We start from the raw sequence: 461,373 nt of genomic DNA on the forward strand, positions 1-461,373 counted from the left end.
TGCGCACGTCCAGTCGCGCAATCTGGTCGGCGTTGTGCAGCGTCGCGTTGGTCACGACGACGCCGGCGACCTGCACCGGTTTCAGGCGCGCAACGGGCGTCGCGGCGCCGGTGCGGCCGATCTGGATGTCGATGCCTTCCAGCACCGTGGATTGCTCCTGCGCCGGGAACTTGTGCGCGATGGCCCAGCGCGGCGCGCGCGAGACGAAGCCCATCTCGCGCTGGCCTTCGTAGTCGTCGAGCTTGTAGACCACGCCGTCGATGTCGAACGGCAGCGAATCGCGCTGCTTGCCGATGCCGCTGTAGTAGCCGAGCAGACCTTCGGCGCCGGACACGACGTCGTTGAGCCCACTCACCGGAAAGCCCCACTCGCGCAGCTTCGCGAGCGTCTGCGAGTGCGTCGGCGGCAGTTCCGCGCCTTCGACGACGCCCACGGCGTACGCGTAGAACGCGAGCGGCCGCTGCGCGGTGATGCGCGGATCGAGCTGGCGCAACGAACCGGCCGCGCCGTTGCGCGGGTTGGCGAGCACCTTGCCGCCTACCGATACCGCGCGCTCGTTGTACTTCTTGAACGCCTCCAGCGGCATGTAGACCTCGCCGCGCACTTCCAGCACGGCCGGCCAACCGGAGCCGCGCATCTGCAGCGGGATCGCCTTGATCGTGCGCAGGTTGGCCGTGACGTCCTCGCCCGTCGCGCCATCGCCGCGCGTGGCGCCCTGCACGAAGCGGCCGTTCTCGTAACGCAGGCTGATGGCCAGGCCGTCGAGCTTGGGTTCGACCGAGAACTTCGGCGCGCGGCGCCCGAGTTTTTCTTCGATGCGACGCTCGAAATCGGCCACTTCCTCGTCGGTAAAGGCGTTGCCGAGCGAGAGCATCGGAATCGCATGGCGCACTTCGGCGAACGTGCCGCTCGGCGCGATGCCGACGCGCTGCGTGGGGGAATCGGTCGTCACCAGATCCGGGTGTTCGGCTTCCAGCGATTGCAGTTCGCGCAGCAGCTGGTCGAACTCGGCATCCGGAATCGCCGGATCGTCGAGCACGTAATAACGGTAGTTGGCGTCGTCGATGCGCTGACGCAGTTCGGCGATGCGATCGGCGGGAGTCTGGGTCTTGGCCACGTGCAGTCCTTCGGCCGTTGCACGGCGGGGGCGTGGGTAGTGTGCGGGTGAGGATGTGAGGACGGAAGCCTCGAGAGCGCATCGTGGCGGTGCGCGGATCCTTCGATGACCGTCATCCCGGCGAAAGCCGGGACCCAGGCTGTCTGGCTTGCAGCAATCGCTGGGCTCGCGTATCGGCGAAGACGCTGCCGCGTAGTGGCCTTCAGCTGGAGCGATCGTCAGTGCAACGCACGCCCCGACCCTCACCCCAACCCCTCTCCCGGAGGAGAGGGGTTCAAATCGTCATCGCGTTGAACGCAATGAGGAGGCTCGCAATCACCAGCGCGCCGGCTTCGTCAGCGGGGGCGCTTCGCGCTGGCGGTCGTAGGCGCGCAGTTCGTCGCGGATGTGGGCGATGCGCTGGCGGCCGAGCGCGTTGCGCTGTTCGTCCAGGACGACGCCGTCGAGCAGTTCGGCCATGCGCTGCGCGGTGGGCAGCATGGTTTCCCAGGCGTCGAGCGCGTTGACCGGCGCGGGCAGCGTGAGGAAGAACGCGATGGCCGGCGTCTCCATCGACTGGATGTTCGCCATGTCGAAGCTGCCGGGCTTCATGATGTTGGCGACGCTGAACACCGGGCCGCGATCGGGATGGTTCTCGACCAGGCGGTGGAACACGCCCATGTAGCCGTAGACCAGACCGGCCTTCTCGGCGGCGACGACGATGTCCGGGCCATGCAGTTTCTGCCCGGCGCGCGCGGCCAGGTACAGCGTCACGATCTTGTCGAACTCCTCGCTGACGCGACGGCCCAGCTCGCTGTTGGCGCCGCCTTCCAGCGTGCGGTCGAACAGTTCCAGCTCGGCCTGCGAGGTCGAGCCGCCGGCGGTGCCGCCCTGCGCGAGGTCGCGTTCGATCTGCTCGCCCAGCGTCGGCTCCTGGCGCGGCGCGCCGGACGAGGCGGCCGGTTCGCGCGGTACGCGCTTGCCCTGCCCCGGCTTTCGCGGCCGGCCGAAGAAGACGATGGCGGCGACGAGGATCAGGCCGGCGATCAGGATGCCGATCCGCAGCAGGGTCACGTCGGACATTCGTTGAACTCCTTCCCGATGTTGTTTCGATGCGACGGTCGCGCGATCACGCCACGCCCGCCAGGCGCGAGGCCTCGGCCAGGTCCACCGACACCAGGCGGCTGACGCCCGGCTCGCGCATGGTCACGCCGGAGAGCTGGTGCGCGGCTTCCATCGTCGCCTTGTTGTGGGTGACGAAGAGGAACTGTACCGCCTCGCTCATCTCGCTGACCATCTGCGCGAGGCGGCCGACGTTGGCTTCGTCCAGCGGCGCGTCGACCTCGTCGAGCAGGCAGAACGGCGCGGGATTGAGGCGGAAGATCGCGAACACCAGCGCCACGGCGGTCATCGCCTTCTCGCCGCCGGACAGCAGCGAGATGTTTGACACGCGCTTGCCCGGCGGGCGCGCCATGATCGACACGCCGGTGTCGAGCAGGTCCTCGCCGGTGAGTTCGAGGTACGCGTGGCCGCCACCGAACAGGCGCGGATACAGCTCCTGCACGCCGGAATTGACGCGATCGAAGGTGTCCTTGAAGCGGCCGCGGGTTTCGCGGTCGATCTTGCGGATCGCCTCTTCCAGCGTTTCCAGCGCGGTGGTGAGGTCGGTGTTCTGCGCGTCGAGGTAGTCCTTGCGCTGCTCGGCTTCGGCGTGTTCGGCGATCGCGGCGAGGTTCACCGGCTCCAGTCGGCGCAGCTTGCCGTCCAGTTCGGACACCGTGCGTTCCCACACCTGCGGGTTCATGTCGTCGGTGAGCGTGTTGACCACGTCCTCCAGCACGAAGCCCGCCTCGACCACGGCCGCGGCGAGCTGTTCGGCCTTGAGCACCAGCGCCTGCTGTTCCAGGCGGCGCTGGCCGATGGCCTCGCGCTGCTGGATCGCCTGGTCGTCGCGCTGGTGGCGGACCTGTTCGAAGCGGCGCAGGTCGTTGTCGATGCCGTCGAGCGTGGTCCGCGCGATGGTGAGGTTCTGCTCGGTCAGGACGCGCTGTTCGAGCGCGACCTGCCGCTGCTCTTCCAGCGTCGAGACCGGGTCGTCGCCCTCGGCCAGCTGCAGCGAGAGTTCTTCCAGCCGCGTGTCGAGCTGGCCGCGCTGCCCGACCATGCGCGAGACCGCCTGCTCCAGCGCGGCGATCTGCGTGCGCTGGGATTCGAGCGTGAGCGCCAGCGCGTGGGCGGCGTCGCGCGTTTCGCGAGCGATGTTGCGGGCCTGGTCGCGCGCGTCGGTCATCGCACGGCGTTCGCCTTCCAGCGCCTGGCGTGCGTCTTCCAGTTCGGTCATGCGCATCACCGCCTCTTCCTGGCGGTTGCGCGCCTCGCGGGCCTGGTCCTGCGCGGCTTCGAGGTTCTGCGCGAGCTGGGCCAGTTCCGCGTCGATCTTCTCGATGCGCGAACGCGCGTTGTCGAGGCGGCCCTGCTGGCTCTGCAGCTGGCCGGCGATTTCCGAGACGCTGCGATGCGCCATGTACAGCGTGCGCTGCGCGTCCTCGCGCTGCTGCTCGGCGGCGAGCGTGCGATCGCGCAGCTGCACCTGCAGCGATTCGAGTTCCTTCTCGCGCGCGAGCAGCGTTTCGATCTCGCCGCGCAGCGTCTGGATCTCGCGCTCGCGCAGCAACGCGCCCTGCTGCGCGGCGCCGGAGCGCAGCACGCGGACCCAGCCGGCGCCCAGGCGTTCGCCCGTGCGCGTGATGACCGACTCGCCCTCGCCCAGGGTCGGCAGCAGCGCGCGCGCCGCGGTGAGGTCGTCGGCAGCATGCAGGCGGGCGAGGATGCGGCGTATCGCGATCGGGCCGCGCACCTTCGAGGCAAGCGACGTCGGTGCGAACTGCACGGCGTCGTTCTGCGGATCGACCAGCGCCAGGCGGCCTTCGCCCAGTTCGCCGATGGCTTCCACCAGCGTTTCCGGCGATTCGACCAGCACGCCTTCGATCATCTGGCCGAGCGCGCTTTCCACCGCGTTTTCCCAACCGGCGTCGACGTCGAGCGCCTCGCCCACGCGCGTGGCCGAATCGAGCCCGCGCGCCTTGAGCCAGCCCAGCGCGGCGCCCTGCTCCTGGCCCAGCGCGGCGTGCTGCAGGGTCTCCAGCGACGACAGACGGCCGCGTGCGGCCTGCGCCTGCTTGCGCGCCTCGGCCAGTTCGGACTGCGTGGAACGCTGCTGCTCCTGCAGTTCGGCCAGCGCGGCTTTGCGGGTCTCCAGCTCCTCGGTGAGGCTGTCGATGGAGAACTTCTGCGTCTCGTGCTTTTCCTGCAGCTCGGCGAACGCATCCGACAGCGCGGTCAGGTCGAGGCCGGAGCGTTCGTTGCCGAGCGATTCGCGACGGCGATCGGCCTCCAGGACCTGGCGGTCCAGGTGTTCGATGCGCGTGCGTTCGACATCGGCGGCACGCGAGGCTTCGGCCTGCGCGCGGCTGTGCGCTTCCCAGCGCTGCTGCCAGTCGGTCAGCGCGGCTTCGGCCTCGCGCAGCGCGTCCTGGCGCAGGACGTCTTCCTCGCGCAGCTGCTCCAGGCGCGGCTCGGCTTCGGCCACCGCTTCGCGCAAAACGTCGAGCTTGGACTGGTCGCTGCCCATGTGCTGGCCCAGCTCGGCCAGCGCGGTCATCGCCTCGTCGCGCGCCTTGTTCAGGCGGTTGGCCATCTCGCGCTGGTGCTGGATCTGCTGTTCGATGCGCGCCAGCGTGCCGCTGACTTCGTAGCTGGCGGCCTGCGCCTTGTTGAGCGCCTCGGCGGCTTCCTCGCGCTTCACGCGGCCGGTCTCGATCTCGCGCTCGGCTTCGCGCTGTTCGGCGATGAGCTGCTGCAGGCGCGTTTCCTGCTGGGCGAGCTTCTCGCGCTGGCCCTGCAGCTTCTGGTCGAGCGCGCGGTGTTCCAGCGCTTTCCACTCGGCGTCCTTGACCTTCCGTTCGGCCTGGATCGCCTGGTACTGCTCGGCCTGGCGCGCCTGGCGCTTGAGGTGTTCGAGCTGCTTGCCGACTTCCTCGCGCAGGTCGTTCAGGCGGTCCAGGTTCTCGCGCGTGTGGCGGATGCGCGTTTCGGTTTCCTTGCGGCGTTCCTTGTACTTGGAGATGCCGGCGGCTTCCTCCAGGTAGACGCGCAGTTCCTCGGGCTTGGCCTCGATGACCTGCGAGATCATGCCCTGCTCGATGATCGAGTAGCTGCGCGGGCCCAGGCCCGTGCCGAGGAACAGGTCGGTGATGTCGCGGCGGCGGCACTTGGCGCCGTTGAGGTAGTACTGGTTGCTGCCGTCGCGGCTGACGGTGCGCTTGACCGAGATCTCGTTGAACGCCGCGTACTCACCGGTGATGGTGTGGTCGGAGTTGTCGAAGATCAGCTCGACCATCGCCTGCGACACGGGCTTGCGGGCGGAGGAGCCAGCGAAGATGACGTCGGTCAGCGAATCGCCACGCAGGCGGCTGGCCGAGCTTTCGCCCATCACCCAGCGCACGGCGTCGATGATGTTGGACTTGCCGCAGCCGTTCGGACCGACGATGCCGGTCATGTTGGTCGGCAGGTGCAGCGTGGTCGGATCGACGAAGGATTTGAAGCCGGACAGCTTGATCGTGGACAGACGCATGCGTCGATGTGTTCTCGGGCTCGATGCGTGTCGCCGGACCGCGCGCGCATCCTCGTGAGGTGGATGACGTATCTACGCTAACTGCTTGATCGGTATAGCGAAGCATCGGCGTTTATGCCGAATGACGAAAGAGTATAGCGAGGCCGGACGGCCCTGCGGGCCGGATCGCCGCTCCGTGGACGCCCCCGGTGGGACGGCCGACAGGTCGACGCGGCATTTACGGCGCCACTGCGAGGCTGGGGCATGGATCGAGGTTTCTGGGAGCAGGCGGGCGCGATCGCGTGGCCGTTGACGATCGCGCTGGTGCTGGGCCTGCTGGTCCATCGCGCCCTGCTCGCCCTGTCGCGCCGGGCCGACGCCCACGCCGCCACCCGGATGCGGGCGCGCATCACGCAGGTCATCGCCCTGCCCGCGGCCGTCGCGCTGCCGCTGATCTTCCTCAGCGTGGCGGTGCGCGCCGTGCCGCTGCCGGAGGACTGGCTGGACCGGATCCAGCACTGGCTCGGCGTCGGAACCCTTCTGTGCTTCACGTGGCTGGTGGTCCGGGCGATCGGCGCGATCGAACGGCGGATCCTGCGCCAGAACCCCGTCGAGGTCGCAGACAACCTCGAAGCCCGCCGCATCCAGACCCAGACGCGCGTGCTCAGCCGCATCGCCCAGGGCGTGGCGATCCTCGCCGGCGTCTCGATCGCGCTGATGACGTTCCCTGCCATCCGCCAGATCGGCACGACGCTGCTCGCATCGGCCGGCATCATCGGCCTGGTGGCGGGCATCGCCGCCAAGCCGGTGTTCGGCAACCTCATCGCCGGGCTGCAGATCGCCGTGGCACAGCCGATCCGCCTGGACGACGTCGTCATCGTCCAGGGCGAATGGGGCCGCATCGAGGAAATCGACAGCACGTATGTCGTCGTGCGCATCTGGGACGAGCGCCGCCTCGTGGTGCCGCTGCAATGGTTCATCGAGAACCCGTTCGAGAACTGGACGCGCACCACCTCGCAGCTGCTCGGCACCGCTTTCCTTTGGCTCGACTACCGCACGCCGATGGCCGAGGTACGAAAGGCGCTGCAGCACATCTGCGAGACCGACGAGCGCTGGGACGGCCGCGTATGCGTCGCGCAGATCACCGATTCGGACCAGTCGACGCTGCAGGTGCGATTGCTGGTGAGCGCGCGCAATTCCGGCGACCTGTTCGACCTGCGCTGCGCCGTGCGCGAGCGGATGATCGAATTCCTCAACGCCTCGCATCCCTATGCGCTGCCGCGCGTGCGCGTGGCGCGGGCGATCCGCGCGGCGGGCGATTCGGAATCGCGGCAGGCAGGGCCGCGCGAAATCGGCGAGCAGACGACCTCGCCCGGCGCGGAAGACGTCAACGACGCCGACGTCGCGCGGGCGGCCGCGCAGCCCGAGTAAGGCCTACGCCCGCAGGCTGCGTCCACTCTCCGGATCGAAGTAGTGCATGTGCTCGGGGTTGTGCCCCAGATACACCGTGTCGCCGGGACCGGGCAGGTTGCGCGGAGGCAGGCGGACGACGAGCTCGCCGCCACCGCAGGCCAGGTTGAGGAAGGCTTCGTTGCCGATGGGTTCGACGGTTTCGACCCGCGCCTGCAGGTGTCCTGCGCCGGGTGCAGCGAGCGAGAGATCTTCCGGACGCAGGCCGACGGTGAGCCGCTTGCCGGCAAAACCACGCAGGACCTCGCGCAGTCCGGCTTCCGGCTGCAGCGGAAGTTCGACGCCGTCCGCGAGCCGCAAGGCGAGATCGTCGTCGCGCTGCACGACCTCGCCTTCGAGCAGGTTCATCTTCGGGCTGCCCAGGAAGGTCGCCACGAACAGGTTCGCCGGCCGGTTGTACAGCGCCATCGGCGTGTCGATCTGCTGGATGCGGCCCTTGTCCAGCACGACGATGCGCTGGCCGAGCGTCATCGCTTCGACCTGGTCGTGCGTGACATAGATCATGGTCGTGCCGAGCTTGCGGTGCAGGCGCGCGATCTCCACGCGCGTGGACGCACGCAGCTTGGCGTCGAGGTTCGAGAGCGGTTCGTCGAGCAGGAACACCTGCGGTTGGCGCACCAGCGCGCGGCCGAGCGCGACGCGCTGGCGCTGTCCGCCCGACAGCGCTGCCGGCTTGCGATCCAGTAGCGATTCCAGTTCGAGCATCTGCGCCGATTCGGTCACGCGGCGGGCGATTTCGTCCTTCGACGCGCCGCGCAGCTTCAGGCCGAAACCGAGGTTCTCGGCCACGGTCATGTGCGGATACAGCGCGTAGCTCTGGAAGACCATCGCGATGTCGCGATCCTTCGGCGCCATGTCGTTGACCACGCGATCGCCGATGCGCAATTCGCCGGCGGTGATGGTTTCCAGGCCCGCGATCATGCGCAGCAGCGTCGACTTGCCGCAGCCCGACGGGCCGACCAGCACCAGCAGTTCGCCGTCGCCGATGTCGAAGGTCGCGTCGTCCACGCCGACGAAGCCGTTGGGATAGACCTTGCGCAGACGATCCAGCGTGACCTTCGCCATTGAGTTCCTCGGGTGTGTCCCTGCGGTCGAGCGGGACGGCGCTCGCATTCTGTTGGTTCCGGCGATGCAAATGGCGCCGGGCTTCGTTATCCTGCCATGTAACCGTTTTCATGCCTATCGCGCGGCCTTCATGGGGCCACGGACCCGACGGTCACGCACGGTTTGGCGGACGGGATCCGCTGCCCCTTCCCTCCCACGGCAGCGGGTCCCGCCGTTCTTGTCGGAACGCCCTGCACGGCGGGTCTGATTTCGTATTCAGTCGCGACAGGCCGGCGCCGGTACATCGCCCACGGAGACAGGCACGCGGCGGTCCATTACGCTGCGGCCTTTCTGCGTTTACCCCACCGCGGTGATCCCTTGAGCGAGACCTTCCCGACCGACAGCCACGCCCTGCTCGCCGACATCGGCGGCACCAATGCGCGCTTCGCGCTCGCGCGGCGCGATGCGGTCGACCCGTTGCTGATGGACAGCGTGCGCGAATTCGCCGTCGCCGATTTCCCCTCGCTGGCCGACGCCGCGCGCCATTACCTCGACACGACCGGCGCGATCGCGACGACCGGCGTGTTCGCCGTGGCCGGCCGCGTGGACGGCGACGAGGCGCGCATCACCAACCATCCGTGGGTGATTTCCGCCGTGCGCACCGGCGAACAACTGGGCCTGGGATCGCTGCGCCTGGTCAACGATTTCGCCGCGCAGGCGATGGGCGCCTCCCTGCTGCGTCCGCAGGACGTGGTGCCGGTCGGCGGCATCGGCTGGAGCGGCCACGACGCCGTGGACCGCACCTTCGCCATCATCGGTGCGGGCACGGGCCTGGGCGTGGGCGGGCTGCTGCGACGCGGCGGCCGCTACTTCCCGCTGCAGACCGAGGGCGGCCACGTCAGCTTCGCGCCGAACTCGCCGGAGGAAATCGAGATCCTGGTGCAGATGTCGGCCGAGTTCGGCCGCGTATCGAACGAACGCCTCGTCAGCGGCCAGGGCCTGGTGAACCTGCATCGCGCCCTGAGCAACATCGCCGGCGAGGATCCGGGTCCGCTGAAACCGTCGGACATCACCGCTCGCGCGAAGGAAGGCGACGAACGCAGCCTGCGCACGATCGACGTGTTCTGCGCGGTGTTCGGCGCGGCCGCGGGCGACCTGGTCCTGACGCTCGGCGCATGGGACGGCGTGTTCCTCACCGGCGGCCTCGTGCCGAAGCTGTTGCCGTCGATCGCGCATTCGGCCTTCCGCCAGCGCTTCGAATACAAGGGCCGGTTCTCGCCGGTGATGGCGCGCATCCCGACACTGGCGGTGGTGCATCCGCAACCGGGGTTGCTCGGCGCCGCCGCGCTCGCGCAGGACGTCGCCTAACGCCACACGTGGCCTTGAAGTGGGCTGTGCGAGGATCCGGCGAATGGCCGATCGCTCGCCCCAGCCAGTGCCCGAAATCGCCGCGACGTACACGTTCCACGCCCACGCGAACCGCGAGGTGTGGACCTGGGCGGCGGCGGTGTCGATCGCCGCGGAACTGCGCCGAGAGCTGATCGTCCAGCCACGTGCGCGCCTGCTGCTCTCCGGCGGCGGCACGCCGGGGCCGGTCTACCGGGCGCTATCGCAGGCGCCGCTGGACTGGGAGCGCGTGGACGTCGGCCTCGTGGACGAGCGCTGGCTGCTGCCCGACGACCCCGACAGCAACGCGTGGCTGGTGCATCACGAATTCCTGCGCGACCACGCCGCCGTCGCGCGCTTCGAACCGATGACGCAGGCCGGCCGGAACCTCGAAGGCGCGGTCGCGACCGCCAACGCGCACGCGCGCCGCGAAGCGACCGTCGCCGTCTTCGGCATGGGCGAGGACGGGCATACGGCGTCGCTGTTCCCGGACATGGCCGACGCCGAGCGCGTCCTAACCAGCCCGCGCGACTACGTCGCCGTGGACGCGCACGGCTGCCCCGGCGCGCAGCGATGGCCGCGCCGCATCAGCCTCACCCCGCACGGCATGAAGCGCATCGCGCACCGGTTGCTGCTCATCCAGGGTGCGCGAAAGCGCGCGGTGTTCGAAGAGGCGATCGCCTCCGGCGACGTGCAACGCTGGCCGGTGCTGGCGACACTGGAAAGCTCGTACGGCACGCCGCTCGACGTGCACTGGTGCGCGTGAGGTTCGGCCTCGGGATCAACCTTGCGCTTCGATCGACGTTTCGCTGCTGGTCGTATGCACTGCATCCTTCGACGCGATTCGCGCATCGCGCAGCAGGCGCCGCGCCACGAGCAGGTTCTTCAACGGCAACACCAGTCCGGATTCGAACGGACTGAGGATCACCGTCGTCACCAGCACGGGCACCAGGCCGACGGTTCGTGCGCGCGGATCAAGCGCGCGGCAGAGCCGGTGTGCGCGCACGGTGTAGAACAGCACCGGCGGCACCGTCACCAGCGTAAGCAGCACCGAGGCCTTCAGGCCGTCCTGCCGCCACTGCAATGCGGTCGCGGTGCACATGATGGCGAACCACACCACGTGCAGCACATAGGTGCGGATCAATGCCGTGCGCGTGCGGGCGAGTTGCTGCAGGAGGGCATCGCGATCCATGCGTGCGTGTGTCCGGTGGGAACGCGGCCACTGTAGCCCGGGCATGCGGGGCGGTGCCATGGCACGTCGGAGCTCTGCCCTCATCCGCCTGCCGGCACCTTCTCCCGCAGGCGGGAGAAGGGTTCTGCTTCGGGCGTGCTCACATCGGCGACGCGCTGTTCGCAGATTTGGATTACTCGAGCGGCGCCGCCGCGAGGAAGGCTAGACCTGCGGCACGCCGCGCGAACGTCCGACTTCCGATCGCGGGGGCGCACCGAACAGGCGCTTGTATTCGCGGCTGAACTGCGACGGGCTTTCGTAGCCGACATGGCGCGCGGCCGACAGCGCTTCCATGCCGCCGGCCATCATCAGCCGACGCGCTTCGTGCAGGCGCAGGTGTTTCTGGAACTGCAGCGGCGACATGGTCGTCACCGCCTTGAACTGGTGGTGGAACGAGGACGTGCTCATGTGCACGGTGCGCGCGAGCTCGTCGATGCTCAGCGGCTGCAGGTAGTCCTCGCGCAGTCGCGCGACGGCGCGCGCGATGCGGCTGGAGCGCGTGTCCTTCGTCGCCAGCGCGCGCAGGCGATGGCCGAGTTCTCCCGTCAGGACGCGATAGAGGATCTCGCGTCGCGCCATCGCGCCGAGCACCGGCAGGTCATCCGGCGTATCGAGCAGGCGCATCAGGCGAAGCACGGCGTCCATCAGCGGTGCGTTGACGCGCGCGGCGTAGAGGCCAAGGTCGAGGCCCTGCGCGACGTCGGGTGACGCGGGCTGCGGCAGCCCGGACTGCGCGATGAGCGCGGCCACGTCGTCCGGGTCGATATCCAGGCGAAGGCAAAGGTATGGCTCGTCCGGCGTGGCCTCGATCACCTGCCCCGTCACCGGCAGGGTCACCGACACGACCAGGTAGTTGAGCGGGTTGTAGACGTAGGTCTGGCCGGCGAGCGTCGCCGTCTTGCTGCCCTGCGCCACGATCACCAGCCGCGGCTCGTACACGACCGGCGTGCAGGCGGTGGGACCGCTCAGGCGGACCAGGCTCAGCGGCGGGAACGCGGTCGCGTGGACGCCGTCGCCCGGTGTCGATCGGGCAATCCGCTGCGCGAGTTCCGGCAAGGCGGCGCAACCGGGGCGATCGTTCGGGGAATCGATGGAAGGCATTGGAGTTCCGGGGAGTTGCAGCCGTTCCGGGAGGCGCTCGGATTATGACTTCCGGGCTATGCCGAAGCTTGCCGATCGTGCCGGCTCGCGACGGATTTGCAGGATCGGGCAATGATCCAGCAGCAATGGACTATCGCATGCCTCCGCCCGGGACTACCGTACGCAGGACACGGAACGCCCCGCGCCGACCCGCCCTGCACGCCCGACCACGCGCGGCCGCGGGGCCATCGGGTGTGCGGCCTTCCCTCCCCCGACGCTTCGCCCAGCACAGGCCGGCCACCCGATGTGGATTGTCCAGTACGCCCTGAGCCGCCGATACACCATCGGCGTGCTCGCGATCCTGATCCTGCTGTTCGGCACGCTGGCCGCACGGCGCATGCCGACCGACATCCTCCCGGAAGTCGGCATCCCATCGGTCAACCTGGTCTGGACCTATAACGGCCTGCCCGCGGCCGACATGGCCGCCAAGCTCACCTCGTTCTCCGAGGTGGCGATCATGAACACCGTCGACGACCTGAAGGAAGTCCGGTCCGACACGATCAACGGCGCCAGCATCGTGCGCATCGACTTCCAGCCGAACGTGAGCCTGGACCGCGCGCTCGGCCAGATCACGTCGGTGTCGCAGACGATCCTGCGCCGCATGCCGCCGGGCACGTCGCCGCCGCTGGTGATCCGCAACAACGTCTCGTCCACGCCGGTGCTGATGCTGGTGCTGTCGTCGGACTCGCTCACCGAGGCGCAGCTGTACGACTACGCGCGCCTGCAGCTGCGCTCGCAGATCCAGACCATTCCCGGCATCCGCATGTCGCTGCCCTACGGTGGCGCGGCGCGGCAGATCATGGTCGACCTCAATCCCGCCGCGCTGCAGACCTACGGCCTGACGCCGGCCGACGTCACCGGCGCGCTGGAACGCGGCAGCCCGACGCTTCCGTCCGGTTCCATCCGCGAGAACGCCCGCGAGATGCAGATCTCGCTCGATTCCAGCCCGGCGACGGCGGCCGACTTCCTCGACATCCCCGTCGCGTCGCGCAACGGCACGCTGGTGTACGTGCGCGACATCGCGTCCGTGCGCGACGGCGGCGCGCTGCAGACCAACGTCGCGCGCATGGACGGTTCCAGCGCGGTCGCGGTGGCGCTGATCAAGCTCGGCAACGCCTCGGCGGTGGAACTGGTGCGTTCGGTGCGCGAGCGCCTGCCGGAAATCGAAGCCTCCGCGCCGCCAGGCACGCGCATCCAGCCGATCTTCGACCAGTCGGTGTTCGTCGACAACGCCATCGGTTCGATCCGCCACGAAGCGCTGCTGGTCGGCCTGCTCGTCGCGCTGGTCGTGCTGGTGTTCATCGGATCGTGGCGTTCGAGCCTGATCGTGCTCTCGGCCATTCCGCTGGCGCTGCTGGCGTCGGTCGCGATGCTCAGCCTGCTGGGCTACACGTTCAACGTGATGACGCTGGGCGGCCTGGCGCTCGCCATCGGCATCCTGGTGGACAACGCGGTGGTGGACGTGGAGAACACCAACCGCAACATCGCGCTCGGAAAGGACGTGCGCACCGCGATCCTCGACAGCGCGAAGGAAGTGGTGTTCCCGGAGATGGTCTCGACCATCGCCATTTGCATCGTGCTCACGCCGATCCTGCTGATGACGGGCCTGTCGGCGTGGGTGTTCACGCCGCTGGCGCTGGCGGTGATCTTCGCGATGCTGGCCTCGTTCCTGCTGTCGCGAACGCTGATCCCGGTGCTGTGCTACCTGCTGCTGCCGGCCGACATCCAGTCCCGCGCGAACCCGCGCTGGGCGCCGGAGAAGTTCCTGCTGAAGGTCAACCACGCGGTCGAACATCGCCTCGATGCGCTGCGCGACAAGCATCATGCGCTGCTGGTGAAGCTCGGCCACCACGGCGGCGTGCTCGCCATCGCCGCGTTGCTCGTCATCGCCCTGGGCGGCGTGTCGGCGGTGTCGCTGGGACGCGAGTACTTCCCGCACGTCGACGCAGGCCAGTTGCGCTTCCAGGTGCGCTTCCCGTCCGGCACGCGACTGGAGCAGACCGCCGCGCGCGTGACCGAGATCCAGCGTGAGATCCGCAAGATCGTGCCGCCCGACGAACTGCAGACGGTCTACGAGCAGATCGGCGTGCCCGACGCGGTGAACCTGTCGCTGGTCGACAGCGCGGTGGTGGGTTCGTTCGAAGCGGAGATCATGCTGCAGCTGAAGACGCCGCACGGTCCGAGCCACGAATACCTGTCGCGGATCCGCCATGCCATCGCCGAGAAATTCCCGGACGTGAAGATGTTCGAGCGCCCGCCGGACGCGACCAGCCGCACGCTGGCGGGCTCGGCCGCCGCGGCGTTCGAAGTGCGCATCATCGGCCGCGACAGCGCGGGCAACCTCGCGCTCGCACGCGAGATCGAGCAGCGCCTGCACCAGGTGCCGGGCGCGGTGGACGTCGCGCTGCGCCAGGTGCTCGACCTGCCCGAATACCAGGTGCACATCGACCGCACGCGTGCGGCGCAGCTGGGACTGGACGCGCAGCAGGCCAGCCGCGCGGTGCTCGCGGTGCTCGGTTCGGCCGGCACGGTGTCGCCGGTGTACTGGACCGATACCGTCAACGCGCTCGCCTACACCGTGCAGGTGCAGGCGCCGCCGGTGAACATGACCAGCATCGACGAACTGCTCAACGCGCCGCTGCGCATCGGCAGCGACGGGCAGGCGGTGTTGCTGCGGAACATCGCGACGGTCACGCCGCGGCAGGTTCCGGCGAGCCTTGCGCGCACGACGCTCGCGCCGACGATCAGCGTGCTGGCGAACGTGGAAGGCACGGACCTCGGTTCGGTCCACGACGCGCTGACCGGCATCACCAAGCAGCTGGAGTCGCGCCTCAAGCCGGGCAACCGCATCGAGATCGTCGGCCAGGCCGGCGAGATGCAGAGCGCGTACGGCGAACTCGCCGCGGGTCTGCTGATGTCGGCCGCGCTCGTGTTCCTGGTGCTGGTGGTGAACTTCCAGTCGTGGATCCAGCCGCTGGTGGCGATGTCGGGCCTGCCGATCGCCATCGCCGGCGCAGCCATCGGCCTGTTCGTCACCGGCACGCCGCTGAGCGTGCCGGCGCTGATGGGCGTGATGATGGTGATCGGCGTATCGACCGCGAACTCGGTGCTGGTCACCAGCTTCGCGCGCGGACTGGTCGCCGACGGCCACGACCCCGAACTCGCCGCGTACGAATCCGCCGCGGTGCGCCTGCGCCCGGTGCTGATGACGGCGAGCGCGATGGTGCTGGGCATCATCCCGATGGCGCTGGGCCTCGGCGAAGGCGGCGAGCAGAACGCGCCGCTCGGCCGCGCCGTCATCGGCGGCCTGCTGTTCGGCACGCCCGCCACGCTGATCCTCGTTCCGTCCATCCTTGCCGTGCTCGGCCGCCGCATGCCGGCTGCCGCGCGCCACGCCGCCCATCCCGACGACACCCCCGGCACCGCAGACGCCGAGGCAGGAGCCACGCCATGACGACCGCCCCCTCCCACGCGCGCATCACCACGCGGGGCGCGACCTTCACCCTGACCGCGCTCTGGGTCGCGCTCGCGCTGTCCGGCTGCAACCGCAGCTCGGCCGAGCCCACGCCGTCGCAGGCGGTTCCCGACGTACTGACCGTGCAGGCAAAACCCGCCGACGCCGCGTTCGAACTGCGTCTGCCCGCGCGTGCGCTGGCCGGCGAATCGGCGCAGCTCTATCCGCGTGCGACCGGCTTCGTCAGCGAACGCCGCGTCGACCTCGGCGACAAGGTCGTCGCCGGCCAGGTGCTGGCGGTGATCTCCGCGCCGGAATCCGACCAGGCCGTGCGCGAAGCCGCCGCCGTGCTCGCGCAGGCGAAGGCGGACCAGGAACTGGCGAAGGTCAACTACGACCGCGCGCAGGTGCTGATCGGTTCGGGCGCGATCTCGAAGGAGCTCTACAGCGACCGCAAGGCGAACTTCGACGTCGCCGTCGCCGCGCGTGGCGCCGCCGAGGCGCGCCTGGCGGCCGCGCGCGAGCGCCAGGGTTTCCAGACCGTGCGCGCGCCGTTCTCCGGCGTGGTGGTCGCGCGCAACGTCGAGCGTGGCGATCGCGTGGTCGGCGACGTCGCCAGCGCGCAGCCGATGTTCGAGGTGAACGCCCTCGATCCGCTGCGCGTGGTCGTCGACGTCCCGCAGAACGTGGCGCTGCAGATCCAGCCGGGCGTCGAAGGCGATGTCACCTTCCCCGAGCTGCCCGGCCAGACGTTCAAGGCGCAGGTCGTGCGCAGCGCGCAGGCGATCTCGCGCGATGCCGGCGTGATGCGCACCGAACTGCGCCTGCCCAATCCCGACAGCCGCATCCCCGCCGGCATGGTCGGCAGCGTCGCGCTGCACCTCACGCGCGCGGTGCCGGCGATCGTGGTGCCGGTATCGACTGTCGTGCAGCGCGGCACGGTCGCGCAGGTGGCGACGGTCCAGGACGGCAAGCTCGCCTTCCACGACGTCACGCTCGGCCGCAACCTCGGCAACGACATCGAAGTGCTGTCGGGCGTCGCGGCGAACGACACCGTCGTGCTCGCGCCGAACGCACTGCTCACCGACGGCAGCGCGGTCAACGCCAAACCGATGGCGCCGCCGAAGAAGCAGTAATCGGGTTCAGGCCGGCGACTCGCCGGCCGCGTCCTTCTGCCGGCTCAGGTCGGCTTCGGCGCGCAGGAACACCGCGCCCAGCGCTTCGTCGCCATGCGTCGAGACCGCGCTGCCTACCCGCACCGCCAACCCGCTCTGCGAAGGTTCCGCCGCGGCGACGGCCAGCAGCGCGTCCAGGCGCGCTTCGCCCGCATCGCCCATCAGCACGGCGACGAACTCCGCGCTTTCGCTCACGCGGTTCACGCGATCGCCGGCGTCCAGGTCCATGCAGGCTTCGAAGCGCGATTCCAGCGCGGTCAACGCCTTGTCGACGGTGCGCTCGCCACTGCTTTCCACCGCCGCCGCATAGCGCTGCACTTCCAGGATGGCGATGCGGTAGTTCTCCTTCGCCTTCGCTTCAGGCTCAGGCTGCGGCGCGCGCGGCGGATCGAGCGCGGCGCGAACTTCGTCCTGGTAGCGGCGCGCATGCCCGTCCAGCAGCCCCATCGCGATGCGGCCCAGCGAATGCAGCCATTCGCGCTGCTCGCCGTCGAGCGTGCGCGGCTGGCGGTCGACGATGCACAACGTGCCGATCGCCTGCCCGTCGGCGGTCGTAAGCGGCATGCTCGCGTAGAAGCGGGCGCGCACCTCGCCGATCACGATCGGCAGGAACGCGAAGCGGGGATCGCGCGCGAGGTCGCTCACTTCCATCAGCTCGCCCGGCTGCAGGATCGCGTGCGCGCAGACCGCGACATTGCGCGGCGTTTCGTGCTCGGCCAGGCCGACGCGCGCCTTGAACCACTGGCGTTCGCGATCGATCAGCGACAGCAGCGCGATCGGTGCGCCGCACAGGTGCGCGGCGGCGCGGACCAAGTCGTCGTAGACCGTCTCGGTGGGTGTGTCGACCACGTGGTAGCGGTCCAGCGCGTGCTGGCGCGCACGCTCGTCGGCTGGAAGAACGCGTTGGGGGATCCGGGCCAAGGGCCGCACTTCATGCTGCGGAGGCTCGAACGTTGCCGCAGCGAAGGTCCAGACGGCGTCAACGCGACGCCGCCCGGGCCATGCCGTTCAGCGCAGCGCCACCCGCACGCGTGCGCCGGCGCGCCCGATGCGCAGTTCGCCGTCGCGCCACTGCACCGGCTTGCCGTCGATGGTGGTCGCGCCGGGCGCGGTGTCGTGCGGCCAGGTGAACACGATGCCGCCCGGCGGCAGCCGGGTGTCCGGCGCGATGTCGAGCATCAACGCCCCGTCGGACTCACGCAGCCGGTAGCCCACCGGACCGTACTGCATGCGCAGGTTCGCCACGCTGACGCCCTCGCCCGCCAGCCAGTCCGCGGGAATCCCGGCGGCGACGACGAGCGTGTCATCCAGGTCGCGCGAATACGCGAACAGGTCCAGCGCCGAACGCACGTAGTCCGACCCGACCCACGCATGCGGCAGGTCGCCGACGAAGAACGGCTTGCGCGGCGTGCGCGAGACGACTTCGGCCCACTGGTTCCACGCACGCGGCTGCTGGTCGGCGAAGAAGAAATCCAGCGCCTCATGCGCGCGATCGCGCCAGCCAAGCCGCACGAACGTGCCGATCGTGCGCAGCTCGTACGGCGTGTAATCCTTCCATTCGCGCGTGCCGTCGCGACGCGCCACGAACTCGCGCCAGTAGCGTTCGAACGTGTTGGTGAGCAGGTCCTGCGGAAGACGACCCTGCTCGCCGCCCGGCGCGAGCGCGATCGTGGTCGAGGTCGCATCGAAATCGCCCAGTTCCGCCGCGCCCGGCAGGAAGTCGATGCCGTGCTGCTGCGTCGCGCTGCGCAGCGACGCGTACAGGTCATCGCGGAATTGATCGCGTGAGGCGGCGAAGCGTTTCGCGTCGGCGTCCTTGCCGAGCCACTGCGCGATCTCGACCGCATCCTTGTAGCCGCGCAGCGCCCAGAAGTTGTCCCAGTACGAATGCATCGGCTTGGCCGAATAGCCTTCGTGGCTGATCGACGCCGGCATCATTCCGTAGAACGCGGGATTGCGCGCGCGGTTGGCCTCGGTGCGCTCGGACAGTCGGAGCTTCTCCATGTAGTCGAACGCGCCGACCACGTGCGGCCACATCGCCTGCAGCATCGCGCGATCGCGGTTGAAGCGGTACACCTCGGCGATGGTGAAGATCAGCTCGCCATGGCTGTCGTTCTCCGGCACCGGATCGCTGCCGCGGTCGTCCACGCAGCACGGCACCTTGCCGTTGTCGAACTGGTACGGCGCATACCAGCGCAGGAATTCGGCCGCGACGTCCTCGCGCCCCATGCGCAGCAGGCCCTCGCCGATCATCGCGCCGTCGCGGATCCACGCGCGCGAATACGAGCGCGTGCCCGGCTGCAAACGCGGACCGATGCGGCTGATCAGCATGTGCGCGAGCGCGGTGCGCAGCGTATCGACGACGTGCTGGCCTTGCTGGGGAACCTGTATCCGCACGCGGTCGAGCTTGCTGCGCCAGAGGGCGGCGGTGGCGTCCTGCGCCTTCGCGGCGTCGATGGCTTTCGCAGGCGTCACATCGCGACCGGTGAGACGCACGCTCCAGTCGAATTCCCGCGACTGCCCGGGCGCGAGTTCGACCGCATACAGCAGCGCGCCCGATGCCAGCCCGGTCGCGTCCGCGACCTGATTCTCCACGGCACCGAACGCCTTGCGTTCGCAGCCCTTCGAACAGAACGACGCCCAGTCCGCACGCGCGAGCCGCTGCACCACTTCCCCTTCGTCGAAGCGGCTGACGAACGCGGAATCGGCGGCCTTGCCCGTTTGCACCGGGAAACGGCCGGCAACGGTGATGGTGTCGGCGCTCGCGCTGATCGAACGGATCTCGCTGACGCCACCTACCGTGCTGAGGAACTGCGTCGGCGGATTCACCTGCATCGGCCGCGCCGCCAGCGCGAAGACATATCGGCGCGGGCGATCGCTCGTGTTGCGAAGCACGTAGCGCGCGGTGAGATGCGAATCGTCGCGCGTGCCGTGCGCGAAGGCGGTGGTTTCGAGCGCGAAGTCCGCGTGCTGCCAATGCACCGACGGGATCGGCAGGTAGCCATCCTGCAGCGACTGCGTGGTCTTCACGTCGGCCCATGTCACAAGCTTGCCGCCGCTCACCACGAACGGTTCGATGCTGAAGCCGCCCTTGCCGGTTTCGATGGCGCCGTCTTCGCCGATCAGTCCCTGCTCGATGCCGCCGTCGAGACCGAGGATCGTCCAGTACGGCTGTTCGCCGAAGAAGCCCCGCGGCCAACGGCCACGCGGCGCGTCCTTCGCAACGGAGCGGACGAAATCGTTGGGCGTCGCCGCGAACGCCAGCGGCATCACCTGCAAGCGCGAAAGCGCGATGCGGCCTGCCGGCGCTTTCAGCAGCGTCAGGCGGACGAAGCGCGCTTCGGATTCGGGCAGCGCGATGTGATCGCGCCCGCCGTCGGCTCCGCGCACCTCGCGCACAGTGCGCCAGGTAGCGCCGTCGTCCGAAAACTCGATTCGGTAATCGCTCGCGTGTTCGCCCGGCAGCCAGTCGAGGACGAGCCCGCCGAACTCGCGCGGCTTGCGCAGGTCGAGCGCGAACTGCGGCGCCTGCTTCGCGCCTACGTCGGCTCGCCATGCGGTGTCGGGCGCATCGTCGATCGCGGCACGTGCCGTTCCGTTGCGGGTTTCCACTGTCGCGCTTGCGGTGCCGGTCAGCGGCGAGTTGTCCTGCGGCGCGAGTTTGCGGAACGCCAGCTGGTCGAAGCACACCGAACCCTTGCCGCCGACGCTGTTGTAGATCGTGAATTCGATCCTGCGGCTATGGCGCAGCGTGGGATCCGGCGCCGGGCCCCACGCGCGACTGATGTGGCGCTGCTTGTAGACGACGGGCGTCCACGTCTTCGGGAAATCGTAACGCGGCTTGTTGACCCACCACACGTTGTCGCCGCTGTCGTCGACGACCTTGAACTGCAGGTCGTTCGGCGGCGAATCGCCGCGCAACTGGAACGAGAACGCGTAGTTGTCTGGATAATCGATCGGAATTTCACGCGTCAATCCGGCATAACCGGACACGCCGTTGAAGTCGTAGTCCAGGCACACGGCCTGGCCGTCGGCGCCCGGCACGGTGCGCAGCTTCCCGCTCACCTGGTCGGAGGTGACGACCTGCCACGGCGTGGTCGATTCGAAATCGTCCAACATGCGGATCTCGCCAACCCCCTGCGCGAACGCCATCACCGGAACGAGCACGAACGCCCACGCGAAACGCCTTGCCATCCTCACCCCTTCACGCTGCCGACCAGCAGGCCCTGCAGGTAGTAACGCTGCAGCGCCAGGAACAGGATCAGCACCGGCAACACCGTCACCACCGATCCGGCCATCATCATCTCGTTGTCCTGCACGTGCTCGCGCGACAGCGACGCCAGCGCGACCGGCAGGGTGAAATGCCCCGCGTCGCTCAGCACGATCAACGGCCACATGAAGTCGTTCCACGCGCCGAGGAAGACGAAGATCGCCAGCGTGACGAGGATCGGCTTGAGTACCGGCAGCACGATCTGGAAGAAGATGCGCGTCTCGCTCGCGCCGTCGATGCGGGCCGCTTCAAGCAGTTCGTCGGGAATCGAGCGCGCGTACTGTCGCACCAGGAAGATGCCGAACACGCTCGCCATCAGCGGCACGATCGCGCCGGCATAGGTGTTCACCAGCCCCATCTGCTTGAGCATCAGGAACAGCGGCATCATCGTGACCTGCGCGGGTATGATCAGCGCGGCCAGCAGCAGGCGGAACACGCGCTCGCGCCCGGCGAACTTCAGCTTGGCGAACGCATAGCCGGCCATCGTGTTGAGCAGCAGCGCGATCAGCGTGGCCGCGGTCGCGATCATCGCGCTGTTGAGCAGGTAACGTCCCATGCCCGCACGCGCGAACAGCTCGTGGTAGTTGTGCAGCGTCGGCGCGGCGGGCAGCAGCGGCGGCGGGAAATGCGCCGCTTCGCCCGGCTGCATGAACGACACCGACAGCATCCACAGCAGCGGCGCGAGGCTGATCACCGCGAGCGCGATCATCAGCCCGTTGACGATCGCCTTCGCCAGACGTGGGCTCATGCTTCTGCTCCCTTGCGCCGAGCGAACCAGAGCAGGCCGCTGGTCGCCACCGACATAAGCGCGAACAGCAGGAACGCCACCGCCGACGCGTTGCCGAGGTTCCACCACTTGAAGCCCTGTTCGTACATCAGGTACAGCACGCTGACCGTGCTCTCCAGCGGGCCGCCCTGCGTGATGACGTAGGGCTCGGCGAACAGCTGGAAGTAGCCCGACAACGTCAGGATGCTCACCATCAGCAGCACCGGGCCCAGCTGCGGCAGCGTCACGTTCCAGAACTGCTGGGCGGGCGTGGCGCCGTCGATGCGCGCCGCTTCATAAAGGTCTTCCGGGATCGACTGCAGGCCCGCGAGGAAGATGATCATGTTGTAGCCGAAGTTCTTCCACACGGCGAACAGGATGATCGTCGGCATCGCCCACGTCGGATCGCCGAGCCAGTCGATGGGATCCAGACCGATCGACGTCAGGCCCCAGTTCACCAGGCCATAGCGCGTGTGGAACAGATAACGCCAGATCACCGCCACGGCGACCACCGTCGTCACCACCGGCGCGAAGTAAGCCGTGCGGAAGAACGGCTTGAAGCGCGCGCTCTTCGCATGCAGCAGGAGCGCCGCGCCAAGCGACACCGCGATCGACAGCGGCACGCCGACCACGACGAAGTACATCGTGTTGCCCAGCGCCTTCCAGAACAGCGGATCCTGCAGCAGCGTCGCGTAGTTGTGCAGCCCGACGAAGCGCAGGTTCGACAGGTCCGCGAGCGAGTAGATGTCGAAATCGGTCAGGCTCAGCGCGAACGCGGCGAGCACGGGCAGGCCGAAGAACACGCCGATCACCGCCAGCGCTGGCGCGGCGAACACCCAACCTGCGGTGGACGCGCTGACGCGTGGCATGGCGTTCATCGCGCACCTCCAGCGGCGTGCTGGTCGAGCATCCAGCGGCGTTTTTCGAGGATCGCATCGGCACGGCGATCGAGCTCGGCTGCCGCTTCGTCCACGGTATACCGGCCGGCGACCATCTGCTCGCCGACGATCCGCAGCTCCTGCGCGATGCGCTCCCATTCGGGCACCTTCGGCGCGGGCCTGGCGCGTTCGAGCTGTTCGCGGAACGGCAGCGTAAACGGGTCCGTCGCCAGCGCTTCGCTACCGGCCCACGCGCTACGGCGCGGTGGCAGGTTGCCGGTCAGCGCGTGGAAACGCACCTGCACCTGCGGGTCGGAGAGGTACGCGACGAGCTTCCACGCCGCGTCCTTGTGCTTGGACTGCTCGAACACGACGAAACTCGCGCCGCCCGCGACCGACGCGCCGGGGCCGTCCGGACCGGGAAGCGGCATCGTGCCCCACTTGCCTTCCAGTTCCTGCGGCAGACGCTTGCGGAACTCGGCGATGTTCCAGGGGCCGTTAACGTAGAAGGTGAAGAAGCCGCGGCCGAACTCGTTCCAGACGTTGGCGATCTGCGTGTTCGCGAAGGCCGGCGCCCATTTCTTCTGGAATATGTCGTTGTAGAACGTCAGCGCACGCTTGAAGCCGGCGCTGCGGAAGTTGCCGTAGCGTCCGTCGTCGCGCAGCAGCGGATCGGGTTGCTGGATCGCGAGGTTGAGCAGCGGCTCGTATTCGTTGAGCGGCAGGTGGATCGCGTAGCGATCTGGCCCGACGTGCCGCTTCACGGCGGCCATCGCGTCGTTCCACTCGGCCCACGTGCGCGGCACCTGCTTCACGCCGGAAGCTTCGAGGATGTCCTTGCGATAGAACGGCAGGCGGGTCTCGACGTACCACGGCACCGCATAGACATGGCCGCCGATGACGCCCGTATCCCACGAACCACTGAAGTAGTCGTTCGCCGGCATCGTCGGCGTGCGCGCGAGGAACGGCTCGAGCGGCGCGACGGCACGCAATTCCACGAACTCGGCCAGCCACGTGTTGCCGAGGCCGCACACGTCCGGCAGGCCGTCGCCGGCGAACGCGGTCAGCAGCTTCTCGTGCGCGGCGGTGACCGGCAGTTGCTGCACTTCGACGCGGATGCCGGGGTTGGCGCGTTCGAAATCGGGAATGAGCTGGCGGACCATCTCGCCCTCGAAGCCCATCGCCCAGAAGCGCACGACGGTGCGGTCGTCGTGTTCGCTGTCGCATCCTGCGACTGCGGCGAGTGCGCACAGCACGATCGACGCGATGAACGCACGCGCCGTGATCCGCCGTGGCGTTCGCCCGCTCACTTCGTCTTCGGTTCCGGCGCCGGTGCCGGCTGCGGCGTCTGCGAGGCACGGTTCACGCGCGACTCGGCTTCGCCCAGCGCGCGCGCCGTCGCGGCGTCCTTTTCCGCCTGCGTCTGCGGCTTGGGCTGCGTCGGCGCGGCTTCGCCTTCCTTCACCGGTTCCAGCCAGCCGCCCTTGAAGCCCGCCTTCTGCAATCCATCGCGGATGTACTTGTTCCGCTTCATCACGTTCCAGACGAACTCGTTCCGGTAGTTGCTGATCATCGCCAGGATCGGCCCCTGGTCGATGCCGATGTAGTCGCTGGCGACCCAGCCTTCGCCCGGCACGAGGCGGCCGGTTTTCAGCGGAATGTCGAAGTCGAAGCTGCGGTTGAACGAATCCAGGAAGCCGTAGCTGGAATACAGGTATTCGCCGTAGCGCTCGTGCATCGCAACGGTCGAAGGAATGACGATTTCCGGCGCGAACGGCAGCGACGCGATCGCCGCGGTCGGCGCGATGGTGCCGTCGTCGAACGTGTCGCGCAGGCCGGCGCCGCGCGCGGAGTAGTGGCGGAACTGTCGCTGCTCGCCCCGGAATTCCTGCAACGTCTGCTGCGGACCGTCGCTGGCGGTCAGGCCCCACACTTCCGGGCCGTAGTCCTTCCACTTCATCGGATTGGCGATGGCGTAGGCGCGCTGCGCGTAGGCCGCGCGGCGGCTGTTCTCGAAATAATCGATGCCACGCTCGCGCATGTAGTCGTCCTGGATGCCGCGGAAATCGATCCAGACGTGGCTGTACTGGTGGCCGAACAGCGGGCCGAACGACAGGTATTCCTCGCCCTGGTAGACGCCCCAGGAGTCGTTGTACGTGCGCGTCCACACCGACCACGACTCCGGCGCCACCGGATGCGTCGGCGATCCCATCGCGAGGATGTAGAGCATCATCGCTTCGTTGTAGCCGGTCCAGTCGTGCTGGATGAAGCCGCTTTCGGGGAACCAGCCCATCGAGATCAGCGGCGCGTTGCGCTGCAGCCACGGCCAGTCCACGCGCTTGTAGAGCGTGTCGGCGAGGTCGCGGATTTCCTTCTCGCGCGGATCGTCGCGATCGTAATAACTCTGCGCGAACAGCACGCCCATCATCAGCAGCGCGGTGTCGACGCTCGAAAGCTCGACCCAGCTCTGGTAGCGGGCGCCAGTGTCCATGTCGAGGAAGTGGTAGTAGAAGCCGTTGTAGGCGCCCTTCCCTTCCGCCTGCGGGCCCGACGGAATGTCGCGGAAGAACTTCAGCGTGGTGAGCGTGCGGTCCACCGCCTGGCGGCGGCTGACCCAGCCGTTTTCGATGCCGATCGGATACGCGGTCAGCGCGAAGCCGACCGAGGCGATCGACGCGAACGGGCGCGAGGGATAACGGTCGGGCGTGAGCCCGTTCACTTCGTTGGTGGTGTCCCAGAAGAACTGGAACGTGCGCTTTTCGACGTCGCGGAACAGCGGCGGCAGTTCGAGCTTGGTCGGCTTCAACGGCTCCACCTCGACAGGCGGCGCGGACGCGATCGGGAACGCCTTGGACGCCGGCCCTTCCTGCTTGCATCCGGAAATGAACACGAGCACCGCCACCAGCGATGCAGTCCCCACGCTGCGTCGTATCGAATCGAACATCACCACGCCATCTTGTCGAATGGAAGTCGCCGTGCCTTGCCCATGCGGGCGAAGGCCGTACCACGAAACCGCCGACCGCCCCGACGAGAAGGCGGCCGGCGGCCCGGGTCAGAAGTTGAAGCCTAGCGAGAGCTTGAAGGTACGGGTTGGCAGCGCCTGTGCAAGCGGGATGCCGAATTCGGGGTTGGGCGAATTGAAGCCACCGGGGTAATCCTGGTAGCTGTTGTAGTTCGCCCAGTCGAACACGTTCAGGATGTCGGCGCGGGCCCACATCCTGAAGCCCGCGCCGGTGTCGAATTCCTTCATCGCCGCAATGTCGAACTGCTTGCTGCCATACGTGCCATCCGGCTTGTACTGGTCGATGAAGCAGTTGTCGGGCTGGTCGACGTTCACGCAGTTCACGAAGTAGCGCGGCGGCTGCGAGGTCAACGTCAGCTTGGCCGACAGCGTCGTGTTCCACGGACCGTCGTAGATGCCGGTGGCGACCAGGCGATGCTCCGGCACCTCGGCGTCATGCCAACCCAGCGCGGCCACGGTCGGGTAATCGAGCGAGAACACCTCCGGCGATTCGCGCTGCTCGCGCGCGTCGAGGTAGGTGTAGGCGACCGTGACGCTCCAGCCGGATTCGGCCGTGTACGGCTTTTCGGCCTTCAGGTACAGCGCGTTGGTCTTGGTCTCCAGCCCGTTGGTGCCCAGGATCAGGTTGCCGAAGGGCGCGAAGCCCTGGCCCCACGGCGGACCCCAGCTGAAGCCCGGGCGGAAGAACGAGCCGTCCGCCTGGCGGTTGCCAAGCAGGAACACGAAGCCGTCCTTGCTCTCCACGCGCGAGATCGTCACGTCGGTCAGCCAGTCGCCGACCTGGTTGCGCATGCCGAGGCTGAACTGGTCGGAGTACGGCGTCTTGAGGTTGTTGTCGAGCATGAAGACTTCGCGCCCAAGGCCCGTCTGAGACGCGAGCGTCGACAGCACCGCCGGATCGAAGTAGGCGTCGCTCCAGTCGAGGCACGGGGTGCCCGGTGCCGGCAGCGGACGCGGACACGAGCCGTCGGCGAGACGGAAATCGATGTCGGTCGTCGGAAACGTCGACTTGGTGATCTCCAGCTGCAGCCAGTCGAACAGGTTGCGGTCGTACGCGCGGCCGGCGCCGCCGTAGATCACGTGTTCCTGGTTGGCGAACAGGTCGTACGAGAAGCCCAGGCGCGGCTGCCAGCCGTCCTTGAAGGACTTCCGGTTGCTGCCGTTGCTGATGTAACGCTCGACGTTGATGCCCGAGTTCGGGTTGTTGATCGCGGTGGAGTTGCGCAGCGCGGCGGCGACGTCGGCCGGCGTGACGTAATCCAGGTACGTCGGGCTCTTCTCGTAGTCGTAGCGCAGGCCGAGGTTGAGGATCAGCTTGTCGTTGACCTCCCAGTCGTCCTGGAAATAGATGCCGTACTGCTTGTTCGACGACGACGCCGAGCCGTCGCCCACGCCCGGAAGCGCGGTGCCGAACTTGACGTGGATCGGCTGCGTCAGGCTGGTACCGACGTCATAGGTGAACTGCGGGTAGTACGGCTGGCGCTCGGTGGCGTCGACATCGACGTCCTTGAACTTCACGCCCATTTTCAGCGTGTGGCCCTGGAAGCCGGTGAAGGTCAGGTCGTTCTGGATGCCGTAACCCTTCTGCCCCTTGTCCTGGAAGTCCGAACCGCCGCCGCTGCGCACGATGACGTTGTTGAAATCGGCGTTGCCGTTGTCGCTGCGGTTGCTGAGGATGTACGCGATGCCGCTGGTATACGGGCTCGGGTTGAACGTCGAGTCCTCGTACGTCAGGTGGAAATCGTTGAGCCACGGACCGTTGGTGTACTGGTAGCGCAGGTCCGCGCGCGTTTCCTCGTTGAGCTTGTTGGTCGCGTAGCTCGGCAGGTTCTGGCCGCCGGTGTTGGTGAGCTCTTCCTCGTCGCGGTACTTGCCGGTCAGCTCGAAGTAGTGGTTCTCGCCGATCAGCCAGTCGACCTTGCCGAAGTACAGGTCTTCCTTGAACGGCGCGTTGAACAGGCCCGTGCCGGCTTCCGCCTGCAGGAAGTCCGGCAACTGGTCGATGGAGTAGCCGCGGCCCGGCGTGAGCGTGCGGGGCGACTCGTATTCCTTGGCTTCGTACGACAGGAAGAAATGCGCGCGATCGCGCAGGATCGGGCCGCCGAAGGTCGCGCCGTACTGCTCTTCCTTGGTCTGCACCTTGTCGTCGGCGCGCTCTTCGAACACCGTGGGCGTGCGCCAGTCGGTGGAGGTGTAATCCCAGAAGAAGCTGCCTTCGAAATTGTTCGTGCCCGAGCGCGTGGTGGCGACGATCGCCGCACTGCTCAGCTGGTCGTACTCGGCCTTGTAGTTCTGCGTGATGACCTTGTACTCGCCGATGGCCGACTGCGGGAACGGATTGCCGCGGCTGGAATCCTGGCCGCTGATGCCGCCGCGCAGCACGTAGTCCTTCTGGCCGACGCCGTCGATGTAGACGTTGATGCCGTTGGCGTTCTGCGCGCCGGACTTGATGCGCGTGGAGCCTTCGTTTCCGGTTTCGAACGCCACGCCCGGCGCGAGGTCGGCGAAGGCGAGGAAGTTGCGCGTGCCCTGCGGCAGCGACTCGATCTGCTTGTTGGTGACGTAGGTGGCGATTTCCGACGTCTTGGTTTCCGCGACCACTTCGCTGGTCACGGTGACGGCGTCGACGGTGGTCGCATCGCCGGCCGGCGCGGTTTCGGGAAGTCCGCCCGCGGACAGGTTGATCGTCGCCGTCTGGCCAACCTGCAGCGTTACGGTCTTCGTCGTCGTCTGCCCGTTGGCGACGGCGTCGATGCGGTACGTGCCCGGCGGCAGGCCGCCCAGGTTGTAGGTGCCGTTTGCCGCCTGCACTTTCCGGGTCAGGCCGGTGGCGGTGTTGGTCGCGGTGATCTGGGCTTCGGTCGCAGGCGCCGAATCGACCGTGATCTGGCCGCGGATGGTCGCCGAGGTGCTTTGCGCCATCACCGCGGGGGCGGCGACGACCAGGCAGCTGGCAAGGGCGCAGGCGAGCAGCCGGCGCGTCGGATGTCGGGGGAACCTCGAATTCATATGCTTCCTCTCTCCAAAAGCATGTCGAACCACGTGGAATCGTTTACAGCGAACAGACACAAGGAACCGTGACGTCCCGGGGCACAGGCCGTCACGGAGAACGCGGAAGTAGGCGGGAACCGCTCGATTCGCGCACGATGAGCCCGGTTTCCAGCAGGTCGCTGGTGGACGCGGGCGCTTCGTCGGCCGCTTCTCCGGCGATCTGCGCGATGAGCAATCGCGCCGCGCGCGCGCCGAGTTCGGCGATGTTGACGCGAATGGTCGTGAGGGCCGGGTGCACGTAGCGTGCAAGCGGGATGTCGTCGAAGCCGGCCACGGCGATGTCGTCGGGCACGCGCAGGCCGTCGTGCGCGAACGCGAACAGGCAGCCGAGCGCCATCATGTCGTTGGCGGCGAACACGGCATCGGGGCGCCTCGACGAGTCGATCAGCTCACGTCCGGCACGATGGCCGGACGCTTCGTCGAAGTCGCCCTGCAACACCCACTCGGGCGTGCCGGGCAGCAGGCGCGCGAGCGCATCGCGATAACCGCGAAGACGCTCGTGCGCATCGAAGTTGTCGGCGGGACCTGCGATGAAGGCGATGCTGCGATGGCCGGACGCGACGAGGTGCTCGACCATCGCCACCGCGCCACCAAAGTTGTCCACGCGCAGTACGGCCGCGCCGTCGAGCCCCGACTGGCTGTTGATCAGCACCGTCGGCAGCGACGGATCGAGGTGTTCGCCCAGCAACGTCGGCGTTTCGGCGAACGGCGACAGGACCAGCAGCCCATCGACGCGGCCGCGCATCGCGCGCAGTGCGGCGCCCTGCTCGTCCGGATTGCCGTGGTAGCTCGATACCAGCAGGTGCAGCCGCTTGGCGCGGGCGACCTGGTCGATGCCGCGCATCAGCTCGGAAAAGAACTCGCCGTGCAGGTCGGGCAACACGACGCCGAGCGTCTGCGTGCGGCGGCTGCTGAGGCTGCGTGCGGCGGCGTGCGGGGTGTAGCGCAGTTCCTGCGCTGCCGCGAAGACGCGATTGCGGACGTCTTCGGCGACGTTCCCATGGCCGTTCAGTGCTCGCGAGACGGTGGCCACGGAGACCTGCGCGATGCGGGCGACGTCTTTGATGGTTACGCTCGGCACGCTGTCAGGGCCTGTGCGGAGAATGCGCGCGGACTGTAAACGTTTCCAATTTCGAGTGTAAAGCTGGTGTTACGCGGGCACGGCAAACGTCGCCTTCGTCGGCGTTCTTGCAGGCAACTCGACCGGTGGATGTTGCACCGCGGCACTATCGCCGGATTCGGATGCGGACTCAGCCCGCCTCGGCCGGTGTCCGCGCCCGGATGGAAAGCGCATGGATGTCGGTCGTCATCAAGTCGCCCAGCGCGGCATATACCGCCCGATGACGGGCGATCGGCCCAAGGCCGGCGAAGGCCTCGCTCACCACGTCGACGCGAAAATGCCCTCGCCCGTCGGCCGCTCCGGCATGGCCAGCGTGGCGGTGGCTTTCGTCCTCGATTTCGAGCGACACCGGCGCGAGTGCGGCCTCGAGCGCGGCGCGGATGGCGCCGACACGTTGCTCGCGAGGCAGGCTCACGGCAGCACCTTGCGGAATGGCCGGACCTCCACGCGCTGGTAGACGCCGGCGGCGACGTAGGGATCGGCGTCGGCCCAGGCGCGGGCGGCATCGAGCGATTCGAACTCGGCGATGACGACGCTGCCGCTGAAACCGGCCGGGCCCGGATCCTCGGCATCGATTGCCGGGCAGGGGCCGGCGAGCAGCAGCCGCCCGGCATCGCGCAGCGCGGTCAGGCGCGCCAGGTGGTCGGGGCGGGCCGCCAGCCGCTGGGCCAGCACGTCGTTGCCGTCATAACCTTCGATCACGTACCACATGCCTTCGCGCGTCCTTCCGAACCATTGGGAACCGACCTGAATTGTAGTCGCCCCGCGGCTGGACACGGCCCGGACGAGGCCGTACCCTTGCCTTCACAAGGCCGGCTGCAGCGGCCCGACGCGACCGGATCCCCACACCGTCGCCTCGCACGCACCCGGTGCGTCGCTGCCCCCGACGGCCTCGAGCCCGAACTCCATCGCCCGCCACGCCCCCGCGTGACGCACCGGCGTTGGTCGTCCGGTAAGGGCCCGAGGTTCGACATATAGGAAAGGTTTCCTGACGGGAGTTCCGACCGGACCAGCATCTGTCCGGCAGGGTTCGACCCAGCAAGTCCGTTGCATCCACGGTGGTCCGTCGACCGCCAGCCTGAGCGATAGCAGTGCCCACGGCCCGGAGGGGCCGGCTCCGAATGACCGAAGAACGCGCAGCCGACGCGAGCGATCCGCAACCCGTGGCCGCCCCGGCCTCCACCGCGCCACAGCAGCAGGAAATGCCGCTGGCGGTGGTGCATGGCCAGCCCGTGCTGCAGATCCCGCAGGACCTCTACATCCCGCCGGACGCGCTGGAGGTCATCCTCGAGGCGTTCGAAGGCCCGCTCGACCTGCTGCTGTACCTGATCCGCCGGCAGAACCTGGACATCCTCGACATCCCGGTGGCGGACATCACCCGCCAGTACGTCGACTACATCCAGGCCATGCACGAGATGCGCTTCGAGCTGGCCGCCGACTACCTGGTCATGGCCGCGATGCTGGCCGAGATCAAGTCGCGCATGCTGCTGCCGCGCGCGGTGAACGAGGTCGGCGAGGAAGAGGATCCGCGCGCCGAGCTGGTCCGCCGCCTGCAGGAATACGAGCGTTTCAAGAAGGCCGCCGAGGACATCGACAGCCTGCCCCGCCTGGATCGCGATACCGCGCCGGTGCAGGCCTTCGTCCCGGACCGCGCGTCGGTGCGCCTGCCGCCGCCGGTGGAGCTGAAGGAAATGCTGCTGGCGCTGCACGACGTGCTCAAGCGCGCCGAGCTGTTCACCCAGCACGCGATCAAGCGCGATGCCCTCAGTGTCCGCCAGCGCATGGGCGAGCTGCTGGAACGGTTGAAGGACGGCACGTTCCAGCGCTTCGAAACGCTGTTCACTGCCGAGGAAGGCAAGCTCGGCATCGTGGTCACGTTCCTGGGCATGCTCACGCTGGCCAAGGAACAGCTGGTGGAGATCGTGCAGGAAGCACCGTTCGCACCGATCTACGTCAAGTCGCTCGCGCTGCTCAAGGACGGGGAAGAGATCGAACTGAGCAGCGAGTTCGACGAGCCGGCGGCCAACGATGGCTGAGTTCCGGACCGCACGCTCCCGCTACACCGCAACAACCGCAACGTCCTTGGATTCCCGCTGACGCGGGAATGACGAGCAAACGCAGACGCAGGGCAAAGATCCCTTCATGGACCAACCACTGATCACCCGCATCGTCGAGGCCGCGTTGCTGGCCGCGAATCAGCCGCTGACGCTGGCGCAGCTGCACGCGCTGTTCCCCGAAGACCAGCCGGCCCCGCCGGACAGCGTCGAACAGGCGCTGGAAGCCCTGCGCGCCGGCTGCGAGGACCGCGGCGTCGAACTGGTCGAGGTGTCCTCGGGCTTCCGCTTCCAGGTCAAGGCCGACGTGCACCCGTGGGTCGCGCGCCTGTGGACCGAGCGCCAGACCCGTTACACCCGCGCCACGCTGGAAACCCTGGCGCTGATCGCCTACCGCCAGCCGATCACGCGCGGCGAGATCGAGCAGGTCCGCGGCGTGGCGGTCAACAGCAACATCATCAAGGCGCTGGAAGAGCGCGAGTGGATCCGCGTCGTCGGCCACCGCGACGTACCTGGCAAGCCGGCGCTGTTCGGCACGACGAAGGTGTTCCTGGACTACTTCGGCCTCAAGCGCCTGGACGAACTGCCGCCGCTGTCGGAGCTGAAGGACATCGGCGAACTCGAACCGCAGCTGCAGTTCGAAGGCACGCCGGCGCCGATCGCGGCGGGCGTGGCCGACGAAGCCGCGGCGTCCAACGCCGAAGCGGCCGATGCGTCGGACGAGCCGGCGAACGAGGCGGCCGCGGACGACACCGCCACCGCCCCGTCGGATGCGGATGAAACCGGCGCCGAAGCAGGCGACGACATCGGCGATGAAGCCGCGGCCAGAGATACCGCCGACGCCGACGAGAACGAAACACCGGAAGCGGCCGCCGACGAGGCGACCGAAAACGAAACCGAAGCCGAAGCCGAAGCCATCGACGACGAGGTCGCCGACCTCGACATCGACGAAAACGAATACGCCCTGCAGGGCGACCCCGAAGCCGCGCCGGGTGAGCGCGCGGCGGACGAGAACGATCACGAGCAAGACAACGCCGTCGAGACGACGACCGTTCCCACCGATGACGAAGCCGAACTGGCCGAGTCGGAGCAACACAAAAATGACTGAAGAAAAGAGCCGCAAGCTCACCCTCAAACGCGCGCCCGATGCGGCCGCCACCGAGGCGCCGAAACTGGAAGAACGCCTGCACAAGGTGCTCGCGCAGGCCGGCCTCGGCTCGCGCCGCGCGCTGGAGCAGCGTATCGCCGACGGCCTGGTGAAGGTCAACGGCGAGACCGCGCAGGTCGGCGTGAGCGTCAAGAGCGGCGATCGCATCGAGCTCGACGGACGCCAGTTCGTCGCAAGCGCGCTGACCGATCCCTCCCGCGTGCTGATGTACAACAAGCCCGAAGGCGAAGTGACCACGCGCGAAGACCCCGAGGGCCGCCCGACGGTGTTCGAGGCGCTGCCCGCGCTGAAGGGCGCGCGTTGGATCGCTATCGGCCGCCTGGACATCAACACCACCGGCCTGCTGCTGCTGTCCACCGACGGCGAGCTGGCCAATGCACTGATGCATCCGTCGTTCGAAGTCGAACGCGAATACGTCTGTCGCGTGCGCGCGCCGGAAGGCGAGGACGTCGTGCCGGACAACATCGTCGACCGCCTCTCGCGCGGCGTCGCGCTGGAAGACGGCCCGGCGAAGTTCGACGAGATCGAACGCATCGGCGGCACCGATTCGCACGACTGGTTCCGCGTCGTGGTGAAGGAAGGCCGCAACCGCGAAGTGCGCCGCCTGTGGGAATCACAGGGCTGCCAGGTGAGCCGCCTCAAGCGCATCCGCTACGGCGACGTCGCGCTGCCGCGCGAGCTGCTGCGCGGCCAGTCGCGCGAATTGACGTCCGAGGCGGTGGAGTCGCTGCGTGGCAAGCTCGGCCTGGAAGACGGCGGCGCGCCGTCGGCGCTGACGCTGCAGCCGGTGATCGGCCAGCGCAAGGCCACCAAGGCCACGATCGACCTGACCGGCAAGGCCCGCTCGCACGGTTACGTGGGCGGCCACAACACCGCCGACGAAGGCCGTGAGCTGCGCCGCTTCGACCACGTGCGCGAGGATCGCGGCCGTGGTCGCGGCGGTCCGCGCAAGCACGGCGGCCTGACCGTCAGTGGCGAAGCCGCGGCGAAGGCCGGCAACAAGCCGTTCAAGCAGCGCAAGGAAAAGGGTCCCAAGCCGTTGCCGGAAGGCAATCCGGCCGCGTTCCGCACCTGGTACGTGCCGGACGGCGTGACCACCGGCCCGAGCGGCCATCGCAATCCCGACGGCGCGCGCGGTCCGCGCAAGCCGAACGCCGGCAAGGGCCCGCGTCCGGGCGGCGGTGGCGGTCGCGCCGGTGGCGGTTTCGGTGGCGAGCGTGGCGGCGGCTTTGGCGGTGAACGCAGCGGCGGTGGCGGTTTCGGCGGCGGCTTTGGCAGCGAACGCAGCGGGGGCGGTGGCCAGCGCAGCGGCCAGGGTCCGCGTGGCGGTCAAGGTCAGGGCCAGCGCGCCTCGCGTCCCTACGGTCATCCGGGCAACGCACCGAGCTTCCCGTCCGACCACGCCAACCCCGGCAGCTTCAACCCGTACGGCGACAAGCCGCGCGCGCCGCGTCCGGGCGGTCGTCCGGGCGGCCCGAAGCCGGCTGGCGGTCGTCCGGGCGGCAACCCCGGCGGCAACCGTCCGGGCGGCAATCGTCCGGCGGGCGGTCCGCGTCCGGGTGGTCCGCGCGGCGGTGGACGTCCGGGCGGCGGTCGCGGTCCGCGCGGCTGATTCGCGCAATCGAAGAGAGACGAGACGGGGCGCGCAAGCGCCCCGTCTCATTTCAAGCGATGGTGCGCCTCATCAGCGCAATCCCGGCATGCACGGGCATTTGCTTCGGGATCAAGGCGCCAAACGCGGCTGCGCGTCGTACCACTCGCGTGCCTTGATCAGGTGGAAATCGCGCTGTCCATCGTCGACGGCCACCGCGCAACTCAGGACGCCCCACTTCGCGTACAGGCTGCCGTCGCGCTGCTTGCCGTGCAGGCGCAAGCGCGCCATCACGTCATAGCGCTGGTTGCTCGCGTGCACGTCGTTGAGCAGCAGCGTCTTGCCGGCGAGGCGCACGTTGCCGCTGGCCTGCGCCTGGCCGGAGTCGATCAGCTTGCCCATCCACTTCGGGTAGTCCTTCTTCCGCGAGAACAGCGCAAGCAGGAAACCGACGTCCTTCATCGCGATCTGCGCGCGTCCGTCGATGCTCACCGGACGGTCCCAGTCCATGCGCGCACGCTGCAGGTCGATGCGCGTCCACCAGCCGCTGCGCGATTCGCCGCCGGGTTCGGTGAAACTGACGTTCTGCAGCGCCAGACGCGTGCCGTCGATGTTGAACGTGTGGCGCTTCAGGTCGGCGCGGCGCAGCTTGGTGTCGATGTCGACGTCGGTACGCAGCGCGATGCCCGCCAGGTGCATGCGGGCCGCACGCGCATTCACTCCGAGCGTGCCCTGCCCGATCGCGCCCGCGCCATCGAGCGTCAGGTCGCCCGACAGCGTGCCGGCGCCGCCGTCGAAACGCAGGTGTTCATTGGGCAGGTAGCGGTTGTACGCCCGCAGGTCCGGCACCTGCGCGTTGGCAAAGGTGAGGTGCGCGCGCATCGCCTGCCCGACCTGCTTCATCGCGCCGGGCTGGCGCAGCGCCTGCCGTTCCAAGCCGGACACGCTTTCCAGCAGCAGCCGCAGGTTCCGTCCCTGCACGAAGGGTTTCGCGGGCGCATCGTCGGCGGCGATGTCGAAACGCTCCATCAGCAAGTCCAGGCGCGGCAGCACTTCGTCGTTCGGACCTGCATCCAGTCGACCGTCGGCCTTCGCGCGACCGGCGATGCGGTTGCCCATCACGTGCGCGACCGCCTGCACGTCGGGCACGCCGACGCGACTGCCGCCCGCGACGCGGCCATCGACCACTCGCACGTCGGCGTCGACCACGCCGGCGCCGTCGAGCGACAGCCAGGGTGCATCGAAGAAATTGCCGAGCCAGCGCAGCGATGCGAAATGCCAGCGCCCGACCACGTGCCCGGAACTGCGCGGCAACAGGCTGCGTGGATCCTTCAGCGGCACCTGCGTGCCGCGGACGGTGAGGTTGGCATCGAGCGACAGACGCCCTTCGGCATGCGCCGGCGCGCGTGCGACCAGGCGCATGTCGCGATCCACGTCGAGCGCGACGTCCAGCGCATCGTCGAACGCCGCGCCGCGTCCGTCGTGACCGGTGACCGGCGTGTGCCAGCGCAGCCGGCTGCCCGGCGTCAGCGAACCACGCGCGAAGCCGAGGTCGATCTGCGCGCGACCATCGCCGGCGACGTTCGCCAGCGCGATGCGGCCCTGCGGATCGACCTCGACGCGCAGCGTCGGCGCCTTGCCATCGAGCTTCAGCTTCGCGTCGGTCAACAGCAGCTTCGCGATGCCGGGCGCTTGCTCGCGCGTGTGCCGCGCAATGGCGAAGTCGGCGTCGATGCGGCCGTCGCGCAACAGTGCTTCCTTGCCGAAGCGCAGCTGCACGCTCTCGAAATGCGCACGGGACGGCATCAGCTCCAGCGCGCCGCCGCGCAGTTGTTTGTAGAAGCCGACGTCGGCGCTGCCCAGGCCTTCGAGCACGAGGTCGCCCAGACGCCCGTTGCGGATCGAGTCGCTGTGGATCCGATCGAACTGCAGCACCCAGCCGCCGGGGCGCGCAGGCAGCGGCGGCCTGCGCGCGCCGCCGATGTCGACCGCACCTGTCACGTCAACCGCGATCACCTCGGGCACGCGCACCGTCTTTCGCAGCAGCGGAAGGATCCCGATGCGCCCATTCGCGCGCGCTGCATTCACTGCCCACGTCGCACGCCCGGCGTGGCCTTTCATGCGCACATCCCATACGTGCACGCGGCCGGGCCACACGGTGTAGCCCGGTCCCCATTCGATCCGGAATTTCTCCGGCTTCCGGTTCGCCGTCCATTCGCCGACCGGCGTGTTGATGAACACGTTGCCCGCGAGCAGGTAGAACGCGTACACGCCGAGTAGCGCGAAGGCGACGCGTCGGATCCACGCCCGCGCGGACACCGGGATGCGCTGCCACGAGCGCGAGACGGCGTTCAGTTCCATTGAGCCACGCCTCCGGATGCACGATTTGGACGCGGCAGGTTAACCGCGCAGTACGTCCGCCGGATCTCCGCCCGGCGGGAACTTTGCACCGTGCATTGCACGCGCGATGCGGTTAGTGGCGCGCCAGCTCGACCATGCGCGGATGCACGAGGCGTTCGAAGTCGTGCCAGCCCATGCGCATCAGCTCGCGATGCGTACCCGCGTTGAAGGCGATGTCGTCGTCATCGGCGAGGCTGGCCGCGGCGTACACCTCCATCGCGTAGAGGTTGCCGAACGGTGGCATCGCGCCGACTTCGCATTCGGGGAAGCGATCCTTGAAATCGGCTTCGGTCGCCAACGCGACCTCGCGTGCGCCGCTGGCCTTGCGCAGCTGCGCGAGGTCGAGCCATTCGTCCGACGGAAGCACGGCCATCGCGAGCTTTCCGTCGAGCCGCACCATGACGGTCTTCAGCATCTCGTGGCTGTCGATGTGGGCGCTGGCCGCGGTGTCGCGTGCGGTGAACGCATGCGGGTGCGTCATCGTGTCGTAATGGACGCGATTGGAACTGAGGAATTCCTGGAGGCGCGGGGACAGGGTTTCGGACGACATGGCACGGGCTCCTTCTACGGAGGCCGGGCGCGACGCGGCGCACGGGGCGGCGCGGGGCTCGGTCGTTGTCGATGGTTTCAGAACTGCCGCAGGCCGCGAAGGGCGGCTTCACGCGTGACGCGAGGCGCGGCCCGGCCAGTGTACGCCCGTTACGGGCGGACGGCGAAAAGCCGTGATTGCTGATTCGCAATTCGCAAGGGCAGAAACCCGACGGCTGGCGGGCTTCGCTTCCTCACGCGCTCGGACGCCACTTGCCGAATCGGGAATCCCGAATCACGGCTCACAACAACTCGAACGCATCCGCATCCAGCATCGCGGGGAAACGCTCGCGATGCGCCGCCAGTTCGGCCGCGGACAGCGTCACGGTGACCACGGTTTCGACGTCGGCGCATTCGGTCACCGGCTGGCCGACGTAGTCGATCACCGCGCTATCGCCGGCGTAATGCAGGCCGTTGCCGTCGGTGCCGACGCGGTTCACCGCGGCGACGTAGCACAGGTTCTCGATCGCCCGCGCGCGCAGCAGCGTCTTCCACGGGTACGCGCGCGCCGACGGCCAGTTCGCGACGAAGATCATCAGGTCGAAATCGAGCTGGCCGGCGCGCTCCACGTCGAAGCGGTTGCGCGAGAACACGGGGAAACGCAGGTCGTAGCAGACCAGCGGACAGATGCGCCAGCCGCGCCAGTCGAGCGTGAGGCGATCGCGACCAGCCGCGTAGCGTTCGTGTTCGCGCGCGTAACGGAACAGATGGCGCTTGTCGTACGTGCTCAACGCACCGTCGGGCGTGGCGAACAGCAAGCGGTTGTAGACGCCTTCACCGTCGCGCAACTGCACGCTGCCGGTCACCGCCGCGTCCAGGCGCGCGGCCTGTTCGCGGATCCATTCGACCGTGGCGCCCGCCATCGTTTCGGCGTTGCCGATGGCGTCGTTCGAGAATCCGCTGGTAAAGGTTTCCGGCAGGATCACCAGGTCCGTCGTGCCGCGTAGCGGCGCGATCAGTCCACCGTAGTAATCGCGATTGCCGGCCGGATCGTGCCAGCGGGTGTCGCCTTGGACGAGGGTGACGCGGAGGTCGTTCATTGCAATGCCCGTGTGTTTGTGGGGTTCACGTCAGAGCTTCTGCAATCGCTCGATCGCCTTGTCCAGCGTCGCTTCGTTCTTCGCGAAGCACAATCGCGCCAGGCGCTGGCCCCACGGCGGCGATTCGTAGAACGGCGACAACGGGATCGCGGCGACGCCCTTCTCCGTCGTCAGCCAGCGGCAGAAGGCGGCATCGTCCAGATCGCTCACGTCGGAATAATCCACGAGCTGGAAGTAGCCACCCGGCACCGGCAGCGGCTTCAGGCGCGTGGTGAGCAGCTGTTCGCGGAAGCGGTCGCGCTTGGACTGGTAGAACGCGCCGAGCTGTTCGTAGTGTTCGGGTTCGGCTTCGATCATCTCCGCGAACGCCCACTGCGCCGGGGCGAAGGTGCAGAAGGTGTTGTACTGGTGGACCTTGCGCAGCTCGGCCGACAGCAGCGGCGGCGCGATGCAGTAACCGACCTTCCAGCCCGTGCAGTGGTACGTCTTGCCGAAGCTGGACACGACGAACGCGCGCTCGCGCAGTTCCGGATAGCGCAGCACGGACTCGTGGTGGCGACCGTCGAACACGATGTGCTCGTACACCTCGTCCGAGAGCAGCCAGATGTTCGTATCGCGAAGCAGCGCCGTGAGCTGCGCGATGTCGTCCGCGGTGAACATCGCGCCCGACGGGTTGTGCGGCGAGTTGATCATCAGCAGGCGCGTCTTCGGCGTCACCGCGGCGCGGATCGCCTGCCAGTCCGGCGCGAAGGTCGCAGGATCCAGCGGCACGTGCACCGCGCGACCGCCGGCCAGGTCGATCGCCGGCTCGTAGGAGTCGTAGCAGGGATCGAGCACGATGACCTCCTCGCCCGGGCGCACCACGGCGGCGACGGCGTCGAAGATCGCCTCGCTCGCGCCCGAAACGACGGTGACTTCCGAGTCCGCGTCCGGACGGTGGCCGTAGCAGCGCTCGGTCTTGGCTGCGATCGCCTGCCGCAGCGCCGGCACACCGGTCATCGGCGCGTACTGGTTCTTGCCCTCGCGCATCGCGCGGTCGAGCGCTTCGATCAGGCGCTCGGGCACGTTGAAGTCCGGGAATCCCTGGCCGAGGTTGACCGCGTCGTGCTCCATCGCGAGCTGCGACATGACGGTGAAGATGGTCGTGCCGACCTTCGGCAGCTTGGTTTGCAGGGTCATCGCGGGGGAAGCTCGACGTGGGGTTGCGGACCGCCAAGTGTAAGGACGCGGGCACGGCGGCGTCATGACGAACGCTCATCTGCGCATCTCCCGGCCGTGGCCGGCGTCACCGCCCGTCGATTGCACCGGTCAGGTGCGGTGTGGACACTTGCCCCATGCGTGAACTGCAGATCGTCGACGCCGCCGAGCTTGCCAGCACCTACGCCGCCGCGGAGTACGTGGTGGTGCTCGACGGCGACGCCTTCCCGCTGCGCGTGGGCGAGCCGGCGCTGGACCTTGAGGCGTACGCCCCGGCGTCGCGCTATACCTTCATCACCGCGTGGAATCCGGCGTCGCAGCCGCGTTCGGACACGGCAAACGAAGCCGCCGACGCGCTGCTGGTCGCGCAGCTGGAGACGCTGGGCGCCACGCGGCATCCGGCCTGGGCGCAGGACGTCGCCGGCCGCTGGCGCGAGCCGGGCTGGCTCGTCGCCGACCTCGACGCGAGCACCGTGCTGAGGCTCGCGGAGGAATTCGGCCAGGCCGGCGTGCTGGACTGGGCCGCCAGCGAGCCGGTGCGCCTGCGGATGCTCGCATCGCCCCCGGCGGGCGCCGCGGTCGCCCACACCGACTGGTTGCCGGCCTGACCGCGAACGCCAGGGCCGCGCCGCCGCCCGACGCCGGCAAGCGGCGGCTTTCGCGAACCGAATAGAATGGCCGCCCTCGCGGCGCCGCCCGCCCCGGCTTTCCCGATGACGCCCCACGACCGCCCCGCCCCGCCGCTGCTGGCCGCCCGCGGCCTGCGCTTCGCGCGCAACGACGAACCGGTGTTCGGCCCGCTGGATTTCAGCGTCGATGCCGGCGAAGCGCTGCTCGTGCAGGGCGACAACGGCGCCGGCAAGACGACGTTGCTGCGCGTGCTCGCCGGGCTGCTCCGCTCGGACGGGGGCGAGATCGACCTGGACGGCGAGCCCGCCGGGCACGCCCGCCGCGCCCGGGCCATTGCCTATCTCAGCCATCTGCCCGGCCTGAAGGCCGACCTGACCGCGATGGAGAACCTCGATTTCCTGTGCGGCCTGCAGGGCCGGCGTCGCGCGCAGCTGCCGGAGAACGCCCTGGCGATCGTCGGCCTGGCCGGCTACGAGGACGCCCTTGCCCGCCAGCTCTCGGCCGGGCAGAAGAAGCGCCTGTCACTCGCCCGGCTGTGGATGTCGCCGGCGCCGCTGTGGCTGCTCGACGAGCCCTACGCGAACCTCGACCTGGAAGGCATCGAACTGGTGAACCGCATGGTCCAGGCGCACCTGCGCGACGGCGGTGCGGCCCTGGTCACCACCCACGGCGCCTACGCCGCCCCGCCGGTGCGCACGCGCATGCTGGTGCTGAACAAGGCGGCCGCCGCATGACGCCCTCGACCTCGCCCAGCCTCGTCGGCGCCGCGCGCGCCCTGCTCGCCCGCGACGCCCGCCTGCTGTGGCGCCGTCGCGGCGATGCGCTGCAGCCTGCCCTGTTCGCGCTGCTCGTGGTCACGTTGTTCGCCCTGGCGCTGGGCGCGGAGAAGGCGGCGCTGTCGAAGGTTGCGTCCGCCGTGCTGTGGGTGTCGATGCTGCTGGCCGGCCTGCTCTCGCTGGACACGCTGTTCCGCGGCGATGCGGAGGACGGCTCGCTCGAACAGTGGATGCTGGCGCCGGTGCCGCTGGCATGGCTGGTCGGCGTGCGCACATTCATCCACTGGGCGACGACTGCCTTGCCGCTGCTCATCGCCGCGCCGTTCCTGGGCGAACTGCTGTACCTGCCGGGCGAGCAGTTGCCGGTGCTCATGATCTCGCTCGCGCTGGGCACGCCGCTGCTGAGCCTCATCGGCGCGGTGGTCGCGGCCCTGACGGTCGGGATGCGGCGCTCCGGTATACTCGTGGCCTTGCTGGCGCTGCCGTTGTACGTGCCGGTGCTGGTGTTCGGCGCGGGCAGCGTGGCTGCCTCGGCGCAGGGGCTGGATCCGACCGGGGCGCTGCTGCTGCTCGGAGCCGGGCTGGCGGTGGCGTTGGTCGTGGCCCCGCTGGCCGCCGCCGCCGCGATCCGCATCGCACTGAGTTGAGTTCGACGGACGATGGACGGCGCAGGGAGCTTTGAGCCAGATCAAGGGCCGACGTCCCGGCCAACGCGACAATCCGCCGCAACCGCCACCGTCCGGTCGCACCACCGGACCGGCTGAGAAACTGATGAATCCGATCATCCGCTGGTTCCATAAACTCGGATCGCCGCCGTACTTCGATCGCTTCGCCGCTCGCTGGGCGCCCTGGGGCTACGGCCTCGGCCTGCTGGTGATGGCCTGGGGCCTGTACGGCGCGCTGTTCCAGGTGCCGGCCGACTACCAGCAGGGCGACAGCTTCCGCATCCTCTACATCCACGTGCCCAGCGCCTGGATGAGCATGGCCGTCTTCGGCCTCATGGCGGTTTACGCGGCCATCGCGCTGGTGTGGCGCATCAAGCTGTGCGAGATCCTCGCCATGGCCTGCGCGCCGATCGGCGCCGCCTTCACCCTCATCACCCTGCTCACCGGTTCGATCTGGGGCAAGCCGATGTGGGGCACGTGGTGGGACTGGGACCCGCGTCTGACGACGGAACTGATCCTGCTGTTCCTCTACCTGGGCGTGATCGGCCTGTACAACGCGATCGACGACCGCCGCGCCGCCGCGCGCGCCGCGGGACTGCTGGCGATCGTCGGCGTCGCGCTGCTGCCGGTCATCCGCTATTCGGTGGTGTGGTGGAACTCGCTGCACCAGGGCCAGACGATCCAGGTTTTCGGCGAATCGAAGATGGATCCGTCGATGTACGGCCCGCTCATCTGGATGGTCATCGGCACCAAGCTGTGGTTCGCCGGCGCGCTGCTGTCGCGCGCGCGCGCCGACAACCTGCGCCGCGAAAGCGGCAAGGCGTGGGTCGCCGACCTGGCCGGAGGTCGCCGCGCATGAGCTATCAGAACTACGTGATCGCCGCCTACGCGGTGTTCGTCATCGTGCTGGGCTGGGACTTCGTCAGCACGAAGCTGCAGATCCGTCGCGAGTTGCGCGGCGCACGCCTGCGTGCCGCGCGCGACGCCGCGCGCCCGGGCCGCGACGCCGAACTGACCCGCTAGCCGTATTCCGCTCGAGAGTGCTTTCCGCATGAATCCCGTCCGTCGCCGACGCCTGCTCTGGGTCATCGCCCTGGTCGTGGCCGCCGGCATCGCCACCACGCTCGTCGCGATGGCCCTGCAGCGCAACATCGCCTACCTCTACACGCCCAGCGAAGTGCTGCGCGGCGAAGCCGGCGAACAGGCGCGTTTCCGCCTCGGCGGCATGGTCGCGGCCGATTCGTTCAAGCGCGCGCCGGGCTCGCTCGATGCCACTTTCCGCGTCACCGACGGCGACGCGCAGATGCCGGTGAAGTACACCGGCATCCTTCCCGACCTGTTCCGCGAGAAGCAGGCCGTCGTCGCCACCGGCCGCATGCAGGGCGACGTGTTCGTGGCCGAGGAAATCCTCGCCAAGCACGACGAGAACTACATGCCCAAGGAAGTCGCCGACAAGATGGGCATGGCGCACAGGAAGCACGACGTCAACGCGCCCGCCGCCGGCGCGGCGAAGGAAGCCAAGTAAGTGCTGGGCGAGATCGGGCAGGTCGCGCTGATCCTCGCGCTGCTGGTGTCGGTGCTGCAGGCGGCGTTGCCGCTGGCCGGCGCGCAGCGCGGCGTCGCACCGTGGATGGCCGTCGCGCGTCCCGCCGCCTACGCGCAACTGGCGCTGGTGGCGTTCGCGTTCGTCATCCTCACGCACGGTTTCGTGAGGCAGGATTTCTCGCTGCAGTACGTCGCCGAGAACAGCAATTCGCTGCTGCCGCTAATGTACCGCTACACCGCGGTGTGGGGCGCGCACGAAGGCTCGCTGCTGCTGTGGGCGCTGATCCTGGCCGCGTGGACCGGAGCTGTCGCGCGCTTCTCGCGCAGCCTGCCCGACACCGTCATCGCACGCGTGCTCGGCGTCATGGGCCTGGTAAGCGCGGGCTTTCTCGCGTTCCTGATCTTCACCAGCAATCCATTCCTGCGGCTGCTGCCCGCAGCGGCGGAAGGTCGCGACCTCAACCCGCTGCTGCAGGACCCGGGGATGATCATCCATCCGCCGATGCTGTACCTGGGCTACGTAGGCTTCGCGGTGCCGTTCGCATTCGCCATCGCCGCATTGCTCGACGGCAAGGTCGATGCGCGCTGGCTGCGCTGGACGCGTCCGTGGACGAACGTCGCCTGGGCGTTCCTGACGCTCGGCATCGCACTGGGTTCGTGGTGGGCGTATTACGAACTCGGCTGGGGCGGCTGGTGGTTCTGGGATCCGGTCGAGAACGCGAGCTTCATGCCGTGGCTCGCCGGCGCGGCGCTGCTGCATTCGCAGGCGGTGACCGAAAAGCGCGGCAGCTTCCGCGGGTGGACGCTGCTGCTGGCGATCGCCACGTTCTCGCTCTCGCTGCTGGGCACGTTCCTGGTGCGTTCGGGCGTGCTGACCAGCGTGCATGCGTTCGCGGCCGACCCGGCGCGCGGACTGTTCATCCTGATCTTCCTGGGCATCGTCGTCGGCGGATCGCTGCTGCTGTACGCGCTGAAGGCGCCTTCGTCGGACGATGCCGGCAAGCCGTTCGAATTGTTCTCGCGCGAAACGCTGCTGCTGGCCAACAACCTGCTGCTGTCGACCGCCTGCGCGATGGTGCTGCTCGGCACGCTCTATCCGCTGCTCGCCGACGCGCTCGAACTGGGCAAGATTTCCGTAGGCCCGCCCTACTTCGCGCTGATGTTCGTGCTGCTGATGGCGCCGCTGGTGCTGCTGCTGCCGTTCGGCCCGATCACGCGCTGGCAGCGCGAACAGCCGTCCAAGCCGATGGCGATGCTGATGCCGTGGGCCGGTCTCGCGGTCGTGCTCGGCGCGATCGCGTATTTCATGGCGCCGCAGGGCCCTGTGAAGGTCGCCGCCGGCGTGCTCGGTGCGGCGTGGGTGCTGTTCGGCACGGCGCGCTTCGTGTGGACGCGCGTGCGTAGCCAGACCACCGGCCAGCGCTTCACCGCCGAAATGCTCGGCATGACGCTCGCGCATTTCGGCGTCGCGGTGTTCCTCGTCGGAGCGCTGTTGACCGAAGGCCTGACGACGCAGCGCGAGCTCGCCGTCGCGCCGGGGCAAACGGTCGAACTGGGCCGTTATTCGTTCCGCTTCGACGGCGCAACGCATTCGCAGGGACCGAACTACGAAGCCGACCGCGGCACCGTCACCGTCTTCGAGAACGGCCGACCGCTTACCGTCATGCATCCCGAAAAGCGCGCCTACGCGAGCGGCGGCCAGGTAATGACCGAAGCCGCGATCGCGCGCGGCGTCACGCGTGACCTCTACGTCGCGCTGGGCGAGCCGCTTGGCAACGATGCGTGGGCGCTGCGCGTGCACATCAAGCCGTTCGTGCGCTGGATCTGGGCCGGCGCGCTGCTGATGATGCTGGGCGGGTTCGTGACGGCGACGGATCGGCGTTTCCGCCGCGTGGCCGAAGCGCGCAGTCCGACCATCACCGCGACCGAACCGACTCCGGAGCCCGCACGATGAGCGATACGCCCGACAGCGCACCGCGCAAATCCACGATGCGCTGGATTCCGCTGGCGATCGTCGCCGCACTTGGCGTGCTGCTCTTCGCCGGCGTGCTGCTCAGCCGCAATCCCAACCGCGATGCCCTGCCCTCGCCGCTGATCGGCAAGCCTGCGCCCGCCTTCCGCCTGCCGGTGCTGCACGAAGCCGGGCGCCTGGTCACCGACAAGGACCTGCGCGGCGCACCGTACCTGCTGAACGTGTGGGGCAGCTGGTGCCCGGCATGTCGCGACGAACATCCCGTGCTCACGCGCTTCGCCGAAACCAAGCGCCTGCGCGTGATCGGTTTCAACTGGAAGGACGAACACGCCGACGCCTTGCGCTGGCTCGAGCAGTTCGGCAATCCGTACCTGATGGTCCTCACCGACTACGACGGCAAGGCCGCGATCGACTGGGGCATCTACGGCGCGCCGGAAACCTTCCTCGTCGATGGCGGCGGCATCATCCGCTGGAAGTACGTCGGCCCGCTCACCGACGAGGTGATCGCGAACGAACTGCTGCCCAAGCTTGCGCAGATCGACGCGCAAGCCGGACAGGGCAAGCCGCTGTGATGCGCGCGCTGCTGCTGGCCTTCGCGCTGATGCTGTCGGGCACCCCCGCATTCGCGCAGGTCGCCACGGACGCCACGCCGTTGCGTTTCGCCGACACCGCCGAGGAAACGCGCTTCCATGCGCTGGTAAGCGAGCTGCGTTGCGTGATGTGCCAGAACCAGTCGCTGGCCGATTCCAATGCGCAGATCGCGGTGGACCTTCGCCGAGAAGTGCTCGAACTGATGCGCAAGGGCAAGAGCGACGAGGAGATCAAGGATTTCCTCGTGGCGCGTTACGGCGAGTTCGTGCTGTACCGCCCGCAGGTCGAGAGCAAGACGTGGCTGCTGTGGTTCGGCCCCGCGCTGGTGCTGCTGGCCGGCGGCCTCATCGTGGTTGGCGCGTTGCGACGCCGCTCGCGTCCGTCCGCACAGGCCGACAACGAACGCACGGCTGATCGCAACGAAGAGCAGGAGTGGTGATGGGCGGTGCGATGTGGGGTTTCGTGATCGCCGGCCTCGTGCTGGCCGTGCTGACGCTGGCGTACGTGCTGCGACCGTTGTGGCGCACGCGCCGCGTGGCCGGCATCGCGGTGATCGCCGGGCTGACGCTCGCCACCGCGACGACCTACTTCGCGATCGGCACGCCAGCCGCGCTTGACCCGGCGCAGCGCGAGATGCCGCGCACGCTGGAAGACGCCATCGTAAAGCTCGAAGGCGAGCTGCAGCGCGATCCCAACCAGGTCGAGGGCTGGCGCCTGCTTGCCCGCGCCTACATCGCGCAGGGCAATGCCGCGAAGGCGTCCGACGCGCTGGCCCGCGCGCTCAAGCTCGCGCCGGACGATCCGGACCTGCTGGCCGAAGGTGCCGAGATGCGCGCCCTCGCCGCGCCGGAACGCCGCTTCGACGCCGAAGGCGTCGCGATGTTGCGCCACGCGATCGAACTCCAACCGATGCACCAGCGCGCGCGCTGGTTCCTCGGCATCGCGCAACGACAGGCATCGCAGCCGGCTGAAGCGGCGCGGACGTGGGAGCCGCTGCTTTCCGTCGTCGACGCCGCAGCTGCGGCGCCGCTGCGCGCGCAGATCGACGCAGCGCGTGCCGAAGCCGGGCTGTCGCCGCTGCCAGCGGCCACGGCTGCAGCCCAAACGCCTGCACAGGGCGGGCTGAAGGTGAAGGTGTCGGTCGCGCCGGAACTCGCCGCGAAGATCCCGCCGAACGCGACGCTGTTCGTCATCGCGCGCCAGGCCGGTGGCCCGCCGATGCCGGTGGCGGTCGAGAAGCTCCCCGCCGCCGGCTTCCCGCGTGAGGTCGTGCTCGACGACGGCGACAGCCCGATGCCGACGATGAAGCTGTCGCAGCTCGAGGCGGTCGACGTGCTCGCGCGCATCTCCGCCAGCGGCGATGCGATGCCGAAATCGGGCGATCTGGAAGCGAAAGCGAAGCCGTCGAAGGCGTCCGGCGCGATCGAACTGGTGATCGATTCCGCTCGGCCCTAAGGGGCCGCGGACGGATGGACGACGGCACGTAGCCGTACTTTCTGACATGCCCGCAATCACAACCGTGATGCCCTATCGCCACCGGGGCGATTAAGCTTGCGCCATGACCGAATTCATCCCGCCCGGCACGCGCTGGTTCGACCTTCCCTCCCCGTTCCCGATGAAACGCGGCGGCGAACTGCACGGCGCCCGCGTCGCATACGAAACCTGGGGCACGCTCAACGCCGCGCGCGACAATGCGGTGCTGATCGTCACCGGCCTTTCGCCCGACGCACACGCCGCGAGCAATGAAGCCAACCCGGAGCCGGGCTGGTGGGAAGCGATGCTCGGCCCGGGCAAGCCCATCGACACGAACCGCTGGTTCGTGATCTGCGCGAACTCGCTCGGAAGCTGCAAGGGTTCCACCGGCCCGGCGTCGATCAACCCGCTGACGGGCGCGCTGTATCGCCTGGATTTCCCGGATCTTTCGGTCGAAGACGGCGCCGATGCCGCCGCGCATCTCGTGCGCGGACTGGGCCTGGATCGCATCGCGTGCCTCATCGGCAACTCGATGGGCGGGATGACGGCGCTGGCGTTCCTGCTTCGTCATCCCGGCTTGGCGCAACATCACATCAACATCTCCGGCGCGGCGAAAGCGTTGCCCTTCTCGATCGCGATCCGTTCGCTGCAGCGTGAGGCGATCCGCCTGGATCCGAACTGGAACCACGGTCAGTACGACGATGCGCACTACCCCGAGTCGGGCATGCGCATGGCGCGCAAGCTGGGCGTCATCACCTATCGCTCCGCGCTGGAATGGGACGGCCGCTTCGGTCGCGTTAGGCTGGATTCCGACCGCGCCGACGAAGATCCCTTCGGTCTGGAGTTCGAAGTCGAAAGCTACCTGGAAGGCCACGCGCGACGGTTCGTGCGACGGTTCGATCCCAATTGCTACCTGTACCTCAGCCGGTCGATGGACTGGTTCGACATCGGGGAATACTGCGCGACACGCCAGAACGGCGAAGCCGACACGCGCGCGGGCCTGGCGAGCATCCGCATCGGCAAGGCGCTGGCGATCGGCGTGCACACCGACATCCTGTTCCCGCTGCAGCAGCAGGAAGAAATCGCCGAAGGCCTGCGCGCCGGCGGTGCCGAGGCCACCTTCCTGCCGCTGCCGTCGCCGCAGGGCCATGACGCGTTCCTGGTGGACATCGCGCGTTTCGGACCGGCGGTCGAGGGCTTCCTGAACACCCTCTAGGCCGGCTCAAGCGCCCTGCTTTCGCCTGGCAACCCCGCGCGGATTGACGCAGCGCAAGAAAGGCCCAGCGCGCCGCGCGGTAGAATCGCCGCCATGAACGCCCACGACGCGCTGCCCGACCTGCACTTTCCCGGCCACGAAAAGCTGGTCGCCGCCATCGATGCCGCGGTGTCGAGCGGCGACGAACATGCCGTGACTTCCGCGCTGCGCAGCACGCTGTGCGGCATGATCCGCGACCGCGACGTGCAGCTGCCGGCCTGCGTCCACGAGCCCATCGCCGACCACTACGCGCGCCGCGAGCTCTACCGAAGCCCGGAGCTTGGCTACAGCGTCGTCGCGATGACCTGGGGCCCGGGCCAGGGCACGCCGGTGCACGACCACTGTGGCTTGTGGTGCGTGGAAGGCGTGTGGGATGGCGAACTGGAGATCACGCAGTACGAGCTGCTCGAACGCGAGGGCGATCGTTACCGCTTCCGCGCCGCGGGTGGCATGCATGCCGGTCCGGGCAGCGCGGGCAGCCTGATTCCGCCGCATGAGTACCACACGATCCGGAACGTCAGCCCGGATGCCGTTGCGGTGTCGTTGCACATCTACAAGGCGGCGATGGAATCCTGCGCGACGTTCGTCCCGGACCAGGGCGAGTGGTTCTCGCGCGTCGCCAAGACGCTGCGCACCGACGAAGCCGCCTGAACCCTGCCGGCAGCGCCGGCCGTCACATTACTGACCTTCGGCATCTGGCCGCCGTCCCGCGGCGGCATTAGCGTGGGCCGCATTCATCGCCAGGAGCGCGCCACGTGCTGATCGACTTCGTACTCGCTTCGCTCCACCACCTGCTTGTCTTCGGCCTGGTTTCGATGCTGGTCGCCGAATCGGTCCTGCTGCGCAGCACGCTGGACCGCGTGTCGCTCCAACGCCTGGCCGGTATCGACATGGGCTACGGGATGACCGCCATGGCGCTGATCGCGGTGGGCATCGCGCGTGTCGCCTTCGGCATCAAGGGCCATGACTTCTACCTGCACAACCCGTGGTTCCACGCGAAGATGGGCGCGTTCGTGCTGGTAGGCCTGCTCTCGATCCTGCCGACGATGCGTTTCCTGCGCTGGCGCAAGGCGCTGGCCGCCAACCCGATCTTCCTACCCGATGCCGCCGAGACCGCCCGCATGCGTGCGATCGTCCGCTTCGAACTCATCCTGCTGGCGGCGATCTTCGTCCTGGCTGCCGCGATGGCCCGCTACGGCGGCCTGAGCCTGTAACGCTGCACCGCGAGCCGGCCCCTCGGCTATACTGCACGGCCGCGCCGGAATGGCGGAATCGGTAGACGCAGCGGACTCAAAATCCGCCGCCCTTAAAAGCGTGTGGGTTCGAGTCCCACTTCCGGCACCAGACAGAAACCCGCGAGCGATCGCGGGTTTTTTGTTTGTCGCGTCCGCGCCGCCTTCGTGTGCGAAGTGATCGCCGCACAGTCTCACGCCAGGAGACAACCAGCGCCGATCGTATGCGCCGCACCACAACGGGGAGTGGATGATGCCCAATGACACCTTCAGCGCGTACGACGAAGCCGGCAACCGTTACACGATCCATGTGCGGCGCACGCTGATCGAAACGCGCGGCGCGGGAGAGCGACGCGTGGTGGAAGGGTTGCGTTCGTATCATCTGAGCGACGGCGCGGCGGTCGATCGCATCGATGCGGACTCGTTCGCGATCGCTGCGAATGGACTGGCGCTGAAATTGCGGCCCGCCGGCGCCTGAAATCCCTAGATTACAGGCCGGTGTTCGCCACGCGCCGATACCGCACTTCGACCGCCCTCGCCGCCTCGCCCTGCGGCGAGATGTTCGTCATGGTGATGACGAGCTGGTCGGGATCGGGCTGTTCGATTTCCGTCCGCCAGTCCCAGCGCGGGCCGCCCTGGCCGTCGCCGTAGCTGCCGAGCACGTTGAAGTGCTCCGATGCGGCCGGTCCCGCCGAGAACATGATGCTGGTGCCGGTACCGAAGCTTTCGACCCACGCCGATTCGTAGGCGTTGTCGTCCAGGTGCAGGCCGTAGATGGCGACCCCTTCGATCGGCTCGTCGCCGAAACGGCTGCGGTATTCGTGCAGCAGGAAACGGCCGTCGAGGATTCCGCGGATCGTGCCGCGTTGCGGCGCTTCGCAGGCGACGTGGTCGGGCTGGAACCAGAGCCGGAACGTGCCTTCCCATTCGCCGATCATCTGCGCGAGGCGGTGGTGGCCGCCGCTGGCGATGGAGGCTTCGAACTCCTTCTTGCCCATGTCGTGCTCCGAGGGAGACGGTGGGCGACGCTAGAGGCGTCGCTGCTCAGGGCAGGAGCGTACCGAACACCACCCGGGAACGCTCGTCGTAGATGCGCAGCCACAGCGCCTGGCTGCTCCGCTCCGCGCAACGTTTTGCCTTGGGCAGCACCGCGGCCAGCGCGGCTTCGGCACTGGCGTAATCGGCGCTGGCTTCGGCGATCTGCTGCTGCAGGACGCCGCCGTCATGGCGCGATAGTTCGACGCGGTACATCGGAGGGCTCCTCCCGACGGGGGCGTCCGGAATGGACGTGCGGGGACAGGGTTCATAGGCTGCCAAGGTTTTCGCGGCGCCACAGTCAGCGAGGGCTGCGCTGCTTTGTAGGACTATCCCTACAACGGTCCCGCCGCCCCAGCTGAACGCAACTTCCATTCCTCCTGCCTACATACACGCATGTGCCTGATTGCCCTTTCGTGGAAGCAGCATCCACGCTACCGGCTGGCGCTGATCGCCAACCGCGACGAAGCGCACGACCGGCCGGCCGCGCCCGCCGGCGTGGACCCGGTCGATCCGGCGCTCTATGGCGGGCGCGATCTGCTCGCGGGCGGGAGTTGGCTGATGGCGTCCACCCGCGGCCGGCTTGCCGCCGTCACGAACGTACGAGCGGGCGCCGCGGAGGGCCCCATGCCCCGCTCGCGCGGCGCGCTAGTGCGGGAGTTCGTGGCTGACGACGGCAGCGTCGATGCGTTGGCCGGCCTCGCTCCCGAAGCGGCCGGGTTCGGCCGTTTCAACATGCTGGCCTTCGATGGCCGCCGACTCGCGTTCGCCAGCAATTACCCGCAGTTCCGGACGTACGACGTGACGCCCGGTCTTCACGCCATGTCGAACGGGGATTTCGATGCGCCCTGGCCCAAGAGCGGCCATGCGACGCGGGCCCTGGAGCACTGGCTCGCGAGCGCCGCCGCCCTCGATGGCCAGGCCGGCGACGAAGCCCTTGCGCCGCTGTTCGATGCCTTGGCCGACACCACGCCGTCCCCCGACGACACCCTGCCCGACACCGGCGTCGGCCTGCCGCTGGAACGCCTGCTGTCGCCGCCGTTCGTGCGCGGCGAGCGCTACGGCACGCGCTGCAGTTCCATCGTGTTGATCGAGGAGGCACGCGTGACGTTCGTCGAACAGAGCTTCGGTCCCAACGGACTGCGCCTCGGCCGCACCCGGGCGAGCTTCGACATCGGCTGACGTCCCCCCCGGACCGCCGGCGCAAGGCCGCACCGGCGACACGCAGCAATGCACGGAATGCGCTACCCGGTGCCCGGCCACGGGCCTACCATTGCGACATCGCCCCCGCGCGCCAAGGCCCCCGCGGCCGCATGGACACCCTCCTCCACCTCATCGCCGTCTACGGCCTGCTCGTCGTCTTCGTCAGCGTGTTGCTGGACCAGGGCGGCATTCCCGTGCCGGCGTATCCGCCGATCATCCTCACCGCCGCGCTCGCGACCAACCAGGGGCGCAGCGTGTGGCCGATCGTCGCGGTGGCCGCTCTCGCGGCCGTCCTTGCGGACTGGCTCTGGTATGTAGGCGGGCGGCGGCTCGGCGCGAAGCTGCTGCGATTGATGTGCCGCCTGTCGCTTTCGCCGGACTCTTGCGTGCTGATGACGCGCGGCATCTACGGGCGATGGGGTCCGCCTTCGCTGATCGTCGCCAAGTTCATCCCCGGCTTCGCGGCCGTGGCGACGACGCTGGCCGGCGAAACCGGCACGCGACCCACCCGCTTCCTCCTGTACGACGGCATCGGCGCCGTGCTGTGGGCCGGCCTCGCGGTGGCCCTGGGCGCGATCTTCCACGAAGCGGTGAACGACGTTCTCGATCGCCTCGAAACGCTCGGCCGCATGACGATTCCGGTCGTGCTCGCGCTGATCGCCGCCTTCGTGCTGTGGAAGCTGTGGCGCCGCCGCATGTTCCAGCGCCAGTTGCGCATGGCACGGATCACGCCGGCCGAGCTGCGTGCGCTGATGGACGGCGAATCGCCGCCGCTCATCCTCGATGTGCGATCGGAGCCGCAGCGCGCGCAAACCGGCTGGATTCCAGGCTCGGTCTTCGTGCAGACCGTCGCCGAAGCGCCCCTGATGCCGCGCGAGGAAGTGATCGTCTACTGCGATTGCCCGAACGAAGCCTCTGCTGCCGTGCTCGCGCGCGCGCTCAACAAGCGCGGCTTCAAGCGCGTTCGCCCGCTCGCCGGCGGTTTCGCGGCGTGGAAGAGCGAGGGCCAGCTGATTTCGTTCAAATAAGACGTCGCTACGAGGCCGACCATGGCCACCAGCCGCGTCCCGTGCTCGCATAGCGATCGGCCGCGCGTTCAAAACGGTTGCGCACGCTGATTCCGCCCGACAGCAGATACAGCGGCAGGAACAGCGGCCCGAGCGCGAGGTACTGATACACGTGCGCGCGTTCGTGGTCCGCCAGGACGATTGGCGCTTCCTCGCGGTGCCCCGCGCGATGCGCATAAGTCACGCAGGGCGAATCCAGGTCGTCGCCGGTATGCAGGATCACGTTGCCGAACGTGATGGCCCCGCCCGGCCCCCACGGCCACCGGTGAAACACCAGCGCCAGCTCGCGTGAGCGCCAGTGCGCGTGCGAACCGAAAGCGAGCCCGACCGCGCCCAGCATCAGGCCGACCAACGTGTTCGGCAGCGTCCACAGCGCGCCCAGCGCGATCGCGAATCGTCGAAGCATCGGCATGCGCGAAGCCTAGCGCATCGCGAACGACACGCGAGACGCCCGCATCAGTCGCCTTCGGGAATCAGCAGCCAGAGGATCAGGTAGACCAGCGCGCCCGGAAACGCCGCCGAGGCGATCGACACCAACACGAACAGCACGCGTGTGAGCGTCGAATTCCAGCCGAATCTTCGGGCGATGCCGCCGAGCACGCCGGCGATCATGCGATCGTGGCGGGAGCGGGTAAGCGTGCGGGTGACGTTCATGGCGCGTGCTCGCAAGGCCAGGCCGGCCGACGCGCGCGAGTCTAGCGCCGGCCGTCAGGGTGTCGCGTGACGGAATTGCGAGAGCTTCGCGCCGAGCCATTTCGCCGACGGTACCGTTCCCTGCCCCGGGCATCGCACGGCGTAGGCCTTGCCGCTCATGCTGCTCTGCGTGCCCGCGCGCTCGATGAACTGCTCGGCGGTGGCGACAAGGTCGCGCTTTCGCAGGTAGTCGTACTTGCGGCGAAGGTGCGCCTGCGCCTCGGTGGCCGGATACCACGAACCGTTGCGCTGGAAGTCGCACCCTGAGCGGCCGAGCGCGTCGATCAGTTGTTCGATCTCGCGCTGCGCCTGCGGCGGCGGTGCGGCGGCCGCCGACGTTGCCAGCAGCGCCAGCAGCGCGCCGGCGAGCAGCGTCGCAATGGCGTGCCGAATGCTCACGGCGTGGGCTGCGCCGCCAGCCACGGCCGCACGACGCCGGCCCAGATCGCGTAGCCGCTCGCGTTCATGTGCAGGCGATCGGCGACGAACAGTTCCTCGCGCGGCTGGCCCTGCGCATCGAGCATCGGCAGGAAGACGTCGAGGTAATCCACGCCTTGGGATTGCTGCGCGAACTCGCGCACGAGCGCATTGGCCTCGCGGATCTGCGGCAGCAGCGCGGCACGCGACGGGCTGGGCTTGATCGACACGAACGCAATGCGCGTGCGCGGCAGTTGCTTGCGCACCTTGCCGACGAACGCGGCGAAGTCGTCGCGAACCTGCTTCGGCGTGCGGCCTTCGTACAAATCGTTGTCGCCGGCGTAGAACACGATCGCACTGGGCGAGTACGGCGTGACGATGCGATCGGCGTAGTACGTCGAATCGCGCACGCGCGAGCCACCGAACCCGCGGTTGATGATCGGCACGCCAGGGAAGTCGTCGGGAATCGAATCCCACAGCCGGATCGAGGACGAACCGACGAAGACCACGCCGCCCGGCCGGCGTCGCACGACGCTGTCGGCCTGTTCGAACGCGGCGATGTCCGGTTCCCACCGGGCCGAGTCGCTGGTGGCCGCGGGGGGCGCGGTGGTCGTGGCGGGATGCGCAACGCAGGCGCCGAGCAGTGCGAGGCAGGCGACGAGGAGGATTCGGATCACGGTATGCGTCCTTCTTGATCGCCGCAGTTTCGCACGCGCGACGTCGACGCCGCGCGTTCGCATGCGCGTATGCGGACCTTCGTCACGCGGTACGGGCGGATCGGGCGATTACCGCGCCCGCTGGCCCAGCCAGTCGTGGATGGCCTGCGGCACTTCGCGCTGCGCGCGGCTGGAAACGTAGATGCCGATGTGCCCGCCACGGAATGACAGCTCGCTGTAGTCGTCGCTTCCGGTCAGCCCCGCCAGTGCCTTCGACGACGCCGGCGGAACCAGATGATCCTGTTCGGCGTAGATGTTGAGGATCGGCACCTCGATGCTGCGCAGGTCCACCGCGCGCCCGCCGATGTCGATGCCGCCCTTGATGAAGCCGTTGCCCTGGTAGAACTGCTTCACGAACTGGCGGAACGCCTCGCCGGCCTGGTCGGGCGAGTCGAAGATCCACTTCTCCATGCGCAGGAAATCCTCCAGCGCCTTCGGATCGTCCAGCACGTCCACCATGCCCACGTACTTCTGCACGAACAGCCGCCACGGCTTGAGCGTGAGGTAGCACCAGTTCATGACGTCGGCCGGCACGTTGCCCAGCGTGTCGACGAACAGGTCCACGTCGAGGCCGCGCGTCCAGTTGCCCAGCATGTTGTCGCTGGTGTGGAAATCCACCGGCGTCACCATGGTGATGAGGTTGCGCACCTTGTGCGGATTGAGCGCGGTGTAGCACAGCGAGAACGCGCCGCCCTGGCAGATGCCGAGCACGTTGATGCCGTCCATGCGGTATTCGCCGCGCAGGTGGTCCACCGCGCCGCCGATGTAGCGCTGGATGTAGTCGTCCAGTTCGAGGTAACGGTCGGAGCGGTCGGGATAGCCCCAGTCGAGCACGTACACGTCCTCGCCGCGTTCCAGCAGGCCGCGCACGATCGACTTGTCGTCCTGCAGGTCCACCATGTACGGCCGGTTCACCAGCGCGTAGACGATCAGCAGCGGCACGCGCGCGGTCGGCGCCCGGCCGTTGGGAAGCGTGTTGCCGCGGAAGCGGTACAGCACGACCTTTCCGTCGCGCCAGACTTCCTCGCGCGCGGTCGCGCCGTAATCGATGTCGTGCACCTGGTGCAGCGTGTCCAGGCCGGCGCGGAGCTTGGCCTGGAAGCGCAGCGATTCCTGCGCCAGCGAATCGGGCGTGAATCCCAACGGGCCGAAGGCGTCCATCAGCGCGTCCTCCCGCTCTTGCTCGCCGGCTTGCCGGCTTTCGTCGCCCTGGCCGGCGCCTTCTTCGCAGCAGGTTTTGCTGGCGCGACCTTCTTCGGTGCGGCAGACGATCGGGTTTCCTCCGCCGGCGCGCTGCGCGCCTCGGGTCGCGACGCCTGCCGCGACAAGGCTTCTATCGCATCGCGAAGGCGTCGCAGTTCGCGCTCCAGTTCGACGATCTTGCGATGCGCCGAATCCACTTCGGTCCGCGTCGGCATGCCCAGTTGCGAACCCAGCTGCTCGACTTCCTTCTGCATGCGTCCGCGCAGCGTCATCTGCGCGTTGACCAGCGCGGCGTAGGCATCGCGGAAGCGCGGCGACAGCGCGATGTCGGCATAGGCTTCCTCCGCCGCGTCGATCCACAGGTCGAACAGCGCGCGCACCGAGTCGAGCTGCTTGCCCGGCGCGCTGCGCTCCTCCAGCTTGCGTTCGAATCGCGCGAAGGCGTCCTGACCGGCTTCGGCGAGCAGCGCCTGGTAAGCCTGGCTCTGCTGTTGCAGCTCGACCTGCGCCTGCGCCAGCTGTTGCCAGCGTTCCTGATGCTCGCGCGCGAAGCCGAAGGCCGGCAACGACAGCCATGCGCGTCCATCCCACGGATGCGCGCCGTGCTGCATCGATTGCAGCATCGGCGCGAAGGCTTCGAACCACTTGGACGGATCGGTCTGCGCGCTGCCCGGCATGTTCGCGAACACCTGCGCGAACGGATTGGCACCGTCACCGCCCAGCGCCTGCTTCCAGGCGGAGGCGATGTCGCCCGCGTTGGCGCTGCGCCCGGCGAACTGCGCCGCCAGCTGCTGCATCTGCCCGAACCAGCCTTGGGCCTGCGCGTTGAAGCGCGACACGGCCTCGTCGGCCTGCGGCAGCCCGCCACGGGCGAACTGCGACCACCAGTCCACGGCCTCGTTCCATCCCGGCATGGTCGGCGTCGCGGCCGGCTGCGTCGCACGCAGCGCGTCGCCCCAGGCGTTCCAGTACCGCCGGTTCCACGCTTCGAAATCGTCAACGCCCTGCATCGCCATCACCGCCGTCGGGGAAGGCGGTCATGGTACCAACGCCGTGTTTCGCCGCCGCGACGGCGCCCGGTCAGGGCTTGGGGATGCGCAGCGTCTTGCTGATCATCAGCGAGCCGGAGAGCGCGAACATCAGCACCAGCGGATGGAACTGCCAGGGCCCCAGCTGCACCATGCCCAGCCACAGGTTCTCGCCGATGGCGCCCTGCGAGGCCGCCACGGCCAGCACGATCACCAGCAGCAGGCTGGTCGGGATCGGCGTGCCCTCGAAGTACTTCACCTTGTCGTCCTCGCCCGAGAGCGCTTCGGCGGTGACGTTGTAGCGCGCCAGGCGGCTAACGCCGCAGACGACGAAGTAGCTCAGCACGATCCAGTCCCAGCCGCCCTGCAGGCCGCACGCGTAGGCCAGCGCGGCCGGCGCGACGCCGAAGGAGATCACATCGGCGAGCGAATCGAGTTCGCGCCCGAGCGTGGACGCCGACTTGCGCCAGCGCGCGACACGGCCGTCGAGGGCATCGAAGATGAAGGCCAGCGGGATCAGCGCCATGCCGATGAGCAGGTCGTTCACCACGCCGTCCTGGAGGAAGCGCATCGCCGCGAAGATCGCGCCGGTGCCGCAGAAGGCGTTGCCCAGCGTAAACCAGTCGGCGAGATGGAACTCGCGCAACATCGAGAAATGGCGGCGCGGCATGCGGCGCTCCGTGATCGGTGAGGCCGCCAGCGTGCCAAATCGGGCGTGAAGCCAGCAAGAGGCGGCGTTGGCCCCTCTCCCGTCGGGAGAGGGGTTGGGGTGAGGGGCAACGGAGCGGCCGCGGCAAACAGTGTCGGCGGCGCAGCGCTGTGGTGTTGCTTGATCGATAAACCGCGAATGAGGATGGATTCCAGCTTTCGCTGGAATGACGAACCCGATATTGAGAGGTCATCAGCCCGAGTCCCGGCTTTTGCCGGGATGACGGACGAACTACCGCGGCATCGCGAGGTCCGAAGCGGTCAGCGCCTTCCCCACCCCGCGCGGCGTCGTCTCTATCACCGCATCGGTCGGGAGCGAGCCCGCGCCGTCCAGGTGCGCGTCCACCCGGTCCAGCGCTTCGTACACATACGGCAGCAGCGGCAGGTAGCGCGCGCCGTAGTCCGGCAGGCCGAGAAACGCATCGAAATGCTGCGCGTTGCGCACCTCCCAGTAACGCACGTCGCGACCTGCGGCCTTCGCCTGTCGCACGTACGGCGCACTGCTGAAGGCCGGCGGGATCAGCCCGTCGTCCGTTCCGTGGATCACCACCACCGGCAGCCCCTCGCGCGGCAGGCCGGCGCGCGTTTCGGCGACACCCTGCTTCACGCGTGCGGCATCGGCGTCGTTGCCGGTCCACATCGCGCGCAGGCACTGCAGCGTGGTAAGCGGCACGGTCGGGTTCTGTTCGACGATGTGGACGCCCGCGCCCGGCGGGATGCCGCTCGCGTCCGACCACCACGCCGCGCGTTCGGCGGCGGTAGCGGCACGCGGCGCGAAGTCCGTTCCCAGCGCGGCGTACCGATTGCCGCACGGCATGTCGCCGAAGCCATAGCGCCCGTACGCCGAGGCATAGGTGACGGCGACCGCGCGCCACAGGTCGAAGCCCACCGACAACGCGCCGGCACGCAGCGCCTGGTCGGTCCAGCCCGACGCCTTCATCGCCTCGTACGCCGAGCGCGCCTGCGCCACGGTGTCGTCGCCCTCGACGAGGCCGGCGGCCTTCAGCGCGGCGCAGCGCTGCGTCCACAGCGGCACCGACTGCGCGGTGAGAGGCGGCTGCGGCAGGTTCTGCAAGTGCAGCAGCGCGCACGGCATCAGCAGCGCCGCCTGCGTGGTGTAGTCGTACAGCGGTCGCGCGCCTTCGACGAACACGTTCGGCTCGCCCGCGACGACCGCGTCGAGCCAGTCGCCGTCCAGTGCCGCCGCACGCAGCACGGCACCGCCACCGTTGGAGATGCCGACCGCGATCACCCGCGTGTTGTCGAAGGTGAAAGGCGCCGCGGCGGGGAACGCTGCGTCCAGCGATTGCAGCGCGAACTGCGCCGCCTGCTTCACGTGGCGGCCCCAGTCGGCCTCGGGGTTGTCCTTCGAATGCGCGTGCTTGAACGCCACGCCGGACGTCGCGGTCGTTGCCGGATCGAACGCGAGCGGCTCACCACGTGCACCAACCGTGCCGTCCGCGCGCACGCCCTGCCCTGCGTCGAGGTCGAAGTAGTCCGTGCCCGCGCCCTTGTCGGTGTAAGCCACGGCGCAGCCCTTGGGGAGTCCCCATGCGCCGGCGACCGCGATCGAGCCGTAGATGCCGCGCGACCCCGACGAGGCGGTGACGACGACACAGCGTTTGCCCGTATCGAACGCATCGGGCACCTGCACCAGCACGCGGTGCGGCTGGTTCGCGCCGGCCACGGTCGCGAAGGCGCTGAATTCACGGCCGGCGATCGGCGCGATCGTCCCGTACAGCTCGCCATAGCCGCCGCCCGGCGCGAGATCGGCGATGCCGCGCCAGTTGCTCCAGAGCGCGCGCCGGCGCAGTTCCACCGGCGTCGGATGCCCGGCATCGGCGAAGGCCGGTGGCGTGAGCGCGCGCAATCCGGCAAGGCCGAGCCCGCCGCTGAGCAGGTCGTCGCCGCCGCGGTGATCGGTCGTGCGCGGTTGCGAGAACACCGGTGCGGCCTCCTTCGCGTTGCGCGGGCTCTGCGTGGCGCAGGCGGCCAGCGCGAGCGCGGCCCCTGCGACGGCGATGCGGACGGGCGTCAGGTTCATGCGGCGAGCCTAGCAATCCCATCCGCGTCGCCCATCGTACTTTCGTACCACCGCCGCGCCGGACGCACGGCCGCTTGCTAGGCTTGGCCGATGCCGAGCCTGCTTGTCGCCGACGACCATCCGCTGTTCCGCGCCGCCTTGCGCCAGGCGGCGATGGAGGCCGTTGCCGATGCCGAGATCCGCGAAGCCGGCAGCCTCGACGCCGTGCTCGCCGCGCTGGAAGCCGACGCCGGCATCGACCTGGTCCTGCTCGACCTGCACATGCCCGGCAACCACGGGCTGGCGGGGTTGGCGGCGATCCGCGCGCAGTACCCGGGTGTCGCGGTGGTGGTGGTGTCGGCGAACGACGACCCGCGCGTGGTGCGCCGCGCGCTCGATCACGGCGCGGCGGGTTACCTCCCCAAGAGCGCCGGACTGGACGAACTGCGCGATGCGATCCGCGCCGTGCTCGCGTGCGAGCAGTGGCTACCCGGTTCGCTGCGTGCGGCCGTAGCGCGCACGCAGAGCGACAGCAGCGATGCCGACCTCGCCGCGCGACTGGCCAGCCTGTCGCCGCAGCAGTTCCGCGTGCTGACGCTGGTGGCCGAAGGCCTGCTCAACAAGCAGATCGCCGATCGCCTCGACGTGCAGGAACGCACGGTCAAGGCGCACCTGTCGGCGATATTCGAACGCCTGCGCGTGCGCAATCGCACGCAGGCGAGCGTGGTGCTGCGCGAACTCGAACTGGCCGACCCGGCGCGACAGCTCGCGTCGTAGTCCGCGCAGGACGAATCAGGCGCCGTTCCCGCCATTGCGACCGTTGCCGCCTCCGTCGCGGCCATCGCGCGCGGCGCGGTTGCTGCCGCTCGCCTCGCCGCCCTTGCGACCGATGGCCGACATGTGTTCGCGGTCGCGGCTGACCGCTTCGCCGCCCTTGCGCCCGGCGACGCGCGCCTCGTCCGAACTGAATTCGTGCGCGCGCCCGCTCTCGTGCGCGGCCTTGCCGCCCTTGCTCGCGATCTCGCGCTGGCGGCCGGCATCCATCGATGCGAAACCGCGCTCGCTCTTGCCCTGTCGGTTTACCTGTGCGTGGTCGTTGGCCATGGTTGCGTCCTCTCGTGTGGGGTGGGCGCAGGCCCCGGAACCCGCCTGCACCGAGGAAAGGCGCAATTTCCATGCCATGACGCGCAAGCGGCCGATGACGCCGCGCGGCTCAAGGCCGGATGAAATTGCTTCAGGGAACAAAGCTGATGCGTGCGGCATGCGGCGCCGACAGGTGCGCCGGCGCAGGCTGTGCGGCATGTGACGAAGGCGCGGACATCCTTTCCGCCGATGCAGAACCGGCCTCAGGCGTGCAGAAATTTCACGACATCGCGACTTCGCGCGCGGCCAGCGCCCGGTCGAGCATGGACTTCAACGCCAGCGGCTTCACCGGTTTGGCCAGCAAAGAAAGGCCGGCCTCATGCACGGCACGGCGCACCTCTTCGCCGCGATCGGCGCTGAGGATCAGCGTCGGCCGCGCGCCGAATGCATCCGCCAATCGCCCGGCCAGGCGCACGCCGGTGTCGCCCTCGTCGAGGTGGTAGTCGAACAGCCACAACGCCGCCGGCGCGGTGCGCAACGCGACTCCGGCCTCGACGCCGTCGACGGCACAGACCACGTCGTATCCCCAGCGTTGGAGCACGCCGGCGAGCGCGTCCATCGCCAGCGGATCGTTGTCGACCAGCAGCACGCGCAGCGGGCCGCCGTCGTGCGCGGTCGCGTGCGACGTCGTCGTCGGGCGCGGCGCCAGCGGCACGCGCACCGAAAACACCGTGCCGGCGCCGAGTTCGCTTCGCAGCGCCAGCGGGGCGCCGAGCAACTGCGCGATGCGCTCGGCGATGGACAGTCCCAGCCCGAGTCCCTGCCCCGGCGCATCCTCGCCGCGGCGGAATTCCTCGAAGATCGCCGCCTGCTGCGCGGGGGCGATTCCCGGTCCCGTGTCGTGCACTTCGATGCGCAGTCCGTCGCCGTCGCGACGCACGCCGAAGAGCACGCTGCCCTGCGGCGTGTAGCGAACGGCATTGGCGAGGAAGTTCTGCAGCACGCGGCGCAGCAGTTGCGGGTCGCTGTGCGTCCACGCGCACGTGCCGACGAAGCGGAAGCGCAGGCCCTGCGCGGCGGCGATCGCACGGAACTCCGACGCGAGCGGTTCGAGCACGTCCCCCAGCGGGAACGCGCGCGGCTGCGGCTCCAGCCCACCCGCTTCCAGTCGCGACATGTCGAGCAGGCCGGTGAGCAGGTCGTTGGTCGAATCCAGCGCGCCGCCGATCTGCGCCACCGTCTCGCGCTGGCGCACGTCCAGCGGCTGCTGTGCCAGCGCATCGGCGAACAGCTGCGCGGCGTGCAGCGGCTGCATCAGGTCGTGGCCGATCGCGGCAAGGAAGCGGCTTTTGGCTTCGTTCGCGCGCTCGGCCTCGCGCTTGGCGACTTCCAGGTCCGCGGTGCGCTCGGCGACGCGCAGCTCCAGTGTTTCGTTCGCCATGATCAACCCGGCTTCTGCGCGACGGAACGCGGTGACGTCGGTGAAGGTGGCGACGAAACCGCCGCCGGGCATTGGATTGCCGCGGATTTCCACGATGCTGCCGTCGGGCAGCACGCGTTCGGACAGGTGCGGCGTGCCAGCACGCATGAACGCCAGGCGGCGTTCGAGCGCACGTTCGAGATCGCGTCCGTTCCAGCCGCGCGACGGCAGGCGTTGCAGCGCCCAGCGCGAGAGTTCGGCGATCGGCCGCCCGACCGTGAGCAGTTCGTCGGGAAAACCGAACAGCTCGGCGTAGCGGCGATTCCACGCGACCAGGCGCAGTTCGGCATCGACCACGCTGATGCCCTGGCTCATGTTGTGCAGCGCCGCTTCGAGCACGCGCTGGTTGAAGCGCAGGTCGGCGGAGGCTTCGCCGACGATGGCCGCGACGGTGTCGAGTTCCTGGCTGCCCGCGCGTCGAGCCGCATCGAGCAGCACGCGCGCCGAAGCCGAACCGAGCACGGCCGCGAGTTCGCGCTCGATGCCCGCTTCCACTGCCGCCGGCACCGCGCCGACGGCGGGGACGCCGTGCAGCAGTTGCTCGACGCGTTCGCGCGGTAGGAAGCGCAGGCCGGCGTCGCGTAGCGTGCGAAGGTCCAGCCCGCGTTGCGCGCGTCGCGGCGCTTCGCGTCGCCACATGGCCACGACGACGGTCGTCATCGTGCCGACGAACAGACTCGCGCCGACCGCACGGCCGAGGCGGCTCCAGCCCGTGAGGCCGAACAGACCGTCCGGCGCGAGCCAGCCCAGTTCGAACGGCCCGGCCACGATCCACGCCGGCACCGCGCCGCGGGCTTCGAACGTCAGCGGCAACAGCAGCACCCACGCCCAGGCCGCGAATCCCGCGACGATGCCGGCCACCGCCGCGCGCGGCGGCGTCTGCGGGCGCCATACCGCGAAGAACAGCGCCGGTGCGAGCGTCGCCAGCGCGGAGAACGACACCGCGCCGACGTCGGCCAGCGCGTCGCTGCCCGCGAGCAGCCGGCTGTACGCCCACGCCAGCAGCATGATCGCGACGATGCCGCTGCGGCGAAGCGCGATCACGCTGCCGCGAAGATCGCTTCCGTCGTTGCGCGACCACGCGCCGCGCAACAGGCCTGGCGCGAACCAGTGGTTGCCGATCATCAGGCTGAGCGTGAGCGTGCTCACCACGACCATGCCGGTCGCCGCGCTCAAACCGCCGAGGAACGCGAACAGCGCGAGCCCTTCCTGCCCGTGCGACAGTGGCAGCGCCAACACGAACAGGTCCGACGGCACGCCGGTGCCCGCGAGCAACGATTGCCCGGCCGTCGCGAGCGGGAGCACCGGCAACGCGATCAGCACCAGATACAGCGGGAATTGCCAGCGTGCGGTGCGCACGTCGCGCTCGTCGCGGCATTCGACCACGCCGACATGGAACTGGTGCGGCAGCACGAACATCGCCAGCGCGCCCAGCAGCACCAGCGGCGCGAAACCATCGGCACCGCGCGGCGGCAGTGGCGCCGCGGCGGCCTGCGGCAGATCACCCAGTCCGAACCAAACGAACGCGCCGAGCGCGAGCATCGCGGCGAGCTTGAACACCGACTCGAATGCCATCGCCAGCACGAGGCCGCGGTTGTGTTCGGCAGCGCTCGCGCGGCGCGTGCCGAACAGCATCGCGAACAGCGCCATCGCCAGCGCGACGTACAACGCGCTGTCCTGCCACGCCGGCCCGGCGGCGCCGTGCGAGCTGCGCGTGGTGAGCATCGCGAAACTCATCGCCACCGCCTTCAACTGCAGCGCGATGTACGGGATCAGGCCGAGCGCGGCGATCAGCGTGACCGTCGCGGCGAGCCACGCGTCCTTTCCCAGGCGCGTCGCGATGAGGTCGGCGAGCGACGTCGCGTTGGTCTCGCGCGAGAGCCGCACGAGTTTCACCATGAACGCGATCGCCAGGCCATACAGCAGGATCGCGCCGAGGAACGTCGGCGGCAGCGGCCAGCCGTAGCGCGCCGCCTGCGTCACGGTGCCGTAGAACGTCCATGAGGTGCAGTGCACCGCGAGCGAAAGCGCATACACGTGCCGCCACTGCCGCGCGAACACCGTCGGCCGCCGTTCGGCATACAGCGCCGTGCCGAACATCAGCGCCAGCCACGCCAGGCTGGCGACGGCGACGGTGGTGAAGCTCAGCATGGGCATGCGGCGGGGCTCATGGGCTGAGGATAGCGTTAGCCCCTCTCCCACCGGGAGAGGGGTTGGGGTGAGGGGCAACGGAGCGGAAGGGGTAACCCACCGTTGCGGTACAGCGCTGCGCTGTTGCCAACGCGAAGGGAAGCTCCGAGAGTCAGATGGGTTCCAGCTCTCGCTGGAATGACGGCGAGGATGCGGGAGGCATGACAGCCTGGGTCCCGGCCTTCGCCGGGATGACGCTGGAAAGGTGAGCCGACGAGATCACAGCCGTCGCAACGCAGGGCCCCTCTTCCTCCGGTGACCGAAGGGAGTGCAGACCGAGAGGGATTGGGGGTGAGGGGCAACGGAGCGTCAGTGTTCAACGCGCAGTGCAGCACTGCACTGACAGGTCGAACCATGACCCTCCGTTACCCCTCATCCGCCCTTCGGGCACCTTCTCCCGAAGGGAGAAGGAAGAATTGCTGCGGTCCGAGTACGCAAGGCGCACCCGGAATCCCGCATCAGAAGTCGTACCGCACCGCCAGGCTGTACTGCCGCGGCGCGCCGTAGAAGCCGGTGAGCACGCCCAGCGCCGCATTGAGGTTGTAGCCGGTGGTCCGGTATTCCTTGTCGGCGAGGTTCGTGCCCTGCAGCGAGAACGACCAGTTCTCGTCCAGGCGCCAGATCACGCCCGCGTTCACCAGGCCGTAGCCGTCCTGCGTGATCGGCTGCGCGCCGGTACGCACGATTTCCGTCGTCGCCACCACGTCGCTCTGGTAGCTGTAACCGACGCGCGCGGAGATGTCGCCGCCGTTGGACAAGGGCGTGCGCCATTCGACGTTCAGCGCACCCGAGAACTCCGGCGCGTTGGTGAATTCCTGTTCGTCGGCGATGTTGACGCCGGCGTACATGAACTCGTCGTACTTCGCATCCAGCCACGCGAAGTTGCCGCTGATCAGCCAGTGCTTCGTCGGCAGCCACTGGTATTCCACTTCCACGCCTTCCACCGTGCCGGAACCGGCATTGGTGAAGTCGCCGAAGAACGCGTCGTTCGTGCCGTCGCCGTTGCTGTCGTAGGCGGTGAACACCGACAGCTGGATGTCCTTGTACTTGTTGTGGAACGCAGCGAGGTTCAGGAACAGCGTCTGGTCCAGCAACCCCATCTTCGTGCCGATTTCATAGCTGTCGACCGACTCGTCGTCGAACGGCTCGGCCGAACGCGGCACCGCGGTGGCCTGCGCGCGGATGTTGTAGCCGCCCGACTTGAAGCCGCGCGATGCGAGGCCGTAGACCATGATGTCCGGCGTGACCTGGTAATCCAGCGACACCTTCGGCGAGGTGTTCTGGAAGCCGATGCGCTTGTCGAAGTTGGCGGCGATCGGCGTCGGGTTGTTCGCGGCGCAGCGCACCGCCAGCGTGCTGAAGGTCGCGTCGGTATAGCAGCGGTTGAGCACGACCGCGTGCTTGCGCTCGTCGGTGTAACGCGCGCCGACATCGAGCTTGAGCTTCTCGGTCAGGTCGAACGTCCAGTCCGCGTACAGCGCCCACTGGTCGGTGTAGACCGTGCCCTGCGTGTCGCCGAAGGAGGCGTTGAAGAAGTTGTTCAGCACCTGCCCGCCGGCCCAGCCGTCGAAGAAATACAGGCCGACCACGCCGCGGCTGCGGCCGCCGGCGTCGTAGTTCACCTGCAGTTCGTTGGTGACCTGCTCGTCGCTGTAGAACGCCTTCACGTCGGCGATCTTGTTGGGCAGCGTGTCGAAGTCGATGTTCGTCTCGGTGTCGGACTCGCGCTTGGCGAGGATGTACTTCACCGCCCAGTCGTCGTTCACGCGCCAGTTGACGGTGGCCGATGCGCCCTTCATCTCGGTGTCGTTGACGTTGGGCATGCCGCTGCGGATGTCGTAGCGATCGTCCAGCGGCGCGAAACCCGGCGCGAAGCGGTTCGGCGCGAGCATCTTCGCGCCGCGCACGCCGGACTGGTCGTCCATCCAGTCGAAGGCGAACTGGATGTCGAGGTTGTCGCTGACGTACGCACCCAGCTGGCCGCGCGCCGCGAGGATTTCCTTGTCGCTCACCGGCTGGCCGTTGGTGAGGTTCTCGCCATAGCCGTCGCGGTTGAGGCTGGCTACGGCGAGGCGACCGCGCAGTGCGCCATCGCCGACCGAACCGCTGGCCGCGGCGCGCACGTCGAGCTGGTTGTAGTTGCCGACGGTGACCGATGCCTGACCGTCCGGGTCGACGCTCAGACCGCGCGAGATGTATTTGATCGCGCCGCCGATGGTGTTCTTGCCGTACAGCGTACCCTGCGGGCCGCGCAGCACTTCCACGCGCTCCACGTCGAACACGTCGAGCAGCGCGCCCTGCGGACGGGCGATGTAGACATCGTCCATGTAGATGCCCACGCCGGGGTCCACGCCCCACAGCGGGTCGGACTGGCCGACGCCGCGGATGTAGGCGGTGATCGTGCTGGACGAGCCGCGCGCGGCGTAGATCGTCAGGTTCGGAACCTGCGCATCGAGGTCGCTGAGATCCTCGACGTTGAGCTGATCCAGCGCGTCGGCGGTGAACGCCGTGACCGCGACCGGCACTTCCTGCAGCGTCTCCTCGCGCTTTCGCGCGGTGACGGTGACGCCGCTCAGCGTGGTGGTTTCCTCGCCCTGCGCGGCGGCCGTGGTGTCCTGCGCCTGCGCGGCCGGGGCCAGCAGCGCGGCGGTGATGGCCATGCCGATGGCGATGCTCAATCCGGTGCGGTTGCTGTTGTGCTTCATGTCGACGCTCCTCCCCCAACTCGTTCAAGGACGCCCACCCCGTATTGCAGGCGGACGAAATGGACGACGGCCCTCCCCGTCATGGAGGCAAGCCTAGAGCGCAAGGTCCAAAGACCGCTCCTGTACCTTCGGACAATGCCGGCCACCCACCGCCGCGCCGAGACTTGCCCCATCGCCCTGGTTCGTCATTCCCGCGAAGGCGGGAATCCAACTGTCCCCTCCATCACCGCCTTCGAATGGCGTGACGCACCGGACACATGGATCCCCGCCTGCGCGGGGATGACGGCACGGGTTGCGGTCTGGACTGAATGATCCCGGGGACTTCGATGGCATTTCTGATCGTGCTGGCCGCGCTGTGCTTTTTGATGTTCGTCGCGTATCGCGGCTACAGCGTGATCCTGTTCGCGCCGGTGGCGGCGCTGGGCGCGGTGCTGCTGACCGATCCGTCGCTGGTCGCGCCGATGTTCACCGGCCTGTTCATGGACAAGATGGTCGGCTTCCTGAAGCTGTATTTCCCGGTGTTCCTGCTCGGCGCGATCTTCGGGAAGCTCATCGAGCTGTCGGGTTTTTCGAAGTCGATAGTCACCGCCACCATCGGCCTGTTCGGCGCGCAGCGCGCGATGCTGTCGATCGTCGTGGTCTGCGCGCTGCTGACCTACGGCGGCGTCTCGCTGTTCGTGGTGGTCTTCGCGGTGTATCCGTTCGCGGCGGAGCTGTTCCGCCAGAGCGACATCCCCAAGCGCCTGATTCCGGGCACCATCGCGCTGGGCGCGTTCACCTTCACCATGGACGCGCTGCCGGGCACGCCGCAGATCCAGAACATCATTCCCACCACGTTCTTCGGCACGAACACGTGGGCCGCACCGGTGCTGGGCACGATCGGCGGGATCTTCATCCTCGTCGTGGGCCTGGCTTACCTGGACTGGCGCCGCCGCACCGCTCGCGCGAACGGCGAAGGCTACGGCACGTCGCTGGTGAACGAACCGGCGGCGTTTTCCGGCCAGACGCTCGCGCATCCGCTCATCGCGATCGCGCCGCTGGTGCTGGTAGGCGTGGCGAACAAGGTGCTGACGTCGGTCATTCCGCGCTTCTACGGCGAGAGCCACAGCTTCGATCCGGCGGTCATCGGCAGCGCGGCGCCGGTGGTGCAGGAGGTCGCGAAGTTCGCCGCGATCTGGGCCGTCCTCGGCGCGCTGCTGATCGGCATCGCCACCGTGTTGCTCTTCGCGTGGAAGCCGGTGATGACCAGCTTCGCGGAAGGCACGAAGACGGCCATCGGCGGCGCGTTGCTCGCGGCGATGAATACCGCGTCGGAATACGGCTTCGGCGCGGTGATCGCGGCGTTGCCGGGGTTCCTCGTCGTGGCGAATGCGCTGGGCGCGATCCCGAATCCGCTGGTCAACCAGGCCGTCACCGTGACGGCGCTCGCCGGCATCACCGGCTCGGCGTCGGGCGGCATGAGCATCGCGCTCGCGGCGATGGCGGAGACCTTCATCGCGAACGCCAACGCCGCCGGCATTCCAATGGAAGTATTGCACCGCGTCGCCTCGATGGCCTCCGGCGGCATGGACACCCTGCCCCACAACGGCGCCGTGATCACCTTGCTGGCGGTCACCGGCCTCACGCATCGCCAGGCGTACAAGGACATCTTCGCGATCACGGTGATCAAGACGATCGCGGTGTTCGTGGTGATCGGCGTGTTCTATGCGACGGGCTGGGTATAAGCCCGTGGTTAGCCCCCCTCCCTGCGGCGACCGAAGGGATTGCAGAGCTAGAGGGCCGAGTGTGAGCCCTGCTTTAGCCCCTCTCCCTGCGGGAGAGGGGTTGGGGTGAGGGGCAACGGAGCGGCGCCCTGAATTCTCGCGTTCGCCGCACAACGCTACGGTTCTAGCTCTTGTAGCCCGGGCAAGCGAAGCGCACCCGGGAGCTGTCACGCTCGACCCGGGTGCGCTTCGCTTACCCGGGCTACAAACGCTGGCCGCTTAAAGCCAGCCGTTGATGCCCTGTAACACCCCAACGCAAAGTTTCGCCGCACCCCGCCCCCTCGAAACATTCCCAATGCGCCCGCCATCCTGCGGGTGGCAGTGTCGGTATCGGTCACATACCGATCCAGCACGGAGCAACGGGAATGAACGAAGCAGGACAGGCAGTCAGTGCGAAGCGCGCCGCCGCCACACGCCACACGCTAGCCGACAAGGTGAGCGGCCACCCCATCTTCGAGGCCGCTTGAGATGGCCGCCCGATACTTCATCGTGCTGGGCGACCCCACCACGGGCGGCGGCGAAGCAGTCGAAGGCTATTCGGGATGGAAGGTGGAATGCCAGGACGGCACGTCACGAGGTGTCGTTCGCGTGGGCGACCGGGTGGTATGCGGACAATGTGGCCCGACCACGGCTGTCGAGGGCTACCCGTTCGCATTCGTCCCGGACGCCTTGCTAGCTTACGACGATTGCAGGCTTGCCTGCGGACACAAGCTGATCTCGAAGATGCAGCGATTGTTCTCGTGGGACGACCCGAGTCCGTCCACCAGAACATCTAGCTCTGAAAGCGGGCGGACCGTCACGCGGTTTGCAACCGCTGCCGGCAATGCATCCATGTTCGACGAAGCTTTCATCCTGCGGTCGAAGGCCACAGGCCGCCCGCTTGCCAACCGACGCTACCGCATAACCAGGGACAGCGGCGTCGAGTCGGGAGTCACCGACGAGAACGGAGCGACACACCTCGTCGTGTCCGACTCCATCGAGGACTTGGTCATTCACCTTCAAGAGGAGGGGCCGTGAGCAGATTCGTTCCAGTCGGGCAATCAACTACAACGCCAAGTTCAAAGACGCAGAGGGCTGAGATTGAACTGGAAATCTACATCGCCGCGAACGGGTACGTGCAGAACGCTGGATTCACACAGAATCCCATTCCCGCGTTGGAGACAGGAAACATCACTGGGCCCCTTGCCATTGTCCTGCACCGAACCGTATCTACGAGCGCTGCATCGACGCTTTCGGCGTTCAGGCGCGGAATCGGAACGCATTTCCTGATTGACAAGGACGGGACCACCTATCAATGCGCCAGTTTGCTCAAGAAGACGGCGCACGTGGGACCGATCAGGGCACGATGTCATATCGAAGGCACTTGCTCACCCAACGAACTTGCAACGTTCAAGGACTGGGAAAGCAGGATGAAGTGCCATGACCACGAGAAGGGAAAGCGCTATCCAACGCGCTACCCGATGAACGAAGACAGCGTGGGCATCGAGGTAGTCGCCATGTACCAGGAAGCCACCATGCAGTGGGACGCTGCAACCCGCCATCGAAGATCTAGTAGGCATCTTTGTTATGCACAAAGGATGTCTACTGATACTTCCTGCCCTCACCCCACCCCCAACAACGCCCCCACCGCCACCGCATTGTTCAGCACATGCAGCGCAATCGTCGGCATCAGTGACCCGGTGCGCTTCACCAGCCAGCCGCCGAACAGGCCCATGGCGAAGTAGTAGAGAAAGCGCGGCGGGTCGTCGTGCATGGCGGCGAAGCCGAGTGCCTGCACCGCGTTGGCCCAGCCGAAGCTGATGTGGCGCGACAGGCCGCCCAGCAGCAGGCCACGGAACACGAACTCTTCGAACACGGGGCCGATCAGCGCCAGGATCAGCAGCGACAGCATCGGGCCGCCAAGCTGCGCGCCGCCTTCGACCATCGCGGCCACCATGCGCGTCTGGTTGGTTTCCAGGTTCACGCCCAACCGGGTCTGCACGAAGGTCAGCACCCAGCCGATACCGATCAACGCTCCCCACATCAGCAGCACGATCCACCACGTGCGCAGTGCGGTGCGGTCGCCGAGGAACTGGCGCCGTGTGATACCGACCAGCGCCGGCGCGAGTATCAGCAACGCCGTGCCTTCCGCGATGAGGAAGGCGCGGAACATCTGCGCCGATGTCGCCGCGTTGCCGTTGAACAGCTCGGCCAACGCAGCCGGTCGCACCAGCATCAGCACAAGCATCGGGACGATCAACGCGACGGCCGCGCCATACCACGCGCGCTTCAGTCCGATGGCCGGGAACAACGGTTCGCTGGCCTTGCCCTTCAAGCGCCGCGCCAGCCCGCGGTAGTGCGCGGGCACCAGCACCACACCTGGCGCCAGCAGCAGGACCAACAGCCACGCGAGGCAGATCGCCACACCCGGCAGCATGCTCGGGTTGACCAGCGTGAGCGGCGCGGCCATCGCCAGCGTGGTGAAGCGCGAGAGGTGGCCGGCGAAATTCGGGCGATCGGTCAGGTCCACCAGCTTGGCCGCCCCGGCGTAGTCGCGGGCGCCCATGGCGGCTTCGAACTTGAGCGACCGGGTCGCTTCGCACTTGATGCACACGTCCTTGAGTACGCGCTGCGCCGAGGCGTAATCACCGACGCGCATGTAGGCGCGCGCGGCCGCCTCACGGTCGACGAACTCCATCAGTTTCGGTTGGCGGCGCAGTTGCGCCAAGCCTGCCTTCGGGTCGGGCAATGCGAGGGCGGCCTTGACGCGCGCGGCGACATCCATCGGATCCTCCGACGGCGCGGCCTTCGCCAGCAGGTCGGCCGCTTCGTCCAGCTTCTTCTGGTTCGTCAGGTACTGTGCCGCGGCCCCGATGCGGGACGTGTCACCCAACTGGACCGCGATCAGGGCCAGTTCGCCGGCTCGCTCCGGGTTGCCGCTGCCGCTGAACTCGTGGCCCACCGACGTCTGGACCAGCAGCTCGCGACGGGACTTCTCCGGCCACTGGTCGGCGGTCTTCAGCAGGGCTTCGCCGCGCGTGACCGCTTCATCGCCGAAGAGGGATTCCATTTCGAACAGCGCCACCTGCGGCGCGGTCGGCCAGCGCTCGCGCAGGTCCTTGATGCAGGGTGCGAAGGTGTCCTCCGCGCCGGGAATCCAGCGGACACCTTCCGAGTCGCCATAGAACTGCAGGAAGCGGCATCGCGCGATGGCGAGTTCGATGTCGCCGGGCGCCTGCTGGATGGCGGCATCCAGCGCGGCGAGCGCTTCGTCATAGGCGAGTTGGGTGGCCTCTTCGACCTTGGCGATGGCCATTGCCGATTGCGCGCCTGGCAGCTCGGGAACCGGCTCCGCCGCCCGCGCCAGTCCGAAGGAAAGTGCCACAAGCGCACACAGCGCACGCAAAGCCGCGCGAGTATCCATACCCATCCCCTGTTGTCCCTACCCGAGTTTAGCGACACGGCTCACGGAAAATGAAGGGTGTGCGGAGGGGTGTTCTGGTGTCCCGTGGACAGGTTGGGGCCACGGTCGAGGCGGGGTTTTCCATGCGTGGCGGGGCCGGGTGATGGTTTTGTGGGAGGGCCCATGCGTTGCGGGCCTGGGTCCCGGCCTTCGCCGGGATGACGGATCAGAAGCGATGCGCAGGGTGCAGCCCGGGATGACGAATGAAAGCGAAAGCAAGGTGGGTTCCAGCTTTCGCGGAAAGTGCTTCGCGTGGCGAAAAAAGCGGCACGCGTGACGCTTGAAGTGCCAGCGTTGGCACTTTGAGCGACAACGTCGGCGCCTGAAGTGCCGGCGATGGCGCTTTTCTGACTCGGGAGCAATCAGAAAGGCGCCACGCGCGACGCCTTTTTCGCCACCGTCGGCACTTGAAGCGGTACGGGCGACACTTTGAGTGCCATCGACGGCGCTTTTTTCGCCACGGAGCAAAGAAAAAAGTGGCGCGCGAAGCACTTTGTTCGCCATCGCATGCACTTGAAGCGGCATGCGTGACGCTTTTTCGTTAGCGCCGGCACTTCAAGTGACTCGCGCGGCTTTTTTTAATCGGCATGAGCCGCTGAAACGCGGGGCGCGGCGGGGAAAGCGAGAGCATGTGCCCTGTCCGGCCTCGCCTGGGCGTTTTACGGGCGTCGCGCCGAACTTACGTCGGCATGTCCCCGATACGCAGCGACACCGTCACCAGGCTCGCATCGTCTGGATTGGTCACGACCGAAAAGCCCAGCGCACGGCACATCTCGATCATCGTGCGGTTTTCCTGCAGCACCTCGCCCTCGACCGAGCGCAGGCCGAGCCAGCGCGCGTACTCGATCATGATCTGCATCAGCCGCCAGCCAAGGCCGTGGCCCTTGAGGTCCGATCGCACCAGGATCCCGTACTCGCCACGATCGTAGTTCGCATCGGCATGAAGACGCACGGCGCCGAGCATCTCGCCGGTGGGCGGATCGATGGCGACCAGCGCGACGGAGCGCGCGTAGTCGAGCTGCGTGAGCTGCGCGATGAATTCGTGGCTGAAATGCTTCACCGTCTGGAAGAAGCGCATGCGCAGGTCTTCGTCCGACACGCGCCCGAAGAACTCGCGGAACATCGCATCGTCTTCCGGTCGAACCGGACGCACGAAGGCGGTCGCGCCGTCCGACAGCACGATGTTGCGCTCCCATTCCTTCGGATACGGACGGATCGCCAGCCGCGGATGCCCGCGCCCCTTGTGGAGCCGGCGCGAACGCGACACGCCGATGCGCGCATCCACCGCGATCAGGCCGTCCTTGTCGGCCAGCAGCGGGTTGATGTCGACCTCGCGGATGTCCGGAACGTCGACGACCAGCTGCGCGAGCTTGACCAGCACCAGCGCGACGGCGCGCTCGTCGGCGGCAGGCACGTCGCGATACGCCTTGAGGATCCGCGACACGCGCGTGCGGCCGATCATCTCGTGCGCCAATCGCAGGTCCAGCGGCGGCAGCGCCAGCACCTTGTCGTCGATCACTTCCACCGCCGTACCGCCGCGGCCGAACACGATGACGGGCCCGAAGGTCTCGTCGTCGGCGACGCCGGCGATCAGCTCGCGCGCCTTGGTGCGCACGATCATCGGATGCACCGTCACGCCTTCGATGCGCGCGTCCGGCCGCGCCTCGCGCGCGCGTTGCAGGATCGACGCGGTCGCCTCGCGCACGGCCTGCTCGCTGGGCAGGTTCAACCGGACGCCATCGACGTCGGACTTGTGCTCGATGTCGGGCGACAGCACCTTCACTGCGACTTGCAATCCTTCCGCGAGCCATTGCGCGGCGACACGCGCGGCTTCATCCGCGTCGCTCGCACGCGCCACCGGCGTGATCGGAATCCCGTACGCGCCCAGCACGCGCGTGACTTCGATGGGATCGAGCCAGCGACGGCCGGCCTTGATCGCGCCCTCCACGATGCCGCGCGCCGTTTCCGTATCGACGACGAAATCGTCGGGGAGGCTCGGCGGCGTTTCCATCAGCGTCAGCTTCGCTTCGCGATGGCGCACCAGGTACATGAAGCCGCGCACGGCGTCGGCTTCGGTTGGATAGTTGGGAATGCGCGCGGCATTGAGGCGGTCGGCCGCGGCTTCGTCGGCACCGAGCCACACCGCGAACACCGGCTTCTTCCGCGCCTGCCATGGCAACGACTCGCGCGTCCGCGCGAGCGCGTCGGCGCGACTGTGCGCGTCCATCAGCGCAGTCGGCGTGTTGAGCACGAGCAGCGCATCGTTCGCATCGTCCGTCGCCAGCGCGCGGAACGCGTCGGCGTACGACGCGTGATCGACGTCGCCGTAGAAATCCACCGGATTCGTGCCGGGCCACGCGCTCGATGCGATCGGCTGGAGGTGCGCACGCGCCTCGTCGGAGATCGACGCCAGCGTGCCGCCCATGTCGAGCAGGCGATCGGCGGCGAGCGCGCCCGTGCCGCGGCCATTGGCGAAGATCGCCAGTCGCCGTCCGGGCAAGGATTCGACGCGACTGAGCGCTTCGGCCGCGGAAAACAGCTCGTTCAACGCGCGTACGCGCAGCATGCCGGCGCGATGGAACGCGGCCGCGTAGACCGCGTCGGGCGAAGCGAGCGCGGCTGCGTGCGTGTGCGGCGCGATGGCGCGCGGCGCATGCCGGCCGGACTTCACGACGACCACCGGCTTCAACCGTGCGGCGGCGCGCGCGGCCGACATGAACTTGCGCGCGTCACGGATCGATTCGACGTACAGCAGTATCGCGCGCGAATGCCGGTCGCGCGCGAAGTAATCGAGGAGATCGGCGAAATCGACGTCCAGCGCGTCGCCGAGCGTGGCGATGGCCGAAAAACCGATCTCGCGGCTCACGCCCCATTCGACGAGCGCGGCGGCGATCGCGGCCGATTGCGACACCAGTGCGATGTCGCCCGGCAGCGGCGTGTGCGCGGCGAAGCTCGCGTTGAGCCGCGCATGCGGCGCGATCACGCCCAGGCTGTTGGGCCCGGCCAGGCGCATGCCGTGCGTGCGCGCGATGTCCTGCGATTCGGCTGCGAACGACCCTTCGCCCTGCCCCAGCCCGGTGCTCAGCACGACCGCGGCGGAGGCACCGTGCTCGGCCGCGGCCTTCGCGTATTTGGGGACCATCGCGGCGGGCGTCGCGATCAGGACCAATTCGGGCACGAAGGACAGGTCGGCCACGCGCGCGACGGACGCGACGCCCTCGATCTCGCGATGCCGCGGATTCACCAGGCCGATGCTGCCGGCGAAGCCGCCGGCTTGCAGGTTGCGCAGCACCGCGCGACCGATCGAACGCTCGCGCGGGCTACCGCCGATCACGGCGACGGAGGCGGGCGAGAACAGCGATGGGAGGGAATAGGTGCTCATCGGGCGCGTTGCCAGTCCGACATCATGCGCCACCACCATGCACGCGGCCACGTGCAAGTTTCAAGCTGACATCTCATCGGGCGGCACCGCAAATGGAGGCGTGTCCACCGTAACGGAGCCCCCATGCAACACGACGTCACGATCCGCTTCGAAGGCCTGCCCGTGTCCGATGCACTGCGCGAGGACATCCTGCGCCACGCGCACAAGCTGTGGCAGGTCGCACCGCACCTGCAGTCGTGCGATGTCGCCGTCCGCCATGCCGAACACCGCCACCAGCACGGCAACCGCTACCTCGTCCACGTACATGCGGTGATGCCCGGCGCAACGTTCGAATCCGGCCGCACGCCGACGAAGGATCATTCGCACGAGGACGCCTACGTCGCCGTGCGCGACGCGTTCGATGCGATGCAGCGGCAGGTGTCGGAACACGTGCGCAGCGTGCGCGACGGTGGGAAGCGGGCGGTGCTTTCGCGCGATGAGGATGCGGCGTAGCTGCCTCACTTCCCCTCCGTCATCCCGGCGAAAGCAGCGACCCAGGCTCGCAGCGTCTCCGAGTTCCTGATCACCCGGGCAGCGGGCCCGAAGCCATGCCAGCCTGGGTCCCGGTCTTCGCCGGGATGACGGCACTTCAGGCGTAAGCCATGCGCTGGACACGGCACGTGACCGCGCCGCCCGCACTTGTTAGCATTTTGACTAACAAACGCCGCCCGGCCGCACCACGCCCGTGTCCGCACCGCCCCGCAAGATCCTCCATGTCGACATGGACGCCTTCTACGCGTCCGTCGAACAGCGCGACGACCCGTCCCTGCGCGGGCGGCCGGTGGTCGTCGCCTGGCGCGGTGCGCGCTCGGTGGTGTGCGCGGCGAGCTACGAGGCGCGCACCTTCGGCGTGCGCTCGGCCATGCCGGCGATCCGCGCCGAGCGCCTGTGCCCGCAGGCGGTGTTCGTCCCGCCGGATTTCACGCGCTACAAGGCCGTGTCGCGGCAGGTGCGCGAGATCTTCGCGCGGCACACCGACCTCATCGAGCCGCTCTCGCTGGACGAGGCCTACCTCGACGTCAGCCAGACCAAGACGGGCCTGCCGACCGCGACCGCCACCGCGCAGGCGATCCGCGCGGCGATCCGCGAGGAAACGCAGCTCACCGCGTCCGCCGGCGTCGCGCCGAACAAGTTCCTGGCGAAGATCGCCTCCGACTGGCGCAAGCCCGACGGGCTCTTCGTCGTCCGCCCGCATCAGGTCGAGGCGTTCCTGGCGCCTTTGCCCGTCGGCCGATTGCCTGGCGTGGGCAAGGTGATGGAAGCAAAGCTCCAGGAGCTCGGCATCGAAACCGTGGCGCATCTTCGCGAACTGGGCGCGGCCGAACTGGAATTGCGCTTCGGCCGCTGGGGTCGCCGGCTGCACGAATTGTCGCTGGGCATCGACCACAACCCGGTCGAACCCGAGCGCCCCACCCTGCAGATTTCGTCCGAAGACACCTTCGAGCGCGACCTGCTGCTGGACGAGCTGGAGCCCCACATCCATCGGCTCGCGGAAAAGACCTGGGACGGTTACGGACGCGAACTCGAGCGCGATCCCGAACGTGTTGCGCGCACCATCGTGCTCAAGTTGAAGACCGCCGACTTCCGCATCCTCACGCGCAGCCTCACGCCGGTGGAACGGCCGACGAGCCTGGAGCAGCTGACGCGCATCGCCTGCGACCTGCGTGCCCGCGTGCCGCTGCCGGCGGACACGCGCTATCGGCTGGTGGGCGTCGGCCTGTCGGGGTTCATAGACCGCGAGGACGTGCCGATCGCGCAGAGCGACCTGTTCGAGCGCGATACGGCCGGGTGAGCCTGCACTGCAGCCGGAGTTCAGCGCCGCTCGTTCAACCCCGCCTTCTGCAGTGCCGAAGCCGCTGACTGCAGCGATGACGATGTCGCGGCATCGAGCTCGCTACGCTTCACGAAGTCCGCGATGTCGACGAACGCGCCGTTCTCGCGCCGACTGCGTAATGCGCGTTCTGCCATCGCGGCATCGATGCCGGGCAGCGTGCGCAGCTGTTCCACTTCGGCCGTATTGAGGTTCACCGCGACTTCGTTCGACGGCAAGCTCGGCGGCTTCACCGGCGTGTGGCCGAGCAGCCAGATGTCCGGGCCCAGCATCGCGCGCATCCGCTTTGGATCCTGCGCCACGGCGGCCTGCAATTGCGTCATCTGCGCACGCGCCTGCTTCAAGCCCGCGACGAACCCCGCCATGTCGCCGATGCGTCCGCGTTCGGCCATCGCCTCGGTCGTGCGCGGCAGCGTGGCGTCGGCGGTCGCGCCGTAGGTCGTGTCGAGCACGAGGTTGCGAATGCGCGTGCAATCGGCGGGCACGTCGGCGCAGTAGCGATCGACCAGGTCCAGGAATATCGGCGTGTCGGGGTTCATCGTCCAGCCGCGCGCGGTGGCCGCGGCCATCGTGCGGAACAGCGGCGAATAGCGCGACACGATCGCTTCGCGTGAGCCTTCGCCCGGCACGAACCAGCGATGGAACAGCGTGGCGATGACGCCTTCGGACGACAGCATCTGCTGGCCGTTGCGCAGCCGCGCCATGTCAAAGGCGGTGCTTTCGTTGGCGCGCGACCACGCATCGGCATCGTTGCCCGGCGGGACGAGCTGCTGCTGCACGAAGAGGTTCCGGCGCACGCCGTCGATGCGCCCGGCGCGATCGAGATTGCTCAACCAGAGCGGCACGAAAGGCTTGGCGCCCAGGCCCAGCGTGAGGTCTTCCAGTTTCGGATTGCGCGAATGGCGACGCACCAGGCTCTGGAAATGCGTGGCGAAGCCTTCGTCGAACGCGGTCGGGTAGTCGGTCACGCTCATGCTGCTGTGCGGCGTGCGCGACCAGCCGTACGGCAGGCCCGGCATGAGCCGGCGCAGGAACACGTGCCCCATCTCGTGCGTGAAGATTTCCTCGAAACCGCCATCGTCGATGATGTCGGCATCGACGACCAGATCAACGAAGAGTTCGTCGACGAAGCGCTGGCGGCCGTCCTCTTCCAGCCAGAAGCCGCGTCGCGCGAAGCCGCCGTCTTCGGCCGAGAGGTACAGCCACGTCGGTGTCGTGGTTTTCGCGCCGGCAATGCGTTGCGCGCTCTCGTCCAGCGCGAGCACGGTGCCGAGGAAACCCTCGCTCGCTTCACGCTGGATCTGCGCGTACAGCGCGCCCGAGGTCACGCGCGTGACGACCGGTGCGGCATGCCCGGCCCGATCCGGTCGGGTTTGCGGCTGGCCGTTCGCGAGCACGGGCGCGAGCACGCCCAGTTCGGCGGCCGCGACAGGCGCCGCCAGCGTGGCCAGTGTGAACAGGGCAGTCCACATAAGGGATTTCGACATCGCCGGCTCCGGCGCCGGCAGGGCCACCGGCGCGAAGCGACAGGATGAGCCCGGTGTGCACCGCAGCACGCCTGCCATGCGGCCGCCCACCGCCGGCACTTGCCCGCTGGCTCATGCGAGTGCTGGCTGCCCGGCGGACTTACGCCGGCGCGATGCAGCGGTCGAACAGGTCCAGCTTGCGGTCGTATTCCGGCGTATTCACCTGCATCAGGCCGAGGACCGAGTGGAACAGGTTGTCCTGGCTCGCCGGCGCATGGCTTTCCTGTTTCATGCAATCGATGTCGAGCTTGCGATCGGCCGCGAAACCCGGCGAGAACCACATCACCATCGGAACGTGCGTCTGCGTGTCCGGGGCGATCGCGTACGGCACGCCGTGCAGGTACAGGCCGTTCTCGCCGAGCGATTCGCCGTGGTCGGACAGGTAGATCATCGCCGTGTCGCGCGAGGACTGCTCGGCGAGGAAACGGATCGTGCGCGCGAGGAAGTCGTCCGTCGCCAGCACCGAGTTGTCGTAGGCGTTGACGATCTGGTCGCGCGTGCAGTCGCCCAGGTCGCCCGTCTCGCACGTGGGCGTGAAGCGGCGGAGCCGCTCGGGATAGCGCTTCGCATAGCTCGGTCCGTGGCTGCCGAGCTGGTGGAGCACGACGACCTGGTCGCCGGGGCGGCGCGCGATCTCACCCGCAAGCCCGAGCAGCATCACTTCGTCGAGACAGCCTTCGGCCGTGCACGCCTGCGGATCGCGCGCATGTTCGAACGACTCGAACGACAGGCCTTCGCACACGCCCTTGCAACCGGTCTGGTTGTCGCGCCACAGCACGCTGATGCCCGCGTGGTCGAGCACGTTCAGCAGCGACTGCGTGTGCGCAATGCGGTCCTCGTCGTAATGCGCGCGACCGAACGGCGAGAACATGCACGGCACCGAGACTTCCGTCGCCGAACCGCAGGAGGTCATGTCGGTGAAGTTGATCGGCCCGATATCACGCAGCTGCGGCGTGGTCTGGCGTGCGTATCCGTTGAGTCCCCAGTTCTGCGCGCGCACGGTTTCGCCCACGACGATGACGAGCAGGCGCGGTTTGGCGCTCGGATCGCGACCGACGACGTGCGCGTTCACGCCGATGGGCGTCTTCGGCCGATGCTGCGCGCCATCGTGCTGCGCCACGCGCACGAGCGAGACGATGTAATTGCCCGGCGTGATGAGGTGCCGGATTTCCTTGTGGTTGCGCATCAGCGCGGACAGGTCCTGGAACGAGGCCATCATCGCGCCGCCCGCCACGAGCAGCGACAGCGCGATGGCGCCCAGCCGAACAAGCACCGCACGGCCCATCGGGCGCTTCTTCAGGCGAACGCGCCACACCATCAGCGTGGGCAGCACGCCCAGCGACAAGAACGCCGGCAGCATGCCGACCGACAGCAGTTCGCCAGACTCCTTGCCATCGGTGTGCAGGATGTTGCGCAGCATGTCCGCGTCGAGATAGACCGTGTAGCGGCTCATGAAGTGCGCGGCCATGGCGGTGACGGGGATCAGCACCGTGAGCACGGGACGCACCGTCCAGCGATTGAGCACCAGGCACAGCAGCAGCATGTTGAGCGCGCCGATCATCAGGACTAGGCTGAGTGCGACGCCCCATCCCGACGCGCCCTCGAACGCGCGCGTGCCGCCGACGGCGCGGAAGAAGGCAGCGTTGCAGAACACGGTGAAGAAGACGGCGACGTAGAACGCGAGGCGTTCGACCGTCATTTCGGGGCGGATCGCGAGGAGCTGGCGGAACCGGCGCTGCGCTTCGTCGAACGGGCGACGCGAAACGATCGAGCTCATGCCTGCGTTCCCTGCGCGCGCGTGCCCGCTGCGAGCCGGCGCGAACGCACCATGGCCGGCCGGAACACCTGCCACGTCGCCACGGCGACGGTCCAGCAGATCGCCGCCGAGGCGAGGTCGTGCGAGGCGAAATGCGCGCCGCGCAATTGCTGCGCGATGCCGAAGAGCAGGCCCAGGCCAATGCCGGTGGTCAACCCCGCCCATCGCCAGCGCGGTCGCACCGCGCCGAGGAAGAAATACAGCGACAGCCACGCGTAGCCACCGCCCGCGTGCCCGGCGGGGAAACACGCACCGCGCTGCAGGCCCAGCGGTCGCACGTCCCACAGGCCGACGAAGGGCCGCAGCCCGCCGTAACGCGTGAGGTCCCACGGGCAGTCCATGTTCGACCAGGACTTCACCCACGCCACGCACAGCACCGAAAGCGCGACGGCGACGGCGAGGTACGCCAGTGGCGCGCGAAGCGGCGCCCACTCGACCCGACGTCGCGCGACGAGCCACGCCACCACCACGCCGATCCACAGCGCGATGCCCGCGTAGCGCCCGAACCGGTGGATGAGCGTCTGCGTCACGAACGCGTCGCGCAGCGCCCACTCGCCACCCTGCAACGCGTAGAGGCGATCGGCCAGCCACTGGTCGCCACCGGACCAGCGCATCGCCAGCAGCGCCAGTGCGAAGCCCAGCAGCGGCAGCAGCACGTGCGTGATCGCGAAGCGCACGCCGCCGTGCGGCAGGACGTCCATCGGAAGGTTCTGGATTCGGGGACGTGCGTGCATCGGGATGACGGACGTGGAGGTCGCACTGCGCATGACGGAGCGGAAGGCATTCGGTGATCGGAACGCTGCGCATGCTCGCGACGCGGGTGTCGGAATGCGGTCGGATCGGCGCCCTCCACGCAATGGCGTTCATCGGGCATTTCGCCGAGGCGATCCGGCCGCAATTCCGACGGCATTCCGATGCCGGCAGGCGCACAATGGGCACAGGCGCGTGCGCGCCGCCAGAAGAGGCAGAGACCGCCATGCGCGTGCTGGTCGTCGAGGACAACCACAACCTGGTCGCCAACCTGTTCGAATATTTCGACGCGCGCGGCTACACGCTGGACGCCGCGCCCGACGGACCGACCGGCCTGCATCTGGCGATCACGACGGAGTTCGACGCCATCGTTCTCGACTGGATGTTGCCCCGCATGGACGGCCGCGAAGTGCTCAGCCGGCTGCGCGATGCCGGCCGCGACACGCCCGTGCTGATGCTCACCGCGCGCGATGAACTGCCCGACAAGATCGCCGGGTTTCGCGCCGGGGCCGACGATTACCTCACCAAACCCTTCCACCTGCCCGAACTGGAAGTGCGGCTCGAAGCGCTGGTCGCCCGCGCACGCGGCCGCGGCCGCCACAAAGTGCTGCAGGTGGGCGACCTCAAGCTCGACATGGGCACGCTGGAAGCCACGCGTGCGGGCCATGCGCTGCACCTATACCCCGCCTGCCGCAAGCTGCTCGAAGTGCTGATGCAGGCCAGCCCCGCCGCCGTCACGCGCGACCGCCTGGAACATGCGCTGTGGGGCGATGATCCGCCCGATGGCGACATGCTCCGTTCGCACATCTACGAATTGCGCCGCAGCGTGGATGGGCCATTCGCGACGAAGCTGATCCAGACGCTTCCGCGCGTGGGCTATCGCATCGTCGCAGGCGATGTCGCAACGATCGCGAGCGAGGCCATCGAGTGAGCGCCAAGCGTTCCGGACTTCGTCGGCGCATCCTGCTCGGTCTGCTCGGCTACGTCGTGGTGCTGACCATCGCCGTGGTCATGCACGGCTTCATCGTGAACGAGCATGCCGAAAGCCTCGTGTGGCAGACGCTGCTCGATTCGGAAATGGATCACCTGCTCGAACTTCACGAGCGCGATCCCACCTTCCCCTGGACGAACACCGAAAGCCTCGCGTTCTACGATGGCCACCTTCCGGAAGACATGCCGCCGCCGCTGCGCGGCGTTCCGCCGGGCGTCTACGACGAGATCATGATCGACGGCGTGGAGCGCGTCGCCCTGGTGCGCGAAGTCGATGGCCGCCCGCTCGCGCTCGCTTTGGATATCACCGACCTGGAAGAACGCGAGTTCGACATGGGCCTGACGGTGATCGGCTCGGCGGTCACGCTGGTCGGGCTGCTGTGCATCGCGATCGCGTGGAGCGTCAACCGGCTCGTTAAACCGCTTCGCGACATGGCCCAGTCGATCGCGGCACTTCGGCCCGACCAGGCGGGCCAGCGCATCGAGACGCCCGACACGGCCAGTGCCGAACTGGTGGTCATCGCCGATGCGCTCAACGATTACCTGCAGCGCAACGACCGCTTCGTGGAGCGGGAACGCGTGTTCATCGACAGCGCGAGCCACGAACTGCGAACACCTGTGGCGGTAATCGCGGGCGCCAGCGAGATCGCGCTGCAGCAGCCGCATCTGCCCGAACCTGCGCGCGGGCAACTGTTGCGCATCCAGCGCACCGCGCGCGGCGTGGAAGAACTCGTGTCGTTGCTTCTCGTGCTGGCGAAAGACCCGGCGCGGCTGGCCCGCTCCAGCGACCACGTTGCGCTCGACGAGCTGATTCCGGGCATCGTCGAGGATCATCGCCATCTCACGCGCGACAAGGACCTGCAGCTCGACATCGTCGGGCTGAGGCCGTGCGAGATCGTCGCGCCGCTGCCCATCGTCCAGGTCGCCATCGGCAACCTCCTGCGCAATGCGATCGAGCACAGCGATCGCGGGCGCATCACGATCCGGCTTGAAGCACCGGCTACGGTGATCATCGAAGATCCCGGCCACGGCATGACGCCGGAAGAGATCGCGCAGATCTACGCGCGCGTCGCCCGCGGTGGCGGACGCGATGGCGGCGGCATCGGGCTCGATCTCATCTCGCGGCTGTGCGAACACCTGGGATGGCGACTGGACTTCGCGTCCGACGAAGGCCGCGGAACCACGACCACGCTGCGCATGGCGAGCTGAGTCGCGCGCCTTGTCGCACGCAGCCGGGCTGCGTAGGCTCGGCGTTCGCCATCGGAACCGCCACGACATGCACTCGGGCTGGAAGATCGCCGCACTCCTTGCGCTCGCCGCCTTCGCGCTGGGCTCGCTCGTCGTCGGCGCGCCGTATCTCGAAACAGCGCTCCCGGGCGGCCTGCCGCTCGGTAATGCGCTGGCCGCGTTCGGGCTGTGCGCGATCGCGGCATGTGGTGCGTCGATCGCGCGTCGAGGCCTGGTGCGCAGGCTTTCGCTCCTCGCGCTGCTGGTGGCGATGGCGTGGCTGCCGGTGTCGGTTGCGATGGCCGGCAACCTCGCGCTGGTGTTTTCCGGCGCGCGCGGCGATGCATGGATCGCGTGGAGCGCGGGCGTGGCGATCGCAACGGTCGCGTCGCTGGCGCTCGCGGTTCTGCAGCGGCTCGTGCTCGTCGTGTGGCCGCACGTTGGCGTTTCGCAGCGGGAACGGTGAGTCGCGGGCGCGTCCCCGGATAACCCAGTCGGCCTGTCACAGCGCATGCCTCTCGTCCGTCCTTGTACATGAAGCGGCCACCGCGGCCGCCAACATGAGAGACGACGACATGAACGCTGCCACCGAACTCGATTACACCGCCCTCGCGCCCAGCGCCTTCCAGCACCTGCTCCAGCTCAGCACCGGGCTGCACAAGGGCCCGCTCGGCGCGAAGCTGGTCGAATGGGTGTCGCTGCGCGTCTCGCAGATCAACGGCTGCGTGTTCTGCCTGGACATGCATTCGACGATGCTGCGCAAGGCCGGCGAAAGCCAGCGCAAGCTCGATACCCTCGCCGCCTGGCGCGAAAGCCCGCTGTTCGACGCCCGCGAGCGCGCGGCGCTGGCGTGGACCGAAACGCTCAACGCCCTCGGCGCGGCACAGGTGCCGCACGATGCGCTGGAGCAGGTCCGCGAGCAGTTCGACGAGCGCGAAGTGGCCGAGCTGACCTTCGCGGTCGCGGCGATCCGCGCCTGGAACGTGCTCAACATCGGCCTGCGCAAGCCGCTGCCGGAAGCGTGAAGCGTCACAGCTCCGCGGAACCTCTCCCGTTCCCGGGAGAGGTTCGCTCGCGCGATCTCAGGCCATCAGGCCGCGCAGCTTGTCGGGATTGAGCACCGACAACACCTGCACGATGCGGCCGTTCTCGTCGATGCCGATCGTGCTGATCGAATGCAGCTTTCCTTCGTGGAAGCGCAACAGCGCGGGCTCGCCGTTGACGTGGCCGATGCGGACTTCCTTTGCACCAGTCGTGCGGCGCGCAACGGCCCAGTAGAGGTCGGCGATGCGCCGTGCGCCTTCCAGTGGACGGATCACCGCCGTGACCTTGCCGCCGCCGTCGGAGATGAGGCGTGCATCGGCCGCCAGCAACGCCATGATCGAATCGCGATCGCCGCGCTGCATCGCGTGCATGAAGCGCTCCAGCAGGCGACGGTGCGTGTCGGGCTCGACGGCGAATCGCGGGCGATCGCGCTGCACGCGTGTGCGGGCGCGGCTCACCATCTGGCGGCAGTTGGCTTCGGTATGGCCCAGCAGTTCGGCGATCTGCGCGTAGTCGTAATCGAAGACGTCCTTCAGCAGGAACGCAGCACGCTCTTCGGGCCCGAGCTTTTCCAGCACCGCGAGGAACGCCAGCGACACCTGCCCCGCCACGTCCGCCTGCTGCTCGGGGCCGGGCGAATCGTCGACGGTCAGCGGCTCCGGCAGCCACGGGCCTGGATACACCTCGCGCTCGTTGCGCGCCAGGCGCAGGCGATCGATGCCAAGGCGCGTGGTGGTGGTCACCAGCCAGCCTTCCAGGTCGCGGATCGTCGCGCGATCGGCCTGGTGCCAGCGCAACCAGGCGTCCTGCACGACCTCCTCGGCGTCGCTGCGACTTCCGAGCAATCGATAGGCCAGCGCCATCAGGCGCGGACGATGGGTTTCGAAATCGCTGTTCACTGCGGTGCACATGGGAAGGTCTCGAACGGTGCCTGCTCCCAGGACGGGCGGGCAGGCAGGTTCGTGACACTTCGGGTTCAGTCGTCCTTCTGTTCGGGAACGGTGAGCACGAAGCAGTGGCGGCCACGTGGATGGCGCCACTGGCGTTCCGCGTACACGGCGGCGTCCGCGATGGCGGCGCTGTCGGTCACGAAGGTCGCGCACAGCTGGTATCGACGCGCATTGACGACCTGGTAGTCGTACGGCTGCGCATCGAACGGGTCCGCCAGGTTCACCCGCGCGCCGGGCTGCTGCGACAGCTCGAACAGCGTCGAGGGCAGCTCGCCCGTCCTGCGGGTCCAGCCCTCGATTTCCGCTTTCAGCGCGGTGAGGTCCTCGATGCGCCGCTGGTCCTGCCGCGCCTGGCGGGCTTCCATCGGCGTGCGCATCACGAAGAACGCCGCCACCAGCGCCGCCAGCACCGCGACGCCCGCGCCGATCAACCAGCCCCGTCCCGACCACATGCGGCCGGGGCCGGCGCCTTCCTCGCGTCGCAGGTCCTGCAGGTAGTAGCCGAAGACGCCCCCGGCGAGCACGCCGACCACGACCACCTTCAGCACGAAACGCGTCGTCAGCTCGCCGCCGAGCAGGTTGAACACGAGCGTGGTGAGGTCGCCGATGAGCACCGCCGCGGCGACGAACAGGGTCAGATAGGTGAGCCAGCGCCGCACCGGCGACAGGCGCTTGATCGGATCGCGCGCGACGTCGCGTGCGACGAACCACGACACGAACGCGAACACCGGAAACGCGATGATCAGCGCCGCGCACGACCAGCGAAGCGAGCTGTCGAAGCTGCGCCACGCGTAGTTCGGGTCGGCCGCGTCGGGCCAGGCGATGTTGATCAGGTCGAACAGCAGGCTGCCCAGATGCCAGGTCGCGAAGTACAGCGACGCGAACATCACCAGGTACAGGAACGCCTCGCGCGCCGACAGCGACGCACGCGGTCGCGGAACAGGCACGGCGAAGGGCACGTCGGCATATGCATCGATGACGCCGCGCGTCTGTTCGTCGCGCCACCCTGCGTCGGACAGCGCCTTTGCGATCGATGCCTTCGACTCCCCACGCAACAGCGCTTCGTGGACGAAACGCTCCAGTTCCTGCGATCCCGACGCCATGCGGTTCCCTCCCGTTGGATGCGGGCAGCCTAGCAGGCGTCGATCCGCATCCGGAATCGCAAGCCCGGCACCGTGCCGCACCACGAAAGCCGCGCAAAGAAAAAGCGGGCCGAAGCCCGCTTTTTCGTACGTCCGGCGAAATCGCCGAAGGATCGAACGCCCGGCTTACTCGGCCGGCACGCCCTCGCCTTCCTCGACGGCCTTCATCGACAGGCGGATGCGGCCCTGCTTGTCGACTTCCAGCACCTTCACCTTGACCGTGTCGCCTTCCTTCAGCTTGTCGGAGACCTTCTCCACGCGCTCGCTCGAGATCTGCGAGACGTGCACCAGGCCGTCCTTGCCCGGCAGGATCGTCACGAACGCACCGAAGTCCATGATCTTGGCGACCTTGCCTTCGTAGATGCGGCCCGGCTCGACGTCGGAGGTGATCTGCTCGATGCGCGCCTTGGCGGCCTGCGCAGCGGCGGCATTCACCGACGCGATGACGATGGTGCCGTCGTCCTGGATGTCGATCTGCGTGCCGGTTTCCTTGGTGATCGCCTGGATGGTCGAACCGCCCTTGCCGATCACTTCGCGGATCTTGTCCGGGTGGATCTTCATCGTCAGCAGGCGCGGCGCGTACTCGCTCAGCTCGCTGCGCGGCGCGGTGATGGCCTTGGCCATCTCGCCGAGGATGTGCAGGCGGCCTTCCTTCGCCTGGGCGAGGGCGACCTTCATGATCTCTTCGGTGATGCCCTGGATCTTGATGTCCATCTGCAGGGCGCTGATGCCTTCCTGCGAACCGGCCACCTTGAAGTCCATGTCGCCCAGGTGGTCTTCGTCACCCAGGATGTCCGACAGCACGACGAAGCGATCGTCTTCCTTCACCAGGCCCATCGCGATGCCCGCGACCGGCGACTTCACCGGCACGCCGGCGTCCATCAGCGCGAGCGAGGAACCGCAGACCGAGGCCATCGACGAGGAACCGTTCGATTCGGTGATTTCCGACACGACGCGGATCGTGTACGGGAACTCTTCCAGCGTCGGCATCGTGGCGAGCACACCGCGCTTGGCGAGGCGACCGTGGCCGATCTCGCGACGCTTCGGCGCGCCGAAGCGGCCGGTCTCGCCCACCGAGTACGGCGGGAAGTTGTAATGGAACAGGAAGTTTTCCTTGTACTCGCCCGACACGGCATCGATGATCTGGCCGTCGCGCGCGGTGCCCAGCGTGGTGACCACGATGGCCTGCGTCTCGCCGCGGGTGAACAGCGCCGAGCCGTGGGTACGCGGCAGCACGCCGGTCTTGCATTCGATCGGACGCACGGTGGTGAGGTCGCGACCGTCGATGCGGATCTTGGTGTCGAGCACCGAGTCGCGCATGGTGCGGTATTCGAGATCGCCGAATTCCTTGGCGTATTCGCCAGCCGTCCAGCCCGAAGCTTCGGCGCGGCCGGAGAGCTGTTCCCAGGTGTCCTTGCGGATGGCAGAGATGGCGTCGCGGCGCTCGGCCTTGTTGCGGATCTGGTAGGCCTGCTTCAGCGAAGCGCCGGCCGATTCGACGATGGCAGCGATCAGCGCGTCGTTCTTCGCCGGGGCAACCCAGGTCGACGGCTTGGTGCCGGCTTCCACGGTCAGCTCGTTGATGGCGTTGATGACCTTCTGCATCTCGCGGTGACCGAACATCACCGCGCCGAGCATCACGTCTTCCGACAGCATCTTCGCTTCGGATTCGACCATCAGCACGGCGTTGGACGTACCCGCGACGACCAGCTCAAGGTCCGAGTCGGCCAGCTGCGTGGCGGTCGGGTTGAGGATGTACTGGCCGTTCTTGTAACCGACCTTCGCGGCACCGATCGGGCCCTGGAACGGCGTGCCGGCCAGCGCCAGCGCGGCCGAGGCGCCGATCAGCGCCGGAATGTCGCCGTCGATTTCCGGATTCAGCGACATCACCGTCGCGATGATCTGGACTTCGTTCTTGTATTCCTCGGGGAACAGCGGGCGGATCGGGCGGTCGATGAGACGCGAGATCAGCGTTTCCTTCTCGGTCGGCCGGCCTTCGCGCTTGAAGAAGCCACCCGGGATGCGGCCACCGGCGTAGAACTTCTCCTGGTAGTCCACCGTGAGCGGGAAGAAGTCCTGCCCTTCGCGCGCGCTCTTGGCGGCGACGGCAGACACCAGCACGACGGTGTCGTCCATCTTGACGATGACGGCGCCGCTAGCCTGGCGAGCGATTTCGCCGGTCTCCAGCGTCACCTGGTGATCGCCGTACTGGAAGGTCTTGGTGATTTTTGCCACGTTGGGTTCCTATCGTTTCTGATGCGTTCCGGTCGAGGCCCCTGCCCCGCTCCGGTCGACCGCCCTGGGCGGTGCGTGTTCGGATGTGGTGTCGCGTGGATGCGCCGGGCGCGTCCGGGTGGTGCGCGGTGGAGGCCGTGTGCGCGTTGCGCGGGTCCACCGGTACTGCGATGAGGCGAGTGCACCTCAAAAACGAACCGCGGCGCATCGCTGCGCCGCGGTCGGTAGTGCGTTTAGCGGCGCAGACCGAGTTTCTCGATCAGGGCCTTGTAGCGCTCGTTGTCCTTGCGCTTGAGGTAGTCGAGCAGGCTGCGGCGACGGTTGACCATCTGCAGCAGGCCGCGACGGCTGTGGTGGTCCTGCTTGTGGACCTTGAAGTGGCCGGTCAGCTGCTCGATGCGAGCGGTGAGCAGGGCGACCTGGACTTCCGGCGAGCCGGTGTCGTTGGCGCCGCGCTTGTTGTCTTCGATGATCTTGCTGGTGTCGATGGACATCGGGTTGTTGCCTCGTAGATGCGTGGCCTGCAGAAAGCGAATCGACCGGAATGAACCGCGCCGACGCACCGCCTGGCCCGCCGTTTGCTGGTGGAATGTTGCGAAGGGGTACTGCTTAGGTGCTTGAAAAGCGGCGAAATTGTAACAGCAGCCCTACGCGAATGCGACCGCCGTGATGCGGGAAGATCGGATGCGCGAATGCCGAAGCCCGTTCATATGGCGGACGAGGCCGCCTGTTCAGCCCCGCTCTGGGCTGCCCAGCGGAACAGCCGCTGCGGGGCCAGGCGCGAGCCCGTCCGCTGGCCGAGGCCCAGGCAGCGGCCTTCCGGACCAAAGATGGCGACCAGTCCGTCGGCCGCCGGCGCGCAATCCGCGCCCTGCCCCTGCCCGAGCCGGCGCGCCGCGGTGGCGTCGACATCGACCCGCGGGAACTGCGACAGCCCAGCCTCGATCGGCAGCAGCAAGTCCTCGATCGCCGCTTCGCCGTCGGATTCGCGCATCGCACGCAGGGCGTCGAGCGTGACCATGCGGGGGGCACGGAACGGATCGACCCAGAGCCGGCGGAGCGTGGCGACATGGGCGCCGCATCCGAGCGCCTCGCCAAGGTCTCGGACCAGGCTGCGCACGTAGGTGCCCGAGCCGCATTCGACGTGAAGGCGCAGGCGCGCCCCGTCGCGCTCGATCAGCTCGAAGCGATGCACGACGACGTCGCGCTCCGGCGCCTCGATGGCTTCGCCACGACGGGCCTTGGCATAGAGCGGCTCGCCGCCCTGCTTCAGCGCCGAATAGATCGGGGCGCGCTGGCGGATCGGGCCGCGCAGCGGGGCCAGTGCGGCTTCGATGGCGGCATCGTCCAACGCCGGCACGGGGCGTTCGAGCAGCGGCGCGCCGTCGGCGTCATCGCTGTCGGTCGTGAGACCCAGCACCGCCGTGGTTTCGTAGGCCTTGGCCGAACCGAGCAGAAGCCCGGCGATCTTCGTCGCCTCGCCGAAACACAGCGGCAATAGTCCGGTCGCCAGCGGATCCAGGCTGCCCGTGTGGCCGCCCTTCTCGGCGCGGAACAGGTGGCGCGCCTGCTGCAGGGCCTGGTTGGAGCTCAGCCCCTGCGGCTTGTCGAGCAGCAGGATGCCGTCGAGCGGGCGGAAGCGCGTCTTGGCTTTCGTCATGGATCGTCCGCAGAAGGTCCGCAGGTCGCAGCGGGATCGAGTTCGTCCGCCGAAAGGCGGGACGAGGCCCAGGCTCCCGTGGCGAATCCTGCGTGGATCCCCGGGGTCAGGGCAACAAGTCGATGAATCGGATGGAAGTCGGGCTGACGAACGGCAAAACCTGCGTCAGCAGGCGCACGTGGCGGACTTACTTACTTGTCCGCGTCGCCCGTGTCGTCACCGGCGTCTTCGGACACGGCCGGGTTGTCGCGCAACAGGTTGCCGATGCGCTCGCCACGATCGACCGAATCGTCGTAGTGGAAATGCAGCTCCGGCACGTGGCGCATCTTCACCGCGCGGCCGAGCTGGTAGCGGATCTGCGGAGCCAGTTCCTTCAGCGCCTTCACGGCCTCCCGCGAACGCTCCTGCTGCAACGCGGTGACGAACACCTTGGCATGCGCGAGGTCACGCGTGACTTCCACGTCGGAGACGCTGACGGACGGCAGGCCGTGCTCGCGCACGGCTTCGTGCACCAGCGTGCCCAGTTCGCGACGGAGCTGGGCGGAAACGCGATCGGTGCGGTGGAACGTTTTAGGCATAAATCCAATTGCTGATTGGGTGGAACGAGAAACGGGCGGGGATGAACCCGCCCGTTCCTGTCTTACAGCGTGCGCTGGACTTCGATGCGCTCGAAGCACTCGATCTGGTCGCCCGGCTTGACGTCGTTGTACGCCTTCACGCCGATACCGCATTCGGTGCCGTTGCGGACTTCGTCGACGTTTTCCTTGAAGCGACGCAGCGACTCCAGTTCGCCTTCGAAGATGACCGCGTTGTCGCGCAGCACGCGGATCGGCTTGTTCCGCTTGACCACGCCCTCCACGACCATGCAGCCGGCCACGGCGCCGAACTTCGAGCTGCGGAAGACATCGCGAACCTCGGCGGTGCCGATGATTTCTTCGCGGATCTCCACGCCCAGGATGCCCGAGGCCACCTGCTTCACCTGGTCGATCACGTCATAGATGATCGAGAAGTAGCGCAGGTCCAGGCCGTTGGCTTCGATCACCTTGCGGGCCGAAGCGTCGGCACGCACGTTGAAGCCGATGATCGTGGCCTTCGCGGTGAGCGCGGCGTTGGCGTCCGACTCGGTGATGCCGCCCACGCCCGAGCTGATGACGTTGATGCGGATCTGGTCGTTGGACAGCGCGACCAGTGCCTGGCGCAGCGCCTCGACGGAACCCTGCACGTCGGCCTTGACGACAAGGTTGAGGCTCAGCTGGCCCTCGCCCTTACCCATCTGGGCCATGATGTCTTCCATGCGGTTGCCCGCGGCGGCGACCAGGCGCGACTCACGGCGCTTGGCGTCGCGCTGCTGCGCCACATCCTTGGCCAGGCGCTCGTCGTCGACGACCACGAAGTCGTCGCCGGCGTCGGGCACGCCCGACAGGCCCAGCACCTGCACCGGGATCGACGGGCCGGCCTTCTCGACCTGCTTGCCGTTCTCGTCGAACAGGGCGCGCACGCGGCCGTACTGCACGCCGCACACGAGGTAGTCGCCCTTCCTGAGCTCGCCCTGCTGCACCAGTACGGTGGCGACCGGACCGCGACCCTTGTCGAGCGCGGATTCGATCACCGTACCGTTGGCGCGGCCGGTCGGCATGGCCTGGAGGTCGAGCACTTCGGCCTGGAGACTGATGGCGTCGAGCAGATCGTCCACGCCGAGGCCGGTCTTGGCCGACAGCTCCACCATCTGCGTGTCGCCGCCGAAGTCCTCGGCGACCACGTCTTCGGCGAGCAGGTCGTTCTTGACGCGGCTCGGGTCGGCGTCGGACTTGTCGATCTTGTTGATCGCCACGATCAACGGCACGCCGGCCGCCTTCGCGTGCTGGATGGCTTCGCGCGTCTGCGGCATCACGCCGTCGTCGGCGGCCACGACCAGCACCACGATGTCGGTCAGCTTGGCGCCGCGGGCGCGCATCGAGGTGAACGCGGCGTGGCCCGGGGTGTCGAGGAAGCTGATGACGCCCTTGTCGGTTTCCACGTGGTACGCGCCGATGTGCTGGGTGATGCCGCCGGCTTCGCCGGAGGCCACCTTCGTGCGGCGGATGTAGTCCAGCAGCGAGGTCTTGCCGTGGTCGACGTGGCCCATGATGGTGACCACCGGGGGACGCGGGGCCTTCTCGCCCTGCGTTTCCTCGACGTGGGCCAGCAGCGCGTCCTCGGCGGTCGCGGCGTCGGCCTTGACCACGACGTGGCCGAGTTCCTCGGTCACCAGCGCGGCGGTGTCGTGGTCGATCGACTGGTTGATGGTCGCCATGACGCCCATCTTGAACAGCGCCTTCACCACGTCGCCGCCCTTGAGCGCCATCTTCTGCGCCAGGTCGGCGACGGTGATGGTCTCGCCGATCGCCACTTCACGGACGATGGGCGCAGTCGGGCGCATGAAGCCGCTGCCCGAACGGGCCTGCTCGGCGTGACGACGCGTCGGCTTGGACTTGCCGCGCGTGTTGCTCGAACGGCGCGCGCGATCGGTCGCGCTCAGGTGCATCTGGCCGGCGAAACGATTGGTGCGGTCGTCGTCCTCGACGGTCGCGACCATCGCGTGCGAACCGCGCGTCTTGTGCGCCGGGGCGCCGCGGGCGGCTTCGGGCGCACGGGCCGGCGCGGCCGGCTTGGGATGGCCGTGGCCGTGGCCATGACCGCTGGCAGCGGGCTTGCGCACCGGCTCGTCGGCATCGCCGGCGGCGGCGCTGGCATCGGCCAGGCGGGCGCGCTCTTCTTCCTCGGCCTTCTGGCGTGCGGCTTCTTCAGCCTCGCGACGCGCGGCATCGAGCTCGTCGGCGCGACGCTTGTCGTCGGCGGCCAGGCGTTGCTGCTCGGCGAGGTTGCGCTGCTTGGATTCCTCCAGCTTGCGCAGGATGTCGGCGCGCTCGTCGCTCTCGGACATCGGCTGCGAGTCGGTCGGCTTCACCAGCGTGACCTTCTTGCGCACCACGACGTCGACGGTCGTCTTGTTCTTGCCACCGCCGACGGTGATTTCCTGCTTCCGGCTGCGGTTGAGCGTGATCTTCTTCGCCGCGTCGCCCGGCTCGGCCTTGTCCTCGGCCTTGCCATGGGCACGCTTGAGGAAGCCGAGCAGCTTGACTTTCTCGATGCTGGTGACGACCTGGTCGGGGCCGCTGAAGGTCATGCCGGCCTCGGCCAGCTGCTCCAGCAACTTCTCGACCGGCGTGTTCACCAGTTCGGCCAGCTTGCGGATGGTGGTTTGCTGCGACATTCGGATTCGGTGTCCTCGTGGCGCGGGACGGGTCCCGCGCGTGTTGGCGTCATTCTAGCCCGGGGGTGCCAGGCGAGCCGACGCGGTATTCATTCGAACCAGTGCTTCCGCGCTTCCATGATCAGCGCGGCGGCACGGGCCTCGTCGATGCCTTCGACATCGGTCAGCTCGTCGGTGGCCATGTCGGCCAGGTCGTCGCGGGTGACCACGCCACGGGCGGCCAGCGCGTAGGCGGTGGCCTCGTCCATGCCGTCCAGCTCGAGCAGGTCGGCCGCCGGCTGGTGCTCGTCCAGCTCTTCCTCGGCCGCCAGGGCCTCGTTGAGCAGGGCGTCGCGGGCGCGCGAGCGCAGTTCCTCGACGATGTCCTCGTCGAAGCCCTCGACCGCCAGCAGCTCGCCGACCGGCACGTAGGCGATTTCCTCGACCGTGCTGAAGCCTTCGGACACCAGGATGCCGGCGATTTCCTCGTCGACTTCCAGCTTGTCCTGGAACAGCTGGCGGGCCGAGGCCTGTTCGGCCTCCGACTTCGCCGTGACCTGGTCCTGCGTCATCACGTTCAGCTGCCAACCCGACAGGCGGCTGGCCAGGCGCACGTTCTGGCCGCCCTTGCCGATCGCCTGCGCCAGGCGGTCTTCCGCCACGGCCAGGTCCATCGAGTGCTTCTCTTCGTCGACGATGATCGACTGCACTTCGGCCGGCGCCATCGCGTTGATGACGAACTGGGCGGGGTTGTCCGACCACAGCACGATGTCCACGCGCTCGCCGTTGAGCTCGTTGCTCACGGCCTGCACGCGCGAACCGCGCATGCCGATGCAGGCACCGATGGGGTCGGTGCGGTTGTCGTGCGCGACCACGGCGATCTTGGCGCGGTCGCCCGGATCGCGGGCGCAGGCCTTGATCGACACCAGGCCCTGGCCGACTTCCGGCACCTCGAGCTTGAACAGCTCCATCATGAATTCCGGCGCCGCGCGGCTGATGAACAGCTGCGGGCCGCGGGGCTCGCTGCGCACGTCAAACAGGTAGCCGCGCACGCGGTCGCCGGTACGCAGCACGTCGCGCGGGATGCCCTTGTCCTTCGGGATGATCGCCTCGGCGTTGCCGCCGAGGTCGACGTAGATGTTGCCGCGCTCCACGCGCTTGACCACGCCGGTGACCAGCTCGCCCACGCGATCCTTCCACGCGTCCACGACCTGCTGGCGCTCGGCTTCGCGCACGCGCTGGACGATGACCTGCTTGGCGGCCTGGGCGGCGATGCGGCCGAATTCCGGGTTTTCGATCTGCTCTTCGATGTAGTCGCCGACTTCCACGCCCTCGACTTCGTCGATGGCGTCCATCAGGCGTACCTGGCGGTCCGGCGATTCCATGACGACGTCGTCGGCCACGACTTCCATGCGGCGGAAGGTCTCGTAGCTGCCGTCCTTCTGGTCGATGGTGACGCGTACCAGCACGTCCTCGTCGTGGTAGCGCTTCTTCGCGGCCGAGGCCAACGCGGCCTCGATGGCCTCGAAGATGACCTCGCGGGGCACGCCCTTCTCGTTGGCGACTGCATCCACGACCAGCAACAGTTCCTTGCTCATCTCTCTGACTCCGCACGGTCGGCGACTCGCGCCGCCGGCTTTGATGGTGATTTGGTGATTACTTCTTCGCCTTCGAAGCGCCGCCCTTGGGCGCGCCCTTCGCCGGCTTGTCCTTGCCCGGCTTGACCGGGGCCATTCCCAGCGCCGCCCAGTCCGGGACCAGGCGCGCCTTGTCGATATTTCCGAATGCGGTGACGAACTCGTTGCCGTCCACGTCGAACACCACGTCGTTGCCCTGCACCCGCACGATGCGGCCCTGAAGGCGGCGGCGGCCGTCCTGCGGCAGCTTCAGGCCGACCTTGGCGGTCTCGCCCGCGAAGCGCGCGTAGTGCGCCAGCGTGAACAGCGGACGGTCGATGCCCGGGGAGGACACTTCCAGCGTGTACATGCCGCTGATCGGATCCTCGACGTCGAGCTGCGCGGAAACCTCGCGGCTGACCGCTTCGCAATCCTCGATGGTCACCGAACGCGGCTGCCCGTCCTCACCCACGGCCTCATCGGCCGGCACGTCGATGTACAGGCGCAGCACGGCGCTGCCGGGAGACGGCAGGTACTCCGCACCCAGCAGCTCGACGCCCAGCGACGCGACGGTCGGGGCGAGCAGGTTGGCGATTTCGACAGCTTTATCGGCCACGCGAACTGACTCCCATGAAACCGGCACCGTGTTGACGCCGCGGTGCCTCGATGCAATGCAATACCCAGCAAAACGCCTCTGCGCACACGTTCTTCCGAAGCACGCATTCCAAAGCAGTTACTTCCGGATCGCGAGCCCACAAGCGCGAAAACGACAAAGGGCCCTTGCGGGCCCCTTGTCCGTACAGCTGGATTTCGGTGTGGTCGCGTGAGCAGTGCGCGACCACCAAGCCCGAGCCTTTGGCTTAGGAAGGTCCGGATTCCGGACCTTCCGCCGGCGTGAGTCCTGAAGACTACGCCTGCCGAAGCTGGTAGCGGGGGCAGGATTTGAACCTGCGACCTTCGGGTTATGAGCCCGACGAGCTGCCAGACTGCTCCACCCCGCATCAGGCCGACCATCATAACGGCCGACTAAAACATGCGCAACCCCGATTCATGAATCAAATCGGATTTGCGCGAAAAAACTATCCCGCGAACGCCCGCTGGCACCACGCCATGATCGGATTCCACGCGAGGCCCAGCGCGAGCAGCGCCAGTGCGTTCACGCCGAAGGTGATGCGCAGGGGGCGATTGTCGGTGGCTTCGATGCCCTGCCCTTCCGGCTCGTCGAAGTACATCGCCTTGATCACGCGCAGGTAGTAGAACGCGCCGACCACGGCGAACACGACGCCGACCAGCGTCAGCCACAGCATGTCGCCCTGCAGCGCGGCGCGCAGCACGGCCAGCTTCGACCAGAAGCCCAGGAACGGCGGCACGCCCGCCAGCGAGGCCATCACGCACAGCACCAGGCCGGCCATCCACGGGTTGCGCGCGTTGAGGCCCTTGTAGTCCTCGATGCGGTCCGCTTCGAAGCCGCGACGCGACAGCACGACGATCGCGCCGAAGGCCGCGGCCGACATGATCGCGTAGCTGATCGCATAGAACAGCGCCGCCGCGAAGCCTTCGCGCCCGCCGCCGGCCAGGCCGATGAAGAGGAAGCCCACGTGCGAGATCGTCGAATAGGCGAGCAGTCGCTTGAAGTTGGTCTGCACCATCGCGCTGAGGTTGCCGATGGCCAGCGACAGCACCGCGAGGATCGCGAGCATCAGGCGCCACTGTTCCTCGAACGCCGGCGCGCCGATCTCGAGCAGGCGGTACGTCATGCCGAACGCGGCCAGCTTCGGCGCGGAGCCGATGAACAGCGTGATCGGCGTCGGCGCACCGTGGTACACGTCCGGCAGCCACATGTGGAACGGCGCGGCGCCGAACTTGAACGCGATGCCGGCGACGATGAACACCACCGCGGTGATCAGCATCAGCGTGTTGCCTTCGGCGATGCGCTGCTGCGTGGCGGTCGCGATCTGGTCCAGCTGCAGCGAACCGGTGGCGCCGTACACCAGCGACAGGCCGTACAACAGCAGGCCGGACGCCAGCGCGCCGAGCACGAAGTACTTGATCGCCGCCTCCGATGCGAGCGGGCTGTCGCGATCCACCGCGACCAGCGCGTAGGAGCACAGGGCCAGCATTTCGAGGCCCAGGTACACCATCACCAGGCTGCCGGACGACACCAGCAGCATCATGCCGGCGATGGCGAACAGCATCAGCACCGACACCTCGCCCTTGTACAGGTCGCGGGCGCGCAGGTACGGCCAGGTGTAGATCATCGACAGGATGCCGACGACGCCGATGGTCACCTTCATCACGTCGGCCGCGGTATCGCGCACGAACATGCCGTTGAGCACCGTGCCGTGGCCGCCCACGCCAGTGGCGACCATGAAGGTGGCCACGGCCAGGACCGCGATGGCGAACAGGTGGCTGACGACGCGGCGGCGCTCGTCGACGAACAGGTCGAGCATCAGCAGAGCGAACGCGCCGAGGATCACCACCAGCTCCGGCAGGAGCGGCAGCAGGTCGGCGGCGGAGCGGACAGGCATGTTCATTCGCTACAACCTCAGAGCTTCGACGCGGCGATCTGGGTCGCCAGGTTCGCGATGGCGGGTTCCATCAGGTCGGTCAGGGGCTTGGGCCACAGGCCCAGGATCAGCACGCCGGCGGCGAACACACCCAGCACGAAGGCTTCGCGTGCATTGATGTCCTCGAGCTCGGCGACATGCGCGTTGCCCACTTCGCCCCACATCGTGCGCTTGACCAGCCACAGCGTGTAGGCCGCGCCGATGATCAGCGTGGTGGCCGCGACGAAGCCGATCAGCGGATGCTGCTGGAAGCTGGCCAGGATCACCATGAACTCGCCGACGAACCCCGAAGTGCCCGGCAGGCCCGAGTTGGCCATCGCGAACAGCACGACGAACGCGGCGAACCACGGCATCACGTTCGCGACGCCGCCGTAATCCTTGATCATGCGGGTGTGCATGCGGTCGTACAGCACGCCGACGCAGGAGAACATCGCGCCCGAGACGAAGCCGTGGCTGATCATCTGCACCATCGCGCCCTGCAGGCCCAGGCGCGCACCGTCGGTGTTGCCGGCCTCGCGCACCAGCGCGAAGGCGATGAACGTGCCGAGCGTGACGAAGCCCATGTGCGAGACGGACGAGTACGCGATCAGCTTCTTCATGTCGTCCTGCGCCAGGGCGACCAGGCCGACGTAGACAACGGCGATCAGGCTCAGCGCGATCACCAGCCACGCCCACTCGGCGCCGGCGTCCGGGACGATCGGCAGCACGAAGCGGATGAAGCCGTAGCCACCGATCTTCAGCATGATCGCGGCCAGGATCACCGAACCAGCGGTCGGCGCTTCCACGTGCGCATCCGGCAACCAGGTGTGCACCGGGAACATCGGCACCTTCACCGCGAAGGCGATGAGGAATCCGAAGAACAGCCACATCTGCTCGGTCGCCGTCAGCGGCAGCGCGTACATGTCGGCCAGCTGCCAGCTGCCGCCCTTCAGGTACAGGTAGATCAGGCCCAGCAGCATGAACAGCGAGCCGAGGAACGTGTACAGGAAGAACTTGATCGACGCATACACGCGACGCGGGCCGCCCCACACGCCGATGATGATGAACATCGGGATGAGCATGCCTTCGAAGAACACGTAGAACAGCATCGCGTCGAGCGCGGCGAACACGCCGACCATCAGGCCTTCGAGGATCAGGAACGCGGCGTAGTACTGCGCCACGCGCTTGTCGATCGAAGTCCACGCGCCAATCATCGCCAGCAGCGTGGTCAGCGTGGTCAGGGCGATCAGCGCGACGGAAATGCCGTCGACGCCAAGGTGGTAGCGGATGTCGTAGGCCGGGATCCAATTACGGTTCTCGACGAACTGCATCGCCGGCGTCGTCATGTCGAAACCGGTGAGCAGCGGAATGCTCGCCAGCAGCGCGAGGAACGCGATGCCGGTGGCGAACCAGCGCGCCGCACCGGCGCGCTCGTTGCCGAAGGCCATCGTGGCCAGGCCGCCGATGATCGGCAGCCAGATCAGGAGGCTGAGCAGGAAGGAAGTGCTCTGCAAGGGCTCGGGGTTCACGTCGGGTCCTTGTCCTAGTTAGTGCCAGTAGCGGATCAGTGCGGCCAGCAGAACAATCAGGCCGATGATCATCGCGAACGCATAGTGGTAGAGATAACCCGACTGGATGCGGCGGGTCAGGTTGGCGACGAGGTCGACGACGCGGGCGCTGCCGTTGACCACCGCACCGTCGATGACGTGCGAGTCGATGGCGCGCGACGCCTTGCCCAGACCCAGGCCGCCGCCGGCGAAGCCGCCGATCCAGAGCTTGTCGAAGCCGTACTTCTCCTCGAGCACGCGCACCGGCCAGGCGAAGATGCGGCGCGCCTTGGCAGGCAGTTCCGGCTTCCACCAGTACATGATGGTCGCGAGCACGAAGCCGGCCAGGGTCAGCCAGAACGCAGGCGCCTTGAAGCCGTGCAGCGCATAGGCGACCGGACCGTGCCAGACCTCCTCGCCCACCTTGGCGACGGTATCGCGCGCGGCGCCCACGTCGATGGCGCCGAGGAAGAACGGCAGCTGCTTGTGATGGCCGAAGACGTCCGTGCCGAACAGCATCGGGCCGACGGTGAAGAAGCCGATCAGCACCGACGGTATCGCCAGCAGGATCAACGGCAGGGTGACCACCCACGGCGACTCGTGCGGCGTGTGCGCGTGGTGGTCGTCATGGCCATGGCTGTCACCGTGCTTCGCGTGCGCCTCGTGCGTGGCGTGCGCGACCGGCGCGTGGTGCGCGTCGTGGCCGTGCTGCTCGGCGAGCTGCGACTCGTGCTCGGTCGAATCCGCTTCCGGCGCGACATAGTGGTCGGGCACCGGATCGTGGAAGCGTTCCTTGCCGTGGAAGGTCAGGTACAGCAGGCGGAAGCTGTAGAACGAGGTGACGAACGCACCCAGCAGCACCGCCCAGTACGCGTACGTCGCAATCCAGTTGTGCGCTTCATGCGCGTGCTCGGCGGCGGCCTCGATGATGGTGTCCTTCGAGTAGAAGCCGCTGAAGAACGGCGTGCCGATCAGCGCCAGCGTGCCGATGAGCATCGTCCAGTACGTGATGGGCATGTACTTCTTCAGGCCGCCCATGCGACGCATGTCCTGCTCGTGGTGCATGCCGATGATGACCGAGCCGGCGCCCAGGAACAGCAGCGCCTTGAAGAAGGCGTGCGTCATCAGGTGGTACACGCCGGCGCTGTACGCCGACACGCCCAGCGCGACGGTCATGTAGCCAAGCTGCGACAGCGTCGAGTACGCGACCACGCGCTTGATGTCGTTCTGCACGATGCCGATCAGGCCCGTCCAGAACGCGGTGGTGGCGCCGATGAAGAGCACGAAGTACAGCGCGGTTTGCGACAGCTCGAACAGCGGCGACATGCGCGCGACCATGAAGATGCCGGCGGTGACCATCGTCGCGGCGTGGATCAGCGCGGAGATCGGCGTCGGGCCTTCCATCGAGTCCGGCAGCCACACGTGCAGCGGCACCTGCGCCGACTTGCCCATCGCACCGATGAACAGGCAGATGCAGATGAAGGTCATCAGCGACCAGCCGCCGACCGGCGCCAGCCAGCTGCCGGCCTCGGCCAGCGCGGGCCACGCGTTCTGCATCTGTGCGGCGGCCAGTGCAGGCTCGCCGGCACGCGCGAACACCGTGCCGTAGTCCAGCGTGTTGAAGGTGTACAGCACGCCGGCGATGCCGAGCAGGAAACCGAAGTCGCCCACGCGGTTGACCAGGAACGCCTTGAGGTTGGCGAACACCGCGGTCGGGCGCTTGAACCAGAAGCCGATCAGCAGGTACGACACCAGGCCCACTGCTTCCCAGCCGAAGAACAGCTGCAGGAAGTTGTTGCTCATCACGAGCATCAACATCGAGAAGGTGAACAGCGAGATGTAGCTGAAGAAACGCTGGTAGCCGTCGTCCTCGGCCATGTAGCCGATGGTGTAGATGTGCACCAGCAGCGAGACGAAGGTGACGACCACCATCATCATCGCGGTGAGCTTGTCGACCATGAAGCCGACGTGCGCTTCGATGCCGCCGACCTGGAACCAGGTATAGACGTTCTCGTTGAACGGCGAGGCGCCCTGCAGCAGCTGCCACAGCGTGTACATCGACAGCGCGCAGCTGACCGCCACGCCGAGGATGGTCACCCAGTGCGCTCCGGCGCGGCCCACTTGGCGGCGGAACAGGCCGGCGACGATCGCGCCGAAAAGTGGCGCGAGGACGATCAGCAGTAGAAGGTTTTTAGATATCACGGCTCATTTCCATTGCGTCGTCGTACTGCACCATTTCTTCTTTGTTCGTCTGCACTGCCGTCCCTCGCGGAACGCTGCAGGCTTCGGGTCGCCCTGCCCGACCATCCATGGCCGGGCGTTCGGCAGGCCGCGCGACAGCGTCGCGCAAGCGGCCTGCCTCACCCCTTCATCGAATCGATTTCGGCCACGTTGATCGTGCGGCGGTTGCGGAACAGCGTCACCAGGATCGCCAGGCCGATGGCGGCTTCCGCCGCGGCCACGGTCAGGATGAAGAACACGAACACCTGGCCTGCCGGATCGCTCAGCTGGCGCGAGAACGCGACGAAATTGATGTTCACCGACAGGAGCATCAGCTCCAGCGACATCAGCAACATGATCACGTTCTTGCGGTTGAGGAAGATGCCCGCAACGCTGATGCAGAACAGCACCGCGCCAAGCGCGAGGTAATGGCCGAGCGCCAGCCCGGCGCCGAAGAATTCGCTCACGGCTTGCCCTCCTCTGCCGGGGTTTCCGCCGGGACGACCGGCTTGACGGCGTCCATCTTCACGACGCGGACGCGGTCTGCGGCGCGCACGCGCGCCTGAGCCGATGGACTCTGGTGGCGCGCACCGACACGACGGCGCAGCGTCAGCGTCACTGCTGCGATCACCGCGACGGTCAGGATGACCGCAGCGACTTCGAACGGCAGCAGGAACTGCGTGAACAGCGCACGCGCCAGCCACTGCGTGTTGCCCGCGGCGGACGGATCGGCCGGGAATCCGGTCGCGACACTGGCCTTGACGCCGATCAGCGTCAGCATTTCCACCAGCATGATCACGGCGACGACCAGACCGAGCGGCAGGTAGCGCACGTAGCCTTCGCGCAGCGGCGCGACGTCGATGTCGAGCATCATCACCACGAACAGCAGCAGCACCATCACCGCGCCGACGTAGACCAGGATGAGCGCGACGCCGAGGAACTCGGCACCAGCGATGATCCAGGTGCAGGCGACGGAGAAGAACGTCAGCACCAGCAGCAGGACCGCGTGCACCGGGTTCTTGACGCTGATGACGCCGACCGCAGCCATCGTGGCGACGGCGGCGAAGACGAGAAAGGCAATCTGGGCGAGATCCATGTTCGTCAGGCCCTCAGCGGAAAGGCGCATCGGCCGCGCGACGCTCGGCGATTTCCGCCTCGAGGCGGTCGCCGATGGCCAGCAGCTGCGGCTTGGTCACGATGTTCTGGCCGCGCCGGTCGAAGTGGTACTCGTGCACGTGCGTCTCCACGATCGAATCGACCGGGCAGGACTCCTCGCAGAAGCCGCAGAAGATGCACTTGAACAGGTCGATGTCGTAGCGCGTGGTGCGGCGGGTGCCGTCCTCGCGCTTGGTCGAATCGATGGTGATCGCCAGCGCCGGGCACACGGCCTCGCACAGCTTGCACGCGATGCAGCGCTCTTCGCCGTTGGGATAGCGACGCAGCGCATGCACGCCGCGGAAGCGCGGCGACTGCGGCGTCTTTTCCATCGGGTACATCAGCGTGTACTTCGGCTTGAACAGGTACTTCGCCGTGAGGGCGAGTCCCTGCGAAAGCTCGATGAGCAGCAGGCTCTTGAAGTAGGAAACGATGCGATTCATGCCTGCCCCTTACACCCCGGGCTCGAAGATTTTGAAGTACGCCATGACCGCGACCACGCAGATCCAGGCGATGGTGATCGGAATGAACACCTTCCAGCCCAGTCGCATGATCTGGTCGTAGCGATAGCGCGGGAACGACGCGCGGAACCAGATGAAGCAGCTGGCGAAGAAGAACACCTTGGCAAGCAGCCACCACCAGCCGTCGACCGACAGCAGCGGGATGCCCCAGCCGTGGAACGGGCTCAGCCAGCCGCCGACGAAGAAGATCGAGGTCAGGAAGCTGATCAGGATCATGTTCGCGTATTCGGCCAGGAAGAACAGCGCGAACGCCGAACCCGAATACTCGACCATGTGGCCGGCCACGATTTCCGACTCGCCTTCCACCACGTCGAACGGCGCGCGGTTGGTTTCGGCCACGCCGGAGATGAAGTAGACGACGAACAGCGGCAGCATCGGCACCCAGAACCACTCCAGGAACCCGGAGTTGCCCGACTGCGCCATCACGATGTCGGTGAGGTTGAGGCTGCCGGCGCCGACCATCACGCCGACCATCGCGAAGCCCATCGCGATTTCGTACGACACCACCTGCGCCGCGGCGCGCATGGCGCCGAGGAACGCGTACTTCGAGTTCGAGGCCCAGCCGGCGAGGATTATGCCGTACACGCCCAGCGAGGTCATCGCGAGCAGGTACAGCAGGCCGGCGTTCGCGTTCGACAGCACGACCTGGTAGTCGAACGGCACCACCGCCCAGGCGGCGAACGCCGGCGCGAGCGCGAGCAGCGGCGCGAGCTTGAACAGGAAATTCTCCGCCCGCGTGGGCTGGATGACTTCCTTGAAGAGCAGCTTGAAGACGTCGGCGAACGCCTGGAGGATGCCCATGCCGACGTACATCGGCCCGTGGCGGACGTGCATCCAGCCGATGAGCTTGCGCTCCCATACCACGTAGAACGCCACGGTGATGATCACCGGCATGGCGATGGCGAGGACCTTCAGCACGATCCAGAGGATCGCGCCGATGTTGCCGAGCGACAGCAGCCAGTCGCGGAACGGATCAAACATTGCTTATGCCCTCCCCGCCTGCACGCGGCCCGACATCGGTGCGGTGGCGCCGTGGCCGGATTCCACCCACACGGTGCCCGGCGCGACCTTGTCGCTGACCGAAACCGGCAGCGTCGCGGTGCCCGCGGCGGTGTTGAACTTGCCGACCACGCCATCGGCGAAACCGAGCGCGGCGGCGTCCTTCGGATTGATCACCGCCTTCGGCTCGACGTTGAGCGGATGCGACTGCAGCGCTGGCGCGCGGCGCACGACCGCGTCGCTGCGGTAGATCGCCATGCTCGCAGCCACTTCCAGGCCGTCGCCCGAGACGTTCGGCGCCTTGCCAGCAGCGACGTTGACTTCGCGCATCTGCATGCCGGCACGCAGGCCAGCCAGGTCGATGAAGTCGAAGCCCTTCGCCTGCAGCTCGCCGCCGAGGGCGCGAAGCACGCGCCAGCCGGCACGCGCCTGGCCCGGCAGCTTGCCGCCGGCGACGGTCGCCTGCTGGCGGCCGTCGAGGTTGGTCAGCGTCGCGTCGATTTCCGGCAGCAGGCCGATCGGCAGGATCACGTCGGCGACCGCGCGCGTCGAACGGCACGCGAAGGTGCTGAACGCCACGACCTGCGCCGCGTTGAGCGCCTTCAGCGCGGTCGCGGTGTCGGCGAAGTCCATGCCCGGCTCGATGCCGTACAGCACGTACGCCGAGCGCGCATCGGCCAGCATCGACTGCGCGTCGCGCGCGGTCGGAAGCACGCCGTAGTCGGACAGGCCTACGGCGTTCGCGCCCTGCGGGATGCGGTCGAGCGAGGCGCCAGTGGCGGCGGCGAAATCGGCCGCGGCCTTGCGGATCTGCGCGGCGTACGGGCCGTTCTCGGCCAGCGCACCTACGATCACGACCGCACGCGTCGCGTTCTTCGCGATGTCGACCAGGCCGTCGTCGCCCAGCGTCGCAGCGATCTGCGACGGTGCGACGATCGCCTTCTGCGCGACGTCGTAGGTGAAGTCGAAATCGACCGGATTGACCACGTACACCTTCGCGCCGCGGGTCCAAGCCTTGCGCACGCGCTGGTTCACGAGCGGCAGTTCATGGCGCAGGTTGGAGCCCACGATGACGATGACGTCGGCGTGGTTGATGTCGGCCACCGGTGCGGCGAACGTCGTCGCATGCGCGGCGTCGCTCAGGTCGTGCTGGCCGATGCGGTGGTCGAGGTTGCCCGTGCCCAGCGCTTCGGCGAGTCGGGCCAGCAGCGCGCCCTCCTCGTTCGACGTCGCGGGGCCGGCGAGGATGCCGAGGCGATCGGCGCCGTTGTCGCGCAGGATCTTCGCGGCCTTGGCCAGCGCTTCTTCCCACGAGGCTTCACGCCATTCGCCGTTCTCCTTCACCATCGGCACGGTCGCGCGGTCTTCCGCGTACAGGCCCTGGTGCGAATAACGGTCGCGGTCCGACAGCCAGCATTCGTTGACCGCTTCGTTGTCGCGCGGCACGGTGCGCAGCACTTCGCCGCGACGCACGTGCAGGAACAGGTTGCTGCCCAGCGCATCGTGGTAGCCCAGCGATTCGCGCGCGATGAGTTCCCACGGGCGCGCCTTGAACTGGAACACCTTGTTGGTCAGCGCGCCGACCGGGCACACGTCGATGACGTTGCCCGACAGTTCGGTTGTCAGCGGTTTGCCGTCGTAGGTGCCGATCTGCAGGTTCTCGCCGCGGTACATGCCGCCGAGTTCGTACGTGCCGGCGATCTCCGCGGTGAAGCGCACGCAGCGCGTGCACTGGATGCAGCGGGTCATCTCGGTGGCGACCAGCGGACCGATGTCCTCGTCCGGCACCACGCGCTTGCGCTCGGCGAAACGGCTGACCGAACGACCGTAACCCAGCGACAGGTCCTGCAGCTCGCACTCGCCACCCTGGTCGCAGATCGGGCAGTCGAGCGGATGGTTGATCAGCAGGAACTCCATCACGTTGCGCTGCGACTTGAGCGCCTTGTCGCTACGCGTGGCGACCTTCATCCCGTCCATGACCGGCGTGGCGCAGGCCGGCGCCGGCTTGGGCATCTTTTCCACCTCGACCAGGCACATGCGGCAGTTCGCCGCGACGGCCAGCTTGTCGTGGTAGCAGAAACGCGGGATCGGAATGCCGGCCTTGTCGGCGGCATGGATGATCATGGAACCCTTCGGCGCGGCCATCTCGACGCCGTCGATGAAGACGGTGACGTGGTCCGGCGGCAGGTTCGGATTTACGGGCTGTGCGCTCATGCGGCGACCTTCTCCACCACCGTGCCGGCGCGCTGGTCGTCGACCAGGAAACGCTTGTTCACGATCGCGTACTCGAATTCATCCCAGTAGTGACGCAGGAAGCCCTGCACCGGCCACGCGGCGGCTTCGCCGAACGCGCAGATGGTGTGGCCTTCGATCTGGCCGGCGGCGGCGCGCAGCATCTGCAGGTCTTCCAGCGTCGCCTGCTTATCGACGATGCGGGTCAGCATGCGGTACATCCAGCCGGTGCCTTCGCGGCACGGCGTGCACTGGCCGCAGCTTTCCTTGAAGTAGAAACGCGCGATGCGCTGGCAGGCGCGCACCATGCAGGTGTCCTCGTCCATCACGATGACCGCGCCCGAACCCAGGCCCGAACCGGCCTTCTGGATGGCGTCGTAGTCCATCGTGAGCGACATCATCGTCTCGCCCGGCAGCACCGGCATCGACGAACCACCCGGAATCACGGCCTTGATCTTCTTGCCGTTGCGCATGCCGCCGGCGAGCTGCAGCAGCTCGGAAAACGGCGTGCCCAGGCGGATCTCGTAGTTGCCCGGCTTCGCGACGTGACCGGAGACCGAGAAGATCTTCGGACCGCCGTTGTTCGGCTTGCCCAGGTTGAGGAACCACTCCGCGCCGTTGCGGATGATCGCCGGCACCGAGGCGTAGGTCTCGGTGTTGTTGATCGTCGTCGGCTTGCCGAAGAGGCCGAAGTTCGCCGGGAACGGCGGCTTGTAGCGCGGCTGGCCCTTCTTGCCTTCCAGCGATTCCATCAGCGCGGTTTCTTCGCCGCAGATGTACGCGCCGGCGCCCAGCGCACCGTAGATCTCGATGTCCACGCCGCTGCCGAGCACGTTCTTGCCCAGCCAGCCGTGTTCGTACGCTTCCTTCAGCGCCTGCTCGAAGTGCTCGAACGGCTCGTGGTGGAACTCGCCGCGCAGGTAGTTGTAGGCCACCGTCGAACCGGTGGCATAGCAGGCGATCGCCATGCCTTCGACGACCGAATGCGGGTTGTAGCGCAGGATGTCGCGATCCTTCGCCGTGCCGGGCTCGGATTCGTCCGAGTTGCACAGGATGTACTTCTGCGTGCCGCTGCCCTTGGGCATGAAGGACCACTTCAGCCCCGTCGGAAAGCCCGCGCCGCCGCGACCGCGCAGGCCCGAGGCCTTTACCAGGTCGACGATGGCAGCCGGATCCATCTTCTCGGTCAGGATCTTGCGCAGCGCGGCGTAACCGCCGGTCTTGAGGTAGTTCTCGTACGACCAGGGTGTGTCGTAGTGCAGCGTCGTGTAGACGACGCTGTGCTCCTGCGGAGCCGGACCGACCGGACCGTAGCCCTGGGAATAATCGTGATGATCGTGCGCCATCTCAGCCGGGCCTCACTTCAGTCCGTCGAGCAGCTCGTCCACCTTCGCGGCGTCGAGCTTCTCGTGGTAATGACCGTTGATGACCACCACCGGGGCGCCGCAGCACGCGGCCAGGCACTCTTCCTCGCGCTTGAGGTAGACGCGGCCGTCGGAAGTGGATTCGCCCAGCTTGCAGCCAAGCTTCTTCTCGGCATGACGCACGAGGTCTTCGGCGCCATTGAGCCAGCAGCTGATGTTCGTGCAGAAGGCGACGTTGTTGCGGCCAACCTGCTCGGTCTCGAACATCGAGTAGAAGCTGGCCACTTCGTACGCCCACACCGGCGGCAGGTCGAGGTACTTGGCCACGGCGGCGATGAGCTCGTCGCTCAGCCAGCCGTCGTTCTGCTCCTGCGCGGCATGCAGGCCCTGCAGCACGGCCGAGCGCTTGCGGTCCGGCGGGAACTTCGCCAGCCAGTGGTCGATGTGCGCACGCGTCTTGTCAGACAACGCGACCATCGGGTCGACGTGCTGACAGGCTTCGAAATTTCCGGTCGCCTTCATTTGTCCAGATTCCTAAACGGGCCGCCGCGCTTAGCGGTCGACCTCGCCGAACACGAGATCGTAGGTGCCGATCATCGCCACGACGTCGGCCAGCATGTGGCCGCGAACGATGGCGTCCATCGACGACAGGTGCGCGAAGCCCGGCGCGCGAAGCTTCACGCGGAAGGGCTTGTTGGCGCCGTCGGAGACCAGGTAGCAGGCGAACTCGCCCTTGGGCGCTTCGACCGCCGCGTAGGTCTCGCCGGCCGGCACGCAGTAGCCTTCGGAGAACAGCTTGAAGTGGTGGATCAGGGCTTCCATGTCGTCCTTCATGTCCTCGCGCTTGGGCGGAGCGACCTTGAAGTTGTCGACGATGACCGGGCCCGGGTTGGCCTTCAGCCACTTCACGCACTGTTTGATGATCCGGTTCGACTGGCGCATCTCCTCGACGCGCACCAGGTAACGGTCATAGCAGTCGCCGTTGACGCCAACCGGGATGTCGAAGTCCATCTCCGCGTACTTGGCGTACGGCTGCTTCTTGCGCAGGTCCCAGGCGATGCCCGAGCCGCGCAGCATTGCGCCGGTCATGCCCCAGGCCAGCGCCTGGTCGGGCGACACGACGCCGATGCCGACGGTGCGCTGCTTCCAGATGCGGTTGTCGGTGAGCAGCGTCTCGTACTCGTCGACACGCTTGGGGAAGTCGTCGGTGAACGCTTCCAGGTAATCCAGCAGCGAGCCTTCGCGCCATTCGTTGAAGCGCTTGAGCTTGGCGCCCTTGCGCCACGGCGACTCCTTGTACTTCGGCATCCGCTCCGGCAGGTCGCGGTAGACGCCGCCGGGGCGGTAGTACGTCGCGTGCATGCGCGCGCCGGAGACCGCCTCGTAGCAGTCCATCAGCTCTTCGCGTTCGCGGAAGGCGTACAGGAACACGGCCATCGCGCCCAGGTCGAGCGCGTTGGAACCGACCCACATCAGGTGGTTCAGGATGCGGGTGATCTCGTCGAACATCGTGCGGATGTACTGCGCACGCTCCGGCGCCTCGATGCCCAGCAGGGTCTCGATCGCGCGCACGTAGGCGTGCTCGTTGCACATCATCGACACGTAATCCAGGCGATCCATGTAGCCGATCGACTGGTTGAACGGCTTGGATTCGGCGAGCTTTTCCGTCGCGCGATGCAGCAGGCCGACGTGCGGGTCGGCGCGATGCACGACTTCGCCGTCCATCTCCAGGATCAGGCGCAGCACGCCGTGCGCGGCCGGATGCTGCGGACCGAAGTTCAGCGTGTAGTTGCGGATCTCGGCACCGCTGCCGAGGCCGGACGTATTGCTCACGGTTCCGTTGGAAAGCTGGGCGCTCACTTCTTCACCTCGCCGCGCTGTGCAGCCTCGCCCTGCGCGGTCTCGTAACGGGCGTCGTCGCGGATCACGCGCGGGACGAGCACGCGCGGCTCGATCGACACCGGCTCGTACACCACGCGCTTCTTGTCGGCGTCGTAGCGCACTTCGACGTTGCCGATCAGCGGGAAGTCCTTGCGGAACGGATGGCCGACGAAACCGTAGTCGGTCAGGATGCGGCGCAGGTCCGGGTGGCCTTCGAACACGATTCCGTACAGGTCGAACGCCTCGCGCTCGAACCAGTTCACGCCCGGCCACACGGAGGTCAGCGAATCCACCACCGGCAGGTCGTCGTTGTCGGCGAACGTGCGCAGGCGGACGCGCTCGTTGTGCTGGCACGACAGCAGGTGCGCGACCGCAGCGAAGCGGCGCTCCGGCGCGGCAGCTGCGCCGTTGGGCTGCTCGCCCCACACGAAACGGCCGGCGCTCTTGCCTTCGACGCCGCGCGAGAAGCCTTCGGAGGACACGTCGGTGTCCCACTCGTCGCTGCCGTAGCTGAGGTAATCGACGCCGCTGACGTCGACGCACAGCTCGAAGCCGAACTCGTCGCGCAGCGCGACTGCGGTGGCGAGCCACTGCGGGGCGGCGACGTCGATCGTCACTTCATTGCGGCCCGGTGCGATGACGACCATCGCTTCCGGGAAGCGCGCGGTCAGGCGCCCGGAGAGCGCCTGGGCATCCATGAAATCGTAGGGCTGGGCCATGTCAGCGCACGCCCTGCATGTTTTCGCCGAAGTTGGTGCCGCGGCGAATCTTCTTCTGCAGCTGCAGGATGCCGTACACCAGCGCTTCGGCCGTCGGCGGGCAGCCCGGGACGTAGACGTCCACCGGGACAACGCGATCGCAACCACGCACCACCGAGTACGAGTAGTGGTAGTAGCCGCCGCCGTTGGCGCAGCTGCCCATCGAGATGACCCACTTGGGATCCGGCATCTGGTCGTAGACCTTGCGCAGCGCCGGGGCCATCTTGTTGACCAGCGTACCGGCCACGATCATGACGTCGGACTGGCGCGGCGAGGGGCGGAACACCACGCCGTAGCGGTCCAGGTCCAGGCGCGCGGCGCCGGCGTGCATCATCTCGACCGCGCAGCAGGCCAGGCCGAACGTCATCGGCCACATCGAGCCGGTGCGCGCCCAGTTCCACAGCGCGTCCATGCTCGTGGTGACGAAGCCGTTCTGCAGCAGTGGGTTGTCGCCCTCGGGGCGCAAGATGTCGTCCAGCCGCCCTTCGGGCAGCGGGTTGTGCATGAGGTCAGAGACGCTCTGGATCACTCCCATTCGAGTGCTCCCTTCTTCCAGACGTAGATAAAGCCGAGCAGCAGCATGCCGGCGAAGATGCCCATTTCCACGAGGCCGACCACGCCGAGTTCTCGGAACACGGTGGCCCAGGGCACGATGAAGATGATTTCCAGATCGAAGATGATGAACTGGATCGCGATGAGGTAGTAGCGCACGTCGAACTGCATGCGCGCGTCCTCGAACGCCTCGAAGCCGCACTCGTAAGGCGAGAGCTTCTCGATGGACGGACGCTGGGGGCCGAGCACCTTGCCCACCACCAGCAGGGCGACGCCGATACCTCCGGCGACGATCAGGAACAGCAGGGTCGGCAGGTATTCGGCCAGCACTCGGTGTTCTCTCGCTTCGTTTAGCTCGATCGCGTTACCGCGACCTGGCTCGGCGGCAGCCGCCTGGGTGATCCCCGCGCGAGACTCGGCCCGCCGTGCGTGCCGCACCTCGGTCGGTGGTGCTTGTGGTGCGTTTGCTGCAATTCACTGACAGCAGGGTTGTTCGGTGTGGTGCCCAAGGGGGGACTCGAACCCCCACGACTTACGTCGCTACCACCTCAAGGTAGTGCGTCTACCAATTCCGCCACCTGGGCAATCAAACCCACGCCATCGCTGGCATGTCGTCTTCCTGACGCGATCGGTGCCCTGTGGGCGTTGATCGCTCCGGTCATCGCTGACCGTACCCGGCAATCCGTGCCGGGCCGATGAAAACAAAGTTTACCGCGTTAACTCAGCCGCCCGCAGGGGGTTGCGGCTTTGCCGGTTCCGGCGATTGCGTCGCGGGCGCCTGCTGCGCAGGTGCCGGAGCCGCCGGGACCGCTTCCTGCGCCGCCGGCGCCTGCGGAACCGTGCTGGCCGGAGCGGCGCTGGCCGAGGCCGGAGCGGCCGAAGGCGCAGCCGGAACCGCGGCGTTGCCGGTGGCCGGCGCCGGTGCGCTCGGAACCGCCGGGACTTCGGCCATGACACCGCTCGGCGCGGCGCCGGTGTCGCCCGTGGCCTTGCGGGTGGCCTGCCAGGCCATGAAGAGGCTGATCGCGAAGAACGCGATGGCGAGCCACTTCGTGGCCTTGGACAGGAAGTTCGCCGAACCGCGCGCACCGAAGACGGTGGCCGACGCGCCGCCACCGAAGCCGGAACCGGCCTGGGCGCCTGCGCCGCGCTGCATCAGGATCAGCGCAACCATCGCGATCGCGATCAGCACATAGACGACGTTGAGCAGCAACAGCATCGTGGGATTCTACGAAAGTGGTTTCGAGTACGTCAGGGTGCCGCCGCGACAGCGATGGCGTGGAAGTCTTCGGCGACCAGCGAGGCGCCTCCGACCAGGCCGCCATCGACGTCCGGCTGCGCAAACAGCGCGGCGGCATTGTCGGCCTTTACGCTTCCGCCGTACAGGATCGGTAGCGAGCCAGCGATTCTAGCATCGCGCGCAGCGATTTCGCTACGGATGAATGCATGGACCTCCTGGGCCTGCTCCGGGCTCGCGGTCCGGCCCGTGCCGATGGCCCAGACGGGCTCGTACGCGACGATCGCGCCTTCGAACACGCCCTCGCCGCCCAGCTCGAACAGCGGGGCCAGCTGCTTCTCGATGCGCCACTGCGTCTTGTCGTCCTCCCGCTCTGCCAGGCTTTCGCCGACGCAGAGGATCGGCGTCAGGCCGGCGGCCTTGCAGGCGAGGAACTTGCGGGCGACCAGCTCGTTGGTCTCGCCATGGAACTGGCGACGCTCCGAATGCCCGACCAGGCCGTAGCGCGCGCCGACGTCCTTGAGCATCGTCGCGGACACTTCGCCGGTGTAGGCGCCCTTCTGGTTCTCGCTGACGTCCTGCGCGCCGAAGGTCAGGCCCTTCTCGCCGTAACGCACGACCAGGCCGGCCAGATACGGCAGCGGGGGCAGGATCAGGCGTTCGACGCCCTGAGGCGCCTGCATCGCGACGAGCGCGTCCAGCAGCGCCAGCGCGAAATCGCGATCGCCATGCAGCTTCCAGTTTCCGGCAACGATCTTGCGGCGCATGACCACTCCTCAGCGTCTCTCGGGATTGCGCGGCGGCACGACCGGCCGCGAGCGGCGGCAAGTTTACTCCACGTCGGCGAGAATCCCTCCCATGGACACGCCATCGCGCGCGGATTCGTCATTGCTGCAGGGTTTTCCGCCCGTCGCCACGCGCGATGCGCGCGTGCTCGTGCTGGGCAGCATGCCGGGCGTCGCGTCGCTGCAGGCCGAGCGCTATTACGCGCACCCGCGCAACGCCTTCTGGCCGATCATGGGCGAACTCGTCGGGGCCGATCCCGCGCTGCCCTACGCGCAGCGACTGGCACGGTTGAAATCCGCCGGCATCGCGCTGTGGGATGTGCTGGACCGTTGCGAGCGCGAAGGCAGCCTGGACTCGGCGATCGTCGATGCGACGGCGCAGGCGAACGACTTCGCGGCGTTCTTCAGGCAGCACGCGAAGTTGAGGACGGTGCTGTTCAACGGGGCCAAGGCGGAAGCCGCGTACCGTCGTTTCGGCCCGCCGCTGGAGGCATTCGGCCTGCTCGCATTCCGCCTGCCTTCGACGAGCCCGGCGAACGCGTCGGTCGCCTTCGCCAAGAAACTGGCCGCCTGGCGCGAAGCGCTGCAGGCGGCCGGAGTCGTGGAATCCGATTGATCGTCGCTGCGATTACTTCAGCTTGATCTCGCGCAGGCGCTCTTCCAGGTAACCGTGCGCGGTGATCGCTTCCGGATAACGGCTCGGGTTTTCGGCCGTGACGCACGAAGGCAGCACGTCGATCAGGAAATCCGGGTTCGGATGCAGGAAGAACGGCGTGGAATAGCGCGGCTGGCGCGCCTTCTCGCCCTTCGGGTTGACCACGCGATGCGTTGTCGACGGATACACGTGGTTGGTCAGGCGCTGCAGCATGTCGCCGATGTTGACCACGATGGTGTCGGCGTCCGCCGTGAACGGCACCCACTCTCCCTTGCGCGACAGCACTTCCAGGCCTTCCGCGCTGGCGCCGACCAGCAGCGTGATGAGGTTGATGTCTTCATGCGCGCCCGCGCGGACGTTGGGGACGTCGTCGGTGGTGATCGGCGGGTAGTGGATCGGGCGCAGGATCGAGTTGCCCGAGTCGGTCTTGTCGGCGAAGTAGCTCTCCGGCAGGCCGATGTGCAGCGCCAGCGCGCTCAGCACGCGCGAACCCAGCTGGTCCAGCGACGTGTACAGGCCATAGGCGACGTCGCGGAATTCCGGGATCTCCTCCGGCCACAGGTTCGGCGGCATCACGTCGGCGTACTTCGAATCGCGCGGGATCTCGCGGCCGACGTGCCAGAACTCCTTCAGGTCGAAGTGCTTGGAATCCTTGGCCGTCTCCACGCCGAAAGGCGTATAGCCGCGCGCGCCGCCGCTGCCGGGTACGTTGTACTTGCGCTTGACCTCGTCCGGCAGCGCAAAGAAGCGTTTGAAGACGTCGTAGGCGGTGTCGATCTGCGCGTCGGAGATCTCGTGGCCACGGATGCCGCAGAAGCCCCACTCGCGGTACGCCGCGCCGAGTTCGGCCACGAAGGCCTCGCGATCGGCCGGGCTGGCAGGCTCGCTGAAGCGGCGGATGTCGAGGGTCGGGATGCGGTTCACGTCGATTCCTGTTGCTGCGGGTCTGGAGGAGCCGCACATGATACCGCCCGCAGACGGCAGGCCGGGACCGCAGGAACGCCGGAGGGCCGTTCAGGCGGGATGTCTTTCCGCATGGGCTCCGCGCGACGGCATTGCCGGATAATGGCGGGCTTTTTTCCCGCCCCTCCTACCCCGCCCGGACGAATGGAAGACGTCGCCCCTCCCCTGCGCCAGCGCGCGAACGCCTGGCTGACCGGCCTGATCCTGGGCAACGCCGTCCTGGCCTGCCTCATCACGCTCAGCAACATCCCCCTGACCGACGCCGGCAGCGCCTGGCATTCGGCGCTGTTCCTGTTGCTGGCCCTGCCCGGGCACTTCATCTTCTTCGGCGCGATCGTCGCGCTGCCGGCGTACGTACTCGGCCGCGTCGTCCGCAATCCGCGCTGGATGATCGCGCTGGCCGTGCTGATGCAGACGGGGTGGCTGCTCCTGCTGCTCGCCGACGCGAAGGTCTTCGCGCTGTATCGCTTCCACCTCAATGCGATGGTGGCGAACATGATCTTCGGCGGCGCGCTGCAGGATCAGGTCGCCTTCTCGGCGAAGATGTGGGCGCTGATCGCGCTTGGCGCGGCCACGCTGCTCGCGCTCCAGGCCCTGGGCGCGCGGCTGTGGTGGCAGGCGCTGCGCCGCCGCCCGGCCCTGCTCCACATCCGCAAGGCGTGGTGGATCGCCGTCTCGCTGTTCCTGGTGAGCCAGGGCATGGCGGCGTACTCGGACGCGCGCGGCGATCGCGCGGTGATGTCGCAGCTGACCTACATCCCGTGGGCGCAGCCGATCACGCTGAAGAACGCGCTGCACCGCTTCGGCGTGCAGACTGCACAAGCCCATGAGCTGCCCGATGCCGGCGATCGCCTCGGGTATCCGCGAAGCGCGCCCCAATGCGCGGCCTCGCCATCGCTCAACGTGCTCGTGGTCCTGGTGGAATCGCTGCGCCACGACATGCTCGATCCTGCCGTGATGCCCAACACCTGGCGTTACGCGCAGGACGCGCAGTGGTTCCAGAACCACTACAGCACGGGCAACGCGACGCGCTTCGGCCTGTTCGGGCTGATGTACGGGCTGCCCGGCGGCTATTGGCAGGCGATGCTGGCGCAGCAGCGCGGGCCGGTGATGATCGACCGCATGCTCGCCGACCGCTATGCGATGCACATCTACGGTAGCGCGCCGCTCTACAGCCCCGAGTTCGACCGCACGGTGTTTTCGAAGGTGCGCGACCGCATCGTCATCGGGCCGCCGAAGGCGAAAAGCGCCGAGCGCGACCGCTTCGTGGTCTCGCGCATGCAGGCGGACATCCGCAACCATCCGAAGGGGCAGCCGTTCTTCGGCTTCGTCTTCCTGGATTCACCCCACGCGCCGTACCACCTGCCGGCGGGATACCGCTCGCCGTTCCAGCCGATGGCACAGGACGTGAACTTCCTTAATCTCGGCCCTGACCACGACCCCACGCCCGAATTCAATCGCTATCGGGCAGCCGTGCATTACAGCGACGCGCTGATCGGCGAATTGCTGCACACGCTCGAACAAAGCGGGCTTGCGAAGAACACCGTCGTGCTCATCACCGGCGACCACGGCGAGGAGTTCAACGACATGCGCAAGAACTACTGGGGCCACAACGGCAATTTCTCGGACTACCAGCTACGCACGCCGTTCGTGCTGCGCTGGCCCGGCCGTCCGGCGCGTCGCGTGGACGCGGCGACGTCGCACGAGGATTTCGTCCCCACCGTCATGCGCCACGCGCTCGGCTGCGAAAGCGACAGCGCGGATTACTCGACCGGCATGGACCTGTTCGGCGAACTGCCGCGCAAGCGGCCGCTGCTGGTGGAAAGCTGGTCGCAGCGCGGCATCCGTGACGGCGCGCTGATCTACCTGTTCGACAACTTCGGCTCGGCCAGCGTGGTGGATCGCAACTACGACGCGGTCCCGGACGCGGAGGTCTCGGTCGATGCGGTGCGCGAGTCGTGGGAAATGCTGACGCGCTTCCAGAAGCGGTAGCGTGAACCTGCCCTCTCCCGGGTGACGGGAGAGGGCCTTAAACCCTCAAGCTGCCGCAGTGACGGCAGCAGCGAGCTTGTCGAGCGTGTCCTGCATGAGCGTGGCGTCGTCGGCTTCCACCGTGACGCGCACGACGGGCTCGGTGCCGGAGGGACGCAGGAAGGCACGACCACGGCCGGCGACGGCCTTTTCGGCCTCCGCCAGCGCGGCCTTCACCGAATCGGCTTCGGCCGGCTTCGAGCCCAGGGCGAAGCGCACGTTGACCGTCTTCTGCGGCACCTTGCGGAAATCGCCCAGCGCCTCGCGCAGCGACACGCCGCGACGCTTGAGCACTTCCAGCACCTGCAACGCGCTGACGATGCCGTCGCCGGTGTTGGCGCGATCCAGGCACAGCATGTGGCCCGAGGTCTCGCCGCCCAGAACGCCGCCGTTGGCGACCAGTTGCTGGTGCACGTAGCGGTCGCCCACCTTCGCGCGGATGAAGCCGATGCCCTGTTCGGCGAAGGCACGCTCCAGCGCGTAGTTGGTCATCAGCGTGCCGACGACGGGGCCGCGCAGGCGACCGGTCTGCTGCCAGTCGGTCGCCATCACATACAGCAGGTCGTCGCCATCGCAGATCGCGCCGTTGCCGTCGACGAACAACACGCGATCGCCGTCGCCGTCGAACGCGATGCCGATGTCGGCGCCGGTCGCGCGCACGTGCTGGACGAGCGTGTCCGGGTGGGTCGAACCCACGCCGTCGTTGATGTTGATGCCGTTGGGGTCGATGCCGATGGCATCCACGCGCGCGCCGAGTTCGCGCAGCACGAGCGGCCCGAGCTGGTAAGTTGCGCCGTTCGCGCAGTCCATCGCGATGCGCAGGCCGCCCAGGTCGAAGCCCTTCGGCACGGAGCTCTTGCAGTGCTCGATGTAACGTCCCAGCGCGTCGCGCGTGCGCACGGCCTTGCCGAGCTGCTCGGACGGCACGGTGCGGAACGGATGCTCCAGCGCGGCTTCGATCGCCAGCTCGGTGGCGTCGTCGAGTTTCTCGCCTTCGGCGGAGAAGAACTTGATGCCGTTGTCGTGGTGCGGGTTGTGCGAGGCGGAAATCACGATGCCGCCGTCGGCGCGCATCGAGTGCGTCAGGTGCGCGACGGCGGGCGTTGGCATCGGCCCCATCAGCTGCACGTCGACGCCGGCCGCGACCAGGCCGGCTTCCAGCGCCGCCTCGAACATGTAGTTCGAAATGCGCGTGTCCTTGCCGATGATGACCACCGGATTGCGCCAGTCGCGGCGCGGCAGCGCGTGGCCGTAGGCATTGCCCAGGCGCAGGACGAAATCGGCCGAGATCGGCCCCTCGCCCACGCGTCCACGAATGCCGTCGGTGCCGAAGTACCGGCGGCTCATGCAGCCGCCTCTTCTGCCGGCGGTTGCGGCTGCTTCATCATCAACGCCAGCAGCGTGGCGAGGCGGTCGCGCAATTCGCGGCGATCGCAGATCTGGTCGAGCGCGCCGTGTTCCAGCAGGAATTCCGAACGCTGGAAGCCTTCCGGAAGTGTTTCGCGCACGGTCTGTTCGATCACGCGCGGGCCGGCGAAGCCAATCAGCGCTTCGGGCTCGGCGAGGTTGAGATCGCCCAGCATCGCGAACGAGGCGGACACGCCGCCGGTGGTCGGGTGCGTCATCACCGAGATGAAAGGCAGCCCGCGGGCGCGCATGCGTGCGAGCGCCGCCGACGTCTTGGCCATCTGCATCAGCGAGAACAGGCTTTCCTGCATGCGCGCGCCGCCGGTGGCGGTGAAGCAGACCATCGGGCAGCCGAGTTCGACGGCACGTTCGGCCGCGCGGGTGAAGCGCTCCCCGACGACGGAACCCATCGAGCCGCCCATGAAGGCGAAGTCGAACGCGGCGGCGACCAGCGGCCGCTGCTTCAGCGTGCCTTCCATCGCGACCAGCGCATCGCGCTCGCCGGTGGACTTCTGCGCGGCCTTGATGCGGTCGGCGTACCGCTTCTGGTCCTTGAACTTGAGCACGTCGGTCGGGCCAAGTTCGGCCGCGATCTCGCGCGTGCTGCCTTCATCCAGCAGCGCGGTCAGCCGGACGCGCGCGCGGATGGCCATGTGGTAGTTGCACTTCGGGCAGACCTCGAGGTTTTCCTCGAGCTCGGGGCGGTACAGCACCGCGCCGCATCGGTCGCACTTTTCCCACAGGCCTTCGGGCACGCTGCGGCGCTTGGCGGCGCCGGTTTCGGTGCGGATGCCCGAGGGCATGAGTTTCTTGAGCCAGGACATGCGTTGAGAGTATTCCCGTTCAGGCGTGAAGAATGCCGGAGCGGGCCCCGGCGGAAGCGGGGCAGTGTAGCGCAGCGGGCGTCGGCGCCCGGCGCTCCGCTACGCCGATTCCGCGATGGCCGGAAAGCCGTCCAGCGCGGCGCGGAGCGGCGCCAGGAACGTGCGGGCCTGTATGGCGGGCTCGGTCGCGTCGGCCAGCGCCGCCACCAGCGCGCTGCCGACCACGACCCCTTCGGCCTCGCGTGCCATGGCCGCCGCGCTGGTGGCGTCCTTGATGCCGAATCCCGCGACCACGGGCACGCGACTTCGCTGGCGGATCGCGTGCAGGCGCTCGCCCGCCGCCCCGGTGTCGAGCCGGTCCGCAGCGCCGGTCACGCCGGCGAAGCTGACGTAGTAGAGGTAGCCCTGCGCGTCGTCGCAGAGGAGTTGCAGGCGCTCGTCCGTCGTCGTCGGCGAGGCCAGCAGGATCAGCGCGAGGTCATGTGCGGCGAACGCGGCACGGAACTCGCTCGACTCTTCCGGCGGCAGGTCCACCAGCAGCACACCGTCCACGCCCGCATCGGTTGCATCGCGCGCGAACCGCTCGGCGCCACGGATTTCGACGGGGTTGAGGTAGCCCATCAACACCACGGGCGTATCGGCTTCGCGTTCACGAAACTTGCGCACGCTTTCGAACACGAAGGACAGGCCCGCGCCGCGCGAGAGCGCGCGCTCCGAGCTGCGCTGGATGGTGGGGCCGTCCGCCATCGGATCGGAGAACGGCACGCCGAGTTCGATCACGTCCGCGCCTGCCTCCACCAGCGCGTGCATCACCGGCACCGTGGCCTCCAGCGAAGGATCGCCCGCAGTGACGAACGGGATCAGCGCCTTGCGGCGATCGGTGCGCAACTGGGTGAAACGTCGGTCGATTCGGTTCATGGCGATGCCGTGTCGGGGAGCGCAGCCTCTCAAGGGGAAGGCCCGGAAGGCGTGGGATGGGAGGGAGGGAGATCCCGCCGCGTTCCCGACCTTCCCCTTGAGAAGCCGCAAACGTTGCCTGCGTACCGGAACGCAGGCGCGGTGCTTAGAGCGAAATGCCTTCGCGTGCGGCGATCGTGTGCACGTCCTTGTCGCCGCGCCCGGAAAGGTTGCACAGCACGATCGCGTCCTTCGGCAGTTCCCGCGCGAGCTTGATCGCTTGGGCGATCGCGTGGCTGGATTCCAGCGCGGGCAGGATGCCCTCGGTGCGCGAGAGCTGATGGAACGCCGACAGCGCTTCGGCATCGGTCACGCCGACGTAATCCGCGCGTCCGGTGTCCTTCAGGAAGGCGTGCTCGGGACCGACGCCCGGGTAGTCCAGGCCCGCCGACACCGAATGTGTTTCGATGATCTGGCCGTCGTCGTCGCACAGCACGTAGGTCCGATTGCCGTGCAACACGCCCGGGCGACCCGCGGCAAGCGATGCGGCGTGATGCCCCGTTTCCATGCCCTCGCCCGCCGCTTCGGCGCCGACCAGTCGCACGTCGGCATCGTTGAGGAAGGCGTGGAAGATGCCGATGGCGTTGCTGCCGCCCCCGACGCACGCGGTGACCGCGTCAGGCAGGCGACCGTATTCGGCGAGCATCTGCGCGCGCGCTTCGCGACCGACGACCGCGTTGAAGTCGCGCACCATGCGCGGATACGGATCGGGGCCGGCGACCGTGCCGATGATGTAGAACGTGTCGCGCACGTTCGTGACCCAGTCGCGCATCGCCTCGTTGAGCGCGTCCTTCAGCGTCGCCGAACCGCTCGTCACCGGCACGACCGTCGCGCCGAGCAGTTTCATCCGATAGACGTTGATCTTCTGGCGCTCGATGTCGGTGGCGCCCATGTAGACCACGCATTCCAGCCCGAGCCGTGCCGCGACGGTGGCGCTGGCAACGCCGTGCTGGCCGGCGCCGGTCTCGGCAATGATCCGGGTCTTGCCCATGCGGCTGGCGAGCAGCGCCTGGCCGATGGTGTTGTTGATCTTGTGCGCGCCGGTGTGGTTCAGGTCTTCGCGCTTGAGCAGGATGCGTGCGCCGCCGACCTCGCGGCTGAGCCGCTCGGCGAAGTAGATCGGGCTGGGGCGACCGACGTAGTGCGCCAGATCGGCGTCGAAGGCCGCGTTGAATGCCGGATCGACCCGCGCCGCGTCGTAGGCGGCGGCCAGTTCCTCCAGCGGCCCGATCAGGGTCTCGGCGACGAAACGGCCGCCGTAGCGGCCGAAGTGGCCGGCGGCGTCGGGGAAGGCATGGAAGTCGGGGCGGGACATACCGTGACTTTAGCGAACGACATCCGTCGGGAACATGCATAAAATCGGATTGTCCTGTCAGAAAACCTCACAGGTTTGAATGAGCCGAGACCTACCCCCGCTCAACGCCCTGCGCGCCTTCGAGGCCGTCGCCCGGCTGGACAGCGTCAGCCGTGCGGCCGAGGAACTGCACGTCACCCACGGCGCCGTAAGTCGTCACCTGAAGGCGCTGGAAGAGGCGCTGGGGACGGCGTTGTTCGTCCGCGAAGGCCGCGGCCTTGCCCTGACGCCGGCCGGACGGCGGCTGCACGAAGCCGCCGACGGCGCCTTCGCCCTGCTCCGCCAAGGCTGGAGCGACCTGCGCCGGCGCCCGCCGCAGGCGCCGCTGGTGCTCGGCTGTCCGGGTAGCGTGCTGGCGCGATGGATGATCCCGCGGCTGGACCGCCTCGCCCGCGAGCGCCCGGACCTCACCCTCCACCTCGCCGCCAGCGAGCGCACGCCGGACGTGGCGCTGACCGGGCTCGACGCCGCGCTGTTGATCGACCGCGCGCCCTGGCCCGCCGACTGGCAGGTGCACGAACTGGCGCCCGAACGCCTCGGCCCGGTGGTGAGCCCTCGCTTCGCCGGTTTCGATCGCCTGCGCGACGCGTCGCCCGATGCGCTGGCAAATGAATCGTTGCTGCACACCCAGTCGCGCCCGCAGGCGTGGTCGGACTGGGCGGCTGGGAGTGGGCTCGACGCCGGCGCGCTGCACATGGGCACCGCGTTCCCGCACCTGTACTACCTGCTGGAAGCGGCGAACGCAGGCCTCGGCGTCGCGATCGCGCCCGAACCGCTGATAGTGGAGGATCTGGCCGCCGGCAGGCTGGTCGCCCCGTGGGGTTTCGTCGAGACGCAGGCACGTTGGGTGCTGGTCACGCGACGCAGGACGAACGATCCGCGCGTCGCGCTGCTGGTGGCGTGGCTGCGCGCCGAACTGGCGGGCTGATCGCGCGGATCAGCGCGGCAATGAATCCGCGCGACGCACTTCCTGGACGAAGCGCCGCATCTTCGCGGTGTCTTTCTCGCCGGGCGCCGACTCGATGCCGCTCGACACGTCCACGCCCCACGGGTGCACGGTGTTCACCGCCTCGAAGACGTTGTCCGGATGCAGCCCGCCGGCGAGCAGGAATGCGCGCCCGGAATCGTGCGGAATGCGCGACCAGTCGAACCGATGCCCCGTGCCGCCCGCGCCACCGGCGGCGTGGCTGTCGAGCAGCAATGCGACAGCGCGTGCATGGCGCGACAACGGATCCGTTGCGACGTCGCCGCCCATCGCGACCGCCTTGAGGTAGGGCACGCCGAACGCCTCGCTGAAGGCTTCGTCCTCGCTGCCGTGGAACTGCAGCAGCGTCGGGCGCACTTCATCGATCACGCGCTGCACGTACGCGGCCTCGTTGTCCATGAAGAGCGCAACGACGTCGATGCCGTCCGCAACCACGTCACGCAGCGCGCGCGCCTGCTCGATGTCGAGCCTGCGCGAACTGCGCTGTGCAAACACCAGGCCGATCGCATCCACGCCCAGTTCGCACGCCAGCGCGATGTCGTCCGCGCGCGTCATGCCGCAGAACTTGATGCGCGTGTGCGCCGACGCGTTCATAGCGTCACCTCGGCGGGAAGGTTCCACTGCGCCGGATAACGCGGCCCGAGGAACACCAGTCCGGTGGGCGGCGCGGTCGGACCTGCGACCGTGCGGTCGCGCGTTTCGAGCAATTCGGCGATCCAACGCTCGGGTTTCTCGCCGCTGCCGACCATCAGCAGGCTGCCGACGATGTTGCGCACCATGTGATGCAGGAAGGCGTTCGCCTGCACTTCCACCTCTACGATGTCGCCGGTGCGCGTGACGCGGATGTCCTGCAACTCGCGCCATGCGTGCGGCGACTGGCAGTGCACGGTGCGGAAGGAGGAGAAGTCGTTTTCGCCCAGCAAGGCCTGCGCGGCGCGATGCATGGCGTCGGCGTCGAGCGGGCGGCGCTCCCAGCTCAGGTACTGCCGGCCGAGCGCGGCGCGCACGGGGCGATTGAGGATGCGGTAGCGATAGCGGCGCGCTCGCGCGGAAAAGCGCGCGTGGAAGTCGTCCGGCACCGGCCGGCACCAGCGCACCGCGATGGACGGCGGCAGGCGGCTGGTGACGCCGAGCATCCAGCTGCGCGGATCGCGCACGGCGTGGCTGTCGAAATGGACGACCTGGCATTCGGCATGCACGCCGGCGTCGGTCCGTCCGGCGCAGATCGTTTCGACCGGATGGCCGGCGACGAAGGAGATCGCGAACTCCAGCGCGGCCTGCAGGGTTTCCTCGCCTTCGCGCTCCGGCTCGCCGTGCTTGCTCAGGCGCTGCCAGCCGCAGAAGCCGTTGCCGTCGTATTCGACGCCGAGGGCGAAGCGGTGCGTCACGGGGCTGTCGGGCGGGGAGGATTCGGCGGGCGTGTTCACGGGGTGCGGTGCGTTCCGGCGGGGGCCGGAATGGTTGGGGCGAGCGGGCATCGTGCTTGGGGTGGCTAACCAGCGCAACGGCGGCCTCGAATACTGCAGCGCTGTGCGGTCGCGACGACCTGTGAGGCGGTCGCTTCGTTGCCCCTCACCCCCACCCCTCTCCCGAAGGGAGAGGGGCTTAAAGCCTGGGCGAGTCGGATCAGCCCAGATCCTGCAGCATCCGCGAGGCCGCCTGGCGCGCGGCGAGATCGCCGTTGATGACGACTTCGCTCAGCAGTTGGCGGGCGCTTTCGCGGTCGCCCAGGTCGATGTAGGCGCGGGCGAGTTCCAGGCGTTCCTGGCCCGGCTGCGTGGCGAGCGTCGGTTCGACGTGGCCGCGGCGGCCGTTGCCGTTCGCGGCGATGTGCCAGGCCGGGGCGATCGGCGCGGCGGGCGCGGCGGGCGCGGCGGCCGGAGCCGGACGCACTGGCGCCGGCGGTTCCGGCGTCAGTTCGAACGCGGGCTCTTCCTGCCGCACCGGCTCCTGCACGTACTCCGGCGCGGGCGGCTCGACGATCGTCTCCGGTTCCTGGCGCGCTTCGATATCCGGGCCCGCTGCGAACGCGTCGGCGATCGACGGCGTGGTGGCGACAGCCGCATCGGACGGCGCCCGGAACGCCGGCTTGTTCGGACGACGCCCGAACCACCAGCCGCCGAGCAACGCCAGCAGGATCGCGCCACCGCCGAGGATCCACGGCAGCGGCGAGCCCGCCTGCGTCGCGGCCTGCTCGTTGGTCTTGGCCACGCGCTGCTGCGCGGCGGCCAGTTCGCTGTCCTTCATCGCGATGAGCTGTTGCTGCTGCTTCTGCAGTTGCTCCAGCTCGGCGACGCGGCTCTTGAGTTCCTGGACCTCGGCGTCGCGCGCGGCGACGGTTTCCTGGGTCTGTTGCAGTTCCTGTCGCAGCATCTGGCCCTCGCCGCCGGCCTGGATGCCGGACTGGGTGCCCGCCTGGGCGGCACGCGCGGCCTCCGGCGGAACGATTTCGAGGCGGGCATCGGCCGTCGCCGTTCCACCCGCCGTGGTGGTGTTGCCCGGTGCGGCGCCGACGGGCGTCGCCGCGGCGGACGCGGCCGCGCCTTCCAGCGCCGGCTGCGGCACGGCGCGACGCGCATCGCGCCACTGCTGCACGTGCTGGGCGACCAGACGCCGCGCTTCGCCGGACTCGACGCTGGCGAGCTCGTCGCCCAACGGCACGTCGAGCACCGCGCCGGCCTTGAGCAGGTTGATGTTGCCGTCGATGAAGGCGTCCGGATTGGCGCGCAGCAGCGCGATCATCGCCTGGTCGAGGCTCGCCTGGCCTTCCATGCGGCCGGCGATCTCCGAGAGCGTGTCGCCACGTCGCACGGTGTAGTCGCCCGACAGCTCGCGCGAGGCCTGCGGCACCGGCTCGCGCGGCGGGGTGACGGAGGCGACCTGCGGCTGCGGTTCGGGCTGCGGCGCGGCGGGGATCTCGTTGTCGGCCGCGGCGTTTTCCTCGCGCGCGATCGCCTGTTCGACTTCCTCTTCCGGCGTCGTCGCGGGCGGAGCCTCGGCGGTGGTGGCCGGGTTAGCGGCTTCGGGCTCGCGTTCGATCGTGTTGGGTTCGGAGACGACGGTCTCCTCGATCGCCGGCTGCATCGGCGCCGAGACCGTGCGCGGCGCATCGACCAGCGCCGCGTATTCGCGCACCAGTCGGCCCTGGCCCCAGTCGACCGACACCAGGAAGGTCAGCAGCGGCTCGTTGACCGGCTGCGTGGTGGTGACGCGGATGACCGGCCGGCCGGCCGAGTCCAGCGCCGAGGTGAACTGCAGTTCGGCCACCACGCCCATCGGCGGCTGCAGGCCGACGCGGGCGAAGACGAGCGGCGAAGCGAGCTCGGCCTGGAGGTTCTCCAGTTCGGCCGGGTCATTGGAAATGATCGGGATCTCGGCCAGGAACGGCTGCCCGATCCGCGATTTGACCTCGATCTGCCCAAGGCCCAGCGCCGACGCGGCGCCGCTGGCCAGGGCCAGCGCCAGCCCGAGCGCGGTGCGCACGTAGCGTCTGGCGGAGCTTTGTTTGGCAACTTGTTGTTTCACTTCGGATCCCTGCCCTTCCCCGGCGCGACTCTAAGCCCTCGCCGGGGGCCGCGGCAACGAAAACCGCCGTCGACTGCGACTGGCGCGGCGGAATGGGCATTGTCGCGCCACTGGCGTGAGGACGCGGGAGCGCGCGCCTGCCCGTCTGCGTCGAGTCCGTAGCCTCGCGCGCCAGTGTTTTTGCCTGGCGCGCCAATCCCGGAGCCTGGTACGCGAGTCTTTTCCGCTGGCGCGCGAGTCCTGGAACCTCGAACGCCAGTGTTTTCGCCTCGCGAGCCAGTCCTTGCCACTGGCACGCCAGTTCCGAAACCCCGATCGCCAGTGTTTTCCACTCGCGCGCGAGGTCCGGAAACTCGAACGCCAGTCTTTGGGACTGGCGTTCGAGGCTCAATCACTGGAACGTCCCGGACTCAGCCGCGTTCGGCCAGCACCAGCTCGGCCAGCTGCACCGCGTTCAGCGCGGCGCCCTTGCGGATGTTGTCGGAGACGATCCACAGGTTCACCGCGCGCGGGTGCGAGAAGTCGTCGCGGATGCGGCCGACGTAGACCGGATCGTTGCCCGACGCATGCGTCACCGGCGTCGGGTATCCGCCCGCCTTCGGCTCGTCGACGATCTCCACGCCCGGCGCGGTTTCCAGCAGCTTGCGGACATCGCTTGCGGAGATCTTCTCGCGCGTCTCGATGTTCACCGCCTCGGAGTGGCCATAGAACACTGGCACGCGCACCGCGGTGGGGTTCACCTGGATGCTGTCGTCGCCGAGGATTTTCCGGGTCTCCCACACCAGCTTCATTTCTTCCTTGGTGTAGCCGTTGTCCTGGAACTCGTCGATGTGCGGAATCAGGTTGAACGCGATCTGCACCGGGAAGCGCTCCGGGTTCGGCTCCTGGAAGCCCAGCAGCGCGGCGGTCTGGCGGCCGAGCTCCTCCAGCGCCGAGCGGCCCGCGCCCGACACCGACTGGTACGTCGCCACGTTGATGCGCTCGATGCCGACCTTGCGGTGGATCGGCGCCAGCGCGACCAGCATCTGCATGGTCGAGCAGTTCGGGTTGGCGATGATGCCGCGCGGGCGGTTCTTCGCGGCCTCCGGGTTCACTTCCGACACGACCAGCGGCACGTCGTCGTCGTAACGGAACGCCGAGGAGTTATCGATCACCACCGCGCCGGCCGCGGCGAACTTCGGCGCGTATTCCTTCGACACGCTGCCGCCTGCGGAGAACAGCGCGATGTCGATGCCGCTCGGGTCGAACGTCGCCAGGTCCTCCACCGTGATTTTTTTCGCGCCGAACTCGATTTTCTCGCCGGCCGAACGCTCGCTGGCCAGCAGGTGCAAGTTGCCAATGGGGAATTTCCGTTCGACGAGGATGCGCAGCATCGTCTCGCCCACGGCGCCGGTCGCACCGACGATGGCCACGTTGCAGGAGTTCTTGGCGTTCATTGGTTCCTTCTTTCGGGTTGGAGGAGTACAGCCTTGATGCCCGGCCGGAACCATTCCGGCGGGTGTTGCGAAGCGTGGATGCGGCTCAGCCCGTGGGCGCCGCGTCGCCGGGATTGCGGCGGCGCAGGTCGTCGAGCGTCTCGGGAGATGCCCACAGTACCGCATCCTGGTAGTGACGGATCATCGCCAGCACGCGTTCGCGCGGGCCCTGCCGCCATTCCGGCGAACCGTAGAAGGCGTCCTGCCGCGCGTTCAGATCGTCGAGGTCGTCGTAGGCACGGATCAGGAAGTACGCGTCGCCGGCATGCGGCGATGGACCGAACGCCACGATCTCGTGCTGCCAGCGACGCAGCATCGGCACGGCCTCGTCGACGAAGGCGCGATGGAATGGGTCGCGTGCGTCGGGGACGAGCTGGTAGGTGCGGATCTGGATCAGGCGCTGGCTGTGCGGCATGGCGACGGTTCCGGCGGGCTTGGTCTGCTTCAAAAGGCGCGTCGCGGATGATCTCGCAACGCGGCGGCGGACGCTCTGGCGTCTGCTTATTTCGATATGCCGGGTTTTCGGCCTTGCGCCGAGGTCGCGACCGGTTTCGCTCCGGCTTCGTTGCCCCTCACCCCAACCCCTCTCCCGTTGGGAGAGGGGCTCAATTCGGTTGCATTCACCGGCGTCGGCGGATCGCCCGCACGCGGGCCGAAACCCAGCGCGGCGATGAGGTTGTCCACCGCCAGCGACACCATCGCGCGGCGCGTGGCGAGGCTGCCGCTGGCGATGTGCGGTGTGAGCACCACGTTGCGCAGCGCGAGCAGGCGCGGGTTGATCGCCGGCTCGCCTTCGTAGACGTCGAGCCCCGCGGCGGCGAGGCGGCCGCTTTCCAGAGCGTCGGCCAGCGCGTCCTCATCGACGATGCCGCCACGCGCGATGTTGGTCAGCGTCGCGGTCGGCTTCATCTTCGCGATGGCGGCTGCGTCGACGATGTGGTGCACCGCCGTCGAATACGGCAACACGATCACCAGGTGGTCGGCCTGCGCGAGCAGCGTGTCGAAGTCCGCGTAGGCGGCGTCGCAGTCGCGCTCGATGTCGGCCGGAAGGCGCGAACGGTTGTGGTACAGCACGCGCATGCGGAAGCCCGACGCGCGACGCGCGATGCCCTGCCCGATCCGCCCCATGCCGAGGATGCCCAGCGTCGTGCCATGCACGTCGCCGCCGAGCATCGTCTCGAAGCTCCACTGCCGCCATTGGCCATCGCGCAGCCAGCGTTCGGCCTCGGTGATGCGGCGCGCGGCGGCCATCATCAGCGCGAAGCCGAAATCGGCCGAGGTTTCGGTCAGTACATCCGGCGTGTTCGTCACCACGATGCCGGCCTGCGTGAGCGCGGGCACGTCGAGGTTGTTGTAGCCGACGCCGACGTTGGCGATCGCGCGAAGGCGCGGCGCGTTCGCGACTTCCGCGGCGCCGATGCGGTCGTTGAGCGTGACCAATGCGCCGTCGCACGAAGCAAGCACCGCGGCGATCTCGTCCTGCGAATGCTTGCCGACCGCGGCGGTTTCGATCACGTCGAAGTGTTCGCGCAGCCGCCCGACGATGTCGCCGAACAGCGGTTGCGAGACCCAGACGCGGGGACGCGTGTCAGCCACCGAGGTTCCCGGGAATCCGCGGCGTCACCTCGCCCACGTCGCCGCACTGCGCGCGATGGCGCAGTGCCTGGTCCATCAGCACCAGCGCCACCATCGCCTCGCAGATCGGCGTCGCGCGGATGCCGACGCAGGGATCGTGACGGCCGGTGGTGACGACTTCGGCGACGTTGCCGTGCGTGTCGAGGCTGTCGATCGGCAGGCGCAGGCTGGAGGTCGGCTTGAACGCGACCGAGCAGCGCAGCGGCTGGCCGGTGCTGATGCCGCCGAGGATGCCGCCGGCGTGGTTGCTGGCGAAACCCTGCGGCGTCATCTGGTCGCGGTGCGCGCTGCCCTTCTGCGCGACGACGCCGAAACCGTCGCCGATTTCCACGCCTTTCACCGCGTTGATGCTCATCAGTGCTGCGGCGAGTTCGCCGTCGAGCTTGCCGTAGATCGGCTCGCCCCAGCCGGGCGGCACGTTCGTCGCCACCACGTCCACGCGCGCGCCGACCGAATCGCCGGACTTGCGCAGCGCGTCCATGTACAGCTCCAGCTCCGTCACCTGGCGCGTGTCGGGCCAGAAGAACGGGTTGTTCTCGACGGCCGACAGATCGAAGCCGTGCGGCACGATCTCGCCGATCTGCGACAGCCAGCCCTGCACCTGCACGCCATGACGGTCGGCGAGCCACTTCTTGGCGATGACGCCCGCGGCCACGCGCATCGTCGTCTCGCGCGCGGACGAACGCCCGCCGCCGCGCGGGTCGCGGATGCCGTACTTCTGCCAGTAGGTGTAATCCGCGTGCCCCGGGCGGAACTGGTCGGCGATCTTCGCGTAGTCCTTGCTGCGCTGGTCGGTGTTGCGGATCAGCAGCGCGATCGGCGTGCCGGTCGTGACACCTTCGTACACGCCGCTGAGGATCTCGACCTCGTCGGCCTCGTGACGCTGCGATGTGTGGCGCGTGCGGCCGGTGGCGCGGCGTTCGAGATCGTGGCGGAAGTCCTCCGGCGCGATGGCGATGCCCGGAGGGCAACCGTCGACGACGCAGCCGATGGCCGGGCCGTGGCTTTCGCCGAAGGTGGTGACGGTAAGGAGTTTGCCGAAGCTGTTGCTGGACACGTGGAAGCCCGCGGGGTGCAGGCATTCACTTTAGCAACGTCGTTTGGTTGCTGCTGGAACTGCGGGGGCCGATACCGGCCCCAGAACTCCCGCCTCGCCTCTTCCCGTCATCCCGGCGAAAGCCGGGACCCAGGCCCACAAGCATTCAATACACGGCGTCATTCCCGCGAAGGCGGGAATCCAGCCGTCGGACGCGTCACGGCTGACGGATGAGGTGATGCGCTCACAGTTGGATCCCCGCCTACGCGGGGATGACGCCAAAGGAACGGAAGCGTCGCCAGCCTGGGTCCCGGCTTTCGCCGGGATGACGATGGATCATTGCAATCGAGCGGGCGTTGCAACCGGCGCACCGCCGAACGACGGCGCTTAAGGACGCGCGTCCGCCAGCGCCTTGATCTTCGCGTGGTGCTCGACCAGGTCCGCGCGTTCGACCACGAAGATGCCCATCTGCCCGACCTTGAACTCCACCCATGCCATCGGCAGTTCCGGCAGCAGTTCGACGAGCGCGCGCTCGGCTTCGCCGACTTCGCAGATGAGAAGACCGTTCTCGGTCAGGTGGTCCGGTGCGTCGCGCAGGATCTTCAGCGCGAGGTCCAGGCCGTCGTCGCCGGCACGCAGGCCCAGTTCGGGCTCGTAGGAGTATTCCTTCGGCAGCGCGTCGGTCTCGTCGTTGGTGACGTACGGCGGGTTGGTGACGATCAGGTCGTACACCTGGCCCTGCAGCTGGTTGAACAGATCCGACTTGCGCAGCGTGACGTTGTCGGCGTGCAGGCGTTCCTTGTTTTCCTGCGCGAGCGAGAGCGCGTCGTCGTTGATGTCCACGCCGTCCACCTGCCAGTGCGGGTGGTAGTGCGCGGTGGCGATCGCGATGCAGCCCGAACCGGTGCACAGGTCGAGCACGCGCTCGATCTCGCGGCCGCCTAGCCACGGCTCGTAGCCGTGCGGGATCAGCTCGGCGATCGGCGAACGCGGCACCAGCGCGCGGCGGTCGCTCTTGAAGCTCAGGCCGGCGAACCACGCCTCGCCGGTCAGGTACGCGGCGGGAACGCGTTCGTCGATGCGGCGCTGGAACAGGTCCAGCACCTTTGCCTGCTCGGCCGCGGTCACGCGCGAGGCGCCGTAGATCGGGCTCAGGTCGTGCGGCAGGTGCAGCGCGTGCAGGACCAGCTGCGTCGCCTCGTCCAGCGCGTTGTCGTAGCTGTGGCCGAAGGTGAGGCCGGCCTCGTTGAAGCGGCTGCCGCCATAACGGATCAGGTCGATGATCGAAACCTGTTCGAACGTGACTGGATTTGGGGTCGCGGAGCCGTTCATGGCGGGGCCTTTCGAAGGGGGCGACGATTATACGGGGCCCGGCCCGGTATCATGCCCGCGCCCAGTGCCGGGCGCGATTCGAAGCCGCCATGTTCAACCGCACCACGGTCTACATCCTCATCGCGGCCGTCGCCGCCGCCCTCGGCCTCTGGGCCGCGCAGCACTTCTTCGCGCCGTCGGCGGGCTCCTCGCTGCCGCAGACCCGCGCCGTGCGCCTGTTCGAGCCGGCCCGCACGCTGCCCGCCTTCACGCTGCGCCAGTCGGACGGCACGCCGCTGGTGCCGGGCGAACTGAAGGGCCACTGGACGCTGGTGTTCCTCGGCTTCACGCACTGCCCCGACGTCTGCCCGACCACGCTGGCCGAGATGGCCAAGGCGCAGAAGCAGTGGGCGGCGCTGCCGGAAACCACGCGCCCGCGCGTGCTGTTCGTGTCGGTCGATCCCGAGCGCGACACGCCCGACCGCATCGGCGAGTACGCACACGCCTTCCACCGCGACACGATCGCCGCCACCGCCGACATCCCGGCGCTGGAGCAGTTCGCCAAGTCGCTGAGCATGGTCTTCGCGAAGGTGCCCGCGCCGGAAGGCGTGCGCGCCGACCAGTACAGCGTCGACCACAGTGCGTCGATGGCGGTGCTCGATCCGCAGGGCCACATGGCCGGCATCGTGCAGCCGCCGTTCGACCCGGCCGCGATCGCCGCCGACATGACGGCGCTGACGCAGGCGAGCTTCGCCGCCGTGTCTCCCAAGCGCGAGTGACCGCCGCGACGGGCGGATGAAACCGCCCGCTCCGCGCCTTCCGCCCGTGCCCTGCACGACCCCATCACGCCTGCACGCCATCGTAAGCACTCCATGAGCCTCGTCACCGCCCTCACCTACGTCCTTCCGCATCGGCTGCTGTCGTCGATGGCGCGCGCGCTCGCGTATTCGGACAACCCGCGCCTGAAGCAGTGGCTGATCGACACGGTGACGCGCCGGTTCGGCGTGAACCTCGCCGAGGCCGCGCAGCCGGATCCGACGAAGTACCCGACGTTCAATGCCTTCTTCACGCGGGCGCTGAAGCCCGGCGCGCGCGTGCCCGATCCCGATCCGCGTGTCCTGCTGATGCCTGCCGACGGCCACGTGAGCCAGTGCGGTCCGATCGAGAACGGTCGCATCTTCCAGGCCAAGGGCCAGTCGTTCACGGCGGCGGAACTGCTCGGCGACGAGGCCGACGCCACGCCCTTCAACGACGGCCTGTTCGCGACGGTGTACCTGTCGCCGCGCGACTACCACCGCGTGCACATGCCGTGGACCGGCCGGCTGCGCGAAACCGTGCACGTGCCGGGCCGTCTGTTCAGCGTCGGCACCGCCGCGGTGGCGCACGTGCCGCGCCTGTTCGCGCGCAACGAGCGCCTGGTCTGCCATTTCGACACCGATTTCGGCCCGATGGCGATGGTGATGGTGGGCGCGCTGCTGGTGTCGGGCGTCGAGACCGTGTGGAGCGGCGAGGAAATCCCCGCCTACGGCGACCGCATCAACCGGAAGGACTGGCGCGCGGAGAACATCACGCTGGACCGCTTCGCCGAGATGGCGCGCTTCAACTACGGCTCGACCGTGATCGTGCTGCTGCCGCGCGGCGTGGCGACGCTGGATCCGTCGCTGCACGCCGAATCGCCGGTGCGCCTGGGCCAGAAGCTGGCGACGCGCACGGTCTGACGTTCACGACCGGCGCGGCACCGACCGCGCCAGTCCCCACTGCGCGAGCCAGTAGCTCGCCAGCACCGCGAACGACGCGGCCGCGAACGGCGCGACGAAGCGATCCCACGCCAGCAACGCGTCCGACAGCACGAAACACGCCCCGCCCCATGCGCCGCACAGCGCGGCGCCATCGCGCCGGCGCCACCACACCGCCAGCGCCTGCGCGGCCATCGCCGCGAGCACGACGACGTAGACGACCACCGGCACGCGCAGCTCGCCGGGCAACCCCGGCCACAACCGCGACAGCACGAGCCCGGCGACCACCGCATACAGCGCGAAGGGCCATATCGCCGCGAACAGGCGTTCGCGCTGTTTCAGCGCGATCAGGTACGCCAGGTGCGCGAGCAGGAAACTCGCCAGCCCCGCGACGAACGCATCGATCGGCAGCATCAGGAACGCGTCGCCCGCCGTCGACAACACGAGCCCGACCAGCAGCCATGTGCGATAGCGCGGCAATGCCGAAGGCGTGCGCCACACCGACCACGCGATCAGCAGCGTCGTCAGCGGCTTGAACAGCCAGTGCAGCCACGGCTTCGCCGGCCAGTACGCGCCGGCAATCGCCAGCACTGCGCTGGCGGCGACAACGACCGCCAGCATGGCCGTCGTCGCGCGCGTCACAGCGCGAGCCGGCGTTGCCATTGCAGCGGCACGTGGATGCGTTTGGTCCAGTTGCCGTCCCAGTCGACCGTGAGCCCGGCCAGGCGCAGGGCATCGACGATGCGGTGACCGATGGCGAGGGCCGGCGCTTCGCCGCTCGCGGTCGCGCCGTAGTTCAGCCACAACCCGCCGCCTTCGACGGCGCGCTCGGTGTCCTGCATGTGGAAGAAGGTGTAGCCGTGCACGTTGTCGCCGCGTTCGCGCGCGGTATCGATCTCGTCGCCGATCTCCGCCACGCCGCAGGTGCCGCAGCAGGTGAAGTTCTGCCGGCACACCACGCCCTGGGTTTCTAGCGCGGCGAACGCCTGCTCGAGGCGGTCGTGGTCGGTCACCGCGGGCCATCCGGCTGCTTCGTGGTGATAGGCCGCGGTCTCGTCTTCGAGGATGCGGCGTGCGTGCGTGCGCAGCACGCCCTCGCCGTGCGGCTGGAGCTCCAGCACTTCCAGCGCGTTGTCGATGATGGAATCGGCGTCGACGTAGCCGCCGCGCAGATCGCGGGCGATGTAGCCCCGCAGTTCGTCCAGTTGTTCTTCCAGCGAAGGCGCACCGTGCGCCGGTCGCGCCTCATCCTTCCGGAACAGTCCCACGATCTTCCGCCAGACCATGCCCCACCCCCTGCGTCCCTGTGGTGGGACGCAGCATGGAGGGTCCGGCGGCGCGACTCAACCTTCGCAGGCGTCGAGCTTGAGCTTCTGGCCCGGCTTGATCGCGAAACGCGGCGCCTTGAGCTTGTTCGCCTTTGCCAGGTCGCCGGTGTCGCACTGGAACTTCTGCGCGATGGCGGTGAGCGTCTCGCCGCGCTTGACCGTGTAGGTCGAGGGCTTGGACGGCTTGGCCGGCTTGCTGCGAGCCGGCGCGGCGTTGGCGACTGCGCTGCCGACGCCCGCGCTTTCGGCCTCGTACACCGCATCCTCGGCCTGCACCGGCGTGACCGGGCCGGTGCGCACGATGGCGCTGGAGGCATCGCTCATCACCAGCGTGTGCGCCAGTTCGGCGCGCTGGCCTTGCGTGCAGTGGCGGCCGTAGAGGCCCACGATCTTGGTCGTCGCGCTGAGCACGGTGCCCGTCGGCAGGTACTGGTCGGCCTGGTAGCGCGGGTTGAGGTTGCGCAGCGCGCGCATGAAGCCCTCGCGCGTGCCGCCGTTGCCCAGGCAGATGGTGAGTTCGTAGATCGAGCTGGGCTTGGCAAGGCGCAGCGCCGCGGGCCGCGCATCCACGCGCGGCAGCGTCAGGCCGTATTCCTTCGGATGCAGGAACAGCCATGCCGCCGCGATCACCATCGGGACGTAATCGCGGGTTTCGGCCGGGAACTGGTTGTAGACCGATTCGTCCCAGAAGTTGCCGCCGCCGGAGGTGTTGTACACGCGCTGCGCGCGGCCTTCGCCGCCGTTGTAGGCGGCCAGCGACAGCTCGATGCTGCGGTTGAGCGTGCCCAGGCGTTCGTTGAAGTACTCCGCCGCCGCGGCGGCCGAGGCACGCGCGTCGTAGCGCGTGTCGAAACCGGTGCCGTCGTCGCCCAGGCCGAAGCGGCGGCCGGTGGCGTACATGAACTGCATCGGCCCGGCCGCGCCCGCGCGCGAGGTCGAATGCACGCGGCCGTTGGATTCCTTCGCCATCACGCCGAACAGCAGCGCTTCGGGCAGGCCGGCGCGCTGGAACTGCGGCCACATCGTCTGGCGCAGGTACTGGTAGTTCTCGAACGTGTCGATCAGCGATGGCCGCATGTCGGTCAGCCAGCGGCGGATGCCCGCCTGCACGGCCGGGTTGTACTGGACCATCTTCACGAACTGCTGGCCGTCGGCGCTGAGCAGCGCCGCGGCGCGCGCGGCTTCGGGCACGTCGGCGGTGATGCTGCCGGCCAAGCCTTCCTCGTCGTTGTCCTCGGGTACCTCATCGCCGGAGGCCAGGTCGGCGTTCTGCTTCAGCAGGCGCTTGTAGGCAGCGAGCATGGTCGTGGGCGAGCAGCCCTTCTGCTTCACGCAGGCGGCCATGATGTCTTCCATGTCCTCCAGCGAGGCATCGACTTCGGTGCGACCGGCCGGATCGGCATTGCCGATCTTCACCAGCCCGGCGCGATAACGCGCCTCGGCGGCCTGCATACGCGTGTTGAGCGCATCCACCGCGGCCTGGTCGCGCTTGGAGAGCGCATGCGCCTGCGGCATCGCGGCGAGGAGAGCCAGCGCGAGCAGCGCGGCGGAAGAACGGGCGATCACGTGCATTGACAGCGCAGGAGCGTGGAAGCGGGGGCATCGCAGGGTATCCGCCCGCGTGCGAGTGCGACAAGCCGGAAACGTCCGATTCGCGGTGCACGTCCGGATGAACGGGCGCGCCCACGCGACTTCCGGAAGATTCCCAGGATGAACACGGGCGGCCGCGGCCGCGCCTAGAATCGCCGCAACTCCGTCCGCGCACTCCCCCGAGATCCCCATGGACCCGATCCTGCTTGGCAAGGCCGTCACCACGCCGCAATCGCTGCCCGACACGCAGGGGCACGTGTTCCTGCAACCGAAGTTCGGCAACCGCCACGGCCTGGTCGCCGGCGCCACCGGCACCGGCAAGACCGTCACGCTGATGACGCTGGCCGAAGGCTTCTCGCGCCTCGGCGTCCCGGTGTTCCTGGCCGACGTGAAGGGCGACGTGGCGGGGCTCGCCGTCGCGGGCACCGCGAACGAGAAACTGCAATCGCGCGTGGCCGAGATCGGCCTTTCCAACTACACCAACGAAGCCAACCCGGTCGTGTTCTGGGACCTGTTCGGAAAGCTCGGCCATCCGGTGCGCACGACGGTCAGCGAAATGGGCCCGACGCTGCTGTCGCGCGTGCTCGAACTCAACGACACGCAGTCGGGCGTGCTCGACATCGTCTTCAAGCTGGCCGACGACCGCGGCCTGCTGCTGCTCGACCTCGAAGATCTGCGCGCCCTGCTCGGCCTGGTCGCGGAGGAACGCAAGGACATCTCCACCAGCTACGGCCTGGTAAGCGCGCAGTCGATCGGCGCGATCCAGCGCTCGCTGCTGCGGCTGGAACAGGAGGGCGGCGACCTGTTCTTCGGCGAACCGGCGCTGGAACTGTCCGACCTGATGCGCACGACGCCCGACGGCCGCGGCGTAGTGAACATCCTCGCGTCCGAGCAGCTGGTGCTCAAGCCGCGCCTGTATTCGAGCTTCCTGCTGTGGCTGCTGTCGGAACTGTTCGAGACGCTGCCGGAAGTGGGCGACCTGGACAAACCCAAGCTCGTGTTCGTCTTCGACGAGGCGCACCTGCTGTTCGACGACGCGCCGCCGGCGCTGCAGCAGCGTGTCGAGCAAGTCGTGCGGCTGATCCGGTCGAAAGGCGTGGGCGTGTACTTCTGCTCGCAGTTCCCCGACGACGTGCCCGACGACATCCTCGGCCAGCTCGGCAACCGCGTGCAGCACGCGCTGCGCGCGTTCACGCCGCGCGACCAGAAGGCGGTGAAGACCGCGGCCGAGACCTTCGTGCCCAATCCGGCGCTGGACGTGGCGAAGACGATCTCGCAGCTCGGCACCGGCGAAGCGCTGGTGTCCACGCTGCAGGACAAGGGCGTGCCGATGCCCGTGGAGAAGACGCTGATCGCGCCGCCGCGCTGCCGCATGGGCGCGATCACCGAGGCCGAACGCCAGCAGGTGCACAACACCAGCCCGGTCGGCCACAAGTACGACGAACGCGTGGATCGCGAGTCCGCATCGGAGATGCTCGCCGCCCGCGCCGAGACCGCGACGCAGAAGAGCAAGGCGCCGCCGGCGCGCTCGCGCGAACAGGACGAGGCCGAGGACAGCGGCTTCGGCCAGGCCGTGAAGGACGCCGTGTTCGGCACGAAACGCCGCCAGGGCATGGTGGAAACCATGGCCAAGCAGACGGCGCGCACGGTGGGCAGCCGCATCGGTCAACAGATCGTTCGCGGCCTGCTTGGCAGCATCTTCGGCGGATCGAAGCGCTGACCGCGCCGATTGCCTCGTCCCATGCTCGTCCCCCAACGCAAGGAGCACACGATGTCCAGATCCAGAACGAACGCACGCACCGCCCTGATCGCCGCGGTCGCGCTCGCCGCGCTGTCGGCCTGCAAGCCGCAGGCACCGGCCGAAACCGCTGCACCGCCCGCGCAGCCCGAAGCCGCGGCGGCTCCGGCGGCGCCCGCGGCCGACGCGCGCCCCTCCGCACAAGGCGCGCCGTTCGACGTGAAGGCCTTCGCCGGTACGTTCGACGGGACCCTGCCCTGCGCCGACTGTCCCGGCATCGACACGCACCTGGTGCTCGCCGCCGACGGCACGTACACGATCAGCGAGACCTACAGGGAGCGCTCGGCGCCCGCGCTCACGGGCGATGGCACGTGGACGGTGGAAGAAAACAACCAGCGCCTGCGCCTTGACCCGAACAGCAAGTCCGACAACGACCGTCTGTACGCGATCCTGTCGCAGGACGAGATCCGCCAGCTGGACATGGAAGGCAAGCCGATCGACAGCACGCTGCCGTACAACCTGAAGCGGGCGGCGCAGTAAGGGCACGCACGCTTCACTACGGTCATCCCGGCGAGAGCCGGGACCCAGGCCCGCAACGTATCCGCAGGGGCCGAGCATCGCTGTTCGTCGAGCATGACGGCCTGGATCCCGGCCTGGGCCGGGATGACGGCCTTGGCAAAGTCGACGGCGACTTGCCGAAACGGCGTACCCGATGTTGCGCCACCATTAGAATTCCACGTCGCGCGCCGCGCGTTCCACCGGAGTACCCATGGGCCGCTGGCGTCCGCCCGCAGAAAAAAGCACCGCGCTGATCACCCGCGCGGGCCACGACCGCCTCAAGGCCGAACTCGACGAGCTGTGGCGCGTGAAACGCCCGGAAGTCGTGAAGGCGCTCGCCGCCGCTGCGGCGGAAGGCGATCGTTCGGAAAACGCCGAGTACACGTTTCGAAAGAAGCAGCTCGGCGAGATCGATCGCCGCGTGCGCTACCTGTCCAAGCGCGTGCCCGCGCTGCGCGTGGTGGACACCGTGCCGAGCGATCCGGAGGCGGTGTTCTTCGGCGCGCGCGTGGAGATCGAGAACGTCGCCAGCGGCGAAACGCAGCGCTATCGCATCGTCGGCCCGGACGAGACCGATGCGAAGACGGGCGCGATCAGCATCGATTCGCCGCTCGCACGCGCGATGCTGAAAAAGCGCGTGGACGACGAATTCGAGGCCATGCTGCCCGGCGGCGCGACGCGCTTCGTGATCGTCGAGGTCGCCTACGACGATGGCGCCGACTGACGCGATCGTCCTGCGCGATGCCTCGCCTGCCGACGCGGCGGCGATCAGCGCGCTGGTGAGCGCGCTGACGCAACGCTGGATCGCGCCGGATTGCGATGAGGACGGCATCGCGTCGCTGCTCGCGTTGATGACGCCGGAGCAGGTCCGGCGGCGCATCGACGAAGGCCACCGCAACGTCGTCGCCGAATGCGACGGCCGCATCGTCGGTGTCGCGGTATTGCGCCTACCCTCGCACCTGTACCACCTGTTCGTCGCCGACGACATGCAGCGGCGCGGGCTGGCGCGGGCCTTGTGCAACGCGGTGACCGCAGCCGCCGACCCGGCCGTGCCCATCACCGTCAATGCGGCCCGGCATGCGCAGGAGACCTATCGCCGCCTCGGTTTCGAGGCCACCGGACCGGAACTGCACGAAAGCGGCCTGCGCTTCGTCCCGATGCAGTGGACACGCCGCTGAGCGGCAGGAACCCGTCGCCCGCCCGCAGCTGCGGTAGCGTGTAGCTCTCTCCCCCGACCTACGCCGAATGGATCCCGACGAACTCCGCGGCCTGCTTACCGCCATCGCCATCGGCCTACTGATCGGCGTCGTGCGCGAGCGGCACCCGCTCCAGTCCGATGCGCCGCACCCCGGCGCACCGGCGGCGGGTCTGCGCACGCATGCGATGGTGGCGATCGCCGCCGGCGTGGCGGCGCAGATCGGCCTCCCGGCGCTGGTGGCGACGGTGCTCGCCGTCGGCGCACTGGCGGTCGTGTCCTACCTGCGCACGCGCGAACACGATCCGGGACTGACCGGCGAAGTCGCACTCCTGGTGACGGCATTGCTCGCCGCGCTCGCGCAGACGCAGACCACGGTGGCGGCCGCGCTCGCGGTCGTCGCGGCGACGCTGCTGTTCGCCAAGCAGCCGCTGCACCGGTTCGCGCGCGACATCGTCAGCGAGCGCGAAGTGCAGGACGCCCTCCTGCTGGCCGCCTCCGCGCTCGTCGTCCTGCCGCTGTTGCCCGACGAGCCGGTCGATCCGTGGGGCGTGCTGGTGCCGTCGCAGTTGTGGAAGCTCGTCGTGCTGGTGATGACGGTCGGGATGCTCGGCCACATCGCGCTGCGTGCCGTCGGTGCGCGCTGGGGCTTGCCGGTCGCGGGCTTCTTCGCGGGGTTCGCGTCGTCGACGGCCGCCGTGGCGGGCTTCGGCCAGCACACGCGCGCCGACGCGTCGCTGGCCGCAGGCGCCGCGTCGGCGGCATTGCTCGCGAATCTCGCGTCGCTGCTGCTGGTGATGGGCATCCTCGCGACCGCCGCACCAGCGCTGCTGCGCGCCAGTGCGTGGCCGCTCGCGGCCGCGGCGGGCGTGCTCGCGATTGCCGCCGGATTCGGCCTGCGGCGTCAGGCCGACGCCCCGTCGCTTCCGAACGAGCCGCAAGCCCGCGCGTTCAAGCTGAGTCACGGCCTGCTGCTGGCGCTGGTGATCGCCGTCGTTTTGGTGCTGTCGGCATGGCTGCGCACCGTGTTCGGCGACATGGGCGCGCTGGCGACCGCGGTGCTGGTCGCGGTGGCGGAGTTGCATGCGGCGGCGGCGAGCATCGCGCAGCTGTCGTCGGCGGGGAACCTGACGATGACGCACGCGCAATGGGGCGTCGCGGGTCTGCTGGCGTCCAGCGCGATCGCGAAGACCGCGCTCGCCTTCGCCAGCGGGAATCGGCGCTACGGCCTCATCGTCGGCGGCGGGTTGATCGGAATGGCTGTCGCGTGTGCGGCGGTGACGGGCGTGGTGATCGCGTCGGCCTGAAGGCGCACGCAGCCTTAAAGCCAAAGCCGTCATCCCCGCGAAGGCGGGGATCCGTCTGTCCGATACATCACGCTCGCCGGATGGCTGAGGAGAGCTGACGCATGGATTCCCGCCTACGCGGGAATGACGAGCAAAAGCGACGCAAGGCGTTCAACGCGACCGACGCGCGTGCACGTGTCCCACGCGCCCAACGATCAATCATCGAACGCGACCTCGCCGAACAGGTCGTGTTCGTCGCTGCCCATGATCTCGACGTCGACGAACTCGCCCGGCTTCACGCCGGCCATGAAGCCGTTCTGGATCTGCACCAGGCCGTCGATCTCCGGCGCGTCGTACATCGTGCGCGCGATGGCGAGTTCGCCGTCCAGCGCATCGACGATGCAGCGCTGCGTCGTGCCGACCTTCGCTTCCAGCTTCGCCGCCGAAATCTCCGCCTGCTTTTCCATGAAGCGCGCGAGGCGCTCCTGCTTCACTTCCTCAGGAATCGCGTCGGGCAGCGCGTTGGCCGTAGCGCCTTCCACCGGCGAGTAGGCGAACGCGCCGACGCGGTCCAGCTGCGCTTCGTCGAGGAAATCCAGCAGTTCCTCGAACTCGGCTTCGGTCTCGCCCGGGAAACCGACGATGAAGGTCGAGCGGATCGCGATGTCCGGCGCGATGGAGCGCCAGCGCTGGATGCGTTCGAGCGTCTTGTCGACCGAGCCCGGGCGCTTCATCAGCTTGAGCACGCGCGGGCTGGCGTGCTGGAACGGGATGTCCAGGTACGGCAGCAGCTTGCCGTCGGCCATCAGCGGAATGATGTCGTCGACGTGCGGATACGGGTACACGTAGTGCAGGCGCGTCCAGATGCCGAGTTCGGACAGCCCTTCGCACAGCGCCTTCATGCGCGTCTGGTACGACTTGCCGCGCCATTCGCGCTCGGCGTACTTCACGTCGACGCCGTAGGCGGAGGTGTCCTGCGAGATGACCAGCAGTTCCTTCACGCCGCCCATCGCGAGCTTTTCGGCTTCCCGCAGCACCTGGTCGACCGGTCGGCTCACCTGATCGCCGCGCATCGACGGGATGATGCAGAAGCTGCAACGGTGATTGCAGCCTTCGGAAATCTTGAGGTACGCGTAGTGCTTGGGCGTGAGCTTGATGCCCGTGTCCGGAACGAGGTCCAGGAACGGGTCGTGCTTCGGCGGCAGGGCCGCGTGCACGGCGGTCATCACGCTGCCGTAGTCCTGCGGGCCGCTGATCGACAGCACGCCCGGATGCGCTTCGCGGATCTGCTCGGGCTTCTTGCCCAGGCACCCGGTCACGATGACCTTGCCGTTCTCCGCGATGGCCTCGCCGATCGCGTCCAGCGATTCGGCCACCGCCGAGTCGATGAAACCGCAGGTGTTGACCACCACGACGTCTGCGTCGTCGTAGGTCTGGACGATGTCGTAGCCCTCCACGCGCAGCTGGGTGAGGATGCGTTCGGAATCGACAAGCGCCTTCGGGCAACCGAGGCTGACGAAACCGACTTTGGGATTGGCAAGGGACATGGAGCGGACCGGCGACGATGGGACAGGCACGGCGGCCATCCGGATGGACGGCAGGCGGCGGCGGGAGGGCTGCGGATTATAGCCCCGCGCTAGAATCGGCCGGGCTCCTTTCCCCCGTTCAAGCTGAACAGACATGGCCCACTGGACCGAACTGGACACGCCGCACGGCCCCGTGCGCGCCTGGCGCGACGAACCGGGCGGCCCGTCGCACGGCGCGGTGATCGTGCTGCAGGAGATCTTTGGCGCGAATGCGCATATCCGGGACGTCGCGGGGCGCTTCGCCGCAGCGGGCTTCGTCGCCCTCGCGCCGGCGCTGTACGACCCCGTCGCGCCGGGGATCGAACTTCCCTACGACGAAGCCGGCACCGCGCGTGGCGTGGCGCTGCGCAACGAGCTGGGCTTCGACCGCGCCATCGACATCGTCGCCGTGGCCGCCGAGACGCTCCACGCCGAGGGCCTGCGCGTAGGCGCGGTCGGCTTCTGCTGGGGCGGGAGCGTCGCGTTCCTCGCGAACACGCGGCTGGGCCTGCCCGCGGTGTCGTACTACGGCGCGCGCACCCTGCCCTTCCTCGACGAACCGCTGCGCGCGCCGATGATGTTCCACTTCGGCTCGGCCGATCACAGCATTCCCGAAGACGCCGTCGCGCAGCACCGGCAGAAGCAGCCGGCGGCGACGATCCACGTCTACGAAGGCGCCGGCCATGCGTTCAATCGCGACGTCGACAACCACGTGTTCGACCCGCTCGCCGCCGATGTCGCGTGGCGCCGGACGATCGATTTCCTGCGGGAGAACCTGCGATGAACCGCACGGGCCACCACGGCGGCTGGCAGCTGCACGCGCAACTCGCGCAGGACACGCACCCGGTCGCGCACCTGGGCCTGAGCGAACTGCGCCTGATGGACGATGCGAACCATCCCTGGCTGATCCTCGTGCCGCGCGTCGCCGGCGCGGTGGAACTCATCGACCTCGACGCGACGCATCAGGCCGCGCTGCTGGCAGAGATGAACCTCGCGAGCCATGCGCTGCGTGCGCTATTCAAGCCGCACAAGCTCAACGTCGCGGCGCTGGGCAACGTCGTCTCGCAGTTGCACGTGCACGTGATCGCGCGTTTTCAGGACGACATCGCCTGGCCGCGCCCGGTGTGGGGCACGGCGACCGCGCAGCCGTACACGCCCGAAGCGCTGGTCGCGCGCATCCAGCAGTTGCAGGACGCTCTGAAGCAGTGACCTCGCGCGCGGCCTGCGACATCGAAGCGCTGGCCGACGATGCGTGGCTGCTGCGCTTCGGCGACCGCATCGACCCGGAACTCAATGCCGCGGTGCATGCGATGGCCGCGCGTCTGCGCGCGCTCGATCCGCCTTGGCTGCGCGACGTGGTGCCGGCGTTCGCGAGCCTGGCGGTGTTCTTCGATGCAGCCGAAGATCCGGCGCGGGTGCATGCGGCGTTGCTGGAACTGGTGGAGGACGGCGGCGCATCGGCGCTGCCCTTGCGACCACGCGACGGCGTCATCGAAATCCCCGTGCTCTACGGCGGCGAACACGGCCCCGACCTGGAAGCGTCCGCCGCCGAACTCGGCCTGTCGCCGCGTGAGCTGGTCGTACGCCACAGCGCCGGCGATTACACGGTCGCGATGATCGGGTTCGCGCCGGGCTTCCCGTACCTGTCCGGGCTCGATCCCGCGCTCGCGTTGCCGCGCCTTGCGACGCCACGAGCCCGCGTCGCCGCAGGCAGCGTCGCGATCGGCGGGGCGCAGACCGGCATCTACCCGCGCGAAAGCCCCGGCGGATGGCGGCTGCTCGGACGCACGCCGTGGCCGTTGTTCGATCCGCGACGCGAGCCACCCACGCGATTGCAGCCGGGCGATCGCGTGCGGTTCCGCGCGATCGACGCGGAGGAATTCGCACGGCTCGCATCGCGACAGGACGCGGCGTCGTGACGCGCCAGCTGCACGTCCTCGCGCCCGGCCTGCTGACCACCGTCCAGGACCGCGGCCGCAGTGGCTGGCGTCATCTCGGCGTTGCGCATGCGGGCGCGCTCGACGTCGACGCCGCGCGCATCGCGAACCGCCTCGTCGGCAACGACGCCGACGCGGCCGTGCTGGAATTCACCCTGCGCGGACCGACGCTGCGCTTCGACGCGCCATCGCGCATCGCGATCGTCGGCGCGTCGCCTGTCGTGCTTTTCGAAGGCGAAATCGTGCCGTCCGGTCGGCCCGTTGAACTACCCGCAGGCACGCTCGAACTCGGCGCGCTGCGCGGCGGGGCGCGCGCGTGGTTGGCGATCGACGGTGGCATCGACGTCGAGCCGGTGCTCGGGAGCCGCAGCACCGACCTGCGTGGCGGATTCGGCGGGCTGGACGGGCGTGCGCTGGGTGCGGGCGACGTGCTGCCGATCGGCATGGGCAGCGCGCGACAGGTCGATACGCCGCACGCGCCGGCGTGGTGGATCGATCCCGCACACGACACGCACCTGCCGATCCGTTACATCCCGGGCGCGCATCCGTCCGCATCCGCCCTCGCCCGCCGAAGCTGGACCATCAGCGCCAGCAGCAACCGGCAGGGGCTGCGCCTACAGGGCGATGCGCTGCCGGCGCCCGGCGGCGATGGCGTGTCCGAACCCGTCGCACCCGGCACGATCCAGCTGCCAGCCGACGGCTGCCCCATCGTGCTGCTCGCCGACGCGCAGACCGTCGGCGGCTACGCGAAGCTCGGACACGTGATCGCCGCCGACCTGCCGCGCCTGGCGCAATGCGTTCCGGGACAGCCGCTGCACTTCGCGCCCGTCGATGCCGCGACCGCCCATCGGCTGGCTTGCGCGGCACGTGCACGCATCGCCAGAATCGGCGTGATGATCGACGCGCGCCTGCCCGCGATCTGAACCTTCCACTTCTTCTGGCGAACCCAATGAAATCCAACATCGTCGGCGCGCTGGTGCTGGTCGTGATCGGCACCCTGTTCCTGCTCAACAACCTCGGCTTCACCGACATGAGCCTCGGCCGGCTGCTGATGACCTGGTGGCCGGCGATCCTGATCGTCGTCGGCCTCGGCATGCTGTTCAAGCGCGGCTGAGGCCGCTCGGCCGCATCGTGGGCGCGCGCATCGACTTCAACTGCGACCTGGGCGAAGGCTGCGGCAACGACGCAGCGATCCTCCCGCACGTGACGTCGGCGAGCATCGCCTGCGGTGGCCACGCGGGCGACGAGGCGACGATGCGCGAGACGCTTCGTCTGTGCCATCGGCACGGCGTGGCGGCCGGCGCGCATCCCTCCTACGAGGACCGCGAACACTTCGGCCGTCGCGTGCTCGACGTCGCGCCGGCTGAAATCGCACGCATGGTGCGTGCGCAGATCGAACGGATCCGCGCGATCGCACGCGAGGAAGGCGTGACGCTCGCGCACGTCAAGCCGCACGGCGCGCTGTACAACGTCGCCGCGGATGACCGCGCGGTGGCCGATGCGGTCGCCGCCACCGTCGCCGACATCGATCCGACGCTCGCGCTTTACGCGCTGTCGGGGTCGGAGCTCGCACGCGCCGGCCTCGATCACCGCCTGCGCGTGGCGCACGAAGTCTTCGCCGAACGCGGCTACGACGCGCGCGGCCGATTGCGACCGCGTGGCACGCCGGGCGCGGTGATCGAATCGCTCGACGAGTCGATCGTGCAGGTGCGGCGCCTTGCATTGCGAGGCGAAGTCGTCGCCGACGATGGCCGCATCGTCGCGATCCATGCCGACACGCTGTGCCTGCACGGCGACCGGCCCGACGCCGCGGAGTTCGCCCGCGCGGTACGCGAGGCGCTGGAAGCCGACGGCATCGCCGTCCGCCCGTTCGGAGCCGCCGCATGAACGAGGCCATCAACTACTGGCCGCTGGTCGGCGTCGCATGGGTGGTCGTCGGCTTCGTGCTGCGCGCCAATCCGGTGATCGTGGTGGTCAGCGCGGGCCTGGTGAGCGGCCTGCTCGCCGGCAAATCGATGGGCGAACTGCTCGCGCTGCTCGGCGAGAGCTTCGTGTCGAACCGTGCGCTGCTGATGTTCGCGATGACGTTGCCGACCATCGGCCTGCTCGAACGCGCTGGCCTGCGCGAGCACGCGCTGCGCTGGATCGAACGCTGGCGCGGACTCACCCTGACGCGCCTGCTGGCGGGTTACCTCGCCGCCCGGCAGGGCCTGAGCATGATCGGGCTGATCGACATCGCCGGCCACGCGCAGACCGTGCGGCCGCTGCTGGCGCCGATGGCCGAATCGGCGGCATCGAAGCCGAACGGGCCGACGTCGCGCGAAGACACGCAGAAGGTGTACGCGCTCGCCGCCGCCACCGACAACGTCGGCCGCTTCTTCGGCGAGGACGTCTTCCTCGCCTTCGGCGCGGTGCTGCTGATCCAGGGCTTCTACGCCGAACACGGCATACACCTGGAGCCGCTGCAGATCGCGCTGTGGGCGATCCCGACCGCGATCGCCGCCTTCGTCATCCACGCGATCCGCATCGTGTTCTTCCAGCGTGGGCTCGATCGCCGCTCCGCCGCCGCACGCGCCGCGCAACCCACGGCGGGGTCCGATGCTGTCGATTGAGCACTTCTACCTGCTGCTGGCGCTGTTCCTGCTCTATGCGGGACTGCGCAACCTGCGCGAGAAGCGCTTCGCGCACGCGGCATTCTGGGTCCTGATCGCCGTGCTGTTCGCCGGCGGAAAGTTCGTGCTCGATGCCGCGAAGACCGGCGACAAGATTCCCGCACAGCTTGCGGGCGCTGCAGTGATCGCACTCGCGCTGCTCGCCACGCGGATGCGGCGCGAACACATCGACGAAGCGCCGGCGGCGCAGCGACTCGCGTCGGCGATGCGACTGGGGCACCAGCTCTTCGTGCCGGCGCTGATCATTCCCGTCGTCACCGTGCTGATCGTGCTGTTCGGCGCGAAGCTGGCGATCGGCGGGACGCCTGTCTTCGGCGAAGGCAGCATCACGCTGATCGGCCTGGCGCTGGCGTGCGTGGTCGCGACGTTCGCGGCGATCCACATCACGCGCGAGCGCCCTGCCGCCGCGCTCGGCGAAGGGCGGCGCCTGCTCGACACCATGGGCTGGGCGGCGCTGTTGCCGATCGTGCTGGCGACGCTGGGCGGCGTGTTCGCGGCCAGCGGCGTCGGCGACGCGGTGGCGTCCATCGTGTCGATGCTGATTCCGGCCGACAGCCGCCTTGCCTGCGTGCTCGCGTACGGCCTCGGGATGGTGCTGTTCACCGTGATCATGGGCAATGCGTTCGCGGCGTTCCCGGTGATGACGGCGGGGATCGGCCTGCCGTTGCTTATCGAGCAGCACGGTGCGGCACCGGCGATCCTCGGCTCGATCGGCATGCTCACCGGCTACTGCGGCACGCTGATGACGCCGATGGCCGCCAATTTCAACCTCGTCCCGGCCGCGCTGCTCGAGCTGGACGACCCCAACGCGGTGATCCGCGCACAGCTGCCGACGGCGATCCCGCTGCTGCTGGTGAATCTCGCCCTGATGTACTGGCTCGCCTTCCGATGAACGCCACCCCGATGCCGCATGTGCTGTTGACCGGCTTCGCGCCGTTCGGCGGCGAGTCCACGAACCCGAGCTGGGAAGCCGTGCAGGCGCTGGAGGGCGAAGTCGTCGCCGGACACCGCATCGTCGCGCGTTGCCTGCCGGTGGAATTCGACGCATCGCTGCACGCGCTGCAGCATGCGCTGGACGAACTCGTGCCGTCGCTGGTGATCTGCGTCGGACAGGCCGGCGGCCGCGCGCAGATGTCGCTGGAGCGCGTGGCGATCAACGTCATCGATGCGCGCATCCCCGACAACGCAGGCGCGCAGCCGATCGACGAACCCGTCGCGGCGGATGGCCCGGCCGCGTATTTCACGAGTCTTCCGCTCAAGGCGATGCTGGCGGCGCTGCGCAACGCGGGCTTTCCCGCGGAGATCTCGCAGACCGCGGGCACGTACGTGTGCAACCACGTGTTCTACGCATTGATGCACGCGCTGCGCGGGCTGCCCGGCGTGCGCGGCGGCTTCGTGCACATCCCCTACTCGCCCGCCCAGGCCGCGCTGCATGCCGGTGCGCCAAGCCTGCCGTCGACGGTGGTCGCGCAGGCGTTGCGACTGGCGGTGGGGATCGCGCTCACGGTGGAGCACGATGTGTGGATGGGGGGCGGGGCGACGCATTGAGGGCGCGAGCGGCTCGGTCGTCGTCCACTGCGAGCACCATCGCTACCCAGCTGTCATCCCCGCGAAGGCGGGGATCCAGCTTTCCCCCGTATCAAGTTCCCAGAAACCTTGCGGCGACGGATCCATGGATTCCCGCCTACGCGGGAATGACAGCAAAAGCCGGAACCGCTCCGGGATGCGCTCGACCGCGCATCACCTCTTCCGGGCAATGTACTTCTGCAGATGCGACACGCGTTCCTGCGATGCCGGATGGTCGTCCAGGAAGGACGTCTTCGCCTTGCCGTCCTGCGACGCCAGCTTCTGCATGCCGCGCACCGAGGCGTTCGGGTCCATGCCGTGGCGACGCAGGAAATCCACGCCGTATTCGTCCGCCTGCGTTTCGTTGGCGCGGCTGAACTTCGCGTTGACCGCGGCCTCACCGATCGCGCCGATGTCCGACGCGGCGAGCTTGCCGACCGTGCCGCCGATCGCGGCCACGCCCTTGCGCGCGGCGCTGGACAGGTACGCGGCGCGGTAATGCTCCTTGCTGTGGCCGTACTTCACGTGGCCGATTTCGTGGCCGATGACGGACATCAGCTCGGCATCGTCGGGCATCAGGTCCATGAGGCCGGCGAACACGCGCACCGAACCGTCCGGCACGGCGAAGGCGTTGACGTCCTTCACCAGATACACCTTGAAGTTGAGCGTCAGCCCATCCTCACGCGTCATGTTCTGCGCGAGCTTCGCCAGGCGCTTCGCGTAGGCGTTGTCGGCGGGCGCGACGGGGTTTTCCTGGTCCATCTGCGCGACGGATTTCGCGCCGAGCTCGACGACCTGCGCATCGGTGAGCGCGAGGCCGGTGATCGCGGTGTTTCCCGCGTCCTTCAGACCCTGGCTGCCGAGCAGGTCCGACAGCTTGCCCGCGTGTGCGCTGCCGGCCAGGCACATCGCGCCGGCCATCGTGAGGACGAATCGTTTCATGTCGCGTGTCATGCCATGTCTCCAGCGCGCGGGGATCGCGCGTCATGCATTGTCGATAGCGTCGTCGGCACGCCCCATCGGAAGAATCCGAATGCCGAATGAAAAAGGCCCGCGTGGCGGGCCTTCGTTCGATGTGGCGTTCGACGCGCGGATCAGGTGCGCGGCAGCGTAACGCCGGTCTGGCCCTGGTACTTGCCACCGCGATCCTTGTACGAGGTGTCGCAGACTTCGTCCGACTGGAAGAACAGCATCTGCGCGACGCCCTCGTTGGCGTAGATGCGCGCCGGCAGCGGCGTGGTGTTGCTGAATTCGAGCGTGACGTGGCCTTCCCATTCCGGCTCCAGCGGCGTCACGTTCACGATGATGCCGCAGCGCGCGTAGGTGCTCTTGCCCAGACACACGACGAGCACGTCGCGCGGGATGCGGAAGTACTCGACCGTGCGCGCCAGCGCGAAGGAATTTGGCGGGATGATGCAGACGTCGCTTTCGATGTCGACGAAGCTGCCCGAATCGAAATGCTTCGGGTCGACGATCGTGGAGTTTATGTTGGTGAACACCTTGAACTCGCGCGAGCAGCGCACGTCGTAGCCGTAGCTGGAGGTGCCGTAGCTGACGATGCGGTGGCCGTCCGCCGCGGTCTTGACCTGGCCGGGCTCGAAGGGCTCGATCATGCCGCCGGGCTGCTCGGACATGCGGCGGATCCAGCGGTCGGACTTGATGCTCATGCGGTGCGGGCGGCTCGTACGTGGGAGGGGGATTGTGTCAGCCGGGCCCGGCCGGGGCCAGAGGCCCGGCCTGCGGCCCGCCGGGAGGTCACACCAGCGAGGCCGACAGCGGCGTGGCCACGCGCGGGCGGCGGGCCAGTTCGATGGCCATGCGCAGCGCGGTGGCGCGGTAGGCCGCGGCGGCGGTGCTGGCAGGCGCGGACGCGACCACCGGGGCACCGGCGTCGCCCTGCTCGCGGATCGCGATTTCCAGCGGCAGGCTGCCCAGCAACGGCACGCCGTACTGCTCGGCCATCCGCTTGCCGCCGCCCTCGCCGAAGACGTGCTCGGCGTGGCCGCAGTTCGAGCACACGTGCACGGCCATGTTCTCGACCAGGCCCAGCACGGGGACGCTGACCTTCTCGAACATCTTCAGCGCCTTGCGGGCGTCGAGCGTGGCGACGTCCTGCGGCGTCGTCACGATGACCGCGCCGGCAACGGGGATCTTCTGCGCCAGCGTGAGCTGGATGTCGCCGGTGCCCGGCGGCAGGTCGACGATGAGGTAGTCCAGGTCGCCGCTGAGCGCGTGGCCCCAGCGCGTTTCGCCCAGCAGCTGCGTCAGCGCGGAGGTCGCCATCGGGCCGCGCCAGATCATCGGCGTGTCCTGGTCGACCAGCAGGCCGATCGACATCGCTTCAACGCCATGCGCCTGCATCGGCTCGATCGTCTTGCCGTCGGGGCTGTCGGGGCGGCCCGACAGGCCGAGCATCGTCGGAATGCTCGGGCCGTAGATGTCGGCATCGAGCACGCCCACGCGCGCGCCCTCGCCCGCCAGTGCGAGCGCGAGGTTCACCGCGGTCGTCGACTTGCCCACGCCCCCCTTGCCCGAACCGATCGCGATGAGGTTGCGAACGTTCGGGAGCGGCGAGACGTTGGGCTGCACCGCATGCGAGACGATGCGCGGATGCAGGTCCAGCCGCGTCAGCGCGAGGCGTTCATCGGCGAGCACGCGTTGCACCTGTGCGTCGAGCCACGGACGCAATGACGCGCACGGAAAGCCCGAGAGAATTTCCACCACCGCGCGGCCTTCGGCGACGACGACGCGAACGCGCACGTTTGCGTCTAGAAGCGTGACGTCCACGTCGGGAATGGAAAGCGCACCGATGCGCTGCTGCAGAAGTTCTTCGATCACGTAACAACCTTTCAGTTTCGACTGATGCGACGGCGCGGAAAAACCCGACCGTAGTGGCGCGAATCGCATGGTACGGTCCCGTCACCTCGCCAGACGTGCCTCGTCTGGCCGGTACGCCGGACGCGTCCTTTTCGATCCACTTCAAGTCCGTTCAGGGGATCCACCCGATGCCAGTATCCAACAATCGGCTGCGCCGCAGCCGGCTGAGTGCCGCCTTGTGCCTCGTTTTTGCCTTGTCCGTCGTCCAGAACGCCCAGGCCGCCCGGGCTGCGGCCGCTCAGGAGTCCGCTTCCACGGCCACCGACCTAGACGCGGTCACCGTTACCGGATCGCTGATTCCGCAGACGCAGCTGGAGAACTTCACGCCGGTCACCGTTGTTTCCGCGGAGGACATCCAGGCGCGGGGCTTCACCAGCGTCGCCGACGTGTTGCAGCAGTCCTCCTTCCAGACCGGTGGGCTCCAGGGCGGGCAGACGTCCGCCTCGTTCACGCAAGGCGCCGAAGCCGCCGGCATGTTCGGTCTGGATCCGGGCTACACGAAGTACCTGATCGACGGCCGCCCGATGGCGAATTATCCGGCGCTGTACAACGGCTCGGACACCTTCAACAACATCAGCGGCATCCCCGTCGATCTGGTGGATCGGATCGAGATCCTGCCCGGCGGCCAGTCGTCGCTGTACGGCTCCGATGCCATCGCCGGCGTGGTGAACGTGATCCTGAAGAAGCATGCCGACGGTCTGTCGCTCAACGTGCGCGGCGGCATGTTCAGCGAGGGCGGCGGCGACAGCCTGCGCGTGACCGCGTCCGAGGGCTTCGGCAGCGCCGACGGACGTTTCAACCTCGCCGCGGGCCTGCAGTACGAAACGCGCGATCCGATCTGGGGCCATCAGCGCGCACTGACGCGCGAATTCAACGTCGACGGCTACACCGCGCAGACCGCCAGCCGCGATTACCTGATCACCAATGGTTCCGCGCGAAATACGTATGTGTTCGCAGATCCGTCCCGATGCGCGAACGTCGGGGGCCAATTCGACGGAAGCGAGCAGCTGAGCTCGCGCGCCGGTCTCGGCCAGTACTGCGGTTCGTTCCTGACGCCGGGCTACCGCACGATCCGCAACGGCAAGGACGCCTTGCAGGGCTATGCGCACGCGACCTTCGACGTGAACGACAACGTGCAACTCTACGGCGACCTGCTCGCCAGCCACGAGGACGTCGATTACGCCACCGGCTCCAGCTACACGTGGTGGGGCACTGGCGCTAAATACGGCTACTTCTACGATCCCGACCGCAAGGCGTTGCTGAACCTGCAGCGCGCGTTCTCGCCGGAAGACATCGGCGGGCTCGGGTTCGCCGACATCATGAATACCGACCGCAACCGCTCGTGGCAGCTCACGCTGGGCGCGCAGGGGCGCTTTGGTGCGAGTGCGTGGGACTGGGATGTCGGCGTCACCTCGACGCGGTACGAGCTGACCGAACACCGGTTCGCACGCTTCGCCGACGCGATCGACGCGTATTTCGTCTCGCACGTGCTCGGGCCGCAGCTGGGCGTCAATCGCGGCTATCCCGTGTTCCGGCCGGACTACGCGGCATTCTATTCGCCGATGTCGCCGTCGGATTTCGCGAGTTTCACTGGCTATGTCGACACGCGCAGCGAGACGAAGGACGACACGCTGCGTGCGCAGTTCACGAATGCCTCGCTGTTCCCGCTACCGGGCGGCGAGGCGGGACTGGCGGTCGTGGTCGAAGGCGGAAAGCAGGGTTGGGACTACACACCCGATGCCCGCCTGTTGCAGGACCCGGTGACGTTGAAGTCCGGCGTCTGGGGGCAGACGTCGGTCAGCGGTTCGGGCGATCGCGACCGCTACGCGGTGACGGGCGAGCTGCGGCTGCCCTTGTGGAATCCGCTGACGGTGACATTGTCAGGTCGCTACGACGCCTTCGATGTCGGCGGGCAGACGATCGACAAGCCGACCTACAGCCTCGGCGTCGAGTATCGACCGGTCGAAAGCATCCTGCTGCGCGGCAAGTACGGCACGGCGTTCCGTGCGCCGACGCTGTCGGACGTCTTCCAGGGCCTGAGCGGCTTCTACGGTTCGAACACCGACTACTACCGTTGTTCGCTCGACGGTTACGTGCCCGGAAACACCACCGGCTGCGCCTACGACAACACGCGGTACTTCGGCCAGCAGTCGGGCAATCCGGAACTGCGGCCGATCGAGGCCGACGTGTGGAACGCCGGCGTCGTGTACGCGCCGGCCAGCAACTTCTCGCTGTCGGTCGACTATTTCCGCTGGGACATCCGCGACGAGGTCGACCAGCTCAGCGCCGATCAGTTGCTGCTGGCCGAATACTTCTGCCGCACCGGCCAGGCCAACACGGCGTCGGCCGGTTGCGACAACGCGCTGGCGTGGGTGACGCGCGGGCCGAACGACGAAATCACGCGCCTGTACACGCCCAAGGTCAACGTGTCGCAGCAGATGCTGGGGGCGCTTACCGTCAGCCTGAACTACGTGCTCGACCTTGCGCGCTGGGGCTCGCTCGCGTTCGCCGGCAACTACACGAACAACCTCGAGCACACCGTCACGCCGTTGCCGGGCGACGAGCCGGTGGACCTGTTGCGCGATCCCTACGCGATGTGGCTGTACGACGCCTACGCAAAAACCCGCGCCGACGCGTCGCTCGCGTGGAGCCTGGGACGCTGGACGACGACGGCGTACGCCAACCGGATCGGCAGCACGCCCAACTACCTGGCCTATACCTCCGATTCGTGGGACTACCAGACCAATGGCCAGCACGCCGGCCGGTGGGCGCCGTACACGACCTGGAACCTGAGCTTCAACTACGACGCGACGGACTTCCTGCGGCTGTCGCTGCTGGTGAACAACGTGCTGGACAAGATGCCCGACGCGCAGGCCGCCACCTATCCGGGCACGACGGCGACTCCGTACAACAGCGGGCTATACAACCCCTACGGTCGTTCGATGTACCTGGAAATGCGCTACCGCTTCGGCCAGTAGCGCATTCCCTTCGCGAGCCCCGGCCCTGCCACGCCGCGGGGCCGGCCGGCTCATGGAAAGGCGTGCGCGCCGCCGCTTCCGTACGCCATCGGATGCGGTATAACTGCTCGGAATTCGATCCCTGGGAGGGGACACATGCGTACCAAGCTGCTCGCTCTTCTGTTGCTGGCCCTGCCGCTGGGCGCCTTCGCCCAGAACGCGTCCACCCAAAGCTCGCCGGTCGGTCACTGGACCACCATCGACGACAAGACGCAGAAGCCCAAGTCCGTCGTGGAGATCTACGAAGCGAAGGACGGCAGCCTCGCCGGCCGCGTGACGGAGATCCTGCAGTCCGACCGCGGCCCGAACCCGGTCTGCGACAAGTGCTCCGGCGACCGCAAGGGCAAGCCGGTCAAGGGCATGGTGATCCTGTGGGGCATCAAGCAGAAGGGCGAGACCTGGGAAGGCGGCCAGATCCTCGATCCGGCCAGCGGCAAGATCTACTCGGTGAAGGTCACGCCGGTGGAGAACGGCAAGAAGCTGGAAGTCCGCGGTTTCATGGGCTTCTCGCTGTTGGGCCGCACGCAGACGTGGAATCGTCGCTGAGCCCTTCCGCCAAGGCTTGATCAGGACGCCCCGGACCGCCGGGGCGTTCTGCTTTTGAGGCCTAGGCAAGCCGAAGGCGGCGCTCCGCGCTGCCCATCCTTAACGTTTATCCGCGTGCGCTTCATTGGCCCAGGCCTGCGACGGCCACGAAGCCGATACGCCGCGGGGCTTCGCGGAGCCCATGCGATAATCCCCGGCTCACTTCGCTTTCCGGTTCGCCATGTCCCGCGAGTTCGTCGTTTCCTGCGCCCTGCCCTACGCCAACGGGCAGCTGCACCTGGGCCATCTGGTCGGCTATACCCAGGCCGACATCTGGTGCCGCGCCCAGCGCATGGCCGGCCACAAGGCCTGGTACGTGTGCGCCGACGACACCCACGGCACGCCGATCATGCTCGCCGCCGAGAAAGCCGGGCAGTCGCCGGAAGCCTTCATCGCCGGGATCCAGCAGAGCCACGAGCGCGACTTCGCCGATTTCGGCGTCGCCTTCGACCATTACGATTCGACCAACTCCGAGCGCAACCGCGTCCTGACCGAGGCGATCTACGCCAAGCTCGACAACAACGGCCACATCTCGCGTCGCTCGGTCGCGCAGCTGTTCGACCCGGTCAAGGGCATGTTCCTGCCCGACCGCTACGTGAAGGGCATCTGCCCCAACTGCGGCACGCCGGACCAGTACGGCGACAACTGCGAGAACTGCGGCGCCACGTATTCGCCGACGGAACTGAAGGAACCGCGTTCGGTCGTCAGCGGCGCGACGCCGGAGCTGCGCGAGTCCGAGCACTTCTTCTTCGAGGTCGGCCAGTTCGAAGGCTTCCTGCGGCAATGGCTGGCCGGCGACGTCGCCCTGCCCGGCGTGAAGGCCAAGCTGCAGGAATGGCTGGATGCCGAAGGCGGCCTGCGTGCGTGGGACATCTCTCGCGACGCGCCGTATTTTGGCTTCCAGATCCCGGGCCATCCGGGCAAGTACCTGTACGTCTGGCTGGACGCGCCGATCGGCTACCTGTCGAGCTTCCAGGCGCTGTGCGAACGAGAGGGCCTGGACTTCTGGTCGTACCTGCGCCGCGACAGCCCGGCCGAGCTGCACCACTTCATCGGCAAGGACATCGTCAACTTCCACGGACTCTTCTGGCCGGCGGTGCTGCACGGCGCGGGTTTCCGGGCGCCGACGCGCCTGCACGTCAACGGGTACCTGACCGTCGACGGCGCCAAGATGTCGAAGTCGCGCGGCACCTTCGTCATGGCGCGCACCTACCTTGACGCGGGCCTTCACCCCGAAGCGCTGCGTTACTACTACGCGACCAAGACCACCGGCGGCGTCGACGACCTCGACCTCAACCTCGCCGATTTCGTCGCGCGCGTGAACGCGGACCTGGTCGGCAAGTTCGTGAACCTCGCCAGCCGATGCGCCGGTTTCATCGAGAAGCGCTTCGACGGCCGCCTCGCGGACGCGCTGCCCGATGCCGCGCAGTACGCGCGCTTCGTCGAACAGCTCGAACCGATCGCGCAGGCCTACGCGCGCAACGAGGCCGCCACCGCGCTGCGCCTGACGATGGCGCTGGCCGACGAAGCCAACAAGTACATCGACGAGCACAAGCCGTGGGTGCTGGCCAAGCAGGACGGCGCCGACGCGCAGTTGCAGGCCGTCTGCACGCAGGGCCTGAATCTGTTCCGCGTGCTGAACACCGCGCTCAAGCCCGTGCTGCCGCGCGTCACCGCGCAGGCCGAGGACTTCCTCGCAGCGAAGGTCGCGAACTGGAGCGAGCTCGCCGCGCCGCTGCTCGCCCATCGCATCAACGCCTACGCCCCGCTCTTCACCCGAATCGACCCGAAACAGATCGACGCCATGATCGAAGCCTCCAAGGACTCGCTGCAGTCCGCTCCGAAGAACGAGTCCGAAACCAAGGCCGAAGCCAAGCCCGCCAAGCCGGCCGCGGCGCCCGCGCCATCCACCAATGAGACCGCCACCATCGGCATCGACGACTTCGCGAAGCTCGACCTGCGCGTGGGCAAGGTCGTTGCGTGCGAATTCGTCGAGGGCTCCGACAAGCTGCTGCGTTTTGAACTCGATGCCGGCGAGCTGGGCACGCGCCAGATCTTCTCGGGCATCCGTGGCTCCTATGGCGAACCGGAAAAGCTCGTCGGCCGCAGCGTGGTGTTCATCGCCAACCTCGCGCCGCGCAAGATGCGCTTCGGCATCAGCGAGGGCATGATCCTGTCGGCCGGTTTCGACGGCGACTCGCTGCACCTGCTCGACGCCGACGCCGGCGTGCAGCCCGGCGCACCGGTTCGCTGATCGGTCTTGAGCCCTCTTCCAAAAAGAGAGGGCCAGGGCTGCGCCACCTTCTTTCGAAGAGGGAAGGACGAAACATCATGATCCCCGACCTCGTCGAACGCCTCGACCGCCTGCTCCCGCAAACGCAATGCGGGCAGTGCGGTTATGCGGGTTGCCGGCCGTACGCGGAGGCGCTGGCGCGCGGCGAAGCCGATGTCGACCACTGCCCGCCTGGCGGCGACGAGGGGGCGCGTGCGCTCGCGCACCTGCTGGATGTTCCGGCCAAACCGTTCGACCGCACGCGCGGCGAGCACAAGCCGCCGCAGGTCGCGCTGATTGTCGAAGCCGACTGCATCGGCTGCACCAAATGCATCCAGGCGTGCCCGGTCGACGCGATCGTCGGCGGCTCGAAGCACATGCACACCGTCATCGATCCGCTCTGCACCGGCTGCGAACTGTGCGTGCCCGCGTGCCCGGTGGATTGCATCGTGATGGTGGCGGCGTAACCGCGCATCACCCCGTCGGGGTTGCCGCTTCTTTGCGTCATTCCCGCGGCCGCTTTCTTGCTGTCATTCCCGCGACCGCTTTTTGCCGTCATTCCCAACCGCTTTTCTTGCCGTCATTCCCGCGCAGGCGGGAATCCATCTTCCAGCGATGTTCCGTTATCCGAAGGCCACTGCATCGCTGTCGTTCGACGGAACGCGTCGAGCGTGACGCGACTGATGCATGGATTCCCGCCTTCGCGGGAATGACGGCAAACAGCGCCTACTTCGTCGAAGAGTTCACCGACGAGTTTGCCGACGTGTTGCCCGGCGCGCCCTGCGGCGCATCAGCCTCCGGCGCACACACCGAACACACACGCTCCACCGTATAGCCCTTCGCGCGCAGTTTCTCGACCAGACCGTCCTCGCCCAGCAGGTGCAGCGCGCCGACGACGACCATCGTGTCGCCCTTCTTCTGGCCGTCGAGCATCTGCTGGATCTGCGGCACCCAGGCGTCGTTGCGTTCGACGTTGACGATGCGATAGGTCTCGGGCGTCTTCTCGCGCATCTCCTCGCGCGTGAGCGTGTCCAGCTTCGCGAGGTCGCCGTCACGCCAGGCGTTGTGCAGGTCGCTGAGCATGCCCGGCATTTCGGTGGGCTTGTCTAGGAATTCCTTCAGCGACTTCACCTGCTCGTCCATCGGCGTGGAATCGAGCACGCCCAGTTGCAGGTCGATCGATTCCAGCCCGCCGGTCGCCTTGTTGCCGGCGATGGCCTGCTGCATCAGCACCTGGTCCAGGCCCTTGTCGGGGCGGAAACCCATCTGCTGCGACACGCCGAGCATCAGCGAGAGGTTCACGAACCACGGCTCGTACGCGTCGAATTGGGCGATCGACGCGCCGCGCTGGGCGAGGATGCGGTTGAACTTCTCGCGCATCGCCGGCGGCAGCACCTGGCTCAGCGTGCGGCCGTCGGCGTAGCCGGCGGCGGCGAGGAATTTCTGCCCCATCGCCGGATCGAGCATCTGCTCCGGCGGCACTTCGAAGACGATCCTGTCGGCGCCGGCGAAGGCCTGGTCGATGTCGCCGGAAATCGGATAGTCGTCGGCCTTCAACAGGTGGAACGAACCAAGCAGGTAGACCGAGTTGTCGCGATCGGACACCTTCCACAGCAGCGGCACCGGCGGCGGGCGCGTCGCGGCAGGCGGCGCACTCGCGGCCTGCGGCTCAGCTTGCGACGGCGTGGCCTGCGCCGGCGAACGCGCCTGCTCGACGGCGAGCGCCACCGACATCAGGCCTACGGCAGCGGCGAGCGAAAGGCACAGCAGCTTGAAGCGACGACGCATTGGTCGGAGGTCCGGATCAGTTGGCGGAGTGGGCGTAGGTCTTTTCGCCGGCCTGGATCGCCACGTCCAGCCGGTTTTCCGGCGGCGGCAGCGGGCAGGTCGCGAAGGGCGTGAAGGCGCACGGCGGGTTGCGCGACTGGTTGAAGTCGAGCACCACCTTGCCGCCGACGCCCGGCTTGGCGACGTCGAGGAACCGACCCGCCGGATAGCTGCCGTGCCCGCTGGTGCGGTCGGCGAAGACGAGGAACAGCGTTTCCTCGCCTTCGTCCAGGGCTTCGATGCGGAACGTCTTGCCCTCGCGCTCGAACTCGATCGCGCCCGGGTTCGGCACCGCATCGGTGGTGCCGATGATGTTGGCGATCTCCAGCGTCTTGCCCGCCGGGTGCGGCACGAAGCGGCCTTCCACGCGCCAGTCGGCGCTGGTCGGCCAGTATTCGACGCCGCGGAAACCGGTGCGAGTCGGGGCATCGGCGTGCTTAACGCGCAGCAGGTAGCGGTCGCCGCGCTTGATCACGGTCGCCAGCCCCTTGCCGTCGTCGAAACCGATGACGCTGGGTCCGGTCGGTGCGTCGTCGGCGCGCAGGATGGCTTCACTGGTGAACGGCTGGCCGTCGAGCGTGATCGCCGCGCCCTTCTCGGGCACGAAGCGAACGCGGTTCTGGCTCACGTCGATCATGCCCAGGTGCGACGGCCCGACCGCGAGCTTGATGCCGTTGCCGGCCGAGGAGCCGATGTAATGCGAGCCCGGATCGATCCAGTGCAGGCCGACCAGGCTGGTCCACCCGTCGGGCTTGGTGAGTTCGGTGACGCGCAACTGGCGCACCATGTCGAGTTCCTGCTGGAACGCGGCGCGCTCGGCCTTGGCCTGCTCGGCGCTTGCGGCGTCGTCCTGCTTCGGCCCGCAGGCCGTGATGGCACCCAGCATCATGAAGATCAGTGCCCCTTTCGCGACTGAAGCCATTCAACGTCCTCGCAGGAACCAGCGGTCGATGTCGGGCAGCGTGAAGCGCGCCCAGGTGGGACGGCCATGATTGCACTGGCCGGAGCGTTCGGTGATTTCCATCTCGCGCAGCAGGGCGTTCATCTCGGGCAGAGTGAGACGGCGGTTGGCGCGGACGGCGCCGTGGCAGGCCATGGTCGCGAGCAGCTCGTCGCGCGCCGCGGCGACGCGCAGCGTTTCGCCGTGCTCGCGCAGGTCGGCCAGCACGTCGCGCAGCAACGCTTCGACGTCGCCATGCGCGAGCAGCGCCGGCACCGAACGCAACGTCAGCGACTGCGGACCGCTGCGGGTGACTTCGAAACCGAGCTCGGCCAGCGTCTGCGCCTCGCGCTCGGCGACCTCGGCTTCGCGCTCCGACACCGCCAGCGTCGCCGGCACCAGCAGCGGCTGCGTGCGCAGGCCTTCGCCGTCGTGCGCGGTCTTGAGCTTCTCGTAGCCGATGCGCTCGTGCGCGGCGTGCATGTCGACGACGATCAGCCCTTCGGCGCTTTCGGCCAGGATGTAGATGCCGTGCAGCTGCGCGATGGCATAGCCGAGCGGCGGCAGCGTGGCGTCGTCGCTGTGCGGCAATGCGGCGGGTTGGGGGTTCTGCGCGAACGACGGCGCAACCGCGGTGGCCGCTCCGCCGCCGCCGTAGAGCGCCGCGTAACCCGCGCGCGTATCCGCCACCTGCATCGGCAGCGGCGATTGCGAGGCGCGATCGAGATACGTGTAGGCAGGCGCGCCCGCGCTGCCGTAGCCGTCGAACGTTGGCGCCGCTAGCGCATCGTTCGCAGGCATCCCCGCCACGCCCGCTACCGTGCCGGCGCGCGTTTCCGCGAGCGCGTTCTGCAGCGTGCGGTAGACGAAGTCGTGGATCAGGCGTGCGTCGCGGAACCGCACTTCGTGCTTGGCCGGATGCACGTTGACGTCGACGCGCCGCGGATCGAGTTCGAGGAACAGCACGTACGCCGGCTGGCGGCCGTGGAAGAGCACGTCGGCATAGGCCTGCTTGATCGCGTGCGCGATGCTGCGGTCGCGCACCGCACGGCCGTTGACGTAGAGGTACTGCTGGTCGGCGCTTGCGCGGTTGTACGCCGGCTGCGCGATCCAGCCGTGCAGCCGCAAGCCGGCACCTTCGTGTTCGATGCGCAGCGCGTTGCGCGCGAATTCCTCGCCGAGCGCTTCATGCAGGCGCACTTCCGACAGCAGATCGCCCTCGCCTTTCCAGCGTCGCGACGGCTTGCCGTTGTGCGAGACGCGCAGTTCTACGTCGGGGCGCGCGAGCGCGAGCTGGCGCAGCCATTCCTCGATGTGGCCAAGCTCGGTGCGTTCGGCCTTCAGGAACTTGCGCCGCGCCGGCACGTTGAAGAAGAGGTCGCGCACTTCGACGGTCGTACCCTGCGGATGCGACTTCGGTATGACCTCGCCGAGCCGGCCGCCGTCGATTTCCAGCGTCGCCGCGCGATCGCTGCCGTCGCGGCGCGAGGTGAGCGCGAATCGGCTGACGGAGGCGATCGACGGCAATGCTTCACCGCGGAAGCCGAGCGTCGCCACGCCTTCCAGGTCGTCGAGCGAGGCGATCTTGCTGGTCGCGTGGCGCGACACCGCCAGCGGCAATTGGTCGGGCTCGATGCCCTTGCCGTCGTCGCGGATGCGGATCAGGCGGACGCCGCCTTCTTCCAGGTCGATGTCGATGCGCCGGGCGCCGGCGTCGAGCGCGTTTTCGACGAGCTCCTTCACCACCGAAGCGGGACGCTCGATGACCTCGCCGGCGGCGATCTGGTTGATGAGGGTGTCGGGGAGCTGGCGGATCGTCACGGCTTGGCGATGCGGCCCGGCATCGTCGAGGGAATCGCGTTCATCATAGCCGACGCGGCGGCCGGTCTGGCCGATTGCGCAAACGATCGCGCAAACGAAAACGCCCGGGAATGCCCGGGCGCCGTCTGGAGTGTCGCGGGGCGATCAGAGGCTGCCGCCGCTCGCCTCGCCGGTCGCGTACTGCGCATCCGCGCGCGCCGCGTAGAGGGTGCCCGGGGGCGGCTGGCGGGTGAAGTAGGTGTTGACACCGTCCAGCACCGCACGCGCGAGCTTGCTCTGGTGCGCGGGGTCGTTGAGGCGCTTTTCCTCTTCCGGGTTCGAGATGAAGGCCGTCTCGACCAGCATCGCCGGCATGTCGGAGGTGCGCAGCACGGCGAAGTTGGCGCGCTCGATGTTCGGCTTGTGGTTCGCGCCGACGCGCTTGAGACCGTCCAGCACCTGCCCCGCGGCATCTTCGGACGCCTTCATGTGGCCGCTCTGGGTGAGGTCGAGCAGCACCGAGGCAAGCGTGTTGCTCGTCTGCTCAAGCCGCACACCACCGATCAGGTCGGATGCGTTTTCCTTGTCGGCCAGCCAGCGGGCGCGCTGCGACGACGCGCCCTTCAGCGAGAGCACGTAGACCGACGAACCCCGCGCGGCGCGGTTTTCGGCGGCGTCGGCGTGGATGGAGATGAACATGTCCGCCTTCGCCGCCCGCGCCAGCTGCGCGCGACGCGGCAGCGGGATGAACACGTCGGTGTCGCGGGTGAGATAGGCCTTCAGGCCCGGCGTCGCGTTGACCTGACGGGCGAGCTCGCGGGCGATGGCCAGCGTGGCGTCCTTCTCGCGCTTGCCCGACGGCCCAATGGCACCCGGATCCTGGCCGCCGTGACCGGCGTCGATCGCGATGACCAGCGGACGCATGCCGCGACCGCGCATCACGTCCTTCATCGTCTTGACCGGTGCCTGCGCTGCGGGCGTTCCGGCGCTGGCGGAGGTCGCGGCGGTCGAACCGGGCATCGGCGTCGGCACGCCGGTGGCGATGCGGGTCGGAACACCGGTGGCGATCGTCGTCGCGACCGGCGGTTTCGCGGCGACCGCAGCGGGAGCGCTCGGAGCCGACGCCGTCGAAGTGGCCTCCGGCGTCGACGCCGGCAGCATCGGCGTGGCGCTCGGCATCGCCGAGGGCGGCACGGTCGCAGCGGCGACGTTCGCGGCGGGCGTGGGTACGGAAGGCGCAGTCGTCGCGGGCGCGGCCGGGGTGGTTTCGTTGCGCGCGACGATCTCGGAGATCAGGCGCGTCGTCGCAGCCGAGGAAGCGGCCGGATCGAACTTCTGCGCTATCGGCGTGGCGGCCGCAGCGGTGTCGGTGGTCGGAGCGGCCGGCACGGCGGGCGTAGTCGTCGCCACAGCGGGCGCGGACGGTGCGGGCGTCGACCCGTCGCCCGGCCATTCGAGCACCAAGCGCGGGCCGTCGCCGGCCTGCTCGATGCGCGGCTTCAGCACAGCGACCGGCTGGGCCAGGTCGAACACGATGCGGGCGGTGCCGGGCGACGGTTCGCCGGTGCGGACCGACTTCACCACGCCGCTGGCCGACGGCAGGCGGAAACCGCGCGCCAGCGACGAGGCAGGAAGGTCGATGACGAGACGGTCGGGCCCCTTGAGGCTGATGACCTTGAAGTCGGCGGCGCGATCGAGGGCGATCTCGGCACGGGTGCCGGTGGCACCGTCGCGCAGCTCCAAGCCCTTGATTTCACTGGCGTGCGCCAGATTCCAGGCAACCGCCGCGAGCAGCGCAAGGCCGAGCAGACATTTCTGGACGGTGGCGGCGGTTACGCGCATGGACCGTAGTCAAGCACCGCAAAATTAATTTTGCAAGCACTTTTCCCTTACGAATCCGGGACCTGCCGGTCTTTCCTGCAAATCCGTTCAGGAGTCGGACGCAACCTCGTGCCCGGTCGACACCCGCCCGAGCCAGCTGTCGCCGACCGGCGAGCCCGACCGAAGCCGGGCGATCCGCCCCGGCCCGCGCATCGACATCTCGATGGTGAGGTCGGGGACCGGCAGCGCGCCGGCGCCCCGCTCCGGCCATTCGACGAGCCACAGCCGCACGTCCGCACTGTCCAGGCCGAGGAACTCGAGTTCGCCCGGATCGGCGATGCGATACAGGTCCAGGTGCCAGGCTTCGCCATCGGGGAGCGGGTATCGCTCGACCAGCGTGTACGTCGGGCTGCGGATCGCGCCCTGCACACCGAGCGCGCGCAGCAGTGCGCGCGCGATCGTCGACTTGCCCGCGCCAAGATCGCCATGCAGATGCACGACGGCCTGCGCGGGACGCGTCATCGCCAGTCGCGCGCCGAGCGCATCGGTGGCATCGACATCGGGCAACCACAGTTCGGTCATCGCTTCGCTTCCTGGTTCGAGAAGTGGCGCAGCCACGGCATCAGGTCGCTCGGCAGCAGCCCGCGCTCACCGCCATCGTGCGCGGCGGCATCGCCGGCCGACGAATGCAGCAGCGCGCCGCATGCCGCGGCGTCGAACGCCTTCATGCCCTGCGCGCGCAACGCGGCGATGACGCCGCTGAGCACGTCGCCCATGCCGCCCACCGCCATGCCGGGATTGCCGGCGGCGATGACGCGAGGCGTCTCGTGCGCGGACATCACGATCGTGCCCGCGCCCTTGAGCACGACCACGCACGCATAGCGCTCGCACAACGCGCGCGCCGCGGCGAAACGGTTGCGTTGAATATCCGCGGTGGTGGTGTCGAGCAGGCGCGCCGCTTCGCCCGGATGCGGCGTGATCACCGCATCGGCCGGCAATGCGAACGGACGCGTCGCCAGCAGATTCAACGCATCGGCGTCGAGCAGCAGCGGCTTTCCGCTGGCGATCGCGCGTTCGTACAACGGAAGGCCCCAGTCGCCCCGACCAAGCCCCGGACCGAGCGCCACCGCATCTGCGCGATCGAGTGCTGCGTGCAGCGCCTCGATGTCGCCGACGTCATGGACCATCGCTTCGGGCAGGCGTGCGAGCAAGGGCGCGACATGGCGCTCGCGCGTGGCGACTTCGACCAGTCCCGCGCCGCTGCGCAACGCGGCTTCGGCGCACAGCATGATCGCGCCGCCGCTGCCGTGGTCGCCGCCGATGCACAGCACGCGACCGTTGCGACCCTTGTGGCTGTCGCGCGGCCGCGGCGCGAGCCAACGCGCGAGGTCAGTCGCAGCCAGGCGTTCGGCGATGGCGACGACGCCGTCGAAATCGACGGCGTCGAGTTCAAGCGGGGCGAGCGACAACGCGCCGGCATGATCGAGCGCGGCGCCCGTGCGCAGCCCCGCCTTCGACGCGATGAATTCGATCGTGTGCGTCGCGATCACCGCCGCCCCGGGAGCAGAACCACTGTCTGCGTCGACACCGCTGGGCACGTCGAGCGCGAATACCGGCGCACCATGCGCATTGATCGCGGCGATGACCGCCCGCGTGGCCGCATCCGGTTCGCGCGAGAAGCCGATGCCGAACAGCGCATCGACGATCAGATCGCATGGCGGCAGGCGCTGATCGAACTCGACGATCGAGCCGCCCACGACGGCGAACTCGTCGGCAGCGCGACGCGCGAGCCCGGCGCGCGGTGCGTGTTCAGGCAGATGCAAGACGCGCACGTCGCGACCTGAGTCTTTTGCGTGGCGCGCGAGCACGTAGCCGTCGCCGCCGTTGTTGCCCGGCCCGCACACGACCGCGATCCGCATCGCCTGCGGCCAGCGTGCCAGCACGTCGCGCCACGCGGCCGCGCCGGCGCGTCGCATCAATTCGAAGCCGTCGCCCAGCCGCTGCGCCGCGCGCGACTCCAGCTGCCGCAGCGCCGCGGCGTCGTAGAGCGCGTGAACGAACGGAGCGGCGTCGTGGGGCATCGCGCGATTCTATACTTGCGATGCCGTGAACCCCTCCGTATTCCCCGCCCCCCTGCCCGACTCCGCGCCCGACTACGGCGCGCTCGCGGCGCGCGTGCGCGAACTGGCGCGCGAGTTCGGCTTCCAGCGCTGCGGCATCACCGGCGTGGAACTCGGCGAGGACGAAGCGTATCTGCGCGAATGGCTTGCGCAGGGCCTCTACGGATCGATGGACTGGATGGCGCGCCACGGCGATCTGCGCGCGCGCCCGGACGAACTGCATCCCGGCACGGTGCGCGTGATTTCGGTCGGCCTGGATTACGGGCGCGACAGCGACGAAGCCTGGGCGACGCTGGACGACAGCGAACGCGCCTACGTCGCGCGCTACGCGCTGGGCCGCGACTACCACAAGCTGATGCGCCAGCGCCTGCAGCGCCTGGCCGACCGCATCGCCGAGGTCGTCGGTCCGTTCGGGCATCGCGTGTTCGTCGATTCGGCGCCGGTGCTCGAACGCGCGCTCGCGCGTAACGCAGGACTGGGCTGGATCGGCAAGCACACGTGCCTGATCGACAAGGACGGCGGTTCGTTCTTCTTCCTCGGCGAGATCTATGTCGATCTGCCCCTGCCCGTCGACGTGCCGGCGAGCGCGCACTGCGGCACCTGCCGACGCTGCATCGACGTGTGCCCGACGCAGGCGATCGTCGCGCCGTACCGGCTCGATGCGCGGCGCTGCATCGCGTATCTCACGATCGAACACGAAGGCGCGATTCCCGAAGACCTGCGCGCACCGATCGGCAACCGCATCTTCGGATGCGACGACTGCCAGCTGATCTGCCCCTGGAACAAGTTCGCCCAACGCACGGACGAGCCGGATTTCCGCGTGCGCAACGACCTGGACAAGGCGACGCTGGTCGATCTTTTCGCGTGGAGCGAGGAGGAATTCCTCCAGCGCACCGAGGGTTCCGCGATACGGCGCAGCGGCCACGAGCGCTGGCTGCGCAACATCGCCGTCGCGCTGGGGAATGCGCGTTCGACACCGGACGTGATCGGCGCGCTGCGTGCGCGCCGCGAGTCCGCCAGCCCGATGGTGCGCGAGCACATCGAGTGGGCACTGCGCCGACATGGAGCAGACGACGCAGCGTGATGCACGCTGCGTCGCGTTGATTCACCCGCGCAACTGTTCGAGCAGAGCGCGCGTCACCGGATCGTCGGCCTGCGCCTTGCCTTCCAGCGCCGGAAGCAGACGGCTCGCGACCTGCTTGCCGAGTTCCACGCCGAACTGGTCGAAGGCGTTGATGCCCCACACCAGCGACTGCAGGTACACGCTGTGTTCGTACAGCGCGAGCAGCGCGCCGAAGGAATACGGCGTCAGCGCATCGAGCAGCAGCGTCGTCGTCGGACGACCACCGGCGTACGCGCGATGCGGATCGTCGCTGGACTGGCCGTTGGCGAACGCCTCGGTCTGCGCGAGCAGGTTCGCGTGCAGCGCGCGATGGTTCTGCGGATACGGCGCGTCGGCACGCACCACCCCGATGAAATCGGCCGGCACGATCGACGTGCCCTGGTGCAGCGCCTGGAAGAAGCTGTGCTGCGTGTCGGTACCGGCGCCGCCCCACCACACGGGCACGGTTTCGACATCGACGGGCGAACCGTCGGTGCGTACGGATTTGCCGAGGCTTTCCATCACCAGCTGCTGCAGGTAATTCGACAGCAGCTTCAGGCGTTCGTCGTACGGCAGCACCGCGTGCGTCGAGTAACCCAGCCCGTTGCGGTTCCACACGCTGGTGAGCGCGTGCCACACCGCAAGATTCTTTTCGACCGGCGTCTTCAGGACGTGCGCGTCCATCTCGGCGGCGCCGTCGAGCATCTGCTCGAACGCGTCCATGCCGATGGCCAGCGCGATCGGGAAACCGACCGCCGACCACAACGAATAGCGCCCACCGACCCAGTCCCACATCGGCAGGATGCGTTCGGCGGGAATCGAGAACGCCTGAGCCGCGCGCTCGACGTTCGCCGACACGGCGTAAAGGCGCTCGGTGCCGCCCAGCCAGTCGCGCAGGATCGCGCCGTTGAGCAGCGTCTCCTGCGTGCCGAAGGTCTTGGAGATCAGCACCGCCGCGGTGCGCGCCGGATCGAGTCCGGCCAGCACGCGCTGTGCGGCGTGGCCGTCGACGTTGCTGAGGAAATGCACGCGGAAACGGCCGGGCTTCGGGCCGCTCAGCGCATCCACGGCCAGACGCGGGCCGAGGTCGGAGCCGCCGATGCCGACGCTCACGATGTCGGTGATCTCGCTCTTGGCGAGCGAATCGACCAGCGCGCGCATCTGCTTGCGCGCGTCCAGTGCCTGCGCGTGCGCGGCTTTGGCGACCGGCGCGTCGGACAGATCGCTGCGCAGCGACGTGTGCAGCACGCTGCGGCCTTCGGTGAGGTTGATCTTCTCGCCGTCGAACAGCGCCTTCAGGCGCGCCGGCGCATCGACCGATTGGGCGAGCGCGAACAGCGCGGCCAGCGCTTCACGGTCGTAGTGCTGGCGGGCGAAGTTCGCGTAGATCGGGCCCACGCGCAGGGCGAAATCCTGCGCGCGTGCCGCGTCGTCGGCGATCAGCTTCGCCAACGGGGTTTGCTGGATGCGCCCGGCCTGGGCGCGCAGTTGGCTCAGACGGGAAGCGGCATCCATGGGCGGTCAGGCCGCCTGTGCCGGCATCGAACGGTTGGTATGCGTCAGCGCGTTGTCGCGGTCCACGTACACCAGCGTCGGCTTGTACTTGGCTGCCTCGGCCTCCTCGCACACGCCATAGGCGCAGATGATGACCAGATCGCCCGGCTGCGCGCAGTGCGCGGCGGCGCCGTTCACCGAGATCACGCCACTGCCCTCTTCGCCGCGGATGGCGTAGGTGACGAAGCGCTGGCCGTTGTTCACGTTGTAGATGTGGATCTGCTCGTATTCGCGGATGCCGGAAATGTCGAGCAGGCGGCCGTCGATCGCGCACGAGCCTTCGTAATGCAGCTCGGCGTGGGTCACCGTCGCGCGGTGGATCTTGGCCTTGAGGATGTTCAGTTGCATGGATTTCGGCTCCGGCCGCAACGCGGACGCGCTCGGCGTGCAAGGGATTTGGGCAAGTCTAGCAGCGCATGGCGCGGTGCAACATCATCCGGCCCGCCGGATTGGCGGCGGCGCTGGAACGCTCCGGATCGTGCACGCGGTCGCGCGTTCAGGCGGTGAATTCGAGGTTGTCGATCAGGCGTGTGCGCCCGAGCCGCGCGGCGATCAGCGCGACCATGGAACCGGTTTCACCGGTTGCCGGCACCGTCAGGTCGGGCCGGCGCAGGACGGCGTAGTCCGGGTCGAAACCGGCCTCGACCAGGCGCTGCGACGCACCGGCCTCAACGGCTTCGCGCGGCTCGCCAGCGCGGACGGCGTCGGCCATCGCCGCCAGGCAGCGGCTGATCTGCGCCGCCTGCGCGCGTTCGTCGGCCGAGAGGTACTGGTTGCGCGAGCTCATCGCCAGTCCGTTCGCTTCTCGAACGATGTCGGCGCCGACGATCTCGATCGGGAACGCGAGGTCGCGGACCATGTAACGCACGACGGCGAGCTGCTGGTAATCCTTGCGGCCGAACACCGCGACGTCCGGCTGCACCTGGTTGAACAGTCGCGACACGACGGTCGCAACACCGTCGAAATGGCCGGGACGGGACGCGCCCTCCAGCGTGGCCGTGACGTTCGGCACCTGCACGCGCACGGTCGCCTCGACGCCGTACGGGTACATCGCCTCCACCGACGGCAGCCAGAGCGCGTCGCAGCCGGCCGCTTCCAGGCCGCGCGCGTCGGCGTCGGGCGTGCGCGGATAGCGGGCGAAATCCTCGTTCGGACCGAACTGCGTTGGATTGACGAAAACGCTGGCGACCACGCGATCGGCATGCGTGCGCGCGAGTTTCACCAGCGAGAAGTGGCCGTCGTGCAGGTTGCCCATCGTCGGCACGAAAGCGACGCGCAGGCCATCGCGCTTCCAGCTGCGCACGCGCTCGCGCAGCGCGTCGAGTTCGGTGAAGGTGTCGATCATCGTGTTCGGATCAGGAAGCGGAGCGGATCAGGCGTACGAATGTTCGGCGTCGGGGAACGAACCGTCGCGCACCGCCTTTGCGTAGGCGGCGAATGCACCGGCAACCGAGCCGCCTTCGGCGAGGAAATCCTTCACGAAGCGCGGCCGGCGATGGCCGGAATTGACGCCCAGCAGATCGTGCAGCACCAGCACCTGGCCGTCGCATTGCGGGCCGGCGCCGATGCCGATGGTGGGAATGTCGAGATCGGCGGTGATCGATGCAGCGACCGGCGTGGGCACGCATTCGAGCACCAGCAGCGTGGCGCCGGCGTCCTGCACGGCGCGGGCGTCTTCGCGGAGGCGCCTGGCGGCGACCTCATCGCGACCCTGCACCTTGTAGCCGCCCAGGCGCAACACCGATTGCGGCGTGAGGCCCAGGTGCGCGCAGACCGGGATCTCGCGATCGACGAGGAACCGGATGACCTCAAGCTTGTGCGCGGCGCCTTCGAGCTTGACCATCGCCGCCCCTGCCTGCAGCAGGCGGATCGACGCGTCGAGCGCGCGCTCCGGTGTGGCATCGGCACCGAACGGCAGGTCGGCGATCAGCAGCGTCTTGTCCAGTCCGCGCGCGACGCAGGCCGTGTGGTACGCGACGTCGGCGGTGGTCACCGGGATCGTGCTGTCGTGTCCCTGCATCACCATGCCGAGCGAATCGCCGACCAGCACCAGGTCGATGCCGACGTCCTCCATCGTGCGCGCGAAGCCCGCGTCGTAGCAGGTCAGCATGACCAGCTTGCGGCCGTCGCGCTTGGCCTGCGCGAGCGCGGGCACGGTCCACGCCTTCTCGGCGGCACGGGACGACTCGTTCGGAGTTCCGCTGTACATGGGCAGCTTCTATCGCCGGCGCGAACGCTCAGGCGGGATCGAGGGGGTCCGCATACGTTACCCCCTCGACCTGCGCCGGTGCCATCCTCGCCAGCGCCTGCGCGGCGGTGCCGACGCCGGGGATGTCCACGTCCGGCGCGATTTCGGCCAGCGGCACCAGCACGAAGGCGCGCTCGTGAAGGCGTGGATGCGGCACGTGCAGGCCGGGCGCGTCGATTCGTTCGTGCCCGTACAGGAGCAGGTCGAGGTCCAGCGTCCGCGGGCCCCAGCGATCGCTGCCGTCTTCCAGCCGATGGCGGCCGGCGTGGCGCTCGATTTCGAGCAGGTCGTCCAGCAACTGCCGCGGCGCGCGGCGCGTATGCAGCAGCGCGACGGCGTTGATGAAATCCGGCTGGTCGGTCACGCCCCACGCGGCGGTGCGATACAGCTTCGACGCGATCGCCACGCGCGTGTCGGGCAGCGCATCGAGCGAGCGCAACGCAGCCTTCAACGTGGCGAGGCTGTCGCCCAGATTGCTGCCCAAGCCGATGAAGGCCCGGTTTTCAGGCGTTTGGCTCATTCGCCGCCGTGGGCGGTCTTGCGACGACGACGGCGGCGCTTGCGCGGCGCATCGCCTTCTTCGCTCGACTCGGCGTCGCGATGCGCGTCTGCCGCGGCCAACGCGTGCGCGGGGTCGGTCTGCGCCTCGCGCCAGAACGCCACGTCGTCGGCGTGCTCCTCGGAAGCCGCCATGCGCAGGTTGAGGAAATCGAACGCCGCACGGAAGCGCGGATGCGCAAGCGTGCGGAACACCCGCTTGCGCTGGCGCTGCGAGAAGCGCGACTGCAGCAGCCAGATTTCCTGCATCGGCAGCGAGAAACGACGCGGCAGCGCGATGGTTTCCAACTGGTGCACGGTGACACGATCGGCCGCGCGACGCTGCGCTTCGGCTGCGTGCACGCCCTGCGCCTGCAGCGTGATCAGCGCGCGGCAATACGCCGGCCACAGCAGCAGTGCGAAGAGGAACGCCGGCGACACCGGCTCGTCGTTCGCCACGCGTGTGTCGGTGCCCTTCAGGCCTTCCAGCAGCATGCGGCGCAGCGCACCGCTGCGATTGGACTTCAGCGCGGCAGCGGTTTCCGGCAGCAGCGCCGGCAGCAGGCCGTGGCGCTCTAGGCCGAGGAAACTCTTCACGGCATGACCGGAGAGGAACAGCTTCAGGCATTCCTCGAACAGGCGCGCCGGCGCGGCTTCGCGCAGCAGCGGCGCCAGTTGCGCGATCGGCTTGGCCGTTTCCGTTTCGATCTCGAAATCGAGCTTCGCCGCCAGGCGCACCGCGCGCAGCATGCGTACGGGATCTTCGCGATAGCGCGTTTCCGGATCGCCGATCAGGCGCATCAAACGGTTGCGCACATCATCGAAACCGCCGGTGTAATCGCGCACCGAGAAATCCTCGATCGCGTAGTACAGCGCGTTGGCGGTGAAATCGCGACGGACCGCGTCGTCCTCGATCGAACCGTACACGTTGTCGCGCAGGACGCGGCCGCCTTCGTGCAGCTCGCGGTCGCCGCTGCCGTCGTCGCTGTTGGCGCGGAACGTCGCGACTTCGATGATCTCGCGCCCGTAGACGACGTGCGCCAGGCGGAAGCGGCGCCCGATGAGGCGGCAGTTGCGGAACAGGCCCTTGACCTCTTCCGGCGTCGCGTTGGTGGCGACGTCGAAGTCCTTCGGATGGCCGCCGATGAGCAGGTCCCGCACGGCGCCGCCGACGAGGTAGGCCTCGAAACCTCCTTCGCGCAGGCGATAAAGCACGCGCAGGGCATTGGGGCTGATGTCGCGCCGCGAGACGTTGTGCTGGTCGCGCGGGATGATCTGCAATTGGGTTCGGATATGAGGTTGCATCAGGCGGGCGTGCCGCGGATCCTTGGAAAGATGGCCGTTGCCGCCGGCAACAGCGGCGCATATACTAGCAAGCCGCGTAACGTTGAGAGCCTGCGCGGGGTTCACCGCTCCACATGCTCCCATCGTCTAGAGGCCTAGGACACCGCCCTCTCAAGGCAGTAACACGGGTTCGAATCCCGTTGGGAGTACCAATTCCTGAAGCCCGCGCAGCGATGCGCGGGCTTTTTCTTTGGCCTCGCCGGGCCCATCCGCCAAGCCCGGCTTGGGGCTCGTCACCCCGAATCGCTAGACTATCGCGATGCCCCGGCGCGCCTTCACGGCGCCCCTGTTCCAAGGCACCACTTTCACGGAAGCCCCGAGCCATGCCCTTCGTCGTCACCGAGAACTGCATCAAGTGCAAGTACACCGACTGCGTGGAGGTGTGCCCGGTCGACTGTTTCCATGAGGGCCCGAACTTCCTGGTGATCGATCCGGACGAGTGCATCGACTGCACCCTGTGCGAGCCGGAGTGCCCGATCAACGCGATCTACCCCGAGGATGACGTCCCGGCCGGCCAGGAAGGCTACGTGGCGCTCAATGCCGAACTTTCGAAGGCTTGGCCGGTTATCACCACCCGCAAGGACCCGCTGCCGGACGCCAAGGAATGGGAAGGCAAGCCAGGCAAGCTGGACCTGCTGGAGCGCTGAAAGCCCGCGGTCGGGCCCAGCTCCACCGGGCCGGCTGCGAAGCGGAAAAGAAAACGGGCGCCGAAGCGCCCGTTTTTCGTTCCGGCGACTGGCGCCTTACTGCGCGCCGAGGGCGGTGCGCAGCGTATCGATGAGCTTCTTCGGCGCCGCACCGGTGGCCGGCAGGCCGCGCGGGTCGACCGCCGACACGTACGAGCCGGCCGACGCGCCGGCCACGCGAACGAGGAAGTTGGCGCCCTCGTAGCTGACGTCATACACGCCCAGCGCTTCGGCGCGGCTGGTGATCGTCACGCCCTGCACCGCGGCCAACGCTTCGCCGACTTTCGCGAACGCTTCCTCGCGACCGGTCGCCAGGCCGAAACCGCCCGACGCCTGGCCCGATTCCACCGACTGGCGCGCGGCGGCGGACGGGACGTTCACGGCGGTGTCGGTGCGCGGCAGGTCGAGGTCCGGCGGGACTTCCAGCGGGCGCGTTTCCGGGCTCTGCGCGTAGAGGTCGCTGCCCTTGCGGAACCAGCTGCAGCCGGAGCCGAGCGCGACACCTACCAGCAACAGGCCGGCCACGGCGGCGCGGGCGATCGAAACGTTGGGACGCATGTAAGTCTCCTGCAGGGTTCAGGCCACGAGCGATTCGTGGCTTTCCAGTTCGAGTTCGGCGACCAGCGCGGCGATCGTCGCGGCAGTACCGGCATGTGCTGCCGAGAGCGGCAGCAGCGGCAGTCGAAGCCCGTGGCCGATGCCCTGTCGCGCCAGCAGCGCCTTGACGGGGATCGGGTTGGGCTCGACGCCGAGGAAGTCGTACGTCGTCTGCAGGCGCGCATCGAGTGCGAGCGCGGCGTCGCGCTGGCCCGCGCGCGCCAGGTCGGCAAGGCGTCGGAACGCACGCGGCACGACGTTCGAGGCGACGGAAATCACGCCATCGGCACCGGCGAACATCGCGCGGCACGCGGTCGGATCGTCGCCGCTGAGGATCGCGAATTCCTCGCTGCGCAGTTCGAGCAGCGCGGCCATGCGCTCGGGCTCGCTGCGCGCTTCCTTGATGCCGACGATGCGCGGATGCGACACCAGTTCGGCCACCGTTTCCGGAAGCAGGTCGCCGCCGGTGCGACCGGGCACGTTGTAGAGGACGACCGGCAGCGCGCCGTCGTCGGCAATGGCGCGGTAATGCGCGATCAGGCCGGCCTGCGTCGGACGCACGTAAGGCGGGGTCACGACCAGCGCCGCGTCGGCGCCGAGCGCGGCGACGCGACGGGTGAGTTCGATGGTCTTGGCGGTATTCGACAGGCCGGTGCCGGCCAGCACCGGGATGCGTCCTGCCACGCGTTCGACCGCGGTGCGCAGCAGCGTGTCGTACTCGGCGTCGAACAGTGCCGCCGCTTCGCCGGTGGAGCCGGCGACGACGACGCCCTGGGTGCCTGCGGCGAGTTGCCCGTCGAGCAGTCGGTTCCAGGCGTCGAGGTCGATTTCGCCGGACGCGGTGAAAGGCGTCGCCAGCGCGGTGATGCTGCCGGAAAGTCGCAAGGTCTTCGGTTCCGAGGGGCCGCGTTTGCAGGAATCCGCGCGGGCTGCGCGGGGGTTGGATGACATCGTCTCGGCGCGGTTCGAACGGCGTCGAGCGCGCGCGCAGCGCTTCCAGATGTTACTTGCGGCGCGAAAGCGTGGGCAAGTATGCTCCCGCCAAGCACGGGCCCCTCACGGGCCACCATTCAGTATCCGAGCCCAGGCTCACCAGGACAGGCGCCGCCTTGACCGATTCCGCTTCCCGGCCGTCGCCGAACGAAAACCACCTCCTGATCAACGCCTACACGACGCATCCGGAGTCGCCGCTGCTGTCGGTGACGCGTCGTATCGCCGATTCGGGGTGCAATCTCGTCGACGCGCGCCTGGCCACCGTCGGCCGCGACGTGTCGGTCACGACGCTCGCGGTGGGTTCGTGGGATTCGGTCGCCAAGCTCGAAGCCATGCTCACGCGCCTGGAGCGCGAGGAAGGCCTGAAACTGGTGTGGTATCGCACCGGCGCCAAGCAGGTGCAGTCCAGCCTGCTGCCGTACGTGGTGGAAGTGGTTGCCGCCGACAAGCCGGGCATCCTGTTCCAGCTGGCCGATTTCTTCGACCGCCAGGGCATCACCATCGAAAGCCTGCATTCGTCGCGTTACCGCGCGATGCAGACCGGCGCCGAGATGTTCTCGGCCCAGATCACCATCGGCGTGCCTTCCAGCATGCACATCGCCGCGCTGCGCGACGACTTCCTCGAGTTCTGCGACCACCTCAACCTCGACGCGATCATGGACCCGATGAAGTTCTGATCGCCCGCGCGAACGGAACCTGCAAAAGACGATGCCCCTCGACACCGGCGACCGAATCCCGAAGAACGTCTCCACCCTGCCCCTGGCGCTGTCCAGCGGCGAGACCGCGCATCTGAAGGACTACGAAGGCGGCTGGCTGGTCCTGTACTTCTATCCGAAGGACAGCACGCCCGGCTGCACGACCGAAGGCATCGACTTCAATGCGCTGCTGCCGAAGTTCACCAAGCTCGGCGCGACCGTGCTGGGCGTGTCGCGCGATTCGATCAAGTCGCACCAGAACTTCTGCGCGAAGCAGGGTTTCAAGTTCGACCTGGTGAGCGACCGCGACGAAGCGCTCTGCAACGCTTTCGACGTGATCAAGCCCAAGAAGCTCTACGGCCGCGAATACGTCGGCGTCGAGCGCAGTACGTTCCTCATCGATCCCAAGGGCGTCATCGCCCAGTCATGGCGGCCGGTGAAAGTGCCGGGCCATGCGCAAGCCGTCCTCGACGCGCTCAAGGAACACGCAACGCAGTGACCCCCTTCGTGCACACGCAACGCCGCCGTCCCGCATCGCGGGCCACGGCAGCGTCGCCGTGCGCGAAAGGCGCGCAACTTGCATGCGGTCGCGCAGTCAGGTTTCCCGCCGCGCGAAGCAGTACACCACGCAACAGCCTCCCGTTTTCCAGGCAGTCCCACCCGCTCCGGAGTGTTCGATGACCAGAAGCAAGCGGATCTACGTGCTCGACACCAACGTCCTCATGCACGACCCGACCGCGCTGTTCAAATTCGAGGAACACGATGTCTTCCTGCCCATGCAGGTCATCGAGGAACTCGACAACGCCAAGAAAGGCACCTCCGAAGCCAGCCGCAACGCGCGCCAGGTCAGCCGCTTCCTCAACGAACTGATCGAAGCCGGCGGTTCCGACAAGATCTCCGAAGGCATCCCGCTCAACCGTCCGCAGGGCCTGCAGCTGCGCGGCGCGCAGAGCATCGGCCGCCTTCGCTTCCAGACGCGCGATTTCGATTCGGGCAAGCGCTTCGGCGCCGTGATTCCCGACAACCACATCCTGGGTTCGATCCTCGCGCTGAAGGAAGCCGAGCCCGGCGTGCCGGTGGTCTTCATCTCGAAAGACGTCAACCTGCGCATCAAGGCGTCGATCGCCGGCATCGTGTCGGAGGATTACGAGAACGATCGCGCGCTCGACGACTTCAGCCTGCTGTACACCGGCGCGACCGCGCTGCCGGAGGATTTCTGGCAGCGCTACGGCAAGGACCTGAAGTCCTGGACCGAGAAGGGCCGCACGTTCTACGAGATCCACCGCCGTGACGAGGACGACTTCCATCCGAACCAGTTCCTGTACCTGCCGGGCGACGAGGAATCGGAACTGAAGGTCGCACGCGTCAACGACGAGAAGGTGGTGCTGCAGATCGTCGACGACTACCGCCACCACCAGCATGCCGTGTGGGGAATCGCCGCGCGCAACCGCGAACAGAACTTCGCGCTCAACGCGCTGATGGATCCGGAAATCGACTTCGTCACGCTGCTCGGCACCGCCGGCACCGGCAAGACGCTGCTCGCGCTCGCCGCGGGCCTGGCGCAGACGATGGACCAGCAGCGCTATCGCGAAATCATCATGACCCGCGCGACGGTGAGCGTCGGCGAGGACATCGGCTTCCTGCCGGGCACGGAGGAGGAAAAGATGACGCCGTGGATGGGCGCGCTGACCGACAACCTGGAAGTGCTCACGCACAACCAGGAAGGCGGCAGCTGGGGCCGCGCGGCCACCAACGACCTGCTCGCCAGCCGCATCAAGATCCGTTCGATGAACTTCATGCGCGGCCGCACGTTCCTCAGCCGCTGGCTGATCTTGGACGAAGCGCAGAACCTCACGCCCAAGCAGATGAAGACGCTGATCACGCGCGCCGGCCCCGGGACGAAGATCGTGTGCCTGGGCAACGTCGAACAGATCGACACGCCGTACCTCACCGAAACCACGTCGGGCCTGACCTACGCGGTCGACCGCTTCAAGAACTGGGACCACAGCGCGCACATCACGCTGCGTCGCGGCGAGCGCTCGCGCCTGGCCGATTACGCTTCAGAAGTGCTGTAACACCATGCCGTGAAGCCCCTCTCCCGCGAGCGGGAGAGGGGTTGGGGTGAGGCCGTCCCAGCAGGCACACTGTCGCCATGAACGACACCGCCCTGCCCCCCTGTGCCCTCACCATCGCCGGCTCCGATTCCGGCGGCGGCGCGGGTATCCAGGCCGACCTGAAGACCTTCGCCGCACACCGCGTGCACGGGCTCAGCGCGATCGCCGCACTCACCGCGCAGCACACGCGCGCCGTTACTGCCGTGCACGTGCCCGATGTCGCGTTCCTGCGCGCGCAGATCGACGCATGCTTCGACGATTTCACCATCGGCGCGGTGAAACTCGGCATGCTGGCCAACGCCGAGGTGATCCTCGCCGTCGCCGATGCGCTCGAACACCACAAACCGAAGCATGTCGTGCTCGATCCGGTGATGGTCTCGACGTCCGGCGCGCGCCTGCTCGAACCCGGCGCGCTCGATGCCTTGCGTACGCGCCTGCTGCCGATGGCGACGCTGGTGACGCCGAACCTGCCGGAAGCCGAACTGCTGATCGGCGAACGCATCGAGGACGTGGACGCCATGCACGGCGCGATCGACGCATTGCACGCGCTCGGCACGAAGGCGGTGCTGCTGAAAGGCGGCCATCTGCCGGTGGAGGCCGCACGCGATGAGGTCGTCGACCTGTTCGCCGATGGCAACGGCGTGCATCCGATGTCGCATGCGCGGCTGAAGATCGACGCGCACGGCACGGGGTGCACGCTCGCTTCGGCGGTCGCGGCGAACCTGTGCCTTGGCCGCGACCTGCGCGACGCGAGCATCGCCGCCACCGATTACGTGCACGCCGCCCTGCTTCGAGGCTATCGCCCGGGCCGTGGCGACGTGCTGGTGCTCGATCATTTCGGAGCCGCGCCGCATGGATGACGCAACGCCGCACGATATCCGCGCGTGCGAACTGGACGCGCAGGCCGACGACGGTCACCGCTACGAGCTGATCGCACGCATTCCCGCCGCACCGCGCGCGAGTCTGCTGTGGCTGCCGGCGATGGGCATCGGCGCGAAGCACTACGTGCCGTTCGCCGACGCGCTCGCGCGGCGCGGCATCGCGGTGTTCCTTCACGAATGGCGCGGCGCCGGATCGAGCAGCGTGCGCGCGAGCCGCGACACCGACTGGGGCTATCGCGAACTGCTCACGCTCGACATTCCCGCCAGCGAAGCGGTGATCGCCCAGCACGTGGCCGAGGTGCCGCGCATCGTGGGCGGCCACAGTCTCGGCGGGCAGTTGGCCTGCTGCCGGCTCGGCCTGTCGCCGGAAAGCGCGCAGCGCCTGTGGCTGGTCGGCAGCGGCGCGCCGTACTGGCGCGCGTTCCCGGCGCGCACCGCGTGGTGGTTGCCGATGGTCTACCGGTTCCTTCCGTGGCTTGCCGATTTCCACGGCGTACTGCCCGGTCGTCGCATCGGCTTCGGCGGGCAGGAAGCGAGGGGCGTGATCCGCGACTGGAGCCGCAGCGGCCTGTCAGGCCGCTATGCCGCCGCCGGCGTGGATGTCGACCTGGAAGCGGCGATGGCCGCGCTCACGCTGGACGCGCATGCCGTCGCGCTCGCGCGGGACTGGCTCGGACCCGTGTCGTCGCTGCGCTTCCTGCTGTCGAAACTGCGCCGCGTCGAACCGCGCATCGACGTACTCGACGCTGCCGCGCTGGGCACGCGCGCCGACCACTACGCCTGGATGAAGCAGCCCGCTGCGGTGGTCGACGCCCTGCTGCGCTGACCGTTCGTCCGGCCCGCGACCGAAGCGACCCCGACCTTCCGTTAACCGGAGTGAGGCCCCTCCCCCGCCGAGAGGAGGCGGCCGGAACCCGGCCGTGCGCCGGGAACAACACGCGGTTCCGCCGGAAGGCGGCACAACGGGGGGCGAGATCGCATGGGCGGATGGGTTTCCAGGGCACCGGCCGCATGGATCGCGGTGAAACTGGTGCTGATCGGCGCCTATCTGCTGGGCACCAACCGCCTGCTTGCCGAGCGCGTGGCCCACATCGGGCTGCAACCCGGCCTGGCGGTGTTCGCCGCGGTCTGGCTGTTGTGCATCGTGACAATGCTGGTACTCGCGTTCCATGCGCGCACGCCCGCGCGTGTCGTGTGGAGCGCGATCTTCTTCCTCGGCAGCACCTTCACGCTGTCCCACGCGCTGATCGTCTCGCGCCACCTGGGCCTGATCGAATTCGAACAGTTGCTGGGCCTCATCGGCTTCGCGCACAACCTCAAGGGCTTCCACGACGCGCAGATCCTGCAGGCGGTGGCGTGGTCTGCATTGGGCGTCATCGCGATCAACCTGCCGCCGTGGCTCGCACCACCGAACTCGCCGTCGCTGCTGCGCTGGCCGCAGCGCAATCCTGGTCTGCTGCAGTTGCTTCCGGTGGTGGCGATCGGGGCGATCCTGTACCTGCGCGGTGGCGAAGGCTCCAACGGATTCCCAGGGCAGTACACGACGGCCGCGTTCGCCGGCGTGCTGGGCGCGGAGAAAGTGCTTGCGCCGCCCGCGCCCGAACGCGAGGACATCGCGCTGCCGCACCTGGGCCAGCGGCCGTTCCGCCACATCGTGCTGGTGATGGACGAAAGCGTGCGCGGCGATTACGTCGACCTCAACGTCGAGGACGGCGTGGAAACCGGACTGCGCCCGCTCGGCACCGCGCTGGCGAACTTCGGCATCGCCGCATCGACGGCCAATTGCTCCGCGACGTCAAACGCCAGCGTGCGCTATGGCGTCACGCGCGACAGCTACCTCAAGGACCTGCAGCTCAATCCGTCGTTCTGGCGTTACGCGGCTCGCGCCGGCTACCGCACGGTCTACATCGATGCGCAGCGCCACGACGGCAAGCTGCAGAACTTCATGGATCCGCGCGAAGTCGGCGAGATCGACGAGTTCGTGCAGGTCGGTACGGCGTTCGCGCCGGACGCGAAGGACATCGAGGCCGGCCGCCTGCTCAACCGCGTGCTGCTGCGCGAACGTCCAAGCTTCACCTACGTCAACAAGATGGGCTGCCACTTTCCGTACGAAGGAAAGTACCCGACCGCGAACACGCTGTATTCGCCGACGATGTCGCGCGCATTCGTGTCGAAGGAAACCGACGACGGCTCCGGTTACCGGCAGGCCGAGAACGCCGAACAACGCTGGCGACAGGTGAACAGCTACCGCAACTGCCTGGCCTGGAACACGCGCGGTTTCTTCCGCGAGGCGCTTGCAAACGTGGACCTGAGCGACACGCTCATCGTCTACACCGCCGACCACGGCCAGAATTTCCACGAAGACGGCAGCCCGGGCGAGCAGACGCATTGCACGATCGGCACCGCATCGCCCGGCGAAGGCCGCATTCCGCTGGCGACGATCACGCGCAACGCCGAACTCTCGCCGCTGCTGCGCGACGCGGCGCGCCGCAACCACGACCGCGGCAGCGCCTTCAACGTGTACCCGACGCTGCTTGCCCTGATGGGCTACGGCCCGCCGGCTGCGGGCGCGAACTTCGAAGCGGACCTGCTCGGCACGCTGCCCGAAGACAACACGCGCTTCCTTTCCACCTACTTCGTGCGCTTCGGCCGCGAACCGGTGTGGAATTCCATCGGCCGCACGACGCAGCTGCGCGATGGGTTGCAGCGCGTCCTGGCGGATGACCGGCACGCGTCGAGCGAGGATTCGGGGGCAGCGAGCGGGGCGCCGTAGCTGTCACCGCAGCTTTCGGGCCGTCATCCCCGCGAAGGCGGGGATCCATGCGTGGCGGCCTCACCGCTTCCGAAGGGCGTGATCCATTTGAAAGATGGATTCCCGCCTTCGCGGGAATGACGGCATTAGGTCACGCGCCTTCGGAAGTCCTGATACCTCGTGCAGATGGATCCCCGCCTACGCGGGAACGACGGCTGAAGGCCTTGGCGGTTTCGCCGCCTCAAACCGCATCCACTGCGCGTGCCGCCGCGATGCGCGGCCTGCGTCCGCGCGTCGCCGATTCGCGCCGCGTGATCGTCCGATAGCCATCCGGATTCATCGACTGCCAGCGCCACGCATCGCGGCACATCGCGTCGACGTCGTGTTCCGCGCGCCAGCCGAGCACTTCGTGCGCGAGCGATGGATCGGCGTAGACGGACGCCGCATCGCCCGCGCGGCGTTCGACGATGTCGTAGGCGATGCGGCGGCCGCTCGCGCGCTCGAACGCATGCACGAGTTCAAGCACGCTCACGCCGCGGCCGGTGCCGAGGTTGACGGTGAGGCTGCGGTCGGTGCGCGCCATGGTTTCCAGCGCATCCACGTGCGCGCGCGCGAGGTCGACGACGTGGATGTAGTCGCGGACGCCGGTGCCGTCGGGCGTCGGGTAGTCGCCGCCGAACACGCGCAGCTTCTCGCGCGCGCCGACCGCGACCTGGCAGATGTAGGGCATCAGGTTGGTCGGTTCGCCGCAGGGATCCTCGCCGATCATGCCCGACGCATGCGCGCCCACCGGGTTGAAGTAGCGCAGGTTCGCGGCGCGGAACGCCGGATCAGCCGTGCACAGGTCTTCGATCAGCTGCTCGGCCACCAGCTTGGTGCGGCCGTACGGGTTCATCACCGAAAGTGCCGCGTCCTCGCGCACCGGCACCTGCGCCGGTTCGCCGTACACGGTGGCCGACGAGCTGAACACCAGCCGCCGCACGCCCGCGTCCTGCATCGCCTGCAACAGCACGATGGTGCCGCTGATGTTGTTGTCGAAATAGTCCAGCGGGCGCCGGCAGGAATCGCCGACGGCCTTCAACGCGGCGAAGTGCAGTACCGCGTCAAAGCGGTACGTGGCGAACAGCGCCGTCAGCGCGACGCGATCGCGCATGTCCACGCGATGCACGGGCACCGGCACGCCGGCGAGTCGACGCAGGCGCGGCACCACGCGCGGCGAGGAGTTCACGCCGCTGTCGGCGATCACGACCTGGTGGCCGCGATCGATGAGGCTCAGGCACGTGTGGCTGCCGATGTAGCCGGCGCCTCCGCAGACGAGGATTCGCATGAAGATGCAGACTCCGGAACAAACGCCTTCACAGGACGACGCGCCGCGGTCGCAAGCGGGCCGCAGCGCACACGCCGCCTGCGATCCGGCGGCCCCCCGGACGCCGATCCTCGGCCGTCCTGATCGAATCCAACGCAATGCGCGGCCCATTCCGGCACCCGTGTCCGGCGGCGGGCGAACCGCCTGGCGTGATGCATCGAAGACCCGCCGACCCGCAGGCGCTGGCCGGAAATCCGCCCCCGCACCGTTCGCTCATGACGAATGCAAGGGGGTTGTCCGTATGCGCACGTTCCGCTTCACCGCCGTCGCCGCCGTCTTCGGCGCAATGCTCTTCCTCTCCGCCTGTGCGTCTTCCGGCCGTGGCGCCATCGCGCCGCCGCCGGCCGAATCCGAGAACCTGGTGGACGCCTACCAGATCGGCATCGACGACATCGTGCAGGTCTCCGTCTGGCGCAATCCGGAACTGGGCATCACCGTGCCGGTCCGCCCGGACGGCAAGATTTCCGTGCCGCTGGTGGGCGACGTGTCCGCGGGCGGTCGCACGCCCAACGAGGTCGCCAAGGAGATCCAGCAACGCCTGGGCGCGTTCGTGCGCGATCCGCAGGTGGCGGTGATCCTCACCGACCTGCGCAGCCACGAATACCTCTCCCGCGTCCGCGTCACCGGCGCCGTGCGGCAGCCGATCTCGATCCCGTTCCGCCAAGGCATGACGGTGCTCGACGCTGTGCTCGCCGCCGGCGGCGTGACCGAGTTCGCCGCGCCGGCGAAGTCCGACCTGTACCGCAAGTCCGGCGACAGCACGCGCAGTTACGCCGTGCGGCTGGACCACATCCTGGAAGACGGCGACCTGACGACCAACTTCAAGGTGGCGCCGGGCGACGTCATCACCGTTCCGGAACGCACGCTGTGAACGGCGCGTCGACGGAACTGACGATCCCGGAGGCCCGTCCTTCCGCGATCGCGGCGATGGTGCCGGTGGCGTTCGAGGAATGGCGTCGCCGTCCCGTGCTGCTGGCGGGCGTGTTCACCGCCATCGCGCTGGCCGCGCTGGTCTTCGGCATGTTGCTGCCGAAGAAATACAACTCGCAGACGACGATCCTGGTCGAGGAAAGCAACATCATCAAGCCGCTGATGGAAGGCCGTGCCGTGCCGACCAGCGTGGTGAGCCGCGCGGCCATCACGCGCGAGGTCGCCTTCAGCCGCAAGACGATGGAGGACATCCTCAGGACCGGCGGCTGGATGGCGAAGAACCCCACGCCGCTGCAGCAGGACCAGATCATCGAGCTGATCACCGGCCGCACGATCATCTCCAACCCGCGCGACAACCTGATCCGCGTGTCGTACACCGACACCGATCCGGCGCGCGCGCATGCGGTGACCAAGCGCTTCGCCGAGCTGATCATCCAGGAAAGCCTGGCGACGAAGGAGCGCGAGAGCCGCGACGCGTACGACTTCATCGATTCGCAGGTGCGCGCGTACCACAAGAAGCTCATCGACGCCGAGTCGAAGCTGGAGGCCTACCGCAAGTCCAATCCGGACGCGCGCCCGGGCATCGACGGCGACGTGAACTCGCGTATCGCCGAGCTGCGCCGCATGGTCGACACCTCGCGCATGGAGCTGATGGACCTGCAATCGCAGGGAAATGCGCTGCAGGGCCAGCTCAACGGCGAGAACGAGGTGAACCTGGTGCAGACGCGTTCGGGCCAGCTGCTCGCGCGCATGGCCGAACTGGAAGCCGAACACGACAAGCTGCTGATGAACTACACCGAGCAGCATCCGGACGTGGTCCGCGTGCAGCACCAGATCCGCGACCTGGAAGAAGAAGTGCGTCGCGAGGACGCGCGCCAGGCAGCGCTGAAGAGCGCGCCGCCCTCGCCCGCGCAGCCCGGCACGCTCGGTGGTACCGCGCTCGGCGGCGTCGCTTCGTTCAACCCGCTGTACGGCGAGCTCAAGAGCAAGACGGCCGAGAACCGCCGCCAGGCCGCCGCGGTGCAGTCGCGCATCAACACCAGCCAGGCGCTGCTCGATCAGGAACTCGCGCGCAGCCGCCACATCGCCGCGTCCGAAAGCACGATGGCGGAGCTCTCGCGCGACTACGAAGTCAACCGCGACCTCTACCAGGACCTGCTCAAGCGCCGCGAAAACGCGCGCGTTTCGATGAGCCTGGACGCCGAGCAGCGCGGCCTGAGCTTCCGCGTGCAGGAACCGGCGAGCTATCCGCTGCGCGGCGTCGGCCTGCGGCTGGTCCACGTCGCCAGCGCCGGCCTCGGTGCCGCCGCACTCGCACCGCTCCTGTTGCTGTTCGGCTTCGTGCGCCTCGACCCGCGCGTGCGTTCGCCTTACCAGATCGAGACCGCATCGGCGCTGCCGGTGCTCGGCAGCGTCCCGCGCTACCAGACCGCGCCGTCGCGCCGGCTGGGCACGCGCCGGTTCGTGATCGCCGCGATGATCTTCCTGGTGGTGCCGCTCGTGTACGGCGTGGTCCTCGCCCTGAAAATGGTGAACCTGCAATGACTCTTCCGTCCGAAGCCGTCCTGGGAACCGAATCCGAACGCACCGACGCCGGGCGCGACACCGCGCCCGAACCCGACCTGCGTCCCGCGATCACCCGCACCTCCGGCGTCGAGCTGCTCACGCCGACGCAGCTGGAAGACCGCGCGATCATCCATCGCGGCGGCGTGTCGCGCCCGGAAGTGGATGCGTTCCGCGAACTGCGCACGCGCCTGCTCGCCGCCGTCGAAGGCAGCTTCGTCGCGCTGGTCGCGCCGGTCAGCAGCGGAAGCGGCGGCAGCTTCGTGGCGCGCAACCTGGCCACGGCCATGGCGTTCGACGAAACCAAGAGCGCGCTGCTAGTCGACTGCGACGTGCGCCATCCCTCGCAGGCGCGCACGATGAAGATCGAGACGGAAAACGGCGGCCTGGTCGAATACCTGGAAGACGCCGACGCCGACCTGTCGGACGTGATCTACGAGACCGGCGTGAACGGACTTCGCCTGATTCCCGCCGGCACGACGCGCGAGATCGGCGCGGAGTACTTCTCGTCGGTGCGCATGCGCCTGCTGCTGGATTCGATCCGCAGCCGGCATCCGAACTGCTACGTGTTCCTCGACGGGCCGCCGGTTCGCGGCACGCCGGACGCACGCATCCTGGCCGACATCGCCGACGTGGTGATCCTCGTCGCCGGCTACGGCCGCGACACGGCGGCGACGATCGCGCAGGCCGCGGCGAACTTCGATCCGGCCAAGTTCGCCGGCGTGGTCTTCAACGAAGGCGTCTGAGCGCGGCATCGCCCGTACGTCCCGACCGAACGTTCGCCCAGGGGAGATTCAATGGCCAGCGGAAGACTCCAACCGGTCGCGGGCCCGTCCCGTCGATCCGCGCTCTGCATCGCCCTGCTGGCCACGTTGCCGGCGGCGGTGCCGGTCGCGCGCGCGGCGCAGATCAACTACTCCATCGGCGGACGCGTCGAGCACAGCGACAACATCGCGCTGACGCAGACCAACCCGATGGAAGAAAGCACGCTGGCCACCGACGTCGCCTTCGACGTCACCCAGACCGGCCGAAACACCACCTTCGTCGCCAACGGCGGCGTGGAGTACCTCTACTACACGGGCGGCCTGTTCGACGACGACGTGCGCGCCTCGCTGGTGGGCCAGTTCAACTGGAACACCTGGCAGGACCGCATGAAGGTGATCATCGAGGACTACGCGAACTACGAGCCCATCGACGTGCTGTCGCCGGATGCGCCGGGCAACCAGCAGCAGGTGAACGTCTTCGTCGCCGGCACGCAGTTCAACCTGCGCCCGGGCGATGCCACGCGCGTGCGGCTGGACCTCCGCTACAACAACTACTGGGCCGAAGAGAACGACGACTTCAACGGCGACCGCTACAACGCCGCATTCACGCTCTGGCAGGAACCCAGTTCGACCACGCGCATCGGCTTCACCGTCGAAGGCAGCGAAGTGCAGTACGACCAGGTCAGCCTGGACACGCTCGGCGCGGACTATCGCCGTTTGGACAGCTACGTCACCTGGAACCGGAACCTGGCGAACATCGACCTCGAAGTCCGCGCCGGCTATTCGTGGGTCGAATTGACCGACTACAACACCAAGGACGACGCGCCGCTGTTCCGAACGGTGCTGACGTGGCGCCCGACCTCGCGCAGCACCCTCGACATGGGCGTGTACTACCAGTTCTCCGACGCCGCGCAGGAACTGATGACCGACGTCACCGATCCCACCGGCGTGCCGGCGAACCCGGCGCCCGGCGGCGCGCCCTCGCCCGACCCGAGCGACGTCACGATCGGCCCGGACCTGTACCGCCAGCGCCGCATCGACATCGGCTATCGCTACAACGGCGAGCGCTTCGACGCGACGATCCGTCCGTACTACGAGGACAACGACTACATCGATCCCACCGCGCAGAGCGAAGGCAACTACGGCATCGGCGTGGGCATGAGCTGGTCGATCACGCCGTCGCTCTTCCTCACCGGATCGATGTCGGCCGGCGTGCGCAGCTTCGACAGTTTCGACCGCGACGACGACGACTTCTCCGTCTACATCGGCCTGACCAAGATCCTCACCCGGCACTGGAGCATGGGATTCGACCTGCGCCACCAGGAACGCGACAGCAACGCCAACGAAGCCAGCTATGACGAGAATGCCGCCATCTTCAGCGTTCGCTATACCCGCTGAGCCGACCGCCACCGCGCGCGTCGCGGACCGGCGGATCCGGCTGCTGCTGGTGACCGACACGCCCGTGCTCGCGCCGGGCGGCAGCGAACGTTTCCTGCAGAACCTCGCCACGCGCCTGCCCGCTGATGCGTACCGCATCACGCTGGTGCAGCTGCACGAGCAGGACATGCCGGGCAACCACGGCCGTCATCTGCTGACGCAGCCCCATCTGCGCATGATGTCGCTGCCGGTACACGCCGTGTACGACCGCTCGGGGCTTCGCGCGTATCGCGAACTGTCGTCAATGCTGCGCCGGGAGCGCTTTGACGTGGTGCAGTCGCAGCACGAGAAGGCCGACGTGCTCAACGCGCTGCTGCCGCGCCTGCCCGGCACGGTGTACATCTCGAACCGGCGCGACATGGGCTTCAAGAAGAGCCCCAAGCTGCAGCACGCATTCCGCTGGCTCAACCCGCGTTTCGACACCGTGGTCGCGCCGGCGCGCCAGATCCTGTCGGGCCTGGCGCAATGCGAGCGCCTCGACCCGCTGCGCATGACGTGGATTCCCAACGGCGTGGACACGCGCCACTACGCACCGGCCCCGTTGCAGCGCCGGCTCGACGCACGCGCCGTGCTCGGGCTGGATGCGGACGCGATCGTGTTCGGCTGCGTGGCGCGCATCACGCCGGTGAAGCGTCATGTCGACCTGCTGGAGGCGTTCGCCAGCATGCGCCGGCACGTGCCCCAAGCGCGGTTGCTGCTCGTCGGCGATGGCCCGGGACTGCCGGAAATCCAGGCGAAGATCGCCGAACTGGGCCTTGGCGAGGAGGTGCTCCTGCTCAGTTTCCGCGACGATGTCGCCGACCTGCTGCCTGCAATGGACGCGCTGGTGCTGTGTTCGTCGAGCGAAGGCATGTCCAACGCCATCCTCGAAGCGATGGCGTGCGGATTGCCGGTGGTCGCGACCGCCGTCGGCGGGAACCTGCATCTGGTGCAGCACGAACAGACCGGCCTGCTGGTGCCGCCGCTGGATCCAATCTCGCTGGCCGCGTCGCTGCAATGGCTGGCGCAGTCGCCGCACGCGCGACGTCGCATGGGGCTCGCGGCGCGGTCCCGCATCGAACGCGAGTTCTCGCTGGACTCGATGGTGCTCGCGTTCGACCGCCTCTATCACCGCCTGCTGGGGCGCGAGTGAGCGCGCCATGAGCCAGTCGCGCCCGTTCGCGTTGCAGGTGCGCTCCAGCGCGGGGCTCTACGGCGCCGACCGGGTCGTGCTCGCGCTCAACCGCGCGCTCGATCGCGGCGGCGCTCGTGGTCGCCTGCTGAGCATCAACAACTACCGCATGCACGAACAGGCGTTGCACGACGTCGCCTCGTCGAGCGGGCAGGATGCCGTGCTGCTGCCCTGCCGCGGGCGGGTGGATGCCGCGACGATTGGTGCGCTGTCGGCCCAGATCGGCGCCGCGCGTGGCCGCACCGGCACGCCGCCGGTGGTGCACGTGCACGATTACAAGAGCGCGTTCTACGCGTGGCTGGCGACGCGTCGCGAACATCATTCCGGACAGCCCGCCCCCCTGGTAGCGACGCTTCACGGCTGGGTCGAAGGATCGACCGCGCTGCGCCTCTACACGCGGCTGGAACTCGCCCTGCTCCGCCGTTTCGACGCGCTGGTCGTGGTCGCCGCGGAACAGATCGACCGCCTAGCCCGCGCCGGCGTGCCGCGTTCGCGCATCCGCCACGTCGACAACGGCATCGAATGCCCGGTGCGCGACGAGGCCGCCGCGTCGGCCCTGCGCGCGCAACTGCGCATCGCGCCGGACGCGCATGTGTTCTCCGCCGTCGCGCGCCTGTCGAGCGAGAAGAACCTCGCGATGCTGCTGCGCGCGTTCGCGCCGGTGGCGTCGCGTCATCCGCATGCGGTGCTGATGATCGTCGGTGACGGTCCGGAGCGCGAATCGCTCGAGACGCTCGCGGGCGATCTTGCCCTGAATGGGCGCGTCCGTTTCCTCGGCATGCGCCACGACATGCCCGCGATCTACACGCTGACCGACCACCTCGTGCTGCCGTCGCTCACCGAAGGCATGCCGCTCGTGGTGCTCGAAGCGATGGCCTGCGAGGTGCCGGTGATCGCCAGCGCCGTCGGCGACATCCCGCGCCTGCTCGAACACAGCGCGCACGGGCGCACGGTACCGCCGGGCGATGCGGAGGCATTGGAGTCCGCACTGGAAGCCGCCGTCACCACGCCCCGCGCGCGCGACATCGCCGCTCGCGACTTCGTTCGCGAGCGCCACAGCGCACAGGCGATGGCCGCCGCGTACGTCACGCTGTATCGCGAACTGCTGGAGGCACGCCATGCGCGGCGCGCATCCTGACGCCGGCGGTTCGCGCTTCCCGCTCGCGGCCAGGGCGCTGCGCGGCGCGATGCCGGCGGGCACGCGCACGCGGCTTCCCGTGGTGCCGGGTTCGACCGCTGCGGCGCAGCCGACCGCGCGCGCAACGACGCGTGCGCCGCGCAACTGGGCGCTCTACCTGTTCCTGATCCTGCTTCCGCTGCAGAACATCACCGCCGGCTACCTGCCCAACATCGGCGGGGGTTTCAACTTCCTCAACGTGATGTTCCTGATCTCGCTGTTCACGGCGATGGCGCAGGGCGGCAAGCTCGCGCCGAACGAGCCCGTCAACACGTGGACGACGGTGTACGCGGTTTACATGACGCTGTCGCTGCTGGTCGGCTTCCACTTCGTGGACGACCCGACCAACCACTTCAACCAGCTCAAGGACCACATGGTCGGGCTGTTCGTGGTGTACGTGGTGCAGATGAGCGTGCGCGACTGGAATGGCGTGCGCATGGTGGTGTTCGCCACGCTGCTGCCGCTGCCGTACATCGCGAAGGTCGTATGGAACCAGCATCGCAGCGTCGCCAGCACGCACTACACCGACGACCTGCGCATCAGCGGAACCTTCGCACTCCTGGGCGCCAACGAATTCGCCGCGTTCTGCGTGACGGTCGCCGTGGTGTTGTTCGCATTGCTGCTCGCGTGCCGGTTGTCGCGCAAGTGGAAGATCGTGCTGATGGGCGGTATCGCCTGCATGATCCTCGGCGTGCTCTACGCGTACTCACGCACTGCGTACATCAGCCTGATCATGGGCATGGTGGTGGTGATCATGGTCTGGCGCGGCCGGTTGAAGCTGATCCTGCCGCTGTGCCTTGCGGTGGTGATCGCGCCGGCGGTGCTGCCCAAGTCGGTGGTCGAGCGCTTCGACAGCACCACGGTGGAGGAAGGCAAGCGCGACGAGAGCACCGAGTTGCGCATCGAGTACTGGAAGATCGCGTGGGCCAACTTCCTGCGCAATCCCGTCGTGGGAACGGGCTACCACACCTTCCACCATCGCGAGATCAACCCCTACGGCCGCGACACGCACAACCTCTACATCCGCACGCTCAGCGAAGGCGGCGTGTTCGGCGCGATCACGCTGCTGGGCATCCTGCTGGCGGTGTTGCGAACGGCGATGCGCGAGGTCCGCGAGGCGCGGACCGGAACCTGGCGATACGCGCTGGCGCTGGGAATGATGGGCGCGTGGGTGTCGATGGTCATCGCCAACCTGTTTGGCGACCGTTTCACGTATTACCCGGTAATCGCCTACTTCTGGGCCTACATGGGCCTGGTCATGAAGGCGCGCCACCTGCCGCCGGAGGATTCCTCACGATGACCGCCCTGTTTCGCGCCTGGCTGCGCTACTCGCTCGCGCTGTGCAGCCATTACAGCGGGCTGGACGGCCTGTACCGCCGCCTCAGCGGTGCGGGGCTGGTCATCCTGATGCTGCATCGCCTGCGCGACGACCACGACCCGTTCCCGCTCAGCGTCTCGCGCCGGCAGCTGCGGCAGATGCTGGCGTGGCTGCGGTCGAGCGGCGCACTGGTCGGGCTCGACGACGGCCTGCGCGCGCTTTCGCCGGAACGCGCGCAAAAGATCCATTACGCGCTCACTTTCGACGATGGCTACCGCGACAACCTAGGCCTGATCGACGCGAACCTCGGCGGCCCGGTGCCGGCCGTGGTGTACGTCGCGACCGGCCATATCGGCGGCGAGCCGATCTGGGCCTATCGCCTCGTGCATGCGGTGGAATCGCGCAGCCGCGACCAGATCGACCTGGGCGGCCTTGGACTGGGTCATTTCGACCTGTCGCTGCGCGACGACCGCAATCGCCTGTACCAGCTCCTGCCGCCGCGCCTGAAGACGCTGGAGCCGGCCGAACTGGAAGCCTGGATCGACCACGTCTGCGAACAGGCGCGCCCTCGCCCGCTACCGCATGAAGACCGCGAAATGCTCGACTGGGGCGACGTCCGCCGCCTGGCCGATGGCGGCGTCGAAATCGGCGGCCACACCTGCAGCCACGCGATCCTGAGCCGGCTCGACGATGCCGCGGCGAGCGAGGAGATCGGATTGTCGAGCGCGAGCATCGCCGCCGAACTCGGCCACGCGCCACGGCACTTCGCCTATCCGAACGGCGGCCGCGACGATTTCAGCGACCGCGACGTGCGCCTGGTGCGCGATGCGGGCTTCGCTACGGCGACGACATCGATCGAGGGCGTGAACCGACCCGGCGCCGATCCGTACCGCCTGCTCCGCTTCAACGTGCACGAAGAACGCTTCCAGTCGCCGTCGGGACGCCTGTCGAAGGCGCTGTTCTTCAGCGAAACGAGCGGGATGCTCGGCTGGTTGCGCGGACTGCGCGCGGCATGACATCGCAATCGTGAGGGCACCGTCATGGGAACGCTGCCGATCCTGATGTACCACGGCCTGCATCGCGAGGAATCCTCGCGCGGCCGCTTCGATCCCGTCTACAGCGTGCATCCGGAGATGTTCGCGCGGCAGTTGGACTGGCTGGTGCAGCAGGGCCATCGCGCGCCGCTGCTCGAAGACGCGCTGTCGAGCGCGAATGGCACGCGCGACGTGATCATCACCTTCGACGATGGCGATGTGTCCAACGTCGAGATCGCGATGCCGTTGCTGCTCGAACGCGGCCTGCGCGCGGAGTTCTTCGTCACCACCGATTTCATCGGCCAGTGCGGCATGCTCGCGCCGGACGACATCCGCCGGCTAGCCGCCAACGGCATGGGCATCGGCTCGCACGGTCGGACGCACTCGTTCCTGTCCGATCTCGATGTCGCCGACCTCACGGCGGAACTCGACGACAGCCGCTGCCGGCTGCAACAGATCTGCGGCCGGCCGATCGACTCGCTCGCACTGCCCGGCGGACGCGGTGGCGAACGCGAGTTGCTCGCCGCGCAACAGCTCGGCTACCGGCACCTGCTCGGGTCCGTGCCCGGGCCGAACAAACGCCGGCGTTCCGATACGTGGCTGCAGCGTCTTCCCGTCACGCGCAACCTCTCGCTCGACGATTTCGCCGCGCTGGTGCACTGGCGCGGCTTGCCCGCACGCTGGATGCAGGCGCGGCATGCCGCGCTCGCGCTGCCCAAGCGCGTGCTCGGCAACGACGGTTACCAGCGCCTGCGCGAGCGCCTGCTGTGAACGCCGCGGTCCTCTTCTGGCTGTGCATCGCGCTGGTCGCGTGGGCGTACGCGGGCTATCCGCTGCTGGCGGCCCTGCTCGCGCGCCGCTACGGGCATGCGCCGTTCCAGAACGACGCGGATTGCGAACACGTCACCGTCGTCGTCGCAGCCTTCGACGAGGAGGCGCGCATCGCCGCGCGTGTGCGCGACATCCTCGAGCAGGACTACCCGGCCGATCGCCTGCAAGTGCTCGTCGTCAGCGACGGCAGTCGCGACGGCACCGCTCGCGCCGCGGCGAACATCGACGACGAGCGCGTGCGCGTGCTCGATCTTCCGCACAACGTCGGCAAGGCCGCTGCGCTCACCCTCGCGCTGCACCAGGTCGATACGCCACTGGTGGCGTTTACCGACGTGCGCCAGCGCTTCTCGCCGGGCGCGCTGCGTACGTTGTGCGCGCCGTTCGCCGATCCATCCGTCGGCGCAGTGAGCGGCGAGCTGGTGATCGCCGCCGCCGACCATGGCACCGGCGAAGGCGTCGGCCTTTACTGGCGCATGGAGAAGCGCCTGCGTTCGGACGAAGCGCGCCTGGGCTGGCTGCACGGCGTCAGCGGCTCGATCCACGCACTGCGCCGCGCGTTGTTCGTGGCGATTCCCGCCGGCACCGTGCTCGACGACATGTGGATGCCGCTGCAGGTGCTGCGATCCGGCCATCGCGTGTGGATGGCGCGCGAGGCGCTCGCGTTCGATCGCGCCAGCCACAGCGTCGACGAGGAATTCCAGCGCAAGCTGCGCACGCTCGCCGGGAACTGGCAGCTGATCAGGCGGCTGCCGTGGCTGGCCAATCCGTTCGCCAACCCCGTCTTCTTCGCGTGGTTCTCGCACAAGTTCCTGCGCCTGCTGGTGCCGTGGGCGCTGCTGGTCGCGCTGGCGGCGAGTGCGTTCGCGGGTGGCGCGCTGTATCGCACGTTGTTCGGCCTGCAATTGCTCGCCTACGCCGGCGCGCTCGGCGGACTGGTGGTGCCGCGCATCGCCGCGCGCCTGCCGCTGCTGCCGGCGGCAAGCAGCTTCGTGATGCTGAACTTCGCCGCGCTGCTGTCGTTGCCCGCTTCGCTGGCGATGGACCCGTCGCGGTTGTGGAAGAAGCACTGATGGCCCGCATCCTCGCATTGACCAGCCGCCTCCCCTTCCCGCCGCGCGAGGGCCACCAGCTGCGCGCCTGGCACGTGCTGCGCGCGCTCGCGTCGAAGCACGAGGTCACGCTGCTGAGCTTCCAGCGCAACGACGACCTTCCCGCCGAAGCCGGCCCGCTGCATGCAGCGATGACGCGCGTGGAGACCTTCCGCATTCCGGCCGAACGTTCGCGCGGCGCGCTCGCACGCGCCGCCCTTCGCGGCACGCTGACGCCGACACCTTTCCTCGTCGCCAAGTACGACTCGGCCGCGCTGCGCGAGCGCCTGCGCGCACTCGCGCGCGATGCCGACCTCGTCCACTTCGACATGCTGCCGTTGATCGCACACGCGGACTGCGTGCCCGAAGGCGTGCCCGTCACGCTCAACGCGCACAACGTCGAACACCGCCTGCTCGCCACACGCGCACGCATCGAGACGCGCGGATGGGCGCGGCGTTTCCTCGGCAGCCAGGTCGGCAAGCTCGAAGCCTTCGAGCGCCGCGCCTGCGAGCGCGCCGATGCGGTGCTGGCGTGTTCCGATGTCGATGCGCAGGGCCTGCGCGATCTGGTGCCCGACTGCAACGTGCACGTGGTCGCCAACGGCGTCGATCTGGAGACCAACCATCCTGCCGCGCACGCGCCGGATCCGGACCGGCTGGTGTTCGTCGGCCAGATGGGCTGGTTCCCCAATCGCGACGGCGTGGACTGGTTCCTGCGCGATGTTTTCCCCCGCATCCTCGCGCGCCGGCCCGGCACGCGTTTCGAGCTGGTCGGCAAGGCCGACGGTTTCGAGATACCCGAAGCGGTGCGCGCGAACGTGGACCTCGCCGGTTTCGTCGACGATCTGCGTCCGCACGTGCACGACGCGTCGGTCTATGTCGTGCCGTTGCGCGCAGGCAGCGGCACGCGCCTGAAGGTGCTGGAGGCGATGGCGCTGGGCAAGGCGATCGTCACCACCAGCATCGGCAGCGAAGGCATCGCGCTTCGACACGATCGTAGTGCGCTGTATGCCGACGATGCGCAGCCCTTCGCCGATGCCGTGCTGTCGTTGCTGGATTCGCCCGTACGCGTGGCGGAACTAGGCATCGAGGCGCGACGACTGGCCGAGGACGAGTACGGCTGGGAGGCCATCGGCGCACGCCTGCTGCGTGCGTACGAGCCGCTGCTCAACGGCAACGTGCGACCGGTGCGCACGGCGTTGGCGGATCTGGGGGCTATCGAGGCGTAGTCGTGGGCTCTCGACGCGCCCGCCACCGGTAGCTCGCCTCGCCCAGCAGCTCGTACAACGCGATCTGCGTCTTCTGCATCGCCGACAGCTGCGGCAGGAAGTAGCCGACGCTTCCCATCGGGACATACAGCGAATCGCTCGCGACCATGCACGGCGTGAAGCCCGCTGCCTCGAACGCCACGAGCGCGCGCGGCAGGTGCGTCGCCGAACTCACCACGCGCACCCGCGGCGGCAGCGATCCGCGCAGCGCCATCGCGCTTTCCCATGTGTTGGCCGACTGCGTCTCCTCGTGCAGCCGCTGCGCGGGAACGCCCCAGTCCTGCGCGAGCCGCCCGAGCACCGCCGCCTCGCTGATCGAGAACGGACCGCCGCCGGCGATCGTCATCGGCACCGGCGCGCCGCGTCGCCACAGTTCGACGCCGCCACGCAGGCGGCGCCAGCTCGATGGCGTCAGCGCGATGTAGTCGTCCTGCGCGCGGGGCTCGTCCTCCAGGCCGCCGGCCAGGACCACGATGGGCGCTGACGCATCGTTCGCGCCGCAACGTGCGGATGCGGGCACGCGGGCCTCGACCGCGCGGATCAGCAGGTTCGCGCCGAGCGGCGTGCACAGCAGCACGATAGTCAGCCCTGCCACGATCAACGCCACGCGCCACCACGCACGTGCGCGCCGCCATGTCAGCCACGCCGCGGCCATCCACAGCAGGGCCCAGGTCATCGGCGAGAGCAGGAGGTGGCTCATGGCGCCGCAGTCTTGCATGAACAGGCCACGCGCGCGAGAAGGCCGCACGCAGCCGCGCAACGCGTTCTTCACGGTAGCGGGCACGCGCGCCCGTCCCCTTCCCCGCGCCGGAACACGTCATGGCCATCCTGCGGCTTCGCCTTCCTTTCGTCCTGCTGCTTTCCTGCGCGATCGCGCCATGGGCGATGCCGTCGACTGCTTCGGCAACGACGTACTACGTACGCACCGATGGCGGTACCGACGAGCAATGCAACGGCCGCGCCGACGCGGCATATCCCGGCAGCGGCAACAACGTCGATTGCGCGTGGAGCCATCCGAACTACGCGCTGCCGACCAACGATCGCCCGAGAATCGACGGCGGCGACACGCTGATCATCGGACCGGGCGAATACATGATCGGCTGGGAGTCGCCGGGGCTCTCGACGAAGAGCACGCGCTGCGACCGCTCCTCGCCGTACGACTGCTATCCCGCGTCGCCGCCGAGCGGTACCGCGCAGCAACGCACGCGCATCCTCGGCGCCGGCCATGACTCCGGCTGCAAGGCGCCGCCGAAGCTGTGGGGCACCAACCGCGTGGACCTGGTGTTCAACCTGCAGGACGCCGACAACGTCGAAGTCGGCTGCCTGGAGATCACCGACAAGAGCGACTGCGTGGAATTCCACGCGAACGACGACGTGCGCTGCGAGCGCGACGCGCCGCCGTTCGGGCAATGGGCATCGATAGGCATCGGCGCGAAACGCTCGAGGAACGTCTGGCTGCACGACCTGAACATCCACGGATTGTCGGGTCGCGGCGTGATGGCCGGCGGGCTACGCGACTGGACCATCGAACGCGTGCGCATCCACGCCAACGGCTGGGCGGGCTGGGACGGCGACGTCGGCGAAGGCGAAAGCTCGAACGACGGCGACATCGTGTTCCGCAACGTGGAAATCGCGTGGAACGGCTGCGCCGAACGCTGGCAGACCGGCGAGCCCTACGCGTGCTGGGCGCAGGAGGAAGGCGGCTACGGCGACGGCCTGGGCACCGGCAAGACCGATGGCCATTGGCTGGTCGAGGACTCGCGCATCCACCACAACACGTCCGACGGCCTCGATCTGCTGTACACCGACGAATCGAAGACGGCGACGGTCGTCGTGCGTCGCGTGTACGCCGCCGCGAACGCCGGCAACCAGGTGAAAACCGCGGGCAACGCGCTGGTCGAGAACTCGGTGATCGTCGGCCAGTGCGCGTACTTCCACAAGAAATACGACATGAGCGACGGCGACATGTGCCGCGCGTACGGCAACGCGCTATCGATCGGCGTGGGGCCGAAGCAGACCGCGACCGTGCGGCACAACACCATCACTGGCGAAGGCGACTGCCTGATCCTCACCGCCGGCGGCAACGCGACCTCGCGCGTGGACATCTACAACAACGCGCTGATCGGCCAGAAGGACGTCACCGCCAGCGACGGCGACATGCGCAGCTGCGCGCATTACGCCGACGACAGCACGGCGGTGGTGAGCTTCGCGGGAAACGCGTTCTGGAACGTCAAGGACGACATGTGCCCGCCCGGCAACGTGTGCGGACGCGAACCGAAGATCGCCAGCAGCGACATGGCGACGTTCGATCCCGCGCCTCTGGCCGGCAGCCCGCTGATCGACCATGCGACGCAGAACACGAGCGTGACGTCGGACTTCCTGCGGCAGTCGCGACCGATGGGTGCGGCGGCGGACATTGGCGCAGTCGAGTATCAGGGCGGAACTGCGGCTGCCGTGCCTGGTGCGGGCGCGGCGCCGGACGCGTCGAAGGCCGCCTCGTCGAATGCGAGCGACGGATCGGCCATCGACGGCACGTCGTCGGGTGCCGTGACGCCGACGCAGTCTTCGGGCTGGATGATCGGGACGATCGCGGTGGCGTCGCTGCTCACCGCCGGCGTGGCAGCGGCGCTGCGGAAGCATCGGGGGCGGAAGGTGGGGTGAGGGTTGCCCCTCTCGTCGATTCGTCGTCCACGCATCTGCAATTCAACGCCGTCAATCTCGACGGCGGCCGACGCGCACGCTCGCCACGCCGGGCTCTTCGGGCGCGACGACCCACATCACCGTCATCCCGGCAATGGCCGGGACCCAGCCCGCAACCTGCGGGCACTCTCGTCCCAAGTGGTCGGCGCCGGGCTCGCGCTTTTGCTTCTGCCTTACGCCTTTGATCTTCCAGCGACTTAAAGCGAGCCGAGCACCGGAGGCAATCAGGGGCGAAGAGTCGCCCACTGTCTGAGCGGAGCGAAGCGCAGCGAGTTTGGGCGACGTCCCCTGATTGCCGAGGAGCGCAGGGCACCGCCGCGTAGCGGCGGCTCGCGTCAGGAGCGGATGGTTTTGGTTACTTTTGCCGAAACAAAAGTAACCCGCTCGTTCACGAGCGGAAGCTGTTGATCTTGCTTCCGCGTTGCCCGCGTGAGTTCCGTTCCCGCGGGAATGACGGTCCACTGCTGGAGCAAAATGGATTCCAGCTTTCGCTGGAATGACGGTGAGGCGGGCTACCGGGACGAAAGTACCCGAACGTCACGGGCCTGGGTCCCGGCTTTCGCCGGGATGACGGATAAAGCGTTTCGCCGGCGTGGGAATGCCGAAAGCCCCGACAACCCGCAACGCCTACCCCACCGCCCCTTCGCCAATCCGCCGCTCGACCGCACGCAACTTCGGATACAGCATCGCCCGCAGGCGCCCATCGAGCGCCAGCAGCACCAGCAGATACGGCATGCCGATCAGCATTCCGCCGACGAGCATCCGCTGCCATCCCGGACGCAGCGACAGCTGCACCGTGACCCATCCGCCGAGCAGCGCGGCGATCGCGGCGAAAACGACCGTGGTCAGCGTCTTCGCATCCGGGAACTGTCGCAGTGAACGATCCACCATCACGCAGGCCGCCAGGCTCGACACCGCCGAACTCACCAGCGTCGCGTACGCCGCGCCCATCACGCCGTACGCCGGGATCCAGAACCAGTTCAGCGCTGCGTTGACCGCCACCGCCAGGCACATCAGTGCCAACACGGTTTTCGTGCGGCGCTCCAGCACGAGGCCGAAGCCGCACACCAGCATCACCGGCAGGATCGCGTTCATCGCGCCCATCAGTTCGAACACGGGGCCCGATTGCGCCTTGCCCGCGCCGCTGAGCGCGATGATCAGGTCCGTGCCCAGCGTCCACAGCAGGATGGCGACGCCGATCGCGGCATAGGTCATCGGCATCAGCATCGTGCGCTTGAGCGCGCGCACGGCCGCCGCGCCGTCGGTGGTGAACACGCGGTTCGCGGCGGGCGTGAACGACTCGAACACGGTGAGGTTCATGAACATGTGCACCTGCATCGCCAGCGCCGCGCCGACGCTGTAGATGCCGACCACCGCGAAGTCGCCCGACAGGTTCTTGAGCATGATGCGGTCGACCGACACCAGCGCGACAGCGAGGATCTCCGTTGCCACCAGCGGCATGCCGTAGGCGAACGACTGGCGCAGTTCCGCCGCATCCATGCGGCTGCGCGCGAAATGCAGGTTGCGGCGCGCCCAGCCGAAGTAGAAGGCCATGCCGACCACCACGGCGAGCAGCTTTCCGCCATACGCCGCCGCCGCGGTGTGCTGCACCGCCAGCACCGCGCCCAGCATCAGTGCCAGTTGCAGCCAACGCCAGGCGACGCGCGTGAGCATCACCGTGCGCGACTGTTCCGTCACGCGCAGCACGGTTTCGACGAGGCTGGAATACACCAGCATCGGCGTCATCACCAGCGCCATCCAGAACACGGGCGAATGACCATCGCCGGTGACGTAGCCGTGCACGATCACCACCGCACCGACGAACGCCCACAACGCGAGCGAGCCGATCATCGGCAGGTAGAACAGGTTCGTGGCGAACGAACGCATGCGCTCCTCGTCGCCACCGTGCGGATAGAAGCGCTGGATCGAATGCTGCGCGCCGAGCTTGGCGACGGCCACCGCCATCAGCACCCAGGTTTCGTAGTAGCCGAGGATGCCGTACTGCGTGTTGTCCAGCAGCCGCGTGAGCAGCGGGAACGACACGAGCCCCGCCATCATCACCAGCAGGTTGGCGGTGGAGTAGCGCAGGTAATGCCGGGCCAGACCGGGGGTGCCGTTGCTCATTTCAGGGCGTCCGCGCGCCGAATTCGGCCTGCATCCACGCGGCGATGCGCTTGAACAGCACGCCGCGATGCTTGCGAAGGAAGAAGGTGTGGTCGTATTCGCGCCAGAACTCCAGGCTCACCTGCTTCTCCTGCGCGGCGCGCCCGAGGCTCGCGGCCAGCTGCGCGCGATGGTTGAAATAGTGGTACGCGCCACCGGTGAAGACGAACAGCAGGCGAACGTCGCGCGCGACCATCTCCGAGAGCATGCCGCGTGCCTGCCCGCGTTCGGGCCAGTCGCGGAAATCCGACAGCGACGGCGCGGGATTGCGGCGCGACATCAGGAAACGCAGCACCTTTCCGACGTCGAACAATCGCGGCACGACATGCCGAACCCAGAAGCCCGGCGTCGGATACGCCACACCGTCCAGCAGGATCGCCCCGGCCACGCGCGCATCGACGGCGCCGACATGGAACGCGTCGTCGGCGCCCGAGCACAGGCCGCAGAGGACGAAGCGCTCCGCACCGGTTTCGTGCGCGAGCACGCGCATCGCGGCGTCGATCTCGCGCTGGCGACGCTCGCCCGCGGCCTTGCCCGGCAGCGCGCTGTCGCCGAGGCCGGACTGGTCGAAACGAAATACCGCGAAACCCAGCGCCGCGAGCATGCGCGCGAGTTCCACGTGCATGCGGAACGGACCCGTATGGCGCGTGAGCCCTGCGTTGAGCAACAGCACGCCGACCTTCGCCACGTCGCCGTGCGGCCGCGTGACCACGCCGACGAGGCCTTCGCCGAATCCATGCGCGGTCTCGACGAACGCGTCGTGCGCGTGCGTCGCCGCGTGAGTGTGCGACCGCGCGACCTCCGTGCGGCCTTCCAGCGCCTTCTCGTCGAGTTGCAGGTTCACCACGGCACCTGTGCGGTCATGCGCTGCGCGAGCTGGGCGACCGCGCGACGCGGGAATACCTGGCCGCCGAAACGCGACGGCACGTTCCATTCGGGACGCTCGCCTTCGTCGAGCAGCACCGCTTCCACCGACACGCCGCCAGCGCGTTGCTCGCGGGCGAAGCGATCGAGCTCCTCGTCCATTTCCCACACCGCCATGCGCACGCGGCTGCCGCGCGGCAGCTTCAAGTGCGCGGCATCGAGTGCGGACAATGCGTCGAGCAACGCGTCGGTGGCGCCGAAGCCGAGCAGCTCGCCTTCGTCGGATTCGTGCGTGACGTTCACGTAGCGGCCGCTGCCATGCAGTTGCTGACGATGTTGCCCTCTCCACGAGGCCACGAGCGTCGCGCCGACCAGTTGCGGATCCCACAGCACGACTTCGACCGGATCGACGCGGCGTTCCAGCGCGGCGAGCAGCGGCAACGCCGCGCTTCGCAGCGCGAGGAACTGCACGCTGTCCACTTCACCCCGGTGCAGCAGTTCGGTCGATGCACGTTCCAGGTCGTCGAGCATGCCCGGCAGGCTGAGCTCGATGTCCTGCCCGCCCGAATCGCCGGTGCCATACCAGTCGAACGTCAGCGCGGGAATGCCGTACTGCCCCACCGTCTGCGCGAGCGACCACAGCGCACGATGGCTGCGGATGCCATCCTGCAGCAGTGGCGCGCACAGCAGCAGCGCCTGGTTCGATTCCGGATTCGCGTCCTCGCGTCCGTGCAACAGGCCGAACAGGTTGCGTCCGGGTGCACCGAAAAAGAACGGCGCGCTCATTCGACCGTCCCCGGCGTGCGCAGCAGGCGCTTCATCGTGCGTGCCATGCGCGACCCCATGCCGCTGCGTTCCTCGCGCGCAATGTTCATCGGCAGGTCCGCGGCGATCTGCGCCAGGTTCGTCGCCGCCAGCCGCATCAGCTGGATGCGCACGCCGGTGTCCTTCGCCACGCGGCTGGACATCTGCACCGCGAGCATCGAGTTGCCGCCAAGGTCGAAGAAGTTGTCCTGCGCGCGCACGTCGACGCCGAGCAGTTCCTTCCACAACTCGCGCAGGTAGATCGCGCGCGGGTCGTGGTCGGCAACGGCATCGTTGTCCGACGCATCCGCCTTCTCCACCGAAGGCGCGGGTTCGCCGCGCCCCTGCGCGCTCAGGATTGCCGCGGCGAGCTTCGCCACCAGCGCCGGCGATTCGATCATGCCCTGGTGGTCGCCCGGAATCGGCACGACATGCACGTTGCCGCACATCGCTTCCCAGCCAAGCTTCGGCTTGGCGCTGAGCTCCGGCGGCTGGTTGTCGGCGCGGAACAGCACGATGCCACCGGCATACGGCTTGACGAAGTACTTCACGTACGCACGCATGTGCGTGGCTTCGAGCTCGGCGTAGCGCACGTTGTGTGGCAGTTCCTCACCCGCGTCGCGTGCCTGCTGCGCCTGCTGGCGAAGCTTCGACGCCTGCAGGCGCCCGCCGACGACGCCGCCGAGCGTCGCGATGCGCTCGCCCAGCGTCTGCCCCTGCATGCGGCGATGCAGCCGCCGCACGCGACCGGAGAGGCCGCTCTGCGCCTGCGCGCGATAGCGGATGCCGAACTCCGCCGAGGTATCGACCAGGCCGAGCATGCCGACGGTTTCGCCGGCGGCCATCAGTTGCTGGGCCATCTCGAAGGCGATGATGCCGCCCATCGAGCCGCCGGCCACGTGATACGGGCCGTGCGGCTGCACGCTGCGGATCTCGCGCACGTAGCGTTCGGCCATCTTCTCGACGCTGTCCAGCGGTGCGGTGCGGCCGTCCAGGCCGAGCGCCTGCAGGCCGTAGACCGGGATGCCGGCGGGCATCGCCTCGGCGAGCGGACGGTAGTTCAGCACGTTGCCGCCCACCGCATGCACGAGGAACAGCGGCGCGCCTTCGCCGTGCGGGCGGATCGGCACCAGCGGCGCCCACGGATCCGGACGTGCGTCGTCGCCATGCGCGTGGATGTCGTTGCTCACGCGCTGGTACTCGCGCGCCAGCGCACGCACCGTGCGCGCGGTGAGCAGCGTGGCCAACGGCAGGTTGACGCCGGTCTGCTTGTTGAAGCGATGGAACATCTGCACGGCCTGCAGCGAATGCCCGCCGAGCGAAAAGAAATCATCGTCCGCGCCGATGTCCGGCTTGCGTAGCAGGTCGCGCCAGATCTCGAGCAGCTGCAGGCCGGGTTCGTCCAGTGGCTCGTCGGTCTGTTCGGCCGTCGCGGCCGCGGGCTCCGCTTGCGCGTCTCCCGCTGGTTCGGGCGTGCGACCGAAGCGCAGCGGCTGACCGTCGTCGAACTGCGTGATCTGCTCGAGCGTGAGCGAGGGATCGCGACCGAGCGCCTTCAGTACCGCGACGTAGCGATCGCGCAGCAGCGCCGCGGTTTCGTCCAGGAAGATGTCGGCGTTGTAGATGAAGCCGCCCGACAGGCCCGTGTCCTGTTCGACGAACCACAGGCCCAGGTCCTGCGTGGATGCAGTCTGGAACACCGGATAGCGCTCGTGCGTGAGCGGTCCCCATTCGCACATGCGCTGGCGGATGTCCTGGAACGAGAACAGCGCGTGATACAGCACCGCGCCGCCTTCCCGGCTGCGCACGCTCAGCTCGCGCACCAGGTCTTCGAGCCGGATGTCCGGATGCGCGAAGCTGTCCAGCACGACGTCCTTCACCTGCTTCACGGCCTGCGCGAAAGTCATCGATGGATCGATCTCCATGCGCAGCGGCAGCAGGCTGGTGAAGTAGCCCATCAGGTTCTCGACTTCGGCCGTGTTGCGCCCGCGCACCGGCGTGCCGACGATCAGCTCGCGCAGGTTCGACGTGCGGCTGATCAGCGCGAAGTACGCGGTGAGCAGCACCATGTACAGCGTCGCGTCGACCTTGCGCGCGGTCTCGTGCAGCGCCGCGGTCACGTCGCTGGCGACGGTGATGCGATGCGTGACGCCGCGCCCCGACATGCCCGGGCGACGCGGCAGGTCGGTCGGGAGCGCTTCGATCGCGTGGCCGACGCCGCCCAGCCGCTCGCGCCAGAACGCCAGCTGCTTGGCGTATTCCGGGCCTTGCAGCCAGTCGCGGTGCCACGCGGAGAAATCCGCGTACGTCACCGTCAGTTCCGGCAGCTTCGGCTCGCGCTTCCCCAGCTGCGCGGCGTAGAGCTCGGCCATGTCGGTGTACATCAGGTCGAACGACCAGCCGTCCCAGATCAGGTGATGCGTCATGAAGAACCACACGTGCTCTTCCGGCCCGAGGCGGAACAGCCGCGAGCGGATCAGCGGCGCGCGATCGAGTTCGAACGGCGTCTGGATGAGCGCGTCCATGCGGCGGGAGACTTCTGCCTCGCGCTCGTCTTTCGGGAGATGGCTCACGTCGACGACGTCGGTGATGTCGACATCGACCACGTCGTGCACGATCTGCATCGGCTCGCCGTCGATGAGGCCAATGGTCGTGCGCAGCACGCTCTGGCGCTGGATCATCGCGTTCAGCGCGGCCTGGAACGCATCCAGCTCCAGCGGTCCGCGCAGACGATGCGCGCTGGGCGTGTTGTAGGTGATCTGGCCGGGGTTGAACTGTTCGAGCAGGTACAGCCGCTCCTGCATGACCGACATCGGCCCGCGCGTGCGATCGGTGAGCGGCTTGATCGGCTCGCGCGCAGGCAGCGCCTCGCCGTCCATGCCCTGCACCATCCGCGCAAGCTTGGCGACGGTCGGGCCGTCGAACAGCGCACGCAGCGACAGCGTGATCCCCAGTTCCTTGTTGATGCGCGAGGTCAGCTGCGCGGCGAGCAGCGAATGCCCGCCTAGCGAGAAGAAATCATCGTCGACGCCGACTTCCGCGACGCCAAGGACTTTCGCCATGGCATCGGCGATCGTGCGTTCCAGCGCATTGCGCGGCGCGACGCGTTCGCCGGCCAGCTTCACGGTCAGGTCGGGCGCAGGCAGCGATTTGCGGTCGATCTTGCCGTTGGGCAGCAGCGGGATCGCATCGAGGAACAGGATGTGCTGCGGGATCATGTAATCGGGCAGCGACCCCTTGAGGTACGACACGAGCGCCGCTTCGTCGAGTGCACCGCCCTCGCCCACCACATACGCCACCAGACGCACGTCGCCGGGGCGATCCTCGCGCGCGACCACGACCGCGCGCGCGACCTGCGCATGCGCCGCAAGCAGCGCTTCGATCTCGCCCAGTTCGATGCGATAACCGCGCACCTTCACCTGGAAATCCAGGCGTCCCTGGTGTTCGAGCACGCCGTCCTGGCGCCAGCGGCCGCGATCGCCCGTGCGATACAGCAGCGCGCCCTTCGACGCCGCGAAGGGATCTGCCACGAAGCGCTCGGCCGTGAGCTCCGCGCGATCGAGATAGCCCAGCGTCACGCCTTCGCCGCCGATCCAGATCTCGCCCGGCACGCCGAGCGGGCACAGCTCGCCGCGCGGATCGAGGATCCACACCTGCGTGTTGTCGATCGGACGACCGATGTGGATGTCCGACGCCGACGTCACGCGCGAACACGTCGACCACACCGTCGTTTCGGTCGGACCGTAGACGTTCCACAGCGAGCCGCAGCGCGTGAGCAGCTGCGACGCCAGGTCCGCCGGCAGCGCTTCGCCACCGCACAGGATCGTGAAGTTCGCATTGCCCTGCCATTCGGCATCGAGCAGCAGGCGCCACGATGCCGGCGTCGCCTGCATCACGGTCGCGCCGCTGCTGGCGATCAGCGCTTTGAGCGCGACGCCGTCGGCCGCGGTGACGCGGTCGGCGAGCACGACGCGCGCGCCCACGCTCAGCGGCAGCAGCAGTTCGAGCACGGCGATGTCGAAGGACAGCGTGGTCACCGCAACGAGGCGATCCTCCGCGCCCAGGCCCGGTTCCTTCGCCATGCTCGACAGGAAGTTGCTGACTGCGCGGTGCGGCACCTGCACGCCTTTCGGGCGACCGGTCGAACCGGAGGTGTAGATGACGTAGGCGACCGATTCCGGCTGCGCCGCGCCAGCGTCGCGACCGATGCGCGAGGTCGGCAGCGAGGCGAGTTCATCCTGCAACGTGTCGAGCGCGAGCACCGGGCGGCCGCGCAGATCGAAGTGGTCGGCGTGCCTGCTCGTCGTCAGCAGCGCGGCCAGGCCGGCGTCGCTGGCCATGTACGAGAGGCGTTCGGCCGGGAAATTCGGATCCAGCGGCACGTAACCGGCGCCGGCCTTCAGCACGCCGAGCAGCCCTGCGAGCATGTCCACGCCGCGGTCGAGCACGAGGCCGACCAGCGAACCGCGATGGACGCCGCGCGCACGCAGCAGGTGCGCGATGCGATTGGCGCGCGCTTCGAGTTCGTCGTAGCGCACGTGCTCGTCGTTGAATTCGACGGCGATGCGGTCGGGCGTGCGGTCGCACTGGCGTTCGAACACCTCGTGCATGCGGCGTTCGCGATCGAACGGCACTGGCGCCGGCTGCAACGCCTGCAGCTCCGCACGCGCGTTTTCGGACACGACGGAGAGGCGACCGAACGGCAGGTCCGGGCGCGCGACGGCCTCGCGCAGCAGCGTTTCGTACGCGGCCATCCAGCGGCGGATCGTCGCGTTGTCGAACAGGTCGGTGTTGTACTGGCATTCCAGCCGCATGCCGCCCTGCACCTGCACGGCGTTGACGAACAGTTCGAAGTTCTCGTAACTGCGCGGGTTGGTGATCAGGCGCATGCCCAGGCCATGGAAGCCCGTGCTCTCCTGATCCATCGCCTGGTCGATGTTGAACATCACGCTGCACAGCGGAAGGCGCGCGGGATCGCGCTGCAGCGGCAGCTTCTTCAGCAGCGTGCCGAAGGTGTAGCGCTGGTGTTCGATGGCGTCCAGCAGCGTGGACTGCGCGCCGCCGAGCGCCTGCTCGAAAGGCTGCGCGTGGTCGAGTTCAAAGCGGAGCGGCAGCAGGTTCACGCAATGGCCGACGAGGTGGTCATGGCCGTCCACCGACTGCCCGGCGGCGGGGATGCCGATGACCACGTCGTTCTGCGACGTCAGGCGCGACAGCAGCCCGGCGAAACCGGCGAGCAGCGTCGCGAACAGGCTCGCGCCCTGGCGCGCGCCGAGGCGGCGCACGGCGGCGACAAGATCGTTGTCGAGAAGGTGATCCTCGCGGATCGACGGGAACGTGCGGCGCGTTGGGCGCGCGCGGTCCGTCGGAAGATCGAGGATCGGCCCGCCATCGAAGAAGCGCGACAGCCAGTACGCTTCATCGCTGCGATAGGTTGCGCCCTGCGGATGTTCGGCTTCGGCCAGCGCGTAGTCGGCGAAGGATTCGGCGGGCGGAAGCGCCTGCGCCGCATGGCCTACCGCCTGCGAGTACAGCGTGCCCAGTTCGCGCACGATCACCCACCACGACCAGCCATCGCACACGATGTGGTGCGCGGTGAGCACCAGGTGGTGATGCGCGGGGGCCAGGCGCAGCAGGTCCGCGCGGAACAGCGCACCGTGGTCCAGATCGAACGGCGTTTCCACGACCTCGCGCGCGTGCGCGACCACGCGAGCGTCGCGCTCGGCATCGTCCAGCGACGACAGGTCGATCAACGCGAGGTCGATTTCGCGCTCGTCGTTGACGCACAGCGTGCGGCCGTCCGGTCCGAAGTTCGCGCGCAGGATGTCGTGGCGCGCGACAAGGCCACGCAACGCATCGCGCAGCGCGTCTGCGTCCAGTTCGCCGCGGAAATCCAGCGAGATCGATTCGTTGTACGCCAGCGATGCATCCACGCCGAGCTGGTCGGCGAGCCAGACTTCGCGCTGCGGTTCGGTGGTGGGCGCTACGCGCGACAGCGTGCCTTCGGCGAACGGATCGTAGTCGACCGTCGGGTCCTCGGGCACGGCGCCGGGAAACAGGCCTTTGTCCGATGCGGCTGCATTCATGCGCTCACCTTCATGTACTTGCCCGGCTGCTCCGGGTTCGGCACGAACCACGCGGGCGTGCCATCCGGTTCGCGGCCAAGTCGCGCACCGGGCACGACGGGCTTGCTGGCGTCCATTACCGTCTTCGGCGTCGCGGCACGACGCGGAAGCAGCTCCATGTCCTGCAGTTCGGCCACCGCATCCTTGAAGGCGGCGGCGATGCGCGCGATGTCCTCATCGCTGTGCGCGGTGGTGATGAAGCACGGGAAGTTGTCGAGGATGTGGATGCCGCGCATGCGCATCGACGCGAACAGCAGGTCCTGCAGCGGGTGCGCCTCGTGCCAGTGCGTCTTCCACACCGACGCGTACTGCTTCACCGACACCGGTGCACCGACGTCGGCGCAGTAGGCGTTGATGTCCGCGGCCAGCGCTTCGGCCTTGGCGTTGAGGCGCTTCTGCAGTTCGCCGCCATCGGCCTTGAAGTGCTCCAGCACCGCCTTCGCCGCAACCAGCGCGAGCGGATGGCGCACGAACGTGCCGGCGAAGTACGTCACGCCGACGGTGGGCACCGAATCGTCGCCGTACTGCCAGTGGCCGCCGTCCAGCGCGTCCATGTACTCGCGCTTGCCGGCGATCACGCCGATGGGGAAGCCGCCGCCGACGACCTTGCCGTAGGTCGCGATGTCGGCCTTGATGCCGAAGATCGCCTGCACGCCGCCCGGATTCGAGCGGAAACCGGTGACCACTTCGTCGAAGATCAGCAGCGCGCCGTTGTCCTGCGTGAGCTGGCGCAGTTCCTTGAGGAAGTCGACCGGACGGAAGTCCAGGCGGCGGCTCTGCACGGGTTCGACGAGCACCGCGGCGATCTCGTGGATGCGCGACTTGATGATCTCCATCGCCTCCGGCGTGCCGTAGTCGAGCACGAGCACGTTCTCGGCGGTGTTGCGCAGGATGCCCGGCGCGGCCGGCACGGCGCGCAGCGACTTGGTGCCGCGCACGATCACTTCATCGACGATGCCGTGGTAGGAGCCCGTGAACAGCACCACCGTGCTGCGTGCGGTGATGGTGCGCGCGATGCGCAACGCGCCGAGCACGGCTTCCGAACCGGTGTTGCACAGCGCGGCGCGATCGTGTCCGGTGAGTTCGCACACGAGCTTGGCAACGTCGCCCGCGACCGGATGCTGCGGGCCGATCTCGTAACCCTTGTCGAGCTGATCGCGCACCGCATCGAGCACGAAGTCCGGCTGCCAGCCGAACAGGCTCATGCCGAAGCCGTTGAGCGCATCGACGTACTCGTTGCCGTCGATGTCGAACACGCGCGAGCCCTTCGAACGCTCGACGACGATCTGGTAGACGATTTCCTTCGTCAGCGGACGGAAGCCGTTGACCACGCGCGGATCGGCCAGCTGCGCGCGGTGGGCCTGCGTGTACTCCTTCGACTTGCGCGTGCGCGCGACGTAGCGGTCCATGAAGGCGTCGAGCTTGGCCTTCTGCTGCGGCGACAGGTCGGTGTCGACCTGGCTCTCGATGCGCGCGATGGCACCGAAGGCCTTCTTCACGTCGTACTTCTGCTGCACGGCGCCGGTGTCTTCCTCTCCTTCGGCGGGCTTCGGCGGCGCGACGGGCTGCGGCGCAGGCGCGGCAACGGCCGGCGCGGGAGCGGCGGCGACGGGAGCAGCGGCAACCGGAACAGCCGCCGGCGCTGCGACGCCGCCGGACAGCAGCGCCAACTGCTGCGCCATCAGCTGCATCTGCTGCGCGATGACCTGGCGCGTGAAGTCGTTGCCGCCGTCCAGCGCGGGCAGCGCGACGGGCGCCATCGCCACCATCTGTGCGGCGGCGACCGGCGCGACGGCCACGGCCGCCACGGGCGCGGGGGCCGGCGCGGCTTCGGCCGGCAGTGTCGCGTCGAGCATGCCGGCCAGGCGATCCAGGCTGCTGCAATCGCCCATGAGCTGGCGGAAGTTCACCGGCACCTCGAACGTCTTCTGCAGCTGCACGGCGACCTGCGTCAGCATCAGGCTGTCCAGGCCGAGTTCGATGAAATTGGTGTCCGCGTCGGCGTCGCTCATGTCGAAACCGGCGACGTTCTCGAACAGGCCGCGCAGTTGCCCGACCAGGCGTTCGCGACGGCCGGGAGCGGGCGCGGCGGGGACGGTGGCGGCGGCGGGCACGGCTGTAAGGGACGCGGACGGCATGACGGGCTCCAGTACGGTGTTGGTTCGTGCGGCGGTGGCGACGGCGGGGTGTGGGACGACGTTGCCCGGACTCGCAGCAACCGCCTCCACCCAATAACGTTGTCTCTCGAACGGATAGGTCGGCAGTCGCACGCGATGGCGGATCGCACGCGTATCGAAGGTCGACGGATCGACCGCCGCGCCCTGGCTCCAGAGCTTTCCGGCGGCGGCCAGCAGGTCGCGGCGCTCGCTCGACGGGTGGTCGGCGAGGCTGGCGACGGTCGCGATGCGCTGCTTCTGTACCACCGGCTGCTGCCGCGCGAGCGCGTTCAGCGTGCCGCGCGGGCCGACTTCCAGCAGCACGCGCGAGGCGGCATCGGCGTCGCCCAGCAGCGCCTGCAGCGCGCTGGAGAAGCGCACCGGCTCGCGCAGGTGGCGCGCCCAATAGTCGGGGGAAGTGGCTTCGTCCGCCGTCAGCACCGCACCGGTGACGGTGGAGACGATCGGCCGCGTCGGCGCGTTCAGGCGCATCGCGGCGACGGCGTCGCGGAAGGGCGCGACCACCGGTTCCATCATCGCCGAGTGGAACGCGTGCGAGGTCCGCAGCGCCCGGCAGGCGATGCCCTCGCCTTCCAACTGCGCCTGGAACGCGGCGACGGCATCGGATTCGCCCGCGACCACGCAGGCGAGCGGCGAGTTTTCGGCAGCGAGCGACAGCGTCGCCGGCAACCGGTCGCGTACCGCATCGGCGGGAAGCCGGATCGACAGCATCGAGCCGGCCGGCTGCGCCTGCATCAGCGCACCGCGACGCGCGATGAGGTGCAAGGCGTCGCGCAGTTCGAACACGCCGGCCAGCGTCGCGGCGACGAACTCGCCGATGCTGTGGCCGATCATCATCGCCGGCGCGATGCCGCGGCTCATCCACCACTTCGCCAGCGCGTATTCGATGGCGAACGTCGCCGGCTGCATGATCGAGGTCGGCAGCAGCGCTTCGGCGTCGTCGGCGAACAGGCGTTCGCGAAGACTGAAGCCGAGGTCGTCGCGCAGCAGCCCGGCGCATTCGTCCAGCGCGTCGCGGAAGACGGGCTCGGCCTCGTACAGGCTGCGGCCCATGCCGGGATACGTGGCGCCCTGCCCCGGGAACATGAAGACGACTTCGGCCGCGCGCGCCGGGCGGCTGCGCAGTGCATCGGCCTGCGTGTCGGGAGCGCGCAGCGTTTCGATTGCGGTCGCCGCGTCGTCCGCCGCAATCGCGATGCGGTGCGCGAAGGCCTTGCGCCCAACCGCGAGCGTCCATGCGACATCGGCGAGGTTCGCGTCGCGATTCGCGTCGAGGTGATCGGCCAGCCGCGCCGTCGCCGCGCCCAGGGCCGCCGGCGTGCGCGCCGACAGCACGAGCAGCTGAGGCCCGCGCGCCTCGTCGGACTCGGGCAGCAGCGGCGCTTCTTCGAGCACGGCATGCGCGTTCGTGCCGCCGAGGCCAAAGGAACTGACGCCCGCACGGCGCGGGGCGTCGCCCTCGCGTTCCCACGCGCTCATGCGCGCATTCACCACGAACGGCGTGCTGGCGAAGTCGATCGTCGGGTTCGGCGATTCGAAATGGATGCTCGCGGGAATGCGCTTCTCGTGCAGCGACAGCGCGGTCTTGATCACGCCCGCCGCGCCGGCCGCCGTCACCATGTGGCCAACGTTGCTCTTCAGCGAACCGATGCGGCAGAAGCCCGCATCGCCGGTGGAACGGCGGAATGCGCGTGTCAGGCCTTCGATCTCGATGGGATCGCCGAGCGGCGTCGCCGTGCCGTGCGCTTCGACATACGTGATGCTGCGCGCGTCCACGCCCGCCTTGTCGTGCGCGAGCGCGATGACCGCCGCCTGCCCTTCGCTGCTGGGCGCGGTGAAACTGGCGCGATTGGCGCCGTCGTTGTTGAGCGCGCTACCGCGGATCACCGCATAGACGGGATTGCCGTCGGCGATCGCGTCGGACAGCCGCTTGAGCAGCACCACCGCCGCGCCATCGCCGAACACCGTGCCCTTCGCATTCGCGTCGAAGGTGCGCGTGTGGCCGTCGGGCGACAGCATCGAACCTTCCTGGTAGAGGTAGCCGCTGCGCGGCGGGCACGTCACCGCGATGCCGCCGGCCAGCGCCATGTCGCACAGGCCGGACTGCAGGCTTTCCACCGCCTGCGCGATGGCGACCAGCGAGGTCGAGCACGCCGTGTGCACGCTGACTGCGGGCCCGGTGAGGTTGAGCTTGTGCGCCACGCGCGTGGCGATGTAGTCCTTCTCGTTGCCGAGCATCACCTGCAGCGCGCCGACGCGGTTCACCAGATCCGGATGCGCGGACACGTGGCGCTGGAAGTACGTGGCGTTGTTCATGCCGGCGAAGATGCCGGTGACCGACGAACCGGTCGCGTCGGGCGCATGGCCGCCGCGCTCCAGGCACTCCCAGCACAGTTCCAGGAAGATGCGCTGCTGCGGATCCATCAGCTCCGCTTCGCGCGGGCCGATGCCGAAGAACGCCGCGTCGAACAGTTCGACGTTGTCGATCACGCCGCGCGCGGCGACGTAGCCGGGATCGTTGCGGTCGGCCGCGCTCACCGCCGGATCGAGTTCGTCGATGCGGAACTGGGTGATCGAATCGCGGCCTTCGCACAGGTTGTTCCAGAAGCCTTCCACGTCATCCGCGCCCGGGAAACGCCCGGCCATGGCGACGATGGCGATCGGCTCGCGCGCGTCGACCGTGCGGCGCGTCGGCGCCTGCGCGGCTTGGACGCCGTCGAGCACCGCCGCAAGGCGCGCAGGCGTGGGGTTCTGGAAGATCGTGGGCGCGGCCACGCGCGGGCCGGCGGCGTCGGCCTGCCAGCCCTCCACGCGGATGTGCTCGGCCAGGCGCACGGCCAGCAGCGAACTGCCGCCGAGTTCGAAGAAGTTGTCGTCGCGACCGACGCCGTCGATGTCGAGCAGCGTGCCGAACGCGGTGCACAGCTTCGTTTCGATTGCGCTGATCGGCGCTGCGAAATCGGAAGTGAGTTCGGGCCGGCGGCGATCCGGTGCGGGCAAGGCGCGGCGGTCGATCTTGCCGTTGGTCGTCAGCGGAAGCTCGTCCATCCGCACGTAGCGCGTAGGCACCATGTACGGCGGCAGCGCCGCGGCGAGATGCGCGCGCAGCTGCGGCGCGTGGGCTTCCACGCCGGTATCGACGTAGTACGCGACCAGGCGCTTCTCGCCGGGGAAATCGGCGCGCGCGACGACCACGCACGAGGCGATCGCGGGATGACGCGCGAGCACGGACTCGATCTCGGTCAGTTCGATGCGATGGCCGCGGATCTTCACCTGCGCGTCGGTGCGGCCGACGAATTCGATCAGGCCGTCCTCGCGCAGCCGCACCTGGTCGCCGGTGCGATAGAGCACGTCGCCGTCGAGGAAGGGATTGGGCACGAAGCGCTCCGCATTGAGTTCGGGACGTGCGAGATAGCCGCGCGCAACGCCCGCGCCGCCCACGCACAGCTCGCCGATCACGCCGGCAGGCAGCAACTGGAGGCGACGGTTCAGCACGTAGGCGGTGGTGTCCTGCATGGCGCGGCCGATCGGGATCGACGCCGCACCCGGGGGCAGGTCGCGCGGGATCGCGTAGGACGTGCACATGATCGTGCACTCCGTCGGACCGTAACCGTTGTGCAGCTGCAGCTGCGGCGCGATGGCCTGCATGCGGCGGATGTGGTCGACCGAGAGCGTTTCGCCGCCGGCGATGAGGTCGCGCATGTTCGCGAAGATCGTCGCGTCCTCGTCCACGACGGCGTTGAACAGCGCCGCGGCCATGATCCCGGCGTTGGCATCGTGGCGCGCAATCGTGTCGCGCAGGCGCGCGGCGGTGGGCGCCACTTCGTCGTGCACGACGATCGTGCCGCCGTTGAACAACGGCCCCCACAGCTCGAGGCCGGAGATGTCGAAGCCGAGCGGCGCCTGGTGCAGCATGCGCGTGTCCGCGTCGAGCCTGACGTAGTCGACGCCGCGTAGGCGACGCACTAGCGAGCGGTGGCGGATTTCCACGCCCTTCGGCACGCCGGTCGAGCCGGAGGTGAAGAGCACGTACGCGAGCGAGTCCCCATCGGTGCCGGGCTCGTCGGCCAGCGGCGCATCGTCGCCATGCACGTTCACGCGCAGCGCATCGCGCGGCAGCGCCGGCGCATGCAGCTCGGGATCGACGACGATGGCGCGAACGCGCGCGTTGTCGACCATGAAGGCGACGCGTTCGGCCGGCAGCGCGAGATCGATGGGCAGATAGGCACCACCGGCCTTGATGACGCCGAGCAGCGCGACGACCGCGTCAAGCGAGCGCGGCAGCGCGACGCCGACGATCTCGCCGACCTTCACGCCCGCAGTGCGCAGGCGTGTGGCGAGCGAAGCAGCGCGACGATCCAGTTCGTCATAGGTGATGGCGGCATCGCCATGCACGACCGCAGTCTTCTCGGCGAACGCGGCCAGCGTCTGCGCGAAACAGGCGTGGACGGTATCGAATTCATTGCGTGCGGGCGGCGCGATGGCCCACTCGTCGATCTGGCGCGCGCGGTCGGCCCTATCCAGCGCGTCGATGTCCGACAGCGGCAGGTGGGCGTCGGCGGAGAGCATGCGCAGGCTGCGGACGACGGCCTCGCCGACCAGCGCCGCGGCTTCGCGCGAAAGCGGCGCGCGGAAGTCGACGCAGAGGCGTTCGGCGTCGATGCGCCAGGTCGATGCGGCGAAGTCGGGGATGTCGCCGCGCTCATCCGAAACCGCCCACGCGGACGGGTGCGGGGCCGCGATCGGATCGGCGGCATCGGTCGTGTCCGCCAGGGCCGCGCGGTCGATCGAGCTCGCCACGCGAGCCTGATGCCATGCATCGCCGCGTCGCACCGTTGCGAGGACGTCATCGGCGCCCGACAGCCACGACTCGACCGACACCAGCGCCGCGACCAGCACGTCACGCGCGCGGTCATCGCTATGCAGCGCGGCTGCAACATCGGACGGCAGCGCGAACGCGAGCGACTGCGCGGCATCGTCGCCTGCAGCGGAATGCTGCGGAAGTACATCCAGCAGCGGCGAATCGATGGCCGGCATCGGATTGCCGGTGTCTTCCCGTGCCGCCACTGCCCGCGTACCCATGCGCCTGCTCCTTCTCCACCTGCCGGCGACGTGCGCCGTCGGCAACGATCACGTCCAAACCGGCGTCGATCGGCCGGCGGATTGCGTCAAGACCGGTTGTCGCGCCGGCTCCGCTGCGTCATTGCGCCCGGATGCGTTGCGCGGCCAAAGGTTGGCGTGTCGTCGCGATCGGGTGCGGCCGGACCGCTGCCACGCACCCCGCGCCCGGCACCACGACGCGGGCCGCCTCGGGCCTGCGAACTGGTTGTGTGCCGGAACCCAACGACATCGCTCACCCCACATGCGGCACGACCGATGCCGACCACGGCATTCGCGTCTTCCCTGCCCCTCTCGTCGAATCAAACGCGTCCCACGCGTGCGAACGGCCACCTCCGCGCCGCATCGGCCAAGCGATGCAAGGCGCGTGAAGCCGCGCTAGGATTGGCCCCGACAAGGGGGCCCCATGAGCCAGGACTTCGCGCTTCTGTACATGCAGCTTGGACTGCATCCGGACTGCAGCCTCGAAGACCTCAAGCGCGCGTATCGCATCCGCGTGGGCGAACTGCATCCGGACCGGCACCTGGATCGCCCGGCCTCCGATGACGCCAACGCCGCCCTCACCGAACTCACCGCGCTGTATTCGGGCGCCATCCGTTTCCACCGCATCCACGGCCGCCTGCCGGGCTCCACGCCACGCGGGCCGACAGTGTCTTCGCGTGGCGCACCCGAGCCCGCGCACTTCACGACGACGGCCTTGCGCGCCGCACCGCGCGAAAGCGATCGCGCCACGCAGAGCATGACGCCGCGCATCGCGGTGCTCAGCGTGCTCGTGCTGGTGGTGGTGATGGTGGTGCTGCACTGGTCGGAAACCGCGCAGGTCGCGCCGCACGCGGACAGCGGCGACGCCGTGGCCGCCGCGGTCGACCCCAATACGCCGCGGCTGGAGCTGGGCATGGAGGAAGCGGCCGTCGTCGCGATCCAGGGGCCGCCCGAGCGGGTGCAGGACGACGTCTGGAACTACGGTTCCTCGTGGGTGCGCTTCGAGGACGGCCACGTGGTCGACTGGGCGAGCGTGCCGCCAAACCGGCTGATGACGCTGACGCCGCGGCCGGTCAAGGAAGACGAGAACGGCGAGGAAGAGGCGTTCGGGCCGTGACGTTTTTGGCTTCGGCTTACGACGTTGGCTTCTGACTTTGCCCCCTCTCCCGCTTGCGGGAGAGGGTTGGGGTGAGGGCAAATCCGCCAATCAACCAGAAGGCGCTACCGGCCGCCTGCCCTCACCCCTTGCCCTCTCCCGCACGCGGGAGAGGGGGAGTGATCGCCAGCGGGTTCGACTCCGGCCTGGCCTCGGCACCGAGGCGCTGGATCCTCGTCCGCGTCTGGTTACCTGGACCCGCGCTGGAACAACACCACTTCGACCGTCTGCAACAGGATGATCAGGTCGAACACCAGGCCGTGGTTCTTGACGTAGAACAGGTCGAATTTCAGCTTCTCTTCCGCGTCGCGCACGGACGCGCCGTACGGGTACCTCAATTGCGCCCAGCCCGTCAGGCCGGGCTTCACGCAATGACGCACGGCGTAATAACGGATCTCGCGGCTGAGCATGTCGACGAACTGCGGACGTTCCGGGCGCGGGCCGACGATGCTCATCTCGCCGCGCAGGATGTTGAACAGTTGCGGCAATTCATCCAGTCGCGTCAGGCGGATGAACTTGCCCACGCGCGTGGTGCGGTCGTCGCCGCGTTGCGCCCATCGCGCCACGCCGTCGCCTTCGGCATCCACGCGCATGCTGCGGAACTTGATCAGCTCGAACGGCCGCCCGCCTTCGCCGATGCGCGTCTGCTGGTAGAGGATCGGGCCGCTGGATTCCAGGCGGATCAGCGCTGCCACCAGCACCATGAAGGGCCACGCGATCAGCAGCAGCGCCGACGCCGCGAGCACGTCGAACAGCCGCTTGTTCATGCAGCGCGACGTCGAATGATCGAAACCGCCCGAGAACACCAGCCACGACGGATCGCACAGGTTCGTGGTGACCAGGCCCGCTTCGCGTTCGAAGAACGTGGACAGATCGGTCATCGCCACGCCGCGCTGCACGCAGGTCAGCATCTCCTCCATCGGTAGCCCGCCGCGACGTTCGTCCGGCGCGACCACGACTTCGCTGATCTGCAAGCGATGCACGATGTCGGCCAAGCCATCGGGCGCGGCAACGCGCATCGAGTCGGGCACGCAGGCTTCCTGCCCTTCGATCGGCACGAAGCCGATCAGCGAGAACGCGCGCCGATCGCTGCCGCGACGCATGCGCGTGTTGATCAGGTCCGCGTTATGGCCCGCGCCAAGCACCAGCACGCGGCGTTTGAACAGGTCGCCGCGGAACACGTGCATCACGCAGAAGCGCAGCGCCGCCATGCCGATCAGGCCAAGGATCATCGCGATCACGATGACGCCTCGACCGATGTAGGCGTTCGGGATCAGGTAATACAGCACCATCAGCCCGATGCCGCCGATGGCGAAGGACACCAGCAGCCGCAGCGCGAACTCGAAGCGATTGAGCCGCACATGCACCTGGTACAACCCCAACGCCGCCATCGCGGTGGTGACGAACGCCGCCACCAGCAACGCGCGCACGGTGAGGTTCTCGGAGAAGATCTCGTGGCCTTCGGGGTCGTTCATGAAGCGCAGCCACGCCGCGCCCATCACCGCCGCCATCACCAGCAGCACTTCGAGCAGCCACAGAAGCAGCAACGCCCGGTTCTTCAGACTCGCCTTTCCGAACATCATGGGACCGCACTCCTACGCGGTGCGCGCGCCATCGCGCACGCACGTCCGACAGACAGCCGTTGGAAGGTTCCGGAGAAGTGCCGGCCGGGGCCGGGCGTCGCGCGTCATGGTCATGACGTCCCCTGTGCGACGCAGTCACGACAAGGACAACGACCTTCCGCCGGCACTCCGGCCAGCGGGTGGATCGTGGGGATGCAATTGCAGGCATTCGACCGCGGCCTCGCGCGGCGCCGCTACGGCCGCGGTCCATCGCTCGCCTACATCGAGCATGGCCAGGCGCACGCTGCACGCCGCAGGAAGTTCCCGCGCGCTCCCGGCCAGGATGAATTCCCCGCCGGCGGCGGCGTGGAAACTGCACATCTCGCGCGCCAGGCCGATGCCCTCGGCCTTGAGCAGCGCTTCCTTGCGAACCCACAGCGCCAGCAGCGCACGACTGCGCGCCGGTTCGGGCAGGTTCGCCAGCGATTGGAGTTCGGACGGATGGCACACGCTCGTCGCGATGCCGGGCAATTCGGACGCGCGGAACGCGGCTTCGATGTCGATGCCGACCGGTCCGAGCGCGCAAAGCGCGAACGCGGCGACACCGTCGGCATGGCTCAGGCTGGTGTGCACGGCGTGGCCGTGCAGCGTGATGCCGGGCAGGTACGGCGCGCCTTCGGCATCGCGGGCGATCGTGATCGATTCCGGCGCGACGCCCAGCGACGCGGCCACGAACAGCCGGTGGAGCGCATAGGTCAGCGCGAGCGCTTCGCGGTCGTCGGCAAAACGCCGCTGGCCTGCGCGCTGGCGTTCGGAAGCGTCCAGCAGCGACCACGCCTCGTCGCGCCAGGGATGCCACGGGCGCAACGCGATGACGGCGGTCGCACAGGCGCCGGGCGCCATCGGCCCGCACGCGAACGCGTCGCGCAACGAGCACGCCGATGTTGCCTGTCGCCATGCGACCGCCACCTCGCCCCCTGTCCGGTCCTGCCGGTGCCTGCTCCGAATCGACGATCCGGATTCAACGAACACGAACGCAGCCATCGCTCGAAGGCGGACACGGCCGCGTCCGCGTCCTGTCGCGGCCCGCGAGTGCGTTAGGTGCATCAAGGCGACCGCGGGCGAAGCCGGCGGCCGTCACGCCAACGAACGAGTGAACGAATGGACACGACCGAGATCGGGGAACGGCTGGTCCAGCGGGCCATCCTGGAATCGCACCGCGCAGACGGGGCCGCCCGCGCCGACATCGCCACGCACGACGAACCCGGCGTGGCCGCCTTGCCCACGCTGGACACGGTGCGCCTGGGCGTCGTCGGACTGGGGTACGTCGGACTGCCGCTGGCTGTGGCCTTCGGCCGCCGCTTCGACACGGTCGGTTTCGACATCAACGCGCAACGCGTGGTCGAACTGCGCGAAGGGCGCGACAGCACGCTGGAAGTCGATGCGGACGAACTCGCGCAGGCCAAGCGGCTGCGCTGCAGCAGCGACCTGGGGATGTTGCAGCGGTGCAACGTCTACATCGTCACGGTGCCCACGCCGATCGACGCCGCCAAGCGCCCGGACCTCGGCCCGCTGGTGCGCGCGAGCGAGGCGCTGGGCCAGGTGCTCAAGCGCGGCGACGTCGTGGTGTACGAGTCCACCGTGTATCCCGGCTGCACCGAAGAAGTCTGCGTGCCGATCCTGGAGCGCGCGTCCGGCCTGGTGTTCAACCGCGACTTCTTTGCCGGCTACAGCCCCGAGCGCATCAACCCGGGCGACAAGGAACATCGACTCACGCGCATCCTGAAGATCACGTCGGGCTCGACGCCGCGCGCGGCGGATTTCGTCGATGCGCTCTACGGTTCGATCATCGAGGCCGGCACGCACAAGGCCAGTTCGATCAAGGTCGCGGAGGCGGCGAAAGTCATCGAGAACACGCAGCGCGATCTCAACATCGCGCTGGTCAACGACCTCGCGATCCTGTTCAACAAGCTCGGCATCGACACGCTGGAAGTGCTGCAGGCGGCGGGCACGAAGTGGAATTTCCTTCCCTTCCGGCCGGGGCTGGTCGGCGGCCACTGCATCGGCGTGGACCCGTATTACCTGACACACAAGGCGCAGGAGATCGGCCACCACCCCGACGTGATCCTCGCCGGCCGCCGCACCAACGACGGCATGGGTGCGTACATCGCCAGCGAAGTCGTGCGACTGATGGTGCGCCGTGGCATCAATCCCGTGCAGGCGCGCATTCTGGTGCTCGGGCTTGCGTTCAAGGAGAACTGCCCGGACCTGCGCAACACGCGCGTGGTCGACATCGTCCACGCGCTGCGTGGCTACAACGCACAGGTCGACGTGCACGACCCATGGGTGAACGCGCACGATGCATCGCACGAGTACGGACTGGCGATGAACGGTGCGCCGGAACACGGGTCATACGACGCGGTGATCGTCGCGGTCGCGCATCGCGAGTTCGCGCAACTCGGCGCCGACGGCGTGCGGGCGTACGGCAAGCCGACGTCGATCGTCTACGACGTGAAATACGTGCTGCCCCGCGACGCGGTGGACGGACGCCTGTGACGATGAAAGTCCTCGTAACGGGAACCGCCGGCTTCATCGGGTCGCACGTCGCGCAGGCGCTGCTGGCGCGCGGCGACGAGGTGATCGGCTTCGACAACCTCAACGACTACTACGACGTCGCGCTCAAGCGCGCGCGACTGGCGCGCTTCGCGGATCATCCCGCGTACACGCATGTGCACGGCGACCTGGCCGATCGGGATGCCGTTGAAGCCCTGTTCCGCGAACATCGCCCGCAGCGCGTGGTGAACCTGGCCGCGCAGGCCGGCGTGCGCTACGCGGCGGAGAATCCGCACGTGTACGTGGCGAGCAACGTGACCGGCTTCCTGCATGTGCTCGAAGGCGCGCGGCGCCATGGCGTCGAGCATCTGGTGTATGCATCGACCAGTTCGGTCTATGGCGCGAACACCGCGATGCCGTTCTCGGAACATCAATCCACCGAACATCCGCTCACGCTCTACGCCGCCACCAAGAAGGCGAACGAGGCGATGGCGCACAGCTACGCGCACCTTTACGGCGTGCCGTGCACGGGTCTGCGGTTCTTCACCGTCTACGGCCCGTGGGGTCGGCCGGACATGGCGCTGTTCCTGTTCACGCGCGCGATCCTCGCGGGCGAGCCGATTCCGGTGTTCAACCACGGACGCCACAAGCGCAGCTTCACCTACATCGACGACATCGTCGCCGGCGTGGTGCGCGCGCTCGATCGCGTGCCGGGCGTAGACGACACGTGGAATGGCACGACTCCCGATCCTTCGAGCAGCGGCGTTGCGCCGTACCGGCTCTACAACATCGGCAGCGCGCAGAGCGTCGAACTGCTGCGCTACATCGAGGTGCTGGAGCAGTGCCTGGGACGCAAGGCGACGCTGCGCATGCTGCCGCTGCAGGCCGGCGACGTGCCGGCGACCGAGGCGGACTGCACCGATCTCGCACGCGACATGGGCTACGCGCCGAGCGTGACGGTGGAGGATGGCGTGGCGCGGTTCGTCGCGTGGTATCGCGAGTACTACGGTGTGCGCGACACGCGCGACGCGTCGGCGGCCGTCGCGGTGTGAGTCAACGATTCGCAATGCGTCGCGTGCCAACGCGCGCTCGAAACGCAAACAAAAAGGCCGATGCTTTCGCATCGGCCTTTTTGTCTTGTATGGCGCGCCCGGAGAGATTCGAACTCCCGACCACCAAGTTCGTAGCCTGGTGCTCTATCCAGCTGAGCTACGGGCGCTGAGTTGAAAAATTATGAAGGATCGTTGCCGATTCGTCAAACATTTTTCGAACATTTCTGTCGAAGCCGTTGGAGGCGCTTCAACAGTGCACGTACCGCGCGGATACGTGCGACCGCTTGGATCGCATGCACGTCGCTGATCGCGTCGTGCAAGGCCAGCATGCGTTGCATCCTGGCGGCCGATCCGGCCGGTCGATGGAACTGGCGGAGACTGAGGGATTCGAACCCTCGATGGAGCTTTTGACCCCATACTCCCTTAGCAGGGGAGCCCCTTCGGCCTCTCGGGCAAGTCTCCGCGGAAACATCAAGAACGGTGCGGGCGCAAAGGATAGCGGCTCGCTCCGCCGACGGCAAACGATTTCTCAGCCGGCGTTGTGCTTGCCCGAATCGTTGTCCGCGGGCTCCTCGCCACGCTGGATACGCTGGTAGATCTCTTCGCGATGGACTGCAACATCTTTCGGCGCGGTAATACCAATACGCACCTGGTTTCCCTTGACGCCGAGCACGGTGACGGTCACCGAGTCGCCGATCATCAAGGTCTCACCGACGCGACGCGTCAGGATCAGCATCTAACATCTCCTATGGCCGCCTTTCCAGGCCGGCATGTGGGAGCTCCGGGAGCTCCCCGTTTTCGAAACACAAACGTGAACCATCTTAGCGGCGGGCCAAACGCCCTCGCAACCGCAAGTGGCCAGCGTTCACCATTCAGCCAAGCTTGCTCTCGACCCAGGCCGGAACCTCGGCGAGGACCTGGACCAGGGCCGGGCCGTCGTCGCCACCGCCCTGCGCCATGTCCGGGCGACCACCGCCCTTGCCATTGATCCGACTGGCGACGTGTGCGAGGAGTTCCCCCGCCTTCACCTTGCCGGCCGCGCTTCCGTTCACACCGGCCACGAGCGCGGCCTTGCCCTCGCTCGCACCGGCCAGGACGATCACCGCATCGCCCATCTGCTGCTTGAGGCGGTCGACCGCATCGCGCAACGCCTTGGCGTCGAAACCCTCCAGCCGCGTGGCGACGACCTTGACGCCGGCGACCTGCGCGGCCGATGACGCCAGGTCCGACGTCGCGCCCGAGGCGGCCTTGGCCTTAAGCGATTCGAGCTCGCGCTCGAGCTTCTTCTGGCGATCGAGCAGGCTGCGCAGCTTGTCGGAGACGTCGGCCGCGTTGCCGCCCAGCAGGCGCGCCGCCTCGTCGAGTCGGTGCTCTTCCTCGGCGACGAAGTCCAGCGCACCCTGCCCCGTCAGCGCCTCGATACGGCGCACACCGGCGGACACGCCACCTTCGGACACGATCTTGAACAGGCCGATGTCGCCGGTACGCGAAACGTGCGTGCCGCCGCAGAGTTCGGTCGAGGTGTCGCCCATGCGCAACACCCGCACGTTGTCGCCGTACTTCTCGCCGAACAGCGCCATCGCGCCGAAATCCAGCGCCTCCTGCATGCCCATGTGGTGCACTTCGGCAGCGTGGTTGCGGCGGATTTCCGCGTTGACGCGACGCTCGATCTCGGCCAGCTCGCCCGCGCTCACCGGCGCGAAGTGCGAGAAGTCGAAACGCAGGCGATCGGGCGCGACCAGCGAACCCTTCTGCACGACGTGATCGCCGAGCACCGAACGCAGTGCCGAATGCAGCAGGTGCGTGGCCGAATGGTTGAGGACCGTGGCCGCGCGGCGCACGGTGTCGACCGTGGCACGAATGCGGTCACCACGCTTCAGCGAGCCGCTGGCCAGCGTGCCGACGTGACCGTGGAACTGGCCCGCGAACTTCACCGTATCGCGCACGGCGAAGCGCGCGTCGCCGGCTTCCAGGTCGCCGGTGTCGCCGACCTGGCCGCCGCTTTCGGCGTAGAACGGCGTGCGATCGAGGATCACCGCCGCTTCTTCGCCGGCTTCGATGCGATCGACGGCGCGGCCGTTCTTCAGCAGCGCGACGATCTCCAGGCCCTCGTCGGACAGCTGTTCGTAACCGAGGAACTGCGTCGGCGCCAGCTGCGCGGCGAGTTCGGCCGGCATCGTCGCGGCGTTGCCGAACTTGCCTGCGGCGCGCGCGGTTTCGCGCTGCTGCTCCATGGCGGCTTCAAAACCCGCCATGTCCACCGACAGGCCGCGCTCGCGCGCGATGTCGGCGGTCAGGTCGACCGGGAAACCGTAGGTGTCGTACAGGCGGAACGCGTCGACGCCGGGGATCGTGGTGTTCGAGCGCGCGGCGACTTCATCGAAGATGCGCATGCCGGCGTCGAGCGTTTCGGCGAAGCGCTCTTCCTCGGCCAGCAGCGCGCGTTCGACGAACTCGCGCTTGGCGGTGAGTTCGGGATACGCATCGCCCATCACTTCGACCAGCGGTGCGACCATGCGGTGGAAGAACGGGCCCTTCTGGCCGAGCATCCAGCCGTGGCGCAGCGCGCGACGGATGATGCGGCGCAGGACATAGCCGCGGCCTTCGTTGCTCGGCAGCACGCCATCGACGATGAGGAAGGCGCAGGCGCGGATGTGATCGGCGATCACGCGCAGCGACTTGTTGTCGAGGTCCGCGGTGGAGGTGAATTCCGCGGCCTTGGCAATCAGGTGGCGGAACAGGTCGATCTCGTAGTTGCCATGCACGCCCTGCAGCACAGCGGCGAGACGCTCAAGCCCCATGCCGGTGTCCACGCACGGCGCCGGCAGCGGTTCGAGCGTGCCATCGGGCTGACGATCGAACTGCATGAACACCAGGTTCCAGATCTCGATGAAGCGATCGCCGTCCTCGTCGGGCGAACCCGGTGGGCCGCCGGCGATGTGCGCGCCGTGGTCGTAGAAGATCTCGGTGCACGGACCGCAGGGGCCGGTGTCGGCCATCTGCCAGAAGTTGTCCGAGGCGAACGGCGCGCCCTTGTTGTCGCCGATGCGGACGATGCGCTCGGCCGGGACGCCGATCTTCTTGTTCCAGATGGCGTAGGCCTCGTCGTCCGTGTGATACACGGTGACGGTGAGGCGTTCGGCCGGCAGGCCCCAGACCTTGGTCAGCAGTTCCCAGGCCCAGGTGATGGCGTCTTCCTTGAAGTAGTCGCCGAACGACCAGTTGCCCAGCATCTCGAAGAACGTGTGGTGGCGCGCGGTGTAGCCGACCTGGTCAAGGTCATTGTGCTTGCCGCCGGCGCGCAGGCAGCGCTGCACGTCGGCCGCGCGCACGTAGCCAGGCTTCTCGCTGCCGAGAAAGACGTTCTTGAACTGGACCATGCCCGAGTTGGTGAAGAGCAACGTCGGGTCGTTCGCCGGCACCAGCGGTGCGGACGGAACGATTGTGTGTGCCTTTCCACGGAAGAATTCGAGGAAATCGCTGCGGATTTCGGTAGTGGTTTTCATGCCTGGCGCGCGAAGTTCGGGGACAGGGCCGGACCACCCGGACCGTCCCGTGTCCTCATCTAGTGGGGACGTCGACAGGAGCAGGCAACCCGAACCCGAAAGCCGGCTAGCGTAGCAGGACGGCCCGCGCCGCGCTTGGCAGCGGTGACACGCGCTGGTTGAAGATCCGGAGGCTGAATGCAGCGGATCGGGCGCCGGGGCGCGGCCGGTTGCCTGCGCCCTCTCGGGCCGAACGCGATGACCCCGGAGGGAAGTCGCGCCACACGTGCTTGGCAATCGCTCCGTTGAAACTCGGGGGCTACGACCTGCGCCCTTCCTCCGCTAGATCAGTCGTCCAGATCCAGCCGGGTCGCGGCACGCACGCTGTCGCCGTCGAAGCCGCGACGGATCAGGAAATCGGCCGCCTTCCGGCGAACCGCCAACTCGTCCAGCGCCTTTCCGAACCGGCGACGGACCAGATCGCGGGCATTTTCCTTCCAGTTGCCCTCGAAGGTCCCCATGGCCACGGCGATGGCCTCGCCATCCAGGCCGTGGGTGGAGAGCTCGGCACGAATCCGCAGGGGCCCGTAGCCACTGGCCGCGCGGCTGCGCACGAGGCTTTCGGCGAAGCGGCTGTCGTCCTGCCAGCCCTCGCCCGCCAGGCGGTCGACGGCGGCCCCGACCTCCCCGGCGTCCAGGCCGCGCGAGGTCAGCTTCCGGTTCAGCTCCTTGCGCGAATGCTCGCGCCGCGCGAGTAGCCCCAGTGCCCGTTGCACCGGGGTCTGCTCACGAACCCGGCGCCTGCGACCGGGACCGTTGGCCCCGGTGCTTCCATCGTTCGGATCGTCATGCATGCCGCGAACCTGCCTTCATGCCACTCAGCCGGGACGATCAGTCGTCCTGGCCGTCGTCTTCCTCGCTGCGGTTGGCTTCGGCCGGCACGAACTTCTCGCGCAGGGCCGTTTCCAGGCGCTCGGCGATATGCGGATTTTCCTTCAGGTACTGACGGGCGTTTTCCTTGCCCTGCCCGATGCGCTCGTCGTACGCGCTGTACCAGGCGCCGGACTTCTCGACCAGCTTGGCCTCCACGCCCATGTCGATCAGCTCGCCTTCGCGCGAGATGCCTTCGCCATAGAGGATTTCGGTGACGACCTGCTTGAACGGCGGCGCCAGCTTGTTCTTCACGACCTTGATGCGGGTCTGGTTGCCGATGATCTCGTCGCCCTTCTTGATCGAACCGATGCGACGGATGTCCAGGCGCACCGAGGCGTAGAACTTCAGCGCGTTGCCGCCGGTGGTGGTTTCCGGGCTCTGGCCCGGCATCATCACGCCGATCTTCATGCGCAGCTGGTTGATGAAGATCACCAGGCAGTTGGAGCGCTTGATGTTGCCGGTGAGCTTGCGCAGCGCCTGGCTCATCAGTCGAGCCTGCAGGCCCGGCAGCTGGTCGCCCATCTCGCCTTCGATTTCGGCCTTCGGCGTCAGCGCGGCGACGGAGTCGACCACGACCATGTCGACCGCCGCCGAACGCACGAGCATGTCGGCGATTTCCAGCGCCTGTTCGCCCGTGTCCGGCTGGCTGACCAGCAGGTCGTCGACGTTGACGCCAAGCTTGGCGGCGTAGATCGGGTCGAGCGCGTGCTCGGCGTCGATGAAGGCGCAGGTGCCGCCGGCCTTCTGGCACTGGGCGATGGCCTGCAGCGTGAGGGTGGTCTTGCCCGAGGATTCCGGGCCGTAGATCTCGACGACGCGGCCCTTCGGCAGGCCGCCGATGCCCAGCGCGATGTCGAGCATCAGCGAGCCGGTACCGATGACTTCCGTCGCTTCGATCGTGCGATCGCCCATGCGCATCACCGAGCCCTTGCCGAACTGCTTTTCGATCTGGCCCAGTGCGGCTGAGAGCGCGCGCTTCTTGTTGTCGTCCATCGTGGTGTTTCCTTCAGTGTCAGTGGCGGAAGTCGTTGCTCGGGATGCAATCTAGCGGCCGCGTATCGCACGGGCTGAGACGCGCCCACGGCCATGTCCAGATTGCGTGGGCGATCGCCGGCCGGCCATGAGGGGTGTCCGGGACAGGGTGTGGGAAAACCCCGCACCCTGCCCCGGAACGCCACTGACGTCGGTCCGGAATTCGCCCGGAAATTCATCGGTCATCGCTGACCCGTTCGGTTTCACCGATTCGGCCTTACCAGGCCGCAGTACAGGCCTTCGATCGCGAAGTCCTGGCCCGGCTCGACCTCGATAGGTGCGTAGTCGGGATTGCGCGGCAGCAGGCGGATGCGGTCCTTGCCGATCTTCAACAGCTTCACGGTGATCTCGTCGTCGATGCGCGCGACCACGATCTGGCCCGAGCGCGCGTCGTTCGTGCGATGCACGCCGATCAGGTCGCCGCTGAAGATGCCCTCGTCCCGCATCGAGTCGCCCTTCACCTTGAGCAGGTAATCGGGCGTGGGCGAGAAGAAGACGCGGTCGAGCAGGACGAAGTCGTCAGAGCCGATGTCGGCGCCGATCGGACGGCCTGCGGCGACCTGCCCCAGCACGGGAAGACGCAGCGCATCGTTCGCGGCTTCGCCGGCGTCGACGTGCCGGACCGTCAGGGAGTCGGACACCGGCTCGACCGCGGCGCACAGCCGGATCGCGCGGGCGCGTCCCGGCATGCGCTGGATGGCACCGGCCTGTTCCAGCGCTTCCAGGTGGTACTGCGCCGCGCGGACGCTGCTGAAGCCCATGGCGCGGGCGATCTCGGTCTGCGACGGCGGAACGCCCTCGGCCTCGATGCGCTCGGCGATGAGGGCGAGGATGGCGCGCTGGGTGTCGGTGATGTCCATTAGTAGCAATACTACTAACGCGAATGGCGAAGTCAACAGCCCCGCCGACCCGGCCCGGCGGCCGCGGGTCAGGCCATCAGTTCGGCCAGCCCGTGAAGCGCCGCGGCGACGGTCTGGCGACGCACCGCGTCGCGGTCGCCGTCGAAATGGAAGGTCACCGCCGTCGGGTAGCCGCCGCGACGCTTCCAGGCGATCCAGACGGTGCCGACCGGCTTGTCTTCGGTGCCGCCGCCGGGGCCGGCGATGCCCGTGACTGCCACGGCCAGCGTCGCGCCCGAATGCACGAGTGCGCCGGACACCATCTCGATCACTGTCTCGCGGCTCACCGCCCCGTGCGTTTCCAGCGTCTGCGGGCGCACGCCCAGCAGCGCCTGCTTGGCCTCGTAGCTGTAGGCCGCCATGCCGCATTCGAACCAGCCGGACGAACCGGGAATGTCGGTCAGCATCTTGGCGATCCAACCGCCCGTGCAGCTTTCGGCGGTGACCAGGGTCTGGCGATGGGCGCGGGCGGCTTCGGCGACCTGTTCGGCCAGGCGCAGCAGGGAGGCATCGGTGACGTCGTTTTTCATGGCGTCGATGATAGCCGCTCCGACTTGCCGCTCCCTTGACCGCATCGCCACGGATGCAGCGGCCACCAACGACGCCCGCGGCTGCTAGCCTAGTGCCCCCTCGCCGGGCCGCCGGCGCCGTCCAACGCAGCAGATTTCCGATCCATGAGCCAAGCCGAGCGGCCGCAGGAACACACGCCCCTGATGAAGCAGTTCTTCGCCGCGAAGGCGGAGCACCCGGACGTGCTGCTGTTCTTCCGCATGGGCGATTTCTACGAGCTGTTCTTCGATGACGCGCGCAAGGCCGCGCGGCTGCTGGACATCACGCTGACCCAGCGCGGCCAGTCGGCCGGCCAGCCGATCCCGATGGCCGGCGTGCCGCACCATTCGGCCGAGGGCTATCTCGCACGGCTGGTGGCGTTGGGCGAATCGGTGGCGATCTGCGAACAGATCGGCGACCCCGCGCTTGCCAAGGGCATCGTCGAACGCAAGGTGGTGCGCATCGTCACGCCGGGCACGGTGACCGACGAAGCGCTGCTCAACGAACGTCGCGACACGCTGCTGCTCGCCGTCGCGCGCGGCAAGAACGGTTATGGCATCGCGTGGGCGGACCTGGCCGGCGGCCGCTTCCTCGTCAACGAAGTGGCGAACGAAGACGCGCTGGAGGCGGAAATCGCGCGCCTGGAACCGGCCGAAACGCTCATCGCCGACGAAGACGGCTGGCAGCCGTGGATCGCCGAACGCACCGGCGTGCGTCGCCGCGCGCCGTGGCTGTTCGATGCCGACAGCGGCCGTCGCCAGCTGCTGCGCTTCTTCAACCTGCACGACCTGTCGGGCTTCGGGCTCGAGGACAAGCCGCTGTCCACCGCCGCCGCGGCCGCGCTGCTGGGTTATGTCGAGGAAACGCAGAAGCAGCGGTTGCCGCACCTGACGTCGATCGCGGTGGAATCCGGCGACGGCGCCATCGCGATGAACGCCGCCACGCGTCGTCATCTTGAGCTCGACACGCGTGTCGACGGCGACACGCGTCACACGCTGCTCGGCATCCTGGATTCGACTATCACGCCGATGGGCGGCCGCCTGCTTCGCCGATGGCTGCATCGTCCGCTGCGCGATCGCAGCGTGCTGCGCCATCGCCAGCAGGCCGTCGCGACGCTGATCGAATCGCGCTGTGGCGATACGTTGCGCGAAAGCTTCCGCGCGCTCGGCGACCTGGAACGCATCCTCTCGCGCATCGCACTGCGTAGCGCGCGTCCGCGCGATCTGTCGACGCTGCGCGATGGCCTCAACATGCTGCCCGACGTCCGCACGCTGCTCGCGCCGCTGGATTCCCCGTGCCTAGCCGAACTCGCCGCCGAACTGGGCGAACACGACGACCACGCGCACCTGCTCAAATCGGCGATCGTGCCGCAGCCGCCGGTGCTGGCGCGCGACGGTGGCATCTTCGCCGAAGGCTACGACGCGGAACTCGACGAGCTTCGTACGCTGTCGACCAACGCCGACCAGTTCCTCATCGACCTGGAAGCACGCGAGAAGGCCGCCACGGGCATCGCGACGCTGAAGGTCGGCTACAACCGTGTCCACGGTTACTACATCGAGATCAGCAAGGGCCAGTCCGACAAGGCGCCGACGCATTACACGCGGCGCCAGACGCTGACCGGCGCCGAGCGTTACATCACCGAGGAACTGAAGCAGTTCGAGGACAAGGTGCTCTCCGCGCGCGAACGCTCGCTAGCGCGCGAACGCCTGCTGTACGAACAGCTGCTCGATGCACTGAACGAGCGCCTGCAGCCGCTCAAGCGCTGCGCCGCGGCACTGGCCGAACTGGACGTACTTGCCTGTTTCGCCGAACGCGCGCAGTCGCTGGACTGGTCGCAACCGCAGCTGGTCGACGAGCCGGGCATCCGCATCGAACGTGGGCGCCATCCGGTCGTCGAGGCCGTGCGCAACGATCCGTTCGAGCCCAACGACCTGATGCTCGACGAAAGCCGACGCATGCTGGTGATCACCGGTCCGAACATGGGCGGTAAATCCACCTACATGCGGCAGAACGCGCTGATCGTACTGCTCGCGCACATCGGCAGTTTCGTGCCCGCCTCGCGCGCGGTGATCGGCCCGATCGACCGCATCCTGACGCGCATTGGTGCAGGCGATGACCTCGCGCGCGGGCAATCGACCTTCATGGTCGAAATGAGCGAGACCAGCTACATCCTGCATCACGCGACCAGCCAGTCGCTCGTGCTGATGGACGAGATCGGCCGCGGAACGTCGACGTACGACGGCCTTGCGCTGGCCGATGCGTGCGCGCGTCATCTCGCGCACCATAATCGCGCCTACACGCTGTTCGCCACGCACTACTTCGAACTCACGCGCCTGGCCGAACCGGGCAGCGGCATCGCGAACGTGCACCTGGATGCCGTCGAACACGGCGACCAGCTCGTCTTCATGCACGCGGTGAAGGACGGCCCGGCCGATCGCAGCTTCGGCCTGCAGGTCGCCGCGCTGGCCGGCCTGCCGAAGGCCGTCGTGCAGCAGGCGCGCGGTCGCCTTGCGGAACTGGAACAGCAGAGCCGCGATGCGCCCACGCCGTCGCTCGCGCCGGTGGCGTTGGATGCACCGCAGCAATTCGGCCTGTTCGCGCCCTCCTCCGCGGCGCTGGACGCACTGGCTTCGATCGATCCGGACGACCTCACGCCGAAGCAGGCGCTGGAAGCGCTGTATCGCCTCAAGGCGCTGGGCTGATCGCGAACGCACGACGCCCGCCGTCCGTCGGCGCACTGCTCTCTACCCACGCGGCGCCGGAGGGCGCCGTGTAACTTTGTGCCCTGCTCGAACGCGACGCCGACGTCCGCCCGCCGAGCGTCATTACGTTTTTGTTTTTCCGCACGCGCCGCAATAGCCGGCGCGTATCGGATCGTTCGATTCATTCGATTTCATCTGCTCGTGCAACCTCACTAAGGTGTCGCCGAGGGGTTGCACGTCACGTACCCGCGTTGCAATGCGGGAAGGCTTCGGCACGCGCTCGCCCCAGCCATCGTTGAACCTTCGCCGTTTGACGCACGACCCCAGGCCCGAACCCAGGAGAGAGCAGATGTCCCTCGAAACCAAGTGTCCTTTCAAACACACCGTCGGCGGCGGCCGCACCAATCGGGACTGGTGGCCGAACCAGCTCCGCGTCGACCTGCTCCACTACCACTCTTCCAAGTCCGACCCGATGGGCAAGGACTTCAACTACGCCGAAGAATTCAAGAAGCTCGACTACGAGGGCCTGAAGAAGGACCTCGCCGACCTGATGACCGACTCGCAGCCGTGGTGGCCGGCGGACTTCGGTCACTACGGCCCGCTCTTCATCCGCATGGCCTGGCACAGCGCGGGCACGTACCGCATCTTCGACGGCCGTGGCGGCGGCGGCCGCGGCCAGCAGCGCTTCGCACCGTTGAACAGCTGGCCGGACAACGTGAGCCTGGACAAGGCGCGTCGCCTGCTGTGGCCGATCAAGCAGAAGTACGGCCAGCAGATCTCGTGGGCCGACCTGATGATCCTTACCGGCAACGTCGCGCTGGAAACGATGGGCTTCAAGACCTTCGGTTTCGCCGGCGGTCGCGAGGACGTGTGGGAACCCGACCTGGACGTGTTCTGGGGCGAGGAGGAAGAGTGGCTCGGCGATCGCCGCTACTCGGGCGAACGCCAGCTCGACAACCCGCTGGGCGCGGTGCAGATGGGCCTGATCTACGTCAATCCCGAAGGCCCCAACGGCAATCCCGATCCGAAGGCCGCCGCTCACGACATCCGCGAGACGTTCGCGCGCATGGCGATGAACGACGAGGAGACCGTCGCGCTCATCGCAGGTGGACACACCTTCGGCAAGACGCACGGCGCGGGTGATCCGAAGAGCGTCGGCGTAGATCCGGAAGGCGATGACATCGTCGCGCAGGGCCTGGGCTGGCACAGCACGCACGGCACCGGCATCGCGGGCGATGCGATCACCAGCGGCCTGGAAGTGACCTGGACCAGTTCGCCGACGCGCTGGAGCAGCAATTTCCTGTGGAACCTGTTCGGCTACGAGTGGGAACTCACCAAGAGCCCCGGCGGCGCGCACCAGTGGCAGCCCAAGGGTGGCGCGGGCGCGAACACCGTTCCCGATGCGCACGATCCGAACAAGCGCCGCGCTCCAGCGATGCTGACCACGGACATCGCGCTGCGCGAGGATCCGGCGTACGAGAAGATCTCGCGACGTTTCCTGGAACGTCCGGACGAATTCGCCGACGCCTTTGCACGCGCGTGGTTCAAGCTCACGCATCGCGACATGGGGCCGCGTTCGCGCTACCTCGGTCCGGAAGTGCCGGCCGAGGAACTGATCTGGCAGGACCCGGTGCCGGCCGCCGAGCATCCGCTGATCGACGAAGCGGACGCGCAGGCGCTGAAGCAGAAGATCCTCGCCTCGGGTCTCACCGTGCCGGAGCTGGTGTCCACCGCGTGGGCGTCGGCGTCCACGTTCCGCGGCTCCGACAAGCGCGGCGGCGCGAACGGCGCGCGGATCCGCCTGGCGCCGCAGAAGGACTGGGAGGTCAACCAGCCCGAGCGCCTCGCCAAGGTGCTGAACGTGCTCGAAGGCATCCAGTCCGGGTTCAACAGCGGCGGCAAGAAGGTGTCGCTGGCCGATCTCATCGTGCTCGCCGGCAACGCCGGCGTCGAAAAGGGCGCGAAGGCCGCCGGTCACGACGTCACCGTGCCGTTCGCGCCGGGCCGTACCGATGCGACGCAGGAACAGACCGACGTGGCCTCCTTCGCCGTGCTCGAACCGCACGCCGATGGCTTCCGCAATTACCTCAAGTACAAGACCGGGGTGCTGGCCGAATCGCAGCTCATCGACAAGGCGCAGCTGCTCACGCTGACCGGACCGGAAATGACGGTACTCGTGGGTGGCCTGCGCGCGCTCGACGCCAACTTCGGCCAGACGCCGCACGGCGTGTTCACCGATCGTCCGGGCACGCTGTCCAACGACTTCTTCGTGAACCTGTTGAGCATGGATACGGAGTGGAAGTCGACGACGGACAACGAGGCCGTGTTCCAGGGCTTCGATCGCAAGACGGGCGAGAAGAAGTGGACCGGCACCCGCGTTGATCTCATCTTCGGCTCGCACTCGCAGTTGCGCGCCTACGGTGAGGTGTATGCAACCAAGGGCTGTGGTCGCAAGTTCGTCGACGATTTCGTCGCCGCGTGGACGAAGGTGATGAACCTCGACCGCTACGATCTGGCAGCCTGACACCCATCGCGATGGAGAGCAAAGCCCGGCGGAATTCCGCCGGGCTTTTTTTTTCGTTTCACGCCATCACGACGACTGAACGTCGCGGCGCTAGCATCAACGCCCCCACATCGAGTCGTCGCCATGAACACGCCGCTGACCAACGACCTGCTCGGCCAACTGCAGGGACAACCGCTGGCCGACATCAGCAACCAGCTCGGGCTGTCGCCTTCGCAGACGGAGAACGCCGTGTCGGCGGCCTTGCCGCTGCTGCTCGGCGCACTTGGCCGCAACGCGAGCCAACCGCAGGGTGCCGAAGCGCTGTTCGGCGCGTTGCAGCGCGATCACGCCGGGCTCGATATCGGCAGCGTCCTGGGCTCGGTACTCGGCGGTGGTGGCCAGGGCGGTTCGATCCTCGGTCACGTGCTCGGCGGTCGCCAGCAGAACGCCGCGCAGGGACTGGGCGTCGCGACGGGCCTCGGCCAGGGCCAGGCGAGTTCGCTGCTGCAGATGCTCGCACCGCTGGTGATGGCCTACCTCGCCAAGCGCATGTTCGCCGGCAACGCGGGCGGCTCCGGTCTGGCTGCATCGCCGCAACAACTGGGCGACGTGCTCGGCCAGGAGCGCCAGTCGATCGCGCAGCAGGGCGGCGTCGGCGGTTCGCTGATGGGCGCCGTGCTCGATCGCGATGGCGATGGCGATACGGACTTTTCCGATCTGATCGGACTGGCCGGATCGTTCCTCGGCGGCGGACGGCGCTGAACGTCGCGCCAAGAAACGCCTAGCGACTTACATCGCGTCGATGTCACCCAACGCGCGGATGAGACGCCGCGCGCGTTTGTCCGGCTTGGTTTCCGGTGCACGGTAGCCGGTGCGCTCGGCGACGCGCAGCGCGCGCGCCGCTTCGCGCGCCTGGCGCGAGGCCTCGGTTTCCGCATACAGCGTCTGCGCGACACTCGCCGGCCCGCGCGTGTCGCTCAGGCCGCGCACGTCGACTTCGAAGATTTCCTCGCCGCGCACGATGCGCAGCGCATCGTTCACGCGCACGGCGCGCGACGGCTTGGCGCGCTGGCCGCCGATCTCGATCTTGCCGGTGTCGATCGCGTGCTTGGCCAGCGATCGCGTCTTGAAGAAGCGTGCCGCCCACAACCACAGGTCCAGGCGAACGGAAGGCACGGAGGCATCGGGTACGTCGTTCACAGCTCGGTCCGGTGAATGCCCGGCAAAGGTGTCCCGGGCTGTAAGCAATTATCGCAGGGTCGGTGTCATCGCCGCGCGTGTCGTCGGACATGGCGCGCCGTTCTCATCGACGGTGCTACCGTGCCGCCTCTTCACGTCGCGGAAGCCCACCCTCGCATGGCGCCCACCTCGCACAACCTCACCGAAGGCCCCATCGGCCGCAACCTGTTCGCCTTCGCCCTGCCGATCCTCGCCGGCAACATCGCCCAGTCGCTGAACGGCTCGGTGAACGCGGTCTGGGTCGGCCGCTTTCTCGGCGAGGAAGCGCTGACGGCGACGGCGAACGCCAACAACATCATGTTCTTCCTGATCGGTTCGGTGTTCGGCATCGGCATGGCGGCGACGATCCTGATCGCGCAGGCGATGGGCGCGCGCGACCTGACGCAGGCGCGGCGCGTGATGGGTACCAGCGCGACGTTCTTCATCGGCCTGTCGATCGTCATCGCGGCGGGCGGCCAATGGTTTTCGCGGCACCTGCTCGCGGCGATGGGAACGCCCGAAGCCTCGCTGCACCTGGCCGAGGACTACCTGCGCGTGATCTTCCTCGCGATGCCGGCGCTGTACGCGTTCGCGTTCCTGTCGGCCGCCTTGCGCGGTGCGGGCGATGCGCGCACGCCGTTCCGCTTCCTGCTGGTCGCGGTACTGCTCGACATCGTGCTCAATCCGGTGCTGATCTTCGGCATGGGGCCGTTCCCGAAACTCGGCATCGCCGGCTCGGCGTGGGCGACGCTCGTCGCGCAGACCACCACGCTCATCGCCCTGCTCTTCTACCTGCGCCACAAGCGCCACGTGCTGTGGCTCGGCCGCCAGGACGCGCGCTACTTCCTCATCGACCGTACGATCCTGCGATCGCTCATCGTCAAGGGCGTGCCGATGGGCCTGCAGATGGTGCTGATCTCGCTGGCGATGATCGCCATGATGACGATGGTCAACCAGCACGGCACGCAGACCACCGCCGCGTATGGCGCCGCGTTGCAGCTTTGGACCTACGTGCAGATGCCGGCGATGGCGGTAGGGGCGGCGTGCTCGTCGATGGCGGCGCAGAACGTCGGCGCGCACCGCTGGGATCGCGTATCGGCGACCGCGCGCGCGGGCGTGCTGATGAACTTCCTGATGACCGGCGCCCTGATCGTGCCGCTGATCGTGTTCGATCGCTGGACGCTGTCGCTGTTCCTGCCCGACGGCAGCGACGCGCTCGAGGTCGCGCGCCATCTCAACCACATCGCGGTGTGGTCGTTCCTCTTCTTCGGCGTGACGTTCGTGGTGTCGGGCGTCGTGCGTTCGACCGGCGCGGTCGTACCGCCACTGATCATCCTGGTGATCGCGCTGTGGGGCATCCGCGTGCCGTTCGCCGATTTCATGCAGCCGCGCATCGGCGTGGATGCGATCTGGTGGAGCTTCCCGATCAGCGCCCTGTGCTCGATGGTGATGGCGCTCGCGTACTACCGCTTCGGCGGGTGGCGTAAGGCGCGGATGCTGGTGCCGGATCGCCACGAGGTCGCGTCGCCGGCAGAAGTTCCGGCAACGCCGCCCTCGCCCGTCGCCGATCCGAGTGCGGAACCGGACGACGCGCTGGCGCGTTGAGTCGTCAGATCGACACGCCGACTTCGGCCAGACGCTGGCGAAGTCGCGCGAGGTGGCTGCCGGGCCAGTAGATCTGCCCGCAGTCGCCGCATCGGCTGAGCGTGGCGCCGTGGCCGGAGAGCACGTTCGCTGGCACGTCGTTGCGCCCTTGTTTTTCGGGCTTCGGAGGCGTGGGATCGCGAATATCCGGCGGTGAAACCGGATCGCCCGTCGGCGGCGCGCGTCCGGGATCGCGGCGCTCCGGTTCGCCCGGATCGGGATCGCGGCGCTCGGGTTCACCCGGCGGCGGCTCGCGTTCGTCGGGATGGTCGCGATCGGGATCGTCTGGCGGCTGAGCCATCGACATCATGTCCAGCGCTTCAACCGTCCCGTTGCAGCGCGCGCAACGCGTGAACGGCGCGATGCGTGAGTCGAGCTGGAAACGATCCAGCACTTCGCGCAACTGGCGACGCGGGTCGGTCGCGTGCAGGAATGCACCGTGCGTGACGGCCGAACGTTTGAGCAGCCCGGTATCGCGGCTGAGCAGGATGCGATGCTGCGCGCGCGAAATGCGCTCGAGTTCGTCGTCCTCGTAATCGTTGCGATACAGCGCATCGAAGCCGAGCAGCCGCAGGTACGACGCCAGGCGCCCCAGGTGCACGTCGAGCACAAAACGCGGCTCGCGCAGCGGCGCGGGACGCAGGCGGTTGGCTTCGCCCAGCTCGAAGCGTTCGAACATCGGATACACCGCGACGCGTTCGCCGCCAGTGAGGCGATGCGAGAACGGCACGGGCTCGCCGTCGACCAGAATCAGGTCGACCTCGGTGTGCGGCACGCCGAGCGATTCGATGCGGTCCTTCACCGAGGGCGTGCCGTCGAAGGCGTGCAGGAAACTGCGCTTGCGCCGCGCGGGCGCGAGGAAATCGCCGAGTTCCTCGTAGAAGCGGAACTCGCACGTCGATTGCGGACTGCGGTGAAGCAGGCTGGCCACGTCGGAATCCGTCGCGCGATCACGCGATCGCATCGCGAACGCTACGCCGACGCGCGTGGGCATCGCGGGAAGAAGCGTTGCGCCCGGTTTCGAAGGCCGGAAACGACAACGGCCGCCCGGAGGCGGCCGTTGGATCGACGCGGGCGCTGGGCCCGTCGCGCGAGGATTACTCGGCGGACTTGGCGTCGGTCTTGGCGTAGGCGGCCAGGTCTTCCTTGATGCGCGCCTTCTTGCCCTGCAGACCACGCAGGTAGTACAGCTTGCCCGCGCGCACCTTGCCGCGACGCTTCACGTCGACCGAGGCGATGGTGGCGCTGTGGGTCTGGAACACGCGTTCGACGCCGTAGCCGTGCGAGATCTTGCGCACGGTGAACGACGAGTTCAGGCCGGCGTTCTTGATGCCGATGACCACGCCTTCATAGGCCTGGACGCGCTCACGGTTGCCTTCCTTGACCTTCACGTTGACGACGACGGTGTCGCCCTGGCTGAAGGAAGGAAGCTGGCGCTGGATCTGCTCGGCTTCGAAGGTCTGGAGGAGCGTGTGGATGGAGGGCTTGTTCATGGCTTTGGCCTGTTGGAGTCGTTGTAGCGCGAGTGCACGTGGACCCGCGTCTGGCATGGGTGGAGCGAATGGAAGCCGCGGATTATAGCGGCTTTTTTTCTTGCGTGGCTAGGGCTTACGGCGTCCCGGGGCCGTCCTGGGCGGGGTCCTGGGGCGCCTGCCCGGACCCTTCGGCCTCCAGCGCGGCCCGGTAGGCGGCCAGGAGCTTGCGGTCGGCCTTCGACAGCGCCGCCTCGTCCAGCAGGTCCGGCCGGCGCTGCCAGGTCCGGCCCAGCGACTGCATCCGGCGCCACTTGGCGATCTCGGCGTGGTTGCCCGACATCAGCACCTCGGGAACCGTGCCGAATTCATGTTCGACCGGCCGCGTGTAGTGCGGGCAGTCCAGCAGTCCGTCCTCGAAGCTGTCCTGCACAGCGGACTCGGCATCGCCCAGCACGCCCTCGCGCAGCCGGGCGACCGCGTCCACGATCACCGCCGCGGCCAGTTCGCCACCGGACAGCACGTAGTCGCCGATGGAGATTTCCTCGTCCACCTCGGCCCGGATCAGCCGCTCGTCGATGCCTTCGTAGCGTCCGCACAGCAGGATGAGGCGCTCGCGGCCGGCGAGTTCACGCACCTTGGCCTGCGTCAGCGGCGCGCCTTGCGGGCTCATGTAGACCACCTTCGCCGGCGCCGGGTCGGCTTCGCGCGCGGCGCGCAGGCTCGCGCGGAGCGGATCGACCAGCATCAACATGCCGGGACCGCCGCCGAAGGGGCGATCGTCGACGCGGCGGTAATTACCCTCGGCGTAATCGCGTGGATTGAAGCCGTGCACCGACAGCAGCCCGCGCTCGACCGCTCGCCCGACCACGCCGAACGCCGCGCATTGCGCGACGAAATCCGGAAACAGGCTGACGATGTCGATGCGCATGGCGGCTTTCAGAAGTCCGGATCCCAGTCCACCGTCACCACGCCGGCGTCGAAATCCACCGACGTGACGTACTGCGGCTGGACGAAGGGAATCATGCGTTCGCGCTCGTCGTCGCGCGCGACTAGCACGTCGTTGGCACCCGTGGAAAACAGGTGCGAGACGGTGCCGAGCGCGACGCCTTCGATCGTGACCACGCGCAGGCCTTCCAGGTCGACCCAGTAGTACTCGCCCTCGCTCGGCGGCGGGAGCGCCGACCGCGGCACGTAGATCTCGGTGCCGCGCATCGCCTCGATGGCGTCGCGATCGGTGATGTGCGGGAAGCTGGCGACGGTGAACTTGCCGCTCAGCTTGCCGCGCACGCCACGCACTTCGGTCTCGTTGCCCTGCGCGTCGCGCAGGATCCAGGGCTGGTAGCGGAAGATCGCGTCACGCGGTTCCGTCCAGGATTCGAGTTTTGCTTCGCCCCTGATGCCAAAAGCGCCGGAAATCCTGCCTAACAGGATCCGGCGCTCTTGGGATCCGGTGCGCTCCGAGGAGGCGCCCGTCATATCGATCTGGCCGCGCGCGGGGCGCGGCCCGCGGATCAGGCGGCGGTCGCGGCCTTGGCCGCTTCCTTGTACAGCACGGCGACCTTGTCGGTCAGCTGCGCGCCGTTCTTGATCCAGTGCTGCACGCGCTCGACGTTGAGCTCCACGCGCTTCTCGGCGCCCTGGGCGACCGGGTTGTAGAAGCCCACGCGCTCGATGTTGCGGCCGTCACGGGCGTTGCGGCTGTCGGTGACGATGACGTGGTAGAAGGGACGCTTCTTGGCGCCGCCGCGAGCGAGACGAATCTTGACCATGGTTCGGTAGTTCCTGTGTTGCCCAGCTGCCGGAATGGCAGGGTAAGCCCGCAAGTATAAGGCATTGATCGGGATGGGGAAACCCCGGCGCGACGGGGTCGCCCTAGGGGAATGGACCCCCGAGCGGCCTTCCCCCAGCCCCCTTGTTAGGGGGCCATTCGCGCCAAGGGCGCGAATGGGGGTAGGAAGCGCGCCGCGGGGCCCAAGGTTTGCGCAGCAAACTTTGGGGGAGTTTCCGGCGAAGCCGGAAACTCAGCGGAACGGCATCCCGCCCCGGGCACCCATCATGCCCTTCATGCCGCGCATCAGGCCCTTCATGCCGCCGCCGGCCAGCTTGGACATCATCTTTTCCATCTGCTGGTACTGCTTCATCAGCTTGTTGACGTCGGCCGGGGTCAGGCCGGCGCCCTTGGCGATGCGGGCGCGGCGGGAGCCGTTCAGCAGGCCAGGGTTGCGGCGCTCCTTCTTGGTCATCGAATTGATGATCGCGACCATGCGCGGCACCTCCTTGCCGGTGACCTGGTTCTTCACCGAGTCCGGGATCTGGCCCATGCCCGGCAGCTTGTCCATCAGGCCGTGGATGCCGCCCATGTTCTGCATCTGCTCGAGCTGGTCCTTCATGTCGTTCAGGTCGAACTTCTTGCCCTTGGCGACCTTCTCGGCGAGCTTCTGCGCCTTGTCCTTGTCGACCTGCGATTCGACCTGCTCGACCAGCGACAGCACGTCGCCCATGTCGAGGATGCGGCTGGCGATGCGGTCCGGATGGAAGACGTCCAGGCCGTCGGGCTTCTCGCCCACGCCGATGAACTTGATCGGGCGCTGGGTGATGTAGCGCACGCTCAGCGCCGCGCCGCCGCGGGCGTCGCCGTCGGTCTTGGTGAGCACCACGCCGGTCAGCGGCAGCGCCTCGCCGAAATGCTTGGCGGTGACGGCCGCGTCCTGGCCGGTCATCGAGTCGACGACGAACAGCGTTTCGACCGGATTGACCGCGGCGTGCAGCGCCTTGATCTCGGCCATCATCGCTTCGTCGATGCTGGTGCGGCCGGCGGTGTCGACCAGCAGCACGTCGACGAAGGACTTCTTCGCGTCGTCGATGGCGGCCTTCACGATCGCTTCGGGCTTCTGGTCCGCGCTCGAGGGGAAGAACAGCACGTCGACCTGCTGCGCGAGCGTCTTGAGCTGCTCGATCGCCGCCGGGCGATACACGTCGGCGGACACCACCATCACCTTCTTCTTGCGCTTTTCCTTCAGGTGCTTGGCGAGCTTGCCGACGGTGGTCGTCTTGCCCGCGCCCTGCAGGCCGGCCATCAGGATGACCGCAGGCGCCGGCACGTTGAGGTTCAGGTCGGCGGCCTGCGAACCCATGACGGCCGTCATTTCGTCGCGCACGACCTTGATCAGCGCCTGGCCCGGCGTGAGGGATTTCAGCACTTCCTGGCCGACCGCACGCACCTTGATGCGCTCGATCAGCGCCTGCACCACCGGCAGCGCGACGTCGGCCTCCAGCAGGGCGATGCGCACCTCGCGCAGCGACTCGCGGATGTTCTCCTCGGTCAGGCGGCCGCGGCCGCGCAGGCGCTCGATGGTGCCGGAAAGGCGCTGGGTCAGGGATTCGAACATGCGGACGCGACCTGGTCGAAAGCAGAAAACGGGGCGCGAAGTATAGCCTTTCGACAACTGCGACCCGGTGCGCAACCGGCCCCATGCGGTTCGTCTCGCCGCTGTGCGACACTGCCTCGATGACAATCGTTCTCATCGCCATCGCCTTGTACCTGGTCGCGACCGCCCTGCTCATCGGCGGTGTGCGGCAGGAGCCGACGCGCCCGTCGCGCCTGTGGCTGCTGCCGGCGGTGGGCGGCGTGGCGCTGCACGCGCTGGCGCACCTGCTCGCCTGGCATGCCAGCGGCGGCGCGGACATGCACTTCTACGCGGCGCTCTCGCTGGTCGCGCTGGGCATGGCGGCGCTCACCGCGCTGGTCGGCGCGGGCGGGCGGATGGCGGCCCTGGGCGTGATCGTGTTCCCGATCGCGGCGCTGGCGCTGTTCGGTTACCACCACCACGGGCACGTGCTGGGAGAGCGCCTGGACTGGCGCCTGCAGCTCCACGCGTGGATGGCGCTGCTCGCCTACGCGACGCTGGCGATCGCCGCCTTGCTGGCGGTGATGCTGTGGGCGCAGGAGCGCGCACTGCGTCGGCGCGAATTCCACCGCTGGCTGCGCGCCTTGCCCCCGCTGGTCGAACTGGAAACCCTGCTGTTCCGGACCATCGCGGTCGGGTTCGCGCTGCTCACCGCGACCTTGCTGACGGGCCTGCTGTTCGTCGAAAACCTCCTCGCCCAGCACCTGGTGCACAAGACCGTGCTCAGCGTCCTGTCGTGGCTGCTGTTCGGCGGCCTGCTGGCCGGTCGCTGGCGCTACGGCTGGCGCGGGGCGGTGGCCGTCCGCTGGACGCTTACGGCGATGGCGCTGCTGATCCTGGCCTTCTTCGGCAGCAAGTTCGTGCTCGAACTCGTCCTTCGCCGACCCGCCTGATCCCCATTCAGGCTGTTCCATTCACGGTAACGGTACGTTTCCATTGCTGAAACAATATTTGCATTGACAAATATTGCCCGGGCGAAGAAGATGCGCACCCATGTCCGCATCCCGTTCCCTCGCCCCCTGCAGTGGCTCGACGCTCGGCCTGCTTTTCCGGCAGGTCCGCGACGCCATGTGGTCGCGCATGGAGCACGAACTGGCCGCCGCCGGCCATGAGCTCACCTTCAGCCAGTACATCGCGCTGAAGAAGCTGTCCGACGGGCCGCACGGCGTCACCGACCTCGCCCGCGCCGCCGAGCTCAATCCCGGCGCCATGACCCGCCTGCTCGACAAGCTCGAAGCCCGCGGGCTTCTCGCGCGCGAAGCCGATCCGGCCGACCGCCGCGCGGTGAACATCCAGCTCACCGAAGCCGGCCGCGCGATGTGGCTGGACGTGAACCAGTGCGGCCAGCGCGTGCGCGAGCGCGCGATGCACGGCATGAGCGACGCCGAACGCGAACAGCTCACGCGGATGCTCGAACAGGTCCGCGACAACCTCTCCCTTTCCGACACCTGACCATGGCCCATTCCTTCCCTCGCCCGCTCCGCGGGCTGAAGCCCGTGTCCCTGCAGGCGACGTCGACGCTGGCGGTCGCGCTGGCGAGCGTGCTGGTTCTGGCCGGCTGCGCGAGTTCGCGCGGCCTCGCGCCGGAGGGCCAGCTGCTCGATGCCGACAGCCTGCAGACGCAGCGTTCGCTGTCCGATGCGATCGTGTCTCCGGCGGCGTTTCCCACGCAGGACTGGTGGACCTCGCTCGGCGATGCGCAGCTCGATTCGCTGATCGCCGAAGCCCTGCAGGGCACGCCGAGCCTCGCCGCCGCCGACGCGCGCGTGCGCCAGGCCGTCGCGCAGGCGGGCCTGGCCGATGCGGCGCGCAAGCCCACGCTCAGCGGCAGCGCGCAGTACGTCGGCGTGCAGCTTCCCGAAACCCTCGCGGCGCCGCCGCTCGGCGGGTCCTACACGGACATCGCCATGCTGGGCCTGACGTTCAACTACACGTTCGACCTGTGGGGCGGCGAGAAAGCCAAGTGGCTGGCCGCGGTCGGACAGACGCACGCGGCGGAAGTCGAAGCGCAGGCCGCCCGGCTGACGCTGTCGTCGAACATCGCGCGCGCCTACGTCTCGCTCGCGCAGGCGTTCGATGCGAACGACGTAGCGAAGGCGGACTTCCAGCGCGCCAGCGGGCTGCTCGACCTCGGCCGCCAGCGCGTCGCCGCCGGCCTCGACAACCAGTTGCAGATCCACAACGCCGAAAGCGCAGTGGCGAGCGCGCAGCAGCAGATCCAGGCGAGCGAACACGAGATCGAAGTCACGCGCAACGCGCTTGCCGCGCTGCTGGGCAAGGGTCCGGACCGCGGTCGCGACATTGCCCGCCCGACGATCCTGCAGGCGTCCACGCCGAGCGTGCCGTCGGTACTGCCGAGCGAGCTGCTCGGCCATCGTCCCGACGTCGTCGCGGCACGCTGGCGCGTGGAAGCCGCGCAGCACGGCATCAAGGCGAGCAAGGCCGCGTTCTATCCGAGCATCAACCTCGTCGCCTTGCCCGCACTGGCCGTGGGCGCCGGCGACCTGGGCGACATCTTCAGCGGCGATGCACTGCAATTGCTCGGCGGCGCGGCGCTGAACCTGCCGATCTTCGACGGCGGTCGCCTGCGCAACAACCTCGCCAGCAGCGATGCGAGCTACGACCTCGCCGTGGCGAACTACAACCAGTCGCTGGTCGCCGCGCTGCGCGAAGTCGCCGATGCCGTGCATTCGGCGCGCTCGCTCGATGCACAGATCGCCTCGGCGACGCAGGCGCGCGATGCCGCGCGCAGTGCGTGGGACATCGCCACGCAGCGCTACAAGGCGGGCCTGGGCACGCAGCTCGACGTACTGGCCGCGCAGCGTCCGCTGCTCGACAGCGATCGCCAGCTAACCGTGCTTCGCGCGCAGCGGCTGGCCGCTTCCATCGACCTCGACCGCGCGCTCGGCGGCGGCCTGGTCCTGACCTCCCCGACGACTTCCGAATCCGACATCGCCAAGGCCTCCACGCCATGACCACCGAACCCAATCCGAACGCGAAGGCCGCGGCGACGCCCGCGCCGCAGTCCAACGGCAAGCGCAGGAAGGCGCTGACGATCCTGGCCGCCGTGGCGGTGCTTGCCGGCATCGGCTGGACGACGTACTACCTCACCGTCGCGCGCTTCCATGAAGACACCGATGACGCGTATGTGCAGGGCAACGTGGTCAGCATCGTCCCGCAGACGCAGGGCACGGTGGTGAGCATCGACGCCGACGACGGCATGAAGGTCGAAGCCGGCCAGCCGCTCGTGCACCTGGATCCGAACGACGCGCAGGTCGCCTACGACCAGGCCGTCGCCAATCTCGCCAACACGGTGCGCCAGGTGCGCGGCCTGTACAGCGCGGTGGATGCCGGCGCCGCCGATCTCGCCGCACGGCAGGCGCAGGTCGCGCGAGCGCGCGCCGACCTGAAGCGTCGCGAAGGCCTCGTCGGCAACGGTGCGGTGTCGGCCGAGGAACTCGCCCACGCACGCAACGAACTGGCCGTGCTCGAAGCCGGCCTGCGTGCATCCAGCGGCAACCTGTCGCGCAATCGCGCGCTGGTCGACGCGACCGACGTCGGCACGCAGCCGCAGGTCGCCGCCGCCGCGTCGCAGCTGCGCCAGGCATACCTCAACCTTCAGCGCACGGCCATCGTCGCGCCGGTGTCAGGTTACGTCGCCAAGCGCCAGGTGCAGCTCGGCCAGCGCGTGCAGCCGGGCGTGAACCTGATGACGATCGTTCCGCTGGAACAGCTGTGGGTCGAGGCGAACTTCAAGGAAACGCAGCTGGCGAAGATGCGCATCGGCCAGCCGGTGAAGGTGCACGCCGACCTGTACGGCGGCGACGTCGAATACGACGGCCGGATCGCCGCGCTCGGCATGGGCACGGGCAGTGCGTTCTCGCTGCTGCCGGCGCAGAACGCCAGCGGCAACTGGATCAAGATCGTGCAGCGCGTGCCGGTGCGCATCGAAGTCGAGCCGAAGCAGCTGGCCGAACATCCGCTGCGCCTGGGCCTGAGCATGGCGGTGGACGTCACCGTGCGCGACCAGGACGGCCCGGTGCTCGCCGCGCCGCGCAAGGATGACAAGCCGCTGTTCACCACGGCCGCGTACGAGAAGCAGCTGAACGATGCCAACGCGCTGATCGACAAGGTCATCCGCGAGAACCTGCCGGGAACGCGGCACGGTTGATGCGCGCGTACCGCCTGTAACGAACGCGTCGGAGCGAACGCTTCGACGCAACGCGACACCGCTCCACGCTCCACGTCTTTGCCGTCATCCCCGCGAATGCGGGGGCCTGTAGACCGATCCCTCCCCCGAACGTCGCAGGATTCCCGCCATCGCGGGAATGACGGCCCTTCTTCCCACGACGCGACCTCGCCGTCGCGTCGCACACCTCGGACGACGCCATGTCCACCATCGCGCAACAGGAAGAGGAGATGGGCCTGCCGGTCACGCCGGAACCGCCCAGTACCGCCTTCCGTCCGCCCAACATCGCGTTGACGACCGTCGGCCTGGCGCTGGCGTCGTTCATGCAGGTGCTCGACACCACCATCGCCAACGTCTCGCTGCCGACCATCTCCGGCAACCTCGGCGCGAGTGCGAACCAGGCGACGTGGGTCATCACGTCCTTCGCGGTGAGCAACGCGATCGCGCTGCCGCTCACGGGCTTCCTCACGCGCCGCTTCGGCGAACGCAAGCTGTTCACGTGGGCGACGCTCGCCTTCGTGATCGCATCGCTGCTGTGCGGCCTGGCCAATTCGATGGGCCTGCTGGTCGCCGCGCGCGCGCTGCAGGGCTTCGTCGCCGGCCCGATGTATCCGGTCACGCAGGCGCTGCTGATCTCGATCTATCCACCGCAGAAACGCGGGCAGGCGATCGCGCTGCTGGCGATGGTGACGGTCGTGGCGCCCATCGCGGGCCCAATCCTCGGCGGCTGGATCACCGACAACTACAGCTGGGAATGGATCTTCTTCATCAACGTTCCCATCGGGATCTTCGCCAGCATCGTCGTCGGACGGCAGCTGAAGGGCCGACCGGAACGCCTTGAGCGTCCGAAGATGGATTACATCGGCCTAGCCACCTTGGTGCTGGGCGTGGGCGCGCTGCAGATCATGCTCGACCTGGGCAACGACGAGGACTGGTTCAACTCGACCAAGATCGTGTGGCTGACGGTCATCGCGGTGGCCGCGCTCGCGGTGTTCATCATCTGGGAACTCACCGAGAAGGATCCGATCGTCAACCTGCGCCTGTTCCGCCACCGCAACTTCGCCAGCGGCACCGCGGCGATGGTGATGGCGTACTCGGCGTTCTTCAGCGTCGGCCTGCTCGTGCCGCTGTGGTTGCAGCGCAACCTCGGCTATACGTCGATATGGGCGGGTTTCGCTAGTGCGCCCATCGGCATCCTGCCCGTCCTGCTCACGCCATTGGTGGGCAAGTACGCATCGAAGTTCGACCTTCGCATGCTGGCGACGTTCGCCTTCGTGGTGATGGCGGCCACGAGTTTCTACCGCTCCGGATTCACGCTCGACGTGGACTTCGCGCGCGTGGCCGAAGTGCAGCTGTGGCAAGGCCTGGGCGTTGCGCTGTTCTTCATGCCGGTGCTGACGATATTGCTGTCGGACCTGGAACCGCACGAGATCGCCGCGGGTTCCGGTCTTGCGACCTTCGTGCGCACGCTGGGTGGCAGTTTCGCGGCGTCGCTGACGACGTGGGCCTGGAACCAGCGCAGCACGATCCACCACGCGCGACTGACCGAGAACATCAGCGCCTACGATCCGGCAATGCAGCAGACGGTGACCTCGCTGGGCCAGGGCGACGTGCAACGCGGCGCGGTGGTGCTGAACCAGATGATCTCGCAGCAGGCGGTGCAGATCGGCTTCAACGAGATCTTCCACCTGCTGGGCATCCTGTTCCTGGTGGTGATCGTGTTCGTGTGGTTCGCCAAGCCGCCGTTCACGGCGAAGATGGGCGGCGCGGCGGCGGGCGGTCACTGACGGCACGCTGCGCCGAATGCATGCAAGCAGGAAGGGGCCGGGAAACCGGCCCGTTCCCTTTCCGGGGCCGCCTGCACGCGTGCACTGCGTTCTAACCGGCAACGGATCGCGCCGATGCCCCGATGCCCCACTACGTCCTCACCCTTTCCTGCCCGGATCGCCCGGGCATCGTCAACGCGGTCACCGGGCACCTGCTGCGGTACGAGGGCAACATCCTCGAGGCGCAGCAGTACAACGATCGCGAAACCGACCGCTTCTTCATGCGCACCGTGTTCGCGCTCGCGCCGGAATCGCTGGCGCAGGTGCGCGCCGGCTTCGACACGCTCGCGCGCGCGTTCCGCATGGAATGGTCATTGCGTGATCGTGGCGAGCCGCGTCGCGTGATGCTGCTGGCGTCCAAGTTCGACCACTGCCTCGCCGACGTGCTCTACCGCTGGCGCATCGGCGAATTGCCGATGGCAATTACCGCCGTCGTCGCCAACCATCCGCGCGAAACCTACCGGCATCTGGACTTCGACGGCATCCCCTTTCATCACCTGCCCGTCGAGAAGGGCCGCAAGCACGAGCAGGAAGCCGCGCTCGCCGCATTGATCGAGGAAACCGGTACCGAGCTGGTCGTGCTCGCGCGCTACATGCAGGTGCTGTCGGCGGAGCTGGCGCGCACGCTCGCCGGGCGCTGCATCAACATCCACCACTCTTTCCTGCCGGGCTTCAAGGGCGCGCGGCCGTACCACCAGGCGCACGCGCGCGGGGTGAAGCTGATCGGCGCGACGGCCCACTTCGTCACCGCCGACCTCGATGAAGGCCCGATCATCGAACAGGACACGCAACGTGTGAGCCATCACGACACGCCCGACGACCTCATCCGCATCGGCCGCGACATCGAACGGCGCGTGCTCGCGCAGGCACTGCGTTACTGGCTCGACGACCGCATCCTGCTCAACGGCCATCGCACGGTGGTGTTCGCGGTGTGAACTGAATGCGTGTTCGCCACGCGCACACATCCCGCGCGTAAGGTGCGGCCATGGGCGCGGCGCGAGCGATGGATCATCGTGATCTGGCTGGGAACCGTCGTGATGTCGACGGTTCTCGTGGGCTGGCTCGTGCTCTGGCATCGCCTCACCGTGCAGCGCGAAGCGATGCGCCTGCAGGCGGCCTTCGATGCGCTGTCGTTCCCCACGCCCGCCGGCCCGCTCCCGGGCGAAGCGCTCACCGTGGTGAAGATCGCCTACCAGCTCGACGAGGACGATCCGGACATGCGTTCCCGCGCCGGGCCGGCGCATTGGGATTCGCTCTGGTACGCGGCCGGTCCGGGGCCGAGTTACTTCCTCGCCGTCTGCACGCTCGATGCGCGCACCGCCGGCGTCGCCCCGCGATGGGTCGTGCGATGCATAGACGAGACGCGGATGCGCGCCGCCATCAGCGACGATACGCGGGCGCAGATGCTGGCGTTCGGCGGCGCGATCGAGGCGTAAAAGCCCCGGCGATCACGCCCGTTCCAGCGCGTCCGCCAGCCGCTCCACCGCGATCACTTCCATCTCGCCGATGCGCCCGCTGCGCGGCGCGTTCGACTTCGGCACGATCGCGCGCTTGAAGCCGTGCGTGGCGGCTTCCTTCAGGCGCTCCTCGCCGTTGGGGACCGGGCGGATCTCGCCCGACAGACCGACTTCGCCGAACGCGATCGTCTGCTCCGACAGCGGCCGATCGCGCAGCGAGGAGAGCACGGCCAGCAGCACCGGAAGGTCTGCCGCCGTTTCCTGCACACGGATGCCGCCGACGACATTCACGAACACGTCCTGGTCGCCCACGCCGACGCCGCCGTGGCGATGCAGCACCGCCAGCAGCATCGCGAGGCGGTTGCCTTCCATGCCCACGGCGACACGGCGCGGATTCGACAGCGGCGAGGCATCGACCAGCGCCTGCACTTCGACCAGTAGCGGCCGCGTGCCCTCGCGCGTGACCATCACGCAGCTGCCCGGCTGCGGGCGCTCGCTGCCCGAAAGGAAGATCGCCGACGGATTGGGCACTTCGCGCAGGCCCTTCTCGCCCATCGCGAACACGCCCAGTTCGTTCACCGCGCCGAAGCGGTTCTTGAACGCCCGCAGCACGCGGAAGCGGCTGCCGCTTTCGCCTTCGAAATACAGCACCGCGTCGACCATGTGTTCGAGCACGCGCGGGCCGGCGATGCCGCCTTCCTTGGTGACGTGGCCGACGAGGAACACCGCGGTGCCGGTTTCCTTCGCGTAGCGCACCAGGCGCGCGGCACTTTCGCGCACCTGGCTCACCGAGCCGGGCGCCGCGCTGAGTTCTTCCGTCCACAACGTCTGCACGGAGTCGGCGACGATCAGGCCCGGGCGCATCTTCGCGGCGTGTTCGAGCACGCGTTCGACGCCGGTTTCGGCCAGCGCATGGACGCCATCGACCGGCACGCCCAGGCGCGAAGCGCGACCAGCGACCTGCGCCAGCGATTCCTCGCCGGTTACGTACAGGCCGGGCAACGTGCCGGCCATCTTGCTGATCGCCTGCAGCAGCAGCGTCGACTTGCCGATGCCCGGATCGCCGCCCACCAGCACCACCGAACCGTGCACCAGGCCGCCGCCTAGCACGCGGTCGAACTCACCGATGCCGGTGCTGACGCGGTCTTCCTCGGTGTGGCGCACGTCGGCCAGCGCGGTGACGGCCGGCGCGTCGGCCCTGCCCGCCCAGCTGCCGCGACGGCTCGCGGCGACGCTCGCGCCCGCCTTGGCGGCGGGTTCGACGACGAATTCGCTCAGCGTGTTCCAGCCGCCGCATTCCCCGCACTGACCCTGCCACTTGTTGTGGTCGGCACCGCATTCGGAACACACGTAGGCGGTGCGGGCCTTGGAGGATTTGGCGACTTTCGACATGGAGGGGGGCGCGGCGATGGGACTGCCGGCACTCTACCCGGCCCGCGTCGCGCAAGGCGAGACGCGGGCGGTTGCGGCTTACGCGGCGTAGCGGATGTGACGCTCCGGGTAGACGGCGTTCAGTTCATGCTGCGGCAGGCCGAGCAGCCCGCCGACGTCGCCGTGCGGCACGATGCTGTAGCCCCGCGCGTCGATGTCCTTGACGATCCCCATCCAGTCCAGCTTCGGCACGACGTGGTCGCTGTCCACCGACCATCCGAACCGTACTTCGCCCAGCGCGTCCATCTCGTCGCCGGGAAGTGGCGCGCCACACGGCGCGACCACGAATCCTTCGTTCTGTCCTACCACGAAGACATTGACCTGCATGTTCGACACCTTTCATGCCCCTGTCGAAAAACTGGCGGCATGTTGGCGATGCGCGCGCTAAAGAACGGTGAACATCAGATTGCCGGTAGATGAATCGTTCATCGAACGGACGTGAAAGGAAATTCAGGCGCGTTGTGCATTCACCGGCGCACGCCGCGATCGGCAGGCGCGCGCGGGGAACTTGGCGGCCTCTCAACTCGCCGCGCGGGTGCGTTTGGTCGTCTTGCCGGTCGCGCCGGCGCGCTTGACGGTCGCCTTCTTCGCGATGCCTGCGCGCTTGGTGGTGGCCTTCTTCGCAGCTTTCTTCGCGGTCTTCGGCGGCGCCTTCGCGGCAGCCGATTTCGCACCGGTCCGCGCGTTCGCATGCGACGGCGGCAGACGCTTGCGCGGACGCTTCTCGCTGAGGTCGACGATGCGGTTCTCGCCCATCACCTCTTCCTTCTTCGTCACGCGCGCGATGATGAAACTGACCGCCTTGCCGATCCAGGAACCCGGGCCGTCCCAGTATTCGACCGAGTGCACGTCCACTTCGAGCAGCGTGAGGTTCGGATCGTTCTTGCCCTTGGGGAAGAACGCCTTCATCGCGTCGTTCCACAGCTCCTCGATCATCTCGCGGTCGCGGTTCACGCGCGCGGTGCCGGTCATCGAGATGTAGACGTTCTTGCCCTTGCTCGCGTAGGCGAGATTGACCTTCGGATTGCGGCGGATCTCCGCCACCTTCGGGCTGTCGGTCTCGGTGAAGAACCACACGCGCCGACCGTCGAACCGCGCGTCCTGCGTGGACAGCGGCCGGCTCATCAGGAAGCCGTCCGCACCCGTCGTCGTCAGCATGGCGATGTCGATCTTCTTCAGCAGCTCGCCGATGCGCTTCACGTTCCTGTCGATGCCGGCCATCGTTCCACTCCGCAAGGAAAGTGGCGACTGTTCCATCGTCGGCGGGGAGCAGGCGTGAAGGGACGCGCGCCGCCATCGAGCACGCGCCAAAAAAAGAAGCCCCGCCGAAGCGGGGCTCAAAAAATAAACTGGTGCCGGAAATAGGAATCGAACCTACGACCTACGCATTACGAATGCGCCGCTCTACCAACTGAGCTATTCCGGCGGATGGTGCTGCGAAGCGCGTGGGCGGGCCGCTGGGGCCGTGCCGCGGAGCGCTCTCCGCGAAGACGGGAATTCTAGGCGCTGCCCCGGTACCGGGTCAATTGCCGGTTGAAGCCGGGGCTGCCGATCCGGTCGGTCAGTCGACCAGTTGCAGGCGCAGTTCCTTGGGCAGCGCGAAGACCATGTTCTCCGGCTCGCCTTCCAGGTCCGACACATGCATCGCGCCCAGCTCGCGCAGGCGGTCGATCACGCCGCGCACGAGCACCTCCGGCGCGGACGCCCCGGCCGTGACGCCTATGCGCTGGCGACCGGCGACCCACTTCGGGTCGATCTCTATCGCGCCGTCGATGAGGTAGGCCTCCACGCCTTCGCGCTCGGCCAGCTCGCGCAGGCGGTTGGAGTTGGAGCTGTTGATCGAGCCGACCACCAGCACCAGGTCGCAGCGCGCGGCCAGTTCGCGCACGGCGTCCTGGCGGTTCTGCGTGGCGTAGCAGATGTCGTCGTTCTTCGGGCCCTGGATGGCCGGGAACTTCGCGCGCAGGGCTTCGATGACGGTGCGGGTGTCGTCCACCGACAGCGTCGTCTGCGTGGTGTAGGCCACGTTCTCCGGCTGGTCGATCGTCAGTGCGGCGACGTCCTCGCTGTCCTCGACCAGGTAGATGCGACCGGCGCCCGCCTCGCGGCGCCACTGGCCCATCGTGCCCTCCACTTCCGGATGGCCTTCGTGGCCGATCAGGATCACGTCGCGACCGGCGCGGCACTGGCGGGCGACTTCCAGGTGCACCTTGGTCACCAGCGGACAGGTCGCGTCGAACACTTTCAACCCGCGACGCTCCGCTTCCATCCGCACCGCACGGGCGACGCCGTGCGCGCTGAAGATCACCGTCGCGTTGTCGGGCACCTCGTCGAGCTCCTCGACGAAGATCGCGCCGCGATGCTTCAGGTCGTCCACCACGAAGCGGTTGTGCACCACTTCGTGGCGCACGTAGATCGGCGCACCGAGGGTCTCGATGGCGCGCTTGACGATCTCGATGGCGCGGTCGACACCGGCACAGAAACCGCGGGGATTGGCGAGCAGGACGTCCATGAGACTTATTCTACCGGCGCTGGGCGACGGTCGCCGCGGGCTTGCTGAACAGCCCGAACAGCGCGATGCCGATGGCGCCTGCGACGATCGCCGAATCGGCGACGTTGAACGCCGGCCAGTAGTGGTCGCGCCAGTACCACTGGATGAAGTCCACGACGTGCCCGTGCATCAGGCGGTCGATGACGTTGCCCAGCGCACCGCCGATCACCAGCGCGTACGGCAGCGCGCTCTTCCAGTCGCGGCGCGGCGTGCGGGCCAGCCACCAGCCCAGCAGGCCGCTGATCGCCACCGCCAGCACTACGAAGAAGTACTTCTGCCAGCCGCCGGCATCGCTGAGGAAACTGAAGGCCGCGCCCGTGTTGTAGGTGCGGTACCAGTTCCAGAAGCCGTCGATCACCGGGATCGCCGTGTACTCCGGCAGCGAATCCAGCACCCACATCTTGGTGAGCTGGTCGAGCACGATGACCGCGACCGAAACGGCCAGCCACGGCAACGCGTTGGGACGAACCGGCGCCATCAGAACCACTCCCGGTGTTCGCCGTCGCCGGCGAGGTTGGTCACGCAGCGGCCGCACAGCTGCGGATGCGCCTCGTCGGTGCCGACATCGGCCCGGTACTGCCAGCAACGCACGCACTTGGTCTTCGTCGTCGGCGTCGCGAGCACGGCGATGTCCTTGATGCCGTCGTCGGCGACGATTTCCACGTCACCGCTGATGAACAGGAAACGCAGCTCGTCGGCAAACGGCGCCAGCCAGTTCTGGTCGGCGACGCCTGCCTTCAGGCTGATCTCGGCTTCCAGCGCAGCGCCGATCTCGCCCGCGGCGCGCATCGGCTCAAGCGTCTTGCTGACTTCCTCGCGCAGCGCGAGCAGGCGGTCGAAATCCTCCGCCGACAGCGCCGCATCTTCCGGCAACAGCGCCAGTCCGTCGTACCAGGTGACGAACAGGACGTTGTCCTCGCGCGGGCCGTGCTCGGTGACGGCCGGCAGATGTCGCCACATCTCGTCGGCGGTGAACGCCAGGATCGGCGCGATCCAGCGCACGAACGCCTCGGCGATGCGATACATCGCGCTCTGCGCCGAACGGCGGCCGCGCGAGTCTTCCGGCATCGTGTAGAGGCGGTCCTTGGTGACGTCGAGGTACAGCGATCCCAGGTCGACCGAGCAGAAGTTCGACAGCGCCTGCACGATCTCGGCGAAGTCGTAGCGCTCGTACGCGCTGGCGATGCGGTCCTGCAGCTCGGCGGCGCGATGCACGATCCAGCGGTCGAGCGCGACCATGTCCTCCAGCGGACGCAGGTGCGTCGCCGGCTCGAAGCCGTTGAGGTTCGCCAGCAGGAAGCGCGCCGTGTTGCGGATGCGTCGATAGACGTCGGAGGTGCGCTTGAGGATGTTGTCCGACACCGACATCTCGTTGCGGTAGTCGGTGGAGGCGATCCACAGGCGCAGCACGTCGGCGCCCATCGCGTTGATGACCTTCTGCGGCTCGACGGTGTTGCCGAGCGACTTGGACATCTTCTTGCCCTGCTCGTCCACGGTGAAACCGTGCGTCAGGACCTGGCGGTACGGCGCGACGCCGTCCATCGCCACGCCGGTGAGCAGCGAGGAGTGGAACCAGCCGCGATGCTGGTCGGAGCCTTCCAGGTAGAGATCCGCCGGCTTGTACAGGCCGTCCTGCGGACGCTGTGCGAGCACGCACTCGTGGCTCACGCCGGAGTCGAACCAGACGTCGAGGATGTCGGTGACCTTCTCGTACTGCGAGGCTTCATCGTCCAGCAGTTCCTCGGCGGTCATCGCGTACCACGCGTCGGCGCCGGCCTGCTCGACCTTCTCGGCCACCTTGCGCATCAGTTCGGGCGAACGTGGGTGGATCTCACCCGTTTCGCGATGGAAGAACAGCGCGATCGGCACGCCCCAGTAGCGCTGGCGCGAGATCGTCCAGTCCGGGCGGCCTTCGATCATGTTGTAGATGCGCGCCTCGCCCCACTCGGGCACCCAGGCGACCTTGCCGATCTCGCTCAGCGCATCGCGGCGCAGGTTGGCCTGCTCCATCGAGATGAACCACTGCGGCGTGGCGCGGAAGATCACCGGCGTCTTGTGGCGCCAGCAATGCGGGTAGCTGTGCGTGAGCTTGTGCGCGGCCAGCAGGTGGCCACTGGCGCGGACGACGTCCACCAGGATGTCGTTCGCCTTCCACAGGTGCAGGCCGGCGAGCACGACGCCGTCGGCCGGCGGCGTGGTCGGCAGGTACAGGCCCTTCGCGTCGACCGGGTTGATCTGCGCGGCGGTGTACTTGTCGGTCAGGCCGTACTTCAGGCCGATCGTGTAGTCGTCCGGACCGTGGCCCGGGGCGGTGTGGACCATGCCGGTGCCGTCCTCGGCCGACACGTGGTCGCCGACGAGCACCGGGATGTCGCGCTCGGCATAGAACGGATGCTGCATGAGCGCGCCTTCGAGGTCGCGGCCCAGCGCGCGGCCGAGGATCGCGACCTCCTCGACGCCATAGCGCGACAGCGCCTTGCCGGCGAGCGCTTCGGCGAGCACGAGCAGGCGACGGCCGCCGTCGGGCAGGCGCGGGCCTTCGACCAGCACGTAGTCGAGTTCCGGGCCGACGCTGATCGCTAGGCTCGCCGGCAGCGTCCACGGCGTGGTGGTCCAGATCGGCATCGCGACGCGCACACTGTCGTCCACGCTGGCACCGAACAGGCGCGCCACGGCCTGCGGATCACGCGCGTCGTAGGCGACGTCGATCGCCCAGGACTGCTTGTCGGCGTATTCGATCTCGGCTTCGGCCAGCGCCGAACCGCAATCGAAGCACCAGTGCACCGGCTTCGCGCCGCGCACCAGGTGACCGCGCTCGACGATCTTCGCCAGCGAGCGGACGATGTCGGCCTCGTAGCGGAAATCCATCGTGCGGTACGGGTTTTCCCAGTCGCCGATCACGCCCAGCCGCTTGAAGTCGCGGCGCTGCAGGTCGATCTGCTCGCTCGCGTATTCGCGGCACTTCTGGCGGAACTGCGCGGCGTCGAGCTTCTCGCCGACCTTGCCGAACTTCTTCTCGACCTGGTGTTCGATCGGGAGGCCGTGGCAATCCCAGCCCGGCACGTACGGCGCGTCATAGCCGGCCATCAGCTTGGACTTCACCACCAGGTCCTTGAGGACCTTGTTGACCGCGTGGCCGATGTGGATCGCGCCGTTGGCGTACGGGGGGCCGTCGTGCAGCACGAAGCTGCGCTCGCGCTTGCCGACCTTCTCGCGAATCTGCGCGTACAGGCCGTCGGCCTCCCAGCGCGCCAGGGTTTCGGGCTCGCGCTTGGGCAGGTCGCCGCGCATCGGGAATTCCGTCGCGGGCAGGTGCAGGGTGGCTTTGTACTGGTTGGGATCTTGGGCGGTCACAAGCGGCGCTCAGGCGAAGGCGTGGTGTTGTTCTTTCGAAAGGATCTCGCGTGCTTCTGCAGCATCGCGGTGCATCTGCGCGGTCAAGGCCGGCAGATCGGAAAACTTCAGTTCATCGCGCAGCTTCGCGACGAACTCGACTTCGATGCGGCGCCCGTACAGGTCGCCATCGAAATCGAAAAGATGCGCCTCCAGCAGCGGCTCCACGCCGTCCACCGTCGGCCGCGTGCCCAGGCTCGACACCGACGCGCGCGGTGCATCGCCCACGCCATGCACCCACGTGGCGTAGATGCCCGACAACGCCGGCGTGCGGCCGCCGAAGCGGAGGTTCGCCGTCGGAAAGCCCAGCGTGCGGCCGAGTTGCTTGCCCTGCACGACGTGGCCTGCAATGGCGTACGGGCGGCCGAGGAAGCGTTCGGCCGTCGTGAAATCGCCCTCGCGCAGCGCCTGGCGGATGCGCGTGGCCGAGACTCGTTCGCCATCGACCTGCACCGGCTCGATCTCGCCGGCGACGAACCCGTGCGCCTGCCCCACCGCCTTCAACACGCCGATGTCGCCGCCACGCGCCTTGCCAAAACGGAATTCCGGACCGACCCAGACCTCGCGCGCATTCAAGCGGTGCACCAGCACCTGGTGCGCGAACTCCTCGGCGGTGAGGGAACACAGCCGGCGATCGAAACGCAGCAAACCGAGCTGGTCGACGCCCATTTCGAACAGGCGCCCGGCCTTGGTACGCGGCAGCATCAAGCGCGGCGGCGGGTCGTCGGGCGCGAAGAACTCACGCGGCAGCGGCTCGAAACTCAGCACCACGCAGGGCACGTCGAGCGCGCGCGCGCGGACGAGCGCGTGGCGCACCAGCGCCTGGTGGCCCAGGTGCAGGCCGTCGAATGCGCCGATGCAGACCACACTGCCGTGCGGGCATCGGGGCCCGCCTTCGACGTCACGAAACAGCCTGCTCATCGGTCCGAAGTATAGCCGGCCAGGTCCATCTCCAAGGCTCACCGTACGGTCCACTCAGTGTTCGCGCAGGTCGCGCGGGCGGAAGCCCATCGCCAGCAGCGCCACGAGATAGACCATCCCGCCACCGCCGACCAGCACGGCGAGATACCCGACGCGCGCCAGCTGGCCGATCTGCGTGAACGCTGGCGCCCATTGCAGCCCCGCCCACAGCGCGGCGGACATCGCCACGCACGCGACGAGCAGGCGCATCAGGTAACGCAACCAGCCGGGCTGGCGTTCGTACACGCCCGCCTTGCGCAGCCAGTGCCACAGCAGCGCGAGATTGAGGTAGCTCGCCGCGGCACTCGCGAAACCCAGCGCCAGGTGCAGGCCGGGCGTCTGTTCGAGCGCGGCGAACACGCCCTTGGCGCGCACTTCCGGCGTGGTCCACAGCACGTACAGCACCCACAGGAACAGCACGTTGAGCACCATGTTCGCGATCAGCGAGGCGATGCCGGCGCGAACCGGCGTCCGCGTGTCCTGCCGCGCGTAGAACGCCGGCAGCACGATCTTCACCAGCGCGAAGGCCGGCAGGCCGAAGCTCAGGCCGAACACCGACATCGCCGCCATCTGCGTGTCGAACGCGGTGAACTTGCCGCGCTGGAAGAGCGTCGCCACCAGCGGTTCGGCCAGGAACATCAGCCCGAGCATCGCCGGCATCGCGATCAGCAGCGTGGTCCGCAGGCCCCAGTCCAGCGCCTTCGAAAACCCTTCGGTATCGGTCTTGACGTGGTGCCGCGACAGCGCCGGCAGGATCACCGTGCCCAGCGCGACGCCGAACACGCCCAGCGGCAGTTCGAGGAAACGATCGGCCTGCGAGAGCCACGTCTGCGAACCGACGAACAGCAGCGAGGCGATCACCGTATCCAACAGCAGGTTGATCTGCGCCACCGACGAGCCAAATAGCGTCGGCACCATCAGGCGCATCACCTTGCGCACGTCCGGATGCCTCCAGCCCCACTTCGGCAGCGTGAGCAGGTCGAGCTTGCGCAGCGCCGGCAGTTGGAAGACCAGCTGTGCGATGCCGCCCGCCAGCACGGCCCAGCCCAGCGCGAGGATCGGCACTTCCAGGTGCGGCGCGAGCCACAGCGCGCCGGCTATCATGAAAAGGTTGAGGATCACCGGCGTGAAGGCCGGCAGCCCGAACCGGTGGAAGCTGTTGAGCGCCCCGCCCGCCAGCGCGGTGAGCGACACGAACAGGATGAAGGGGAACGTCAGGCGCAGCAGGTCGACGGTCAGGCCGAACTTCGGCGCGTTGTCGAGCGAGCCCGGGCTGAACACGGCCGCGATCTGCGGGGTGAAGATCAGCCCCAGCGCGGTCAGCACCATGAGGATCCCGCCCAGCGTGCCGGACACGCGGGCGACGAGTTCCTTCAGGTCCGCATGCGGGCGGGTTTCCTTGATCTCGGTGAAGACCGGCACGAACGCCGTCGAGAACGAACCCTCGGCGAACAGGCGCCGCATGAAGTTCGGGATCCGGAACGCGACCCAGAACGCGTCGGTGCCCGCATTGGCGCCGAAGGCCTGGTTGATCGCGATGTCGCGGACCAGGCCCAGCACGCGCGAGACCATGGTCATGCTGCTGAACGACAGCAGCCCTTTCAGCATCTTCGGCGCGCTCAAGCCCGCCCTCCCCGAGTCCGGCGGCCGCCGGCGTTGTTGTTGACGCAACCCACTGAATCCTCCATACTTTCTGGTCTGATTGTCCCCAGACCCTTTTCACTACCAGTTTCCAGGAATTCGCCGTGGCCAACATCAAGTCCGCCAAGAAGCGCGCCAAGCAGACCGTGGTCCGCAATGCCCGCAACGCCAGCCAGCGTTCGATGCTGCGTACCGCCGTCAAGAAGGTGCTCAAGGCCCTGGGCGAGAACGACGCCGCCGGCGCCGAGTCCGCCTTCGCCGTCGCGCAGCCGATCCTCGATCGCTTCAGCTCGCGTGGCCTGATCCACAAGAACAAGGCTGCCCGCCACAAGGCCCGCCTGAACGCCCGCATCAAGGCGCTCAAGGCCGCCTGATACGGCGGAACGGGGACGGGAGTCCGCGGCTTTGCCCGACGGACTCCAGGCAGCAAACAAAAACCCGGCCGATGCCGGGTTTTTTGTTGCCTGCGCGAAGGCCTCAGGGTGCTGCATGCCCCTCGCCTGCGCGCTCGGCTTCCAGCGCCGCTTCGCGCTGGCGATCGAAGAAGGTCATGACGTCGAGCATGATCGGCCACGTGCCCTCCCGGCCGATGGCCGAGACGAGGTAGTGGCGGTCCTTCCAGCCCAGTTCGTCGATGATCGACTTCACGGCGGCCTGCTGCTCTTCCTCCAGCAGCAGGTCGGCCTTGTTGAGCACCAGCCAGCGCGGCTTGTTGAGCAGCTCGGGATCGTGCTTTTCCAGTTCGCGCTCGATCGCGCGCACCTGGTCGGCCGGGCTTACGCCCTCCTCCGCGCCTTCGTCGTACACGCCGCCCGCGGGCGCGATGTCGACCAGATGCAGCAGCAGGCGCGTGCGCTGGAGATGCTTGAGGAACTGCGTGCCGAGGCCCGCGCCTTCCGCCGCGCCTTCGATCAGGCCGGGAATGTCGGCGATGACGAAGCTGCGGTGCGGCTCGACGCTGACCACGCCGAGGTTCGGATAAAGCGTGGTGAACGGATAGTCCGCCACCTTCGGGGTTGCCGCGGAAACGGCGCGGATCAGCGTGCTCTTGCCGGCATTCGGGAAGCCCAGCAGGCCGACGTCGGCAAGCAGCTTGAGCTCGAGCTTGAGCACGCGCTCCTCGCCCGGCAGGCCCGGCAGCGCCTTGCGCGGCGAGCGGTTCACCGAGCTCTTGAAGTGCATGTTGCCCAGGCCGCCCTTGCCGCCCTTCGCGACCAGCAGGCGTTCGCCGTGGCGCGTGAGGTCGCCGATGACTTCATCGGTCTCGACATTCATCACCACGGTGCCGACCGGCACGGTGATGACCAGGTCGTCGCCGGCCTTGCCGTACATCTGGCGGCCCATGCCGTTCTCGCCGCGCTTGGCGCGGAACTGGCGCTGGTGCCGGAAGTCGACGAGCGTGTTGAGGTTTTCGTCGGCCAGCAGCCAGACGCTGCCGCCGTCGCCGCCGTCGCCACCATCGGGGCCGCCGAGCGGGATGAACTTCTCGCGACGGAAACCGACGCAGCCGTTGCCGCCGTTGCCTGCGCTGACCTGGATTTCGGCTTCGTCGACGAGTTTCATTGGAGTGCCGTGATTCGTGATTCGGAGTTGGTGATTCGTGAGAACGCGGCCGCGTTGCAGTCTAAAGGAATGCGGAACGCTGGCAGGCGCCGGAGATCCGTTCGCCTGCGCGAATCACGAATCCCGACTCACGAATCACGTCATTGAAAACGAAAAGCCCCGCCGAAGCGGGGCTCCTCGTTGTCCTTTTGAAAAGTCCGCACACGGATGTGCGGGCTCTTGCGAAGGGACTCGCGTATGACGAGGAATTACTCGACGACGCTGACGGTGCGACGCTTCTTCGGACCCTTGGTCGAGAACTCGACCTTGCCGTCGACCAGCGCGAACAGCGTGTGGTCGCGACCCAGGCCGACGCCGGCGCCCGGATGGAACTGGGTGCCGCGCTGGCGAACGATGATGTTGCCGGCCTCGATGGCCTGGCCGCCGTAGATCTTCACGCCCAGGTACTTCGGGTTGGAGTCGCGGCCGTTACGGGTGGAACCTACGCCCTTTTTGTGTGCCATGGCTGCTTCTCCTTACTTAGCCGGCAATGCCGGTGATTTCGATTTCGGTGTAATGCTGACGGTGGCCCATCTGCTTGCGGTGGTGCTTGCGGCGACGGAACTTCACGATGCGCACCTTGTCGGCGCGGCCGTGGCCGACGACCTTGGCGGAGACCGACGCGCCCTTCAGGGCATCGCCAACCTTCACGCCATCGCTGCCGCCCAGCATCAGGACGTTGTCCAGCTTGATCTCGCTGCCGACTTCGACATCGAGCAGCTCGACGCGCAGGGTTTCGCCCTGCATCACGCGGTATTGCTTACCGCCGGTGACTACAACTGCGTACATGACCAGATTCCTCTGTAGTTATTTTGGTCGCTGTCGGCACCCGAGGCGGGCGGACAGAAGCGGAATTCTAGGGCTTTCAGCGAGTTGGAGCAAGTCGGCCCGACTTGGGGTCCGAGTTGGCGGTGCGGGGGGCATACGCGCGACCCGGCCCCTCCTCGTGCGGCTGGAAACCCCTGAAACACGACAGGCGGCACATTCCTGCCCGCATTCAGTATCGTGTTTATTTTGTGAGAATTATCAACCACTTGCACGCGGTGCAGGCATCCCTTAACGTCGCTTCGACATGGCGGTTCAGGGCCCGTCCATGTCCCAGCCAACACTCGATGGGCCAGCGTTCACGCAGGCCGGGGGGACAGTCGCTGTGCAGTCGCAGGCCCTGATGTCTTCCGAGGACGCCACCGCGTCCACAGCAACGGGCGATCCCGCCCGCGCTTCCGCATCCCCGATCGACGCACATCGCACGCATCCAGACGCGCGCTCCGACGCCGCGACCGCGCGTGCGCAGCATCGCTCCAGCTCCGCCCACCCATATGCGGGCACGCGCACGACGCCGGACGGCGTTGCTACGCGGGCCTCCACCCAGTCGCGCTCCGGTTAGCGCCGTCGCGCACTCGCACCGGCGTCGCATAGGGGGAGGCGCCGGAGGTTCCTGCAGCAGCAGCCAACAAAGGACGTTGTCATGACTCGCAAAGCCCGCACCCTCAAGTGGACCGCCCTCGCCGTCGCCACCGCGCTCATCGCCGCCCCCGCGGCCTACTCCGGCGGCAAGTTGCCCGTCGCCAACAAGGTCAAGGTGTCCACGCTGTCGCCGGCCGCCGCCAAGGCGGCGAAGGAACAGCCGCAGAAGTACGACCGTTTCATCGTCACCTATCGTGAGGGCGCCAGGCGCCTGAGCGCCGCCGCCGCGACCACGCAGTTCGCCACCGCCGCGAAGAACCTCAACGTCGGCATCGCGCCGATGCGTACGCTGGCCACCGGCAGCTCGCTGATCCGCACCGACCGCAAGCTCGACAGCCTCGCCACCAAGCAGCTGATGCTGGAGCTGATGAAGGATCCGAACGTGCTCGCGGTCGAACCCGATCGCCTGCGCAAGCCGCTGATGGTGCCCAACGATCCGCTCTACGCGCAGCAGTGGCACTACAAGAACGGCCCCGGCGGCATCAACGCCGAACCGGCGTGGGACCTGTCGACCGGCGACGGCGTCGTGGTCGCGGTGCTCGATACCGGCATCACGCCGCATTCGGAACTCAATAGCCAGACCGTCCCGGGCTACGACTTCATCATCGATACCGAAGTGAGCGTGGACGGCGACGGGCGCGACGCGGATCCGAACGATCCGGGCGACTGGCACGACGGCGAATGCAACATCTTCGGCATTCCCGAAGACAGCAGCTGGCACGGCACGCACGTGGCTGGCACGGTCGCGGCGGCGACGAACAACAACGCGGGCGTGGCCGGCGTGGCGTTCGGCGCGAAGGTGCAGCCGGTACGCGTGCTGGGCAAGTGCGGCGGCTACGAGTCCGACATCATCGACGCGGTGACCTGGGCGTCCGGCGGCACCGTGGCGGGCGTTCCGGCCAATGCGACGCCGGCCGAAGTCATCAACCTGAGCCTCGGCGGCAGCGGCGCGTGCTCGGTCGCCGAGCAGGCGGCCTACACCGCGGCGAAGGCGCGCGGCACGACGGTCGTGGTCTCGGCCGGCAACTCCTCGGCCGATGCGGCGGGTTATTCGCCCGCGAGCTGCAACGACGTCATCACCGTGGCGTCCGTCGGTCCGACCGGCGAGCTTTCGGAATTCTCCAACTACGGCAGCGTCGTCGACGTCGCGGCGCCGGGCGGTTCGGGCGTCGTACCGGCCGCGGACAACATCCTGTCGACGCTGAACCTCGGCGCGCAGGGCCAGGGCGCCGAAGGCTACGCGTGGTACGCGGGCACTTCGATGTCCGCCCCGCACGTGGCGGGCACGATCGCGCTGATGCAGTCGGCCGCGGCCACGCCGAAGACGCCGGACCAGATCAAGAAGATCCTGGAAAACACGGCGTACGCGTCGGGTGGATTCGCCGGCGGCTGCAGCTACAACCTGTGGTGCGGCGCCGGCATCATCGACGCGCGCTACGCGGTCGCCGTCGCCAAGGGCGACGAACCGCTGCCGCCGGACGTGCCGCCGGCTCCGGAACCGCCGCCGGCCACCGAGCTGCAGAACGGCGTCACCGTCACCGGCATCGAAGTGCTCGCCAACGACACCGTGCGCTACCAGCTGCTGGTGCCCAACGGCGCGTCGAACCTGCTGTTCGCGATGTACGGCGGCACGGGCGATGCCGACATGTACGTGCGCCGCGCGGCAGAGCCGACGACCACCGCGTACGACTGCCGTCCGTACACCGCGGGCAACAACGAGAACTGCTTCTTCCCGGCCCCACAGGGCGGCACCTGGTACGTGACGATCCGCGGCTTCAGCAAGGCCACCGGCGTGTCGCTGTATCCGAGCTTCGTCGATGCGAACTGGCCGCGTTCGGTGGAAGCCGAGGCGATCGGGCTGGCGAACCATCGCACGCAGGTCACGCTCACCTGGACGCACGGCAAGAAGAACATCGACATCTACCGCAACGGCGCGATCCTCAAGACCGTGAAGAACAAGGGCACGGCGACGGATACGTTCCGCATCATCGGTAGCGGCACGATGAGCTACAAGCTGTGCAACAACGGCACGCAGGAATGCGCCGACCCGGTCGAGATCGATTACGCCTCGCACAAGTAAGCGATCGCGTTCGACCGATGCAGCAAGCAGGAAGGGCCCGGTCCGCCGGGCCCCTCCTTCCTTCCCCGCGATGGAGTGCCCATGAAGCCAGCCCGTGCTTTTCCTGTCCTGTTCCTCCCCGTCGTGCTGATCGCCGGCGTTGCCGCGCTGTCCGCCTGCAATCGCGACACAGCGACCACCCAGGCGCCGCCGCCGACGGCTGCCGCGCCAGTGGCGCAGTTCGACGCCACGCTCAATGTGGTGAACAACAACGGCACCGTCCGCTACGACGGCGTCGTCGGTACCGATGCCGCGCGCCAGTCCGTCGAAACCGCGCTTCGTCGCGCCTACGGTCGCGTCTCCGGCGACCTCAAGGTCGATCCCGGCGCACGGCCCGCGCCCTGGCAGGACGGCCTGCCGGAATTCCTGAAGACCTTCAACCAGCCGGGCGCCGCCGTCTCGTTCGAAGGTCGCCGCATCGAGCTCCACGGCCACGCCAGCGAGGACGACCGCAAGGCCCTGCTCGCGCGCGCCGAACTGCTCTATCCCGGCTACGCCTACACGGGCCTGTTCCAGGGCGTGGGCGATGACGCGCAGGGCGAAGCGGTTTCCGCCGTGCTCGCGGCCGTGAAGCCCGGAACGTCGGGCGCGCCGCTGGTGAAGGCGCTCAACGAGGCCGTGACGCAGACGCCGATCCGCTTCGAGCCCGGCAGCGCGCGCGTGGCGCCCGACAGCCTGGCGTTGCTCAGCAAGGCCGCGCAGGTGATCCAGGCGTCCGGCGACGCCACGCGGCTGCAGATTGCCGGCCCCGCCGCCGACGATCCCTCGCTCGCGCAGCAGCGCGCCGAGGCGATCAAGGTCCAGCTGATCGTCAACGGCGTCAGCCCCGCCGCGCTGGAAACCACCGCGCAGGCCGGCAACGGCGAAGCCGCGGCGTTCCGGTTGCTGTAAGCGGGCGCGACCGCGTCTATTTCACTCCTGCCACCTCCACTGCCGCGCAGTGGAGGAATGGCCGTCTCAGCCAGTGAGACGGCAGGTTCAGGAATCCCGCGTGGAACCCGCTGAACCGTGCTCCACGCGGCATTTCGCGCGCCTTTGGTTCCGGGCATTTGCCCCCATCTTCGCCTGTCGATACGCTCCCCTGTTCGCCCCGCGCTCCGCGACGGCGACCCTCCCATACAGGCAACCGATGGCGCTGGATTACATCCGCATCCGCGGCGCGCGGACGCACAACCTCAAGAACATCGACCTCGACCTCCCCCGCGACAAGCTCATCGTGATCACGGGGCTGTCGGGATCGGGCAAGTCCTCGCTCGCGTTCGACACGATCTACGCCGAAGGCCAGCGTCGCTACGTCGAATCGCTGTCGGCCTACGCGCGCCAGTTCCTCTCCGTGATGGAGAAGCCGGACGTCGACCACATCGAGGGTCTCTCGCCGGCGATCTCGATCGAACAGAAGTCGACCTCGCACAACCCGCGATCCACCGTCGGCACGATCACGGAGATCTACGACTACCTGCGCCTGCTCTACGCGCGCGTGGGCACGCCGCGCTGCCCGGACCACGGTTACCCGCTGGAAGCGCAGACGGTCAGCCAGATGGTCGACCAGGTCGTCGCGCTCGGCGAAACCGAAGCCGGCCGCGAACAGCGCTACATGCTGCTGGCGCCGGTGATCCGCGAGCGCAAGGGCGAGCACGCGCAGGTGTTCGAACAGCTGCGCGCGCAGGGCTTCGTGCGCGTGCGCGTGGACGGCGTGCTGCACGAGATCGACGCCGTGCCGCCGCTCGCGCTGCGCGTGAAGCACACCATCGAAGCGGTCGTGGACCGCTTCAAGCCGCGCGACGACATCAAGCAGCGACTGGCCGAATCGTTCGAGACCGCGCTCAAGCTCGGCGACGGCATGGCGCAGGTCATGTCGCTCGACGACGCCGATGCGGCGCCGCTGCTGTTCTCGTCCAAGTACAGCTGCCCGGTGTGCGAATACTCGCTGCCGGAGCTGGAACCGCGCCTGTTCTCGTTCAACTCGCCGGTCGGCGCGTGCCCGACGTGCGACGGCCTGGGCGTGGCGCAGTTCTTCGATCCCTCGCGCGTGGTCGTGCATCCGGAGCTGTCGCTCTCGGCCGGCGCCGTCCGTGGATGGGATCGTCGCAACGCCTATTACTTCCAGCTGATCCAGTCGCTCGCGCGCCACTACAAGTTCGACGTCGATGCGCCGTGGCAGTCGTTGCCGAAGAAGGCACGCGACGCGGTGCTGTTCGGCAGCGGCGATGAAACCATCAGCTTCACCTACCTCACCGAAGCCGGTGGCCGCAGCCAGCGCAAGCATCGCTTCGAAGGCATCGTGCCGAACCTGGAACGTCGCTACCGCGAGACCGAATCGGCCGCAGTGCGTGAAGAGCTGGCCAAGTACATCAGCGAACGCGCCTGCACCGATTGCGGCGGCGCGCGACTGAACCGCGCCGCGCGCAGCGTGTTCGTCGACGAGCGTCCGCTGCCGGACATCGTCGTGATGCCCGTGGACGAGGCGCTGGCATTCTTCAAGGCGCTCAACCTGCCCGGCTGGCGCGGCGAGATCGCCGTCAAGATCGTCAAGGAAATCGCCGACCGCCTGCGCTTCCTCGTCGATGTCGGCCTGGACTACCTCACGCTGGAGCGCAAGGCCGATTCGCTCTCGGGCGGCGAAGCGCAGCGCATCCGCCTGGCGTCGCAGATCGGCGCCGGCCTGGTCGGCGTGATGTACGTGCTCGACGAGCCGTCCATCGGCCTGCACCAGCGCGACAACGAACGCCTGCTCGGCACGCTCACGCGACTGCGCGACCTCGGCAACACGGTCATCGTGGTCGAGCACGACGAGGACGCGATCCGTCTTGCCGATTACGTCGTCGACATCGGTCCCGGCGCCGGCGTGCACGGCGGCGAAGTGATCGCGCACGGCACGCTGGACGACCTGCTCAAGTCGCCGCGTTCGCTCACCGGCCAGTACCTGTCCGGCAAGCGCGGCATCGAAGTGCCGACGCGTCGCCACAAGCCCGACGCGAAGACCACCTTCCACCTGCGCGGCGCCACCGGCAACAACCTCAAGGACGTCGACCTGGCGATCCCGTCGGGGCTGTTCACGGCGATCACCGGCGTGTCCGGCTCGGGCAAGTCGACGCTGATCAACGACACGCTGTTCGCGATCACCGCCAACGAGCTCAATGGCGCCTCGCATACGGCGGCGCCGTACCGCGAGTACGAGAACATCGAGCTGTGGGACAAGGTCGTCGATATCGACCAGTCGCCGATCGGCCGCACGCCGCGTTCGAACCCGGCGACCTACACCGGCCTGTTCACGCCGCTGCGCGAGCTGTACGCGCAGGTGCCCGAAGCGCGCGCGCGTGGCTATTCGCCGGGCCGCTTCAGCTTCAACGTGCGCGGCGGCCGCTGCGAGGCCTGCCAGGGCGACGGCCTGATCAAGGTGGAGATGCACTTCCTGCCCGACGTGTACGTGCCGTGCGACGTCTGCGGCGGCAAGCGCTACAACCGCGAGACGCTGGAGATCCTCTACAAGGGTTACAACATCAACGACGTGCTGGAAATGACCGTCGAAGATGCGCTGAACCTGTTCGAGAACATCCCGGCGATCTCGCGCAAGCTCGAAACACTGATGGACGTGGGCCTGAGCTACATCAAGCTGGGCCAGAGCGCGACGACGCTATCCGGCGGCGAGGCGCAGCGCGTGAAGCTGTCGAAGGAACTCTCGCGGCGCGACACCGGCCGCACGCTGTACATCCTCGACGAGCCGACCACGGGCCTGCACTTCCACGACATCGAACACCTGCTGACCGTGCTGCATCGGCTGCGGGACGACGGCAACACGGTGGTGGTGATCGAGCACAACCTCGACGTCATCAAGACGGCGGACTGGGTGATCGACCTGGGTCCGGAAGGCGGCCACCGTGGCGGCACGATTCTGGCCTGCGGTACGCCGGAAGAAATCGCCGCGCTGCCCCATTCGCACACCGGCCGCTTCCTCGCGCCGCTGCTGCAGGCCAAGCCGGAAGCGTCCGCGCGCAAGGCCAAGCCGGCCGCAGCCAAGGCCGGCGGAAAGGCGGCCTCGAAGACGGCAACGACGAAGACCGCGGCGACCAGGACGGCCGCCGACAAGAAGAACAACACGAAGAAGAAGTCCGCCGCATGAGCGACGCCGCAACACCGAAGGTCCGCAAGACGCCTGCCCGCCGGCGCAAGCCGGCGGCGAAGAAGACCACCGAAAGCGCGGCGCCTGCCGCTGCGCCCCCAACGCAGCCCGCCGAAGAAAACGCAGCACCCGTCGCGCTGATCCGCGTCCCGCTGTCGGTACGCTGGCGCGACCTGGACGCGTTCAACCACGTCAACAACTCGAAGTACCTGAGCTATCTCGAGGAAGCGCGCCTGCGCTGGATGCTCGGCGTGCCGGGTCAGGGGCTGGACGATCACGTCGCGCCCGTCGTCGCCGCTGCGCACCTCAACTATCGCCGTCCGATCGAATGGCCGGCGGAAGTGGACGTCGAACTGTTCGTGGAACGCCTGGGCAACACGAGCGTCAGCATCGGCCACCGCATCGTCGATGCGAAGGACGACACGGTGCTCTATTGCGATGGCAACGTCGTGATGGTGTGGATCGACCGCGGCACGGGACGTGCGGCGGAACTGCCGGTGGCGGTGCGCGAGGCGTGTTCTTGAGGCATCGCGATCGACGGTCGGCCGCGTCTTGCTGCCGTCATTCCCGCATAGGCGGGAATCCATCGATCAGACGCTTCACGGCTGACGGATGTGGTGATGCACGCCGGCGTGGATTCCCGCCGTCGCGGGAATGACAGCTGAAAAAAACAGCGCCCCAAGCGCTGTTTTTTTTTGAGTGGCGCCGCGCGCCCTACTCGCCCGCCTTCTTCGCCGTGAATTCGCCGAGCGCCTTCCCGCCGTCCTTCAGCGTGAACTCGATGGCGACCTTGCTGCCCGGCTTCAGCGGCGCGCCCGGCTCCATCAGCATCAGGTGCAGGCCGCCGGGCTTGAACGTCGCCGACTCGCCCGGCGCCAGGCGCAGTTCCGGCACGGCGCGCATGCGGCTCACGCCGTCGACCACGCGCGTCTCGTGCATCTCGACTTCACCGAACGCCGCGCTGCTCGCGCCGGTGATCGTGAGCGGCTTCGCGCACGGATTCTCGATGCGGCCGAAGCCGGCCATCATCGGCATCGCGGCCGGCGGCAGGCGCACCCAGCCGTCGACGACCTTCAGGGTGCAATCCGCAGGGGAAGCGGCGGACGATGCCGCCATCATTAGGGCCAGGAGGCCGAGTCGAATCGTGGTCGCGTTCATGGGCCTATGATACCCGCGACCCTCCGCGCGGTTTTGACGCCGCGGGGCGCCGTTCACGCCGCGCTGCAACGACAGCGCCTCCGCCAGGAATACGCACGCAATGAGCCTAGTCGAAACCCATTCCGCCGACGGCATCGTCGAACTCCGCCTGGCGCGCGCGCCGGTCAACGCGCTCAATCCGCAGCTGTGCAACGACCTGGTCGAGGCGCTGGCAAAGGCGGTGGACGACGGCGCGCAGGGCATCGTGCTCGGCGGCGGCGCGAAGGTGTTTTCCGCGGGTCTCGACGTGCCTCACCTGCTCTCGCTCGGCGACGACCGCGATGCGCTCATGGCTGCGTGGGAGACCTTCTTCCTCGCTGCACGCGCCCTCGCCGAATGCCCGGTGCCGGTCGTCGCGGCGATCGGCGGCCACGCGCCCGCTGGCGGCTGCGTGCTCGCGCTGTGCTGCGACTACCGCGTCATGGCGCGCAGCGAGGATCCCACGAAACCCTTCCGCATCGGCCTCAACGAAACGCAGGTCGGGCTGGTCGTGCCGGTCGGCATCCTGAAGTTGATGCAGCGCGTGGTGGGCACGCATCGCGCCGAGCGCCTGGTCGTCGCGGGCGACATGGTTGAAGCCGAGCGCGCCGAACGCATTGGTCTGGTCGACGAACTCGTGCCGCTCGACCAGGTGAACGCCCGTGCACGCGAATGGCTTGCGCAGCTGCTGAAGCTGCCGCAGCCGGTGATGCGCCAGACCCGTGCGATCGCGCGCGCGGATCTGGTCGCCGCGATGCAGCCGGAACAGATCCAGCTGCCGAAGTTCATCGCGGCGTGGAGCGATCCTTCGACGCAGGCCGCGCTGAAGGCGCTGGTGGCGAAGCTGGGCAAGTAGGCGCCGCAGCTTCGACGACCTGCGACGTCACAGCATCCAGATTTCCACGCGCTCGTTGCGATAGCGCGCGCCCGAGGCTCCGGCCGCCGCCAGCGGCACCTGTGCGCCGACGCCGCGCGCGTGCAGTACCGGCAGGCCGCGCGCCATCAACTCGTGCGCGACGAGGTCGGCGCGATCGTTGCTGGTCATCGTCGCGGCAACCGAACTGCCGGCCGTGTCGGCGAATCCCACCACCAGCAGCCGGCGGCCGCGATTCACCGGCAACTGCATGAAGGCGACGATGCGATCGATGTCGCGCACGGCGCGGCTGTCGTACACGCTCGCCGCCACGCCGCTCTCGTTGTTGCCGGTGAGGTTGAAACGCAGGCTCAGCGGCAATCGCGTGGCCTTGCCGACGAGATCGCGGTAATCCTTCGGCCCGACCAGCGTCGGCGGCGCATAGCCCGGACGCAGCGTCACCGCGAAATGCCCGGCGCGCGCGACCGCGTCCTGCCCGCGCTGGCCCATCGTGTACAGCGCGAAACTGCGGCTGAGCGCGCCCATCATCTGGCTGCCGTAGAGATGGAAACGACGCGTGAGCGGATAGTCCTCGCTCTGCACGGCCAGCCGCGTCGGCGCGACCGCACGACCGCCGTCGGACAACGCAAGCGGGCGCACGCTCGCGCCCCACGGCTGGCGCAGCGTGACGAAACCGATCGCATTGGGATCCTTCGCGATGGAACGCACCAGCGATTCGCCATCGGCATGCAACGACGCCGGCGCATACGGCGAGCCCTGCATCACGCGTTCGTCGATGAGATCACGCGCGGAGTTCGCGCCGGCGACCATGTGCAGGTGGATCGCGCCGCGGCCGCCGAATTCGCGCCAGTCGCGCGCCTGCCCCGTCAATACGCGACGCAGCTGCGCGAACCCGAGCTGCGCCAGCGGGTTGTCCCGATGCACGACGACGGCCGCACCGTCCAGCGCCATCGCGAATTCCTGGTCGTGCGACGCCAGATCGCCAAGCTGCCAGCCCGCGTCGAGTTCCTCCGCGTTCGGCCGGCGCGTCATCATCGCGATGTGCGCGTTGCCGTCGACGACGTCCTGGAAACCCTGCGCGGAACTGCTCGCCTGGATCTCCACGATCAGCGGCATCCCGTCGCGCTGGGCGTGGATTTCGGTCAGCGTCGGACTCGGCTGCGTGCGCCGGATGTCCTGGTAGCCGATGTCGTGCAGCCACGACTCCGCCACCGCCGGCACCAGCCGCGCGGCCATCGTCTGCGACCCATGGATGCGGACGCGTTCTGCGTCCACCTGTGCGTGCGCGGCCGACGCTGCGACCGACAACACCATTGCAACCAACCAACCCGCGATGCGTGACATGGCGCACGCCCCCTGTGCGAAATCGCGCAAGGATCCGGGATGCGTATGACGCGCAGATTACGTGTTACGCACTTCTGAAACGTATAGTGCGAACGGACGGTTCGGGTATATCAGGCGCCGCGCGCGACCGGCCGCGAAGGGTCGTCGATCCAGCCGCTCCACGACCCCGTCGACAAACGCGCGCCCTCGAAACCCGCATGTTCCAGCGCGAGCAGCAGGTGGCAGGCCGTGACGCCGGAGCCGCACATCGCCACGACATCGCACGCGCTGCGGCCCTGCAACAGTTCGGCGAATTCGCGTGCGAGTTCCTGCGATGGACGAAAGCGCCCGTCGCGCATCGTCTGCGCATACGGGCGGTTGCGCGCACCTGGGACATGGCCGGCGACGCGGTCGATCGGTTCGACATCCCCACGGAAGCGTTCGGCCGCGCGCGCGTCGAGCAGCACGCCGCCTGCATCCAGGTGCGCCTGCACCTGCGTCGAATCGAGCAGCCGTCTTTCATCGAACGTCGCCGGATACGGCGGCGCCGGCGTGGCGACGGGCATGTCGGCTTCGACCGGCAATCCGAGCGATTGCCAGCGCTGCAGCCCGCCGTCGAGCACGGCGACGCGCCGGTGACCCAGCGCGCGCAGCAGGAACCACATGCGTGCGGCGGCGAGCGCGCCATCGGCCGCGTCGTACACGACGACCTGATGCTGCGCCGTCACGCCCCAACGGCCGAGCGCGGCGGTGAAATCCTGCAGCTTCGGCCACGGATGGCGACCGGCGTGCTGCTTGCGGTGATCGGACAGGTCGCGATCCAGATGCGCATAGAACGCGCCCGGGATGTGCGCGGCACGATGCGCCGCTTGGCCCGCTTCGGGTTCGGCGAGGCTGTGGCGCGTGTCGAAGACGATGACGTCGTCGCGACCCAGCGCGGCAGCCAGTTCTTCGGCCGACACCAGCGTGGCCCAGCTCGGGGTCGCGTCGCTCATCGGATCGCCTCCAGGCGTTGGCGCAGGTTGTAGAGCATCGAGGCGGTCGCGCCCCAGATGCGCTGCGCGGGATAGCGGTACTCGAACACTTCGCGCGGACGGCCGCGGAAATCGAGCGTGTGCGTGGCCAGGTTGGCCGGATCGAGCAGGAACGCGAGCGGCACTTCGAACACGTCGGCTACTTCGTTCGGATCGGGATGCGCGACGTAATCGCTGGCGAGCACCGCGACGACCGGCTGCACGCGGTAACCGGTGATCGTGGCCAGCGGATCGAGGAAACCCAGCGGATGGATCTGCCGCGCGCCGACGCCGATTTCCTCGTGCGTCTCGCGCAATGCGGCGGCGACGGCGTCGCTGTCGTCCGGTTCGATGCGACCGCCGGGGAAACTCACCTGCCCCGCGTGCTGGCGCAGCGCATCGGTGCGACGCGTGAGCAGCACGTGCGTGCCTTCCTCGCGCGGAACCAGGCCGACCAGCACCGCGGCTTCGATGCTCACCGCATCGTTCGGTACGAGGTCGTGCAGCTCGGCGAGGTTCCAGCCCGGACCGTGCGGTGGATCGTTGAGTGGATGCAGCGCCGAGGCGAGGTCGGGCCAGTCGGTCAATGCGGACGAGGCGGCCATCCGGTTCACCGGCGGCGCGTCTCGCGTTCGGGCAGCACGGTTTCCATCAGGCGCAGGCGCTCGTCGTCGTTCATCTGCGACCAGCGTGCGATTTCCGCGGTGGTGCGATGGCAACCGGTGCACAGGCCGTCGTCGTCGAGCGAGCAGATGCCGATGCAGGGGCTGAGCACGGCGCGGAAAAAGGTATTCATCGATCGACCAACGTAAGGCGGACGTGCCTGGGATTCAACCGGCGCAGGCGTCGTAAACGCGTCGTGGTGCGCTGGCGCCGGATTTTGGGTGCTCACAAAAACGTCGAGCCGGCGGGGCCGGCTCGACGTGGTGTGTTGCTTTGCGCTTCGCGTCGCGAAGCGCTGGATCCCCGCTTTCGCGGGGATGACGGTTCGGCAAAGCCGCTCGCGCGATGCGCGAGCGGGCCGAAACGTCACTTCACGCTGACGAGCTTGACTTCGAACTGCACGGCGACGTTCGGCGGGAACGGCGTACGCGGGTCGGCGCCATAGGCCTTGTCCGACGGCAGCGTGATTTCCCACTTCGAACCGGCCGGCATCTGCAGCAGCGCTTCGCGCATGGCCGGCATCTCGATGTCGCTGACCTTGATCGACGGGATCTGCTGCGCCGGACGGGCCTGCTGCGGACGCTCGCCCCAGGCGTACGGACCGGCGACTTCCAGCTGCACGGTGCTGGCCTGCGTCGGCTTGGCGCCCGAGCCCTTCTCGATCTCGCGGTACTGCACGCCGCTCGGCAGCGACTTCACGCCGGCCTTGGACTTGTTGGCGGCGATGAACTGGTCGCTCTTGGTCTTGTTCTCGGCGGCAGCCTTGTCCCACGCGGCCTTCGCCTTGGTCTGCTGGCGCTGCTGCATGTTCTGCACGGCGGTGCGCAGCTGGTCGACCGGCACCGACGGCTGCTTCTTGCCGTAGCCGTCCTGCAGGCCCTTGATGATGGTGTTGACGTCGACCTGCTCGCCGCTTTCGATGGCGTTGCGGCCCAGGTCGTAACCGAGCGCGTAGCTCAGCTTGCCCTGCTCGGTCGAAGTGTTCTGCGCGGCGGCAGTGCCGGTCAGGGCCAGGGCCGCGACGGCGGCAGCGATCAAACGCAACTTCATTCGAATGAATCTCCGTAATGGATCGGGGCGGGACTACCGCTCCTTAGTGATAAGGCCCGCACCGGTCGAATGGACCCGGATGGACGCGCTAGGATACCGGCGCCAGTACTTAATCGCCACTGACGCCGAACGGCTCAGACAGCGTCTCCCGGGCGAAGTTCCGGGCCCGATGCAGCGCGATTCCCGCCACTTTCGCAGCCTCCTGGACCCGCCGCCTCCATGTCCGAAACGCCCGTCCTCACCGCCGACCGCGGCGCCGTCCGCGTCGTCACCGTCAACCGCCCCGACAAGCTGAATGCGCTCAACGCCGCCACGCTGGACGCCCTGCTGGCGGCGTTCGAGGCCGCCGCGGCCGATCCGTCGGTCCGCTGCGTCGTCCTGACCGGCGCCGGCCCCAAGGCCTTCGTCGCCGGGGCGGATATCGCGGAGATGAACGGGCTGACCGCTGTCCAAGGCCGCGACTTCTCGCTGCGCGGTCAGAAGCTGATGCGCCGGGTGGAAAAAATGCCCAAGCCGGTGATCGGCATGATCAATGGCTTCGCCCTCGGTGGCGGGCTGGAACTGGCGATGGGCTGCCACCTGCGCATCGCGGCCGACACGGCCAAGGTCGGCCAGCCGGAGATCAACCTCGGGCTGATCCCCGGCTTCGGCGGCACGCAGCGCCTGCTGCGCCTGGCCGGCCGTGCGGCGACGCTGGAACTGTGCCTGGTCGGCGCGCCGATCGACGCCGCCCGTGCGCGCGAGCTCGGCATCGTCAATCGCGTCGTGCCGGCGGCTGAGCTGGAGGCCGAGACGATGAAGCTCGCCGAGCAGATCGCGAACTCCGCGCCGCTCGCGCTGCGAGGCGTGCTCGACTGCGTCAACGTCGGCGGCGAATGCGGCATCGAGGAAGGCCTGGAATACGAAACGGCGCAGTTCGGGCTGATGTTCGCCACGCAGGACATGCGCGAAGGCACGACCGCGTTCCTCGAACGCCGCAAGCCGAACTTCAGCGGCCAGTGATGCACGACGCGTCGAGCGCCTGCGTGTGCGGTTGCGATGATCCGCGCGGCGCCGCGGCGCACGCGGTCAACGCCGCGTTGCGCGTCGACGACGTGGACGGCGCGATCGAAGCGGGGCTGCTCGATCGCGAGGTCGAATGCACGCTCTGCAGCGACCAATGCCGCGCGCGCCTGCACGAAGCGCGTGCTGCACGTCTTGCTGCGTTGGCCGCGCGCGAACGCTATCGCGCACGCGCTGCACGACTCGAACGCCGTGCACGCGAACGCGCGGAGAAGCGCGTGTCGCCGCCGGGCACCGCGGTGGTGACGCCCACGCCCTCCGCCCTGCCCTCGGCCGCCGCCGCTGCGCTCGCACGTGCGCGCGAGAAGGCCGCGCAACGCCACAAGCCATGACGCCTGTCGCATCGAAGAAGAAAATCGCCACGAAGAAGGCCGCGCCGAAGAAGGTCGTGACCAAGCGCGCCCGGCACGGCAGCCGCCTGTCCGCCGAGGAAATCGAGACGATGTTCGCGCGGTTGAAGGCGCTCAATCCGGCGCCGAAAACCGAACTCGAATACGCGACGCCGTACGAACTGCTGGTGGCGGTGACGCTGTCCGCGCAGGCGACCGATGTCGGCGTCAACAAGGCTACGCGCAAGCTGTTTCCGGTCGCCAACACGCCGCAGAAGATCGCGAAGCTCGGCGTCGAAGGCCTCAAGCCGTACATCTCGACGATCGGCCTCTACAACACCAAGGCCGCCAACGTCGTCGCGATGGCGCAACAGCTGATCGAACACCACCGCGGCGAAGTGCCGCGCGACCGCGACGCGCTCGAAGCGTTGCCGGGCGTCGGGCGAAAGACGGCGAACGTCGTCCTCAACACCGCGTTCGGCGAGCCGACGATGGCGGTGGACACGCACATCTTCCGTGTCGCCAACCGCACCGGCCTTGCGCCGGGCAAGACCGTGCGCGCAGTCGAGGACGGCCTGCTGAAAGTCGTTCCGCCCGAGTACCTGCACGACGCCCACCACTGGCTGATCCTGCACGGCCGCTACGTGTGCAAGGCGCGCCGGCCCGATTGCCCGCATTGCGCGATCCGCGACATCTGCCGCTACCCGGACAAGACGCCGGGCGAGCCGGACGCGATCGCCACCTGATCGCCGCCACGACCGCGATCGGCCGTCATCGCCGCGAAGGCTGGGATGGATGCCTCCGGAACGACGCGGCCTTCGAAGGACATGACACGCCGGTGAGTTGGATTCCCGCCTTCGCGGGAATGACGTCGAGGCATGTGATCGCGTGACGGCCTGGGTCCCGGCCTGCGCCGGGATGACGCTGTTTCTTTGCATCCCATGGGTATCGGCACCCGCCAGTTCACATATCGCGCCGCCGTCGCCACTCGCGTCATCCCCGCGTCATCGCAGCGAAATAAGTCAGCGCTGTCACATTTACGCAACTTTCACGACCTAGCCTGCGCAGCGTCTTCTCACTACGCCCCAAGGGCTACGTCCATGAAACTGTCCCGCAGCACCCTGTCCGTCGCGCTGCTCGCCGCCCTCGTCGCGCCGGCCGCGCATGCCGAAATCGCGCTCGACGTGATCGGCAACTCCGAAGTCTCCTTCGAAGGCCTGGTCCAGGCCGACTACAACTACTTCGACAGCGACTTCGCCGACCTCAACGCCGGTGGCGACGCCCTTGACGGCCGCGACAGCGACAACGAACTGCGCCGCGCCGAGCTGGTGCTCAAGGGCAAGGGCCCGGGCAACTTCGAGTGGGTGGTCGGTTACGACGCCAAGGCCGACAAGTGGCTGGACGTCAACGCCAAGTACAAGATCCGCGGCGATTCGAACCACTACTTCCAGCTCGGCCAGTTCAAGCAGCCCAACAGCATGGAAGAGCTGTCCTCGACCAAGAACAACGACTTCATCGCCAAGGCGCTGGTCACCAACACCTTCGGCGTCGCCCGTCGTCTCGGCGGCCAGTACCGCTACGGCGCCAACGACTGGGGCGTGACCGCCAGCTACTTCACGCGCGAGCTCACCGAGCATCCGGCTCCGACGCCGCACGGCCCCGGCTACGGCCTGCGCGGCAACTGGGCGCCGATCAACGAGAAGGGCAACATCTTTCACCTGGGCCTGTCGTACGTTGACTACGACACCTTCCAGGACACGGTCCGCCTGCGCGCCCGTCCGGGCGCCGACCTCGCCGGCACGCGCCTGGTCGACACCGGCAACATGACCAACACCGACCGCCAGAAGACCGTCGGCGCCGAAGCGATGTACGTCACCGGCCCGGTCAAGCTGCAGGGCGAGTACATGCAGACGAAGGTGGAGCGCTACAACAACGGCAATCCGCGCCAGTCGCACAACTTCGACGGCAACAGCTGGTACGTCAGCGGTCTGTGGAACATCACCGGCGAGACCTGGGGCTACAAGGAAGGCACGCCGACCACCCCGCTGCCCGACGAACCCGCCAGCGGCATGTGGCAGGTCGGCGCGCGCTTTGATTCGATCGACCTGGACGACGGCATCGTCATCGCGCCGACCTCGCCGACCGCCGCCGCGGCCGTCGACGGCGTGCTGGGTGGCCAGATGGACACGTGGACCGTCGGCGTGAACTGGTACTGGCGTTCGAACTTCAAGTTCATGCTGAACTACGTGATGGTCGACAGCTCGAAGTTCATGGCGCGCACTCCGACCACCGGCCTGGTCAATCCGGCCGACCAGAACCAGCTCGTCAACCGCAAGGTCGACGACAACCCGAACATCTTCGAAGCCCGCATGCAGTTCTACTGGTAATCGACGCTTCAAAGGTTCCAGCTCCCTCCCTTTGTGAACCTCCGGGCGCGGTCGTTTGGCCGCGCCCTTTTTTTCGCCCGTGCCGTCATTCCCGCGAAGGCGGAACCCAGCGTCCAGACGCGATCCCGCTATCCGACAGCCCGATGCATCGGGCAGATGGATCCCCGCCTTCGCGGGGATGACAGCAGGAAGCTTGCGCCGTAACACGCGTGTCACACACCCGACCCGGCGCTGTCATCCAACGGTTATCAAATGCGCCACGAACGGGCACGGCCCGTCGTCACTCCAGGAGAGCATCGTGTTCAAGTCCATACAGTTCCGCCTCGCCACGCTCGCGCTGGCCAGCACTGTCGCCATGGGCGCGCAGGCGGCCGACGTCACCGGCGCCGGCGCCTCGTTCGTGTATCCGGTCATGTCGAAGTGGTCGGCCGACTACAACAAGGCGGCCGGCAAGAAGGTCAACTACCAGTCCATCGGTTCGGGCGGCGGCATCGCGCAGATCAAGGCCGCGACGATCGACTTCGGTTCCTCCGACGCCCCGCTAAAGCCGGAAGAGCTGGCGCAGGCAGGCCTCGCGCAGTTCCCGTCGGTCATCGGCGGCGTGGTGCCGGTCGTCAACGTGCCGGGCGTCGCTTCCGGCGCGCTGAAGCTCGACGGCGACACGCTCGCCAACATCTTCCTGGGCAAGATCACCAAGTGGAACGATCCGGCGATCGCCGCGCTCAACGGCGGCGTCCAGCTGCCGGATCGCAAGATCACCGTCGTGCACCGCTCGGACGGTTCGGGCACCACGTTCAATTTCGTCAACTATCTCTCGAAGGTCTCGCCGGACTGGAAGTCGAAGGTCGGTGAAGGCACGTCGGTCAAGTGGCCGGTCGGCATCGGCGGCAAGGGCAACGAAGGCGTCGCCGCGTACGTGAAGCAGATCGTCGGCGGCATCGGCTACGTCGAGCTGTCGTACGCGCTGCAGAACAAGATGTCGTACTCGCGCCTGAAGAACGCCGCCGGCAACTTCGTGCTGCCGTCTGACGAGAGCTTCTCGGCCGCCGCCGCCAGCGCCGACTGGGCGAACGCGAAGGACTTCTACCTGGTGATGACCAACGCCCCGGGCGCGAACGCCTGGCCGATCACCGCCACCAACTTCATCCTGATGTACAAGCAGCCCAAGAATGCCGCGGGCGCGAAGAACGCCAAGGAATTCTTCCGCTGGGTCTACGCCAACGGCGACCAGCAGGCCAAGGCGCTGGACTACGTCCCGCTGCCGGACGCGCTGGTGAAGCAGATCGAGACCTACTGGTCGACCTCGATGAACTACTGATCCCCTCGCGGGTTCAGCGATACGGAAAGGCGGGCTTCGGCCCGCCTTTTTTTCCTTGTAACCCCTCTCCCGCTTGCGGGAGAGGGGTTGGGGTGAGGGCAAGGCAGACTTTCGCAGGGCCGCGGGCTCGCCCTCATCCGCCTGCCGGCACCTTGTCCCGCCGGCGGGAGAAGGGCTTCTCCGTCCTGCGTTCCGTGTGGCGGACGCCCCCGCGACCCCGCCAGGCCCGCATTGCAGAAATGTGACCGCTGGATGTCATTGGGCTGTAACAAAAGAATCATCAAATGGCGCAGCCCGGCCAGCAGGCCGGATCCTTCCCCTTGGAGTTGCGCATGAACCCGTCGTCGGCCCGCATTGCCGCCCTCGCCTTCGCCATCGCCCTGACCGTCGCGGCCTGCAAGCCCGCCGGCGACACCAACGCACCGGCCACCGGCGCGGACGCCGGCGCTTCCGCTGCGAACGCTCCGGCCGGCGACAAGGTCGCCGCGCAGATCACCGGCGCCGGCGCGACCTTCATCTACCCGCTGATCTCGAAGTGGTCGGACGACTACAACAAGGCCACCGGCGCGAAGGTCAACTACCAGTCCATCGGCTCCGGCGGCGGCATCGCGCAGATCAAGGCCGGCACGGTGGACTTCGGTTCCTCCGACAAGCCGCTGCCGTCCGACGAACTCGCTGCCGCGGGCCTGGGCCAGTTCCCGTCCGCCATCGGCGGCGTCGTGCCGGTGGTGAACATCGAAGGCATCGAGCCGGGCAAGCTGCGCCTCACCGGCCCGCTACTCGCCGACATCTTCAGCGGCAAGGTCGCGACCTGGAACGATCCGGCGATCGCCGCGGTGAACCCGGGCCTGACGCTGCCGTCGACGAAGATCAACATCGTCCACCGCTCCGACGGTTCGGGCACCACGTTCAACTTCACCAACTACCTCTCCAAGGTCTCGCCGGACTGGAAGTCGGAGGTCGGCGAAGGCACGTCGGTGCAGTGGCCGGGCGGCGTGGGTGGCAAGGGCAACGAAGGCGTCGCCTCGTACGTGAAGCAGATCAAGGGTTCGATCGGTTACGTCGAACTCGCGTACGCGCTGCAGAACAAGATGGCGTTCGCGTCGCTGCAGAACGCCGCCGGCAACTGGGTGCTGCCGAGCGCGGAGAGCTTCCAGGCCGCCGCCGCCGGCGCCGACTGGGCCAGCGCGAAGGACTTCAACCTGGTGATCACCAACGCGTCGGGCGACCAGGCCTGGCCGATCACCGCGACCAATTTCATCCTCATGTACAAGACGCCGAAGGACGCGAAGCGTTCGGCGGACACGCGCGAGTTCTTCAAGTGGGCCTTCGAACAGGGCCAGTCGCAGGCGCAGGCGCTGGACTACGTCCCGCTGCCGCCGGCGCTGGTGCAGCAGGTCGAGGCGTACTGGGCAGCCGAGTTCAAGTGACGATCCGGCGCCTGCGCGCTTTGCGCGCAGGCCTTTGCCGGATCGTCATCCCCGCGAAGGCGGGGATCCACAACCAACCGATGCGTCATCCCGGCGAAAGCCGGGATCCAGGCTGACCACGGAACAGATCGCGTCATCCCCGCGAAGGCGGGGATCCAAGTGTCCGGACTCATTCCGCTCTCCGGATAGCGTGCTGGAACTGGAAGATGGATTCCCGCCTGCGCGGGAATGACGGCAAAAGCAAAGACCAAAACGTCGACTCTGCCTCCGCGGGAATGACGGCAAGAAACGCAACACGCAACGCGTACCACGTCATCCCGCGAACGCGGAGACGCCATGAACGCAGCACCGGGTCGCACTCCCTCTCTCTCCCTGCGATACGGCAATCGCGTCCATGGCCTCCCGCCTTCGCGGGAATGACGGCCCAGAACCCGGAACGGCCACACGAACCCCTCGGATGAATGCCACTTCCCTCCCCGCCGTTGAAGTTCCCAAGTCGCGCGACCACAAGGACGCGCGCAACGACCGGCTGTTCCGGTACGTCCTCACCGGCACCGTGATCTTCGTGCTCGTCGCGCTGGCCAGCGCGGCGCTGTCGATGCTCTGGGGCGGACGCCACGTGCTCGAAGCCGAAGGATTGCGCTTCTTCTTCAGCACCGAATGGAACCCCGTCGAGAACCGCTACGGCGCGCTGGTGCCCATCTACGGCACCGTCGTCACCGCGCTCATCGCGATGCTGATCGCGGTGCCGGTGAGTTTCGGCATCGCGTTCTTCCTCACCGAAGTCGCACCGCGCTGGGCACGCAGCCCGATCGGCACGGCGATCGAACTGCTCGCCGGCATTCCCTCGATCATCTACGGCATGTGGGGCCTGTTCGTGCTCGTGCCGGTGATGACCGAATACGTCACGCCGTGGCTCAACGACCACGTCGGCACGCTGCCGGTGATCGGCGCCCTGTTCCAGGGCCCGCCGCTGGGCATCGGCATGCTGACCGCCGGCATCGTGCTGGCGATCATGGTGATCCCGTTCATCTCGTCGGTGATGCGCGAGGTCTTCCTCACCGTGCCCACGCGCCTGAAGGAATCGGCGTACGCGCTGGGTTCGACCAAGTGGGAAGTGAGCTGGGACATCGTGCTGCCGTACACGCGCTCGGCGGTGATCGGCGGCATCTTCCTGGGCCTTGGCCGCGCGCTCGGCGAAACGATGGCGGTGGCCTTCGTGATCGGCAACAGCGTGAACTTCTCGGCGTCGCTGCTCGAACCGGGCACGACCATCGCCGCGCTGATCGCCAACGACTTCGGCGAGGCGACGGAAACCTACCGCTCCGCGCTGCTGCTGCTGGGCTTCGTGCTGTTCATCGTGACCTTCGTAGTGCTCGCGATCGCGCGCTTCATGCTGCTCAAGCTCGCCCGCAAGGAGGGCAACTGATGAGCGCTCCCACCGTTTCGGTGAAGACCGCGCACGACTTCAAGGTCGCCGACGCGCTCTATCGCCGCCGCCGCGTCATCAACGTCGTCTCGCTGGTGCTGGCCTGCGCGGCCGCCTTGTTCGGCCTGTTCTTCCTGGGCTGGATCCTGTGGACGCTGATCGCCAAGGGCATCGGCGGCATCAACTGGGCGCTGTTCACGCAGAACACGCCGCCGCCGATGCAGGAAGGCGGCCTGCTCAACGCCTTCTTCGGCAGCGCCGTGATGTGCGTCATCGCGATCCTGATCGGCACGCCGCTGGGCATCGCCGCGGGCACATGGCTCGCCGAATACGGCCACGCGCGCAAGTTCGGCACGGTGGTGCGCTTCGTCAACGACATCCTGCTGTCGGCGCCGTCGATCGTGCTGGGCCTGTTCGTGTACACGCTGGTGGTGATGCAGACCGGCGGCAACTTCTCGGCGCTGGCCGGTGCGATCGCGCTCGCCTTCATCGTGCTGCCGGTGGTGGTGCGCACGACCGACGAAATGCTGCGACTGGTGCCGGCGCAGATGCGCGAAGCCGCGCTGTCGCTGGGCGTGCCGCAGTGGAAGGTCATCATGCAGGTGCTCTACCGCAGCGCCTCGGCGGGCATCGTCACCGGCGTGCTGCTCGCGCTGGCCCGCATTTCCGGCGAAACCGCGCCGCTGCTGTTCACCGCCTTCGGCAACCAGTACTGGTCGACCAACGTGCTGCAGCCGATGGCCTCCGTGCCGGTGGTGATGAACCAGTTCGCCGGCAGTCCGTACGAATCGTGGCAGGTGCTGGCCTGGGCCGGCGCGCTGGTGCTCACCGTCTTCGTCCTCCTCATCAGCCTCATCGCGCGCGCCATCGTGCTGCGCAACCGGATCAGCCATGACTGACCTCTCCAACCTCTCGGGCCTTTCGGGCCGGAACACCGCCATGAACGACGCCCGCATCGCCCTTGCCACGCCCGAGCGCAAGACCGCCGCCGCCGCGCCGGTGAAGCTCGCCGCACGCGGCCTGAACTTCTACTACGACAAGTTCCATGCGCTGAAGGACATCAACCTGGAAATGCCGGAAAAGCGCGTCACCGCGCTGATCGGCCCCTCCGGTTGCGGCAAGTCCACGCTGCTGCGCATCTTCAACCGCATCTATGCGCTGTATCCGAAGCTGGAAGCGCGCGGCGAAGTGATCCTGGACGGCGAGAACATCCTGGATTCGCGCTATCCGATGAACCGCCTGCGCAGCAAGGTCGGCATGGTGTTCCAGAAGCCGGTGCCGTTCCCGATGACGATCTACGAGAACGTCGCCTACGGCATCCGCCACCACGAAAAGCTGTCCAAGGCCGAGATGGATTCGCGCGTCGAACACGCGCTGCGCCAGGGCGCGCTGTGGGACGAGGTGAAGGACAAGCTGGGCGCGAGCGCGCTCGGCCTGTCGGGCGGCCAGCAGCAGCGCCTGTGCATCGCGCGCGCCGTCGCGCTGCGCCCGGACGTGCTGCTGCTCGACGAGCCGACGTCGGCGCTCGACCCGATCTCCACCAGCCGCATCGAGCAGCTGGTCGAGGAGCTGAAGAAGGACTACACGATCGTCATCGTGACCCACAACATGCAGCAGGCTGCGCGCGTGTCGGACTTCACCGCCTTCATGTACCTGGGCGACCTGATCGAACACGGCACGACGGACACGATCTTCTCCAATCCTACGAAGCAGCAGACCGAGGATTACATCACCGGGCGGTTTGGGTGAGGCAGGCCGCTTGCGCGGCACTGCCGCGCGGCCTGCCGAACGACCGGCCATGGATGGCCGGGCGGGACGATCCGAAGCCGGTTGAGTTTCGCCACGGATGGCAGCAGCGCCTTGATAAGGGCATGACGCGGACACCACACACATGAGCACCCAGATGCACGACCACATCGTCAAGAGCTACGACGACGAGCAGCGCCGGCTGCTCAACGAGACCCTGCGCATGGGCGAGATGGCCGCCTCGCAGCTGGAGGCCGCGCTCGACGTGGTCCAGCGTCGCGACGACAAGGCCGCCGAACGCATCATCGCCAACGACGAGGCGATCGACGCCCTCGAAACCGAGGTCAGCCACGACGTCATGAAGCTCGCGCTGCGCGGGCCGATGGCGCGCGACCTGCGCGAGATCCTCGCCGCGATCCGCATCGCGTCCGACATCGAACGTGTCGGCGATTACGCGGCCAACGTGGCCAAGCGATCGCTCGCGCTGAACCTCTCGCCGCCGCTGCCGCACGTGAGCGGCCTGCACGCGATCGGCACGCTGGCGGTGCAGCAGGTGCGCGACGTGCTGGTGGCCTATCGCGACAACAACGTCGAACTTGCCCAGCGCGTGCGCGCCCGCGACGCGGACCTCGACGTCGCCTACACGGCGCTGTTCCGCGAATTGCTCACCTACATGATGGAAGACGCGCGCAGCATCACGCCGTGCACGCACCTTCTGTTCATGGCGAAGAACATCGAGCGCATCGGCGACCACGCCACCAACATCGCCGAGAACGTGTGGTTCCTCGTGCGCGGCGAGGAAGCCCTGCCCCCGCGCGAGAAGCGCGACGGCAGCTCGACGACGGCGGCGCCTTGAGCCTTCGTGATTCGTGATTCGTGATTCGTGATTAGCGATTGGCGATTGGCGACGCGATTCGTGGCTCGTGATGATTCGGGAAAGCGCTTCCCGAAGCCGTCATCCCGGCGAAAGCCGGGACCCAGGCCCGTAACGCACGGGCACGCACCGTGCGGTGAACCATCACCGCGTCACTCCAGCGAATGCTGCAATCCACCGGCCCTTCGCTGTTCCGCGCGATCAGGCGGCCTGACTGGCAGCGTGAATCGGATGACATGACAGCCTGGATCCCGGCCTTCGCCGGGATGACGGCTCCGGTTGCCGGACTGCACATCCGCGCAATCCACTCGCCGCACGCATCGCTCGCTTCGCCGATTTCATTGCCTCCTCCGCCATTGCGCCGCCACGCCCACGACTCATGGCCTATGCGCCGGCACCGTCGATTGCGCAAAGTTGCGTCTTCGATAGCATCCGCTCCGGAAAACGGTTTCGCGCATGCTGCGCCGCATCAAGCGCGACGCTGTTCACCGCACGCTAGCTAACGCCCTGTCATCGTTCCCAGGCCTGAAAACCGGGCCATCTCCGCGGGTTCCCCCGCATCGCGCACAGGAGTTCTCCCATGTCCAGCAAGACCAGCAAGACCGTCGTCCTCGTCGCCGGCGCCGCCCTGGCCGGTGGTATTGCGCTCTCGGGGTCGGCGTTCGCCATGACCGACCTTGCGTCCGGCTACATGGTCAGCGCCGGCGAAGGCGCGAAGGCCGGCGAAGGCAAGTGCGGCGTCGAGAAGATGGACACCGACAAGGACGGCAAGGTGTCGCAGGCCGAGTTCGGCGCGGCGCACAACGGCGACACCAGCAAGTTCGCCACGCACGACGCGAACAAGGACGGCTTCCTTTCCGCCGACGAACTGAAGGCGAAGAAGGGCGACAAGATGGAAGGCAAGTGCGGCGAAGGCAAGTGCGGCGGCATGGCCTAAGTGCGAGTCCCTCGCAACAGCCCGCACATCCATGTGCGGACTCTTCACGAAGAGCGCCGCACGTTGATCGGAAATGAATAAACCGCCTGACCACTCGGTCGGACTCGGACTGCGGCGGGCCCTGCTGGGCCCGCTGCGGAACGCCGCCGCGGGCGATTTCGATTTCCTCGAATGCGCGCCCGAAAACTGGATCGGCGTCGGCGGAAAACTCGGCGAAGCGCTTGACGAACTCAGCGCCCGCCACACGCTGACGTGCCACGGCCTCTCGCTCTCGCTCGGCGGTTTCGCGCCGCTGGACGAAACCTTTCTCGCGCGCGTGCGTCGCTTCCTCGATCGCCACCACGTCGCGCTCTACAGCGAACACCTGAGCTACTGCGCCGACGACGGCCAGCTCTACGACCTGCTGCCGCTGCCGTTCACCGACGAGGCCGTGCGCCACGTCGCCGCACGCATTCGCCAGACGCAGGACATCGTCGGCCGCCGCATCGCGGTGGAGAACGTGTCCTACTACGCGACCATGCCGGTGGATGGCGACCAGCAGGCGCTCGACGAAGCTGCCTTCACCAACGCGGTATTGGACGAGGCCGATTGCGACCTGCTGCTGGACGTCAACAACGTCTACGTCAACGCGATCAACCATCGCTACGATCCCCTCGCCTTCCTCGACGCGATGCCCGCGCATCGCATCGCCTGCTATCACGTCGCCGGCCACTTCGATGAAGCCGACGACCTCAAGGTCGATACGCACGGCGCCGCGGTGAAGGACGCCGTGTGGTCGCTGCTCGGCGAGGCGTATCGCCGCTTCGGCGCGCGCCCGACGCTGCTGGAGCGCGACTTCAATATTCCGCCCTACGCCGAACTGCTCGGCGAACTGGACACCGTGCGTCGCGTCATGCGCGAACACGCGGCCGCACCGAACGCGCATGCCCACGCCTGACGCACCGCCGCGCCTGCGCGCGCAGCAACTCGCCCTCACCCGCCACCTGCGCGATCCGCAAGCCACGGCCGCGCCCGATGGCGTGGAAGACCGGCGCATCGCGATCTATCGCGACCTGGTGTTCAACAATGTCGAAAGCCTGCTTGCCGGCAATTTCCCGGTGCTGAAGCAGGTGCTCGGCGATGCCGACTGGCGCGCGCTCGTGCGCGATTTCTTCCGCGTGCATCGGGCGCAGACGCCGCTGTTCCCCGAACTCGGCCGAGAATTCCTGCGTTTCCTCGACGCACGCGATGACGCATCACCGACGCTGCCGCCCTTCGCCGGCGAACTCGCACATTACGAATGGGTCGAACTGGCGTTGCAGATCAGCGACGCGGAGCTGCCCGCATTCGATGCGAACGGCGATCTGCTCGACGGCGTCCCGGTGCTGTCGCCACTCGCCTGGCCGCTGGCGTACGCGTGGCCGGTGCACCGGATCGGCCCCGATCATCGCCCCGATGCTCCGCCGGTCGAACCGACCTTGCTGCTGGTGCGCCGCGGGCCCGACGGTGAGGTGCGGTTCTCGCAGCTGAGCCCGCTGGCGTTCCGGCTGCTGCAGCGACTGGATGAATCGCCGTCGCTGACCGGGCGCGCGCAGCTGGAGGCATTGGCGGTCGAGGCTGGGCATGCGGATGTGGACGCCTTCGTGGCGCAGGGCCGTGCGTTGTTCGAGCAGATGCGCAGCGTCGGGGTCGTCCCGGGAACGCTTCCGTAGCTGTCATCCCCGCGAAGGCGGGGATCCAGCAGCCCGCCGCATCACCCTTCCGTCGAGCGTGATGCATGCGCAGTTGGATTCCCGCCTTCGCGGAAATGACGGCAAAGGCGACAGCGCCGCAAACGCCGAGCCCGCCACCCAGCCACATTTGACCCGTCTGCTAACCTTTCGGCCATGCAGAACGCCGACGCACCCGCCCCGCCCGCCCGACTTTGCACCCGTTTCCGCGGCTTCCTGCCGGTGGTGGTGGACGTGGAAACCGGTGGCTTCGACTGGAACCGCCATGCGCTGCTCGAGATCGCCGTGGCGCCGATCGACCTGGACGAGAACGGGCTGCTGGTCGTCGGAGAGATCACCAGCAGCCACGTCGTGCCCGCGCCGGGGCTGGACATCGATCCCAAGTCGCTGGAAGTCACCGGCATCGACATCGACCATCCGTTCCGCGACGCGAAGACCGAGCGCGTCGCGCTGGAAACCGTCTTTGCGCCAGTGCGCGCCGCGCTGAAGAAGCACGGCTGCCAGCGCGCGATCCTCGTCGGTCACAACGCGCATTTCGACCTGAACTTCCTCAACGCGGCGGTCGCGCGCAGCGGCCACAAGCGCAATCCGTTCCATCCCTTCAGCGTGTTCGACACGGTGAGCCTGGCCGGCGTCGCGTACGGGCAGACGGTGCTCGCGCGTGCGGTGCAGGCGGCCGGATTGTCGTGGAACAGCGAGGAGCAGCATTCGGCCGTGTACGACACCGAACGCACGGCACAGTTGTTCTGCCGCATCGTCAACGCGTGGCCTTCGCCCGTGCCGCCGGTGGTGGCGCCGTGAGCGACACGCGCACGCCGATGCAGCGCATGCTCGCCGGCGAGCTGTACCGCGCCGACGATGCGGAGATCCAGGCGGCGCAAGCCGCCACGCGCGAATGGCTCGTTCGCTACAACGCCGCACTGGGCATGACGCCGGCGCAACGCCACGCCTTGCTCGCCGAGCGACTGGGCGCCGCGGGCGAAGGCAGCGAGATCCGACCGCCCTTCCATTGCGACTACGGCTTCAACGTGCATCTGGGCCGCGGCGTGTTCCTCAATTTCGACTGCGTGATCCTCGACGTGGTGCGCGTGGAGATCGGCGACGGCACGCAGATCGGTCCCGCGGTGCAGATCTACACGGCCGACCACCCGCGCGATCCTTCGCAGCGCCGCGAAGGCTGGGAATTCGGCAAGCCCGTGCGCATCGGCCGCAACGTGTGGATCGGCGGCGGCGCGATCGTGCTGCCCGGCGTGACCATCGGCGACGACGCGCTGATCGGCGCGGGCAGCGTGGTCACGCGCGACGTGCCGGCGGGCGCGACGGTGGCGGGCAATCCGGCGCGCATCGTTTCGAAGGGCGCTGCCGTCCGATAGCGGCCGCGCGGTCCGGCCGGATCGCCGCATTGTCCCGTTCGATGCAACGCGCTGTGGACGCGCCGGGGTGTTCCCGCCGTGCGCGCAGATGTCGACAATCTCCTTCCGCTGTCGCACGGCACCGGCAAGCGTCGGTCTGATCGGCGCTTAAAACCGTTTTAAAGAAGCGCTGCTGGAATGCTCCATCGCAGCCGGCGCATCGCGGCCACACGCGCGTCGATGCGATCCTTCCGCTCCTTTCCGACGGCCTGTCGCGTGTCCACGACCGCACGGGCCGTCGCCAGCCTGGATGCCCCCATGAACCGTTCCGGATGGCTGTTGCCGGCCTTCCTGCTGTCCGCCTTCGCAAGCGCCGCGCACGCGAGCGGCCGCGCCGATTGCACCAGCGGCCCCACCCGGCTGCCGCCGATCGTCAACCTGCGCGTCGACAACGACCTGCTCGGTGGGCAGGACCAGGGCTACAGCAACGGCGTGCAGCTCACGCTGGTGTCGCCGAACCTGCGCGACTACACCGACGATCCATGCATCCCTCGCCTCGCCCGCTGGGTGAATCGCCATCTGGAAGCGCTGCAACCGGAGACGTTCGAGCAGCAGAACATGATCGCGACGTTCTCGCAGGGCATTTTCACGCCGACCGATTTCAGCCGCGCCGATCTGATCGAGGACGACCGCCCGTACGCGGCCGCGCTGCTCGTCGGGCTGGGCTACAACGCGCGCGAAGGCGATGCCTTGCGCACGACGCAGCTGCAGTTCGGCGTGGTCGGCCCCGCGGCGCTGGGCCAGGAAGCACAGGACGCCGTCCACGGCATCACCGGCAGCGAGAAATTCCGCGGCTGGGACAACCAGTTGGAGAACGAACCGGTTTTCCGCATCGTGCATGAGCGCATGCGCCGGTTCTCGCCGAACGACGGCGCGCGCGGCTGGGGCTGGGATGCGATCGCGCACTACGGCGGCAGCTTCGGCAACCTCGCCACGTACGCGAATGCGGGTGCGGAGCTGCGTTTCGGCCGCAACCTGCCCGACGATTTCGGCAGCACGCCGCTGCGTCCGGCCGGCGAGAACACCGCGCCGACGCGCGAACCGCAAAGCCAGTACACGCCCGGCGCGCACCTGTTCCTGACGATGGACACGCGCTGGGTCCTGTGGGACATCACGCTGGACGGCAACGCCTTCCGCGACAGCCACAGCGTCGACAAGCGCCACGCCGTGGCCAATGTCGGCTACGGCGTGGCGGTGATGTTCAATCGGTGGAAGTTCGCGCTCGCGCGCTACCACGGCACGCGCGAGTTCGACGGGCAACAGGAAACCCCGGTGTTCGGAAGCTTCACGATCAGCCGGGCGTTCTGATCCGTGCCGTCGTCCCCGCGCAATATGGGGATGAGGTTACGGCGAAGCCAGCTTCAACCCCACCAGCCCGGCGACGATCAGTCCCACGCTGACCAGGCGCAGCGCATTGACTGGCTCGTTGAACAGCACGATGCCAAGGATCACGGTGCCGACGGCGCCGACACCCACCCAGATCGCATAGGCGGTGCCCACCGGCAACGACTTCATCGCGATGCCGAGCAGGCCGAGGCTGATCGCCATCGCGGCGACGGTGCCGACGGTCGGCCAAAGCTTCGTGAAACCGTCGGTGTATTTGAGGCCGATCGCCCAGCCCACTTCGAACAGGCCGGCGAGTACGAGGATGATCCAGGGCATGACAGTCTCCAGTCGGGTGGGGCCGTCCCCGGGTGCGAATGGAGCGGCGGGGTCGTCCCCGCTTCCTGGATCGGGATTATTCCACAGGGCTTCGCGCGCGGCCCTCACGCGGCGGCACGCGTTTACAGCCGGGTTACACGTGCGCGTTGCCGCATGCGCGTGCGCGATTAAAGCCGCGCTTCCGGCGGATTGGCGTCCACGCAGATGATGTTGCGGCCCTGGTTCTTCGCGCGGTACATCGCCGCATCCGCCCGTTCGAGCAGGCGGGCGGGCGTATCGTCGAAGCGGCACTGCGCGATGCCGACGCTGAAGGTGACGCGCAGGCCGTCGACGCCCGCCCACGACGCGTGCGTCTCGAAGGCGTGCTGCATGCGCTCGCAGATGGCGATCGCCTCCTCCAGCGAGGTATCCGGCAACAGCAGCGCGAACTCCTCGCCGCCCAGCCGTGCGAGCAGGTCCGCCGCGCGGCTGCCGGCCGCGAACACCAGCGCCGCCTCGCGGAGCACGGCGTCGCCGACGGCGTGCGAGTGCGTGTCGTTGATGCGCTTGAAGTGATCCAGGTCGATCAACGCCAGGCACAACGGATGGCCAGCGCGCTGCGCCACGGCCATGTCGCGCTTGAGGATCTCGTCGAAACGGCGGCGGTTCGGCAGGCCGGTGAGTGCGTCCTCGCGCGCCTGTCGCTCGTACGCGACGGCCTGCCTGCGCACGCGTTCGAGCAGTTGCGCGCGCTCGCGATCGGCCGCGAGCAGGCGCTCGGCCTGGGCCTGCAGATCGCGCGTGCGCTCGTTGACCAGCCGCGCGAGGCGAACGTTCTTGGTGCGATAGCGATGCACGAGGTAGCGATACAGCGCCCACAGGACCAGCAGCAACAGCAACGCGGCGGCGGCACGCGTGTCGGTACGCTGCCACCACATCGGCTTGATCGTGAACGACCACGTCGCCGTGTCGGTGGTCCATGGGCCGCCCGGATGCGCGGCGGCGACCTGCAGCACGTAATCGCCCGGCGGCAGGCCCATGTATTCGACGGTGCGCTGGCGATCGCGTTCGACCCAGTCGTGGTCGAGGCCGATCAACCGCGTGCGATAGCGGATGCGATCGGAAATCACGTAACTGAGGCCGACGTACGACACGCCGATGCGCTTGCCGCCCGGGAGCGAGGCGCGCGAATCGAACGGCACGTCGCGGCCGTCGAGTGCAACGCGCTCGATCACCGTCGGCGGCGGGCGGCGATCGACATAGCGTTGCAGCCGCACGGGATCCACCGATGCAACGCCCGCGGCGGTGGCGATCCACACGCTCCCGTCGCGACGCAGGATCGCCGACGGCGACGAACTGCCGTTGGCCTGCGCGCTCGGCAGGCCGTCGGCTTCGGTGTAGCGCTCGTTTGGCAGCGGCGTGGCGCTGCCGTCGGCCGCGGTATCGAGCGCGTCCTTGCGGATGCGCAGCACGCCGCGGTTGCTGGTCACCCAGACGTTGCCGACGCGATCGGGCACGAACTGGAATACCGCGTCGACCGGCAGGCCCTGTTCGAGTCCGACGCGCGCGAGCCGACCGTCGCGATAGCGGTACAGGCCGCGGTCGGTCGCGATCCACACGTCGCCGTGGACGCTGCGGAAGCCGAACACCGAACGCGCCCCGCTGGCGCTGAGGTCGATGCGCTCGACCTTGTCGCCGCGCAGCACGTGCGCGCCTTCGACCGAGCCGATCCACAGCGCGCCGTCGATGCTCGCCAGCGACGTGATGAGGCCCTGCGGCAGGCCCGCCGCCGTGGGCGCGTGCGCGCCGTCCGCGTCCAGCTTCACCACGCCGCGTCGTGTGCCCGCCCACACCCCGCCCGCGTCGTCGACGGCGATCGCGCGGACGTGCCCGCTCGGCACGCCTTCGCCCTGCGCGTAACGACGCTGCAGGCGGCCGTCGCGCATGCGGTACACGCCATCGGCATAGGTGCCGACCCACAGGTCGCCATCGGCGCCCTGCGCGATGCTCAGCACTGACGGGGCGTCGCTGCCGCTTTCCGCATGGACGATATCGACGTGGTGGATGCGGCCGTCGGCGCCCAACCGGTCGAGGCCGCCACCGCCGCCGATCCACAGGTCGCCGTCGCGGTCTTCCAGGATCGCGCGGACGTATTCGCCCGACACGCCGCCACGTCGCGTGATCGCGCTGAAGAGCGTTTCGCGCAGGCGGAACAGGCCGCCGTTCGCGCCGATCCAGATGTTGCCTTCGGCGTCTTCCAGCAGGCTGGCGATGCGGCCGTTCGGCAGCACGTCGCCGGCCGGCAGCCGCTCCACGCCGTGCGAGCCGATGCGCACCAGGCCATGGTTCTCGGTGCCCAGCCACAGGTCGCCGTTGCGGTCGCGCAGCATCGCGGTGAAATGACCGAGGCCCGGCACCTGCTTCACCAGCGCCACGTCCTTGCCGAGCAGCCGGTAGACGCCGTCACCTGCCACCAGCCACATGGAGCCGTCGGCGGCGCGATACGGCCAGGCCAGCCCCGGCGGCAGCTTCCAGCGGGCCGGTGCGCGCTCCCAGCGGCCGTCTGGCTGGCGGATCACCAGCCCGTCCATCGTGCCGACCCAGATGCGTTCCTCGGCATCGATGGCGACGCGCGGGAAGCTCGCGGGCAGCGGAATCCCCGCCGGCGGCGGAAAGTATTCGAACCGATCGTCGCGATCCAGGCGCCCCATGCCGTGGTTCTCGAACAGCAGCCACAGGCGGCCGCGATCGTCCATCGCCATGTCGTGGATGAGCGCCTGCGGCCAGTCGGCGGTGCGTTCCCAGAAACGCCACTGGCCGTCGGGCTGCAGTCGCCCGAGGTTGCCGCGCGAGTCGCTGAGCCACAGCCGGCCCGCCGGGTCGACGTACAGCGCACCGATGCCGTTGTCGCGAAGGGCCGGCGTGGTGCCGCGACCGATCACGGTGAAATCGATGCCGTTGTAGCGGACCGCGCCTTCCCAGGTGGCGAACCACAGGTGCCCTTCGGGTGTCTGCGCGATGTCGCGCAGCGAGTTGTGCGGCAGGCCGTTGCGCGTGGTCCATGCATCGACCACGTAATCGCGCAGCGGCGGTGGTCCGAGTGCCGAGGACGTGCCCGGCGACGGCGACGCGAACGCCATCGCCACGGCCGGGAGCCACGACGCGCAAAAGGCGAGCCATCGCCGCCAACCGCGGCGCCCTCCCCGTGTTTGCGTAGCCCCCATCGCGACCCCGAATCCAGTACCCGCAGGCGTTATCGGCCCCGTTCGCCCACGCTCAACCCCGCTGGCGCACCGCTTCGAACAGCGTCACGCCGGCGGCCACCGACACGTTGAGGCTTTCGACGCTGTCGCCGCCGGGCATCGGAATGCGCACCAGTTGGTCGCAGTTCTCGCGCGTGAGGCGGCGAAGGCCGTCGGCCTCGCCGCCGAGCACCAGCCCGACGTTCCCCTTCAGGTCCAGCGCATACAGCGAGGTGTCCGCTTCGCCGGCCAGGCCGTAGAGCCACACGCCGAGCTTCTGCAGATCGCGCATCGTGCGGGCCAGGTTGGTCACCGGAATGACGGCGACGCTGTCGGCCGCACCGGCGGAGGTCTTGCGGACGGTCGCATTGACCTGCACCGACTTGTCCTTCGGGATGATCACCGCCGTCGCGCCGGCCGCGGCCGCGCTGCGCAGGCATGCGCCGAGGTTGTGCGGGTCCTGCACGCCGTCGAGGATCAACAGCAGTGCGCGGCCTTCGGCACCTTCGACGAGGCTTTCCAGCTCGTTCTCGTTCCACGTCTTCGCCGCCGCATAGCGCGCGACCACGCCCTGGTGGCGCAGGTTGCCGACCACGCCGTCCAGCGCCTGCGTCGCCACGCGGCGCACGTCGATGTCGAGGCGGCGCGCATTGCTCTCGATCTCGGTGATGCGCGGGTTCTTCGCGCCGGCCTCGATCAGCACCTCGCGCACGTGTTCGGCATCGTGTTCGAGCGCCGCCGACACGGCGTTGATGCCGGCGATCCATTGTTTCTGGCTCATGGGAATTCCAGGGAACGGGGCGCAATAGGCGCCCGAAAGCCGTTATCGTCGTGCGCGCGCGGGCACAGGTCCAGTGTTTTGTGCGGCAGGTCGCGGATCGGCCCTTTCTGAACGGGTTTCGCCCGATCAGGCAAGGCGCAGGGCGCGGGGCCATGCGAGGGGCTGTTGCCTTTCAGCGGCAGCCCGGGTGCCCTTCGCTCACCCGGGCTGCAAAAGCAGGCGTCAGTACTTCTGCTTCACCCGCTTCGCCGGCAGCCCACGCGGAGGCAGCGGCTTCACGCCGCGGTCCTCGACGAGCTTGAAGTCGATTTTCCGGTCCTCGACGCTCGCCTTCATCACCACGATGCGCACGCGGTCGCCGAGACGGAACTGCCGTCCCGCGCGTTCGCCCGACAACGTCTTGCGGATCGGATCGAACTGGTAATAGTCGTGCGGCAGCTGCGTGACGTGGACCATGCCGGTGACCTTCGATTCCACCAGCTCGACGAAGAGCCCGAAGCTGGTGACGCCGCTGATGACGCCATCGAATTCGCCGCCGACGTGCTGCTCCATCCACGCGGCGCGGTAACGCTCGTCGACTTCGCGCTCGGCTTCGTCGGCGCGACGTTCGCGCTCGGAACACTGCAGCGTGAGCGCCGCCATTTCACTGGGCGAATAGCGGTACTTTTCCGGCTTGCCGCCGGTGAGCGCGTACTTGATCGCGCGATGCACCAGCAGGTCGGGATAGCGGCGGATCGGCGAGGTGAAGTGCGTGTACGCCTCCAGCGCCAGGCCGAAATGGCCGACGTTCTCCGGCGAATACACCGCCAGCGACTGGCTGCGCAGCAGCACTGATTCGATCAGCGCGGCATCGGGACGCTCGCGGATCTTCTTCAGCAGCGCGGTGAAATCGCGCGGTTCGACGCGGTTCCACGGCGGCATGCGCAGCTTGAACTCCTTCAGGAACTCCAGCAGGTCGGCGTACTTCTGCTCCGGCGGGCGCTCGTGGATGCGGAACGGCGACGGCACGTGGCTGGCCATCAGGTACTTCGCCGCCTCCACGTTCGCGGCGATCATGCATTCCTCGATCAGCTTGTGCGCGTCGTTGCGCTGGAGCATGCCTGCCTGCACGACCTCGCCCTTCGGACCGAGCACGAAGCGCACTTCGCTGGATTCGAACTCGATCGCGCCGCGGCGTTCGCGGGCCTTGGCGAGGATCTGGTACAGCTGGTGCAGGCGCTGCACGTTGGGCAGCAGCGAGCCGATGCGCTCGATGGCGTCCTGCCTGTCTTCCTCGCGCACGTCCTCGCCGACGGCGTTCCACACCTGCGTGTAGGTCAGGCGCGCGTGCGAGTTCATCACCGCCTCAAAGAACTTCGATCGGGTGACCTCGCCTTCGCGATCGATCTGCATGTCGCAGACGAAGCACAGGCGGTCGACCTTCGGATTGAGCGAACAGATGCCGTTGGACAGCGTCTCCGGCAGCATCGGCACGACGAACCCGGGGAAATACACCGACGTGGCGCGCTTCTGCGCTTCGTCGTCGAGCGGCGTGCCGGGGCGCACGTAATGCGAGACATCGGCGATGGCGACGACCAGGCGGAAGCCGTTGCGGTTGGGTTCGCAATACACCGCATCGTCGAAGTCCTTCGCGTCCTCGCCGTCGATGGTCACCAGCGGCAGTTCGCGCAGGTCCACGCGCTGTGCGGCGATTTCTTCGGGCACGGTGAGCGGCACGTGGGAGGCTTCGTCGAGCACGGCCTGCGGGAATTCGTGCGGGATCTCGTGCCCGTGGATCGCCGCCTGCACGGCGAGCGACGCGGTGAGGCGATCGCCCAGCACCGCGAGCACGCGCCCGATCGGCGTGCGCTGCGGGCCGTGTTCGTCGGGCGACTCGATCAGTTCGACCACGACCAGCTGGCCGTTCTGCGCGTTCATGCGCTCGTCCGGCGGCACCTGCACGTTGCGCTGGATGCGGCGGTCATCGGGCACGACGTAGCTGATGCCGGCTTCCAGGCAGAAGCGGCCGATCAGCCGGTTGAGGCGGCGTTCGAGCACGCGCAGGATCGCGCCTTCGCGACGGCCGCGACGATCCACGCCGGTGACGCGCGCGAGAACGCGGTCGCCGTGCATGGCCTTACGCATTTCCATCGGCGGCAGGAAGAGATCGTCGCCACCGCCCGACTCGGGGCGCAGGAAACCGAATCCGTCGGGATTGGCGATGACGACGCCGGGAATCAGGTCCAGCTGCTGCGCCGGCAGGAATTCGCCCATGCGGTTTCGCAGCAGTTGCCCGTCGCGCACCATCGCGGCCAGGCGCTTGCCCAGCGCGTCGAAGCGGCTCTCTTCAGTCAGCGACAGGCGCTGCGCGATCTCGTCGGCGGACAGCGGGCCGTCGGCCTGCGCGAGCAATTGCAGGATCATTTCGCGACTGGCAATGGGCTGCTCGTAGCGCGCGGCTTCGCGTGCAGCGTACGGATCGTGGAAACCCGAACCGGCACCGCCGCGACCGCGATGCGCCGGAGGAAGCGGTTCGGGCATCCAGCCCGGCCGCGCCGGTGGCGCCTTGCGACCGCCGCCGGAAGCGCCGGCGAACTTGCCGGACTTCGCCGACTTGGCCTTGCCTGCGCCGGGCTTGCCGGACGCGTTCTTCCCGCTACGGGAGCCTGACTTGGGAGAGCCCGATTTCGAGCCGGATTTCGATGAGCCGGAGGCTTTTTTCTTCATGCCGCGCATGGTCGCACATCCGCATGAATGCGGCGTCTTGGCGGGTTTGCGACTTCAACAAGCCCCAAAATCGTGGGTTTGCGTCGTGGACGAATGCGATCGCTGCACGCGCACTTCACGTTGCGCATAACGGTCGTGCGTCGCGACGGCCATGGCGAACCAGTTCGTTTCGCTCCAGCAGGCGCGGAAAACAAAAAACCCGCGCAGTGCGCGGGTTTCGTGTGCCGGGCCCGGAGGCCATTCAGCGTGAATCATGTGGTGCCCAGGAGAGGACTCGAACCTCCACGGTTTTACCCGCTAGTACCTGAAACTAGTGCGTCTACCAATTCCGCCACCTGGGCATCGCGTCGGTGTTTCGCCGAGCGAGGCCGCGTATGTTGCGGTGCGATGGCCGCCTTGTCAACGCCTCGTCACGAAAATTTTCACTTTCGATCCTGCCCCGCCCGGCGCCCCCCGTTGGAACCTGTCCGAACCCGCCGATCCGGCATTGTCGGCTTGAAAGCCCGGACCGCTCGGGGCTATGGTCGCCGGACATTTTCCTCTGCGGGCGGCGCACCCGGTGCGGCGCCCGTATTGCTTTGGAGATTTGAAATGTCCGAACCCAATCCCCCGCTGCTGATGTCGCGCCTGGACGTGGAACGCATCGAGTCGCTGCTCGAATCGCCCGCCGCGCAGAACATCGATACCACCGCGCTCGAAGCCGAACTCGAGCGCGCGACGATCGTCGAGCCCGCGCAAATGCCGCCGGACGTCATCACGATGAACTCGACCGCCCGCTTCCTCGACGAGAACAGCGGCGAGGAGCGCGAGATGACGCTGGTGTTCCCACGCGACGCCGACGGCAGCGCCGAGAAGGTGTCGATCCTGGCGCCGGTCGGCAGCGCCCTGCTCGGCCTGCACGTGGGCGACGCCATCGAATGGCCCCTGCCTGGCGGCCGCACGATCCGCCTGCGCGTGCTTTCGATCCGCTACCAGCCCGAAGCCGCCGGCGAGCTGCATCGCTGAACCGTGCGGCGCGCCGCTTGCGCCGCGCACCGCTTGCACGCGCCGTTAAAATCGACGCATCCCGACACACCCAGGCCCGCATCGTCTAAATGAACGACACCGTCCGACCGGCTTTCCACGGCTTCGAGCAGATCCCGCTGCGCGAATACGCCGAGCGCGCCTACCTCGATTACTCGATGTACGTGGTGCTCGACCGCGCCCTCCCGTTCCTCGGCGACGGGCTCAAGCCGGTGCAGCGCCGCATCATTTATTCGATGAGCGAGCTGGGACTGAACGCGGCCTCCAAGCCGAAGAAGTCCGCACGCACCGTCGGCGACGTCATCGGCAAGTACCATCCGCACGGCGACAGCGCCTGCTATGAGGCGATGGTGCTGATGGCCCAGCCGTTCTCGTACCGCTATCCGCTGGTCGAAGGTCAGGGCAACTTCGGTTCGACCGACGACCCCAAGTCGTTCGCCGCCATGCGTTACACCGAAGCCAAGCTGACGCCGATCGCCGAGGTGCTGCTGGGCGAACTCGGCCAGGGCACGGTCGACTGGACGCCCAACTTCGACGGCACGCTGGAAGAGCCCTCGTGGATGCCGGCGCGCCTGCCGCACCTGCTGCTCAACGGCACCACCGGCATCGCGGTCGGCATGGCCACCGACGTGCCGCCGCACAACCTCAACGAAGTCGTCAGCGCCTGCGTGCGCCTGCTCGACGATCCCGACGCCACCACGCGCGACCTGTGCGAGCACGTGCGCGGCCCGGACTACCCGACCGCCGCGGAGATCATCACGCCTGCGGCCGACCTGCAGCAGATGTACGAGACGGGCCTGGGCAGCGTCCGCGCCCGCGCCGTGTATGTGAAGGATGGCGCGAACCTCGTCATCACCGCCCTGCCTTACCAGACCTCGCCCGGCAAGGTGATCGAGCAGATCGCCACGCAGATGCGCGCGAAGAAGCTGCCGTGGCTGGAAGACATCCGCGACGAGTCCGACCATGCGAACCCGACGCGCATCGTGCTCGTGCCGCGCAGCAATCGCGTCGACGCCGAACAGCTGATGGGCCACCTGTTCGCGACGACGGACCTGGAAAAGAGCTTCCGCGTCAACTTCAACATCATCGGTCGCGACGGCCGCCCGCAGGTCAAGGGCCTGAAGGCGCTGCTGACCGAATGGCTGGCGTTCCGCACCGAAACGGTGACGCGCCGCCTCAAGCACCGCCTCGACAAGGTCGAGCGCCGCCTGCACCTGTTGGAAGGTTTGCTGGTCGCGTTCCTCAACCTGGACGAAGTGATCCGTATCATCCGCACCGAGGACGAGCCCAAGCCCGTCCTGATGAAGCGCTTCAAGCTCAGCGAGGAGCAGACCGACTACATCCTCGAAACCAGGCTGCGCCAGCTGGCGCGCCTGGAAGAGATGAAAATCCGCGGCGAGGAAGACGAGCTGAAGGCCGAGCGCGAGCGCATCATCGCCACGCTGGAAAGCCGCGCGAAACTGAAGAAGCTGGTGAAGGACGAACTGCTCGCCGATGCGAAGAAGTTCGGCGATGCACGCCGTTCGCCGCTGGTCGCGCGCGGTGCCGCGCAGGCGCTGAGCGAGACCGAGCTGGTCGCCAGCGAGCCGATGACCGTCGTCCTCAGCGAGAAAGGCTGGGTGCGCGCGGCGAAGGGCCACGACGTCGACGCCGCCTCGCTGAGCTACCGCGAAGGCGACGAACTGCTGGCCTCGGCGAAGAGCCGCAGCACGCAGCAGGTTGCATTCCTCGATTCGACCGGCCGCGCGTATTCGACCGTCGTGCATTCGCTGCCATCCGCGCGCGGCAACGGCGAACCGCTGACGGGTCGCTTCTCGCCCGCGCCGGGCGCGTCGTTCCAGGCGCTTGCCAGCGGCGACAACGACACCCGCTTCGTGCTGGCGTCGAGCCACGGCTACGGTTTCGTCACCCGCTTCGAAAACCTCACCGGCCGCAACAAGGCGGGCAAGGCGATGCTTTCGCTCACGCCGGGCGCGAAGGTCGTGCAGCCGGCGCCGGTAAGCAGCGTCGAACAGGACCGCATCGCCGTGGTCACCAACGTCGGCCACCTGCTGGCGTTCCCGGTCGGCGAGCTGCCGGAACTCGACAAGGGCAAGGGCAACAAGCTCATCGACATTCCGAAGGCGAAGCTCGGCACCGAACGCGTGGTCGCCGTCGCGGTCGTCGCGCCGGGCGGCACGCTCGTCGTGAAGTCCGGCGCGCGCACGATGTCGCTGTCGTTCAAGGACCTGGACACCTACCTCGGTGCACGCGCGACTCGCGGCGGGCTGCTGCCGCGCGGGTGGCAGAAGGTCGAGGGGTTGGGCGTCGAGTAAGGCCGCAGCCGAAGTCACCGCTTCCGAAGCGTCATCCCGGCGAACGCCGGGATGACGGCGGCAGTGTCATCGGATCAACAACGCAAGGACGAACGATGCACCACGACTTCTGGCACCAGCGCTGGGCCGACAACCAGATCGGCTTCCATCAGGACACCCCGACGCCGCTGCTGCTCAAGCATTGGCCGTCGCTCGGCGTCGCACCCGGCACGCGCGTGTTCGTGCCGCTGGCGGGCAAGACGTTGGACATGGCGTGGTTCGCCGCGCAGGGCTACCGCGTGCTGGGCGTGGAGTTGTCGCGCATCGCCATCGAAGCGTTCTTCGAAGGCCACGGCGTGACGCCCGAAGTGAGCGAATCGAAGTACGGCACGCATTACCGCGCCGGCGACATCGAACTGATCTGCGGCGACGCCTTCGGCCTGGACGACGCGGCGCTGGCCGGCTGCGGCGCGGTGTTCGACCGCGCGGCCTTGATCGCGCTGCCGGCGGACCTTCGCCAGCGTTACGTGCATGAGCTGTACGCGCGGCTTCCGTCGCACTGCCGCGGCCTGTTGATCTCGCTGGAATACCCGCAGCACGAGAAGGCCGGCCCGCCCTTCAGCGTGGTCGAGGACGAAGTGCACGCGCTTTATGCGCGTGACTGGCACGTGGAGACGCTGGAGCGGCGCGACATCCTGTCGACGCAACAGCGCTTCATCGACGAAGGCGTCACGGCGCTCGACACGGTCGTGTACCGCCTGTTGCGTCGCGAGTGACGCAACGCGACGGGCCGGCATCGCGCCGGCCCGAAAACCTCATTCCTGCGACGGCTTCTGCGCCAGGCGCGCCGTCAGGTAGTTCTGGATGCCCAGGCGCTTGATCAGGCCAAGCTGCTGCTCGAGCCAGTGCGCGTGGTCTTCCTCGGTGTCCTGCAGTTGCACGCGGAGGATCTCGCGACTCACGAAGTCGCCAACGCGTTCGCACAGCGCCATGCCCTCGGCCAGCGCCGCGCGCACGCGGTATTCGACCTCGAGGTCACGCTGCAGCATTTCCTCGACCGTGTAGCCGGCGATGAACTCGTCGGGCCGCATGTCCGGATCGCCTTCCAGGAACAGGATGCGACGCAGCAGCGCATCGGCGTGCTCGGTCTCTTCCTGCATCTCGTGGTTGATGCGCTCGTAGAGCGACATCAGCCCCATGTCCTCGTAGCGACGGGAATGGATGAAGTACTGGTCGCGCGCGGCGAGTTCGCCACGCAGCAGCACCTTGAGGTAGTCGACGACGTCGGGATGGCCTTTCATGGGGGAAACCTCCTTGCCAGGCGCATAGGGTGCCCGATCGCAGCGGCCCGCGTTCTAATCAGAATCAGTCGCATTGACTTTCGCGACGAGCCGAATTCACGACTCGTCGCGACAGAGGTTTCACAACGCCGCTTCGTGCACCCCCGCCACCGCGCGGCCTGACGGGTCGGCCATCTTCGCGAACGCCGCATCCCACGCGATCGCCACCGGCGACGAACAGGCGATCGATTTGCCGCCCGGCACCGTCTGCGCGCAGGCCACGCCCGGGAAGAACTGCTCGAAGATGTGGCGGTACAGGTACGCCTCCTTCGTCTGCGGCGGGTTCACCGGGAAGCGGCTGGCCGCGGCGGCAAACACGCGATCGCTGACCTGCGCTTCCGCATGCGCCTTCAGGCCGTCGATCCACCCGTAGCCGACGCCGTCGCTGAACTGCTCCTTCTGCCGCCACAGGATTTCGTCGGGCAGGTAACCCTCGAACGCCTCGCGGAGGATCGCCTTCTCGATCGGCCGTCCGCTCGGCCCCGGCTTGACCATCTTGTGCGAGGCATCCATGCGCATCGCGACGTCGAGGAACTCCACGTCGAGGAACGGCACGCGCGGCTCCACGCCCCACGCCATCATCGACTTGTTCGCGCGCAGGCAATCGTAGTTGTACAGCGCGTCGAGCTTGCGCACGGTTTCGGCGTGGAATTCGCGCGCATCCGGCGCCTTGTGGAAATACAGGTAGCCGCCGAACACTTCGTCGCTGCCCTCGCCCGACAGCACCATCTTCACGCCCATCGCCTTGATGCGGCGCGCGAGCAGGAACATCGGCGTGGACGCGCGGATCGTCGTGACGTCGTAGGTTTCGATGTGGCGGATCACTTCCGGCAGCGCGTCGAGGCCTTCCTCGAAGCTGTAGGTGAAGCCGTGGTGCACGGTGCCGAGCGCCTTCGCCGCGACTTCCGCAGCCGCGAGATCGGGGGAACCTTCGAGTCCGATCGCAAAGGAATGCAGTCGCGGCCACCAGGCCTCCGTCGCATCGTTGTCCTCGATGCGCTTGCGCGCGAACCGCGCGGCGACCGCGGCCACGAGCGAGGAATCCAGCCCACCCGACAGCAGCACGCCGTACGGCACGTCGCTCATCAGCTGGCGATGCACAGCGCGTTCGAAGGCTTCGCGCAATTCCTTCTTCGAGACCTCGACACCGTGCGTCGCGGCGTGCTCGCGCCATGGACGCTCGTACCAGCGCACCAGTTCGCCGACTTCGCTGTCGTAGCAATGACCCGGCGGGAACTGCGCGACGTCGGCACACGTATCGGCCAGCGCCTTCATCTCCGATGCAACGCACAGGCGGCCGTCGCGATCGTGCCCCCAATACAGCGGGCACACGCCGATGGCGTCGCGCGCGATGACGAAGCGATCCTTCGCCCTGTCCCACAACGCGAACGCGAAGATGCCGTTGAGCGCGTTGAGCCACTGCGCGACGTCATCGCGCTCGCGATACAGCGCGTTGATGACCTCGCAGTCCGAGCCGGTCTGGAACGCGTAGCCCGTCGCGAGCGACTGCTCCAGTTCGCGATGGTTGTAGATCTCGCCGTTGACGGCCAGCGCGAGCTCGCCATCGGCCGAGCGCAGCGGCTGCGAACCGCCCGCCGGATCCACGATGGCCAAGCGCTCGTGGACGAGGATCGCGCCGTCGTCCAGATGCACGCCGCTCCAGTCCGGGCCGCGATGGCGCTGGCGTTGCGAGAGTTCCAGCGCGCGCCGGCGCAGGGCCTGCACGTCGTCGCCGGGTTGGAGGCCGAAGATTCCGAGGATCGAACACATCGCGGGATTTCCTTGAGGGCGGAGGGATGTCGAAGGGCCAGAAACAAAAAACCCGCGCTTTTCGGCGCGGGCTTCGTGGGTGCTTAGTGCGGTTGCAACGCGCTAATCACCGGCCCGCGGGAGGCTGGCGTTATTGCGGTTGTTATTGTTCAGGCCGGACATGGGCGCGCCGCCGCGCAGGGCGGCGATGGCGATGTAGGCGGTGGCCTGGACGGAAGACATGGCCCGATCCTGCTGGACGCGAGCGCCGCTTGCAAGGGGGCGGGCGCACGCCGACGCCGCCGTTCATCGGATAAGCTCGCCCCGGGGAATTCAAAGGCGACAGGCCCATGAGGAAGTGGATCCGACGCGTGCTCGTCGCGCTGGTGCTGGTGCTGCTGGCCGCGGCGCTGCTCGGCTGGTGGCTGATGCGCGGCAGCCTGCCGCGCCTGGACGGCGAACTCGCCCTGCCCGGCCTGTCGGCATCAGTCACGGTGCAGCGCGACGCCAACGGCGTGGTAACGGTCGATGCCGCCAACGAGAACGACGCGATGCGCGCGCTCGGCTACGTCCACGCGCAGGAACGCTATTTCGAAATGGACCTGTTGCGCCGCACGGCCGCGGGCGAACTGGCAGCGCTCTTCGGCCCGGTCGCGATCGGCGTGGACAAGCAACATCGCGTGCATCGCATGCGCGCGCGCGTGACGCAGCACATGGACGCGATCCTCGGCGACAAGCGCGACATGGCGCAGGCCTACGTCGACGGCGTGAACGCCGGACGCACCGCGCTGAAAGTGCGTCCGTGGCCGTACCTGCTGCTGCGCGCCGAACCCGAACCGTGGACGCTCGCCGATTCGGCGCTCACCGGCTACGCGATGTACTTCGACCTGCAGGACGCGCAGAACGAGCGCGAACTGGCGATGTGGCGCCTGCGCCCGCACCTTCCGCCGGCGCTGTACGCGCTGCTCGCGCACGACGGCTCGAGCTGGGACGCGCCGGTTGCCGGACGCCCGCGTGGCGATGCGACGCTGCCCGATGCCGCGACCGTCGACCTGCGCTCGCTGCCGATGCAGGAAGGCCCGCGCCCGGCCGACGTGCCCGAGCGTTCCGACGTCGGCAGCAACAACTTCGCCGTCTCGGGCCAGCTCACCGCCGACGGTCGCGCGATCGTCGCCGACGACATGCACCTGGGCCTGCGCGCGCCGAACATCTGGTTCCGTGCGCGACTGCGCTACCCCGACGCACGCGCCGAAGGCGGCCGCGTCGACGCGAATGGCTTCACCCTGCCCGGCCTGCCGGCGCTGGTGGTCGGCAGCAACGGCCACGTCGCGTGGGGCTTCACCAACAGCTATGGCGACTGGCTCGACTGGAAGCGCGTGACCGATTGCACCAAGGACGCGTGCGCCGGCGCGACGCGCACCGTCGAGACCATTCGCGTCGCCGGCAGCGACGACGTCGAATTCCCGGTAGATGAAACCGCGTGGGGCCCAATCCTCCATCGCGAAGCCGACGGAAGCGCGCTCGCACTGCGCTGGATCGCGCACCAGCCCGGCTCGATGAACCTCGGCCTTGCGGATTTCCTGCATGCGCGGTCGCTGGACGACGCGCTGGCAGCGGCCGACCGCACGGCGATTCCCGCGCAGAACCTCGCCATCGGTGATTCGCAGGGCCGCATCACCTGGCGCCTGCTCGGGCCGATGCCGCTGCGCGGCGCCGGTTGCGATGCGACGCAGGTCATCGAACCCGACGCCTGTGCGCCGTGGCCGATCACCACCGCACACGGCACGGCACTGCCGATCGGCACGGTGCAACGCCTGTGGACGGCGAACTCGCGCGTGGTCGATGGCGCGCTGCTGGCGCGCGTCGGCGATGGCGGCTACGCCAACGGCGCACGCGCGAAGCAGATACGCGACGACCTGTTCGCGAAGGACCGCTTCGCCGAACGCGACCTGCTTGCGATCCAGCTCGACGATCGCGCGTTGTTCCTGCAACGCTGGTGGACGCTGCTGCGCGAACGCGATGGCGCGGCGAAGACGCCCGCGCTGCACGAACTCGCCGGCGCCGCATCCACCTGGCAGGGCCGCGCGAGCACGGATTCGACGAGCTATCGCGTCGTGCGCGCGTGGCGACTGGCCGTGCACGACCGGCTGCTCGATGGCCTCACCGCACCGGCGCACGCCGCGCTGGGCGAGTCGTTCGAGATGCCGAACCTGTCGCACTTCGAAGGCGTTGCATGGCCGCTCGTCACGCAGCGTCCGGCGAACCTGCTGCCGCGGCGCTTCGCGTCGTGGGACGCGTTGTTCGAGGACGCCGCGCGCGAAGTGCGCGACGAGCTGGCGAAGGACGGCCCCATCGCGCAGCGCACGTGGGGCGAGCGCAACACGGCGCGCATCTGCCATCCGCTGTCGCGCGCCCTGCCTGGTTTCCTGAAGCCGCAGTTGTGCATGCCGGCCGACGAGCTCCCCGGCGACAGCGGCATGCCGCGCGTGCAGGGCCCGGATTTCGGCGCGTCAGAGCGCATGGTCGTCTCGCCGGGGCACGAGGCCGACGGCATCATCCACATGCCCGGCGGCCAGAGCGGCCATCCGATGTCGCCGTTCTGGGGCAAGGGCCACGACGACTGGGTGCACGGCCGCGCGACACCGTTCCTGCCGGGCGAGGCGAAGTATTCGATGACGTTGGTGCCGGGGAAACGGTAACCCTCGGCGGAATCCGAGGCTGGTGGTCGACGTCTCACTGAAGGAAACGTCATCCCGGCGAACGCCGGGACCCAGCCCCACCACACGCGGGCACTGCCTCATCCGTGAACCACACCATCGTCATTCCAGCGAACGCTGGAATCCACTTTGATCTTTGTTGATACGTCAGCAACACCGCAGCGCGGTGCCCTACCGGCAAGTCGATGCGTCCCCTTCGTTACCCCTCACCCCAACCCCTCTCCCGATGGGAGAGGGGCTAACCGCCGACACGCCCGGTCAGTCCAGCAGCATCCGCTCGATCAGTTCGCGATACAGCCCCGGCAGACGCTGCAGGTCGGCGACGGATACGTTCTCGTCGACCTTGTGGATGCTCGCATTCACCGGCCCGATCTCGATGCACTGCGCACCCAGCGGCGCGATGAAGCGCGCGTCCGACGTGCCGCCGCCGGTGCTTTCCTCCGGCGCGCCGCCGCAATAGCGACCCAGCACCGAACGCGCCGCAGCGCGGAGCGGGCCTTCCGGCGTGTAGAACGGTTCGCCGCCGCGATGCCAGCGGATCGTGTATTCCAGCCCGTGGCGGCGCAGCACGTCCTCGCATTCGCGTTCGAGCTGCTCGGCGCGCCAGTTCGGGTTGAAGCGCAGGTTGAACAGCGCCTGCAATTCGCCGGGGATCACGTTGTTCGCACCCGTGCCCGAATGGATGTTGCTGATCTGCAGGCTCGTCGGCGGGAAAGTTTCGAAGCCATCGTCCCAGCGGCGCGCGGCGAGTTCGGCCAGCGCCGGCATCGCCTGGTGGATCGGGTTGCGCGCCTTGTCCGGGTACGCCACGTGCCCCTGCACGCCGATCACGTTGAGCGTCGCCGACAGCGTGCCGCGACGCCCGACTCGCAGGAGGTCGCCCAGCGTCTTCATCGACGAGGGCTCGCCGGTGACGCACCAGTCGATGCGTTCGCCGCGCTTGCGGAAGGTCTCCGCGACCTGACGCACGCCATCGACGGCGTCGCCTTCCTCGTCGGACGTGAGCAGCAGCGCGACGCGGCCGGAATGATCCGGATGCGCCGCGACGAAATCCTCCAGCGCGACGACGAATGCCGCCACGCTGCCCTTCATGTCCGCCGCACCGCGTCCGTAGAGCACGCCGTCGCGGATCTCGGGCGCGAACGGATCGCTGCACCACGATTCGCGCGGGCCCGGCGGCACGACGTCGGTGTGGCCGAGCAAAACCAGCGTCGGGCCGTCGGTACCATGCACCGCCCACAGGTTGTCGACATCGCCGAATCGCAGCGATTCGCAGCGGAAACCGGCCGCGCTCAGTCGACGCGCGATGAGCGCCTGGCAGCCGGCATCGCCCGGCGTCACCGAAGCGCGCGCGATCAGGTCGCAGGTGAGCGCGAGGACGCCTTCTTCGGTCACGTCGAGATCAGCCAAGCGAACCCACTCCGAAGCGCTTCTTGAACCCGTTGTCGCTGAAGCCCTGCGCGATGGTGCCGTCGTCGGCGACCACCAGCGGGCGGCGGATCAGCTGCGGGTATTCCTTCAGCAGCAGCTTCCATTCCGCGTCCGAACCCGGCGTCCTGCGGTTGTCGGGCAGCGTGCGCCACGTGGTGGACGACTTGTTGATCATCGCGTCCCAGCCGCCGAGCTTGTCCTTCCACTCCACCAGCGTGTCCGGCGCCTGGCGCTGGTCGCGGTAATCGACGAAGGAATACGCGACGCCGAAGCGTTCCAGCCACTTGCGCGCCTTCTTGCAGGTGTCGCAGTTGTTGAGCCCGTAGAGCGTGGTCAAGGCGTTACTCCGCCAGCCCGCGCAACAGGTCGTTGATGCTCGTCTTGCTGCGCGTCTTCGCGTCGACCTGCTTCACGATCACCGCGCAATACAGCGAATGCGAGCCGTCCTTCGCCGGCAGCTGGCCGGAAACGACCACGCTGTAGGGCGGCACGTAGCCGTAGGAAACCTCGCCCGTCGCGCGGTTGTAGATGCGCGTGCTCTGGCCGAGGAACACGCCCATGCCGATCACGCTGTGGTGGCCGACGACGACGCCTTCCACCACTTCCGAACGCGCGCCGATGAAGCAGTGGTCCTCGATGATCGTCGGGCTGGCCTGCAGCGGTTCCAGCACGCCGCCGATGCCCGCGCCGCCGGAGAGATGGCAATGCTTGCCGACCTGCGCGCACGAACCGACCGTCGCCCAGGTATCGACCATCGTGCCTTCGCCGACGTGCGCGCCGATGTTGACGAAGCTCGGCATCAGCACGACGTCCTTGCCGATGTGCGCGCCGCGACGCGCGATCGCGCCCGGCACGACGCGCGCGCCAAGCTTTCGGAAGTCCGATTCGCCGAAGCCTTCGAAACGTGCCGGCACCTTGTCCCAGAACGGCGCGGGCGCGCCATCGACGACCTGCATGTCGTTCACGCGGAAGTACAGCAGCACGGCCTTCTTCAGCCACTCGTTGACGGTCCAGCCACCCTTGCCGTCGGGCTCGGCGACGCGGAACTCGCCGGTTTCCAGGCCCGAAATCACGCGTTCGACCGTCGGGCGCGTCGAGCCTTCGATCTCGTCCAGCGTCAGCATCGCACGGCGCTCGAACGCGCTGTCGATCATGAACTTCAGCTCGTCCACGCCCGGCGCGGCCGGCACCACCTTCTTCTTGCGCGCGGTCTTGCGGACGGTCTTCTTCTGCACAGCCATTCAACAGTCTCCTTCGAGGCAGGCGAGCAAGGCCTGGCGTAGCGCCTGCCGTTGCGTTTCGTCGAGCGCGCCGTCGCGCCCGTCGTGATGGGGATGGGTGATCTGGAACACGTCCTCGGCGCGCTCGCCGAAGGTCGCGATGCGCGCATCGTGCACGCGCAGCCCCTGGCTGCGGATCGCGTGCGTCACGTCGGCGAGCAGTCCCGGACGGTCGGTGCACACCAGGCTCAGCATCGTGCGCGTGCCCTGCTCGCCTTCGAGCGTGTCGAAGCCGATCTGCGGCGCGATGCGGAAGTGCTTCAGATGGCGCGGCTGCGCGCGACGCGCGGGCCTGATGCGGTCGAGGTCGCCGTCGAGCGCCGTGCCGAGGCGCTCCTCGACCTCGTCCGTCGTCGGCGGGCAACGCGGGTCGATCGGCACGACTTCGAAGCTGTCGAACACCATGCCGTTGGGCCCATCGAGCACGCGCGCCTGCTGGATCGCGAGGCCGAGGCGGTCGAGCGTGGCGACGATCGCGGCGAACAGGCCATCGCGGTCGGGCGAGTGCACGAAGACTTCCAGCGCACCGGCGTGTTCGCCGAGCGCACGCGCACGCACGCGCGTCTCGCCGATTTCGACGCCGCGCAGCGACGCCGCCTGCCACGCGATCTGGTCGGGGCGGCCGCGCTGGAAGCCGATGTCCGGCATGCGCGCGTACAGCGCGTCGACTTCCTCGTCGCGAACGCCCATCGTCGCGAGCATCGCCCGCGCGGCATCACGCGTTTCGTTCGCACGTTCGTCGCCCGCGACCGGGTGTTCGAGTCCGCGACGCAACGCCAGGCGTGTGGCGGTGTACAGGTCGGCCAGCAGCCGGTCCTTCCACGCGTTCCACAGCTTCGGCGACGTGCCGGCGATGTCGGCGCACGTCAGCAGGTACAGATGATCTAGGCGTTCGCGGTCGGCGACCTTGCCGGCGAAGCGGTGGATCACGTCGGGGTCGGCGATGTCCTGCTTCTGCGCGGTCACCGACATCAGCAGATGCTGGCGTACGAGCCATTCGACCAGCGCGCCGTCGGCCTGCGACAGGCCCATGGTGCTGCAGAAGATGCGCGCATCCTCCGCACCGAGTTCGGAATGATCGCCGCCGCGGCCCTTGCCGATGTCGTGGAACAGGCCGGCGAGCAGCAGCAGTTCCGGCTTGCGCAGGCGCGGCCAGACTTCGTGCGCGATGCTGAAGCGCTCATCCGCGATGCCCGACGCGAAACGCGCGAGATTTCGCAGCACGGCGAGCGTGTGCTGGTCGACCGTGAATACGTGGAACAGGTCGAACTGCATGCGGCCGGAGACTTTCGCGAACGCGGGAATCCAGCGTCCGAGCACGCCCAGGCGTGCCATGCGCTCGAGCGCGTGCACCGGATGCGGGCCGCGCAGCAGCGCGATGAAACGCTCGCGCAGTGCGGGCTCGGCCTGCTGGAACGCCGGCACGCGCGACAGCGATTCGGCCAACGCGCGCGCCGTTCGCGAATGCAGACCGCGTACCGCATCGTGCGAGGCCCACACGGCGAACAGCGCGAACACGTCGTAGGCATCGCGCGGCCAGTGCGGATCGCGCGCGCAGAGGTAATCGCGGCGAAGTTCGAAGGCGTGGTCGATCTCGATCGGCGTGCTTTCGCCTTCGATCTGCTCCTCGAACCGCTGCAGCAGGCGCTCACCGATGCGCAGCACCAGCGCGGCGCTGCGGTAGAAGCCCTGCATCATCTGCTCGACGGCAAGGTTGTCGGCGTTGTCGACATGGCCCAGCCGCTGCGCGAGCACCTTCTGGTAATCGAAACGCAGGCGTTCCTCGCGCTTGCCGGCCACCAGGTGCAGGCCGAAGCGCAGGCGCGAGAGCGCGCGACGTTCGCGTTCGAGCGTGGACAGTTCGTCCGCGCCGAACTGGCCGATGGCCACCAGCGATTCAAGGTCGCCCGTGCCGACGATGCGCAGCGCCATCCAGCGCAGCGTCTGCACGTCGCGCAGGCCGCCCGGGCCTTCCTTCAGGTTGGGCTCGAGGTTGTCGGCGGTGTCTTCGTAGCGCGCGTGGCGCAGGCGCAGTTCCTCGCGCTTGGCGGCGAAGAACTCGCGTGCCGGCCAGACGAGGCTGGGCGCGATGGCCGCCTGCAACGCATGCAGGTGTTCGACCTGCGCGATCAGCGGGCGTGCTTCCAGCATCGAGGTAAGCACGGTGATATCGACCGCCGCCTCGGTGCACTGCGCGGGCGAGCGCACGGCGTGGCCGACTGGCACGCCGCCGTCCCACAGCAGCGCGACGAAGCGCGACAACGCGTCGGCATGCGCGACCTGTGCGTCCGGTTCGGCCAGCACCAGCAGGTCGACGTCGGATTGCGGGAACAGTTCGGCCCGGCCGTAGCCGCCGATGGCGAACAGCGCCAGCGGCGCGTCGGCGGGAATGCATGCATTCCACGCCGCGCGCACCTGCGCGTCCATCGCACCCGCGCGCGCGGCGAGCAGGCGGTCGATGTCGGCGTTCGGGTCGGCGTCGAAGGCCTTGGCGAGGCCGGCGTCTACCGTGGCGATGGCCGCGCGGATGGACGCGGCCGGATCGGCACTGCCCTGCGCCGCCGAGGGTTCATCGACGGCGGAAGGCTCGCTCATAGATCGTTGTCGTCACCCGGCACGCGGGTGAGGATTTCCACACCGTCCTCGGTCACGGCGACGGTGTGCTCCCACTGCGCGGACAACTTGCGGTCCTTGGTCACCACGGTCCAGCCGTCGGGCAGCAGCTTGGTGTAGCGCGTGCCCTCGTTGATCATCGGCTCGATGGTGAAGGTCATGCCGGGCTTCAGCACCAGGCCTTCGCCATTGCGGCCGTAATGCAGGACCTGCGGATCCTCGTGGTAGATCTTGCCAATGCCGTGGCCGCAGTACTCGCGCACGACGCTGAACCGCTCGGATTCGGCGTACTGCTGGATCGCCGCGCCGATGTCGCCCAGGGTCGCGCCGGGCTTGACGGTGCGGATGCCGCGGAACATCGCCTCGCGGGTCACGTCGACCAGGCGCCGGGCCATGACCGACGGACTGCCGACGACGTACATCCGGCTGGTGTCGCCGTGCCAGCCGTCCTTGATGACGGTGACGTCGATATTGACGATGTCGCCGTCCTTCAGGACCTTGGCGTCGCTGGGGATGCCGTGGCAGATGACGTTGTTGACCGAGGTGCAGACGGTCTTGGGGAATCCCTTGTAGCCGACGTTGGCCGGGATCGCCTTCTGCACGTTGACGATGTGATCGTGGCAGATGCGGTCCAGTTCCTCGGTGGTCACGCCCGCCTTTACGTGCGGCGCGACGACCTGGAGCACCTCGGCGGCCAGGCGGCCGGCGACGCGCATCTTCTCGATCTCTTCGGGGGTCTTGATGGTGATGGGCATGGCGCCATTATGGCCCATCCGCAGTCCGTTCAGGCTCTCCGGGTTGCCCGAAGTTGCCGTAACAGCCTGTTGCGGCTACACTTCCGCGGCTCAGCGACCGGCCTTGCGCCGATCCTGACGCCCACGCCAGGGCGAAAGCGCACCGGACCCCTCCGGACGCAGGCGAATACACACCCGCAGCCACACGTCGTGCCGGGGTGCCGGACGTCCACCAGGACGCCTGGTTCGGCCACGAACGCTGCGGGGAGGCCCAACCCCGGAACCCTTGCCCCCGGCCCTGCCGGCGGCACCGCCATCACACCGTGCTCTGTTCACGCTGGCGGCCGGTTCCACTGCCTGGAGTTACAAGCAATGCCCCAGATCACCATGCGCCAGATGCTCGAAGCCGGCGTCCACTTCGGCCACCAGACCCGTTACTGGAACCCGAAGATGGGCCCGTACATCTTCGGCGCCCGCGGCAAGATCCACATCATCAACCTCGAGAAGACGGTTCCGCTGTTCAACGACGCGATGAACTTCATCTCGGGCATCGCCCAGAAGCGCGGCATGATCCTGTTCCTGGGCACCAAGCGCAGCGCGCGCGAGGCGATCAAGGAAGAGGCCGAGCGTTGCGGCATGCCGTACATGAACCAGCGTTGGCTGGGCGGCACGCTGACCAACTTCCGCACCGTGAAGCAGTCGGTCCAGCGCCTGAAGGAGCTGGAAGCAGCCGAAACCGACGGCACGTTCCAGAAGCTGGTCAAGCACGAAGTGCTGGGCCTGCGCCGTGAGCGCGACAAGCTGGAAGCCTCGCTGGGCGGCATCAAGGACATGAACCGCCTGCCCGACGCGCTGTTCGTGATCGACATCGGCCACGAAGACATCGCGATCAAGGAAGCCAAGAAGCTTGGCATCCCGGTCATCGCCGTCGTCGACACCAACTACGATCCGGCCCTGGTCGACTACGCCATCCCGGGCAACGACGACGCCATCCGCGCCGTGCAGCTGTACGCCCGTGCCGCCGCCGACGCCGTGCTGGAAGGCAAGGCCGCCGCTCCGCAGGCCGCGTCGGTCCGCGAGGAAGACTTCGCCGAAGCCGCCGAAGGCGAGGAAGGCAAGGCTCCGCGCCGCGCCCCGGCCAAGAAGGCTGCCGGCAAGAAGGCCGAAGCGGCCGAGTAAGGACCGCGTCATGTGGCCGCGCGACGCTGTCGTCGCGGCCACATCCACGTTTTCGCGTCGGTGGGTCGATCCCGCCCACGTATCGAAATCGCAAAGGCGGGTCCTGCCCGCCCTTCACCATTCAGAGGTACCCCCATGGCAGAAATCACCGCTTCCCTGGTCAAGGAACTGCGCGAGCGCACCGGCGCCGGCATGATGGAGTGCAAGAAGGCGCTCACCGAGAACAACGGCGACATCGACGCCGCGGCCGAGTGGCTGCGCAAGTCGGGCCTGGCCAAGGCCGACAAGAAGGCCGACCGCGTCGCTGCCGAAGGCCGCATCGCCGTCGCCCAGAACGGCGGCAAGGCCGTGCTGGTCGAGATCAACTCCGAGACCGACTTCGTCGCCAAGGACGAGAACTTCCTCGCCTTCGCCAACGCGGTCGCCAACGCCGCGCTGACCTCCGGCGCCACGAACGTCGAAGGCGTCAAGGCCGCCAAGCTCGCTTCGGGCGAGACGGTCGAGGAAGCCCGCGCCGCCGCGATCGCCAAGCTCGGCGAGAACATCCAGGTGCGTCGCATCGCGCTGGTCGACGGCAACAACAACGTCGCGGCCTACGTGCACGGCGGCAAGATCGGCGTGCTGGTCGAGGTCAAGGGCGGCGATGCCGACCTGGCCCGTGGCCTGGCGATGCACGTCGCCGCGATGAACCCGCCGCACATCAAGGCGTCGGACGTCCCGGCCGACTTCGTCGCGAAGGAAAAGGAAATCGAGCTGGCCAAGATGTCCGACAAGGACAAGGCCAAGCCGGCCGATATCCTCGAGAAGATCATCAGCGGCAAGATCGCCAAGATCGTCAACGAGGTCACGCTGTACGGCCAGCCGTACGTGCTGGACACCAACCAGACCGTCGAGCAGGTCCTGAAGGCCGCCGGTGCCGAAGTGGTCAGCATGCAGCGCCTGGCCGTGGGCGAAGGCATCGAAAAGGTGGTGGAAGACTACGCCGCCGAAGTCATGAAGCAGGCCGGCCTGGCGTAAGCCTTCCGTTCCTTCGGACAGAGAAAAGGCCGCGAGCGATCGCGGCCTTTTCCGTTTGCTGCGGCGCGGGGGAGAGGCGGCGCCGCCGGGGGAAGGTCTGGAGAAGCCGTCCGGGGCCTCTCCAGAAGGGATCTAGGCGGCAGGGTCCGCTTCGATCCGGTGGCGAGTCCCGTGGTTCCCGCCAGTACGCACCCTCCTGGTACGCATGAGTCGTGGCCGCCCAAGATGGACCGCCGAAGAAGTGCGCCATCCGTGGCGCGGAGACATCCGTATCCGTCGTCCTGATTTCTCTTCGTTCTCCATAACGCGCGCCGATTGCATCCCCCCTACCCCGTTCCGACATTTTTTGAGGTCGCCGGCTGAATGCGACGTGGGGACGCGGCAGGCGATGGTTCTAGCGCCGCAGGTTCCCCGCTCCTGCTCGTCATTCCCGCGAAGGCGGGAATCCAGGGACGTTCCATGCTTTCCCGCGTGCGCCCCCGTGACGGGAACCACCAGACGCCTTGACCGTGTAGTGAGAGCGTGGAAAGTCGTGGATTTCCGCCTTCGCGGGAATGACGGTGAAGTGCGCTCGAGTGTGTGCGAGTGCCAGCTACGGCCGGATTGCCGCTGAGCCAGGCGAGCGTTGTCGCCAGCAGCGACAAACGCGCCTCAAGCCGTCATGTCAGAACCGGTAAGCCGCGCTCACCAGGTAATAACGACCGCGCGGGTCGTCGTAGGCGATGTCGTAACCGCCCTTCGCCGGATCGTAGTTGCGCGGCTCGCGATCGGTGAGGTTGTCGATGTTCAGCGACAACCGCCAGTTGTCGAACCCGGTGTACGCGAGATACAGGTCGGCCGTGGTCGACGACGGCGTGCGGCAACGCCCCGCCTGCGTGTTGAGCGTCGGGCACTTGCCCGCGGGCGATGCGATCTCCACCGGACCGAGCTGGTGCACGTTGAGCGTCGTGATCCAGTCGCCGAACATCCACTCCGCTCCCGCCAGCACCGAACGCTTCGGCGAACCGTGTCCGGCGTAATCGAGTTCCGGTGCGTCCGGGCTCGCCTGTCGCGTCAGCGATTCGAGGTAGCTTGCCGCGAGCCGGAAGGTGAAGCGCCCGGCCGATGTCGTGTCGAGGCGGTACTCCGATTGCAGTTCCCAGCCGTCGACCTGCGTGCGGCCGACGTTGGTGAAGTAGTCGTTGATCGCGACGAGTTGCCCCTGCTCGTTGCGTTCGTGCGACAGCGGGAACGCTTCCGGATCCGACAACGCATCGGTCGTCACGATTTCGTTGCGACGACGGATGCGGAAGCGGTCCAGGCTCACGTCGAACGCCTGCGTCGGCGCCCACACCAGGCCCAGCGTCTGGCTGCGGGAGGTCTCCGGCGCGAGGTCCGGATTCTCGATCGCCCCGTGCGTGACGATGCAGTAGTCCACGCCCATGAAGTTCGTCGGAATCGCGCAGGGCGCCATCGCCGGCGTCGCTTCGACGACTTCGAACGTGCCGCCGGCGATGCTCGGCCGGCGCAGTTCGAACAGCGATGGCGCGCGATACCCGGTCGCCGACGTCGCGCGCACGGTGAGCGTCTCCATCGGCATCCACTTCAGCCCGAACATCGGCGAGGTTTCGCTGCCGTAGCCCTGGCGGCTGTCGATGCGCCATGCGAGGTCGGCGTGCAGCCACGTCGCGACCGGCAGGCTCATCTCGGCATAGAACGCCGAACTGGTCTGGCTGTCGTCGAGCCGGCTTTTCTGCGCGCCGAGCGCGACGTCACCGTCGAGCATGCGCTGGTCGGGTTCGTTGCGCAGCGCATCGCGCATCCATTCCACGCCGAGCGCGGTCTGCGCCTCGCCGCCAGGCAGCGAGAACCACGAGCCATTCACCGCGAAGGTGAACTGGTCGAAGCGCGCCTCCCCTTCCACTTCCACCCGCGGCGACAGCGCGCGCAGCACGTCGGGCGGGTTGTCGGGCGAATTGAAGCGGTAGCTGTAGTCGACCAGCGCCTGCGACAGCGCAGCGTTGCTGATCAGCCCGTCGATCTGGTTGTCGACACGGCTTTGATGGTGCGACGCGCCCGCGCGCCACTCCCAGTCGCGCCACAAGCCCGACAGCCCCAGGTCGAGGTCGACCGTGCGCGACTCGCTGCGACTGCGGATCGGGCCAACGTCGAAGAAGGCGTAGTCCAGCTGCGTGGGAATATCGGGAAACAGGTTGTCCGGATGTCCATCCGGCATCGGGATCGCGCCGTGCAGCGGCGCCGCCTGCAGACTCTGGCGCACCTGTCCCAGGCGAAGCGAGCCGTCGAACTCCAGCGTGTCGCCGAGCGGCTGGCGCAGGCGCGTGTAGACCGCTCCGCTTTCCAGTTCCGGCTGCAGCGTCAGGTAACGCGGCACGTCGAGAAAGCAGCCGCCGTTCGCGGCGCGTACATCGTCCGGGCACGCGGGCTGGATGATTTCCAGGTCGAACAGGCTGAAATAGCCCAGCGGAATGCGCCGGTCGGCCAGGCCATGGCGACTCAGGTCGGCGGTGCGCCACGAGCGCGCATCGCCCTCCAGGGCCTCGCGGTGGAAGTAATCGGCACCGAGGAAGAAGTTGCCGCCGCGCTTTGTTCCTTCGCCATAGCTCAGCGACAGGCGTCGCTGCTCGGCATCGCCGCGCTCGGACAGGCCATAGCGCGCGGTGACTTCGCCACCCTGCTGTTCCTTCTTCAGGATGATGTTGATGACGCCGGCCATGGCATCGGCGCCGTAGATGGCCGAGGCACCGCCGCGCATCACTTCGATGCGGTCGACCATCGTGAGCGGAATGCCGTTGAGGTCGGTCAGGCCGCCGAGGTCGGCCGACGCAAGGCCGTAGTTCGCTACGCGACGTCCGTCGATCAGGATCAGTGTCGCCCGCGGACCCAGGCCGTAGAGGCTCGTCGTCGCCGCGGCGGCGAAGGGCTGCTGCGAGTTGAAGCTGCCGTCGGTCGCCACGTCAACCGGATGGTGGCTGATCATGCCGGGCTGGTAGCTCAGCAGCTCGAACACCGTCTGGTAGCCGCTCGCCTCGATCTGCGCGCGGCTGATGCGCGTGAGCGGCGCGGGCGTGACGACGTCGATCGACGCGCGCGGAATGTGCGTGCCGGTCACTTCCACCGTCGCCAGTTCGACCGGCTCGCGCACTGGCGCGGGCACCGGGGCCGCAACCTCAGGCGTCGGGGCGCGTTCGATCAGGAACGTGTTCGGCGTGACCTGTACGGCGTGCAGATCGCTGCCCTGCAACAGCACGTCGAGTGCGCGCGCCGCCGGCAGGTCGGCCTGCAGGCCGGACGAGCGGCGTTCGCCGACCAGCGCGGGCGCGTACATCAACTGCACGCGGCCCTGCGTGGCGAGCGTCTGCAATGCGTGGTCGAGGCTGCCCGCCGGAATGACGAAGCGTACGGACGCGGGCGACGTCGACTCCGCGGCGCACACCGGCGCCGCCGCGCAGGCCATCGAAAGGGCTCCGGCAATGGCGAGGGCGAGTCGGAACTTCCTGGCCATTGGCGATTGCGCGAGTCAACGTGAAAGTTGCTCACACGATACGAGAGCGCGGCTTCGCCGCGCAACGTTTGTTTAACGATCCGGTGTGCGCGCAATGCCGCCGTTCGCTTGACCGCTACCGGCGGGAGCGTCGTACGCGTCAGTTGTCGCGACGATGCAGCACGATCTCGTCCGCTCCGCGACGTTCGGCACGCAGCGACCAGCCGCGCTCCAGCACCGCCACCAGGGCATCCTGGTCGCCGGCGTGGAAGACGCCACTCACCGTCAGCCCGCCGAGTGCCGGATCGGCCAGCCGCACCTGCTGCTTCGAATACTTGTTCATCTCCGCCAGCAGTTCGTCCAGGCGGCGCTGCTTGAACACCAGGTCGCCCTGCGGCCAGGCGCGCGCGCTCGCCACGTCCAGCGGCGCCTTCGGACCGATGCGGCCAGCGGCATCCACGCTCACCGCCTCGCCAGGCGCCAGGCGCGCGACGGCGCGGTCGCCCGTCGTGCTTACATCGACGCGGCCTTCGAGCAGCCCTACGTCCACCGCGCCCTCGCGCCGAGCGACCTGGAAGGTCGTGCCGACGTCGCGCACGACGCTCGGGCCGGCCTTCACCAGGAACGGCCGCTGCGCATCGACGCCGACGACGAACTGCGCACGGCCGCGTTCGAGTTCGACGACGCGTTCGCGCGAATCGAACGTGGCCGTCAGCTGCGTGCCGGTGTCGAGCAGTACGACGGTGCCGTCGGCGAGCGTCACTTCGCTCTGCTGGCCCGTCGTGGTGGCGTAGCGGTGCGAAGTCGCGGCGGTTTCCGGCTCGTAGCGCCACCAGATCGCCGCCACGGCGACCACCAGCACCGCGGCAGCGGCGGCCGGCAGCCACGCGTTGAACGGGCGTGCGGGCGTGCGACGGATGGCGCGCGTGGTCGCGCGCAGCATCTCGTCGGAGCGCAGTTGCGCCGACAGCGCCTGCACGCGCTCCATTTCCAGCCACGCTTCGATGTTTCGCGGCGACTGCGCCAGCCAGTCCTCGAAGGCCGCCCGGTCGGCCGGCGTGCAGTCGGGCGCCATCAGGCGCGCCATCCACGCTTCGGCCTCGCCGTCGGCCGGCTGCCACGTCCGTGTGTTCATGTGCGTTCCTCGCGATCGGCGCCTTCGCTGCGCAGCTTCGTACGCAGCAGCGACAGCGCCTTTCCGATGTGCTTCTCGACGGCCTTCACCGAGATCCCGCAGTGCTGCGCGATCTGGCTGTAACTGAGGCCATCGATGCGGTTGAGCAGGTACACCTGCCGGCAGCGCTCCGGCAGTTGCAGGATCGCCGCGCGCACCAGCGCCAGTTCCTGTTCGTGCCCGATGCGCGTCTCGTGGGTGGGTTCCAGCGACGGCAGGCCGACGAAATCCTGGTCCAGGCTCACGTGCGCAAAGACCTGCCGCGTCGAATCGCGGCGACCGCGGTCGTGGATCACGTTGATGGCGATGCGGTACATCAGCGGGCGCAGCTGTTCGACCGGCTGCGCGCGGTAGCGCATGAGGCGCACCAGCGCTTCCTGCGCGACGTCCTGGGCGTCGTCGTCGCCGATGCGGCGGCTCAGCCACGCGACCAGCATCGGACGGTGTTCGCGCAGGAACTGGTCGAAGCCGTCCCCACCCGCGCCTGTCGCGGCGTGGGCGTCCTCGTCCTGGCTGGATCGCATCGCGCCCGACGGGGTCATGCCGATCGCCTTGCCGTGCGGCAGGGCCAGCCCGAAGGCCGAGAACGATTCGAACGCATGGTAGGGACCGGCGGCTCCAGCGGGGACGGGTTCGGCGCGGTCCGGATCGCCCCACTTCCAGCCCGCTTCCACGTCGGAAAGCAGGCCCTCATCACCGGACAGCACTTCGCTCAAGGCGAATTTGTAGCATGCGCGCGCCGCCCATGCGGAGGCCTCGGCCGCCGTCAAGGCATCCGGATCCGTCATGAGTGCGTGGTGCGCGCGTCCGTCCATGCCAGATCAACGCAGGCTGCCGCCCCTACCCCACCGCCCACGGCCGCGTCCGTTCAGCTCTGCAACGCGGTTCTCATTGGCTCAAGCCATCGGGAATAGCGGCGCCATTTGGGTTCCGCGCGGCTGAGCACGCCTTCACGAACCTGCACGGCGCTGGCCGTGGCGACGCCGCGGCCTTCGCCACGCGGGTCGAGCATGGCCGGCATGAAGTCCAACCCGCAGAAGGCGGCGACTTGGCGCATCACCGGCTCGGGGTCGGCGGTCAGGGCCGCGTAGTCGACGTCGAGCACGCGCCCGGGGAAGCGCGCCTGCCAGTGCGCCATCAGGCGCTGGTACTGCGCGTGGTAGTCGGCCAGTTCGTGCTGCCCGTAGGAATGCGGGTTCGCGTCGGAGAACAGCTCGCGCAGGTTGGAGAAACACGTCTCCATCGGGTCCCGCCGCATGTGGAGGATCTTCGCGTTGGGCAGCGCGCGGCAGATATGGCCGATGTGGAAGAAGTTGGTCGGCAGCTTGTCGATGAACGCGGTCGCGCCGTCGAGTCGCCAGGCGACCCCGTCGAGGTAACCACGCCCGACCCCGGTGAAATCGACGTCGCGCGCACGCTGCACGACGGCCGTGTCGATCACGCCGCGGCAATGCCGATCGGTGGCTTCGCGCATGCGCGAAGTGAAGTCGTACAGCTCGCCCAGCGCGGCGACAGCCGGATGCGCCGCGAGCAGCTGTTCGAGCAGCGTCGTGCCCGAACGGTGCATGCCGACGATGAAGATCGGCGTGGCGTCGTCGGCAGAAACGGAATGCGACGCCGGCGAGGTCGGCGCGGCAATGAGCGCGTCCACCAGCGCAGCGGTTTCCGACGCCGAGTAGCGCAACGTCGAGCGCTTGGCGCGGCAGCCCAGCTCCAGCGCCTGCCAGGCCGCGGCGGCGTCGCCGAGGTCGTCGTATTCCTTGTGCAGCGCGAACGCGAGCAGCGCGACCTCGTCCGCGCGACGGCCCGGGCGCGCCAGTTGCGCGCGGATCGCGTCGACGTGGTTCGACTCCGGCGTCTGCCTGCGCAGGCGGGACAGCGCCCACCATGCCGAGGCGAGTTCCGGCGCGCGTCGCACGCAGCGCATCAGATCGGCTTCGGCCTCGTCGAAACGACCCAGGTAGGTGAGCACCTGCCCGCGCGACACCAGCGTCGGCGGGTAATCGGGATCGCCACGCCTGGCTTCGTCCAGCAGCGCGAGCGCTTCTTCCTGGCGGTTGAGGTAACTCAACTGCGCGGCCATGGTCAGCAGCAGCGGAATGCCCACCTCGCGCAGCGGTGGCAGGCGCTGGAGGATGTCGCGGATCGCGCCGGCTTCGTTGAACGTGCGCAGCCGGCGCACGAGTTCCTGCAGCGACGCCTCGTTCCGTGGCTTGAGCGCGTGCGCGCGCATCGCGGCCTCGCGTGCGGCGCGGTAATGGCCATCGAGCGATTCGACGTACGACAACTGCAACGACGCGCGCGCATCGTCGGGCGCGAGCGTCTGCGCGGCGTGCAGCGCGTGCCGCGCCTGGGCGAAGTCGCGCTGCGCGGCCATCCGCTCGGCGCGTTCCAGCAGGGAATCGATGTTCTGGCTCATCTCGCTCAAAAAAAGCCGCGTCCGCCCCGTGCGTGTGCACGAGGCGGGCGCGGCGCACTGCGGGTTACCAGTTGTACTGCACCATGAAACGCACCGCACGCGGCGCCTGGTACACGGTCGGCGTCAGGTAGGTGATGTCGCGCAGCGAGTTGCCGGTGCTGTCCTCGCCGGACTCGTCCACCGCCAGCGCATCCTGGCGGTTGAAGACGTTGAACACGTCCACCTTCAGCGCCAATCGTCCTTCGGCGAAGGACGGGCGATACGCCACGTTGAGGTCCAGGTTGTAGATGTCGGACGTACGGCCGGCCGTACCACGCGGCACCACCGCGCCGTCGCAGTAGAAGTAGCTGTTGCCGTAACCGATGTCGTCATCCACCGGATTCACGCCGAAGCAGTTGACCGGGCGCCCGCTCTGGTAGAGGAAGTTCGCGCCGGCCGACCACTGGTCGTTGAACTCGTAGTTGCCGAACAGCTTCAGCGTGTGGCGACGGTCGTTGGGCAGGTAGCCTTCCGAACCGATCATCAGCTCCGGATAGTCGAAGTCCTGCGTCACGCCGGTGTCGTCCTGGCCGATGTCGGACTTCACGCCACCTTCGGCGTTGCCCTTGTTCTTCGCCCAGGTGTACGAACCCTGCAGGAAGAACCTGTCGGTCAGCTGGCCCTCGGCGAAAAACTCCAGCGCCTGGTAGGTGCGCTTGGCCTTCGGACCGATGCGGTCGGCCGGGATGTACACGTCTTCCAGCGTGCCGTCGGCGTCGATGTCGATCTGGATGTCCAGGTCGCTGCCGGGGTTGTAGATGTGGCAGAACGCGAACGCCGGGTTGTACGAGTCGATGGCGTACCCGTTCTCGTCGGCCCACTCGGCCAGGATGCGGTAATCGCACTGGTCGTCGATGCCGCGCTTGAGGTCGCGGTAGATCGCGCGAACGCCGCCGGAGAAGTTGTCCGTGATCGCCGCCTGAAAGCCGAGGATGTACTCGTCCTGGTACTGCGGATCGAGGTTCCTGGACGTCACCGTGCGCGGATCCTTGCCGGTGCCGAACTCGTTGTTGAGGTAGGACAGCGCGTCGCGCGCATCGCCCGTGGCGTGCGGGTTGATCGGTGCGCCGGTGACCGGATCGACGCCGTCGTAATACAGGTATTCCTGGCTGTACAGCGACGGGCTTGAACCGCGAATGGCCACGTTCGAGGCGATCGGCAACGCGTAGCGACCGGCGTTACCGAAGATCTTGAACGTCGAATCGCCGTTGACGTCCCACGAGAAGCCCAGGCGCGGACCGAACTGGTTGTCCTGCTTGACGTAGGTCTGGCCTTCGCCGTTCTTGTTCTCGAAGCTGTCCCAGCGCAGGCCGACGTAGGCGATGAAGTTGTCGGTGATGCTCCAGTTGTCCTCGACGTAGAACGCACGCGAATCGACCTCGACGTTCGCGCCGGTCTGGAAGACGCGGCGACGCACCATCTCCTCGTCGCGGCGGACCACGTAACGCCATGCGGCGCCGCCCTCGCTCGCCTCGCCGTCGCGCGACTTGAACGTGTCGGTGTCGTAGCCGAAACGCAGCAGGTGTGCGCCCAGCTGCCATTCGGCATCGATGCGGAACTGCTCGCGCTTGTCGCGTGCGTCCTGCAGGCCGAGGTTGTGCGCGGTGGTGTCTGCGCCGGTCAGGAACGCGCACGAGCTGGTGTACGCCGGGATGAGGCCGGCGACCGCATCTGGACGGCCATCGGTCACCAGCGGGCAACCCTGCGCGCCGACGATGCCGGTGGCGTTGTCGGGGCTGACGTTGCCGTCGTAGACCAGGCGCTGGCCGGCGGCGTTCACCGCGTAGTTGTTGCGCTTGTACTCGCCGGTGCCGTAGAGCGCGCTCAGCGTGAAGGTGTCGGTGAAATAGCCCGTGTACTTCAGGACGTAGTTTTCGCCGCCGTTCTCGTCGTGCACCGTGCCCAGGTAGTTCTGGCGGACGCTCTGGCCCTGCGGATTGGAGAAGACGTCGCGCTCGCTTTCCTTCTTGTCGGAGAAGCCGGTGAATTCCAGCAGGTTGGCGTCGTTGATGTTCCAGTCCAGCTTGACGAGCCAGTTCGGGTTCTTCGCGGTTTCGCTGTCGTTGGCGACGCTGATGTTGTCGCCGAAGTTGCGGATGCCGCTTTCCCGGCCGTACTGCACCAGCGCGTAGCCGAACAGCGTGTCCTTCACCAGCGCGCCGCTGGCCCACACCGACGCGATGGTCTCGTCGCCGAGCTTGTCGCGCGAGTTGTCTTCCACGAGCAGGCCGCTGGGCGAATAGCGGCTCTTGCCGTCCCCGCGCAGGCTTTCGGGCGTGTAGAAGATGTTGCCGCCCGCGTGGAACTCGTTGGTGCCGCGCTTGGTGATCAGGTTGACCACGCCGCCCAGCGCGCGGCCGAACTCGGCGCCGTAGCCGCCGGTCTTGATCTGCTGCTCGCCGATCGCCTCGAACGGGATGTTGGCGAAGTTCAGGCCCTTGAACGAGTTGGTGATGTTGAAGCCGTTGACGAAGTAGGCGTTCTCTGCCACCGACGCACCGCCGAACGAGGCGAGGTTGCCGAAGGCCGCATCGCCCTTCACCGTGCCCGGCGCCAGCAGCGCGACGCTGGTGACGTCACGCGGCACCGGGATCTTCGCGATCTGCTCTGCGGTGAGGATCGTGGTCGATTCCACCGACGAGACGTCGATGGGGTTGACCATCGCCATCGCGGTGACCTGCACCGCGTCCAGCGTCGTCGCGCCGCTGGCAGCGGCTGCGGCGAAATTCACCGACGTACCGGTACCGACGTTGACGGTGACGTTCTCGCGCGTCGAGGTGGTGCCGTCGGCGCGTTGCAGGGTGACGCGATAGTTGCCGGTCGGCAGTGCGGACGCGCGATACGAGCCATCGCTGCCGACGCGGATCTCGCGTTTGAAACCGGTCGACGGATTCTCGACCAGCACGGTGTCGCCCGCCTGCGCTTGGCCGAAGACGGCGCCGGCCGTATTCGACTGGGCGTGGACGTTACTCGCAAAACAAAGGCCAAGCGCTACCGTCAGCGCGCTGCGTCGCAGCGCACGATTCATCGTTGTTCTTGCCACGTTTTGGATCCCCTAAGTGATGGGTGTGCCTTCCCCCCGAAGGCGAGCCGAATATGACTTTCGGCATCCCGGCGCTTCAATGCACGCGACGTGAAATAGTCTTAATCAAGCCATAACAGGCGGATTCAGAAAGTTTTGGCGACAACATCGGCAAAGCCCAAAGTGGCTTTCCGGACAAAACGGCGCTTGCCCGTACGTTGCGATTGCTCTAGCTACGTGGTGCGCCGCGGCAGGGGGCACTCCCGGCGACCCTTGGCGGCATCCCGCGGCCAAGGGGCCCGATCCCGTACAATTCCGCCGTTTGCCCACCCACCACCGAGGCCCCCATGTCCCAGCTCGCCTATCGCCGTGTCCTGCTCAAACTTTCCGGCGAGGCGCTGATGGGGGACGAGGATTACGGGATCGACCCGAAGATGATCGGGCGCCTCGCCCGCGAGGTGATCGAGGCGCAGCAGGCCGGGGCCGAAGTCGCGCTGGTGATCGGCGGCGGCAACATCTTCCGCGGCGCCGGCCTGGCTGCAGGCGGCATGGACCGCGTGACCGGCGACCAGATGGGCATGCTCGCCACCGTCATCAACGCGCTGGCGATGCAGGACGCGCTGGAAAAGCTCGGCGCCCGCTGCCGCGTTATGAGCGCGATCAAGATCAACGACGTGTGCGAGGACTACATCCGCCGCCGCGCGATCCGCCACCTGGAAAAGGGCCGGATCGCGATCTTTGCCGCCGGCACGGGCAATCCGTTCTTCACCACCGATTCGGGCGCGGCGCTGCGCGCCATCGAGATCGGCGCGGACCTGCTGCTGAAGGCGACCAAGGTCGACGGCGTGTACGACAAGGATCCGAAGAAGCACACCGACGCGGTGCGTTTCGAAAAGCTCAGCTACGACGAGGTCATCGCCCGCGACCTGCAGGTGATGGACACCGCCGCCTTCGCCCTCTGCCGCGACAGCGACCTGCCGCTGCGCATTTTCGACATGGGGCAGCCGGGCCAGCTGCTGAAGATCCTCAACGGCGAACATATCGGCACGCTGGTGCAGGGCCGCAACAACTGAGAGCCCGTGCCTGGGCCCCTTTCCCACCGGGAGAGGGGTTGGGGTGAGGGTCGGTGAGGGCCAACCTCCGCGTTTGCGGTGCATGCCTCCCATGCCGGAACGCGAAAATCGATCCCGGCGTTCGCCGGATGACGTCTGAGAAGGCCGCCTCGACAACTGCATCGCTGTAATAGAGTCCGCGCCGATGCCCATGCCACCATCCGGCGCATGGGCCACGGACACCATCACGACCACACTGCCATCAGCTCGACGCGCGCCTTCGCCGCCGTCACGCTGATCAACCTCGCCTACACCGCGCTCGAAGCCGGCTACGGTTTTGCGACCAACTCGCTCGCGCTGCTGTCGGACGCGCTGCACAACTTCGGCGACGTGCTGGGCCTCGGCCTGGCCTGGGGCGCGGCGGCGCTGGCACGACGCGCGCCCACCGACCGCCACACCTACGGCTGGCGCCGCGCCACACTGCTTTCCCCGCTCGCTAACGCCGTGCTGCTGGTCGGCTTCTCCGGCGCGCTGGCCTGGGAAGCGATGCGCCGTTTCAACGCGCCGCCGCAGATCCCGGCGCTGCCGGTGATGATCGTCGCGGCGATCGGCATCGTGGTGAATCTCGGCGCCGCCTGGCTGGTACGCGAGGGTCATGAGCAGGACCTCAACCGTCGCGGCGCGTTCCTGCACCTGATCGCCGATGCCGCGGTGTCGCTCGCCGCCGTCATCGCAGGCGCCGGCATCTGGTGGCTGGGCTGGGCGTGGCTCGACCCGGCGATCGCGCTGCTGGTGAGCGTCGTCGTCGCGGTGGGCGCCTTCGGGCTGCTGCGCGACGCCTTCAACGCCGCGATGGACGCGGTGCCGCCAAGCATCCGCCAGACAGACGTGCAGGACTTCCTTGCGTCCCAGCCCGGCGTGCAGGCCGTGCACCACCTGCACATCTGGTCGCTCGGGGCGGGCGAAATCGCGATGACGGCGCACTTGGTGCGCCCCATGGCCGGGACCGATCTGGGCGAACACGACGCCTTCATCGACCGGCTGAACCGCGAGCTCGACCAGCGTTTCGGCATCAACCACCCGACCCTCCAGGTCGAGCTGGGTCGCGCGTGCGAACACGATCGTCACGACCGCGCCCCGCACGGGGCCCACGAACACCGCCACCCGCACGGCCACGACCACGACCACGCCCACTGAGGCGGCCGCCCGGGATCACGTTCCGTCCACGTGCCGGCCGCGCCCCGCGGGCGGGGATGCGCTGCGTGCCTATATAATCCCGCGATTACCGCAACAGGACCGGAGCCGGCGATGCTCAACGACATCAAGAAAGACGCACAGACCCGCATGGCCAAGAGCGTCGACGCGTTTCGCCACGACCTGATCAAGATCCGCACCGGGCGCGCGACGACCGCGCTGGTCGATCACCTGAAAGTGAACTACTACGGCTCCGACATGCCGCTCTCGCAGGTCGCCACCGTCGCCATCTCCGATGCGCGCTCGCTCACGATCACCCCGTGGGAGAAGCAGATGGTCGGCGCGGTCGAGAAGGCGATCCTCGCCTCCGACCTCGGCCTCACCCCGAACACCGCCGGCACCGTGATCCGCCTCAACCTGCCGGCGCTGACCGAGGAGCGCCGCAAGGAGCTGTCCAAGCTCGTGCACTCGGAGAGCGAGAACGCCAAGGTGGCGATCCGCAACATCCGTCGCGACGCCAACCACCAGGTCAAGGAACTGCTGAAGGACAAGCAGGTGACCGAGGACGACGTGGCGCGCGCCGAGACCGAGATCCAGAAGATCACCGACGCGGCGATCAAGGACGTCGACGAAGTGGTCAAGGCGAAGGAACAGGAACTCATGGCGGTCTGACGGGTCAGAGCCCCGTCATGTCGTCCGACCCTGCCACCGCAGCCGTCCGCATTCCGCGCCACCTCGCCGTCATCATGGACGGCAACGGGCGCTGGGCGGAGCGTCGTCGTCGCCCTCGCGCGATCGGCCATCGCGCCGGCGCGCGCGCGGTCAACGTGTGCATCGACTTCTGCCTCGAGCGCGGCATCGAGGCGCTCACCCTGTTCGCGTTTTCCAGCGAGAACTGGGGCCGCCCCGAGGATGAGGTCGGCGCGCTGATGAAGCTGTTCCTTGGTGCGCTGGAACGCGAGGTCGACGAACTCGACCGCCGCGGCGTGCGCGTGCGCTTCATCGGCGAGCGCGAGCGCTTCAGCGAAGCGATCGGCCGGCAGATGTCCGCCGCCGAGGACCGCACCCGCGCAAACACGCGCCTGCACCTGACCATCGCCGCCAGCTACGGCGGGCGATGGGACATCGCGCAGGCGGCACGCTCGCTCGCCCGCGACGTCGCCGCAGGACATCTGGATCCGGACGACATCGACGAGCGTGCCCTCGCGTCGCGCATGTCGCTGGCCGAGCTGCCGCCGCCGGACCTGTTCATCCGTACCGGCGGCGAAACGCGCATCAGCAACTTCCTGCTGTGGCAGCTGGCGTACACCGAGCTGTGGTTCACCGAGCTGTTGTGGCCCGAATTGGATGCCGCCACACTGCAGCGCGCCCTGGACGACTATTCCGGCCGCCAGCGCCGCTTCGGCCTCACCGGCGCGCAGGTCGCGCCGGCCCCGACCAACGAGATTTCCGAATGACCCGAACCCGCCTGCTCGCCGCACTGGTGATGGCGCCGGTCGCGATCGCCGCGATCCTGCTGCTGCCCACGCCCTGGATGGTCGCGGTCGCGGCGGTGCTGTTCCTGGCGGGACTTTGGGAGTGGTTCGACCTCGCCGAGATCGAGGACACCCTCGCCCGCACCGTGCTGCTGGTCGCCCACCTCGCGGTGATGGTCGCCGTCGTGTGGGCGTCGCGTTCGTCCACGGGCTACAGCATGGTGCTGTTCCAGCTCGCCTGCGTCATCGGCGTGGTGTGGTGGCTGCTGGCACTCGTGTGGCTTGGACGGTACGAATTCGCCAGCGACCACGAAACCTACGCGCGCGTCTTCAAGCTAGCGGCCGGCGCACTGAGCGTGATTCCGGCGTGGTGCGCGCTGGCCTGGATCCATGCGGGCCAGCCCAATGGTCACCGCTGGCTGCTCACGGCGCTCGCCATCGTCTGGGCTGCCGACAGCGGCGCCTACTTCGCCGGCCGCAAACTCGGCGGCAAGCTGTTCGGGCCGCGCAAGCTCGCGCCGCGCATCAGTCCGAACAAGACGATCGAAGGCCTGATGGGCGGCGTGCTCGCCGGCATCGTGGTCGGCATCGCGTTCGCGCTGCTGGCCGGCGCGACGCCGAACCAGCTGCCGGCCGTCGCACTGGTGGCGCTGGTGGCTGTGCTGTTCTCCGTGGTCGGCGACCTGTTCGAAAGCCTGCTCAAGCGGCACGCGGGCGTGAAGGATTCCGGCCACCTGATTCCCGGCCATGGCGGGATCCTCGACCGCATCGACGGCGTGCTTGCCGCGCTGCCGGTGTTCGCCGTCGGCAAGGCGTTCCTTGGTTTCTGATCCGATGGTTCCCGCTTCCGACGATCGCGATCTTCCGATGGGTGTGCACTGATATGCGCCGCGTCGCCGTCCTGGGTGCCACCGGTTCGATCGGCACGTCCGCGCTGGACGTGATCGCGCGCCATCCCGAGCGCCTGCGCGCGTGCGTGCTCGCCGCCGGCAGCAATGCGGCCGCGCTCGTCGAGCTGTGCCGCCGCCATCGCCCCGATCACGCCGTCATCGCCGACGAGGCCGCCTTTGCGACATTGCGCGACGGCTTGCGCAACGCCGGGCTGTCGACGCAGGCCCATTGCGGCGATGACGCGCTGGAACATCTGGTTGCGAGCGACGAATGCGACACCGTCGTTGCGGCCATCGTCGGCGCCGCCGGGCTTCCGTCGACGCTCGCCGCCGCGCGCGCGGGCAAACGCATCCTGCTGGCGAACAAGGAATCGCTCGTGCTCGCGGGCGAACTGCTGATGCAGGTTGCGCACGCAGGTGGCGCGACGATCGTTCCGGTGGACAGCGAACACAACGCGATCTTCCAGTGCCTGCCCGACGCGCATGCGCATGCCGGGCTGCGCCGCATCCTGTTGACCGCGTCGGGCGGCCCGTTCCGCGGCCGTCGTCGCAAGGACCTCGGCGAGGTCACGCCCGAGCAGGCCGTGGCGCATCCCAAATGGTCGATGGGCCCGAAGATCTCGGTCGACTCCGCCACCCTGATGAACAAGGGGCTGGAGGTCATCGAGGCGCACCACCTGTTCGGCGTCGATGGCGACCGCATCCAGGTGCTGGTGCACCCGCAGAGCCTGGTGCACTCGCTGGTGGAGTTCGTCGACGGTTCCACGCTCGCCCAGCTCGGCCTGCCGGACATGCGCACGGCACTGGCGGTCGGGTTCGGCTGGCCCGAACGCATCGAGTCGGGCGTGTCGGGCCTGGACATGCTCGCGCACGGCCGGCTCGACTTCGAGCCGCCGGACCTGGACGCCTTCCCTTGTCTTCGTCTGGCGTTCGAGGCGCTTCTGGCGGGCGGCACCGCGCCGGCCGTCCTGAATGCCGCCAACGAAGTGGCCGTTTCAGCATTTCTTCAGCGCCGCATCGGTTTCCTAGCGATACCCGCGATGGTCGAGGACACCCTCGCCGCGCTCCCCTCCACCCCGGCGACGTCGCTGGCGGCCCTGCGCGATGCCGATGCACAGGCACGACGCCATGCCGCACAGGCCGTCGCCGCCTGCGCATGACCACCTCCGGCCTGAGCCCGCATCGCCATGAGTGAGTTCCTCGGCTCCATCTGGTGGTTGATCGTCGCGATCGGCGTGCTCGTGACCTTTCACGAGTTCGGGCACTACTGGATCGCGCGACGCAGCGGCGTCAAGGTGCTGCGCTTCTCGGTCGGCTTCGGCAAGCCGCTGTGGATGCGTCGTGGCAAGGACGGCACCGAATACGTGATCGCGGCGATCCCGCTCGGCGGCTACGTCAAGATGCTCGACGAGCGCGAGTTCACCGTGCCGCCCGCGCTGCAGCCGCAGGCGTTCAACCGGCAGCCGGTGTGGAAGCGCATCGCCATCGTGGCCGCTGGCCCGATCGCCAATCTCATCCTCTGCGTGGCCTTGTTCTGGGCGATGTTCGTGGTCGGCCGCGCCGACTACGCGCCCGTCGTCGGTCACGCTACCGGCATCGCGGCGTCGGCTGGCCTGCGGCAGGGCGACACGATCCTCGCCGTAGGCGACCGCCAGACGCCGACGTGGAGCGAGGCAGTCATGGCGCTGATTCCGGCCGCGCTCGACCACGCCGACACGACGGTGCGCGTGCGCACGGACTCGGGCAGCGAAGCCACGCGCGAACTGCATCTGTCCGACCTGCCCGCGACGTTCGACGAACGCCGCGCGGTCGAGGTAATGGGCCTGACCCCGCGCTACATGCTGGTGCCGCCGCTGGTGGGCCGTGTCGCGCCGGACACACCCGCGTGGGGCGTGCTCGCCGAAGGCGACCGGATCACCGCGATCGACGGTCAGCCGGTCACGGCATGGGACGATATCGGCCCGCGGGTGCAGGCGCTTGGCGAGCACGGTGGCCCGGCGATGATCGAAGTCGAGCGCAAGGGCGATCGCCTCGCGCTGGAGATCGCGCCGGCGCGCATGAAGCACGCGCAGACGGGCCAGGAGTACTGGGGACTGGGTGTCGCCGCGGCGATGCCACCCGAACCGGCAAAGGATGCCGTGCTGCGCTACGGCCCCATCGCCGCCATCCCCGCCGCGTTCCGCGAGAGCGTCCACCAGACGCAGGAATTGTTCGCGATGATCGGCCGCGCCTTCACCGGGCGCGTATCGGTGCAGAACACCGTCGCAGGCCCGATCACCATCGCGCGCGCCGCCAACATGTCCGCCCAGAACGGTGCGGCGTGGTTCCTGCAGATGCTGGCGATGCTATCGCTCAGCCTGGGCATCCTGAACCTGCTGCCGATCCCGATCTTGGACGGCGGTCACCTGCTGTATTACCTTATCGAGCTGGTCAAGGGCAGCCCGGTCAGCGAACGGGCGATGGCCGCCGGACAGTACGTGGGCCTGGCGCTGATCGCCGGCCTGATGGGCCTGGCGTTCTACAACGACATCATGAACAACCTGGTGCGCTGATGCCGGACACCTGCCTGCGCCGATCCGCTTTCGCCTCGAACCGACGCCCGGCCCCGGGCCAACACGACCCTCAACCGGACGTATCAATGACGCCAACGCCGCCCCGCCGCCTGCTCGCCCTCGCCCTGATCGCGGCGATGGGTTCGACCGCCCTGCCTGCCCTGGCACAGTCGGCCGATCCGTTCGCCCTGGCAGGCTCGCCGCAGTCGACTGCGTCCGTCGGTACGTTCACCGTCAGCGACATCCGCATCGACGGCCTGCAGCGCATCTCCGCCGGTACGGTGTTCACCTACCTGCCGATCGAGCGCGGCGACACCATCGACGCCTCGCGCGTCGGCGAAGCGATCCGCTCGCTCTACAAGACCGGCTTCTTCGAGGACGTCAACGTCGGCCGCCAGGGCGACATCCTCGTGGTCACCGTGACCGAGCGCCCCGCGATCAACAAGCTCACGCTGACGGGCAACAAGGACATCAAGTCCGAGGACCTGCTCAAGGGTTTGAAGGAAGCCGGTCTCTCCGAAGGCGACACCTTCGACCGCCTCGCGCTCGATCGCGTGACGCAGGAACTGACGCGCCAGTACAACAACCGCGGCAAGTACAACGTCGAGATCAATCCGACGGTCTCGCGCCTGGACCGCAATCGCGTCGACATCACGATCACCGTCAAGGAAGGCAAGGCAGCCAAGATCCGCCACGTCAACCTGATCGGCAACGAGAAGTTCGAAGAGAAGGACATCCTCGACAGCTGGGAGTCGAAGGAGCACAACTGGCTGAGCTGGTACCGCCGCGACGACCAGTACTCGCGCGAGAAGCTCTCCGGCGACCTCGAGAAGCTCAACTCCTGGTACCTGGACCGCGGCTACGTGGACTTCAGCGTGGACTCCACGCAGGTCTCGATCAGCCCCGACCGCCAGGACATGTTCCTCACCGCCGGCATCACCGAGGGCGAGCAGTACAAGGTCGCCAGCGTGCAGGTCACCGGCGACACGATCCTGCCGAAGGAGCAGATCGAGCGCCTGGTGCTGGTCAAGCCCGACCAGATCTTCTCGCGCCGCCTGCTGGAAATCAGCTCCGACGCGATCGTCAACACGCTCAGCAACGTCGGCTACGCGTTCGCGCAGGTCAATCCGATCCCGGACGTGAACCGCGAGAACAAGACCGTCGGCATCAACATGCAGGTGGTGCCGGGCCCGCGCGTCAACGTGCGCCGCATCACCTACAAGGGCAACAGCCGCACCAGCGACGAAGTGATCCGTCGCGAGATGCGCCAGTTCGAAGGTTCCTGGTATTCGCAGGCCGCCATCGACCGCTCGAAGATCCGCCTGCAGCAGCTGGGCTACTTCGAGACTGTCGACGTCGAGACCGTGCCAGTGCCGGGCACCAACGACCAGGTCGACGTGGTCTACAACCTCAAGGAAACCACGTCGGGCAGCTTCGTGTTCGGCCTGGGCTTCTCGCAGCTGTCGGGCCTGACCGCGCAGGTGCAGCTGTCGCAGACCAACTTCCTGGGCAGCGGCAACCAGGTGTCGGTGCAGGCGCAGCGCAATGACTACATGCAGCGCTACGACTTCTCGTTCCGCAACCCGTACTTCACCGACAACGGTCTTTCGCTGGGCTACAACCTGTGGTGGCGCGAGCTCGACTACTCCGACTTCAACACCGCGCAGTACTCGACCAACTCCGGCGCCGCGCAGGCGGTGTTCGGCCTGCCGATCACCGAGACCGACACGGTCACGGCGATGCTGGGCGTCGACACGAACGAGATCCTGGTGTTCCAGGGCTCTACGCCTCAGAGCATCGTCGACTACATCAAGGCGGTCGATCGCCAGACGTTCCATGCCTGGCGTGCGGAACTGGGTTGGGGCCGCAACTCGCTCGACAGCTTCCTCACCCCGACGCGCGGCATGCAACAGCGCGTATGGCTTGAAGCAACCCTGCCCGGCTCCACCGCCGAGTACTACAAGCTCAACTACAACATCTCCAAGTTCTGGCCGCTGTCGCGTCACTTCGTGCTCAACACGCGCGCGGAACTGGGTTACGGCGACAGTTACGGGAAGGAAACCACGCGCAATCTGTGCCGTACACCTGGCAACACTACGTGTGTCCCGGGCGACGCCGAATTCGTGCGTACCGCTTCGACAGAGGGGCTGCCCTTCTTCGAGAACTTCTACGCGGGCGGCGTGCGCTCGGTGCGTGGTTTCACCGACAACACACTCGGTCCGCGCGACGCCCCGGAGGGTAATTCGAGCTATCTGCAGCCGATCGGTGGCGCGTTCAAGACGGTGGGCTCGCTGGAAATGTACTTCCCGACCCTGCTCGACACACCGGCGGCACGTGTCTCGGCATTCGTCGACGTAGGCAACGTCTACAAGGACTACGACGCCTTCGATACCGGCGAACTGCGGGCTTCGACCGGTATTGCACTGATGTGGCGCTCGCCGATGGGCCCCATCTCCATCAGCTACGCGTTCCCGCTCAAGAAGCAGGACACCGAATACGATTCGAGCGGCCGCCTCATCCAGGAAGGCGACGAGCTGGAGCGCCTGCAGTTCACCTTCGGCGGTACGTTCTGACGGCACCGCCGATGGCGTCCGTCGCGTACACGGCCGACGAACTGGCGCAGCGCTTCGGCCTGCGCCTCCACGGCGATGGCGCCGTGCGCGTGGATGGCGTCGGCACGCTCGCGCGCGCCGGCGCTTCGCAGCTGGCGTTCCTCGCCAATCCGAAGTACCGCAGCCAGTTAGCGCAGAGCCAGGCTGGCATCGTCGTCATGCGCGAGGACGACGCGGCCGGTTACGAGCGCACCGCGCTGATCGCGCGCGATCCCTACGCCGCGTTCGCCAAGATCTCCGGCCTGTTCGAACCGCGCCCCGTGCGCGATGCCGGCGTGCATGCGTCGGCCGTGGTCGATCCGTCGGCCAGCGTCGATCCGTCCGCGCACGTCGGCCCGTTCGTCAGCATCGGCGCGCGCAGCCGCGTGGAACCCGGCGCGATCGTCGGGCCAGGCTGCGTGATCGGCGAGGACTGCGTCGTCGGCGCCGGCAGCGAACTCGTCGCACGCGTCACGCTCGTCGCGCGCGTACGACTCGGCCAGCGCGTCACGATCCATCCCGGTGCCGTGCTCGGCGCCGCAGGCTTCGGCCTGGCGATGGAAGCCGGCCGCTGGCTCAACGTGCCGCAGCTCGGCGGCGTGACCGTCGGCGACGACTGCGAGATCGGCGCCAACACCTGCATCGACCGCGGCGCGATCGAGGACACGGTGCTGGAAGAAGACGTGCGCCTGGATAACCTGATCCAGATCGGCCACAACGTCGTCATCGGCGCGCATACCGCCATTGCCGGCTGCGCCGCGGTGGCCGGCAGCGCGCGCATCGGCCGCTACTGCCTGATCGGCGGCGCCGCGGGCGTGGTGGGTCATCTGGAAATCTGCGACAAGGTCGTCGTCACGGCGATGAGCCTGGTCACCAGTTCGATCCGCGAGCCGGGCGAGTACTCCTCCGGCACGCCGCTGATGGACAACCGCAGCTGGCGCAAGAACGCCGCACGCTTCAAGCAGCTGGACGCCCTCGCCCGCCGCATCGGCGGTCGCGGCACGGCCGACTGACCGCTCGCCACGCGCCGTACCCGTCCGTCCGGGCGTCAGCGCACCAGTCGCGGTACGATTCGGCCCTCACGAAAAGCCGGCACGGCCGGCACCGGAAACGTCGCGCACGAGGCGCGGCCATCGATGCGCGGGATGCGCTGTCAAGGATCACCATGAGCCACAACGTGCAACTCCCGCTCGACGTCGTCGAGATCCAGAAGCTGCTGCCGCACCGCTATCCGTTCCTGCTGGTCGATCGCGTGGTCGAGTTCGAGCCGAACAAGCGCGTCCTGGCGTACAAGAACGTCACCGCCAACGAGCCCTTCTTCCAGGGCCATTTCCCGGGCCATCCGGTGATGCCGGGCGTGCTGGTGGTCGAAGCGCTCGCGCAGGCCGGCGGCGTGCTCACGCAGCTGTCCAACGGCAGCACGGCCGACGGCCGCCTGTTCTACCTGGTGAAGATCGACAACGCGAAGTTTTCGAAGATGGTCGTGCCGGGCGATCGCCTCGACCTGGAAGTCTCGCTCAAGCGCGTGATCCGCAACGTCGCGATCTACACCGGCATCGCCAGCGTCAACGGCGAGCAGGTCGCCTGCGCCGAAGTCGTCTGCGCCGAAGCCAAGGGTTGAGGCCATGACCGCGCCGCGCATCCATCCCAGTGCCGTCGTCGAAGCCGGTGCCCGACTGGGCGATGGCGTTGAAGTCGGCGCGTTCTGCTACATCGGCGCCGAGGTCGAAGTCGGCGACGGCACGACGTTCGGCCCGCATTGCAGCGTGCACGGCCCTACGCGCATCGGTCGCGAGAACCGTTTCATCGGTCACTGCGCCATCGGCGGCGAGCCGCAGGACAAGAAGTACCACGGCGAGCGCGTCGAACTCGAAATCGGCGACCGCAACCTGTTCCGCGAATTCACCACGATCAACCGCGGCACCGGCACCGGCGGCGGCATCACGCGCATCGGCCACGACAACTGGTTCCTCGCCTACACGCACGTCGCGCACGACTGCATGATCGGCAACAGCTGCGTGTTCTCGAACAACGCCACGCTCGCCGGCCACGTGACCATCGGCGACCACGTGATCATGTCGGGCTTCGCCGGCGTGCATCAGTTCTGCCGCATCGGTGCGCATGCGTTCATCGGCATGGGCGCGCTGGTGAATGGCGACGTCCCGCCGTTTTTGATGATCGCGCAGGACGGCTACGGCCGGCCGCGCGGCATCAACAGCGAAGGGCTGAAGCGTCGCGGCTTCGACGCCGACCGCATCAGCGCGATCAAGCGCGCCTACCGGGCCGTGTACATGTCCGGTGGCTCGCTGGAAGACGCGCGCGCGAAGCTCGCGGAACTGGCGGCCGACAGCGAGGATGCGCGCGCCTTCCTGGCGTTCATCGAAAGCAGCGAGCGGCCGCTGCTGCGTTGATCCGCGATTCCGGAGCGGTAGGGCGCATGCCGCTCAACCGCTTTGCCGCTGAACGCGCCACCTCGCCGGACGCCGCGACGCCCCCGGGCTATCATCCGGGCGCGCCCGCCGAACACCGCCTGCCTTGAACCGCTCCGAATTCCCCGCCCCCGCCGACCGCCCCCTGCGCATCGCACTGTGCGCGGGCGAAGCCTCGGGCGACCTGCTCGGCGCCGGGCTCGTCGCCGAACTGCGCAAGCGCTTTCCGAACGCGGAATTCGTCGGCATCGGCGGCGACCAGATGCGCGCGGCGGGGCTGGACAGCTGGTTCGACGCCTCGGAACTGGCGGTCATGGGTTTGGCCGAAGTCCTGCGTCACCTGCCGCGGCTGCTGCGCCTGCGTCGCGAATTCCGCGAACGGCTGCTCGCGTGGAAGCCCGACGTCTTCATCGGCATCGACGCACCCGACTTCAACCTCGGCGTCGAGCGCTGGCTTCGCGAGCGCGGAATGCGCACCGTGCATTACGTGAGCCCGTCTGTGTGGGCCTGGCGCGAGAAGCGTGCGGAGAAGATCGGCCGCAGCGCGGATTGCGTGCTGTGCCTGTTCCCGATGGAGCCGCCGATCTACGCGCGCCACGGCATCGATGCGCGTTTCGTCGGCCATCCGCTCGCCGACGAGATGCCGCTGGAACCGGACCGCGACACCGCGCGTCGCCGGCTCGGTCTGGATGCTACGCGTCCTGTGCTCGCACTGTTGCCGGGTTCGCGCGTGGGCGAGATCGAACGGCTCGGCCCGGACTTTCTTTCCGCCGCGTCGAAGCTGCTCGCGCAGGATCCGACGTTGCAGGTCGTCGTGCCGATGGCGAACGAGCACGCACGCGCCGCGTTCCAGCGCGTGCTCGCCGCGCATCCGGACAGCATCGCGCTGAGCGCGGCGCTGCGCGTGCTCAACGGGCAGGCGCGCACGCTGATGATCGGCAGCGACGCGATCCTGCTCGCCTCGGGCACCGCGACGCTGGAAGCCATGCTCGCCAAGCGTCCGATGGTCGTCGCCTACAAGGTCGCGCCGCTCACCTACACGCTGGTGAAAGGCCTCGGCCTGTTGAAGGTCGCGCACTACTCGTTGCCGAACGTGCTCGCCGGCGAGCCGGTCGTGCCGGAACTGATGCAGCAGGACTGCACGCCCGACAACCTCGCCGCTGCGGTCGCGCCGTTCCTGCGCGATCCGTCCGCAAGCGCGGCGCTCGAACCGCGTTTCCGCGAGCTCCACCTGCAATTGCGGCAGGACGCGTCCGCCCGCGCCGCCGACGCGGTGGCCGAATTGATCGGAGCCCGCCATGTCGCCTGACGGCTCGCAGCTCGCTCTGGGACTGGCCGCACGCGACGGCGGCGCACCGCCGCGCGTGGCCGGCGTGGACGAGGCCGGGCGTGGTCCGCTGGCCGGGCCCGTCGTCGTCGCGGCCGTCGTGTTCGCGCCCGGTCGCACGCCGATCAATGGGCTCGACGATTCCAAGCAGCTCACCGCGCAGCGTCGCGAAGTGCTCTACGAGCGCATCATCGAACGCGCGCTCGCGTGGCACATCGAGTTCGTGACGCACGAGGAAATCGACCGTCTCAACATCTACCACGCGACGATGGCCGGCATGAGCCGTTCGATCGCGTGCCTCCACCATCGCGTGGACGTGGTGCGCATCGACGGCAACGCGCTGCCGCGCGGACTGCCCTGCGCCGCGGAAGCCTGGGTGAACGGCGACGCGCGCGATCGTTCGATCATGGCCGCATCGATCCTCGCGAAGGTATCGCGCGACCGCTACATGCAGTCCCTGCACGAGCGCTTCCCGCTCTACCGTTTCGACCAGCACAAGGGCTACAGCACGCCGGTACACCTGTCCGCGCTGCGGGAACACGGCCCGTGTCCGGAACACCGGCGCAGCTTCGCGCCGGTGCAGGCGGCGTGCCGCGGCGAGGCCGCGCCACCGGTGGTCGACGAACTGCCGCTTGCCGCTATTTCTTGATGATGATCGCCGGGTCCATGGCCTTGCCCGCGACGATGACGTCGTAGTCGTAAGTCCCCTCGTTGCCTCGTGCATTGACGTTGTACTGCTGCTTACCGTTGGACGAGGGCGAGGACGTCGGCTCTTTCGGCATGCCCTTGCCTCCCGGGTTTCCCGCGTCCTTGAACCGCAACGAGAACGCCGTCGTGTCCGCCACCCAGGTGATCGAGGCCCCCTGCATCACGTGGCATGCCTTCGGCGTCACCGTCGGCACAGGCGTCGTCGTGTCGATCTGGACGTAAACCGGCGCGCTCGACGCCTTGTCGCTGCACAGAACCGGCTGCTGCGCACGGCATGCGCTGCACGAAAGCACGGTCGCGACGGCCAGCGCGGCCGCGAATAGTGGCAAGGCATTCATGGTTCTTCTCCTTCGTATGGCGCCCGGGGGGAGCGGGCGGGATGACGGACGGCTACTGCGCCGTACCGGATTCGCGTGTGGATTGCGTGTCGACCTTGGCGGTCAACGAACGCAACAGCGGAAGCGCATCGATGCGCTGCTGCGGAATGCCGTGCTTCCGTGCGAAATCCATGTGCCGGCGTGCAGCCGGCGAGTCATCCAGGCGCGCCATCGTCTGCGCGCCGAGCAGCGCGACCTCGCCGCGTTCGGTGCCGAGCGCTTCGGCCTTGGCCTGCAACGCTCGCGCTTCATCGGCGCGATCGAGGTTCGCGCTGTACCACGCCACCAGCGCAAGACCCTGCGCGTCGTCGGACTTCAGTCCGAGATAGCGTCGGCCCAGCGTGGCAGCCTGTTCGTACTGCGCACGCGTCTGGTCCGGCGTGGCGCCACCGGCGGCGAGCGCGTCGCCGAGGTTTCCCCACACGCGGAAATCGCCGGGGTCGATCTCGCTCGCATGGCGATACAACGCCGCCGCCTGTTCGTAGGCGCCTTCCTCGAACTTCATCGAACCCAGATTGCTCAGCGCTTCGTACGTCGGCTTGATCTGCAGCGAGCGCTCGTAGGCATCGCTCGCCTGCGCCGCGTCGCCGCTGATCGCGTACAGGCCGCCCAGGCTCGACCAGAGATCCGCGTCGTCGGGTGCGTATTCGAGAGCTTCGCGATAGGAAGCGATCGCGCCCGGCACGTCGCCGTTGACCAGCAGGTGATAGCCGCGCTTCTGCGCGATACGCGGATTGCGCGGCGCCACCTGGCGGGCGCGCTCGAAGTATTCCATCGCGACCTTGCCCTGCCCCTGCGTACTGGCGACTTCCGCCAGCCCCAGGTAGCCCGGCACGCGTAGCGCCGGATCGGTCACAGCGCGCTCGTAGTAGGCGTTAGCCTCCTTCGCGTTGCCCTGCGTGCGATGGAGGTCGCCCATCGCGAGGCTCACTTCGCGCAACGAGGGATCCATCTTCGTCGCCTGTTCGCATGCCGATTGCGCGCGCGCGAACGCGGCACTGTCGCGGGCGTCCTCGAAGCGCGTGATTTCCGCCTGGCAGATGCCCGCCTGCGCGCGCGCGAAGCTCGGGTCGATCGCCAGCGCGCCGCGGTAGAAGTTGATCGCGCTGGCCGCGCCGCGCTCATCGCCGCCGGCCTGTTCGCGCATGCGCTGTTCGCCCTTCAGATACGCGTCGTACGCGGCGACGCTGCGGGTCGGCGTCAAACGCCGTGCCAACGTCTGGCGCGCGGCTTCGATCTCGCCCGACGGCAGCACGTCGATGAGCGCCTGCACCACTTCGCCTGCGATGTCGCTCTGCAACGCAAACACGTCGCCGGTTTCCCGATCGTAGCTATGGGCCCACAACGTGAAACCCGTGCGCGCATCGGCCAGCCGCGCGCTCACCCGCACGCGCGAACCCTCCCGGCGGACGCTGGCACCCAGGACGGTCGCCACGCCGAGCTGCGCGCCGAGCCGCTTCACGTCGGCCTCGCCGCGGCTTGCGGAATCCGGTGCCGCGACGACCTTCAGGCCGGGGACGCCCGCCAGCGCATCGACCATCTCGACGCCGAGTCCTTCGGCGAAATAGTCCTCGTTGCGCGCCTCGCTGAGGCTGGTGAACGGCAGCACGGCCACCGACGCGGCGCTGGGCGCCGGCGTCGCGGGGTCCCGCTGGCCGAACCAGTAGCCGCCCGCGGCGATCGCCAGCAGCGCGGCGATGGCCAGCCACCAGCGGCGCTGGTCGGACGCCTTGCGGCGCGTGGCGAAGCCGCCGTCGTTGTGAGGCACGGGGGCGGCGAACGGTGCCGGCTCGGGAATGGGCGCGACGGCCTCGTTCGCCGCGACGGCCAGCGCCTCGGGGACGGTGTGGCGGAACACGGCCACTTCGTCCTCGTGCCGTGGTTCGTCCGTGGCGGGCGGTAAGGCGTCTGCCCCGTAGAGCTGCCCGATGAACCGGTAGCCCAGCGCGTGCTGCGTCTGGATGTAGCGCGGATGCTGGGAGTCGTCGGCCAGGGCGTGGCGCAACTGGGCGATCACCCGGGTCAACACGCCCGGCGTGACATGCCGATGGCCCCAGACCTGGTCGAGCAGGTCGTCGCGCCCGACCAGTTCGCCCGCACGGCGGAGCAGGATCAGCAGCACCGAAAACGCCTTCGGCTCGACCGTCTGCTCGGTCCCGCCGCGCGACAGGGTGTGCGCGGCCGCATCGACGACGATGTCGCCGAATCGATACCGTTCGCCGTTCGGCCCGCCTTGGCCTGCACTCCCGTGGGGGGTCATCGGGAAAACCTCATGGTTCCCTCATCATCCGGAGCGGACGATGTGGAAAGGCGCGCCCGGCCATCATGACTCATGGCGGGCGTCGGTGGAGCCTGACCCGGCGCCGGAAAGTTCGGTGCCACCCTCCCCCGGAGTCCCGCCATGAACGTCCTGTTCTCCATCGCCAACCCGCTTCCGCAGATCCTGCTGACCCCATTCGACGGCCCGACCCGCCGCCGCTGCATCAACGGCTTCCAGCTCAACTCGGCCGAAGTGGACCGCTTCAACGTCCTGCTGGCCCGCGTCGGTGGCCACGCGCTGGAGACCGACCAGCTCGCGTCCGCCGGTCGCGAACTCAGCCGCCCCGGCCCCACCGACGCCGCGCCGCCGTGCATCCGCCAGCGCCTGCGCTGGATCGCCGCCGTCGAGCAGCTCCTGGCCGACCGCCAGTGGCAGCCGGCGAACGACGCGGTCGACACCGCCGCGGCGATCGTCGACTACGCCCGCAGCCGCGACGACCTCATCCCCGACTGGATGCCGCAGGTCGGCCGGCTGGACGACGCCATCGTCGTCGAGACCGCCTGGCCGAAGCTGGCCGGCGAGGTCGACGACTACCTCGACTACGTGCGCGTCCGCAGCCGCGAAGCGCACCAGCGCGACCGCAGCCCGGCCGGCTACGCCTTCTCGCGGGCCGACTGGGAGGAAGTGCGCTACGAGGAGGCCGTCCTCGCCCAGTACGAGAAGCAGATCCGCGAAAGCAGCTTCCTGCCCGAGAGCTCCCCGATCTTCCGCGTGCACTGACCGGGAATCGCGGGCCACGCCGGAGGCCGCCCCAAGGCGGCCTCCCCCGCGCTTCGTCGGCTGAATGCGCCCGCGCGCGAAATCCGCGGACGTCCGCACTGACAGCCCGTCCGCTCCGGCGCATCATCGGCCTGCATCCCGCCCAAGGCGGGACGGCCCGCGCGACGTCGCCGGCCGCGGCGCGGGTCCGGCCTGGCCGGCGAGCGAGGTGTGCCATGCGCATGTTCCATCCCACCCCCACCGCGCAGCCGCTGCCCTTCGACCACATGTACAGCGGCATGGGTGCGCGCGAGACCGCCGCTGCGATCGAGCTCAACGACGCGGCGGTCGTGCAGTTCGACCAGCTCCTCCACGAGATCCACGCCGATGCACCGCGCGTGGACACCGACCGGCTCGAGCAGCTCGCCGCGTGGCTGCTGAAACTGCCGACGCAGCAGGCGCGCGAGGTCATCGAAAGCCGCCTCGAACGCGTGCGCGAACTGCGCACGCTCCTCGACGACGAGGACTGGGATGCCGACGAAGCCACGCATGCGCGCATCGGCAAGCTGCTGTCGTACATCGATCGCGAGGATGACCTCATCGCCGACCGCATCCCGGTGCTGGGCCAACTCGACGACGTGCTGCTGATCGAGCTGGCGTGGCCGGCCTTCGCCGATGAAGCCGAGGACTACCGCGATTTCATCGCCTATCGCGACGTGAACCATCCCGATGGCGCCGCCGACGAACGCCGCGCGGCATGGGTGCGCGAACGCCTCGACGAGGTGGCGCTGTGGCAGCACGCGATGTGGGTGCGCGAGCAGCACTACGCGCCGTGGAATCTGCCGCGCGGGTTGTTCCGGGTGGCCTGACCGAAGGCGATGGGGCCGCCCGGCGCCGGCCCTCGCAAACCCGACAGCGCGCGGTTTTTGCATCGTCCGGGGTCCCGGCCGCCGGGATCGGCTCCCGCGCGATTTCAAGTCTGCGCAGCGCGCGCCGGGGCTGCTAACCTGCCGCCAGCATGCCTGCAGTCCCTTTCGTCCATCTCCATCTCCACAGCGAATACTCGCTCGCCGACTCGACGATCCGGATCGGCGAGCTGGTCAAGCGCTGCGTCGCGCTTTCGCAGCCCGCGGTCGCGCTGACGGACCTCGACAACCTCTTCGCCGCGGTCAAGTTCTACAAGGCCGCCGAAGGTGCGGGCCTCAAGCCGATCATCGGCGCCGACGTCGGCCTGGCCGACGGCAACGAGATCGCCTCGCGCATGACGCTGCTGTGCCGCGATCGCGCCGGCTACCTCACGCTCTCGCGCCTGCTGACGCGCGCCTGGATGGAAGGCCATCGCACCGACGGCGTCGCGCTTCGCCCCGAATGGCTGCGCGAGGACAACGGCGGCCTGTTCGCCCTCGCCGGCCGCCAGAGCCTCGCCGGTCGCCTCGCGACGAGCAACCGCCATGAACTCGCCGAAGCCTGGCTGATGGACTGGCGCGGCGTGTTCGGCGAGCGGCTGCACCTGGAACTCACCCGCACCGGGCGCGAAGGCGAGGACGCGTTCAACGCCTTCGCGCTGCACGCGTCCAGCAAGCGTTCGCTGCCGGTGATCGCCAGCAACGACGTGCGCTTCCTCGATGCCGAAGGCTTCGACGCGCACGAAGCGCGCGTGTGCATCGCCTCCGGCCGCGTGCTGGACGATCCCAAGCGCCCGAAGGACTACAGCCCCGAACAGTTCCTGAAGTCGTCGGAGGAGATGCAGGCGCTGTTCGCCGACGTCCCCGATGCGATCGACAACGCGTTCGCGCTCGCCACGCGCTGCAACGTCGAGATGAAGCTCGGCGAATACGCGCTGCCGGCCTTCCCGGTGCCGAGCGAACACACCATCGAAAGCTGGCTGCGCGGCACCGCGCGGGAGGGCCTGGACAAGCGGCTGCAGAAGAACCCGCTCGCGCCGGGGAAGACGCGCGAGGACTACGACGCGCGTCTGGACGTCGAGCTGGACGTCATCATCAAGATGGGGTTCCCCGGCTACTTCCTGATCGTGGCGGACTTCATCAACTGGGCGAAGGACCACGACATTCCCGTCGGCCCGGGCCGCGGTTCGGGTGCCGGTTCGCTCGTCGCGTGGGCGCTGGGCATCACCGACCTGGACCCGCTGCCGTACGACCTGCTGTTCGAGCGGTTCCTCAACCCCGAACGCGTGTCGATGCCCGACTTCGACATCGACTTCTGCATGGACCGTCGCGACGAGGTCATCGACTACGTCGCGCGCAAGTACGGGCGCGATCGCGTCTCGCAGATCATCACCTACGGCACCATGGCCGCGAAGGCCGTGGTGCGCGACACCGGCCGCGTGCTCGGCCATCCGTACGGCTTCGTCGACGGCATCGCCAAGCTCATTCCGAACACGCTCGGCATCGGTCTGGACGATGCGATGGGCGAGTCGGAGGCGTCGAAGCAGGATCCGACGCTCGCCTCGTCCGACCTCATCCAGCGTTACCACGCCGAAGAAGACGTGCGCGACCTGATGGACCTGGCGCGCAGCCTGGAAGACCTCACGCGCAACGCCGGCAAGCACGCCGGCGGCGTGGTGATCGCGCCGAGCCCGTTGTCCGACTTCTGCCCGCTGTTCGCCGAACACGACGGCGAAGGCCGCGGCCGCAACCCGGTCACGCAGTTCGACAAGGACGACGTCGAAGCGGTCGGCCTGGTCAAGTTCGACTTCCTCGGCCTGCGCACGCTGACGATCATCGACTGGGCGGTGAAGGCGATCAACAAGCGTCTGGCCGACGCCGCGGCGAAAGGCATCGATGCCGGCCCGGCGATGCACTACACGTTCAAGGACGCGCCCACGCCGCAGTTCGACATCACGTCGCTGCCGCTGGACGACAAGCTCAGCTACGAGCTGTTCGCACGTGGCGACACGGTGGCGGTGTTCCAGTTCGAATCCCGCGGCATGCGCGAGCTGCTGAAGCGCGCCAGGCCCGACACGTTCGAAGACATCATCGCGCTCGCCGCGCTGTTCCGTCCCGGCCCGCTGGGCTCGGGGATGGATCGCGAATGGGTCGATCGCAAGCACGGGAACACCGAGGTCACCTACCCGCACGAATCGCTGGAGCCGGTGCTGTCGCCGACCTACGGCGTCATCGTGTACCAGGAACAGGTGATGCAGATCGCGCAGGTGCTGGCGGGCTACACGCTCGGCGGCGCCGACATGCTGCGTCGCGCGATGGGCAAGAAGAAGCCCGAGGAGATGGCGAAGGAACGCGCCAAGTTCGAAGCCGGTTGCGCCGAGCGCGGCATCCCGCCGAAGACCGCCACGCCGATCTTCGACCTGATGGAGAAGTTCGCCGAGTACGGCTTCAACAAGTCGCACTCGGCGGCGTACGCGCTGGTGGCCTACCAGACCGCGTGGCTGAAGGTGCACTACCCGGCCGAATTCATGGCCGCGGTGCTCTCCTCGGACATGGACAACACCGAGAAGGTCACCAGCTTCCTCGACGAATGCCGCGTGATGGGCCTGACGGTGCTGCCGCCGGACGTGGACGCATCGGCGTACATGTTCGAGGCGAAGGACGCCACCACGATCCGCTACGGCCTGGGCGCGGTGAAGGGCGTCGGCCGCGGCGCGTGCGAGGCGATCGTCGAAGCGCGCCGTGCGGGCGAATTCGCCGACCTGCTGGATTTCTGCAAGCGCGTGGACAGCGGCAAGCTCAACCGCCGCGCGCTCGAAGCGCTGACGTACGCCGGCGCGCTCGACAAGCTGGGCAAGAACCGCGCGAGCCTCATGCTGCAGCTGCCGGAAGTGCTCAAGGCCACCGACCAGCTGGCGAAGGAGCGCGAAGCGGGCCAGGTGTCGTTGTTCGGCGGCTTCGAAACGGCGGCGCCGGCGCTGCACCTGGACCTGCCCGAAACCGACGAGTGGCCGCTGACGCAGATCCTGCACGGCGAGCGCGAAACGCTTGGGCATTACCTCAGTGGCCATCCGTTCGATCCGTATCGCGACGAGGTTCGCGGCCTGATCGGCAACGACCTCAGCGGCCTGGAAAAGATCTGGGAAAACCGCCCGGAACAGCGCGGCAGCTGGCGCCAGGAAGTCGAGACGATCGTCGCCGGCCTCGTCGTCGGACTGCGCAAGAAGGGCGACAGCCAGATGTTCGTGCAGATCGAGGACGGTCGCGGCCGCCTGGAATGCGCGTTCTTCAACGAGAGCTACAGCGAGTTCGCGCAATTGCTGGTGCGCGACCGCCTGCTGGTGATCCAGGGCGGCCTGCGCGAGGACAGCTTCAGTGGCGGCTTCGCGCTGCGTGCATCGCGTTGCTGGAGTTTCGAGCAGATCTGCGAGAAGCACGCACAGCGCCTGATGCTGCGCCTGGACCTGCGCGAACCGGGCACGATGCAGCGCGTGGACGCGCTGCTGTCCTCGTTCCGTCCCGGTTCGACGCCGATCCGCATGGATCTGCTGGTTCGTCGCGGCGCAGCGGGTTCGCTGGACCTCAACGGCACGCAGTCGATCCGCGCCGACGCGGAACTCGCCGCACGCCTGCGCGCCACGCCGGGCGTACGCGCGGTGAAGCTCGCGCTGTCGAAGCCTTGGGCGAATTGATCGAAGCCTTTCGCTTCTGAGCCCATCTTCAACGGGAAATGCGGTGCGTTAGCCCCTCGCCTGCGGGATGCGGTGCATTAACCCCTCTCCCTGCGGGAGAGGGGTTGGGGTGAGGGGCAACGGAGCGTCGGTGTTGAATCGTCCTTGCAGTGAAGCGCTACGGTGTCGCTCTGCTGACTCTTATCGCGCAAATCAAGATGGGCTCCAGCTTCCGCAGGAATGACGATGCAAGTGCGCTGATCCGCTATCGGCCTGGATCCCGGCTTACGCCGGGATGACGGGATTGAGAGCTGAGGCGGTTGTGCCCCTCTCCCATCGGGAGAGGGGTTGGGGTGAGGGGCAACGAAGCGGCGACGCTGAACTACGAGTGCCGGGAAGCGCTGCGCTGCTTCTTCTGTCCCGCCCGCAAGGCGAAGATCAAGATGGATTCCAGCTTTCGCTGGAATGACGGTGTATGCGCTGGTGCACTTTCAGCCTGGATCCCGGCTTTCGCCGGGATGACGATTGAAAGGAGAAATGCGTGCGAAGACGTCAACGCGTTACTTCCACTTTCCAGTCACGAATCGCGTCGGAAACATCCAACGTCAGCATCTTCGCGGCACCGTCGTACTTCCAGCCAGCCACTGCAGCACCGTCCACGCGCACCGAAGCAGGCCGCTGCGACACGCCAAACATCGTCACGCGCACCGCCTTCCACCACGGCGCGAACCCGCTGTGCTCCACATGCGCGCTCAACGTCATCGACGACGCCGAAACCTCGCACGCATACGACACGCGAAGGAACGCCCCTTCGCGATACGCAAAGCTCTCGCCATCATCCTGATAAAGCGAACCGCGACACTCGGGCGAACCCACATCCGGCAGATACACCTGTAGCTCCAGCGGGCCCTTCGGCGTTTCGCCCGTGTGCTGCACCAGCGCCTGCATCGGCACGATCGCGCCCGCCCGCGCGTACAGCGGCGTTCCCGACGGACGAGGATCGAGCTTCACCGGCGTCTTCGTAGCCACGTATCGCTCCGATGTACCGAACGCGTACCACCCACCCGGCGGCAGCGACACCGGATGCGCATCCAGTCGTTCGTCCACCACCGGCGCGACGAACAGATCGCCACCAAAAAGGAAATCGCGGTCGTTGCCGTAGAACGCTTCGGCATCCGGCCAGCGCAGGAACACCGGTCGCATGATCGGCATGCCCGTGCGCGCGTTCTCTTCCGCCGCCGTGTAGAGGTACGGCATCAGGCGATAGCGCAGTTCGATGGCGTCCCGGCGCAGCGCTTCGTGTTTCGGCCCGTCCACCCATGCTTCGTGCGGGCGCGTGTCGGTCGCGGCGTGGTTGCGGAACACGGGATTGAACGCGCCCAACTGGAACCAGCGCGTCAGCAGATCCGGCGGCGGCGAGCCGATGAAACCGCCGATGTCGTCGCCCGACATCGCCATGCCCGACAGCCCCAGGCTCAACAGGTTCGGCGTGCTCTGCGCGAGGTGGAACCAGCTCGCGGTGTTGTCGCCCGTCCACGTTGCCGCGTAACGCTGCGCGCCCGCGTATGCCGCGCGCGTGAGCACGAACGGCCGCTGCGTCGGCTGCAACTTCAGCAATCCTTCGTACGTCGCGCGCGCATTGAGCATGCCGTAGACGTTGTGGATGGCGCGGTGGTCGCGCGTGGTGCCATCGTCCATGCGGTGCACGGCATCGAGCGACATCGTGTTGCCGGGCACGTTGAAGACCGACGGTTCGTTCATGTCGTTCCAGTAACCGGCGGCGCCCATCGCGGCGAAATCGCGATAGAGCCCGCCCCACCAGTCGCGCACGCGCGTCAGCGTGAAATCCGGGAACACCGAATCGCCCGGCCACACTTCGCCGATGTAGAGCGAGCCGTCGGGATTGCGGATGAACGCGTCGTTGCGCATGCCCGAATCGAACGCCGCGTAGTCGTTGTCGGGATCGTGCTTGATGTGCAGGTCGGTGATGAGCACCGTGCGCAGCCCGTCCTTGCGCAGGTCGTCGATCATCTTCTCGAACGTCGGGAATTGCGCGCGGTCGACGGTGAACGGCGCGTAGCCCTTCTGGTAGTCGATGTCGAGATAGATCGCATCGCTGGGGATGCGATGGTCGCGAAGCTGCTTCGCGATCTCGCGCACCTTCGATTCGGGGTGATAGGTATAGCGCGACTGCTGGAATCCTAGCGTCCACAGCGGCGGCAGCGGCGTGCGACCGGTCAGCGCGGTGTAGCGCTCGATGACCTGCGCGGGCTGCGGGCCGGCGATGAAGTAGTAATCGAGCGGCCCGTCTTCGGCGCCGAAGGACAGCGTGCCATCCGATTCCTTGCCGAAATCGAAGCTGCTGCGATGCACGTTGTCGAAGAACACGCCGTACGCGACGCCGCCGCGCAGGCCGATGAAGAACGGGATCGACTTGTACAGCGGATCGGTCGTGCCCTGCCATCCATACGATTCGCTGTTCCACATTGCGAACGCGCGACCGCGGCGATCCAGCGGCCCGGCCTTGTCGCCGAGGCCGTAGTAATGCTCGTCGGCCGGCATCGACTTCCACACGCGCACGCGCGTGCCGTGCTCGCCGGGCAGCCACGCCATCGGCAGCGACGCGTCGTCGGCGAGCAGCGCGCGACCGGCGTCATCGACGAAATCCACGCGCAACGGCGAGCGATGGACGATGGCGACGACGCCATCGGCCCGCACGCGAACGGCGTCGCGGGTTTCATCGATCGTCACCTTCGCCGGTTCGGCGGCCTGCACCACGGCCCAGGAGGCATCGCCGTCGGCCTTTCCATCCGGTGCGAGGAGGACACGGAACACGCCGTCCGCATGGACGCTGACCTGCAGGCGCGCTGGACCGCTATGGACCACAACGCCGTCGGCGCGGCGTTCGACCCGTCCGGCATCGCCCAGGTGACGCCAACCGCCGGCATCGGCCGGTCCCGCCACCGCGAACACGAGCGCGACTGCCAGCGCCCAGGACATCGCCTTCATCCGTGTCTCCCCTCGAACCCGAGCCCGGATTCAAGCACGCGGGTCGCGGGGCGGCCCGATGAAGACGTTTTCAATGGCCGCAGGGCGGCTTTCGCCCGGGCTCCATACTGGCAACACACCTCTCGGTACGGTCACCCGGCCTCGGCTAGACTGTCCCACTTTCCGGCCACCGGCCCGAGCATGAATCCGAACTACCTCGACTTCGAGCAGCCCATCGCCGACCTGGAAGCCAAGATCCAGGAACTGCGCCACGCCAGCAACGCTCCGGCGGTGGACGTGGACGCCGAAGTGCATGCGCTGCAGGACAAGCTGCGCATCCGCACTGCCCAGATCTTCCGCGACCTCTCGCCGTGGCAGGTCTCGCAGCTGGCCCGCCACCCGGCGCGACCGTACACCAACGACTACATACGCGTGATGTGCGACGAGTTCCAGGAACTCGCCGGCGATCGCGCGTTCGCCGACGACGCCGCCATCGTCGGCGGCCTCGGCCGCATCAATGGCCGCAGCGTGGTGATCATCGGCCACCAGAAGGGCCGCGACACCAAGAGCAAGATCAAGCGCAATTTCGGCATGCCGCGTCCGGAGGGCTACCGCAAGGCGCTGCGCCTGATGAAGCTGGCCGAACGTTTCCGCCTGCCGATCCTCACCTTCATCGACACCCCCGGCGCCTACCCGGGCGTGGGCGCGGAAGAGCGCGGCCAGTCCGAAGCCATCGCCCGCAACCTGCTGGAAATGAGCGAGCTGAAGGTCCCGGTGATCTGCACGGTGATCGGCGAAGGCGGCTCGGGCGGTGCGCTCGCCATCGGTGTCGGCGATCGCACGCTGATGCTGGAATACAGCACGTACTCGGTGATCTCGCCGGAAGGCTGCGCGTCGATCCTGTGGAAGGACGCCGCCAAGGCGAAGGACGCCGCCGAGCAGCTGGGTCTCACCGCCAAGCGCCTGCTCGGCCTGGGCCTGGTCGACAAGATCGTGCGCGAGCCCATCGGCGGCGCGCATCGCAATCCGAAGCAGATGGCCACGCGCCTGAAGGCCGTGCTGATCAACGAACTCGACATGCTCGAGTCACTGCCGGTCGAGGATCTGCTGGAGCGCCGCTACCAGCGCCTGCGCAGCTACGGGGCGTACGAGGCGGCGTAGGCCCGCTGATTGCCCGCGGTTTTGAGCTCCTCTCCCTGCGGGAGAGGGGTTGGGGTGAGGGTTGGGACGTGCGACGCGCTGGCGCTCGCAGTGCACTCGATCGCTGCTTCTCGATGCCGAACGATCAAATGGATTCCAGCGTTCGCTGGAATGACGGTGAGTTGATTCACCGTCACGAGAGTGCCCTTGACTCACGGGCCTGGATCCCGGCTTTCGCCGGGATGACGTTCATTCGAGGCAATGCTCGCTCGTCCTCAACACTCGTTCCCTCAAAGCCCACTCACCACGCCCGCAAATACTGCTCCGGCCCGTGCAGTTCGCCGGACAGCTCCTTCGCCGCACGGCGCGGGAAATACGGATCGCGCAGCAGTTCGCGCGCGATGAGCACCACGTCCGCATCGCCCTCCTCGACGATCGTTTCGGCGTGATCGGATTTCGTGATCAGCCCCACCGCGCCGGTCGCGATGCCCGCTTCCTTGCGGATGCGCGTGGCGAACGGCACCTGGTAGCCCGCGTGCAGCGGGATCTTCGCGCCCGGCGCGAGGCCGCCGGTGGACACGTCGATCAGGTCGATGCCGCGATCCTTCACGATGCGCGCCAGCTCGACGCTTTCCTCGATGTCCCAGCCGCCTTCGATCCAGTCCGTCGCCGACACGCGCAGCCAAAGCGGCAGGCGCTCCGGCCACACCTTGCGCACCGCGTCGATCACTTCCAGTAGCAGGCGGACGCGGTTGTCGAACGAACCGCCGTACTCGTCGCTGCGATGGTTCGACAGCGGCGACAGGAACTGGTGCAGCAGGTAGCCGTGCGCCGCGTGGATCTCGGCGATCTGGAAACCCGCCGCCTTCGCGCGCCACGCGGCGCAGGCGAAATCGTCGACGACGTTGCGCAGCTCGCCCGCATCGAGCGCGCGCGGGACCAGCGAGGTTTCGCTGAAGGCCACGGCGCTCGGCGCGACCGGCGTCCAACCGCCGTCGTCGGGCGTCACGGCGATTCCGCCGAGCCACGGCGGCGCCGTGCTCGCCTTGCGGCCGGCATGTGCGAGCTGGATGCCCGGCACCGTGCCCTGCGCCGCGACGAAGCGCGTGATGCGCGACCACGCTTCGGCCTGGTGGTCGTTCCACAGTCCGGTGTCGGCGGGCGAAATGCGGCCTTCGGCCGACACCGCGCTGGCCTCGGCGATGATCGCGCCCGCGCCGCCCACCGCGCGGCTGCCCAGATGCACCAGGTGCCAGTCGTTGGGCACGCCGTCGACCGCGGAGTACTGGCACATCGGCGCCACCACGAGGCGATTGCGCAAGGTGAGCGCGCGTTGTTCGAACGGGGTGAAAAGCCGGGACACGACGGACTCCTGCAAGGCGAAACGGGGGATGGAGGCATGGTGCGATGGCGTGGCGCGCGATGCAGCCCCATCGGTGGGTTGCTGCATTCCACGACCATGGCACCATCGCGCGATGCCCGCCGCGCCCGCCACCGCCCTGCACGACCTTCCGGCGGCGCCACTGTGCGTGGGCTACAGCGGCGGGCTCGATTCCACGGTGCTGCTGCACCTGCTGGCGAGCTCGCGCCCCGCGCATGGCCTGCGTGCGATCCATGTCCACCACGGGCTTCACGCCGACGCGGACCGCTGGAGCACGCATTGCGAAGCCGCCTGCGCCGCGCTCGGCGTTGAGCTGACGGTCATCCGCGTGAAGGTCGCCGCGACAGGTGCTGGCCCCGAGGCGGCTGCGCGCGACGCGCGCCATGCCGCGTTCGCCTCCGCACTCGGCAGCGATGAAGTGCTCGCACTCGCGCACCATCGCGACGACCAGGCGGAGACCTTCCTGCTCCGCGCCCTGCGCGCGTCCAGCCCCGATGGCCTCGCGGCGATGCGTCGCTGGCGCACGTTCGGACGCGGCCGGCTGTGGCGGCCGCTGCTCGACATCGATCGCGATGCGCTGCTCGCTTACGCGCAGGCGCATGGGCTCGCCTGGATCGAGGACCCCAGCAATGCCGACACCGCCTTCGACCGCAATTTCCTGCGCACGCGCGTGATGCCGCTGCTGCGCGAACGCTGGCCGCACGCGTCCGATGCCCTGGCGCGGTCGGCGGCGTTGTGCGAGCGGACGGACGCACTGCTCGACGACGAGGACGCGCTTGCGCTCGCGAACGTCGGCCTGAGCGATCCGCGTTGTCTATCGCGGATGGGCCTGCTGGCGCTCCCGGAATCGCGCCGCGCGCGCGTGCTGCGGCGCTGGATCGATGCGCTCGGTTTGCCCGCGCTGCCGGCGAACGGCATCGAGCGGATCGAGCACGAGATCCTCGGCGCGCGCGATGACGCCGAACCGGTCTTCCAGTGGCACGGCGCCGTCGTCCGCGCATGGCGCGACCTGCTCTTCGCCGACGTGGCGAGAGCGCCGCTGCCGGCAGACTGGCATGCCGAATGGGACGGCCGCGCGCCGCTGGCGCTTCCCGATGGCGACGTGCTGGCCCTCGACGGCACCGCTGGCTTCGACACGCCGCTGCGCGTGCATGCGCGCCAGGGCGGCGAACGCCTCATGCGTGCGGGCCGCTCGCATTCGCATGCGCTCAAGCAGGTGCTGCAGGAACTCGGCATCCCGCCGTGGGAGCGCGAGCGCTTGCCGCTGCTCAGCGACGGCGCCGGCGAGTTGCTCGCGGCAGGCGACCTCGTCCATTCGGCCCGCTTCGATGCCTGGCTCCGCGGGCGTGGTGCGCGGCTGGTTTGGCGTCGCGAGGGCGAGACGCACGCCGCAACCGCCCGCGACGGCAATTGACCCCCGCCGGGGCGGGTCGCAAACTTCCCGCATGCCACGTACACCCGCCCAAGACGACGCGCCTTCCACCTCGCCGGTGAGCGACTTCGAGCAGTCCCTGGACGCGCTCGAGCAACTGGTCGAGAAGATGGAACACGGCGAGATGAGCCTGGAAGACTCGCTGGCCGCGTACGAGCGCGGCGTCGGCCTGTACCGCCGCTGCCAGAGCGCGCTGGAAGAGGCCGAACTGCGCGTGCGCCTGCTCAGCGACCCGCAGAATCCCGCCTCGGGCGAGCCCTTCTCCGCGCAGGACGCCGGCTCGTCGAGCCGCGGCGATGTCTGACCTCGCGCGCTGGCGCGAACGCGCCGACGCCGCGCTGCAACGTGCCCTGCCCGACCCGCATTCGCCGCCGCAGCGCCTGCACGCGGCTATGCGGCACGCCGTACTGCTGGGCGGCAAGCGCATGCGGCCGCTGCTGGTCTACGCGGCCGGATCGGCCTTCGGCGCGTCGGTGGACACGCTGGACGCGCCAGCCGTCGCGGTCGAACTGATCCACGCCTATTCCCTCGTCCATGACGACCTGCCCGCGATGGACGACGACGCGCTGCGTCGCGGCCAGCCGACGGTGCACGTCGCCTTCGACGAAGCCACGGCGGTGCTCGCGGGCGATGCGCTGCAGTCGCTCGCTTTCGAAGTGCTGGCCGATGCCGACGTCGACGCGACAACGCGTGTGGACCTGCTGCGCACGCTCGCACGCGCGTCCGGTGCCGCCGGCATGTGCGGCGGGCAGGCGCTGGACCTTGCGGCGACCGGCAATGGCAGCTCGCTGTCGGTGCATGCGCTGGAAGAACTGCATTCGCTCAAGACCGGCGCGCTGATCCGCGCCGCGGTACGCATGGGCGCGCTGTGCGGCGGCGCCTCGGCCGAAGAACTCGCCGCGCTGGATCGTTATGCCGCCGCGCTTGGCCTCGCGTTCCAGGTACGCGACGACATCCTCGACATCGAAGGCGACAGCGCGACGCTCGGCAAGACCGCCGGCAAGGACGTGGCGCAGGACAAGGCGACGTTCCCTGCGTTGATCGGACTGGATGCGTCGCGCGCACGGCTGGACGAGTTGCGCCGTGCGATGGATGACGCGCTGTCGCCGCTCGGCGACCGTGCGAATGCGCTGGCGGCGTTGGGGCGGATGGCGATCGAGCGGGATCGCTAAGCCGTTTGTTGTGTTGCTCGTTTGCGGCAGGCAAAAACGGAACTGTCATCTCGGCGAAGGCCGGCATGACGACCAGCAACAAGCATCTGCCACCGCAGGAAGCCCAAACAAAAACGCCCGCTTCGTCGAAGCGGGCGTTTCGCGTTTCGCGTTTCGCGTTGAGGTTCCGAAATACGAAACGACGAGCGTCGTTACTTCACCAGTCGCAGCGTGAAGGGATAACGGTACGTCACCCCATCGTTGGCCTTGATCGCCGCGATGATCGCGAATACCAGCCATGCGATGCCGATGACGAACCACGCCGGGATCGCGATCAGCAGGCCGATGCCCAGCGTCACGAACACCAGCACCGCCAGCGCGAAGAACACGATCGCCACGGTGATGTTGAAGTTGAGCGCTTCCTTGGCCTGGTCGTCGACGAACGGCATCGTGTCCTTCTTCACCAGCCAGATGATCAGCGGGCCCAAGAACGTGCCCCAGCCGCCGACGCCGGAGGTCAGCACCGCGCCGGCGATCGCCGACAGGTGCGCGAACATCGCCCACTGACGCTGGTCGGACGACACGCCACTGGGATGCTCGGCCGACGGCGGCGGCGGTGGCGTGGAGGTCTGGCCGGGGTCGATCGGGTTCTCGCTCATCGCTTGCTCCGGATTTCCTTGAAGGGGACCTGAACCACTTTCCGTTGCGACGCCGGGCAGGTCAAGCAGAGCCGCCCGGCAGCGCCCGCTTACTCGCTGGCGTCGGACTCGCCCGCCACCGTCATGCGGCCGATCAGGATCGAGCCGGTGCGCACGTGCGAACGCGGATCGACGTCGGTGCCGACGGCCTCGATCGCCGCGAACATCGACTTCAGGTTGCCGGCGACGGTGATGCCGTCGACCGGGTACTGGATCTGCCCGTTCTCGACCCAGTAGCCGCCCGCGCCGCGCGAATAATCGCCGGTGACGTTGTTCACGCCCTGCCCCATGAGTTCGGTGACGAGCAGGCCGCGGTCCATGCCGCGCAGCAGCGATTCCTGGTCGCCTGCATTCGCGGCGACCTGCAGGTTGTGCACGCCGCCAGCGTTGGCGGTGGTATGCAGGCCGAGCTTGCGCGCGGAATAGCTGCCGAGGATGTAGCGCTGCAGCACGCCGGCGGTCACCAGCGGCGCCTCGCGCGTGGCCACGCCTTCGGCATCGAACGATGCGGAACGGAAACCGCGCGGCAGGAACGGGAGTTCCTCGATGCCGAACCAGTCGGGGAACAACTGCTGGCCGGCGCTGTCGACGAGGAAGCTCGCGCGGCGGTACAGCGCGCCGCCGGACACCGCGCCGAGCAGGTGACCGATCAGCGAACGCGCCATCTCCGCCGAATACAGCACCGGATACTCGCCGGTCGGCACCTGGCGCGGCGCGAGGCGCGACGCCGCGCGTTCGGCGGCCTTGCGGCCGATGGACGCGGCCGGCTCCAGGTCGTCCGCCGACAGGCCAATGCTGTACCAGCCATCGCGCTGCATCCCGTCGCCACGGCCGGCGATCAGCGCGCAGCCGATGCTGTGTTGCGTGCTGCGCTCGCGGCCGATGAACCCGTGCGAGTTCGCGTACACGCTGATGCTCTCGCCGGTGCCGACGGAGGCGCCGTCGGAATTCTCGATGCGGCGATCCGAATCGCGACCGGCCTGCTCGCAGGCGAGCGCGAGGTCCAGCGCGCGATCGGCGTCGATGATCCACGGATGCCAGGAATCGAACTCGCGCAGGTCCGTCGCCATCAGCGACGCGTCGGCGAGGCCAGCGGCCGCGTCGTCTTCCGTATGCCGCGCGATCGCGCAGGCCTGCTCGACGGTCGCGTCCAGGCTTTCCTCGCGCAGGTCCGCGGTGCTGGCGCTGCCCTTGCGCTGGCCGAAGTAGACGGTGACGGAGATGCCGCGGTCGCGCGTGGACTCGACGGTCTCGACCTCGCCCATGCGGACGTTGACGTTGAGGCCGGATTCCTCCGAGCACGACACCTCCGCCTGCGTGGCGCCGCGCGCGCGGGCGCTGTCCAGCAAACGCTGGGACAGGTCGGCGAGCGCGTCCAGGCGCGCGTGGCTGTCGCCGAGCGAGGCGGCGTAGGCGGGCAAATTCTGGGAAACGATCTGGCTCAAGTGGTGATCCTTGTCGAAGGCGATCCGGCGCGGAAGGGGGCGGCTGAACGCGGATTTCGCGCGATGTGTGCTTTATCCGTGGTCATCCGCGAAAATCCGCGTCCGACAGTTCTTTTTGCAGCAGGTGCGCCATGCGCGGTAGAGACGAGGAAACCGGGGAATTCTTCAGCCCCAGTCGCAGCCAGAACCGGCGCGAGGCGCTGGAGGTACTGGCCTTGGGTGAAAAGCTGGTCGCCCTGACTGAGGCGCAGCTGGCCAAGCTTCCGGTGCCGGACTCGCTGCTGCCGCACATCCGCGAGGCCAAGCGCATCACCGCGCACATCGCGCACAAGCGCCAGCTGGCGTTCCTGGCCAAGCAGATGCGCCGCGAGGACGACGAGGTGCTGGAGGCGATCCGCGACGCGCTCGACGAGGACGGCGAGGCCGCGCGGCGCGAAGTGGCGGCGATGCATCGCGTGGAAGCCTGGCGCGAGCGCCTGCTCGCCGACGGCGACGCCGCGCTGGCGCAGCTGCTCGACGAGTACCCGACCGCCGACCGCCAGCATCTGCGCGCGCTCGTGCGCAGCGCGCTGGACGAGCGCCGCAAGAACAAGCCGCCGCGCGCGTTCCGCGAGTTGTACCGGGCGCTGCGCGAGTTGATCGTGGGTGGCACGACGGGCGATGACGACGTCGAGGATGCGGACGAGTCGATCGAGGACGACGAGCGCTGAAATCCTGAAGCCCGGGTGCGCTGCGCCTGCCCGGGCTGCAACGGTGTCCGGTTGTCGCTCCAGAATCACGCCTGCGTACCGCCCACCGTCAGCTGGTCGATCAGCAGCGACGGCTGGCCCACGCCTACAGGCACGCTCTGGCCGTCCTTGCCGCACACGCCCACGCCTTCGTCGAGCGCGAGGTCGTGGCCGATCATCTTCACGCGCTGCATGGTTTCAGGACCGTTGCCGATCAGCGTGGCGCCCTTCACCGGCGCGGTGATCTTTCCGTCTTCGATCAGGTACGCCTCGGTAGCCGAGAACACGTACTTGCCGTTGGTGATGTCCACCTGCCCGCCGCCGAAATTCACCGCGTACAGGCCCTTCTTCACCGAACGGATCATGTCTTCCGGGTCGTCCTTGCCGGCGAGCATGTAGGTGTTGGTCATGCGCGGCATGGGCAGGTGCGCGAAGGATTCGCGACGGCCGTTGCCCGTGGGCGCCATGCCCATCAGGCGCGCGTTGAGCGTGTCCTGCATGTAACCGACGAGCACGCCGTCCTCGATGAGCGTCGTGCAGTTGGTCGAGGTGCCTTCGTCGTCGACGTTGAGCGAGCCGCGACGTCCCGGCAGCGTGCCGTCGTCGACGATGGTCACGCCCGGCGAGGCGACGCGCTGGCCGAGGCGGCCGGCGTACGTCGACGTGCCCTTGCGGTTGAAATCGCCTTCCAGGCCGTGGCCGACCGCTTCGTGCAGCAGCACGCCGGTCCAGCCGTTGCCGAGCACCACCGGCATCACGCCGGCCGGCGCGTCGACCGCTTCCAGGTTCACCAGCGCCACGCGCAGCGCTTCGCGCGCGAGCGTCTCGGGCTTGTCGCCATCGAGCAGTTCGGAATAGCTGTAGCGACCGCCGCCACCGGCATAGCCGCTCTCGCGACGGCCGTTGTGTTCGACGATGACCTGCACGTTCAAGCGCACCAGGGGGCGGACGTCGGCCGCGAGCAGGCCGTCGCTGCGCGCGACGAGGATCGTGTCGACGCCGCCCGACAGCGACACCATCACCTGCCGAACGCGCGGATCGGCCGCGCGCAACATGCGGTCGATGCGACGCAGCGCTTCGACCTTGGCTTCGTTCGCGTAGCCGTCGATCGGATCTTCCGGCACGTACAGTTCGCGCCCGCCGCCGCGCACCAGCGCGTGCGGCGCCTGCACCGAACCATCGCGTGCGATGGCGCGCGCCGACTTCGCCGCGGTGAGCAGCGCCTGGGTGTTGATTTCGTCGGAGTAGGAAAAGCCCGTCTTCTCGCCGCTGATCGCGCGCACGCCGACGCCCTGCTCGATCGAATGCGCACCGTCCTTGACGATGCCGTCCTCGACGGTCCAGCTCTCGCGACGGGCGTGCTGGAAATACAGGTCGCCGAAATCCACGCCCGGCCCGAGCAGCGTACCGAAGGTGCGTTCGAGGCCGCCCGCATCGAGCCCGGCGGGCAGCAGCAGGCGGTTTTCGGCGATCTGGATGGGAAGGGTCATGCGGGATCTCTGGAAGCGGAACGGTGGCGGCCGCGGGCGCACGGGTGCGCGTTTTCAGCCGGGGAAAGCCCCGGGCGGCGGCGGCGGGAGGTCAGGAAGGAGATGGTGGCACAACGAGCCAACGCAACGGGTTCACGGACGAGGCCGGGCGCCGGGATGCGGGAATTCAGGGTTGCGTGGGCCTGAAGGCCTGAAGGCCGGGTCCCGGCGTTCGCCGGGATGACGGGGTCGAGGCCGAGGTGGAGGGAACGCCGGCGTCGCCGACCCGGACGCTGCCGCGGCGGACTCCCCGGCCCGAACGCACGGCGTTCGGGCGTTCGGCGACGCGCGAACCAGTGGTTCGCGAGCAGCGTCGCCTCACCCTTCAGGCGGTGGTTCCGCGGCTTTCGCCTGCCCCGACTGCCCGCTGACCACCTCGACCTTCGGCTCCTTCCAGGGGCCGGTGACGCGGTAGGTGCGCGAGGCCATCTCGCCGAGGGGCTTCTGCAGGACCGCGTTGGCGGCCGCGCCGATCGCCGCGCCCACCGGCCCGGCGGCAATCGCCCCGGCCACGGTCAGGAGATTGGCGGCCTTCGGGCGCACTTCGATGGTCTGGTCGAAGGTCTGCGCGCGCAGGTTCGCCTCGCCGCGGATCCCGATCGAGGCCGCCGGGCCGTCGATGGACAGGTTGTCGCTGCGCGCCATGCCGCCGGCGAAGTTCACCTTGCCGCCGGCGCGGTTGAAGGCGAAGCCCTTGTTGAAGAAGTCGCGGAAATCCAGCATCAGGCGGCGCGGAAGCTGCGCCAGGCTCAGCAGGCCTAGCACGCGGCCGGCACCGGGTTCGACTTCCAGCAGGCGGCCGTCGCGGATGTCGGCTTCGAGGCTGCCGTCGAGCGTGGCGACATTGAACGCCGCCGGGCTTCCCGCCCAGCCGGCCGCGAAGTGCATCGTGCCGACGCCACCACCGAGCTGCTGGCCCATGCCGAAGCCGGCGAGCAGGTTGCCCAGGTCCTGGCTGTCGATCTTCACGTCCAGCTGCGTGCGCGCGGTCGCGCCCCGGCCGTCCCAGTCGCCCCGGCCGTCCCAGTCGCCGCTGGCGTCGATGCGCTGCTTGTCCGTGCGCGTCTGCACCTGCTCGATGCGCATGCCGGTCGCGGTCGGCTGCGTGCGCAGCTTCGCGTCGCCCAGGCGTGCGTCGGACACGCGCAGGTCGGCGATGTCGATCGTCAGCGGCGGAATCTTCGCAGGGTTGAAATCATCGTCGGCGGGCGGCGCCGACGGTGGCGGCGTCGGCAAACCGGCCGGCGGCGCCGGGCGCTTCGGCGCGCGCCAGTACATGCGGTCGAAACGGCCGGCGATCGTCGCGCCATCGCCGGCGGGAATCAGCACCGCACCCTCCAGCGCGGCACCTTCGGCCTGCACGGCGGTCGCGCCGTTCGCCGCGGGAACGACGACGAGGTGCGTTTCCGGAAACACGCCGCCCAGCAGGTTCAATTTCTGCGCGGTGACGTCGATGCGTTGCAGCGCGAGGCCATCGCCACCGCTGCCGCCTTCCAGCAGCGCGATCCAGTCGATCGCGTCGAGTTCAGCCGCGCGCCCAGTCGCGACGAGACCGCGCGCGGGCGGCACGTCGTCGACGCGGTTGGTGCCCAGCGCCAGACGCACGCCGGTGGTGCTCTTGCCGGCCGCATCGGTGACGCTGCGCGCGCGCACGGCGATGACGTTACCGAGGTTCACGCGGATGTCGCCGCTGCCCATCGGCAAGGGCGTTTCCACCGACGTGGCGAGCGATTCGTTCGCGGCCTTCTTCAATGGCTCCGGAAGCGTGAGCGCGGTGCCGACGAGGTTGGTCTGCAATTGCAGCAACGTCGGCGCGGTCTTGCCGGGCGCGGCCTTGGGAATGGCGATGCCAACGGTCCATGCCGAACGCCCATCGACGTGCGGTTTCAGCCAGGCCAGTTCCGGCGCGCGATCGAGCAGTTCCTTCGCCGACATCTGCGCGTCCAGGCCCGCTTCGAACACGTTGGCCTTGTCGCGCACGAAGTCGTTGCCGGCGCGCAGCGAGAGCGCGCCGGGCTGGCCTTCGTGCAGCACCTTCAGACCGTCGGCGCGGAAGCCGCCACGCGCGTATTCGGCCTTGCCGCTGACCTGTTCGAAGGCGAGCTTCCAGCGCGGGTCGGCGAGCTTCGCCTTGTCCAGCTGCACCGTGCCCTTGATCGCCGTCTGCTGGTTCGGACGCAGCGGCATGTCCATGTCGAAGCCGACCTTGGCCGGGCCGCTGGCGACGATGTTCTTCAGCGTGTCGGCGTTTTCCTTCTGCAGCGGACTGTGCCGCAGCAGGTTCACCAGTGCCGCGGCGTCGGCGTTGCCCTGCGCCTGCACGGTGAGGTCGCCGTCCTTGTAGTGATCGATGGCGGCGCGAATCTGGGGGATCGCGACATCCCCGATGCGGCCGTGTCCCTGCACCGTGAAACCGTCGGCGATGAACGAGACATCCGCGTCGAGGCCTTCCACGGCCGGCCAGTCGGGCTGGAACTTCACGATGGCGCCTTCGAGCTTCGCGGTCGCTTCGAACAGGCCGTTGCGATCGCGGAACGGCCAGTCGTCCAGGTCGCCCGAGACGACCGCGTGCCCGTCGTGGAGGCGACCGCCGACAAGCGCCGAATCGAGCCACGAGACGACCTTGGGCGCCATCAGGTGGTGGATCCAGAAGCCCTTCGCGACCGGCACCTGCGCTTCGTCGATGTCGGCGGCCAGATCGATGCGCGGACGCGAACCATCGCCCTGCCACCACATGCCACCGCGTGCGCGCACGCCGAAGCCCTGCCCCTTCACGTGGAGATCCGGCGTGCCGATGCGCCAGCCCGCGCCTTCGCGCCAGCCGCCGATCGAGCCCTGCAGCGAGACGGTGTGCACGACGCCGAAGCCGCGGGGCCAGTCGAAACGCATCGGCGACGCCGAATCGAACTGCAAGGAGAAGCCGTCGGCATCGCCGAGGAACTGGCCGGCCAGTCCGCTCAGGCCCGGCGCATTGCCGACGGCGTCGAAACCGAACGCGCCGATGCGCGCCTGCGCACGCAGCGCGCCGCCGCGCACGCCGGTCACTTCGACGTCCTGCAGCGACGCGCGCGGACGCGTGTTGTGCAGCCACGTGCGCAGGCCGGGATCGAGGCGATCGCTAAGGGATGCGGCGGTGAGCAGCGGGCCGGCGTCGATGCGATTGGCGAGCAGCGCATAGCGCGCACCGCCGGCGACGACCAGGCCATCGAGCGTCTGCGCATCGTTGCCGGTCTGGATGCGCAGCGTCTTCGCGTCGGCGCGCCAGCCGCCGTCGATCACGCGCCAGCGCGCCAGCGCCGCGACGCGCGCGAACTGGACACGCGGGATCGCACCGCCGGCGAGCGGCGCACCGCGCAGGCCGACGCGATCGAGTGCGACGTCGGCCGTCACCTGCGTGATGCGGTGGTCGCGCAGTTCGGCCCACGCTTCGGCGCGACCTTCACCGGATTCGCTGCCGACGCCGGCGACCTGCAGCAGCGGCGCCCAGGCGGACAGGTCGGCGCGACGCGCGCCGATGTACGCGTGGCCGTCGCCTTTCACGCGATCGAAGTCGAGCACCGTGTCCAGCGGCGAGGACGCCGCGCCGGCGACATTCACGCTCGGCCACGCACGGACGCCCGCGCGCACGCGCGGGCCGTCCACGCGCAGGCGCAGGTTGATGCGCGGCACGTGCGCGTCGATGCCGAGGTTCGGTGCGATGACCGTGATCTTGCCGTCGATGACCTGCAGTTCGCCGAGGCCTTCGAGCGCGGCGAATGGATCATTCTGCTGCGGCTGCTCCTGTCCCGGGAGGCCGCGCACCTGCCAGCGGCCGTCGGCGGCGCGTTCGAGCGTCAGGTCGAGCCCGCGCAGGCGCAATTCGGAAAACGCATGCCCCGGCAGCAGGCCGGCGTAGACCGACACCAGCATTTCCGTGTCGCCCACCGTGAACGCCTGCTTGCCCGCGCCGATGCGCAGGTTGTCCAGTCGCAGCAGCGGGCCGCGGCGCGTCCATGCGGTTTCCACGCGGTCGAACGTCACCGGCCGCCCGGCACGCTCGCTCAGCCATGCGGCGACGCGCTGCGGGTTGCTTTCGGCCAGCGGCAGCACCTGGCTCGCCACGGCCAGCACCAGCGCGATCAGCACCAGCGAGAGCGCGACGAGATAGCCCAGTCCGCGACGGGCGATGCGCATGCGGCGGCGCAACGGGGTGGGCATGGCGGTCAGCTACGGTCCAGGCGGGATGAACGAAAACCGGAAACCGGTTCAGCCGCGCGATCCGGCAGGGCGGACGCGCGGGCACGGGCAGGCACACGGCGGACGCCATTGTCCAACCCGTTCCGCCAACACAGCGTTACCGACCTCTCCCCTGCCCCTGCCCCGCTCTGGAACTCACAGCAGGACGACATCGAACTGCTCCTGCGCGTACTGGTCGTCCGCCTGGAAGCGGATCGACTTGCCCAGGAATTCCTCCAGTTCCGCCACCGCCGCCGATTCCTCGTCGGTGATGCGGGCCACGACCTTCGACGAGGCGATCACCATCAGCCGCGGCGCGTCGAACTGGCGCACCTGGCGGACGATGTCGCGGAAGATCTCGTAGGTCACCGTTTCGGGCGTCTTCAGCGTGCCGCGGCCGCCGCATTCGTGGCAGGGCTCGCAGAGCTGGCGCTCCAGGCTTTCGGTGGTGCGCTTGCGCGTCATTTCCACCAGGCCCAGCGGCGAGAACTCGTACACCGTTGTCTTGGCGTGGTCGCGCGCGAGCGACTTCTCCAGCTGACGCAACACCTGCCGCTTGTGCTCGGCGTCGGTCATGTCGATGAAGTCGATGATGATGATGCCGCCGAGGTTGCGAAGGCGCAGCTGGCGCGCGACGGACTGCGCGGCTTCGAGGTTGGTGCGGTACACCGTCTCCTCGAGGTTGCGCTGGCCGAGGAACGAACCGGTGTTGATGTCCACCGTCGTCATCGCCTCGGTCTGGTCGATCACCAGGTAACCGCCGGATTTCAGCGGTACTTCCTTGTCCAATGCGCGCTGGATTTCGTCCTCGACGCCGTACAGGTCGAAGATCGGACGCGCACCGGTGTAGTGCTCGATCTTCTCGTCGAGCCCGGGCATGTATTGCGCGGCGAACACGCGCAGGCGCTCGCAGGTCTCGCGCGAATCCACGCGGACCTTTTCCACGTCCTTGCGCATCAGGTCGCGCACGGCGCGCAGCGGCAAGTTCAGGTCCTCGTACACGCGCTCGCCGACGCGTGCGCTGCGGGCACGCTCCTCGATCAGCCCCCACACGCGGCCAAGGTAGGCGACGTCCTCGGCGAGCTGCTCTTCCGGCTGGCCCTCGGCGTTGGTGCGCACGATGTAGCCGTGGCCGTCGCCCGATGGCGACAGCGAGGTGATGTGCGTCTTCAGGCGCGCGCGTTCGCCTTCGTCCTCGATGCGCGCCGACACACCGACCACGCGCGTGCGCGGCAACAGCACGAGATAGCGCGAAGGGATGCTCAGCTGCGTGGTGAGTCGCGCACCCTTGCTGCCGATGGGGTCCTTCACCACCTGCACGACGATTTCCTGCCCTTCGCGCAGCAGTTCGGCGATGGGCCGCGTCGGCGTGGGCGGCAACGGCGCGTCCTCGCCAGCGCTGTCGCCTTCGGCGACCGGCGTGGGCTTGACGATGTCGGCCGCGTGGAGGAACGCCGCGCGCTCCAGGCCGATGTCGACGAACGCCGCCTGCATGCCGGGCATCACGCGCTGCACGCGGCCCTTGTAGATGTTGCCCACGACGCCGCGACGCCAGCCGCGTTCGATGTGCAGCTCCTGCAGCATGCCGTTCTCGACGACGGCGACGCGCGTTTCGCGCGGGGTGACGTTTACGAGGATCTCTTCGCTCATGCGGCAGCTCCCCGGTCGTTGTTCCATGGCACGAAGGAAGACGGACAAACGCGGATCGATTCGGCCATGTCGGTGGAAATGCGGGTGTGGTTCAAGGGTTCCGGACGGCGTTGGCGCGGCATCGCAACGTCGTCCGTCATCGGCCGGCATCCGCGGTTTCCGGTTCGGGAACGCCGTCGTCGAGCAGGCCGAACTCGCGCAGCAACGTGGCGGTTTCGTACAGCGGCAACCCCATCACGCCCGAGTAACTGCCCGACAGCCGCACGGTGAAGGCCTCGGCCAGCCCCTGGATCGCGTACGCACCGGCGCGGCCGTGCGGCTCGCCGCTGGCCACGTAGGCGTCGATCTGCGCGGGCGTCAGCTCGGCGAAGGTGACGTCGGACTTCGACACGGCATGCAGCTCGCGCCCCGCCGAAACGAGGTATACGGCCGAGATGACCTGGTGCGTGCGGCCGGACAATCGACGCAGCATCGACGCGGCATCGGCATCATCGGCGGGCTTTCCGAAGACCTCGCCGTCCAGGACGACTTCGGTATCGGACCCCAGCACGATGGCCGACGGGTTGCCGACCACGTGCAGCAGGCCGGCGCCGGCTTTCTCGCGCGCGACGCGGCGCACGTAGTCCTCGGCGGGTTCGCCGGGCTGCGGGTGTTCGGGGATGTCGATGTCGAGAAGGCCGAATTCCGAACCCGGCCGGCCCGACAGGAGCCGGCCCAGCAATTCGCGACGACGTGGTGATTTGGAGGCGAGATACAGCATGTCGGGAAGCATAACCCGCGCTGACTGGGCCACAGAGTCGCGGCATCATCCTCAACCCTGACCGGGCTCACGGATCGTTCACCGGATCACCAAGAACCTGAGGGTCGTCGCAGACGGCCCTTCCCACCCAAGGAGTTGTCATGCCCCAGAAGTCCCCGCGTTTCGCGCTGCGCCCGCTCGTCCTTGCCGCCGCCCTCGCCTTCGGAACCCTGCCTGCCGTGAGCCCCGCCCAGACCACGCCCTACGTCGCCACTGAAGGCACGCTGCTCAACGTATCGGCGCAGGCCGAGGCGCGCCGCGCGCCGGACATCGCGACGCTGTCCACGGGCGTGGTGACGCAGGCGGCCGACGCCAACGCCGCCATGCGCGCCAATGCCGAGCAGATGGCCAAGGTCGTCGCGGCCATCAAGGCCGCCGGCATCGCCGAGCGCGACGTGCAGACCAGCGGCGTGAACCTCAACCCGCAGTACCAGTACGGCGAGAACCAGCCGCCGAAGGTCACCGGCTACCAGGCGATCAACAACGTCAACATCACCGTCCGCGACATCGCCAAGCTCGGGAAGATCATGGACGCGCTGGTCGCCACCGGTGCCAACCAGATCAACGGCCCGACCTTCGACCTGGACGACGCCAAGAAGGAAGCCGCCTACGACGAGGCCCGTCGTGCCGCGGTCGAGAAGGCGCAGGCCCGCGCCGAGATGTACGCCAAGACGCTGGGCAAGAAGGTGCGCCGCATCGTCAGCATCAGCGAAGGCGGCAGCTTCGCCCCGCCTCGCCCGATGCCGATGATGGCGATGAAGGCCATGGATCGCGCCGAATCCACGCCGATCTCACCGGGCGAAAACGTCCTGTCGGTCAATCTGGATGTCGTGTTCGAACTCGGAAACTGACATGCCCCAGTCCGGAAAATCCGCTCCGCCCGCCGCCGACCCCAAGCCCGGCCGCAATCCCGGCTATGCCGAGACCGAGCCGCGCGATCACGGCGATGCGCATTACCCCAAGCGCCGCGACAAGCCCAACCCCGACGAGGGCGGGCTGGACCGCGAGGCGGAAACCGGACCGGAACCGGACGAACCGCAGCGCTGATCGCCAGCGTTGTACCCGACGGGCCCGCATTGCGGGCCCGTTTCTTTTGCGCGACGGGGAGCGTCGCGCTGGATTTGCATTCGCGTTTGCAATTTTTCTTGGCGAACGAACCCCATCGAACGCATTCGCACGTTCGAGCCATGGCACACCCCAGGAGGTTCGGCCATGGCACACGCGATCCACGTTCCTGCAAAGGCGCACGAGTCCCTCGACGGCGGCCGCATCGCCGCCAGCACCGGCACGTTGCTGATCAACGGCGCCCTGCTGCTCGCACTGCTGGTCCCGATCTCGCAGCGGGTGCTCGACGCGCCCAGGCCCGAGCACGACGCGATCACCATCGTCCAGTTGCCGAAACTCATGCCGATTCCTCCGCCGGTGGTGGACGAGCCCGTGGAAATCACGCGCAAGCCGCCGACGCCCACAACAAGGCCATCGCCGCAGACGCACCCTGTCGTCGCGCAGATCGAGCAGCCGGTGGTCGATGCGCAACCGGGCGACATCGCGATCGACGCGGCGGATATCGCCATCGACGAAGGCACTACGACGGTCGAACCCGCCACGACGTCCTCGATCGCGCAACTCCAGGCGCTGCGCGCACCGCCGCCGCCCTACCCCGCCGAAGCGATGCGCGCCGGCCTGAGCGGCACGGTCGAACTCGAAATCCTCGTCGGCATCGACGGCCGCGCACTCGACGTCCGCATTGTGCGCAGCAGCGGCCATCGCGTGCTCGACCAGGCGGCGCGCCGCACGGTGTTGTCGAAGTGGACCTTCGTCCCGGCGATGCGCGATGGACGCGCGGTGGAGGCGCTGGGACGGCTTCCGATCGAGTTCAAGCTGTGATCTCGTCGGCGCGCGCAAGTAAACAAGAAATCTTCTGCGAAGAAGTTGGCAAGGAGTAACAAGAGGTCGGAATCGTCCGATGTAGCTCGCGCGTCGTGCTGCGCAAACTCCGGGCCGCCCGCACTCGCGGGCGCCCGGCTCGCGCCGGTCATCGCATATACCGCTCCGCCACACGGAGCCATGCACCGCCTACAAGGACGCCCATGCATCGCACGCCGAAGCACCACCCGCTTTCCCACGCGCTCGCACTCGTATTGCTCGCTTCTCCCCTCGCCGCGACGGCCGCGCAGCTCATCGTCACCGATGGCACGACCCAGACGGCTGACAACGGGACCTACGACACCGGCACGAGTACCGGCACAGCCGGCGTGGCGTTGGGCACGCAAGGTGCGACCAGCAAGATCACTGGCTCGAATGTCACTGCTACATCCGGCGGTCGTGCCGTCGCGACCATTCTTGCGCTGAACGGTGGCGAGGTCGATCTCGACACCGCCACGGTCAAGGCGATCGGTCTCTCCTCGGCGGCTGTCCAGTCCGAAGGAACGAATTCGCTGGTACGCCTGAGCAACAGCAGCGTCAATGTCACGAATGCCAATTCCGACGCCGTCCTCGCTCATGGAGGTGGACACGTGGAACTGCGCGGAGGCGTAGTCACCAGCGCGCAGCGCAGCGCACTGCTGTCGTCGGGTGCAGGTAGCGACATCCGCGCTGATGGGGTCGCTCTCTCCAGCCAGGCGGCGTCCCAGGAAGTGGTCCGCGCCGAGGACGGCGGCACGATCACGTTGACCGGCGGCACCGTCGACGCGGTCGGCGCAGGTTCCGTCGGTCTGTTCTCCGTTTCCGGCGGAAGCACGATCGAAGCCACGGACGTCGCGATCACAACGGCCGGGCCGGACGGTGGCATCGGCGTGCTCGTCGTGGACGGCGGTTCCGCTGCGCTACACCGGGGGACGATCACCACGAAGAGCACGAAATCCGCCGGCATTCAGGTCGAAGGGGCTGGCAGCCGGGTGACGGCCGACGGCACGGACATCGCCACGCAGGCAAAGGATTCGCACGGCGTCATGGTCATGGACGGCGCTACGGCGCGGCTCGACGATGCGGCGATCACGACGACGCTCGGCGCTGGCCTTGCAGCCGTCGGCGTCGGGTCCGCGATTGATGCTGCGAACAGCAAGATCGCAGCCAATGGCGCTGGAATCAGCGCGGTCGCAGCCGAGCAAGGCGCGCACGTGACGCTTTCTCAGGGGACGAAGGTCGCCGCGACGGGCGACAGTTCCAACGGCTTGCGCGCATCGGGTGTCGGCAGCCTCATCACGGCCGACACAACCGAAGTTAAAGCAAGCGGCCAACCCGCTGCCCAAGCCGGTGCCAATGGCATCGCTGTAGCCGACGGCGCCACGGTTCGCGTGGCCAACGGATCGCTCATCGAAGCAAGCGGGACTGGTCCTGGCGCGAATGCCGCCGTGGCAGTCGGCCAGGCGCAGAACAACGGCACGCCAGTGGCCAGCACCCTGGAGATCTCCGACTCCAAGCTGATCAGTCAACACCAGGTCGGCGTCGGCCTGATCGGTGGCGCCATGGCGAATTTGACCAACACGCAAGTGGATGCGGGAACGCATGCGCTCGCGTTCGACCTGGGCACGGGAACGTCCCGGTTCGACGTTTCTGGCGGCGCGCTGCATTCCGGCGACGCGTCGATCTTCGCCCAGGCCGGCAATGGCGTGGTGAACCTGTCCTACAGCGCCAGCGTGACCAGCGACCGGAATCTGCTCGCACTGGTTTACAGCACTGCCACGTTGGCGCTCAACCTGGACAGCGTGCAGGCGACGGGCGACCTTCACGCGAACCCGGCGGGTTACCTCGATGTCGCGCTGGCCAACGGCTCTTCGCTGAGCGGCAAGGCGACCAATGGCCGTGCCTTCGCCATCGACGGAACGAGCACCTGGAATCTCACGGGTGTGTCGGATGTCCGGTCGCTGGCACTGGCTGGTACGGTCGCATTCGCCGCTCCCACCGCGGCCGACTTCAAGACTCTCACGGTGAAGGGGGATTACACCGCGAACGACGGCAAGGTCGTCCTCAACACGGCCCTCGGCAACGATTCCTCGAAAACCGACAAGCTCGTCGTCCAAGGCAACACCTCTGGCAACACCTCGCTGCATGTGAACAACGCCGGTGGCACGGGTGCGTACACGGTTGCCGATGGCATCCAGGTCGTGCAGGTGAATGGCGCATCCAATGGCGTCTTCGCGCTGGATGGTCGCGTCGTGGCCGGTGCGAACGAGTACCTGCTCGCCCTGGGCGGCAAGGCGAATCCGTCCGACGGCGACTGGTACCTGCGTTCCGAAGCGCCGCCGGTCGTGCCGGTCGATCCGGTGGTACCCGTGGACCCTGTCGTCCCGGTCGACCCCATCGCGCCGGTCGACCCGACGCCGGTGGCGCCGGATCCGACGCCGATCTCGCCGGTCGCTCCGCAGCCTTCTGCTCCGCTTTACCGCCCCGAGCCTGCCGCATACCTGGCCAATCAGGCCGCGTCGGTCGGCATGTTCGAGCACTCGATGCACGATCGCATGGGCGAAGCGAACCTCGGCCAGCGCGGCGATGACGATCGCACCTCGGCGGCGTGGGTACGCGTCGTGCGCAACCAGATGGACGGGACGACGGGCGAAGGCCAGCTGGACGCCGGCACCGATGTGTCGGTGCTGCAGATCGGCGGCGAGATCGCCCGCTGGAACGACGACAGCCGCTTCCACCTCGGCGTGATGGGCGGTACCGGTCGCGCGGATACCGACGTGACCTCGTCCCTGCTCGACTGGCGCAGCAAGGGCAAGGTGATCGGCTACAACCTGGGCGTCTACGGCACCTGGTTCGCCGACGCTACCGCGGCTAGCGGCCTCTACCTGGACGGCTGGCTGCAATACGGCCGATACGACAACAAGGTGCAGGGCGATTACCTGGCCGAAGAGCGCTACAACGCGTCGACCTGGGCGGCGTCGATGGAAGCGGGCTATGCCTTCGCGCTCAACGACGGCGGCAACACGCGCTTCTTCATCGAACCGCAGGCGCAGGCGATCTTCACCGATTACTCGGCATCGCAGCACCGCGAAAGCAACGGCACGCGGGTCGACGACGTGGAAGCCGGCGGCCTGACCACGCGTGTTGGCGTGCGCTTCTACGGCCATGCGGCAAACACGCAGCAGAACGTCGTGCAGCCGTTCGTCACGCTGAACTGGTGGCACGACAACGACCGCAATGCCATGTCGTTCAACGACACCACGCTCGAACTGCAATGGCCGCGCGATCGCTACGAGACCAAGCTGGGCCTGCAGGCGCAGCTGGGCGGCGGCTGGATGGGCTGGGGCAACCTGGGCCTGGTGTACGGCGCACGCGACTATCGGGACGTGACCGGTCAGCTCGGGCTGAACTACCGCTGGTAATCGTCCATAGCTGAAGCGACATCGAAGCCACCTCGAGCGATCGGGGTGGCTTTTTTGCGGATGCGCGACGCGTTCGCGCGATGGCGTTACGCCCGATGGTAGGGATGGTTCGCCAGCAACGCCGCCGCGCGATACAGCTGTTCGGCGGCGACCAGGCGCACCAGCATGTGCGGCAACGTGAGCGGACCGAGCGACCAGGATTCGTCGCCGCGCGCGATCACGTCCGGCGCGTGGCCTTCAGGGCCGCCGATCAGGAAGGCGAGATCGCGCCCCTGCGCGCGCCAGTGTTCGAGCCGCTGCGCGAGCTGTTCCGAGGACCACGGCTTGCCGCGTCCATCGAGCGTCACCACCAGTGCATTCTTCGGCAATGCGGCGATCACGCGCGCACCTTCGTCCTGCATCGCGCGCACGGCATCGCGACCCTTGCCGCGCAGGCCGGGCTCCACTTCCACCAGCTCCAGCGGCAACCAGTGCGACAAACGCTTCTGGTATTCGCCGAAGCCCTCGGCGACCCAGCGCGGCGCGCGTTCGCCCACGGCGATCAACTTGGCTTTCATGGTTTCGCGTCCATCGGTGAGATGGTAACCGCGCTGCGTCACGATCCGCCGCGTTGACGCGCGCGTGTCATCGAAACGCCATCCCGCGCTCCCAGCATTCGGGCTTCCCCCAGCCCCGCAGGAGATGCAGATGGACGCATTCGGTTCCTCCCGCCGCCAGGTTCTCAAAGGCAGCGCCGCCGCGATGGCGGTCGGTGCCATCGGCACGCTCGGCGCGTTGTACACACGCCAGGCGCTCGCCGGCGGCGATCCGACCCGCCTGTCGCCGATCCCGAGCCGCTACGGTCCGCTCGCCCCCGTGGCCGATCGCAGCACCGGGCTGCCGCTGCTGCAGCTGCCGCGCGGTTTCAGCTACCGCTCCTTCGGCTGGTCGGGCGACGTGATGAGCGATGGCCAGCCCTGCCCCGATCGCCACGACGGCATGGCGGTCGTCGCGGTGCGCAAACCCGGTCGCGGTCGCTTCGATCGCGATGGCCGCGGTAATGGTCACGGACACGGCCACGAGCTGGTGCTGATCCGTAACCACGAACGCGGCGGCGCCACGCCGATCAACGCGCCGGGCATGTACGACACCGGCGACATCGGCGGCGGCCAGCGCGCCGGCGGCGGCACGACCACGCTCACGCATCGCAACGGCGAATGGCACGGCATCGAGGCGAGCCTCGGCGGCACGCTGGTCAACTGCGCCGGCGGTCCGACGCCGTGGGGCACGTGGCTGAGCTGCGAGGAGATCAAGACCGACGCTGCGTCCAGCACCGGCCGCAAGCACGGTTACGTGTTTGAAGTGCATGCCGACGCCGAACGCACCAGCGGTCGCCCGCTCGTCGGCCTGGGGCGTTTCAGCCACGAAGCGGTCGCGGTCGATCCGCGCACCGGCATCGTCTATCTCACCGAGGACGACCGGAACAAGGCGGGCCTGTACCGCTTCATCCCGAACGATCGCGCCGGCCGCTACGGCTCGCTCGAACACGGCGGCCGCCTGCAGGCCGCGCGTGTGCGCGGCAAACGCAATGCCGACCTGACGGTGGCGAAGATCGGCGACGAGTACGCCCTGGAGTGGGTCGACATCGCCGATCCGGACCTGGACAGCATCGTCGCGCCGGCGGGATTCCCCGATATCTCTGCGGGCGAAACGCTCAGCGGTCCTTTCGCGCAGGCCTGGGCCGACGGTGCGCTGCGCATGAGCCGCGGCGAAGGCATCTGGCACAGCTACGGGAAGATGTTCATCGTCGACACCAGCACCGGCGTGGACGATCAGGGACGCCGCGGTCGCGGCAACGGTTCGGTGTGGGTGCTCGATCTGGTGACGCAGCGTATCCGCGCGCTCTTCGTCAGCGGCAACCAGCTCGCCGCGCACAATCCCGACAACATCACCGTCAGCGCGCGCGGCGGCGTGCTGCTGTGCGAGGACGGCGGCGAGAGCCCGGACGAATACGGCCCCGGCGCGCGCCTCATCGGCCTCACGCGCCAGGGCGAGTCGTTCTACTTCTGCAAGAACAACATCGAGCTGACATCCACGCAGATCGGCAACGCCGGCAAGACCATCGCCGAGGGCGATTATCGCGACAGCGAATTCTGCGGCGCCTGCTGGGATCCATGGGGCCGCACGATGTTCGTGAACATCCAGACGCCGGGCATTACCTTCGCGATCACCGGCCCGTGGGAACGCGGACATCTCTGAACGCCGCATGGCGCGGAATGTGCGGAACATCGGGGCACATGCAGAAACGAGAACGGCGCCTCGCGGCGCCGTGCTCGTTCAAGCGTGACGGACGCGAGGCGTCAGAAACGCCCTTCGGCGTCCATCTCGACTTCGTCCTCTTCCGCTTCCGGCGGCTGGTCGCCGACCGTCCACAGGCGCTCGAGCGCGTAGAACTCGCGCACGCGCGGCAGCATCACGTGCACCACGACGTCGCCCAGGTCGACGAGCACCCATTCGGCCTCGCGCTCGCCTTCCACGCCCAGCGGCTGGACGTCGAGGTTCTTGGCGAACTTGACGACTTCGTCGGCGATGGACTTCACGTGCCGGGTCGAAGTGCCCGAAGCGATGACCATGTAGTCGGTAACGCTGCTCTTGCCGCGCACGTCGATTTCGGTGACGTCGCGCGCCTTGAGTTCCTCCACGGCCGCATGCACGGTCTTCAGCAGGACATCCACCGGCGGCGGCGGGTTGGGCAGGCGGGTCTTGATGACTTGCGCTTCGGTACTCAAGGGGCGATGGCTCTCTTGGGGGGATTGCAGTGCCCGGGGATTATAACGAAGCCGGCGTGACGCCCCGGACGCCGTACAGCCCATGGCGGCGGATGTATTCGGCCACGGTCGGCGGGACGCCCGCCTCCCACGGCTCGCCGGCGGCCATGCGACGGCGGAGCTCGGTGGACGACTCCGGGCGTTCACGATGCAGCGGGAAAACGGCCAGTCCGCCGGCCGGCGCGCCATTCAGGCTTTCGGCGGGGCGGCGACGCGGCCCGATCTCGGCTTCGATCTCCGGCGCCGCCGCGGCGACGGCGACCGGCTCCAGGTGCGATCCCGGCCGCGCGACCACCAGCACGTGGGCCAGGTCGAACAGCTCGCGCCAGCGGTGCCAGGTGTTCAGCTGCAGCAGCGAATCGCCGCCGATCATCCATACCAGCGGCATTTCAGGGCCGAGTTCCGCACGGAGCCCGCGCAGCGTGTCGACGGTGTACGACGGTCCGTCGCGATGGAGTTCGCGACGATCGACCTTCAGGCCCGGCTCGCCGGCGATGGCCAGGTCGAGCATGCGCGCACGCGCTTCGGCGTCGGCGTGAGTGGCGTCCTTGTGGGGAGGATCGGCCGCTGGCACGAGGAAGACCTGTGCGCCCAGCGCGTCGCGCACTTCACAGGCGACCGAAAGATGGCCCGCATGCACCGGATCGAAGGTTCCGCCGTAGTAGACGCGCAGGCTCATGCGCCGTGGCGTCAGCAGACCAGCAGGCGCGCCGCGCGCGGTTCGGCCACGGCGAGCAGCAGGCGCTCCAGCGCCAGCCACGCATCGACGGGTTCCTCGCCGTAACGCGGGCGGCCCTTGGCGATGCGGTCGACGCGGCCGGCTTCAGCGACGAACGCCTCCCAGCGCGGCGAGGCGTGACGCGCCAGCGCACGCTTGTACATCGGCTGCTTGGAATCCCAGATGCGCTGCGCCTTGAATTCCGAGGCGAGATTGCCGCCGCGTGCCTGCACGCGGGCGAGCGCGGCGGCGCGCTGCAGTTCCATCACGATCATGCCGAGCAGTCCCGGCACGGCTTCGCCTTCGGCGCGAAGTCCAGCGAGCATGCGCGAGACCTGCGCGCCCTGCCCGTTCATCGCCGCATCGACAAGGCGGAACACGTCGTAGCGCGCCGCGTCGGCGACGAGTTGCGCCATGCGTTCGCGATCCAGCGTCTGGCCGTCGGACAGCAGCGCGAGCTTGTCGATTTCCTGTGCGGCTGCGAGCAGGTTGCCTTCGACACGCTCGGCAAGGCTCTGCACGGCGTCGTGTTCGGCGCGCAGGCCGCGCGCGCGCAGGCGCTTCTCGATCCAGTCGGTCAGCTCGTGCGGCTTGACCTGCCACGCGATTGCGACCTGGCCGATACGCCCGATCGCCTCGCTCCACTTGCCGCCGTGCTGCTTGCTCCACTCGCCGGCGGTGATCAGCAGCGTGACGTCCTGCGGCGGGTCGGCGCAGAAATCGGCGATGACTTCGGCGCCTTCCTTGCCGGGCTTCCCGCTGGGCAGGCGCAGTTCGACGAGGCGGCGGCTGGCGAACAGGCTCGGCGCACGGAACGTTGCCGACAACGCGTTCCAGTCGGGTTCGCGCTGGTTGCCTTCGGCCTCGAACACCTCGCGCTCGGCGATGCCGGCCCGGCGCGCGGCGGTACGCACCGCGTCGGCGGCTTCGAGCACGCGCAGCGGCTCGGGGCCGGCGATCAGGTACGCCGGATGCAGCGAGGCGGGCTCGGGCCGGTCGAGGCCAAGCTGCGCGACGAGCTGCTCCGGACGCAGTTCCATCAGGGCGTGGTCGTGTCCGAGGTCGGCGGCGGCGTGACTTCGGTCGGCGCGGCGGCGGCGGCAGCCGTGGCGTGGCGCGCCACCGCGTCGAGGCGGCGCAGCACGGAGGCGACCATCTCGCGGCGCATTTCGCCCTGCAGGATCTCGCGCTCGCCTTCGGTACCGATGGCCTGCACGGGGTTGGACACGTAATCGCGCGCCAGCTCGATCGTCTGGCGCGGGACGATGGCCGTGCCATCGGGGCGACGCAGTTCGAACGTGACCGCGTAGCGCAGCGAGTACTCCTGCGCGCGGCCGAGCTCGTCCAGGCTGATCGGGCGATCGCCCCACTGTTCGGCCATCAGGTCGAGCACGGTGGCGTCGGTGGTGCGCTCGGTCGCGGGAACGGCGCCGGCACGCGTGAGCGCCTGCGCGAGCGATTCGGCCAGCGGGCTGTAGCGATCCACGGACACGACCCGGACCGGACCGAGATCCGGCGGCAGCACCAGCGCGCTGCGCAGATGGAAGCCGCAGGCCGTCAGGGTCAACGCGAGGGCGACGGGGATGGCGCGCTTGAGCAGGGAACGAAGGGTCATGGGCGAAGTCTGGAGGAGGCTGCCAGCGCGGGCAAGCCGCGGACGGGCGGGTTCATTCATCACGTGCGAACGCGCAGTGTCCACGGCACAGGGGGAATTCGGCGTCGTTGCCGATTCCGCCATCACGTTCCCGCCATCACGGCGCAGGCCGGGGGCCGCGCTATGTGGACCGCTCCTGGCCTGGGTCCCGGCTTTCGCCGGGATGACGATGTGCGCGGGTGCAGCCGCTACCTGCGCACCAGATCGGCCAGGAGGCCGCCGAAGGCGGCTACCCCGCAACGACGTTGACGATCTTCCCTGGCACCACGATCACCTTGCGCACCGTCAGGCCTTCCATGAACTTGACGACGTTCGGTTCGGCGAGCGCGAGGCGCTCGACTTCGGCCTTGTCCAGGTTTACCGGCACCTCGATCGTGCCGCGCAGCTTGCCGTTGACCTGCACCGCCAGCGTCACCGCGTCGCGCGTGAGCGCGGCGGAATCGGCGACCGGGAACGGCACGTCCTCCAGCAGCGTTTCCGCGTGACCCAGCGCCTGCCACAGCGCGTGGCAGACGTGAGGCGTCACCGGATTGAGCAGGAGCACCATCGCTTGCAGCGCCTCGTGGCGCACGGCGCGACCGGCATCGCTCATGTCGTCGAACTTCGACACGTGGTTGAGCAGTTCCATCAGCGCGGCGATCGCGGTGTTGAAGCTGTGGCGGCGGCCGTAATCGTCACCGACCTTCTGGATCGTCTCGTGCAGCTGGCGACGCAACGTCTTCTGCGCGGCATCGAGTTGCGCGCCGCCGGCGAGCAGCGTTGCGACATCGGGATGATCCGGCTGCGACACGTGCGTCACCACTTCGCGCCAGAAGCGGCGCAGGAAACGCGCCATGCCTTCGACACCGGCTTCGTTCCACTCCAGCGACTGCTCCGGCGGCGCGGCGAACATCGAGAACAGGCGCACCGTGTCGGCGCCGTACTTGCCGACCATCAGTTGCGGATCGACGCCGTTGTTCTTCGACTTCGACATCTTTTCCGTGCCGCCGATGACGACGGGCTTGCCGTCGGCCTTCAGCGTCGCGCCGGTGATGCGGCCGCGTTCGTCGCGGATCACTTCCACGTCGGCGGGGTTGATCCAGTCCTTCGAGCCGTCTTCGTGATCGCGATAGAAGGTTTCGGCGATGACCATGCCTTGGGTGAGCAGGTTCGTCGCCGGCTCATCGCTGTTGACCAGGCCCTGGTCGCGCATGAGCTTGTGGTAGAAGCGGAAATACAGCAGGTGCAGGATCGCGTGCTCGATGCCGCCGATGTACTGGTCCACCGGCGTCCAGTACTTCGCGCGTTCGTCGACCTGCTGCTGCGCGCCCGGCGAGGTGTAACGCGCGTAGTACCAGCTCGACTCCATGAAGGTGTCGAAGGTGTCGGTTTCGCGCTCGGCCGCGCCACCGCATTGCGGGCAGGTGGTCTTGCGCCATTCGGGGTCGGACTTGATCGGCGAGGTGACGCCGGAGAACGCGACGTCTTCCGGCAGCACGACCGGCAGCTGTTCTTCCGGCACCGGCACGTCGCCGCACTTCGCGCACAGGATGACGGGGATCGGGCAACCCCAGTAACGCTGGCGGCTCACGCCCCAGTCGCGCAGGCGGTAGTTCACGCGACGCTGGCCGCGACCGTCGGCTTCGAAACGCGTGGCGAACGCGTCCAGTGCCTGCTGGAAATCCATGCCGTCGAATTCGCCCGAATTCACCAGCCAGCCGCGTTCGGTGTACGCGCCCTCTTCCTGGATGCGGCGTTCGAATTCCTTGACGACCTGCACCGCGGCCGTCGTGCCGTACACGTCGGCCGATGCGCCTTCGCCGAGCGCGCTGCTCATCGCGTCCTCGTGCTTGGCGAGGTCGCCGGCGATCTCGTTCACCGCGTCACGCACTTCCGGCGGCACGATCACCATGCGCACCGGCAGCGAATACTTGCGCGCGAATTCCCAGTCGCGTTCGTCGTGGCCCGGCACCGCCATCACCGCGCCGGTGCCGTAGTTCATCAGCACGAAGTTGGCGACGTAGACCGGCATCTTCTCGCCGGTGATCGGGTGGATCGCGCTCAGACCGGTGTAGCGGCCGCGCTTTTCCTGCGTTTCCAGTTCGGCTTCGGTGACGCCGCCCTTCTTCAGGTCGTCGAGGAACGCGGCGAGTTCGGCATCCTTCTCCGCGGCCAGGCGCGCGAGCGGATGCTCGCCGGCGATCGACACGAACGTCACACCCATCAGCGTGTCCGGGCGCGTGGTGAACACGCGCAGCGGTTCAAACGCGTTGCCGTCGCCGTCGACCACGTCGAAGCGGATTTCCAGGCCTTCGCTGCGGCCGATCCAGTTGCGCTGCATCGTCTTGACCGCATCCGGCCAGCCGGGCAGCGCGTCCAGGCCGTCGAGCAGCTCCTGGGCGTAGTCGGTGATCTTGAGGAACCACTGCGGGATCTCGCGCTTTTCGACCAGCGCGCCGGTGCGCCAGCCGCGGCCGTCGATCACCTGCTCGTTGGCGAGCACGGTCTGGTCGACCGGATCCCAGTTCACGACGGAATTCTTGCGGTACGCCAGGCCCTGCTTCATCAGGCGCACGAACATGCGCTGCTCGTGCACGTAGTAAGACGGCTGGCAGGTGGCGAACTCGCGCGACCAGTCGATGGCGTAGCCCATCTGCTGCAGCTGCGCCTTCATGTGCGCGATGTTGGCGTAGGTCCACTTGGCCGGCGCGGTCTTGTTCTTGATCGCGGCGTTCTCGGCCGGCAGGCCGAAGGCGTCCCAGCCCATCGGCTGCAGGACGTTGTGGCCCGTCATGCGCTTGTAGCGGCTGATGACGTCGCCGATGGTGTAGTTGCGCACGTGGCCCATGTGCAGCGCGCCCGACGGATAGGGCAGCATCGAGAGGCAGTAGTACTTGGGCTTTTCCGAGGTCTCGTTCACCTCGAAGGCGCGCGTGCCCTCCCAGAAGCGTTGCGCATCGCCCTCGATGGCCTGCGGGTCGTAGGGGCGGGTTTCGTTTGCGGCTTCGGCGGACACGGCGTTCGGAAGGCGGGGGAAAGAACCGCCAAGCCTACCGCAGCGCAGCAAGGCCCGCCACGCGAGGCCGGCGCGGCCTGCGATTGGCGCCGGAAGCTGCGCCGCAGGTCTCCTTCGCGCCCGCGCCCGTGTGCTTCAATCGACGGTTCCAGGGGATCGAAACCACACGGGGAGTCGTACGTGCTCAAGCCGCTCAGCCTTGCCTTGCTTGCCGCCATCGCCAGCATTCCAGTCCACGCAGAAGCCCAGACCGCTGCGCCCGCGAAGGACGCCGCGCAGGCGCTCCAGTGCGGCCAGGTCTTCGACGCCCGATCCGGCAAACTCACCGGGCCGCAGACGCTGCTGGTGCGCAACGGCAAGATCGAGCAGGTGATCGGTGGCGCGAGCGCCGACGTCGCCGGCGCCACGCGCGTGGACCTGAGCGGCCACACCTGCATGCCCGGCTGGACCGACCTGCACGTGCACCTGGGCAGCCAGTCGAGCCCGCAGAGCTATTCCGAAGGCTTCCGCCTCGACGATGTCGATTACGCCTTCCGCTCGGTCGACTACGCGAAGAAGACGCTGATGGCCGGCTTCACCAGCGTGCGCGACCTCGGCGGCGAAGTCAGCCCGCACCTGCGCGACGCGATCAACCAGGGCCTGGTGTCCGGCCCGCGCATCTGGGCGGCCGGCAAGTCGATCGCGACCACCGGCGGCCACGCCGATCCCACCAACGGCTACAACGACGCGCTCTCGCACCTGATCGGCCCGCCGGGTCCGACCGAAGGCGTCATCAACTCCATCGACGACGCGCGCCAGGCCGTGCGCCAGCGCTACAAGGAAGGCAGCGACGTCATCAAGATCACTGCGACGGGCGGCGTGCTGTCGTACGCGAAGTCCGGCGATGCGCCGCAGTTCACCGTCGAGGAAGTGAAGGCGATCGTCGACACCGCGAAGGACTACGGCTATCGCGTCGCCGCGCACGCGCACGGCGAGGAAGGCATGAAGCGCGCGGTGCTCGGCGGCGTGACATCGATCGAGCACGGCACCTACATGAGCGACGAGGTGATGAAGCTCATGAAGCAGCACGGCACCTGGTACGTGCCGACGATCTACGCCGGTCGTTTCGTCGCCGACAAGGCGAAGATCGACGGCTACTTCCCCGATGTCGTGCGCCCGAAGGCGCAGCGCATCGGCGCACTGATCCAGCAGACCGCCGCCAACGCCTACAAGAACGGCGTGAAGATCGCCTTCGGCACGGACATGGGCGTGGGCCCGCACGGCGACAACGCGCGCGAGTTCATCTACATGGTCGAAGCGGGAATTCCGGCGCCGGTGGCGTTCCAGGCCGCCACGATCCGCGCCGCCGAAGTGCTCGGCGTCGACGACCAGGGCGTGATCGAAGTCGGCAAGCGCGCCGATATCGTCGCCGTGCCGGGCAATCCGCTGGAAGACATCCAGCAGGTGATGAAGGTCGACTTCGTGATGAAGGACGGTGCGGTGTTCCGCACGCCGGAAGCCTGATCCTCGCGCCCTCTCCGGCTCGTGCCGGGGAGGGCCGCGGCGTCAGGCGATGCGGATCACGCCGCCGCTTCGCGACGCCACGACGACGCATACCAGCCACGCGAGCAGCACGACGCGCTGCGCGATGGGCCCGGCAAACACCGGAAACGCGTTGAGCAGCACCACGACCGTGCCCGCGATGACGAACGCGATCGACACGCCGCGCCAGATGCGATCGCGGAGCAGGCCGGCGCCCAGCACGAGCGCGCCCGCGGCGAACGCAAGCCACCACAGCAGCCACATCGTCGCGTGACGCTGGCTGATGGGACCGTCGAGGTCGGCCGGATCCAGCCGCCACACGCCCTGCGCGGCGAAGGCCAGCGCGGACAACGCCAGCATCCAGCAGCCGATGCCTGCCCAGCGCGCGGCACCGACCGGCAATCGCGCCCGCAGTCGAACGAATACCCACGCGGCCAGCAGCCCCGGGGCGATGAAGCCCAGCAGGTTGAACGCCGAAGCGCCGGGGACGTCGGCCGCGCCGAGCAATCCCAGCGGGTGCTGCGCATGCGAGAACGCGGCGTGCGTGGCCGCAAAGCCCACCACCGCGATCGCGCAGCATGCGGCCGCGAGCCAGCCGGCGTGACGGTCGAACGAAGCCGGGGACGGGACGGTCGGACGGTTCATGCCGGCATGCTAGCGTGACGACCCGCTCCGCGCCTGCTTGGCAGACGCAGGCGCCGCCCCCATTTCCCCAGCATCGCCGAACGAGCCCCGCGAGCCTTCCGAATGACGATTTCCGACGCTACCGCCAACGCCCACGTCTTCGACGCCACCGCCGACAATTTCGAGGCCGAAGTCCTGCAGAAATCGATGCAGGTGCCGGTCCTGGTGGATTTCTGGGCCGAATGGTGCGGGCCGTGCAAGACGCTCGGACCGATCCTGGAGAAGCTGGCCGCCGACTACCACGGCGCCTTCCGCCTGGCGAAGGTGGACGTCGACAAGGAACAGCAGCTCGCCGGGGCGTTCCAGGTCCGCTCGATCCCGACCGTGTTCCTGGTCAAGGACGGCCAGCTGGTCGACGGTTTCCCGGGCGCGCTGCCCGAGGGCCAGCTCCGCGAATTCCTGACCCACCACGGCATCCAGCCGGCCGATCCGGCCGTCGATGATGCCGCGGCGCCGGAGACCGAGGCCGCACCCGTCGACCCGCACGCCGAAGTCGTGCGCCTTCGTCACGAGTCCGACGCCGCGCCGGACAACGCCGAACTCAAGCTCGACCTCGCACTCGCCCTGCTCCGCACCGGCGCCGCGCAGGAAGCCGAGCAGCTGCTCGACGCCCTGCCGGCGAACCTCGCCACCGACGACCGGACCATCCGCGCCCGCTCGCGGCTGGGTTTCGCCGCCCTGCTGAAGGACGCGCCTCCGGCGGAGGTGCTCGAAGCGGCCATCGCCAGCAACCCGGACGACCTGCGCGCCCGCCACCTGCTCGGCGCGCTGAAGATTGTCGACGGCGACGCGCAGGCGGGTCTGGAGCAGTTCCTCGAAATGCTCCGCCGCGACAAGGCCTACGAGGACGGCCTGCCCCGCAAGGCGCTGATCGACGCCTTCCGGGTCGTCGAGGACGAAGACCTCGTCGGCCAGTACCGCCGCAAGATGTCCTCGCTGCTGTTCTGAGGCGGTCAAGCCGCGCCACGGCTAGATCAATACGCATCCGTATGGCAGGCTGTGCGTCCCGTACGCACAGCCCGTCGAATGAAAGCCAGCGTCCTGCGTCGCGGCCTGAACCTCTGGCCGCCGTTCCTCTTCAGCGGCATCCACGTCACCGCCATCACCGCCGATTACCGCCATGCGCACGTCGAGCTGCGCATGCGTCCCTGGAACCGGAACTACGTCGGCACGCACTTCGGCGGCAGCCTGTTCGCGATGACCGACCCGTTCTGGATGCTGCTCACCATGCAGTCGCTGGGGCGCGAATACTGGGTCTGGGACAAGGCCGGCGAGATCGAATTCGTGAAGCCCGGCCGCGGCACGGTGCATGCGGATTTCCGCCTGCGCGACGACGTCCTCGACGAATTGCGCGCGGCCACCGCTAACGGTGAAAAAGCGCTGCGATGGTTTGACACCGATATCAACGACGCCAGCGGCGACGTCGTCGCGCGCGTGCGCAAGCAGCTCTACGTCCGGCGCAAACCGGCGCACCGCGAGAACGGCGACGCAGAGTGACCGCGGCACAAAACGCCCAAAAATGCCCGTAAAAACAGGGCTGTTCGGCAAAAACTGACGCTGCGCGTCATCACGCCGCGGCAACGACCTTGCGCACATGGTTGTTGTGATGCGCACGTCGTGAGCTTTCCCCTCTCTCGGCGTATGCTCCTGCTTCGCGACAGGGGGCCGCGATGTCCGGTTCTGCAGGCAACAACGACAACGCATCGCCATTGCCGGAAATCGCCGGTTATCGCCTGCACAAGGTGATCAACCACGGTGGCATGTCGACCGTATACCTGGGTCACCAGCTCGCGCTGCAACGCGAGGTGGCGATCAAGGTCATGCTGCCTGTCGCACTCGCGGACGAAGTCAGCCGTCGCCGCTTCGAGAACGAAGTGCGCACGATCGCGCGGCTGGAACATCCCAACATCGTCGGCATCTTCGAAGTCGGCCGCACCTACGACGGCCTGCCCTACTACGCGATGCCCTACCTCCCGCGCGGCCACCTCGGCCAGCGCGACCTGAGCAAGAACGAACCGCGTGCGATCGACATCGCACTGACGTTGCTGTCGGCGCTGGATTACGCGCACTCCCGCGGCGTCGTGCATCGCGACGTGAAGGCCGAGAACGTCCTGTTCGACGAAAGCGAGCGCGTGCTGCTGGCCGACTTCGGCATCGCGCTGCGCCGCGGGTTCGGCCCGCGCGTGACGACCGCCGGCCTCGCCGTCGGCAGCACCGCGTACATGGCGCCGGAACAGGCGCGCGGCGAGGACGTGGACGGCCGCGCCGACCTGTACAGCATGGCGGTGCTGCTGTGGGAGATGCTCACCGGACGTCTCCCGTTCGAAGCCGCCGATGCGCTGTCGATGGCGGTGATGCACGCGCAGGATCCGATCCCGAAACTGCCGCATCACCTGCGCCACTGGCAGCGCTTCATGAACCGCGGCCTCGCGAAGCAGGCGGCAAGCCGTTTCCAGGACGCCGCGCAGATGGCCGACGCCGTCCGCGCCGTGCAGCAGCGCAAGCCCTGGACGCCCGCGCTGGAAACATTGCGACGCCTGCGTCCGACGCAGCGCTGGGCGATGCCGGTGTGGGCGACCGTCGGCGTGACGGCGGTGACGCTGGTCGTGCTCGCCTTCAGTTTCGACCGTGGCGACGAAACGCCGCCGGCGACGCCCGTCGCGCCGATCGCCACCGCTCCGAACGCGACGCCGTCGGCCGATCCGACCGCTGCGATGCTGCAACCGCTGCCCGAGGCACCGCTGCAGCACGCGCTCGAAGACGCCCGCCAGCAGATCGCGCGCGGCCGACTGACCGAGCCGCAGGACGCCAATGCGTTCGACAGCGTGCTGCTCGCGTGGCACACCGACAGCACGCATCCCGATGTCGCCGCCGCCATCGAGCAGCTCACCGGCGCCTTCTCCGAACACATCGTGCGCGCGGTGAAAGACGGGAAGGACGAGCGCGCGCTCGACCTGCATTCGCGCGCGATCGCACTGGGCCAGCAGACCGGCACGGCGAACTCGCCGGCGCAGCAGAAGCTGCGCGACGCCACCGGAGCCGCACTCGAAGCGCGCCTGCAGCAGTCGGTGAAGCGTCGCGACGGCGCCGACGTGCAGCGCCTCACCGCGCTGGCCGACAAGATGGAACTGCCGCGCAAGTTCGACGCGCGCCTGCTCGCGCAGGCGAAGGCGCTGCCGAAGGGCCTGGCGCGCGGCGCGACACTCGACACCGCTTCGCAAAGCAGCGCGAAGGTGAGCGTCGCGCTCACGCCTCGGCCGGTGAGCCGCCGCGAGTACGCGCGCTTCGCCGCCGCCAACGGGCGCGAACCGGCGCTGTGCCGCGAACGCGCGTCGCTGCTGCGCATGCTCGATCCGCGCGACTGGCAGCAGCCCGGCTTCAAGCAGGGCGAAAACGATCCGGTGGTATGCATCTCGCTGGAAGATGCGCAGGCGTATGCGCAGTGGTACAGCGCGCAGACCGGTCGCCGCTACCGGCTGCCCAGCGCAGAGGAAATCACGCAGACGCCGGCTGACATGGACGGCCGCGCGGTCTCGCTCTGGCTTCGCGATTGCGGCCAGAACTGCCAGCAGCGCCAGGTGGCGGGCAATTCGTGGCGCAGCCGCCAGGAAGAACGCACGCTGCCCGCGTCGCGCGGCTACGACGACGTGGGCTTCCGGCTCGTCCGCGAGCGCTGAGAGCCCGTGCAGGTGGTGCCGCCACGCGGCGCAACGAATGGCCCGCGAAGGCCCGCCCGTTCGGTCTTACAATCCGCGCCATGCCGAACTCCCCCGACTCCCCCGCCGCCGCGCCGATCCGGCCCGCGGCGCCCAAGCCGAGCCTGCAGAAGCTCTTCCTCACGGGCCTGTTGACCCTGCTGCCGATCTGGCTGACGTGGGTCGTGGTGAAGTTCGTGTTCGTGATGCTGTCGGACATCAGCGCGCCGCTGATCGGCCCGGTGCTGGAGAACCTCGCCAACACCAACCGCCAGCTGGCGTGGCTCGACGAACCGTGGGTGCGCACGGTGCTCGCGCTGCTGGCGACGCTCGCGGTGATCCTGTTCGCCGGCGTGATGGCGCGTCGCGTGATCGGACAGCGCCTGCTGCGCTGGTTCGAGGCGCTGATCCAGCGGATTCCGCTGGCGAGCATCGTGTATTCGAGCGCGCGCCAGCTGCTGGACATCCTGCAGACCAAGCCCGACGGCACGCAGCGCGTGGTGCTGGTGGATTTCCCGCACAAGGAAATGAAGTCGATTGGTTTCGTCACGCGCGTGATCCGCGAGCACGGCACCGGTCGCGAACTGGCCGCGGTGTACGTGCCGACCACGCCGAATCCGACGTCGGGCTATCTCGAGATCGTGCCGGTGGAGAAGATCACGCCGACCGACTGGAGCGTGGACCAGGCGATGAGCTTCATCATTTCCGGCGGCGCCGTCGCGCCGGACACGATTCCGTTCTCGCCGCCCTCTGCGGTGGAAAAATCGCCGTAAACCGGCAGACCACGTAAACCGCGCCAAGGGGAAAGCGCAGTGAGCCAATCCGTGCCCGCATCAGTTCCGCCCGTGGCCGTCGCGCGCACGCTCGACGATCGCGCGGTGCGGTTGTTCATCATCCTCGCCGCGTTCTTCTGCGTTAACGCCGTGCTGGCCGAGTTCATCGGCGTGAAGATCTTCGCGCTTGAAGACACGCTCGGCATCGCGCCGTTGCAGTGGAACCTGTTCGGCCAGTCGGGCTCGCTGAGCTTCACCGCCGGCACGCTGCTCTGGCCGGTGGTGTTCCTGATGACCGACGTCATCAACGAGTTCTTCGGCCGTCGCGGCGTGCGGATGATTTCGTACCTCGCCGCCGGGCTGATCGTGTACGGCTTCCTCTTCGCCTTCGCGGCGATCGCGCTCGCACCCGCCGACTGGTGGGTGAAGGCCGCGCAGGCGCAGGGCGTGGCCGATTACCAGGCGGCGTTCGCGGCGGTGTTCGGCCAGGGCATGTGGACGATCGCCGGCTCGCTGGTCGCCTTCATCATCGGCCAGCTGATCGACGTGGCGGTGTTCCACCGCATCCGCAGCGTCACCGGCGAGAAGCACGTGTGGCTGCGCGCGACGGGCTCGACCGCGGTGTCGCAACTGGTCGACAGCTTCGTCGTGCTCTACATCGCCTTCGTGCTGGGTCCACAGAAGTGGCCGACGTCGCTGTTCCTCGCGGTGAGCACGGTGAACTACGCGTACAAGATGCTGGCCGCCGTGGCGCTGATCCCGCTGATCTACGTGGTCCGCGCGGGCATCATCCGTTACCTCGGCGAAAAGCGCGCGCACGAACTGCGCGAGCAGGCGGCGGCGTAGGACCCGGCATACCCGCTTGCCGTCATCCCCGCGAAGGCGGGGATCGAACCTTCCGAACCACCACGCTTTCGACAAGCGGGATACACCTGCACGCTGGATTCCCGCCTGCGCGGGAATGACGGCTTTTCTTCGGGCGCGCTGGTCGACACCGCTGCGCGAGCGCTCCGCAGAACGCGACGCGCCGCCGCGTCCGCATGACCTTCGGCCCATGCCGCCCCCGAGCCGGCGGGCGAGCCTTCGAGGTCGCCGTCAACCCGGATTTTTTCCCATGCCGCATCCTGCGCGCCCGTCGTTCCGCCTGCCGCTCGCCATCGCCCTGATCCTGGGCACCGCCGTCGCCCTGCCCTCCGCCGCGTTTGCGCAGGCGCCCGCCGCGGCGAACGCGACCCAGAACGCCAAGGCCACGCGCCTCAACGCCATGTACGAGCAGTACTGGGAAGAGCTGCTGCGCGCGAACCCGCTGCAGGCCACGTTCCAGGGCGACAACCGATACAACGACCTGCTTCCGAACACTATGTCGGCCCAATACCGCCAGCAGCAGCACGAGTTCAACACGCGCTGGCTGAAGCAGGTGAAGGACGTCGGCAGCGACGGCCTGAGCGGGCAGGACCTGCTGAGCTACGAGATCTTCGTGCGCGATCGCGAGGATTCGCTCGAAGCGGAGAAGTTCCCGACCTGGCAGCAGCCGATCAACCAGTTCTACAACTTCGCCGCGACGTTCGTGCAGCTCGGCTCAGGCACGGGCGCGCAGCCGTTCAAGACGGTGAAGGATTACGACAACTGGCTCAAGCGCGCCGCGCAGGCACCGGTACTGTTCGACCAGGCCATCGCCAACTCGCGCGAAGGCGTGAAGAACGGCGTCGTGCAGCCGCGCGCGCTGATGGTGAAGGTGATTCCGCAGCTGGACGCGCTGATCAAGGACAAGGCCGAGGACACGCTGTTCTGGGGCCCGATCAAGAACTTCCCGGCCGATTTCAGCGACGCCGACCGGAAGCGCCTCACCGCGCAGTACAAGCAGCTCATCGAAACGAAGCTGATGCCGGCGTATCGCGAACTGCGCACGTTCGTCGCCGACGAATACCTGCCGAAGACGCGCGCGACCTCGGGCCTGGACGCGCTACCGGGCGGCGCGGCGTGGTACGCGTTCAACGCACGCAACTCGACGACGACCGACCTCACGCCGGCGCAGATCCACCAGATTGGACTGGATGAGGTGAAGCGCATCCACGGCCAGATCGAGGGGGTGATGAAGCAGGTCGGCTTCAAGGGCTCGATGCAGGACTTCTTCAGGTTCATGCAGGACGACCCGCGTTTCACCTTCGCCGATGAGCCGGCGCTGCTGGCGTACTACCGCGGGCTGGAAGACAAGATCAACCAGAAGATCCCCGAGCAGTTCTCGCTGATTCCGAAGGCGGCGTTCGAGATCCGCCCGGTCGAGCCGTTCCGCGCGCAGTCCGCGGCCGGCGGTTCGTACATGCGCCCGAGCCAGGACGGTTCGCGTCCGGGCGTGTTCTACGTCAACACCTACGACCTGCCGACGCGCAAGACGTGGGACGCAGAAGACCTGTACCTGCACGAGGCGATCCCGGGCCATCACTTTCAGCTCGCGCTGCAGCAGGAGCTGACGGGCCTGCCGAAGTTCCGCCGCTTCGGCAGCGAGATCGCCTTCAGCGAAGGCTGGGGCCTGTACGCCGAATCGCTCGGCAAGGATCTGGGCGTCTACACCGACCCGTACTCGTACTTCGGTTACCTGCAGAACGAGCTGTGGCGCGCGATCCGCCTGGTCGTCGATACCGGCCTGCACAGCAAGGGCTGGACGCGCGAGCAGGTGATCAAGTACATGCTCGACAACTCCGCGGAGAGCGAAACGCAGTCCACCGCCGAAGCCGAGCGTTACATGGCCATCCCCGGCCAGGCGCTGGCGTACAAGATGGGCGAGCTGAAGATCAAGCAGGTCCGCGCGAAGGCCGAGAAGGCGCTGGGCGACAAGTTCGACGTTCGCGAATTCCACGCCGAAGTGCTGAAGGACGGCTCGGTGCCGCTGGAGATCCTCGAAGGCAAGATCGATCGCTGGATCGAGGCGAAGAAGAGCTGACGCCGAACGACTTCGTAGCCCGGCTCCGCTCAGCCGGGCTACAAACGCCAGTCGAGCAAAACCGCAACGGGAACTTTGCTCCCGTAGCCCGCCCGCCTTACGCTCCGCACGGTGCCCGCCCTGAACCGGCCCGACGCACACCATCCACCAGGAGAAACGCATGAAGCTCCGCCCGCTGTTGCTCGCCCTCTCCGTCACCGCCGCGATCGCCGGCTGCTCCAAGCCCGCCCCCGACACCGCCGCGACCGACAAGCCCGCCGCTGCACAAACCGCGCAGAGCGCGCAGGCCCGCGCCGACCAGCTCAACAAGCTCTACGTCGAGTTCTGGGACGCGTACCTCAAGCGCAACCCGGTGCTGGCGACCTTCACCGGCGACACGCGCTACAACGCCGAACTGCCGGACTTTGGTTCGCAGCAGTATCGCGATGAATCCAAGAAGTTCCTGCAGGACTGGCTGGCGAAGGTCGAAGGCGTCGGTTCGGAAGGCCTCACCGGCCAGGACCTGCTGAACTACGAGATCTTCACCAAGGACGCGAAGGACCAGATCGACTCCTTCCAGTTCCCCGCATGGATGACGCCCGTCAACCAGATGGACAGCACCGCCAGCCTGGCCGTGCAGTTCGGTTCGGGCGGCGGCGCGCAGCCGTTCAAGACCGTGCAGGACTACGACAACTGGCTCGCCCGTGGCGCGCGCATTCCGGTGCTGTTCGACACCGAGATCGCCAACATGAAGCAGGGCATCGCCGCCGGCGTCGTGCAGCCGAAGGTGCTGATGGAGAAGGTCGTCCCGCAGCTGGATGCGCTGATCAAGGACAAGCCGGAAGACACGCTCTTCTGGGGCCCGATCACCAACATGCCCAAGGAATTCAGCGACGCCGACAGGACGCGCCTGACGGACGCCTACCGCAAGATGATCGCCGAGCAGCTGATGCCGGCGTACAAGAAGCTGCGCGCGTTCGTGAACGACGAATACCTGCCCAAGACGCGCGACACCTTCGGCCTGGACAAGCTGCCGGGCGGCCAGGCGTGGTACGCCTTCAACGCCAAGCAGAGCACCACCACCGACCTCACGCCGGCGCAGATCCACCAGATCGGCCTGGACGAAGTCGCGCGCATCCACGGCGAGATGCAGAAGGTGATGACGGAAGTGGGCTTCAAGGGCTCGCTGCAGGACTTCTTCAAGTACGTGCAGACGGACAAGAAGTTCGAGTTCAAGAGCCAGGACGAGCTGCTGAAGTACTACCGCGGCCTGGAAGCGAAGATCAACGAGAAGGTGCCGACGCAGTTCTCGGTGATCCCGAAGTCGCCGTTCGAGATCCGTCCGGTCGAGCCGTTCCGCGAGAAGTCGGCGGCCGGCGGCCAGTACTACCCGCCGAGCGAGGACGGCACGCGTCCGGGCATCTTCTACGTCAACACCTACGACCTGCCCTCGCGCAAGATCTGGGACGCCGAAGACCTGTACCTGCATGAGGCGATCCCGGGCCACCACTTCCAGATCGCCACGCAGATCGAGCTGAAGGACATGCCGGCGTTCCGTCGCTGGAGCATCCAGAGCGCGTTCGCCGAAGGCTGGGGCCTGTACGCCGAATCGCTGGGCAAGGACCTGGGCGTTTACACGGACCCATACTCGTACTTCGGTTACCTGCAGAACGAGCTGTGGCGTGCGATCCGCCTGGTCACCGACACCGGCCTGCACAGCAAGGGCTGGACGCGCGACCAGGTCATTTCGTACATGAAGGAGAACTCCGCGGTCAGCGACACCACCGCCATCGCCGAAGCCGAGCGTTACATCGCCTGGCCGGGCCAGGCGCTGGCGTACAAGATCGGCGAGCTCAAGATCAAGGAACTGCGCGCGAAGGCCGAGAAGGAACTGGGCGCCAAGTTCGACGTCCGCGAGTTCCACAACGAAGTGCTCAAGGATGGCGCCGTGCCGCTGGCCGTGCTGGAGCAGAAGATCGATCGCTGGATCGCGAGCAAGAAGGGCTGATTTCCGGCCTATCGCGAGTTCGATTATCGCGAGTACCAAACTGGAAAGGCCGGGCCCTCGGGTCCGGCCTTTCCGTTTGTGCTTGTGGGTGGACTCTGCGTGCGGGGTAGGCACGCGCACATGACCCGTTGACAAGCGCGAAGCGAGCTTCTTTTGCTCGGCATTCCCGCGCAGGCGGGAATCCCGTGGCTTGCTTGTTCGATATGCCAGCACGCCTTACAGCGTCATGTTCCGCGCATGCCGGCTTGCCACGGAGCGCCGTCATTAACGGCCTGGACGAGCGTGGTCGCACGAGCGACAGCGACGGGCGCTCATCACTTAGAGCGAGCGAGGCCCCGCGCGCGGCCGGGCCGCCACGTCGAATTGCATATGCATGCCGCCCGGTCCATCGCCGCATCCCGCCATCGTTCCATCGCTGGCAGCAGTTCGCCGCGGACCTGAACGAGCGGGACGCAGAACCGCGGCCCGGGTTGTGAACCCGCCCTCGCCCCTTATATTTCGACATTCCTGCGCCTGGGCGGCTGATGCTCCGGGTGCCCCGCCGGACGACGCGCCGGCCTCGCACCCGTGATCTGCCATGCCCGTCCTGCCGCGCCTTCTCGCCGTTACCGCCGTCCTGTTGTCTGCGCCTTTCGCCGCGGGGGCTGGCCGCCATGCGTCATCCGAAACGACCATCGCATCGGCACCGACGGTGCAACCCGGCGTTCAGCCTGGAGGCGTGTGGCTCTCGCGGCTGGCGCCGGCGGCAAATCCGAAAGTGCTCGAGCTCGCCGTCTCGGCAATGCAGTGCGCACAGGCGAGCGGCATCGGCGCGGACGCGCGCCGCCTCGCCGTCATCGATTACAGCCGTCCGTCGCTGAAGCCGCGGCTATGGGTGTTCGACCTTGCGGCCGGCCGCCTGCTCTACGAGGAAGTCGTTGCGCACGGCCAGGGTTCCGGCGAGAACATGGCGACGCGTTTCTCCAATCTCGACGGCAGCCACCAGTCGAGCCTCGGCCTGTTTGTCACGGCCGATACCTATACCGGCAAGAACGGCTATTCGCTGCGCATGCGCGGGCTGGAGCCAGGTGTGAACGATGCGGCGATGGCGCGCGCGATCGTCATGCATGGCGCGCCGTATGTCGATCCGACTCAAGGCCAGCGCATGGGACGACTGGGCCGCAGTTGGGGATGTCCCGCGGTGCGCAGCGCGGTTGCGAAGCCGATGATCGATCTGTTGAAGGACGGCCAGTTCGTCTTTTCGTACTACCCCGACCAAGCCTGGCTCACGCGCTCGGCGTTGCTCAAGTGCCCCGCGGCGCGCAAGACGCTTGCACGCAGCCTCGGGACGGCGGTGTCCACGTCGGGATGACCGCGCCATCGATGTAATCGACACAAAGTGATCGCCTCGCGGCCTCGGCTCACGGCACGCTGCCAGGCACGCCGGCACGAGGCAACCGTGGCGTGAACCCGCTTGCTCGCGAATTCCGCAAACGCGAGCGTTTACCCGATCACGTCGCCGAGCGCAGACGCTGCCGGTTGGACATCCACGCCGGGTCCTTCGGGTTGTGCAGCGTGGCACTCCACTGGCGACTGGCCTGATCCCACAACTGCATGAACGCCTGATCCAGGCGCATACCGGATCGCGCGGCCGCCTCACAGTGACCGCAAGCTTCGCGCGGAGCGCCATTGCGCAGCGCGGCCTGCGCAAGCAACCAACGCGCACGGACGTCGTCGCCTGCCAGTGCCTCGAGCTGCTGACACAGCCGCGGCTCGACAGTGCCCGACGACTGGCCCAACCGCGCCTGCAGTACGCAACGCGCCGCTGCCATCGCGAAGACAGGATGATCGAGCAGTCCCGCCGCCATCGTCTCGGCACCGGCGTACTCTCCCACCGCCTGCGTCGTTGAGGCGCCGGCAGCGCGATCAAGCAGGAGTTCGGCGACCTCGATCTGGAGGTGTGGCGCATCGCCGCGTTCGACCATCGGCATCAGTCCCGCGATCGCCTCGGACAACACGGCGTGCCGCACGCTACCGCTGGATTGCGCGGCGCGACGATGCAGGAGCCGTGCGCGCGCGAGCGCCACATGCGCGTCATTCGGCAACAGGTCGTCCAGGCGCTTCAGAATGGCCTCGCCTTCGTCGAAGCGGGAACGCGCCGCGTCGCCGCGCAAATGCGCAGTCTCCAATGCCAGCAGTTCGAGCCAGCTCAGCAGCAGCTCAGGCGAGGCGTCCGGCCCGGTCAGCAGGTCGCGATGGTTGTCGCGGAAAGCGCGCAGGTGCAGCGTGCGTGTTGCGCCTTCGGCGAGTTCCGCGTGTGCGAGTTCGTTCTCGGCCTTTGCCGCGACCCATGCGACGCGCTCCTGCGCAGTTGCGCTCTCGGCGCCTGCGGCGAGCACGGCGTCGGCCTCCATTCGCAGACGGGACGCTTCGGTGCCCGACAACAGGCTCGCCTGCGCCTGGAGCGCCTGCTGGAGCTTCCAGGCCGCCGGCGACGCCGGGGCGCGCAAGCTTCGCGCGGCATCGCGCAGGACCTGCACGGCTTCGCCCATGCGCTGCGCCCGTCCGACCAGGTGCTCGTCCGTCGCGGCGACGGCGCGCTCGAACAAAGCGTCGCCGAGGGTCTCGGTGCGAAGCGGATCGACACGGCCGCCTTCCACCGTCGCACGTTGCAGTGCGGCGACAGCGAGATCCAGCGTCGCGCGTTGCGCAGCGCCGCGCTCACCGGAGGCCTGGAGCAAACGGCAGCTTCCGGTGCGGTACCAGAGTTCGGCCCGGGACGGATCGCGTTCGAGCAGGCGGTCGATGGCGTCCGCCGCCTTGGCGTACGCCTTCGGACTGCCATCGGCACGCGCGACGTGCCACCAGCACAACGCGGCGAGCATCCACACGTCATCCTGCGGATGCGCGGACTGCATCGCGACTTCCAGATGCTTAAGTGCAGCGAGATGGTCGCCTGCTTCGACAAGCCTGCGCGCTTCGCCGACGGGATCGTGCTGTGGGGCGGTCGGCCGTTGCGTCACCGTGGGCTGTGCGTACGGTTTCGTTACAGCGGGCGCCACATCCGAAACGCCGGCAACAGGCACTCGTGCGACATTCGAGAAGAACTCGGCAGGATCGAGCACCGTCGTGCCACTGGACCTGGTCGTTTCCGCTCGCTGCGGCGACGCCAGCTTCGCGTCCTTTTCCAGAGGCCGCGCCGACGCGGGAGCCGTCGTCGCCGACGCGACTCGCGCATCACTCACGGTGCCCTGCTCGGCCATCTTTGCCACGGCTGGTGCCATCGCTTCCGGCGAGGCCATTGCCGGTGCCGGCGCCGTGTCGCGCAAGCCGGGCGTATTGCGGGAGACGTGCCTGTCGAAGGATGCATCGTTCTGACGGGCGGCTTCGGCAGGCGGTTCCGCGACGACGGCAAAGACCAGTGGCAGCACGGCGTGGGGCAGCACGGATGCGTGCGCGTCTTCCACGTTCATGGTCGCCGGCCGGGTTGTCATGGGAGCGATGAGCGCCGCGGGGTCGGCCACGGCCTCCCCTGCTCGTGACGGCACCTGCGCATCGAACGAATGCGCTTCGAATCCGGGCACGAACAGCAGTCCATCACCGACGTGCGCATCCACTTCATAGCGGTGAGCGAAGCCGCGCTCCGTCGTGACGGGCGCCTCCCAGGGACCACGATGCGACTCATGCGTAGGCGCGTAGATCTCGCGCGCGGAGAACATGCGCACGCGCGCCTTCTCGGCCTCGCGCGACGTTGGGGCCGGCATCGAGGGACGCGGCCCGGTCAATTCAGCTCGTTGCGTGTTCATCTTCCTGACCCTCCGAGGGCGCATGCGTCGTCTTGCAATCAAAAGCAGCAGCACGGTCGCGGGCATCACCGCCAACCATCGCCACACCTGCTGGTTGTTCTCCTGGAACGCGTCGGCTTCATCACGCGGATCCGCGACGGCGGGGGCGCCGACGGGATGAAGCGCGGTGTTACGAATTTCGGTACCCGCCGCAGCGGGCACCGCCATTTCCGATGGCGGCGCCACCGCATCGGGCGCAACTTCAGTCAAAACGCTGCCGCCCACGATCTCTGGCGACAGCTCGCGATTGCCTCGCGTCAGCGCAGAAGTTTCGGAATCAACGTCGCTCGCGGAACGTTGCACCGTCTCTTCGCGCCCGCGCCCCGCACCCACTCGTGGAACCGCGTGGCGACGCGAAGCCCCGATCGAAGCCCGAGGCGCCGCGCGATGTGAAGCGCCCGGGTCGCGCGACGCAGTTGCCCGCGTGCGCAGTACGTCGTTGCGGTCCGCGCCCGCCGCCATGGCGCCACTCGGCAATTCCGAACCACCATGCGCCGCATCTGGAACCGGCTGCGGCGCATCCTTGTTGGAAACCGCGGAAAGCGGCCAGCGCGCGCAGGCGGCGAGCAGCAGCACGGTCGCCGCGCCGAATCGCCAGCGCACCGCCCGCATGCGCTCGGCGTGCGTCGTGCGCCTTTCGCCGATCCGGTCCATGATCGCCGCCGCCCCGATGTCGCCCGATCAGAGTTCGATCAGGCGCTCGAAGGCGACTCCACCTTCCTGCGGCGTCGCGATCACGTTCTGGTACACGCGGCCCGGGAAGATGTTGACGGTGTTGCCGACCTGGTTGTTGCGCGAATACAGGTACGGCAGGTGCGACCACACGCGATAGCCGAGGTCCTTCACCCGACGGACCTCCTCTTCGGCGAGATCCTGCTCGCCCATGCGGAAGTACAGGTTGGGACGCAGGCGGCGGATCGTGCCGCCCGCGCCTTCCAGCACCGCGAGCAGTTCGCCGGAGTAGTTGATCTTGATCAGGTGCAGCGCGTCGAGGTCGAGCTCGTCGAGCGTGCGGACGGGCACGCGTTCCTTCCGCTCGGTTCCTTCGACATCGGACAGGATCGAGCCCAGTTCCGCCGTACCGCTGTTGCGGCCCAGCCACATCGGATGGGTGTGCACGTTCTGCAGGCCATTGAGCGCGACGTTCGCGCACAGCTGCTGCATCACCATGCGGCGCGGCTCGATGACGTGGACCTTTCCACGATCGCCCACGGCACGCGCGAACCACAGCGCGTGCGCGCCGTACTCGCTGCCGAACTCGAGCACGTGCTGGTCGTCGGCGACGATCTCGCTCAACTGGTCGAGCTCCTGCTCGATCCACTCGCCGTACTGCGCGAGCGAGCGCGATGCGGGGCAACGGCCGGGCACGGAATTCATGACGCCGTAGCGCGTCTTCCACAATTGCGGGACCGCTTCGGCGGGACTGTGCAGGTTGTTCATGGTGGTGCGCCTCGATGGAAAGCCACTGGATGGCAGGGCCCGCGAGCCCTGCGTCATGGGGTGGAATCTTGGCGGCCGGCGTCGCCCGGCAGAATGAGAACCGTCTGAAAAAACCTCATGCCCCGATGGCGGGAAACCTTCTCTTCAGGCTAGGCTCGACCCGTCTTTCGTGAATGGATTCCGCCATGGCCCGTCTCCTGTTGGCACTGTCGCTGTCGTTGCTCTGCGGCACCGCGCTGTCCGCGGTTCCCGTCTGGGGCGCACGTCAATCGAGTCCGGCGAATACGCCGGTGACGCAGCTCAAGCCCGGCGAATGGATCTGGGGCGGCGACAACCGCGCAGGGCCCTTGGCCGTGGTGGTGAGCCTGACCGAGCAGCGCGCCGTCGTGTATCGCAACGGCCTGCCCATCGGCGTCACGACGGTCAGCACCGGCCGCAAAGGCTACGAGACGCCGACCGGCGTCTTCACGATCCTGCAGAAGGACAAGGACCACCGCTCCAGCGTCTACAACGCCGCGCCGATGCCCTACATGCAGCGGCTGACGTGGGACGGCGTGGCGCTGCACGCGGGCGGCCTGCCCGGCTATCCCGAATCGCACGGCTGCGTGCACCTTCCGTCGGAATTCGCACGCCTGCTGTTCGACGCATCGAACATGGGCATGGTCGTGGTGGTATCGCAGGAAGGACGCTCGCCGGAGGACGTCACGCATCCGGGCGCGCTCATTCCGATCAACCCGAACACGGGCGCCGAAGCGGCCATTCCACCGCTGGAGGCCGGACAGAAATACCGCTGGCATCCCGAGCTTTCGACCGAAGGCCCAGTGTCGATCCTGCTCAGCGCCGCCGACGGCGAAGTCATCGTGTTCCGCAACGGCATCGAGATCGGCCGCTCGCGCGTGCTGATCCGCACGCCCGACCAGCCGCTCGGCACGCGCGCCTACATCGTCAAGGACGGCTTCATCGCCGGCGACAATCCGCTGCTGCCCGGCACGCGCATGCCGAACTGGAGCACCATCGGCATTCCGGGCAGCGGGCCGGATGCGGGCCGCCTGCTCGGGCCGGAGACGATCGATCGCGTCGTGATCCCGCACGACTTCGTCGCCGCCGTGCTGCCGCTGCTCACGCCCGGCGTGGTGATGCTGGTGACCGACGCGAACGTGCGACCGGAGACGACCGGCGGCGCGCCGGTGCAGGTGCTCGATTCCGATCCGCCGCAAAGCTGACACCTTCGGAGACCCCATGAACCTCGCAAACGATGTCTTCCGCCAATTCCTCGATGGCTACCGCGACGCCGCGCTCGCGAAGGACGTCGAGGCCTTCGTGGCGCCGTACGCCGACGACGTGCACGTGTTCGACATGTGGAACGACTGGTCGATGCAGGGCCTCGCGTCGTGGCGCCGCATGGCGCAGACGTGGTTCGGATCGCTTGGCGACGAACGCGTGCAGGTCGAGTTCGACGACGTGGCTTCATTCGTCGCCGACGACATGGTGTGCGGGCATGCCACCGTGACCTACACGGCGCTCGCGATCGACGGAAGCAAACTGCGTTCGCTGTCGAACCGCATGACCGCCGTGCTGCAGCGACGCGACGGCGTCTGGAGAGTGGTGCACGAACACACGTCGGCGCCGATCGAGCACACGTCACTGAAGGCGATCCTGCAGCGACCGGCCTGACAGAATCGGGCCTGAAGACTCGGGCCTGACGTCGGGCCTGAAACGACGAAGCCCCGGCACTGGCCGGGGCTTCGCTTCAATCGAACACGTTGACGAGGCAGGCGATCAGCCGTTCGCGACACCACTGCGCGAACCGCGACCCTGGCCACCGCTACGGTGCTGCTTCGGACCGGCATGCGCATGGCGCTGCGCCGGCTTGCCGTGCGGACGGTTCGCCGGACGACGCTGTGCCGGCGCCTTCTGACGCGGGTTCGGCAGCGGGGCGTTCATCTGGATCGGGCGGCTCGGCGCGAAGCCTTCGACTTCGACCAGCTCCACTTCCGTCTTGAGCATGTTCTGCACCTGACGCAGCAGGCCGCCCTCTTCCGGCGCGACCAGCGACAGCGCTTCGCCGCTGGCGCCGTTACGGCCCGTGCGGCCGATGCGGTGCACGTAGTCCTCGGCGACCATCGGCAGTTCGAAGTTGATGACGAGCGGCAGGTTCGGGATGTCGAGGCCGCGCGCGGCGACGTCGGTGGCGACCAGCACGCGGGCCTTGCCGGCCTTGAACGCGTTGAGCGCCTTCTGTCGCTGCGCCTGGCTCTTGTTGCCGTGGATCGCGACCGCGGCGAGGCCGGCTTCTTCCAGCTGTTCGGCCAGGCGGTTGCAGCCGTGCTTGGTGCGACCGAACACGATCGCCTGATCGGTATGACGCGAGCTCAGCACGCTGACCAGCAGGTCGCGCTTGCGGCCGGCGTCCACGACGTGCACGCGATGGCTGATGGTCTGCGCGATGGTGTTCTGCGCGGCCACCTGCACCTGCTTGGGCGTGCGCATGAATTCCACGGCCAGCGCCTTGAGCTGCGCTTCGAACGTGGCCGAGAACATCATCGTCTGGCGCTCGCGCGGCAGCTTGCCGAGGATGCGCTTCATCGCCGGCAGGAAGCCCATGTCGAGCATGCGGTCGGCTTCGTCCAGCACCAGCAGTTCGATGGAATCGAGCTTGACGGTGCCGCGGTCGAGGTGATCGATCAGGCGGCCCGGCGTGGCGACGAGCACATCGACGCCGCGGCGGAACATGTCGACCTGCGGGCCCATGCCGGCGCCGCCGAAGATCGCGCTGATGTTCATGCGCAGGTGCTTGGCGAAACCGCGCAGGTTGTCGTTGACCTGCACCGCCAGCTCACGCGTGGGCACCAGCACCAGCGCGCGCGGGCGACGGAAGCCATTCGGCGCGGTCTGCTTGGACAGGCGCTGCAGCAGCGGCAGGCCGAACGCGGCGGTCTTGCCGGTGCCGGTCTGGGCGCCGCCCAACAGGTCGTGGCCGGCGAGCGCGAGCGGGATCGCCTGGGCCTGGATGGGGGTCGGGGTGGTGTAGTTCTGCTCTGCGAGGGCGCGCAGCAGCGCGGGCGAAAGCCCGATCGTTTCGAACGTCATGCGGGTGTTGCTCCTTGTCGCGCGCCATCGCGTCGCACCGCCGTGAACAACGGCGGCGACGAAGTTACGTCGCGTGATGGCCCCGGCGTTCCCTGAACCGCGCCGGCGGCGATCTGATTGGACGGCGTCCGGACGATCCGGGCCGTGTCTGCGCTACGAAAGACGTGCGGGATAGAAGCCGTTTGCTCGGACCGCGATCGCGGGCCACGGCGGGCATACCTGGGAAACGTACCCTTGCGGGGAGGCAGCCGTGCGCTGAACAGGGCGGACTCTACGCGAAAGCGCCCGGTCTTGCCACCCGTGTAGGCTTCATGGGCCGGTACGGTTCACATGATTTGGGGAAACAGATGGAGGATGCGGCATCGATCGATCTGGTGAAGGTGGTTGCGCTGCTCGGCGTGACGGTGGTCGCCGTGCCCGTGTTCAGGCGGCTGGGCCTGGGCTCGGTGCTGGGGTACCTCGCCGCGGGACTGGTGATCGGCCCGTTCGGCCTGGGCTGGTTCTCCGATCCGCAGGCGATCCTGCATGTCGCCGAGCTGGGCGTGGTGATGTTCCTGTTCGTCATCGGCCTGGAAATGCGGCCCTCGCACCTGTGGAGCCTGCGGCGCCAGATCTTCGGGCTGGGCACGCTGCAGATCGCCGCCTGCACCGCTGCGCTCACCGGCGTCGGGCTGCTGTTCGGCTACGAGCCGGTCGTCGCGTTCATCGGCGCGATGGGCTTCGTGCTGACCTCCACCGCGATCGTCATGCAGTTGCTCGCCGAACGCGGCGACATCGCCCTGCCCCACGGCCAGAAGATCGTGTCGGTGCTGCTGTTCGAGGACCTGCTGATCGTGCCGCTGCTGGTGCTGGTGGCGCTGCTGGCGCCCGGCGAGCCGAGCAGCGATGCCTCGCGCTGGGCGTCGATCGGCATCGCCACCGGCGTGCTGCTCGCCCTGCTGGCCGCTGGCATCTGGCTGCTCAATCCGCTGTTCCGCCTGCTCGCCGCGGCACGCGCGCGCGAGGTGATGACCGCCGCTGCGCTGCTGGTCGTGCTCGGTTCGGCGCTGCTGATGCAGCTGGGTGGATTGTCGATGGCGATGGGCGCGTTCCTCGCCGGGGTGCTGTTGTCCGAATCGACCTTCCGCCACCAGCTGGAAGCCGATGTCGAGCCGTTCCGTGGCCTGCTGCTCGGCCTGTTCTTCCTCGGCGTGGGCATGGCGCTGGATCTGTCGGTGGTGCGCGAGAACTGGATGCCGATCCTCGGCGCCGTGCTCGCGATGATGCTCGTCAAGGCGCTGTGCATCTACGCCGTCGCGCGCCTGATGGATTCCAGCCATCACGAAGCGCTCGACCGCGCCACGTTGATGGCGCAGGGCGGCGAGTTCGCCTTCGTGCTGTATTCCACCGCGGCCGCGAGCGGCGTGATTGCCGCGTCGCAGAACGCGAACCTCACCGCGATCGTCGTGCTGTCGATGGCGCTGACGCCGCTGGTCGTGCTCGCCGTGCGCCCGTGGCTGAAGCACAAGGAAGAGAAGATCGACGATCTCGACGTCGCCGAAGGCCTGTCCGGCAGCGTGCTGATGATCGGCTTCGGCCGCTTCGGCCAGGTCGTCAGCCAGTCGCTGCTCGCGCGCGGCGTGGACGTCACCATCATCGACACCGACGTCGAAATGATCCGCAGCGCCGGCACGTTCGGCTTCAAGATCTACTACGGCGATGGCACGCGCCTGGACGTCCTGCGCGCATCCGGCGCCGACAAGGCGCAGGTCATCGCGGTGTGCGTCGACAAGAAGGACGCCGCCAACCGCATCGTCGAACTGGCGAAGGCCGAGTTCTCGCAGGCGAAGCTGCTCGTGCGCTCGTTCGATCGCGAGCATTCGCTGGAGCTGATCAACGCCGGCGTCGACGTGCAGGTGCGCGAGACGTTCGAATCGGCGATCCGCTTCGGCCACCACGCGCTGTGCCAGCTCGGCGTGCCGAAGGACGAGGCGCTGGAGATCGTCGACGAGGTTCGCCGCCGCGATGCCGAGCGCGTGCAGCTGGAGCTGGCCGAAGGCGTCATGGCCGGCACGCGCCTGATGATCGGCAACGTTGCGCCGGGGCCGACGCCGACGCCGTTCACGCGCCCGCGCACGGCCGCCACGCCGCTGACGGCCGAGACCGCGGAAGCGACGCAGGGAAGTCGCGAGTAATCGACACGGGAGCGGATGCCGCTCCCGCCCACGTCAGACGTCTAGCACCACGCCCGGCCGCGCGAGCGTCGCCTGCACGCCGTAGGTGTCGCCGATCTCGCCGGCCAACGCTTCGCGCGCGCGGTCTTCGCCGTGCACCAGCGCGAGCGGCGGATGTCGCGTGCCATCGCCGCCGGCGATCGCGCCGTACCACGCCATCAGGCCGCGCTGGTCGGTGTGCGCCGACAGTCCGCCGACCGTGTGCCGCTGCGCATTCACGCGCACGTCGCGGCCGTGGATGCGCACCCACTTCGCGCCATCGACGAGGCGGCGACCCAGCGTGCCTTCGGCCTGGTAACCGACGAACACCACGTGCGTCTGCCGGCGATCGAGCCGATGGCGGAAGTGATGCAGGATGCGACCGGCGTTCGCCATGCCCGAGCCCGCGATCACGATCGCCCCGCGCTCGATGCGGTTGATCGCCATCGATTCCTCGCGCGACTGCGTGAAATGCAGGTTCGGCAGGCGGAACGGATTGGGTTTCTCGCGCCACACGCGCTGCGCGTCCTCGTCGAACAGGTCGGCATGGCGGTCGTAGATGGACACGACCTTCGCCGCCATCGGACTGTCGAGGAAAATGTGCCAGCGCGACAGCTGCCACTCGTCCCAATGCCGCGCGAACCAGTACAGCAGTTCCTGGCTTCGACCCACGGCGAATGCGGGGATCAGCACGTTGCCGCCGTCGCGCCACGCCGTGTCGAGGATGTCGCCAAGTTCGCGGATGGTTTCGGCGCGATCGCGATGCAGGCGATCGCCGTATGTGGATTCCATCAGCACCAGATCCGCGCGATCGATGTCTGCCGGATCGCGCAGGATCGGCGTGCCCTTCGGACCGAGGTCGCCGGAGAACACGAGTTTCCGCTCGTCCGCCCAAAGCTCCACGCTGGACGAGCCGAGGATGTGCCCCGCTTCGCGGAACGCGATGTCGACGCCGGGCAGGATCGTGGCGCGCGTGTCGTATGGAAGCGGCCGCACCAGCTCCATCGCAGCGGTCACGTCCTCGCGCGTGAACAACGGTTGCGCTTCGGGCTCGCCCGCGCGGCGATAACGGTTGTGGCGCTCGGCATCGCCTTCGGAGATCGACGCCGCATCCATCAGCATGATCGGCATCAGGTCGGCGGTGGCCTGCTGCGCGTAGATCGGCGCGCGGAAACCACGTCGAACCAGCAAGGGCACGCGGCCGATGTGGTCGATGTGCGCGTGGCTGATGACCAGCGCATCGAGCGCGGCAGGTTCGAAGGAGAACACTTCGGCGTTGCGGCGCTCGGCTTCGGGACTGCCCTGGATCATGCCGCAGTCGAGCAGGACGCGCCGCCCGGCCGCTTCGACTTCATGCAGCGAACCGGTGACTTCGCCGGCCGCACCGTGGAAATGCACGCGCATCGGATTCCTCCTGTTGCGCGCACGCTACCACGGCGCGCGCCGGCGATCGCGTCAGCGCGGCGGCGGGACGATGCGCTCCTCGCGCACCACCGTGCCGTCGGCGCGGACATCGCGATAGACGACGCTTTCGGCCGGACGGCCGTAATCGCGCGGCGTATCGCGCCATGCGGCGAGCAGATCGACGTTCTGCTTCTCGATCACCTCCAGGCTGCGCGCGATGCGACGCAGCAGGCCCTTGATGCCGAACACGGCGAACGGCACGAGGATCCACAGGATCGCGAGGATCAGGCCGAAGGCGAAGATGCAGAGGAAGAGAAACGAATTGGCGCCGTAGGCGGCGTTGGCGACGGTGCTGTCCATCGTGCGCTCCGTGGTGGGTGACGTGCTGGAGTCTTCGCGACGATGCGTGATTCCGACGTGGAGCTTCGCGTGATTCGCGCGTGACGAATGCGTCACGCGCGCAGGTTGGTGAAACTTGCGTTTCCGAGTCCCGTGCCGATCGTGAGTACGCCCCAGCGTTTCGCGCCGCGCATGCGCGGGCGTTCGCTCAATCCCTGCACGACGGCGTCGTTGTGCATCGCGACGACCGGCACGCGGCCGCCGATGCGGTCGAGCCTGCGCCCGAGCTCGCCCGGCAGGTGGAACGGCGCTTCCCAGTCGCCCGGCAGGTTCTGCGCCCCCTGCGGAATGCGGCCGTCGGGCTCGATCTGCCCCGGGCATGCGATGCCGACAAACGGCGCCAGCCGCAACCCGATCGTGCGGGAGAAGGCCGACAAACCGTTGAGCATCGCCGCGAGCCGCTCGATCGCTTCGCCGCGCCCGGGGTCGTCGTCGGCGTGTCGCCATTGCATGCTTTCGATCACGCGCGCCTTCGCGCCGTCCGCCGATTTGGACAGGCGCGGTTCGACGATGCCGCAGCGGATGTTGGTGCCGCCGACGTCCACGGCGAGGAACGCATCGGAGCGCCGGTAACTCGCCGGCAACAGCTGGGTCCAGCCGAGCAGGCCGCCTTCGTCGGGATCGTGCGACAGGACGTGCAGCGTCACGCCACTGCGTGCACTTCGCAGCATGCGTTGCGCGCGGCGGACCGCGAGCTGGCCGAACTGGCTTTCCGGCATGCCGCCGCCGATCACGATGCGCTTCACGCCGTCCCACGAAGGCTGCTCGCGGAAGCGCTGCACGACATGCACCAGCCTGCGCGCGAATTCCTCGATTGCCAGGTGCGTCACGTGCGAGGCATCGGCATCGCCGCCGAGCAGCACCAGGTCGATGTCCTTCTTCGACAGTTCGGCGCTGCGCGTGCGCCCGAACGGGTCTTTCCCGGTGGCGTGCACCTTTCGCACGATGTCGAGCACCTGTCGGAACGCGGTCTGGCTCGCGCGATCGCCGAGGAAACCCTCGCCTTCGGGATCGGGAATGGCCAGGTTGTAGCTGTCGATCGTCAATCCGGGCAGGCGCGACACGCCGTGCGGGCCGCCGGCTTTCGTGCGGAGGGAGGCGGGACGTTTGCGTGGAGTCTGGCGGGCCATGCGCCATCTTCGGTCGCGTGGCGGCTACGACGCGTCAAAAGCACGCGCGATTGGCTCAGCCGACCGCCGCCAGCGCCTGCCGGATTTCTTCCGCCGTCGAAGGCCGCACGACGCGCGCGACCTCTTCACCGTCACGCAGCACGATTAGCGTCGGCCACAACTTCACGCGATAGGAGCGCCCGAGGGGACGCCCCGGGCCATCTTCGACCTTGACGTGCCGTACGTCGTCCAGCGGCGCCAGCACGGCCTCGATCGCCGGCTGCGCACCGGTGCAGTAACCGCACCAGTTCGTGCCGAATTCGAGCACGGAGATGCCCGCCCACGCGTCGACATCGGCGCGGGCGGGTTCGTCGTCGGTATAGGTGCGGACGTATCCCATCGGTGCGAAGCAGACGCGATGCGGCGTTACTTCTTCGTGACGCCGGGCGTGTCGTCGGCGAGCGGCCGCACGTACTGCACGAGGCTCACCAGCAGCTTGCCCGGCTCTTCCCACGGCACCATGTGCGAGGCGTGCTCGAACCACACGCCCTGCTTGTACGGCGCCTTCACCTGCTTCAGCCACGCATCGGTCGGCTCCGACGGCGTCGTGTAGTCGTGGCGCCCCATGAACATCAGCACCGGGATCGGAAATTCGCGCACACCGGACATGTCGACCGCGAGGAACTCCGGCAGGATGCGGCCGAGCGTGAACACGTTGCCGGCATCGACGGCGCAACGCTCGGCGTCGGTGTATTCGGGCGACAGCAGCGGCGCGCGATAGAAGTACGTCGATTCGTCGCGGTACGCCGTGAGGCCGCCGTAGTACTGCGCCCACTTGCGCGCGGCGATGATGCGTTCGCGCGTGATCGGCGTGTTGCCGGGATACGGCGCGATGGCTTCCATCTCCCGCACCGCCTCCGCGTTGCCCTTCGCCTTCGCCGTCGCCATCGCGTAGTCGAAGCTGATGCGCTCATTCTCGCGCACGTTGATGACTTGGCCGACGCCGATGTAGGCATGGAACAGGTCCGGCCGCTTCAGCGCCGCCTGCATCGCGATGATCGTGCCCCAGCTGTGCCCCATCAGGATCAGCTTGCGCTTGCCGTAACGCGCGCGCACGTCCTCGGCCATGGCGACGACGTCGTCGACGAAGTTCGGGATGTGGATGGTGTCCGCGACCTCCGCTTCGTCATTGGCGACGAAGGTCTTGCCGGCGCCGCGCTGATCGTACGTCACCATCGTGAAGTACTCCTCCAGCGGGCGCTGGAACTGCCACAGCGTCGGCGTCAACGGCGAGGCCGGGCCGCCGTGCACGAACAAGACGATCGGGTTGTCGCGATCCTGCCCGCGGACGTTCACCCACTGGTCGATGCCGTTGATGCGGGCCTTGTAGGACTCCTGCACGCCGTTGGGCGTTTCGATGCGGCCCAGGTCCGCAATGATCTTTCGCGCCGGCTCGTAGGCCGCGGTGTCCTTGCAGGCCTGTGCGTTTGCGGCGAAGGCGCTGGCGACCAGCGCGAACGCGGCAAAAACGCGGGCGAATACGACTTTCTTCATGAATGTCCCCTTTCCGGATCGGCGGAGCTTAGGAATCGCTGCCGCCCTGGCACAAGGGATACGTTCAGCGCGCGAGCGGTTGCGATAACAGGCCTTCCCTCTCGGCAGGCCGGCCATCCGCGGCCGGCGACGCCGGCTTTGCCGATCCGGGCGTGCGACGCCTCGAGCCGCCTGTTCCCGGCCGCCCCGTCAACGTGACCTTCGACACCCTCGGCTTGGGACAATCGGGTCTAATGTCGCCCAACGCCCCGTCCCGGGGCCTGTCCCAACTCCCTTATGCCTGCCGGCCGGAGCCCTTCGTGAGCCTCAACAAACCCCAAGTCCTCGTCCTGTCCCTCGCCGTCGCCGCCGCGCTGACCGCGTGCGGGAAGAAGGACGAAGCTGCTACCCCGGCCGCCGACGCCGCCAAGCCGGCCGACGCGCCCGTCGCCTACACGCTCGACGAGAGCAAGCTGCCGGGCGTGAACCGCTTCACCGTCGCGGACCTGGATACCTCCAAGAACGCGTGCGAAGACTTCGGCGGTTACGTCAACGGCAAGTGGCTCGCCGCCAATGCCATCCCGGGCGACCGCACCTCGTGGGGCGCGTTCGAAATGCTGGACGAGCGCTCCACCGCCGTGCAGCGCCAGCTGGCCGAGCAGGCCGGCGCCGACAAGAACGCCAAGGGCGTCGAGAAGATCGTCGGCGACTTCTGGGCCACCGGCATGGACGCGGCGAAGATCAACGAACAGGGCATTAAGCCGATCCAGGGCAAGCTCGACGCGATCGCCGCGCTCGACACCCCGGAGAAGATCGCCGACTACATCCGCACCAGCGCCGCCAAGGGTGAGAACTACCTGTTCGGCTTCGGCGCCGAAGCGGACTTCAAGGACTCCAAGAACAACATCGCCTACGCCTCGCAGGGCGGCCTGGGCCTGCCGGACAAGGAGTACTACACCAAGCCGGAAAACAAGGAAAAGCTCGACGCCTACCAGGCGCACATCGCCAAGGTGCTCGAACTGTCCGGCGTGCCGGCCGCCGACGCCGCCAAGCAGGCGCAGGACGTCATCGCGTTTGAAACCCGCCTGGCGAAGGTGTCCAAGTCGAGCGAGGAACTTTCGCGCGACGTCTCGCTGTACTACAACCCGGTGAGCCTGGCCGACGCCGACAAGCTGGCGCCGAACTTCCCGTGGACGAAGTTCTTCGATTCGCAGGGCGTCGCGCAGCCCAAGATGTTCTCGCTGTCGGTGCCGGCGTTCCATGCCGAGGTCAGCAAGATGCTGGCCGACGTGCCGGCGCAGCAGTGGCAGAGCTACCTGCGCTTCCACACCGTCGACAGCGCCTCGCCGTTCCTGTCGGACAACTTCGTGCAGGAAAACTTCAACTTCTACAACAAGACCCTACGCGGCCAGGCCGAGCTGAAGGAACGCGGCAAGCGCGTGCTCGACACGATCGAGAACGAAGCCGGCGAAGCGATGGGCCAGATGTACGTGAAGGTGGCCTTCCCGGCCGAGTCGAAGGCGCGCATGGAGGAGCTGGTGAAGAACCTCTCCGCCTCGCTAAAGACGCGCATCGAAGGCCTGGCCTGGATGTCCGACGAAACGAAGAAGAAGGCCGAGGAGAAGTGGGCCGCCTTCACGCCGAAGATCGGCTACCCGGACAAGTGGCGCGACTGGACCGGTCTTGAGACCAGCCGCGACAGCTACATCGGCAACGTGCTGGCTGCCAACGAGTTCAACTACAAGTGGAACCTGGGCAAGATCGGCAAGCCGGTCGACCGCACCGAATGGGGCATGCCGCCGCAGATGGTGAACGCCTACTACAACCCGCTGCAGAACGAGATCGTCTTCCCGGCCGCCATCCTGCAGCCGCCGTTCTTCGATCCCAACGCCGACGACGCCACCAACTACGGCGGCATCGGTGCGGTGATCGGCCACGAGATGACGCACGGCTACGACGACCAGGGCAGCCGCTTCGGTGCTTCGGGCAATTTCGAGAACTGGTGGACCGACGCCGACGCGAAGGGCTTCACCGGCCGCACCGACAAGCTGGTGCAGCAGTTCAACGGTTACGAAGCCGCCAAGGGCGCGCACGTCAACGGCAAGCTGACGCTGGGCGAGAACATCGCCGACCTCGGCGGCCTGGCCACGGCCTACGACGCGATGAAGAAGGCGACCGAAGGCAAGGAAGACCCGAAGACTGACGGCCTGACGCGCGACCAGCGCTTCTTCCTCAACTGGGGCACCGTGTGGCGCCGCAACTTCAAGCCGGAAGAACTGCAGGTCCGCCTGAAGACCGACCCGCACGCGCCGGCCAACTTCCGCGCGATCGGTGCGCCGTCGAACCTGCCGGCATTCGCCGCCGCGTTCGAGTGCAAGCCGGGCCAGCCGATGGTGCGCGAAGGCGACAAGCAGGTCGTCATCTGGTAATCGTGCAAGCCACACCGTAAGACACGGCCGCACTCGTCGTCGGCCGCGCGAAGGCCCGGGTTTCCCCGGGCCTTCTTTTTTGCGTCGAAGGCGCCCTGCGCGTGAGGACGGACGCTCACATCGCCGTTGCTAGACTCCGGCCACCCTGCCCTCCCCCAGGTACGGAGCCGCCATGAACGTTCGTCCGCTCGCCTGCGCGCTGATCGCCTGCCTCATCGCCATGCCCCACGCCGACGCGCAGAAGAAGCGCGCGGCCAAGCCGAAGGCCCCGGCCGCGCCCACCGCCTGCAGCGACTTCTACGCCAGCGCCAATGCCGACTGGCTGCGCAGCAACACGACGCCGCCCGCGTCTGGCTCTACCTCCGCGCTGGAGCAGCTGGCCGCACGTTCGCGCCAGCAGCAGCTGGAGCTGCTGGATGCCGCGTCGAAGTCGCCGCAGAACAACGTGCAGAAGCTGCTCGGCGACTTCTGGGCCAGCGGCCTGGACGAAGCAGCCGTCGAGCGCGATGGCGCGCAGCCGATCGCACCGCTGATCGCGCGCATCGATGCCATCAAGAATGCAAAGGACATCCCGCCCTCGATCGCCGCACTGCACCAGGTCGGCATCCCGGTGGTGTTCAACTTCGGCGCCGACGTCGACCTGCAGGATCTCGAACGCCACATCGGCTATTTCGCGCAGGGCGGCCTCGGCCTGCCCGACCCGGCCTACTACACGCGCAACGACGCCGACACGCAGGCGCTGATGGGCCGTTACCGCAACTACATCGAGAAGATCCTCGCGCTGACCGGTACGCCGGAAGCGCAGATCAAGACCGATGCGCAGGCGGTGCTCGACCTGGAGACGCGCATCGCGACCGCGTCGAAGTCGCTGATCGACCTGCGCGATCCGCGCGCGAACTTCGCGCCGGTCGATACGAAAACGCTCGCCAAGCAGTACAAGCGCCTGCAGCTGGGCGATTTCCTCAAGGCGCAGGGCGTCACCGACGATCGCGTATCGATGGCGAACCCGCAGTTGTTCACGCAGCTCGACACGCTGGTCGGCAGCCTGAAGCCGGCGCAGTGGAAGGCCTACCTGCGCTGGCGCGTGGGCGATGCGATGGCGCCGTACCTGGCCAAGTCGTTCCGCGATGCGGAGTTCGAGTTCCGCGGCCGCGTGCTGCGCGGACTCGCCGCGCCCCAGTCACGTCCGCAGCAGGTGCTGGATGCGATCACGCTCGCGGCCGGCCCGATGGTCGGCCACGAATACGCGGCGCGTTACTACTCGCCCGCCACGGACAAACGCGCCGAGGACATCGCAAAACAGGTGCGCGAGGCGCTCGGACAGGCGCTCGATCGCGACACGCGTTTCAGCGCGGCGGCGAAGGCCGAGGCGAAGACGAAGCTCGACAGGCTGAAGATCGAGGTCGGCACGCCCAATCGCGATCTCGATTACACCGTGCAGCCGATGGGCCGCGGCAGCTTCGGCAGCAACATGCTGATCGCCTCCACGTGGCGGCATCGCGAGGAAATGAAGCGCATCGGTCGCGGCAACGCCGATCGCCGCTGGGACGTGCTGCCGCAGGATCCTTCGCTCGCCTACGACATCACGCAGAACCGCCTGATCGTCACCGCCGCGATGCTGCAGCCGCCGGTGTTCGACACAACGAAGGACGCGGCGTGGCTGTACGGTTCGTACGGCGCGCTGGTCGGCCACGAACTGAGCCACGGCTTCGACAACCGCGGCCGCTACGTCGATTCGAAACAGGAACTGCGCGACTGGTGGACGCCGACCGAAACCAGCGCGTGGGATGGATTGAGCAAGCGCATCGCCGCGCAGTACTCGGGCTTCGACTATCCCGAACTGAAAGGCGTGAAGGTCAACGGCGCGCAGACCGCGGACGAGAACATCGCCGACCTGGCGGGCGTCGAGCTGGCGTGGTCGGCGTTCGGCAGTGCCGAACCGTCGGCCGCGAAGCCGGCGCAGCAGTCGTTCTACAAGGGCTGGGCGTCGCTGTGGCCGCAGCGGATGACCGAGGAAATCGCACGCCAGCGCGCCGCCACCAGCGTGCACGCACCGGGCCAGTGGCGCACGAACGGCCCGCTGCGCAACCAGCCGTCGTTCGGCGAGGCGAATGCGTGCAAGCCGGGCAACGCGATGCAACTGGCGGCGGATCAACAGGTTCGGCTGTTCCCGTAACGCAAAAAGGCATTCCAGCGTTCGCTGGAATGCCTTCGGACCTGAGGCCTGGATCCGGCTTTTGCAGGGGTGACGGCCCCTGCTATCTCACCACCCGCATCTTCGGCGGCCCCTTGCGTCCGAACGGCGGCTGCCCGCGCCAGTAGCGGATCAGCAGCCAGCCGAACAGCATGCCGCCCAGGTGCGCGAAATGCGCCACGCCCGGCATCGTGTTGGTGATGCCCAGCAGCAGCTCGATCGCGCCGTAGACGATCACCAGCGTGCGCGCCTTCATCGGGATCGGCGGAATCAGCAGCATCACGCGCTGGTTCGGGAACAGCATGCCGTACGCGAGCAGCAGGCCGAAGATGCCCCCGGAGGCGCCCACCGTCGGATACGCCGGCTCGCCCTGCGACACCGTCCACATGCCCACCGCCAGCTGGCACAGCGCCGCGCCGACGATGCAGACCATGTAGTACGTGAGATAGCGACGATCGCCCCACACGTGTTCCAGCGGCGCACCGAACATCGCCAGCGCGAGCATGTTGAACAACAGGTGGGCGAAACCGCCATGCATGAAGCCGTAGGTGACGACCTGCCACGGCATGAAACCGACGCCGTACAGATCGGCATCGCTGTGCGGCGGCCAGAGCATGAACTGCGCCAGTGCGACGTCGCCGATGATCAGCTGCAGCACGAACACCAGTCCGTTCGCGATCAGCAGGGCCTTGGTGACGGGGGGAAGGTTGGAAAACATCGCGGCTCCTTCGAGTGCGCTACATGGTAGCCGTCGCGAAGGCCGGTTGCGTTCGCGCGCGATACACGGTCGGGCGAGGCGGCCGTCAGCCGCGCGTGGCGCGTCGGGTCGTGGCCGGCGTGGGCGCCTTCCGAGCGGCCCGGGTCGGCTTCGTCGCGGCGCTGCTGCGTTTGCGCGCGGCGGGAGGCGACATCGGCATGCCCCACATCTGCTCGTCCAGCGTCGCGGCGGCGCGCTGGCCCTTCACCTTGCCCGATTCCACGCACACGCCTTCTGCGCGCAGGCGCTGGCTCTGTTCGCGGAATCCCTTCGAACCTTCGGGGAACGCGATGCGGCCATCCGAACGCAGGACGCGATGCCACGGCAGCGCCGGATCCTCGTTCTGGCCGAGCAGGCGTGCCACGAGCCGTGCGCGACCGGGCAGGCCCGCGCGGCGGGCCACTTCGCCGTAGCCTGCGACCTCGCCCGCCGGGATCGCGCGGATCGCGGCAAGAATCCGTCCATGTGCGTCGTCGGCAGCGGGCTTGCCCATCGCGGTAGCATACCGGTCTCCCCCGGCAGGAGCCGCTCTCCGTGCGCAACTTCGATTCGATCCGCAGCCACCTCCAGGCCGCGAAATTCCGCCTGACCGACCACGACGTCGACGTGCTGTGCATCGAACTGTCGCTCGAACACGGCACCCGCCACCAGGCGATCTTCCTGTCCGAGCTGGACGACGACGACGGACGTCCGTACCTGCGCGTGAGCACGGCCGTCGCGCCGATCACCGGCCTGGACGCCAAGCGCGCGCTCATCTTCAACTGGGAAAGCCGCGTGGGTTACCTCGCCATCGGCGACCTCGACGGCGTCCCGCACCTGCAACTGTGCGAGAACCGCCCCTACGACGGCCTGGACCCGGCGGAAATCGACCGCCTCGTGCTAGAGATCGGTGGCCTGGGCGATCGCATGGAACGCATGCTGTCGGCAGGCGGCGATCTGTTCTGAGGTCGTCCGCAAGCACCTGAAGAAAAGGCCCGCATCGCGGGCCTTTTTCATGTTCGTGACAAGGCCTCAAGCCCAGCCGAAGAACCGGAACAGCTCGAAGAACGCGTAGGCGATACCGCCGGCGGCCGGGATCGTGAGGATCCACGCCCAGATCATCTTCTCAACCACCGTCCACTTGATCGCGTTGAAGCGCTTGGCCGTGCCCACGCCCATGATCGCCGAGGAGATGTTGTGCGTGGTCGAGACCGGGATACCGAGCGAGGACGCCGCCATGATCACCGCCGCCGCGCTGGTTTCGGCCGCGAAGCCGTTGATCGGATGCAGCTTCACCAGCTTGTGGCCGAGCGTCTTGATGATGCGCCAGCCGCCAGCGGCAGTACCGGCGGCCATCACCACGGCGCAGGTGAGCTTGATCCACAGGTCGATATCGTTGTTTTCAAGCGCCGCCTGCGACGGATGCAGGAACGCCAGCCACGACGGCAGGTTGTCCAGCGTGCCGGCCGACTGCGCGCCGACCAGCGCCAGCGCGATGATGCCCATCGTCTTCTGCGCGTCGTTCATGCCGTGCGCGAAGCCCATGCCGGCCGCCGACACCAGCTGCGCCTTGCCGAAGAACGCGTTGACCCAGCGCGGGCGCGCCATGCGCGCCAGCACGCCACCGCTGCTGGCCATGAAGGAGATGATCGCGAACAGCACGCCCATCACCACGAAGCCGGCAGCGAAGCCCAGCAGCGGCGACGAAAACATCGGCACGACCACCTTCCACAGCACGCCGGCGCTCTTGTACCAGGGGTCCGCGGGATGCGACCAGATCACCGAATGGAAGTTGTTGCTGGCCGCGGCGACGGCCGCGCCGCACAGGCCGCCGATGAGCGCGTGCGAGGACGAGGACGGCAGGCCCTTCCACCACGTGATCAGGTTCCACACGATCGCGCCCAGCAGCGCGCACAGGATCAGCTGCGAGGTGACTTCCACCACGCCGGTGTCCAGCAGGCCCGACGCGATCGTCTTGGCCACCGCCGTGCCCCACAGCGCGCCGAGCAGGTTGGTGCTCGCGGCCAGCATCACGGCCTGTATCGGCGACAGCACCTTCGTCGCCACGACGGTGGCGATGGAGTTGGCGGTGTCATGGAAGCCGTTGATGTATTCGAAGGCGAGCGCCGCGAATACCACGACCAGGACCAGGGTCAGCATCGGACCGACCCCTTACGAGTTCTTCAACACGATTTCGTAGGCGACCACGCCGGCCTCGCGGCAACGGTCGATGGCCTTCTCCAGGATCTCGAAGAACTCCTTGAGCAGGAACATCTGCAGGTTGTCCAGGCGACCGGAGTAGATGTCGCGGTAGAGCTCCAGCATCAGGCGGTCGGCTTCGTTCTCGATGGAGCGCAGCTGGTCGTTGAGCGCCTTCATCGGTTCGAGCTTCAGGTTGCGCAGCTCGTGCACCATCTTCACCACCACGGCCGACGCCTGCTCGAGCATCGCCGCGCGCGGGGCGAAGTCGATGTGCTCCAGGTGGCGCGTGGCAAGCGAGTAGCGGTCGGCGAACTTCTCGACCTGCTTGGGGATCTTGTACAGCGCCGAGGCCAGGGCTTCGATGTCCTCGCGCTCGATCGGCGTGATGAAGCTGTTGACCAGCTCGAAGCTGATCTTGTCCGAGGCTTCGCGTTCGCGCTGGCGGGCCAGCTTGAAGGCGTCCAGCGCCGGCTGGCGATCGGCGGCCTTGAGCATCGCGTGGAGCGCCTTGGTGCTGTCGTGGGCGGCGACGGCGGCCTCTTCCAGCAGCGTATAGAACTGGTTGCCTTGGCCGAAGATCGTTTGCAGGGAGAACATGCGGAGGGGGCCTCGTGGTGCCGGAATGGCCGGCTCGGTGGGTCTGCGGGGCGAATTATGACGGTTTGGGGACACCGGCGCGCGCCTGGTGCCATCCATACGGGTTGATTTCGGCCGTCCTGCTACCATCCAGAACGCTCATCCCCCTTTTCACCCTGCCATTACGCAATGGACGACGACCCAGAACGGCCGCCCGCCCCCGCCTGCGCGCGCCTGCGCCACCCTCACGGCGCCTGCACCCCAGCCTGCCAACATCCTGACGGACGGACCGCATGCTGGAACTGCTGATCGTCATTGCCCTGATCGTCCTCAACGCCTTCTTCGCGATGTCGGAGATGGCGCTGATGACTTCGCGCAAGATCAAACTCAAGCAGATGGCCGAAACCAGCCGCGGCGCGCAGGTCGCGTACGAGCTGGCCGAGCATCCCGACAACCTGCTCTCCACCGTGCAGGTCGGCATCACCGGCATCGGCGTCCTCACCGGTACCTTCGGCGGCGAATCCATCGGCCTGGCCATCGCGGGCTGGCTGCAGGGCATGTGGCCCGATGCGGCCCAGTACGCGCGCGCCATCGGCATTGGCACCGCGGTCACGCTGATCACTGCCGCGTCCGTCATCTTCGGCGAACTGATTCCCAAGCGACTGGCGCTCACGGCATCGGAGCGCATCGCGTGCGCGGTGGCGATCCCGCTGTACTGGCTGTCGCGCGTCGCACGACCGATCGTCGCCGGCCTTGGCGCGATCAACCGCTTCTTCCTGCGCCTGCTTGGCGTGAAGGACGACGCACGTAGCGCCATCAGCGAAGAGGAAATCCGGCTGCTGGTGACCGAAGGCCACGAGCAGGGCGTAATCGACGCCGACGAACGCAAGATGATGAACCGCGTGCTCGGCCTGGGAGATCGCACCGCCGAAAGCCTGATGACGCCGCGCACGCGCATCACCTGGCTCGACGCGGCTGCCGATTTCGCCGAGAACCTCGCGACCATGCGCGAGACGCCGTTCTCGCGCTATCCGGTGTATCGCGAGAACGACAGCGAGGTGCTCGGCATCCTCGAGGTGAAGTCGCTGCTCGACCGCCTCGACGAAAAGGCGCCGGACCTGTTCAAGGAACTGCGCGAGCCGCTGTTCGTGTCCGAGTCCACGCATGCGATGAAGCTGCTGGAAATCTTCCGCGAGGAGCAGCAGTCGCTCGCGCTCGTCGTCGACGAATACGGCGACGTCACCGGCATGGTCACCGTCGCCGACCTGATGGACGCCATCGTCGGCCGCGTGCACGCGATCGGCGGCGCCATGGGAGAGGCCGAGGACGACAGCCACGCACCGGTGGTGGAACGCGCCGACGGCTCGTTCCTGATCGACGGTTCGCTGCCGGTGGAAGACCTGCGCGAACTCATCGGCAGCGGCCGCCTGCCCGACGAGGACGAACACGATTTCCATACCGCCGCCGGCATGGTGATCGCGCATTTCGGCCGCATTCCCTACGTGGGCGAATATTTCGACTGGGCGCAGTGGCGCATCGAGGTCGTGGACCTGGACGGTCCGCGCATCGACAAGCTGCTGCTGTCCAGGCGTCCCGAACCGGAGCCGGTGACGGATGACGCCTCCGGCTGACCAGGACCGCCACGAATACCGCGAAGCCGGCACGCGCGCACTGCTGGATGTCTTCGCGGCGGGGAATCCTGACGAACAGCTGCGCATGGGCGACGTGCTGCACGGCCTGGGCGACCGGTCCTTCGGCATGCTGCTGTTCGTCTCGACGATCCCGGCGTTCATCCCCATCCCGGGCGTCGGCGGCGCGATCAGCGGACCGCTGGTGATCCTCATCGGACTGCAGTTGCTGATAGGCCTGCGCCAGCCGTGGCTGCCGAAGTTCCTCGCACGGCGCGGTCCGCATCGCCATGCCATGGCGCGTTTCCGCGACCTCCTCGCGCCTTGGCTCACGCGCCTGGAGAAAGTCGTGAAGCCGCGCCTGCCGGTGCTGCTCGACCACCGCGTCGCCGACTTCTTCACCGGCGTGCTGCTGGTGTTGCTCGGGCTGCTGCTCTCGCTGCCGATTCCGTTCACGAACTACCTGTTCGGCGCGTTGCTGCTGCTGTTCGCTTTCGCGCTGCTCGAACGCGATGGCTGGCTGATGGCGGTGGCATGGGCTGCGGGCATCATCGCCATCGCGGTGTTCGGCGTGCTGTCCGGAAGCCTTGCCACGGCGGCTGCGGGCTGGATCGACATGCTCTTCTGAGCGCAAAACACGCGCGAGAACTGAACGCGGAATGCGCTTGGGCCGCTAAAGAGCGGCGCCTGCGAGCCGATACCGGCTTGCGCGGGGAAGGGAGGTCCTGCATCCCTCAGGCCTCGAGAATTCCCATGACCTCCCCTCGTACGACCAGTCTGCAAACCAAACTGCTGGGCGCGCTCGCGCTCGGCCTCACCGTCATCCTGTTCTGCGCGCTCGGCGGCCTCGCCTCGGCTTGGCTGAACCTTTCAACTGAAGTCCCGCTTCAGGTCCAGCAGGCCACCGACGCCGAGCGTGTGGGCCGCGAATTCCGCGCACAAGTGCAGGAATGGAAGAACGTTCTGATCCGTGGCAGCGATCCGGCGTTGCGTGAAAAGCACCTCGCCGCATTCAAGGACAACGGCACGCAGGTGCAGGACCTCACGCGGCGACTCGCCGACGGCCTGGCCGATGCCGATGCGGCGAAGATCGCACGCGATTTCGCCGCGCAGCACGCAACGCTGCAGTCGCATTACCTCACCGCGCTCGCGACCTTCGCCGATTCGGGATACGACACGCGCGCCGGCGACGCCGCCGTGCGCGGCATGGACCGCGAACCCACGCAGACGCTCGAGTCGCTGATCGACCGCACCAAGGTGCTGGCCGATGCGGCCGTGCAGAAGAACTCGCAGGATTCGCGCCGCAGCCTCGTGATCGCCGCCACCCTCACCGTTGTCGCCGCGCTCGCGCTGATAACGCTGCTCGGCTGGTGGGTGCGACGCGCGATCGTGCGCCCGATCGTGGACGTCGCACGCGCCGCGCAGTCGGTCTCGCGCGGCGAACTCGACGCCCGTCTCACCGTGACTACACGCGACGAAATCGGCACCCTCGCCCGCGCCATGCTAGACATGACCGCGACGCTGACCGCCGTTTCCGCGGCACAGGCCGACATGTCCTCCCGCCACGACGCAGGCGAGATGAATTTCCGCATGGACGCCGCGCGCTTCCCGGGCGCCTTCGGTCGCATGGTCGAGGACACCAATGCGCTGGTCGCCGCGCAGGTGGCGCTGATCGAGCGCATGCTCGGCGTGATGCAGCGCTACGCCGTGGGCGATCTGTCGGTCGACATGCCCGAACTTCCCGGCGAGAAGGCGTCGATCACGCAGGCGATGGCCGACTCCAAGCGGAACCTCGCCGCGATCAACGCCGAGATCCGCCGCCTCGTGGCGTGCGCGGCCGCGGGCGACTTCGCCACGCGCGGCGACGAAGCCGCGTTCCAGCACGACTTCCGCGACATGGTCGGCGGTCTCAACCGCCTCATGTCCGGCACGAACGACAACCTGCAACAGGTCTCGGCGCTGCTCCGCGCCATCGCCGACGGCGACCTCACCGCCCGCATGACGGGCGAGCATCGCGGCGTGTTCGCCACCATGCGCGACGACGCGAACGCGACAGTCGCGCAGCTGGTGGACATCGTCGGCGGCATCGCCGAGGCGACGCGCGCCATCAACGGCGCCGCCGCCGAGATTTCCGCGGGCAACAACGACCTCGCGCAACGCACCGAGCAGCAGGCCGCAAGCCTCGAGGAAACCGCGGCCTCGATGGAGGAACTGACCACAACGGTCCGGCAGAACGCGCAGACCGCCCGCGAAGCCAGCCAGCAGGCGGCCGATGCGGCCGACGTGGCGCGCGATGGCGGGCGCGTGGTCGGCGACGTCGTCGCGACGATGGAAGGCATCGAGAAGTCGTCGCGCCGCATCGCCGAAATCATCGGCGTGATCGACGGCATCGCGTTCCAGACGAACATCCTCGCGCTCAACGCGGCGGTGGAAGCGGCGCGCGCCGGCGAACAGGGCCGCGGCTTCGCCGTGGTGGCGGGCGAAGTGCGCGCACTCGCGCAGCGCTCGGCGAGCGCGGCGAAGGAGATCAAGGGCCTGATCGACGACTCGGTGTCGCAGGTCGCGAGCGGCTCGCAGCTGGTCTCGCAGGCCGGCGGCACGATGCAGCGCATCGTCGACTCGGTGCAGCGCGTGACCGGCCTGATGTCGGAAATTGCCGCCGCATCGCAGGAGCAGGCCACCGGCATCGAGCAGGTCAGCCGCACCGTCGTGCACATGGACGAGGCGACGCAGCAGAACGCGGCGCTGGTGGAGGAAGCTTCCGCCACGGCGAAGTCGATGGTCGACCAGGCGGCGCAGCTCGGCAACGCGGTGTCGGTCTTCCGCACGCACGGCGCCAGTGCGTTCGCCGCGGCGGCGTGACGTGCCGAAGCGACCGCTTCGGCACGTTCGCGCGACGGGAGCGCGAGGCATCATGATCGCCTCCTTTCCGCACGACGTTCCTGCATGAACACGCCTGCCTCCAACCCGGATTTCGCCGTCGGCCAGCTCTGGCGCTGCACCGGCCGCTCGCTCATCGAGACGCCGACGCTGCTGATCAACCGCATCGACGAACATCCGCTCGGCGGCCAGATCTTCCATGCGACCGTCTATGGCGTGCGCGTTCGCAATCCGCGGCTGCCGGGCGGGATCATGGACAAGCTGATGCACGTGCCGGTCACGCGCACCGTGCTCGAACAGAGCGCCACGACGCTGGAAGGCACGCGGCCGATCGACCCGATCTACCAGCAGGGTTACCGGGAGTGGAAGCAGGCCTTCGATGCGGGCCGCGCCGGCTCGTTCGGCGTGCCGCTGGCGACGATCCTGGAAATCATCGAGCGCGGCATGAACGGCGAAGGCCGCTGATTCGACGTCCTGGCCCTACCGCGCCGGAGCACGGAAACAAAAAAAGGCCCCGCCATGCGGGGCCTTTTCGTTACGCGCGGGAACCCTGGATCAGGCGAACGGATCCTGCAGCACCATCGTGGCGTCGCGGTCGGGCCCGGTGCTGACGATGGCGATCGGGCAGCCGGCCAGTTCCTCCAGCGCGCGCAGGTAGGCGCGTGCGGCCGGCGGCAGCTTGTCCCACTCGGTGATGCCGTGGGTGTTCTCTTCCCAGCCGGGGAACTCCAGGTACACCGGCGTGCACTCTTCCCAGCCCGCCGCATCCAGCGGCGCGTACTCGGTGCGCTTGCCGCGGTATTCGTAGGCGATGCAGATCTTCAGCTTCTCCATGCCGTCGAGCACGTCGAGCTTGGTGATGCACAGGCCGGTGATGCCGTTGACGGCCACTGCGCGACGCAGCGCGACGATGTCCATCCAGCCGCAGCGGCGCGGGCGACCGGTGGTCGCGCCGTACTCCGCACCGCGATCGCGCAGGCCCTGGCCCACGTCGTCGTCCAGTTCGGTCGGGAACGGACCGCCGCCGACGCGCGTGGCGTAGGCCTTGGCGATGCCGAGCACGTAGTCGATCGCGTCCGCGCCCACGCCGGTACCGGCATACGCGCCGCCGACGGTGGTGTTGGACGACGTGACGTACGGGTACGTGCCGTGGTCGATATCGAGCAGCGAACCCTGCGCGCCTTCGAACAGCACCTTGCGGCCCTGCTTGCGCAGGTCGTGGAGGATGCCGGCCACGTCGGACTTCATCGGCTCGACGTATTCGCCGAACGCGAGCGCTTCGTCCAGCGTCTGCTGGAAGTCCACCGCTTCCACGCCCAGGTACTTGGTGAGGACGAAGTTGTGGTAGTCCATTGTGGTGCGCAGCTTCTCGGCGAGCTGCTGCGGGTAGTGCAGGTCCGCCACGCGGATGCCGCGACGCGCGACCTTGTCCTCGTACGCCGGGCCGATGCCGCGGCCGGTGGTGCCGATGGCCTTGCCGCCGGCGGCCTTCTCGCGGGCCTGATCCAGCGCGATGTGGTACGGCATGATCAGCGGCGTCGCCGGGCTGATCTTCAGGCGCGAACGCACGTCCACGCCGTTGGCTTCCAGTTCGGCGATTTCCTTCTTCAGCGCCGCCGGCGACAGCACGACGCCGTTGCCGATCAGGCACAGCGCGCCTTCGCGCAGGATGCCGGACGGAATCAGGTGAAGGACGGTCTTCTTGCCGCCGATGACCAGCGTGTGGCCGGCATTGTGGCCGCCCTGGAAACGCACCACCGCCCCGATGTCCTGCGTGAGCAGATCGACGATCTTGCCCTTGCCTTCATCGCCCCACTGGGCACCGAGAACGACGACTGACTGACCCATTTCGAAGCTCCTGACTCCATTGCATTGGATGGCCGCGCGGCCGGGCCGCCTGGGGGCATGCGCGTTGCGCGCCCCGCAAACAGCAAGAAAGCCGGCGGGGCGCTGGGCCCCGTCCGGCTTTTGTGCATTATCCGGGTTTTGGGTGGGCGGGACCACCCCGCCACGATGATCGGTCGCCGATTCGCGCGCCGATCGGCCTTCACATGGGCGAACTGACCGATTCGATCAGGTCAGCCACCGGACGGTGGTCGTCGCGAGCCGCCTCAGGCGGCGCGCACGAGCCACAGCGACAGCAGGCCGAGCCCCACCACGACCGCCCCGACGACCCGCAGGTGCCGGTCCGGCAAGGCGTGGAGCTGCTCGGCGGCCCGCTTCCAGCCGCGTGGCGCGACGAACAGGAACAGTCCCTCCAGCACCGCGACCAGGCACAGGGCCGAAATCAGTTCCAGCGCCATGCTCGATCGTTCAACGGTCCGAACGCAGGTACTGCAGGAACGGGTCGTCCTTGCTCAGCACGATCACGCCGTCGCCATTGGCGAACGACTTGCGGTACGCATCCAGACTGCGCTGGAAGGCGAAGAATGCCGGATCGCGGTTCGCCGCCTGCGCGTACAGGCGCGTAGCTTCGGCATCGCCCTCGCCTCGCAGCTTCTGCGCATCGCGCTCGGCCTCGGCAACGATCACCTGCTTGTCGCGATCGGCCTTCGCGCGGATCGCCTGTGCTTGCTCCAGGCCTTCGGCGCGCAGCTGGCTCGCGACCTGCAGGCGCTGGCTGCGCATCTGGTTGTAGACCGAGCCGACGACATTGCTGTCCTGCGGAAGGTCGATGCGCTTGATGCGGATGTCGACGATCTTCACGCCCAGCGTTTCGGCGCCCTGATTGATCGCCTCCAGCTGGCGGCCGATGACCGCCGTGCGATCGCCCGACACCACTTGCTGCAGCGTGCGCGAGTTGATCTCGTTGCGCAGCGAATCGCGGATGATCGGCGCCAGTCGCGCGACCGCAGTCGTCTCGTCGCCGCCGGTTGCCCGATAGAACGCGCGCATGTCGTTGATGCGACCCAGCGCGAAGAAGTCGACGCTGACGTTCTGCTTGTCGAAGGTCAGGTAGCGCTCGGGTTCGGCGTCGAGCACCTGCAGGCGGCGATCGAACACGCGCGCCGATTCCACCAGCGGCCACTTGAAATGCAGGCCGGGGCCGATGTCGGTGCGTACCACGCGGCCGAGGTTCAGCACGATGGCGCTGTGGCCTTCGCTGACCACGAATACCGAACCTAGCAGCGCGAACAGCGCCGCGACGACCAGGGCGATCCAGAGGGAGAACTTCATCGGGTCACCTCCTCGCGTCCGGAGGGCCGGGGCGAGCGTGTCGGGCGGGCCGAATCGGACGATTCGGTGGTGGTCGGCGGCGCCAGCAGGTCCGGCGTCAGCAGCGGCGAATTCGGCGTGGGCGTCGGCGCGCGGCGCTCGCCCATCGGCACGTAGATCACGTTGCGACCGTCGCCACCGACGATGGTGCGGTTGTCGGACAGCACGTCCTGCACCGTGTCCAGCCACAGGCGCTTGCGCGTGACTTCCGGCGCGTTCTTGTACTCCTCGACCATCTGCGAGAAACGCGACGCGTCACCTTCGGCGCGCGCGATCGAGGCGGTCTTGTAGCCTTCCGCCGCGGCGCGCACCTGGGCGGCCTGGCCGCGTGCTTCGGGCACGACCTGCTTGGCGTAGGCCTGCGCCTGGTTGATCTGCGTGGTCTTGTCCGACGCGGCGCGCTGCACTTCGTCGAACGCGTCCTTCACCTCATCCGGCGGACGGGCGTTGGGCAGGTTGAGCTCGGTGACGAAGAGGCCGGTGCGATAGGTCTGCAGCGAAGCCTGCAACTGCTGGCGCACCGTCGTGGTGAGTTCGGAGCGCGCGTTGAGCACGGTATCCAGGTCCGAACGGCCGACCTGCTCGCGCACCGCGCTCTGCGCGGCTTCCTTCAGCACGCGGTCGGCGTCGCGCGAACCGAACAGGTACATCTGCGGATCGCCGATGCGGTACTGCACGTTGATCTCGACGTTCACCATGTTCGCGTCGCGCGTGAACACCGGGACGGTGTCGCTGTAGGCGTTGCTCTGCGTGGCGTTGACCTTGGTCACGCGCTCGATCGGCCACGGCGCCTTGAAGTGCGGGCCGGGATCGAGCACGCGGGCGAACTGGCCGAAGCGCAGCACGACGCCGCGTTCCTGCTCGGTCACCAGGACGAAGCAGTTGAACACCAGCCACAGGGCGAACACGATGCCGACCCAGCGCAGGATGCTCCCGCCGCCACCGGCACCACCGCCGAACAGCCCGCGCAGTGGATCGATCAGGGCGTCCAGGCCGCGGCCGCCGGGCCGGCGGCGGGGATTTCGTCCGTTAGGACCGCCGGAATTGTCACTGCCAGGGGTGTTCCAGGCCATGCCTGCTCCAATCAGGGGATGTCCGCCCGCATTCAGCGGCGCGCACGTGCGTCGATTCTAGGTGGGGGTGCGATGTGCCTCAAGCAATGCGCCTGGCCACGCCGCGAACGCGCTCAGGCCGCATCCTCGTCGTCCTGCTCGGGCAAAAGATGGCGCAGCGCCTCGCCATGGGCCTGCGCGAACAGGCGCTGCGCGTCGGCCAGCGGCAGGTCCACGCGGATCCGCCAGCCGTGCTCGTCGTGGTCCTCGCCACGCACCGCGCCTAGGTCGTGCAGGCGCGCGCGCAGCTTGGCGGCTTGCGGCGGCAGGCGGACTTCGCCGACGACATGGCGCAGTTCCAGCGCTTCGGCCAGCGCCTGGCGCAGCAGGTCCAGACCGAGCCCGTCTCGCGCGGACAGCCAGACGCGCACGCGCCCTTCCGCCGGACGGTCGATGCGGGGCGCGACGGTCTCGCCGTCGGCGCCGAGCCGGTCGATCTTGTTGAACACCAGCACCTGCGGCAGGTCGCCCGCGCCGATGTCCTTGAGGACTTCATCGACTTGGGCAATGCGCTCGTCGCGCAGCGGATCGGCGGCGTCGACCACGTGCAGCAGCAGGTCGGCCTCGCGGGCCTCCGACAGCGTCGAACGGAACGCGGCGACCAGTTCGTGCGGCAGGTCGCGGACGAAGCCGACCGTGTCGGCCAGGACCACGCCGCCGCCGGAGAGCTCGATGCGGCGCACCGTCGGATCCAGCGTCGCGAAAAGCTGGTCCGCGGCGTACGCCTCGGCGCCGGTCATCGAATTGAACAGCGTGGACTTGCCCGCGTTCGTGTAGCCGACCAGCGCCACGCGCGGCAGCTCGCTGCGCACGCGGGCGCGGCGCATCTGCGTGCGCTGGACTTCGACCTTCTCCAGGCGCCGCTGCAACTGCTCCAGTCGCTTCTGCAGCAGGCGGCGGTCGGTTTCCAGCTGCGTTTCGCCGGGACCGCGCAGGCCGATGGAACCGCCGCGCTGGCGTTCAAGGTGGGTCCAGCCGCGCACCAGTCGCGTGGCCATGTGCTTGAGCTGCGCGAGCTCGACCTGGAGCTTGCCGTCGTGGCTGTGCGCACGCTGGGCGAAGATGTCGAGGATGAGGCCGGTGCGATCGACCACGCGGCGCTGCAGCGCGCGTTCGAGGTTGCGCTCCTGGCCGGGCGATAGCGGATGGTTGACGAGGATGAGGTCGGCGCCGGTGGCTTCCGCGGCGGCCTTCACTTCTTCGAGCTTGCCGCTGCCGATTAGCATGGCGGCATTGGGACGGTCGATGCGCGCGGTGAGCACCGCGGCGACCGTGGCGCCCGCGGAGCGGGCGAGATCGGCGAATTCCTCCAGCAATCCCTCGTCCGGCGGACCGCCGGCATGGGGTTGGATCAGGAGGGCGTGCTCGCCTTTGCGGGATCGTTCGAACAAACCGGGGCTCAACCTGTACGGGGGCAGGAAGAGAAGATGGGCACCGACCCGCGGCCGCACAAGGGCCGCAGGTCATCACGCCGCCGATCGGACCGTTGCCGGTCGGCGCGCGGGGCCCATCGGGCCGTCGATGCGGCGCTTATTCGGTTTCTTCGCTTTCCTCGCCGCCGGATTCGGACGACTGGACGTAACCGCCGCCCGGTCCCACGCGCACGTTGCGCGCCGGCACTACGGTGGAAATCGCGTGCTTGTAGACCATCTGGCTGACGGTATTGCGCAGCAGCACGACGAACTGGTCGAAGGACTCGATCGTGCCCTGCAGCTTGATGCCGTTGACCAGATAGACCGAAACCGGCACTCGTTCGCGTCGAAGCGCGTTCAGGAAAGGATCCTGCAAAGACTGTCCCTTGGACATGCGTTGTTCCCCAACTCGTTCTAGTTATCAGTGGTGTTGCAGCCGCACGGCCGACGAGCCGCGATCGCCGGCCCGTCCCCACGAGCGGCGACGGCCCGATGGTAGCGCAAACCTGCGCGAGTGCACGCGCACCCGATTCAACCCTTGGCCGGTCCGCCAACGCCGTCGAGAAACGCCGCCCGGACGGCCTCAAGCTGGTCGCGCTGGCGCTGCGGATCGAACCACAGGGCATCGAGTTCGCCGCGGAGCCAGGTGAGCTGGCGCTTGGCCAGCTGGCGGGTCGCGTACACGCCGCGATCACGGAATTCCGATCCCGTGGTCGCGCCGTCGAGGTGCTCCCAGGCCTGCCGGTAGCCGACGGCACGCAACGCCGGCAGATCGAGCGGTGCCGGATGGTCGCGCAGTTCCCGGAGCTCGCGCAGCGTGCGCACTTCGTCGAGGAAGCCGGCTTCGAGCATCAGGTCGAAGCGCCGGCCAATGCGCTCATGGAGCACCGCCCGATCCGCCGGCGCGAGCACCAGCTTGAGCACGCGCACCGGCAACCGCGGTGGCCGATGCTCGCGACGCCAGTCGCTGATCGTCCGGCCGGAAAGGCGGAAGACTTCCAGTGCTCGCTGGATGCGCTGGGCGTCGGTGGCGTGGATGCGGGCGGCGGCTTCCGGGTCGATCGCCGCCAGATCGGCATGCATCGCGGCCCAACCGCGCCGCTGCGCTTCGGCGTCCAGTTGCGCGCGCATGTCGGCGTCGGCTTCCGGCATCGGCGAGAGCCCGTGCAGCAGTGCGTGGAAATACAGGCCGGTGCCGCCGGCGAGGATCGGCAACCGCCCACGGGCCACGATGTCCTCGACCGCTCGCCGCGCATCCACGGCGAACTCCGCCGCCGAGTACGGCTGCCACGGCTCGCGCAGGTCGATCAGGTGGTGCGGCACGCGCGCCAGTTCGTCCGGCGCCGGCTTGGCCGATCCGATATCGAGCCGCCGGTACACCAGCGCCGAATCGACGCTGACGATCTCGCCGCCGAAGCGTTCGGCCCAGTCCAGCGCGAGCGCGGTCTTGCCCGAAGCGGTCGGGCCCATGAGGGCAATCACGAGCGGGCGCGGATCGGCGGGCATGTCGAAGGCGGCGGGTCGGGGGCGTAGCCTCGCACAGCCCGGTCGCGCGGAAAACGCCGGCCGCCCCGGCTTTCCACACAAGGTGTGGAGAACCACTGGGGCAAGGCTGTTGATAAGACATCGCAGCCCAGGCGCCGCAAGGCCTTCCGGGTGGTTGGCGAAATTTTGGCCAGCGCGCGTGCGCTATCCACATCGCCTGTGGACAAGCCTGCGGACAGCGATGTGGGCAGTGGCCGCATACGTCGCAACCACGGGCCTCACCGCAAGCCTGGCCAAAAAATCACCACATATTCTGCTTGACGGATGCGGCGGTTTCGGCATCGCGGACATGCATGACGACGACGCGCTGCGACGCGACGAACGCGGCTATCCACACCGCCTGTGGACAAGCCTGCGGACAGCGATGTGGATTCCATGCTGCACGCCTTGCGCTGCAAGCGTCGCAAGGAGTTTGGACAGAAACTGGCCACAAAAAACGTTTGACTTGCGGCGTCGATTACGCATTGCGTTCGTGCGCTTCTGGCCGTGATCAGCGCGGCTATCCACACAGCTTGTGGACAAGCCTGCGGACAGCGATGTGGGGATCGTGCCGAACGCCTTGCCACACAAGCTTCGCAGCAAGTTTGGTCAGAAACTGACCACTGAAATCAGTTGACGTACAAGTCGATTTCGGCGTGTACACGTGCGCTATCCACACGGCCTGTGGACAAGCACGCGGACAACGTTGTGCGCATCGCGCTGCAAGCCTTGTGCAGCAAGGCGCCGCGGGGATTGATCAAAATATCGCCAGGCGATGCGTCATTCCTCGTCGGGCCACTTCGGCATCGACGGCGCGCTTTTCGCCCGCGGCATCGCCTGCGAGGCGACGGCGTTCCACACCTTCAGTGCATCCACGGTGGCGGCGACGTCATGCACGCGCAGCAGCTTCGCGCCACGCTGCGCGGCGATGAGGTGCGCGGCCACGGAGCCGGACGCGCGTTCGCGCGGTGCATCGCGGCCGGTGATCTCGCCGATGGTGCGCTTGCGCGAGAGTCCGGCGAGCAGCGGAACACCCAGTTCGGCAAGGCGTTCGAGTTGCGCGAGCAAGGCGAGGTTGTGCTGCGTGTTCTTACCGAAACCGAAACCGGGATCGACCACGATCTTCTTCTTCGCGATGCCAGCCATCTCCGCGGCGAAGATCCGTTCGGCGAGGAAGCGGTGAACATCGGCGACCACATCGTCGTAATGCGGCGCGTCCTGCATCGAACGCGGCTCGCCCTGCATGTGCATGAGCACTACGGGCACGCCGAGTTCGGCGGCGGCATCGAGCGCACCTTCGCGACGCAGCGCGTAGACATCGTTGATCATGCCCGCGCCGGCCTGCACGGCCGCGCGCATGACCTCGGGCTTGGAGGTGTCGATGCTGATCGGCAGCGAGGTCTCGCGCGCGAGGCGTTCGATCACGGGAATCGTGCGGCGCAGTTCTTCCTCGACCGACACGTCGGCCGCGCCGGGCCGCGTGGATTCGCCGCCGATGTCGAGCACGTCGGCGCCCTCCTCCGCCAGCGCCAGCCCGTGCGCGACGGCGGCATCGAGCGTGTCGTACGCGCCACCGTCGGAAAACGAATCCGGCGTGACGTTGACGATGCCCATCACGCGCGGGCGATCGAGCGCGAGCGGACGGCCGTTGCAGTCGAGGATGGGCGTGATGTCGAACATGGCGGCGGCGATCGCGAGGGAAAGCGCGATCTTACGGCTTCGGTGCACGTCGGGATGACGGGAAAGCCAGACGTTCGACATCCGCGTCGCCAAAAGCAAAGAGCCGGCACTAGGCCGGCTCTTCGATGCAGCTCATGTAACGCGATCGATCAGGTCTGCGCCGCAGGGCCGCCGATCGTGCCGGGACGCTCGCCGTCGTCCTTCGGCGTCTTGCCCGACTTCGACCAGTCCGCCGGCGGACCCGGCTTGCGGCCGGCCATGATGTCGTCGATCTGGTGCGCGTCGATGGTCTCGTACTGCAGCAGCGCATCGGCCATCACGTGCAGCTTGTCGAGGTTGTCCTTGAGGATCTGCGTGGTGCGGCCGTACGCCTTGTCGAGGATGTCGCGCACGACCTCGTCGATCTTGCGCGCGGTCTCGTTCGACACGTTCTTGTGCTGCGTCACCGAACGGCCCAGGAACACCTCGTCCTCTTCCTCGCCGAAGGTGATCGGGCCCAGTTCCGACAGGCCCCACTTGGTGACCATGTTGCGGGCCATCTTGGTGGCGCGCTCGATGTCGTTGGACGCGCCGGTGGTGACCTTGTCGGCGCCGAAGATCAGTTCCTCGGCGACGCGGCCGCCATACAGCGAGCACAGCTGCGATTCGATGGCGACACGGTTGAGCGAATACTTGTCGCCCTCCGGCAGGTACATCGTCACGCCCAGCGCGCGGCCGCGCGGAATGATGGTGACCTTGTAGACCGGATCGTGCTCCGGAACGATGCGGCCGACGATCGCGTGACCCGCCTCGTGATAGGCGGTGTTGCGCTTCTCGTCCTCGCTCATTGCCATCGAACGACGCTCGGCGCCCATCAGGATCTTGTCGCGCGCACGGTCGAAGTGCTCCATGCGCACGTCCTTGGCGTTCTCGCGCGCGGCGAACAGCGCCGCCTCGTTGCACAGGTTCGCCAGGTCCGCGCCGGAGAAGCCCGGCGTGCCGCGCGCGATCGTCATCGGATCGACATCGTCGTGCAGCGGCAGCTTGCGCATGTGCACGCGCAGGATCTGCTCGCGGCCCTTCACGTCCGGCAGGCCCACCACGACCTGGCGGTCGAAGCGGCCCGGACGCAGCAGCGCCGGGTCGAGCACGTCCGGACGGTTGGTCGCGGCGATGACGATCACGCCTTCACCGCCCTCGAAGCCGTCCATCTCGACCAGCAGCTGGTTGAGCGTCTGCTCGCGTTCGTCGTGACCCCCACCGAGGCCGGCACCGCGATGGCGGCCGACCGCGTCGATCTCGTCGATGAAGATGATGCAGGGCGCGTGCTTCTTGGCCTGGTCGAACATGTCGCGCACGCGGCTCGCGCCGACGCCCACGAACATCTCGACGAAGTCCGAACCGGAGATGCTGAAGAACGGCACCTTCGCCTCACCGGCGATCGCGCGCGCCAGCAGCGTCTTGCCGGTGCCCGGCGGGCCGACCATCAGCACGCCGCGCGGGATCTTGCCGCCCAGCTTCTGGAACTTGGAGGGGTCGCGCAGGAATTCGACGAGCTCGCCGACTTCTTCCTTCGCCTCGTCGCAGCCGGCGACGTCGGCCAGCGTGACCTTGACCTGGTCCTCGCCCTGCAGCTTGGCGCGCGAACGGCCGAAGCTCATCGCGCCCTTGCTTCCGCCCTGCTGCATCTGGCGCATGAAATACACCCAGATGCCGATGAACAGCAGCCAGGGGAGCACGTTGATGATGATGTAGAGGATCGACGGGCCGCTTTGCGGCGGCTGCTGGTCGATGGCGACGCGGTGGTTGATCAGGTCATTGATCAGGTCCTTGTCGTCCTTGGGCTTGTAGGTCGTGAACTTCGAGCCGTCGCTGCGCACACCGGTGATGGTGGCGCCGTCGTCGGCGATCTTCACTTCCTTCACCTTGTCCTGCTGGACCTGATGGACGAACTGGTCGTACGCCAGCTCCTGGCTCCCGGCAGCACCACGCGGCCCGAATGCCTGGAAGACCACCATCAACACGACGGCGACGATCACCCAGAGCAGCAGATTCTTGGCCAAATCGTTCATTCAGTTCCTACCTGGCGCCTGCGGCGCGTTGCAGCGGGGGCGGCGCCCATGCGCCGTGCAGCTCGATCAAACCTTACTTCATTACCGCGCGCTTGCCCTGTGCCAGCGCGTAGACCTCCGGCGACCGCTTGCGCGAGGCCTCCGGCTTGCGGATCACGACCCGGTCGTAGCGCCGGCGCAGCTCCTTCACGTACTCGTCGAAGCCGACCCCCTGGAACAACTTGATCAGGAAGTTGCCCCCGGTGCGCAGGTGCCGGTCGGCGAAGTCCATCGCCAGCTCCGACAGATACATCGCCCGGGGCATGTCGACCGCGTCCACGCCACTCTTATTGGGGGCCATGTCGGACAGGACAAGGTCCACCGGCTGGCCGTTCAGGGCGCCCACCAGCTGGGATAGGACCGCATCCTCCCTGAAATCGCCATGAAGGAATTCGACGCCCGCCAGCGACGGCATCTCCAGGATGTCCAGGGCGATCACGCGGCCCGGGCGGGCCGCATCGAGGCGGTCGAGCTCCTGCCGGACCCACTGGGACCAGCCGCCCGGAGCGGCGCCCAGATCGACCACCACCATGCCCGGCTTGAGCAGCCGGTCGCGTTCGACCAGTTCCTCCAGCTTGTAGGCCGCGCGCGAGCGCAGGCCTTCGGCCTTGGCCTTCTTCACGAAGGGGTCGGAAAAGTGTTCTTTCAGCCAGCGCTGGCTGGACTTGCTGCGGCTCGCCATCGGCGCGGCGTCGGGGTGAGCGTGGGGGCGGTCATGATACCCTGCGCGCCCCCCAGAGGTTTTCCGACTCCCGATGCAGACCGTCCTGACCGCCGCCCAGACCCGCTTCCTGCGCGGCCAGGCCCACGATCTCAAGGCGATGCTGCAGGTCGGCGGCAAGGGCATCACTGACTCGCTGGTGGCCGAGATCGACCTCGCCCTGGAGCACCACGAGCTGATCAAGGTGAAGGTCGGCGCGGAAGACCGCGAGGCCCGCGACGCGATGATCGACGAGATCGCCCAGCGCACCGGCGCCGCGCTGGTCCAGCGGATCGGCCACACGGCCGTGCTGTACCGCCCGAGCAAGGACCGCCGCCAGATCGTCCTGCCGCGCGCCTGACGTCCGCGCGGACCGGCGCGAAGACGGGGTTTCGTCCCGCTTCCCCGCCCCCACTTCGTCCCCATGCAGCTCAATCTCGAACACCCGGATCACGAGTTCCTCCTGCGCGCAGCCGATGGCGAGTCCGTGCGGGTGAACGAACGCCGCCTGACGGCCAGTTTCGTGCTCTCGCCCGACCGCCTCGTCGAGGGCTGGCCCGTTGGTGATGTCAAGGCGATGGCGCCGCAGGACCTCGACGCCGTCCTGGCGCTGGAGCCGGAAGTGATCCTCCTCGGCAGCGGCGCCACGCAGGTGTTCCCGCCGGCCGCCGTGCTCGCCCATTGCCTGCGCCGCGGCGTTGGCATGGAAACGATGACCAACGCCGCCGCCGCGCGAACGTTCAACGTGCTGGCCGGTGAAGGCCGCCGCGTGGTCGTGGCATTCGTCCTTCCCGGCTAGCGCCTGTCTTCGTGCGGCGCGAACGGCACCCGCACCCACACGCCGTAGTGATCCGACGCCCAGCGCCCCTCCGCGTCGGGCGTGTCGAGGATGCGCCGCGCCTCCGGCATCCCGAAGCTGCCTTGTTCCGCGTACACGCGATCGATGCGCGCCGGTGGATTGAAACGCGGATTGAGCGTCGCATGCGCGAGGCCGTCGACCGCTACGCCTGCATGCGCGAGCGCGTATGCGTCGACGAAAGCCGCGCGCAGCGGCGTCAGCTCCGCGGCATCCGCCGTGACGTTGAAATCGCCGCCGATCACGACCGGCGCAGCGCCGCGCGTGGCATCGACGAAGGACAGCAGGTCCGCGACCTGCCGCGCGCGCGTGGCGCCGCTTCGATCCTCGAAATCCAGGTGCACCACGTAGAGATTCACCGCGCGTCCGCGCACCGTCGTGCGCACCCAGCCGGCGATGCGATAGGCGTTATCCGGCTGCAGGCGACGGAAGCCGCGCGAGGTGGCGGGTTCGCGCGTGAGGATCGCATTGCCGTAGCGACGCGAACGATCGACCGGATCGACCGAGACGAAGAAGGCGTGATAGCCAAGCCGCTGCGCGAGCGCGATCGCCTGGTTCGGCAGCGTTTCGTCCTGCAGCACTTCCTGCAGCAGGATCGCGTCGGGCGAGAGGCGGCGCAGTTCCGCTTCGATCATCGTGGCGCGATGCGGCCAGCCCTCGCGATCGTGCCAGAGGTTGAGGGTGACGATGTCCAGCGTGGGCGCGTCGTCACGCATCGTCGCCATCGATGCGCAGCCGGCGAGTATGGCCAGCATCATCGCCATTGCCCAAAACGACAGGCGCCGCACGAAGTCCGCACGGCGGCCACTGCGTCCGCATTGCGCGGACGCGATGTTCACCGCTTCGGAAGGTAGATCAGCGGATCGACGGGTTTGCCGTTGTAGCGCACTTCGAAGTGCAGCATCTCGCGCGGCGCGCCGCTGCGGCCCATCTCGGCGATCTGTTGTCCCGAGCGCACCAGCTGGCCTTCGTTCACCAGCCGGTTGCGGTTGTGGCCGTACGCGGAGAGCCACTGCTCGTTGTGCTTGATGATGATCAACTCGCCGTAGCCGACCAGGCCGGAACCGGAATACACCACGACGCCATCCGCCGCCGCGCGCACGGGCGCACCGCTGGCGCCCGCGATGTCGACGCCCTGCTTGGTCGGTTCGCCTGCGACGTAACGGCCGATGAGTTCACCGTCGGCCGGCCAGCGCCACTTGATGTCGCTTGCGGCCGGCGCGGCGGGCTTCGGCGCGGGCGCGGCCGGTGTCGTTGCAGCGGGCTTCGTCGTCGTGGTCGTGGCAGACGGACGCGTCGCGGCCGTGCTGCCACCCTTCCCCGCCGGATACAGGCGCAGCTTCTGGCCGGGGTAGATGGTGTACGGCGGAGCGATGCCGTTCCATGCCGCCAGGTCCTGCTGGCGCACGCCGTTGCGCGAGGCGATCGAGAAGAGCGTGTCGCCCCGACGCACCGTGGTGGTCACGCCGGGCCGCGGCTTGGAGGGCGCTTCCGAGGAGGCGCCCGGTTCGCGATAGACCTTCGTGGTCCAGCAACCGCCGAGCAGCGCGGCGAACGCCACGAGCGAGGCGGCAGCGAGAGATCGGACGGCAACGTTTCGCGATGTTCCGGTCATGCTTCCTCTCATCCCAACTGCGTCTTCCAGACCAGCCAGCCGATCGCCGCAATCAGCAACACCAGCGCGATCCAGCCGATCGGCTCGATGTACCTGCGCAACGCGGCTTCGGCGCGGACGCCGCCGATGCGGATCACCAGCGCGATCAGGTAGACGCGCTTGCCGCGCCCGATCAGCATGCTCAGTACGTACTGCGGCATGGGCACGCCGACGATACCCGAGGCCCATGTGAAGACCTTCATCGGGATCGGCGCGAAGCCGCCCAGCACGAGCAGCCAGAACACCGCCCATGGCGACTCGGCCATCTTGGCCTGCACCGTCGCGATGCCCGACTCGATGCCGCCCAGCATGCCCATCGCGGCGAACAGCGGCTTGACCGCCTCGAAGGCGTAATGCCCCAGTGCGTAGCCGACCAGCGCGCCCACCATCGAACCGGCCAGGCTGATCGTCGCGAACCAGAATCCGCGCCGCGGCTGCGCGACGCACATCGGCGCCAGCATCACCTCGGGCATGATCGGGAAGATGATCGCCTCGATGAAACTCAGCCCGACCAGGTAGGCCGGTGCGTGGCGATGGCGGGCCCACACCAGCGCCCGTTCGTACAACGGTCCAAAAATCTTCAAGCGGCGCCCCTGTGTTTCAGTGGTGTCGTCGGTCTGCGGTGGTCAGCGCGCTGCCGGTGCGGAGCACGGTGGATCGGGTGGGTCAGTCGACCATGCCCGACAGCAGCGGCACGAAGACTACCGGTGCGAGCGTCTGCTGGGTGACATTGCCGTCGGCATCCTTCGACAGCTTCAGCAGCGATTGGGATCCGGCCCCGCCGACGGGGGCGATCAGCGTGCCGTTGGCGGCCAGCTGCCCGGTCAGCGCATCGACCAGGGCCGGCGCGGCAGCGGTGACGATGATCGCGTCGAACGGGCCGTTCTCGGGCCACCCGATCCGGCCGTCGTCGTGCTTGCTGCGCACGTTCATGCCGAGTTGGCGGAAACGCTTGCGCGCGGTGCGCAGCAGTTCGCCGATGCGCTCGACGGTGTGGACTTCCAGCCCCAGCGCCGCGAGCACCGCAGCCTGGTAGCCCGAACCCGTGCCGATCTCCAGCACCTTTTTCGGTTCGGACTCGAGCAGCGCCTCGGTCATCTTCGCGACCACCCACGGCTGCGAGATCGTCTGGCCGTGGCCGATCGGCAGCGCGGTGTCCTCATAGGCGCGCGTGGCGAGCGCCTCGTCGACGAACAGGTGGCGCGGCACAGTGCGGATGGCATTGAGCACGCGTTCGTCGCGGATGCCGTTGTCGCGCAGGCGATCGACCAGGCGGTCGCGCACGCGCTGCGACGTCATGCCGGAACCGATCGCCTCCGGCTGCAGGCGCATGCGCAGCGTCATGCCGCACGCTCCGGCTTGCGGGATGCCGGATGGCCGAGCGAGGTGGCCAGGCCGTCGACCCAGCTGGCGACCTGCTCGAGCGCGTGGTAACGCGTGAGGTCGACCTGGATCGGCGTGATTGAGATATGGCCGGTGCGAACGGCATGGAAATCCGTGCCGGGGCCGGCGTCCTGCTCGGCGCCGGCCGGGCCGATCCACCACCACTGGCGACCCCGCGGATCCTGCTGCGGGATGCACGCCTCGGCGCGATGACGGTTGCCCAGTCGCGTCACTTCGAACCCGCGCACTTCATCCCACGGGATGTCCGGCACGTTCACGTTGAGGATCGTGTCGGCCGGCAGCGGGTCCACGCGCAGGCGGGCGATGATTTCCGCCGCCGCGCGCGCCGCGGTTTCGTAATGCTTGCCGGTGTGATCGACCGTCTGCAACGACATCGCCACCGCGGGCAGGCCGAGGAACCGGCCTTCCATCGCCGCGGCGACGGTGCCTGAATAGATGACGTCGTCGCCCAGGTTGGCGGTGTTGTTGATGCCGGAGACCACGATGTCGGGTTCGACCTCGAGCATGCCCGTGATGGCCACGTGCACGCAGTCGGTCGGCGTGCCGAACACGCGCCAGGTCGAACCGTCGAGTTGCTGGACGCGCACCGGCGCATCCAGGGTGAGCGAGTTGCTGGCACCGGAGCGGTCCCGGTCGGGCGCCACCACCAGGACCTCGTGCCCCGCCGCGCGCAGGCCTTCGGCCAGGACGCGGATGCCGGGCGCGTCGACGCCGTCGTCGTTGCTCACCAGTACTCGCATGGACTCCCTTGTGTATTCGCTTGCAGACAACGCTTGCCGGAACCTGACGCCGGCGCGGAACAGGCCGCACCGCGTGAAGGGCCATGATAGCCGAAGCCGCCCGCGCGCCCGGCGACGGCGTGCACGTCCCGGCAACATCGCGTCAACGGTTTGCGGTATCGGCCCGCAACGCTAGGCTGATGGCATGTCCGAACCACGCGACGATGACGAAGACGACGCCGAGCTGTTCCGCTCGGCGATCGGTCCGGTGCGGCCGATGCGCGAGACCGCGCCGCCGCCGTCCGCGCCCCGGCCGCGCCCGCGCGCGCGCATGGCCGAGCGGGACGAGGCACAGGCGCGCGAGCAGTTCCGTCATGCGCTAGAAGACAGCCTGCTGGAAGCCGGCGACGCGCTGAGTTACCGCCGCGACGAGGTGTCGCCGCGCCTGTTGCAGAAACTCAAGCGCGGCGAGATCTCGGTGCAGGAGGAACTCGACCTGCATGGCGCCGACACGCGCGAGGCCGAACAGCTGGTGCGCGCCTTCCTGCACGACGCCCGCCAGCACGGCGTGGGCTGCGTGCGGATCGTGCACGGAAAGGGATTGCACGGCGCCGCCACTATCGCCTCCGGCGGCCAGCCCGTGCTGAAGAACCTCGTGGACCGCATGCTGCGGCACCGCGCCGACGTTCTCGCGTTCCACTCCGCGCCGCCGGCGCAGGGCGGCACCGGTGCGGTACTGGTGCTGCTCGCGCCCCGCCGTCTCCGTTCGTGACGATCCGCCCGGAACGGAATCCGGAGGGCGACGGGCAGGTTTACTTCGGTTCGCCAGTCGCCTGCGCGACCTGGTCGGCCGTCTTGTGCGGCACGTTCACCCAGACCACTTCCAGTCCGCGGCGACGCGCGATGCGCTCGACGTAGGCGACGTATTCGTCGTCGGCGTCGTTGAGCGAAGGCGCACGCGGTTCGGGCACATAGGTGGACCTGGATTCCATGCCGGCACAGGCCGACAGTCCGACGAGCGACAGCAACACGGCCATGCGTAGCGATGCGTTCATGACGACATCTCCATGACGGTTCGCCGGGCCCCGTGGCGCGGCGGCAGCGCGTTGCGACGCTGCAATTCCGGTATACGCCGGCCGTCGGACGGAGCCAGTGCCGCCCGATCCTTTCCGACGAACGGTCGCGGATGCGGCGTGAAGCGTGCCTAGCCCGCCCGTCCCACCGCGCGTACGTCGCCCAATTCGGCGAGCACGACCGTGGCATATGCACCCGGCGGCAAAGCGAAGGCGACTTCGAGCACGTCGTCCTCACGCCACGACCACGTCAGTTCCGCCGGCTTCAGGCGCAACGCGCGGCGCTCCTGCTTCAGGCCTTCGGCTTCCAGGCCGGCGCGCAGTGCGAGCGCTTCCTCGCCGGAGAGCGCTTCGGTTTCCAGCCGCGCGGCGTCGCCCGTCGAACGCAGTTCGCCGCGTCCCCACAGCGGGCCGGTCGGGTGGATGTCGAATGAGGCGAGGCGCTGAGCGAGCGCGTCGTCGAACGGCTCGGGGCCGAACACGCTGCGGCTTCCGTCGAGCATCCAGACCTCGCCATCGAGCGGCGTGTCCCAGCTCCCGCGCTGCACGCGTTGCGCGAGCACACGGTTGAACAGCTCCGAACGTGCGGCGGACATCAGCAGCGTGCGCTGCTCGCGGCGCACGCGGCGCCCGGCGAACATCGCACGCGCGTTGGCGACGTTGTCGCCGTCGCGGCCGAAGCGCTGTTCGCCGAAATAGTTCGGCACGCCGCGTTCGGCGATGGATCGCAGGCGCTGTTCGATCGCCGCGCGTTCGCCGGACACGCCACGCAGCGTGAGCACGAAACGGTTGCCCGCCAGCGCGCCGCGCGGCAGCTTCTTCGCGTGCCAGGTGTGTTCGACAACGGTGAGGCGTTCCTCGCCCTGCGCGAAATCAAGCGTCGACAGATCCGGTGCGACCTTCTTCGGCAGGTGCACGCTGAAGCGTTGCCGCGTGACGGCGTGGCGATCCTTCAGGCCTGCGTAGCCGATGGCGACTTCGTCCACGCCGGCCCACTGCGCGATGTACTTCGCCGCGAAGCCGGTGTTCATGCCGCGCTTCTCGACAGTGAGCAGCAGGTGTTCGCCGGCACCGGACGGCTCGAATCCCGGCAGTTCCTCGACGACGAAATCCTCCGGCGTCGTGCGCATGTTGGCCGACAGCACGGCCTCGCCGTGCGCGCGCGGCAGCGCGGCGTCGCTCACGACTTCACCAGCAGGCACACGGCCATCGCGGCGATGCCCTCGCCGCGCCCGGTGAAACCGAGCTTCTCGCTGGTGGTCGCCTTGATGCTGATCGCGTCGACTTCGACGGCGAGTTCCTGCGCGAGCACCTCGCGCATCGCCGCCGCGTGCGGTCCGACTTTCGGCCGCTCGCACACGACGGTCACGTCGGCATTGCCCAGCCGCCAGCCGCGCTCGCGTGCGAGCGCATCGCAGTGGCGCAGGAACGCGCGACTGTCGGCGCCCTTCCACTGCGGATCGCTCGGCGGGAAGTGCTTGCCGATGTCGCCCAGCGCCAGCGCGCCGAGGATCGCGTCGCACAGCGCGTGGATCACGACGTCGCCATCCGAATGCGCGAGCACGCCGCGATCGTGCGGCACGCGCACGCCGCCGAGCACGACATGGTCGCCGTCGCCGAACGCGTGCACGTCGTAGCCCTGGCCGATGCGGATGTTCATTTCGAGATCAATGCCTTGAGCATGCGTTGCGAATCGACCAGTTCACCCAGGCGCGACATGCCGACCTGCACGTCGCGGTTCTCCACCACGCCGCCCATCGCCAGCTCGCCCAGCGTCTTGAACGCGTTGCCGAAGCCTTCGGTGCCCTCGGCCACGATGGTCTGGCGCGCCGTTACGGTGCAATCCACGGCGACGAGGCGTTCGAACGTCGCCGCCGCGTCCTTCTCGATCTTCGCGCGCTGCGCGTTGTCGATCGCTGACAGCGCCTGCAGGTCCGGATGGATCGCGATGGCGGAAAAGATCCACTGCACGAGGATGCGGCGATCGTCCGGCGTCGCCGAGCGCTTGAGGCACTCGGACAATGCGGCCCCCGCCTCGCCGGCATGCGCCGGAGTACCCCACAGGCCAGTGGCCAGGACAAGCGTTGCGAACAGTGCCTTCATTCGGATCCCCCTTGACCCGGTCTGGATTGGAACAGCCATTCCATCAACGTGAGGTCGGATGGCGTGGTCACCTTGAGGTTGTCCTCGCGCCCTTCCACCAGTGCCGGATGCGCGCCCATGCGCTCCATGGCCATGGCTTCGTCGGTGACGACGACGCCGTCGGCACGGGCGCGTTCCAGCGCGGCCGTGAGTGCGCCGCGCCGGAAGGCCTGCGGCGTGAACGCGCGCCACAGCGCCGAACGCGGCTCGGTCGCGACGATGTGCGCGGCCGCGTCGGCACGCTTGAGCGTGTCGCGCACCGGCGCACCGAGGATGGCGCCATCGGCGTGCGTCGTTGCCACGTCGATGAGTCGATCGATGTCGCCTGCGTGCACGTTCGGGCGCGCGGCGTCATGCACGAGGATCAACGCGTCGTCGCCGACATCCGATGGCAGCGCGTGCAGCGCGGCGAGCACCGAATCGGCGCGTTCGCCGCCGCCATTGCAGCGCAGCAGCGGCTTGCCGTGGCGCGAGGTCCAGCCCGGCCAGCGTGCGTCGTCGGCGGCCAGCGCGACCAGCGCACCGTCGATGCGCGGATGCGAAAGCAGCGCGTCGAGCGCGTGCGCGATCAGCGGCTTGCCGGCCGCTTCGAGGTATTGCTTGGGAACTTCGCCGCCGAAGCGTGTGCCACGGCCGGCGGCGGGCAACACCGCCCAGATGCGCGGTGTCACGGCGCCGGAGCCTGCGCGTCGTCGGCAGGCGGCGTGTCGGTGGCGGGCGTGGTCGAACCTTCCGGCTCAACCACGCGATAGAACGTCTCGCCGGGCTTGATCATGCCCAGCTCGCTGCGCGCGCGCTCCTCGACGGCCGCTTCGCCGGACTTGAGGTCTTCGACCTCCGCCGCGAGCGCGTCGTTGCGCTGCTGCAGACCCGCGTTTTCGCGCGTCTGCTGCTGCACCTGCCGGTCCAGGCGGGCGACGGAGCGACTGCCGCCCTCGCCCACCCAGAGGCGGTACTGCAGGAACGCCAGCAATCCGGCGAGCAGCACCAGCAGCAGTCGCAACCAGCGCATGCGCGCGTGCCCCGTGCCTTAGCGCTTGAGGGAAACGAAGGCGTCGCGGCCGGCGTACTTCGCGGCCGAACCGAGCGCTTCCTCGATGCGCAGCAGCTGGTTGTACTTGGCGACGCGGTCGCTGCGGCACAGCGAGCCGGTCTTGATCTGCGTGGCGGTCGTGGCGACGGCGATATCGGAAATCGTCGTGTCCTCGGTCTCGCCCGAACGGTGCGAGACGATCGCCGCGTAGCGGTTCGCGTCGGCCATCGCGATGGCTTCCAGCGTCTCGGTCAGCGTGCCGATCTGGTTGACCTTGATGAGGATGGCATTCGCCACGCCCTGGTCGATGCCTTCCTTGAAGATCTTCGGGTTGGTCACGAACAGGTCGTCGCCGACCAGCTGCACCTTCTTGCCGATCTTGTCGGTGAGCTGCTTCCAGCCGGCCCAGTCGTGCTCGGCCATGCCGTCCTCGATGGTGACGATCGGGTACTGCGCGGCCCAGTTGGCGAGGAAGTCGACGAACTGCTCGCTGGTCAGGCGCTTGCCTTCACCGGTGAGGTTGTACTTGCCGTTCTCGTAGAACTCGCTGGAGGCGACGTCCAGGCCGAGCAGGATGTCCTCGCCCGCCTTGTAGCCGGCCTTGCCGATGGCTTCCAGGATGGTTTCCAGCGCTTCCTCGTTCGAACGCAGGTCGGGCGCGAAGCCGCCTTCGTCGCCCACCGCGGTGCTCAGGCCGCGGCCCTTGAGCACGGACTTGAGCGCGTGGAACACCTCCGTGCCGGCGCGCAGCGCCTCGGCGAAGCTGTCCACGCCGACCGGCAGGATCATGAATTCCTGCAGGTCCACGTTGTTATCGGCGTGCGCACCGCCGTTGATGATGTTCATCATCGGCACCGGCAACACGGCCTCGCGGTTGCCGGCAAGGTACTTCCACAGCGGCAGCTTCTTCGATGCGGCCACGGCGTGGGCGTTGGCGAGCGACACGCCCAGCAGCGCGTTCGCGCCGAGGCGGCCCTTATTCTCGGTGCCGTCCAGGTCGATCATGCGGCGATCCAGGCCGGCCTGGTCGTCGGCGTCGAAGCCTTCCAACGCCTTGGCGATCGTCGTGTTGACGTTCTCCACCGCGCGGCGCACGCCCTTGCCGAGGTAGCGCGTCTTGTCGCCGTCGCGCAGCTCCACGGCTTCCTTGGTGCCGGTCGACGCGCCCGAGGGCACCGCGGCGCGGCCGAAGCTGCCGTCGGCCAGGGTGACTTCGGCTTCGAGGGTCGGATTACCGCGGCTGTCGAGGATTTCGCGGGCGTGGACTTTGGCGATGGTCGTCATGGGTTTCGTCGTAGGGGCGAAAGCGGATTTGGACACGGATTAAAGCAGAACCGGACAAGGGCGGCACGGCGCGCTACGGCAGCGCCGTCGCAGCACGCCTCGTCCGGCAAGGTTCAGACCGTGGATTCGAGGAAACCGTTCTTCTTGGTGATCCGGTCGATTTCCAGCAGCGTTTCCAGCAGCGCGCGCATCTTCGGCAGCGGCCACGCGTTGGGACCGTCGGACAGCGCTTCGTCCGGCACCGGATGGGTTTCCATGAAGATGCCGTCGATGCCGACCGCCATCGCCGCGCGCGACAGCACCGGCACGAATTCGCGCTGGCCGCCGCTCTTGCCGCCGGCACCGCCGGGCAGCTGCACCGAATGCGTGGCGTCGAAAACCACCGGGCAGCCGGTGTCGCGCATCACGCTCAGCGAGCGCATGTCGCTGACCAGGTTGTTGTAGCCGAACGACACGCCGCGCTCGCAGGCCATGATCTGCGTGTTGCCGGTGGCCTTGGCCTTGTCGGTGACGTGCTTCATCTCCCACGGGGAGAGGAACTGGCCCTTCTTGATGTTCACCGGCTTGCCGGCGCGGGCCACGTTCTGGATGAAGTTCGTCTGGCGGCAGAGGAACGCCGGCGTCTGCAGCACGTCGACGACCGCCGCGACCTCGTCCATCGGCGTGTATTCATGCACGTCGGTCAGCACCGGCACGCCGATCTGCTTCTTCACCTCGGCCAGCACCTTCAGGCCTTCCTCGAGGCCCGGGCCGCGGAAGCTGGTGGCGGAGGTGCGGTTGGCCTTGTCGAAGCTCGACTTGAAGATGAAGTTGATGCCGAGCTCAGAGGTGATTTCCTTGAGCTTGCCGGCGGTGTCGAGCTGCAGCTGCATCGACTCGATCACGCAGGGGCCGGCGATCAGGAAGAAGGGTTGGTCCAGGCCGACTTCGAATCCGCAGAGGTTCATTCGCTTCTTCGCTTTTGAGCCCTCCCCTTCAAAGGGAGGGTTGGGTGGGGATGGTGTGGCGTGATGTACCGCATCGGGAAAGGGACACCATCCCCTCCCCGGCCCTCTCCTTGAAGGGGAGGGAGAACAGCGTCAGGCGGTCGCTTCCTTCAGCAACCGACCACCCGCCTGCGCCTTGCGCTCGCGCGCGGCGCGGATGAAACCGACGAACAACGGATGTCCGTCGCGCGGGGTCGACAGGAACTCCGGGTGCGCCTGGCAGGCCAGGAACCACGGATGCGCATCGCGCGGCAGCTCCACCATCTCCACCAGCAGGTCGTCCATCGACTTGGCGCTGATGGTCAGGCCGGCGTCTTCCAGCTGCGTGCGGTAGCGGTTGTTGAATTCGTAGCGATGGCGGTGGCGTTCGGCCACGACGTCCTTGCCGTACATCTCGCGCGACAGCGTGCCCGGCTTCAGGCGCTGCTCCTGCAGGCCCAGGCGCATCGTGCCGCCGAGGTCACTCTCCTCGCTGCGGCGTTCGATCTCGCCCGAGGACGTGCGCCATTCGGTGATCAGGCCGATCACCGGATGCGGGCTGGCCTTGTCGTTCTCGGTGCTGTTGGCGCCCGACAGGCCCGCGACGTGGCGCGCGTAATCGACCACCGCCGCCTGCATGCCGTAGCAGATGCCGAAGTACGGAAGGCCGGTCTCGCGCGCAAACTTCGCGGTGAGCACCTTGCCCTCGAAGCCGCGATCGCCGAAGCCGCCCGGCACCAGGATGCCGTCGACGTCGTTCAGCGCGTCCACGCCCTGCTGTTCGATGTCGGACGACTCCAGCCACTTCAGCTTCACGCGCGTGCGCTGGCGCAGGCCGCCGTGCTTGAGCGCCTCGGCGACGGACTTGTAGGCGTCCTGGTGGTCGACGTACTTGCCGACGACCGCGATGGTGACGTTGTCGACCGGATGCTCGCTGGCATCGACGACCTCGTCCCACTCAGACAGGTCGGCCGGACCGGCAGTGATGCGCAGGCGGTCGAGCACGATCGCGTCCAGGCCCTCTTCCTGGAAGCGGCGCGGCATCTTGTAGATGTTGTCCAGGTCGACGGCCGAGATGACCGCACGTTCGGGGACGTTGGTGAACAGCGCGATCTTGCGGCGCTCGCTGTCGGGCAGCGGCTGCTCGCTGCGGCACAGCAGGATGTCGGGCTGGATGCCGATCGAGCGCAGTTCCTTGACCGAGTGCTGCGTCGGCTTGGTTTTCAGTTCGCCGGCCGCGGCGATCCACGGCACCAGGGTCAGGTGCATGAAGATCGCGCCGTCCGGACCGCGCTCGGAGCGGATCTGGCGGATGGCCTCCAGGAACGGCAGCGACTCGATGTCGCCCACCGTGCCGCCGATCTCGACCAGGCCCACGTCGAAGCCGTCGGTGGCCTCCACGATGCAGCGCTTGATCTCGTCGGTGATGTGCGGGATCACCTGCACCGTGCCGCCGAGGTAATCGCCGCGGCGTTCCTTGCGGATCACGTTGTCGTAGATCCGGCCGGTGGTGATGGAGTTCTTGCGGGACAGGCGCGTGCGCAGGTAGCGCTCGTAATGGCCCAGGTCCAGGTCGGTCTCGGCGCCGTCGTCGGTGACGTACACCTCGCCGTGCTGGAACGGGCTCATGGTGCCGGGGTCGACGTTGATGTAGGGGTCGAGCTTCATCATCGTCACGCGCAGGCCGCGCGCTTCGAGGACGGCCGCCAGCGAGGCTGCTGCAATGCCCTTGCCAAGCGAGGACACCACGCCGCCGGTGACGAAAATCAGGGGAGTCATGGTTTTACTGCCGCTGGAAAGCCGTAGTTTACCGGCTCGGCCGGTTGAGGGCGAGCCGAGTCGCGTTCATGGGGGCGCATCGATCCGTTCCGCGGCGCCGGCTTGGCACCCGCGCCCACAACCGCGCGGCTTCACGCCGGAAACGAAAACGCCCCGCGGCTGCGGGGCGTCGGATTCGCGGACCGCGAAGGCGGCGAGGCTCAGCGCTCGTCCTCTTCCTCCGGCTCGCGGGTCGGGTCGGCCTTGTCCTTCTTGCCGGCCTTGCCGGTGTCGGCCTTCGGCGCGTCGGCCTTCTGGCCGGCCTTGTCGCGCGACTGCTGCGACTGCGCGTTCTTCGCCGCGTCGGCCTGCGGCGCCGGCTGCTGCTGGGCGAAGGCGGGCGTCGCCAGCGTAGCGGCGATAACGGCGGGAAGGACGAGCTTGCGGATGTTCATCGGATACGACCTCCAGTGGAGAGAACACGCCCTGAAGCGGGCGGCGCTGCGGGCGGGCCGCGACGCTGGCGGCACCCTACCCTCGCGGCGCCAAGCCTGCACTGAACGGGGCGCCTGGGCCGATGTGGGGCGGTCGCTGGCCCGACACAAGGGTCGCGGGCGCGTCTCAACCTGGGTGACAGGTGGCCCCGATGCTTCCCGACCGGACCGACATCACCCGCGTGTTGTATTTCCGGCCCGGGCCACCGACCATCCCCGCTCCGCCTCGTACGTCCTCGAAGAAGTCGTCGAAGAATGAGTTCCCGTTACAACGCCGCAGACATCGAAGTCCTTTCCGGCCTTGACCCCGTCAAGCGCCGCCCCGGCATGTACACCGACACCGCGCGCCCGAACCACCTGGCGCAGGAAGTCATCGACAACGCCGTCGACGAGGCCCTCGCCGGCCACGCGCGCACCATCGAGGTGACGCTGCACAACGACGGCAGTTGCTCGGTGTCCGACGACGGCCGCGGCATGCCGGTGGACATCCACCCAGAAGAGAAGATCCCCGGCGTCGAACTGATCCTCACGCGCCTGCACGCGGGCGGCAAGTTCAGCAACAAGAACTACACCTTCTCCGGCGGCCTGCACGGCGTGGGCGTCAGCGTGGTCAACGCGCTGTCCAGGCACGTCGAGGTCAGGATCAAGCGCGACGGCAACGAATACCGCATGACCTTCAAGGACGGCGACCGCGCGACGCCGCTGGAAGTGGTCGGCACCGTCGGCAAGAAGAACACCGGCACGCGCGTGCATTTCTGGCCCGACGCGAAGTACTTCGACACGCCCAAGTTCAACGTGCGCGCCCTGCGCCACCTGCTGCGCGCCAAGGCCGTGCTGTGCCCGGGCCTGACGGTGAAGCTGTTCGACGAAGCGACCGACGAGCGCAACGAGTGGTACTACGAGGACGGCCTGCGCGATTACCTTCGCGGCGAACTTGCAGAACGCGAGCTGCTGCCGCCGGAGCTGTTCGTCGGCAAGCTCACCAAGGACACCGAGACCGCCGACTGGGCCGTCGCGTGGGTCGTCGAAGGCGAGCTGGTGCAGGAAAGCTACGTCAACCTGATCCCGACCGCGCAGCACGGTACGCACGTCAACGGCCTGCGCACCGGCTTCACCGACGCGCTGCGCGAGTTCTGCGACTTCCGCAATCTGTTGCCGCGCGGCGTGAAGCTCGCGCCGGAAGACGTGTGGGACCGCGTCGCCTTCGTGCTCAGCATCAAGATGACCGATCCGCAGTTCAGCGGGCAGACGAAGGAACGCCTGTCCTCGCGCCAGGCCGCCGCCTTCGTGGAAGGCGCCGCGCACGATGCGTTCTCGCTGTGGCTCAACCAGCACGTCGAACTGGGCGAGAAGATCGCGCAGCTGGCGATCGAACGCGCCGCCGCGCGCCTGAAGACCGAGAAGCAGGTCGTCCGCAAGAAGGTCACGCAGGGGCCTGCGCTTCCGGGCAAGCTGGCCGACTGCTCGAGCCAGGACCTGTCGCGCACGGAACTGTTCCTCGTCGAAGGCGACTCCGCCGGCGGCAGCGCGCGTCAGGCGCGCGACAAGGATTTCCAGGCGATCCTGCCGCTGCGCGGCAAGATCCTGAACACCTGGGAAGTCGCGTCCGGCAGCGTGCTGGCGTCGCAGGAAGTGCACGACCTCGCCGTCGCCATCGGTTGCGATCCGGGCAAGGACGACCTGTCGGGCCTGCGCTACGGCAAGGTCGTCATCCTCGCTGACGCCGACTCCGACGGCCTGCATATCGCGACGCTGCTCAGCGCGCTGTTTCTGAAGCATTTCCCGTCGCTCGTGGCCGCCGGCCACGTCTTCGTCGCGATGCCGCCGCTGTTCCGCGTCGACGTGGGCAAGCAGGTGTTCTACGCGCTGGACGAAGAGGAAAAGCGCATCCTGCTGGAGAAGATCGAACGCGAGAAGGGCGATCGCAAGAAGGGCTTCAGCGGTCAGGTCAACGTCACCCGCTTCAAGGGCCTGGGCGAGATGAACCCTTCGCAGCTGCGCGAATCGACGATCCATCCCGACACGCGCCGCCTCGTGCAGCTCACCGTCGACGACGACACCCAGACGCATTCGCTGATGGACATGCTGCTCGCGAAAAAGCGCGCAGGCGACCGCAAGCAGTGGCTGGAAACGAAGGGCGACCTGGCGACGCTGGAAGTCTGACCCGCCCGCGACGTCGCTCACCTTCGCGATCCTGCTGGCCCCGCTAATCGCGTTCGCCAGCCTCGGCCACCAGTGCGCCGCTCCGTGCGGTGCGGCGCATCAGGGCTAGGCCGATGAGCAGACGCCCATCGCAAAGAGCCCTCTCTCAGCCGACCGACAAGGTCGCCAGTAGCAGGTTGCGGATTACCGCCTGCAGCGTCGCCGCCTTCCCGGCGTCGTACGCGAAGCTGTCCTCGTCCATGTAATTGCGCTGGCTGACTTCCAGCTGCACCGTCTCCACGCCTCGTGCGAGGTCGGCGTAATGGCGCGTGATGTAGCCGCCCTTGAAGCGGCCGTTGACGACGTGGTCGTAGTCGATCTGACCCTCCAGCACCGCTTCCAGACGCTGCTGCAATGCCGGCGAACAGCTCGCGCCACCGGCCGTGCCCAGGTTGAGATCCGGCAGCCGGCCTTCGAACAGGAACGGCAGGTTGCTGCCGCGGATCGAATGGCCCTCCCACAGCACCACGCGGCCGTGTTGCGCGCGCAGGCGCTCGATTTCGCCCATGAGCGCGTCGTGGTACGGACGCCAGTAACGCTCCACACGCGTCGCGACTTCGGCCTCGTCGGGCGCCTGGCCTTTGAGGTACACGGGCTCGCCGGTGAACTGCACGGCCGGACACAGGCCCGTGGTGTTCTGGCCGGGATAGAGCGAGGTGTCGTCGGGCGGACGGTTCAGGTCGACGACGTAGCGCGAATGACGCGGCACGATGATCGACGCGCCCATCTCGCGCGCGAAGTCGTAGAGCACCGAGACGTGCCAGTCGGTATCCGGCGCACGGCGCGCGGCCGGCACCATCCGCGCGGCGAGTTCCTCGGGAATGTGGCTGCCGTCGTGCGGCAGGCTCACCAGCAGCGGCGCGGTGCCGCGATGCAGGGTGAAGACGTCGGTGTCGTGGGCGTTCATCGTGCAGGTCTCGTCGCGCGTTCAGCGCATCAGCACCACTTCCTCGGCGCTGGTCGGATGGATGGCGACCGTGTCGCGCAGGTCGTTCAAGGTGATGCCACGCTTCAGCGCGACGGCGAAGCCCTGGAGGATCTCGTCCGCCGCTTCGCCCAACAGGTGGATTCCGATCACGCGCTTTTCGTCGCCCAGGCACACCAGCTTGAACAGGCTGCGCTGCGGGACGTCGGCAAGCGCCGAGAGCATCGGCCGGAATCCGGCGCGATACACACGCACGGCATCGCCATGGATTTCACGCGCCTCGCGCTCGGTGAGGCCCACCTGCCCGATCGGCGGATGCGAGAACACCACGGTGGGAATGTCGCGCGCATCCAGCAGTGCGGTCGCGCCGCCATACACGCGATCCATAAGGCGCCGCGCGGCGGCGATGGCCACTGGCGTGAGCGGTGGGTTCGGCGTGATGTCGCCGATCGCGAAGATGCCGTCGACATTCGTCGCATGGCGTTCGTCGACGGCGACATGGCCGCCGACATCGGTGGCGACGCCGGCGCGCTCCAGTTCCAGTCGCTCGCTGTTGGGCTTGCGACCCGTAGCGAACAGCACGGCATCGAACGGATCACTCAGCTCGCCGTCCTCGCAACGCACGCGCCTGCCCTTGTCTTCCAGCGCGGCGATCGAATGACCGAAATTCAGGCGGATGCCGGACTGCCGGTAATCCTCGCCGAGCTGCATGGCCAGCTCGTGATCGAACCCGTTGAGCAGGCGGTCGCCACGCACGAAGAGGTCCACGCGGCTGCCGAGCGCCTGCAGCAGGCCCGCCAGTTCGACGGCGATGTAACCGCCGCCGACGATCGCGACACGTTCGGGCGCTGCCCGCCACTGGAAGAAATCGTCCGACACGCAGCCCCATTCGGCGCCGGGGATCTCCGGCCGATGCGGCCGCCCGCCCGTCGCGATGAGGATGCGTCGCGCGCGCAGCAACGTGCCGTTCTCGCATTCGACGGTCCGCGCATCCACGAAGCGGCCGAAGCTCGGCACCACCATGATCCCCGCCGCATCGAGCCGTCGACGGTAGCTGGCGTGGATGTTGGCGACGTAGCGCTCGCGGTGGACGATGAATTCCGGCCAGTCCAGCGTCGCCGGCGGGACGTCGAATCCGAGCGTCTGCGCGAGGCGCAGCCGGCCGGCGACATCCGCCGCGAGCCACATCGCCTTCTTTGGAACGCAGCCGACGTTCACGCACGTGCCGCCCAACAGGTGCGGCTCCAGCATCGCGACGCGCGCGCCGTGTTCGGCCGCGCGGAATGCACCGGCCAGGCCGCCGGAGCCGCCACCGATGACGATCAGGTCGAAGCCGGCTTCCAGGCTCATGCGCGCATGCTCATGCAGACACGATCATCGCGACGTGCACATCCCGGCATGTTCTTTTCGCACCCGGTCACGAGAAACGCTCGATGCCGTACGGCGCCGGATCGAGGTCGGGGCGACGCCCGACGACGAGATCGGCGACGAGCTGGCCGGTCGCGGCGCTCATGCTCACGCCCATCATCCCGTGGCCCGTCGCGACGATGACGCGTTCGTTGCCGGGCACGCGTCCGATGATCGGCACGTCGTCGCAGCTCATCGGACGCCAGCCGAACCATTGTTCCTGCTTCTGCGCGCCGTACGGCTCGTGCAGGTATTCGCTCGCGCCGCGTTCGAGCGCGGCGAGCCGGCGCGGGTTGAGCGTGTCGTCGTAGCCACTGAACTCCATCGTGCTGCCGAGACGGAAGCCACTTTCCCAAGAGGTCACGCAGACCTGGCGCTCGCGCAGCACCAGCGGGCGGCGCGGCACGCGCGACGGCGTCGAGTACGTGATCGAGTACCCCTTGCCCGGCTGGATCGCACTTTTGAGTGCCGGCGCACCAATGGCGTTGGCGAGCTTGGGCGACCATGCGCCCAGGGCCATCACCATCTCGCGCGCGGCGATGTCGCCCTGCGCGGTGGATACACGCACGCCGTCGCCGTCGTCGCGAACGCCGGTGAAGGCGCAATGCTCGACGATGGTGCCGCCGCGGGCGCGCACCACGCGCGCGAGCTCGCCGACGTAGCGGTCGGGCCGCAGCACGGCGTCGCCATCGAAACGGATCGCACCGGCGACGCCGGGTTTGAGCGCGGGCTCCATCAACTCGTACGTGCGGCCATCCACCACGTCCACGCGCACGCCCAGTTCGCGAAGGAAACCGACTTCGTCCTGGAAGTGCTCGAATTCGTGCGGATCGCGGAAGACGTAATCCTCGCCGGAATGGGCGAATTCGCAGGCGAGGTCGTAATCGCGCACCCAATCTGCGAGCCGATCGCGCGAGTCGTTGAGGATCGCGGACTTCGCACGCGCACTGCTGCGCCAGTCGCGGTCGTTGCAGCGCACGGCAAAGCGCAGCAGCCACGACCACAAGGCCGGATCGAAGCGCGGCGCGACATAGAGCGGCGCGTCCGGCGTGAGCATCCAGCGCAACGCACGCACGACGACGCCAGGCGCGGCCAATGGCGGCGCGTGGCTGGGCGTGATCGTGCCGCAATTGCCGTGCGAACTGCCGCCGCCGACACGGCCGGCGTCGATCACGCGGACGCTTCGTCCGCTTTCCAGAAGAGCCAGGGCGCTGGCCAGTCCGATCACGCCGGCCCCGACGATCACCACATCTTCGCGCTGTTCCATGGGCATCAGTTTAGGGGGTCAGGGCGGAGGTGGCCCGCATCGGCGGGAAACGACCATACGTAAACGCCCGCCAGAGCCATTCCACCGGGCCGAAACGGAAATGCGAAAGCCACAGGCGACTAGCCACGACCTGCATCGCGAACAGCACCACGACGCCCAGCAGTTCCCATCTACGCGGCACGCGGCCCCACAGGCCCAGGCCATAGCCATAGAACACCAGGGTGCCGACGATCGACTGCAGCAGGTAGTTCGTGAGCGCCATGCGTCCTGCCGGCGCGAGCGCGCCGAGCATGCGCGCGCCCGTCCGTGTCTGCAGCGCGCGCAGCGTCCATGACAGGTAACCCAAGCTCATCAGCGGTGAGGCCAGCAGCATGAGCGACATGGCCAGCAAGGCTCGCGCGCCGTCGGTCTCCCAATCGAAGCGCGTCGCCACCGACACGCTTGCAAGCGCGAGCCCGAGGCCGGCCGGCAACGCGACGAATCGAAGCACGCGATGCAGGCGAAGATGCGCGGCGGGATCGGTGATGGCGCCACTGCGCAGAAGCCAGGCGCCCATCAGGAAGATGCCCAGCGCGAAGACCTCGAACACGAGCGTCTCGTCGAGGTTGTCGATGAAGAAGCGACCGCGCACAAGCACCGCATCCCACCACGAGCCGCTCGAATAGGCGACGACTTCCTCGGCACGACGCGCCTTCTCGAGCGCGAGTCGCGCGGCTTCCGACGCGGAATGGTCGGCCTGCGTCGGCTCCGGCGAGACCCACATCATCCCCGCCATCAGTAGCAGCACCAACGCGGGCACCCCGTACAGCGCCGCGCCCCATCGGCCCTGACGCGCCGGTTCGGCATCCCGGAACCACAGCAGCACGACGGCGCCCAGCGCATAGGTGACGAGGATGTCGCCTGCCCAGATCAGCAGCGCGTGCACCAGCCCGATGAGCATCAGGCCGGCCGCGCGGCGCAGGTACAGCGTGCTGAAGTCGATGCCGGCCACACGCGCGCGCTCGTCCAGCGCCGCGAAGCCCATCCCGAACAGCAGCGAGAACAGGATCCAGAACTTGCCCTGCACGAAGACGTAGACGAGCCAGGCCAGCGCGTGGTCCACCGGGGGCAGCGACGGGTCCAGCCCCTGCCCCATGTCGCGCAGCGGGCGGCTGAAATATTCCACGTTCATCAAACCGATGCCGAGCAGCGCGAGTCCGCGCAGCACATCGAGCGACACTACCCGCTCGCCCGCCGCGACGGGGACCGCGGCCATCGACGCATGTTCGCGCGATCGCGTGCTCGATACCTGCGTGGTCACCACCGCGCCGTTCCCTGCATCAGCCACCACTCCCGTTCGCCGTGGAACGATTAGAGCACGCAGCCGATCGAGGGGCCTGCGCCGCATCGGACTTCTGCGTTCGGAAAAGCGCGCGACCGGCAGTCGGGGTTACCCGCGTGCGGTGGCTTGGAACGACGGCAGCGCCGGAAACAGAACGGCCCGCTTTCGCGGGCCGTCGGTATCGCAGGAACGTCGATCAGTGGTGGTGACCACCGTCGCCGTGCACGTGGCCGTGCTCGATTTCTTCGGCCGACGCTTCGCGCACTTCGACGATCTCGATGGCGAAGTGCAGGTCCTTGCCGGCCATCGGGTGGTTCAGGTCGACGTCGACCACGCTCATGCCGACCTTCTGGATCGTCACGGCGCGCGGACCGAAGTTGGTCGGCAGCACGGCCTGCATGCCCGGCTCCAGGCGGGCGCCCTTGAAGTGCTTCTTCGGCACGCGCTGGGTCAGGCCTTCACGACGCTCGCCGTACGCCTCGGCGGCGGTCACGTCGACTTCGAACTTGTCGCCGGCTTCGCGTCCGTCCATCGCCGTTTCCAGGCCCGGGATGATGTTGCCGTGGCCGATGAGGATCGCGAGCGGCTCGCGGCCTTCGGAGGTTTCCAGCGGCTCCTGGCCGACTTCGGAGACGGTGTAATGGAAACGGACGACGCGGTCTTTCTCGATCTTCATTGGACTGGAACTCGGCTGGTGGCCACGACGGCGGCGGCCCGGGTGCGGCGGCAGGCTTGCCGTCGACGACATGAACGGCCAAAGTAACGGCCGTGACGAAAGCTCGGCATTATCCCGGCAAGCTCATTCCCGCGCCAGCGCGCGGCCTTCACCTCTTTCTTCTTGGCGTGCTCGTCGCCGCGATGGCCGGCTGCGGTGGCGGTCGCGAGACGGTGCGCCGAAGTGCGCCCCCGCAGCAGCGGGTGTGGCCGGTGGTGGAGCCGGCGGATCCGGTCGCGGCCAACGCGGTCCTGATGCGGGCGATCAGCCTGGTCGGCACGCCGTATCGATATGGCGGAAACACGCCGGAAGGCGGCTTCGACTGCAGCGGGCTGGTCAATTACGTGTATCGCGACATGCTGTCGCTGAGCCTGCCCCGGACCTCCCGCGACCTGGCGGCCTTCCAGGGTCCGAAGATCGTCCCGGATCGCCTTGCCGCTGGCGACCTGGTGTTTTTCGGCCAGAGCGGCAACGTCAGCCACGTCGGTATTTACGTAGGTGAAGGACGCTTCGTCCACGCGCCCAGTACGGGGGGCACCGTGCGGCTGGACCATCTCGATGGCAGCTACTGGCGGGACCACTACACCGGCGCCAAGCGGGTGCTCCGGTGAAGTCCAAGTGAAGCCCTTGGCACGATTTGTGACACCGTCCGAATTCACTTAACGAACTTTTTACGAAATACGAACGACATTCGTCGTTCACGCAGGCATCATCCCCGGCGACTGTGTTGCCGTGAACTCTGCGTGATGCCCTATACGACCCCAGGCGCCCTTGCCGCCCCGACCTTCCGACACCGGATCAAGACCCGGTTCGCGATTGCCGCCGCGCTGGCCCTGATGGCCGTTCCGGCCTTCGCTCAGCAGATGCCTTCGTCCTCCCTGGCCGGCGATTCGGCCGACGCACCCGCCCCGGTGGCGCACCACACCCTTCCGGAAGCGATGAGCCTGTCCGACCGCGCCCTGCTGCTGGCCACGGACATGAACCGCTACCTCGTCCCCGCCGCGGCGGCGGGCGAGCCGATGACCGAGCTTCCGGCCGAGGAGCAGGGCAAGATCAAGACCGTCCTGCAGCGCGCGATGGCCCTGCTGGGCACCCCGTACCGCTGGGGCGGCAGCGACCCGAACAAGGGCTTCGACTGCTCGGGCCTGGTTGGCTACGTCTTCCGCAACGCCCTGGGCATCGAACTGCCGCGCGTCTCGCGCGAGATGGCCAAGACCGGCGAACTCATCAACGACCGCGCCAAGCTCAATGCCGGCGACCTGGTGTTCTTCGGTCGCCGCGGCCGAGTCGACCACGTCGGCATTTACGTCGGCGAAGGCCGCTTCGTCCACGCGCCCAGCCGCGGCAAGGACGTGCAGGTGTCCGAGCTCAACGGCGGCTACTGGGGCCAGAAGTTCATCGAAGCGCGCCGCGTCGAAGGCATCTGATCCGTCGCAGCGCTTCAGCCAAAAGGCCGCCGAAAGGCGGCCTTTCTATTGGGGCGCACTTGTTTGGGCGCAAATGGAGGCGCTCGCGGCGCCTCGATGGCGCTGCCGCCGCCGTCCATGGCGAAGCCCCGACGCTTCGGAACGTCCGGCCGGGCCATCCACGGCCCGGCGTGCGGCGGGCCACGCGGCAATGCCGCGTGGGCGGTCCGCCTTACCCCTCGTTCACCGCCGCCAGCCGCTCGACCGTCTGCTCGATGCCCTTGCTCAGCTCCATCACCTTGAGCGCGTATTCGGCCAGGCGCTTGTCGTCGTCGTTGACGGGCGTCCACGGCGGCACGGCACTCGGCTTGCCTTCGACGGCGTCCAGCGCGACGAAGACGATGATGCAGTGCGTGCACAGCCGCTCCTGCTCGGGCCCTTCCATCGGGTCGCGCGCCTTCACGTCGACCGCGAAATGCATGCTCGTGGTGCCGGTGTGGACCAGCTTCGTATGCACCGTGACCAGATCCGAGATGCGGATCGGCGCGACGAACCGGATCCCGCCGACGGCGACCGTCACGCTGTACGTGCCGCTCCAGCCGACCGCGGCGGCATAGCCGGCCTGATCGATCCACTTCATCACCATGCCGCCGTGCACCTTGCCGCCGTAATTCACGTCGGTCGGTTCGGCGAGGAACCGCAGGTTGAGTTCGCGTTGACGTCCGCTCATGCCGTCGCTCCTTTTCGATCGACCGTTGAATTCATCACGCCTAGATGCCGCACCACCGCCGCGCCGACACCGTGCACGCCGGTGCGCAGGCGGTCGTCGTTGAGGACGCCGTAATCGGTGAGCTTGTCGGCCGCCTGCCCGACCGCGACCTGCTGCGGCACCACGAGCAGGCCGAGCTTGGCCAGCGCGTCGCGCAGCACCAGCAGCGAACGCAGTCCGCCGAGCGGACCGGGCGAGGCCGACACGATGCCAGCCACCTTGTCCTGGAAGAGCGTCACGCCCGACCGGCCGGATTCGAGCGGCCGCGAGATCCAGTCCAGCGTGTTCTTCACCAAAGCCGGCATCGAGCCGTTGTACTCGGGCGTGCTGACGAGCAGGCCGTCGTGTTCGGCCATCAGCGCCTGCAGGCGGCGCGCGTTCTCGGGCATGCCGTCGGCTTCGATGTCGCCGTCGTAGATCGGCAACGCGAAGTCACGCAGTTCGATCAGCGTGACCTGCGCGCCGGCGGCACGCGCGCCTTCGGCCAGCACGTGGATCAGGCGGCGGTTGTACGAGCCCTGGCGCAAGCTGCCGGCGAAGGCGAGCAGGCGGGGCGTTGGCACCCCGGGCGTTGGATCGGGCATCGCGGGCTCCGTGTCGGGGCGTCGTCGGGAGGGCATCGATTATGCGCGGCTTCGCGCGCTTGCGGCGGCAACGCTCGCGCGCGATGCTCGCGGCTCTTGCGATCGAGGAGAAGCGCCGATGGGACGCACGATACTGGGCATGCTGGTCGGCGTGGTCGTCGCGATCGCGGTGATCGCCGCGGTCGAAACGCTGGGCCATCGCTTCTGGCCGCCGCCGGCGGGGCTGGATCCGACCGATCCGGCCAACGAAGCCGCCTTCGCCGCCTTCATCGCGAACATGCCCTTCGCCGCGAAACTGCTGGTGCTCGTCGCGTGGGTGCTGGGCACGTTCATTGGCGCACTCGCCGCGGCGAAGCTCGCGCGCCACCAGACCGCCGCCGCGCTGCTGGTCGCACTGGTGGTGCTCTCCGGCGTGGTGGGGATGATCATGAAGGTGCCGCACCCCACGTGGCTGTCGGTCGCGGGATTGCTGCTGCCGATTCCCGTCTCCCTGTTGGCCGTACGGCTGGTGTACCGGCGGGCGACGTTGCCACGCGTGCCCTGATACCGCTCACCTCATCGGCGTGAATCGCGCGCCGTGCGTGCGCGATTACACTGTGCGCTTCCCACGCTTCGACGTCGCCATGCGCCTCCACGCCGCGCTTTGTGTCTCGCTGACCGCGCTCTCCGCCCTGCCCCTTCACGCCGCCGAACCGCTGCTCCCGCAGGCGCAGGCCTACGAATCTTCCGACGCATGGCGCCAGCCGATCGCGCCGTTCGCGCTCGCCGATCGCAGCTGGTACATCGGCACCGCGGGCCTGAGCGCCGTGCTGGTGAAGACCGACGCCGGTGCCGTGCTGATCGACGGTGGCCTGCCGCAGGCGGCGGACATGCTGCTCGCGCACATGCGCACGCTCGGCGTCGCGCCGTCCGATCTGAAGCTGATCCTCCACAGCCATGCGCACATCGACCACGCCGGGCCCATCGCCGCGATCAAGCGCGCGACCGGCGCGCGAGTGGTGACCAATGCCGAATCGGCAGTGCTGCTCGAACGCGGCGGCTTCGACGACCTGCACTTCGGCGATGGCATGGTGTTCCCGCCCGCGCATGCCGACCGCATCGTGATGGACGGCGAAGTCGTCGAGCTCGGCGGCGTCGCGTTCACCGCGCACTTCACGCCCGGCCACACGCCGGGCAGCCTGAGCTGGACCTGGACCGACGCGAAGGCCGGCAAGCCGCTGCGCATCGCCTACGTCGACAGCCTGAGCGCGCCGGGCTACAAGCTCGTCGGCAACCCGCGCCAGCCGCGCATCGTCGACGATTACCGCCGCGCGTTCGCCGAAGTCCGCACGTTGCCGTGCGACCTGCTGCTGACGCCGCATCCGGATGCGTCGGGCTGGAAGCTTGGCGAATCGATCACGCCGACCACGCTCACCTGCCGCGCCTACGCCGACCGCGCCGAACGCGCGTTCGACAAGACGCTCAAGGAACAGCAGGCCGCCATCAAGGGCACGCGCTGATGCCGTACACGCCCATCGTCGCCACGCTCGGCTACGTGCTGTCGCCTGACGGTCGCGAAGTGTTGATGGTCCATCGCAATGCGCGACCGGACGACCACCAGCTCGGCAAGTACAACGGACTGGGCGGCAAGATCGAACGCGACGAGGACGTCGTGGCCGGCATGCGGCGCGAGATCCTCGAGGAAGCCGGTATCGAGTGCGACGCGATGCAGCTGCGCGGCACGATCAGCTGGCCCGGCTTCGGCAAGCACGGCGAGGACTGGCTCGGCTTCGTGTTCGTCATCACGTCCTTCCGCGGCACGCCGCATGCGAGCAATCCCGAAGGCACGCTGGAGTGGGTGCCGATCGAAAAGCTCGACGAACTGCCGATGTGGGAAGGCGACCGCAACTTCCTGCCGCTGGTGTTCGACGACGACCCGCGCGCGTTCCACGGCGTGATGCCGTATCGCGACGGGCGCATGCAGTCGTGGTCGTACTCGCGCGTGTGAGGCCTCAGCGCGCGAGCTGCACGCGGCCGCGCCCGTCCTTCTGTTCGAACACGAAGCGGTAGGTGAGCGTCACCGCTTCCGGGATTTCGGTGTAACCGCCGCAGCTGCCGACGGTGTCGTCCTTCGTCTTCGCATCGGGAAACACGCAACGCAGCGCGGGCTCGTAACGCCAGCCGGTGACCGCGCTGCGCACCGCGTCGAAGAACGCCGGATCGGCTGGCTCGGGACAATTCGGCGGCGCAACCGCCGGCGCGGACGACAGCACGCTGCCGTCGCCACTCACACCGACGCGCACGCACACCGCCTGCGGCGCCAGCCCTTGCGAAAGCAGCGCGGCCGGATAGACGGGCATTGGATTCGCGTCGTCTTCCAGGGGCATCAGGAACGATTCGTTGTCGGCCAGTTCCATGCGCGCGGCCTGCGGGGTCATGCCGCTGATCTCGTTCATGCCGACCTGGCCGGCGCGCGAGGCTCCGTCATTCACGATCTGCGGGTGCGTCGCGCAACCGCCGAGCAATGCGGCGCAGAGGATCCAGCTGGTGAGACGCATGGGCTTCGTTCCTTGAAGTCGCGGCCGGCTAGTCGACCTGGTACTCCATGTTCACCGAAAACGGCGTCGTTTCGACGAACCCGAACTTCGCGTAGAGATGCTTCGCGTCGCCATCGGCGGCGAGCGACACGACCGCCGACGGCGGCGCGTTCGCGCGGAGCCAGTCGTCCAGCGCGGCCATGATGCGCTTGCCGAGCCCCTGCCCCTGCAGCGCGGGCGCCACGGCGATGTCCACCACGACGAAGAAGCAGCCGCCATCGCCGATGACGCGGCCCATGCCGACGACCTCGCCGTCGAGCAGCAGGCTCACGCCGTAGAGCGTGTTCGGAAGTCCACGCTGCGCGGCGTCGAGCGTGCGCGGCGCCATGCCGGCATCCGCGCGCAGGCGGCAGTAATCGTCTGCGCCGGGGAACCGTTCGATAAGTTTCACCTGCGCGGCGTCCATCAGCCGCCTTCCCTCGTCGCACGCACCTCGGCTTTCTCGCCGGCGGCGACGCCGAGGTTGCTCGACGCGGCTTCGTACACGTCGCGATCGAGCAGGCCCGACTCCTTCGCGACGATCACCGGCACCGCCATCTGGCCGGTGACGTTGGTCATCGTGCGCATCATGTCCAGCACGCGGTCAATGGCGACCAGGTAGCCGATACCTTCCAGCGGCAAACCCGCGGCGGAGAGCACCAGCGTCACCATCACGATCGCCGTGCCCGGCACGCCGGCCGTGCCGAAGCTGCCGAGCACCGAGGCGATCAGGATCGTCGCGTACTGCCCCGGCTCCAGGTGCAGGCCGAAGTACTGCGCGACGAACATCGACGTCAGCGCGGGATAGATCGCGCCGCAGCCGTCCATCTTGATGCTAGCGCCCAGCGGCACGGCGAACGCCGCGTAGTCCTTGTCGACGCCGAGGTTATGCGTGACCGAGCGGATCGCCGCCGGCATCGCCGCGAAACTCGACGACGCCACGAATGCCACCTGCATGCCCGGTGCGGCACCGCGGAAGAACTTCAGCGGATTCAAGCCGTGCAGCGCGATCAGGCTGCCGTAGACGAACACGACGTGGATCGCGCACGCCAGGTACAGCGCGAACACGAACGTGCCCAGCGGCAGGAGCTTTTCGAAGCCGTACGCGCCGACCAGCGAGGCGATCAGGCCGAAGGTGCCCAGCGGCGTCATTTCGAGCACGAAGCGCGTGACCTGCACCATCGTGTCGCTCGCTTCGCCCACGAGCTTGCGCAGGCCGGCGACGCGTTCGCCCAGCTTCACCAAGGCGAAGCCGACCAGTCCGGCGAACACGATCACCTGCAGGATCTTGCCTTCGCTCAGCGCCTTGAACGGATTGGTCGGGATGACATCGAGCAGCACGTCCTTCGGCGAGGGCACCACGCGGACGGTGTAGTCGGGTGCGATGGTCAGGCCGCTCAGGCCGTGGCCGGGCTGCAGCAGCCAGCCGATCAGCAGGCCGACGCCGACTGCCAGCGCCGCGGTGATCGCGAACCAGACGAACGTTCGGCCGCCCAGCGCCGCGACGGACTTCTGCCCGTGCAGGCTGCCGATGGCGTTCATCACCGCGAAGAACACCAGCGGCACGGCGATCATCTTGATCAGCGTGACGTAGATGGTGCCCAGCGGCGCGAACCAGACTTCCGCCGAATGCCCGAAGGCCCAGCCGGCCAGCGCGCCCAACACGAAGCCCGCCAGCACGCGCTGCCAGAACGGGATCCGCAACCAGGCAGACACCAGCTTCATCCGTACCTCTTTACCGAAATTGTCGGCTTGGCACGATAGCCCACACCGAAGGGGGTGACGACCCCGCGAATGCAACGCCGGTGTCCCGTGGCTGCAATAACGCAGCCCATAATCGCGCTTTGCCTTCGACAAGCCTCCCGAATGTCCCGACTCCGCGCGACCCGCCCGAGCCACTCTCGTTTGAGCCACGCCACGCTCGCCTTCGCCACGACCCTGCTCGTCTCCGCCTGCGCCACCGGCGGCGGGAGCGTTCATGCGACCGACTCGGCAAAGCCCGCCGCATTCGAGGTCGACGTCCCGACGATCCGCCATCCGGCCGGCGAAACGCCGCAGTGGTGGTTCCGCGATGGCGCCGCGCAGGCCGCCGAGCGCGGCGCGATGGGCGGCCACGCGAAGAACGTGATCCTCTTCGTCGGCGACGGCATGAGCCTGACGACGGTCGCCGCCGCGCGCATCCTCGACGGCCAGCGCAAGGGCGGCCCGGGCGAGGACAACCGCCTGAGCTGGGAGCGCTTCCCCGCCACGGCGCTGAGCAAGACCTACAACGTCGATTCGCAGACGCCCGATTCGGCCGGCACGATGAGCGCGATGGCCACCGGCGTGAAGACGCGCGCGGGCGTGCTGAGCATCGGCCAGCAGCCGATGCGCCGCGACTGCGCCGGCGCGCAGGCGGTGCCGATGCTGACGCTGTGGGAACTGGCCGCCAGCCGCGGCTTCGCCACCGGCGTGGTGACCACCACGCGCGTCACGCACGCGACGCCCGGCGCGACGTTCACCCATGTGCCCGAGCGCAACTGGGAAAACGACACGGAGCTCACCGATGGAGCGCGCGCCGCCGGCTGCATCGACATCGCCCGCCAGCTGGTGGAAACGCCCTTCGGCAACGGCCCCGACGTGCTGATGGGCGGCGGCCGCAAGAACTTCATGCCGGTGTCGGAGCGCGATCCGGAATACGACGACAAGGTGGGCGAACGCCTCGACGGTCGCGACCTCATCGCGCAATGGAAGCAGCGCCATCCGGACGGGACGTACGTGTGGAACGCGCAGCAGCTCAGCGACGCGCCGGCCCGCGGCCCGCTGCTGGCGTTGTTCGAACCCGACCACATGCAGTTCTCCGCGGATCGCCCGCAGGACGGTGCCGGCGAGCCGACGCTCGCGGAAATGACGCGCACCGCCATCGCGCGCCTTAAGCAGAACGACAAGGGCTTCGTGCTGCTGGTCGAAGGCGGCCGCATCGATCACGCACACCATTACGGCAACGCGTATCGCGCGCTCACCGACACCATCGCGCTGAGCGAGGCCGTGCAGGCCGCGGTCGATGCGACGAGCGCGCAGGACACGCTGATCCTGGTCACGGCCGACCATTCGCACACGCTGAGCTTCGTGGGCTATCCCAAGCGCGGCAATCCGATCCTGGACAAGGTGCGCGGCAGCAGCGGCGAGGACGACGGCATCGCCGATTACGCGCTCGACCAGCTCGGCCTGCCGTACACGACGCTCAACTACAGCAACGGACCGGGCTACGTCGGCGCGAGCGCGCAGCAGCCCGAAGGCCCCAAGCGCTTCCAGCACACCGTCAGCGGCGTGCAGATCCCGAAGAAGGGTCGCCCGGATCTGCGCAACGTCGACACGCAGGATCCGGATTACCTGCAGGAAGCGCTGGTGCCGACGGCGAGCGAGTCGCACGGCGGCGACGACGTGGGCATCTGGGCGCGCGGCCCGGGCAGCGAAGCGGTGCGCGGCAGCGTCGAGCAGAACACGATCTTCCACTTCCTGTTGCAGTCGATGCCGGCGCTGCGCTCGGAGCTGTGCAAGGCGGGCGATTGCGACGGGAATGGCGTGCCGGTGACGTTGCCGGAGCCGGGGAAGTTCCGGCGGTAAGGGTTCTTAAGGTAGAC

Annotated in this window: 383 protein-coding genes, 8 tRNA genes and 6 pseudogenes (1 of these 397 running past the window's edge); 176 read left to right on the forward strand and 221 right to left on the reverse strand. The window is 68.0% G+C overall.

Going from position 1 to position 461,373, the window contains the following annotated elements; translation table 11 throughout:
- The 3 genes and pseudogenes from ligA to smc all read right to left on the reverse strand — a co-directional run.
- Positions 1-1,117, reverse strand: a pseudogene (gene ligA, locus DX912_RS00980) (NAD-dependent DNA ligase LigA); its annotated part reaches 807 nt to the left of the window's first position; the annotation flags it as partial.
- A gap of 315 nt (positions 1,118-1,432) precedes the next feature.
- Complete coding sequence (zipA, locus tag DX912_RS00985; protein ID WP_115840598.1) at positions 1,433-2,179, reverse strand: cell division protein ZipA; 747 nt, start codon at positions 2,177-2,179, stop codon at positions 1,433-1,435.
- A gap of 46 nt (positions 2,180-2,225) precedes the next feature.
- Positions 2,226-5,729: a chromosome segregation protein SMC gene (gene smc / locus DX912_RS00990; RefSeq protein WP_115840599.1), complete on the reverse strand. Its 3,504-nt coding sequence runs from the start codon at positions 5,727-5,729 to the stop codon at positions 2,226-2,228.
- Between the two features lie 243 nt (positions 5,730-5,972).
- On the opposite strand from smc, the gene DX912_RS00995 reads away from it, so the two are divergent.
- The gene (locus DX912_RS00995; protein ID WP_115840600.1) at positions 5,973-7,139 is read left to right on the forward strand and encodes a mechanosensitive ion channel family protein; all 1,167 of its coding nucleotides are present in this window, start codon (positions 5,973-5,975) and stop codon (positions 7,137-7,139) included.
- A 3-nt stretch (positions 7,140-7,142) separates the two neighbouring features.
- Here DX912_RS00995 and DX912_RS01000 read toward each other — a convergent pair whose 3' ends face one another.
- Positions 7,143-8,243: an ABC transporter ATP-binding protein gene (locus tag DX912_RS01000; protein WP_115840601.1), complete on the reverse strand. Its 1,101-nt coding sequence runs from the start codon at positions 8,241-8,243 to the stop codon at positions 7,143-7,145.
- A gap of 357 nt (positions 8,244-8,600) precedes the next feature.
- On the opposite strand from DX912_RS01000, the gene glk reads away from it, so the two are divergent.
- Positions 8,601-9,590 (forward strand): glucokinase, encoded by a 990-nt coding sequence (gene glk / locus DX912_RS01005; RefSeq protein ID WP_232338555.1) that lies wholly within the window; start codon positions 8,601-8,603, stop codon positions 9,588-9,590.
- A gap of 43 nt (positions 9,591-9,633) precedes the next feature.
- Positions 9,634-10,374 carry a 6-phosphogluconolactonase gene (gene pgl, locus DX912_RS01010; RefSeq protein WP_115840602.1) on the forward strand — a complete coding sequence of 247 codons (741 nt, stop codon included), beginning with the start codon at positions 9,634-9,636 and terminating at the stop codon, positions 10,372-10,374.
- A 15-nt stretch (positions 10,375-10,389) separates the two neighbouring features.
- Here the strand turns inward: pgl and DX912_RS01015 are convergent, their stop codons facing one another.
- Both DX912_RS01015 and DX912_RS01020 read right to left on the reverse strand, forming a co-directional pair.
- Positions 10,390-10,800: a hypothetical protein gene (locus DX912_RS01015; protein WP_115840603.1), complete on the reverse strand. Its 411-nt coding sequence runs from the start codon at positions 10,798-10,800 to the stop codon at positions 10,390-10,392.
- Positions 10,801-11,001: 201 nt separating this feature from the next.
- Complete coding sequence (locus DX912_RS01020; protein WP_115840604.1) at positions 11,002-11,940, reverse strand: AraC family transcriptional regulator; 939 nt, start codon at positions 11,938-11,940, stop codon at positions 11,002-11,004.
- A 283-nt stretch (positions 11,941-12,223) separates the two neighbouring features.
- On the opposite strand from DX912_RS01020, the gene DX912_RS01025 reads away from it, so the two are divergent.
- Complete coding sequence (locus DX912_RS01025) at positions 12,224-15,433, forward strand: efflux RND transporter permease subunit (RefSeq protein ID WP_115840605.1); 3,210 nt, start codon at positions 12,224-12,226, stop codon at positions 15,431-15,433.
- Positions 15,430-16,569 (forward strand): efflux RND transporter periplasmic adaptor subunit, encoded by a 1,140-nt coding sequence (locus tag DX912_RS01030; RefSeq protein ID WP_115840606.1) that lies wholly within the window; start codon positions 15,430-15,432, stop codon positions 16,567-16,569. Before DX912_RS01025 ends, DX912_RS01030 begins: the two co-directional genes overlap by 4 nt.
- Positions 16,570-16,575: 6 nt before the next feature.
- Here DX912_RS01030 and DX912_RS01035 read toward each other — a convergent pair whose 3' ends face one another.
- From DX912_RS01035 to DX912_RS01080, 10 genes are all read right to left on the reverse strand, one after another.
- Entirely contained in the window at positions 16,576-17,529 is a 954-nt protein-coding gene (locus tag DX912_RS01035) for a GAF domain-containing protein (RefSeq protein WP_181902656.1), read from the reverse strand.
- Positions 17,530-17,616: 87 nt separating this feature from the next.
- Entirely contained in the window at positions 17,617-20,802 is a 3,186-nt protein-coding gene (locus DX912_RS01040) for a discoidin domain-containing protein (RefSeq protein WP_115840608.1), read from the reverse strand.
- A 2-nt stretch (positions 20,803-20,804) separates the two neighbouring features.
- On the reverse strand, positions 20,805-21,626 hold the full coding sequence (locus DX912_RS01045) for a carbohydrate ABC transporter permease (protein WP_115840609.1): 822 nt from the start codon (positions 21,624-21,626) through the stop codon (positions 20,805-20,807).
- On the reverse strand, positions 21,623-22,513 hold the full coding sequence (locus DX912_RS01050; RefSeq protein ID WP_115841001.1) for a carbohydrate ABC transporter permease: 891 nt from the start codon (positions 22,511-22,513) through the stop codon (positions 21,623-21,625). Before DX912_RS01050 ends, DX912_RS01045 begins: the two co-directional genes overlap by 4 nt.
- Positions 22,514-22,518: 5 nt before the next feature.
- Positions 22,519-23,808, reverse strand: a complete 1,290-nt coding sequence (locus DX912_RS18535) for a sugar ABC transporter substrate-binding protein (RefSeq protein ID WP_425477888.1) — start codon at positions 23,806-23,808, stop codon at positions 22,519-22,521.
- A 20-nt stretch (positions 23,809-23,828) separates the two neighbouring features.
- Positions 23,829-25,466 (reverse strand): glucoamylase family protein, encoded by a 1,638-nt coding sequence (locus DX912_RS18540; RefSeq protein WP_115840610.1) that lies wholly within the window; start codon positions 25,464-25,466, stop codon positions 23,829-23,831.
- Positions 25,467-25,574: 108 nt separating this feature from the next.
- Positions 25,575-28,553, reverse strand: a complete 2,979-nt coding sequence (locus DX912_RS01065) for a TonB-dependent receptor (protein WP_115840611.1) — start codon at positions 28,551-28,553, stop codon at positions 25,575-25,577.
- Between the two features lie 91 nt (positions 28,554-28,644).
- Complete coding sequence (locus DX912_RS01070; RefSeq protein ID WP_115840612.1) at positions 28,645-29,676, reverse strand: LacI family DNA-binding transcriptional regulator; 1,032 nt, start codon at positions 29,674-29,676, stop codon at positions 28,645-28,647.
- Between the two features lie 169 nt (positions 29,677-29,845).
- The gene (locus DX912_RS01075; protein WP_233433450.1) at positions 29,846-30,124 is read right to left on the reverse strand and encodes a BolA family protein; all 279 of its coding nucleotides are present in this window, start codon (positions 30,122-30,124) and stop codon (positions 29,846-29,848) included.
- Between the two features lie 2 nt (positions 30,125-30,126).
- Positions 30,127-30,426, reverse strand: a complete 300-nt coding sequence (locus DX912_RS01080) for a YciI family protein (RefSeq protein WP_115840613.1) — start codon at positions 30,424-30,426, stop codon at positions 30,127-30,129.
- 410 nt (positions 30,427-30,836) lie between these two features.
- Between DX912_RS01080 and DX912_RS01085 the strand changes: the two genes are divergently transcribed.
- From DX912_RS01085 to DX912_RS01095, 3 genes are all read left to right on the forward strand, one after another.
- On the forward strand, positions 30,837-31,751 hold the full coding sequence (locus DX912_RS01085) for a segregation and condensation protein A (RefSeq protein ID WP_115840614.1): 915 nt from the start codon (positions 30,837-30,839) through the stop codon (positions 31,749-31,751).
- Positions 31,752-31,857: 106 nt separating this feature from the next.
- Positions 31,858-32,877, forward strand: a complete 1,020-nt coding sequence (gene scpB / locus DX912_RS01090; protein WP_115840615.1) for an SMC-Scp complex subunit ScpB — start codon at positions 31,858-31,860, stop codon at positions 32,875-32,877.
- Positions 32,870-34,549: a pseudouridine synthase gene (locus DX912_RS01095; RefSeq protein ID WP_115840616.1), complete on the forward strand. Its 1,680-nt coding sequence runs from the start codon at positions 32,870-32,872 to the stop codon at positions 34,547-34,549. The genes scpB and DX912_RS01095 overlap by 8 nt, the downstream gene beginning before the upstream one ends.
- Positions 34,550-34,660: 111 nt before the next feature.
- On the opposite strand, the gene DX912_RS01100 is transcribed toward DX912_RS01095, so the two are convergent.
- The 4 genes from DX912_RS01100 to DX912_RS01115 all read right to left on the reverse strand — a co-directional run bounded on the left by DX912_RS01100 (position 34,661) and on the right by DX912_RS01115 (position 39,735).
- Complete coding sequence (locus tag DX912_RS01100; RefSeq protein ID WP_115840617.1) at positions 34,661-36,889, reverse strand: AsmA family protein; 2,229 nt, start codon at positions 36,887-36,889, stop codon at positions 34,661-34,663.
- Positions 36,890-37,001: 112 nt separating this feature from the next.
- Positions 37,002-37,478, reverse strand: coding sequence for an aminoacyl-tRNA deacylase (locus DX912_RS01105; RefSeq protein WP_115840618.1), 477 nt, complete (start codon positions 37,476-37,478; stop codon positions 37,002-37,004).
- 280 nt (positions 37,479-37,758) lie between these two features.
- Positions 37,759-38,556, reverse strand: coding sequence for an amidohydrolase (locus tag DX912_RS01110; RefSeq protein ID WP_115840619.1), 798 nt, complete (start codon positions 38,554-38,556; stop codon positions 37,759-37,761).
- Positions 38,557-38,586: 30 nt separating this feature from the next.
- Positions 38,587-39,735, reverse strand: a complete 1,149-nt coding sequence (locus DX912_RS01115; RefSeq protein ID WP_115840620.1) for a pyridoxal phosphate-dependent aminotransferase — start codon at positions 39,733-39,735, stop codon at positions 38,587-38,589.
- 155 nt (positions 39,736-39,890) lie between these two features.
- Here DX912_RS01115 and DX912_RS01120 point away from each other — a divergent pair, with 155 nt between their 5' ends.
- From DX912_RS01120 to DX912_RS01190, 15 genes are all read left to right on the forward strand, one after another.
- A complete protein-coding gene (locus DX912_RS01120) occupies positions 39,891-40,361 on the forward strand; it encodes a DUF3293 domain-containing protein (protein ID WP_115840621.1) in 471 nt (156 codons plus the stop codon).
- 105 nt (positions 40,362-40,466) lie between these two features.
- Complete coding sequence (gene ccmA / locus DX912_RS01125) at positions 40,467-41,117, forward strand: heme ABC exporter ATP-binding protein CcmA (RefSeq protein WP_115840622.1); 651 nt, start codon at positions 40,467-40,469, stop codon at positions 41,115-41,117.
- A complete protein-coding gene (gene ccmB, locus DX912_RS01130) occupies positions 41,114-41,806 on the forward strand; it encodes a heme exporter protein CcmB (protein ID WP_115840623.1) in 693 nt (230 codons plus the stop codon). The genes ccmA and ccmB overlap by 4 nt, the downstream gene beginning before the upstream one ends.
- Positions 41,807-41,930: 124 nt before the next feature.
- Positions 41,931-42,683 (forward strand): heme ABC transporter permease CcmC, encoded by a 753-nt coding sequence (ccmC, locus tag DX912_RS01135; protein WP_115841004.1) that lies wholly within the window; start codon positions 41,931-41,933, stop codon positions 42,681-42,683.
- Positions 42,680-42,847 carry a heme exporter protein CcmD gene (gene ccmD, locus DX912_RS01140; RefSeq protein ID WP_115840624.1) on the forward strand — a complete coding sequence of 56 codons (168 nt, stop codon included), beginning with the start codon at positions 42,680-42,682 and terminating at the stop codon, positions 42,845-42,847. Before ccmC ends, ccmD begins: the two co-directional genes overlap by 4 nt.
- A gap of 28 nt (positions 42,848-42,875) precedes the next feature.
- On the forward strand, positions 42,876-43,349 hold the full coding sequence (gene ccmE, locus DX912_RS01145) for a cytochrome c maturation protein CcmE (protein WP_115840625.1): 474 nt from the start codon (positions 42,876-42,878) through the stop codon (positions 43,347-43,349).
- On the forward strand, positions 43,350-45,323 hold the full coding sequence (locus DX912_RS01150) for a heme lyase CcmF/NrfE family subunit (RefSeq protein ID WP_115840626.1): 1,974 nt from the start codon (positions 43,350-43,352) through the stop codon (positions 45,321-45,323).
- The gene (locus DX912_RS01155; RefSeq protein ID WP_115840627.1) at positions 45,320-45,913 is read left to right on the forward strand and encodes a DsbE family thiol:disulfide interchange protein; all 594 of its coding nucleotides are present in this window, start codon (positions 45,320-45,322) and stop codon (positions 45,911-45,913) included. The genes DX912_RS01150 and DX912_RS01155 overlap by 4 nt, the downstream gene beginning before the upstream one ends.
- Positions 45,910-46,371 carry a cytochrome c-type biogenesis protein gene (locus DX912_RS01160; protein ID WP_425477870.1) on the forward strand — a complete coding sequence of 154 codons (462 nt, stop codon included), beginning with the start codon at positions 45,910-45,912 and terminating at the stop codon, positions 46,369-46,371. Before DX912_RS01155 ends, DX912_RS01160 begins: the two co-directional genes overlap by 4 nt.
- Positions 46,371-47,387 carry a tetratricopeptide repeat protein gene (locus DX912_RS01165; protein WP_233433432.1) on the forward strand — a complete coding sequence of 339 codons (1,017 nt, stop codon included), beginning with the start codon at positions 46,371-46,373 and terminating at the stop codon, positions 47,385-47,387. The genes DX912_RS01160 and DX912_RS01165 overlap by 1 nt, the downstream gene beginning before the upstream one ends.
- 103 nt (positions 47,388-47,490) lie before the next feature.
- On the forward strand, positions 47,491-48,621 hold the full coding sequence (metX, locus tag DX912_RS01170; RefSeq protein WP_115840629.1) for a homoserine O-acetyltransferase MetX: 1,131 nt from the start codon (positions 47,491-47,493) through the stop codon (positions 48,619-48,621).
- A 93-nt stretch (positions 48,622-48,714) separates the two neighbouring features.
- On the forward strand, positions 48,715-49,311 hold the full coding sequence (locus DX912_RS01175; protein WP_232338552.1) for a cysteine dioxygenase family protein: 597 nt from the start codon (positions 48,715-48,717) through the stop codon (positions 49,309-49,311).
- A gap of 104 nt (positions 49,312-49,415) precedes the next feature.
- Positions 49,416-49,874, forward strand: a complete 459-nt coding sequence (locus DX912_RS01180; RefSeq protein ID WP_220340743.1) for a DUF2214 family protein — start codon at positions 49,416-49,418, stop codon at positions 49,872-49,874.
- A gap of 43 nt (positions 49,875-49,917) precedes the next feature.
- A tRNA-Leu gene (locus DX912_RS01185) sits at positions 49,918-50,004 on the forward strand.
- Between the two features lie 141 nt (positions 50,005-50,145).
- Positions 50,146-50,370 (forward strand): hypothetical protein, encoded by a 225-nt coding sequence (locus tag DX912_RS01190; RefSeq protein WP_147298534.1) that lies wholly within the window; start codon positions 50,146-50,148, stop codon positions 50,368-50,370.
- Positions 50,371-50,380: 10 nt separating this feature from the next.
- Here DX912_RS01190 and DX912_RS01195 read toward each other — a convergent pair whose 3' ends face one another.
- Both DX912_RS01195 and DX912_RS01200 read right to left on the reverse strand, forming a co-directional pair.
- Positions 50,381-50,890 (reverse strand): DUF1579 domain-containing protein, encoded by a 510-nt coding sequence (locus DX912_RS01195; RefSeq protein ID WP_115840631.1) that lies wholly within the window; start codon positions 50,888-50,890, stop codon positions 50,381-50,383.
- A 46-nt stretch (positions 50,891-50,936) separates the two neighbouring features.
- Complete coding sequence (locus DX912_RS01200; RefSeq protein ID WP_115840632.1) at positions 50,937-51,143, reverse strand: hypothetical protein; 207 nt, start codon at positions 51,141-51,143, stop codon at positions 50,937-50,939.
- Between the two features lie 180 nt (positions 51,144-51,323).
- Between DX912_RS01200 and DX912_RS01205 the strand changes: the two genes are divergently transcribed.
- Entirely contained in the window at positions 51,324-52,109 is a 786-nt protein-coding gene (locus DX912_RS01205) for an NRDE family protein (protein ID WP_115840633.1), read from the forward strand.
- A 131-nt stretch (positions 52,110-52,240) separates the two neighbouring features.
- A complete protein-coding gene (locus DX912_RS01210) occupies positions 52,241-53,158 on the forward strand; it encodes a rhodanese-like domain-containing protein (RefSeq protein ID WP_115840634.1) in 918 nt (305 codons plus the stop codon).
- 7 nt (positions 53,159-53,165) lie between these two features.
- On the opposite strand, the gene DX912_RS01215 is transcribed toward DX912_RS01210, so the two are convergent.
- The 8 genes from DX912_RS01215 to DX912_RS01250 all read right to left on the reverse strand — a co-directional run bounded on the left by DX912_RS01215 (position 53,166) and on the right by DX912_RS01250 (position 60,006).
- Positions 53,166-53,603 carry a hypothetical protein gene (locus DX912_RS01215; protein WP_115841008.1) on the reverse strand — a complete coding sequence of 146 codons (438 nt, stop codon included), beginning with the start codon at positions 53,601-53,603 and terminating at the stop codon, positions 53,166-53,168.
- A gap of 50 nt (positions 53,604-53,653) precedes the next feature.
- On the reverse strand, positions 53,654-53,851 hold the full coding sequence (locus tag DX912_RS01220) for a PspC domain-containing protein (RefSeq protein ID WP_115840635.1): 198 nt from the start codon (positions 53,849-53,851) through the stop codon (positions 53,654-53,656).
- Between the two features lie 54 nt (positions 53,852-53,905).
- Positions 53,906-54,283 (reverse strand): YfeK family protein, encoded by a 378-nt coding sequence (locus DX912_RS01225; RefSeq protein ID WP_233433451.1) that lies wholly within the window; start codon positions 54,281-54,283, stop codon positions 53,906-53,908.
- A gap of 2 nt (positions 54,284-54,285) precedes the next feature.
- Complete coding sequence (locus DX912_RS01230) at positions 54,286-55,047, reverse strand: SGNH/GDSL hydrolase family protein (protein ID WP_115840636.1); 762 nt, start codon at positions 55,045-55,047, stop codon at positions 54,286-54,288.
- A gap of 45 nt (positions 55,048-55,092) precedes the next feature.
- On the reverse strand, positions 55,093-56,184 hold the full coding sequence (locus DX912_RS01235) for a class III poly(R)-hydroxyalkanoic acid synthase subunit PhaC (protein WP_115840637.1): 1,092 nt from the start codon (positions 56,182-56,184) through the stop codon (positions 55,093-55,095).
- The gene (phaE, locus tag DX912_RS01240; protein WP_233433433.1) at positions 56,184-57,236 is read right to left on the reverse strand and encodes a class III poly(R)-hydroxyalkanoic acid synthase subunit PhaE; all 1,053 of its coding nucleotides are present in this window, start codon (positions 57,234-57,236) and stop codon (positions 56,184-56,186) included. The genes DX912_RS01235 and phaE overlap by 1 nt, the downstream gene beginning before the upstream one ends.
- Positions 57,237-57,306: 70 nt before the next feature.
- Positions 57,307-57,924, reverse strand: coding sequence for a CDP-diacylglycerol--serine O-phosphatidyltransferase (gene pssA, locus DX912_RS01245; RefSeq protein WP_115840639.1), 618 nt, complete (start codon positions 57,922-57,924; stop codon positions 57,307-57,309).
- A 270-nt stretch (positions 57,925-58,194) separates the two neighbouring features.
- Positions 58,195-60,006 (reverse strand): 3-hydroxybutyrate oligomer hydrolase family protein, encoded by a 1,812-nt coding sequence (locus tag DX912_RS01250; protein ID WP_115840640.1) that lies wholly within the window; start codon positions 60,004-60,006, stop codon positions 58,195-58,197.
- Positions 60,007-60,096: 90 nt separating this feature from the next.
- On the opposite strand from DX912_RS01250, the gene DX912_RS01255 reads away from it, so the two are divergent.
- Positions 60,097-60,762 (forward strand): response regulator transcription factor, encoded by a 666-nt coding sequence (locus DX912_RS01255; protein WP_115840641.1) that lies wholly within the window; start codon positions 60,097-60,099, stop codon positions 60,760-60,762.
- 15 nt (positions 60,763-60,777) lie between these two features.
- On the opposite strand, the gene DX912_RS01260 is transcribed toward DX912_RS01255, so the two are convergent.
- The 3 genes from DX912_RS01260 to DX912_RS01270 all read right to left on the reverse strand — a co-directional run bounded on the left by DX912_RS01260 (position 60,778) and on the right by DX912_RS01270 (position 67,443).
- Positions 60,778-61,089: a KGG domain-containing protein gene (locus DX912_RS01260; RefSeq protein ID WP_115840642.1), complete on the reverse strand. Its 312-nt coding sequence runs from the start codon at positions 61,087-61,089 to the stop codon at positions 60,778-60,780.
- Between the two features lie 259 nt (positions 61,090-61,348).
- Positions 61,349-64,699, reverse strand: a complete 3,351-nt coding sequence (locus DX912_RS01265; RefSeq protein ID WP_115840643.1) for a hybrid sensor histidine kinase/response regulator — start codon at positions 64,697-64,699, stop codon at positions 61,349-61,351.
- Between the two features lie 497 nt (positions 64,700-65,196).
- On the reverse strand, positions 65,197-67,443 hold the full coding sequence (locus DX912_RS01270; RefSeq protein ID WP_233433434.1) for a TonB-dependent receptor: 2,247 nt from the start codon (positions 67,441-67,443) through the stop codon (positions 65,197-65,199).
- Between the two features lie 326 nt (positions 67,444-67,769).
- On the opposite strand from DX912_RS01270, the gene DX912_RS01280 reads away from it, so the two are divergent.
- From DX912_RS01280 to DX912_RS18775, 3 genes and pseudogenes are all read left to right on the forward strand, one after another.
- Positions 67,770-69,167, forward strand: a complete 1,398-nt coding sequence (locus tag DX912_RS01280; RefSeq protein ID WP_115840645.1) for a GntP family permease — start codon at positions 67,770-67,772, stop codon at positions 69,165-69,167.
- A gap of 507 nt (positions 69,168-69,674) precedes the next feature.
- Entirely contained in the window at positions 69,675-70,223 is a 549-nt protein-coding gene (locus DX912_RS18285; RefSeq protein ID WP_181902657.1) for a PAAR domain-containing protein, read from the forward strand.
- 98 nt (positions 70,224-70,321) lie between these two features.
- Positions 70,322-70,732, forward strand: a pseudogene (locus tag DX912_RS18775) (N-acetylmuramoyl-L-alanine amidase); the annotation flags it as partial.
- 74 nt (positions 70,733-70,806) lie between these two features.
- Here the strand turns inward: DX912_RS18775 and DX912_RS01290 are convergent.
- Complete coding sequence (locus DX912_RS01290; RefSeq protein ID WP_181902658.1) at positions 70,807-72,501, reverse strand: CPBP family intramembrane glutamic endopeptidase; 1,695 nt, start codon at positions 72,499-72,501, stop codon at positions 70,807-70,809.
- An 826-nt stretch (positions 72,502-73,327) separates the two neighbouring features.
- Positions 73,328-76,030, reverse strand: a complete 2,703-nt coding sequence (locus DX912_RS01295; protein WP_115841011.1) for a bifunctional acetate--CoA ligase family protein/GNAT family N-acetyltransferase — start codon at positions 76,028-76,030, stop codon at positions 73,328-73,330.
- 123 nt (positions 76,031-76,153) lie between these two features.
- Between DX912_RS01295 and DX912_RS01300 the strand changes: the two genes are divergently transcribed.
- Both DX912_RS01300 and dinB read left to right on the forward strand, forming a co-directional pair.
- On the forward strand, positions 76,154-76,522 hold the full coding sequence (locus tag DX912_RS01300) for an HPF/RaiA family ribosome-associated protein (RefSeq protein WP_115840648.1): 369 nt from the start codon (positions 76,154-76,156) through the stop codon (positions 76,520-76,522).
- 232 nt (positions 76,523-76,754) lie between these two features.
- On the forward strand, positions 76,755-77,861 hold the full coding sequence (dinB, locus tag DX912_RS01305) for a DNA polymerase IV (protein WP_115840649.1): 1,107 nt from the start codon (positions 76,755-76,757) through the stop codon (positions 77,859-77,861).
- A gap of 20 nt (positions 77,862-77,881) precedes the next feature.
- Here the strand turns inward: dinB and DX912_RS01310 are convergent, their stop codons facing one another.
- The 3 genes from DX912_RS01310 to DX912_RS01320 form a co-directional block, all read right to left on the reverse strand.
- A complete protein-coding gene (locus tag DX912_RS01310) occupies positions 77,882-79,372 on the reverse strand; it encodes a ComEA family DNA-binding protein (RefSeq protein WP_181902659.1) in 1,491 nt (496 codons plus the stop codon).
- A 154-nt stretch (positions 79,373-79,526) separates the two neighbouring features.
- On the reverse strand, positions 79,527-81,203 hold the full coding sequence (locus DX912_RS01315; RefSeq protein WP_115840651.1) for a phosphoethanolamine transferase: 1,677 nt from the start codon (positions 81,201-81,203) through the stop codon (positions 79,527-79,529).
- A complete protein-coding gene (locus DX912_RS01320) occupies positions 81,200-81,943 on the reverse strand; it encodes a phosphatase PAP2 family protein (RefSeq protein ID WP_181902660.1) in 744 nt (247 codons plus the stop codon). Before DX912_RS01320 ends, DX912_RS01315 begins: the two co-directional genes overlap by 4 nt.
- A gap of 275 nt (positions 81,944-82,218) precedes the next feature.
- Between DX912_RS01320 and DX912_RS01325 the strand changes: the two genes are divergently transcribed.
- From DX912_RS01325 to DX912_RS01340, 4 genes are all read left to right on the forward strand, one after another.
- On the forward strand, positions 82,219-82,923 hold the full coding sequence (locus tag DX912_RS01325; protein ID WP_115841012.1) for a response regulator transcription factor: 705 nt from the start codon (positions 82,219-82,221) through the stop codon (positions 82,921-82,923).
- A complete protein-coding gene (locus DX912_RS01330; protein ID WP_233433435.1) occupies positions 82,920-84,191 on the forward strand; it encodes a sensor histidine kinase in 1,272 nt (423 codons plus the stop codon). Before DX912_RS01325 ends, DX912_RS01330 begins: the two co-directional genes overlap by 4 nt.
- Before the next feature lie 67 nt (positions 84,192-84,258).
- The gene (locus tag DX912_RS01335; RefSeq protein ID WP_115840653.1) at positions 84,259-84,675 is read left to right on the forward strand and encodes a hypothetical protein; all 417 of its coding nucleotides are present in this window, start codon (positions 84,259-84,261) and stop codon (positions 84,673-84,675) included.
- A 109-nt stretch (positions 84,676-84,784) separates the two neighbouring features.
- Complete coding sequence (locus DX912_RS01340) at positions 84,785-85,234, forward strand: carboxymuconolactone decarboxylase family protein (protein WP_115840654.1); 450 nt, start codon at positions 84,785-84,787, stop codon at positions 85,232-85,234.
- 57 nt (positions 85,235-85,291) lie between these two features.
- Here DX912_RS01340 and DX912_RS01345 read toward each other — a convergent pair whose 3' ends face one another.
- From DX912_RS01345 to tpiA, 27 genes are all read right to left on the reverse strand, one after another.
- Complete coding sequence (locus DX912_RS01345; protein ID WP_425477874.1) at positions 85,292-86,164, reverse strand: RNA polymerase sigma-70 factor; 873 nt, start codon at positions 86,162-86,164, stop codon at positions 85,292-85,294.
- Positions 86,165-86,229: 65 nt separating this feature from the next.
- Positions 86,230-87,306, reverse strand: a complete 1,077-nt coding sequence (locus DX912_RS01350; protein ID WP_115840655.1) for a DUF5671 domain-containing protein — start codon at positions 87,304-87,306, stop codon at positions 86,230-86,232.
- A gap of 165 nt (positions 87,307-87,471) precedes the next feature.
- On the reverse strand, positions 87,472-89,580 hold the full coding sequence (gene pnp, locus DX912_RS01355; protein ID WP_115840656.1) for a polyribonucleotide nucleotidyltransferase: 2,109 nt from the start codon (positions 89,578-89,580) through the stop codon (positions 87,472-87,474).
- Between the two features lie 233 nt (positions 89,581-89,813).
- Positions 89,814-90,074 carry a 30S ribosomal protein S15 gene (gene rpsO, locus DX912_RS01360; RefSeq protein ID WP_115840657.1) on the reverse strand — a complete coding sequence of 87 codons (261 nt, stop codon included), beginning with the start codon at positions 90,072-90,074 and terminating at the stop codon, positions 89,814-89,816.
- 212 nt (positions 90,075-90,286) lie between these two features.
- Positions 90,287-91,240 carry a tRNA pseudouridine(55) synthase TruB gene (gene truB / locus DX912_RS01365; protein ID WP_115840658.1) on the reverse strand — a complete coding sequence of 318 codons (954 nt, stop codon included), beginning with the start codon at positions 91,238-91,240 and terminating at the stop codon, positions 90,287-90,289.
- A 191-nt stretch (positions 91,241-91,431) separates the two neighbouring features.
- Complete coding sequence (rbfA, locus tag DX912_RS01370; RefSeq protein WP_115840659.1) at positions 91,432-91,818, reverse strand: 30S ribosome-binding factor RbfA; 387 nt, start codon at positions 91,816-91,818, stop codon at positions 91,432-91,434.
- 62 nt (positions 91,819-91,880) lie between these two features.
- On the reverse strand, positions 91,881-94,493 hold the full coding sequence (gene infB, locus DX912_RS01375) for a translation initiation factor IF-2 (RefSeq protein WP_115840660.1): 2,613 nt from the start codon (positions 94,491-94,493) through the stop codon (positions 91,881-91,883).
- 89 nt (positions 94,494-94,582) lie between these two features.
- Complete coding sequence (gene nusA, locus DX912_RS01380) at positions 94,583-96,070, reverse strand: transcription termination factor NusA (RefSeq protein ID WP_115840661.1); 1,488 nt, start codon at positions 96,068-96,070, stop codon at positions 94,583-94,585.
- A gap of 58 nt (positions 96,071-96,128) precedes the next feature.
- Positions 96,129-96,704 carry a ribosome maturation factor RimP gene (rimP, locus tag DX912_RS01385; protein WP_115840662.1) on the reverse strand — a complete coding sequence of 192 codons (576 nt, stop codon included), beginning with the start codon at positions 96,702-96,704 and terminating at the stop codon, positions 96,129-96,131.
- A 308-nt stretch (positions 96,705-97,012) separates the two neighbouring features.
- A tRNA-Met gene (locus tag DX912_RS01390) sits at positions 97,013-97,089 on the reverse strand.
- A gap of 78 nt (positions 97,090-97,167) precedes the next feature.
- Positions 97,168-98,616 (reverse strand): NADH-quinone oxidoreductase subunit NuoN, encoded by a 1,449-nt coding sequence (gene nuoN / locus DX912_RS01395; RefSeq protein ID WP_233433436.1) that lies wholly within the window; start codon positions 98,614-98,616, stop codon positions 97,168-97,170.
- A gap of 17 nt (positions 98,617-98,633) precedes the next feature.
- Positions 98,634-100,130: an NADH-quinone oxidoreductase subunit M gene (locus DX912_RS01400; protein ID WP_181902683.1), complete on the reverse strand. Its 1,497-nt coding sequence runs from the start codon at positions 100,128-100,130 to the stop codon at positions 98,634-98,636.
- 51 nt (positions 100,131-100,181) lie between these two features.
- Positions 100,182-102,383 (reverse strand): NADH-quinone oxidoreductase subunit L, encoded by a 2,202-nt coding sequence (gene nuoL / locus DX912_RS01405; RefSeq protein WP_115840664.1) that lies wholly within the window; start codon positions 102,381-102,383, stop codon positions 100,182-100,184.
- Between the two features lie 158 nt (positions 102,384-102,541).
- Positions 102,542-102,844, reverse strand: a complete 303-nt coding sequence (gene nuoK, locus DX912_RS01410) for an NADH-quinone oxidoreductase subunit NuoK (protein WP_115841016.1) — start codon at positions 102,842-102,844, stop codon at positions 102,542-102,544.
- A gap of 20 nt (positions 102,845-102,864) precedes the next feature.
- Positions 102,865-103,497, reverse strand: a complete 633-nt coding sequence (locus DX912_RS01415; RefSeq protein ID WP_115841017.1) for an NADH-quinone oxidoreductase subunit J — start codon at positions 103,495-103,497, stop codon at positions 102,865-102,867.
- 13 nt (positions 103,498-103,510) lie between these two features.
- Complete coding sequence (gene nuoI / locus DX912_RS01420; protein WP_115840665.1) at positions 103,511-103,999, reverse strand: NADH-quinone oxidoreductase subunit NuoI; 489 nt, start codon at positions 103,997-103,999, stop codon at positions 103,511-103,513.
- A 9-nt stretch (positions 104,000-104,008) separates the two neighbouring features.
- Positions 104,009-105,058 (reverse strand): NADH-quinone oxidoreductase subunit NuoH, encoded by a 1,050-nt coding sequence (nuoH, locus tag DX912_RS01425; protein ID WP_115840666.1) that lies wholly within the window; start codon positions 105,056-105,058, stop codon positions 104,009-104,011.
- Positions 105,059-105,061: 3 nt separating this feature from the next.
- A complete protein-coding gene (gene nuoG / locus DX912_RS01430; protein WP_115840667.1) occupies positions 105,062-107,290 on the reverse strand; it encodes an NADH-quinone oxidoreductase subunit NuoG in 2,229 nt (742 codons plus the stop codon).
- Positions 107,287-108,654, reverse strand: a complete 1,368-nt coding sequence (nuoF, locus tag DX912_RS01435; protein ID WP_115840668.1) for an NADH-quinone oxidoreductase subunit NuoF — start codon at positions 108,652-108,654, stop codon at positions 107,287-107,289. The genes nuoG and nuoF overlap by 4 nt, the downstream gene beginning before the upstream one ends.
- Positions 108,655-108,666: 12 nt before the next feature.
- Entirely contained in the window at positions 108,667-109,194 is a 528-nt protein-coding gene (gene nuoE, locus DX912_RS01440; RefSeq protein WP_115840669.1) for an NADH-quinone oxidoreductase subunit NuoE, read from the reverse strand.
- Positions 109,195-109,224: 30 nt separating this feature from the next.
- A complete protein-coding gene (locus tag DX912_RS01445) occupies positions 109,225-110,505 on the reverse strand; it encodes an NADH-quinone oxidoreductase subunit D (protein ID WP_115840670.1) in 1,281 nt (426 codons plus the stop codon).
- 23 nt (positions 110,506-110,528) lie between these two features.
- On the reverse strand, positions 110,529-111,272 hold the full coding sequence (locus DX912_RS01450) for an NADH-quinone oxidoreductase subunit C (protein ID WP_115840671.1): 744 nt from the start codon (positions 111,270-111,272) through the stop codon (positions 110,529-110,531).
- Between the two features lies 1 nt (position 111,273).
- Entirely contained in the window at positions 111,274-111,846 is a 573-nt protein-coding gene (locus DX912_RS01455; RefSeq protein WP_115840672.1) for a NuoB/complex I 20 kDa subunit family protein, read from the reverse strand.
- Positions 111,837-112,193, reverse strand: coding sequence for an NADH-quinone oxidoreductase subunit A (locus DX912_RS01460; RefSeq protein WP_115840673.1), 357 nt, complete (start codon positions 112,191-112,193; stop codon positions 111,837-111,839). Before DX912_RS01460 ends, DX912_RS01455 begins: the two co-directional genes overlap by 10 nt.
- 169 nt (positions 112,194-112,362) lie before the next feature.
- A tRNA-Leu gene (locus tag DX912_RS01465) sits at positions 112,363-112,447 on the reverse strand.
- 137 nt (positions 112,448-112,584) lie between these two features.
- Complete coding sequence (secG, locus tag DX912_RS01470) at positions 112,585-113,082, reverse strand: preprotein translocase subunit SecG (protein WP_115840674.1); 498 nt, start codon at positions 113,080-113,082, stop codon at positions 112,585-112,587.
- 32 nt (positions 113,083-113,114) lie between these two features.
- On the reverse strand, positions 113,115-113,867 hold the full coding sequence (gene tpiA, locus DX912_RS01475) for a triose-phosphate isomerase (RefSeq protein ID WP_115840675.1): 753 nt from the start codon (positions 113,865-113,867) through the stop codon (positions 113,115-113,117).
- Between the two features lie 91 nt (positions 113,868-113,958).
- On the opposite strand from tpiA, the gene DX912_RS01480 reads away from it, so the two are divergent.
- Positions 113,959-114,501: a DNA-deoxyinosine glycosylase gene (locus DX912_RS01480; RefSeq protein WP_115840676.1), complete on the forward strand. Its 543-nt coding sequence runs from the start codon at positions 113,959-113,961 to the stop codon at positions 114,499-114,501.
- Positions 114,502-114,513: 12 nt separating this feature from the next.
- On the opposite strand, the gene DX912_RS01485 is transcribed toward DX912_RS01480, so the two are convergent.
- On the reverse strand, positions 114,514-115,503 hold the full coding sequence (locus DX912_RS01485) for an isopenicillin N synthase family dioxygenase (RefSeq protein ID WP_115840677.1): 990 nt from the start codon (positions 115,501-115,503) through the stop codon (positions 114,514-114,516).
- Between the two features lie 144 nt (positions 115,504-115,647).
- Between DX912_RS01485 and DX912_RS01490 the strand changes: the two genes are divergently transcribed.
- The gene (locus DX912_RS01490) at positions 115,648-117,495 is read left to right on the forward strand and encodes a DUF3413 domain-containing protein (protein WP_115840678.1); all 1,848 of its coding nucleotides are present in this window, start codon (positions 115,648-115,650) and stop codon (positions 117,493-117,495) included.
- 45 nt (positions 117,496-117,540) lie between these two features.
- On the opposite strand, the gene glmM is transcribed toward DX912_RS01490, so the two are convergent.
- The 4 genes from glmM to trpB form a co-directional block, all read right to left on the reverse strand.
- Positions 117,541-118,881, reverse strand: a complete 1,341-nt coding sequence (gene glmM / locus DX912_RS01495) for a phosphoglucosamine mutase (protein ID WP_115840679.1) — start codon at positions 118,879-118,881, stop codon at positions 117,541-117,543.
- On the reverse strand, positions 118,878-119,765 hold the full coding sequence (gene accD / locus DX912_RS01500) for an acetyl-CoA carboxylase, carboxyltransferase subunit beta (RefSeq protein WP_115840680.1): 888 nt from the start codon (positions 119,763-119,765) through the stop codon (positions 118,878-118,880). Before accD ends, glmM begins: the two co-directional genes overlap by 4 nt.
- A 99-nt stretch (positions 119,766-119,864) precedes the next feature.
- Complete coding sequence (gene trpA / locus DX912_RS01505; protein ID WP_115840681.1) at positions 119,865-120,683, reverse strand: tryptophan synthase subunit alpha; 819 nt, start codon at positions 120,681-120,683, stop codon at positions 119,865-119,867.
- Between the two features lie 145 nt (positions 120,684-120,828).
- On the reverse strand, positions 120,829-122,037 hold the full coding sequence (gene trpB, locus DX912_RS01510; protein ID WP_115840682.1) for a tryptophan synthase subunit beta: 1,209 nt from the start codon (positions 122,035-122,037) through the stop codon (positions 120,829-120,831).
- Between the two features lie 79 nt (positions 122,038-122,116).
- Between trpB and DX912_RS01515 the strand changes: the two genes are divergently transcribed.
- Complete coding sequence (locus DX912_RS01515) at positions 122,117-123,004, forward strand: LysR family transcriptional regulator (protein ID WP_115840683.1); 888 nt, start codon at positions 122,117-122,119, stop codon at positions 123,002-123,004.
- Between the two features lie 9 nt (positions 123,005-123,013).
- Here DX912_RS01515 and DX912_RS01520 read toward each other — a convergent pair whose 3' ends face one another.
- The 8 genes from DX912_RS01520 to prmB form a co-directional block, all read right to left on the reverse strand.
- Positions 123,014-123,655: a phosphoribosylanthranilate isomerase gene (locus DX912_RS01520; RefSeq protein ID WP_115840684.1), complete on the reverse strand. Its 642-nt coding sequence runs from the start codon at positions 123,653-123,655 to the stop codon at positions 123,014-123,016.
- Entirely contained in the window at positions 123,652-124,449 is a 798-nt protein-coding gene (truA, locus tag DX912_RS01525) for a tRNA pseudouridine(38-40) synthase TruA (protein WP_233433453.1), read from the reverse strand. Before truA ends, DX912_RS01520 begins: the two co-directional genes overlap by 4 nt.
- A 238-nt stretch (positions 124,450-124,687) precedes the next feature.
- On the reverse strand, positions 124,688-126,544 hold the full coding sequence (locus DX912_RS01530) for a type IV pilus assembly protein FimV (protein WP_115840686.1): 1,857 nt from the start codon (positions 126,542-126,544) through the stop codon (positions 124,688-124,690).
- Positions 126,545-126,996: 452 nt separating this feature from the next.
- Complete coding sequence (locus DX912_RS01535; protein ID WP_115840687.1) at positions 126,997-128,022, reverse strand: aspartate-semialdehyde dehydrogenase; 1,026 nt, start codon at positions 128,020-128,022, stop codon at positions 126,997-126,999.
- An 85-nt stretch (positions 128,023-128,107) separates the two neighbouring features.
- Entirely contained in the window at positions 128,108-128,476 is a 369-nt protein-coding gene (locus DX912_RS01540) for an NIPSNAP family protein (RefSeq protein WP_115841018.1), read from the reverse strand.
- Between the two features lie 86 nt (positions 128,477-128,562).
- The gene (locus DX912_RS01545; protein ID WP_115840688.1) at positions 128,563-129,657 is read right to left on the reverse strand and encodes a 2-hydroxyacid dehydrogenase; all 1,095 of its coding nucleotides are present in this window, start codon (positions 129,655-129,657) and stop codon (positions 128,563-128,565) included.
- The gene (gene aroC, locus DX912_RS01550; protein ID WP_115840689.1) at positions 129,650-130,753 is read right to left on the reverse strand and encodes a chorismate synthase; all 1,104 of its coding nucleotides are present in this window, start codon (positions 130,751-130,753) and stop codon (positions 129,650-129,652) included. The genes DX912_RS01545 and aroC overlap by 8 nt, the downstream gene beginning before the upstream one ends.
- 366 nt (positions 130,754-131,119) lie before the next feature.
- Positions 131,120-132,064 carry a 50S ribosomal protein L3 N(5)-glutamine methyltransferase gene (gene prmB / locus DX912_RS01555; protein ID WP_115840690.1) on the reverse strand — a complete coding sequence of 315 codons (945 nt, stop codon included), beginning with the start codon at positions 132,062-132,064 and terminating at the stop codon, positions 131,120-131,122.
- An 89-nt stretch (positions 132,065-132,153) separates the two neighbouring features.
- Here prmB and DX912_RS01560 point away from each other — a divergent pair, with 89 nt between their 5' ends.
- Both DX912_RS01560 and asd read left to right on the forward strand, forming a co-directional pair.
- On the forward strand, positions 132,154-132,822 hold the full coding sequence (locus DX912_RS01560; protein ID WP_115840691.1) for an SCO family protein: 669 nt from the start codon (positions 132,154-132,156) through the stop codon (positions 132,820-132,822).
- A gap of 93 nt (positions 132,823-132,915) precedes the next feature.
- Positions 132,916-133,761 carry an archaetidylserine decarboxylase gene (asd, locus tag DX912_RS01565; protein WP_115840692.1) on the forward strand — a complete coding sequence of 282 codons (846 nt, stop codon included), beginning with the start codon at positions 132,916-132,918 and terminating at the stop codon, positions 133,759-133,761.
- Between the two features lie 3 nt (positions 133,762-133,764).
- Here the strand turns inward: asd and DX912_RS01570 are convergent, their stop codons facing one another.
- Genes DX912_RS01570 through DX912_RS01580 form a run of 3 tightly spaced genes read right to left on the reverse strand, consistent with a single transcriptional unit; the run spans position 133,765 to position 136,679 of the window.
- Positions 133,765-134,400, reverse strand: a complete 636-nt coding sequence (locus DX912_RS01570) for a lysoplasmalogenase (protein ID WP_115841019.1) — start codon at positions 134,398-134,400, stop codon at positions 133,765-133,767.
- 17 nt (positions 134,401-134,417) lie between these two features.
- Positions 134,418-135,065: a DUF6891 domain-containing protein gene (locus DX912_RS01575; protein ID WP_115840693.1), complete on the reverse strand. Its 648-nt coding sequence runs from the start codon at positions 135,063-135,065 to the stop codon at positions 134,418-134,420.
- Between the two features lie 57 nt (positions 135,066-135,122).
- A complete protein-coding gene (locus tag DX912_RS01580) occupies positions 135,123-136,679 on the reverse strand; it encodes a transglycosylase SLT domain-containing protein (protein WP_115840694.1) in 1,557 nt (518 codons plus the stop codon).
- 208 nt (positions 136,680-136,887) lie between these two features.
- Between DX912_RS01580 and DX912_RS01585 the strand changes: the two genes are divergently transcribed.
- From DX912_RS01585 to DX912_RS01605, 5 genes are all read left to right on the forward strand, one after another.
- Positions 136,888-138,417: a helicase HerA-like domain-containing protein gene (locus DX912_RS01585; RefSeq protein WP_115840695.1), complete on the forward strand. Its 1,530-nt coding sequence runs from the start codon at positions 136,888-136,890 to the stop codon at positions 138,415-138,417.
- A 51-nt stretch (positions 138,418-138,468) separates the two neighbouring features.
- The gene (locus tag DX912_RS01590; RefSeq protein WP_147298535.1) at positions 138,469-138,975 is read left to right on the forward strand and encodes a copper resistance protein NlpE; all 507 of its coding nucleotides are present in this window, start codon (positions 138,469-138,471) and stop codon (positions 138,973-138,975) included.
- A gap of 229 nt (positions 138,976-139,204) precedes the next feature.
- A complete protein-coding gene (gene greB / locus DX912_RS01595) occupies positions 139,205-139,717 on the forward strand; it encodes a transcription elongation factor GreB (protein ID WP_115840697.1) in 513 nt (170 codons plus the stop codon).
- Entirely contained in the window at positions 139,704-140,171 is a 468-nt protein-coding gene (locus tag DX912_RS01600) for a GNAT family N-acetyltransferase (RefSeq protein ID WP_115840698.1), read from the forward strand. The genes greB and DX912_RS01600 overlap by 14 nt, the downstream gene beginning before the upstream one ends.
- A 67-nt stretch (positions 140,172-140,238) precedes the next feature.
- Positions 140,239-141,495, forward strand: a complete 1,257-nt coding sequence (locus tag DX912_RS01605; RefSeq protein WP_115840699.1) for an MgtC/SapB family protein — start codon at positions 140,239-140,241, stop codon at positions 141,493-141,495.
- Between the two features lie 194 nt (positions 141,496-141,689).
- Here the strand turns inward: DX912_RS01605 and rimO are convergent, their stop codons facing one another.
- Positions 141,690-143,021, reverse strand: a complete 1,332-nt coding sequence (gene rimO / locus DX912_RS01610) for a 30S ribosomal protein S12 methylthiotransferase RimO (RefSeq protein WP_115840700.1) — start codon at positions 143,019-143,021, stop codon at positions 141,690-141,692.
- 133 nt (positions 143,022-143,154) lie between these two features.
- On the opposite strand from rimO, the gene DX912_RS01615 reads away from it, so the two are divergent.
- From DX912_RS01615 to pcp, 9 genes are read left to right on the forward strand one after another with little or no spacing between them, the layout of a single operon-like run.
- A complete protein-coding gene (locus tag DX912_RS01615) occupies positions 143,155-143,823 on the forward strand; it encodes a dienelactone hydrolase family protein (protein WP_115840701.1) in 669 nt (222 codons plus the stop codon).
- Positions 143,820-144,248, forward strand: a complete 429-nt coding sequence (locus tag DX912_RS01620) for an HIT family protein (protein WP_115840702.1) — start codon at positions 143,820-143,822, stop codon at positions 144,246-144,248. The genes DX912_RS01615 and DX912_RS01620 overlap by 4 nt, the downstream gene beginning before the upstream one ends.
- The gene (pxpB, locus tag DX912_RS01625) at positions 144,245-144,958 is read left to right on the forward strand and encodes a 5-oxoprolinase subunit PxpB (RefSeq protein ID WP_115840703.1); all 714 of its coding nucleotides are present in this window, start codon (positions 144,245-144,247) and stop codon (positions 144,956-144,958) included. The genes DX912_RS01620 and pxpB overlap by 4 nt, the downstream gene beginning before the upstream one ends.
- Entirely contained in the window at positions 144,955-145,899 is a 945-nt protein-coding gene (locus DX912_RS01630) for a 5-oxoprolinase subunit C family protein (RefSeq protein WP_181902662.1), read from the forward strand. The genes pxpB and DX912_RS01630 overlap by 4 nt, the downstream gene beginning before the upstream one ends.
- A 26-nt stretch (positions 145,900-145,925) precedes the next feature.
- Entirely contained in the window at positions 145,926-146,090 is a 165-nt protein-coding gene (locus DX912_RS18290) for a LiaI-LiaF-like domain-containing protein (protein ID WP_181902663.1), read from the forward strand.
- Between the two features lie 17 nt (positions 146,091-146,107).
- Complete coding sequence (locus tag DX912_RS01635; protein WP_115840705.1) at positions 146,108-146,863, forward strand: LamB/YcsF family protein; 756 nt, start codon at positions 146,108-146,110, stop codon at positions 146,861-146,863.
- On the forward strand, positions 146,860-147,588 hold the full coding sequence (locus DX912_RS01640) for a DUF969 domain-containing protein (RefSeq protein ID WP_233433437.1): 729 nt from the start codon (positions 146,860-146,862) through the stop codon (positions 147,586-147,588). Before DX912_RS01635 ends, DX912_RS01640 begins: the two co-directional genes overlap by 4 nt.
- Positions 147,575-148,540: a DUF979 domain-containing protein gene (locus tag DX912_RS01645; protein WP_115841021.1), complete on the forward strand. Its 966-nt coding sequence runs from the start codon at positions 147,575-147,577 to the stop codon at positions 148,538-148,540. The genes DX912_RS01640 and DX912_RS01645 overlap by 14 nt, the downstream gene beginning before the upstream one ends.
- On the forward strand, positions 148,537-149,196 hold the full coding sequence (gene pcp / locus DX912_RS01650) for a pyroglutamyl-peptidase I (protein WP_233433438.1): 660 nt from the start codon (positions 148,537-148,539) through the stop codon (positions 149,194-149,196). The genes DX912_RS01645 and pcp overlap by 4 nt, the downstream gene beginning before the upstream one ends.
- A gap of 192 nt (positions 149,197-149,388) precedes the next feature.
- On the opposite strand, the gene DX912_RS01655 is transcribed toward pcp, so the two are convergent.
- From DX912_RS01655 to apbC, 3 genes are all read right to left on the reverse strand, one after another.
- Positions 149,389-150,156 (reverse strand): M48 family metallopeptidase, encoded by a 768-nt coding sequence (locus tag DX912_RS01655; protein WP_181902664.1) that lies wholly within the window; start codon positions 150,154-150,156, stop codon positions 149,389-149,391.
- 152 nt (positions 150,157-150,308) lie between these two features.
- Positions 150,309-150,881 carry a dCTP deaminase gene (dcd, locus tag DX912_RS01660; RefSeq protein WP_115840707.1) on the reverse strand — a complete coding sequence of 191 codons (573 nt, stop codon included), beginning with the start codon at positions 150,879-150,881 and terminating at the stop codon, positions 150,309-150,311.
- Positions 150,882-150,969: 88 nt separating this feature from the next.
- Positions 150,970-151,836 carry an iron-sulfur cluster carrier protein ApbC gene (apbC, locus tag DX912_RS01665; RefSeq protein ID WP_157031626.1) on the reverse strand — a complete coding sequence of 289 codons (867 nt, stop codon included), beginning with the start codon at positions 151,834-151,836 and terminating at the stop codon, positions 150,970-150,972.
- Positions 151,837-152,219: 383 nt separating this feature from the next.
- On the opposite strand from apbC, the gene DX912_RS01670 reads away from it, so the two are divergent.
- The 4 genes from DX912_RS01670 (at position 152,220) to rnfB (ending at position 158,432) form a co-directional block, all read left to right on the forward strand.
- The gene (locus DX912_RS01670) at positions 152,220-155,069 is read left to right on the forward strand and encodes a TonB-dependent receptor plug domain-containing protein (protein ID WP_115840709.1); all 2,850 of its coding nucleotides are present in this window, start codon (positions 152,220-152,222) and stop codon (positions 155,067-155,069) included.
- Between the two features lie 135 nt (positions 155,070-155,204).
- Positions 155,205-155,654, forward strand: coding sequence for a DUF2147 domain-containing protein (locus tag DX912_RS01675; RefSeq protein WP_115840710.1), 450 nt, complete (start codon positions 155,205-155,207; stop codon positions 155,652-155,654).
- Between the two features lie 220 nt (positions 155,655-155,874).
- Positions 155,875-157,947 carry a methionine--tRNA ligase gene (gene metG / locus DX912_RS01680; RefSeq protein ID WP_115840711.1) on the forward strand — a complete coding sequence of 691 codons (2,073 nt, stop codon included), beginning with the start codon at positions 155,875-155,877 and terminating at the stop codon, positions 157,945-157,947.
- A 77-nt stretch (positions 157,948-158,024) separates the two neighbouring features.
- Positions 158,025-158,432, forward strand: a complete 408-nt coding sequence (rnfB, locus tag DX912_RS01685) for an Rnf electron transport complex subunit RnfB (RefSeq protein ID WP_115840712.1) — start codon at positions 158,025-158,027, stop codon at positions 158,430-158,432.
- Positions 158,433-158,691: 259 nt separating this feature from the next.
- On the opposite strand, the gene DX912_RS01690 is transcribed toward rnfB, so the two are convergent.
- From DX912_RS01690 to DX912_RS01715, 6 genes are all read right to left on the reverse strand, one after another.
- Positions 158,692-159,753 carry a TraB/GumN family protein gene (locus DX912_RS01690; RefSeq protein WP_115840713.1) on the reverse strand — a complete coding sequence of 354 codons (1,062 nt, stop codon included), beginning with the start codon at positions 159,751-159,753 and terminating at the stop codon, positions 158,692-158,694.
- Between the two features lie 16 nt (positions 159,754-159,769).
- Entirely contained in the window at positions 159,770-160,714 is a 945-nt protein-coding gene (locus tag DX912_RS01695) for a DUF1684 domain-containing protein (protein ID WP_115840714.1), read from the reverse strand.
- Entirely contained in the window at positions 160,715-162,553 is a 1,839-nt protein-coding gene (gene mutL / locus DX912_RS01700; protein WP_115840715.1) for a DNA mismatch repair endonuclease MutL, read from the reverse strand. It abuts the gene before it with no gap.
- A 144-nt stretch (positions 162,554-162,697) separates the two neighbouring features.
- Positions 162,698-164,374, reverse strand: a complete 1,677-nt coding sequence (locus DX912_RS01705) for an N-acetylmuramoyl-L-alanine amidase (RefSeq protein WP_115840716.1) — start codon at positions 164,372-164,374, stop codon at positions 162,698-162,700.
- An 87-nt stretch (positions 164,375-164,461) separates the two neighbouring features.
- The gene (gene tsaE, locus DX912_RS01710) at positions 164,462-164,935 is read right to left on the reverse strand and encodes a tRNA (adenosine(37)-N6)-threonylcarbamoyltransferase complex ATPase subunit type 1 TsaE (protein ID WP_115840717.1); all 474 of its coding nucleotides are present in this window, start codon (positions 164,933-164,935) and stop codon (positions 164,462-164,464) included.
- On the reverse strand, positions 164,932-166,434 hold the full coding sequence (locus DX912_RS01715; protein WP_115840718.1) for an NAD(P)H-hydrate dehydratase: 1,503 nt from the start codon (positions 166,432-166,434) through the stop codon (positions 164,932-164,934). The genes tsaE and DX912_RS01715 overlap by 4 nt, the downstream gene beginning before the upstream one ends.
- 52 nt (positions 166,435-166,486) lie before the next feature.
- Here DX912_RS01715 and queG point away from each other — a divergent pair, with 52 nt between their 5' ends.
- On the forward strand, positions 166,487-167,557 hold the full coding sequence (gene queG / locus DX912_RS01720) for a tRNA epoxyqueuosine(34) reductase QueG (RefSeq protein WP_115841023.1): 1,071 nt from the start codon (positions 166,487-166,489) through the stop codon (positions 167,555-167,557).
- Positions 167,558-167,578: 21 nt separating this feature from the next.
- Here queG and pgi read toward each other — a convergent pair whose 3' ends face one another.
- From pgi to pcnB, 6 genes and pseudogenes are all read right to left on the reverse strand, one after another.
- A complete protein-coding gene (gene pgi, locus DX912_RS01725; protein WP_115840719.1) occupies positions 167,579-169,090 on the reverse strand; it encodes a glucose-6-phosphate isomerase in 1,512 nt (503 codons plus the stop codon).
- 6 nt (positions 169,091-169,096) lie between these two features.
- On the reverse strand, positions 169,097-169,477 hold the full coding sequence (gene panD / locus DX912_RS01730) for an aspartate 1-decarboxylase (protein WP_115840720.1): 381 nt from the start codon (positions 169,475-169,477) through the stop codon (positions 169,097-169,099).
- 148 nt (positions 169,478-169,625) lie between these two features.
- Positions 169,626-170,474, reverse strand: coding sequence for a pantoate--beta-alanine ligase (panC, locus tag DX912_RS01735; protein ID WP_115840721.1), 849 nt, complete (start codon positions 170,472-170,474; stop codon positions 169,626-169,628).
- 27 nt (positions 170,475-170,501) lie between these two features.
- Complete coding sequence (gene panB / locus DX912_RS01740; RefSeq protein WP_115840722.1) at positions 170,502-171,338, reverse strand: 3-methyl-2-oxobutanoate hydroxymethyltransferase; 837 nt, start codon at positions 171,336-171,338, stop codon at positions 170,502-170,504.
- 28 nt (positions 171,339-171,366) lie between these two features.
- On the reverse strand, positions 171,367-171,897 hold the full coding sequence (gene folK / locus DX912_RS01745; protein WP_115840723.1) for a 2-amino-4-hydroxy-6-hydroxymethyldihydropteridine diphosphokinase: 531 nt from the start codon (positions 171,895-171,897) through the stop codon (positions 171,367-171,369).
- Positions 171,894-173,195: pseudogene (gene pcnB / locus DX912_RS01750) on the reverse strand (polynucleotide adenylyltransferase PcnB); the annotation flags it as partial. The gene folK and the pseudogene pcnB, both read right to left, overlap by 4 nt.
- Before the next feature lie 139 nt (positions 173,196-173,334).
- On the opposite strand from pcnB, the gene DX912_RS01755 reads away from it, so the two are divergent.
- Positions 173,335-173,410: transfer RNA gene (locus DX912_RS01755), tRNA-Glu, on the forward strand.
- Between the two features lie 171 nt (positions 173,411-173,581).
- Positions 173,582-173,905 carry a ferredoxin FdxA gene (gene fdxA / locus DX912_RS01760; RefSeq protein ID WP_115840725.1) on the forward strand — a complete coding sequence of 108 codons (324 nt, stop codon included), beginning with the start codon at positions 173,582-173,584 and terminating at the stop codon, positions 173,903-173,905.
- A gap of 96 nt (positions 173,906-174,001) precedes the next feature.
- Here fdxA and DX912_RS01765 read toward each other — a convergent pair whose 3' ends face one another.
- Complete coding sequence (locus DX912_RS01765) at positions 174,002-174,502, reverse strand: hypothetical protein (RefSeq protein WP_115840726.1); 501 nt, start codon at positions 174,500-174,502, stop codon at positions 174,002-174,004.
- A gap of 18 nt (positions 174,503-174,520) precedes the next feature.
- On the reverse strand, positions 174,521-175,426 hold the full coding sequence (gene dapA / locus DX912_RS01770; protein WP_115840727.1) for a 4-hydroxy-tetrahydrodipicolinate synthase: 906 nt from the start codon (positions 175,424-175,426) through the stop codon (positions 174,521-174,523).
- Between the two features lie 224 nt (positions 175,427-175,650).
- On the opposite strand from dapA, the gene DX912_RS01775 reads away from it, so the two are divergent.
- The 6 genes from DX912_RS01775 (at position 175,651) to DX912_RS01800 (ending at position 181,997) form a co-directional block, all read left to right on the forward strand.
- A complete protein-coding gene (locus tag DX912_RS01775; protein WP_115840728.1) occupies positions 175,651-176,211 on the forward strand; it encodes a glycine cleavage system transcriptional repressor in 561 nt (186 codons plus the stop codon).
- Positions 176,212-176,242: 31 nt separating this feature from the next.
- The gene (locus DX912_RS01780) at positions 176,243-176,728 is read left to right on the forward strand and encodes a peroxiredoxin (protein WP_115840729.1); all 486 of its coding nucleotides are present in this window, start codon (positions 176,243-176,245) and stop codon (positions 176,726-176,728) included.
- A 178-nt stretch (positions 176,729-176,906) separates the two neighbouring features.
- Positions 176,907-178,304, forward strand: a complete 1,398-nt coding sequence (locus tag DX912_RS01785; protein WP_115840730.1) for a PhoH family protein — start codon at positions 176,907-176,909, stop codon at positions 178,302-178,304.
- 77 nt (positions 178,305-178,381) lie between these two features.
- Complete coding sequence (gene thiD / locus DX912_RS01790; protein WP_115840731.1) at positions 178,382-179,203, forward strand: bifunctional hydroxymethylpyrimidine kinase/phosphomethylpyrimidine kinase; 822 nt, start codon at positions 178,382-178,384, stop codon at positions 179,201-179,203.
- Complete coding sequence (locus DX912_RS01795) at positions 179,196-180,050, forward strand: alpha/beta hydrolase family protein (RefSeq protein ID WP_115840732.1); 855 nt, start codon at positions 179,196-179,198, stop codon at positions 180,048-180,050. The genes thiD and DX912_RS01795 overlap by 8 nt, the downstream gene beginning before the upstream one ends.
- Before the next feature lie 195 nt (positions 180,051-180,245).
- The gene (locus DX912_RS01800) at positions 180,246-181,997 is read left to right on the forward strand and encodes a sulfatase-like hydrolase/transferase (protein ID WP_181902665.1); all 1,752 of its coding nucleotides are present in this window, start codon (positions 180,246-180,248) and stop codon (positions 181,995-181,997) included.
- A 220-nt stretch (positions 181,998-182,217) separates the two neighbouring features.
- Here DX912_RS01800 and galE read toward each other — a convergent pair whose 3' ends face one another.
- Positions 182,218-183,303, reverse strand: coding sequence for a UDP-glucose 4-epimerase GalE (gene galE, locus DX912_RS01805; RefSeq protein ID WP_115840734.1), 1,086 nt, complete (start codon positions 183,301-183,303; stop codon positions 182,218-182,220).
- A 280-nt stretch (positions 183,304-183,583) separates the two neighbouring features.
- Between galE and DX912_RS01810 the strand changes: the two genes are divergently transcribed.
- The 11 genes from DX912_RS01810 to DX912_RS01860 are packed head-to-tail and all read left to right on the forward strand — an operon-like array spanning position 183,584 to position 195,884.
- Positions 183,584-184,213 (forward strand): XrtA/PEP-CTERM system exopolysaccharide export protein, encoded by a 630-nt coding sequence (locus DX912_RS01810; RefSeq protein WP_115840735.1) that lies wholly within the window; start codon positions 183,584-183,586, stop codon positions 184,211-184,213.
- Complete coding sequence (locus tag DX912_RS01815; RefSeq protein ID WP_232338545.1) at positions 184,210-185,817, forward strand: XrtA system polysaccharide chain length determinant; 1,608 nt, start codon at positions 184,210-184,212, stop codon at positions 185,815-185,817. Before DX912_RS01810 ends, DX912_RS01815 begins: the two co-directional genes overlap by 4 nt.
- Entirely contained in the window at positions 185,814-186,581 is a 768-nt protein-coding gene (locus DX912_RS01820; RefSeq protein ID WP_115840736.1) for a P-loop NTPase family protein, read from the forward strand. The genes DX912_RS01815 and DX912_RS01820 overlap by 4 nt, the downstream gene beginning before the upstream one ends.
- Before the next feature lie 51 nt (positions 186,582-186,632).
- Positions 186,633-187,997, forward strand: coding sequence for an outer membrane beta-barrel protein (locus DX912_RS01825; RefSeq protein WP_115840737.1), 1,365 nt, complete (start codon positions 186,633-186,635; stop codon positions 187,995-187,997).
- Positions 187,998-188,046: 49 nt separating this feature from the next.
- Positions 188,047-189,168 (forward strand): glycosyltransferase, encoded by a 1,122-nt coding sequence (locus DX912_RS01830; protein WP_181902666.1) that lies wholly within the window; start codon positions 188,047-188,049, stop codon positions 189,166-189,168.
- A gap of 7 nt (positions 189,169-189,175) precedes the next feature.
- Positions 189,176-190,345, forward strand: coding sequence for a glycosyltransferase (locus tag DX912_RS01835; protein ID WP_115840739.1), 1,170 nt, complete (start codon positions 189,176-189,178; stop codon positions 190,343-190,345).
- Positions 190,326-191,684: an O-antigen ligase family protein gene (locus tag DX912_RS01840; protein ID WP_181902667.1), complete on the forward strand. Its 1,359-nt coding sequence runs from the start codon at positions 190,326-190,328 to the stop codon at positions 191,682-191,684. The genes DX912_RS01835 and DX912_RS01840 overlap by 20 nt, the downstream gene beginning before the upstream one ends.
- The gene (locus DX912_RS01845) at positions 191,681-192,718 is read left to right on the forward strand and encodes a polysaccharide deacetylase family protein (protein WP_115840741.1); all 1,038 of its coding nucleotides are present in this window, start codon (positions 191,681-191,683) and stop codon (positions 192,716-192,718) included. Before DX912_RS01840 ends, DX912_RS01845 begins: the two co-directional genes overlap by 4 nt.
- A 24-nt stretch (positions 192,719-192,742) precedes the next feature.
- The gene (locus tag DX912_RS01850; protein WP_115840742.1) at positions 192,743-193,507 is read left to right on the forward strand and encodes a polysaccharide deacetylase family protein; all 765 of its coding nucleotides are present in this window, start codon (positions 192,743-192,745) and stop codon (positions 193,505-193,507) included.
- Positions 193,504-194,637: a glycosyltransferase family 2 protein gene (locus tag DX912_RS01855; RefSeq protein ID WP_181902668.1), complete on the forward strand. Its 1,134-nt coding sequence runs from the start codon at positions 193,504-193,506 to the stop codon at positions 194,635-194,637. Before DX912_RS01850 ends, DX912_RS01855 begins: the two co-directional genes overlap by 4 nt.
- On the forward strand, positions 194,637-195,884 hold the full coding sequence (locus tag DX912_RS01860) for a glycosyltransferase family 4 protein (RefSeq protein ID WP_147298537.1): 1,248 nt from the start codon (positions 194,637-194,639) through the stop codon (positions 195,882-195,884). The genes DX912_RS01855 and DX912_RS01860 overlap by 1 nt, the downstream gene beginning before the upstream one ends.
- Here the strand turns inward: DX912_RS01860 and DX912_RS01865 are convergent.
- Positions 195,871-196,623 carry a YdcF family protein gene (locus DX912_RS01865; protein ID WP_181902669.1) on the reverse strand — a complete coding sequence of 251 codons (753 nt, stop codon included), beginning with the start codon at positions 196,621-196,623 and terminating at the stop codon, positions 195,871-195,873. The genes DX912_RS01860 and DX912_RS01865 overlap by 14 nt on opposite strands.
- 119 nt (positions 196,624-196,742) lie before the next feature.
- Between DX912_RS01865 and DX912_RS01870 the strand changes: the two genes are divergently transcribed.
- Positions 196,743-198,584 carry a choice-of-anchor Q domain-containing protein gene (locus DX912_RS01870; RefSeq protein WP_115840745.1) on the forward strand — a complete coding sequence of 614 codons (1,842 nt, stop codon included), beginning with the start codon at positions 196,743-196,745 and terminating at the stop codon, positions 198,582-198,584.
- Positions 198,585-199,250: 666 nt separating this feature from the next.
- On the opposite strand, the gene DX912_RS01875 is transcribed toward DX912_RS01870, so the two are convergent.
- Genes DX912_RS01875 through DX912_RS01895 form a run of 5 tightly spaced genes read right to left on the reverse strand, consistent with a single transcriptional unit; the run spans position 199,251 to position 215,838 of the window.
- Positions 199,251-200,747 carry an oligosaccharide flippase family protein gene (locus tag DX912_RS01875; protein WP_115840746.1) on the reverse strand — a complete coding sequence of 499 codons (1,497 nt, stop codon included), beginning with the start codon at positions 200,745-200,747 and terminating at the stop codon, positions 199,251-199,253.
- 1 nt (position 200,748) lies between these two features.
- Positions 200,749-201,630 carry an alpha/beta hydrolase family protein gene (locus DX912_RS01880; RefSeq protein WP_147298539.1) on the reverse strand — a complete coding sequence of 294 codons (882 nt, stop codon included), beginning with the start codon at positions 201,628-201,630 and terminating at the stop codon, positions 200,749-200,751.
- On the reverse strand, positions 201,627-202,436 hold the full coding sequence (locus tag DX912_RS01885) for an alpha/beta hydrolase family protein (RefSeq protein ID WP_115840748.1): 810 nt from the start codon (positions 202,434-202,436) through the stop codon (positions 201,627-201,629). Before DX912_RS01885 ends, DX912_RS01880 begins: the two co-directional genes overlap by 4 nt.
- Complete coding sequence (locus DX912_RS01890; RefSeq protein WP_115840749.1) at positions 202,433-208,540, reverse strand: non-ribosomal peptide synthetase; 6,108 nt, start codon at positions 208,538-208,540, stop codon at positions 202,433-202,435. The genes DX912_RS01885 and DX912_RS01890 overlap by 4 nt, the downstream gene beginning before the upstream one ends.
- Entirely contained in the window at positions 208,537-215,838 is a 7,302-nt protein-coding gene (locus tag DX912_RS01895) for a polyketide synthase (RefSeq protein WP_233433439.1), read from the reverse strand. Before DX912_RS01895 ends, DX912_RS01890 begins: the two co-directional genes overlap by 4 nt.
- Before the next feature lie 442 nt (positions 215,839-216,280).
- Here DX912_RS01895 and DX912_RS01900 point away from each other — a divergent pair, with 442 nt between their 5' ends.
- Positions 216,281-216,973: a J domain-containing protein gene (locus DX912_RS01900; protein ID WP_115840750.1), complete on the forward strand. Its 693-nt coding sequence runs from the start codon at positions 216,281-216,283 to the stop codon at positions 216,971-216,973.
- A gap of 227 nt (positions 216,974-217,200) precedes the next feature.
- Here the strand turns inward: DX912_RS01900 and DX912_RS01905 are convergent, their stop codons facing one another.
- Together DX912_RS01905 and DX912_RS01910 are read right to left on the reverse strand one after the other, a co-directional pair.
- On the reverse strand, positions 217,201-218,595 hold the full coding sequence (locus DX912_RS01905; protein ID WP_233433440.1) for a TIGR03013 family XrtA/PEP-CTERM system glycosyltransferase: 1,395 nt from the start codon (positions 218,593-218,595) through the stop codon (positions 217,201-217,203).
- Between the two features lie 135 nt (positions 218,596-218,730).
- Positions 218,731-219,477, reverse strand: a complete 747-nt coding sequence (locus DX912_RS01910) for a 4'-phosphopantetheinyl transferase family protein (protein WP_181902670.1) — start codon at positions 219,475-219,477, stop codon at positions 218,731-218,733.
- 384 nt (positions 219,478-219,861) lie between these two features.
- Between DX912_RS01910 and tviB the strand changes: the two genes are divergently transcribed.
- Both tviB and DX912_RS01920 read left to right on the forward strand, forming a co-directional pair.
- A complete protein-coding gene (gene tviB / locus DX912_RS01915) occupies positions 219,862-221,130 on the forward strand; it encodes a Vi polysaccharide biosynthesis UDP-N-acetylglucosamine C-6 dehydrogenase TviB (RefSeq protein WP_425477891.1) in 1,269 nt (422 codons plus the stop codon).
- Between the two features lie 2 nt (positions 221,131-221,132).
- Positions 221,133-222,179, forward strand: coding sequence for an NAD-dependent epimerase (locus tag DX912_RS01920; protein ID WP_115841028.1), 1,047 nt, complete (start codon positions 221,133-221,135; stop codon positions 222,177-222,179).
- Positions 222,180-222,269: 90 nt separating this feature from the next.
- Here DX912_RS01920 and DX912_RS01925 read toward each other — a convergent pair.
- The 8 genes from DX912_RS01925 to DX912_RS01960 all read right to left on the reverse strand — a co-directional run bounded on the left by DX912_RS01925 (position 222,270) and on the right by DX912_RS01960 (position 229,058).
- Positions 222,270-222,346, reverse strand: a tRNA-Arg gene (locus tag DX912_RS01925).
- 202 nt (positions 222,347-222,548) lie between these two features.
- Positions 222,549-222,641: transfer RNA gene (locus tag DX912_RS01930), tRNA-Ser, on the reverse strand.
- Positions 222,642-222,708: 67 nt separating this feature from the next.
- Complete coding sequence (csrA, locus tag DX912_RS01935; RefSeq protein WP_115840753.1) at positions 222,709-222,915, reverse strand: carbon storage regulator CsrA; 207 nt, start codon at positions 222,913-222,915, stop codon at positions 222,709-222,711.
- 136 nt (positions 222,916-223,051) lie between these two features.
- Complete coding sequence (gene alaS, locus DX912_RS01940) at positions 223,052-225,685, reverse strand: alanine--tRNA ligase (RefSeq protein WP_115840754.1); 2,634 nt, start codon at positions 225,683-225,685, stop codon at positions 223,052-223,054.
- Positions 225,686-226,011: 326 nt separating this feature from the next.
- On the reverse strand, positions 226,012-226,518 hold the full coding sequence (gene recX, locus DX912_RS01945) for a recombination regulator RecX (RefSeq protein WP_115840755.1): 507 nt from the start codon (positions 226,516-226,518) through the stop codon (positions 226,012-226,014).
- Between the two features lie 37 nt (positions 226,519-226,555).
- A complete protein-coding gene (recA, locus tag DX912_RS01950) occupies positions 226,556-227,590 on the reverse strand; it encodes a recombinase RecA (protein ID WP_115840756.1) in 1,035 nt (344 codons plus the stop codon).
- Between the two features lie 242 nt (positions 227,591-227,832).
- The gene (gene lexA, locus DX912_RS01955; protein WP_115840757.1) at positions 227,833-228,489 is read right to left on the reverse strand and encodes a transcriptional repressor LexA; all 657 of its coding nucleotides are present in this window, start codon (positions 228,487-228,489) and stop codon (positions 227,833-227,835) included.
- 68 nt (positions 228,490-228,557) lie between these two features.
- A complete protein-coding gene (locus DX912_RS01960; RefSeq protein ID WP_115840758.1) occupies positions 228,558-229,058 on the reverse strand; it encodes a CinA family protein in 501 nt (166 codons plus the stop codon).
- 144 nt (positions 229,059-229,202) lie between these two features.
- Between DX912_RS01960 and mutS the strand changes: the two genes are divergently transcribed.
- The 3 genes from mutS (at position 229,203) to DX912_RS01975 (ending at position 235,044) form a co-directional block, all read left to right on the forward strand.
- A complete protein-coding gene (gene mutS / locus DX912_RS01965) occupies positions 229,203-231,779 on the forward strand; it encodes a DNA mismatch repair protein MutS (protein ID WP_181902671.1) in 2,577 nt (858 codons plus the stop codon).
- Positions 231,780-232,128: 349 nt separating this feature from the next.
- On the forward strand, positions 232,129-234,303 hold the full coding sequence (gene katG / locus DX912_RS01970; protein WP_115840759.1) for a catalase/peroxidase HPI: 2,175 nt from the start codon (positions 232,129-232,131) through the stop codon (positions 234,301-234,303).
- A 123-nt stretch (positions 234,304-234,426) separates the two neighbouring features.
- Complete coding sequence (locus DX912_RS01975; RefSeq protein ID WP_115840760.1) at positions 234,427-235,044, forward strand: DUF937 domain-containing protein; 618 nt, start codon at positions 234,427-234,429, stop codon at positions 235,042-235,044.
- A gap of 27 nt (positions 235,045-235,071) precedes the next feature.
- Here DX912_RS01975 and DX912_RS01980 read toward each other — a convergent pair whose 3' ends face one another.
- Entirely contained in the window at positions 235,072-235,458 is a 387-nt protein-coding gene (locus DX912_RS01980; protein WP_115841030.1) for an RNA-binding S4 domain-containing protein, read from the reverse strand.
- A gap of 180 nt (positions 235,459-235,638) precedes the next feature.
- On the opposite strand from DX912_RS01980, the gene DX912_RS01985 reads away from it, so the two are divergent.
- Positions 235,639-237,105, forward strand: a complete 1,467-nt coding sequence (locus DX912_RS01985) for an MATE family efflux transporter (RefSeq protein ID WP_115840761.1) — start codon at positions 235,639-235,641, stop codon at positions 237,103-237,105.
- A gap of 4 nt (positions 237,106-237,109) precedes the next feature.
- On the opposite strand, the gene DX912_RS01995 is transcribed toward DX912_RS01985, so the two are convergent.
- From DX912_RS01995 to ffh, 6 genes are all read right to left on the reverse strand, one after another.
- Positions 237,110-238,075, reverse strand: a complete 966-nt coding sequence (locus DX912_RS01995) for a Mut7-C ubiquitin/RNAse domain-containing protein (protein ID WP_220340744.1) — start codon at positions 238,073-238,075, stop codon at positions 237,110-237,112.
- A gap of 166 nt (positions 238,076-238,241) precedes the next feature.
- Positions 238,242-238,637, reverse strand: a complete 396-nt coding sequence (gene rplS / locus DX912_RS02000; RefSeq protein ID WP_115840762.1) for a 50S ribosomal protein L19 — start codon at positions 238,635-238,637, stop codon at positions 238,242-238,244.
- Between the two features lie 115 nt (positions 238,638-238,752).
- Positions 238,753-239,547 (reverse strand): tRNA (guanosine(37)-N1)-methyltransferase TrmD, encoded by a 795-nt coding sequence (gene trmD, locus DX912_RS02005; protein ID WP_115840763.1) that lies wholly within the window; start codon positions 239,545-239,547, stop codon positions 238,753-238,755.
- Between the two features lie 8 nt (positions 239,548-239,555).
- Positions 239,556-240,095: a ribosome maturation factor RimM gene (rimM, locus tag DX912_RS02010; RefSeq protein ID WP_115840764.1), complete on the reverse strand. Its 540-nt coding sequence runs from the start codon at positions 240,093-240,095 to the stop codon at positions 239,556-239,558.
- Between the two features lie 35 nt (positions 240,096-240,130).
- Positions 240,131-240,388 (reverse strand): 30S ribosomal protein S16, encoded by a 258-nt coding sequence (rpsP, locus tag DX912_RS02015; protein ID WP_115840765.1) that lies wholly within the window; start codon positions 240,386-240,388, stop codon positions 240,131-240,133.
- A 252-nt stretch (positions 240,389-240,640) separates the two neighbouring features.
- A complete protein-coding gene (ffh, locus tag DX912_RS02020; RefSeq protein ID WP_115840766.1) occupies positions 240,641-242,008 on the reverse strand; it encodes a signal recognition particle protein in 1,368 nt (455 codons plus the stop codon).
- A 119-nt stretch (positions 242,009-242,127) separates the two neighbouring features.
- On the opposite strand from ffh, the gene DX912_RS02025 reads away from it, so the two are divergent.
- From DX912_RS02025 to DX912_RS02055, 7 genes are all read left to right on the forward strand, one after another.
- The gene (locus DX912_RS02025) at positions 242,128-242,919 is read left to right on the forward strand and encodes a cytochrome C assembly family protein (protein WP_115841032.1); all 792 of its coding nucleotides are present in this window, start codon (positions 242,128-242,130) and stop codon (positions 242,917-242,919) included.
- A 100-nt stretch (positions 242,920-243,019) separates the two neighbouring features.
- Entirely contained in the window at positions 243,020-243,478 is a 459-nt protein-coding gene (locus DX912_RS02030; RefSeq protein WP_115840767.1) for a MarR family winged helix-turn-helix transcriptional regulator, read from the forward strand.
- A 2-nt stretch (positions 243,479-243,480) separates the two neighbouring features.
- Positions 243,481-245,001: an efflux transporter outer membrane subunit gene (locus DX912_RS02035; protein ID WP_115840768.1), complete on the forward strand. Its 1,521-nt coding sequence runs from the start codon at positions 243,481-243,483 to the stop codon at positions 244,999-245,001.
- Positions 244,998-246,197: an HlyD/EmrA/EmrK family protein gene (locus DX912_RS02040; protein WP_115840769.1), complete on the forward strand. Its 1,200-nt coding sequence runs from the start codon at positions 244,998-245,000 to the stop codon at positions 246,195-246,197. The genes DX912_RS02035 and DX912_RS02040 overlap by 4 nt, the downstream gene beginning before the upstream one ends.
- A gap of 248 nt (positions 246,198-246,445) precedes the next feature.
- Positions 246,446-248,002 (forward strand): DHA2 family efflux MFS transporter permease subunit, encoded by a 1,557-nt coding sequence (locus DX912_RS02045; RefSeq protein ID WP_147298549.1) that lies wholly within the window; start codon positions 246,446-246,448, stop codon positions 248,000-248,002.
- 122 nt (positions 248,003-248,124) lie between these two features.
- Positions 248,125-248,976 (forward strand): formyltetrahydrofolate deformylase, encoded by an 852-nt coding sequence (gene purU, locus DX912_RS02050; RefSeq protein ID WP_115840771.1) that lies wholly within the window; start codon positions 248,125-248,127, stop codon positions 248,974-248,976.
- Positions 248,977-249,078: 102 nt separating this feature from the next.
- Positions 249,079-249,477, forward strand: a complete 399-nt coding sequence (locus DX912_RS02055; protein WP_147298540.1) for a hypothetical protein — start codon at positions 249,079-249,081, stop codon at positions 249,475-249,477.
- Positions 249,478-249,489: 12 nt separating this feature from the next.
- Here DX912_RS02055 and radA read toward each other — a convergent pair whose 3' ends face one another.
- The 9 genes and pseudogenes from radA to murJ all read right to left on the reverse strand — a co-directional run bounded on the left by radA (position 249,490) and on the right by murJ (position 259,441).
- Positions 249,490-250,890: a DNA repair protein RadA gene (gene radA / locus DX912_RS02060; protein WP_115840773.1), complete on the reverse strand. Its 1,401-nt coding sequence runs from the start codon at positions 250,888-250,890 to the stop codon at positions 249,490-249,492.
- 78 nt (positions 250,891-250,968) lie between these two features.
- Complete coding sequence (locus DX912_RS02065; protein WP_147298541.1) at positions 250,969-251,256, reverse strand: hypothetical protein; 288 nt, start codon at positions 251,254-251,256, stop codon at positions 250,969-250,971.
- A 402-nt stretch (positions 251,257-251,658) separates the two neighbouring features.
- A pseudogene (locus tag DX912_RS02070) lies at positions 251,659-252,150 on the reverse strand (pyridoxamine 5'-phosphate oxidase family protein); the annotation flags it as partial.
- A gap of 129 nt (positions 252,151-252,279) precedes the next feature.
- A tRNA-Thr gene (locus DX912_RS02075) sits at positions 252,280-252,355 on the reverse strand.
- Between the two features lie 135 nt (positions 252,356-252,490).
- Positions 252,491-253,441 (reverse strand): 4-hydroxy-3-methylbut-2-enyl diphosphate reductase, encoded by a 951-nt coding sequence (gene ispH / locus DX912_RS02080; protein WP_115840776.1) that lies wholly within the window; start codon positions 253,439-253,441, stop codon positions 252,491-252,493.
- A 10-nt stretch (positions 253,442-253,451) separates the two neighbouring features.
- A complete protein-coding gene (gene lspA / locus DX912_RS02085) occupies positions 253,452-253,958 on the reverse strand; it encodes a signal peptidase II (protein ID WP_115840777.1) in 507 nt (168 codons plus the stop codon).
- The gene (gene ileS, locus DX912_RS02090) at positions 253,958-256,771 is read right to left on the reverse strand and encodes an isoleucine--tRNA ligase (RefSeq protein ID WP_220340751.1); all 2,814 of its coding nucleotides are present in this window, start codon (positions 256,769-256,771) and stop codon (positions 253,958-253,960) included. Before ileS ends, lspA begins: the two co-directional genes overlap by 1 nt.
- 72 nt (positions 256,772-256,843) lie before the next feature.
- Positions 256,844-257,794 (reverse strand): bifunctional riboflavin kinase/FAD synthetase, encoded by a 951-nt coding sequence (locus tag DX912_RS02095; protein ID WP_115840779.1) that lies wholly within the window; start codon positions 257,792-257,794, stop codon positions 256,844-256,846.
- A 54-nt stretch (positions 257,795-257,848) separates the two neighbouring features.
- Positions 257,849-259,441: a murein biosynthesis integral membrane protein MurJ gene (murJ, locus tag DX912_RS02100; RefSeq protein ID WP_181902685.1), complete on the reverse strand. Its 1,593-nt coding sequence runs from the start codon at positions 259,439-259,441 to the stop codon at positions 257,849-257,851.
- A 137-nt stretch (positions 259,442-259,578) separates the two neighbouring features.
- On the opposite strand from murJ, the gene rpsT reads away from it, so the two are divergent.
- Positions 259,579-259,848 (forward strand): 30S ribosomal protein S20, encoded by a 270-nt coding sequence (gene rpsT, locus DX912_RS02105; RefSeq protein ID WP_115840781.1) that lies wholly within the window; start codon positions 259,579-259,581, stop codon positions 259,846-259,848.
- Positions 259,849-259,951: 103 nt separating this feature from the next.
- Here the strand turns inward: rpsT and obgE are convergent, their stop codons facing one another.
- The 3 genes from obgE to rplU form a co-directional block, all read right to left on the reverse strand.
- Positions 259,952-261,037 (reverse strand): GTPase ObgE, encoded by a 1,086-nt coding sequence (obgE, locus tag DX912_RS02110; RefSeq protein WP_115840782.1) that lies wholly within the window; start codon positions 261,035-261,037, stop codon positions 259,952-259,954.
- Between the two features lie 248 nt (positions 261,038-261,285).
- Positions 261,286-261,540, reverse strand: a complete 255-nt coding sequence (rpmA, locus tag DX912_RS02115; protein WP_115840783.1) for a 50S ribosomal protein L27 — start codon at positions 261,538-261,540, stop codon at positions 261,286-261,288.
- 16 nt (positions 261,541-261,556) lie between these two features.
- Positions 261,557-261,865, reverse strand: coding sequence for a 50S ribosomal protein L21 (rplU, locus tag DX912_RS02120; protein WP_115840784.1), 309 nt, complete (start codon positions 261,863-261,865; stop codon positions 261,557-261,559).
- Between the two features lie 679 nt (positions 261,866-262,544).
- Between rplU and DX912_RS02125 the strand changes: the two genes are divergently transcribed.
- From DX912_RS02125 to DX912_RS02140, 4 genes are all read left to right on the forward strand, one after another.
- Positions 262,545-264,623, forward strand: coding sequence for a S8 family peptidase (locus DX912_RS02125; protein WP_115840785.1), 2,079 nt, complete (start codon positions 262,545-262,547; stop codon positions 264,621-264,623).
- A gap of 81 nt (positions 264,624-264,704) precedes the next feature.
- Positions 264,705-265,553 (forward strand): OmpA family protein, encoded by an 849-nt coding sequence (locus DX912_RS02130; protein ID WP_115840786.1) that lies wholly within the window; start codon positions 264,705-264,707, stop codon positions 265,551-265,553.
- Positions 265,554-265,791: 238 nt separating this feature from the next.
- Positions 265,792-268,782, forward strand: a complete 2,991-nt coding sequence (gene uvrA, locus DX912_RS02135) for an excinuclease ABC subunit UvrA (RefSeq protein WP_115840787.1) — start codon at positions 265,792-265,794, stop codon at positions 268,780-268,782.
- On the forward strand, positions 268,779-269,306 hold the full coding sequence (locus DX912_RS02140; protein ID WP_115840788.1) for an acyl-CoA thioesterase: 528 nt from the start codon (positions 268,779-268,781) through the stop codon (positions 269,304-269,306). The genes uvrA and DX912_RS02140 overlap by 4 nt, the downstream gene beginning before the upstream one ends.
- Positions 269,307-269,496: 190 nt before the next feature.
- On the opposite strand, the gene DX912_RS02145 is transcribed toward DX912_RS02140, so the two are convergent.
- Positions 269,497-269,940: a copper chaperone PCu(A)C gene (locus tag DX912_RS02145; protein ID WP_115840789.1), complete on the reverse strand. Its 444-nt coding sequence runs from the start codon at positions 269,938-269,940 to the stop codon at positions 269,497-269,499.
- 100 nt (positions 269,941-270,040) lie between these two features.
- Here DX912_RS02145 and DX912_RS02150 point away from each other — a divergent pair, with 100 nt between their 5' ends.
- Positions 270,041-270,814, forward strand: a complete 774-nt coding sequence (locus DX912_RS02150; protein ID WP_115840790.1) for an enoyl-CoA hydratase/isomerase family protein — start codon at positions 270,041-270,043, stop codon at positions 270,812-270,814.
- A gap of 27 nt (positions 270,815-270,841) precedes the next feature.
- Here DX912_RS02150 and DX912_RS02155 read toward each other — a convergent pair whose 3' ends face one another.
- From DX912_RS02155 to DX912_RS02175, 4 genes and pseudogenes are all read right to left on the reverse strand, one after another.
- Complete coding sequence (locus tag DX912_RS02155; protein ID WP_115840791.1) at positions 270,842-272,176, reverse strand: substrate-binding domain-containing protein; 1,335 nt, start codon at positions 272,174-272,176, stop codon at positions 270,842-270,844.
- A 110-nt stretch (positions 272,177-272,286) separates the two neighbouring features.
- Entirely contained in the window at positions 272,287-273,150 is an 864-nt protein-coding gene (locus tag DX912_RS02160; RefSeq protein WP_115840792.1) for a sulfurtransferase, read from the reverse strand.
- Positions 273,147-273,964, reverse strand: a pseudogene (locus DX912_RS02165) (CoA pyrophosphatase). The gene DX912_RS02160 and the pseudogene DX912_RS02165 overlap by 4 nt, the downstream one beginning before the upstream one ends.
- Before the next feature lie 233 nt (positions 273,965-274,197).
- Positions 274,198-274,881 carry an FKBP-type peptidyl-prolyl cis-trans isomerase N-terminal domain-containing protein gene (locus DX912_RS02175; protein ID WP_115840795.1) on the reverse strand — a complete coding sequence of 228 codons (684 nt, stop codon included), beginning with the start codon at positions 274,879-274,881 and terminating at the stop codon, positions 274,198-274,200.
- A gap of 219 nt (positions 274,882-275,100) precedes the next feature.
- Here DX912_RS02175 and DX912_RS02180 point away from each other — a divergent pair, with 219 nt between their 5' ends.
- From DX912_RS02180 to DX912_RS02260, 16 genes are all read left to right on the forward strand, one after another.
- A complete protein-coding gene (locus tag DX912_RS02180; protein WP_115840796.1) occupies positions 275,101-275,883 on the forward strand; it encodes an enoyl-CoA hydratase/isomerase family protein in 783 nt (260 codons plus the stop codon).
- Positions 275,883-276,275, forward strand: a complete 393-nt coding sequence (locus tag DX912_RS02185) for a hypothetical protein (protein ID WP_115840797.1) — start codon at positions 275,883-275,885, stop codon at positions 276,273-276,275. Before DX912_RS02180 ends, DX912_RS02185 begins: the two co-directional genes overlap by 1 nt.
- 110 nt (positions 276,276-276,385) lie before the next feature.
- On the forward strand, positions 276,386-277,018 hold the full coding sequence (gene nth / locus DX912_RS02190) for an endonuclease III (RefSeq protein ID WP_233433455.1): 633 nt from the start codon (positions 276,386-276,388) through the stop codon (positions 277,016-277,018).
- A gap of 354 nt (positions 277,019-277,372) precedes the next feature.
- On the forward strand, positions 277,373-278,659 hold the full coding sequence (locus DX912_RS02195; protein WP_115840799.1) for an OprO/OprP family phosphate-selective porin: 1,287 nt from the start codon (positions 277,373-277,375) through the stop codon (positions 278,657-278,659).
- 310 nt (positions 278,660-278,969) lie between these two features.
- Positions 278,970-279,977 carry a phosphate ABC transporter substrate-binding protein PstS gene (gene pstS / locus DX912_RS02200; protein WP_267896487.1) on the forward strand — a complete coding sequence of 336 codons (1,008 nt, stop codon included), beginning with the start codon at positions 278,970-278,972 and terminating at the stop codon, positions 279,975-279,977.
- Between the two features lie 332 nt (positions 279,978-280,309).
- Complete coding sequence (gene pstS, locus DX912_RS02205; RefSeq protein WP_115841033.1) at positions 280,310-281,407, forward strand: phosphate ABC transporter substrate-binding protein PstS; 1,098 nt, start codon at positions 280,310-280,312, stop codon at positions 281,405-281,407.
- Between the two features lie 457 nt (positions 281,408-281,864).
- Entirely contained in the window at positions 281,865-282,836 is a 972-nt protein-coding gene (pstC, locus tag DX912_RS02215) for a phosphate ABC transporter permease subunit PstC (protein WP_115840802.1), read from the forward strand.
- The gene (gene pstA, locus DX912_RS02220; RefSeq protein WP_115840803.1) at positions 282,836-283,735 is read left to right on the forward strand and encodes a phosphate ABC transporter permease PstA; all 900 of its coding nucleotides are present in this window, start codon (positions 282,836-282,838) and stop codon (positions 283,733-283,735) included. The genes pstC and pstA overlap by 1 nt, the downstream gene beginning before the upstream one ends.
- Before the next feature lie 40 nt (positions 283,736-283,775).
- Positions 283,776-284,585, forward strand: coding sequence for a phosphate ABC transporter ATP-binding protein PstB (pstB, locus tag DX912_RS02225; protein WP_115841034.1), 810 nt, complete (start codon positions 283,776-283,778; stop codon positions 284,583-284,585).
- A gap of 142 nt (positions 284,586-284,727) precedes the next feature.
- Positions 284,728-285,438, forward strand: a complete 711-nt coding sequence (gene phoU, locus DX912_RS02230) for a phosphate signaling complex protein PhoU (RefSeq protein WP_115840804.1) — start codon at positions 284,728-284,730, stop codon at positions 285,436-285,438.
- A 598-nt stretch (positions 285,439-286,036) separates the two neighbouring features.
- Positions 286,037-286,393, forward strand: coding sequence for an EF-hand domain-containing protein (locus DX912_RS02235; protein WP_115840805.1), 357 nt, complete (start codon positions 286,037-286,039; stop codon positions 286,391-286,393).
- Positions 286,394-286,466: 73 nt separating this feature from the next.
- Positions 286,467-287,330: an HvfB family MNIO-type RiPP peptide maturase gene (locus tag DX912_RS02240; protein ID WP_115840806.1), complete on the forward strand. Its 864-nt coding sequence runs from the start codon at positions 286,467-286,469 to the stop codon at positions 287,328-287,330.
- Positions 287,317-288,084, forward strand: coding sequence for an HvfC family RiPP maturation protein (locus DX912_RS02245; protein ID WP_115840807.1), 768 nt, complete (start codon positions 287,317-287,319; stop codon positions 288,082-288,084). Before DX912_RS02240 ends, DX912_RS02245 begins: the two co-directional genes overlap by 14 nt.
- A 174-nt stretch (positions 288,085-288,258) precedes the next feature.
- Positions 288,259-288,903 carry a ribonuclease T gene (rnt, locus tag DX912_RS02250; RefSeq protein WP_115840808.1) on the forward strand — a complete coding sequence of 215 codons (645 nt, stop codon included), beginning with the start codon at positions 288,259-288,261 and terminating at the stop codon, positions 288,901-288,903.
- A gap of 17 nt (positions 288,904-288,920) precedes the next feature.
- Positions 288,921-289,475, forward strand: coding sequence for a sugar O-acetyltransferase (locus DX912_RS02255; protein ID WP_115841035.1), 555 nt, complete (start codon positions 288,921-288,923; stop codon positions 289,473-289,475).
- 297 nt (positions 289,476-289,772) lie between these two features.
- Entirely contained in the window at positions 289,773-290,822 is a 1,050-nt protein-coding gene (locus tag DX912_RS02260) for a lipid A deacylase LpxR family protein (RefSeq protein ID WP_115840809.1), read from the forward strand.
- Between the two features lie 36 nt (positions 290,823-290,858).
- Here the strand turns inward: DX912_RS02260 and sugE are convergent, their stop codons facing one another.
- The 5 genes from sugE to DX912_RS02285 form a co-directional block, all read right to left on the reverse strand.
- Positions 290,859-291,176, reverse strand: a complete 318-nt coding sequence (gene sugE, locus DX912_RS02265) for a quaternary ammonium compound efflux SMR transporter SugE (RefSeq protein ID WP_115840810.1) — start codon at positions 291,174-291,176, stop codon at positions 290,859-290,861.
- Positions 291,177-291,343: 167 nt separating this feature from the next.
- A complete protein-coding gene (locus DX912_RS02270; protein ID WP_181902673.1) occupies positions 291,344-294,295 on the reverse strand; it encodes a ligand-binding sensor domain-containing diguanylate cyclase in 2,952 nt (983 codons plus the stop codon).
- Between the two features lie 136 nt (positions 294,296-294,431).
- The gene (gene rlmB, locus DX912_RS02275; protein ID WP_115840812.1) at positions 294,432-295,178 is read right to left on the reverse strand and encodes a 23S rRNA (guanosine(2251)-2'-O)-methyltransferase RlmB; all 747 of its coding nucleotides are present in this window, start codon (positions 295,176-295,178) and stop codon (positions 294,432-294,434) included.
- Between the two features lie 222 nt (positions 295,179-295,400).
- Positions 295,401-297,884, reverse strand: coding sequence for a ribonuclease R (rnr, locus tag DX912_RS02280; RefSeq protein ID WP_115841036.1), 2,484 nt, complete (start codon positions 297,882-297,884; stop codon positions 295,401-295,403).
- Between the two features lie 256 nt (positions 297,885-298,140).
- Positions 298,141-298,225 (reverse strand) — tRNA-Leu (locus DX912_RS02285).
- Positions 298,226-298,475: 250 nt separating this feature from the next.
- On the opposite strand from DX912_RS02285, the gene rnk reads away from it, so the two are divergent.
- From rnk to DX912_RS02300, 3 genes are all read left to right on the forward strand, one after another.
- Positions 298,476-298,889: a nucleoside diphosphate kinase regulator gene (gene rnk / locus DX912_RS02290; protein ID WP_115840813.1), complete on the forward strand. Its 414-nt coding sequence runs from the start codon at positions 298,476-298,478 to the stop codon at positions 298,887-298,889.
- Between the two features lie 89 nt (positions 298,890-298,978).
- Positions 298,979-301,222, forward strand: coding sequence for a DNA topoisomerase IV subunit A (gene parC / locus DX912_RS02295; protein ID WP_115840814.1), 2,244 nt, complete (start codon positions 298,979-298,981; stop codon positions 301,220-301,222).
- Positions 301,223-301,317: 95 nt separating this feature from the next.
- Positions 301,318-301,977 carry a thiopurine S-methyltransferase gene (locus DX912_RS02300; RefSeq protein ID WP_115840815.1) on the forward strand — a complete coding sequence of 220 codons (660 nt, stop codon included), beginning with the start codon at positions 301,318-301,320 and terminating at the stop codon, positions 301,975-301,977.
- 39 nt (positions 301,978-302,016) lie between these two features.
- Here the strand turns inward: DX912_RS02300 and bfr are convergent, their stop codons facing one another.
- Positions 302,017-302,502 (reverse strand): bacterioferritin, encoded by a 486-nt coding sequence (gene bfr / locus DX912_RS02305; protein ID WP_115840816.1) that lies wholly within the window; start codon positions 302,500-302,502, stop codon positions 302,017-302,019.
- Between the two features lie 120 nt (positions 302,503-302,622).
- Positions 302,623-304,311, reverse strand: coding sequence for an asparagine synthase B (gene asnB, locus DX912_RS02310; RefSeq protein ID WP_115840817.1), 1,689 nt, complete (start codon positions 304,309-304,311; stop codon positions 302,623-302,625).
- A gap of 329 nt (positions 304,312-304,640) precedes the next feature.
- Here asnB and DX912_RS02315 point away from each other — a divergent pair, with 329 nt between their 5' ends.
- Positions 304,641-306,989, forward strand: a complete 2,349-nt coding sequence (locus DX912_RS02315; protein WP_115840818.1) for a penicillin acylase family protein — start codon at positions 304,641-304,643, stop codon at positions 306,987-306,989.
- Between the two features lie 276 nt (positions 306,990-307,265).
- Here DX912_RS02315 and dapE read toward each other — a convergent pair whose 3' ends face one another.
- The 5 genes from dapE to map are packed head-to-tail and all read right to left on the reverse strand — an operon-like array spanning position 307,266 to position 313,086.
- Positions 307,266-308,402, reverse strand: coding sequence for a succinyl-diaminopimelate desuccinylase (gene dapE / locus DX912_RS02320; RefSeq protein ID WP_115841037.1), 1,137 nt, complete (start codon positions 308,400-308,402; stop codon positions 307,266-307,268).
- 7 nt (positions 308,403-308,409) lie between these two features.
- On the reverse strand, positions 308,410-308,775 hold the full coding sequence (locus DX912_RS02325; protein WP_115840819.1) for a Spx/MgsR family RNA polymerase-binding regulatory protein: 366 nt from the start codon (positions 308,773-308,775) through the stop codon (positions 308,410-308,412).
- A gap of 4 nt (positions 308,776-308,779) precedes the next feature.
- On the reverse strand, positions 308,780-309,679 hold the full coding sequence (gene dapD, locus DX912_RS02330) for a 2,3,4,5-tetrahydropyridine-2,6-dicarboxylate N-succinyltransferase (protein ID WP_115840820.1): 900 nt from the start codon (positions 309,677-309,679) through the stop codon (positions 308,780-308,782).
- Entirely contained in the window at positions 309,680-312,313 is a 2,634-nt protein-coding gene (glnD, locus tag DX912_RS02335) for a [protein-PII] uridylyltransferase (RefSeq protein WP_115840821.1), read from the reverse strand.
- Positions 312,310-313,086 carry a type I methionyl aminopeptidase gene (gene map / locus DX912_RS02340; RefSeq protein ID WP_115841038.1) on the reverse strand — a complete coding sequence of 259 codons (777 nt, stop codon included), beginning with the start codon at positions 313,084-313,086 and terminating at the stop codon, positions 312,310-312,312. The genes glnD and map overlap by 4 nt, the downstream gene beginning before the upstream one ends.
- A 351-nt stretch (positions 313,087-313,437) precedes the next feature.
- On the opposite strand from map, the gene rpsB reads away from it, so the two are divergent.
- Together rpsB and tsf are read left to right on the forward strand one after the other, a co-directional pair.
- Complete coding sequence (gene rpsB / locus DX912_RS02345; protein WP_115840822.1) at positions 313,438-314,244, forward strand: 30S ribosomal protein S2; 807 nt, start codon at positions 313,438-313,440, stop codon at positions 314,242-314,244.
- 135 nt (positions 314,245-314,379) lie between these two features.
- Positions 314,380-315,261, forward strand: a complete 882-nt coding sequence (tsf, locus tag DX912_RS02350; RefSeq protein ID WP_115840823.1) for a translation elongation factor Ts — start codon at positions 314,380-314,382, stop codon at positions 315,259-315,261.
- A 664-nt stretch (positions 315,262-315,925) separates the two neighbouring features.
- Here the strand turns inward: tsf and DX912_RS02355 are convergent.
- From DX912_RS02355 to DX912_RS02375, 5 genes are all read right to left on the reverse strand, one after another.
- Positions 315,926-318,718, reverse strand: a complete 2,793-nt coding sequence (locus DX912_RS02355; RefSeq protein ID WP_181902675.1) for a TonB-dependent receptor — start codon at positions 318,716-318,718, stop codon at positions 315,926-315,928.
- A 187-nt stretch (positions 318,719-318,905) separates the two neighbouring features.
- Positions 318,906-319,880, reverse strand: coding sequence for a FecR family protein (locus DX912_RS02360; protein WP_115840825.1), 975 nt, complete (start codon positions 319,878-319,880; stop codon positions 318,906-318,908).
- Positions 319,877-320,626, reverse strand: a complete 750-nt coding sequence (locus DX912_RS02365; protein WP_325050550.1) for an RNA polymerase sigma factor — start codon at positions 320,624-320,626, stop codon at positions 319,877-319,879. Before DX912_RS02365 ends, DX912_RS02360 begins: the two co-directional genes overlap by 4 nt.
- Before the next feature lie 161 nt (positions 320,627-320,787).
- A complete protein-coding gene (locus tag DX912_RS02370; RefSeq protein WP_115840826.1) occupies positions 320,788-322,338 on the reverse strand; it encodes a tetratricopeptide repeat-containing sulfotransferase family protein in 1,551 nt (516 codons plus the stop codon).
- A gap of 64 nt (positions 322,339-322,402) precedes the next feature.
- Complete coding sequence (locus DX912_RS02375; RefSeq protein ID WP_115840827.1) at positions 322,403-325,405, reverse strand: TonB-dependent receptor; 3,003 nt, start codon at positions 325,403-325,405, stop codon at positions 322,403-322,405.
- A gap of 341 nt (positions 325,406-325,746) precedes the next feature.
- Here DX912_RS02375 and pyrH point away from each other — a divergent pair, with 341 nt between their 5' ends.
- The 13 genes from pyrH (at position 325,747) to DX912_RS02440 (ending at position 339,558) form a co-directional block, all read left to right on the forward strand.
- Positions 325,747-326,472, forward strand: a complete 726-nt coding sequence (gene pyrH, locus DX912_RS02380) for a UMP kinase (protein WP_115840828.1) — start codon at positions 325,747-325,749, stop codon at positions 326,470-326,472.
- Positions 326,473-326,679: 207 nt separating this feature from the next.
- Positions 326,680-327,648 (forward strand): cation diffusion facilitator family transporter, encoded by a 969-nt coding sequence (locus DX912_RS02385; RefSeq protein ID WP_115840829.1) that lies wholly within the window; start codon positions 326,680-326,682, stop codon positions 327,646-327,648.
- A gap of 111 nt (positions 327,649-327,759) precedes the next feature.
- A complete protein-coding gene (gene frr, locus DX912_RS02390) occupies positions 327,760-328,317 on the forward strand; it encodes a ribosome recycling factor (protein ID WP_115840830.1) in 558 nt (185 codons plus the stop codon).
- Between the two features lie 17 nt (positions 328,318-328,334).
- A complete protein-coding gene (uppS, locus tag DX912_RS02395; protein ID WP_115840831.1) occupies positions 328,335-329,102 on the forward strand; it encodes a polyprenyl diphosphate synthase in 768 nt (255 codons plus the stop codon).
- Complete coding sequence (locus tag DX912_RS02400; protein ID WP_115840832.1) at positions 329,099-329,950, forward strand: phosphatidate cytidylyltransferase; 852 nt, start codon at positions 329,099-329,101, stop codon at positions 329,948-329,950. The genes uppS and DX912_RS02400 overlap by 4 nt, the downstream gene beginning before the upstream one ends.
- Positions 329,951-330,003: 53 nt before the next feature.
- A complete protein-coding gene (locus DX912_RS02405) occupies positions 330,004-331,170 on the forward strand; it encodes a 1-deoxy-D-xylulose-5-phosphate reductoisomerase (protein ID WP_115840833.1) in 1,167 nt (388 codons plus the stop codon).
- 27 nt (positions 331,171-331,197) lie between these two features.
- Positions 331,198-332,562, forward strand: coding sequence for an RIP metalloprotease RseP (gene rseP / locus DX912_RS02410; RefSeq protein ID WP_115840834.1), 1,365 nt, complete (start codon positions 331,198-331,200; stop codon positions 332,560-332,562).
- An 86-nt stretch (positions 332,563-332,648) separates the two neighbouring features.
- The gene (gene bamA / locus DX912_RS02415; protein ID WP_115840835.1) at positions 332,649-335,135 is read left to right on the forward strand and encodes an outer membrane protein assembly factor BamA; all 2,487 of its coding nucleotides are present in this window, start codon (positions 332,649-332,651) and stop codon (positions 335,133-335,135) included.
- 11 nt (positions 335,136-335,146) lie between these two features.
- Positions 335,147-336,166 carry a UDP-3-O-(3-hydroxymyristoyl)glucosamine N-acyltransferase gene (gene lpxD / locus DX912_RS02420; RefSeq protein WP_115840836.1) on the forward strand — a complete coding sequence of 340 codons (1,020 nt, stop codon included), beginning with the start codon at positions 335,147-335,149 and terminating at the stop codon, positions 336,164-336,166.
- 152 nt (positions 336,167-336,318) lie between these two features.
- Positions 336,319-336,774 carry a 3-hydroxyacyl-ACP dehydratase FabZ gene (fabZ, locus tag DX912_RS02425; protein WP_115840837.1) on the forward strand — a complete coding sequence of 152 codons (456 nt, stop codon included), beginning with the start codon at positions 336,319-336,321 and terminating at the stop codon, positions 336,772-336,774.
- A gap of 4 nt (positions 336,775-336,778) precedes the next feature.
- A complete protein-coding gene (gene lpxA, locus DX912_RS02430) occupies positions 336,779-337,564 on the forward strand; it encodes an acyl-ACP--UDP-N-acetylglucosamine O-acyltransferase (RefSeq protein ID WP_115840838.1) in 786 nt (261 codons plus the stop codon).
- A 124-nt stretch (positions 337,565-337,688) separates the two neighbouring features.
- Positions 337,689-338,891 (forward strand): lipid-A-disaccharide synthase, encoded by a 1,203-nt coding sequence (gene lpxB / locus DX912_RS02435; protein WP_115840839.1) that lies wholly within the window; start codon positions 337,689-337,691, stop codon positions 338,889-338,891.
- A complete protein-coding gene (locus DX912_RS02440) occupies positions 338,881-339,558 on the forward strand; it encodes a ribonuclease HII (RefSeq protein ID WP_115840840.1) in 678 nt (225 codons plus the stop codon). The genes lpxB and DX912_RS02440 overlap by 11 nt, the downstream gene beginning before the upstream one ends.
- Here DX912_RS02440 and DX912_RS02445 read toward each other — a convergent pair.
- Positions 339,548-339,955: a hypothetical protein gene (locus tag DX912_RS02445; RefSeq protein WP_115840841.1), complete on the reverse strand. Its 408-nt coding sequence runs from the start codon at positions 339,953-339,955 to the stop codon at positions 339,548-339,550. The genes DX912_RS02440 and DX912_RS02445 overlap by 11 nt on opposite strands.
- Before the next feature lie 52 nt (positions 339,956-340,007).
- Positions 340,008-342,254, reverse strand: coding sequence for a tetratricopeptide repeat protein (locus DX912_RS02450; protein ID WP_115840842.1), 2,247 nt, complete (start codon positions 342,252-342,254; stop codon positions 340,008-340,010).
- A gap of 141 nt (positions 342,255-342,395) precedes the next feature.
- Between DX912_RS02450 and DX912_RS02455 the strand changes: the two genes are divergently transcribed.
- The 3 genes from DX912_RS02455 to dnaE all read left to right on the forward strand — a co-directional run bounded on the left by DX912_RS02455 (position 342,396) and on the right by dnaE (position 347,610).
- Positions 342,396-343,034, forward strand: coding sequence for a YkvA family protein (locus DX912_RS02455; protein ID WP_115840843.1), 639 nt, complete (start codon positions 342,396-342,398; stop codon positions 343,032-343,034).
- A 221-nt stretch (positions 343,035-343,255) separates the two neighbouring features.
- The gene (locus DX912_RS02460; protein ID WP_147298542.1) at positions 343,256-343,882 is read left to right on the forward strand and encodes a YkvA family protein; all 627 of its coding nucleotides are present in this window, start codon (positions 343,256-343,258) and stop codon (positions 343,880-343,882) included.
- 149 nt (positions 343,883-344,031) lie between these two features.
- The gene (gene dnaE / locus DX912_RS02465; protein WP_115840845.1) at positions 344,032-347,610 is read left to right on the forward strand and encodes a DNA polymerase III subunit alpha; all 3,579 of its coding nucleotides are present in this window, start codon (positions 344,032-344,034) and stop codon (positions 347,608-347,610) included.
- A gap of 531 nt (positions 347,611-348,141) precedes the next feature.
- Here dnaE and DX912_RS02470 read toward each other — a convergent pair.
- A complete protein-coding gene (locus DX912_RS02470) occupies positions 348,142-350,598 on the reverse strand; it encodes a glycoside hydrolase family 31 protein (RefSeq protein ID WP_115840846.1) in 2,457 nt (818 codons plus the stop codon).
- A 180-nt stretch (positions 350,599-350,778) separates the two neighbouring features.
- Between DX912_RS02470 and DX912_RS02475 the strand changes: the two genes are divergently transcribed.
- Complete coding sequence (locus DX912_RS02475; RefSeq protein WP_115840847.1) at positions 350,779-351,738, forward strand: acetyl-CoA carboxylase carboxyltransferase subunit alpha; 960 nt, start codon at positions 350,779-350,781, stop codon at positions 351,736-351,738.
- A gap of 280 nt (positions 351,739-352,018) precedes the next feature.
- Here DX912_RS02475 and DX912_RS02480 read toward each other — a convergent pair whose 3' ends face one another.
- Positions 352,019-353,080: an NADH:flavin oxidoreductase/NADH oxidase gene (locus tag DX912_RS02480; protein WP_233433441.1), complete on the reverse strand. Its 1,062-nt coding sequence runs from the start codon at positions 353,078-353,080 to the stop codon at positions 352,019-352,021.
- A gap of 112 nt (positions 353,081-353,192) precedes the next feature.
- Here DX912_RS02480 and tilS point away from each other — a divergent pair, with 112 nt between their 5' ends.
- From tilS to ispA, 3 genes are read left to right on the forward strand one after another with little or no spacing between them, the layout of a single operon-like run.
- Positions 353,193-354,512: a tRNA lysidine(34) synthetase TilS gene (gene tilS / locus DX912_RS02485; protein WP_115840849.1), complete on the forward strand. Its 1,320-nt coding sequence runs from the start codon at positions 353,193-353,195 to the stop codon at positions 354,510-354,512.
- A 31-nt stretch (positions 354,513-354,543) separates the two neighbouring features.
- Positions 354,544-354,834: an exodeoxyribonuclease VII small subunit gene (locus DX912_RS02490; protein WP_115840850.1), complete on the forward strand. Its 291-nt coding sequence runs from the start codon at positions 354,544-354,546 to the stop codon at positions 354,832-354,834.
- Entirely contained in the window at positions 354,827-355,702 is an 876-nt protein-coding gene (ispA, locus tag DX912_RS02495; protein WP_115840851.1) for a (2E,6E)-farnesyl diphosphate synthase, read from the forward strand. Before DX912_RS02490 ends, ispA begins: the two co-directional genes overlap by 8 nt.
- A gap of 191 nt (positions 355,703-355,893) precedes the next feature.
- On the opposite strand, the gene DX912_RS02500 is transcribed toward ispA, so the two are convergent.
- Positions 355,894-356,340: a DUF4870 domain-containing protein gene (locus DX912_RS02500; RefSeq protein ID WP_232338539.1), complete on the reverse strand. Its 447-nt coding sequence runs from the start codon at positions 356,338-356,340 to the stop codon at positions 355,894-355,896.
- Positions 356,341-356,429: 89 nt separating this feature from the next.
- On the reverse strand, positions 356,430-357,800 hold the full coding sequence (gene pmbA, locus DX912_RS02505; RefSeq protein ID WP_115841041.1) for a metalloprotease PmbA: 1,371 nt from the start codon (positions 357,798-357,800) through the stop codon (positions 356,430-356,432).
- Positions 357,801-357,955: 155 nt separating this feature from the next.
- Between pmbA and yjgA the strand changes: the two genes are divergently transcribed.
- Entirely contained in the window at positions 357,956-358,534 is a 579-nt protein-coding gene (gene yjgA / locus DX912_RS02510; RefSeq protein ID WP_115840852.1) for a ribosome biogenesis factor YjgA, read from the forward strand.
- Positions 358,535-358,599: 65 nt separating this feature from the next.
- Here the strand turns inward: yjgA and tldD are convergent, their stop codons facing one another.
- From tldD to DX912_RS02530, 4 genes are all read right to left on the reverse strand, one after another.
- Positions 358,600-360,042, reverse strand: a complete 1,443-nt coding sequence (gene tldD / locus DX912_RS02515) for a metalloprotease TldD (protein WP_115840853.1) — start codon at positions 360,040-360,042, stop codon at positions 358,600-358,602.
- 357 nt (positions 360,043-360,399) lie between these two features.
- On the reverse strand, positions 360,400-364,278 hold the full coding sequence (locus DX912_RS02520; RefSeq protein WP_115840854.1) for a YhdP family protein: 3,879 nt from the start codon (positions 364,276-364,278) through the stop codon (positions 360,400-360,402).
- Between the two features lie 174 nt (positions 364,279-364,452).
- Positions 364,453-365,946, reverse strand: coding sequence for a ribonuclease G (gene rng, locus DX912_RS02525; protein ID WP_115840855.1), 1,494 nt, complete (start codon positions 365,944-365,946; stop codon positions 364,453-364,455).
- A 136-nt stretch (positions 365,947-366,082) separates the two neighbouring features.
- A complete protein-coding gene (locus DX912_RS02530) occupies positions 366,083-366,706 on the reverse strand; it encodes a Maf family protein (protein WP_115840856.1) in 624 nt (207 codons plus the stop codon).
- Between the two features lie 140 nt (positions 366,707-366,846).
- Between DX912_RS02530 and DX912_RS02535 the strand changes: the two genes are divergently transcribed.
- The 4 genes from DX912_RS02535 (at position 366,847) to DX912_RS02550 (ending at position 372,072) form a co-directional block, all read left to right on the forward strand.
- Positions 366,847-367,596: an SIMPL domain-containing protein gene (locus DX912_RS02535; protein WP_115840857.1), complete on the forward strand. Its 750-nt coding sequence runs from the start codon at positions 366,847-366,849 to the stop codon at positions 367,594-367,596.
- Position 367,597: 1 nt separating this feature from the next.
- On the forward strand, positions 367,598-367,792 hold the full coding sequence (locus DX912_RS02540) for a hypothetical protein (RefSeq protein ID WP_115840858.1): 195 nt from the start codon (positions 367,598-367,600) through the stop codon (positions 367,790-367,792).
- 165 nt (positions 367,793-367,957) lie between these two features.
- Complete coding sequence (locus DX912_RS02545; RefSeq protein ID WP_115840859.1) at positions 367,958-368,632, forward strand: energy transducer TonB; 675 nt, start codon at positions 367,958-367,960, stop codon at positions 368,630-368,632.
- 203 nt (positions 368,633-368,835) lie between these two features.
- Positions 368,836-372,072 (forward strand): autotransporter family protein, encoded by a 3,237-nt coding sequence (locus DX912_RS02550; protein ID WP_115840860.1) that lies wholly within the window; start codon positions 368,836-368,838, stop codon positions 372,070-372,072.
- A gap of 86 nt (positions 372,073-372,158) precedes the next feature.
- Here DX912_RS02550 and rlmH read toward each other — a convergent pair whose 3' ends face one another.
- Positions 372,159-372,629 carry a 23S rRNA (pseudouridine(1915)-N(3))-methyltransferase RlmH gene (gene rlmH, locus DX912_RS02555; protein ID WP_115841042.1) on the reverse strand — a complete coding sequence of 157 codons (471 nt, stop codon included), beginning with the start codon at positions 372,627-372,629 and terminating at the stop codon, positions 372,159-372,161.
- Positions 372,630-372,759: 130 nt separating this feature from the next.
- On the opposite strand from rlmH, the gene DX912_RS02560 reads away from it, so the two are divergent.
- Positions 372,760-374,310: an alkaline phosphatase PhoX gene (locus DX912_RS02560; RefSeq protein WP_115841043.1), complete on the forward strand. Its 1,551-nt coding sequence runs from the start codon at positions 372,760-372,762 to the stop codon at positions 374,308-374,310.
- A 101-nt stretch (positions 374,311-374,411) separates the two neighbouring features.
- Here DX912_RS02560 and rsfS read toward each other — a convergent pair whose 3' ends face one another.
- The 5 genes from rsfS to leuS form a co-directional block, all read right to left on the reverse strand.
- Positions 374,412-374,840: a ribosome silencing factor gene (rsfS, locus tag DX912_RS02565; RefSeq protein WP_115840861.1), complete on the reverse strand. Its 429-nt coding sequence runs from the start codon at positions 374,838-374,840 to the stop codon at positions 374,412-374,414.
- Positions 374,841-374,880: 40 nt separating this feature from the next.
- Positions 374,881-375,558: a nicotinate-nucleotide adenylyltransferase gene (gene nadD, locus DX912_RS02570; protein WP_115840862.1), complete on the reverse strand. Its 678-nt coding sequence runs from the start codon at positions 375,556-375,558 to the stop codon at positions 374,881-374,883.
- Between the two features lie 11 nt (positions 375,559-375,569).
- Complete coding sequence (holA, locus tag DX912_RS02575) at positions 375,570-376,637, reverse strand: DNA polymerase III subunit delta (protein WP_115840863.1); 1,068 nt, start codon at positions 376,635-376,637, stop codon at positions 375,570-375,572.
- Positions 376,637-377,212: an LPS-assembly lipoprotein LptE gene (locus DX912_RS02580; RefSeq protein WP_115840864.1), complete on the reverse strand. Its 576-nt coding sequence runs from the start codon at positions 377,210-377,212 to the stop codon at positions 376,637-376,639. Before DX912_RS02580 ends, holA begins: the two co-directional genes overlap by 1 nt.
- Before the next feature lie 268 nt (positions 377,213-377,480).
- Positions 377,481-380,246, reverse strand: a complete 2,766-nt coding sequence (gene leuS / locus DX912_RS02585; RefSeq protein WP_115840865.1) for a leucine--tRNA ligase — start codon at positions 380,244-380,246, stop codon at positions 377,481-377,483.
- 180 nt (positions 380,247-380,426) lie between these two features.
- Here leuS and DX912_RS02590 point away from each other — a divergent pair, with 180 nt between their 5' ends.
- The gene (locus DX912_RS02590; protein ID WP_181902676.1) at positions 380,427-381,749 is read left to right on the forward strand and encodes a metal-dependent hydrolase family protein; all 1,323 of its coding nucleotides are present in this window, start codon (positions 380,427-380,429) and stop codon (positions 381,747-381,749) included.
- Between the two features lie 42 nt (positions 381,750-381,791).
- On the opposite strand, the gene DX912_RS02595 is transcribed toward DX912_RS02590, so the two are convergent.
- Entirely contained in the window at positions 381,792-382,412 is a 621-nt protein-coding gene (locus DX912_RS02595; RefSeq protein ID WP_115840866.1) for a DUF998 domain-containing protein, read from the reverse strand.
- A 102-nt stretch (positions 382,413-382,514) separates the two neighbouring features.
- Here DX912_RS02595 and trxA point away from each other — a divergent pair, with 102 nt between their 5' ends.
- The 8 genes from trxA (at position 382,515) to DX912_RS02635 (ending at position 393,198) form a co-directional block, all read left to right on the forward strand.
- Positions 382,515-383,399, forward strand: coding sequence for a thioredoxin (gene trxA, locus DX912_RS02600; RefSeq protein WP_115840867.1), 885 nt, complete (start codon positions 382,515-382,517; stop codon positions 383,397-383,399).
- 78 nt (positions 383,400-383,477) lie between these two features.
- Positions 383,478-383,948 carry a DUF4442 domain-containing protein gene (locus DX912_RS02605; RefSeq protein WP_115840868.1) on the forward strand — a complete coding sequence of 157 codons (471 nt, stop codon included), beginning with the start codon at positions 383,478-383,480 and terminating at the stop codon, positions 383,946-383,948.
- Positions 383,949-384,121: 173 nt separating this feature from the next.
- Positions 384,122-386,128, forward strand: a complete 2,007-nt coding sequence (locus DX912_RS02610; RefSeq protein WP_115840869.1) for a bifunctional serine/threonine-protein kinase/formylglycine-generating enzyme family protein — start codon at positions 384,122-384,124, stop codon at positions 386,126-386,128.
- 80 nt (positions 386,129-386,208) lie between these two features.
- A complete protein-coding gene (locus tag DX912_RS02615; protein ID WP_115840870.1) occupies positions 386,209-386,919 on the forward strand; it encodes a DUF502 domain-containing protein in 711 nt (236 codons plus the stop codon).
- A gap of 72 nt (positions 386,920-386,991) precedes the next feature.
- Positions 386,992-387,765: a queuosine precursor transporter gene (locus DX912_RS02620; RefSeq protein ID WP_115840871.1), complete on the forward strand. Its 774-nt coding sequence runs from the start codon at positions 386,992-386,994 to the stop codon at positions 387,763-387,765.
- Positions 387,766-388,033: 268 nt separating this feature from the next.
- Positions 388,034-389,860 (forward strand): DUF885 domain-containing protein, encoded by a 1,827-nt coding sequence (locus tag DX912_RS02625; RefSeq protein WP_115840872.1) that lies wholly within the window; start codon positions 388,034-388,036, stop codon positions 389,858-389,860.
- 160 nt (positions 389,861-390,020) lie between these two features.
- Positions 390,021-391,847: a DUF885 domain-containing protein gene (locus DX912_RS02630; protein ID WP_115840873.1), complete on the forward strand. Its 1,827-nt coding sequence runs from the start codon at positions 390,021-390,023 to the stop codon at positions 391,845-391,847.
- 577 nt (positions 391,848-392,424) lie between these two features.
- Positions 392,425-393,198 carry a murein L,D-transpeptidase catalytic domain family protein gene (locus DX912_RS02635; protein WP_115840874.1) on the forward strand — a complete coding sequence of 258 codons (774 nt, stop codon included), beginning with the start codon at positions 392,425-392,427 and terminating at the stop codon, positions 393,196-393,198.
- A 139-nt stretch (positions 393,199-393,337) separates the two neighbouring features.
- On the opposite strand, the gene DX912_RS02640 is transcribed toward DX912_RS02635, so the two are convergent.
- Together DX912_RS02640 and DX912_RS02645 are read right to left on the reverse strand one after the other, a co-directional pair.
- On the reverse strand, positions 393,338-396,325 hold the full coding sequence (locus tag DX912_RS02640; RefSeq protein WP_115840875.1) for a hypothetical protein: 2,988 nt from the start codon (positions 396,323-396,325) through the stop codon (positions 393,338-393,340).
- 27 nt (positions 396,326-396,352) lie between these two features.
- Positions 396,353-397,111, reverse strand: coding sequence for an FkbM family methyltransferase (locus tag DX912_RS02645; protein WP_181902677.1), 759 nt, complete (start codon positions 397,109-397,111; stop codon positions 396,353-396,355).
- A 185-nt stretch (positions 397,112-397,296) separates the two neighbouring features.
- Here DX912_RS02645 and DX912_RS02650 point away from each other — a divergent pair, with 185 nt between their 5' ends.
- On the forward strand, positions 397,297-398,334 hold the full coding sequence (locus DX912_RS02650) for a L,D-transpeptidase (protein ID WP_115841045.1): 1,038 nt from the start codon (positions 397,297-397,299) through the stop codon (positions 398,332-398,334).
- 16 nt (positions 398,335-398,350) lie between these two features.
- The gene (locus tag DX912_RS02655) at positions 398,351-398,785 is read left to right on the forward strand and encodes a YybH family protein (protein ID WP_115840877.1); all 435 of its coding nucleotides are present in this window, start codon (positions 398,351-398,353) and stop codon (positions 398,783-398,785) included.
- Between the two features lie 105 nt (positions 398,786-398,890).
- Here the strand turns inward: DX912_RS02655 and DX912_RS02660 are convergent, their stop codons facing one another.
- Complete coding sequence (locus tag DX912_RS02660) at positions 398,891-400,201, reverse strand: DEAD/DEAH box helicase (protein ID WP_115840878.1); 1,311 nt, start codon at positions 400,199-400,201, stop codon at positions 398,891-398,893.
- A 347-nt stretch (positions 400,202-400,548) separates the two neighbouring features.
- Here DX912_RS02660 and DX912_RS02665 point away from each other — a divergent pair, with 347 nt between their 5' ends.
- The gene (locus tag DX912_RS02665) at positions 400,549-402,375 is read left to right on the forward strand and encodes a monovalent cation:proton antiporter-2 (CPA2) family protein (protein WP_115840879.1); all 1,827 of its coding nucleotides are present in this window, start codon (positions 400,549-400,551) and stop codon (positions 402,373-402,375) included.
- 33 nt (positions 402,376-402,408) lie between these two features.
- Here DX912_RS02665 and DX912_RS02670 read toward each other — a convergent pair whose 3' ends face one another.
- From DX912_RS02670 to DX912_RS02690, 5 genes are all read right to left on the reverse strand, one after another.
- Complete coding sequence (locus tag DX912_RS02670) at positions 402,409-403,797, reverse strand: MBL fold metallo-hydrolase (protein ID WP_115840880.1); 1,389 nt, start codon at positions 403,795-403,797, stop codon at positions 402,409-402,411.
- Positions 403,798-403,848: 51 nt separating this feature from the next.
- Entirely contained in the window at positions 403,849-404,157 is a 309-nt protein-coding gene (locus DX912_RS02675; RefSeq protein WP_147298543.1) for a hypothetical protein, read from the reverse strand.
- A gap of 92 nt (positions 404,158-404,249) precedes the next feature.
- Positions 404,250-405,326: an ROK family protein gene (locus tag DX912_RS02680; RefSeq protein ID WP_115840882.1), complete on the reverse strand. Its 1,077-nt coding sequence runs from the start codon at positions 405,324-405,326 to the stop codon at positions 404,250-404,252.
- Positions 405,327-405,381: 55 nt separating this feature from the next.
- Complete coding sequence (locus DX912_RS02685) at positions 405,382-405,705, reverse strand: thioredoxin family protein (RefSeq protein ID WP_115840883.1); 324 nt, start codon at positions 405,703-405,705, stop codon at positions 405,382-405,384.
- A gap of 26 nt (positions 405,706-405,731) precedes the next feature.
- A complete protein-coding gene (locus tag DX912_RS02690; RefSeq protein ID WP_115840884.1) occupies positions 405,732-406,859 on the reverse strand; it encodes an alpha/beta fold hydrolase in 1,128 nt (375 codons plus the stop codon).
- A 233-nt stretch (positions 406,860-407,092) separates the two neighbouring features.
- Here DX912_RS02690 and DX912_RS02695 point away from each other — a divergent pair, with 233 nt between their 5' ends.
- Both DX912_RS02695 and DX912_RS02700 read left to right on the forward strand, forming a co-directional pair.
- The gene (locus tag DX912_RS02695; RefSeq protein WP_115840885.1) at positions 407,093-409,267 is read left to right on the forward strand and encodes a M13 family metallopeptidase; all 2,175 of its coding nucleotides are present in this window, start codon (positions 407,093-407,095) and stop codon (positions 409,265-409,267) included.
- Positions 409,268-409,439: 172 nt separating this feature from the next.
- A complete protein-coding gene (locus tag DX912_RS02700; protein ID WP_115840886.1) occupies positions 409,440-411,443 on the forward strand; it encodes a M13 family metallopeptidase in 2,004 nt (667 codons plus the stop codon).
- 82 nt (positions 411,444-411,525) lie between these two features.
- On the opposite strand, the gene DX912_RS02705 is transcribed toward DX912_RS02700, so the two are convergent.
- The gene (locus tag DX912_RS02705; RefSeq protein WP_115840887.1) at positions 411,526-412,179 is read right to left on the reverse strand and encodes a rhomboid family intramembrane serine protease; all 654 of its coding nucleotides are present in this window, start codon (positions 412,177-412,179) and stop codon (positions 411,526-411,528) included.
- 199 nt (positions 412,180-412,378) lie between these two features.
- A pseudogene (locus DX912_RS02710) lies at positions 412,379-412,711 on the reverse strand (MGMT family protein); the annotation flags it as partial.
- A gap of 41 nt (positions 412,712-412,752) precedes the next feature.
- Between DX912_RS02710 and DX912_RS02715 the strand changes: the two are divergent.
- Positions 412,753-413,163 carry a hypothetical protein gene (locus tag DX912_RS02715; RefSeq protein WP_115840889.1) on the forward strand — a complete coding sequence of 137 codons (411 nt, stop codon included), beginning with the start codon at positions 412,753-412,755 and terminating at the stop codon, positions 413,161-413,163.
- Between the two features lie 66 nt (positions 413,164-413,229).
- Here DX912_RS02715 and DX912_RS02720 read toward each other — a convergent pair whose 3' ends face one another.
- The gene (locus DX912_RS02720; protein WP_115840890.1) at positions 413,230-414,357 is read right to left on the reverse strand and encodes an inorganic phosphate transporter; all 1,128 of its coding nucleotides are present in this window, start codon (positions 414,355-414,357) and stop codon (positions 413,230-413,232) included.
- Between the two features lie 12 nt (positions 414,358-414,369).
- Positions 414,370-414,996: a DUF47 domain-containing protein gene (locus DX912_RS02725; protein ID WP_115840891.1), complete on the reverse strand. Its 627-nt coding sequence runs from the start codon at positions 414,994-414,996 to the stop codon at positions 414,370-414,372.
- 272 nt (positions 414,997-415,268) lie between these two features.
- On the opposite strand from DX912_RS02725, the gene DX912_RS02730 reads away from it, so the two are divergent.
- The 4 genes from DX912_RS02730 (at position 415,269) to DX912_RS02745 (ending at position 419,948) form a co-directional block, all read left to right on the forward strand.
- Positions 415,269-416,606 carry a hemolysin family protein gene (locus DX912_RS02730; RefSeq protein WP_115840892.1) on the forward strand — a complete coding sequence of 446 codons (1,338 nt, stop codon included), beginning with the start codon at positions 415,269-415,271 and terminating at the stop codon, positions 416,604-416,606.
- Positions 416,590-417,231, forward strand: coding sequence for an exopolysaccharide biosynthesis protein (locus DX912_RS02735; protein WP_115840893.1), 642 nt, complete (start codon positions 416,590-416,592; stop codon positions 417,229-417,231). The genes DX912_RS02730 and DX912_RS02735 overlap by 17 nt, the downstream gene beginning before the upstream one ends.
- Before the next feature lie 125 nt (positions 417,232-417,356).
- On the forward strand, positions 417,357-419,465 hold the full coding sequence (locus tag DX912_RS02740; RefSeq protein WP_115840894.1) for a methyl-accepting chemotaxis protein: 2,109 nt from the start codon (positions 417,357-417,359) through the stop codon (positions 419,463-419,465).
- A gap of 84 nt (positions 419,466-419,549) precedes the next feature.
- The gene (locus tag DX912_RS02745; protein ID WP_115840895.1) at positions 419,550-419,948 is read left to right on the forward strand and encodes a hypothetical protein; all 399 of its coding nucleotides are present in this window, start codon (positions 419,550-419,552) and stop codon (positions 419,946-419,948) included.
- 90 nt (positions 419,949-420,038) lie between these two features.
- On the opposite strand, the gene DX912_RS02750 is transcribed toward DX912_RS02745, so the two are convergent.
- The 10 genes from DX912_RS02750 to rlmE form a co-directional block, all read right to left on the reverse strand.
- Complete coding sequence (locus DX912_RS02750; protein WP_115840896.1) at positions 420,039-421,331, reverse strand: adenylosuccinate synthase; 1,293 nt, start codon at positions 421,329-421,331, stop codon at positions 420,039-420,041.
- A gap of 263 nt (positions 421,332-421,594) precedes the next feature.
- A complete protein-coding gene (locus DX912_RS02755; RefSeq protein ID WP_115840897.1) occupies positions 421,595-421,786 on the reverse strand; it encodes a DUF2065 domain-containing protein in 192 nt (63 codons plus the stop codon).
- A gap of 10 nt (positions 421,787-421,796) precedes the next feature.
- Entirely contained in the window at positions 421,797-422,660 is an 864-nt protein-coding gene (gene hflC / locus DX912_RS02760) for a protease modulator HflC (protein WP_115840898.1), read from the reverse strand.
- Complete coding sequence (hflK, locus tag DX912_RS02765; protein ID WP_115840899.1) at positions 422,657-423,772, reverse strand: FtsH protease activity modulator HflK; 1,116 nt, start codon at positions 423,770-423,772, stop codon at positions 422,657-422,659. Before hflK ends, hflC begins: the two co-directional genes overlap by 4 nt.
- Positions 423,773-423,885: 113 nt before the next feature.
- Positions 423,886-425,202, reverse strand: a complete 1,317-nt coding sequence (gene hflX, locus DX912_RS02770) for a ribosome rescue GTPase HflX (RefSeq protein ID WP_115840900.1) — start codon at positions 425,200-425,202, stop codon at positions 423,886-423,888.
- Between the two features lie 139 nt (positions 425,203-425,341).
- Positions 425,342-425,617, reverse strand: a complete 276-nt coding sequence (gene hfq, locus DX912_RS02775; protein ID WP_115840901.1) for an RNA chaperone Hfq — start codon at positions 425,615-425,617, stop codon at positions 425,342-425,344.
- Positions 425,618-425,754: 137 nt separating this feature from the next.
- Positions 425,755-426,729 (reverse strand): tRNA (adenosine(37)-N6)-dimethylallyltransferase MiaA, encoded by a 975-nt coding sequence (gene miaA, locus DX912_RS02780; RefSeq protein ID WP_115840902.1) that lies wholly within the window; start codon positions 426,727-426,729, stop codon positions 425,755-425,757.
- Between the two features lie 798 nt (positions 426,730-427,527).
- Complete coding sequence (folP, locus tag DX912_RS02785; protein WP_115841046.1) at positions 427,528-428,427, reverse strand: dihydropteroate synthase; 900 nt, start codon at positions 428,425-428,427, stop codon at positions 427,528-427,530.
- A gap of 149 nt (positions 428,428-428,576) precedes the next feature.
- Positions 428,577-430,478, reverse strand: coding sequence for an ATP-dependent zinc metalloprotease FtsH (gene ftsH / locus DX912_RS02790; protein WP_115840903.1), 1,902 nt, complete (start codon positions 430,476-430,478; stop codon positions 428,577-428,579).
- A gap of 73 nt (positions 430,479-430,551) precedes the next feature.
- On the reverse strand, positions 430,552-431,199 hold the full coding sequence (rlmE, locus tag DX912_RS02795; RefSeq protein WP_115840904.1) for a 23S rRNA (uridine(2552)-2'-O)-methyltransferase RlmE: 648 nt from the start codon (positions 431,197-431,199) through the stop codon (positions 430,552-430,554).
- 73 nt (positions 431,200-431,272) lie between these two features.
- On the opposite strand from rlmE, the gene yhbY reads away from it, so the two are divergent.
- Positions 431,273-431,578 carry a ribosome assembly RNA-binding protein YhbY gene (gene yhbY / locus DX912_RS02800; RefSeq protein ID WP_115840905.1) on the forward strand — a complete coding sequence of 102 codons (306 nt, stop codon included), beginning with the start codon at positions 431,273-431,275 and terminating at the stop codon, positions 431,576-431,578.
- Positions 431,579-431,641: 63 nt separating this feature from the next.
- The gene (locus tag DX912_RS02805; protein WP_115840906.1) at positions 431,642-432,016 is read left to right on the forward strand and encodes an Mth938-like domain-containing protein; all 375 of its coding nucleotides are present in this window, start codon (positions 431,642-431,644) and stop codon (positions 432,014-432,016) included.
- Here the strand turns inward: DX912_RS02805 and DX912_RS02810 are convergent.
- From DX912_RS02810 to surE, 5 genes are all read right to left on the reverse strand, one after another.
- Positions 432,013-432,828, reverse strand: a complete 816-nt coding sequence (locus tag DX912_RS02810) for an endonuclease/exonuclease/phosphatase family protein (protein WP_181902678.1) — start codon at positions 432,826-432,828, stop codon at positions 432,013-432,015. The two genes, DX912_RS02805 and DX912_RS02810, sit on opposite strands and share 4 nt — an antisense overlap.
- A gap of 80 nt (positions 432,829-432,908) precedes the next feature.
- Complete coding sequence (locus DX912_RS02815; RefSeq protein WP_115840908.1) at positions 432,909-433,688, reverse strand: peptidoglycan DD-metalloendopeptidase family protein; 780 nt, start codon at positions 433,686-433,688, stop codon at positions 432,909-432,911.
- An 8-nt stretch (positions 433,689-433,696) separates the two neighbouring features.
- Positions 433,697-434,311, reverse strand: a complete 615-nt coding sequence (locus DX912_RS02820; RefSeq protein ID WP_115840909.1) for a YqaA family protein — start codon at positions 434,309-434,311, stop codon at positions 433,697-433,699.
- 82 nt (positions 434,312-434,393) lie between these two features.
- Positions 434,394-435,071, reverse strand: coding sequence for a protein-L-isoaspartate(D-aspartate) O-methyltransferase (locus tag DX912_RS02825; protein WP_115840910.1), 678 nt, complete (start codon positions 435,069-435,071; stop codon positions 434,394-434,396).
- Positions 435,068-435,871: a 5'/3'-nucleotidase SurE gene (surE, locus tag DX912_RS02830; RefSeq protein WP_115840911.1), complete on the reverse strand. Its 804-nt coding sequence runs from the start codon at positions 435,869-435,871 to the stop codon at positions 435,068-435,070. Before surE ends, DX912_RS02825 begins: the two co-directional genes overlap by 4 nt.
- Positions 435,872-436,055: 184 nt before the next feature.
- On the opposite strand from surE, the gene DX912_RS02835 reads away from it, so the two are divergent.
- Positions 436,056-436,622: a Smr/MutS family protein gene (locus DX912_RS02835; protein WP_115840912.1), complete on the forward strand. Its 567-nt coding sequence runs from the start codon at positions 436,056-436,058 to the stop codon at positions 436,620-436,622.
- A 40-nt stretch (positions 436,623-436,662) separates the two neighbouring features.
- On the opposite strand, the gene DX912_RS02840 is transcribed toward DX912_RS02835, so the two are convergent.
- The 10 genes from DX912_RS02840 to DX912_RS02885 form a co-directional block, all read right to left on the reverse strand.
- The gene (locus DX912_RS02840) at positions 436,663-436,905 is read right to left on the reverse strand and encodes a hypothetical protein (RefSeq protein WP_147298545.1); all 243 of its coding nucleotides are present in this window, start codon (positions 436,903-436,905) and stop codon (positions 436,663-436,665) included.
- A gap of 149 nt (positions 436,906-437,054) precedes the next feature.
- Positions 437,055-438,107 (reverse strand): tRNA pseudouridine(13) synthase TruD, encoded by a 1,053-nt coding sequence (gene truD, locus DX912_RS02845; protein ID WP_115840914.1) that lies wholly within the window; start codon positions 438,105-438,107, stop codon positions 437,055-437,057.
- Positions 438,104-438,583, reverse strand: a complete 480-nt coding sequence (ispF, locus tag DX912_RS02850) for a 2-C-methyl-D-erythritol 2,4-cyclodiphosphate synthase (protein WP_115840915.1) — start codon at positions 438,581-438,583, stop codon at positions 438,104-438,106. The genes truD and ispF overlap by 4 nt, the downstream gene beginning before the upstream one ends.
- Positions 438,580-439,026 carry a hypothetical protein gene (locus DX912_RS02855; protein ID WP_115840916.1) on the reverse strand — a complete coding sequence of 149 codons (447 nt, stop codon included), beginning with the start codon at positions 439,024-439,026 and terminating at the stop codon, positions 438,580-438,582. The genes ispF and DX912_RS02855 overlap by 4 nt, the downstream gene beginning before the upstream one ends.
- A complete protein-coding gene (gene ispD / locus DX912_RS02860) occupies positions 439,023-439,736 on the reverse strand; it encodes a 2-C-methyl-D-erythritol 4-phosphate cytidylyltransferase (RefSeq protein WP_115840917.1) in 714 nt (237 codons plus the stop codon). The genes DX912_RS02855 and ispD overlap by 4 nt, the downstream gene beginning before the upstream one ends.
- Entirely contained in the window at positions 439,733-440,077 is a 345-nt protein-coding gene (gene ftsB / locus DX912_RS02865; RefSeq protein ID WP_115840918.1) for a cell division protein FtsB, read from the reverse strand. Before ftsB ends, ispD begins: the two co-directional genes overlap by 4 nt.
- An 18-nt stretch (positions 440,078-440,095) precedes the next feature.
- A complete protein-coding gene (gene eno / locus DX912_RS02870; RefSeq protein WP_115840919.1) occupies positions 440,096-441,382 on the reverse strand; it encodes a phosphopyruvate hydratase in 1,287 nt (428 codons plus the stop codon).
- Positions 441,383-441,495: 113 nt separating this feature from the next.
- Complete coding sequence (gene kdsA, locus DX912_RS02875; RefSeq protein WP_115840920.1) at positions 441,496-442,329, reverse strand: 3-deoxy-8-phosphooctulonate synthase; 834 nt, start codon at positions 442,327-442,329, stop codon at positions 441,496-441,498.
- A gap of 132 nt (positions 442,330-442,461) precedes the next feature.
- A complete protein-coding gene (pyrG, locus tag DX912_RS02880) occupies positions 442,462-444,126 on the reverse strand; it encodes a CTP synthase (RefSeq protein WP_115840921.1) in 1,665 nt (554 codons plus the stop codon).
- A gap of 200 nt (positions 444,127-444,326) precedes the next feature.
- Positions 444,327-444,560, reverse strand: coding sequence for a hypothetical protein (locus tag DX912_RS02885; RefSeq protein WP_115840922.1), 234 nt, complete (start codon positions 444,558-444,560; stop codon positions 444,327-444,329).
- A 294-nt stretch (positions 444,561-444,854) separates the two neighbouring features.
- Here DX912_RS02885 and parE point away from each other — a divergent pair, with 294 nt between their 5' ends.
- Complete coding sequence (gene parE / locus DX912_RS02890; protein ID WP_115840923.1) at positions 444,855-446,762, forward strand: DNA topoisomerase IV subunit B; 1,908 nt, start codon at positions 444,855-444,857, stop codon at positions 446,760-446,762.
- Between the two features lie 145 nt (positions 446,763-446,907).
- Here parE and hutG read toward each other — a convergent pair whose 3' ends face one another.
- From hutG to DX912_RS02915, 5 genes are all read right to left on the reverse strand, one after another.
- Positions 446,908-447,708 (reverse strand): N-formylglutamate deformylase, encoded by an 801-nt coding sequence (gene hutG, locus DX912_RS02895; RefSeq protein WP_115840924.1) that lies wholly within the window; start codon positions 447,706-447,708, stop codon positions 446,908-446,910.
- A 21-nt stretch (positions 447,709-447,729) separates the two neighbouring features.
- Positions 447,730-449,076: a glutathione-disulfide reductase gene (gene gorA, locus DX912_RS02900; RefSeq protein WP_115840925.1), complete on the reverse strand. Its 1,347-nt coding sequence runs from the start codon at positions 449,074-449,076 to the stop codon at positions 447,730-447,732.
- A gap of 67 nt (positions 449,077-449,143) precedes the next feature.
- Positions 449,144-450,400: an NAD(P)/FAD-dependent oxidoreductase gene (locus tag DX912_RS02905; protein ID WP_115840926.1), complete on the reverse strand. Its 1,257-nt coding sequence runs from the start codon at positions 450,398-450,400 to the stop codon at positions 449,144-449,146.
- 10 nt (positions 450,401-450,410) lie between these two features.
- Positions 450,411-451,655: a DUF418 domain-containing protein gene (locus tag DX912_RS02910; RefSeq protein ID WP_115841047.1), complete on the reverse strand. Its 1,245-nt coding sequence runs from the start codon at positions 451,653-451,655 to the stop codon at positions 450,411-450,413.
- 262 nt (positions 451,656-451,917) lie between these two features.
- Positions 451,918-452,397, reverse strand: coding sequence for an FKBP-type peptidyl-prolyl cis-trans isomerase (locus tag DX912_RS02915; protein WP_115840927.1), 480 nt, complete (start codon positions 452,395-452,397; stop codon positions 451,918-451,920).
- Between the two features lie 182 nt (positions 452,398-452,579).
- On the opposite strand from DX912_RS02915, the gene DX912_RS02920 reads away from it, so the two are divergent.
- Positions 452,580-453,047 (forward strand): C40 family peptidase, encoded by a 468-nt coding sequence (locus tag DX912_RS02920; protein ID WP_115841048.1) that lies wholly within the window; start codon positions 452,580-452,582, stop codon positions 453,045-453,047.
- Between the two features lie 135 nt (positions 453,048-453,182).
- A complete protein-coding gene (locus tag DX912_RS02925; protein ID WP_115840928.1) occupies positions 453,183-453,863 on the forward strand; it encodes a C40 family peptidase in 681 nt (226 codons plus the stop codon).
- 211 nt (positions 453,864-454,074) lie between these two features.
- Here DX912_RS02925 and DX912_RS02930 read toward each other — a convergent pair whose 3' ends face one another.
- Together DX912_RS02930 and DX912_RS02935 are read right to left on the reverse strand one after the other, a co-directional pair.
- Complete coding sequence (locus DX912_RS02930; RefSeq protein ID WP_115840929.1) at positions 454,075-454,572, reverse strand: acyl-CoA thioesterase; 498 nt, start codon at positions 454,570-454,572, stop codon at positions 454,075-454,077.
- Positions 454,569-455,174, reverse strand: coding sequence for an NADPH-dependent FMN reductase (locus tag DX912_RS02935; RefSeq protein WP_115840930.1), 606 nt, complete (start codon positions 455,172-455,174; stop codon positions 454,569-454,571). Before DX912_RS02935 ends, DX912_RS02930 begins: the two co-directional genes overlap by 4 nt.
- A 139-nt stretch (positions 455,175-455,313) precedes the next feature.
- Here DX912_RS02935 and DX912_RS02940 point away from each other — a divergent pair, with 139 nt between their 5' ends.
- From DX912_RS02940 to DX912_RS02950, 3 genes are all read left to right on the forward strand, one after another.
- Positions 455,314-455,739 (forward strand): hypothetical protein, encoded by a 426-nt coding sequence (locus DX912_RS02940; RefSeq protein ID WP_115840931.1) that lies wholly within the window; start codon positions 455,314-455,316, stop codon positions 455,737-455,739.
- A gap of 79 nt (positions 455,740-455,818) precedes the next feature.
- Positions 455,819-456,694: a subclass B3 metallo-beta-lactamase gene (gene bla, locus DX912_RS02945; RefSeq protein WP_115841049.1), complete on the forward strand. Its 876-nt coding sequence runs from the start codon at positions 455,819-455,821 to the stop codon at positions 456,692-456,694.
- On the forward strand, positions 456,694-457,182 hold the full coding sequence (locus DX912_RS02950; protein WP_115840932.1) for an NUDIX hydrolase: 489 nt from the start codon (positions 456,694-456,696) through the stop codon (positions 457,180-457,182). The genes bla and DX912_RS02950 overlap by 1 nt, the downstream gene beginning before the upstream one ends.
- Before the next feature lie 4 nt (positions 457,183-457,186).
- On the opposite strand, the gene DX912_RS02955 is transcribed toward DX912_RS02950, so the two are convergent.
- From DX912_RS02955 to DX912_RS02965, 3 genes are read right to left on the reverse strand one after another with little or no spacing between them, the layout of a single operon-like run.
- Positions 457,187-457,732 carry a hypothetical protein gene (locus tag DX912_RS02955; RefSeq protein WP_115840933.1) on the reverse strand — a complete coding sequence of 182 codons (546 nt, stop codon included), beginning with the start codon at positions 457,730-457,732 and terminating at the stop codon, positions 457,187-457,189.
- A gap of 28 nt (positions 457,733-457,760) precedes the next feature.
- The gene (locus tag DX912_RS02960) at positions 457,761-458,177 is read right to left on the reverse strand and encodes a GNAT family N-acetyltransferase (RefSeq protein WP_115840934.1); all 417 of its coding nucleotides are present in this window, start codon (positions 458,175-458,177) and stop codon (positions 457,761-457,763) included.
- Positions 458,177-459,475: a dicarboxylate/amino acid:cation symporter gene (locus DX912_RS02965; RefSeq protein WP_115840935.1), complete on the reverse strand. Its 1,299-nt coding sequence runs from the start codon at positions 459,473-459,475 to the stop codon at positions 458,177-458,179. The genes DX912_RS02960 and DX912_RS02965 overlap by 1 nt, the downstream gene beginning before the upstream one ends.
- Before the next feature lie 141 nt (positions 459,476-459,616).
- Here DX912_RS02965 and DX912_RS02970 point away from each other — a divergent pair, with 141 nt between their 5' ends.
- The gene (locus DX912_RS02970; RefSeq protein ID WP_115840936.1) at positions 459,617-461,356 is read left to right on the forward strand and encodes an alkaline phosphatase; all 1,740 of its coding nucleotides are present in this window, start codon (positions 459,617-459,619) and stop codon (positions 461,354-461,356) included.
- Positions 461,357-461,373 lie beyond the last annotated feature (17 nt).

The organism is Lysobacter soli, from assembly GCF_003382285.1.
Classification (GTDB): domain Bacteria; phylum Pseudomonadota; class Gammaproteobacteria; order Xanthomonadales; family Xanthomonadaceae; genus Lysobacter_J; species Lysobacter_J soli.

Excerpts from the sequence above, each read along its gene's own strand:
- zipA (WP_115840598.1), bottom strand. The coding sequence starts at position 2,179 with ATGTCCGACGTGACCCTGCTGCGGATCGGCATCCTGATCGCCGGCCTG.
- smc (WP_115840599.1), bottom strand. The coding sequence starts at position 5,729 with ATGCGTCTGTCCACGATCAAGCTGTCCGGCTTCAAATCCTTCGTCGAT.
- DX912_RS00995 (WP_115840600.1), top strand. The coding sequence starts at position 5,973 with ATGGATCGAGGTTTCTGGGAGCAGGCGGGCGCGATCGCGTGGCCGTTG.
- DX912_RS01000 (WP_115840601.1), bottom strand. The coding sequence starts at position 8,243 with ATGGCGAAGGTCACGCTGGATCGTCTGCGCAAGGTCTATCCCAACGGC.
- pgl (WP_115840602.1), top strand. The coding sequence starts at position 9,634 with ATGGCCGATCGCTCGCCCCAGCCAGTGCCCGAAATCGCCGCGACGTAC.
- DX912_RS01015 (WP_115840603.1), bottom strand. The coding sequence starts at position 10,800 with ATGGATCGCGATGCCCTCCTGCAGCAACTCGCCCGCACGCGCACGGCA.
- DX912_RS01020 (WP_115840604.1), bottom strand. The coding sequence starts at position 11,940 with ATGCCTTCCATCGATTCCCCGAACGATCGCCCCGGTTGCGCCGCCTTG.
- DX912_RS01025 (WP_115840605.1), top strand. The coding sequence starts at position 12,224 with ATGTGGATTGTCCAGTACGCCCTGAGCCGCCGATACACCATCGGCGTG.
- DX912_RS01030 (WP_115840606.1), top strand. The coding sequence starts at position 15,430 with ATGACGACCGCCCCCTCCCACGCGCGCATCACCACGCGGGGCGCGACC.
- DX912_RS01040 (WP_115840608.1), bottom strand. The coding sequence starts at position 20,802 with ATGGCAAGGCGTTTCGCGTGGGCGTTCGTGCTCGTTCCGGTGATGGCG.
- DX912_RS01045 (WP_115840609.1), bottom strand. The coding sequence starts at position 21,626 with ATGAGCCCACGTCTGGCGAAGGCGATCGTCAACGGGCTGATGATCGCG.
- DX912_RS01050 (WP_115841001.1), bottom strand. The coding sequence starts at position 22,513 with ATGCCACGCGTCAGCGCGTCCACCGCAGGTTGGGTGTTCGCCGCGCCA.
- DX912_RS18540 (WP_115840610.1), bottom strand. The coding sequence starts at position 25,466 with ATGTTCGATTCGATACGACGCAGCGTGGGGACTGCATCGCTGGTGGCG.
- DX912_RS01065 (WP_115840611.1), bottom strand. The coding sequence starts at position 28,553 with ATGAATTCGAGGTTCCCCCGACATCCGACGCGCCGGCTGCTCGCCTGC.
- DX912_RS01080 (WP_115840613.1), bottom strand. The coding sequence starts at position 30,426 with ATGTGGTACGTGATCGAAGGTTATGACGGCAACGACGTGCTGGCCCAG.
- DX912_RS01085 (WP_115840614.1), top strand. The coding sequence starts at position 30,837 with ATGACCGAAGAACGCGCAGCCGACGCGAGCGATCCGCAACCCGTGGCC.
- scpB (WP_115840615.1), top strand. The coding sequence starts at position 31,858 with ATGGACCAACCACTGATCACCCGCATCGTCGAGGCCGCGTTGCTGGCC.
- DX912_RS01095 (WP_115840616.1), top strand. The coding sequence starts at position 32,870 with ATGACTGAAGAAAAGAGCCGCAAGCTCACCCTCAAACGCGCGCCCGAT.
- DX912_RS01100 (WP_115840617.1), bottom strand. The coding sequence starts at position 36,889 with ATGGAACTGAACGCCGTCTCGCGCTCGTGGCAGCGCATCCCGGTGTCC.
- DX912_RS01105 (WP_115840618.1), bottom strand. The coding sequence starts at position 37,478 with ATGTCGTCCGAAACCCTGTCCCCGCGCCTCCAGGAATTCCTCAGTTCC.
- DX912_RS01110 (WP_115840619.1), bottom strand. The coding sequence starts at position 38,556 with ATGAACGACCTCCGCGTCACCCTCGTCCAAGGCGACACCCGCTGGCAC.
- DX912_RS01115 (WP_115840620.1), bottom strand. The coding sequence starts at position 39,735 with ATGACCCTGCAAACCAAGCTGCCGAAGGTCGGCACGACCATCTTCACC.
- DX912_RS01120 (WP_115840621.1), top strand. The coding sequence starts at position 39,891 with ATGCGTGAACTGCAGATCGTCGACGCCGCCGAGCTTGCCAGCACCTAC.
- ccmA (WP_115840622.1), top strand. The coding sequence starts at position 40,467 with ATGACGCCCCACGACCGCCCCGCCCCGCCGCTGCTGGCCGCCCGCGGC.
- ccmB (WP_115840623.1), top strand. The coding sequence starts at position 41,114 with ATGACGCCCTCGACCTCGCCCAGCCTCGTCGGCGCCGCGCGCGCCCTG.
- ccmC (WP_115841004.1), top strand. The coding sequence starts at position 41,931 with ATGAATCCGATCATCCGCTGGTTCCATAAACTCGGATCGCCGCCGTAC.
- ccmD (WP_115840624.1), top strand. The coding sequence starts at position 42,680 with ATGAGCTATCAGAACTACGTGATCGCCGCCTACGCGGTGTTCGTCATC.
- ccmE (WP_115840625.1), top strand. The coding sequence starts at position 42,876 with ATGAATCCCGTCCGTCGCCGACGCCTGCTCTGGGTCATCGCCCTGGTC.
- DX912_RS01155 (WP_115840627.1), top strand. The coding sequence starts at position 45,320 with ATGAGCGATACGCCCGACAGCGCACCGCGCAAATCCACGATGCGCTGG.
- DX912_RS01165 (WP_233433432.1), top strand. The coding sequence starts at position 46,371 with ATGGGCGGTGCGATGTGGGGTTTCGTGATCGCCGGCCTCGTGCTGGCC.
- metX (WP_115840629.1), top strand. The coding sequence starts at position 47,491 with ATGACCGAATTCATCCCGCCCGGCACGCGCTGGTTCGACCTTCCCTCC.
- DX912_RS01175 (WP_232338552.1), top strand. The coding sequence starts at position 48,715 with ATGAACGCCCACGACGCGCTGCCCGACCTGCACTTTCCCGGCCACGAA.
- DX912_RS01190 (WP_147298534.1), top strand. The coding sequence starts at position 50,146 with ATGCCCAATGACACCTTCAGCGCGTACGACGAAGCCGGCAACCGTTAC.
- DX912_RS01195 (WP_115840631.1), bottom strand. The coding sequence starts at position 50,890 with ATGGGCAAGAAGGAGTTCGAAGCCTCCATCGCCAGCGGCGGCCACCAC.
- DX912_RS01200 (WP_115840632.1), bottom strand. The coding sequence starts at position 51,143 with ATGTACCGCGTCGAACTATCGCGCCATGACGGCGGCGTCCTGCAGCAG.
- DX912_RS01205 (WP_115840633.1), top strand. The coding sequence starts at position 51,324 with ATGTGCCTGATTGCCCTTTCGTGGAAGCAGCATCCACGCTACCGGCTG.
- DX912_RS01210 (WP_115840634.1), top strand. The coding sequence starts at position 52,241 with ATGGACACCCTCCTCCACCTCATCGCCGTCTACGGCCTGCTCGTCGTC.
- DX912_RS01215 (WP_115841008.1), bottom strand. The coding sequence starts at position 53,603 with ATGCTTCGACGATTCGCGATCGCGCTGGGCGCGCTGTGGACGCTGCCG.
- DX912_RS01220 (WP_115840635.1), bottom strand. The coding sequence starts at position 53,851 with ATGAACGTCACCCGCACGCTTACCCGCTCCCGCCACGATCGCATGATC.
- DX912_RS01230 (WP_115840636.1), bottom strand. The coding sequence starts at position 55,047 with ATGCGAACGCGCGGCGTCGACGTCGCGCGTGCGAAACTGCGGCGATCA.
- DX912_RS01235 (WP_115840637.1), bottom strand. The coding sequence starts at position 56,184 with ATGGACGCCTTCGGCCCGTTGGGATTCACGCCCGATTCGCTGGCGCAG.
- phaE (WP_233433433.1), bottom strand. The coding sequence starts at position 57,236 with ATGCAGGGCGTTGACGATTTCGAAGCGTGGAACCGGCGGTACTGGAAC.
- pssA (WP_115840639.1), bottom strand. The coding sequence starts at position 57,924 with ATGCCGCGCCGCCATTTCTCGATGTTGCGCGAGTTCCATCTCGCCGAC.
- DX912_RS01250 (WP_115840640.1), bottom strand. The coding sequence starts at position 60,006 with ATGAACCTGACGCCCGTCCGCATCGCCGTCGCAGGGGCCGCGCTCGCG.
- DX912_RS01255 (WP_115840641.1), top strand. The coding sequence starts at position 60,097 with ATGCCGAGCCTGCTTGTCGCCGACGACCATCCGCTGTTCCGCGCCGCC.
- DX912_RS01260 (WP_115840642.1), bottom strand. The coding sequence starts at position 61,089 with ATGGCCAACGACCACGCACAGGTAAACCGACAGGGCAAGAGCGAGCGC.
- DX912_RS01265 (WP_115840643.1), bottom strand. The coding sequence starts at position 64,699 with ATGCTGAGCTTCACCACCGTCGCCGTCGCCAGCCTGGCGTGGCTGGCG.
- DX912_RS01270 (WP_233433434.1), bottom strand. The coding sequence starts at position 67,443 with ATGAAGCACAACAGCAACCGCACCGGATTGAGCATCGCCATCGGCATG.
- DX912_RS01280 (WP_115840645.1), top strand. The coding sequence starts at position 67,770 with ATGGCATTTCTGATCGTGCTGGCCGCGCTGTGCTTTTTGATGTTCGTC.
- DX912_RS18285 (WP_181902657.1), top strand. The coding sequence starts at position 69,675 with ATGGCCGCCCGATACTTCATCGTGCTGGGCGACCCCACCACGGGCGGC.
- DX912_RS01290 (WP_181902658.1), bottom strand. The coding sequence starts at position 72,501 with ATGGCCATCGCCAAGGTCGAAGAGGCCACCCAACTCGCCTATGACGAA.
- DX912_RS01295 (WP_115841011.1), bottom strand. The coding sequence starts at position 76,030 with ATGAGCACCTATTCCCTCCCATCGCTGTTCTCGCCCGCCTCCGTCGCC.
- DX912_RS01300 (WP_115840648.1), top strand. The coding sequence starts at position 76,154 with ATGCAACACGACGTCACGATCCGCTTCGAAGGCCTGCCCGTGTCCGAT.
- DX912_RS01310 (WP_181902659.1), bottom strand. The coding sequence starts at position 79,372 with ATGTGGACTGCCCTGTTCACACTGGCCACGCTGGCGGCGCCTGTCGCG.
- DX912_RS01315 (WP_115840651.1), bottom strand. The coding sequence starts at position 81,203 with ATGAGCTCGATCGTTTCGCGTCGCCCGTTCGACGAAGCGCAGCGCCGG.
- DX912_RS01320 (WP_181902660.1), bottom strand. The coding sequence starts at position 81,943 with ATGGACGTCCTGCCGCACGGCGGCGTGCGCTTCGCGATCACGCACGTG.
- DX912_RS01325 (WP_115841012.1), top strand. The coding sequence starts at position 82,219 with ATGCGCGTGCTGGTCGTCGAGGACAACCACAACCTGGTCGCCAACCTG.
- DX912_RS01335 (WP_115840653.1), top strand. The coding sequence starts at position 84,259 with ATGCACTCGGGCTGGAAGATCGCCGCACTCCTTGCGCTCGCCGCCTTC.
- DX912_RS01340 (WP_115840654.1), top strand. The coding sequence starts at position 84,785 with ATGAACGCTGCCACCGAACTCGATTACACCGCCCTCGCGCCCAGCGCC.
- DX912_RS01345 (WP_425477874.1), bottom strand. The coding sequence starts at position 86,164 with ATGTGCACCGCAGTGAACAGCGATTTCGAAACCCATCGTCCGCGCCTG.
- DX912_RS01350 (WP_115840655.1), bottom strand. The coding sequence starts at position 87,306 with ATGGCGTCGGGATCGCAGGAACTGGAGCGTTTCGTCCACGAAGCGCTG.
- rpsO (WP_115840657.1), bottom strand. The coding sequence starts at position 90,074 with ATGTCCATCGACACCAGCAAGATCATCGAAGACAACAAGCGCGGCGCC.
- truB (WP_115840658.1), bottom strand. The coding sequence starts at position 91,240 with ATGACGAAAGCCAAGACGCGCTTCCGCCCGCTCGACGGCATCCTGCTG.
- rbfA (WP_115840659.1), bottom strand. The coding sequence starts at position 91,818 with ATGCCTAAAACGTTCCACCGCACCGATCGCGTTTCCGCCCAGCTCCGT.
- infB (WP_115840660.1), bottom strand. The coding sequence starts at position 94,493 with ATGTCGCAGCAAACCACCATCCGCAAGCTGGCCGAACTGGTGAACACG.
- nusA (WP_115840661.1), bottom strand. The coding sequence starts at position 96,070 with ATGAGCAAGGAACTGTTGCTGGTCGTGGATGCAGTCGCCAACGAGAAG.
- nuoN (WP_233433436.1), bottom strand. The coding sequence starts at position 98,616 with ATGCCTGTCCGCTCCGCCGCCGACCTGCTGCCGCTCCTGCCGGAGCTG.
- DX912_RS01415 (WP_115841017.1), bottom strand. The coding sequence starts at position 103,497 with ATGGATCTCGCCCAGATTGCCTTTCTCGTCTTCGCCGCCGTCGCCACG.
- nuoI (WP_115840665.1), bottom strand. The coding sequence starts at position 103,999 with ATGAATCGCATCGTTTCCTACTTCAAGAGCCTGCTGCTCATCGAGCTT.
- nuoH (WP_115840666.1), bottom strand. The coding sequence starts at position 105,058 with ATGTTTGATCCGTTCCGCGACTGGCTGCTGTCGCTCGGCAACATCGGC.
- nuoG (WP_115840667.1), bottom strand. The coding sequence starts at position 107,290 with ATGAGCGCACAGCCCGTAAATCCGAACCTGCCGCCGGACCACGTCACC.
- nuoF (WP_115840668.1), bottom strand. The coding sequence starts at position 108,654 with ATGGCGCACGATCATCACGATTATTCCCAGGGCTACGGTCCGGTCGGT.
- nuoE (WP_115840669.1), bottom strand. The coding sequence starts at position 109,194 with ATGAAGGCGACCGGAAATTTCGAAGCCTGTCAGCACGTCGACCCGATG.
- DX912_RS01450 (WP_115840671.1), bottom strand. The coding sequence starts at position 111,272 with ATGGCCCAGCCCTACGATTTCATGGATGCCCAGGCGCTCTCCGGGCGC.
- DX912_RS01455 (WP_115840672.1), bottom strand. The coding sequence starts at position 111,846 with ATGGGAGTGATCCAGAGCGTCTCTGACCTCATGCACAACCCGCTGCCC.
- secG (WP_115840674.1), bottom strand. The coding sequence starts at position 113,082 with ATGCTGTTGCTGCTCAACGTCGTCTATGTGCTGATCGCGATCGCGATG.
- tpiA (WP_115840675.1), bottom strand. The coding sequence starts at position 113,867 with ATGCGCCGCAAGATCGTTGCCGGAAACTGGAAGCTGCATGGCGATCGC.
- DX912_RS01480 (WP_115840676.1), top strand. The coding sequence starts at position 113,959 with ATGGACACGCCATCGCGCGCGGATTCGTCATTGCTGCAGGGTTTTCCG.
- DX912_RS01485 (WP_115840677.1), bottom strand. The coding sequence starts at position 115,503 with ATGTGCGGCTCCTCCAGACCCGCAGCAACAGGAATCGACGTGAACCGC.
- DX912_RS01490 (WP_115840678.1), top strand. The coding sequence starts at position 115,648 with ATGGAAGACGTCGCCCCTCCCCTGCGCCAGCGCGCGAACGCCTGGCTG.
- glmM (WP_115840679.1), bottom strand. The coding sequence starts at position 118,881 with ATGAGCCGCCGGTACTTCGGCACCGACGGCATTCGTGGACGCGTGGGC.
- accD (WP_115840680.1), bottom strand. The coding sequence starts at position 119,765 with ATGTCCTGGCTCAAGAAACTCATGCCCTCGGGCATCCGCACCGAAACC.
- trpA (WP_115840681.1), bottom strand. The coding sequence starts at position 120,683 with ATGAACCGAATCGACCGACGTTTCACCCAGTTGCGCACCGATCGCCGC.
- trpB (WP_115840682.1), bottom strand. The coding sequence starts at position 122,037 with ATGTCCCGCCCCGACTTCCATGCCTTCCCCGACGCCGCCGGCCACTTC.
- DX912_RS01515 (WP_115840683.1), top strand. The coding sequence starts at position 122,117 with ATGAGCCGAGACCTACCCCCGCTCAACGCCCTGCGCGCCTTCGAGGCC.
- DX912_RS01520 (WP_115840684.1), bottom strand. The coding sequence starts at position 123,655 with ATGAACGCGTCGGCGCACACGCGCATCAAGTTCTGCGGCATGACGCGC.
- DX912_RS01535 (WP_115840687.1), bottom strand. The coding sequence starts at position 128,022 with ATGAACGCCAAGAACTCCTGCAACGTGGCCATCGTCGGTGCGACCGGC.
- DX912_RS01540 (WP_115841018.1), bottom strand. The coding sequence starts at position 128,476 with ATGCCGCACAGCCAGCGCCTGATCCAGATCCGCACCTACCAGCTCGTC.
- prmB (WP_115840690.1), bottom strand. The coding sequence starts at position 132,064 with ATGAACGGCTCCGCGACCCCAAATCCAGTCACGTTCGAACAGGTTTCG.
- DX912_RS01560 (WP_115840691.1), top strand. The coding sequence starts at position 132,154 with ATGTTCAACCGCACCACGGTCTACATCCTCATCGCGGCCGTCGCCGCC.
- asd (WP_115840692.1), top strand. The coding sequence starts at position 132,916 with ATGAGCCTCGTCACCGCCCTCACCTACGTCCTTCCGCATCGGCTGCTG.
- DX912_RS01570 (WP_115841019.1), bottom strand. The coding sequence starts at position 134,400 with ATGCTGGCGGTCGTTGTCGCCGCCAGCGCAGTGCTGGCGATTGCCGGC.
- DX912_RS01575 (WP_115840693.1), bottom strand. The coding sequence starts at position 135,065 with ATGGTCTGGCGGAAGATCGTGGGACTGTTCCGGAAGGATGAGGCGCGA.
- DX912_RS01580 (WP_115840694.1), bottom strand. The coding sequence starts at position 136,679 with ATGCACGTGATCGCCCGTTCTTCCGCCGCGCTGCTCGCGCTGGCTCTC.
- DX912_RS01585 (WP_115840695.1), top strand. The coding sequence starts at position 136,888 with ATGGACCCGATCCTGCTTGGCAAGGCCGTCACCACGCCGCAATCGCTG.
- DX912_RS01590 (WP_147298535.1), top strand. The coding sequence starts at position 138,469 with ATGTCCAGATCCAGAACGAACGCACGCACCGCCCTGATCGCCGCGGTC.
- greB (WP_115840697.1), top strand. The coding sequence starts at position 139,205 with ATGGGCCGCTGGCGTCCGCCCGCAGAAAAAAGCACCGCGCTGATCACC.
- DX912_RS01600 (WP_115840698.1), top strand. The coding sequence starts at position 139,704 with ATGGCGCCGACTGACGCGATCGTCCTGCGCGATGCCTCGCCTGCCGAC.
- DX912_RS01605 (WP_115840699.1), top strand. The coding sequence starts at position 140,239 with ATGGATCCCGACGAACTCCGCGGCCTGCTTACCGCCATCGCCATCGGC.
- rimO (WP_115840700.1), bottom strand. The coding sequence starts at position 143,021 with ATGTCCCTTGCCAATCCCAAAGTCGGTTTCGTCAGCCTCGGTTGCCCG.
- DX912_RS01615 (WP_115840701.1), top strand. The coding sequence starts at position 143,155 with ATGGCCCACTGGACCGAACTGGACACGCCGCACGGCCCCGTGCGCGCC.
- DX912_RS01620 (WP_115840702.1), top strand. The coding sequence starts at position 143,820 with ATGAACCGCACGGGCCACCACGGCGGCTGGCAGCTGCACGCGCAACTC.
- DX912_RS18290 (WP_181902663.1), top strand. The coding sequence starts at position 145,926 with ATGAAATCCAACATCGTCGGCGCGCTGGTGCTGGTCGTGATCGGCACC.
- DX912_RS01640 (WP_233433437.1), top strand. The coding sequence starts at position 146,860 with ATGAACGAGGCCATCAACTACTGGCCGCTGGTCGGCGTCGCATGGGTG.
- DX912_RS01645 (WP_115841021.1), top strand. The coding sequence starts at position 147,575 with ATGCTGTCGATTGAGCACTTCTACCTGCTGCTGGCGCTGTTCCTGCTC.
- pcp (WP_233433438.1), top strand. The coding sequence starts at position 148,537 with ATGAACGCCACCCCGATGCCGCATGTGCTGTTGACCGGCTTCGCGCCG.
- DX912_RS01655 (WP_181902664.1), bottom strand. The coding sequence starts at position 150,156 with ATGAAACGATTCGTCCTCACGATGGCCGGCGCGATGTGCCTGGCCGGC.
- dcd (WP_115840707.1), bottom strand. The coding sequence starts at position 150,881 with ATGAGCATCAAGTCCGACCGCTGGATCCGCCGCATGTCCGAGCAGCCC.
- DX912_RS01670 (WP_115840709.1), top strand. The coding sequence starts at position 152,220 with ATGCCAGTATCCAACAATCGGCTGCGCCGCAGCCGGCTGAGTGCCGCC.
- DX912_RS01675 (WP_115840710.1), top strand. The coding sequence starts at position 155,205 with ATGCGTACCAAGCTGCTCGCTCTTCTGTTGCTGGCCCTGCCGCTGGGC.
- metG (WP_115840711.1), top strand. The coding sequence starts at position 155,875 with ATGTCCCGCGAGTTCGTCGTTTCCTGCGCCCTGCCCTACGCCAACGGG.
- rnfB (WP_115840712.1), top strand. The coding sequence starts at position 158,025 with ATGATCCCCGACCTCGTCGAACGCCTCGACCGCCTGCTCCCGCAAACG.
- DX912_RS01690 (WP_115840713.1), bottom strand. The coding sequence starts at position 159,753 with ATGCGTCGTCGCTTCAAGCTGCTGTGCCTTTCGCTCGCCGCTGCCGTA.
- DX912_RS01695 (WP_115840714.1), bottom strand. The coding sequence starts at position 160,714 with ATGGCTTCAGTCGCGAAAGGGGCACTGATCTTCATGATGCTGGGTGCC.
- DX912_RS01705 (WP_115840716.1), bottom strand. The coding sequence starts at position 164,374 with ATGCGCGTAACCGCCGCCACCGTCCAGAAATGTCTGCTCGGCCTTGCG.
- tsaE (WP_115840717.1), bottom strand. The coding sequence starts at position 164,935 with ATGACCGAACTGTGGTTGCCCGATGTCGATGCCACCGATGCGCTCGGC.
- DX912_RS01715 (WP_115840718.1), bottom strand. The coding sequence starts at position 166,434 with ATGCCCCACGACGCCGCTCCGTTCGTTCACGCGCTCTACGACGCCGCG.
- pgi (WP_115840719.1), bottom strand. The coding sequence starts at position 169,090 with ATGGATGCCGCTTCCCGTCTGAGCCAACTGCGCGCCCAGGCCGGGCGC.
- panD (WP_115840720.1), bottom strand. The coding sequence starts at position 169,477 with ATGCAACTGAACATCCTCAAGGCCAAGATCCACCGCGCGACGGTGACC.
- panC (WP_115840721.1), bottom strand. The coding sequence starts at position 170,474 with ATGATCGACACCTTCACCGAACTCGACGCGCTGCGCGAGCGCGTGCGC.
- panB (WP_115840722.1), bottom strand. The coding sequence starts at position 171,338 with ATGTACAGCGGAACTCCGAACGAGTCGTCCCGTGCCGCCGAGAAGGCG.
- folK (WP_115840723.1), bottom strand. The coding sequence starts at position 171,897 with ATGAGCCAAACGCCTGAAAACCGGGCCTTCATCGGCTTGGGCAGCAAT.
- fdxA (WP_115840725.1), top strand. The coding sequence starts at position 173,582 with ATGCCCTTCGTCGTCACCGAGAACTGCATCAAGTGCAAGTACACCGAC.
- DX912_RS01765 (WP_115840726.1), bottom strand. The coding sequence starts at position 174,502 with ATGCGTCCCAACGTTTCGATCGCCCGCGCCGCCGTGGCCGGCCTGTTG.
- DX912_RS01780 (WP_115840729.1), top strand. The coding sequence starts at position 176,243 with ATGCCCCTCGACACCGGCGACCGAATCCCGAAGAACGTCTCCACCCTG.
- DX912_RS01785 (WP_115840730.1), top strand. The coding sequence starts at position 176,907 with ATGACCAGAAGCAAGCGGATCTACGTGCTCGACACCAACGTCCTCATG.
- thiD (WP_115840731.1), top strand. The coding sequence starts at position 178,382 with ATGAACGACACCGCCCTGCCCCCCTGTGCCCTCACCATCGCCGGCTCC.
- DX912_RS01795 (WP_115840732.1), top strand. The coding sequence starts at position 179,196 with ATGGATGACGCAACGCCGCACGATATCCGCGCGTGCGAACTGGACGCG.
- galE (WP_115840734.1), bottom strand. The coding sequence starts at position 183,303 with ATGCGAATCCTCGTCTGCGGAGGCGCCGGCTACATCGGCAGCCACACG.
- DX912_RS01810 (WP_115840735.1), top strand. The coding sequence starts at position 183,584 with ATGCGCACGTTCCGCTTCACCGCCGTCGCCGCCGTCTTCGGCGCAATG.
- DX912_RS01820 (WP_115840736.1), top strand. The coding sequence starts at position 185,814 with ATGACTCTTCCGTCCGAAGCCGTCCTGGGAACCGAATCCGAACGCACC.
- DX912_RS01825 (WP_115840737.1), top strand. The coding sequence starts at position 186,633 with ATGGCCAGCGGAAGACTCCAACCGGTCGCGGGCCCGTCCCGTCGATCC.
- DX912_RS01835 (WP_115840739.1), top strand. The coding sequence starts at position 189,176 with ATGAGCCAGTCGCGCCCGTTCGCGTTGCAGGTGCGCTCCAGCGCGGGG.
- DX912_RS01840 (WP_181902667.1), top strand. The coding sequence starts at position 190,326 with ATGCGCGGCGCGCATCCTGACGCCGGCGGTTCGCGCTTCCCGCTCGCG.
- DX912_RS01845 (WP_115840741.1), top strand. The coding sequence starts at position 191,681 with ATGACCGCCCTGTTTCGCGCCTGGCTGCGCTACTCGCTCGCGCTGTGC.
- DX912_RS01850 (WP_115840742.1), top strand. The coding sequence starts at position 192,743 with ATGGGAACGCTGCCGATCCTGATGTACCACGGCCTGCATCGCGAGGAA.
- DX912_RS01860 (WP_147298537.1), top strand. The coding sequence starts at position 194,637 with ATGGCCCGCATCCTCGCATTGACCAGCCGCCTCCCCTTCCCGCCGCGC.
- DX912_RS01865 (WP_181902669.1), bottom strand. The coding sequence starts at position 196,623 with ATGAGCCACCTCCTGCTCTCGCCGATGACCTGGGCCCTGCTGTGGATG.
- DX912_RS01870 (WP_115840745.1), top strand. The coding sequence starts at position 196,743 with ATGGCCATCCTGCGGCTTCGCCTTCCTTTCGTCCTGCTGCTTTCCTGC.
- DX912_RS01875 (WP_115840746.1), bottom strand. The coding sequence starts at position 200,747 with ATGAGCAACGGCACCCCCGGTCTGGCCCGGCATTACCTGCGCTACTCC.
- DX912_RS01885 (WP_115840748.1), bottom strand. The coding sequence starts at position 202,436 with ATGAGCGCGCCGTTCTTTTTCGGTGCACCCGGACGCAACCTGTTCGGC.
- DX912_RS01890 (WP_115840749.1), bottom strand. The coding sequence starts at position 208,540 with ATGAATGCAGCCGCATCGGACAAAGGCCTGTTTCCCGGCGCCGTGCCC.
- DX912_RS01895 (WP_233433439.1), bottom strand. The coding sequence starts at position 215,838 with ATGGGTACGCGGGCAGTGGCGGCACGGGAAGACACCGGCAATCCGATG.
- DX912_RS01900 (WP_115840750.1), top strand. The coding sequence starts at position 216,281 with ATGAGCCAGGACTTCGCGCTTCTGTACATGCAGCTTGGACTGCATCCG.
- DX912_RS01905 (WP_233433440.1), bottom strand. The coding sequence starts at position 218,595 with ATGATGTTCGGAAAGGCGAGTCTGAAGAACCGGGCGTTGCTGCTTCTG.
- DX912_RS01910 (WP_181902670.1), bottom strand. The coding sequence starts at position 219,477 with ATGGCGCCCGGCGCCTGTGCGACCGCCGTCATCGCGTTGCGCCCGTGG.
- DX912_RS01920 (WP_115841028.1), top strand. The coding sequence starts at position 221,133 with ATGAAAGTCCTCGTAACGGGAACCGCCGGCTTCATCGGGTCGCACGTC.
- csrA (WP_115840753.1), bottom strand. The coding sequence starts at position 222,915 with ATGCTGATCCTGACGCGTCGCGTCGGTGAGACCTTGATGATCGGCGAC.
- alaS (WP_115840754.1), bottom strand. The coding sequence starts at position 225,685 with ATGAAAACCACTACCGAAATCCGCAGCGATTTCCTCGAATTCTTCCGT.
- recX (WP_115840755.1), bottom strand. The coding sequence starts at position 226,518 with ATGCATGACGATCCGAACGATGGAAGCACCGGGGCCAACGGTCCCGGT.
- recA (WP_115840756.1), bottom strand. The coding sequence starts at position 227,590 with ATGGACGACAACAAGAAGCGCGCGCTCTCAGCCGCACTGGGCCAGATC.
- lexA (WP_115840757.1), bottom strand. The coding sequence starts at position 228,489 with ATGGACATCACCGACACCCAGCGCGCCATCCTCGCCCTCATCGCCGAG.
- DX912_RS01960 (WP_115840758.1), bottom strand. The coding sequence starts at position 229,058 with ATGAAAAACGACGTCACCGATGCCTCCCTGCTGCGCCTGGCCGAACAG.
- mutS (WP_181902671.1), top strand. The coding sequence starts at position 229,203 with ATGAGCCAAGCCGAGCGGCCGCAGGAACACACGCCCCTGATGAAGCAG.
- katG (WP_115840759.1), top strand. The coding sequence starts at position 232,129 with ATGTCCCTCGAAACCAAGTGTCCTTTCAAACACACCGTCGGCGGCGGC.
- DX912_RS01975 (WP_115840760.1), top strand. The coding sequence starts at position 234,427 with ATGAACACGCCGCTGACCAACGACCTGCTCGGCCAACTGCAGGGACAA.
- DX912_RS01985 (WP_115840761.1), top strand. The coding sequence starts at position 235,639 with ATGGCGCCCACCTCGCACAACCTCACCGAAGGCCCCATCGGCCGCAAC.
- rplS (WP_115840762.1), bottom strand. The coding sequence starts at position 238,637 with ATGAACAAGCCCTCCATCCACACGCTCCTCCAGACCTTCGAAGCCGAG.
- trmD (WP_115840763.1), bottom strand. The coding sequence starts at position 239,547 with ATGCGCATCGACATCGTCAGCCTGTTTCCGGATTTCGTCGCGCAATGC.
- rimM (WP_115840764.1), bottom strand. The coding sequence starts at position 240,095 with ATGACGGGCGCCTCCTCGGAGCGCACCGGATCCCAAGAGCGCCGGATC.
- rpsP (WP_115840765.1), bottom strand. The coding sequence starts at position 240,388 with ATGGTCAAGATTCGTCTCGCTCGCGGCGGCGCCAAGAAGCGTCCCTTC.
- ffh (WP_115840766.1), bottom strand. The coding sequence starts at position 242,008 with ATGTTCGAATCCCTGACCCAGCGCCTTTCCGGCACCATCGAGCGCCTG.
- DX912_RS02025 (WP_115841032.1), top strand. The coding sequence starts at position 242,128 with ATGACAATCGTTCTCATCGCCATCGCCTTGTACCTGGTCGCGACCGCC.
- DX912_RS02030 (WP_115840767.1), top strand. The coding sequence starts at position 243,020 with ATGTCCGCATCCCGTTCCCTCGCCCCCTGCAGTGGCTCGACGCTCGGC.
- DX912_RS02035 (WP_115840768.1), top strand. The coding sequence starts at position 243,481 with ATGGCCCATTCCTTCCCTCGCCCGCTCCGCGGGCTGAAGCCCGTGTCC.
- DX912_RS02040 (WP_115840769.1), top strand. The coding sequence starts at position 244,998 with ATGACCACCGAACCCAATCCGAACGCGAAGGCCGCGGCGACGCCCGCG.
- DX912_RS02045 (WP_147298549.1), top strand. The coding sequence starts at position 246,446 with ATGGGCCTGCCGGTCACGCCGGAACCGCCCAGTACCGCCTTCCGTCCG.
- purU (WP_115840771.1), top strand. The coding sequence starts at position 248,125 with ATGCCCCACTACGTCCTCACCCTTTCCTGCCCGGATCGCCCGGGCATC.
- DX912_RS02055 (WP_147298540.1), top strand. The coding sequence starts at position 249,079 with ATGTCGACGGTTCTCGTGGGCTGGCTCGTGCTCTGGCATCGCCTCACC.
- radA (WP_115840773.1), bottom strand. The coding sequence starts at position 250,890 with ATGTCGAAAGTCGCCAAATCCTCCAAGGCCCGCACCGCCTACGTGTGT.
- DX912_RS02065 (WP_147298541.1), bottom strand. The coding sequence starts at position 251,256 with ATGCAGGTCAATGTCTTCGTGGTAGGACAGAACGAAGGATTCGTGGTC.
- ispH (WP_115840776.1), bottom strand. The coding sequence starts at position 253,441 with ATGGACGTCCTGCTCGCCAATCCCCGCGGTTTCTGTGCCGGTGTCGAC.
- lspA (WP_115840777.1), bottom strand. The coding sequence starts at position 253,958 with ATGGCGCCGGTTCGTCCCAACGCGTTGCCGTGGCTGGCCGTTTCGGTC.
- ileS (WP_220340751.1), bottom strand. The coding sequence starts at position 256,771 with ATGCGCGGCGACCTGCCCAAGCGCGAGCCCGAAACCCTGGCGCGCTGG.
- DX912_RS02095 (WP_115840779.1), bottom strand. The coding sequence starts at position 257,794 with ATGAGCAGGCTGTTTCGTGACGTCGAAGGCGGGCCCCGATGCCCGCAC.
- murJ (WP_181902685.1), bottom strand. The coding sequence starts at position 259,441 with ATGCTGAAAGGGCTGCTGTCGTTCAGCAGCATGACCATGGTCTCGCGC.
- obgE (WP_115840782.1), bottom strand. The coding sequence starts at position 261,037 with ATGAAACTCGTCGACGAAGCCGAAATCCAGGTCAGCGCAGGCAACGGC.
- rpmA (WP_115840783.1), bottom strand. The coding sequence starts at position 261,540 with ATGGCACACAAAAAGGGCGTAGGTTCCACCCGTAACGGCCGCGACTCC.
- rplU (WP_115840784.1), bottom strand. The coding sequence starts at position 261,865 with ATGTACGCAGTTGTAGTCACCGGCGGTAAGCAATACCGCGTGATGCAG.
- DX912_RS02125 (WP_115840785.1), top strand. The coding sequence starts at position 262,545 with ATGACTCGCAAAGCCCGCACCCTCAAGTGGACCGCCCTCGCCGTCGCC.
- DX912_RS02130 (WP_115840786.1), top strand. The coding sequence starts at position 264,705 with ATGAAGCCAGCCCGTGCTTTTCCTGTCCTGTTCCTCCCCGTCGTGCTG.
- uvrA (WP_115840787.1), top strand. The coding sequence starts at position 265,792 with ATGGCGCTGGATTACATCCGCATCCGCGGCGCGCGGACGCACAACCTC.
- DX912_RS02140 (WP_115840788.1), top strand. The coding sequence starts at position 268,779 with ATGAGCGACGCCGCAACACCGAAGGTCCGCAAGACGCCTGCCCGCCGG.
- DX912_RS02145 (WP_115840789.1), bottom strand. The coding sequence starts at position 269,940 with ATGAACGCGACCACGATTCGACTCGGCCTCCTGGCCCTAATGATGGCG.
- DX912_RS02150 (WP_115840790.1), top strand. The coding sequence starts at position 270,041 with ATGAGCCTAGTCGAAACCCATTCCGCCGACGGCATCGTCGAACTCCGC.
- DX912_RS02155 (WP_115840791.1), bottom strand. The coding sequence starts at position 272,176 with ATGTCACGCATCGCGGGTTGGTTGGTTGCAATGGTGTTGTCGGTCGCA.
- DX912_RS02160 (WP_115840792.1), bottom strand. The coding sequence starts at position 273,150 with ATGAGCGACGCGACCCCGAGCTGGGCCACGCTGGTGTCGGCCGAAGAA.
- DX912_RS02175 (WP_115840795.1), bottom strand. The coding sequence starts at position 274,881 with ATGAAGTTGCGTTTGATCGCTGCCGCCGTCGCGGCCCTGGCCCTGACC.
- DX912_RS02180 (WP_115840796.1), top strand. The coding sequence starts at position 275,101 with ATGTCCGAAACGCCCGTCCTCACCGCCGACCGCGGCGCCGTCCGCGTC.
- DX912_RS02185 (WP_115840797.1), top strand. The coding sequence starts at position 275,883 with ATGCACGACGCGTCGAGCGCCTGCGTGTGCGGTTGCGATGATCCGCGC.
- nth (WP_233433455.1), top strand. The coding sequence starts at position 276,386 with ATGTTCGCGCGGTTGAAGGCGCTCAATCCGGCGCCGAAAACCGAACTC.
- DX912_RS02195 (WP_115840799.1), top strand. The coding sequence starts at position 277,373 with ATGAAACTGTCCCGCAGCACCCTGTCCGTCGCGCTGCTCGCCGCCCTC.
- pstS (WP_115841033.1), top strand. The coding sequence starts at position 280,310 with ATGAACCCGTCGTCGGCCCGCATTGCCGCCCTCGCCTTCGCCATCGCC.
- pstC (WP_115840802.1), top strand. The coding sequence starts at position 281,865 with ATGAATGCCACTTCCCTCCCCGCCGTTGAAGTTCCCAAGTCGCGCGAC.
- pstA (WP_115840803.1), top strand. The coding sequence starts at position 282,836 with ATGAGCGCTCCCACCGTTTCGGTGAAGACCGCGCACGACTTCAAGGTC.
- pstB (WP_115841034.1), top strand. The coding sequence starts at position 283,776 with ATGAACGACGCCCGCATCGCCCTTGCCACGCCCGAGCGCAAGACCGCC.
- phoU (WP_115840804.1), top strand. The coding sequence starts at position 284,728 with ATGAGCACCCAGATGCACGACCACATCGTCAAGAGCTACGACGACGAG.
- DX912_RS02235 (WP_115840805.1), top strand. The coding sequence starts at position 286,037 with ATGTCCAGCAAGACCAGCAAGACCGTCGTCCTCGTCGCCGGCGCCGCC.
- DX912_RS02240 (WP_115840806.1), top strand. The coding sequence starts at position 286,467 with ATGAATAAACCGCCTGACCACTCGGTCGGACTCGGACTGCGGCGGGCC.
- DX912_RS02245 (WP_115840807.1), top strand. The coding sequence starts at position 287,317 with ATGCCCACGCCTGACGCACCGCCGCGCCTGCGCGCGCAGCAACTCGCC.
- rnt (WP_115840808.1), top strand. The coding sequence starts at position 288,259 with ATGCAGAACGCCGACGCACCCGCCCCGCCCGCCCGACTTTGCACCCGT.
- DX912_RS02255 (WP_115841035.1), top strand. The coding sequence starts at position 288,921 with ATGCAGCGCATGCTCGCCGGCGAGCTGTACCGCGCCGACGATGCGGAG.
- DX912_RS02260 (WP_115840809.1), top strand. The coding sequence starts at position 289,773 with ATGAACCGTTCCGGATGGCTGTTGCCGGCCTTCCTGCTGTCCGCCTTC.
- sugE (WP_115840810.1), bottom strand. The coding sequence starts at position 291,176 with ATGCCCTGGATCATCCTCGTACTCGCCGGCCTGTTCGAAGTGGGCTGG.
- DX912_RS02270 (WP_181902673.1), bottom strand. The coding sequence starts at position 294,295 with ATGGCGTTCGCGTCGCCGTCGCCGGGCACGTCCTCGGCACTCGGACCA.
- rlmB (WP_115840812.1), bottom strand. The coding sequence starts at position 295,178 with ATGAGCCAGAAACAATGGATCGCCGGCATCAACGCCGTGTCGGCGGCG.
- rnr (WP_115841036.1), bottom strand. The coding sequence starts at position 297,884 with ATGAAGAAAAAAGCCTCCGGCTCATCGAAATCCGGCTCGAAATCGGGC.
- rnk (WP_115840813.1), top strand. The coding sequence starts at position 298,476 with ATGTCCGAACCCAATCCCCCGCTGCTGATGTCGCGCCTGGACGTGGAA.
- parC (WP_115840814.1), top strand. The coding sequence starts at position 298,979 with ATGAACGACACCGTCCGACCGGCTTTCCACGGCTTCGAGCAGATCCCG.
- DX912_RS02300 (WP_115840815.1), top strand. The coding sequence starts at position 301,318 with ATGCACCACGACTTCTGGCACCAGCGCTGGGCCGACAACCAGATCGGC.
- bfr (WP_115840816.1), bottom strand. The coding sequence starts at position 302,502 with ATGAAAGGCCATCCCGACGTCGTCGACTACCTCAAGGTGCTGCTGCGT.
- asnB (WP_115840817.1), bottom strand. The coding sequence starts at position 304,311 with ATGTGTTCGATCCTCGGAATCTTCGGCCTCCAACCCGGCGACGACGTG.
- DX912_RS02315 (WP_115840818.1), top strand. The coding sequence starts at position 304,641 with ATGAGGAAGTGGATCCGACGCGTGCTCGTCGCGCTGGTGCTGGTGCTG.
- dapD (WP_115840820.1), bottom strand. The coding sequence starts at position 309,679 with ATGGCTGTGCAGAAGAAGACCGTCCGCAAGACCGCGCGCAAGAAGAAG.
- glnD (WP_115840821.1), bottom strand. The coding sequence starts at position 312,313 with ATGAGCGAGCCTTCCGCCGTCGATGAACCCTCGGCGGCGCAGGGCAGT.
- map (WP_115841038.1), bottom strand. The coding sequence starts at position 313,086 with ATGCCCATCACCATCAAGACCCCCGAAGAGATCGAGAAGATGCGCGTC.
- rpsB (WP_115840822.1), top strand. The coding sequence starts at position 313,438 with ATGCCCCAGATCACCATGCGCCAGATGCTCGAAGCCGGCGTCCACTTC.
- tsf (WP_115840823.1), top strand. The coding sequence starts at position 314,380 with ATGGCAGAAATCACCGCTTCCCTGGTCAAGGAACTGCGCGAGCGCACC.
- DX912_RS02355 (WP_181902675.1), bottom strand. The coding sequence starts at position 318,718 with ATGGCCTGCGCGGCGGCGCCGGTGTGCGCCGCGGAGTCGACGTCGCCC.
- DX912_RS02360 (WP_115840825.1), bottom strand. The coding sequence starts at position 319,880 with ATGAACACACGGACGTGGCAGCCGGCCGACGGCGAGGCCGAAGCGTGG.
- DX912_RS02370 (WP_115840826.1), bottom strand. The coding sequence starts at position 322,338 with ATGAGCCAGAACATCGATTCCCTGCTGGAACGCGCCGAGCGGATGGCC.
- DX912_RS02375 (WP_115840827.1), bottom strand. The coding sequence starts at position 325,405 with ATGAATCGTGCGCTGCGACGCAGCGCGCTGACGGTAGCGCTTGGCCTT.
- pyrH (WP_115840828.1), top strand. The coding sequence starts at position 325,747 with ATGTCCCAGCTCGCCTATCGCCGTGTCCTGCTCAAACTTTCCGGCGAG.
- DX912_RS02385 (WP_115840829.1), top strand. The coding sequence starts at position 326,680 with ATGGGCCACGGACACCATCACGACCACACTGCCATCAGCTCGACGCGC.
- frr (WP_115840830.1), top strand. The coding sequence starts at position 327,760 with ATGCTCAACGACATCAAGAAAGACGCACAGACCCGCATGGCCAAGAGC.
- uppS (WP_115840831.1), top strand. The coding sequence starts at position 328,335 with ATGTCGTCCGACCCTGCCACCGCAGCCGTCCGCATTCCGCGCCACCTC.
- DX912_RS02400 (WP_115840832.1), top strand. The coding sequence starts at position 329,099 with ATGACCCGAACCCGCCTGCTCGCCGCACTGGTGATGGCGCCGGTCGCG.
- DX912_RS02405 (WP_115840833.1), top strand. The coding sequence starts at position 330,004 with ATGCGCCGCGTCGCCGTCCTGGGTGCCACCGGTTCGATCGGCACGTCC.
- rseP (WP_115840834.1), top strand. The coding sequence starts at position 331,198 with ATGAGTGAGTTCCTCGGCTCCATCTGGTGGTTGATCGTCGCGATCGGC.
- bamA (WP_115840835.1), top strand. The coding sequence starts at position 332,649 with ATGACGCCAACGCCGCCCCGCCGCCTGCTCGCCCTCGCCCTGATCGCG.
- lpxD (WP_115840836.1), top strand. The coding sequence starts at position 335,147 with ATGGCGTCCGTCGCGTACACGGCCGACGAACTGGCGCAGCGCTTCGGC.
- fabZ (WP_115840837.1), top strand. The coding sequence starts at position 336,319 with ATGAGCCACAACGTGCAACTCCCGCTCGACGTCGTCGAGATCCAGAAG.
- lpxA (WP_115840838.1), top strand. The coding sequence starts at position 336,779 with ATGACCGCGCCGCGCATCCATCCCAGTGCCGTCGTCGAAGCCGGTGCC.
- DX912_RS02440 (WP_115840840.1), top strand. The coding sequence starts at position 338,881 with ATGTCGCCTGACGGCTCGCAGCTCGCTCTGGGACTGGCCGCACGCGAC.
- DX912_RS02445 (WP_115840841.1), bottom strand. The coding sequence starts at position 339,955 with ATGAATGCCTTGCCACTATTCGCGGCCGCGCTGGCCGTCGCGACCGTG.
- DX912_RS02450 (WP_115840842.1), bottom strand. The coding sequence starts at position 342,254 with ATGACCCCCCACGGGAGTGCAGGCCAAGGCGGGCCGAACGGCGAACGG.
- DX912_RS02455 (WP_115840843.1), top strand. The coding sequence starts at position 342,396 with ATGAACGTCCTGTTCTCCATCGCCAACCCGCTTCCGCAGATCCTGCTG.
- DX912_RS02460 (WP_147298542.1), top strand. The coding sequence starts at position 343,256 with ATGTTCCATCCCACCCCCACCGCGCAGCCGCTGCCCTTCGACCACATG.
- dnaE (WP_115840845.1), top strand. The coding sequence starts at position 344,032 with ATGCCTGCAGTCCCTTTCGTCCATCTCCATCTCCACAGCGAATACTCG.
- DX912_RS02470 (WP_115840846.1), bottom strand. The coding sequence starts at position 350,598 with ATGAAGGCGATGTCCTGGGCGCTGGCAGTCGCGCTCGTGTTCGCGGTG.
- DX912_RS02475 (WP_115840847.1), top strand. The coding sequence starts at position 350,779 with ATGAATCCGAACTACCTCGACTTCGAGCAGCCCATCGCCGACCTGGAA.
- tilS (WP_115840849.1), top strand. The coding sequence starts at position 353,193 with ATGCCCGCCGCGCCCGCCACCGCCCTGCACGACCTTCCGGCGGCGCCA.
- DX912_RS02490 (WP_115840850.1), top strand. The coding sequence starts at position 354,544 with ATGCCACGTACACCCGCCCAAGACGACGCGCCTTCCACCTCGCCGGTG.
- ispA (WP_115840851.1), top strand. The coding sequence starts at position 354,827 with ATGTCTGACCTCGCGCGCTGGCGCGAACGCGCCGACGCCGCGCTGCAA.
- DX912_RS02500 (WP_232338539.1), bottom strand. The coding sequence starts at position 356,340 with ATGAGCGAGAACCCGATCGACCCCGGCCAGACCTCCACGCCACCGCCG.
- yjgA (WP_115840852.1), top strand. The coding sequence starts at position 357,956 with ATGCGCGGTAGAGACGAGGAAACCGGGGAATTCTTCAGCCCCAGTCGC.
- tldD (WP_115840853.1), bottom strand. The coding sequence starts at position 360,042 with ATGACCCTTCCCATCCAGATCGCCGAAAACCGCCTGCTGCTGCCCGCC.
- DX912_RS02520 (WP_115840854.1), bottom strand. The coding sequence starts at position 364,278 with ATGCCCACCCCGTTGCGCCGCCGCATGCGCATCGCCCGTCGCGGACTG.
- rng (WP_115840855.1), bottom strand. The coding sequence starts at position 365,946 with ATGAGCGAAGAGATCCTCGTAAACGTCACCCCGCGCGAAACGCGCGTC.
- DX912_RS02530 (WP_115840856.1), bottom strand. The coding sequence starts at position 366,706 with ATGCTGTATCTCGCCTCCAAATCACCACGTCGTCGCGAATTGCTGGGC.
- DX912_RS02535 (WP_115840857.1), top strand. The coding sequence starts at position 366,847 with ATGCCCCAGAAGTCCCCGCGTTTCGCGCTGCGCCCGCTCGTCCTTGCC.
- DX912_RS02540 (WP_115840858.1), top strand. The coding sequence starts at position 367,598 with ATGCCCCAGTCCGGAAAATCCGCTCCGCCCGCCGCCGACCCCAAGCCC.
- DX912_RS02545 (WP_115840859.1), top strand. The coding sequence starts at position 367,958 with ATGGCACACGCGATCCACGTTCCTGCAAAGGCGCACGAGTCCCTCGAC.
- DX912_RS02550 (WP_115840860.1), top strand. The coding sequence starts at position 368,836 with ATGCATCGCACGCCGAAGCACCACCCGCTTTCCCACGCGCTCGCACTC.
- rlmH (WP_115841042.1), bottom strand. The coding sequence starts at position 372,629 with ATGAAAGCCAAGTTGATCGCCGTGGGCGAACGCGCGCCGCGCTGGGTC.
- DX912_RS02560 (WP_115841043.1), top strand. The coding sequence starts at position 372,760 with ATGGACGCATTCGGTTCCTCCCGCCGCCAGGTTCTCAAAGGCAGCGCC.
- nadD (WP_115840862.1), bottom strand. The coding sequence starts at position 375,558 with ATGAGCCTGCGCGTCTACTACGGCGGAACCTTCGATCCGGTGCATGCG.
- holA (WP_115840863.1), bottom strand. The coding sequence starts at position 376,637 with ATGGAACTGCGTCCGGAGCAGCTCGTCGCGCAGCTTGGCCTCGACCGG.
- DX912_RS02580 (WP_115840864.1), bottom strand. The coding sequence starts at position 377,212 with ATGACCCTTCGTTCCCTGCTCAAGCGCGCCATCCCCGTCGCCCTCGCG.
- DX912_RS02595 (WP_115840866.1), bottom strand. The coding sequence starts at position 382,412 with ATGAACCGTCCGACCGTCCCGTCCCCGGCTTCGTTCGACCGTCACGCC.
- trxA (WP_115840867.1), top strand. The coding sequence starts at position 382,515 with ATGACGATTTCCGACGCTACCGCCAACGCCCACGTCTTCGACGCCACC.
- DX912_RS02605 (WP_115840868.1), top strand. The coding sequence starts at position 383,478 with ATGAAAGCCAGCGTCCTGCGTCGCGGCCTGAACCTCTGGCCGCCGTTC.
- DX912_RS02610 (WP_115840869.1), top strand. The coding sequence starts at position 384,122 with ATGTCCGGTTCTGCAGGCAACAACGACAACGCATCGCCATTGCCGGAA.
- DX912_RS02615 (WP_115840870.1), top strand. The coding sequence starts at position 386,209 with ATGCCGAACTCCCCCGACTCCCCCGCCGCCGCGCCGATCCGGCCCGCG.
- DX912_RS02625 (WP_115840872.1), top strand. The coding sequence starts at position 388,034 with ATGCCGCATCCTGCGCGCCCGTCGTTCCGCCTGCCGCTCGCCATCGCC.
- DX912_RS02630 (WP_115840873.1), top strand. The coding sequence starts at position 390,021 with ATGAAGCTCCGCCCGCTGTTGCTCGCCCTCTCCGTCACCGCCGCGATC.
- DX912_RS02635 (WP_115840874.1), top strand. The coding sequence starts at position 392,425 with ATGCCCGTCCTGCCGCGCCTTCTCGCCGTTACCGCCGTCCTGTTGTCT.
- DX912_RS02640 (WP_115840875.1), bottom strand. The coding sequence starts at position 396,325 with ATGGACCGGATCGGCGAAAGGCGCACGACGCACGCCGAGCGCATGCGG.
- DX912_RS02645 (WP_181902677.1), bottom strand. The coding sequence starts at position 397,111 with ATGAACAACCTGCACAGTCCCGCCGAAGCGGTCCCGCAATTGTGGAAG.
- DX912_RS02650 (WP_115841045.1), top strand. The coding sequence starts at position 397,297 with ATGGCCCGTCTCCTGTTGGCACTGTCGCTGTCGTTGCTCTGCGGCACC.
- DX912_RS02655 (WP_115840877.1), top strand. The coding sequence starts at position 398,351 with ATGAACCTCGCAAACGATGTCTTCCGCCAATTCCTCGATGGCTACCGC.
- DX912_RS02660 (WP_115840878.1), bottom strand. The coding sequence starts at position 400,201 with ATGACGTTCGAAACGATCGGGCTTTCGCCCGCGCTGCTGCGCGCCCTC.
- DX912_RS02665 (WP_115840879.1), top strand. The coding sequence starts at position 400,549 with ATGGAGGATGCGGCATCGATCGATCTGGTGAAGGTGGTTGCGCTGCTC.
- DX912_RS02670 (WP_115840880.1), bottom strand. The coding sequence starts at position 403,797 with ATGCGCGTGCATTTCCACGGTGCGGCCGGCGAAGTCACCGGTTCGCTG.
- DX912_RS02675 (WP_147298543.1), bottom strand. The coding sequence starts at position 404,157 with ATGGACAGCACCGTCGCCAACGCCGCCTACGGCGCCAATTCGTTTCTC.
- DX912_RS02680 (WP_115840882.1), bottom strand. The coding sequence starts at position 405,326 with ATGGCCCGCCAGACTCCACGCAAACGTCCCGCCTCCCTCCGCACGAAA.
- DX912_RS02685 (WP_115840883.1), bottom strand. The coding sequence starts at position 405,705 with ATGGGATACGTCCGCACCTATACCGACGACGAACCCGCCCGCGCCGAT.
- DX912_RS02690 (WP_115840884.1), bottom strand. The coding sequence starts at position 406,859 with ATGAAGAAAGTCGTATTCGCCCGCGTTTTTGCCGCGTTCGCGCTGGTC.
- DX912_RS02695 (WP_115840885.1), top strand. The coding sequence starts at position 407,093 with ATGTCGCCCAACGCCCCGTCCCGGGGCCTGTCCCAACTCCCTTATGCC.
- DX912_RS02700 (WP_115840886.1), top strand. The coding sequence starts at position 409,440 with ATGAACGTTCGTCCGCTCGCCTGCGCGCTGATCGCCTGCCTCATCGCC.
- DX912_RS02705 (WP_115840887.1), bottom strand. The coding sequence starts at position 412,179 with ATGTTTTCCAACCTTCCCCCCGTCACCAAGGCCCTGCTGATCGCGAAC.
- DX912_RS02720 (WP_115840890.1), bottom strand. The coding sequence starts at position 414,357 with ATGCTGACCCTGGTCCTGGTCGTGGTATTCGCGGCGCTCGCCTTCGAA.
- DX912_RS02725 (WP_115840891.1), bottom strand. The coding sequence starts at position 414,996 with ATGTTCTCCCTGCAAACGATCTTCGGCCAAGGCAACCAGTTCTATACG.
- DX912_RS02730 (WP_115840892.1), top strand. The coding sequence starts at position 415,269 with ATGCTGGAACTGCTGATCGTCATTGCCCTGATCGTCCTCAACGCCTTC.
- DX912_RS02735 (WP_115840893.1), top strand. The coding sequence starts at position 416,590 with ATGACGCCTCCGGCTGACCAGGACCGCCACGAATACCGCGAAGCCGGC.
- DX912_RS02740 (WP_115840894.1), top strand. The coding sequence starts at position 417,357 with ATGACCTCCCCTCGTACGACCAGTCTGCAAACCAAACTGCTGGGCGCG.
- DX912_RS02745 (WP_115840895.1), top strand. The coding sequence starts at position 419,550 with ATGAACACGCCTGCCTCCAACCCGGATTTCGCCGTCGGCCAGCTCTGG.
- DX912_RS02750 (WP_115840896.1), bottom strand. The coding sequence starts at position 421,331 with ATGGGTCAGTCAGTCGTCGTTCTCGGTGCCCAGTGGGGCGATGAAGGC.
- DX912_RS02755 (WP_115840897.1), bottom strand. The coding sequence starts at position 421,786 with ATGGCGCTGGAACTGATTTCGGCCCTGTGCCTGGTCGCGGTGCTGGAG.
- hflC (WP_115840898.1), bottom strand. The coding sequence starts at position 422,660 with ATGAAGTTCTCCCTCTGGATCGCCCTGGTCGTCGCGGCGCTGTTCGCG.
- hflK (WP_115840899.1), bottom strand. The coding sequence starts at position 423,772 with ATGGCCTGGAACACCCCTGGCAGTGACAATTCCGGCGGTCCTAACGGA.
- hfq (WP_115840901.1), bottom strand. The coding sequence starts at position 425,617 with ATGTCCAAGGGACAGTCTTTGCAGGATCCTTTCCTGAACGCGCTTCGA.
- miaA (WP_115840902.1), bottom strand. The coding sequence starts at position 426,729 with ATGCCCGCCGATCCGCGCCCGCTCGTGATTGCCCTCATGGGCCCGACC.
- folP (WP_115841046.1), bottom strand. The coding sequence starts at position 428,427 with ATGTTCGACATCACGCCCATCCTCGACTGCAACGGCCGTCCGCTCGCG.
- ftsH (WP_115840903.1), bottom strand. The coding sequence starts at position 430,478 with ATGAACGATTTGGCCAAGAATCTGCTGCTCTGGGTGATCGTCGCCGTC.
- rlmE (WP_115840904.1), bottom strand. The coding sequence starts at position 431,199 with ATGGCGAGCCGCAGCAAGTCCAGCCAGCGCTGGCTGAAAGAACACTTT.
- yhbY (WP_115840905.1), top strand. The coding sequence starts at position 431,273 with ATGCAGACCGTCCTGACCGCCGCCCAGACCCGCTTCCTGCGCGGCCAG.
- DX912_RS02805 (WP_115840906.1), top strand. The coding sequence starts at position 431,642 with ATGCAGCTCAATCTCGAACACCCGGATCACGAGTTCCTCCTGCGCGCA.
- DX912_RS02810 (WP_181902678.1), bottom strand. The coding sequence starts at position 432,828 with ATGCTGGCCATACTCGCCGGCTGCGCATCGATGGCGACGATGCGTGAC.
- DX912_RS02815 (WP_115840908.1), bottom strand. The coding sequence starts at position 433,688 with ATGACCGGAACATCGCGAAACGTTGCCGTCCGATCTCTCGCTGCCGCC.
- DX912_RS02825 (WP_115840910.1), bottom strand. The coding sequence starts at position 435,071 with ATGACGCTGCGCATGCGCCTGCAGCCGGAGGCGATCGGTTCCGGCATG.
- surE (WP_115840911.1), bottom strand. The coding sequence starts at position 435,871 with ATGCGAGTACTGGTGAGCAACGACGACGGCGTCGACGCGCCCGGCATC.
- DX912_RS02835 (WP_115840912.1), top strand. The coding sequence starts at position 436,056 with ATGTCCGAACCACGCGACGATGACGAAGACGACGCCGAGCTGTTCCGC.
- DX912_RS02840 (WP_147298545.1), bottom strand. The coding sequence starts at position 436,905 with ATGAACGCATCGCTACGCATGGCCGTGTTGCTGTCGCTCGTCGGACTG.
- ispF (WP_115840915.1), bottom strand. The coding sequence starts at position 438,583 with ATGAACATCCGCATCGGCCAGGGCTACGACGTGCACGCGTTCGGCGAC.
- DX912_RS02855 (WP_115840916.1), bottom strand. The coding sequence starts at position 439,026 with ATGAAGGCACTGTTCGCAACGCTTGTCCTGGCCACTGGCCTGTGGGGT.
- ftsB (WP_115840918.1), bottom strand. The coding sequence starts at position 440,077 with ATGCGCTGGTTGCGACTGCTGCTGGTGCTGCTCGCCGGATTGCTGGCG.
- eno (WP_115840919.1), bottom strand. The coding sequence starts at position 441,382 with ATGACGACCATCGCCAAAGTCCACGCCCGCGAAATCCTCGACAGCCGC.
- kdsA (WP_115840920.1), bottom strand. The coding sequence starts at position 442,329 with ATGAACCTCTGCGGATTCGAAGTCGGCCTGGACCAACCCTTCTTCCTG.
- pyrG (WP_115840921.1), bottom strand. The coding sequence starts at position 444,126 with ATGACTCCCCTGATTTTCGTCACCGGCGGCGTGGTGTCCTCGCTTGGC.
- DX912_RS02885 (WP_115840922.1), bottom strand. The coding sequence starts at position 444,560 with ATGAACATCCGCAAGCTCGTCCTTCCCGCCGTTATCGCCGCTACGCTG.
- parE (WP_115840923.1), top strand. The coding sequence starts at position 444,855 with ATGAGTTCCCGTTACAACGCCGCAGACATCGAAGTCCTTTCCGGCCTT.
- hutG (WP_115840924.1), bottom strand. The coding sequence starts at position 447,708 with ATGAACGCCCACGACACCGACGTCTTCACCCTGCATCGCGGCACCGCG.
- gorA (WP_115840925.1), bottom strand. The coding sequence starts at position 449,076 with ATGAGCCTGGAAGCCGGCTTCGACCTGATCGTCATCGGTGGCGGCTCC.
- DX912_RS02905 (WP_115840926.1), bottom strand. The coding sequence starts at position 450,400 with ATGGAACAGCGCGAAGATGTGGTGATCGTCGGGGCCGGCGTGATCGGA.
- DX912_RS02910 (WP_115841047.1), bottom strand. The coding sequence starts at position 451,655 with ATGGCCGCGGTCCCCGTCGCGGCGGGCGAGCGGGTAGTGTCGCTCGAT.
- DX912_RS02915 (WP_115840927.1), bottom strand. The coding sequence starts at position 452,397 with ATGAAGATCGAGAAAGACCGCGTCGTCCGTTTCCATTACACCGTCTCC.
- DX912_RS02920 (WP_115841048.1), top strand. The coding sequence starts at position 452,580 with ATGGCCGGCTGCGGTGGCGGTCGCGAGACGGTGCGCCGAAGTGCGCCC.
- DX912_RS02925 (WP_115840928.1), top strand. The coding sequence starts at position 453,183 with ATGCCCTATACGACCCCAGGCGCCCTTGCCGCCCCGACCTTCCGACAC.
- DX912_RS02930 (WP_115840929.1), bottom strand. The coding sequence starts at position 454,572 with ATGAGCGGACGTCAACGCGAACTCAACCTGCGGTTCCTCGCCGAACCG.
- DX912_RS02940 (WP_115840931.1), top strand. The coding sequence starts at position 455,314 with ATGGGACGCACGATACTGGGCATGCTGGTCGGCGTGGTCGTCGCGATC.
- bla (WP_115841049.1), top strand. The coding sequence starts at position 455,819 with ATGCGCCTCCACGCCGCGCTTTGTGTCTCGCTGACCGCGCTCTCCGCC.
- DX912_RS02950 (WP_115840932.1), top strand. The coding sequence starts at position 456,694 with ATGCCGTACACGCCCATCGTCGCCACGCTCGGCTACGTGCTGTCGCCT.
- DX912_RS02955 (WP_115840933.1), bottom strand. The coding sequence starts at position 457,732 with ATGCGTCTCACCAGCTGGATCCTCTGCGCCGCATTGCTCGGCGGTTGC.
- DX912_RS02960 (WP_115840934.1), bottom strand. The coding sequence starts at position 458,177 with ATGGACGCCGCGCAGGTGAAACTTATCGAACGGTTCCCCGGCGCAGAC.
- DX912_RS02965 (WP_115840935.1), bottom strand. The coding sequence starts at position 459,475 with ATGAAGCTGGTGTCTGCCTGGTTGCGGATCCCGTTCTGGCAGCGCGTG.
- DX912_RS02970 (WP_115840936.1), top strand. The coding sequence starts at position 459,617 with ATGTCCCGACTCCGCGCGACCCGCCCGAGCCACTCTCGTTTGAGCCAC.